At 48.7% G+C, this 360,000-nt stretch carries 244 protein-coding genes, 5 tRNA genes, 1 rRNA gene, 2 other RNA genes, 2 pseudogenes and 1 riboswitch (2 of these 255 only partly in view); of the genes and pseudogenes, 66 read left to right on the plus strand and 188 right to left on the minus strand.

Annotation, left to right across the window (positions count from 1 at the left end):
• Both AB432_RS26020 and AB432_RS26025 read right to left on the minus strand, forming a co-directional pair.
• On the minus strand, positions 1-1,065 hold the 5' portion of the coding sequence (locus tag AB432_RS26020) for a ribonuclease H-like domain-containing protein (RefSeq protein WP_048034765.1). It extends 318 nt beyond the left edge of the window; 1,065 of the gene's 1,383 nt are visible here — the first part of the coding sequence; its start codon is at positions 1,063-1,065; its stop codon lies off the left edge, out of view.
• Positions 1,055-3,337 (minus strand): DEAD/DEAH box helicase, encoded by a 2,283-nt coding sequence (locus tag AB432_RS26025; RefSeq protein WP_048034766.1) that lies wholly within the window; start codon positions 3,335-3,337, stop codon positions 1,055-1,057. The genes AB432_RS26020 and AB432_RS26025 overlap by 11 nt, the downstream gene beginning before the upstream one ends.
• 328 nt (positions 3,338-3,665) lie before the next feature.
• Between AB432_RS26025 and AB432_RS26030 the strand changes: the two genes are divergently transcribed.
• Positions 3,666-4,367: a geobacillin-26 family protein gene (locus AB432_RS26030; RefSeq protein ID WP_162630270.1), complete on the plus strand. Its 702-nt coding sequence runs from the start codon at positions 3,666-3,668 to the stop codon at positions 4,365-4,367.
• Between the two features lie 423 nt (positions 4,368-4,790).
• On the opposite strand, the gene AB432_RS26035 is transcribed toward AB432_RS26030, so the two are convergent.
• The 9 genes from AB432_RS26035 to AB432_RS26075 form a co-directional block, all read right to left on the minus strand.
• Positions 4,791-5,774, minus strand: coding sequence for an NAD(P)-dependent oxidoreductase (locus tag AB432_RS26035; RefSeq protein WP_082196000.1), 984 nt, complete (start codon positions 5,772-5,774; stop codon positions 4,791-4,793).
• A complete protein-coding gene (locus tag AB432_RS26040; RefSeq protein ID WP_048034768.1) occupies positions 5,759-6,691 on the minus strand; it encodes a sugar phosphate isomerase/epimerase family protein in 933 nt (310 codons plus the stop codon). The genes AB432_RS26035 and AB432_RS26040 overlap by 16 nt, the downstream gene beginning before the upstream one ends.
• Positions 6,688-7,422, minus strand: coding sequence for an HAD hydrolase-like protein (locus tag AB432_RS26045; protein WP_048034769.1), 735 nt, complete (start codon positions 7,420-7,422; stop codon positions 6,688-6,690). The genes AB432_RS26040 and AB432_RS26045 overlap by 4 nt, the downstream gene beginning before the upstream one ends.
• A gap of 27 nt (positions 7,423-7,449) precedes the next feature.
• A complete protein-coding gene (locus AB432_RS26050; protein ID WP_048034770.1) occupies positions 7,450-8,775 on the minus strand; it encodes an ABC transporter substrate-binding protein in 1,326 nt (441 codons plus the stop codon).
• Between the two features lie 32 nt (positions 8,776-8,807).
• Positions 8,808-9,635 (minus strand): carbohydrate ABC transporter permease, encoded by an 828-nt coding sequence (locus AB432_RS26055; protein ID WP_048034771.1) that lies wholly within the window; start codon positions 9,633-9,635, stop codon positions 8,808-8,810.
• Between the two features lie 10 nt (positions 9,636-9,645).
• Positions 9,646-10,533, minus strand: a complete 888-nt coding sequence (locus tag AB432_RS26060; protein ID WP_048034772.1) for a carbohydrate ABC transporter permease — start codon at positions 10,531-10,533, stop codon at positions 9,646-9,648.
• Positions 10,534-11,688 carry an alkaline phosphatase family protein gene (locus tag AB432_RS26065; RefSeq protein ID WP_048034773.1) on the minus strand — a complete coding sequence of 385 codons (1,155 nt, stop codon included), beginning with the start codon at positions 11,686-11,688 and terminating at the stop codon, positions 10,534-10,536.
• The gene (locus tag AB432_RS26070) at positions 11,685-12,773 is read right to left on the minus strand and encodes an ABC transporter ATP-binding protein (RefSeq protein ID WP_048034774.1); all 1,089 of its coding nucleotides are present in this window, start codon (positions 12,771-12,773) and stop codon (positions 11,685-11,687) included. The genes AB432_RS26065 and AB432_RS26070 overlap by 4 nt, the downstream gene beginning before the upstream one ends.
• A gap of 293 nt (positions 12,774-13,066) precedes the next feature.
• Entirely contained in the window at positions 13,067-13,654 is a 588-nt protein-coding gene (locus AB432_RS26075; RefSeq protein ID WP_048034775.1) for a TetR/AcrR family transcriptional regulator, read from the minus strand.
• 155 nt (positions 13,655-13,809) lie between these two features.
• Between AB432_RS26075 and AB432_RS26080 the strand changes: the two genes are divergently transcribed.
• Positions 13,810-14,373, plus strand: a complete 564-nt coding sequence (locus tag AB432_RS26080; RefSeq protein WP_048034776.1) for a YEATS domain-containing protein — start codon at positions 13,810-13,812, stop codon at positions 14,371-14,373.
• Positions 14,374-14,382: 9 nt separating this feature from the next.
• On the opposite strand, the gene AB432_RS26085 is transcribed toward AB432_RS26080, so the two are convergent.
• Positions 14,383-15,141 carry a DUF4241 domain-containing protein gene (locus AB432_RS26085; protein ID WP_048034777.1) on the minus strand — a complete coding sequence of 253 codons (759 nt, stop codon included), beginning with the start codon at positions 15,139-15,141 and terminating at the stop codon, positions 14,383-14,385.
• Between the two features lie 180 nt (positions 15,142-15,321).
• Between AB432_RS26085 and AB432_RS26090 the strand changes: the two genes are divergently transcribed.
• Positions 15,322-16,500 (plus strand): oxalate decarboxylase family bicupin, encoded by a 1,179-nt coding sequence (locus tag AB432_RS26090; RefSeq protein ID WP_048034778.1) that lies wholly within the window; start codon positions 15,322-15,324, stop codon positions 16,498-16,500.
• A gap of 39 nt (positions 16,501-16,539) precedes the next feature.
• Here AB432_RS26090 and AB432_RS26095 read toward each other — a convergent pair whose 3' ends face one another.
• From AB432_RS26095 to AB432_RS26120, 6 genes are all read right to left on the minus strand, one after another.
• Positions 16,540-17,613, minus strand: a complete 1,074-nt coding sequence (locus AB432_RS26095; RefSeq protein WP_048034779.1) for a glycerophosphodiester phosphodiesterase — start codon at positions 17,611-17,613, stop codon at positions 16,540-16,542.
• A gap of 178 nt (positions 17,614-17,791) precedes the next feature.
• The gene (locus AB432_RS26100) at positions 17,792-19,021 is read right to left on the minus strand and encodes an MFS transporter (RefSeq protein ID WP_048034780.1); all 1,230 of its coding nucleotides are present in this window, start codon (positions 19,019-19,021) and stop codon (positions 17,792-17,794) included.
• A gap of 65 nt (positions 19,022-19,086) precedes the next feature.
• Entirely contained in the window at positions 19,087-19,686 is a 600-nt protein-coding gene (locus tag AB432_RS26105; RefSeq protein ID WP_048034781.1) for a TetR/AcrR family transcriptional regulator, read from the minus strand.
• Positions 19,687-19,942: 256 nt separating this feature from the next.
• Complete coding sequence (locus tag AB432_RS26110; protein ID WP_048034782.1) at positions 19,943-21,148, minus strand: chromate transporter; 1,206 nt, start codon at positions 21,146-21,148, stop codon at positions 19,943-19,945.
• Positions 21,149-21,268: 120 nt separating this feature from the next.
• A complete protein-coding gene (locus AB432_RS26115; RefSeq protein ID WP_048034783.1) occupies positions 21,269-23,068 on the minus strand; it encodes a vWA domain-containing protein in 1,800 nt (599 codons plus the stop codon).
• A 3-nt stretch (positions 23,069-23,071) separates the two neighbouring features.
• Positions 23,072-24,136, minus strand: coding sequence for an AAA family ATPase (locus AB432_RS26120; protein WP_007725626.1), 1,065 nt, complete (start codon positions 24,134-24,136; stop codon positions 23,072-23,074).
• 247 nt (positions 24,137-24,383) lie between these two features.
• On the opposite strand from AB432_RS26120, the gene AB432_RS26125 reads away from it, so the two are divergent.
• On the plus strand, positions 24,384-25,385 hold the full coding sequence (locus AB432_RS26125) for an alpha-helical endospore appendage domain-containing protein (RefSeq protein ID WP_048034784.1): 1,002 nt from the start codon (positions 24,384-24,386) through the stop codon (positions 25,383-25,385).
• Between the two features lie 158 nt (positions 25,386-25,543).
• Complete coding sequence (locus AB432_RS26130; RefSeq protein ID WP_048034785.1) at positions 25,544-27,085, plus strand: vWA domain-containing protein; 1,542 nt, start codon at positions 25,544-25,546, stop codon at positions 27,083-27,085.
• 10 nt (positions 27,086-27,095) lie between these two features.
• Here the strand turns inward: AB432_RS26130 and AB432_RS26135 are convergent, their stop codons facing one another.
• Complete coding sequence (locus AB432_RS26135) at positions 27,096-27,707, minus strand: DedA family protein (RefSeq protein WP_048034786.1); 612 nt, start codon at positions 27,705-27,707, stop codon at positions 27,096-27,098.
• A 133-nt stretch (positions 27,708-27,840) separates the two neighbouring features.
• On the opposite strand from AB432_RS26135, the gene AB432_RS26140 reads away from it, so the two are divergent.
• The 3 genes from AB432_RS26140 (at position 27,841) to AB432_RS26150 (ending at position 31,769) form a co-directional block, all read left to right on the plus strand.
• Positions 27,841-28,689, plus strand: coding sequence for a helix-turn-helix domain-containing protein (locus tag AB432_RS26140; RefSeq protein WP_235617553.1), 849 nt, complete (start codon positions 27,841-27,843; stop codon positions 28,687-28,689).
• A 79-nt stretch (positions 28,690-28,768) separates the two neighbouring features.
• Positions 28,769-30,253: an amidase gene (locus AB432_RS26145; RefSeq protein ID WP_048034788.1), complete on the plus strand. Its 1,485-nt coding sequence runs from the start codon at positions 28,769-28,771 to the stop codon at positions 30,251-30,253.
• A 94-nt stretch (positions 30,254-30,347) separates the two neighbouring features.
• Positions 30,348-31,769, plus strand: a complete 1,422-nt coding sequence (locus AB432_RS26150; RefSeq protein ID WP_048034789.1) for a DUF1254 domain-containing protein — start codon at positions 30,348-30,350, stop codon at positions 31,767-31,769.
• 54 nt (positions 31,770-31,823) lie between these two features.
• Here AB432_RS26150 and AB432_RS26155 read toward each other — a convergent pair whose 3' ends face one another.
• From AB432_RS26155 to AB432_RS26165, 3 genes are read right to left on the minus strand one after another with little or no spacing between them, the layout of a single operon-like run.
• Positions 31,824-32,750: a glycine betaine ABC transporter substrate-binding protein gene (locus AB432_RS26155; protein WP_048035964.1), complete on the minus strand. Its 927-nt coding sequence runs from the start codon at positions 32,748-32,750 to the stop codon at positions 31,824-31,826.
• A gap of 17 nt (positions 32,751-32,767) precedes the next feature.
• On the minus strand, positions 32,768-33,613 hold the full coding sequence (locus AB432_RS26160) for an ABC transporter permease (RefSeq protein WP_048034790.1): 846 nt from the start codon (positions 33,611-33,613) through the stop codon (positions 32,768-32,770).
• Entirely contained in the window at positions 33,610-34,836 is a 1,227-nt protein-coding gene (locus AB432_RS26165) for a quaternary amine ABC transporter ATP-binding protein (RefSeq protein WP_048034791.1), read from the minus strand. The genes AB432_RS26160 and AB432_RS26165 overlap by 4 nt, the downstream gene beginning before the upstream one ends.
• A gap of 260 nt (positions 34,837-35,096) precedes the next feature.
• Between AB432_RS26165 and AB432_RS26170 the strand changes: the two genes are divergently transcribed.
• The 3 genes from AB432_RS26170 to AB432_RS26180 all read left to right on the plus strand — a co-directional run bounded on the left by AB432_RS26170 (position 35,097) and on the right by AB432_RS26180 (position 36,957).
• Positions 35,097-35,645, plus strand: a complete 549-nt coding sequence (locus AB432_RS26170) for a GbsR/MarR family transcriptional regulator (RefSeq protein WP_048034792.1) — start codon at positions 35,097-35,099, stop codon at positions 35,643-35,645.
• Positions 35,646-35,860: 215 nt separating this feature from the next.
• Complete coding sequence (locus tag AB432_RS26175; protein ID WP_048034793.1) at positions 35,861-36,418, plus strand: cysteine hydrolase family protein; 558 nt, start codon at positions 35,861-35,863, stop codon at positions 36,416-36,418.
• Between the two features lie 113 nt (positions 36,419-36,531).
• On the plus strand, positions 36,532-36,957 hold the full coding sequence (locus tag AB432_RS26180) for an NUDIX domain-containing protein (protein ID WP_048034794.1): 426 nt from the start codon (positions 36,532-36,534) through the stop codon (positions 36,955-36,957).
• Between the two features lie 53 nt (positions 36,958-37,010).
• On the opposite strand, the gene AB432_RS26185 is transcribed toward AB432_RS26180, so the two are convergent.
• Positions 37,011-37,214 carry a YwbE family protein gene (locus tag AB432_RS26185; protein ID WP_048034795.1) on the minus strand — a complete coding sequence of 68 codons (204 nt, stop codon included), beginning with the start codon at positions 37,212-37,214 and terminating at the stop codon, positions 37,011-37,013.
• 79 nt (positions 37,215-37,293) lie between these two features.
• Here AB432_RS26185 and AB432_RS26190 point away from each other — a divergent pair, with 79 nt between their 5' ends.
• The 7 genes from AB432_RS26190 to AB432_RS26220 all read left to right on the plus strand — a co-directional run bounded on the left by AB432_RS26190 (position 37,294) and on the right by AB432_RS26220 (position 44,750).
• Entirely contained in the window at positions 37,294-37,773 is a 480-nt protein-coding gene (locus AB432_RS26190; RefSeq protein WP_048034796.1) for a hypothetical protein, read from the plus strand.
• A 111-nt stretch (positions 37,774-37,884) separates the two neighbouring features.
• A complete protein-coding gene (locus tag AB432_RS26195) occupies positions 37,885-39,507 on the plus strand; it encodes a response regulator (RefSeq protein WP_048034797.1) in 1,623 nt (540 codons plus the stop codon).
• Between the two features lie 12 nt (positions 39,508-39,519).
• Complete coding sequence (locus tag AB432_RS26200) at positions 39,520-39,882, plus strand: response regulator transcription factor (RefSeq protein ID WP_048034798.1); 363 nt, start codon at positions 39,520-39,522, stop codon at positions 39,880-39,882.
• The gene (locus AB432_RS26205; protein ID WP_048034799.1) at positions 39,879-42,767 is read left to right on the plus strand and encodes an ATP-binding protein; all 2,889 of its coding nucleotides are present in this window, start codon (positions 39,879-39,881) and stop codon (positions 42,765-42,767) included. The genes AB432_RS26200 and AB432_RS26205 overlap by 4 nt, the downstream gene beginning before the upstream one ends.
• 153 nt (positions 42,768-42,920) lie before the next feature.
• Complete coding sequence (locus AB432_RS26210) at positions 42,921-43,127, plus strand: cold-shock protein (protein ID WP_082196001.1); 207 nt, start codon at positions 42,921-42,923, stop codon at positions 43,125-43,127.
• An 84-nt stretch (positions 43,128-43,211) separates the two neighbouring features.
• Positions 43,212-43,520 carry a hypothetical protein gene (locus tag AB432_RS26215; protein WP_048034800.1) on the plus strand — a complete coding sequence of 103 codons (309 nt, stop codon included), beginning with the start codon at positions 43,212-43,214 and terminating at the stop codon, positions 43,518-43,520.
• Between the two features lie 189 nt (positions 43,521-43,709).
• The gene (locus AB432_RS26220; protein ID WP_048034801.1) at positions 43,710-44,750 is read left to right on the plus strand and encodes an acyltransferase family protein; all 1,041 of its coding nucleotides are present in this window, start codon (positions 43,710-43,712) and stop codon (positions 44,748-44,750) included.
• An 85-nt stretch (positions 44,751-44,835) separates the two neighbouring features.
• On the opposite strand, the gene AB432_RS26225 is transcribed toward AB432_RS26220, so the two are convergent.
• Positions 44,836-45,978, minus strand: coding sequence for a sensor histidine kinase (locus AB432_RS26225; protein WP_048034802.1), 1,143 nt, complete (start codon positions 45,976-45,978; stop codon positions 44,836-44,838).
• Positions 45,979-46,125: 147 nt separating this feature from the next.
• Positions 46,126-46,475, minus strand: a pseudogene (locus tag AB432_RS26230) (BclA C-terminal domain-containing protein).
• On the opposite strand from AB432_RS26230, the gene AB432_RS26235 reads away from it, so the two are divergent.
• The 3 genes from AB432_RS26235 to AB432_RS26245 all read left to right on the plus strand — a co-directional run bounded on the left by AB432_RS26235 (position 46,438) and on the right by AB432_RS26245 (position 48,645).
• Positions 46,438-47,037, plus strand: coding sequence for a tetratricopeptide repeat protein (locus AB432_RS26235; protein ID WP_235617554.1), 600 nt, complete (start codon positions 46,438-46,440; stop codon positions 47,035-47,037). The pseudogene AB432_RS26230 and the gene AB432_RS26235 overlap by 38 nt on opposite strands.
• Positions 47,034-47,771, plus strand: coding sequence for a hypothetical protein (locus AB432_RS26240; RefSeq protein WP_235617555.1), 738 nt, complete (start codon positions 47,034-47,036; stop codon positions 47,769-47,771). The genes AB432_RS26235 and AB432_RS26240 overlap by 4 nt, the downstream gene beginning before the upstream one ends.
• Positions 47,772-48,141: 370 nt before the next feature.
• A complete protein-coding gene (locus AB432_RS26245) occupies positions 48,142-48,645 on the plus strand; it encodes a S4 domain-containing protein (RefSeq protein WP_048034803.1) in 504 nt (167 codons plus the stop codon).
• Between the two features lie 45 nt (positions 48,646-48,690).
• Here the strand turns inward: AB432_RS26245 and AB432_RS26250 are convergent, their stop codons facing one another.
• The 39 genes from AB432_RS26250 to AB432_RS26430 form a co-directional block, all read right to left on the minus strand.
• Positions 48,691-49,527 carry an N-acetylmuramoyl-L-alanine amidase gene (locus tag AB432_RS26250; protein WP_048034804.1) on the minus strand — a complete coding sequence of 279 codons (837 nt, stop codon included), beginning with the start codon at positions 49,525-49,527 and terminating at the stop codon, positions 48,691-48,693.
• Between the two features lie 6 nt (positions 49,528-49,533).
• Complete coding sequence (locus AB432_RS26255) at positions 49,534-49,989, minus strand: phage holin family protein (RefSeq protein WP_048034805.1); 456 nt, start codon at positions 49,987-49,989, stop codon at positions 49,534-49,536.
• A 134-nt stretch (positions 49,990-50,123) separates the two neighbouring features.
• Positions 50,124-50,270 (minus strand): hypothetical protein, encoded by a 147-nt coding sequence (locus AB432_RS30605; RefSeq protein WP_162630271.1) that lies wholly within the window; start codon positions 50,268-50,270, stop codon positions 50,124-50,126.
• A 29-nt stretch (positions 50,271-50,299) separates the two neighbouring features.
• Positions 50,300-50,599 carry a hypothetical protein gene (locus tag AB432_RS26260; protein WP_048034806.1) on the minus strand — a complete coding sequence of 100 codons (300 nt, stop codon included), beginning with the start codon at positions 50,597-50,599 and terminating at the stop codon, positions 50,300-50,302.
• A complete protein-coding gene (locus AB432_RS26265; RefSeq protein WP_048034807.1) occupies positions 50,596-51,651 on the minus strand; it encodes a hypothetical protein in 1,056 nt (351 codons plus the stop codon). The genes AB432_RS26260 and AB432_RS26265 overlap by 4 nt, the downstream gene beginning before the upstream one ends.
• 15 nt (positions 51,652-51,666) lie before the next feature.
• Positions 51,667-52,908 carry a hypothetical protein gene (locus AB432_RS26270; protein WP_053079630.1) on the minus strand — a complete coding sequence of 414 codons (1,242 nt, stop codon included), beginning with the start codon at positions 52,906-52,908 and terminating at the stop codon, positions 51,667-51,669.
• Positions 52,909-53,214 (minus strand): hypothetical protein, encoded by a 306-nt coding sequence (locus tag AB432_RS26275; RefSeq protein WP_048034808.1) that lies wholly within the window; start codon positions 53,212-53,214, stop codon positions 52,909-52,911. It abuts the gene before it with no gap.
• A 3-nt stretch (positions 53,215-53,217) separates the two neighbouring features.
• A complete protein-coding gene (locus AB432_RS26280; RefSeq protein ID WP_048034809.1) occupies positions 53,218-53,862 on the minus strand; it encodes a putative phage tail protein in 645 nt (214 codons plus the stop codon).
• Positions 53,859-54,674 (minus strand): baseplate J/gp47 family protein, encoded by an 816-nt coding sequence (locus AB432_RS26285; protein WP_048034810.1) that lies wholly within the window; start codon positions 54,672-54,674, stop codon positions 53,859-53,861. Before AB432_RS26285 ends, AB432_RS26280 begins: the two co-directional genes overlap by 4 nt.
• Positions 54,662-55,096, minus strand: coding sequence for a DUF2634 domain-containing protein (locus AB432_RS26290; protein WP_048034811.1), 435 nt, complete (start codon positions 55,094-55,096; stop codon positions 54,662-54,664). Before AB432_RS26290 ends, AB432_RS26285 begins: the two co-directional genes overlap by 13 nt.
• Positions 55,096-55,344 (minus strand): hypothetical protein, encoded by a 249-nt coding sequence (locus AB432_RS26295; RefSeq protein ID WP_048034812.1) that lies wholly within the window; start codon positions 55,342-55,344, stop codon positions 55,096-55,098. Before AB432_RS26295 ends, AB432_RS26290 begins: the two co-directional genes overlap by 1 nt.
• A 3-nt stretch (positions 55,345-55,347) precedes the next feature.
• Positions 55,348-56,301 (minus strand): XkdQ/YqbQ family protein, encoded by a 954-nt coding sequence (locus tag AB432_RS26300; RefSeq protein ID WP_048034813.1) that lies wholly within the window; start codon positions 56,299-56,301, stop codon positions 55,348-55,350.
• Positions 56,302-56,314: 13 nt separating this feature from the next.
• Positions 56,315-56,899: a hypothetical protein gene (locus AB432_RS26305; protein ID WP_048034814.1), complete on the minus strand. Its 585-nt coding sequence runs from the start codon at positions 56,897-56,899 to the stop codon at positions 56,315-56,317.
• On the minus strand, positions 56,896-59,367 hold the full coding sequence (locus tag AB432_RS26310; protein ID WP_053079631.1) for a phage tail tape measure protein: 2,472 nt from the start codon (positions 59,365-59,367) through the stop codon (positions 56,896-56,898). Before AB432_RS26310 ends, AB432_RS26305 begins: the two co-directional genes overlap by 4 nt.
• Positions 59,368-59,595: 228 nt before the next feature.
• Positions 59,596-59,982, minus strand: a complete 387-nt coding sequence (locus tag AB432_RS26315; RefSeq protein WP_048034815.1) for a phage tail assembly chaperone — start codon at positions 59,980-59,982, stop codon at positions 59,596-59,598.
• 14 nt (positions 59,983-59,996) lie between these two features.
• On the minus strand, positions 59,997-60,449 hold the full coding sequence (locus AB432_RS26320; RefSeq protein WP_007723453.1) for a hypothetical protein: 453 nt from the start codon (positions 60,447-60,449) through the stop codon (positions 59,997-59,999).
• Complete coding sequence (locus AB432_RS26325) at positions 60,449-61,786, minus strand: phage tail sheath subtilisin-like domain-containing protein (protein ID WP_048034816.1); 1,338 nt, start codon at positions 61,784-61,786, stop codon at positions 60,449-60,451. The genes AB432_RS26320 and AB432_RS26325 overlap by 1 nt, the downstream gene beginning before the upstream one ends.
• Before the next feature lie 2 nt (positions 61,787-61,788).
• Entirely contained in the window at positions 61,789-61,980 is a 192-nt protein-coding gene (locus AB432_RS26330) for a hypothetical protein (RefSeq protein WP_016741308.1), read from the minus strand.
• Positions 61,980-62,477 (minus strand): hypothetical protein, encoded by a 498-nt coding sequence (locus tag AB432_RS26335; RefSeq protein WP_235617556.1) that lies wholly within the window; start codon positions 62,475-62,477, stop codon positions 61,980-61,982. The genes AB432_RS26330 and AB432_RS26335 overlap by 1 nt, the downstream gene beginning before the upstream one ends.
• 16 nt (positions 62,478-62,493) lie before the next feature.
• On the minus strand, positions 62,494-62,619 hold the full coding sequence (locus AB432_RS31380; RefSeq protein ID WP_256434952.1) for a hypothetical protein: 126 nt from the start codon (positions 62,617-62,619) through the stop codon (positions 62,494-62,496).
• Positions 62,620-62,850: 231 nt separating this feature from the next.
• Positions 62,851-63,504, minus strand: a complete 654-nt coding sequence (locus AB432_RS26340) for a hypothetical protein (protein ID WP_048034817.1) — start codon at positions 63,502-63,504, stop codon at positions 62,851-62,853.
• A 250-nt stretch (positions 63,505-63,754) separates the two neighbouring features.
• Entirely contained in the window at positions 63,755-63,949 is a 195-nt protein-coding gene (locus AB432_RS26345) for a hypothetical protein (protein WP_007723468.1), read from the minus strand.
• Positions 63,946-64,173, minus strand: coding sequence for a hypothetical protein (locus tag AB432_RS26350; protein WP_048034818.1), 228 nt, complete (start codon positions 64,171-64,173; stop codon positions 63,946-63,948). Before AB432_RS26350 ends, AB432_RS26345 begins: the two co-directional genes overlap by 4 nt.
• On the minus strand, positions 64,119-64,457 hold the full coding sequence (locus AB432_RS26355; RefSeq protein WP_048034819.1) for an RNA polymerase sigma factor: 339 nt from the start codon (positions 64,455-64,457) through the stop codon (positions 64,119-64,121). Before AB432_RS26355 ends, AB432_RS26350 begins: the two co-directional genes overlap by 55 nt.
• A 401-nt stretch (positions 64,458-64,858) precedes the next feature.
• Complete coding sequence (locus AB432_RS26360) at positions 64,859-65,335, minus strand: DinB family protein (RefSeq protein ID WP_048034820.1); 477 nt, start codon at positions 65,333-65,335, stop codon at positions 64,859-64,861.
• Positions 65,336-65,363: 28 nt separating this feature from the next.
• On the minus strand, positions 65,364-65,921 hold the full coding sequence (locus tag AB432_RS26365) for a DNA-3-methyladenine glycosylase I (RefSeq protein WP_048034821.1): 558 nt from the start codon (positions 65,919-65,921) through the stop codon (positions 65,364-65,366).
• Positions 65,922-66,044: 123 nt separating this feature from the next.
• A complete protein-coding gene (gene map, locus AB432_RS26370) occupies positions 66,045-66,788 on the minus strand; it encodes a type I methionyl aminopeptidase (RefSeq protein ID WP_048034822.1) in 744 nt (247 codons plus the stop codon).
• A 133-nt stretch (positions 66,789-66,921) separates the two neighbouring features.
• Entirely contained in the window at positions 66,922-67,737 is an 816-nt protein-coding gene (locus AB432_RS26375) for an alpha/beta fold hydrolase (RefSeq protein ID WP_113732288.1), read from the minus strand.
• A 94-nt stretch (positions 67,738-67,831) separates the two neighbouring features.
• A complete protein-coding gene (locus AB432_RS26380; protein ID WP_048034824.1) occupies positions 67,832-68,161 on the minus strand; it encodes a DUF2085 domain-containing protein in 330 nt (109 codons plus the stop codon).
• Between the two features lie 8 nt (positions 68,162-68,169).
• Positions 68,170-68,400: a hypothetical protein gene (locus AB432_RS26385; protein WP_235617557.1), complete on the minus strand. Its 231-nt coding sequence runs from the start codon at positions 68,398-68,400 to the stop codon at positions 68,170-68,172.
• A 104-nt stretch (positions 68,401-68,504) separates the two neighbouring features.
• The gene (locus tag AB432_RS26390; protein ID WP_048034825.1) at positions 68,505-70,028 is read right to left on the minus strand and encodes a YcdB/YcdC domain-containing protein; all 1,524 of its coding nucleotides are present in this window, start codon (positions 70,026-70,028) and stop codon (positions 68,505-68,507) included.
• 70 nt (positions 70,029-70,098) lie between these two features.
• On the minus strand, positions 70,099-70,974 hold the full coding sequence (locus AB432_RS26395) for a PepSY domain-containing protein (protein ID WP_048034826.1): 876 nt from the start codon (positions 70,972-70,974) through the stop codon (positions 70,099-70,101).
• A gap of 12 nt (positions 70,975-70,986) precedes the next feature.
• Positions 70,987-72,351: a HAMP domain-containing sensor histidine kinase gene (locus AB432_RS26400; protein ID WP_048034827.1), complete on the minus strand. Its 1,365-nt coding sequence runs from the start codon at positions 72,349-72,351 to the stop codon at positions 70,987-70,989.
• A 3-nt stretch (positions 72,352-72,354) separates the two neighbouring features.
• The gene (locus AB432_RS26405; protein ID WP_048034828.1) at positions 72,355-73,041 is read right to left on the minus strand and encodes a response regulator transcription factor; all 687 of its coding nucleotides are present in this window, start codon (positions 73,039-73,041) and stop codon (positions 72,355-72,357) included.
• Positions 73,042-73,138: 97 nt separating this feature from the next.
• On the minus strand, positions 73,139-74,479 hold the full coding sequence (locus AB432_RS26410; protein WP_327378100.1) for an SLC13 family permease: 1,341 nt from the start codon (positions 74,477-74,479) through the stop codon (positions 73,139-73,141).
• Positions 74,480-74,535: 56 nt separating this feature from the next.
• Positions 74,536-75,720: a glycerate kinase family protein gene (locus tag AB432_RS26415; RefSeq protein ID WP_048034830.1), complete on the minus strand. Its 1,185-nt coding sequence runs from the start codon at positions 75,718-75,720 to the stop codon at positions 74,536-74,538.
• 144 nt (positions 75,721-75,864) lie between these two features.
• On the minus strand, positions 75,865-76,863 hold the full coding sequence (locus tag AB432_RS26420; RefSeq protein WP_048034831.1) for an ABC transporter permease: 999 nt from the start codon (positions 76,861-76,863) through the stop codon (positions 75,865-75,867).
• A 1-nt stretch (position 76,864) separates the two neighbouring features.
• The gene (locus AB432_RS26425; RefSeq protein ID WP_048034832.1) at positions 76,865-78,355 is read right to left on the minus strand and encodes a sugar ABC transporter ATP-binding protein; all 1,491 of its coding nucleotides are present in this window, start codon (positions 78,353-78,355) and stop codon (positions 76,865-76,867) included.
• A 93-nt stretch (positions 78,356-78,448) separates the two neighbouring features.
• On the minus strand, positions 78,449-79,468 hold the full coding sequence (locus tag AB432_RS26430; protein WP_048035970.1) for a sugar ABC transporter substrate-binding protein: 1,020 nt from the start codon (positions 79,466-79,468) through the stop codon (positions 78,449-78,451).
• A gap of 96 nt (positions 79,469-79,564) precedes the next feature.
• Positions 79,565-79,684: riboswitch (SAM riboswitch) on the minus strand.
• Between the two features lie 202 nt (positions 79,685-79,886).
• Between AB432_RS26430 and AB432_RS26435 the strand changes: the two genes are divergently transcribed.
• A complete protein-coding gene (locus tag AB432_RS26435; RefSeq protein WP_048034833.1) occupies positions 79,887-81,140 on the plus strand; it encodes an ATP-binding protein in 1,254 nt (417 codons plus the stop codon).
• A 47-nt stretch (positions 81,141-81,187) separates the two neighbouring features.
• Here the strand turns inward: AB432_RS26435 and AB432_RS26440 are convergent, their stop codons facing one another.
• From AB432_RS26440 to AB432_RS26460, 5 genes are all read right to left on the minus strand, one after another.
• A complete protein-coding gene (locus AB432_RS26440) occupies positions 81,188-81,907 on the minus strand; it encodes a DUF421 domain-containing protein (RefSeq protein WP_048034834.1) in 720 nt (239 codons plus the stop codon).
• Between the two features lie 91 nt (positions 81,908-81,998).
• The gene (locus tag AB432_RS26445; RefSeq protein WP_048034835.1) at positions 81,999-83,705 is read right to left on the minus strand and encodes a hypothetical protein; all 1,707 of its coding nucleotides are present in this window, start codon (positions 83,703-83,705) and stop codon (positions 81,999-82,001) included.
• Positions 83,689-84,234 (minus strand): RNA polymerase sigma factor, encoded by a 546-nt coding sequence (locus AB432_RS26450; RefSeq protein ID WP_048034836.1) that lies wholly within the window; start codon positions 84,232-84,234, stop codon positions 83,689-83,691. Before AB432_RS26450 ends, AB432_RS26445 begins: the two co-directional genes overlap by 17 nt.
• Positions 84,235-84,255: 21 nt before the next feature.
• Positions 84,256-85,767, minus strand: coding sequence for a hypothetical protein (locus tag AB432_RS26455; RefSeq protein WP_048034837.1), 1,512 nt, complete (start codon positions 85,765-85,767; stop codon positions 84,256-84,258).
• 100 nt (positions 85,768-85,867) lie between these two features.
• The gene (locus AB432_RS26460; RefSeq protein WP_048034838.1) at positions 85,868-86,611 is read right to left on the minus strand and encodes an IclR family transcriptional regulator; all 744 of its coding nucleotides are present in this window, start codon (positions 86,609-86,611) and stop codon (positions 85,868-85,870) included.
• A gap of 190 nt (positions 86,612-86,801) precedes the next feature.
• On the opposite strand from AB432_RS26460, the gene AB432_RS26465 reads away from it, so the two are divergent.
• From AB432_RS26465 to AB432_RS26480, 4 genes are all read left to right on the plus strand, one after another.
• Positions 86,802-87,677 (plus strand): dimethylarginine dimethylaminohydrolase family protein, encoded by an 876-nt coding sequence (locus AB432_RS26465; RefSeq protein ID WP_048034839.1) that lies wholly within the window; start codon positions 86,802-86,804, stop codon positions 87,675-87,677.
• Between the two features lie 243 nt (positions 87,678-87,920).
• The gene (locus AB432_RS26470) at positions 87,921-88,175 is read left to right on the plus strand and encodes a FeoA family protein (protein WP_048034840.1); all 255 of its coding nucleotides are present in this window, start codon (positions 87,921-87,923) and stop codon (positions 88,173-88,175) included.
• A complete protein-coding gene (locus tag AB432_RS26475; protein ID WP_048034841.1) occupies positions 88,172-88,903 on the plus strand; it encodes a FeoB small GTPase domain-containing protein in 732 nt (243 codons plus the stop codon). The genes AB432_RS26470 and AB432_RS26475 overlap by 4 nt, the downstream gene beginning before the upstream one ends.
• On the plus strand, positions 88,881-90,287 hold the full coding sequence (locus tag AB432_RS26480) for a nucleoside recognition domain-containing protein (protein WP_048034842.1): 1,407 nt from the start codon (positions 88,881-88,883) through the stop codon (positions 90,285-90,287). The genes AB432_RS26475 and AB432_RS26480 overlap by 23 nt, the downstream gene beginning before the upstream one ends.
• Before the next feature lie 83 nt (positions 90,288-90,370).
• Here the strand turns inward: AB432_RS26480 and AB432_RS26485 are convergent, their stop codons facing one another.
• The 3 genes from AB432_RS26485 to AB432_RS26495 are packed head-to-tail and all read right to left on the minus strand — an operon-like array spanning position 90,371 to position 93,255.
• Complete coding sequence (locus tag AB432_RS26485) at positions 90,371-91,750, minus strand: hypothetical protein (protein ID WP_048034843.1); 1,380 nt, start codon at positions 91,748-91,750, stop codon at positions 90,371-90,373.
• Entirely contained in the window at positions 91,747-92,490 is a 744-nt protein-coding gene (locus tag AB432_RS26490; protein WP_235617559.1) for a sigma-70 family RNA polymerase sigma factor, read from the minus strand. The genes AB432_RS26485 and AB432_RS26490 overlap by 4 nt, the downstream gene beginning before the upstream one ends.
• Before the next feature lie 24 nt (positions 92,491-92,514).
• Positions 92,515-93,255 (minus strand): GNAT family N-acetyltransferase, encoded by a 741-nt coding sequence (locus AB432_RS26495; protein ID WP_048034844.1) that lies wholly within the window; start codon positions 93,253-93,255, stop codon positions 92,515-92,517.
• A gap of 142 nt (positions 93,256-93,397) precedes the next feature.
• Here AB432_RS26495 and AB432_RS26500 point away from each other — a divergent pair, with 142 nt between their 5' ends.
• The gene (locus tag AB432_RS26500) at positions 93,398-94,570 is read left to right on the plus strand and encodes an NAD(P)/FAD-dependent oxidoreductase (protein WP_048034845.1); all 1,173 of its coding nucleotides are present in this window, start codon (positions 93,398-93,400) and stop codon (positions 94,568-94,570) included.
• A gap of 45 nt (positions 94,571-94,615) precedes the next feature.
• Complete coding sequence (locus AB432_RS26505; protein ID WP_048034846.1) at positions 94,616-95,482, plus strand: RNA polymerase sigma-70 factor; 867 nt, start codon at positions 94,616-94,618, stop codon at positions 95,480-95,482.
• An 87-nt stretch (positions 95,483-95,569) separates the two neighbouring features.
• Here the strand turns inward: AB432_RS26505 and AB432_RS26510 are convergent, their stop codons facing one another.
• The 3 genes from AB432_RS26510 to AB432_RS26520 form a co-directional block, all read right to left on the minus strand.
• Entirely contained in the window at positions 95,570-96,136 is a 567-nt protein-coding gene (locus AB432_RS26510; RefSeq protein WP_048034847.1) for an SMI1/KNR4 family protein, read from the minus strand.
• Between the two features lie 19 nt (positions 96,137-96,155).
• Positions 96,156-96,737, minus strand: coding sequence for a histidine phosphatase family protein (locus AB432_RS26515; RefSeq protein ID WP_048034848.1), 582 nt, complete (start codon positions 96,735-96,737; stop codon positions 96,156-96,158).
• An 88-nt stretch (positions 96,738-96,825) separates the two neighbouring features.
• Positions 96,826-98,892, minus strand: coding sequence for a methyl-accepting chemotaxis protein (locus AB432_RS26520; protein ID WP_048034849.1), 2,067 nt, complete (start codon positions 98,890-98,892; stop codon positions 96,826-96,828).
• A gap of 248 nt (positions 98,893-99,140) precedes the next feature.
• Here AB432_RS26520 and AB432_RS26525 point away from each other — a divergent pair, with 248 nt between their 5' ends.
• Both AB432_RS26525 and AB432_RS26530 read left to right on the plus strand, forming a co-directional pair.
• On the plus strand, positions 99,141-99,710 hold the full coding sequence (locus AB432_RS26525; protein WP_048034850.1) for a DoxX family protein: 570 nt from the start codon (positions 99,141-99,143) through the stop codon (positions 99,708-99,710).
• Positions 99,711-99,946: 236 nt separating this feature from the next.
• The gene (locus AB432_RS26530; RefSeq protein WP_048034851.1) at positions 99,947-101,578 is read left to right on the plus strand and encodes a peptide ABC transporter substrate-binding protein; all 1,632 of its coding nucleotides are present in this window, start codon (positions 99,947-99,949) and stop codon (positions 101,576-101,578) included.
• A gap of 58 nt (positions 101,579-101,636) precedes the next feature.
• On the opposite strand, the gene AB432_RS26535 is transcribed toward AB432_RS26530, so the two are convergent.
• From AB432_RS26535 to AB432_RS26640, 21 genes are all read right to left on the minus strand, one after another.
• Positions 101,637-102,656: a vWA domain-containing protein gene (locus AB432_RS26535; protein WP_048034852.1), complete on the minus strand. Its 1,020-nt coding sequence runs from the start codon at positions 102,654-102,656 to the stop codon at positions 101,637-101,639.
• Positions 102,657-102,730: 74 nt separating this feature from the next.
• Positions 102,731-103,852 carry an AAA family ATPase gene (locus AB432_RS26540; protein WP_048034853.1) on the minus strand — a complete coding sequence of 374 codons (1,122 nt, stop codon included), beginning with the start codon at positions 103,850-103,852 and terminating at the stop codon, positions 102,731-102,733.
• A gap of 16 nt (positions 103,853-103,868) precedes the next feature.
• On the minus strand, positions 103,869-105,077 hold the full coding sequence (locus AB432_RS26545) for an MFS transporter (RefSeq protein ID WP_048034854.1): 1,209 nt from the start codon (positions 105,075-105,077) through the stop codon (positions 103,869-103,871).
• 1 nt (position 105,078) lies between these two features.
• Positions 105,079-105,558 carry a DUF6530 family protein gene (locus AB432_RS26550; RefSeq protein WP_048034855.1) on the minus strand — a complete coding sequence of 160 codons (480 nt, stop codon included), beginning with the start codon at positions 105,556-105,558 and terminating at the stop codon, positions 105,079-105,081.
• Between the two features lie 22 nt (positions 105,559-105,580).
• Entirely contained in the window at positions 105,581-105,940 is a 360-nt protein-coding gene (locus AB432_RS26555) for a GIY-YIG nuclease family protein (RefSeq protein ID WP_048034856.1), read from the minus strand.
• A gap of 229 nt (positions 105,941-106,169) precedes the next feature.
• A complete protein-coding gene (locus AB432_RS26560) occupies positions 106,170-106,634 on the minus strand; it encodes a GNAT family N-acetyltransferase (protein WP_048034857.1) in 465 nt (154 codons plus the stop codon).
• Between the two features lie 13 nt (positions 106,635-106,647).
• A complete protein-coding gene (locus tag AB432_RS26565) occupies positions 106,648-107,778 on the minus strand; it encodes a mandelate racemase/muconate lactonizing enzyme family protein (protein ID WP_048034858.1) in 1,131 nt (376 codons plus the stop codon).
• Entirely contained in the window at positions 107,775-109,241 is a 1,467-nt protein-coding gene (locus AB432_RS26570; protein ID WP_048034859.1) for a serine hydrolase domain-containing protein, read from the minus strand. The genes AB432_RS26565 and AB432_RS26570 overlap by 4 nt, the downstream gene beginning before the upstream one ends.
• Positions 109,242-109,277: 36 nt before the next feature.
• Positions 109,278-110,912: an ABC transporter substrate-binding protein gene (locus AB432_RS26575; RefSeq protein WP_048034860.1), complete on the minus strand. Its 1,635-nt coding sequence runs from the start codon at positions 110,910-110,912 to the stop codon at positions 109,278-109,280.
• Positions 110,913-111,072: 160 nt separating this feature from the next.
• On the minus strand, positions 111,073-112,386 hold the full coding sequence (locus AB432_RS26580; RefSeq protein WP_048034861.1) for a helix-turn-helix domain-containing protein: 1,314 nt from the start codon (positions 112,384-112,386) through the stop codon (positions 111,073-111,075).
• Positions 112,387-112,406: 20 nt separating this feature from the next.
• Entirely contained in the window at positions 112,407-113,411 is a 1,005-nt protein-coding gene (locus AB432_RS26585; RefSeq protein ID WP_048034862.1) for a dipeptidase, read from the minus strand.
• A gap of 17 nt (positions 113,412-113,428) precedes the next feature.
• Complete coding sequence (locus tag AB432_RS26590) at positions 113,429-114,535, minus strand: aminopeptidase (RefSeq protein ID WP_048034863.1); 1,107 nt, start codon at positions 114,533-114,535, stop codon at positions 113,429-113,431.
• 21 nt (positions 114,536-114,556) lie between these two features.
• Positions 114,557-115,519: an ABC transporter ATP-binding protein gene (locus tag AB432_RS26595; protein ID WP_048034864.1), complete on the minus strand. Its 963-nt coding sequence runs from the start codon at positions 115,517-115,519 to the stop codon at positions 114,557-114,559.
• Positions 115,516-116,505 (minus strand): ABC transporter ATP-binding protein, encoded by a 990-nt coding sequence (locus AB432_RS26600; protein WP_048034865.1) that lies wholly within the window; start codon positions 116,503-116,505, stop codon positions 115,516-115,518. The genes AB432_RS26595 and AB432_RS26600 overlap by 4 nt, the downstream gene beginning before the upstream one ends.
• A 37-nt stretch (positions 116,506-116,542) precedes the next feature.
• A complete protein-coding gene (locus AB432_RS26605; protein WP_048034866.1) occupies positions 116,543-117,397 on the minus strand; it encodes an ABC transporter permease in 855 nt (284 codons plus the stop codon).
• Between the two features lies 1 nt (position 117,398).
• Complete coding sequence (nikB, locus tag AB432_RS26610) at positions 117,399-118,334, minus strand: nickel ABC transporter permease (RefSeq protein ID WP_048035972.1); 936 nt, start codon at positions 118,332-118,334, stop codon at positions 117,399-117,401.
• 231 nt (positions 118,335-118,565) lie between these two features.
• On the minus strand, positions 118,566-120,452 hold the full coding sequence (locus tag AB432_RS26615; protein ID WP_048034867.1) for an alpha/beta fold hydrolase: 1,887 nt from the start codon (positions 120,450-120,452) through the stop codon (positions 118,566-118,568).
• 59 nt (positions 120,453-120,511) lie between these two features.
• Positions 120,512-121,084, minus strand: coding sequence for a TetR/AcrR family transcriptional regulator (locus AB432_RS26620; RefSeq protein WP_048034868.1), 573 nt, complete (start codon positions 121,082-121,084; stop codon positions 120,512-120,514).
• A 348-nt stretch (positions 121,085-121,432) separates the two neighbouring features.
• Positions 121,433-122,278, minus strand: a complete 846-nt coding sequence (locus AB432_RS26630; RefSeq protein WP_048034869.1) for a DUF2785 domain-containing protein — start codon at positions 122,276-122,278, stop codon at positions 121,433-121,435.
• The gene (locus AB432_RS26635) at positions 122,275-123,003 is read right to left on the minus strand and encodes an alpha/beta fold hydrolase (protein WP_082196004.1); all 729 of its coding nucleotides are present in this window, start codon (positions 123,001-123,003) and stop codon (positions 122,275-122,277) included. Before AB432_RS26635 ends, AB432_RS26630 begins: the two co-directional genes overlap by 4 nt.
• On the minus strand, positions 122,984-124,162 hold the full coding sequence (locus AB432_RS26640) for a DUF4272 domain-containing protein (protein WP_048034870.1): 1,179 nt from the start codon (positions 124,160-124,162) through the stop codon (positions 122,984-122,986). Before AB432_RS26640 ends, AB432_RS26635 begins: the two co-directional genes overlap by 20 nt.
• Positions 124,163-124,307: 145 nt before the next feature.
• Between AB432_RS26640 and AB432_RS26645 the strand changes: the two genes are divergently transcribed.
• Together AB432_RS26645 and AB432_RS26650 are read left to right on the plus strand one after the other, a co-directional pair.
• Positions 124,308-125,396 carry a suppressor of fused domain protein gene (locus AB432_RS26645; RefSeq protein WP_048034871.1) on the plus strand — a complete coding sequence of 363 codons (1,089 nt, stop codon included), beginning with the start codon at positions 124,308-124,310 and terminating at the stop codon, positions 125,394-125,396.
• 33 nt (positions 125,397-125,429) lie between these two features.
• Positions 125,430-125,966 (plus strand): hypothetical protein, encoded by a 537-nt coding sequence (locus tag AB432_RS26650; protein ID WP_048034872.1) that lies wholly within the window; start codon positions 125,430-125,432, stop codon positions 125,964-125,966.
• Between the two features lie 122 nt (positions 125,967-126,088).
• Here AB432_RS26650 and AB432_RS26655 read toward each other — a convergent pair whose 3' ends face one another.
• The 4 genes from AB432_RS26655 to AB432_RS26670 all read right to left on the minus strand — a co-directional run bounded on the left by AB432_RS26655 (position 126,089) and on the right by AB432_RS26670 (position 127,923).
• Positions 126,089-126,379 carry a hypothetical protein gene (locus AB432_RS26655; protein ID WP_048034873.1) on the minus strand — a complete coding sequence of 97 codons (291 nt, stop codon included), beginning with the start codon at positions 126,377-126,379 and terminating at the stop codon, positions 126,089-126,091.
• Positions 126,376-126,678: a DUF2089 family protein gene (locus tag AB432_RS26660; RefSeq protein WP_048034874.1), complete on the minus strand. Its 303-nt coding sequence runs from the start codon at positions 126,676-126,678 to the stop codon at positions 126,376-126,378. Before AB432_RS26660 ends, AB432_RS26655 begins: the two co-directional genes overlap by 4 nt.
• Positions 126,679-126,809: 131 nt before the next feature.
• Entirely contained in the window at positions 126,810-127,283 is a 474-nt protein-coding gene (locus tag AB432_RS26665; protein WP_048034875.1) for a DUF1579 family protein, read from the minus strand.
• Between the two features lie 259 nt (positions 127,284-127,542).
• Positions 127,543-127,923, minus strand: coding sequence for a winged helix-turn-helix transcriptional regulator (locus tag AB432_RS26670; protein WP_048034876.1), 381 nt, complete (start codon positions 127,921-127,923; stop codon positions 127,543-127,545).
• A 148-nt stretch (positions 127,924-128,071) separates the two neighbouring features.
• On the opposite strand from AB432_RS26670, the gene AB432_RS26675 reads away from it, so the two are divergent.
• On the plus strand, positions 128,072-128,734 hold the full coding sequence (locus tag AB432_RS26675) for an NAD(P)H-dependent oxidoreductase (RefSeq protein WP_048034877.1): 663 nt from the start codon (positions 128,072-128,074) through the stop codon (positions 128,732-128,734).
• 193 nt (positions 128,735-128,927) lie between these two features.
• Positions 128,928-129,356, plus strand: coding sequence for a hypothetical protein (locus AB432_RS26680; protein WP_048034878.1), 429 nt, complete (start codon positions 128,928-128,930; stop codon positions 129,354-129,356).
• 107 nt (positions 129,357-129,463) lie between these two features.
• Here AB432_RS26680 and AB432_RS26685 read toward each other — a convergent pair whose 3' ends face one another.
• Entirely contained in the window at positions 129,464-130,660 is a 1,197-nt protein-coding gene (locus AB432_RS26685; protein ID WP_053079633.1) for a hypothetical protein, read from the minus strand.
• A 176-nt stretch (positions 130,661-130,836) separates the two neighbouring features.
• On the opposite strand from AB432_RS26685, the gene AB432_RS26690 reads away from it, so the two are divergent.
• The gene (locus tag AB432_RS26690; RefSeq protein WP_048034879.1) at positions 130,837-132,150 is read left to right on the plus strand and encodes an MBL fold metallo-hydrolase; all 1,314 of its coding nucleotides are present in this window, start codon (positions 130,837-130,839) and stop codon (positions 132,148-132,150) included.
• A gap of 201 nt (positions 132,151-132,351) precedes the next feature.
• Positions 132,352-132,999: a hypothetical protein gene (locus tag AB432_RS26695; RefSeq protein WP_048034880.1), complete on the plus strand. Its 648-nt coding sequence runs from the start codon at positions 132,352-132,354 to the stop codon at positions 132,997-132,999.
• 55 nt (positions 133,000-133,054) lie between these two features.
• On the opposite strand, the gene AB432_RS26700 is transcribed toward AB432_RS26695, so the two are convergent.
• On the minus strand, positions 133,055-133,822 hold the full coding sequence (locus AB432_RS26700) for a hypothetical protein (protein ID WP_235617561.1): 768 nt from the start codon (positions 133,820-133,822) through the stop codon (positions 133,055-133,057).
• Positions 133,823-133,998: 176 nt separating this feature from the next.
• Between AB432_RS26700 and AB432_RS26705 the strand changes: the two genes are divergently transcribed.
• Positions 133,999-134,856, plus strand: coding sequence for an SDR family NAD(P)-dependent oxidoreductase (locus AB432_RS26705; RefSeq protein ID WP_048034882.1), 858 nt, complete (start codon positions 133,999-134,001; stop codon positions 134,854-134,856).
• Positions 134,857-134,895: 39 nt separating this feature from the next.
• On the opposite strand, the gene AB432_RS26710 is transcribed toward AB432_RS26705, so the two are convergent.
• Positions 134,896-135,405 (minus strand): DUF2165 family protein, encoded by a 510-nt coding sequence (locus tag AB432_RS26710; protein ID WP_048034883.1) that lies wholly within the window; start codon positions 135,403-135,405, stop codon positions 134,896-134,898.
• 269 nt (positions 135,406-135,674) lie between these two features.
• Between AB432_RS26710 and AB432_RS26715 the strand changes: the two genes are divergently transcribed.
• A complete protein-coding gene (locus AB432_RS26715) occupies positions 135,675-137,138 on the plus strand; it encodes a MocR-like pyridoxine biosynthesis transcription factor PdxR (RefSeq protein ID WP_048034884.1) in 1,464 nt (487 codons plus the stop codon).
• Between the two features lie 506 nt (positions 137,139-137,644).
• Here the strand turns inward: AB432_RS26715 and AB432_RS26730 are convergent.
• The 8 genes and pseudogenes from AB432_RS26730 to cyoA form a co-directional block, all read right to left on the minus strand.
• Positions 137,645-138,601: a carbon-nitrogen hydrolase family protein gene (locus tag AB432_RS26730; RefSeq protein WP_048034886.1), complete on the minus strand. Its 957-nt coding sequence runs from the start codon at positions 138,599-138,601 to the stop codon at positions 137,645-137,647.
• 70 nt (positions 138,602-138,671) lie between these two features.
• Positions 138,672-139,244 (minus strand): SCO family protein, encoded by a 573-nt coding sequence (locus AB432_RS26735; RefSeq protein WP_048034887.1) that lies wholly within the window; start codon positions 139,242-139,244, stop codon positions 138,672-138,674.
• 15 nt (positions 139,245-139,259) lie between these two features.
• A complete protein-coding gene (locus tag AB432_RS26740; RefSeq protein WP_048034888.1) occupies positions 139,260-139,586 on the minus strand; it encodes a c-type cytochrome in 327 nt (108 codons plus the stop codon).
• A gap of 64 nt (positions 139,587-139,650) precedes the next feature.
• A pseudogene (locus AB432_RS31575) lies at positions 139,651-139,755 on the minus strand (protoheme IX farnesyltransferase); the annotation flags it as partial.
• Between the two features lie 110 nt (positions 139,756-139,865).
• Positions 139,866-140,198, minus strand: a complete 333-nt coding sequence (gene cyoD, locus AB432_RS26750) for a cytochrome o ubiquinol oxidase subunit IV (RefSeq protein ID WP_007723955.1) — start codon at positions 140,196-140,198, stop codon at positions 139,866-139,868.
• Positions 140,199-140,795, minus strand: coding sequence for a cytochrome o ubiquinol oxidase subunit III (gene cyoC, locus AB432_RS26755; RefSeq protein ID WP_048034889.1), 597 nt, complete (start codon positions 140,793-140,795; stop codon positions 140,199-140,201).
• Complete coding sequence (locus AB432_RS26760) at positions 140,795-142,768, minus strand: cbb3-type cytochrome c oxidase subunit I (protein WP_048034890.1); 1,974 nt, start codon at positions 142,766-142,768, stop codon at positions 140,795-140,797. The genes cyoC and AB432_RS26760 overlap by 1 nt, the downstream gene beginning before the upstream one ends.
• 36 nt (positions 142,769-142,804) lie before the next feature.
• Positions 142,805-143,710, minus strand: a complete 906-nt coding sequence (cyoA, locus tag AB432_RS26765) for a ubiquinol oxidase subunit II (RefSeq protein WP_048034891.1) — start codon at positions 143,708-143,710, stop codon at positions 142,805-142,807.
• 260 nt (positions 143,711-143,970) lie between these two features.
• Between cyoA and AB432_RS26770 the strand changes: the two genes are divergently transcribed.
• Genes AB432_RS26770 through AB432_RS26780 form a run of 3 tightly spaced genes read left to right on the plus strand, consistent with a single transcriptional unit; the run spans position 143,971 to position 147,719 of the window.
• Entirely contained in the window at positions 143,971-145,491 is a 1,521-nt protein-coding gene (locus AB432_RS26770) for a spore germination protein (protein WP_053079634.1), read from the plus strand.
• Between the two features lie 2 nt (positions 145,492-145,493).
• Entirely contained in the window at positions 145,494-146,621 is a 1,128-nt protein-coding gene (locus AB432_RS26775) for a Ger(x)C family spore germination protein (protein WP_048034892.1), read from the plus strand.
• 3 nt (positions 146,622-146,624) lie between these two features.
• A complete protein-coding gene (locus tag AB432_RS26780) occupies positions 146,625-147,719 on the plus strand; it encodes a GerAB/ArcD/ProY family transporter (RefSeq protein WP_268811844.1) in 1,095 nt (364 codons plus the stop codon).
• A 49-nt stretch (positions 147,720-147,768) separates the two neighbouring features.
• Here the strand turns inward: AB432_RS26780 and AB432_RS26785 are convergent, their stop codons facing one another.
• On the minus strand, positions 147,769-149,226 hold the full coding sequence (locus AB432_RS26785) for an aminotransferase class I/II-fold pyridoxal phosphate-dependent enzyme (protein WP_048035976.1): 1,458 nt from the start codon (positions 149,224-149,226) through the stop codon (positions 147,769-147,771).
• A gap of 229 nt (positions 149,227-149,455) precedes the next feature.
• On the opposite strand from AB432_RS26785, the gene hisC reads away from it, so the two are divergent.
• Positions 149,456-150,571: a histidinol-phosphate transaminase gene (hisC, locus tag AB432_RS26790; protein ID WP_048034894.1), complete on the plus strand. Its 1,116-nt coding sequence runs from the start codon at positions 149,456-149,458 to the stop codon at positions 150,569-150,571.
• Positions 150,572-150,760: 189 nt separating this feature from the next.
• A complete protein-coding gene (locus AB432_RS26795) occupies positions 150,761-152,056 on the plus strand; it encodes an MFS transporter (protein ID WP_048034895.1) in 1,296 nt (431 codons plus the stop codon).
• A 75-nt stretch (positions 152,057-152,131) separates the two neighbouring features.
• Here the strand turns inward: AB432_RS26795 and AB432_RS26800 are convergent, their stop codons facing one another.
• Positions 152,132-152,314, minus strand: a complete 183-nt coding sequence (locus tag AB432_RS26800) for a hypothetical protein (protein WP_007723975.1) — start codon at positions 152,312-152,314, stop codon at positions 152,132-152,134.
• 12 nt (positions 152,315-152,326) lie between these two features.
• A complete protein-coding gene (locus AB432_RS26805) occupies positions 152,327-153,157 on the minus strand; it encodes a hypothetical protein (protein WP_015893411.1) in 831 nt (276 codons plus the stop codon).
• A gap of 505 nt (positions 153,158-153,662) precedes the next feature.
• On the opposite strand from AB432_RS26805, the gene AB432_RS26815 reads away from it, so the two are divergent.
• The gene (locus AB432_RS26815) at positions 153,663-154,586 is read left to right on the plus strand and encodes a hypothetical protein (protein WP_048034897.1); all 924 of its coding nucleotides are present in this window, start codon (positions 153,663-153,665) and stop codon (positions 154,584-154,586) included.
• Between the two features lie 42 nt (positions 154,587-154,628).
• Here AB432_RS26815 and AB432_RS26820 read toward each other — a convergent pair whose 3' ends face one another.
• Complete coding sequence (locus AB432_RS26820) at positions 154,629-155,711, minus strand: DUF5050 domain-containing protein (protein WP_048034898.1); 1,083 nt, start codon at positions 155,709-155,711, stop codon at positions 154,629-154,631.
• A 204-nt stretch (positions 155,712-155,915) separates the two neighbouring features.
• Between AB432_RS26820 and AB432_RS26825 the strand changes: the two genes are divergently transcribed.
• Positions 155,916-156,176 (plus strand): alpha-helical endospore appendage domain-containing protein, encoded by a 261-nt coding sequence (locus AB432_RS26825; protein ID WP_048034899.1) that lies wholly within the window; start codon positions 155,916-155,918, stop codon positions 156,174-156,176.
• Between the two features lie 42 nt (positions 156,177-156,218).
• On the opposite strand, the gene AB432_RS26830 is transcribed toward AB432_RS26825, so the two are convergent.
• The 18 genes from AB432_RS26830 to AB432_RS26915 all read right to left on the minus strand — a co-directional run bounded on the left by AB432_RS26830 (position 156,219) and on the right by AB432_RS26915 (position 203,891).
• Complete coding sequence (locus AB432_RS26830; RefSeq protein ID WP_048034900.1) at positions 156,219-157,193, minus strand: ABC transporter ATP-binding protein; 975 nt, start codon at positions 157,191-157,193, stop codon at positions 156,219-156,221.
• The gene (locus AB432_RS26835; RefSeq protein WP_048034901.1) at positions 157,190-158,236 is read right to left on the minus strand and encodes an ABC transporter ATP-binding protein; all 1,047 of its coding nucleotides are present in this window, start codon (positions 158,234-158,236) and stop codon (positions 157,190-157,192) included. The genes AB432_RS26830 and AB432_RS26835 overlap by 4 nt, the downstream gene beginning before the upstream one ends.
• Complete coding sequence (locus tag AB432_RS26840; RefSeq protein WP_048034902.1) at positions 158,212-159,192, minus strand: ABC transporter permease; 981 nt, start codon at positions 159,190-159,192, stop codon at positions 158,212-158,214. The genes AB432_RS26835 and AB432_RS26840 overlap by 25 nt, the downstream gene beginning before the upstream one ends.
• Positions 159,189-160,160, minus strand: a complete 972-nt coding sequence (locus AB432_RS26845) for an ABC transporter permease (protein ID WP_016741862.1) — start codon at positions 160,158-160,160, stop codon at positions 159,189-159,191. The genes AB432_RS26840 and AB432_RS26845 overlap by 4 nt, the downstream gene beginning before the upstream one ends.
• An 86-nt stretch (positions 160,161-160,246) precedes the next feature.
• Complete coding sequence (locus tag AB432_RS26850) at positions 160,247-161,986, minus strand: peptide-binding protein (protein ID WP_048034903.1); 1,740 nt, start codon at positions 161,984-161,986, stop codon at positions 160,247-160,249.
• A 205-nt stretch (positions 161,987-162,191) separates the two neighbouring features.
• A complete protein-coding gene (gene ltaE / locus AB432_RS26855; protein ID WP_048034904.1) occupies positions 162,192-163,247 on the minus strand; it encodes a low-specificity L-threonine aldolase in 1,056 nt (351 codons plus the stop codon).
• Positions 163,244-164,500: an ATP-grasp domain-containing protein gene (locus AB432_RS26860; protein ID WP_048034905.1), complete on the minus strand. Its 1,257-nt coding sequence runs from the start codon at positions 164,498-164,500 to the stop codon at positions 163,244-163,246. Before AB432_RS26860 ends, ltaE begins: the two co-directional genes overlap by 4 nt.
• On the minus strand, positions 164,475-165,527 hold the full coding sequence (locus AB432_RS26865; protein ID WP_048034906.1) for a PLP-dependent cysteine synthase family protein: 1,053 nt from the start codon (positions 165,525-165,527) through the stop codon (positions 164,475-164,477). Before AB432_RS26865 ends, AB432_RS26860 begins: the two co-directional genes overlap by 26 nt.
• Positions 165,517-167,043: an argininosuccinate lyase gene (locus tag AB432_RS26870; RefSeq protein ID WP_048034907.1), complete on the minus strand. Its 1,527-nt coding sequence runs from the start codon at positions 167,041-167,043 to the stop codon at positions 165,517-165,519. Before AB432_RS26870 ends, AB432_RS26865 begins: the two co-directional genes overlap by 11 nt.
• Positions 167,044-167,094: 51 nt before the next feature.
• Positions 167,095-168,366 (minus strand): MFS transporter, encoded by a 1,272-nt coding sequence (locus AB432_RS26875; protein WP_048034908.1) that lies wholly within the window; start codon positions 168,364-168,366, stop codon positions 167,095-167,097.
• Positions 168,367-168,457: 91 nt separating this feature from the next.
• Positions 168,458-169,351, minus strand: coding sequence for a GHMP family kinase ATP-binding protein (locus AB432_RS26880; protein ID WP_235617563.1), 894 nt, complete (start codon positions 169,349-169,351; stop codon positions 168,458-168,460).
• 19 nt (positions 169,352-169,370) lie between these two features.
• The gene (locus AB432_RS26885; RefSeq protein ID WP_048034910.1) at positions 169,371-178,139 is read right to left on the minus strand and encodes a non-ribosomal peptide synthetase; all 8,769 of its coding nucleotides are present in this window, start codon (positions 178,137-178,139) and stop codon (positions 169,371-169,373) included.
• 18 nt (positions 178,140-178,157) lie between these two features.
• A complete protein-coding gene (locus AB432_RS26890; RefSeq protein WP_048034911.1) occupies positions 178,158-180,200 on the minus strand; it encodes a condensation domain-containing protein in 2,043 nt (680 codons plus the stop codon).
• A gap of 80 nt (positions 180,201-180,280) precedes the next feature.
• Complete coding sequence (locus AB432_RS26895; protein ID WP_048034912.1) at positions 180,281-186,652, minus strand: non-ribosomal peptide synthetase; 6,372 nt, start codon at positions 186,650-186,652, stop codon at positions 180,281-180,283.
• A 10-nt stretch (positions 186,653-186,662) separates the two neighbouring features.
• The gene (locus AB432_RS26900; protein WP_048034913.1) at positions 186,663-193,784 is read right to left on the minus strand and encodes an amino acid adenylation domain-containing protein; all 7,122 of its coding nucleotides are present in this window, start codon (positions 193,782-193,784) and stop codon (positions 186,663-186,665) included.
• Positions 193,785-194,801: 1,017 nt separating this feature from the next.
• A complete protein-coding gene (locus AB432_RS26905) occupies positions 194,802-199,769 on the minus strand; it encodes an Ig-like domain-containing protein (RefSeq protein WP_048034914.1) in 4,968 nt (1,655 codons plus the stop codon).
• Between the two features lie 191 nt (positions 199,770-199,960).
• Positions 199,961-202,531, minus strand: a complete 2,571-nt coding sequence (locus AB432_RS31445) for a winged helix-turn-helix domain-containing protein (RefSeq protein ID WP_048034915.1) — start codon at positions 202,529-202,531, stop codon at positions 199,961-199,963.
• Between the two features lie 241 nt (positions 202,532-202,772).
• A complete protein-coding gene (locus AB432_RS26915; RefSeq protein WP_048034916.1) occupies positions 202,773-203,891 on the minus strand; it encodes a hypothetical protein in 1,119 nt (372 codons plus the stop codon).
• A 136-nt stretch (positions 203,892-204,027) separates the two neighbouring features.
• On the opposite strand from AB432_RS26915, the gene AB432_RS26920 reads away from it, so the two are divergent.
• From AB432_RS26920 to AB432_RS26930, 3 genes are all read left to right on the plus strand, one after another.
• On the plus strand, positions 204,028-205,101 hold the full coding sequence (locus tag AB432_RS26920) for an RDD family protein (RefSeq protein WP_048034917.1): 1,074 nt from the start codon (positions 204,028-204,030) through the stop codon (positions 205,099-205,101).
• 272 nt (positions 205,102-205,373) lie between these two features.
• Entirely contained in the window at positions 205,374-205,790 is a 417-nt protein-coding gene (locus tag AB432_RS26925; RefSeq protein ID WP_233220522.1) for a hypothetical protein, read from the plus strand.
• Between the two features lie 8 nt (positions 205,791-205,798).
• Positions 205,799-206,125 (plus strand): hypothetical protein, encoded by a 327-nt coding sequence (locus AB432_RS26930; protein ID WP_048034918.1) that lies wholly within the window; start codon positions 205,799-205,801, stop codon positions 206,123-206,125.
• A 119-nt stretch (positions 206,126-206,244) separates the two neighbouring features.
• On the opposite strand, the gene AB432_RS26935 is transcribed toward AB432_RS26930, so the two are convergent.
• The 4 genes from AB432_RS26935 to brnQ form a co-directional block, all read right to left on the minus strand.
• Positions 206,245-208,566: a S9 family peptidase gene (locus tag AB432_RS26935; protein WP_048034919.1), complete on the minus strand. Its 2,322-nt coding sequence runs from the start codon at positions 208,564-208,566 to the stop codon at positions 206,245-206,247.
• Between the two features lie 204 nt (positions 208,567-208,770).
• A complete protein-coding gene (locus tag AB432_RS26940) occupies positions 208,771-210,363 on the minus strand; it encodes a sensor domain-containing diguanylate cyclase (protein WP_048034920.1) in 1,593 nt (530 codons plus the stop codon).
• Positions 210,364-210,649: 286 nt separating this feature from the next.
• Complete coding sequence (locus AB432_RS26945) at positions 210,650-212,500, minus strand: DUF4365 domain-containing protein (RefSeq protein WP_048034921.1); 1,851 nt, start codon at positions 212,498-212,500, stop codon at positions 210,650-210,652.
• A gap of 808 nt (positions 212,501-213,308) precedes the next feature.
• Positions 213,309-214,655 carry a branched-chain amino acid transport system II carrier protein gene (gene brnQ / locus AB432_RS26955; RefSeq protein ID WP_048034922.1) on the minus strand — a complete coding sequence of 449 codons (1,347 nt, stop codon included), beginning with the start codon at positions 214,653-214,655 and terminating at the stop codon, positions 213,309-213,311.
• 813 nt (positions 214,656-215,468) lie between these two features.
• Here brnQ and AB432_RS26960 point away from each other — a divergent pair.
• From AB432_RS26960 to AB432_RS26970, 3 genes are all read left to right on the plus strand, one after another.
• The gene (locus tag AB432_RS26960; protein ID WP_235617564.1) at positions 215,469-216,947 is read left to right on the plus strand and encodes a hypothetical protein; all 1,479 of its coding nucleotides are present in this window, start codon (positions 215,469-215,471) and stop codon (positions 216,945-216,947) included.
• 252 nt (positions 216,948-217,199) lie between these two features.
• Entirely contained in the window at positions 217,200-217,823 is a 624-nt protein-coding gene (locus AB432_RS26965; protein ID WP_048034924.1) for a DUF2306 domain-containing protein, read from the plus strand.
• 77 nt (positions 217,824-217,900) lie between these two features.
• Positions 217,901-218,647: a hypothetical protein gene (locus AB432_RS26970; RefSeq protein ID WP_048034925.1), complete on the plus strand. Its 747-nt coding sequence runs from the start codon at positions 217,901-217,903 to the stop codon at positions 218,645-218,647.
• A gap of 120 nt (positions 218,648-218,767) precedes the next feature.
• Here AB432_RS26970 and AB432_RS26975 read toward each other — a convergent pair whose 3' ends face one another.
• The 17 genes from AB432_RS26975 to AB432_RS27055 all read right to left on the minus strand — a co-directional run bounded on the left by AB432_RS26975 (position 218,768) and on the right by AB432_RS27055 (position 315,525).
• The gene (locus AB432_RS26975; protein ID WP_048034926.1) at positions 218,768-233,083 is read right to left on the minus strand and encodes an SDR family NAD(P)-dependent oxidoreductase; all 14,316 of its coding nucleotides are present in this window, start codon (positions 233,081-233,083) and stop codon (positions 218,768-218,770) included.
• A 43-nt stretch (positions 233,084-233,126) separates the two neighbouring features.
• Positions 233,127-243,488: an SDR family NAD(P)-dependent oxidoreductase gene (locus tag AB432_RS26980; protein ID WP_162630272.1), complete on the minus strand. Its 10,362-nt coding sequence runs from the start codon at positions 243,486-243,488 to the stop codon at positions 233,127-233,129.
• Positions 243,489-243,526: 38 nt separating this feature from the next.
• A complete protein-coding gene (locus AB432_RS26985) occupies positions 243,527-249,337 on the minus strand; it encodes an SDR family NAD(P)-dependent oxidoreductase (RefSeq protein WP_053079636.1) in 5,811 nt (1,936 codons plus the stop codon).
• Positions 249,338-249,359: 22 nt separating this feature from the next.
• Positions 249,360-250,106: a polyketide synthase gene (locus tag AB432_RS26990; protein ID WP_048034927.1), complete on the minus strand. Its 747-nt coding sequence runs from the start codon at positions 250,104-250,106 to the stop codon at positions 249,360-249,362.
• 6 nt (positions 250,107-250,112) lie between these two features.
• Positions 250,113-250,877: an enoyl-CoA hydratase/isomerase gene (locus AB432_RS26995; RefSeq protein ID WP_048034928.1), complete on the minus strand. Its 765-nt coding sequence runs from the start codon at positions 250,875-250,877 to the stop codon at positions 250,113-250,115.
• Positions 250,877-252,127, minus strand: coding sequence for a hydroxymethylglutaryl-CoA synthase family protein (locus AB432_RS27000; RefSeq protein WP_048035979.1), 1,251 nt, complete (start codon positions 252,125-252,127; stop codon positions 250,877-250,879). The genes AB432_RS26995 and AB432_RS27000 overlap by 1 nt, the downstream gene beginning before the upstream one ends.
• A gap of 24 nt (positions 252,128-252,151) precedes the next feature.
• Positions 252,152-253,390, minus strand: a complete 1,239-nt coding sequence (locus AB432_RS27005; protein ID WP_048034929.1) for a beta-ketoacyl synthase N-terminal-like domain-containing protein — start codon at positions 253,388-253,390, stop codon at positions 252,152-252,154.
• Positions 253,368-253,610, minus strand: coding sequence for an acyl carrier protein (locus AB432_RS27010; RefSeq protein WP_048034930.1), 243 nt, complete (start codon positions 253,608-253,610; stop codon positions 253,368-253,370). The genes AB432_RS27005 and AB432_RS27010 overlap by 23 nt, the downstream gene beginning before the upstream one ends.
• Positions 253,607-267,010 carry an SDR family NAD(P)-dependent oxidoreductase gene (locus tag AB432_RS27015; RefSeq protein ID WP_053079637.1) on the minus strand — a complete coding sequence of 4,468 codons (13,404 nt, stop codon included), beginning with the start codon at positions 267,008-267,010 and terminating at the stop codon, positions 253,607-253,609. Before AB432_RS27015 ends, AB432_RS27010 begins: the two co-directional genes overlap by 4 nt.
• 18 nt (positions 267,011-267,028) lie before the next feature.
• Positions 267,029-272,563 (minus strand): SDR family NAD(P)-dependent oxidoreductase, encoded by a 5,535-nt coding sequence (locus tag AB432_RS27020; protein ID WP_053079638.1) that lies wholly within the window; start codon positions 272,561-272,563, stop codon positions 267,029-267,031.
• Between the two features lie 24 nt (positions 272,564-272,587).
• On the minus strand, positions 272,588-288,316 hold the full coding sequence (locus AB432_RS27025) for a beta-ketoacyl synthase N-terminal-like domain-containing protein (RefSeq protein WP_162630273.1): 15,729 nt from the start codon (positions 288,314-288,316) through the stop codon (positions 272,588-272,590).
• An 8-nt stretch (positions 288,317-288,324) separates the two neighbouring features.
• On the minus strand, positions 288,325-296,235 hold the full coding sequence (locus tag AB432_RS27030) for an SDR family NAD(P)-dependent oxidoreductase (RefSeq protein WP_053079639.1): 7,911 nt from the start codon (positions 296,233-296,235) through the stop codon (positions 288,325-288,327).
• A 40-nt stretch (positions 296,236-296,275) separates the two neighbouring features.
• A complete protein-coding gene (locus AB432_RS27035) occupies positions 296,276-306,013 on the minus strand; it encodes an SDR family NAD(P)-dependent oxidoreductase (protein WP_053079640.1) in 9,738 nt (3,245 codons plus the stop codon).
• A 49-nt stretch (positions 306,014-306,062) separates the two neighbouring features.
• Positions 306,063-310,622, minus strand: coding sequence for a type I polyketide synthase (locus AB432_RS27040; RefSeq protein ID WP_053079641.1), 4,560 nt, complete (start codon positions 310,620-310,622; stop codon positions 306,063-306,065).
• 17 nt (positions 310,623-310,639) lie between these two features.
• Complete coding sequence (gene fabD / locus AB432_RS27045) at positions 310,640-313,939, minus strand: ACP S-malonyltransferase (RefSeq protein ID WP_048034932.1); 3,300 nt, start codon at positions 313,937-313,939, stop codon at positions 310,640-310,642.
• Between the two features lie 16 nt (positions 313,940-313,955).
• Entirely contained in the window at positions 313,956-314,645 is a 690-nt protein-coding gene (locus AB432_RS27050) for an MBL fold metallo-hydrolase (protein ID WP_048035985.1), read from the minus strand.
• A 118-nt stretch (positions 314,646-314,763) separates the two neighbouring features.
• Positions 314,764-315,525, minus strand: a complete 762-nt coding sequence (locus AB432_RS27055; RefSeq protein WP_053079642.1) for a 4'-phosphopantetheinyl transferase family protein — start codon at positions 315,523-315,525, stop codon at positions 314,764-314,766.
• Positions 315,526-315,816: 291 nt separating this feature from the next.
• Here AB432_RS27055 and loaP point away from each other — a divergent pair, with 291 nt between their 5' ends.
• Positions 315,817-316,347, plus strand: coding sequence for an antiterminator LoaP (loaP, locus tag AB432_RS27060; protein ID WP_048034934.1), 531 nt, complete (start codon positions 315,817-315,819; stop codon positions 316,345-316,347).
• A 370-nt stretch (positions 316,348-316,717) separates the two neighbouring features.
• Here the strand turns inward: loaP and ssrA (AB432_RS27065) are convergent.
• The 6 genes from ssrA (AB432_RS27065) to secG form a co-directional block, all read right to left on the minus strand.
• Positions 316,718-317,021, minus strand: a transfer-messenger RNA (tmRNA) gene (gene ssrA / locus AB432_RS27065).
• Between the two features lie 275 nt (positions 317,022-317,296).
• The gene (locus AB432_RS27070) at positions 317,297-317,752 is read right to left on the minus strand and encodes a hypothetical protein (RefSeq protein WP_048034935.1); all 456 of its coding nucleotides are present in this window, start codon (positions 317,750-317,752) and stop codon (positions 317,297-317,299) included.
• A 400-nt stretch (positions 317,753-318,152) separates the two neighbouring features.
• Positions 318,153-318,508, minus strand: a transfer-messenger RNA (tmRNA) gene (ssrA, locus tag AB432_RS27075).
• Positions 318,509-318,666: 158 nt separating this feature from the next.
• The gene (smpB, locus tag AB432_RS27080) at positions 318,667-319,140 is read right to left on the minus strand and encodes an SsrA-binding protein SmpB (RefSeq protein ID WP_048034936.1); all 474 of its coding nucleotides are present in this window, start codon (positions 319,138-319,140) and stop codon (positions 318,667-318,669) included.
• 148 nt (positions 319,141-319,288) lie between these two features.
• Positions 319,289-321,799, minus strand: coding sequence for a ribonuclease R (rnr, locus tag AB432_RS27085; protein ID WP_048034937.1), 2,511 nt, complete (start codon positions 321,797-321,799; stop codon positions 319,289-319,291).
• 142 nt (positions 321,800-321,941) lie between these two features.
• Positions 321,942-322,184: a preprotein translocase subunit SecG gene (gene secG, locus AB432_RS27090; protein WP_007728789.1), complete on the minus strand. Its 243-nt coding sequence runs from the start codon at positions 322,182-322,184 to the stop codon at positions 321,942-321,944.
• 282 nt (positions 322,185-322,466) lie between these two features.
• Between secG and AB432_RS27095 the strand changes: the two genes are divergently transcribed.
• The 5 genes from AB432_RS27095 (at position 322,467) to AB432_RS27115 (ending at position 326,317) form a co-directional block, all read left to right on the plus strand.
• Positions 322,467-322,862, plus strand: a complete 396-nt coding sequence (locus AB432_RS27095; RefSeq protein ID WP_007728788.1) for a YqzM family protein — start codon at positions 322,467-322,469, stop codon at positions 322,860-322,862.
• 82 nt (positions 322,863-322,944) lie between these two features.
• The gene (locus AB432_RS27100) at positions 322,945-323,694 is read left to right on the plus strand and encodes an ABC transporter ATP-binding protein (protein WP_048034938.1); all 750 of its coding nucleotides are present in this window, start codon (positions 322,945-322,947) and stop codon (positions 323,692-323,694) included.
• On the plus strand, positions 323,694-324,458 hold the full coding sequence (locus AB432_RS27105; protein WP_048034939.1) for an ABC transporter permease: 765 nt from the start codon (positions 323,694-323,696) through the stop codon (positions 324,456-324,458). Before AB432_RS27100 ends, AB432_RS27105 begins: the two co-directional genes overlap by 1 nt.
• Positions 324,459-324,564: 106 nt before the next feature.
• Positions 324,565-325,089: an RNA polymerase sigma factor gene (locus AB432_RS27110; RefSeq protein WP_048034940.1), complete on the plus strand. Its 525-nt coding sequence runs from the start codon at positions 324,565-324,567 to the stop codon at positions 325,087-325,089.
• On the plus strand, positions 325,079-326,317 hold the full coding sequence (locus AB432_RS27115; protein WP_048034941.1) for a YjgB family protein: 1,239 nt from the start codon (positions 325,079-325,081) through the stop codon (positions 326,315-326,317). The genes AB432_RS27110 and AB432_RS27115 overlap by 11 nt, the downstream gene beginning before the upstream one ends.
• Positions 326,318-326,358: 41 nt before the next feature.
• On the opposite strand, the gene AB432_RS27120 is transcribed toward AB432_RS27115, so the two are convergent.
• On the minus strand, positions 326,359-327,369 hold the full coding sequence (locus AB432_RS27120; RefSeq protein ID WP_048034942.1) for an ABC transporter substrate-binding protein: 1,011 nt from the start codon (positions 327,367-327,369) through the stop codon (positions 326,359-326,361).
• A 183-nt stretch (positions 327,370-327,552) separates the two neighbouring features.
• On the opposite strand from AB432_RS27120, the gene AB432_RS27125 reads away from it, so the two are divergent.
• From AB432_RS27125 to AB432_RS27140, 3 genes are all read left to right on the plus strand, one after another.
• Entirely contained in the window at positions 327,553-328,560 is a 1,008-nt protein-coding gene (locus AB432_RS27125) for a FecCD family ABC transporter permease (RefSeq protein WP_048034943.1), read from the plus strand.
• The gene (locus tag AB432_RS27130; protein WP_048034944.1) at positions 328,560-329,597 is read left to right on the plus strand and encodes a FecCD family ABC transporter permease; all 1,038 of its coding nucleotides are present in this window, start codon (positions 328,560-328,562) and stop codon (positions 329,595-329,597) included. Before AB432_RS27125 ends, AB432_RS27130 begins: the two co-directional genes overlap by 1 nt.
• Before the next feature lie 567 nt (positions 329,598-330,164).
• Positions 330,165-330,992: an ABC transporter ATP-binding protein gene (locus AB432_RS27140; RefSeq protein WP_048034945.1), complete on the plus strand. Its 828-nt coding sequence runs from the start codon at positions 330,165-330,167 to the stop codon at positions 330,990-330,992.
• Positions 330,993-331,149: 157 nt separating this feature from the next.
• On the opposite strand, the gene eno is transcribed toward AB432_RS27140, so the two are convergent.
• The 9 genes from eno to rpoN form a co-directional block, all read right to left on the minus strand.
• Positions 331,150-332,436 (minus strand): phosphopyruvate hydratase, encoded by a 1,287-nt coding sequence (eno, locus tag AB432_RS27145; protein ID WP_048034946.1) that lies wholly within the window; start codon positions 332,434-332,436, stop codon positions 331,150-331,152.
• Positions 332,437-332,523: 87 nt separating this feature from the next.
• Positions 332,524-334,065, minus strand: coding sequence for a 2,3-bisphosphoglycerate-independent phosphoglycerate mutase (gene gpmI, locus AB432_RS27150; RefSeq protein ID WP_048034947.1), 1,542 nt, complete (start codon positions 334,063-334,065; stop codon positions 332,524-332,526).
• Between the two features lie 12 nt (positions 334,066-334,077).
• The gene (tpiA, locus tag AB432_RS27155; protein WP_048034948.1) at positions 334,078-334,836 is read right to left on the minus strand and encodes a triose-phosphate isomerase; all 759 of its coding nucleotides are present in this window, start codon (positions 334,834-334,836) and stop codon (positions 334,078-334,080) included.
• Between the two features lie 21 nt (positions 334,837-334,857).
• A complete protein-coding gene (locus AB432_RS27160; protein WP_048034949.1) occupies positions 334,858-336,042 on the minus strand; it encodes a phosphoglycerate kinase in 1,185 nt (394 codons plus the stop codon).
• Positions 336,043-336,141: 99 nt separating this feature from the next.
• A complete protein-coding gene (gap, locus tag AB432_RS27165) occupies positions 336,142-337,146 on the minus strand; it encodes a type I glyceraldehyde-3-phosphate dehydrogenase (RefSeq protein ID WP_048034950.1) in 1,005 nt (334 codons plus the stop codon).
• 19 nt (positions 337,147-337,165) lie between these two features.
• The gene (locus tag AB432_RS27170) at positions 337,166-338,530 is read right to left on the minus strand and encodes a Na+/H+ antiporter NhaC family protein (protein WP_048034951.1); all 1,365 of its coding nucleotides are present in this window, start codon (positions 338,528-338,530) and stop codon (positions 337,166-337,168) included.
• A gap of 18 nt (positions 338,531-338,548) precedes the next feature.
• A complete protein-coding gene (locus AB432_RS27175) occupies positions 338,549-339,574 on the minus strand; it encodes a sugar-binding transcriptional regulator (RefSeq protein ID WP_048034952.1) in 1,026 nt (341 codons plus the stop codon).
• Positions 339,575-339,742: 168 nt separating this feature from the next.
• A complete protein-coding gene (locus AB432_RS27180) occupies positions 339,743-340,015 on the minus strand; it encodes a glutaredoxin family protein (RefSeq protein ID WP_048034953.1) in 273 nt (90 codons plus the stop codon).
• A gap of 4 nt (positions 340,016-340,019) precedes the next feature.
• On the minus strand, positions 340,020-341,393 hold the full coding sequence (gene rpoN, locus AB432_RS27185; protein ID WP_048034954.1) for an RNA polymerase factor sigma-54: 1,374 nt from the start codon (positions 341,391-341,393) through the stop codon (positions 340,020-340,022).
• A 241-nt stretch (positions 341,394-341,634) separates the two neighbouring features.
• On the opposite strand from rpoN, the gene AB432_RS27190 reads away from it, so the two are divergent.
• Positions 341,635-341,709: transfer RNA gene (locus AB432_RS27190), tRNA-Arg, on the plus strand.
• Between the two features lie 230 nt (positions 341,710-341,939).
• Here the strand turns inward: AB432_RS27190 and AB432_RS27195 are convergent.
• A complete protein-coding gene (locus AB432_RS27195) occupies positions 341,940-342,980 on the minus strand; it encodes a FecCD family ABC transporter permease (protein WP_048034955.1) in 1,041 nt (346 codons plus the stop codon).
• Complete coding sequence (locus AB432_RS27200; RefSeq protein ID WP_048034956.1) at positions 342,973-343,989, minus strand: FecCD family ABC transporter permease; 1,017 nt, start codon at positions 343,987-343,989, stop codon at positions 342,973-342,975. The genes AB432_RS27195 and AB432_RS27200 overlap by 8 nt, the downstream gene beginning before the upstream one ends.
• A 264-nt stretch (positions 343,990-344,253) precedes the next feature.
• Between AB432_RS27200 and AB432_RS27205 the strand changes: the two genes are divergently transcribed.
• Positions 344,254-345,264: an ABC transporter substrate-binding protein gene (locus tag AB432_RS27205; RefSeq protein ID WP_048034957.1), complete on the plus strand. Its 1,011-nt coding sequence runs from the start codon at positions 344,254-344,256 to the stop codon at positions 345,262-345,264.
• A gap of 75 nt (positions 345,265-345,339) precedes the next feature.
• Here the strand turns inward: AB432_RS27205 and AB432_RS30915 are convergent, their stop codons facing one another.
• Positions 345,340-345,498: a hypothetical protein gene (locus tag AB432_RS30915; RefSeq protein ID WP_173630884.1), complete on the minus strand. Its 159-nt coding sequence runs from the start codon at positions 345,496-345,498 to the stop codon at positions 345,340-345,342.
• Between the two features lie 194 nt (positions 345,499-345,692).
• Here AB432_RS30915 and AB432_RS27210 point away from each other — a divergent pair, with 194 nt between their 5' ends.
• Both AB432_RS27210 and AB432_RS27215 read left to right on the plus strand, forming a co-directional pair.
• A complete protein-coding gene (locus AB432_RS27210) occupies positions 345,693-347,561 on the plus strand; it encodes a PAS domain-containing sensor histidine kinase (protein WP_048034958.1) in 1,869 nt (622 codons plus the stop codon).
• Between the two features lie 35 nt (positions 347,562-347,596).
• On the plus strand, positions 347,597-347,731 hold the full coding sequence (locus AB432_RS27215) for a DUF4023 domain-containing protein (RefSeq protein ID WP_015893478.1): 135 nt from the start codon (positions 347,597-347,599) through the stop codon (positions 347,729-347,731).
• Positions 347,732-347,984: 253 nt separating this feature from the next.
• On the opposite strand, the gene AB432_RS27225 is transcribed toward AB432_RS27215, so the two are convergent.
• Positions 347,985-349,220, minus strand: a complete 1,236-nt coding sequence (locus AB432_RS27225) for a branched-chain amino acid ABC transporter substrate-binding protein (RefSeq protein ID WP_048034960.1) — start codon at positions 349,218-349,220, stop codon at positions 347,985-347,987.
• A gap of 215 nt (positions 349,221-349,435) precedes the next feature.
• The gene (locus AB432_RS27230) at positions 349,436-349,909 is read right to left on the minus strand and encodes a copper amine oxidase N-terminal domain-containing protein (protein ID WP_048034961.1); all 474 of its coding nucleotides are present in this window, start codon (positions 349,907-349,909) and stop codon (positions 349,436-349,438) included.
• Positions 349,910-350,124: 215 nt separating this feature from the next.
• On the opposite strand from AB432_RS27230, the gene AB432_RS27235 reads away from it, so the two are divergent.
• Complete coding sequence (locus tag AB432_RS27235; protein ID WP_048034962.1) at positions 350,125-350,346, plus strand: hypothetical protein; 222 nt, start codon at positions 350,125-350,127, stop codon at positions 350,344-350,346.
• A 131-nt stretch (positions 350,347-350,477) separates the two neighbouring features.
• Complete coding sequence (clpP, locus tag AB432_RS27240) at positions 350,478-351,080, plus strand: ATP-dependent Clp endopeptidase proteolytic subunit ClpP (RefSeq protein ID WP_007720441.1); 603 nt, start codon at positions 350,478-350,480, stop codon at positions 351,078-351,080.
• A gap of 113 nt (positions 351,081-351,193) precedes the next feature.
• Here clpP and AB432_RS27245 read toward each other — a convergent pair whose 3' ends face one another.
• The 13 genes from AB432_RS27245 to AB432_RS27305 all read right to left on the minus strand — a co-directional run.
• Complete coding sequence (locus AB432_RS27245) at positions 351,194-351,379, minus strand: H-type small acid-soluble spore protein (RefSeq protein ID WP_007720438.1); 186 nt, start codon at positions 351,377-351,379, stop codon at positions 351,194-351,196.
• A gap of 10 nt (positions 351,380-351,389) precedes the next feature.
• Positions 351,390-351,572 (minus strand): hypothetical protein, encoded by a 183-nt coding sequence (locus tag AB432_RS27250; protein WP_048034963.1) that lies wholly within the window; start codon positions 351,570-351,572, stop codon positions 351,390-351,392.
• Positions 351,573-351,699: 127 nt separating this feature from the next.
• Positions 351,700-351,957: an HPr family phosphocarrier protein gene (locus AB432_RS27255; protein ID WP_048034964.1), complete on the minus strand. Its 258-nt coding sequence runs from the start codon at positions 351,955-351,957 to the stop codon at positions 351,700-351,702.
• 49 nt (positions 351,958-352,006) lie between these two features.
• Positions 352,007-352,954 (minus strand): DNA-binding protein WhiA, encoded by a 948-nt coding sequence (gene whiA / locus AB432_RS27260; RefSeq protein WP_048034965.1) that lies wholly within the window; start codon positions 352,952-352,954, stop codon positions 352,007-352,009.
• A gap of 8 nt (positions 352,955-352,962) precedes the next feature.
• Positions 352,963-353,973, minus strand: coding sequence for a gluconeogenesis factor YvcK family protein (locus tag AB432_RS27265; RefSeq protein ID WP_048034966.1), 1,011 nt, complete (start codon positions 353,971-353,973; stop codon positions 352,963-352,965).
• Positions 353,974-354,051: 78 nt separating this feature from the next.
• Entirely contained in the window at positions 354,052-354,933 is an 882-nt protein-coding gene (rapZ, locus tag AB432_RS27270) for an RNase adapter RapZ (RefSeq protein ID WP_048034967.1), read from the minus strand.
• Between the two features lie 235 nt (positions 354,934-355,168).
• Positions 355,169-356,128, minus strand: coding sequence for a thioredoxin-disulfide reductase (trxB, locus tag AB432_RS27275; protein WP_048034968.1), 960 nt, complete (start codon positions 356,126-356,128; stop codon positions 355,169-355,171).
• 64 nt (positions 356,129-356,192) lie between these two features.
• The gene (locus AB432_RS27280; RefSeq protein WP_048034969.1) at positions 356,193-357,836 is read right to left on the minus strand and encodes a tetratricopeptide repeat protein; all 1,644 of its coding nucleotides are present in this window, start codon (positions 357,834-357,836) and stop codon (positions 356,193-356,195) included.
• A gap of 146 nt (positions 357,837-357,982) precedes the next feature.
• Positions 357,983-358,058: transfer RNA gene (locus AB432_RS27285), tRNA-Gly, on the minus strand.
• 40 nt (positions 358,059-358,098) lie between these two features.
• A tRNA-Lys gene (locus AB432_RS27290) sits at positions 358,099-358,174 on the minus strand.
• A gap of 5 nt (positions 358,175-358,179) precedes the next feature.
• Positions 358,180-358,255, minus strand: a tRNA-Phe gene (locus tag AB432_RS27295).
• A gap of 31 nt (positions 358,256-358,286) precedes the next feature.
• Positions 358,287-358,363: transfer RNA gene (locus AB432_RS27300), tRNA-Asp, on the minus strand.
• A gap of 52 nt (positions 358,364-358,415) precedes the next feature.
• Positions 358,416-360,000 (minus strand): 23S ribosomal RNA (locus AB432_RS27305) (it continues 1,344 nt past the right edge of the window).

Below are 360,000 nucleotides of genomic sequence, written 5' to 3' on the forward strand. Positions count from 1 at the left end.
CTTTTTGTACAGATGACCGATGGCGAGCTTGGCCCGGTTACTCCACGCATGCTCACTGTCTGCGACGAGACGATAGCCTGCCATAGCGGCTTCCTGATCCCCAAGCGCGTCGTACCATCTGGCAATTTCGTAGCTTTCCTCAGGAGATACCGTTATACTCCCTTGCCCTACCAATAGCCGTGTTATGTGAATGTACATCGTGATCAGAGACAGGACGTCCGTCTCGTTATGCCGCAGCACGCCTTCGATGACATCAGGGTCTTGGTCATGCAAAAAGTCGAAATACCGCACCGGTGCCAAATAGCCGGGCAAATCATCCTCGCGAAAAACATCCAGCTTTTCCTGCTCGATGATACCCAATCGGCATGATTCCAGCTCCGCCTTCCACAGTCTCCTCGCCCCGTGCAAAAGGTCAAAATGACCAAAGGTAGGAAGAGCAGGCACTTGATCGCGCACCAGCGTATGCCTCGTCCGCACCTGCGGCCAGTCAAAGGACTTTCCATTAAAGGTCACCAGATGCGAGGACTTCTGTGTTTGCTCCAAAAACGATTGGTACAAGGTCACCTCTGCATGCGGGCCCGGGAGAAAATGCTGGCGCACCACGACATGCTCCCCCTCGAAACGACTGTACCCCAAAAGAAAAATCGCATTGCCTGCCCCGCCTGACAGCCCTGTCGTCTCCGTATCGAAAAACAGCAAGTCTTCTGGCTTCCTGCCCGCAGCGGACAGCGGATGCTCTCGACCAGCCGCTTCCCACATACGAATCGCCTCATACAACTCCGAAAAGGCGTAAGCGCCATGCTGCTGATCGATCGGATAGCGAACCTCGCGAATCATGACGTACTCGTCATCCCAGATGTAGGGCGATGCCTGCATTTGCTTCCACTTGTCGGCAAAAGGTATCTGTAGCTCGGCGCTGCTATCCGCTGGTACAGCCGCCCTCGGCTCTTCCTCCGGCTCTTTCTGGCGAATGGGCGTTTCAGGTTCGCCTGCTGGCGCTACCGCTTTGTCCGTTTCCAGCGAGAGATGTCCCTTCATCCGTTGCAGCTTGGATTTAAGAGACATATGTACTTCCCCCTTGAGCGATTCGCAGCAAGGTCATGGCTAGCCCTTTGCTGCCGTCATCTGTCGCTCCCACACAAGACGGACAGCCTGACTCACATGGGCAAGAGACAATCATCCGCTCTGCCTGCGTCAAAATCGTCTCCATTTCCTTATACACCTGCTCGCTCAAGCCGATGCCTCCCGGATAACGGTCGTACAGAAAAATCGTCGGCTCTTGCGAATGAACAGCCTTTCGTTGCGGTATCACGTGCAGGTCCATCGGGTCGCACATGACAAACAGCGGAGCTACGTGCTGCAACACATGCGCCAAACCAACCAAGCCACGTTCCACATCCTCTGTCCCGATCTCGCCGAGCAGCGCTTCAGAAAAACCAATCCACGCCGCATTTGTATGCAGCTCTTCTTCTGGCAAATGAATCGGTCCCGAGCCGATGTTTTCATGCGTTTCGAACTTGATTTTCTTAAAGATCGTCGCCATCGCATTCACAGCCACTTCACCATAAGCCAACGTGCTCTGTGCATGACGACGGGACTGATCCTGCTCCAATACTTTGAGCGAGACGGCCAAGTTGGCGTCCGTGTAATAATCGACCTGCACTTCCCGGACATACGCCTTCTTTTCCTCGTAGTCCAGCTTTTCCACCTGGAATTGCGTCCCTTGATGCAGGTAGATCGCCTCGTCATGCAAGAGCGTCATGGAGCTGAAACGGTCCATTTCCCCGATGACACGCTCATTTCCCCGCTCACTAATGTCGATGATCACGACATTTTCCTGCGAAGCTGACCGCAGACTGATGTTGTGGGCCGGGAATGAATCGTTCATCCAGAACCACTTGCCCCGCGAGTAATGAAGCACCTGCTCCTCGGTCAAGAACTCCAGAATTTCCACGATTTCCGCACGTCCGAAGGTATCTCCCTCACGAAACGGCAGCTCGTATGCCGCACATTTGAGATGATCCACCAAAATGATCAGGTTATCGGGATTGATCCGCGCTGTCTCAGGACTGCGGTCGAAAAAGTACTCCGGATTGGCGATCACATACTGATCCAACGGCGTGGAGCTGCCGACCATGACGACGACGGATTCCCCCTGCCGCCTTCCCGCCCGACCTGCCTGCTGCCATGTGCTTGCGACCGAGCCCGGATAGCCAGTAATGACACACGCCTGAAGCTGCCCGATATCTACTCCGAGCTCCAGCGCATTGGTGCTGACCACCCCCATAATGTCGCCATTGCGCAAGCCGCGTTCGATTTCTCTGCGCTGGCTCGGCAAATAGCCTCCGCGATACCCTTGGATCGTTTTCGGTCCAAGCTTGCGGCGAATCAGCTCCTGTAAGTAGGTCAGCAAAATCTCTACACGTACACGACTTCTCGCAAACAGAATTGTCTGTATGCCATTGATCAAAAACTGCTCAGTAATGTCCCGCGCCTCCAATGTGGCACTGCGTCTAATATTGAGCTGCTTGTTGACCACAGGCGGATTGTAGAAAAGGAAATGCTTGATGCCAGACGGAGCACCATTGTTGTTGACCAGCTCTACCTCTTCTTCTGTCAGGGCTTCCGCCAATTGCTTTGGATTGGCGATGGTAGCCGATGTGCAAATAAATTGCGGGTGGCTCCCATAAAAGGCGCAAATGCGCTTCAACCGCCGAATGACATTGGCGACATGACTGCCAAAAACGCCACGATATGTATGTAGCTCGTCAATCACGATGTATTTGAGATGCTCGAAAAAGGACACCCACTTAGTGTGATGGGGCAAAATGGCGGAGTGCAGCATGTCTGGGTTGGTGATGACGATATTTCCTGCTTTGCGTACCATCTGCCGGATATTTGCAGGCGTATCACCATCGTATGTTTCGGATTTGATCGAAAGGCCCATTTCCGTAATCAGCTCGTGCAGCTCCGCCTTTTGATCCTGCGCCAAGGCCTTGGTTGGAAACAAGTAAAGAGCCCGAGCCTGCGTGTCTTCCGATAACGTCTGGAGGATCGGCAAATGATAGCACATGCTTTTGCCTGACGCCGTTGGCGTAACCGCGACGATGTGTTTGCCTTCGCGCACATGGCGAAAAGACGTTTCTTGATGCGTGTATAAGGAAGGAATGCCTCTATTCGTCAGGGCGTCTCGAATTCGTTCGTCCAGTTCATCTGGGAATGGAACGGACTTTGCTTCACGAGCAGGAATGACCTTCCAATGCGCAATGTTATCGCGAAATCGTTCCTCTGTTTTTATGTGATCCAATATGGCTGCGATATTTTTTTTCACATTCATTTTCGTCACCTTCTTGCTACCATTTTACGAATGGACGTTCGGTATGTAAACATGGAATAAAGCTCCACTTTGAACAGATATTATTCAAGATGCGAAAGTCGCGGCATAATTTATATTTATTTATTTTATTCCAGCAGGAAAACGCAATTTTTTACATAATTTGTAAAACAATACAAAAAACGATATGAAAGGGTGTTTTATTTTGAAACTTTTTAAAAACAGACTTTATAAGCTAGGTTCCATGCTATTATTAGGGACCTTAACGTTTACCTCAGTTGTTTCTCCAACTTCGGCTACCGAATCTAGTAACATTAAGTACATAGAGTCCATGAATGATACCTTACAAGAAATAGATGAATTTGCAGAGGAAAATGTGCATATTGATTATATTAAAGAAGATGATCAGTTTAGAGAAACTAAGATTATTAGTGACAGTGAACAAGTAATTACCCGGTTAAATAAAGAAACTAATCAATTAGAAATAATTACTGACAATGATGAAGGTTTCACCATAAACTTGGATGAACAACGTAAAAACAAACAGAAAAAAAGCTTAAAGGCTGCAAGACCTAATGAAAGAGGCTCCTCCTTACTTTATGACGGTGAGTATAGAGGATGGTATAATTACTCTAATGGAAAAGATTTTTGGGCTCTGGAATGGGAAGGTAATACTAAAAGCACCTTCGAAAATAATAAGAACTCTAGCAATATCAAAGATTTTATCCAGGCAATTGACACATTAGAAAGTAAAGAAGATAATCTTGCTACTGCTCTCGCTATCGGTGTACCTAGTATAGGAGTTTCAGTAGTTGTCACAGCTATTACTGCAACACCAGCAGCGAAGTTGACGTTATCTGTTTTGGCTGGAATTGCCGCTACTCTTGCATTAACTGCTACTTGCTTAACGATTATGAATGATATGCTACCTACAGTAAGAATAGCGAATCGGACCTTCTATAAGATTTCTATTGAAACACCAAAAATTGCTCCGCTCTCTAACGAATCTTATGAAGAAATTATAACTCAGTAAATTATAAATCCGCCTTTCTCTTAGGGCGGATTAGCTTTTTCAACATCTATAATATTAATTGGAGGTGATTACCCTTGATGTTAGAATTAGTAATTCTCCCTTTGATATTTGCTTTACTATTACCCATCGCATTCAGTGTAAAAAGAATTACAGTGCAAAATGATAAAATAATTGAACTTCTAGAAGAACTGAAAAAGCGTTAAAAGCTATTTCTAAAATCGCTATGTATTGCACCTACTTTATCGGCAAAATCCCAAGGCATGGCGCAAGTGAACAAAAAATGCTGAGCTCCCCTTACGTCCCGATACGATTTCACGCGTAGATGTGAAGCTGGAGCTATTCGGGGGAAATTTGTCCAGGATACGGGAGCATGAAAACGAACCGGGACCAGTCTCTGATGGCTGACTGATCCCGGCTTTTTGTTTAGGAAAGCTGATTTAAATGACTATGCGGCGTTTGATTTCGTTGGATTCGCTGTATGTTTTCCACAAAAAATTGGTATCTTTTCTCGTGGAATTTGGTTCCGTCAGGCATGCCTGCTGTATGCGGCGTCAGCACGACATTTTTCAAAGCACGCAGTTCACTGTCCACGCTGAGAGGCTCCACTGTGAACACATCAAGGCACGCTCCGCCAATCACATTGTTTTTCAGTGCTTCGATCAAGTCCTCTTCACAAATGATCGGCCCTCTCGCTGTATTGACAAGAAGTGCATCGTTTTTCATTTTAGCTAAAAACTGCTTGTCCACTAAATGTCTTGTGGATTCGTTCAGAAAAATGTTCAGGGTGATCACGTCAGACTCGGCAATTAGCGTGTCCAGATCAACCATTGCGGCATCATCGCTCTGTCTGTTTGGGTTAGTGTCGTACGCTAGCACCTTCATCCGGAAGGCTTTTGCCAGCTCCGCTACGCGAGAGCCAATGGCACCAAAGCCGATGGTACCGATGGTTTTTCCTGCGAGCTCGCCACCGACGTAGATGAGCTTGGTCTCATCCTCCCGATTTTTCATCGATTGATCGAGAAAGGAGATGTTTTTGTAATACCCCAGAATCAGCGCCATAATATGTTCGGCTACTGCGTTTGCATTCACGCCAGCCGCGTTGCTCACCCAAATGTTTTTCCTCGTGCATGCCTCAATATCCACGTTGTCAAAGCCCGCACCCGTCTGGACAAACTTCAAGTTGTGCGCTTTGTTCAGCAAATCTTCGTTTACTTGGATATGCTCGGGAATCAATACATTTGCTTCACTGATAAATAACTCGATCTGCTCGGGCTCCACGATCTGTATGCGCCAATCCTGCGGAAACGCTTGTGTCACGCGTTGCTTGGAGTAATCGGTAAAATATCCTGTAATCAATACATTCACTTCTGCCACAGCCCCAGTCTTTTCGTTTATGCATTGGCCCATGCTTCGTAAAAAGCGCGTTTTACATTGGCGATTACCAGCATTGGCGATTCATTTTCAAAGCGCCCCACCTCAAAGGTCATGACTGGCTTTCTGGTCGGTTTTGGGCTCTTGAAAAAATGAATGTCATTGAGCGTCGTGATGAACGTCGTCAGTTCGTTCATGCCAACCTCCGAATCCTTGACGTGAAACGGAAGGTGCTTATCCCCGAAATAGCTGGCTTGTCTGTCTTTCAAGTAACAGTTTCCGAGATGAATGTGTGTCAAATAATCTTTGGCCAGCCACAAGGATTTGTGCGGGTCTTCACCCATAATCGGCAGATGGCTTTGATCCAGCAAGAGGCCAAAATTGTCGTACTCGCTGCGGATCACGCTTGCTACATGCACCGCCTCATGAGTAGGTCCGAGCAAATAGTTGCGGTCGACAAGCCGATCCCCGATCTCCAAGGAAATGCACAGCTCGTACGTATCGGCTTTTTCTTTTGCGTACTTGCACAGCTCCATGCCCGAAGCAATAAACGCCTGGATGTTTTTCGGCTTGTTTTCCTCGCCTTCGAATTTGCCCGTCACGATATGCATGATTTTCGCGTTCATTTCATAGCAGTGGTCGATCAGCATTTTGCCTGATTGGATAGACTTGTTGCGAACGGCCGGGTCCAAGGAGCTGAGATCAATCTGCAATTCTCTGGCTGCATCCCCGCCGTTGAAAATAACCTCGACTCCGCTGTACGCCATATACTTTGCCGCTTGTTCCCTTGTCTCTTTGTCCGCGATATAGGAGACTTCTACCGCTGTAAAGAATGGGTCTTCCAGGATCGCAAGGAGACTCGGAAGCATTTGTTCTGGTCTGCTTTGTGAAAAAGGAAACAGCTTAGGCAAGACTATACCGATACTCGCCATCTTCTCCACTGGGTAGATCATACGATTTTCCCGGACAGAATCAGCTCTGGCAACTCTTTTACGGTGTCGAGCACATGCGTATGATAGTACTTGCCCCATACCTCGATTGGCGTCGAGCCTTGCATCACGCCAATGACCGCTTTGCAGCCTGCGTTGTAGCCTTCCAGCATATCTGCTGGTGTATCGCCGAGCTTGATGACTTGTCTGACGTTTTGGACGTTCAAATATTCCATCGCCTTGAAAATCATGAACGGTGCCGGGCGTCCTTTGCCTTCTGGTACCATATCCAGGTCTACTGCGTAATCGATCAAGCCATCCTTCACCCAACCGAGCGACTCCATGATGACGCTGTTGATCTCTTTGTGGAACCCTGTCCCAGTCGCTACCTTGATGCCATTCTCCTGGCACCATTTCAGCGTTTCGGTTGCGCCTGCGATTTCTCGGCAATTTTCCTGATAGAACGCAATCATGTATTCGGTGTACCGCTCATACAGCTTAACCGCTTCCTCATGCGTCGAGCTGTCGATATCGATTTCAAAGTTTTTGAAGTCGATGATGTTTCCTTTTGTTCTCGCAATCAAATATTGATAGAGATGAATCTTGTTCGTTCCCATGTGCGTGCTGATTTCATCTGGTGTCACGTTTAATCCGTATTCCACAGCCGCTTTATGCAGACAATCTCTCACTGCGTTATCGTCCTCTACCAACGTTCCTGCCAGATCAAATACAGCCAATGCGATACCGTTTTTCATTTTTCCATCTCTCCTGTTCGCTATGTTTTATTGATTCAGTGCTTTTTCGAGTTCTTTTTGTGCCTTTTCCTTCGCCACTTTGAGCGCTTCTGCGGCAGGAATGTTTTCGATCAGCACCTTGTCTTTCGCCAACTCAATTTCTGCATAAATTTTGCCGCCTGTCGGGTCTACAAAAGGAGCAATTCCATTCGTTTTCGCCTGTTCCAAAGGTACCGAGAAGTACGGATTTTCTTTCAATTTGTTCTGGTATATTTCTGTGTTCACGGCGCTGTCCCGAATGGGAATGTAGCCTGTTTGTACGGCCCAGTACGCTGTTTTTTCTGCTTCCGAGAAGTACTTCACGAATTCCCACGCGCCCTCTTGCTGTTCTTTGGAGGATGCTTTGAACAGGTTGAACATGACCGAAATGGCTACAGGTCTAGGTGGTTGTCCATTGAAGCCTTTTTGCATACCGGTTGCTACCTTGGTGAAATCCAGATCGCCCCCGTCACCGGAAGAGCCTGTGTAACCTGCGGATTTTCCGTTCATCACGTTGTCGATGGTTTTGTACCACCATTCCCAGCCATTGCCGCCATAGACGGTATCCATGATTTTGTCCTCATGAATGTACTTGCGAATGCTGTCCCACGCATACACCCATTCCTTCGAGTCGATCGTGACAGTCTTGCCGTCTTCGCTCACGATATCGCCGCCAGCAGAACGGGCGTAGTCGATCAAATGCTCCGTGTACCACATGATGGACCAGCCGTTGATTCCTTCTTTTTCTTTGATGAGCTTGGCTGCATCCGCCAATTGCTCGAAGCTCGTGAGTGCATTGTAGTCAATCTTGTATTTGTCAAAAATATCTTTGCGGTAGTACATCATTTGTGTGCTGACATAGGCAGGAACACCCAGCATCGTATCGTTGTACTTTCCTTGCTCTAGCAGCAGAACATCGTCCTTTTTATACTCCGGCTGATTAATCTGCTCATCCAACGGCAGCAATGCCTCGCTTTTCGCCAGCTTCATAAATTCCGGATAAGCATTGATTGCCAGGGCTGGGGGCTTGCCTGCTGCCAGCGATGCCTGGAGTGCCTGCAACGTCTCGCTGTAGTCACCTTGGACAATCGGAACGACCTCGTATTTTTCGTTGCTGCTGTTAAAGTCCTGCACGATTTTTTGCATCGTCTCCCCGAGCTTGCCGCCGAGACCGTAGTAGAACTCCAGCTTGATTTTCTCGTTCGGGCTGGATGCTGCATTTGTGTTGCTGTCAGATGCGGCGTTGTTCGAACAACCAACGGCTCCCGTAAAAATAAGCGCAGAACTCAGGATGGAAAAAATGACGCCCTTGGTGTTTCGCTTCCGATTTTTCACAATGACTCCTCCCAGTACATAGCGGTCTTGGTCTATTTGTTGACATACAGATTAGCCATGGAATGAATAATTCTTTTGCTGGCAATTGCGAGCAGGATCAGCATAGGCGCCAGTGAAATCGCACACGCTGCCATCGCCAGTGGGAAGTCCATCCCGTAGCCCGCCTGACTCATAAACAACCGCCGCAAACCAATCGTGACGAACATGTTTTCCTCCGACTTGATCAAGAGCGAGGGCCACATATAGTTGTTGTAGCTGTAAATAAACGTGATCAACACCAGCGAAGCAATCGCGTTTTTGCAATAAGGGATATACACGGTGAAAATGAGTCGTAGATGCCCCGCCCCATCCAGCTTGGCAGCATGCACCACATCCTTTGGCACCTGCGCAAACGATTGCCGCAGGAAAAAGATCGCAAAGATGCTGATGAGCTCGCTGAGAATATAACCGAAGTGCGTATCCAGCAAATTCGCTTTGGACAGCAAAATAAAGGATGGAATATACGTTACTGCTGATGGAAGCATGTACGTCGCCAAAATAAGCACGAAACAGTACCGAACCCATCTTTTCTGCGCCGTCGCGAAGACATACGCCGCAAAAATCGCGGTGAAAATTTGAAAAACAATGATGATTAGGCTGACAGAAATGCTGTTCCACAAATAAAGCAGCATCTTCGTTTCCGTGAATACGCGGATGTAATTCTCAAAATGAAAGGTAGAAGGCAGCAGGCTCCCGCTGTACACCTCGCTTTTGGACTTGATCGAAATCAAGAACATCCAGAGAAACGGAAACACCATCAGTACGCTTAACAAAATGAACATTGCATAATTTATGCCTGTTTTTAATTTTGCCAAGGACACAGCTCCCACCTCATTTGGTAAACAGTAGTTTGGACAAGAAGAAATTCAATGCGCTGATCAAGAGACACATACCTAAGAAAATCATCGCCAACGCTGAAGCTGGTCCCGTCTCAAAATATTCAAAAGCGAGCACGTAGAAGTAGTACAAGATGGTCGAAGTCGCACCTGAAGGCCCGCCTTGCGTCAAAATGTAAATCTGATCATAGGCTTTGAGAGAATTCAGCGTAAAAAAGACGAACAGAAAAACAAGAATCGGTGAGATCGCAGGCAAGGTGATTCTGAACAATTTTCGTAATCCTCTCCCTCCATCCAAAACATTCGCTTTCTCTACTTCCGGGTCCAATTTCGCGAGAGCAGAGGAAAGCAGCAAGATTCCCAGCCCCATGTACTGCCAGATGGTGACGATCATGACGACAATCATCGCTGTCGTTTGTCCACCCAGCCACTTCACTGGCTCCATACCGAAACCTTTCAGGACATAATTGACAATCCCCGAATCGGCATCGAATATGCTGACCCATACCATGGACACGACCACAGTCGGCGTGATCCACGATGAAAAGGCACTCGCCACAAAGAAATGGCGAAACTTCTGTATTTTGTTTAACCGGATCGCCACGAACAGCCCGAACAGGATCGGCGGAACGACTGTAAAAAAGGTAAACACCAAGGTGTTCAGCAGCACCTTCCCGAAGAAAGCATCGCTCATCAAGTTTTGGTAGTTTTCCAGCCCAACGTAGTCATAATCAGGTGAAATATAGTTCCAGTCGGTAAAACTGATCTGGAACGTTTTGATCATGGGGTAGATCCAAAAAATAACTAACGGAATCAGTGTCGGCAAAAGTAACCCAAGCGACCACGCGTTATCCTTGATCGTTTTGCTGATTGGTCTGCCCATTTACTCGTACTCCTTGAAGATGTCTTTGATCGGTTGCCCATCACATGGATGAGCAATTTGGAACAACTGCGCCAGTGTGGGTGCAATGTTTTCGATGTTTGTTTCTTCAATCACTTTGCTTTTCGTAAAGGCATCCCCTAAGCACAAGAGAAATCCATTCATCTCATCGACATTGGCGGGATGATACCCGTGCAGGCTTTTCATCTCCTTGTATTTCGGTTGTTCGGGAAACGCAATATCTTCACCGCATACCGTATGCTTCAAATCGAGGATGCCGAAGGGCCTGCACGTTGAAGGAGTGTCCTCTGCCAGCTCATAAAATTGGTTCACTTCTGGCATCTGTTCAAAAAACGCCATGATTTCTTTGTTTTGCTGATGGTCTAACGAGCTATAAAACAACAACGCCCCGCTGCCGTCCCCGACGAATTTAATTTGTTTGTTTCGAAAATGCTGCTTCCACTGGCTTTTGGCCAAAATCTCATTCGGGTAAAAAAACGAGCGAATATCGCTTTGCCCATGATCTGAGAAAATGATCAGGTTGAATGGTTTTTGTGTCTTTTTCAACGTTTGCTCAATTTGATCGAGATACGTAAGCAGTTCCTTTAGGCACCGCATTGCCTCCGTCGAGTCTTTCCCATATTGGTGAGACAACGCATCATAACCGACGAACCTTGCCGCTATAAAATCATAGGTTTCCGTTTTGATCGCCCGCATCGTTTCACGCCGTGCGACATCGTCGATTTCCTCAACTGAAACCTTTGACTTTAGCTTTTTTTTGCTGCCCGATTCCGTAATCAAATGGTGTATATACGGATTTCCGGACGTCATGGGCCAATGAATGCAGCAGCTCGTTCCTGCCTGTCTCGCCAACGAATGAAAAATCGTCTGCTTATGAAGTGCTTCGTTGCAAAGAATCTCGTGGTCGCCATACAACGCTACTCTTTCCAGCGTTTCCGGGCGAGCTACGATATTATCAAAGACACCATGCTTACCCGGCTGGCTCCCGGTCATCGCTGCCGCATGTGCGGTAAATGTAACCGAAGGAAACGTCGTGATCAGTTTTTTACAAAAGGAGTAATCATTTTCTATCCAGTGCCGCGCGTAAGGTTCAAAGCTTTGATAACTGATGCCGTCTAACGAGATGAGTACATTCATGGGCGGCACCTCAGGTTCTTTTGCGTGTGCTTGTCAAATACATGGACATGAGCGGAATTAATCCCTACGTTCACCTTTTGACCCTTTGCATACGTCTGGGTAAAGCTTTTTTTCACGATGAAATTGCTCCCGTTATACTTCAAATGGATCAGCACATCCGTTCCGATAATTTCCGTGAACAGTACCTCCATGGCGAGTGCCTCGTCGCTGTTTTCGGTGAGAAAGCAATGCTCTGGTCTGACTCCCGCGACAATCTCAGGAGCTTGTTCCATCACGTCGAGCGGGAGATTGGTTTCCAGCAGCACCCCGTCTACCTCCACATAGACCCCGCTATCTCGCTGAATCAGACTCGCTTCCATATAATTAATGGGCGGTGAGCTGATGAAATTGGCAACGAACATATCCACTGGGCAATCGATGATTTCCATCGGCGTTCCGATTTGTCGGAACTTCCCTTCTGCCATAATCGCGATTCGATCCCCTAAGGTAACCGCCTCCACCTGATCATGCGTCACGTAAATGAACGTCGAATCCAGGCGCTCATGCAGCTTTTTGATCTCCATTCTCATTTCATTTCGCAGCTTGGCATCCAGATTGGACAAAGGCTCGTCCATCAAAAAGACCTTTGGCTCCTTTACGATCGCTCGCCCGATGGCTACCCTCTGTTTTTGCCCACCAGACAATTGACTGGGGAACCGTTTCAACAAATGATCAATTTGCAAAATATCCGCTGCTGCCTTGATGCGCTTTTCTCGCTCTGCTTTTTTGATCTTTTTTATTTTCAGGCCGTATGCCATGTTTTCGTATACGGTCATATGTGGATAAAGGGCATAGTTTTGAAAAACCATCGCAACTCCTCGATCCTTTGGCTCCACTTCATTGACGCAAACATCACCAATGTACACATCGCCTTGGGTGATCTCTTCAATCCCGGCAATCATTCTGAGCAGTGTAGATTTTCCACATCCGGACGGTCCCAATAACACCAGGAACTCTTTGTCTTTGATTTCCAGACTGATATCGTCCAGGGTGTATTTATCGTTGGTATATTGCTTGGACAATGACTTCAGCATAATACTCGACATGTTGAAAACCCCTTCATCATTCAATCTTTATTGGACAATTGTTATTTTTTCTTATACACACCAACAAACTCATTTTTGTTCAAAAATGTTTGTACACTCATCGTAATCCAGCATTGTTAACTGCGTATCAAAGCGCATTGTGGTCTTTGTAAACCAGCGCACACGACGAAAAAAAGCAATCAGATCAACCTTTCCTTGATCCGATTGCTTTTCTTTATGAGAGTATTTGTATGTGTTTCTTATCTTGTATAAAGAATGGACCCTCTTTTTCGTAAAAGAAGTGTAAAAGTCCGTTAATGAAACAAGGATGCAAGATGATGCTCCAACACTTTCGTAATCCGTTCCCCATCGACACGCTGCGGTTCGAGATAGGCATGCAGCGCCAGTCCATCGATGACGGCATAGAGCTTCTCTGCTTCCATCTCATTGTCGATCTCTTTGCGTAATAGATTCAGTTGATCAGCAGAGTCCAACAGCTTGCGGACACCGGCATAGATCCCGTCGTGCTGTGCATCAAAGCCTTCTTTCTTGTGCCGGAAGTACACCGTAAAAGCAAACCACACTTCCATTTCGACCATCTTTTCTTGATTCGTAGGGAGAAGCTCCAGAAAGATTTTGGTGATTTTCTCTTTTGGCGCCCATTCTTCATTCGCGTGAATTTCAGCAATTCGAGCGATCGCCCTCTCTTTTACGAGCTGCATGGCATACATCAGCAGTTCATCCTGTGTTGCGAAGTAATGTCGCAAAGCACCTAATGAAAGTCCTGCTTCTTTTGCTATGCCCCTTACCGTTGCTCCCTCCATTCCTTGCTCGACAATGACACGCCACGTTGCTTCTGCTATTTGTTCTCTTCTTTTCTCATGATCGATTATTTTTGGCATAGTTGTATTTTAACAAGATTTTCAAGGGACAAGCAACTTTAACAATACAGTTGTATTACTTTAAGTTTGATGATAAGATTCCTTTTGTTAGTACGGTTGTATTACAAAAACTTCTCATACAGGAGAAGAAACTTCCGAAAAGGGGACCTATACTAGTGAATTTTGTTGCATGGATGATTGTCGCATGCGAAATCGCATTTTGGGTGGTCATTGTACTTGGCCTTTTCACAAGGTATGTGCTCAAACAAAAAAAGGCCGGGCTTTTTCTTCTCGCCCTGACGCCTGTTGTTGATGTAGTTTTGCTCGTCGTTACGAGCGTGGACTTGTATCGTGGAGCTACCGCTACGATTCCTCATGCGCTGGCTGCCGTTTATATCGGGGTATCGCTTGCGTTTGGGAAAAGCATGATTCAATGGGCGGATGAAAAATTTCAGCAATATGTCACCAAGCAAGGTACGCCTAAGCCCAAGTTATATGGCATGGAGTATGCCAAGCATTACGCCAAAAGCTGGTTTAGACATCTCTACTCCTATGTAATCGGGGCGGCTCTCTTAGCGGGGACCATCTACTTTATCGATGATGCGGAGCGAACTGCTTCATTATGGCATATTCTCCGGCTATGGACCGTTGTTCTGGGGATTGATCTGTTGTTTACAGCCAGCTATTTTCTCTTTCCAAAGAAAGATAAGCGAGGCACCTCTTCCAAAAATAATTGGTGAGAGGCTTTCCTACCAGCTTTCATCTTCGCCGTCATCCTCACCAAAAGCAAGTTCAATGTGAATAAACTGAATGACCAACTGGCATATTTGGTCGTTTTCATCCAACCCAAAATAGACAGGATAGGCTCCGTCTCCAAATCCCGTCTGAATCATCGGAATCGATAAATCGGTGCCTGGTATCGTCCAGTTTATATAGTCTCCAGCGCTTCTTTGGTATTGGGGATGGTCTTTGTAGCTTTGTGCAAAAACACCAGCAAAATAATCATCATAAATATTGCCCTCTGGATTGTCTTTTTTCCAGCTATCATAAAAATCCAGATAAGCATCCCTCGTTTTGACATCTACCACAGTAGCAAGGCCCGCATCCACATTAAAGCCAAAATATTCACCTTCCCCAAGATTTTCGAGATCCTCGTTTCCAATGAGGGCTTCCGTAAATTTTTGGGGAGTTTTATCTGTAAACTCTACCTTAGCAGCTGCATACCGGTAATGGTCTTCTTCAACGGTTACCACACAAACGGTTAATGGGAAGGTTCCTGTAGGGACTTTTCGAAAATACGGGGCACTACTTCTCTCCAGATACACAAGCGGATCACGAACGATGATATCTCCAGTGGGAATCGTGATTTCTCCCAAAGAAAGCAAGTTGATTGGTTTCCCACTGATCTCCGTTGATGTGAAATAGGTGTGTAAATCAACAAGAGACTCTAACATCGGTTTTTTTTGTTCATAGCGTGCTAGCCATTGCTCGTTTGGAATCTTCGTCATCTTTATACCCATCCTACTATTGTCAATTTGTCAATCACTCCTGAAATTATACAAAATCACCCATAGAAACGATAGTACGGCTTGAATGTTTGCATAACGGGCAAGCCGATGCATAGGCATGATTAGTGGATGAAGTACGACAATACCTATGCCTGTCCAAGGATAAAGGAGGTTGCCCAGATGAATCCGCCAGACAAGGGGAATCAAATTCCCCAACCGATGAGGAGAGACGGGACCGGATGGGTCGATCTCGGCCCACGGAACGTCATGCGTGATCGGCAAAATCCGAATATGCTAGCTCCTCCCGTCACAGATGCGGGCTTGCTGCCCAATCTGAAGTTTTCCTTTTCAGATGCCTTCATGACGTTAAATCATGGCGGTTGGTCCCGGGAAGTCACCATTCGCGAGCTGCCAATCGCCACTACACTTGCGGGTGTAAACATGAGCCTGACGCCAGGCGGGGTTCGCGAGCTACACTGGCATCAGCAGGCGGAATGGGCTTACATGCTGCTCGGACGTGCACGAATTACGTCCGTTGACCAACGCGGACGGAATTTTATCGCGGATATCGGAAAAGGCGATCTGTGGTATTTCCCTCCCGGCATCCCCCACTCGATTCAGGGACTTGAGGATGGCTGTGAGTTTTTACTCGTTTTCGACGATGGGCATTTTTCTGATCTGAATACGCTATCGATCTCCGATTGGTTTGCTCATACGCCAACAGATGTGCTTTCTGCGAATTTTGGTGTGCCTGAACCAGCCTTTGCCGACATTCCTGGCAAGCAGGTGTACATTTATCAGGACGAGGTTCCGGGTTCTATCGAAGCAGATGAAGTGGAATCTCCGTACGGAACCGTCCCCCTCCCTTTTTCCCATCGTTTACTCGCCCAACGTCCCCTCATTACACCTGGAGGAAGTGTGCGCATCGTCGATTCCCGCAACTTTCCGATCTCCAAAACAATAGCGGCAGCACTCGTAGAGCTACATCCCGGTGCCATGAGAGAGCTGCATTGGCATCCCAATAACGATGAGTGGCAATATTACATTTCAGGCCAAGCGCGGATGACCGTTTTTACCGGAAACGGAAACGCCCGAACCTTTGACTACCAGGCAGGTGATGTCGGTTACGTTCCTTTTGCAACAGGGCATTATATCCAGAATACCGGGACAGAAACGGTGTGGTTTTTTGAAATGTTCAAGAGCGACCGCTTTGTCGATGTGTCGCTGAATCAATGGATGGCCCTCACCCCGCATGAACTCGTCGCTTCCAATCTGTGTGTAGGTCCTGAATTACTAGATGCCTTGCGCAAGGATAAATGGCCTGTTGTCAAATATCCTGGATATGGCTATGTCCCCTGAATGCCAGAAAAGACCAGCCCTCATGGACTGGTCTTCTTATTACTTCTCTTTTTTGGGAGTCTTGTAGCTCTTCGGTTGGTTCAACCCACGCTGCTCCATGACCTCACGCAGACGGTCCGGGTAATCCGTAATGATCCCGTCTACGCCATCGTCGATCAGCTTGTTCATCGTAGGTGCGTCATTGATCGTCCACGGAATCACCTTCATCCCGACCTTGTGTGCGTCCTCTACCATTTTCTTCGTGACATAGGGCACGTAATTCTCGTCAGTGACTTTGCCGTTTTGTGGAGAGCCATGTACAGGGGAAATGGCGTCTGCACCGAACGAGTGGGCGGCCGCCACGAGGTCTCCTCCAAAGTCGTCAATGTCGATTCCACCCAACCACGGTGAAGCTCCCGGTTGACCTGGCTGCAAGAATTGCGCACCGTTCGTCAGTGCCACAATCGGCAAGCGCGGTTCAACCTCTTTCATGCGCATGAGCGCCCCCCAGTCAAAGCTTTGGATCGATACCCGATCAAGCATACCGGCATCGCGGACTTCGCGAGCGACAATCTGTACGAAATCTTCGCGTGGAGCAGTTTGCTCCGGTGCTCCCGCCTCTACCTTCGTCTCGATATTCATCCATACATGATTGGCCTTGTAGTCCTTGACGAGGTCAAATACATCGCTTAACAGCGGCATCCTGGCACCTGGGCTTGGACGCTGCCCGGGGTATTGCGGCAATGTCTGCGTGCCACAGTCCAGCGTGCGAACTTGGTCGAGAGTCAGGTCCTTTATATACTTGCCAACGTACGGATACTCAGGATCGCCAGCGAAAAGTGGGCTTGTATCTCGGCACTTGGCACCCGAAATTTTGCGGTCATGCGTAATAACTGCCTGCTTGTCCTCCGTGATTTGCACGTCGAGCTCAAGCGTGCTCACACCTAATTCAAGGGCGTGGGAGAACGACGCCAATGTGGATTCTACTGTGAGTCCGAGTCCGCCGCGATGAGCTTGCAGATCAAACTCTTTTGGAGAGGTTTTTGACCAGTGCGGATTCCCGGCGGCAGAGGCGACTGATGCTACACACATCATAAGGGCGGCAGTTGCTACCATCACTTTTTTCTTCATCATTTGCTTCACTCCTTACAGTATGTATTACCGTTCCCACTATAAATGAATGATGTAAATTTCCCTTTCGATCTCCATTAAGGAATCATGAAAGATTTATTTACCCGAAAAATGGAACAGCGGCGAACTAAGACCTGAACACAGAATCTTAGACTCGCCGCTGCTTTATTTAGCTATCGTATCACCCCTGAATGGACGCTTGACTGGAAGCCGCATTGGCATCCTTCAGGTTGCGGTTTTTCACTCCTAATGATAAGACGAAACAGATAAGCAAAATCAGACACGCTAGCGCATACGGATAGTTGATATCGATATCGAATAAAAATCCAGCTACGATAGGACCTGCAATATTGCCAAGGCTGGTAAAGGCGGAGTTGAGACCAGCAACATAACCCTGTTGATCCTTCGCAAGCATCGACATTTGGGTACTGATGGCCGGACGCAAAATATCGATCGCCAGAAATACGATAAAGGTAACAGCAAAAATCATCCAAAATCCGTGAACAAAAAGCGTCAGGACAATAAACAAACCAGCAAAGAGCAGACAGACAGAAATGACCCTTTTCTCGCCAAAGCGATTCATGATCCAGCTAAAAGCAGTAAGCTGAACCACTGCGCCTGCTATTGACCCGAATGTAATGATAAACGCGATATCTTTCGGCTCAAATCCAAACTTATGGTCAACAAACAATGAAAAGACCGTTTCAAAATTAGCCAGTCCGAAAGACATGACGAACACAATGATCAAACTGAAAAAATAAGGCTCTCGATAGGAGTACAGTAACTGGGAAAGAAGACTACTTCGTTGTTTTTCACTAGAATGAGAGTCCGATAATGCTTCTTCCGTAGGTTTCGATTCCTTGAGGATGAACAACGTGATGCATGCAGCAATCAGTCCCGCAATTCCTGCGGTATAAAAAGGTGCGCGAATACCAAATTCAGCAATGTATCCTCCAATGCCTGGACCGATAATAAAACCAGTCGTAATAGCTGCCGTAATATACCCCATCCCCGCTGCTCGTTCTTCATTCGTTGTAATATCTGCTGAGTAAGCCATTACCGCCGGCATAATCAGTGCGGCGCTGATGCCGCCTAGCAACCTAGAAACAAACAGCAGGACGGGAGAATTCGCTATACCGAACAGCCCTTCTGAGATAGCAAATACGACCAAGCCGATCACAATGATCTTTTTTCTTCCGAACGAATCAGCCCATCGTCCGGCAATGGGGGAAAAAAGAAGCTGTGTCAGCGAAAAGGCCGCCACTAACAAGCCGATAGTCCCCCCGGTAATTCCCAAACTCTCCATGTACTTTGGCATAATCGGTATAACAAGCCCGATCCCCGTAAAGACAAGGAAAATATTGAACATCAGAATCAATAGGGCTCCCTGATTTTTTAATAATAAAGCCATTTCCTGTTCCTCCAATCCATTACCAAAACACTGAATATCCATTCTAGATAATCACGTAAAAAAAGCTAGCGGGACGGTTTGACAATGCCAAATAAAAATACATCCATCGCTAACCGAAAAGTTGCCAAGGCTTCCTCTCGTTCCATTCGTCGCGAGTGTTGATTTAAACCAAACATCAGGCTGTCCAAGATAATGGCGACTCCGGTTACATTCGTCATTTCAAATTCGCCGTTATCGATCCCCTTCTGGAGCAACTGTTGATTAAAGTCAATATAACCTTGGATCATTTCGTTGATACGCTCCTCCACATCTGAAGGCTTCACCGACATGTCGAAAAATTCATCAGCAGCCTTGGTCAGCGGATGGTTCATAAAATCGGTCGCAAAATGTTCAGCCATTCCATACAATTTATCGATCGAGGTCGTGTAGAGCTGTTCCTTGGCCAGCCACTGCTCTTCCCATTCCCTGTTCCAAGCTTCAATCAGATGTAAGAATAGCCCTTCCTTGCTCTTGAAATGATAATAAATGTTACCGCCGCTGTATCCAGTAGCTTTCACGATATCTTCTATGGATGTGGCCTTGTAACCTTTTTGCATAAATAAAATTCTGGACGCATCCGCTATCTTCTTCTTGGTCTGCTCCGTTTGCTGCTTTTTTTTATTCAACGATTCTTCACCAACTTCTCATCTTATAATACTGAACTTTCATTCAGTATTATAAGCGTTACCTACATAGTTGGCAAACCTTCTTTGGTTTGAGTCAACATTGTGGAGGAGAAGAAAAAGCACAGTTCTCTTCGACTCTGACACGCCAGCAGGGGGATTCACTGGCCGGGACCCCTTTTTGAAGTTCCGACTGGGCAGGCGTTGTCAAGGTCTACGAGCCCTGTGCTAGCTTTATTGGTTCGTGAGACCTGTCAGTCTAAGAAAGCAATAGACCGTACAAAGCCCCTGCAATCACAACCAGCCATGGCGGCAGCTTCCAGTGCTCCAGCATGATAAACAAAATAGCCGCTACCGCAAAATCCAGCGGAGCAAGAATGGTACTCGTCCAAATCGGATCGTACAGGGCTGCCAGTAAAATACCGACGACTGCTGCATTCACACCTACCAGCATTCCTTGGATTTTGGAATTTCTCCTCAAGGAATTCCAAAACGGCAATGCGCCGATGACAAGTAAAAAGGCCGGTAGAAAAATCGCAATCGTAGCTACTACTGCACCGACTCCTCCTGCAATCATCGCTCCTAGATAAGCGGCAAATGTAAACAATGGCCCCGGTACTGCTTGTGTAGCCCCGTATCCCGTCAGAAAAGCCTCTTGCGTTACCCAGCCTGTCGGGATTACCTCCCTCTCCAGCAAAGGCAATACAACATGTCCGCCGCCAAAAACAAGTGAGCCCGCACGGTAAAAGCTCTCAAACAGCGCTAGCAAGGAAAATCCCGTACTCTCTCGGAGGATCGGCAGCACAAGCAAAAGTCCAAAGAAAACGCTCCAGCACGCAATGGCTAGTCCACGACTGATCGGCACACGAAATTCAGGGAGCTCCGAAACTTTTTGCTGCCGGAAGATAAGCAATCCTGCGATTCCTGCCAGAATCATGACTGTGACCTGACTCCATGCAGAATGCCACAACAGCGTGATGGTAGCCGCGATGATCGCAATCGTCACCCGCGTTCGATCCGGTGCGAGCTTTTGTCCCATCCCCCATACGGCATGAGCAACAATCGCGACAGCTACTAATTTTAGACCGTGAATCCAAGAAGCACTGCCACTATCCACTCCTTGTAAAGTGAACGCAAATATCAGGAGCGCCAATACCGAAGGCAGAGTGAAGCCGATCCATGCAGCAACGCCTCCCCACAATCCGGCTCGCATGATTCCGATTCCGATCCCTACCTGGCTGCTTGCGGGACCAGGGAGGAACTGACAAAGCGCGACTAAGTCTGCGTAGCTTTGCTCATCCATCCATTTTCTTCGTCGAATGTATTCGTTGTGAAAATAACCGAGATGTGCGATGGGACCGCCGAATGAGGTCAATCCCAGCTTGGTCGAAACGAGAAAAACTTCACGCACAGCTTCCCAGCTACTTATTTGGTGCCCGGTTTCTTCTTGAAGATTATTCTTCACTTAGCTGTACACCTCTCCGCTTTCCGCTTCATCATACAAGCTATTTTATCGCTTTTCCTACCCTTTCATTGTAAAAAGATCGTGAAGAAGGCCCCGTATCGATACGGAGCCTAAACCCTGCTATTCCATCCGAAATACCGGTCCTCGCGCCACGAACGGCAGATTACTCCCCTTCGGAAGCATAATGGCATGACTACGAGTTACTTTGATCCGATCACATTCCCCATCGGTAATGATCAAAATTGGACCGTCCTTTGGAAAATCGGCTGCTTTCTCCAACATGTCAATGCCCGGCTGCAGGATCGTTCCCCCTCGTCCTTTTACTTTGACGCGACCTGCAATGTCCTCGGGAGAAAGGTAGCCCGCATCATACGCCTGCGCATCACAAAAGACCACGCGCGCATACGGAACATCTCGCGCTTCACTGTAGCTCGCGATCGCCCCTAATGCTTTGCCGAGCAGCTTGGTATCCATCGAGCCGGACGTATCGATCACGACGCCAAACGTGCGTGCCAACTGGTCCGTTTCCCGAAAGCTCCAGGCAGGACGGGCAATGTCAGGTGTAGAGGACTGTCTACGGCTTGCCCTTGCATACGTGCGACTCTTTTCCAACGGCGGAAAATGCTCGTCAAACCAACGGGCAAGCTGAACATCCCACGGAATAGGCGGTTGTCCCAAGGCGCGAATCTCTTCTACTAACCCCGCAGGCAAAAGCCCTCGTCCCCTCTCCTGGTGGTACATCAATCCTTGCGACATCGCATTGCGGTAAAAGTCATCCAGCGTCGTTCCCGGACCCTTTTCCCAAAAACGCGGATCGTCGCCATCCAGAATATCGCCCATACCGATTCCACGTAAGGTGTAGAGCTTGCGATACGTACGCATGTCTGTCACGATTCGGTCATAAATCGCTTCTGCCGAGAGTCCCTTCAAGTCTGGGTCGTACAGTCCGCCAATTTGCGGAAAACGTCCCACACCGAGCTCCATCAGCCATTGATTAATCACGTAATCGCAGCTGACATTCCAGTAATACGGGTCGCGGCCTTGGCAGCGCTCATGGTGGCGAAGCCCTGCGTGCAATAGCTCGTGTGCCATCACGAATTTGCATTCCTCTTCATCCAAGCCCGCCGCAGGATTGATGAAGATTTCGTTGGATGTTACATCGATGGCTGCCACCGAGATTTGCAGCCGTTGGCAGATCTGTGAATCCTCGATGATCGTGAAATGACTCGCCAAGGAAGCCAGCAATGGATAATGATTGATGAACCAGCGCTTGGCCTTCTGTGCCTCGGATAGCTGGTTCTCTTCATTCCCGAGCGCATCCGAATAGCCGCCCGCTACGCTGACAGCACTTTGCACCGCTTGCGCCAGCCCAATCCCCAGGAGCCTCTCCCACTTCACATCTCGCTTGTAGGTGTACCGGGCGTATTTATCCGAGAATAGCATATCTGCCTGTTTTTCCCCGCCCGTTCCAAACAGCTTCAAATGCTCCGGCACCCCATGCTCCACGAACCAGTCATACAGCTCTTCTTCGCTCTTTCCCGATTTATCCAGCTCAAAGGCCATTTCAGCAGGAGGCTCCCCCAGCTTCATGTCTCTCAAAAAGCGCGTAATATAACAATCGCATGCGATGTTCCACAAAATCGGCTGCTCTTTTTCCACAAAATGTCCGAAGCCCAAATGCAAGAGCGCATGTGCGAGAACATAAATCCATTCCCCGACTTCTCCTCTGCGCTTCGGATGCGCGTACAAGCTGCCTTCCCGGGTCACGACTACCCAACCGTTATCCGGACAAACACTTCGCTCGGAACGAATAAAGTGCGCTCGCGAGGACAGTGGTCCAAACATCGGGTGATGACTCAAAAAATGTACGGCCTGCTCGTAGTTTTGTGTCGCCGGGTCGTTTTGAACTCCTCTGGCCATTGGCTATTTTCCCTTCCTGTCCATAGCCAGACGCGGTAAATCACGAATGACCTCTACAACGAACCAGTCTGGCAATCCGTCGCCATCCTCGTGCCGCGCCACTACCATCTGCGCCATTTCGAGAGAGATAGAGGCGAGCTCCTTCAAGAGAGCTTTCGCTCGGTGTGCGAACCGTTTATGCTGCTCCCCCACGGAGGCTTTATCCGCTGGCAATTCTTTTTTGATCTGCGAACGGAATGAATCGGCCAGAAAATACAGTACGTCCCGATCCTCTGGAGCCGTCGGGAAAGAAGCCTCTCCCTCCAAAATACGGTTGAGCTGGTATTTGCCTTGAATGTTCTTGTGAAAAGCTCGAAATTGAGCAGCATGCTGGGGCGTCAAGCATCCGAAGGCCAGTACCCCCACCATCTCTGTCGTCAAGTTCTCACCGAATTCGTTCAGGGCATCAGAGAGCATGTGCCAGGAACGCGGAGTAGAAAATGGTTCCTCGCTCTTCGGTGGCTGCGACCACAAATAGTCCGGGCGCACCTCCAAAAATTGCAGCACGTAGGAATGGATGCCGTTGCTGTACGCCCAATTCATCCATTGTTCATACGAGACTAACAATTGCACGTGGAACATCCGGTTGATCAGAGCAGATGACATCGGTTTGACAATGGCGCTATCCTGCGCGCGGTTTCCTGCTCCAATCACAATGGACCCTTCTGGCAGATGGTAATCCCCGATTCTCCGCTCATGAATCAGACTGTAAAACGCCTTTTGCACTTCTTGGGAGCATGCATTCAATTCGTCAAGAAACAAGCAGTACGGTTCTTCTCGCGCAATTTGCGCAGGTGGGCAAAATCTGCTTTTCCCGTCAACGATCTGCGGGACACCGATAATATCCTCAGGTGCCAACTGACTGCCCAATAACGATACGCAAGGTAGGCCCACCTGCTCGGCAAACGCCTCGACGAGAGACGACTTGCCGATTCCCGGTGCGCCCCAAATAAATACGGGACGAGCTACTGCAACGTTTAGTAGAACATCCATCAGTTGATTTTGCGTTACTTGAATTCCTAGATTCATTTCATAACCTCTCTTGTTTGATTGATTTTTGCAGCAATCTACCTCTTTCCATGATTGATTTCCATTGACTAGAGCGACCGTCACACCACAAATATTTCCTAATATTACAAGAAGATTGAATAACGGGCAAGAAAGAAAGGCATCACATGGGAAACCGCGCCTGAATAAAAACAATAAAACCGACGAATTCCCTTATGCATGATAGCGGAATAGGATGAAAAGACATAAATAAAGGAGGACGTTTTATTTGTCACAAGCAAATATCCCCAACATTACGCAGCTGTTTACCATTACACAAAGCCAAGTCGTAAACTTGCTACTCGCATCCTTCGCTTTGGAGGAACTTGGTTTAAGCCATATCATTAACGCAGAGGCGGAGAAGCTTCAATATGTCCTTGGCACGCTTCCAGGATTAACAGGTCCCCCTGCAACCATTAGTGACTTGCTAAACGTAAATTCTAGCGTAGTAAATACACTCAGAGAGATCACAAAGAAAGACATTCTGCTGAACAACAAGCTGAATTCCGTATTAACAGCATCGTTTATGGCTAGTCTCACAGGAGCAACCGGAGCAACTGGAGCAACTGGTCTACCAGGAGCCACCGGACCAGGTGGAGGGGGAACAGGGGCAACGGGTGCTACAGGGGCGACTGGGGCGACCGGAGCTGGAGGTACTGGAAGTACTGGTGTCACGGGGGCTACTGGCGATACTGGCAGTACAGGCGCTACTGGTACTACAGGCGCTACTGGTACTACAGGCGTTACAGGCGTTACAGGTACTACAGGAGCCACGGGTGTAACAGGCGCGACGGGTACTGTTTCCAGTGTTTTCGGTAACTTCTGGCTATCCTCCGCTATCGATATTTCGCCAAATACGATCGTCCCGCTTACTGTCGCGAATGCAGACAATTCACCTGGCTTTTTACTCGCTGGCGGGCAAGTAACCGTACCTGCAAGCGGCATCTATCTCATCAGCTATCGTGTTACTACTGCACAAGCGAGTGAAGTGTCTTTCATTATCAGAAGGAATGGCGCCAATATTACGGGCTCTGCCGGAACTTCTAGCAGTGCGGATAGTGCAGCGGATGGAAATGCATTCGGTATGGTTACCTCTTTCACCCGATTAGCACCTGGTGACATCGTAGACATATTCCGTACGGGAGGTATCACAGACCAGTTTTTGCAAAGCTTTGCAGACGGAACGACGACGGTGACCGGATTCCTCACTTTAGTGAAGATTGCCGACTAATCTAAACATAAATCATTTCTCCACTCGGAGCCGCAGCTACGACTCGATCCTGGCTGTCGTTGCGAGTGAAGCTCTTGCTGCGGACAAGCCTACTTCTCCTTCTTATGTAACATTCCTTTTTTTACCACGTCACATAGGCAAAGGGGGAATAACCAAAGATGAGAAAAATCGTGAAAGGCAGTGGCATCACCCTATTGGTCGCATCCTTGATCGGATGCAGCTCGAGCGAGCAGTTCGTATCAAGAAGTGAAAGTGGAAACAAACCAGCAGCATCTGTTGAGCAAGGTCAAAACAATCAGGTAGCCTCCAGTCCAAGTCCTCCCAGCCAACTAGCTGATTACGCCCTGAAAAAATCGGCCGATCCCATCCCCAATGACATGTACTTCAAAGATTACGGCACCAACCAATTTGTCTCTACGGCGAAGGACCGTCTGTCTACTTTTGCTGCTGATGTGGACACAGCCTCTTACACCATGATGCGCAATTTTATAAAAGAAGGGAATCTCCCGCCAGCAGAAGCCATTCGGGTGGAGGAATTCATCAACTACTTCCCTACCTCGTATCCCGCGCCAACCAATCAAACATTTGCGATCCAGGCCGATAGTGGCCCCTCTCCGTTTCAAAAAAATCTTCAAGTAGTGCGAATCGGGATCAAAGGAAAGGAGTTACGCGCAGAAGAGCGGAAGCCCGCTAATCTCGTCTTTGTCATTGACGTATCTGGCTCGATGAATCGGGAAAACCGATTAGAGCTGGTGAAAAAAAGCTTACATGTTCTTGTCGATCAACTCCAACCTACAGATTCAGTAGGGATCGTCGTCTATGGATCAGAGGGACGCGTTCTTTTACCCTCAACCTCTGCCGAAGACAAACAGGCAATTTTATCAGCCATCAATGAACTGCAACCCGAAGGCTCCACCAATGCAGAAGAAGGACTGGTCCTCGGTTATGAAATGGCAGCTCGTTCCTTCAAGCCTACTGCCATTAACAGGGTGATTTTATGCTCCGACGGGGTGGCCAATGTAGGAGAAACAGGGGCCGAGGGCATTTTACGTTCGATCGAGGACTATGCGCGAAAAGACATTTACTTGAGCTCCTTTGGCTTCGGCATGGGAAATTATAATGATGTTCTGATGGAGCAACTGGCGAATAAAGGAGAAGGCAACTACGCCTACATTGATACGTTTTCTGAGGCGCGCCGCATTTTTACGGAATCATTGACGGGCACCCTCCAAACGATCGCTCGTGACGTAAAAATTCAGGTAGAATTCGACCCTAAGAAGGTAGTCTCGTATCGTTTGATCGGTTATGAGAACCGCGATGTCCGCGACAAAGATTTTCGCAACGACAAGACAGATGCGGGCGAGATTGGCGCTGGCCATAGCGTGACCGCTCTTTATGAAGTGAAGCTCGCTTCCCCTGCCCATGCAGAGCTCGGGACGGTTCGCGTGCGCTATCATCATGCCACTTCCCAAAAAGTAGAAGAAATCTCCGAGACCGTGGGTGTGCAAAATACCTTGTCTCCTGATGTGACGTTCCTTGCTGCTGTAGCAGAGTACGGGGAAATATTGCGAGAGAGTCCCTATGCCGAAAGAAGCTCCCTTGCTGATGTACTTAAACTGGCGGAAGCCACAGCCACCGGAGAGGAACAGCTCGAATTTGTCCGCTTGGTAAAGGATAGCATGGCGATCAGCAGGAACTAATGCTTGTTCCCTATGTCCTGGTATCGCGCCTGTACCTCATCCAAATATAAACCATCATTCCAATCGCCAAACCGATTAGCAAAAATGTGATGCCGTAATGTCGTATATAAATGACGACCTTGAGCCACTCTTTCTCAAGCGCCTTTCCCAGCAGTAAAAAAGTGACACTCCAAAGAAATGCACCGGCGTAAGCAAAAAAAGCGAATCGTCGAAACTCCATCGCGGAGACTCCTGCCAGATAGGCGGTAATATGACGGACGCCAGGCAAAAAATAGCCGATCAGCAGTAGGTAGGGACCGTACTTGGCAAACAGCTTCTGGGTTGACTCAATTTTTTTCGGCGTAATATGCAAGTACGGTCCAACCTTCATAAGCAACGGCAGCCCCCACTTCCACGCGATGGCATAGCTAATCGTAATTCCTACTGCCGCTCCCAAAAAAGCGCTCAGCACTGTAAACGGCATGTGCAAGACACCGCGGGAAACTGCATAGCCAGCGTACGTCATCAGTACCTCATCGGGTATGGGGAGCCCTACAACACCAAGTGTGAGCGAAAAAAAGATGCCGACATATCCATATTTCATCAAAAACAGATCCAAATGCTGCTCCACGGCTACCTCCAATAATGTTGTCCTACTTCATTGTATTCTCTCCCTATTCTTTGGCATTCTGGCTTTTTTTCAAAAAAATCAGTTCAAGGCATATGGTATCCTAAAAAAGATCTTATTTCCTATTTCAGGTGACGCCATGAACTATATGGAGCAAATAACATATGCCCTCTCTTTTATCGAAAAGCAGTTAACGGAAAAAGTCACACTCGATGAAGTGGCATCAGCCGCCGGTTATTCCAAGTACCATTTTCAACGCTTGTTTTTTCACGTGACAGGAGAAACTGTCGGCCAATACATTTCGAAGAGACGCTTGACCGAGGCTGCCAAAGCGCTGTCGCTGGAACAAAAGAGCGTGACGGAGGTCGCCTTTACATACGGCTTTGATTCTCACGAAGCCTTTACTCGTGCCTTTACCAAACGCTTTGGCCTGCCTCCCTCTGCTCTTCGTCGATCTGGAAAAATGCCGCGGTACACAATGCTGGAGCGTATCGAGCTACCCTATTTAGAGAATATTCAGTCACAATTGATTGAGCCCGTCTATGTCCCTGCCCATGAAGAACTGAACCTGGTAGGCTACTCCTCCACTACCCGTTCGACAACTGATATTGTCCATTGCTGGAACCGATTGGGACAGAAAATCGACGTACAGAAGAACCAGAAGCGTTATGGGGTCATTCGATACCCGGATGCTTTCGGGCTTTCGTTGAGCTTTGCCTATTTTGCTGGCATACACACTACAGCGCATATTGGCACAGACGGATTGGAATCACTCACGCTGCCTGCATCAGGTTATCTTGTCTTCCCTCACAAAGGATCGGTGCAAAATCTCAAGCTGACGTATCAATACATATACGGGAGCTGGATGACACATGCATCCGCATCCGACCAGCTTTATGCCCGATACGATTTTGAATACTACGATCACCGCTTTCTCGGAAATGACCATCCTGATTCGCTTTGCTTCATTTATATACCTGTTCTAGCCCGAGAATAGTCGATGGTGGTTCGCATTTTTGATCAAGTTTTCCTCGTTCTCCTGTCGTACGCTGGACGTGTGAAAAGGAGTGAATCGAATGAAGGAACTGACCTATTTGACAGCAACGGAGATGGGCACTTGGATTCGCGAGAGGAAAATAAGCGCCGAGGAAGCTACCCGGCATACCTTTAAAAGAATAGCCTCGCTTAATGACAAAATGAATGCTATCGTCGCTTATGACGAGCAGGCTGCTCTCGAATCCGCCAAGCAAGCGGACAAAGAAATGGCAGAAGGCAACATTCGGGGGCCCCTTCACGGGGTGCCAATCACAATCAAGGATTCCTTTGCCACAGCCGGACTCCCCACTACTTCTGGCTTCCCCCCTCTAAAAGGCTACATTCCGCAACATGACGCAGCCATCGTCCGCAGACTGAAGCAGGCAGGAGCCGTTTTGATTGGCAAAACGAATGTCTCTACTCTGCTCATGGATCTCCAAACAGACAACGATATTTACGGTCGGACGAATAATCCGTGGAATCAGGCGAGGACTTCGGGAGGTAGCAGCGGAGGCTCGGCAGCTGCGGTTGCCGCGGGACTTTCTTATTTGGATATCGGGAGTGACATCGGAGGATCGTTGCGTGTCCCCGCTCATTATTGTGGTGTGTTCAGCTTGAAGCCGACAGAAGGAGCCGTTCCGGCAACAGGACACATGCCCGGCTTTGAAGGAATGTCTGATTATAGGTCGTCTCGTCACATGGCCTGCTATGGCCCTGTAGCCCGTTCAATCGAAGACCTGGAAGTGGCGTTTTCCATCATTAGTGGTGGAAACGGCAACGCTGGCTTGCCTCATGGACCACAAGTCTTGCCCCCTACCATCAAGGAACAGCCCCTGCACATCCGCTGGATGGAGGAGCTACCCGGTTACCCGACGAGTCGAGCCATTCGTGATCAATTGCGTCGCTTTGTCGAAATGCTGGAGCAACAAGGCATGCGCGTAGAGCAAGTGACGACACCGCCCTTAGATGTACGCAAAGCTTGGGAAACATGGGGAAAAATCATCGACGCGGAGTTAAACTCTACGACACCTCCACTCATTCGTGGTATTGCTCATCTCATAACGATGCCGATTTATCGCCAGCTTCCCTCGGCTACCATGCTCATCCCACTAACGTTCAAAAACTACATGCGTGTCTTAACCATTCGTGAGCAGCTCATTCGCAGCTTTGAGCAATTCATGGCAGACTGCGACTTGTTCTTGTGTCCGGTCAGTTGCACGACAGCTTTCCCACATATGGCAAAATCGAAAATGTGGGGCTACAAACCGCTTTACACCAAACCGCTGTACGTAGACGAGAACCCGCAAAACTACTGGGCCGCTACAACTTTTTATACGAGTCTGTTTAATGTAACAGGAAGTCCGGTCGTGACGATCCCGATAGGTTTTGATGAGCAAGGTCTTCCTATTGGCATACAGTGTGTGGGCAAGCGATGGCGTGATAGGGAATTGCTACAGGGAGCGTCGAAATTGTATGCGACCTGCCCAGCGTGGCGGGCGCCTGCAATTTCTGTGGAGCCGCATTAAGAATAAAATATTCCAGCTCAACTTGCATAAAGCCCCTTTCCTATGAAGAACACTACCAGTGCGAACCCCATTTCTGGTAATGAGGAGGGGCTTTATGCTTCCTTTATTGAAAAAGCGCCTGACACTAATCGTTTCCCTGCTTTGCATGACGCTTCACCTGTCGGGCCTCTCATTTGCAAAAGAGACAACAAACACTACAACTGTCCAACAGTCACCTCTATACCAATCGAAGCCGTTTCTTCAATCGCAGGAGAGGCTTGCCTACTCGCTCGGCATTCAAGCATACATCTACGGGTATCCATTAGTGATGTCCGCCAAAACGATGGAAGCCATGGTCAAAAATCGGGCGCCAATCAACCAGTTTTATTATGCGGACACACTCGCTTCCCCAGCTTATCGGGATATTGTGACGCCGAACTCCGATACATTGTATATGAGCGCATGGCTGGATTTGTCAGAGACGCCCGTCCGCTTGACTGTCCCCGCCAATCCGCAAAACCGCTACTATACCGTGCAAATGCTGGATGCGTATACGAATACGTTTCGCAATGTCTCCAATCGTTCCACCAAACAGCAGGCCGGGCAATACATCATTGCAAGCCCGCAATGGAAAGGGCCTACCCCTGCTCATATACCTGTAATCTACGCCCCTACGAATACCGTCTGGCTCATTGGCCGTGTCGAGGTAAAGGGTGAGGCTGATTTGCCGCAGGCTGTTTCGTTTGAAAAACAAATCGCGATTGCCCCTGTCCACCCAAAATTGCAAACGGCACATGTTCCCGAAGCGCTTCCCCCTGACGTGCTGTCATCCCTTTCCTTTTTTCAGGTCATGACGAAATGGATTCAGAGCAATCCTCCGCCCGAATGTGATCGCGTCTTGCTCGATCAGTTCGCTCAAGCCGGGATCGATGTCCAAAAAGGCTTTGATCCTTCCGCGCTCGGTCCAGCCAAGCTTGCAGGCCTACAGCGTGCCTTACAGGATGCCCCGTCCATCGTGCAAAATGGCTTGCCCGGCTATTCCGCCTTCCGTAATGGATGGGGCTCCTTTTCCCCCATCGGCACATATGGAAGTCAGTTTCTCGCCCGTTCCTTTATCGCCTATTCCGGCATTGGAGCCAATGTGCCGAGCGAGGAAGCCTATTATCGTGCATTGACAGATGGATCAGGAAAACCGCTTACGGGAGCCAACAGCTATTTGCTGCATTTTACAAAGGAACAGCTTCCCAAGACGTCTGCATTCTGGTCGATCAACGTCTATGACAACCAGTTGTTTTTAGCCAAAACAGCGGCCGAACGCGCATCGGTTCGCAGCAATACAGGAACGCTTACGTACAATCCCGATGGCTCCCTCGATCTGTATTTGCAGCAGCAACCTCCCAAAGGCAAGGAAGGCAACTGGCTTCCGCTCCCTGAAGGCGAGTTCAATCTCGTTTTGCGGGTCTTTGCACCGGAGCCTGCCACGCTGGACAAACAGCAAGCTTGGCCCGCTGTCATGGAAAGCAAACCTATACCGTAACACAGCAAAAAAGGCACCGCCCCATCGTGAGCGGTGCCTTCTGTATTGAGTCTGTTACTTCTTCAAATCTTCAATGGAGTTGATCTCCATGTAGGCTGGAACAGCCAAGCCCAGCTTGGTTCCTTGCAGGTTCGGACCGAGGTCCTCAACGTCTTTCCCCAGCTTTTCCATGTAGTCTGCGTGCGTCGTAGGCAGCCATGCTGCTACCATTCCGTCCACATCACCGTTTGATACCCCTACCCACATTGGACCGGCTTCTACTTGGCTAAGCTCCACCTTGTATTTCAGCTTTTGCTCCAGGACCGTCTTCACCACATTCGTGCTGGCGATCTCAGAATCCCACGCGACGTAGGCGAGCGTCAATTTTTTGCCTTCCGCGGGCTGAATGCCTTCTACCCACTTGTTGACGGTAGCCTCATTGTTTTTCACCCACTCGGCTGCTGCCTCTTCCGGCTTTTTGCCGCTCTCGATATCGAGCATCACTTTTTCCATGTCCGCGGGTGTCCACGAAAACTTGTCGAGGAACGCATACGCACTTGGGTGCTCCTCCTTCAGTCCTTTGCGCACGATGGTATGAATCTGTTCATCCTTCCCGAAGACGCCTTTCGGGTCTTCGAGGTATTTCATCTCAAATTTGGAGAACATCCAGTGCGGTGTCCAACCTGTCACGATAATCGGCTTTTTGTCTTTGTAGGCTTGTGTCAGAGCTGCCGTCATCGCTGCACTCGAGCCCTCTACGAGTTCCCAATCTTTCAGATCGTAGTCTTTCATGGCTTTTTCCGTCGCTTTCATCAGACCAGCGCCAGGATCTATTCCGATAATTTTATGATCCACTTGTGCTCCAACGCTATTCGGTGCAGACGTACCCGTATTGCCCTCGGCAGGCTGATTTCCCTGCGGTGTACCCGCGTTTGAACATCCTGCCATCACCATACTGAGTCCGAGTGCGACTGCCAGCCCTTTCAAGGTGCCTTTTTTCATTTTCATGAAAACCCCTCCTACGCGTTTTTTCTCTTTCCAACACTTTGCGTGAGACGATCCAGCAGAATCGCCAAAATAACGATGGCCAGACCCGCCTCAAAACCTTCACCGATCTTGATCTGTGTCACGGCACGATACACGTCTGCCCCCAAGCCTTTCGCCCCAATCATCGAGGCAATCACGACCATGGACAACGCGAGCATAATGCTCTGGTTAATTCCGGCCATCATTGTCGTCTTGGCAATCGGCAACTGTACCTTCGTCAGCTTTTGCCAGTAGGTTGAACCGAATGCCTCAGAAGCTTCGATCAGATCGGCAGGAACTTGACGAATTCCCAGGTTGGTCAGACGGATCGTCGGTGGCATCGCAAAAATGACAGAAGCGATAACCCCCGGTACTTTACCGAGCCCAAAGAAAAAGATGGCAGGAATCAAGTACACAAACGCCGGCATCGTCTGCATGAAATCAAGCAGCGGTGTGACGACCTTTTGCACGGAATCATTCTTCGCGCACCAGATACCGACGGGAATCCCGATAATCACCGAGATCAAACCTGCCGTCAATACCAGCGCAAGTGTTTCCATTGAGTGCTCCCAATAACCCAGATTCTGAATCAGAAGAAGTCCAATGAAGGTAAAAAGAGCAATTGCCACTTTGCCAGCGCGATAGGCCAGCAGCGTAAACAAAATGATCAGGGCCCAAAACGGGATTCCTGTTAGAATCCACGAAAACAAGTCAACGGTTCCACCGATTACAGCTGATATGAAGTCGAACAAGAAGCCCAAATTCTCTTCCAGTCCATCTACAATCGTTTCTACCCAACTGTCGAGCGGCAGCTTCGGAAAAAGTTGATTTTGACTCATGATGGATTCACCTGCCCCTCTTCAATCGTTGGCTCTGGAACTTGTTGATTTACTTTTCCTGCCAACCCGCCCAAGACGGCTCCTTTTACAATCACGCCCAAGAGACGATTTTGTTCTCCTGTAACCGCCACGGGAATATCTGAAAACGCGACAAGGTCAAACATCTCATTGAGAAGCGTCTGCGGTCCGACTGTCGGCACCTCGGTTCGCAGCACGGATTCCAGCGACTGCCCTGCTTCCTTGGCTCCATTTACTGCGTCTGCCGTCAGCACACCCAGCAATGTTTTTCGTTTATCCACCACGTACAAACTGGAGACACCGCGCTCACGCATCATTTGCAGTGCGACGCGAGGCCCTCTGTCCAGTGTGATCGTCTCTGCCCGCTTCATGACTTTTTCGGCGGACAATACCTTGGAACGATCCACATCCTCTACAAAGCGTTCTACGTATTCATTTGCCGGATTGGTCATGATTTCTTCCGGCGAGCCGATCTGTACGATCGCACCGTCTTTCATCAGAGCGATTCGATCCCCGATCTTCAATGCTTCGTCCAGATCATGCGTAATGAAAATAATGGTCTTCTGCATGGTGCTCTGTAATTCCAACAGCTCATCCTGCATGTCCTTGCGAATCAACGGGTCCAAGGCACTGAATGCCTCATCCATCAACAGCACATCGGGTTCATTCGCGAGTGCACGGGCCAGACCCACACGCTGCTGCATCCCGCCACTCAGCTGATCCGGGTAGCTTGCTTCCCAACCGCCGAGTCCGACGAGTGCGAGTGACTTTTTCGCTTTTGCCTCACGCTCGGCCTTTGGCATCCCTTGAATCTCCAGACCGTACTCCGCATTTTCAAGTACCGTCCTGTGAGGGAACAAGGCGAACTTTTGAAATACCATGCCCAGCTTCTTTCTTCTTACATCCTGTAACTGCTCGGTGTTCATACTGACGATATCCGTACCGTCAATCAGGATTTTGCCTTCTGTTGGTTCAATCAACCGGTTCAATAATCGAACCAAGGTCGACTTCCCGCTTCCCGAAAGCCCCATGATGACGAAAATTTCGCCTGCATGCACCTCAAAACTCGCTTGATTCACCCCAAGGGTAAGACCCGTTTCCTTCAAGATTTCTTGCTTGGTCTTCCCCTGCTTCACCTGGGACAATGCGCGTTGGGGTTGGCGTCCAAAGATTTTGGTCAAATTCTCTACTTTGATCTTGGGCATATGGTCACCTCCAACTTTTACGCCCGGCATCCGGACTGTTCTTTACCCTTACAATTGTAACCAGCCGTTTTTTTTACCTCAAACTGGATGAGGCATGATAATCCGTCATTTTCAGCGTTCAGAAAAAACTTTACGTACTTTACTTCCTGTATTCTCAGTTTATCACGTATATACTGTACAACATCTCCATTTACTTTTTTCTTTTGGAGACGTACAATTCTAGTCAGGTTACTATGACTAGAGGAGCTGCTTTTTTCAAAATGGATACCAATCAGGAAAAAATCCTCGAAAAAGCTCAGGAACGCGTGATTGAAACGCTAGCTCGCAACATGGATCTGTATGGAATTACCATGTCAACGGGACTGCTGTATGGCACATTGCTCTTTCAGGACAAGTCAATGACACTCGATGAGATGGGCGAAGCACTGGGCATGAGCAAAACCAGCATGAGCACTGGCGTCCGCACATTGATGGACTTAAATATGGTAGAAAAGATATGGAAAAAAGGGACACGGAAGGATCATTACGAGGTCAATCTGGATTGGTACCAGAACTTCATCGACCTCTTTTCCGTGAAGTGGCGACACGCCTGTGAACATAATGTACACGCCTTGAAAAAGTCTCTCCTTGAGCTTCGCGCACTCCAGCAATCCGAAGAGCTTACGGAAGAAGTCAGGGAACGTGTTGACCTTAGTATCAAGCGTATTGAAAATGGGTTGGAATATTATCTGTGGCTGTCCCGTTTGATCGACTCCTTCGAATCACATGATATCTTTCAGTTTGTACCGAAAAAGGAAAATGAATCATAAGAAGTTCGCAATCGAAAAAGACTCGTTCCTTCCAATAGGAATGAGTCTTTTTTGTGGTACAATTATCCAGAGCGGATTCACGCTCGTCTATGATGAAAGGAGTGGTCAGTTATGAAAAAGGACATGAATCAACGTTCTTATAAAGCTGTGCGTGTACCAAACAACCAAAAAGGGGAGCACCAGCACTAGCCCCCTTTCACCTAGGAGGAAATGAATTGATTCGGAAAACAGCACTACTGATTATTGATGCGCAAGTAGGTATTATCGAAGGGCAATTTGGTCCTGTTTTTCAGCCGGCTACACTTGTCCAAACATTGAAAAAAGTCAGAGAAGATGCCTATAGCAAGGACATTCCTGTGCTGTACGTTCAGGATGCGGATGTCGGAGGAGTCGGTTCAGACGACTTTGCCATCCACCCTGAGATCGCCCCTCTGCCATCAGAAACGGTGGTTCAAAAACTAGCGACAGACTCGTTTCACGGAACAGACCTGCACGAAAAGCTACAAGCGCTCGGAATTAACCACCTTGTCATCATGGGGTGCAAAACCGAGTATTGTATCGACAGCGCCTGCCGCAAAGCGACGACACTCGGCTATGATGTGACGCTTGTCAAAGACGGGCACTCTACCTCGGACAATAAGGTCCTGTCAGCGGAGCAAATCATCGCCCATCACAATACATGCTTGCATGGATTAGGAAATATTGGGCCATTTATTTTGGTGCGGGAATCAACGGAGGATGTCTTCGCCCCTACCCATGATTCTTACCGGTAACGTTTTGCTAAACCTCTCGAAACCGTCTCTTCAGGCGGTTTCTTGTTTTGTCCGGCTAACGATTGGACCTTGCTATAATGGAAGAAACGAATCTGCCTATCGAAGGAGAAACCATGACGACTACGATAACTGTACCAAGATTGGGCGTAGGAGCTGTCATCCTAAACGACAAGAATGAGATTTTGCTGGTATTACGAAACAGAGATCCAGAGAAAAATACGTGGAGCATTCCCGGGGGAAAAGTTGATCCCTATGAACAACTGGAGACGAGTGTTATCCGCGAAATCAAAGAAGAAGTCAATCTCGACGTCGAGATAAAGGCCCTGCTGTGCACCGCAGAAACCATCCGCCCGGAAAATGCCGAGCATTGGGTTTCGGTTATTTACGAAGTAACGATCCTGAGTGGAGAAGCACGCAATTTAGAGGAAGGCGGGGCGATTGGCGACATGCGCTGGTTTTCGCTCGATGCACTTCCGTCGAATCTGGCTTGCTTTGCCGTACCAGCTATCGAGCATTTGCAAAACCGGAACCGTTCATGAAATGCAAAACGGACAGTTGCCCATGTGGCCTGTCCGTTTTTTCGTAAAGAAATTTAGTTCCCTTTTTGGATAATCTCTTGCACTCTCCCCACTTGTCCATCCGTCAAACGAACCTTGATTCCATGAGGATGTGTACTGGAGTTCGTCAGGATATCCTTGACAATCCCACGGGTGCGCTTGCCAGTGCGTTGGTCCTGTTTCAATACAATCTCGACTTCAAGACCTGCTGCGATGTCTTTTCGATTTTTTCCGTTCATTTTTCCCTTCTCCTTCTTTTCGTTCTATGTCCCACCTATGATATAATCGACAAACAAATCCATCTCACCGGAGGAATCCATGCTTACTTTTGAAGAAAAACTAGCGATTATTGAATCTTTTCCACAACTGACTCGGAATGACGTCTCCCTGAAACGGGTTAATTTTCATTATGAGGAAAGCCTTCATGACAAAAAGACAGTGGTCTATCATCTGCATCCGAACGGCAACGGCTTTGTGTTTGCCGCGTTTTTGAAGGGCTACCAAAAAGACGACAAGGGCTATGTCAATATCCGTGATTTCTCGGCGGACGAGCTGCGCAAGGTAGTCGAGGCTTCAATCCAATCCCTCTCCATCAAGCGTGAACCAGCGCCAAAGGCTACTTCTGAAGCTGAACAATTGGAGCAAACTTGGGTCGACAAGCAAAACCGCACGCTCTTGCTGCAACAGGAAGACGCGCTGTGGAACGTATACCACGGGATGAACCTGGAAGCTTCCTTTGAATCGTACGTGGAAGCAGAGCAATATCTGATTGAAGAAGGATTTTCCCTGCAACAATAAGCCCTTCCTTCTCCCTGCTACATGTACCATACCAAATTGTAGATGTTTTGATCAAACTGGCGCAAGCGACCCGACTGCTTGCGCCATCCCAACACAGGGGGACGGTACGACATGATGAAGTACAGAGAAACGCTTCTTGCAAATATCCATAAACAGATTGAGACGTGGTACGACCAGGAGGTTCCCGTCTCTCATGATGATCTATATCGTTTTCTCCATTCGTTGAAGGGAACTGCGGGGACGATTGGATTGACCGATTTGTCTGATCTGTCTCAGCTCCTTCTGGATCGAATGGATGACATGCCTGCCAAGGATTGGTCCCTAAGTGAATGGCGATTGTTTTTGCAAGAGTTGATCGGCTTGTGTTACGAACAGCGCCCGGAACAGGAAGTTTTTATCGAGAACCCCACTCTCCAACGGGAATCCCCTTGTGAGCAACAGCCTTTGGTCCTCATCCTGGATGATGACGTCACCCTGCTTATGTATCTAAAGGAATACTTAGAAAATCGCAATTGGTCTGTCATCGCAACGGTCTATCCTCATAAGGCTCTCGACTATTTTCACGACATAAATCCTGACTGCTTCATTCTGGATTTGAACATCCCGGAAACAGGCGGCTTTCAAGTGATGCAGACGATTAGCGAAAAAATAAAGAAGCAATACGTGCCTACGACCATCATCAGCATCGATTACGAACGGGAGACCCGTCTGAATGCCTATCGTTTGGGCGCAGATGACGTCATGTGCAAACCGCTTGATATGGAAGAGCTTGTCGTACGCCTCGAACGCCAGCTTCGCCGGAAGCGCTGGATGAACAGTATCTTGTTTTTGGATGAGCTCACGGGCGTCAACAATCGCAATTCTTTTGTTGATACATACTATCGGCTTCTTTCTGATGCCCAGCGAACCAACACCCCTTTCTCACTGGCATTTTTGGATATCGACTTTTTCAAAGGGGTCAATGATACATACGGTCATCTAATCGGTGACGAGGTGCTGACTCGTTTTGCTGCTTTCATCGGGCAGAGCGCGGAAAAACATGATGTTTTATTCCGGTACGGCGGAGAGGAATTTATCCTGCTGATGCCGCGTACGACTGTACAAACAGGAAAGATGCGCCTGGAGCAGATGCTCTCTGCTTTTTGTTCGCTCACGTTCGATGCTCCTGAAGGAACGTTTTCATTGAGTTTTTCCGGTGGAATCGTACAAATTGATGATCCTCATAAACCGCATACGTATTGGGTAGAAGCTGCGGACACTGCTTTGTACGCTGCCAAAAATGCAGGGCGGCGCCGGATTGAAACCGCTCATATCACAGAGACGCATGACTCCCCTAAGGTAAAACTGAAAGTCGCTATTATTGATGACGATCCGATGATTCGCGTGATGCTTGCCGATTCCATCCAGACCAGTTTTGACGGATGGATGCACGTCGACATCCAGACTTACGAAGAAGGAGCAGCATTCTTTGACTCTACCTGGCATCAGGGACAAGAACCTTATCTCATCATTTTAGACGGGATGATGCCTCAGATGGATGGCCTCGAAGTTCTCCAGAAAATCCGGAATTTGCCGAATGCCAAGAAATATACGGTGATTATGCTAACGGGTCGTACTGAAGAGCAAGACATTGTCCGTGCCCTTCAGCTCGGTGCTGACGATTATATGACCAAGCCATTCCGTACACGCGAACTGGAAGCCCGCATCAAGCGACTGGTTAAGCGAATGCTGTAAGGAGGTAGCAAGATGGCAATGATTATGCTGGCCGAAGACGAAGCCGTGTTGCGCATGCTGATTGGCGACACGCTCGAAGACGAGGGACACGAGCTCGATATCGCTTGCGATGGAGAGGAAGCCCTGCAAAAAATCGGTCAAAATGAGTACGACCTGATTATTTTAGATTATATGATGCCAAAGCTGACAGGCTTTGAAGTATTGCAGCAGCTCAAACAGATGGACGATAAAAAAGCAGTCAAGGTCCTGATCCTCTCTGCAAAAAGTCAACATGCCGAACAGGAGAAAATGCGTGCTGCTGGTGCTGATGACTTCATGCCGAAGCCCTTTAGCCCGATGGATCTTGTCCGGAAAGTGGAGGAAATGCTCGCATGACGGGGTTCTGGGCGTTTATCAGAAAAAGCATCACACGTCGCTTCATGGCGATGATGCTTCTTTTTCTTTCACTTCTGATTGTGGGCGCTTCCATCGTTCAATATTTGAATAGCAACGCATTAACCCATTATCAGACAGAGATATACAATACCAAGGAAAAACAAAATTTGGTCGCAGACATCGCTGAGCACACGAACCAGATCTTTTTTCGCGCAAGGGGTTATTACGCTTTCTTGAGCCCATCTGAGTACAATGAGCTATTTCTTGAGAAAAAGAAGCTGGAACAAGCGCTGGATAATTTTAAGAAGCTTCCGCTCAATGATGAGGAGCAAGCGCTTGTCGCTTCGATCGAATCTTTCTTCACGAACTTTTTCACCAATGTGTTTCCTACTTTTTCGAGTTATGCAAAGAACGGAGACTTTGAATCCCTGCGAAAAGCTTCGGCCAGTGGCGTGAATCAGGAAGTGAACAACCTGCTTACATACGCCGGGCGGTATCAGGAACAACACGATCAGCTTTTATATACGAAAAACCAACTACTGTTCGAAGAGTTGTCACAGCTAAGCACCTGGTTTCTCGTGTACTCGCTGATGGTGCTGGTGATCATGGTAGTAGTCACCATTCAAACTACGCGGGATATCGGCAGGCCGTTGGTTCGTCTATCCAAAAATGCCGAGCAGTTTGCCAATGGCGTTACACCTCTTTTGCAGGATTTGAACAGGGTTGACGAAATCGGCAGGCTCTCCCGCTCCCTCGACTATTTGATCAGGCAGATTCAGGCCAAAGAAGAAGTGCTCATGGCGCAAAACGAAGAACTGCAAGCCCAGCAGGATGAACTGATGATGCAGCAAGAAGAGCTACAAGAAGCATTGGGCAAGATGGAAGAAAACGAACGGTATTTGGAAAAGAAAAACCGTTTCATCCTCTCTTTGGCGAATACGTTGGATAAAGATGAGCTGCTTTCCAGTATCATTCGCAATATAACTGGAGTCATGGATGCCGATAAAGGTGTTATCGTCATGTTGAACACTGACAGGGATGCCGCTAGCTTTGGTGTTTCCCAGAACGTGCTGGAGCAACTGCGAAAAGGATTGGACGACGGTCCGCTCGTGCGAATCAAGGAAACGAACCTGCCGTATGTCCTGATCCGTGAAAGTACAGACGCTGAGCGCGGCTACAGGGAGGAAATTTCCCGAACTTCCGAGCTCTACCTTCCTGTATTGGATGCACATCAAACTATTGTGGCATGTATCATCCTCTCCCGTATCGATCGCAAATTCACGGAGCAGGAGCTACAAGTCATCATCGGGCTCGCCAAGCAGATTTCCTTGGCGCTCGACAAGCTCGCGATGTTTGAAGAGACAGAGCGACAGCGCAAAATGACACAGGATATGCTCGATTCTGTTCAAGAAGGCATTCAGCTCATTGATCCGAATGGAGAAACACTGCAAGTGAACCGAAATTTTTGTGAGCTCTTGTGCTACGACCATCAGCTCGCTTCGCAAGGATTTGACTTGGAACAGTTCCTTTCCCATCTACAGAGTCGAACCTCAGAGCCTGATCGCCTCATTCAGTATGTCAGAGCTGTCGTTTTAGACGAAGATGCCATTCCTTCTGGCAGCATTGTGTTTCAGATGACTGGACCGCAAGTACGCTATATTCAGCTCTATGCAGAGCCACTGTACCGGAATCAAGAGAAATGGAGTACCTTGCTCGTCTACCGTGACTTCACCAAGGAATACGAGATCGACCAAATGAAATCGGAATTCGTCAGTACGGTCAGCCATGAGCTCCGTACTCCTCTCGCCAGTGTGCTTGGCTTTGCGGAGCTGCTGTTAACGAAAGAGCTCAAACCCGAACGTCAACAGCGGTACATAGCGACCATTTATCAAGAAGCTACTCGCCTGACTGCGCTCATCAACGATTTCTTGGATTTGCAGCGCATGGAATCCGGCAGACAGACGTATGAGCTAGAGAATGTTGCGCTTGATCAAGTCATTCGGGATATTTTCGGACTTTATCGAATCCAGTCCCCTCTCCATCGATTTGAACTCGATTTGCAAACAGAGCGAACTGTTGTTTATGGAGACCAGGCCAAGCTGCGTCAAGTATTTGTGAATCTGATCAGTAATGCCATCAAATACTCCCCGCATGGTGGTCATGTACGGGTGGATTGTCGACAAGATGGGAATCACTTGCTCGTGGAGGTCCAGGATGAAGGGCTAGGCATTCCTTCCGAAGCCATCCCTCACCTGTTTACCAAATTTTATCGCGTAGATAACTCGGATCGCCGGGAGATCGGCGGTACAGGATTGGGTCTCGCCATTGTTCAGGAGATCGTCCATATGCACCATGGAGAAGTTGCCGTTACGTCCGAATTGGGCAAGGGTAGTACATTTACGGTTACTCTTCCACTGGCTGAGAACGCTTTGGCTCCTGGCTATCCAGCGGGAAGTGAAGAGGCAGTTTCTCCAACTGGTCAATGCAACGGAAACGTTGTGATCGTCGAGGACGATTTAAACTTAACCGAGCTGTTGCGTCATGAGTTAACGAGCTCTGGATTCCGCGTCAATTCCTTCTCTACGGCTTCTGAGGCAGTAGCAGCAATCGAGGAGCTGCGGCCGGATGCTGTCGTCCTTGACCTCATCTTGAAGGACGGCGAGAGTGGTTGGAAGGTCATTGAGGAGATACGCAACAACCCGGATTTACGGACCATTCCGATCGTGATCTCCAGTGCTTTTGAGGAAAAGAAAAAGGCATTTGATCTGGGAGCAACCGGCTATCTGATCAAGCCTTATCATCCAGATACCTTGTCGAAAGCGATTTTGCTGGCCATCACGAATCATGAAGCAATGGGACAGATCTTCATTCCCGACGAACAGTAAAGATGACAATGGACCAAAGAGGCTGCGGCGATGAAAGCGCGGCCTCTTTTTTTTACCTTCTACCAAAGAAAATCTTGGTATATTCATGAGCTTTCCATCACACATTAATAGAGGTTACTTTGTGCACTTTTGCCCTGCAAAGGAGGAGTTCATGTGTATTTCTCAAAAAAAGCAGTCGTTCCAATCGAAGAAGAGGAAACAGATGTATGGACGTGCAGTAACGAGGGCTGTACGTGCTGGATGAGAGATAACTTTTCCTTTGATAAGAGCCCGAGCTGCCCCTTTTGCCATGCCCGTATGGTAAAAGACACGCGCATGCTGCCGGTCCTAACCAATCACAGCAGCAGGCGGAACTCTTGAGCCCTTCTTTTCTTTTTTCTTGCGGGTATTCTTTCTCTTCTCTACAATAAGCTCATGACGTACGAATGTTAGAGGAGTATGCCCATGAACCGAAAAGAAATGGAAGATCAAGTGATTCAAGCCTACCAGCGCGACGAGGGCATGATGATTCTCGTTTTTGCCCAATGGTGTGTGAATCACGGTCTAGATGCACGCGAATTATACCACCGCGCTTATCCCGCTCAAGGGGAAAATACGTTACTCGCTCAAATGCTGGACAATACCGTTCCCAAAGAAGAAGCAGAGGACATTCCTGATGCGACTCTCCTTGGTGTATTGTCGCTGTTTGGCAATGACGATTTGGCGTTTGTGGTCAGTGAGACCATCGATGAAATGAAAAAGAATCCGAAATAATGTATGAAAGCCATACTCGTGCGAAAGCTACGCGCGCGGGTGTGGCTTTCTTTCTTTTTTGCCTTTCCAAAAACTCCCCTCCCCTGTCCAAATACAATTCAAAGAAAACTTTATTATCATAAAACCATTCACAGTTTATTGTTTGAGCGACAACGTCAGCCGACAAACGATGAAATGGAGAATATCGAAATGTATACAGATTCAAAAATCTTGAAATCTCTGTTTTACATCCAGCTCTTCTCAAGTTTTCTCGTTGTAGTCGGTCATTTCACGGCTTCTGCACTTTCTTTTACAGATCCCTTTTGGATCGTGGCCCTCAATCAGATCAGTCGCTACGGCACTGTCCTGTTGACGATCGCCACAGGTTATTTGACTGCTTATTCTTTTGAAGCCAAGAGCCCTACTGCTCGCGAGTTTTTTTCAGGGAAGCTTCTGTATATTTTTGTCCCTTATTTAGTCTCTGGTGTCCTGTACCATTACTTGTTGAAAAAAGGGATGCCTCAAACTGCCCAGGACTTTACGAACATTGTTTTAGGCAAAACGGGTGACCATCTGTACTTTGTATTTATGATTTGCCAGTATTACGTTTTTGCCTATCTGTTTCGTCGTGTGATCACCAAACGCAACATTTTGTCTGTCATTTGGATTCTGCTCGGTATTCAGTACGTGTACATCAACTACATCCATCAGGGCTGGTTCGGGCTCACCACGCGTCATATGCTCCCGAGCTGGATTTTTACCCTGTACATGGGGCATGTGTTGTATTGGTACCGTGAATCGATTCTATCCTTTTTGCGAAACAACCGTTCCATCCTGACACTGATGACGGGTGTTTCCACTGCGGCTGCGCTGTTTTTTGTTGTCTCAAACAAGCTGTATGTGGCTGTGCATTTGACTTTTGTCTTCGCCACGCTTCTGTCGTTTCTTGTGCTCATGGTCTTCTTTCTGGAACGCGTCGATCGTTTGCACATCAAGTTTCGAAAAGGGCTGACGTATTTTATTTTCTTGTTCCACTCTGCTTTTTTGATCATGTTCAAAGATTATCTGTTTGCGAAATACGGCGAGGTCGCTTGGCTGTTTGAAAACACGTGGTACTCGCTCTTGTACTTGCTCCTGATTATTGGGTGCAGTTGTCTGTTGGCGCTCATGCTGGTTTGGCTGGTAAACAAACTGGAGCGTATCTCCAAAACCATACGCCAAACTCGCAGGCAGCTTCAGGCTAGCAAATAAACAGCTTTTTCACAAAAAATGACCTATTCATGGTGCACGTCTGTTAACGATCGTGCCTTCATGGATAGGTCGCTTTTTTGTCCCGTTAGATAGGATGGCTCATCGACATCGAGCCACTTTTACATGTGTCACAGGGCTTGAATTGCATGGAAAATTTCGTCAACTGATCAGTAGACTCGCACGTAATCGTTCCCCCATGCCGCTCAATAATTTCTTTGCAGACGTATAAGCCAATTCCAGTACCGAGCTCCTTCGTCGTGAAAAACGGTTCAAAAATAACCGAGAGCAGATCAGGTGGAATTGGCGATCCATTGTTGGAAACCGTAATCAAGGACCTGTCAGGCGTTTGGGACACCTCAATGACAATCTCCTTATCGCCTGTTTTTTTATGTAACGCATCCAGTGCATTGGAAATGATGTTGATAAACACCTGCTTCATCTCATCCTTGTAGCCTTTTAGTTGAAAGGTAGGATCGATACTGCATTTGATATCCACATTCACGTCAACGATATTCGGATAGAGGAAGGAAAGAATCTCATCGAATAACTCCCAAACGCTAAAAACCTCCATTTGTTTATAAACCGCTCCCTTTTTCGAGACCAGCAAAAACTGGGAAACCCGGTAATTCAATTGCCGCAGCTCATTTTCAATGATCTCTACGTAAGGGAGATTCGGATAATCTTCTTTTAACAAACGAGAGAATCCCATAATGGAAGTAAGTGGATTTCGGAATTCGTGGACGAAGCTCGATGCCATTTGCCCCAGGATCGTGAGCCTGTCTTTGTGAGAACGCTCGATAAATAACTTCTTCTCTTCCAAATCGTCGTCCTTGAGATCGGTGTATTTAAAAACAGCGTGTACCAAAAAGACATCAAAGCATTCGTTTATTTTTAATAAGGCAGGCATCAAAACGGCAGGCGTAAACGGACCTTTTTGGAGAAGATCGATAACCATTTCCCGGCCCATGCACACGTTGGAAACAAAATCGCCAATGTTGGTCTCTGCCCGGTTTCGTTCATATGCGACCTTGTAAGCCAATTCTTTAATATCCTCAAGAGTGATTTCCGAACGAAAATATTCAATAACCATACGATACAGTGCTTGGCCATTCAGATGGATCAATCCCTTGTATTGATCACCGTCCGAAACCGCAATTCGTCGCTTAAATTCTTTTACGATCATTGCCTCGTGCTCGTCCAAATATACTGCCAAGTCATCCATCGGCATCTATCCCCACTCCGAATAATAGGCAAATCCCCTTCCAACCTATTATACTATCATCACTGTTAATTAACTAAATATTTTTACTACTTTAATAAAAAAGAATAGGAAAGGGGAAAGGAGCTACTTGTTATCGTAGCTCCTTTTTGCCTACTACGTGCTTATTTTTATAATTGTCAAGGTCGCTCCAGCCCCTGTCAGAAGGGTGGTTGTTCCCAATAATCCGAACAGTTGCAGCGTGATTGTGGCTCCAGCGGTGAGAGGAGCGTTGGCGTGTATGGCGTCCCATTTAGCAAGATCCTCGAGCTAACCAGTAAAGCAGCCGTCGTATTGATGGAATACAAAATCAAGTAGTTCCCTGCCGAAGGAACCGTAAATACCGTATTTGGGGCATTCACCGTAATGCCACCTGCTAACACCTGGTTGTTCGGTAGAGGGATATTCGTTCCTCCTAGGACTACGGATATGAGTGATCCTGAAGTATTGGCCCCGAAGGCGTTGATGTTGGTGAAGACTGTACCTGTCGATTCGGTGGGACCGGTTTCTCCTGTGGCTCCGGGAGTGCTTCGTCAGGCTGTAAGTGCGAGCAAAGGCGACATCGCAAACGAATTTTTTCGCGCTAAACAATTAGAGCATGCATTTACACTGGTGAATCAAGCAATGAAAGGCTTCTTGACCACCAAACAACCTCCTCCGTCTATTTGCTACAAGCTGAAATTCGATATTCTTTTCCAACATGGCAGTATGCGCGGAGCATGGCCGGGAATTGCACGAGCTATTCAAATCTACCCCAATTACGTAGACCTTCATTTTTACAAAGGCGTTTTCCTGATGGAGCATGGTCTGTATGCCGAGGCGGTAAAAGCTTTCGAGTACTGCTTCGAGATCGGGGACACTCAGTGGGAGCATTTTAGTGAACAAGGAATGGGAAGCTTTTACGCTTTTCACTATTTGGGACGATGCATGGAGCGCATGGGGAAGGCACATGAATCCCTTGTCTACGATTACACAGCGAGCTCCATACATGCTTCGTACTTCGCACAAAAGCGAGAGGTGGTGCTATGAGCGTGAAAACGCGCGTGCTAATCGGAAGTCCAGTTTGTCAGAAACCAGATGTTCTCCGGATGTTTTTGTTTTCGTTAGAAAGGCTATCGAGTTCAAGCTTGACGTTGCACTATTTGTTCGTAGATGACAATAACGATCCGCTTTCGAGCAAAATGCTTCAAAACTTTGCAGATAAACACACGGGACAGGTCGACATTATCCCCGCTGCTGGCAGCCTCCATCCTTATACATGCGATGAGGCGACCCATTTCTGGAGCGACGCACTCGTTTGGAAGGTCGCTGGATTCAAGGACGAAATGATCGCCCGCGCCAAACACCAAGATTACGATGCCCTTTTCCTCATCGATTCGGACTTGCTTATCCAGCCAACCACTTTGGAAGTTTTGCTTGCCTTTGAAAAAGAGATCATATCTGAAATCTTCTGGACGAGCTGGACACCAGATACCGTCCCTGTCCCTCAGGTGTGGCTCAAAGATGAATACACCCAATTCGAATGCGCTCGCAATGAACAAATTTCCTTAGAAGAGCAATACCTGCGGAAGTACGCCTTCTACGGACAACTCCGTGTCCCCGGCGTATATGAGGTAGGTGGTTTAGGGGGGTGCACCCTCATCCGCAGAAAAGCACTGCATGCTGGCGTCAGCTTTAAGCAAATACCAAATCTGAGCTTCTGGGGAGAGGACCGTCATTTCTGCATTCGGGCTCAGGCTTTGGGCTTGTCACTTTTTGGATGAAGCAAATCTACGGCTCCGCCCTCCTGTGATCAACAATACGATCCCCCTTGGAAACTAACCCATTATATGGTATGCTGGTGCCACGTCTATTTGGATGGAAAGGTACGGTAACTACGTATGCCAACAACTACTTTGTAATGGCCTAAAAAACTGGATAGCTTGCCCTTCGGAAAACAAACGGTTTTTCGCACAGGAGCAGTCTGCCCTTTTTTCCCATTACAAAGGAACGTAACGAAATCTGTAGGTGTAGATCCTATCGGAGGTTCGCTATGGGGAATCTCCGTTTTTTTGTGTTCCAAAAAAGGCCTACCCTACAGGACATCCAAATAGCAAGTGCGTTCCTTTCACTTTTTACACGAGGTGAAGGACCATGCATACCATCGAGCATACGTGGGTACTACGTGAAAATCATGAAAATCAGCCAGTACGGCGATATTGCAGCAATTGCGGGCGAACCGTTCTCTTTTTCGATACAAACGTCCGGCGCCACAACGCAAATGGCAAAAACATCTATCGCTTCGCTATCTATAAATGTGAAAAAAATCATACGTGGAACGAAAAGCTGGCCATCTACAAAGCCTTTACAGATCATCGGGAGGTACCAGATACGGAGTTCAGCGAAGAAATCTCGCCGCTCCCTCCTCTCCCCTTGCATGAATACCAGGAAAAAGGCGTTCAGGAAGTGACGATTCGGATTGAGCGCGCAGAGGCTCGGTTCAGACTCGACAAGCTGCTGTCTGAACAGATAGAAGGCTGGAGCCGCAGCGAGATTGTCCGCAAAATCAAGGACGGTCACATTCGCCTGAATGAGCAGCAAACGAAGCCAAGCGCTGTCTTGAGTGCAGCGGATATCATTCAGATTTTGATTGAGTAAAAGTATGTATGGGAAAAGTCGCAGACGAAATCTGCGGCTTTTCTTTTATTTCTTCAATACGACCGCTTTTCTCGGCTCGTCCCACTCCACTTGCAATCCAAGCAAGTCAGCCAGCTCTCTTGTTTTCGCAAAAGTAGTTCCCTGGTCGTTTACATAGGAGACTTCCTTTCCGTTTACGGTCACTTTTTGCGTGGAAGGCTCCCATTCCACTGATCCGCCAACTGCCTCCACAATCATCCGGATGGGTACATAGGATACATCATCGATTAGTTTCCCTGTGGAAGTAAGTGTCAGTTCAACCGCGCACTTATCCACATCAGGCTGTGGTTTTTGTGGATAAGCTGTGAGAAACCTGTGGACATCCTGTTGAAACTTTGCCCATGCGTCCTTCGCTGACATTCCCGTATAATTTTGCGCGGTCGTATTGACGACAAAAAAGGCCGGGCAGTTTTTCCCCGTAATGTCGTAATGACGCCACAGGTGCTCGACTCCCCAGCCATGTCGTTTCAAGATATCCGCGGTCAGTGCCACCGTTTGCTCGTACATTTTCGCAAAGCTTCCATCTGCATTGACGCACATTTCAATCCCAATCGTGCAGTTGTTCGGATAGTTGCTCAATTTGGTCAAGGCGGCCTGTGAATAAGTTTTCGCCCCGACGTGGTAGCCCATCTCGTCCTCAGGCAGACAGCGAATGATTTGTTTGTCATCCACGATGTAGTGGGCGCTCGCTACTGTCGTTGGTCTGTTGAAGTAGTTTCGGTTTGCGACGGCATTTGCACCGCTGCGTTCGTTGGCCGTCCAGTGGATGACGACTCCTTTTGGGACGATCTTCTTTTTGGGGCGGGAATTTACGTTGGTCAAAAGCATCTCGGTGATTTTCATTGTTTATTAGGACTCCTTTCGTTTGGCTCGCTCAGCCTTTGCCTTGATTTCGGCACTGACTAATCTCTCGATAGATTTGGGCATCGGCCAGCCTGCGCGGTGGGCATTTGCGGTCAGGCTTGTCCACGTGTGGTAGATGAGGCCGAAGGTGACGCCGTAGAATAAAAAGCCTGGGGTGCCCATGACGTGGTCCAGGAGATTGGCTACGGCTGGTAGGGCCATGAGGAACAGGGTGCGGAGAATTCGGGAGAGGCCGTAGTCGGAGGAGTAGGATTGGTCTTTTTTGGCGGCGGAGATGCCTGTGATCCAGTCGAGGGCGATTAGGAAGAAGAGGACGATAAGGATGTCTTGGCGGTTGGTACCGTATAGATAGTGAAAGGCGGGCGACACGATTGCACCTGCTGTTGTCGCCCAGGCGTTTGCTGGGGTTGCGATGTTTTCTAGGCTGTGTAGGGGTTTCATGGTGTGTCTCCTCCTTTTAATCCGTTATGAAGGAAAAATAGCCCCGCTAGGAACGGGGCGAGATGTTGGTCTTCGTGATAGATAGCTGAGTTTTTTCCATGAAAAAGCGCCTCTCCTGAGTAGGATAAGGCGCCTTACATGCTTTTTTGTGGTTGAGTCATGATCTCTGTTTTTTCTGTATCTGTGATGTGCTTCTTGGTGACTGCGATTGTCAATTCAGCCTCTGTCCAAACTCCGTCTTCCCAGCGCATTTTGCAGTAGTTGTACAGTTTGCTTGTCATGAATTATCCCCTCCTGTTTTATCTTATTCTTATGCAAGCAAGATAGCGTCTAGCGCGTCCTGCGTTGCTTTTAGTTTGGCTTCTAGTTGCTCGATCTTCTCGTCTTGCGTCAATGGGCGGTCTACGTACTCGTATACGAGTTTTTTTGCTGCTGTGTCGACCTTCAAAATGGCGTTCTTTTGTGGGATGTTCTCTGGTGTCGGGATAGAGCTAACTTTGAGGAAATCACCCTCGTAAGCCATTTCCGCGAAAACCTCATCGTTATAAGCAATCCTGTCATGGTTTACAACCGTTTTACCTGTTTCCGGCGTGTACAGTACATAAATCATAGTATTTTCACTCCTGCTCTGAATAAAGTGATTTGATTCGAATCTTGGAAAACGGCGGCAAAATTACCTTTGTTAAATACAACGGAGTGCAAGTTGCTCGATTGGGTAATGTTAGCGAGCCGCGCTACGTCTATTGACGCTGACAACTCACTATCTTTATATACCGACATCATTGAGGGGGAGTAAGAGTTTCCGGAACTGTATTTCATCAACCTTATCCCATTACTTTCCACACTCCCTCCAGCCCTAAACGAATTTAACCCATTGACAGATATATCTTTGATAGTGGTTAGGTATGTGACGGCACCCGTTGATGGATCGACAGTTGCGATCTGTCCTGAGCCCGTAACAACGTACAACTGACCAACGGTTTTGTCGAAGTAAATATATGGGGCGTTGGCAATCGGTGCCGACCACAATTTATTACCCAGCTTGCTATACTTGTGTAACTGACTATTTCCAATTCCATAAAAATTTTCTTCGTTATCAACTTCGAGCGTCGAATAACCAGATATCAAGATCGTTGTAGGGTTATAGTTATCGAATGCATAGGCCAATGTTTCTGAGTCAAACTTTTGCATTCTGCACCCCGGCCCTTGGTTGTTACTCATAACGTGATACAAATACTTTCCGCGAATGGCATAAATAATCCAGCCCATCCTGTTCGGTTGATCGGGGAATGGTTGATTGTAAAGTATATTCAATGAGGAATCCAATACCATAAGCCTAAATCGATCAAAGCAAAAAATTCTATCTAGCGACGGGATGTACTCCATTCGTATTTCTGTGGGCACATTCATTTCAGGCGGTAGTGTAATGGAGAGGAGCATAGCACCAATTTTTCTATGTTTCCTTAGTGTTCTAGTCTGATCAACGGTGTAAATATTACCTGCATTATCCATTACCAAACCACCATTGAGAGGGGTTGATCCGCTCGAAAAGGTCGTGACCCTCTCTGACATTATTCCGGCATTTCCTAAAGGGACGAAGCTGTTTTTGTGAAACCCTCCACTTCCGACTCCGTGAGATGTTAGTAAATTAGCAACGTTCATTATTTTCCCTCCTTTTCATCCGAATGATGTGTAATCTCCGTCGCCATCGTAAGCGAGTGGTAAATTGTTGGAGTATGCCTCTGTCACTCCATCATCCTTATATCGCTTGACCGTCATCGACGGGTAGTTTCCGTTTTCATCCGGCGTACCGTTCAAGATCGTCCGCATAAAAAGCGTCGTCCCGTCCGTCCTGTAGTAATCAACTTGCCGGAATTTTCCGTTTGCATCCTTGAGACTTCGGACAGTCTTGTTCAAACCCAGCATATCGAATCTCATAAAACGAGCCGACGCCGAATTTTCGTCCAAATCCATTAAGAATCTCCGTCCGTCCTCGCTAACCACATCGAAGCGATTTCCATTTGCGGCGAACAATGATCTTATGTTGGACTCTTCGGCTATTTTCGTTCCGTTTTTGAACTGAATTTCTTTGGTATTTACAACAAATTGATCTCCAATATCGACAATCCCGTTGAAATTTAACGTCAATAGACTTTTGTCCCATTGTCCGTCGTCTTTCAACAAGTGAAAAGCAACCATACCTGAATCGCTTACGATATTTACTAATCGTTTGTCTGCCGTACCATCTGTGTCGAACAATTGGAATGCCGGAGCTGTGTTTGCAACTCTGATCGCAATGTCCCCGGTCTTTTTCGCGTACTGTGTGTGCGGATCGGCAGCTCCCGTATGAGCATCCAGTTTCGCCTGAGTACCTGCAGCCTCACCAGTAATACTAAAAGCTCCTTTGCCTTGGGCATCCAATCGAGGTATTTTGTTTGCTCCACTCGTACCTACTTCTGTTTGCTTAACAAACATATCCTTCGACACGATGTTTCTCCCGTCAACCGAAGTAATGATAGAACTCGCATCGGTGGCAAAGTACCACAATTTGCATTTAGCATCGGCTGTTGCCTGAGATGTCGTGTTTTTCACCACACCATCAGAATCCAAGTAAATATACTGACCTTGCGTGGCACTTAACTTAATACTCCCCGAATTCACTCCAAAACGCACACCATTTACATAGGCCACCCCTGCTGTCCATTGAGCTGTTAATCCGCTTGCTGAAAACTCCAATCCTGAAACCACGGGACTACCAATCACTGTTTGCGCCAAAGCCTCAGTAAGTACTTGCGCGTCAGTAATCCCCTGCTCCATTTTATTCATCCGTGCTGCCGTTACCTTTGTTCCCTGCTGTACAACATCCCCTGTTACGGGGTCAACAATATGGTCAACCCAGGTCGTCTTTTGATAAGCCACTTATACCACCTTCACTTCCAGAGAAAATTCAAAAGCAACCAAAAGCCCGCTGTCACCCTTTACCACCTGCATGTTTTTCATTGCTAGAGCATTGCCCTCACTGTCCACTAATACCGCCGACTGAATGCGCCCTTGTGCCTGTACATCGTCTAAGTAGATATATTTGGTTACTTTGAAGCCATTTTTAATTGTTTTGTAGATCGGATAAGATCGTAGCGTACCGTCTACGTTAATCAATGCCCCTTTAATCTGATTACTTAAATCATCTCGCAACAATTCTAGTAACCGATTTTGGATGATAGCCAAGCCTTACACCTCCCCTTCTGGATACATCATGTTTGTTAGCGGATAGTTCACCGCATGAAAGCGGGTAGCCTCAGCAACCTGCACCGTTTCTCGGAAAATGCGTCCTTCCATGTCGTCTTCAGGATAGAACATCCCACAGATTGGATATTCAACCTCAATAAAACGAGTTGGTGCCGAAATAAGGATATCTTCACCTCTGCTGTTAACTGCCACCCTGCTACTGTTGACATGCAAAGGCCTAACCCACTCAAAGTCCTTGGACAATTCAACAGCATTAATTGGTTGTTCCGCTGAGAATTCGAAAACGATCTCCTTATTCGGGAAATCCTCTGTTACTTTCTCTAGCTCTCCAGCAGCTTGTCCCATTGCTTCTAGTACAGGTAAAGTAAATGGCGACCGAGCCCAATGCTTTCTTTGAATGTTTTTACGTCGCTCTTCAATGGACTGCAATTGCTTACTGCCAAAGTAGATCCAATCCCAAACATCCAGTCCCCAGGTTGCTGACCATGGGCTAAACTGTTGCAGGATATCCTCACGCTGAGAATGGAAAGCATCTACCGCTGTTCCCGCACCTTCCAAGTGGTATTCCGCCACTTCATTCTCATACCATTGCGGCGGTAGCATCCGCCGATAGCGTTCTGGAATCATGTCGTCACCACCACGGTTAACGTCGCCACAGAATCAGCAGGCACCGTCAAGTTCACTTCCCCATCATTTAAGGTGTAGCCTGTAAAATCCGTCACGCCATCCACGAAAAAGAGCGCACCGATCTGCTGGTATACGATCTGCGAACGCCCTTTTAAATAGGTTTGGATTTGCTTGCTGATCTGTTCTTGAATCTTTGCCAAATCGGCATCTGGACGTATAATCACTTTCACGTTGACGGCTACCGGAAACACTTTTGCGGGATGGATTTGGAGATCGTGCAGTGCTCGTCGCTTGTCTTCCAGCTTCGTCCGTACTTGCTGTGCCAGCTCAGGTGTAGCTGGCTGACCAGTCAAGTCCGTAATGTACACATCAATAGACAGATCGTGCCGCGCTTTCTCGACGGCGATTGCTCCACCTACGCCCTCAACATTTCGGGTCCAACGCTCATAGTCTTGCTTGCGTCCATCCCCTTCTTCTGTTCGGGCCCTATCGATCAACCTTTGTCTGTAGACATCGTCCTCTTCTGCCACATTCCTTTGCAGTCCAAAGAATACGCCAATTGCGTCCAAAAACTTCCCGTCCGCCCAAGGGAGGAATCTTTGGAGAAAGCCATATTCCAAAAGCTGCTGCTGATCGCTGATTTCCTCCGCAATCGGGTAGCTCAAGTCATAGTAGATTTCCCCTTCCTCCGTAGCAGGTGGCGTATCTCCTCGCTGCTCAGCCAATTTCGCCATTCTGTTCGTCATCCGTTGATAAATCTGGTCCGGCGTCTCCCGAAGTATCGGCATCTCAGGCTTCTCTAACGTTGCCATGCATCCACCTCCATTCTCGTCGATCCACGCATCCCGGCAATCTCCACATGCAAAATAACCCGATTCCCCTCGTAATGGATATCGAGCACCTCCGCATGCTCAATCTCACTGTGCGCCTCCAACGCTTCTTGCACCTGTGCCTTAATCACGGACAAGGACAGCGCAGACCGCATTCGCCCTTTGTCTGACAAAAAATCCACACCATACCGTTCCGAGTAGATCGCATAGCGGAACCGCCGTGTATGGAGGATCTTTTTTACAGTTTCCTCCAAGTACTCCACGTACGTTTTGGTACGTAAATATCTGCCGTCTGGTCCCTGCTTCAGCTGCTTCGTTTCCCAATCGAACCGATATGTCCACGGAATCGGTAATTCGGTTCCTAGCGCCAATATCTCTTCTGTCCCTTGCAACTGCGGAAACATCATTCCACCACCCCAAGCAGGAGGTATTGTTCGTTGTTGCAACGCAACAGGGCTACTTTTTTACCCACATCCTCTGGCTTTAATTGGGCAGATCGTAAAGCCGACAGCTCATACGGCTCCAAGGGGGTCGGGTCCTCGTCCAGCTTTACAGACAAGGGTGACAGCGACAAAAGCTTGCCGAACTCCCCTCGCGTGTTCTCGATGCCGTCCTGTGAGTACCCTCTCAGTTTTGCAATAACGGAATGCATCCCTCACGTCCTCCTTTCCAATTGGAGATCCATTGTGTATTGACCGCCATGCCAACGCGCTTGGCAGCTAGTGACGATCCAATCTGTGATGGTTTTATTGTCTTTTTCCATGATTTTGATGAGCCACCCAGCACGCAGCCGCGCTGCATTTTCATCCTCGTGCCTAACCGATATCGAGCGTGTCTTGGGGATTTTGGACAACTCTGCAAGCTGCTTGGCTGCCATTCCAGCTACGTTTTTATCCTCACCTGCGTCGATGACTTTTTGCATGCGCCCGATTTGTTTGACTAGGCTATCATTTGATTTCGTTGCACTGCTCACAACCCGATCATCTCGGTAGCGCTCTACGGTCACGACGGTGTAAACTTCTTCAATACTTTCGCCCGTCGAACTGCTTGCGAGTAAACTGGCCTTGAACATCGGGATGATACTGTTTTTCCCCTCGGGCAGTACCATCAGCTTTTCGCGCTGGTATTGTACGAAATAGCGGATGCCTGTCTTTTCATAAGCTTGCTCGGTCAGCGAAGTAAAGAGAGACGTGTATGATTGGGATGGGATTCTCTCCTTAATCGTGAAACCAAAGGGAGGGCAGCTAAAATTGATACCTGCCGACTTGATGATTCGTGCAAGCTCTGTCCCTGCGTCCCCGTCCAGCTTGAGTCTGGAGATTTCGTTTTTTTGCAAATACCAGCCCAACTCGTATGCTGTGGCGGATAGATCGCCTGTCCGATCGTCTCGGTCAAAACGAACGAGCGGGCCATGGAAAAGCTGTTGGGATTCTTTTAGCTCCGCACCCGCAAAGAGCATCAAAAAACCCGCCGATTGCAGCGGCGGGCCTTCCTTGATTCTCACATCACTATTTTGAGCGATTTGTCCCCTGGCCGAGGACCAGGAAAGCTCGGTAACGGCCGGGGTCAGGTCATAGCGGGTCTGTTCTTTTCCGTAAATGACTTTCATTCCATCCACTCCGTTACTTAACTACTTTTAGCTTTTCATTTATCTCTAATTTCTTGTACTCCGATTTTTCACTGTCTATTCGAGGAGCAGCTTGTTGCTTCAGTGTCTTCTTAGCTACCTTCCCGCTGGTGTTCGGGCGAGCTGGCTGCTGTTTCGTGATGACTGTACCTGGGGATAGAAGCTGCGTTTGATTACTCCACGTAATAAATTCATCTTTCACAAACAATGGAAGATCAATGGAGCCGTGAAAATCGACGTTTTTCCCTTGGAATTTTCCGTCACATGGCCCGATGAGCACATTCCACGCCAAATCAAGCTCGTCTATAGTCAAAAGTGCTTCGGAGCCCGTTAAGCGATCCAATCCAGCAAGCCACTGTCTAGGACCTTGATAGCCCTGCACCTCGACATAAGGAGCCGTACTGTCTCCGGGTAAGATGAAGTCAAAAGAGATAGACTTTGGGCGTCTGGAAGAGATCCGATTGCCGGACAATAACGTGATTGAAGTCGTACTTTCGATGTCGTTGCCGTAGCCGCGAAACTGGATCTCTGCAGGTGTGACTGGAAATGTCAGCCTATATTTTCCTTGCAAGCGGATCATGTCGTTACTCCTCCCCTCGTCTCTAGTGCATCCAGCAGCGAGCGTTCGATGATGTCTTTGATGCGTTGAGCGACAGACGGGTCAGTAAGCATTTTCAGCATGGTCGGGATATCCTGTAGCATGCCTTGTACATGTAAAGGTATCGAGATTTGTGGAATAGTGATAGAGACAGGCTGCGATTTTACTGGATCGTTGCTTACAGGTGAGAGATTGGGAATAGGAGGACCTGCTGGTATTGGTGGTTGCATCGTCGCAGATTGTGCAGGAGTATTGCCCTGCCACCACGACTTGATCCCGTCGTATAATGCTCCACCCACAAACGATCCCCCCATACCTCCAATCACCCCACCTACAACACCACCAATAGCTGTACCAATCCCAGGTAACACCGAACCAATAGCTGCTCCAGTAGCCGCTCCCGCTGCTGCCCCTCCCCAGCCACCAAGTGCTTCTGCTCCCACTTGTGCTGCAGTATCCAGCTTGTTTTCTGAACCTGCAATAGCAGTTACACCTAGTAAAGTTCCTAAAAGAGGCACCCTTCTAAGTCCCCCTTTGAGCATGCTTTTCCAGCCGCCTCTACTTGCAGCTTTGCCGGTCTCCGCTAGATTGCCGGCACTATCTGGACCAGGTTGGTTACCTGCTGAAGACGTAGCTGGGGCGCTGTTCTTGCTTTTTCCGTCTGTTTTGGCGATTTCTCGTTGGGAACCACCAATAAGAGTATCAGGTGTGTGTCCTGCTGTAGAAGCAGTTGGAGAAGCGTTTCGGCGCTTGCGGTCAGCTTTGGCCCCTTCTTCTGGCGCACCTCCAGTATCCGAACTAGGCTTATTGCCTCTTTGAGAGCTATCTGAAGCACCTTTTTTCTTAGATTTATATTTAAAAGAAGGTCTCAGTGTTGTCTTGCCATCACAACAGCAGCAGCCTTTGTTCCCACCTGCCCCCAAATTGCCTTTTTTAGGGGCAAGCGATGCGTTCTCGTTGGAAGAAGATTTCTCTTTTTTTCTGCTGAAAAAATCTCGTGTTGTAGTCAATAGACCTTTCATGGCCGTAACTGTACTGGCAAGCATGACACCAAGCGTAGAAAGTGCTGCAAAAGCGCCACCAACATAAACTGCAGCTAGCCTTGCCTCTGGGGACCAAGTGTTAAACCAGTTAAAGAATCCCGCGGTCACATTCGAAATCGTTACAGCTACTCCAGATAAATCACTAGCAATCTGTGTGACCGCGTCCATTGCTGCATTTTTCGCTGTGTTTTGCGCTTGCATCATCTTCATGAACTCATTCTCATTGACAGCGGCATCATAAGCCAACTGCGCCTCCGATGCATTCACTTTCGAACCAGTCGCACCTGTAGCAATTTTCTTTATTTCTTCCAAGCTGGACGATAACTCTCCTTCACTCCCTCCCAAAGCCGTCATTATATCTTGTTGTTTAGTTGGATTTTTCGGATCATCCTTCATCAAAGATGTGGTTGTCAGTACTTTTGCTAAGGCAATGTTCTGAGCGTCTTTATCTCCAGTCGATAGAGCTGTTGTTAACCTTTTCGCTTCTTCTTCGGCTCTGATCTTTGCTTCTTCCGCGCTCATACCTTGGTTTTCATATTCGGTCTGGAAGTGGCTTGTCAATGCTCCTTTAGCGGTTAATTGCTTCAGCGCGCCTTCGCGTAGAATACTAAATGACTTTGTATCATTCAAAACCTTCCCCATGGCCTCGAAACTCGTCGCCATTTGTTCAGGTGTTTTGAGAAAATTGCCTTTTTGAGCATTCAGTTCCGCCATCGCCTCTACGAACTTGAGGTTGACACTCGCCCCACCATTATTGCTCATATGCTGAAGCGCATTCGCCAGATTTTCTGCATTTTGTGTTTGAGTAGATGCCCCCATCGCGGCCATCATTTTCACGGTGTCCTCTGGAGCAAATTTGGTCGTAACATTGAGCAGTGCTGCTTGCTTGGCGTATTGTGCACCATTGTCAGCATTGGCCAGCTCACCTTTGGAAATAAGATCCATTGCCTTAGAAAGGCTCATGTACGGATTGAGCGTGGTCATTTGTTTTGCAGTCTCTTCAAATTTCCTGATTTTATCTTCGGATTTCCCGCTAGCAGCATACAACGCACGCTCTCTAGCGACTAACTTTGCTTCGTCTGTTACTGACGCCATACTAGTTCCCAAGGCTACCCCAGTAACCAAGCCTCCGAGCCCGACAAGTTCCTTTTTCACTTCGCCCAGCTTGCTCATCATGTCCTTGAATTCAATCTTTGGCTTCGCCGTCACCTTGTCCAACTTGTTGGTTTCCTCACGCAGCTTCCGCATATCCTGCTGCATCTGCGACATACCATCCGAAAACTCTCTCGCCATCTTTTGCATCACTTTACTGGTTTCGCCCATGGCCTTCGTGAGCTTTTCGGTTTCCTTGACCATATTGGTCATTTCCTGACGAGCTGCTTTTAATTTCGCTTTTTCAGTTGCCATTCTTTCACCCCCTGTCCTCCCCTGATGTGTCTACATCCGCAAAACCGAGAAAAAGCCGGGAGACCTACCCCCCAGCCCTTTCCTCGTCCTCCGCCTCAATCATCTGACAAGCAAAAATAAACAGCTTCTGCTTGTACAAATCGACTTCGTACTCGAGTAGATCCGACGGGCGGCCTCTGCCTTTTAGAAAAGCGCGGCAAATATGCCAGGCCTCGCCGTCAGATCGGATTAGTTTTTTGCTTCTTCAATGGCTTCTTCTTCTGTCTGGGTTGCATTGACTTCACGGACAGCATTGAGCAGCTTGGTGTAGCCCTCTGGATTGTCGCGGAAAATTTTCTCGACGAGCTCGTACTTGGTGCCCACCTTGTACGCTTTCTTCAGCTCTTCCTGATTCCAAGGGAAATCGTGCTCAGTGGCCTTCACTAAACGAGCATCGTTGTACAGGAACCAATCCGTTTTCTCGCCTTTGTCAGCCATACGTTCGCAATCGCGCAGCTCGGACAAATTCAATTGGCGAACCTTCCACTCGTCACCGTCGATGGTTACAGTGATTTCTTTTCGCGAAGCTTGTTCATTGGCTTTGGCCAAAAATTTCTCGAGTTTGTTTTTGTTCATAGTCAAGCACTCTCCTATTCCGTGTAGGTTGGTAATTCATCGAGGTAGTCCGGCTTTTCGATGGACATCCCTTTCAGGTCGTATGTCGCGTGATCGTTGCCATCTGCTTTTGCTTCCCACAGCGTAATTTCGTCTGGGTTCAGCACGATGTTGGAAATGCGGACGCGTTCGGAGTTGCCCGCTTCCTTGTCCAGCGTCTCGCCGATCAGGAATGGGAGGACTGGGGTCTTGCCTTGCGTCAATTGATCGACGCAGTAGTATTTCAACGCAGCGTTGGTTGCGGTAATTTTCAATGTCACTTCTACATGCCAGTCGTTGACGGTCTGGATTTTTCCTTTTTGCAGACGATTCGTATCGCCGTACTCCACCTTGAGGACCATTTTGCCTTCCAGGGTACCGAAGATTGGGTCTCCGTTTTCATCGTAAATTTGGCAGTTCTTCAGTTTAATATCGCGTGCAATAGCCATTACAGCACCTCCCAGTCAATGTCAAAGTATTCGATGGCATCAAGCGGCTTCGCAGACAAGAGGAAACCACGGCGATCCCCAATGCCGTTCTTTTGATCCGTAAACGTCCATCCCGTATCAATCGCGCCTTGCTGCTCGCGGACGGTCATGTACGCGTTGACGGCAGAGACAAACACCGCGCCGCCCAAATCGTTGTTAGCGAGCTTACCTTTGTATTTCTTGCCGACTTGGCTGATGTCGTTGACAATCTGATCCAGCGTCATGCTGACACGAATTTTTCCGTAGTCCTCGCGCTCATGCGTGCCTAGCACCGCCAGCGTATTGACGGCGCTCTCGATGATGTACACATCTCCGTCTCGGGTTGCGATCAGCGTACCAGAGCTCAGTGCACTCAAAATATCGGTGTGGCCCCAATCCTTGAGCGCTTTTTTCAATGGAACGACGACGGCCGTCAGCGATTCATGCGCAGGTGTCGCGGCGATCATACCCGCTACCCATGCGGCCCACTCGAGGCTACCGTATACTTTTCCGTTGTTGTGCTGACCAGCGATAGCACTATTGACGACAAAACGGGCATTTTGCGCCACAGAGCGTTCGATGTGCTTCGCCATGTTCTCGTCTTCCGCCGCTTTGCCACCGATCACCAGCGTGCTGAGCTTCTTGTTTTGCGTGCGACGATCGCTCATGAATTGTTTCGCTGCCGCTTGTACAGCCGCATCGTCAAAAGGCAGATACATTGTGTCAAAATCAGCACCAGACACAGCCATGAACAGCTTGGTCGAGTCAGCTTGGGTAAGCGCTACTGTGCCACTTTTCGCTCCTGTCAGCGCTGTTTCTGGCACGATTGTAACGGCAGTCTCGCCCAGCTTTTTCACTCGTACATAATTGGATTGGCTCGTCTTTGCTGCCAGCTCATTCGCATCCGCAAACGAAAACTTCTCGGTTTGCAGCGGGCCTGTTACCTGGAGTTCTTTTTTACCTAGCTCAGATGTCGAGGCTGTGATGACAACCTTCAATTCGTTACCTACCAAACCCGGATACAGAGCCTCGACCCTGATTGCATCAGCCTGCTCATACGCTGCTTTTGTGGCTGTGCCATTCGTCATGCGGTACGCAAGAATCGATGCGCCGCCTTCTGCTGCCAGCTCCACGGTATCGACCTTGCCAAACGTTTGCGCTAGTCGCTCCTCAAAGCTCCCCAGCTTGACGAGCTCATCTGGCGCACCCCACTCTGCTTGATACGGCACCAGTACGACACCGCTCTTCGGTACTACACGTTCTTTTGCTTTTGCGATCAGTTCGACCGTTACACCCGGACGTTCACGTTGAATGGTCATGCTTACACCCCGCCTTTGTATTTGGTCAGTCGGCTCTTTACTTGTCCTTCTGCCAGTAGTTGATCATCTGCTTCAGAAAAAAGAGCACCTGCTACCTCGAACCGTTCGGCTCCAAGGTAAGCGGCGCTCTTGATCCACTCTTGTTTGGTTTGCACAAGCTCTGGAGCCTGTGCTTGTTGTTCTTTTCGTGCCACTATGATCGGACCCCCTCTACATCAAATTCGTTGATTTTGTCTGTGGCCGCTCTCTGCACCGCCACGTTGTAGGTGAACTGGAACGCGATTTCCGTCCGGTCCTTTTTGTCCCGCCAAATACGCAAGGTGGAACTGTCGATCTCGATGGACAATCCAGACGTCTTGCCTTGATAGCTAAATTGCCTTTGGCGAAGATGCTCACGCAGCGGCTCAACTGAAAGCGGCTGATAGATACCCTCTACCTTTGGATAGTGGAGGACGATGGCTGCTTCTGAGACCACCTGATAGGAAGTGAGGCTTCTTCCTTCTTCACGGACCCCTTGCGTTAAAAGAAACGCGATAGGCGGCTGGAATCGCTGCGCCATCCAGTCGTCCACGTTCACAACAGTAGCCAGCTCTGGATACGCTTCATTCACCAGTTCTATGAGAACGGCTAGCTCACGATCCATCCAGCTTCCACCTCCCATACTTGCGGTATTCTCTTCTGTCTTCGTCACATGTCTCTTCCCCCCACTACTTCACTTCATTTGGCAAGGCATCCACGGCAAACACCCGCCGAGCAGGGAGCGAGTAGCCTTTTGGCTTCGAACTCGCAACATCGTGTGGCACCAATCGCCGTTTTCCCCGCTCGCCGGACATTTGAGTCGACGGCGTACATAAAAAGCCACCCGACAGCTACATCGGATGGCTCGTATCTCTCTTACTTGTTTCGCTTGACTCAAGTATAACCGATCTGGAGGAAAAACCGGGAAAATGACCCGATGTGTCAGGAAGTGTCAACCTTTGTCAGTTTCAACATACTTGTGAAAATGAAAAGAAGCTGTCATCATCAGACAGCTTCTCGTCTATCGAGCTGGGCTCTGTTTTTTATTATCCAGTCTGCTGAACCTGATCGCCATACATCGCCCACGCCATCTTCATGACGGCACTGCGCTTGATTTCATAATACCGCTGACGGGACACACCGATTTCTTTGGCAATCAGATTGTTCTTATCGCCATCCAGCAAAGCTTCGACTACCAAGCGTTCCTGCTCCCCCGGAATCGTCTCGACCGCTTTGTTGATCCGCTCGATTTTATCCTGCAAACTTTGCAGCCTCTTCCACTTTCGTTCCCGGCGTGCAACCTCCGCATGCGTCCTATCTCCTGTGGTGCCCTTTCCTTTTGGCAAGCCTGCATCCAATCCGTACTGAGAGACCATCCCTTCCCCCGCCTCGCGCAAAAAACGCTGGATACGAACGATCTCGATCTGCATGTAATTGTAGTCGCGGATTTCTTCCTCGGCCTTTTGCAGGAAATCTACGATGGGTGCTTTCTCATTCAGCCGGACGAAGCCTTCTTTTCTAGCACATACTGTCTTTTGCTGCCCTTTTGCCTCTTGATCCCGCATGTACTTGTCCCACTCCGGGCAAGAATCGATTTTTCCTACGTGCTTATCATGAACCTGGCAATGTGATTTCTTTCCCCAGCACGTTGCCGGACACACCTCGCATACTGCTTCCATGAAAACATCTTTGCTGATCAAGGCACTATTCCCCCTCGGTCATATATATGAAGTCCGGATGATTGCTTAACGGTTTTCGTTGACTCTTGCGCCTTTTCTTAATCTTTGAGACAAACCGATCTGTCCGATAATGACTCCGATCAATAAGACAACTGCTCCGATTAATGCTGCTTCTATCATTTCGTACGTATCTCCTTTGCATCGTCATTTTCTTGTATAATGAAAGGGGGCAAAGAGGATACTCACCAGTTGTATTCTTTGCCCCAAGCAATTAATGGGGATTCCGATCGTCAGTCGGAGTCTCCTTTTTTTCCAGTTGCTCTTTCTTTTTCTCTTTGTTTGCCTTTAATTGCAGATTGAACAGATTATTGATCCGAATCTGCAAATCTACCTGCTTAAACGTGACGATTAAAGCAAGGAAGCACACGACAACCGCGAGAACCTGAACGTAATCAATCGTCATCATAGCATCACTTCTCCACTGCGGATCGCTTCGAGCATCGCGGTTTTCATTTCTTGCATACTCTCTTCGCGAGGTTGTTTGATAAAGGAAGCAAGGTACTCCATGTCAGGAAGCAGATAGTCGAGGATGGTCAATACGGCCCGATTATCCCCTGACTGTGCTTTTTGGAGGGTCAGGCTGAACGAGTCAGCTTCTCGGCCAATTGGCGCAAATATTTGTTTTTGCATTTACTCACTCCTTGTCTGGTCATATTCAGTTTTTTGGCTACCTGTTCTTCTGTCATTCCTTGAATGACGACTTGCTTGATAATGATCCGGGCTTTTTCCGGGAGTTGCATCAACACCTCCTGAACATACAGGTCCGACAGGTTGTCCTCGATTTCTTCCGTTCCCCGCATCCCCTCTGTGATCACCGTCTCCCTGTACAAGCGCTTCTTGGCGGCGTACTGCAATCGCCAAGCAATCCTCTTGAGCACTTTTCTGCAATGCTCTTTCAACTGCTCATCTGTCATATGCTTCACCTTCTGTCGTTTCCGAACATCCAATCGTAAAATAAGAACACTCGTTCTCTTTGTAGTACAAGTATCTCATACTATGGTAATAAGTTCAAGTTCTTTCCACCAGATTTTCGGAAATGATTTTTCCTGTTGATCCACTGCATAAATCTCAAAGAACACATCAAAAAACACGATCCCAAATGGAGATCGTGCCTGTGTAGAAGTATTACATTATCCTTACACAACTGATGTCCCTATTCTACAAAAGTACATCATTCTCATACTTTTTGAGTTTTATCTGCCCATCACACAAGAAACACGTTAAATGAAGAAGGAGCTATTAAAAATAAAAAAGCAAGCCCCTCTCGCATTCACAACAGGAAGAGCTAGCTTGCTTTTCTATCTTTCGCACTCTTTTAATCCCAAATATTCGGACGTTCTACACCCATCGTTCGCATATAATCTAGCAATTGTCCGGTATGTACTGACTCATGATAGGCGATTCGCAGCAGCATGTCTCCAAGCGTGCGAACATAGCCTACATCGGATCGATCGATGCGGACACTCTCCAGATCACTCTTGGACAGCCCTCTGACGAAGCGGAGAAATTCTTCTCGATACGGCTTCGTAAAGGCCAAATCTTCTTCTACGGTCGAAAACTCTTTGGTTTCATACGGATTGGGGATGTCAGACAGGGCGGCGCTTCCCCGTTGGATCAAAATTTGGTGATACAAAAACTCACCCTCGATGACATGGCGAATCATTTCCCCGCACGTGAACGCTTTATCGTCAGGCTTCCAGTTCAGCATTTCTTTGGGAATTGCCTTCCAAACTTTGATGCTTCTACGTCTTACTTCCTCAAAGTTTAAGATTAAGAGATCATTCTCGTTCATGCCATTCATCCCTCTCCGTAAGCTCGTCCTAGTTTTTTTGATAGAGATCACATGTCGCTACGTGATCATTGACCATACCGACTGCTTGCATATAGGCGTAGCAAATGGTTGAACCGACAAATGTAAAACCGCGCTTTTTCAGGTCTTTGCTCATCTTGTCGCTGATTTCGGTAGAAGCAGGCACATCCTTCATTTCCTGAAAATGATTATGAATCGGCTTCCCACCAACAAACGACCAAATATAGCTGCTAAAGGACCCAAACTCCTCCACAACCCGCAAATACGCGTGGGCGTTCTTCACGACGCCGCGAATCTTCAGCCTGTTTCGAACGATGCCTTCGTCTGTCAGCAATTGCTCGATCTTGGCTTCATCGTATTGAACGATTTTATCTGCTTCAAAGTTATCAAACGCTCTTCGATAATTTTCCCGCTTTTTCAAGATCGTGTACCAGCTCAGTCCGGCCTGTGCGCCTTCCAAATTCAAATATTCAAAGAGCAACCGATCTTCATACACAGGAACTCCCCACTCGTGATCGTGATAATCCATATAGATAGGGTCCTGATTCACCCAGCCGCACCGATTCATGGAAAGAAGCCTCCTCTATGTAATGCGAACATATATTCTTATATAAAGAATATACAATCATTGGGTATTCTGCAAGTTTTTCTTCACAAAAAAAGACCTCATCCATCTGAGGTCTCTCTGCAATCAAGCTGTTAAAATAATTGGCTTCCCCTTCGTTACAACGATGGTGTGCTCGTATTGAGCTACGTAACTCTTATCAGGCGTAATGAGCGCCCAACCGTCCCTGCCATCATCCACATATTCCGTCCCCGTTGAAATGAATGTTTCAACTGCCAACACGAGACCTTCTGTGAGCAAGCGTCTATCCTTTTTGTCATAGTAATTTAAAATGTAAGCAGGCTCTTCATGCAAGCTTTTGCCGATGCCATGACCCGTAAGGTTTTTGACGACTGTAAAGCCCTTTTTCCTGGCTTCCTGGTGAACAATCCGACCAATCTGGCTTAGCTTCGATCCCGCCTTTGCCGCATCCAATGCCTTGTACAGCGACTCCTCGGCGCATTGACATAAGGATTGCTTCTCAGGCTCGCCTTCCCCTACCACAATAGAAGCACCTGTATCGGCAAAATATCCATCCAGCTCTGCCGAGACATCAATATTGATGATATCGCCATTTTTCAGGACAGTTTCATCAGGGATACCATGCGCAACAATGTGATTGACACTGATGCACGTATGCCCAGGAAAATCATAGGTGATATTCGGTGCAGACCGCGCTCCGTACTTTGCCAAGATCTCTCCGCCAATCTGGTCGAGCTCTTTTGTTGTCACGCCTGCTCGCACGGCCCTGATCATGGTCTCTCTTGCCTCCGCCACAATACTACCAATCCGCTTCAAGCACAGCAAATCATGTTCATTTTGAATCGACATGTGTTTCCCTCCTTTTTGCATATATCAGTGTTTACCCGCCATTTTTTCATTTGAACATTTTTCTTCACCAATCGCAACCACAGAAAAAACAAAGAACCCCAGAAGCATCCTCTGCGGTTCTTATCTTACGAAGCTATGCTGGATTCAATGCATACATTCCTTGCGCTATGGTCGACTGTTTTTGAATAAACCCGATGGAAATTCGGTTAAATTCTTCTGGCTGATCGACATTGACGACATGACCACAGTCAGCGACTAGACTCAACTGTGCAAATTGTCTTTTTTTCACACGCATCTGGACGAACGGCAAAAACATATGGTCTTCGTCACCCATAATGAACAAGGTAGGGATGGGAGGCTCTTTATCAAAGAGGGTTCCTAGGAAGCCATTAATGCCTTTTGTCAGCTTAAACCACCTCTTGAATTCTTTTTGACAAAGCTTTTTGGCTTCGCGGATAAACAAGGAGCGCGATTCTTTATGACGCTTGCTCGGCATGATCACCCATGCAAACAGTCGATACAGCCACATGTACGGGATGAAATGCTTGACCATATTCCCCAATGTGATCAGTACCTGCGACCGCACGTTCATGTGCGTCACTGCTCCTGCCAAAACCATAGAGCGCATTCTCTCCGGGGCCTGCTCCGAAATAATCTGCACGATGATCGTTCCCAAGGAAATCCCCACAAAATGGGTGGAAGTGATTTTTAAATGATCCAAAACCTCAATGATATCTCTGCTGACATCATCAAAGGTATATGTTTTGAACAGCTTGCCTGGGATGTTCTTAGATTTTCCGTGACCACGCATATCTACTAGAAGAACATTGAAATTCTCTTTGTATGCCTTCAGTTGTTTATACCAAATCGATGAGCTGCCCCCTGCCCCATGGACAAAAGTCACCCATTCGCAATCTTCACCACGTATGTATGTCTTATAATGGATCACTAATATCCCCCCACCAGTATTATATAGGAGGGATGTCCCAGGTGAAAGGATTACCATAAAATTGAAATTTTTGTGTACATAGAGTCAGCTCGGTTCACTTCAATTTCTCTACCAAAAACCAAACGACATTGGAAATGAGTAAAGACTGACCAATTCCAAAACTGAGCCCTGTGAAAAAGCGCAGCTTGTTATTGCTTGTCCGCCACTTCCATTGTTGGGTATAGCCATCAATGAGCATTGGCATTAACAGGAATCCAATCAAATAGTAAGAGGTCACGATATGCATCCCTACAAAAACAGGTGCCAGCAGGTATCCAGCTAGGATCGAAACACATCTGGCACAGAGCGGCATTTTTTTACCCACTATATAAAAGGAACGATCTGGGCGCCGATGACATGGTATCCACTGCAAATTGATCTTCATCCACTCCCTCAATGTGAGCAATCTGGCTTGCAATCGCAATCGGGTGTATTGCAATCTGGAACCGGACAATCAATGGGAAGATAGTTGCAATCCGGCGAACAATTTTTACGCTTTTTCCGGTTTGTTGAATAATAGAGGATCATGCTAATCAATACAAGCAGACCAAGTATAATCAAGACTGCTCCTGTTACATAATCCCCTTGATACAGAAATACGCCTCCCGCTATCCATGCGATCATGCAAAGCGTTAATCCAACAAAAAACAGATACATCCTCTCCCTTCATTTCTTTCTACGTCAAAGAGTATCTGCAGTTTCACTGGGCTGTATGATCGCAAGCAAAATCATCTGCCTGGCAGGCTTGTCATTGCGTCGAAATATTTATAACGCTTTGTACATGTATATTTGAGCCGATAAACCGGGAACGGAACAGGAGCTTTTTCTCTTCTATTTGAATCTCTGTTCTCCACTTGTACATATTCCAGTTCCATGTCAAACAGGCGTAAGAAGCTCTCCGCTACCCTCCGAGTAGAAACAACAGAGGCGGGATCGGGAATCTCCTTGTTTTTGCGGGCATCGTGCTTGTAAAAACCCGTTACCTGGCCTGTCCAAGGATTGACTTTTACTGTGTAGACTCTATTTGTGAGTACGATTCCTTGTCGGCGCTCATAGAAGTAATAGGTATTTCCGGTACCACGTAAAAAACACAGTTCGTAATAGTGAAGCTCGGTAATTCCCCGCTCGATGTATTTCTCCAAAAACCTCTTTGCAATTTGCAACGCATCGTGCTCCGAAAGCCGTGGCGCTATATATTCTATTTTTTGGTTAACCGTAAAGGCAAGCAGCTCGTTAGTCGTTCGATTGAGTGTAACCCATACAACATCAGGATCGTAAACAGTTTCAGCCTCCTCATCTTCTGGTAATGGCCAGAAATAATGGATAGTAGAAGGCCAACCAGGTTCCCGCGCTTCGGCAACGAATCTGAAATATCCGCTCATTGGATTGAAAGTTTCCCCATCCTCATTCGGAGTCACAAGTGTTTCTCTTTTCATCCCTGGATGAGTCAAATCTATTTGAAAATGTTCCTTTACCCACACCTCAATCTCCTGCAAGTTTGCGAAAACAAGAGGTTCCCCTTGGGCTATGATTGGGATGACCTCTGAGTGTTTTTCTACAAGCCGTCTTCCCCCTATGACCGTCTTTGCTATTTGTCCTGTCTTTGCATGAATGACAACATAGTCCAGCGCTGCCTCATCAGGGATATACTTGAGCTTCCCTTCTTCCTGTTCATCGTATATGAGCATCATGTTTTTCTCCAATAAAGCAACGTACGCTTGTTTCGCCTCCTTCTTTGTTATCACTTCTGGCTTGGGAGGCTTATGTTTGCGATCAAAATCGTGAAATCCGCAGTACTGTATGTCTACCAAATTTCCTGACTCGTCTAAAGCTATTCTCAAAAACACATCTGAATGCGGAATTCCATGAAAAAAATAACGATAATATAGTTCCCATTGCTTTCTCTCGCTACACTCTCTCAATTTTGCTACATGGTCTCTTACCATTTCGTTCAGATGATCTCCGTATAATTTTTCCGCTACTCCTATGGCCCGCTCCGTCGCTGACTCGGCATCGATTGGTTCGCCAGAAGGTAACCATTCTCGATCTTTTTTATCCAAGTCGAAATCCGTCACATAACCAGTTTCTTTGTCTATCTCCAGTTCTGTATGGTTATGACCTACTCTGATCTCCCAAGTTCTCCAGTTATCGCGCGTTTTGATTCGCTGCTGAGACAATTCAAGCATACCGGGAAACATCGCAAAACGTCTCTCCATCGTCTCCCGAACTGCTTCTGTCGGATATGTAATCATCGCTTTCCCTCCCGAACGAAAAAACCGTCAATGCAGACACTGACGGCTTTCTCTATTTAAACACTAGATCTTAATCATCATCACCATCATCCAGGTCATCATCGTCGGTGTCGATGTTGCTCGAGTCATCACTTGAAGATGAATCCGCCGGAGCACTGCCATTTTTATCAGCCGGTATCAGATCATCATCGTCATCATCATCGGTAGAGCTGTTGTCGATGGTGGTCGTCGAAAGTACTTTTCCAGTAATGGCATGTATGCGTACATCTACCGTTTTGGAGTCTTTTATTGTGATCACCCGATAGACTGCTCCACTCTTTGTCTCGATTAAATCAACATCATCGATCTTGCCGCCGCTTGTTCTTTCCGTCGCAATCTGTTTCGCTTGCTGTTCGGTAATTTTGGTCTGTGGCTGCGCTGGCGGATTCGAGCTTTGATTCGGCTTAGGCTGCTGCTGTGTTGGGGTTTGGGTTGTAGCTGGCTGTTGTTTTCCTGGCGCAACAGTCCCCACCATCCCCGTACCTGCTGGCTTGGTCGCGTTGCCCGAAGCATCCTTCCCGCCGTTATTCGGTTGCGGCGTTGTACTGGCTGTCGGATTCGAACCCGGCTGCGTTGGATTCGTCGCCGTTTCATTTGCCTTCGGCTGCGCAGTGGCTGCGACCAAGGAGAGCTCCTTCAAATCAATAATTTCGCCCGTATGTGCATTCACCATCACACTATACGTTCCGCGCTCATTGAGGAGTTGGAGATTGTAAATGCTGTTTTTTCCTACATCCGTCATGGAAATCGATTCAATCTTCCCCGGGTAGCGGGCCGTCACGATCTGTTTGACTTCCTCCGCAGACAATGACTGCAAATCCATGCTCGCGAAGATCCGTTGCATGCCAAATGCCGTAGTGACCAGCAGAAAACTCGCCAGCAGCCCTATTTTCCATTTTTTATTCATGCGTACCTCCTGCTATTTCTTAGCCTGCCCCGGCAGAAAAACGGTCACGAGCGTCCATTTCCCTTCTTCGCTATCCAGTGCAATATCGCCTTGATGGGCATCAACGATCTGTTTGGCAATGGAAAGACCGAGTCCTACGCCCCCTGTTTCGCGGCTGCGGGCTTTGTCTACACGGAAGAAGCGATCAAAAACATGCTGCAAATCTTCCTTGGGAATCCCCATTCCGTAATCCTTTACCGAGAAATAAGGACGGTCCCCTTGAAGCCCCACCCCAACCTCGATTTCATTGGAGCTGTATTTCATCGCATTGTCGAGTAAAACGACGAGCACTTGTTTTAGTTTTTGTTCATCGGCTATGACGAGAACCGATTCGTGGTTTGCGCCCAGTTGAAAGGATCTGCCATACGCATTGGTCAATTGAGCAATGGTCGTTTGGCACATCGGAATCAAGTCGATTTCTTTGACATCCAGATTCCATTCGGCGCTGTTGTTTGCGAGAAGGAGCATTTGATTGGTCATATCCTTCATACGCACGGCTTCTGAATAGATTGCTTCCACCGACTCTGTCAGAACCTCCGGCTTTTTCGTCCCCCAGCGCTTCAATAGCTTCGCATAGCTTTCTACTACGGTCAGCGGCGTTTTCAATTCATGGGAAGCATCTGAGACGAACTGCTGCTGCTTCTCGAAGTTTTGCTGCAATAAATCCATCATCTTGTTAAAGGTACTTCCTAACGCATGCAATTCATCTTTGGATGTGTGCTCAAGCGGTATTTTCTTAAAAATACTGCGCGCTTGAATGTCTTCCATCGTTTGAATCATCGAGTTGACTGGTCGCAAAATCAGATTGCTCAACATGCGCCCTGCAAAAAAAGCAGGAATTAGCACGAACAGCGAAGCAAACAACAGAACGTTTTGCAGCAGGCTCAAATTTTCTTGCAAGCCCGCAATGCTTTCCATGACTTCTAACGTGACAATTTTTCCATTCGTCCAAATGATCGGGACCTTGACGTAGGCGTATTTCGCTCCGTTAACATCGAAGACACCGTCACTCGCTTTTCGATCAAAGATGGGCTTCGGTGCCGGGATTGGCTGCGTGCTGTCTACTTCCTGCGTGACGATGGCCCGCGATTGCTGATCGATAATCCGGATCATCCCGTTCGACGGCAAATACGGCTGCAAGAGCGTGGCCGGGTCGAAACTTTCTACACCGATCTGATTGAGTCCACTCTGGATGTGCAGGACTTCTCGTTGCAGACGATCCAGCTCTCCGTCTGTTGTCACTTTGTAGAACATGAAGTAAATGAAGCTGTTGACCATGAGCAACAAAAGCAAGAGTGCGACCGTGGAGAACAAATGAATTTTATTTTTGATTTTCATAATCTACCCCTTCAGCATATAACCAACGCCTCGAACTGTATGCAAAAGCGGGGTTTCATACCCTTGGTCCACCTTTTTACGCAAGTAACGGATATACACGTCAACGACATTTGTGTCTCCGAAATAATCAAATCCCCATACATGTGTAAGAATCTGTTCACGATTCAGAACTTGGTTTTTATTCTGCATCAGATAAAGCAATAAATCGAATTCACGCGGTGTCAGCTCGATCTGACTGGAGCCTCTCGTCACTTCCCGCGATTTTTCATCCAGACTTAAATCCGATACCTCTACTTTGGAGCTGGCTTCCACTTTCTTTGTCATTTGGGACAAGCGGAGGCAGGAACGGATGCGCGCCAGCAGCTCTTCGATTTCAAAAGGTTTCGTGATGTAGTCGTTCGCGCCTTGATCGAGTCCATTTACTTTGTCTACGACAGCATTTCTGGCCGTCAACAAAATGACTGGCGTCGCGGAGTCCTTTACCCGAATCCGACGAAGCACTTCTATACCTGACAAGCCTGGCAGCAGTACATCGAGCAAAATCAAGTTCCATCCGCCTTGATTGTATTGTTCCAGCGCCTCGAGCCCTGTTTTGGCGATCTCGCTTTCGTATCCTTCGTATTCCAGCTCTAATTGAATCACACGAGCAATCTTCTCTTCATCTTCCACAATTAATATTCGCTCCGACATGTAATCCTCCTAAACCTTGCATCCATTATCCAGATGAGTTTAGCAAATATTGGCTGTGGATCAAAGAGTAATCCGTACGAAAGATATAATTTTTTACTTATATTGATAAACCCACCCACTGCCAGTACGCGTAATAAAAGACAACCATCAGGATCGCGTGGGCCACACCAGCATACAAGCTCAACCGCAGCAAATCCTTAGGCAAAAAGGTCTCCATGCCGCTTTCCTGGAACATGAGCAATGCTTTGGAGCTGACAGGGAAGGTCAGGCAGTAGTTCATGCCGACGATTCCTACGAACAACACGGTCACTTCATTTAAATCGAGGCTACTCGCAAAGTAGAGAAGCGGCGGAACCAGAATGACGGCTCTCGTTGTATGCGATGTAATGTACAGATGGGAGGTCAGTGTCAGCAAAGTAATGACCACAATGATCAACAGCGACGATTCCCCTTCCAACTGCTCGGTAATCGTGAACAGCTTCTTCATGATCCACTCTGCCGCGCCGCTCTCCAACAACGACTTTCCGAGTGCAATGGCTGCCCCTACAAACAAAATCAGGTTCCATGAGACAGACTGAACGCCATCCTTCCACTTCATGACGCCCACATTGGGGAGTGTCAAAAGAAAGGCACCGACGACTGTCGTGGTAGCAATCTCGATTCCGTGAAAACGCTCTGTCAGCCAGAAAATGACCATCGCCCCGATCACAGCAAACGTATATTTTTCGTTGCGGGACAAGGTGAGAGAAAGCTTTTTGCTCGCGAGTGGGCGCTGCATCTCTTCTTTGGTGAGAAACAGAGCCAGCACAATCCGGCATGTAACGATACTGGCTACTACTCCGAACGGCAGTCCCCACAACAGCCACTCTGCGAAGCTAATCCCTTCCCCATTGAACTCCTTCAGCATATCGAGGGCGATAAAATGGGAACCCGCTCCGATCATAGTAGAGCTCGTCGTTACTAAAATAATCGTCGGAATCAGGATCGCCATGGCTTTCGTAATTTGCTTGTTCCCGATTTCTGAGGTCAGCGAGTGGAAAACAGGCAGAAGCACCGCTGCACGCCCAGAAGTAGACGGGATAAAGAATCCGAGAAATTGAACGACGACCGTCAAGAGCCAAAACAAGCTTTTGACATTCTTTGCCTTGCTTACGACCAGATCTGTGAGTTTGCCTGCCAAGCCTGTCACTTGAAGAGCGCCACCGAGAATGAATGAGCCAATCATTAACCAAATAACATCGGAGGCAAGCGAGTCGAACAAAATTTCCTGGTCAGCCGTACCTGTCACGACGAGGAGTAATACGGAGCCAATCGCTACATAGGCGGAGTTCAGCGAGGTGGTCGTCCACAGAATCACGGCGACACAGAAGCAGAACAAGCTCCATTTGGCTTCAAATGTCAGGGATGACGGCAGCATAAGCAGTAATTCCACGAACATAATCAGGACAATCGGAAGGACCCAGGCAGGTCTTTCCTTTGCAACAGTCTGTGCAATCACGATACTTGCTCCTTCTCCATTAAACGATTTGCGAGTTGTAGGCCGACCATGATGGTTCTCATGGAGCTTTCCGAGCAATCGGTCAGCCATTTCTGCGCATGCATGAACGCTTCTTCCAACGTAGACGGCATCGGCAAAATACTCGTGTACGCATCAATTCCGTGCTCATAATTGAGTCGGGCACCTTTCCCAACAGTCCCCACCAACGCCACTACTGGCAGAGCATGCTTCTTCGCTCTCTTTGCCACTTCCACTGGAATTTTTCCTCGCGGTGTTTGAAAATCAATACTGCCTTCCGCCGTAAATACAAGGTCTGTCTCTTGAAGCATCCGATCCAAATCAATGTACTTCATGATGATGTCGTAGCGTGGATACAGATTCGCACCCGTCAGCGCATGCAAACCAGCACCCAAGCCACCTGATGCACCACTGCCCGGCATTTCTCTGACATCGATACCGAAATCCCGCTCGATGATAGCCGCGAATTGTTCGAGTGCTTCCTCCAGCTCAACGACCTGCTCAGGCGTTGCTCCTTTTTGCGGGCCAAACACGCGAGCGACTCCGTTTTCCCCACACAGCTTGTTAAACCAGTTGCAAGCCACATCGATTTGCACCTGCTTAAGTCTTTTGTCCATGCCGGAAACATCGATTTTCGTTACGTTTGCCAACGAGATTCCGCCTTCAATACGGATTTCTCGACCGCTTGCATCCAAAAATTTAGCGCCAAGTGCTTGCGCCATGCCTGCCCCACCATCGGAAGTACCGGAATCGCCGCAGCCTAGCAAAATACGATCTGCCCCCATGTCCAGCGCCGCTTTGATCAATTCACCGACGCCATGTGTCGTCGTTTTGCGCGGGTCACGCAAGCTTCTTGGAACCAGTCGTAGTCCCGCTGCTGCCGCCATCTCGATCACAGCCGTTTGACCTGTCGTCTTTGATCCGAATATCCCAAAATGGGAAGGAACCTTTTCTCCTACGGGGCCCGTTACTTCCATCTCGATAATCGAACCATTCGAAATTTTCACAATCGCTTTTGTAAAGCCTTCTCCCCCGTCTACCATTGGCAGTGTCTGCACTTGGGAGAGCGGGAGTACGCGCAGGATTCCTTCTTTCATGCACTCTGCTGCTTGCTCGGCATCTAAACTTTCCTTAAAGCCCGAAGGCACAACGAGTATACGCATAAAAACAACATCCCTTCTCTTTATTTGAATTTGCTTTCGCATTAGTCTCACTTGAGTAAGACCAATACTAAGCTTCAAAAAAGAGAAGGGAATAATAGGAAGATGAGAAATTGATGAGAGAAAAGCGAGAAGAACGTTACGATTCTAAGCGTTTCGTTTTCTGCGCAGTTGATAATAGGTCACAGCCAATGCGAGCGCCAGTACCGTCCCCTTGATAATATCGTAAGCGTAGTACGGCAGATTGAGCATCGTCATCCCGTTGAGCAGCACCCCGATTAGGATCGCTCCCACAAATGTACCGAATACATTTGGCTTTCCTGCGCCGAAAACGGAGAAGCCTACGAAAGCAGCCGCTACTGCATCCATCAGCATGGAGCCGCCACTACTCACCTGTCCGGTGCCAATCCGCGCTGCCAAGAGCATCCCGCCCAAGCCTGCAAAAAGAGCGGAGAGCACATAAGCCAGGGTACGATAACGATTTACAGGAATCCCCGACAGACGGGCTGCTTCCAAATTACCGCCTGTCATGTACAGCATCCGTCCCTGTCTCGTATAGGTCAGGTACACATGCGTGATCGCGACAAGTAAAAAGGTCAGGATAACCGGAACCGGTACGGAGAGAATTTCTCCTTGGCCCAGCCACAGGAACCATTCCTGAAATTTTCCCGGAGCCTGTGAGCCGTCCTGCATCGGCATGTTTGCGTAGATCGAGTAGCCTTGGGAATACGTCATATGAATGCCATTGACGATGTAGAGCATCGCCAGAGTAGCCAGCAAATCAGGAATGCGAATTTTCACGACCAGGAAAGCGTTGACCAGCCCGACGAGCAAGCTGAGTACAATCGGAACAACCAGTGTCATGAAGACTCCTTGTTCGTACCAAACCATCATCGAAGCAGAAACGACCGTGGTCAATGAAACCGTCGATCCTACAGACAAGTCAAAGCCTCCAACAATCAGCGAGAACGTAACGCCAATCGCGACAAATGTCACAATCGAGATGGAGCGAAGAATGTCCGTCAAGTTGTCGTACGTGAAGAAATACGGGTTGGTCAAACTGAATAACAACATGACAATGACAATAACTGCAACCGTTCCGTATTTATAAACAAAATCAAATAAGCTAAACTTTTTATCTGCCACGTTACTCACCTCCGCTTGCGTAGTACATAATCAGCTCTTGTGTTGCTTCCTCGCGACTCAATTCCTTCACGATCCTGCCCTCGAACATGACGAGAATCCGGTCAGCGATCCCGATAACTTCCTGAAACTCACAGGAGAAATACAGGACACCCTTTTTCTGCTCGGCGAGCTTTCCGATCAGGCGGTAAATATCGCTTTTCGCGCCGATATCCACCCCTTTTGTCGGCTCGTCAAACATAAAGAGGTAAGCGTTTGTGTCCAGCCATTTGCCGATAGCGACTTTTTGCTGGTTTCCGCCGCTGAGAAAACCGACCAACTGCTTGATATCGGCTGTTTTTACACCAAGACGCTGCACGAGCTCTCTTGCGTTAGCCGCTTCTGTCCCTCTTTTGATAAAACCAAGCCAGGACTTCTTTTTCAATGAGGCGACAGACAGGTTGTTCTGCACGGACTCCTCTACGAAAATGCCTTCTTTGCGCCTTTCCTCCGGGACGAGCACGATTCCTGCATCGACGGCGTCCTTTGGCGAGCGCAGTTGGACACGTGTTCCATGCAGTCGAACGGCTCCAGCCTTTGCCTCATCTGCACCGAAGAGCAATCGGGCGAGCTCAGTCTTTCCTGCCCCAACCAGACCGACGACACCCACGATCTCTCCCTCGCGAACCTGCAAGTCGACTCCGTGTACTTTGCCGCCAGCCACTCCTGATACCTCAAAAATCGTTTCGCCAATCGGCACTGCAAGCTTTGGGAACTCCTCGTCAAAGCTTTTACCCAGCATGTTCGCGATCACTTCGTCCATATTGGTCTTCGCCGTGTCTGTGGTCACGACATGCTGTCCATCGCGCATGATGGTGATCCGATCACAGATTTCAAAGATTTCCGGCAGGCGGTGGGAGATATAAATGATTCCGACCCCAGCTTTTTTCAACTGCGCAATGATTTGAAACAGCCGCTCGCTCTCCTTCGTGCTCAACGGCGCTGTCGGTTCATCGAAAATGACGTACTTCGCCTTTTGAACGGTCGCCCGTGCAATCAAAATCAATTGCTTTTCTGATAGCGTACATTCTTCAACGAGCATCCTCACTGGAATAGAGAAGCCGAAGTTTTTTAAAATCTGCTCTGATTCGTTGTACAAGCTCTGCCAGTTGATCAGTCCCTTGGTTTTCGCCTGGACGAGTTGATCGAGTAAAATATTCTCAGCGACGCTTAAATACGGGATCAAGGCGGTGTCCACTTCCTGATATACACATTGAATGCCCTGTGCTTTGGCGTCCTGCGGCGAATTGATCGTCACGACCTGTCCATCGATGGTGATCGTACCGCCATCTGCCTGATACGCTCCCGTGAGGATTTTCATCAGGGTACTCTTTCCCGCGCCATTGGCACCGAGGAGAGCGTGAACCTCTCCTGCGCGCACCTCGAAATCGACGGATCGCAGAGCAGGAACCCCGGAAAACTGCTTCGCCATCCCTTTCATCTGCAATGTGGACATTTTTCACACCTCCTGTTTACCTGCGTATTCCAACCTCTATAAGGAAAAATCCCGTTGACGGATACAGCTCAACGGGAAAAGCCAATTTGGTTCTTACTTGCCCCACTCTTTTACGTATTGGGACAGGTCGCCCATCGTTACTTTTTTATCCTTCGGCAGGTCTGCCTGTTTCACCAGCACTGGATTCAGCTTCACGTTATCTGGTACTTGCTCGCCTTTGATTTTTTGGAACACGGTTTGTGCATGAATGCGTCCGATATTGGATGGGTCTACCGCTGCCGTCGCTGTCCACGGAGAGTTTTCCGCCTGGATCATTTGCAGATCTTCATCGCTCAAATCGATGGAGTATACTTTGATTTCCGTACGGCCTGCTTGCTGAATGGCACGTGTCGCCCCTTTGGCAAATTCATCCCACGCCGCCCATACTGCTGTGATGTCGCCTTTGTTCGGATACTTTTTCAAGATCGCTTCCATCTGCGTTTGTGTATCGAGTGCCGTATTGTTGGTAGCAGAACCGAATGCCGCAATCTCTTTTATGTCCGGGTATTTCTTCTGGAAAGCTTCATACGTGACTTGGCGTTTTTCCATCGGCGCAAAGCCAGCTACCCAAATTTTTACGATGTTGCCTTTGCCGTTTGTATCTGCCGCCAGCTTCTCCAGGCTCAGCTCTGCCAATTTGTTGTCATCCTGCGCCACTACTGGCACGCCTGGAATGTTGATGTCTGTATCAAACAGAACGACCGGGATTTTTCTATCCACGGCTTTTTGCGTGCCCTGCTGCAACGCTTCTGCCGTACCATGGTCGATCAGAATGCCATCAAACTTTTGATTCACAGCCGCATCGAGGTTGGACGCCATTTTTGCCAGATCGGTATCTGCGTTGAATACAGTCAACTCGCCGCCATTTTTCTCCACCTCTGTCTTCACGCCATTAATGTATTGAGCGGAGAACGTCCCTACGTTTTGGCGCATGATCAATGCGATTCTCTTTGCGTTCTCTCCGCCCTGCTGGTTCGTGCTGCCGGTTCCGGTGCTTGTTCCTCCGCCGCATGCCGTCACGAGAACAGACGCAGCCACAACAAGTGAAGTCAGTAATCCCAGTTTCTTTTTCATCACAAATGTTCCCCCTTTTTCTTTTTGATAACAGATGACAAAAGCAAAAAATCCTCTTTCACAGAGAAAGAGGACAAAAATCGACAAGATTCTCGCCTCTTATCTGTCAGGTATTCTACCTGTTGGAGTTAGCACCTTGGCTCGAAAGAACGCATTCTCTCGTGCTAGGTTGCCGGGCTTCATAGGGCCATTCCCTCAGCCTTCTCTTGATAAGAGTAGTTTCTATTTTCAAAACGTTTGTATAAGTATATACAGAATATAATCTGGCAATTACCTATCTGTCAACTAGGTTTACCGAAAGAATTTTCTTGATAAATATTCCAGTTTCTTATGTAACATCAAGAGGGATTTTGTTGTGTCTTGTCGAATTATCGTAGATTGATACAAGCCTAGCAAATATTTGCGATGGGGATGCTACATGAGTCTATTAAAAGAAGTCATTCTTCAATGGTTTTTCGCCATTATCCCGTTTGTGTTTTTCAACATCTATTACCGTGACAAAATGAGGAACTACAGCCGTTCCTTTATTGTCATCACCAGCTCAGCCTGCATGTTTCTCGCGATGACCTTCGCCCCGAGCGTCACGAATGGCATGTTTTTTGATATCCGACACATCATCATTCTTTTCGGACTGGTTTATGGCGGAATCGAGATTGCCTTGCTCCTTCTGATTGAAGCCTTGGTTTATCGGTACTACCTAGGTGGCGAAGGAACATGGGTTGCCATGCTGATCCTTACAGTCAATTTTGTCTTGTCACTCTTTTTGTATCGACACTATAAAGCCAGTTATCGGAAAACACTGTATCTTTTTATGACGAGTGCGATTTTTTCAACGGTTGCTTTAGGGACTACTTATTACTTTTTTCCCACGTATGTAACTCAACACCTCGTTTACTACACCATAGTGATTCCTATTCAAAACTTTTTCGGCCTCTGGTTATTAATGTCGCTTTTCAGCAAATGCGTTTCGGATAAGGAGCTGTTTATTCGCCACGCGCAAAATGAAAAAATCCAGACGATGAGCCATGTTGCTGCATCGCTTGCACACGAGGTTCGCAATCCGCTGACAGCTGTCAAAGGCTTCTTGAAATTAATACAGGAACGTCCGGAAAATTTGGTAAAAGTCGATCAATACATTCGCATCAGTCTCGACGAAATCCAACGGACAGAAGCCATTTTGACCGAGTACCTTGCGATTTCCAAGCCACTCAAGGAACGGCATGAGATCATTAATGTGAGCGAGCATCTCCATGCCATCCGCGAAGTGATGCTCCCCTTTGCCAATATGCATAACGTGGAGCTTACGCTGCAAGACTTTGAGAGACCTGTAACGATCAAGGCCAATCCAGACGAGTTCAAGCAAGTGTTGGTGAATTTCATCAAAAATGCCATCGAGGCGTGCTCGGATATTTCGGACGGAAAAGTCTCCTTGGACTTGCTCATCGAGCGAAACAAAGCCGTTTTGGTCATCAAGGATAACGGTATCGGTATGGATGCAGGACAGATCAGCCGCCTCGGAACGATTTACTTTTCTACGAAGACAACTGGGACCGGTCTTGGATTGACGTATTCCTATCATGTCATTCATGCGATTGGCGGAACGGTCAATGTATCAAGCAAACCACGAGTAGGAACCAAGTTCACCATTATGCTCCCGTATAAGGCACAGTAACTTCATGCAGGTTTTGCAGAGGAACTGTGCCTTTTTCCATTCGATAGCTAATGATGCAACGGAGGTACTTGTGGTTCTTTTTCGTTTTTTAAGGTGTACAGCAGTTTATTTTTGCGATTGATCGTTGCGAGAAAGACTTGTTCGGACGCGATCCCCTTTTTCTTCAATTCGTGCACAAGCCATTGCTCATCGCGGTTCCGGTATGACAGCACATCCGGATAAATTTTGCCTTCCACAATGACAGGCAGCGACATTCCCGCAGAAGATGTCTGTATGTTTATATCCTGTTTCGTTACGACCTGCTGCTCTACTTTTTTAAGCACTGTCAATCGACCGTTCGCCTCGATAATAGCCAAATCAATCTCTGCCAGATCGAAAATGTCTTTCTCGCGAAGCATATGGAGAACATTATCGAGCGAGTAGCGGATTTTTTTCATGCTTTTGACGTGAAAATTCCCGTTGGAGAAAATGACGGTCGGTTCAAATGTCACCATTCTGCCAAACCAGCGAAAGACAATGGACAACTGCGATACGACCCGTTGCAGGACACCCAACGTCAAAACTGCTACTGCAATCGAAATATGCCGGACATCTGGCTCTGCAATGTCAGCCCCTGCCACTGATCCCAAAGTAATAATGATGATAAAGTCAAAAACAGGCAGCTCCCCAATCGAACGCTTGCCCATGAACAAGGTGACCAGCAGTAATAAAGGAATAATTGTACATACGCGCCCGATGACCATCATGCTTTCTCCGAATCCTTCCACATTTTCCCCTCCCCTCACGCTTTACTATGCAATTTCTGGGAAGGCATTATGCAAAACAAAACACCAGGAGTCTCCCCCTGGTGTGTCTTTTTTAGTATGGCAGCCATTCTCCCGTACTGGCATCTACATCCCCGTTGCTTTTCAATATCTCTGCCGAATAGACCAAGACCGGTTGCTCTTGAATCCTATTGTTTTCAAGCGGGAATACATAGCGAGGACTGAGCGGATTTTGTTGGAGATAAACCCGTGCCGCCGCTTCCGCTGAAATCACCTTGGACGCATCTGGAAAGGTCTCCTGCTTAAGCGGGAATGTCAAATTGACCCCGATAATTTCTCCTGTTTGCCCGTCAAGCGTGATTTTGTAATACTGATCCGGCACCATTACGCCGTTTACTTCTCGGACAAAGTTCAATTCAACCTGTCTGCCCATCACATACATTTGCTCCTGCATCCGAACAGTATTCACCTGTGAATCCAAATACGGCTCCAAAAACAAGATCGCTCGCTCCTGTAATTCTGCGACGGTACGTGTCGGATCACCTTCTCGCAGCTCAGGATAAGATATCTTGAACGCTGTTGCACGATTGTTCACGGTGGTCAGCTGCATGAATCGCTCTTCTTTTTTGGCCTGGTATTCCCGTTCGTTGTCTCCCATCATGTACTCGGGCACGTTACTCCCGGTAAATGTGAAGCCCTCCACTTTCTGACCGAAGAACTCCATAGCAGCCGCAGCCTCTTTTGCCGATGCAACCATTGTCTTCTTGCCTCCTGGCTTGACGGCAATACTGTCGCTAAACGACTCCCCGCGCCACAAAGTCGTTTTCACTTCCTTGCCAGTACGAGCGTCGAGATACCCGGAGAAGTTTTCCCTGTAGCGAAGAACGTAGTCCACGTCCTTCTTCCCAACTCTCTGGTACGTCAGTTGCATGACTTCTGCAAGTCCGCCCTCCGTTTTCTTCGGTAAAGACCGCTCAGCTATGGAAGGAAACTGCCCAATGTCCAGGTTCATTCCCGTTGAATCCCCTGAATTGATATAGCGAATATGCCCGACATCGCTCAAGCCGATCACATAGTTATCTCCTTCTACCTGCACGTCATTCACGTAACGTTGCAATCGGACGGCTTCATGCGAAACGGTATCTGCTCCCTCTTGCCCATCTAATGGTTCAATCCGATACTGTTCTAACTTTTTGCCCAGGAACGGTTCCATAAATGCCTTCGCCTGTTGCTCTGTTCTCTCCTTAGAAGGCGCTCCTTCGACTTTCTCTTGCTCTGGAATCTTTTCCAGGTCGAGTCCGAGTAAGACCCCACTTTTGGTGTCCAACTTCACTCTGGCATATAGAGACACTTCTGTTCGTTCTTTGTTGCTGAACGTGCGAAAATCTATGTCGTACACCTCTCGAGGAGCTTTCGTTACGTAGACCTTCTTTTCCGCTTCCCGAAAAGGAGGATATTTCTCGTACAGCTTTTCCAGCGTTCTAATCGCCGCTTGGCTTAGCTCGCTTTCTGGTATTTCTGTCGATGAGAAGGAGCGCGGTACCAAATGGGCTTGCGATTCAAAATGAGATTGCGTGAATAACTCCGGGGTTACACCCATCATCCATACTGCTGCTGCCATCGTTGCAGCGGAAACCGTCCATGTCACCAGCTTGAGGACGATTCGTTTTTGGCGATTCGTTTTTGCCCGCGCCCGTTGCACCAGCTTTGCTTCCAACGCTTCGACGAATTCACTACTCGGCTCCGCATCCTTTGACCGGGGGAGAGCCGCGAAGAATTGCTCGTCATTTGGAGTATTCATTAGCCATCCCTCCTATCCAGTCGACATGCAAAACTTTTTTGAGTTCTTTTGTGGCCCGGTGAAAATCTACGCGGACCTTGGTTTCGCTTGTTCCGAGGATTTCTGCCGTTTCCCGAATACTGTAGGCCTTGATGCCACGCAAAATCAGTACATTCCGATGATGTGGCTTCATTTTCTGCATCGCCTGCTCAATTTCCATCTGTTCTTCCTTGGAAGCCAGCTCCGCTTCCGGCCTTCCCAGAAGAGAAGGCAGCCCTTTTAACAATTCCACGCCAAAAAGCGTTTGCACCCGCCTCTTCCGGTAATCATCGATGGCGACATGCTTGGCAATATGCAAAATCCATGTCTTCACACTGGAACGCTCTTCATATCTGGCCAAAGCGTCCAAGACCCGGATAAACACTTCCTGCGTCAAATCCTCCGCATGCTCGCGCTTCCCCGTAAAGTAGTAGAGATATTGATAGACATCGCGGTAGTGCTCGCGATAAATCGCTTTGATCCGCGCTTCGTAATCAATGGTGTCCTGCACTGGAATTCCTCTCCCTGCTCCCTACTTGATGGATTGACCCGTTACCGCATCAATCCTTCCGTTTCTTTCTTTTTGTTCATAGACAAGGACAGGTGTTGCCTGGTATCGTCCGTTAGCAGAAGGAAATACGTAGCTCAGTGTAAGCGGATTAGCTTTCAACAATGCTTGTACGGCTTGCTCGGGGCCTACGACATTGGAGGCATCATCATAGGGTAAATTACCAGTAGCTACAGGAAAGCTGGCGGATACAACATCTCCCGTATGCATGTCCACTTTCACCAAATAGGTCTGGCCCCCTACCATAATCCCTTGGTGTACAGGGAAAAAGAGAAACGTTTGCTGGCCTACTTCTCTGTTAATCATTTGTGGTACCAGCTCCGTTACTTCTGCGTCTACAAACGGTTGCAGAAACGCCACTGCTTTTTCCTCGGCAGCTGCCTCTGTAAGCACCTTCTGCTTTGTTGAGTTTTCATATACATGGAAGTACACAATCCGATCATTCATTGTCCTCACCGAGAACTTTTTGTTGCCAACCATGGCATCATACTCCTTTTCCCCTTCGACAACTGGCGCACCTTTGGTCATTTTAAACACAATTCCTTCAGGCAACGGAATAAAAGTAGAGAGTGCGGTGGCTATCTCCTCATTTGTCTTGGCGAAGACCCGCTGGTTTCCAGGCGTTACCATGATTGGTTTCCCGTACTTATTTTTCGTGGTCCATCCGGACTCTACCTCGGCTCCTGATCGTGCATCCAGATATCCAGAGAAATTCGGGCTATAAACAGGGCGAAAGCCAGCGTTTATGTCTCTTGCTTTTTGCTCATAGCTGAGTTGGAGCATGTCTTCTAATTGTTTGCTGATTTCGTCTGGCTTCTTAACCCCTGACGGAGCGCCGAATTTACTTGCGTCCATCTGCAATCCTGTCGTGTCTCCTGCGTTTATATAGTCTAGCTCGCCTGCTCCATTGATCGCTACTACGTAAAAATCATCTTTTACCGGAATCTGATTCTCGACACGGACAAAGCGCACGTTTGCTACGGCCTCTGCACCCTCACCATCGACTGTGAACTCATCCATTTGGTATTGCTGGATGGCGTCACCGATGAATTCCTTTAGAATAATCGGCGCTTTTTCTTTTCCCATTGTTTCCATAGGACGTGCAGTCGGTTTCTTTCTAGGAATATCCCGTGCAGAGAAAGATAGCAGCGTACCGTTGTTTGCATCGATTTTGGCGTCCGCATACAGCGATACCTTCGTCCGTTCCTTGTTGCTGAAGATCCGGAATTGGATGTGGAAGACATCTCGCATCTGATTGTTACGTGAAATAGTTTTTTCCGCATTTTTTAATTCCGGGTAGTGTTTGCTCAGCCTGTCTACGGTTTTTTGAACGACTTTGCTCAATTGGGATTGCGTCGATTTGGCTGCCGCGGCTTGTACAGTTACTTGTGGTTGCGAAACCCACAATGGGCTCGAGAAGAGCAAAGCAGCAGCTCCTACTGTGATCATCAGCTTTTTGGTTGCGTATGGTTTCATTTTGAATTTCCTCCTGGCTTCCTCTTTTTTTACGTTCTTAGCCCAATAGTCGGAAGTAAAAGGGAAATGTTACAAGCAAATCAAAATAAAAAAAGGCCAGTCAAGCCTTTGACAGGCCGCCTAGCCGTTGCGAGGTTTTGTGAGCGACATCCTTTACCCGTTCAATCAAATACTGGAGCCGTTCTTCCTTCAAATCATACGTGACAATTCCAATGCTTAATGCCCCGATTACTTTTTGGGTGTAATCAATCACAGGTGCAGCGACGGACGCCGTATTTTCCGTCCGCTCCGCAAAACTGACCGCATGACCGGCTGCTCTGATCTCCTGGAGCTTCTCCATAAAAGCAGGCACCTGCTCTTCACCCACGAGCTGCACTACGGTTTGTCTGGCTTCTTCCACAGGCATGTGGGCCAGCACGACTTTATTAGCCGCACCGATATGCATCGGAATCCGCAAGCCCAACTGGTCGTAGATGCGGATATTGTGCTGACTGTCTACGCGATCGACGACAATAGATTCGAGACCGCTAGGCTGACTGAAATAAACACTTTCGTTCACTTCTCTGGCAAGCTCCTCGATCATCGGCTTGATCACTTTGCGATAATCGATCCGATCGAGCACCCGCAAGCCGAACTCCATCCATTTAATCCCCAACGTATATTGCTTGGTCGCAGCATCCTGCTCTACCAGTCCATGCTTCATCAACGTGTACAACAGTCGATAGATGGTGCTGACCGGGAGCTGGCATTCCTTCGCTAAATCATTGATCGTCCACCATTTTCTATGTTCATCCGACGAAAGTACCGTTGCAATCGCCATCGCTCGATCAAACGATTGAATCACGGTCATCCCCCCTTTTCTATCTATCTTCTCATATGAAACTATGTTAAACCATTTGCTCCAATTTTGTGAATCGCAAAAAAACTCCAGGAAGGAATCACAGATTGACAGTCAGAAATCAGAATGTGTAAACTAATGGTGAACATTTCGAAATATGAATAATATTCTGCAATGTGGAAAAAGGGAGGCAACTATGTTCCAAGGCAGCCAATCCATGGTCAAAAAGATGAAAACCGTCATCATCAAGCATCCCCATCAAGCATTTATCAGCCAAGAACATCTCGATCAATCGTGGAAAACCTTCAATTATACAGACCGACCTGACTGGGACCGCGCTCTGCATGAATACGCCAAATTCGAGTCGATTTTGCGCGAGCATGTAGAAAACGTCTTGCACTTGCCACAATCCGATAAAACCGGACTGGATTCCATTTACGCCCACGACCCGGTGAAATTTACTTCCAAAGGGGCAATCATCCTCAAATCTGGCAAGGAGCTTCGTCAGGGAGAAGCAGAAATATACAAGAGCTTTTTAGAAGAAAACAATATCCCGATTCTGGGACAGCTCACAGGCGATGCCTTGTCAGATGGCGGCGATCTCGTCTGGCTGGATGAAAAAACGCTCGCGATCGGACTTGGCTTCCGCACGAACGAAGCGGCAATCGCTCAAATTACGGAAATGGTCAAGGATTTCACGGATGAAATCATCGTTGTACAGCTCCCGTATGATCGCGGTCCTGCGGAATGTCTGCATCTGATGTCGATTATCAGCATGGTCGATCATGATTTGGCAGTCGTCTACTCCAAGCTGATGCCTGTATTTTTCCGCCAACTGCTCATCGACAGAGGCATACAGTTAATCGAGGTACCGGATCATGAGTACGATAATCTCGGTAGCAATGTTCTCGCCCTCGCGCCGCGTATGTGCATGGTCGTGGCAGGCAACCCGATTACCAAGCAACGCCTTCTCGACGCAGGTGCGACTATATACGAGTATGAGGGCGAGGAGATTTCTTACAAGGGAACTGGTGGGCCTACTTGCCTGACAAGCCCGGTGGAAAGAATCTAGCCGTTAGATAAACGCGATACACCATCAAGAATGAACTGTACCTCCATTGTTAGATACCATGAACAATTGGCGGTGCAGTTTTTCTATGACCAAAAAGTTTCCTTAAGCAAAAACTTTGTTGCCCAGGAAAGAATCTTACCTTAAACTAAAATCATGAAGATATTGACTACGTGTACTTTTTTTTACCTTCATTTTTGCCCTAAGCCAACAGTTTGTCCTTAACGAAAAAGGAGAGTGAACATCATGCCATCTATCAGCATTCCTTTGTCTGATGCCTTGATTGGTAGCCACATCTGTCTGGATCGTATTGACGTTCAGGGTATACTGCGCAGGCGATTGCTGGACCTCGGCTTCGTCCCCGGCAACATCGTGGAAGTCATGCAAAAAAGTCCGCTAGGCGATCCCATTGCCTTTCGGGTTAATAACACGATCATCGCCCTGCGCAAAGAAGAAAGCTCCCTCATATTCGGAGAGTACGTGGGGAGTGAAGAAAAGTGACTTCTTACACGATTGCCTTGGCAGGAAATCCGAATACCGGTAAGAGTACATTATTCAACACATTAACGGGACTTCGCCAACATACGGGAAACTGGGCAGGAAAGACAGTCGTAATGGCTGAGGGAGAATTCACTCGGGGAAATACGACTTTTCGAATCATCGATTTGCCAGGTACGTATTCCTTGTATTCCAACTCGGCGGATGAAGAAGTGGCGAGAGATTACATTATCTTCGAGCAGCCTGACGTCACCATTGTGGTACTGGATGCGACTTCATTGGAACGGAATCTCAATTTGGCCTTGCAGGTGTTGGAAATGACCCCCCGCGTCGTCGTATGCGTCAATTTGATCGATGAGGCGAAAAGGCTGGGCATTCGTATTGATCTGGAAAAAATCTCGCAAAGCTTAGGCGTTCCCTGTATCGCCATCTCCGCCAGAAATCATATCGGGATCGAGAATTTGCTCGATCAGGTGGAGAAAGTAGCAAACGGAACCATCGTGCCCAATCCTGTACAGATAACCTACAGTGAACAGATTGAATCCAAGCTGGCGCAGTTGGAGCCGCAAATCGAGAAAACCTTGGGCAGCCGTTTTCCGACAAGATGGATCGCTCTGCGGTTGTTGGATGGAGATGAAAGTTTGTTGCGCACATTGAGAGAACGCATGCAAGATCCGGCTACAACGGCAAGAAAGGAGCCTTTGACCCATGGCCGAACCGTTTGCCACTAATCCGTCTGATTCCCTTGATGCACTTCTTTCCGCGGCCCAAAACTCAGTGGAAGGAAGTGCCATTCGAGACACGATTGTGAGTGACATTTACCGCACCAGTCGCAGTATTTGTAAGGAAGCTGTGACATACGAAGACAAGCAAAAGCTTTCTCGTGCATATAGGCTGGATAAAATTGTGACGTCAAAAATATGGGGCTACCCCATCATGCTGGCGATTTTAGGCGCAGTATTCTGGATCACGATCGCAGGTGCCAATGTTCCATCCGGAATGCTCGCCGATATGTTCGGTGTAGTCGAGGGTTATCTAACTGCTGGCTTTCAAGCTGTACACGCACCTGATTGGCTGCACGGGATTCTGGTTCTCGGATTCTTTCGCGGTACCTCATGGGTTGTCAGCGTCATGCTGCCTCCGATGGCTATCTTTTTCCCAGTCTTTGCCCTGCTCGAGAACTTCGGATATCTGCCGCGTGTGGCATTCAACATGGATCGTCTGTTTAAAAACGCCGGCGGACATGGAAAACAGGCATTGACCATGTCGATGGGGTTTGGCTGTAACGCAGCAGCCATCCTTTCCACCCGGATCATCGAATCACCCCGGGAGCGAATGCTGGCGATTCTGACCAATAATTTCGTCCCGTGCAATGGTCGCTGGCCCACATTGATTTTATTGTCTTCGCTATTTATGGCGACCAGCGCGACAAGTGGATGGCAATCTCTGACTACTGCTCTCATCGTAATGGGTATGGTAATTTTCGGAATCATTATCACTCTTACGGTTTCCTGGACACTATCCAAAACAGCCTTGCGCGGGGTACCGACACACTATACGCTGGAGCTGCCTCCTTACCGTCGTCCGCAGATTTGGAAAACGATCCTGATCGCAAGTAAAGATAAATCGTGGAGCGTGCTGAAAAGGGCCGTCATTGTGGCCGCCCCCGCTGGTATTATCACTTGGATATTAGGCAATATCTATGTCGGTGGGGACAGCATCCTCGCCCATATGGCTGCCTTTTTTGATCCGTTTGCGCAAATCATTGGTCTCGATGGCTATATTCTCATGGCTTTTATTCTCGGTTTGCCTGCTAATGAAATCGTGCTGCCGATCCTTCTGATGGGGTACATGTCCTCCGGTGCCATGGTTGATGTGGAAGGCCTCGACAACATCAAGGATGTCTTCTTGCAGCACGGATGGACTTGGTTGACAGCACTCAATATGATGTTGTTCTCTCTGCTTCATTATCCTTGCGGCACAACCTTGTTCAATATTTACAAGGAAACGAAAAGTGTAAAGTGGACGGTGCTTTCTGCACTCATTCCGCTAGCCATTGCGATCGGAGTAACGTTCTTGACTGCCCAGGTGGCAAGAGCACTCGGTTGGGTGTAAAAAACAGCAAAAAGCCTTTGCACAATACCAGACCTCCTGGTTCGTGCAAAGGCTTTTTCGTTAATCTTCCAGTGGAATCCTATTTATTTTGTAATGGGTATCACGCCATCCAAGGCGAATCTCTCAAACTCCAGTCCACTCATCTCTACTTTGTACGTATCCTGTTTGGGTACCTCGAAGACAATCGAAACGGTCTCCAGGTTATTTGCCACAATAAAATCCTTGTAGGCCTGGCCTTCTACGCGCAAGTTAATTTCTTCCGGTCCCTTGTTTGGAATGACAATAAAAAGCTTGCCTTTGTCGTAATAGACCTTTTCTATGTTCAACTGTTTCTTCTTGCCAAACGGAATGCTTTGCGGATATTTGGCATTCAGATCCAGCACAAAGTGATCCTCTATGCTCTTGAAAGCAGACACCTCATCGAATCGAAGCTCCAGCTTTTCCGGTATGTCTCCAAAGAAAAGAGACGGCATAAACTGCATCGTATACTTGTCACTGCCTCGAACCCGTTCCAGATTCTCATTGATTCGGTCATCCATTGCCGGATATTCCTTTCCATTCCCATCTACCAGCTTCACATTCTCCAAGCGATGCAATTCGAACCCATCCTGCAAAGCAGCTTCCAGTTCCGCTTCCATCACAGTCGGAGAAGCTACAATCTGGTTTACTTTCAGACTCGTCAACAAGCTGTCTGTTTCTAGCACAGCATCTGCTTCTGCGTCCGATTGGATGACTTTCTCTGCTACAGTGACGGACTTTGGCAGGGGCAGCAACAGTTCAGCTACCACTTCATCTGGTCCATTCTTGCGCATATCTACAATTTGCACAGGCAGGACGGGCTTCGTCTGATTCATGATCTCCCGCATTTTTTTCTCGTCAATTCGGTAATTCGGTTTGAAGATAAGATAATGCACACCATCGATTAATTGAAAATCCTTTTGAGCACCGCCTATTTCTTTCAGCTCCCCCAAATCTACACGAAGACTCCCATAGAGCATATCGCTTCTTTTCGATTCGTCCGGAATCCGTGCAATCTCCTCCATCTTTTCACCGGAAATTAACAGCGTAAACGTAATCCGTCTGTGATCCACCATGGCATCCCTGATCTGATAAACAAAACCGTCCTTCTCCAATTTCACCTCGGGCAAAATCGGATAGCCGTTCTTTAAAGCATGCATGAAACCTTCATCTGGTGTGATCCATTCAAATACTTCCTGGCCTCGCTCTGCACCAGTCAGTCCCCACAAACTTTCATCAAAGGGCTGAACAATCTGGAAGCAAAAAGTAGCAGCAGCAGCCAAACCGGCTGCCCAAGAGGTTACCTGCCAGCGACGGCGACGCTTCTCACGCTGAATTTTTGTGAGTACTTCCTGCTCGAATTTTTCCAAATGAAACGGATATTTTTCACGAACGGTTTGCTTTGCTGATTGACTCCATTCCCTCCACATGCGATCGTCGCTCATCCTTTTACCTCCTTCGACATGATCTCCTTCAATTGCTTCCTGGCGCGATGCAAACGTGTACGGACGACCTCCTGCGAAACCCCGAGAATGTCCGCCACATCCGCAATCGACAGGTCTTCATAATAGTGCAGGAGAATAACCTGCCTGTACTTCGGTGCGAGGGATTGAATGTACGTGACGACCTCTTCCCGCTTCACCCGGTTTAAAATCTCTTCCTCAACCTGATTGTTTGCCTGCCGATCCATCAAGTCGCCCAGATGATCATCCATCGTCGGAAAAATGTTGCGGAACGACCACGACCGAAAATGCTTTTTGCTTTCATTCATCGCGATCTTGTAGAGCCAATGCTTGATCTGTCCGTCCCCGCGAAACTGATCGAGATGCCGATACGCTTTGATAAACACGTTTTGGGTTATATCGTCCGCCAAGGCATGATTCTTTACCGTGAGACTCACCAGATGAAAAATCTTCTCCCCGTATTGCTGCATCAGCCATTTCAGTCTGGCTTCCCGTGTTACCTCCAGACTCGCTGGCATTGTTTCTGCTTCGTTCAACCCGTTCACCTCATCCGTTGATTGCTTGCTATTAGGTATGATCCATCCCACGGCAAAAAGGTGACAGAAAATGCAAAAAGAAACCGCTGTGGTTACCACAACGGCTACTTCGCTGTTTGTTCTTCGCGCAATGCTTCGGCTCCACTGATGAAAACGTTGTCGCTCGGATGCCGTAATGGAGGCCATCAGGAGAACGAATTCCTGTTCGCTCTACAAAACATGCTGCATCCAAATATTCGGCTCGATATATACCACTTCGTCCTTTTCCACGTCAACCTGCACGGGAACTAATGCGTCTGGAATGATGTACGATCCGGACTCGGGGAATTTCATTCCTGTCCAGCTTTCCCAATCTTTCAGATTTCCTCTGATCAGCATGGATTCCGGCGCCACCTGCATGATCGTCGCTCCCAGTTTCCAATGCGTGCGCACCCACGGATCAAACGGAGCGTCATCGGCCGTTTTCCACTGAACATACTTGTCCATTGGCGTGAGCGGGTACTTGTGCTTGAGCGATGGACGTACAGGTGCAACCAAGTGCACCAAGCCACTTTCCTTGGCGATATCCTTCATCGCTGTAACCATCTGCTTGCTCAGACCGAGTCCGCGATAGTGGGGATCGATGGAGATGGAGAGTGCTGATAACGCGTTTGGCTGCTTTTCTTGGCGGTAGTCTTCAATCCCTTGCAGAAATACATCATCCCAGCCTTTTGGCAGCCCTTCCGCAGTGCCATCCCAATAAAATGGAATCGCATTTCCTACAGCCATCAGCTTGTCAGCCTCGTCCGTCAGCATGAATTGATATGAAGAAAACCAGTCATACAGATGACCGTAATATTCATTAGCCACTTCGTCATTCAGCATGAAGGCAGACCAGCTTGCTTCGATTAGTTCATCAGCTTGATCGTTTAAATCCGATCTTTGTGCGAAAGTGTAGATGTTGTATGACATGCTTGGAATCCTCCTACGAACTCAGATGTCTAGCTTCTCATCCATCCTATTCGATTTTCTTCGACATTTTCCTCTTGCGGCGTGTCACACAATCTCCCCCTACCTCGTTATATGGTCAATTCCAAACGAGGAGCTGATTGGCATGAAAGAACGAACATGTGTGATTGTCGGAGGCGGTTACGCAGGTATCCACGCACTAAAAACCGTTCGCGATACGTGCAAAGGACTTCCGATCCGCTTCATCTTAATCGATAGAGAGCCTCATCACCTTCGCAAAGTCCTGTTGTTCAAACCGGCTGCTACCAAAACAGATATCTCGATTCCGCTAAAAAGCCTGTTTCCAGACGGCGTCGAATTCGTCCAAGGTACAGTCACATCGATCAATGGGAAGGCGAAGACCCTCTTATTCCAAAACAAAAACGGCCAAGAACAAGCGTTGCCCTACGACATGCTCATCCTGGCAGTAGGAAGCGTCATTCGCCAACCGGAGCCAGAACAAGGTGGCATCGCTTTGACGGGCATTGAGTCGGCCGAGGCGATTCGGGATAAGTGGCTTGCCAACATGCGCCAAGCTGTTCATGAGAAGCAGCCATCCGAACGAGAGCGATTGTTGACGATCGCCATTGCGGGAGCGGGTATCAGCGGGATGGAGACCGCTGCGGAGCTGGCTTTTGCTATGCGCGAGGAAGCGAAGAACCTCGGCATTCATCCTGATGAAGTCAAAGTCTATCTCATCAACGCCCAAAACCGATTGTTTACGGAAGGTTCTGCCAAAATGGGGCGCAAGCTGGAGCGTGCACTCACGGATGGCGGCGTAATCATTCTCCATGGTCAAAAGGCCCTTCATGAGCGGGACGGAATGCTGACGCTAGCCAGTGGTCGCACGCTTGCTGTCGGGCTGTGCGTCTGGTCGCTCGGACTCTTGCCGAATCCCGCATTGCGCAGCATGGGCTTGCCACTGACCACATACGGACAGGTGGTCGTCGATGAATCCTATCGTGTAGCGGGAATGCCGGGAGTGTACAGTATTGGCGATTGTGCACACATCGTTGATCCAGCCAGCGGGCAAGCGGACACGATGACATGCAGGGAAGCCTCCGGCCAAGCGATACGTTTGGGCAAAATTGTACTGGCTGACTTGGATGGAACCCCTGCCCCCACACACAAAAGCTTCATGGACATTTACTGCGTCGGACTCGGCCCTGAACGCGCAATGGTTTGGACGAGAAAATGGGGACTCGATATCATTTTGACAGGGAAATTGGGGTGGAAGCTTCGCCAGCTCACATGGAATATTGCCAGCATGATAAAATAGGAAAAAATAGGGACGTACGAAGACAAAAGAGGAAGTGACACAGCCATGGAGGCTCTGTACAAACAATACAAGGGGCTCATGTTCCGCCTCGCCTATCAGATGCTCGGTTCGGCCACGGATGCGGAGGATATCGTGCAGGACGTATTCGTGAAGGCCTATGATGTCTCGCTGGAACAGATGACCGAACCGAAGGCCTACCTGTGCAAAATGACCACAAACCGTTGCCTCGATTTGTTAAAATCGGCCCGCAAAAAACGAGAACGGTATACTGGGCCATGGCTACCAGAGCCCATCTCTACCCCTGATGCAGACAGCTATGATTCTGTCATTACCAAAGATTTACTATCTTACGCGATGCTCGTCCTGTTGGAGCGGCTATCTCCTCCAGAACGAGCGGTATTCGTCCTGCGGGAAGCCTTTGACTTCCAATATGACGAGATTGCCGAGCTGGTTGGAAAAACCGAAGCGAATTGCCGCAAGATCGTTAGTCGGGCTAAAAAGAAAATGGGGATTGACCCAGAGGAACCCAACTTCAACCAAGAAAAAGAGCTCGGCGAAGAATGGATCAGCCGTTTTCTGTCTGCGCTGGAGCACGGAAATGTCGAAACATTGCTTACTCTGCTTGCCACAGACGCAGTCATGCTCTCCGACGGCGGCGGCAAGGTCACCGCAGCCCTGCATCCGATCTTGTCTGGCGAACGAGTGGCTTCCTTCTTACTCGGCTTGATGCGCAGCTTCTCGAAGCGTTCAGATTTCTCTGTAGAGCTCGCACCTTTAAACAACCAGACCGGGTTTGTGATCAGACTGGACGGCAGAATCGACACCGTGGTGTTTTTGCATATCGAACAAGGAGTTATTCGTAACCTCTACTTTGTCAGAAACCCTGATAAGTTAAGATTCATCGTGTCGTAATCGGCTCCTTCCCAGCAAACGAATCACACAAGAATCTCACAAACAAACCCTCTTTCATTTCATAGTGAAGGAGGGTTTTGTTTCGCTTCATTCGCGTTCTAAAAAAGTGTGGTCAAAATAAGTTTTGAAATTCGGATACAAAAAGATCAGTGATTCTTTCAATTCGTTGCGTTCTGTATTTTCTTCATCCATTTCAAACAAAATTTCATGGTCAATTTCATAGATTCCACACTTCTCTTCATCCGGACTTTCTTGTAAATCGATACATCGTAGTTTGCCGTACTCTGCATCCCATGAAAAAGGAAGGTAACCTAGCTTGCAAAGCAATGGATTGTACATATCCTTTATACGGTCGAATGGCTCATCCATCCCTTGTTCAGGAATGACGTCGAAATAATGATGGTAAGTAGAAATAAAGGCTTTATACCACTCTGGAAATTTTAGCCCAAATTCTTCTTCGAGCGCTGCGACATCATCGTGACTTACGCTAGAAGGAACCAGCTTCCATCTGGACCATTCTTCATCGACATCAGCTACCTTCATGACATCAGGGACGTCTGGTCGCATCCATCTGCAAAAGCCCTCCTCTGTCACTTGGTTATATCGGGCATAGTAAGCTTCAAAACCATTCTTGATATACTCTCCTATATCCATTAATAAAGCCTCCTTTTTCCTATAGCAAGTCTGTTCCCCATAATCGTTTTGTTTCTATGAGCACTTCATCCTGAAATTCCATTTTGTATATATCGGGCTTTGACGTCTCCAATAAAAACTCCAAGTCGTACTGAGGGTCAAAGTAACCCATCATCAATGTCATAACTGCGCCATGCGTTCCTATTACAACTTTCTGTCCGCGATATTGTTCCAAAATCTTTTGCATCGTTCTTACCACACGATTCTGGCAAATTCGAATAGATTCCCCCCCAGGCAGCGAAAAGTCTGGCTCAGAAAACATCTTCTTTACTAATGGGTACAATTCGTTATCGGACATAATCTGATCATTTTCAATAAAAACGAGCTCTCTCAACTCTTCAAAAACGACGATCTCTTTCCCTACGGACTGTGCGAATTCTTCTATTGTTGCCATTGCCCTTTTATACGGACTCGAAATGAACGCATCTATCCCCTCGTCTTTCAATATGTGAGTGATGATATGGGCATCTGACCTACCTTTTTCCGTCAGCCCGCGCGTTCTCTCGTCTCCTTCGGTTTTCAGTGATTCTCCGTGCCGAACCATATAAATAAAGGTTTTCATATTTATCCTCCCTTGGACTTCTATTAGTGATGTTCTATATATACGACGAAACCCCCTTTCCATTTTTCACTAGAAAGGGGGGCCACTCTTAGATTTTGAACCTGTGGACGATCTCTTCCATCATCTGCGTCAAGCCGACATTTCTCTCTGAAATAGCAGCGACCTGTTGGTTGTTATCCGCAATAATGCGAGATTGCTCTGTAATCGCCTCTACACTGTGGGCACTTTTCTCCATGGAGTTTGTCACTTGCTCTACGACAGAAACCACACTGCTGATTGTGGAATTCAACTCTTCAAAAGAGGCATTGAATTCAGCCAGCAACGTATAGAAACGGTGTGCATCCAAATTGTACTTCTCCGATGTTTCCATCATGCTATCATAGTCAGGACTAACCTGTGTATCGATGAAATCCAATACACTCGACGAATGAGTCGCCAGATTGTCTACGGATTCACGCGCGACCTGGATAATGCGTTGAATATCAATCACGACCTCAGACGATTGCGTCGCCAGTCTGCGTATCTCATCCGCTACGACAGAAAACCCTCTACCGCTGTCTCCCGCACGTGCAGCTTCAATCGCCGCATTCAATGCCAACAGATTCGTCTGCTCAGAGATTGTGAGTATCGCCTCGGCCAACAGGTTGATTTTTTCCATCGATTCCTTCGAGTCGGTGATCGCAACTTCTGTTTGTGCCTTTACATTCATATAGAGCTCTGTCGTCATTTTATCCGCAGCCAATGCATGTTCCCGCAAAGCAGTTGCTCGCGAGCTGACATCCTGTGCGGTCGCAGCCGCTACTTCTGTTCTTTTCGTAATCGAGTGAATGATGGTCTCCATATCATTCAAGGTCGCATTCATCTCTTCTGTGGCCGCCATCGTCTCCTGCATATGGGCGAGCAAGATGCCCGTAGCCTCCGCGGTTCCGCTGGACTGCTCGCTTACTTTGTTGGTAGATTGCTTCGCGCTCTGCGCATTTTCAGAGACCGAGTGAGACACGGCTGCCAGCTTGCTCACGACCTCTCTTAATTGCTCACGCATGACAATGATCGACTGTGCTGTCAATCCTATCTCATCCTGCGTGCCCTGCTCGTTTACCGCCATTTTTTCCCGCAAATCAAATTGGGCCGTCTGCGTAATGATCTCCCTCATTTGATCAATCGGGCGGGTAATCCAACGACTCAGCAGGAAGGAAAGAAGCAACGCTCCTGCCACGGAACATACCAGCTTCCAGACAACGGACTCCAGATTGTCCGCCAGCTTCTGGTTCAGCTCTGTATTGTCATACACAATCTTGATAACACGTGATCGGCTGAGATCATTGGGATCTTTGCCTAGCTTGTACGGTACGAGGCGATAAGTGAGATCTTTCTCTTCTGTTTTTTCATGAAACTCTCTGATCTCTTGAGATTGGTATGCTTCCGTAAAAATCGGCAAGTGACTTTCGATCACCCGCAAGGCTTTCCCGTCGCTCCCTGTTCTCCCCAAAGCATAACCATCATGAGAAAAGACCAGAATGTCTTTTACCATGTCGTATTTCTCCGTGATCCCCTGCGACACAGCCAAGAAATTAAAGGTCTGGAAAAGAGCGCTATCCTGCAAATTCACACTGACTTCAAACAGGTACTTCTGGTCAAACGTAGGGAGATAAGCGAACTTTTTAATTTGACCTGTATTGACGGAAACCTCCATGCCATCAGAAGAAAACTCAGTTCCATCGATCCGCTTTTTCAACAGCTCCGTAAATGCCCCGGCATTGCTGAAATCAAGTCCAATATCGGTTTTGACGCTGGAATGAACGACCTTGATATTTCGGTCAATGATGAAAATATCCATCCCATACTGCTCACGCAGGGCTGCATAGTCCCACGACCCCACCGCTGGATTTTGCCGATAGTTGTTCGTTAACACTTGCAGTGTTTGCTGCATCCGGGTTTCCATGTCTTTCTCAAAAACACCGTATGCCATATCCACATTTTTCACTGCATTCGTGACATGATCCTCTACCAGCTGGTACTGTATCGCTTGGTCAGAAATAATATTCGCCTTGAACTGAACATAGTCAATAATAGACAACACAATGGCTACCAGCATCGTAAATAAAGAAATCATCAAGGTAAGCTTAGTACGAAAAGACATCCACATTCGTTTCATAAGTCTGCTCCAAGAGGTTTTATTTTTTAACATAACTTAACATAATTTACCACATCTTAACTTGTCAATCCTTTCATGAATTTACTGTATTTTGGCAATATACACACTAGGATTTACCATTAACACCGTGCTTATAGTGTCAATGAACACCGTATGAACTTATGCCCAAAACCGCACTGCACCGCCATTTGTTATGTTAAAATCGGCTCGAACAAAGATGTGCAAAACGTATGTAGGAGGACACCCACATGCAAAATCGTCAAAATGAAATTATTATTCCTGAAAATCCTGTTTCACACTTCCTGTTCACCAGCACAAAATCGGCTGCGATCTGGTTACTCATCAGATTGTATGTCGGCTATGCATGGATTACTGCCGGATGGAAAAAAGTCCAGTCCGATAGCTGGACTGGAGATGCAGCTGGCGGCGCAATTCAAGGGTTCGTAAAAGGCTCCCTGGCAAAAGCAGCCGAAGGAAAGGACGTAACAGGGTGGTACGCCTGGTTCCTGGAAAATATGGTATTGCCAAATGCCAAGGTGTTCGGCTTCCTCGTTGCTTGGGGTGAGGTACTGGTCGGACTCGGCTTGATCCTCGGCTGCCTGACAGGGATCGCAGCGTTTTTCGGCGGCTTGATGAACGTCAGCTTTCTGTTCGCAGGAACGGTCAGCACCAACCCACTCCTTTTTGTTTTTGCCACTTGGCTCGTTCTGGCTTGGAAGGTTGCGGGCTGGTATGGTCTTGATCGCTGGGCGCTTTCTTATCTCGGAACACCTTGGACGAGAAAATCGCGCGATGGTGTTCTGCCGATGAACAAGTAATCCTTACTTTAACTCTCTAATGACAAAAGCCACCTTTTGCGGGTGGCTTTTGTCGTCCCTTCAGCTAGATAGTTAATGAAGTAACGGACAAATTGTATGAATTTATTCCGAAAGGTAACCGAGATTTCTAGTGAATATTTATACATTGTGTTGAATGACTGTCTGATTGCTGTGCATTATTCTTTTGAGGAACTGTAAATTTTCTTATTTTTCAAATAATTAAACAGGAGGACTGTATGAACAAGTGGCTACTAGGCATTTCCACTGCTGTTTTGTTGTTTAGTCTCTCAGTCGGCTGTAGTTCGAAGCCCGCCGATAATATCCAATCCCCTCCAGCGGAAACAACTGCAAAGCCTACTACTTCAGAGCCAATGGTCTTGCAATGGAGCATTACCGGGGAGCCATCTACGATGGATGCCGGCATCGCAACAGATTCGACCTCCATGGACATGATCAATCTCACCTTCGAAGGACTGACCAGCGTCGACCGTCAAGGCCAGATGATCAACGCCATCGCGGAGAGCTACACGCACACTCCTGACTTCACTCATTTTACTTTTACCATTCGAAAGGACGCGAAATGGAGCAATGGCGATCCCGTTACTGCTCACGATTTTGAGTACGCCATCAAGCGCAATCTCGACCCCAAAACCGCTTCCGGCTATGCGTATCAGCTCTTCTATATCAAAGGGGGCGAGGATTTTTATTCTGGAAAAGGCAAGCCAGAAGACGTCGGGGTAAAGGCAAAGGACGACTACACACTCGATTTCACCTTGCGCTCACCAACACCGTTTTTCCGTGAACTGACCTCATTTACTACCTACTACCCGCTTCATAAAAAGACCATCGAGAGCAACCCCCAGTGGGCAACAGAAGCCAAAACAATTGTCGGCAATGGCCCGTTTATCATGGATACGTGGGAGCATAAATCCAAGCTCTCCTTCAGCAAAAGCCCTACTTATTGGGACAGCGCCAACGTCAAGCTAGACCAGATCCATATTGTCATCATCGAGGATAACAACACCGCCCTGTCCATGTTTGAAAATGGCGACCTGGATTGGGGAGGCTACCCTTCCTTTGGCTTGTCGCCGGATGCGGTCGGTCAGATCAAGGCAGAGGGTAAGCTGCTCGTCGCAGATAACCCCGGCACCAAAGCCGTCATCTTCAATACAGAGAAGCCCCCGTTCACGAACAAAAAAATTCGCCAGGCGTTTTCGTATTCGATCAACCGACAGCAATTGGTGGATAACATCCTACAGACTGGTGTTCCGCCCGCTTATGGCTGGGTTCCCGTTTCCATGGGATTGAATCCGGACGGCTACTTTAAAGAGGATGTGGAGAAGGCGAAGCAGCTTTTGGCGGAGGGCATGAAAGAGCTCGGGCTGACTCAATTCCCTAAAGTCACGTACTACTACGACACCGGAGAAACGGACAAGAAGCTGGCTCAAGCACTCCAGGACGAATGGAAGAAAACATTGGGGGTCGACATTGACATTCGCACCTCAGAATGGAAAGTGTTCAACGAGGATGTCCAAAATGGCAAATACGACTTCGGCATCTGGCTATGGGGAGCCGATTTCAACGACCCAATCAATTTCCTCGAAATGTACAAGGACTTGGGGGGCAACAACGTCGTTCGCTTCGAGCACAAGGAATACCGCGATTTGCTCAATAAGAGCTACTATGAGACCGACGAGCAAAAGCGCAAGCAACTGTTGTTTTACGCTGAAAGAATTCTCATGGAAGAAATGCCGCTGGCACCGCTGCACTTCCGCGGTAATGCTTATGTGAAAAACGACAAGGTGAAGGACTTTGTGATCCTCCCTCTCGGCGGTTCCTACTTTAAATACGCGTATATTGAAAAATAATAAAGCGCGGGCATCGTCTCTATGCGAAACAGATAGAGAGAGATGCCCGCTTCTTCAATCACAGATACCTAGCGATAATTTGAACTAACTTTGCAGGGAACTCATGTAAATTGGTGATATCCAAAAATCTTTCATTCCCATAGATTTCACTTATCACATCCTTGTCTTGACCAATTGCGGCTGCAAGAAAGGTAACTCCTTTTCGTTCATACTCCTGTAAGGTCTGTTTCATATCTGTAATCGCATAACTTCCAGTATAGTCATCCATTGCCTTCGGTTGTCCGTCACTTATGCTAATCAACAGTTTTGTCTTTTGGGGAGAAGCGGCTAATCTTTCCGCCATAATTCTAAGAGCCATGCCATCGCGATTATTCCTTCTCGCATGAATCCTCATTAACCTGAAGCGATCATTGGCATCCGCTTTATCGTAATCGGCATAGGCAAAGATCGACATTTGCTCCAATCTGGAAACATCCGCAGTATCGCCGTAGATCAAAATGGGGATATGACAAAGCTGACAATATTCATATACGGCGATCACTGCTCGTTTTGCTGCTTCTAATCTCCCGTAAGCTGACATCGATGCGGATTCATCGACCCTAAGACCAACCACAAGAGAAGGGGATTCCGTTGGAGGACGTTTCTTGGCAAAATACTTGTAATCCCTGTAAGCAACGCTGTCTGCTTGAAATTTGCTGCCATAGTAACGATTCCTCGCAAAGTCGGAAGAGATCTCATGTTCCAGGTACGGAAGTGTCTTTCTGGCAATCTCTTGCACGATCGGCATGAGTCCCTGACAAAGACGAACATATTCCTGTTGGTTTTCCTCATCGTAGTCTGGACGGTAAACAAGGAGCTTTACTTTTTTATGAATCGAATCAGAAATGACCTCTCTTGCCTCTCGATTCAGCTTTTTACGGAAATCGCGTTCCTTTTGTTTCGCTTCCTCTGACATGGATTCAGGATTTGCCTGATGATATTTGGGAGAGCCATCTTCTCCCAAGCCTGAGCGTTCCATATGGGTAGCATCATCAGAGACACGGGAAGAGCTCTCGTCACTATTGGCATACTTCTTCAATGCGATTCCTTTTTCCTCTCCATGGTTGTCTTTGCCAAAATCAGTGTCGTCTATATCTCCCCATGTCCTGATCTCTACGGCGTCGTCAGATTTTCGTTTTTTTTTAACTCAATCTCGGCTTCTTCCAAGCTGGCAAACAAACCATGATTTTTTAGTGCTTCTTCCAAAAGCTTTATTTCTTCCGAGTCGGTTGTTATCTTGTAGATGACCTTATGATAAAGGGATTCTTTTGCGGAAGCTCCTCCGGCAATCGCATCTGCCCAGTAGAAAAAGGAACGCATTCCAGCCACGCCCTTGATCGCATTGGCCCGCGCTGTTCTGTCTAAAACCATAATCATGTCCGCTAAAATACCCAGCACCTTTCCATCTTGAAAACCAGTTTTGGCCATGACACGTTCGATCATGATTTCTTTGGTCGGCAGGTCCATCTTTTCCGTATGCTGAACCCTGTCGCGTAGCGCTTCGTTTAACGGCCTGGTTCCCGCATAACTACGGTTTGCTGTGATAACCGCGATGAAGTCTGGGTGCCTGCGTATGATCTCGGTGGGTAGATTGATGCTGCCATCCAGCTCCAGGGCAGAGTTTAATGCCATTAACACCGCAGCATCACGAATAACGTTTGGCTCTTGGATTTCAAGCAGGTAACCCTTTTGATAGGCTCTGACGATTTCGGAAGGGTAAAATCGGTACTCAATCGCTTCGCCATCGGTGTTTTCCGTTGCTGCAAGCTTCAGTAATTGCTTCATCTTTAAAGCTGCCTGTTCCTGTGTAATTCCCAGTGCGTCCATTACAATTTCAGCTATGCTTTGAAGCCCATCGCTTTCATATAAAGCTTTCCATACCGCTTGCTCGGCAGGCTCCATTTCCTCTAGACGTTCAGAAGAAATGACCGGCAAAATAGCGCCAATAATATCCGATTTATCCATATCGGCAAAACAAGTCACTTTCGTATACGGCAGCCCGAAATTAGCCGATAATGCTTTGGCTAGTTGTGTTTTCCCAGAGCCGGCGTCACCTTCTAACAGTATATTGGCGATTTTCATTTCCCCGCGATGCCAGTTGCGTTTGATTTCTTTACTAATGCGCTGTTCTTCTTCACTGACCTTATGAGTGGATGGCTTTTTCCAAACAAGCTTTTTTTCTGCATCCGTCAACTGTCTTTCGGGTGACAAATCATATTTTTCATTTTCCGTCATCACATTTCTACTCCCCTCATAGCGCTGGGCCACTCAGATCTTTGCTCTTTTTCTCAACAAGAAGAGGAAGCAGCAAAGACGCACCGATTATAATCAAAACACCGCTCACCACATATACCGCAACCAGCGAGAACGTCTCCTTCAGATAGCCGGATATAAACATGCCAATCACCATCATTCCCATAAAAACAGGCATGATCGTACCAGATACCCGACCAATAAATGCCCCTTCTGTGTTCCGTACAAGCAGCGTCTGGATTCCGCTTTGAATACAAGGAAAAAAGAAACCGCTGATCACTAATAGAGCGATGGTTAGCCAAATCATAGTAGACGCACCTATTCCCATCGTACAAACGGCCGAGACAAGTAAGCCTATCATGAGCAACATCTGTGGCCTCACCTTTTTCGCTATCCCGATTATGATAGCTCCTCCTGCCAGCATGGCTGCACCATTGGCCATAACCAGCCACTGCAAAAATTGTTTGTCCTGTCCCAAATTCTCGATGACAAGGAAGATTTGAAGCGGCTGTGTCAGACCTGACGCCAATCCGACAGCGGAGAAAGTCAAACAGAGTGTTCGTAAGGAGTGATTGGACCCGATATAGCGCATCCCAGCCTTCAACTCCATTAGGAAGCCGCCGGCATCGTCAGACTTCGGTTCCTCCGCGTCACGGGGAAGCGTCGCTAAGATAAGAGAAGACCCCAGGAACAGAACGGCAGTCAAAATCAGAGAGACTGTAATTCCAAACTGGATGAAAATAAACGTGCCGATGACCGGACCTAATACCGTAAAGACAGCGACAAGCGTTTGGGACATTGCCATCGCGCCTTGCAGTAGTTCAGTTGGCACATGACGCTTGTACAGTTTCATGGCCGAGGGTTGGGAAAATTGAGACAGGCTGGCGGAAATAAATGTTCCGATGAGAAGTGCGATCCATCCACCATTCATGAGCGCAAGCAGCACAGCCCCGACGGACAGGGCAGACAGCAGATCGCTCCAAACCATTGTCCGCTTCGGCCGCCATCGGTCGGCAAAGGTTCCGCCAATCAGGCCGAATAGAAAAATAGGTGCGAATTCCGCAACCGAAATCAGTGATACATAAACCGAATTGTTATTCGTCAATTCGCTAACGAAAAGAAGAACGGCATAATTCCGGGTCCAAATCCCCAAATGCAGCAGCACGCGGGAGAGGACAATCGTTCGAACATAAACATTGGAAAACATTTCAATACCCCATATCCTTTAATAGTTTTGATAATGTGCGCAGACGTTCGCTGATCATCTCATCGTCATAGCTCAGCGCTTGGCTGAACAGCTTGATATCTTCATGAAGAGTCTCGTTATCCGTACATATCGCCACGTTCATTGCATCCCCTTGCAGAGCAACCCGGTCGATGACGGGCTCTTGCGGGTCATAATAATGCTCATATCTGTATGCGTCGCGAAAATGGGCCAAAGACCGACAAATCAGTATGGACATGTCAAGAACGCGATGGAGCGGCATTTCCTCCGACTGTTTTGACCATTCTTCTCCCGTGTATCTCCATACCTTGGCGGATAGATCAACCTTTCTTCTGGAGCTGCCCTCTGCCACTCCCAGAGAAAGTGCTTTTGCATCTGTGTTCCTGGCTAATCGGCCATCAACACGCTCATAGTTATCCGACACGACAACAGGCTTATGGTTCAAGTTCGTCGATATTTTCATTTTCTTTCCCTCTTTTCGTTGATTATTGTTCTTTCTTTTTTTCCTGGTGGTATCCGCGCTCTCCGTACGGCTGGAGCTGGTCGAGCCATTTTTGTTCCAATTTTTTCAGCGCATCTTTTTCATCAAAGAATCCGTCTTCCTTCTTTTTCAAAACCTCCAACACTTCAAAGACGAATGCCTCTTCTCCGTACTCATTCCATTCCCGTTGAAGCTGCTTGTTTATATGCGAACCCATTTTGAGAGTGAACAGCTTTCCGTTCATCGTCTTGAGGTTGCGGGTGCCACTGATCCAGATTTTTTGATTTTCGGTGTTTTTGATCTGATACACCCCTGCCTGCGTTTCCGATTCTTTATACAGTTGTTTCAGTTCTTCTCGATTCATCGTTTCTCCCCCACTTTTCAGCAACCGAATCAAATAGACAAAATAAGTTTTTGTTTATTATTTAATAAACATAATGATCTATCGTCTTTTATTTGTCAAGCACACAAAAAAACACCGGAACATGTCCGGTGCCTAATTTGGGTTGGGTTACAACGAGTACAAGGCCAATGAATCTCCAACAAACAATAGATAGAAATGTCTATACTTATGCTTGTTAGCGAATTCCCTTCTATAACGTTTTCACCATATAGTAGCGATCGTTTCCACTTCCATATTCCGCAATCCGTGTCTCGATAACCGCAAAGCCTGCTTTTTGATAAAGTCCGACTGCTCCAGTATTATCAGGGCTTACGGTTAGGCAAATCTGACGAAACCCATCCTCACGCAGTTGCTCCAGCAAATGGTTCAAGAAAGAGAACCCATACCCCATCCCTTTACGATCTGCTCGGATGTAATACCCATACATGTAGCACTTGTCCGGCTGACGGAAATCCCTCAAGAGCTGGCATACCCCGACAGGACACTCCTCCTCCGCTTCCATGAAAAGTGCAACGCAGCCATGTCTCGCGAGTGGCACGAGCACCCATTCATCAATCGCTCCATGTACGCCAAAAGCCTCCTGCTCCATAGCCTTGATCATCTGAAGCTGGCTTTCTGTCAATGCCTCGACGATTTCTACGCGCGTATTTTGCATTCCAGTCATCTCCCTATACGGGTTGCCGCCTCGCTCCGATGACTTGTTCTGACTTAACCGTTATGTCGGCAAGCACCGCTTCATCTAGCTCTACACCTAAGCCTGGCTGATCTGACACGACAATCTGACTTCCGTGAATCGCAAGCTGAGCCACATCCCGCGAAATGATCGTAGGTCCTGCCAGCTCGTTGGAAATGATGTTTTTCTTCGCCAGAGACAAATGTGCACCAGCTGCACTGCCAATCGAGGACTCCAGCATCGAACCGATCTGGCACTCCATCCCAGCCATTTCCGCCTGATTCACCAATTTGAGAGCAGGATAAATCCCTCCACTTTTCATCAGTTTGATGTTTACTTTATCTGCCGCTTTCTTCGCGATGACTTCCCGCATTTCCTTCGTGCCATGCAGTCCCTCGTCTACCATAATGGGAATCGTTGTTTGCCTGCGGATTTCCGCCAGCGCATCAAGATCATCTGCCAAGACAGGCTGCTCCATCCAATCAATGTGACAATCCTCGAGCTGTTTCAATACAAGCAAGGAGTTCGCACGGTTCTCCCACCCTTGGTTGGCGTCCACCCGTAGCCCTACGTTAGGGCCAACTGCCTCTCGAACTGCCCGGATTCGCTGGATATCTGTCTGAAGATCGGCTCCCACTTTTATTTTGATCGTGTCATACCCGGCTTCCACTGCTTGCCTAGCTTCAGCAGCCATGACCCCTGGCTCCAAAATGCTTAACACATAGGGGAAGGAAAGAGTCGTGTGATATTTTCCTCCCAAGAAATGATAAACAGGTTGACCAGCCGCCTTGCCCATCAGATCATAGCAGGCGATATCAATGGCGGCTTTTGCTGCTGGGGCTCCCCAAACAGCCTGGTTCATCTTCTCATGGATTCTCTCGATATCAAACGGATTCTCACCGATCATGACAGACGCCAGGTTATGAACGAGCATCGTATAGGTAGACTCCCACGTCTCTCCGGTCACATTTTGGTCCGGTACCGCTTCCCCTAGTCCAACCAAGCCATTGTCGGTCTCCACTTTTACAATAATGGACGGCATATCCTCATAAGAGGCGTACGCGATAATAAATGGGCGTTTTAGCGGCAACCTTATGGCATGAACCTTTACAGACGTTATTTTCATACTCGACTACCCTCCGTAGCTACTACTCGTGGAATGATTCGATAATAAAGGGACATGGCATTCACAGAGCCATCTTCGCCTTTTACAAAGCCAACTGTCAGCTCGCTTCCCTCTCTATCGGTGATAAATTGATGCTCCCCAATTGGTCGCAATAGATAGTTTAGTTGTTTTCCACCAAACGCATCCGACGTTTTATCTATCATCATCAGGACATCCTCTACCATATATACGATGATATCCACTCCTTCCCCACTAACGTATCGACCGACATACTCTTCTAATTGGCCAAGAGGGACACTGTATGTCTCGAATTGGTACTGTGGCGTATTCAATGGACGCCCTTCTACGGCATGAAGTGCTGTCAGAGTGGCTTTTTCGACGGGGCTTCCGATCAAATTGGCCAAGGCCATAGATGTAATACCCCGCTCGGGAACAATCGCTAAATGGGCAGCGACACCTTTGATCGCTCCACCGTGCTTGATCAAGGTACCCCCATAGTAGTCGGGTTGAATGGATAAGCCATATCCGTAGTACCTGCTGTAGCTGTTCTGGACATGCGGATAGATCATTTGTTTGACGCTCTCCTCGGATAAAATCCGTTCCTTGCCCACACATCCGCCCGTACGGAAAATTTCAGCGTAGTTCAACATGTCATTCACTGTTGAATTCAAATGCCCCGATGCCGCTACGAGTAACCCATCCTCCCAATTTGGATCAGGGTAAATCTCAGATACGCCATTGCTCTCTTTAAAATGATAGATGGTCGTTACATCCGGTAGGTGTGGCAGATCGCTCAGAAGGAAGGTGCTGCTCTTCATGTCTGCTGGTTCCAAAATATGCTCTTTGACATAAACGTCATACGATTTCCCACTCACTCTGGCAATGACCGCTCCCAGGAGAGAATAGCAATCATTCGAATAGCTGAACAATTGTCCTGGAGAGCCCACCAGCTCATATTCCGCCAGGGCAAGAGCTTCCATCAACTCTTCGAACGTGTAGATTGGTTTCTGGTACTCCTTTTTCAAGTAACGGTGTATCGGGTTATCCTCGTCAGCCATGTCTTCGAGCATGGAGTTGCGAATCGCCAAGTTATCAATGGGCAGCGGCGGTATGCCCGTCGTGTGCGTCATAAAATGATGAATCGTCATCTGCTCCGTCTTTTGACGATCCGGAGTACGAAACTCAGGGAGGTACTTGATCACCGGATCATGAACAGAGAGCTTTTTCGCTTCCTGTAGCTGCATGATCGCCATGCATGTAAAGGACTTCGTAACGGAGGCCAAACCCATCACGGTATCGGGAGTGATTTCGAGTTCCTTTTCCCGATCCCGGTAGCCAAAGCTTTTGCGAAACAGGCTCTGCCCATTCAGATTCACACCCATGACGAAGCCCGGAACTCTGCCTTCCTTCATTTCTCTTTCAACCAGTTGTTCCCACTCTACTGACCAGCCTTGCTGTCTCATTTCTTCCACCTCTTTCGAATGTTGTCATACCACGCCCTACTCGTTCACCCACATGTCCTGAATAATCAAGGATGCTAATGGATTTGGCTTGACGCCTTGAATCCGGTTACTGACGACCATGAATGTCTTTGCGGAATAGAGCGGAATCCAATAGGCCTGTTCCACGACTCTTTTTTGAATGTCTGCAAAAACCTGCTGCCGTAGCGCTTGATCTGTTGTCGTTCGTCCTTTATCTAGCAGGCTATCGAGCTGTTGATCACTGAGACGAAAGAAATTCAAGCCCCCGATCTGACTCGAATGCAATAACAAGTGCAAAATATCTGGATCGACGCTGCCATGACTCATTGAAAACATATCGAACTCGCCCTTCAGTGCCTGTTCAAGAGCTGTCGCTGATTCATACTTTTGGATATGCAATTCCACACCAATCTCTTTGAACATGCTTTGCACCAACTGATGTCCGGGATTTGTATCTTCGATGAGCATCGTCAGGCTGAACGTTTTCCCATCCTTTTCCCTTATCCCTTGCGCGTTTGGCTTCCATCCTGCCTCTTCCAGCAGTTGTCTGGCTTGATCAGCATTGTACCTGTAGCCGTACTGCTCTACTGCCGCATCGTATCCGATCATCGTTGGCGGGATCGGTCCGTAGACAGGCACCCCCTCTCCTTGCAGATCTGCCATGATCAATGCATCTTTGTTGATCGCCAGGTTCAGTGCTTTTCTCACGCGGACATCCTGCAAGATTTCATTTTCCAGATTCATCCCAATGAAGTACTCTGCAGGCTGCATTCCTTCCAACACCGTAAAATCTTTGTGATCCTTGTATTTCTTCGCGTCTTTCGGGGGTACAGTGGCAATATCAATCGTCCCGCTGTCGAGAGCAGCCATCATGGTCTGGTTGTCTTGAATAAATTTCAGAACGAACTTGTCTGGTCTCACTGGTCCTTGATTCTCAGCAAAAGGAGATGCCCACTTATACTCGTCGTTTCGTACCAGTGTGATCGATTCGCCTGTTTTCCAGCTCTCGAATTTCCACGGACCTACCCCGACAGGATTGCGCCCCAGCTCATTTCCGTATTTGTTTCGTGCCTCTATGGAAATGGGTTGCTGGTAGCCGCCATATGATAAGTTAGAAAGTAATGAAGCGGAGGGCTCATCCAAATGAAAGATCAATGTGGAATCATCAGGAGCTGAAATGGATTTGATCGAAGATACGTCCGGTCCCGTAACCGGTGAGGCTGTTTTTGGATCGAGTGCACGTTCATAGCTTTGCTTAAAAACTTCCGCAGTGAGCGGTGTTCCATCATGGAACTTCACGCCAGGGCGTATCTTGAACGTCATGGTCTTGCCGTCTTCCGAGATCGTGTACGATTCAGCCAGATGCGGCTTCAACTCAAACGTAAAGGGATCGAGGATCAGCAGAGCTCCCCCCAATAGGCCCCCGACAAAATTTCCCGCTGGCAACGACGTCTTTTGCGGGTCCAGCGTATCTGGCTCCATCTGGTAGCCCATGGTGATCGTCCCTCCCTTTTTGGGCTGGGAGTTTTTTGCTGGTTGATTTGCTTGCTTCTCGTCTGGAGCTGGAGCAGAACTGCAACCAACAATGGAAAAGACGAGTACACACATAAGTAAAACGCTGCGTATTTGGCCCTTTAACCGTTCTGGTAGCATGTCGGGACCTCCTTTTTCGAGTCATTTCCATTCGACGTCCATTCGCGTCGTTATATAGTCGTTAATTAGGTCGGATTGCTTCTAGGATGAGGGATGTGGGGGTCCCGGACTTCCTTCACAAACGGAAAAGCCGGGACAGGTTGATGTTACATGAGGAGAATCATGGATGATTAAGGCGATACACAGCCCGCGGGCGTCCTTGCTGATACGGCTGTTCTTCTCCGACGACCTCTACGACCTGATGCTCGATCAGCTTTTTCAAGGTTCTTTCTGAGCTGCGGCGACTGATTTGGAGGTACTCGGCTAAATCGGAAGCGGTGAAGCGGTTATCGCGGCGAAGCTTGACAAACTGCATGATTTTCGTGATGGTAGCGACACTTGCGCCAGTCTTCTCCGCGATTTCCAGCACTTCCTTGTTCTCACTTTTTAATCGGAACGTCTTCGATTCGGTATTTAACGGACCAATCACTTCTTTTTCATCCGTTACCAGATAGGCACTGCTTTCCTTTGCTTTCTGGGCATGATAAATCGCAATGCGTGCGTTGGCTTCGGCCTCTTTCGCGGTTAGGCCAAAACCAAACCCGATGACAATCGTCACTTTGGCAAGCAGATCGACATTACCCAATACTTGCATGATCTTCCCAGATTCAATCATTTGCTCGATGCTGCCTCTCGTGCCATAGATGATGAATTGATCCAGTCCCCATTTTTGAATGGAAGCATCAGTCTCTTTGACGAGCTCCAGCAGCTCTTGCAGCAAAATAATCGTCGCATCCTGCCATTGTGTCTCTACTGGCGGACCATCATTTTGCTGGATCGCTACAATTCCCACAGCGATCTGCGAATTTTTGCTAATTTTCAATTGACCATAAGCAACGGCTTGATTGACAGCATCGCGAATATTCTTATCGGGACTGACGAGCGATGCGGAAGGGATGTTCATCTCACGCAATCGACTGTATACGTAGTCAACGCCAGTCAGAGCAAAATGGCTCTTTTTCTGTTCCCAGCGCTCCTTGTGGAACTGGATAATCGCCTCTACGTCAAATCTCGTCCCGCCTTCTTCAATAATCTCACTGTAGTCTTTTACATACCAAGGCGTAGAAGTAATGCCCAATTCTTCACCCACCTTCTCAATATACGCCGCTTTTGGCAAATCTATCGAGATGCGGTCCAGTCCTCCCGGTACGTTTAGTAAGGTATGAAACAAAGAGAGGGAAATGGTATATTCATCGATCGGGATGTACACAGCAGGCAGCTTCTTTTGCTCTACCTTTTCCTTGGCAAAAAAATAAGGAAGTGGGCCAGCAAAAAGCAGCACGTCGCAGTCATGGATTTGATCAAGCAACGCAGCGCTCTCTTTGGGGTTTTGGTATGTATACGAAGTCAGTTGAATGTAATCGATGGATTGGGTATGCTTCAAGATCCTTGGCAAAAATTCTTCCGAAGAGATTACTGCTATCGTAATGGTCAATGTTCCACTCCCTCATCTCTCTATGATTTCCACACGTCCTTGAACACGCGGATGAAGTTTTTGCCCAAAATACGCTCAATCGCTTCATCCTTGTACCCTCTTTTGGCAAGGGCACGCACAAGCTCTGGAACCTTGGTATGTCCTTTTACGACATCAAAATCTTTGCGTCCTGCTTGGATAAACACATTGGGAGAATCATATTTCATGAATGGCTCGATGTTGTCCAGACCCAGTCCGACGTGTTCAACTCCAACCAGCTTCACGATGTGATCGACGTGGTTGATCAAGTGCTCGATATCAGCCTGGTCGTCTGTGTCCGCTACGAACAGATTGACGCCATTGATGCCGATTACGCCGTTGGTGAATGCGATCGCCCTGATTTGTTCATCCGTCAGATTGCGCATGGAGCTGGCTAATGTCCGACAGTTGGAATGAGAAGCGATGATGGGCTTACGCGCTACCTCGATCAGATCCCAGAAGCCTTCGTCATTCAGATGGCTGACATCAATGATGATGCCCATTGCTTCTGCCTCTTCGACGACGCGGATGCCGAACTCGGTGAGCCCTCCCTTGCGCCCTTCCCGTACCGGACTAAAATGACTGCCATCTCCAACGAAGTTCCGTCTGCTCCACACAAGACCCATAAGGCGCACGCCCAGCTCGTAAAAAACACGGAGCATACTCAGATCATTATATAACGGTTCCGCGCCTTCCAGAGAGAGCACAAAACCAATTTTCCCCATTCGCTTCGCGGTCTCGATGTCACTCACACTTTTGCAAACCATGATTTTCTCAGGCGATTCATCTGCCTCTGCGTGCAACGCGCTGATTTGTTGCAGTGCTTTTCTCAAGCCCATCTCCGGCAGAAATTTGTTGTCGATATAAATCGCTGCGACAACTGTATGCACCCCACCCGCGACGAAATCAGGTAAATAATCCGTTTCAATCACTTTTCGTCTGCCATGCTCCCGCTGAATGGCAACATCCAGCAAAAGGTCAAAATGCCCGTCGATTCCATGTGTCATGCCTCATGCTCCCCCTGTTATTTCAGGTTTTCCGGGTTAAGTGGTGCAAGCTCCGGTAAAAGAAAGCGTCCGTCTCTGCGAATCAAGTGGTCATCGAACCAAATCTCACCGCCACCGTACTCCGGGCGTTGAATCATGACCATGTCCCAATGGATGTTTGACTTGTTGCCATTGGATGCCTCGTCATAGCATCGTCCCGGGGTAAAGTGGAAGCTGCCGTCGATTTTTTCATCGAATAAAATATCCTGCATAGGCTCCCGAATGACCGGGTGAACCCCCAAAGCAAATTCCCCAATGTACCGGGCACCTTCATCCGTATCCAAAATGTTGTTCAAACGCTCTGTGTCATTGGCTGTGGCGTTAACAATCTTCCCGTCCACAAACTCCAAGCGCACCTTTTCAAAGGTAAAGCCTTGGTAAGGCGAGGGCGTGTTAAACGATAGGACACCGTTCACCGAATCGCGAACAGGGGCCGTAAACACTTCACCGTCTGGTATGTTATAGTGCCCCGGACACGGAATCGCTGGAATGCCTTTGATGGAGAAGGTCAGCTCTGTGCCAGGTCCCGTGATTTTTACGCGGTCAGTTCGCTCCATCAGCTCCTTGAGCGGCTGCATGGCTTTTGCCATTTTGGCGTAATCCATTGTGCAGACATCAAAGTAAAACTGTTCGAACGCTTCTGTACTCTTATTCGCCAACTGCGCCATGGAAGGCGTCGGATAACGGAGATAGACCCATTTCTTTTTGAGACGCACAATACTTACCTCTTTGAAAAAGGACGTAGCCAGCTTCATCTGCTCATCCGGGACATCAGACATTTCGTTGATGTTCAGCCCACCCTCGATGATGATGCACGCTTGCATTTTTTCCATTCGTTCTTTGTCCATCTCTGCCCCTAAACGGAATTGCTCCTCTGTTCCCGCCAGCAATAACTGACGGCTTATCGAGGATTCACGCAGGTTCACAAAAGAATGTCCACCTGCTCGCGAAACTGCTTTGATTAGCTCCTTTATCAGAGCGGTGTCCACCTCCATCGCATCAATCAGCACGTTATCTCCCGGCTGAACATTCGTAGAGTAATTCACCAAAACATTCGCCAGCTTCGTAAGACGTTTGTCCAACATCTATCTATCACTCCTGCTCCTTTATTTTTCATAAAGATGACAGGCAACCAGTCTGCCATCTGTTTCTATAAATGGAGGGGCTTCTGTCTTGCACACGTCCATGCACGCCCAACAGCGCGGGTGAAACTTGCAGCCCTGCGGCGGATTGGACGGAGACGGCAGATCCCCTGTTAACATGATTCGTTCTTTTTTCTCGTCAGGATCGGTGATAGGAATGGCGGAGAGAAGTGACTGTGTGTAGGGATGCATCGGACGTTGAAACAGCTCTTCTTTTTTCGCCAGCTCAATTACTTCTCCCAAATACATCACCGCTACACGATCGGCTATATGCTCGACAACACTCAAATCATGCGAGATAAAAAGATACGTGAGCGAAAACTGCTCCTGCAAATCCTGAAGCAAATTGAGAATTTGCGATTGGATCGATACATCCAGAGCGGACACAGGCTCGTCAGCTATGATGAGCTTTGGCCTGAGCATCAAGGCGCGAGCGATCCCGATTCTTTGCCTTTGTCCTCCGGAAAACTCATGGGCGTATCGCGACAAATGATTTTTGTTCAAACCGACGATTTCCATCGTTTCTTCGATCATGGCTGTACGCTCGCGCTTTGGGATACCATGGGCAATCAATGGCTCTGACAAAATGTGCTGGATCGTCAGCTTTGGATTGAGGGTATCAAATGGATTTTGAAACACCATTTGCATATCACGCCGCAGCTTCTGCATGTCTGCCTTCTGTAAGCTGCGGATATTTTGACCCTCGAACACGATCTCGCCGTCTGTCGGCTCGATCAAACGCAAAATGCATCTGCCCAGTGTTGACTTGCCACAGCCTGACTCTCCCACGATTCCCAACGTTTCACCTGCGTTGACAGTCACGTTCACTCCATGGACGGCATGCACGTAACTCGGCTGCTGGAACCACCCTTTGCGGACAAGGAACTTCTTATTCAGGTTCTTCACTTGCAAAAGAGGCGTCTTCATCCATTCACCGCCGTGCTTTCCCTATTCTCTCGATACAGCCAACAACGGCACTCCGACTGTTGATCCACATCCAGCAACGGGGGATTTAGTTCCAAACAGACAGGCATCGCCTTCTCACATCGCGGAGCAAAACGACATCCCTGCGGATAATTATCGGGAGTCGGCACACTTCCCGCGATACTGTGCAATCTCTTCTGGCCTTTGGCATTATGTGGCGTTGATTTGATCAAGCCCATGGTGTACGGATGCTTGGGGCTGCGCAGCAGTGTGCGAACATCAGCCGCTTCAATGACCTGCCCGGCATACATCACCAGTACCCGGTCACATGTCTCGGCGACGACGCCCAAATCATGCGTGATCATGATGAGCGACATGCCCAGCTCTCTTTGGATTTTTTTCATCACATCCAATATTTGCGCCTGGATCGTTACGTCTAGTGCAGTTGTCGGTTCGTCTGCTATCAACAGCTTTGGATGACAAGCAATCGCCATCGCGATCATCACGCGCTGTCGCATCCCCCCTGACAGACGATGCGGGTACTCGTGATAGATTTCATTGGCACGTGAAATGCCTACCTGCGTCAACAGCTCGAGCACTCTTTGTCTCGATTGGACTCTGTTCATGCCCTCGTGCTTTTCCAGTCCTTCGCTCAATTGCTTGCCGATGGTCAGTACGGGATTCAGCGAAGTCATTGGCTCCTGAAAGATCATGGCGATCTCTTTTCCTCTGATCTTCTGCATCTCTGTTTCGCTATAGCGCAAAAGATCGGCTCCGTTCAGTTGAATACGGCCTGCAATGCTTCCGTTTTTACCGAGCAAGCGCATCATGGATAGAGAGGCAACGCTTTTTCCACACCCTGATTCTCCAACGATCCCGACCGATTCACCTTTTTTGACCTGCAAGCAAAGATTGTCCACCACCCTGAAAGCCCTTTCATTTTTCAAAAAAGTGGTAGTCAATCCCGTCACTTCCAACACGTTTGTCACGTTACTCACTCCTTTTTTGGGAACGGAAGCTCGAAAACTATGATTTGGGATCAAAGATATCGCGCAATGCATCCCCGAGCAGATACACCGTAAAGACGACTGCCGTAATCGCAAGACCGGGAAAAGTAGCAAGCCACCAAGCTTCTCGCAAGTAATTTTTCCCTTCATTCAGCATCGTTCCCCACTCAGGTGTAGGAGGCTGGGCACCCAAGCCGATAAAACCCAGTGCCGAGGTTCCCAAAATGGCACTCCCTATGAACATAGTCGTATAGACGATCAGCACGTTGGAGATGTTCGGAATGAACTGGCGCGTAATGATCCACCAATTCGAGCTGCCGATGGAGCGGCTTGCTTCCACATAGCCGGATTGCTTAATCGAGAGTGCTGCACCACGAATCAGAATCGAAAAGGCCGGAATCGATGATATTCCAATTGCAATCATCGCATTTTCCTGACTCGGTCCGAGCACAGCTACAATGGCTAGAGCAAGCACAATGCCGGGCAACGCCAGCATGATGTCCATGATTCTCATAATCAAATTATCAACAATTCCTCCGAGGTAAGCACAAGTCACACCAATCAGCGTTCCTGCTACAAACGTCATGACAGACGCCAGCACAGCTACGGTCATTGTCACTCTTGTTCCGTACAGCATCCGGGATAAAATATCGCGGCCAATCGCATCTGTCCCTAGCCAGAAGTCTTTCGACGGTCCTTGCATAAATGCTTCGTAGTACGTTTTCGTTGGATCATGCGGAGCGATCCACGGCCCGATAATTCCCAGTAAAACAATGCAGAGCATCATCAGGAAGCTGTATTTCGCTTTCTTTTGCTGCATGATCTTCTCCCATAATTCGAAACGAGGCATAGACCATTGCTTGCTCCAGAACACGTTACGCCCCCTCCTTCGCGGCGTAGTCAATGCGCGGATCGAGAACCGCGTACAGGACATCAATCAAAATGATAACGAGGACATACACAGCCCCTATAAACAGTGTCGTTCCTTGAATCATTGGAAAATCCCGCGAGCTAATCGCTTGAATCGCCAAAGTCCCCACTCCTGGCCAGCCAAAAACCTGCTCGACAATCACAGCCCCGCCCAGCAAGCCAGCCAGTTCCAGGCCAATGACAGCCACAATCGGAATCATCACATTGCGAAAAGCGTGCCGCAGCAGCACAATTCGTTCATTCATCCCTTTCGCGCGTGCTGTTCGGATATAGTCATTGGACAAAACCTCCACCATGCCCGCACGAGTGAGTCGGCTGAGTGCGGTCGCCGTCAATATCCCCAAGGTAAACGCTGGAAGAACCATGTCTTTTAGTCCCGTCCCTCCCGCAATCGGAAACCAGCCCAGATGGACGGAGAACACAAGGATGACGAGTAAGCCCAGCCAAAAGCCGGGTATGGACATCCCAAAGGTGGAAAAGGTCATGATCGCTCCGTCGATGGGTGTATCCTTGTATTTCGCCGCTAGGACACCCAGCCCGATACCGATCACAACTGCCACCACGAGGCTGGCTACTGCCATTTTTGCTGTCGCGGGAAAACGATCGGCAATTTCTGTGCTGACAGGTCGACCCGTTTTCAGGGAAGTGCCGAGATCTCCTTTCAAAACGCCAGAAGCATAGTCGAGATACTGGACAACCAAAGGTTTGTTCAAGCCCAGCTCTCCTCGAAGCGACTCGATTTGTTCTACAGTCGCCCGCTGCCCCAGCATGATCCGCACAGGGTCTCCGGGGATGAGATGAATGAGCAAAAACGTAAAAACGGAGAGTCCAAACAGGACAAGGATGCCCGACAATAGGCGCTTCACAATATACTGCTTCATGAGGTCTTCACCCAGATGAGTGAAACCGTATAAACTAGCTTCTTCTTGTTGCGTTCCTGCACTTTGCTCTCCTCCCTCTTTCTTCACTAACGACACTTGTCGTTATAGTGTCGTTATTAATTAAAGATAGTCTATTCCAAATTCACAGAAAGTTCAACTCGTTTTTTCTCGCCCCATTCAAAAAGAGCATGGTCCCTTTTACCATGCCCCTTCTGAAGTATCGTTCCGTCGTCATTCCTTGCCGTGCCTCATCTGTAGCAATACGTTTGCCGTTAGCTGTGGATGACTGAGGGGAAAATGATGAGCAACGGAGAGCCTTTCAATCTCTACATTCGCTTTCCTGAATGCATCCTCTGCTCCTTTTGTCAGTTGATACGTTTTATCCTGAGTTCCCCATACGATCTGGGCTGGAAAAGGGAAAGGCTGTGTTGCTGCCGCCATTTGCCGGAATTCGTTCATAAAGTAGCGCAGCACGTCTGTATGCGTCTTGCTGATGCGCGGGGATTGCAGGAGCTTCCCTGCCTTTTCTACATAGCCTTTTGGCATTTCCTCCGTAGACTGAAATACCCCTTGCTCAAGCATTGCTTTTTCCAATTTGGCTGACGTTAACTGCTTTTGCAAAAAAAGCTGAAGGAGGGCTGGACTCTTCCCCAATCCCGCCAGCAGCCGAGAATACTTCGGGGCATGCAGGGGTGGCTGCAAAAGGTATAGCTTCTCGATTTTTTCTGGTACTCGCTTTGCTGCCTCCCATGCCAAAAACCCGCCAAATGAATGTCCTGCAAGATGAACCGGAGACGGCAGCTGTCGCAATGCCTCGGCCACTGCCTCGATAAAGCCCTCGAGCGGTTTTTCGTGATGGTGATAGGGCGATCTGCCAAACCCGGGCAAATCCAATAACCATACTTCCTGTTCACCCAACTGTTCAGCGAGCGGGAGTAAATCGCTCATCTCACTGAAAAGCCCGTGCACGAGCAGCCACGGAGTACCCGAGCCTTCTTTCTTGTACGCGGCCATGCCTGCGATTTGCTCTCGGTGAAAGCTAGGAGGTATTTTCTGATCCTTGACCGACAAACGGTAGTCCAGATCGGCAATCACACTGGGAAGATACGCCGCTACGTCGTATGCATCGATGCCTTTTTTCGCTTTCATTTGCTGAAAGGGAGTGAGCGGGAAGTCTTTCTTTACGAGAAAATCCATCGAATTGGCAGGTACCCCGAGCAAGCCGCTGCCGCCGTTATGCAAGATTTTTTTCAAGACCGATACCGGGAAAGGAATGGTTGGTGGCTTCATCCGTAATTCTTTAGCCATCAACGAAATCAGCTCTGAAAAAGCTGGCGTGGCACTCCGCTCATTTAAGGCGTAATACGTTTGATGCTCGATGTGATTTGTCTCTACAATCCCCACAATGACCTGGGCAAAATCATCGACGGAAAGCAAGGGCAGCCACCACTCCTTACCACCGGGAAGAACAGGGATCTTACCACGCCGCATGGAGCTGATCACGAGCCCGAATCCATCTGTTTGTTCTGTGTTCCCGGTGCTTCGCGGGCCTATGATCGTACACGGATTTACCACGACCAGCGGCATTCCTTTTTGATACGCCTCTTGTCTGAGGTATAGATCTGCCAGAAACTTGTATTTCTCGTAGCCCCCTGCCTCTTGATAAAAATCGGTTGGCGCAAAAACATCTGTCGCCAGCTTTCCACTCTCATCGTCAAACGGACTCATGTAGCCAACGATATGAATCAGCTTTTGTAGACGCTGTTGTTTATGCAATTCGTTCGCTAGTGCTGCAAGGTGACTTGCTCCTTGTAAAATCAATTCCCTCGCCACCGTTTCATCCAGCGAAATATCCATCGGGGCACCTGCATGGATGATAATAGTTGCGCGCAATACCTGCTCGTAATCGCTCGCTGATAATCCCAAGCCCTCCTTTCGCAAATCACCCCGCACGGCCTTGCAATTGGACCTCTCTGTTGGTGTCATCTGCATCAGCAATTCATCCCACTTCTCGGGCGAACGAACCAGCGCCAGCACGGTATGACCAGCTCGTGCCAGTTGTTTTGTTACTTCCTTACCGATAAATCCAGTCGCACCGGTTATAAAAACGACAGCCATTGTTTCTGCCTCCTTTATATTTATAGTACTAGTCAGTACTAATTCACTTCAAAAAAATCCTACACTTGAATCAAGTGTAGAAGTGTCTGACCTGCGCCTACGAGTACCTGTGCATGACCCTGCGATTCAGCCATGAGCATCGCTCCCTCCATAATGGTCACGAGCAAGACTGCCGTTTGCTGAATCGAGATATTTTCCTTGAATTCTCCACGGGCGATTCCCTCCACGAGCAGCTTTTCCGCTAGGTTCTGCCATTCGATCAGGAACTCGTTGATTCGCGCTTTGACCTCTGGTATTTGTGCCGACAGCAAGGAAAGGATCGGACAGCCTCCTACACAGGAGCGGCCCTCCAGTTCTTCTGCGATGGTGGTAAAAATCAGACCTACCCGTGCGGAAACAGACAGGTCTGTCCGTTGCAAGATGGCTTCCAGTGCTCCTCTCAGGACGTTGATTCTGTAGCCGAGTACAGCTACGACGAGCTCCTCCTTGCTTTTGAAGTGGTAGTAAATGTTGGACTTGGAGACTTTGCTCTGTGCTACGACGTCATCCATGCTGGTATTCATGAGTCCTTTTTGCAAAAACAAATCGGATGCAGTGACGATGACATGGTCACGGTTTGAGGTTCGTTTCATGATTAGTACTATATAGTACTAACAGGTGATTGTCAATCAGTGGAGGAGAAGAAAAAGCGCAGTCCTCTTCGACTCTGACACGCCCGCAAGGGAGATTGACTGTTCGTCTCCACTTCAAAAAGGGGACCGTCGAGCCAAAGCCACCCTACGGGCGGAAGGTTCTCGAAGAAGAAGTGTTCGACAAGCGTGGTCCCCTTTTTGAAGTTCCGACTGGGTAGGCGTTGTCAAGGTCTGCGAGCCCTGCGCTTTTTCTTCTTGCCAGCTTTGTTGGTTCAATCGCTACCTTTTAAAACCTCGTATAAAAAAGAAAAGGTTGATGCCGTCTAATACGGTATCAACCTTCACCCATTAACTGATCGCAAGCCTGTTACATTTCGTTAAGGCAGCAAGCATGGCAATCACCAGCTCATTTTCCCGGCTATCTCGTGCCCTTCTGAGATATAGGCAACGCAAAAAGTTTTTGCTGTTCACTCTAGCGATAACCTGAGTACGACTTTTCGGCAGTTCTGCACAGCTTGCGAGACCATTGATCCAGTCAGCGAGTTCCTGTTCTGAAAGCAAACCTTTGTCTATCATGGTATCTACGATGCTCGCAAGTCGTTCGTCCTCTTCGTCATTGAAAATGTGCTTTCCGTTATGGAGCACGCCCTGGATGGCTTGAAGAACGTCTCGCTGTACAGCTTCGTCGCTCTCTGGGCACTGCACCAGCTCTACGAATACGTCTGCACCGTGAGCTGTACTGTGAGCCCAGCCTCCCTCGGACAAATAGCCACGCAAGTCCTTCTCCTCTTGAAAATAGCGGAGCATGGCATTTTTGACGTGCTGGAAATCGGCAAGCTCCAAAAAGGGCTTCTGTCTGTGACGGCGCAAAATCAATGCAATCGGCAACGAAGAGAATGTCCTCGTAAATACAGATGGATCACCCTCGCTGCCGATCTGATAGAACAAATGCTTTTCGTCGGTCAGTTCTCGCAGGAGGCTGCGCAATTGCGCCTCCGTCAGCTTGTCCTCGTCGAGAATCCAATAATAAAATGCCGGGTAGATGAGATTATCCCGCAATTCCGGGTCAGGGTCCCCAATGTATTGTAGCAATAGTCCGACGAAATCCTCCAGTTGTTCCCCTTCACGAATCAGGTATTGTTCCTGCTCCAATCTTTGCAGGTCCAGTATAAGCTGGGTTCTTGTATCGCTCATGTGTTCATCCCCCTTAACATAATCAAAATTTCCTCAATCACCATTTCCGGTTCATCGTGGTGAATATAATGCCCGCTGCGAGTAGCCATTCTTTGCTTGTTTGACATCGAAAGCCTAGTGAAATCGGCCTGCAGACGTTGATCGATTGCTAAGATTTCCTCGTTCGGCCACTCCTCGTCCCACGCGTCCGGCAAGCCTCTCGTAATAATCGTGACAGGTATGTCGCTTTGCCGAAAAGAGTCATCGATTTCTTGATAGCTCCGTATCTTATCGATTTTCTCGCTGTTTTGCATCGGATTCTCGTAATAGTCTCGATTGGCTGCGATCAGGTTATCAGGCAAAACCTTTTCATAGGCGAGCTCCTTATATTCAGGAGCAGCGTCCACCAACACCAGCCCCGAAACAAGCTGCGGATACAGGCTCGCAAACAATCTGGCAACCAAACCGCCAAAAGAATGTCCGACCAAAATACAAGGCGTCTCCACCTTTATCTCTTGCAGCAAGTCATACAGCTCCTCGACCAGATCACGGCATGTCCGGGGTACGACTTCTGGTGCTGCACTCCTACCGATCCCCGCCCGATCATAGGATAAGGTAGACGCTTCCTGCGAAATGCGGTCTTGAACGATCTTCCATGTCTCACTGCTATCGCCCATTCCTGCTAGGAAGATCACACAAGGTGCCCCACTTTTTCGTGAATACAGCCTATGTATCCGTCGAGACATGATCCCAATCAGCCTCCATGTAACGAACCAGCCAATTCAATGCTCTGTGTCTTTCAACGACTACTTCATCATTCAAACCGCCCGCAACCGTGCGATTGTTAATCCGCGCATCCACGCATGCCCAGTCATAGCGGTAGATTAGATCTGCTTGGTCGAGAATCTCTTGTTTGCTTCTCACAACCGCATTGCTGTAGAAGGTGTCATAGTCACCTGCGCTTCTGAGAGCGTCAATCGCGGTGTTAACATCACAAATGCCATCCGGGAAATGGAGCTCTTCCACATAGCCGAGTGCCCACAGCAGTACCCAGTAGCATTCGTACATCCAAACCATCTGAATCATATCGGTTCGGTCTGGCTGTGGATCATTCAAGAAGTCTCTCTCTTTTTCCGTAAAGAATTCAGCAGCGCCAAACTGCTCAATAATTCCCTCGATGAACTCCCGCTCTTCCTTGATTTGTCCGTTTTCAGCGATCCCTCCGGCATATACCGCAATCAAGCATAGGGCAATCGCTCGCTGAACCATCTCGTCCTTGCTCCTGATGACAGCATCCTCGTCCCCTACGATGACAGGAAGATGCGGGATGTACGGAATGCCCTGCTCCTGCAATAGCTTGATGCTCCGCTCCTTGCGCGCTTCTCCTGACTGGGAGGGCTGAATATGTCCATCGATCAGATCCACGCTGACGGTCACCAGAAAATCGTCCACTTCGGACTCTCCTGCCGTGTTGAGAATCAGCCTTCCTTGATTATCCAGCATGTCACCGGTAGGAAGAAAGACGATCCCGTGTACTTCTTCGGCAATCGCCATAATGGCCGCAAACGTCTTCTGGTCGAATTCCTTGCTCGCCACGATTCCTACCGCCACATTGAGCGCTGTAATTTGGTACAACAGCTTTTGCTGAATTTTCTCGTGTACCGTTTCAACCTGTGCGAAGTAGCCGTACATCCCTTTTTTCATCTGGAGAAACGCTTCTTGGTCATCGTCCTCGCGCATAAGATTGAAGGTGATCTTGCTCTTGCTAAACCATTTTTTATCTGTCACGGTCACGGCCCGCTCGTCTGCGGATACCTCTACCAATTGATCACGAAAAGCCTCGACAATCGCAGCGACGACTTTCTCGCATTGTTGGATGGAGACATAGATGGTACATTGATTCATCTGACAAACTCCTTTGCTGGGCAAACATTTTCAAAGTGCCGAATTTTGTGATCAATAGTCAATTATGGTATTCTTATCCTGTTTAATCAAGCACAAATCTTTATAGTTATCGGCGAATCTATCACGACGATTGAAGGTGAAACCTATGAAAAACATCCTAGTAGAGGAGTTCTCTCCCATTTGTCCGATTCAAGCTTTTGTCGAAGAGGATGAGAATGGCGTCTTTTTTTATTTGTGGGATTATCCCGGTGAGGAGCATGCCAGCATTCGCTCTTGTTGGGTAAGAAATTACGGACCTGCACCGGACTCGATCGATTTCGCTGCCATGCAGGATGGTCAAGCTCCCATGCTTCCACGCGATTGCTGCGCTCATCCAGATGGAGCGGACAGGCTGGACCCGGAGCAGCTCTCGATTGTCTGGCTGGAGGAAGGCGATGCAGCGGCGCTTTTGTACGAGGATGAGGTGCTGTGTGTGATTCCTGGCTGGGCTGGCCCTTCCCCGGACGGCTCGCACTATCCTTCGTATGCGCGAGATTGCACCGGAGAATCTGATTTATGCTTTCCGCTGGGAACACCAGAGTCGAACGCCATGTTTGCCCGTATCGAGGCTGCCCAGCATTTTTGGGCGAGCTGGGATGGCAACCCTTGGCCTGACATCCAGCAGCAGTTCATGGACGCGATTACCTCGACTCTCGGCCCAGTTAAACAGTATTACGGCATCGACGGCGGTCACTGGCCCCCGAAAGCATTGGTGACCATCGAAAAAGGAGACATTACCTATGCGATGACCCTCGGCGTATCCATTTTGCGTCAGCCAAAAGTCGAGCAGTATACAGAAGAGCCAGAGCAATTACGCCGATTCGAGCTGGCCTTTGCCTGCGAAACCAAATGGCTCGCCCAAAACGAGCAGCAATTGCTGGCCTACATCAGCGGCCAAACCTCTCTGCCGTGGTCATATATGACCTTCCTCGCACAAGGTCATACCATTCCGTGCCAGGAAATCAGTCAGATCAACAGCCGCTTCTCCTCCATGCTGCTTGCAAAACCTGAGGATGCACCGAGCATTCCACTTCCGCTCATGGCAGGAGATCCTGTGAATTTGTTATGGATGATTCCGATTACTTCGGAGGAACAGCAGTATGCGGAAATGCATGGTTCTGAGCAATTGATTCAACACTCTGCGGGCGATGGTACGGATTGGATTTTTAACGGGGAATCAAAATTTATGAAATAAATATGACTGGAGCAAAAAGCCGGGAGGGCGCCGATGAAAATTAGCTTCTTTCCAATCATGTTTATCCTTATTACTTTCACAATGACAGCCTGTTCTAACGAGAAAACCTTTCAAACGAATCAAACCGAGATAGATAGGCTACAAGCTGAAATCACTCAATTGAAAGACAAAAACAAAGAACTCGAAGCCTCTTTAGTTGAAGAAAAACAAAAGAATGATATGAATACTAAAACCTACGAAATACGAGATATCGTTGATCTACAGGCAAGAGAGATTTTTCGAGCTATGATGAAGGATGATACTGAAAAGGTTAAACAGTATATTTCCAAGCAAGCTGGTGTGGAAGGAAAGAATTTTGTTTATAAAGTGGAGAATGAAATCATAACCATGCCATTTGTTATGGAGGGAAGCACTTTTCGTCAGAGGTCTTTCGGTATATATAAAGATGGGCGATTTATTACAAATTATGAAGTATGGTTAAACGATGAGACTTACTCAGGAACACTAGAATTAGGCTTCATAGAGGAAAATAACGTATGGAAACTAAGTAGTATGCAAGGCGATAGATAAAACATAAAAGCCCTCAAAAACGAGGGCGTCAGCTTGAATATTCTTTCATAAAGTGATTCCTAAACCTTCCTTGCCTGCAGTCGACGGTCCTCCTCTTCTGCAGGCTTTATACCTTAGACCCACTACAGGTCAAGCAGCTCCATTCGCTCCATCTCTTTCTTCCTCTTTGCCTTCATCGCTCTTCTGCCTTCCGACCAAGCCAATGATAGAATCGCGATCCCACCAATTGCTACCAAGATCAATGTCAATTCACTGCCTTCTTTAAATAAACCAGTAACATAACCGTAGATCAGGTACGCAAAAAAGAAGCCCGGGAAAATAGCCCCCCAATAAGCGTGATTCAGTCTTCCGAGTAAATTTTGCATCCCCACAATACCGAGCCCAACCAAAAATGGAATCATCCCTGTACTCATCTGTTTTCATCTCTTTCTTGTTTGTATTTTTCAATAATGAGCTTGGCTACCTCCAGACTCATCCGTTCGTCAATGACCAGGTTTTTGATCATTTGCACGAACTCTACTTCCGCTTCCTTGCTATGTAATTCAATCTTTTTAATGATTCGGTCGAGCTTGGCCCTCACTGTTGGGTACGATACACCGTACTCATCAGCCATCCCCTTGAGAGAACCCGAACTGATAATAAACTTCCTGATAAATTCGAGCGTCTCCTTGTCCAGAGCTAACACCCAAGATGGAATTTCGTCGCGTTCCATGAATCGCCCCGCCTCCTAACTTTAATTATTTTAAGATAAACTTTAATTTTATTCAAGTATTCTTTAATAAAACGAAAATCAACCATAAAAAAGGAGCATCCTCACCTGATGCTCCTGATCGTGTCCCCATTTTACTCAGCCTTCGTTAATCGAATATCCATCCAATGTGCCCAACGCTCATCATTGCCCAGCAATTCCCAAGTACCAATGAGCGCATTGCCATCAACACTAAACGTACCGCTAAAACGCTCGGTTGTCCCTGTGATCGTCCAATCTCTGCCTAATAAATTCGCATGGTAGGAAGCCACGCTTCCGTAATTGTCATAAGCGTGCGTGAAGTACATTCGACTAGTCGCATCATAGCCGATGATCTCAATGGTCTTGACTTCTTTATCCCCCATCATGCCATCTACATGGTGAATCAGAAAATATCCCCCAGGCAGCCATTCGTAGGTATCGGTTGCTTTCAACTTCGCGGCTGGCCCAGCAGGACTTTCCATAATCAGTCCCTCTGTCACCCATTTCCCCACAAAAATGTTCAGACGTGTAAGAGCTGGATCAGGCTCGGGTGCCTCTTGAGAAATAGGATTGACATGTTCATTCATCACTCGGAATACCTCCTTATCGATCAGTTAATTACTGTTAATTCTAGGACTTTCATGGATGATATGCTTCTTATGGATTGCTATTTCACTTCCCCCGAGCCAATAAAAACCCCGCTCCTCATGATGAGAAACGGGATCACCTATTTTTATTTGAACTCCTTTCCTGTTACTGCATCTAGCCTAAAGCCAGAAATCGTGTCCATCGTTTTGTATTTGTTTTTTGTCCTATGAAAAAAACCACCCTTTCAGGTGGCGGTTTTCATGACCCGTGAGCAGTAGATAGCGACTCTTCTGGTACCTCTGTTTGAAAATGTGCTCCCCATTCTCGCAAATACTCAATGACAGGTCCCAAGCCTTGCCCTAGCTCGGTCAATTCGTACTCTACTTTTGGCGGAACGACCGGATACACTTCACGCTTTACGATTCCTGCTTCCTCCAACTCTCGCAATTGTTCTGCCAGCATTTTATGATTCACACCGATTATATTTTTCTTTAATTCTCCGTACCTTTTTTTCCCTTTGAACAGCTGACAAATAATTGATACCTTCCATCGTCCCGCAAAAACTGAGACGGCAAGCTCGATCGGGCAAGGATATTCCTTGCCATTTAACAGGTACCTCATCGCTGGTTTCTTCTTCATCCCACTCACTTCCCTTTTCGTAAGTATTAACCGAAAAAGTGCGTACTTACTTTTCTTTAGTGTATTCGGTATGCTCAGTTTTGTAAAACATAAAACACCCATTTTCTATCAACGGTTTCATAATCTTATTCGAAAGTAGGATGACATTATGCGTAAAGATCAAATCATTGAAGCTTATCAATTCAGACATGCTTGCAAAGAGTTTGATGCGGATAAAAAAATTACGAAGGAAGACTTTGACTTTATTATGGAGACTGCTCGCCTGTCGCCCAGCTCCTTTGGTTTTGAGCCATGGAACTTCCTCTTGCTGCAAGATCCGACTCTTAGAGAAAAGCTGTTACCAGTCACATGGGGTGCGCAAAAACAACTGCCGACATCAAGTCATTTCGTCATCGTACTGGCGCGGACCAAACAAGAAATGGCCGCTGATTCCGAATATATCCAGCATATGATGAAAGACACGCAGGAGTTGCCAGAAAACGTCGTACAACAAAAAGGCGCTGCCTACGATCACTTCCTGAAAAACGATTTCGCCCTGTTTGATGACGAGCGTGTGATGTTCGAATGGGCATCCAGACAGACCTACATCGCACTTGGCAATATGATGACGTCTGCTGCGATGATCGGCATTGATTCCTGCCCCATTGAAGGCTTTGCAAAAGAAAAGGTCGAGGATATCCTAGCAGCGGAGGGCCTCCTCGACAGAGAGCGCTTCGGCGTCGCTTGCATGGTCGCATTTGGCTACCGGAAAAATGAGCCCCGTGCGAAAACGAGACAAGCGAAGGAAGAGGTTATTCGTTATATCGGGTAAAACCAATGATTGGCTTCACGTAAAAAGCATTCGTATTCCGAATGCTTTTTGTCGTTTTATATAAATTTCAGTGAGTCTTCCTTAATCAATAAATGTGAAAAATCAGTGAACAAAACTAGCATATATTTACAATTCTCCAAAAAATTGATATGTTGTATTTGTCCCAAATTTTACATTTTCAGGAGGAATTTACATGAAGAAGTTTGCTACTACTGGTCTACTTGCCCTAACACTCGTACTAAGTACATCTGCATCTGCATTTGCTGCCGTATACCATGATAATGAGCCAAACAATAACAGAGACTCTGCAAATATTTTTCATGTAGCTGATGGAAACCAAATTAACGGTAAACTGGATAGAAATAATGGAGACCAACAAGATTACTACAAGTTTACTCCTACCGTAGATCAAAAAGTCCGTTTTCAACTCGCCTACTCCAAAGCTCCTAAGCAAGAATTCAAACTAATATTGGGTTCAAACGAGACTACTTTAACGAAAGATTATTTCGATGTAAATTTGGTTGCTGGAAGAGAATACATTTTTAAAGTTGAAGGACACTCTTACAATTACGATTACAATAACTTCAATTATTCTGTATATACTTATGTGTTACCAAACTAATAAACATGACAAAGTCGCCAGCACTGGCGACTTTTTCTCTATTCTTTCCTGAAAATAACAGCTATCGCCAAAACTGCAAGCGATAGCTGCTAGGTTAATACTACGCCTTATTCCGCATACTGAAAGCCTACGATACGACCGGCTTCATCCACGGATATCGTGATCCCCTTGCCATCGGCTGGTCGGAATGTCACATCTGCTGTCACAAAGCCATAATCATAGTCTTCAAAAGTGGCACCGCCACCGCCCTGCTCGACTTTTGCCTCTACTTTATACTGGCTTGCTTGATCTCCCACCAGCTGTTTCAGGAAAGCGGCTGCCTTCTCTTTTGCCACCTTCTCGGCAGGGAGCTTTTTCGACACCCAATCTGGATTTTGGATCATTACTTTGCTCAATTCGTTTGTACGGGTATCCATGATAACGAAAGCTTCTGCACGAGGGGTCGGACTGTAGACCCGTTTTTGTGCTTCAAACATTTTCAGGAGCTGCCAGTTCCCTTCGACGCCGAAATCATCATAATCGGAAAACTGTGCAGTGTCAGGGAAGAGCTTCGTCACCTCGGCTACTACCTTTTCCACTTCAGGGGAAAACTTGCTCTGCTCCACACCCGCTGGAATGCTCACTTCGAACGTTTTCTCATCAAAAACGGGTTGGAAATCCACCTTGTCTACAGTGTATGAAAATGCTTGTGCTTGATTGTGGGTGAAGGTGCGCTTGAGCAACAGCCCTGTCTCTTTGTCGATCCACAGGTCATCTTGGTAATGGTGGAGCTTGCCATCGATTTTCGCCTCTTCTTTTTTGACGACGTGATACACGGCTCGATTCAACAGTTGTGCTTCCTTCACGATGATCGCCACCTTCGAATCTGGCAACGCCACTTTCAAGCGCTGTAGCTCTCGCTTCGTCTTATTGATTTCATTATCGTATGTGCCAATCATTGCGGAGTGGACAAATCCTCTGCCGCCTTCTTGATACGCCGCCACCTGTCCTGCCTTCCCTACGGCATGCTGAACCCTTTTCCCGTCTGAGATTTCCTCTCTCCAGTCTCCTTTGATCGTGTTATCCCATGTTTTTGCCTTTTGGGTCTGGGTGCCCTGCTTCGCTTTCGCTGTGTGCGTCGATTCGATGTACATGGAAACGGGGTGTTTTTTGTCCATTTCTTTAACGAGCTGATCAAAAGTGATCGCTTGCGCTTTATTTGCAGCGACTGCCATGTTGGCTTGTGCTTGTGCGATCCCGAATGGGGATACCGCTGAGAGAAGGAGTGCTGCCATGCTCACGGTAACAAGTGCTTGCTTTTTCATGTCGGTTCATCCTTTCGACTCGTTGATTGCTGTTCACTTGTTACGATCCTCGTCATGCACAGCTTGTGACACAAATCCCTGAAAAAATATATTTTTCAAATTCCTGTCACGTTTTTCTCCCCGGCAGGATCATCCCTTTTAGCAAATCGCTAGTAAACATAGGGAGAACAACTCACATGAAATTTCAAATGGTCAACCATGCTTCGTTTCTATGGGAACACGATTCCATCAAATTAATGACCGATCCTTGGCTTACGGGAACTGCCTTTGATAACGGCTGGGGCTTGTTAGCCAAGACCCGCTTCACTTCTGAGGATTTTGCCGAGATTACGCATATTTGGTTTTCTCATGAGCATCCCGATCATTTTCATCCACAGAGTCTGCGAACCATACCCGAGGAGTATCGCAAGCGAATCACGATCCTCTACCAGCAATCAGCCGATCAAAAAGTGGTCGAATGGTGCCGCGCCTTTGGCTTTCAGCAAGTCATTGAGCTTTCCCCGGACAAATGGTACTCCTTGTCCGCCGATGTCTCTGTCTTGTGTCGGCCGTTTCCAGTCGGTGATTCGTGGCTGTGTATCAAGACAGCCGACATGACGATCCTGAACCTGAACGATTGCGAGGTCAGCACCACACAGGAAGCCAAGGATATCCTAAATCGCGTCGGTGACATCGATCTATTATGGACGCAATTCTCGTATGCAGGCTGGGCGGGGAACAAGGAAGACTTCCAACTCCGCAAAAAGCGAGCCATGGAAAAGCTAGCCCGAGTGAGAAAACAGGTGGAAGCCCTTCAACCGCTCTACGTGATTCCCTTCGCCAGCTTCGCCTGGTTTTGTCACGACGAAAACTATTACATGAATGATGCAATCAATAAAGTAGACAATGTATACCGTCTCCTGCAAGAATCGGATGCCGAACCAATTATTTTGTATCCCGGCGATACGTGGACGCCACATGAAGCTCATGATCCCGAGAAGGCGCTCGCCCTCTACGCACGAGACTATGAGAAGATGGCTTCCTCTCCTACGCTTCTTCCTTCGGTCAAAATCGAACCGGACAAGCTCTTTGAGGCTGGCTTGGACTTCAAGGAACAGATTCGCAAAAATAATCATTCGCTGTTTCTCTCTATCGTTAGGCCCGTCACCTTTTATTTGTCAGACTATCAAAAGGCATTCCGCTTTTCTCTGTCAGATGGGTTGATCGAATCTACATGCGATCCACTCGATTGTGATGTAGAGCTGTCATCTGAGGCCCTGCATTATTGCTTCACCCATTTGTGGGGATGGAGTACGCTGCGCATCAATGGCAGACTGCAAGCTCCGAAAGGTCGAAATGCTCGTTTCAAGCGCTTTGTCATGCTCGGGCATGTTGCACAACTGAACAATTTCGGTATTTTTATGGGATGGAACCGAGCATTTGTCCGTTTTGCGATAAATTATTTGGGAGAGAAGATTCGCAACCGCTATATTACGACAAATAATATCTGAAAATAGGTAAATACACCCATTTTTTCATAGTTTTATTGGGTGTATTTTGTCCTAGTTCCCTTGAGTATGTAAGAGAGAGTCATTTTTGTTAGAATATTCACAATTAACCTCTTATATTTCCAGTATTATACACCCCATGATAGAATCGGAAAGGAAATTCCGCAGTTTTCCAATTATGTATAAAAAGGTGGATCTATTCAGATGAAAAAACTAGTATCCGTAGCTTTGCTCCTCTCCATGTTGGCTGTCAGTGCTTGTTCGAACAAACCAGCTGATACAAAGCCAGCTGAGCAAAATGCAGCACAAACCACAGAAGCTGCTAAACCAACTGAAGCTCCAAAAACAGATGCTGCTACACCAGCGCCAACCGCAACAACAAGCGACAAGCTGGAAGCGAAAAAGGTTTTGAACGACAAAGTGGAAATCTTGATTCCAAAAGGCTTTACTGTCATGTCCGAAGAGATGGCAAAAGCAAAATACCCGATGGAAAATCGTCCTTCCTTGATTTATACCGATGAAAAAGGTTCCATTAACATTGCGTTTAGTCATACAGAAACACCTATTCAGGACAGCCTTCTCAAAGACATGAAGGACCCGATGAAACAAGCGTTCTCCAACATGTACCAAGATGCAACCTGGTATCGCGATGAAGTAATCCAAATCAACGGGAAAAACGTTGGTGTGTTCGAATTGCTGACTCCTGCTGCTGATACGAAAATTTACAACCTCATTTTCTTTACAGAGCTGGACGGCAAAATGCTGATGACTACTTTCAATTGCACCGAGGCACAAATGGAAGAGTGGAAGCCGCTCGCGCAAGAAATTTTGATGTCTTATAAAGTGCAATAAGGAAACAACGATTTCCCCTCATAAAGAGTAAAAGCACCCTCCCATGGGTGCTTTTTTAGCTTTTTCTTTTTGCTGCATCCAGCTCTTTCTTCCAACGAAGCAAAGCCTCCCGAGAAGGGTACGGATTGGGGAACTGCAATGCTTGCTCGATGGATTGAAAAGCTTGGACATGCATCCCTGCTTTTCTTTGCGCGTCCCCCAGGTAGTACCAATACCTCGCCGAATCGCTCTCTTCAAGGACAGACTCATAGTAGGCAACCATCTTCTGAAAATAATAGGGATAGACATCGTCTGCGATTACCAGACTTCCTGCGTCCCACCTATACACTTCCACTTGAAACGCTTTTCCACTATCGTGTAGCCACAGCGCAAGCTCAGCGTTGCCATCCATTCCATTAACCCCCGGCATGTCTTCCACTTCAACCCTGCTTGCTCGTGTCTCCTGATGGAGCATGTGCATAAATCCATTCGCCGACCACTGCAAAATATCTATGTTCGACCATGCCCCGCCTATTTGCCACCCAATCAATAAGCTATTCATTTGGGGATCGACAATGTGAGCAGCCAATAATTCGGAAACCGTATAGCCTTGTCCTTTGAAATTGCCGATTGGATGCCAGCGATTCTCGTCCTGTTTGGCGATCATGACGTACATTTGGCCTTGGTTACGATAAACACAGGCTATTTCCTGATGATTATCCCCATCGAAATCAGCGACGATAACGGCTGGTTGATCGTGCGGCTTTGGCATGACCACTAGTTCTGCCGTAGGAGGTATCAAGCTCTTTATGACGCTACAATGTTGCGTTCCGATCTGTTTCATATTGGTCTCACCCATCTTTCCAGTCTCACCAAAATATATGCTTCTTTTTTCACCACATGCTCGCAGTATCCCAGATTACACTTGACCACAAATATAAATAGACTTTTTAATCAATTGTCTATTATAATCAAAACAATAATAGTATATGTTTGGTATTCATTTGAAGGAGGTATGTCATGAAGCAGTTTGAAAACAAAGTAGCGGTCATTACCGGAGCGGCCAGCGGTATCGGTCGCGCATTGGCAACCCGCTGTGTTGAGGAGCAGATGAAAGTTGTTCTTGCCGATGTAGAAGTAGCGGCGCTCCAACGAGTAGAGCAGGAGTTACAGGCGGCAGGGGCAACTGTCCTCGCCGTTGTGACGGACGTAAGCAAGGAAAAAGATATCCAGATGCTTGCACAGAAAACGCTAGACTCGTTCGGTGCTGTCCATCTATTGTTCAACAATGCAGGGGTTGGCGGAGGCTCGACAATCTGGCAAAGCACCCTTGCTGATTGGCAATGGGTCATGAATGTGAACTTGTGGGGGGCCATTCACGCTACACAAATTTTCGTACCCATGATGTTAAAACAAGGGACTGAATGCCACATCGTGAACACCGCCTCTCTCGCTGGCCTTGAGTCTGGACCAGGGAATAGCATTTATCGGGTAAGCAAGCATGCGTTAGTCAGTCTGTCGGAAACCCTCTACCACGAATTGAAAATGATCCAATCCAAAATCGGTGTTTCCGTTTTATGCCCCGGCTTTGTTCAGACGCAAATATGTGACGCCCATCGCAATCGTCCAGCGGAGTACAGCAAACCAGGAGATATCGTGGAGCCCTCACCGATGACCACTGCCATCGACCAGTTCATTCGTTTAGGTGTGGAGCAAGGAATTTCTCCGAAAGAGGTAGCTGATCACACCTTCCTGGCGATCAAGGGCAATCGCTTTTACATTCTGCCAGATCCATCATATAAAGAGACTGTGCGTCAGCGAATGGAAGATATTTTGAACCAGCATAACCCGACGTTCGTGATTCCCTCGCATATTTAACAAAAAAGCCACGCTCTCAAAGGAACGTGGCTCTAGTTTTTACACATCTGTTAACTCTCGATCTCGTAAAGAAACCAAAATCACGAATCCAATCATCACCTCTGTAATGTTAAACGCGACCTGCTGACCATTCCATACTTGTGATTGCCACATAACGAACCACTCTGCGCCCACAATGGCAAATCCGAAAAACCAGATGCAAAAAGCAACCATATAAGCGATGTATGCGAATGTTTTCGAGTTATTGAACGTTTTTGCATCCTTCTTTACATTACGCAGCATATTTCCTGCCGCGATCCAACCCAAAAGTGAGAACAGCCCTTCCGCAATGATGATTCCGATATAAGCTATGGTGTGAGCAGTAGGCTCAGTAATCGCTCGCCACATCAGTGCGTTACCCTCAAACGTGGTATCCATGGACAGAACATGTTGGACAAATTGATAATTGGAATGGTAGTCCATAAGATTCCCTAAGAAAATGGACGTCCCAAATGCTGCGGATAGTGCTACAACCAAAACCTTCAAATACCGTAACGTCAAATTACTCAATGCTGATCACGCCTCTTTTCCTTCGCTTTGTGTCTTTACTCATTCTCGATTGGATTGACACACCCTTTCTCTTTGTTAGAAAAATCTATCTATTTTCATCACGAGTATTCATCACCACCAGATGGAAACCTAATCATACTTATTCGGAAGTGGGACCATCCAATTCATGATTTTTTTACCCATCCATGTTCAACAGTTTGGAACGGTTTTGTCACATGAATTTTTCTTAACAATGTTATGATGAAATGGACTCCCCCATATAACAAACAATGAATATGTGCAAGGTTGTGATTATCATTTGGAAGCCTGATCGGTCGAGCAGTCAAACTCTATACCACCAAATAGCCGATGAGATTGAACGCAGAATTTCATATGGAGAGTTCCCCCCTGGGAGCCTGCTCCCTTCTGAGAGAAAACTGGCAGAGCAATTAGGAGTAAACCGAAGCACTGTTATTTTAGCGTACGAGGAACTTCGGGCATTAGGCATCATCGAGAGCAGAACAGGAAGCGGTACTCGTGTGAGTAAAAATAAATGGGAGGCAACGCCAAAGCATACACCCAACTGGCATCGATATGTAGAAGGTGGTCAATTCCTCCCGAATTTGTCTTATCTGCGTCGGATTAGAGAGGCCTTGCAAAAAGACAGCAGCCTCATCGATTTTGCGAGTGGAGAATTGTCTTCCCAGCTCTCACCAGGTACGGAAATCAGTACCCTGATGAAGGAAAACCCCTTTACCGAATATTTGGGATACGACAATCCACAAGGCTTCACACCATTGCGTGAAGAGCTGGTCTCGTATTTGTCACGATACCGAAATGTGCAGACAACGGACTCTTCCATTCTGATCACGTCGGGCTCTCAACAATCTTTGTATTTGATCACCCAATGTCTGCTTGCACCCGGCGATGCGGTTGCCATCGAAGATCCCTCTTATTGTTACTCATTGCCTATGTTTCAATCTGCTGGACTTCGCCTGTTCCGCCTTCCCGTCAGCCATAATGGAATTGATCCAGAAGATATTCGCGCCTTGTATAAAAAACATCGGATCAAGATGATCTTTATCAATCCTACTTTTCAAAACCCTACAGGAATTTGTCTTGATCCCACTCGGCGCACACAACTGTTGGATGTAGCAAGCGAACTCGGTCTGCCGATTGTAGAGGACGATCCTTTCAGTCTGACTTCCTACGATGGCAAGCCTCCACTGCCACTCAAATCATTGGATCAACTTGGCTCCGTCGTCTACATTGGTTCCTTTTCCAAAATTGCTGCATCCGGTTTACGAGTCGGTTGGATGGTGGCGCCTCATTCCGTTGTCGAACGTTTGGCAGATGCCCGCCAGCAGATGGATTTTGGCCTGAGCGTGGTGCCACAAAAAATCGCGGCCCAGTTTTTGCATTCCGATAACTTCCTGCCGCATTTAGAGCGATTGCGTATGCATTTACAGTACAGAAGAGATTTGCTTGTGGAGGCACTGCAAAAAGAGTTGCCCAATGAGCTTTCGTTCACCATTCCACAAGGCGGATTACACTTGTGGTGTAAAATTAACCCGGATGTGAACGACAACCAATTATTTGAAGAAGCCCTTCGCAGAGGCGTCGTTTTTGTGCCTGGCAGTGTATATGGTTCAGACTCCGGCTACATTCGCTTTACCTTTGCGCGACCGAAAGAAGAGGAAATTACGCTTGGTGTCGCTAAGTTTGCGGCTGCTTTGAAGGCAGTTTTGACTTAAAGATGGTGGTCCGCCGACGATTGTGGTCGGGGAAGCCCTGCCACATGTTTTCCAGTCGCCTGTATCCTCTCTACGTACGGGCCGTCTCCTTCCAAACATGTGACAGGACTTTCGTACAGCTTTTGTTTCTTTCAGGCTTTAAAACAGATTTGCAGGTTAGAGCTTGGAAGCTTCGGTTCACGATTTTACTACTTGCATTGACCTGCAAATATTGCCAAAGCTGCGTAGGAAGAAGCGCATTTCCAGTCCAAGCGCCTCTGGAGCCCATCTTAGCTTCGGAATAAATGGCGGGGAATTTCAGCTTCACTTATGAAATACTTCTTCGAAACTTCTACGTTTGAAGCGCTCCCGCCATTTATTCCGAAGCGGACAGTCTTGACCCCTTGCGGGGCGTAGGCCGAAGCGTAGACTGGAAATGCGCTTCTTCCCCCACCACAGCAACTTTTAAAAAAGACCTCCACCGCTTTTATCAAGCAATGGAGGTCTTCTGCATTTTTCAAACGGACTTACTTCATCCACTTCACATTCTCTTTTTTCTCTTCATTCACCAACAACGTAAAAACATCGGGTCGCGAATAATGTCCAACGACATCAAAATCAAATTGGCTATAAGCGATTTCGCGAATGTCCAGATCAGCGTAGAGAATCTCCTCCCGACCAAAAACAGGCTCGACGATATAGTCACCCAATGGCCCCACAATCGCACTTCCACCTCTGCTCATCTCGTCTGGCGAAGAAGCCAGATCGTCGTAGCACGCCAAATCAGTTGGATACATATCTTTTGTTACGTACTGATTGCACGATAAGACGAAGCATCTGCCTTCCAATGCGATATGGCGGATCGTAGCTTGCCATGCATCCCTCGCGTCTGCTGTTGGTGCGATATAGATTTGAACGCCTTTTGCATACATTGCTCCTCGTGCTAACGGCATATAATTCTCCCAACAAATCAGAGCCCCGATCTTACCGTAAGGAGTATCGAATACCGGCAAAGTACTTCCGTCCCCTTCGCCCCAAATCAACCGTTCGGATGCAGTCGGCTTCAGCTTGCGATGCACGCCGAGCAACTCACCATCTGGTCCGAAAAATAGGACGGAACAATATAGGGTGCCACCGCTATTTTCACTGTCTCTCTCAATCACACCAATGACGAGATACACGCCCGCCTTGCGCGCTGCCTCCCCGAGCTTGTCTGTCTCTTCACTCGGGACGACAATCGAATTGTCCCAATAACGAAACCAGTCTTTACGCCCCTCAGGGGAACGACTGCCTACTTTTGTCCCGAAAGTAAGGCCTCTCGGATACGCAGGGATAAAAGCTTCAGGAAAAACAACGATTTTCGCTCCCTTTTCTCCTGCTTCCAGTGTCAGTGAAACCGCCTTTTCCGTACTTGCCTCAAGGTCCATGATGACAGAAGCAGCTTGAACAACAGCAACTCGAACGTTTTGTTGCGGATTAGACATATTGACCTCCCCTGCTCTCCTAGAGAAATTCGCTTGTTCTCCTACTATTCGGTGTATCTAGGGGTCTCCCCTACTGCTGCAACAATTTAATATCCTCGATAATTTGATTGTAAGGCACGTCCGTCATTCCTTCGTAACGGTTAACCACTGTTCCCTTTTGATCGACCAAGTATAAAAACGTGTCGTGGATGATTTGATCGGAATTAGGGTCCTTTTCTATTGGAGTCTTGAATGACTTGAGAATAAACGTTTTGATCTCATCAAATCCATAGCCAGTCAATGCATGCCAATTGGAGAAGTCAGCATTGAATTTGCCCAGATATGACTTCAATGCCTCTGGCGTATCTCTTTCTGGATCAACCGAGAAGGAAACAAACTCCACATCAACGCCAGTTTCTTTTGCTTTTTTCTGCAATTCAGCCATGTTTGCTGTCATCGTCGGACAAACGGTTCCACAATACGTAAAGACAAAGTTAGCAACCCACACCTTATTGTCCAAGTCTTTCGATGAAAAAGGCTTCCCTTCCTGATCCGTATAAGCAAATTCATTAACCGGATAGTTGTAATCATATCTTGCTGGACCACACGCAGTTACCAAAACCATCAGGATACTGAGCATGATCAACCAAGCTGTTTTTTTCATTGTACCGCCCCTCTCCTATTTCTTTTTCTCAGAGAGCCACTTCGCTAACTGGCCGATTTCTTCGGCGCTGAGCACTTTTTCATAACCAGGCATGCCATTTGCGCCGACCGTAATTATTTCAACGAGGTTTTCCTCCGTCATTTTCGAGCCAACTTGCTGCAAGCCTGGACCCACCCTACCGGATAAATCGTTACCGTGGCAGCTCATGCAATTATTTTTGTATAGCTTCATCGCACTTTTCTCTGCATCTGCAACTTCTGTTTGCTCTTCTGTTGCGTCATTGCTGCATGCAGTTGCAACCAAGAACAGGGAACCAATCATGAGATACTTAATGGCTTTCACAGAACCCCCCTACCTTTCAGACGGGAATAACGGTACCTTACAAAAAGGGACGGCCTGCTGTATCCATTACCATAATCGTTACGGTTGTTAGCAGCAGCACCACGTACGGAATCATTTGCAGCTTGGTTCGCTTGATTCCCTTCACTACCGGAAAGAGAGGAAAGCCACTCCCGCAAGACCGGGAACCAGGGCGTACAAGCAGTACGCACCCAGGTTTCAGTCGGTCCGCAAGCAAGTGGTCAGTCTTTCGTACCGGTCATTTTTTGATCAAGCTGCTCATTATAGTGCGACCATGTTGTACATCATGATCCAGATGGAGCCGATCACGATAAGGAATACGATAAACAACCCGAGTAAAAGCGACATCAAGTTGTAACGTGGTTTATCCTCTTCTTTCAGATGCATGAAGAAGAATAACTGGACAATAAACTGGAACAGAGCCGCTACCAAATAGATGATGAGTCGTTTATCACTATCCAACCAGCCGTTCTCTAGGGCCAAGATGGGAATGATCGTTAATACAAGCGACAAGACGAAACCGATCACATACGATTTCAGGGAACCATGACCGCCGTGTTGTTCTGTCGTGCCATGCACAGATTGCTTGCTCAATTAATTCACCCCCATCACATACACGATGGTGAAGACGAAAATCCAAACAACATCAAGGAAATGCCAGAACAAGCTGATGATGTTTACTTTTCGTTTCGTTACGGGTGTAATGCCGTGCTTCGCGATTTGCATGATGACGATGATCATCCACCCAATACCGAGCGTCACGTGTAATCCATGTGTTCCTACCAATGTGTAAAAGGCAGTCAGGAATGCACTCGTTCCAATCGTTGCGCCTTCACTAACCATATGAATGAACTCATTGATTTCCAGAAACAGGAAGGACGCTCCTAAAAATATGGTAACTCCCAGCCAGTTCATCAGAGCAAGACGATTCCCCTTGTTCATAGCGAGAATCGCAAGACCGCTCGTGAAGCTACTGGTCAGCAAAATAAACGTACTCGCGTAAATACCATTCATCTGAAAAAGCTCTTTTGGACCTGGACCACCATCCGTGCTACCTTGCAGTACGATATAAGTCGCAAACAAGGTAGCAAACAAGATGACATCCGTCATGAGGTAGATCCAAAAGGCAAATGTGCGCAATTCCTCTTGGTCTGGATGATGATCATGGTGTCCAGCATTCACATTAGCCATTACGTAATCACCCTCCCTGCTTCTGCCTCTGTACGTTTAATCTCTTCCACCGTGACATAATAGTCCGTGTCGTAGTTAAACGAGTGAACAACCATACACGCAATTACACCGATAAATCCTGGTACAGCCATCCATAGCCAGTCGAAAATCAAACCGAATCCGACGAAGAACCAGAACATAGACATCACGATCGGAATACCGGAGTTTTTCGGCATATGAATCGGTTCCAGCGCTACTTTCGCTGGCTTTTCCAAGCCTTGCTCGATGCGCAGCTTTCTTTCATGCCAATCATCTTGAGACGTTACCTGCGGCATTACGGCAAAGTTATAGAACGGAGCTGGAGAAGGAATCGACCACTCCAGTGTACGAGCATTCCATGGGTCTCCTGTTGTATCTCTCTTCATGTGCTTGATACTGTGTGCAATGTCCCAAATTTGGACAAGGAATGCAGCTCCCATGATTACGGCACCAATCGTCGATACCAGGTTCATTTCGAACCAGCCCTTGTCCCAGCCGTACGTGTAAATACGACGTGTCATACCCATCAAGCCCAATGCGTATTGCGGCATGAAGCACAGGTAGAACCCGATGTTCCACAGCCAGAAAGCCCAACGGCCAATACGCTCATTCAGCTTGAAGCCAAAAATCTTCGGCCACCAGTAGTACAAGCCCGCGAAGAAGCCAAACACGACACCCGCAATGATCACTTGGTGGAAGTGTGCAATGAGGAAGTAGCTGTTGTGATACTGGAAGTCAGCAGGTGCCACGGACAGAAGGACACCCGTCATCCCACCGATGACGAAGTTCGGGATAATCCCAACCGTCCACAGCATCGGTGTTTCGAACGTAATTTTTCCTCGGAACATCGTAAACAGCCAGTTAAACACTTTCACACCCGTCGGAATCGCAATCAACATCGTCGTAACCGCGAAGAAGGCATTGACGTCCGCACCGGAGCCCATTGTGAAGAAATGGTGCGCCCATACGAGGAACGAAAGAACGCTAATGATGATCATGGCGAATACCATGGATTTGTAACCAAACAGCTTTTTCCGTGAGAACGTCGCAACGATCTCGGAGAAAATCCCGAACGCTGGCAAAACGATAATGTAAACTTCCGGGTGACCCCACATCCAAATCAAGTTAATGTACATCATCGGATTACCGCCGCCATCCAAGGTGAAGAAGTGCCCACCCAAATAGCGGTCGATAAACAGCAGTGCCAATGTAACCGTCAAGATTGGGAATGCGAAAACAATCGCGATACAACTCGACAAAACCGACCAGGAAAACATCGGCATTTTCATCAAAGTCATACCAGGAGCACGCACTTTCAAGATCGTCACAATAAAGTTAATCCCGGTCATCAAACTACCAATACCTGAGATCTGAATCCCCCAAATGTAGAAATCCTGACCTGGTCCCGGGTTAAAGGCTAGCTCCGAATACGGCGGGTAAGCCAGCCATCCTGCATCCGGCGAACCCCCAATGACGAAGGACAAGTTAAACAGCATCGCCCCTGAGAAAAACAGCCAGAAGCTGAGCGCATTCAGAAACGGAAAAGCTACGTCACGTGCACCGAGTTGCAGCGGCACGATGACATTGAACAAACCAAACATAAGCGGCATCGCCATAAACAGAATCATAATGACGCCATGCGTTGTAAAAATCTGATTGTAGTGATCCCCACTCAAAAACTGCATCTCAGGCATAACGAGCTGCGCCCGCATCAGGAGAGCATCTACCCCTCCTCGAAACAGCATGAGAACGGAAGCGAGAATGTACATGATACCGATCTTCTTGTGATCGACAGTTGTCAGCCATTCGCGCCAGAGCCATCCCCATTTTTTAAAGTAAGTCAGCACCGATACGATTGCGATGATACTGAGCACAATGCTGACGTCCGCACCGTAAATAAGTGGATCGCCTGTTACGAAAAATTCAGAGGCGAATTCTTTCACACTCTCCCACATCGTTGTCTCTCTCCTCCCTCTTTCAAATTCAACCGACTATTCTTTCACCCGCGCTGGCGGCTGCACTCTCGTAGATAAGCCGTGATTGTGTGAAGCAGCATACTTGGTCACCGTCATCTCGTACAATCCTTCAGGGAAAGCGGAGAAATAGCGCACATCCGATGTTCCTTGTTTGGTCAGCTCTTTGTAACCATCCAGCGTTAGCGCAGGGGATGTATTTTTCACCTGATTCACCCATTGATCAAAGTCTTCTTGGGAAGTCGCATTCGCTGTAAAGAACATCTTCGCAAATTCTTTTCCGGTAAAGTTCGCACCAGATCCCATGTACTCACCCTGTTCATCTGCTTGCAGGTAGAGCGTCATAGACATACCGGACATGGCATAAATCTGACCGCCAAGCTGTGGAATCCAGAATGAATTCATCGGGGCGTCAGATGTCACTTCGAAGCGTACTGGCGTATCCTCTGGGAACTGTACGTAGTTCACAGTGGCAATGCCTTGCTCAGGATATTGGAACAGCCACTTCCAATCCAAATTCGTCACTTGAATCGTGATCGGTTTCTTCTCGGATTCCAACGGCTTGGATGGCTCCAACGAATACGTGTACCGAACTGTCACGATCCCAATTAACGTAATAATGATGATGGGAATGCCCCACCAAATGATTTCCAGTTTCGTACTGTGTTCCCAATTAGGGGTGTACTTCGCCTTTCTTCCTTCTCTGTCACGGTATCGCCATACAATGACAAAAGTAAGAATTAGTACAGGAACAATCACAATTAACGTTAAAAGCGTGGATAAAATCATTAAGTCCTTTTGCTGTTCACCAATGGGTCCTTTCGGATCGAGCACGATATAGTTATCAGCGCAACCGGTCGTCAAGAACAGCAGGATGAACATGAACAAAAATGACATACAGCGTACTGTCTTGGACGTCTTCATGTCCTTGTCCTCATCTCCTATCACCATGCACGGGGTACTATTGAAACAAGTCTTACTCTAAAGCCGGACCATTGGAGTGTCACCAGCCAATGACAAAGTGGATCAACCAGCCATGTTCAATTTTCCGCAGCATTTTAGACACTTTTTGGACATAAAAAAGCCCTTCTCATGCAAGAAGGTCCTTATCTAGTCGAATGGAATTGGAAATCGATGGGTACGCTAAGATCACTTCCATCTCATTGCTGATTAGGTGAAGCTACGTGATCAAAAAGTTTCGGAGAAAGCTATCCATCCACCAAATCAAACAGAACCAGGAACCACAAGAAACTCCCCTACAGGAGGATCTTCAAGCAAATGTGACCACCATTCGGAGTCATTTTGGGTTCACGAGTGATCTAGCCGTCCGAACCATTTGGCTTGGGACAAATCCATCACAACAAGCATCTTTGCTGTTCCTAAAAGGTATGACGAATCAAGACGTAATGGATCGGGATATTATTAGACCCTTAATGAACACCGTTGGCGATCTCAACGAGGGCATGATTGATCATATGATGAATGCTGTTTTGCATGTCTCGATGGCGTGGAAGGAAAACACACTCGAAAAAGTACTCGAGCAGCTTGCACGCGGATATATCGTTCTTTTTATTCATAACCAAGCACAATGCATTATTATCGGAGCCAAATCAATCGGACAAAGAAGCGTAGAAGAGCCTTCTAAAGAAGCAGTCATTCGTGGGCCACGCGAAGGCTTTATTGAAACGATTGACACAAATCTCTCACTCATTCGCAAAAGATATCACAATCCCAATCTCCAAATTGAAACCTACTGGATTGGTACACAATCGAACACAAGAGTATGTCTCGCCTACGTCCGAGGAATTGTGAAGGAAGAATTGGTCGATGAGGTGAGAAAACGCCTATCTGTCATAAAAATGGATGCCATCTTGGACTCCGGCTATATCGAGCAATGGATCGAAGACGAACCGTTTTCTATTTTCCCAACCATTTTCAACAGTGAGAAACCGGACATCCTGGTAGCCAAGATTTTGGAGGGGCGTGTCGCTATTTTGGTGGACGGCAGTCCAGTGGCCCTCATGGTACCAGTCACGTTTCAAGAGTTTTTTCAAAACCCGGAGGATTATTATTCCCGCCCTTTCTACGCCAGCTTTTTGCGCTTGCTTCGCTATGCAGCATTTTTTGTCTCAGCATTTCTCCCGTCTCTTTATATATCTTTCGAAAATTTTCACAAGGATTTGGTTCCCCCGACATTGTTGTTCAGTTTTATCAATGCCAGAGAAGGGGTTCCGTTCCCTTTACCCATCGAGCTGCTTCTTATGGCGATCGTGTATGAATGGCTGCGTGAGGCTGGGGTCCGCATGCCTCGCCCCATCGGACAAGCTGTCAGCATCGTAGGAGCTTTAGTCATTGGTGAGGCCGCCGTTAGTGCGGGATTAGTTGGGGCGCCGACGGTTATTGTCATTGCCGCGTCAGCCATCACTTCGTTTATTTTCCCTGCCATTTCTGATGTGGTAGTCATTCTGCGATTTGTCTCAATATTTGCCGCCTCGGCGCTTGGATTGTACGGCAATTTTCTCGTCTTTTATCTGGTCACTATCTATTTGTGCGATCTCCGCTCGTTTGGGATACCTTATCTTGCTCCTTTAGCTCCTTTGAAACTGCAAGATTGGAAGGACTTCTTTATTCGCCTTCCACTTTGGTTTATCAAACAAAGCTCTGGTGCTACCCCTTTCCCACTGAAGAAGCAAAAGGGAGAATGATCATGAAGACGCTAACCGCTGTGATAGGCTTGCTGACTGTCATTTTAGGGGGATGCTGGAATAACATCGAGCTCACGGAGACAAGATTTGTCACGGCAGTAGGAATCGACTTGAACGAGGAAGGCCGCTATGTCCTTACTGTGAACGTCATGAAGCCAAGCAGTGGAAAAACGGATGCAGGAGGCGCTGCGGAAAAAAGCGCGATTATCCAATCGACAGGCTATACCATGTTAGATGCAGCCCGAAATATGATCGAGTACTCGGGGTACAAGCTTAGCTATCATCAAATGCAATACGTAGCGATTGGCACTGACGCAGCCAAAAAGGATATCATCGGTCCCCTTGATTTATTTTTTCGCGATCAGGAATTATCTGGGCGTCACTGGGTCATTTATGTCGAAGGAAAAGCGGAATCTCTCCTGCACTCAAAAGGAAATACGAACGACATCCAGCCGCTACAAATCAACGAAAAAATGATATCCAATCGATCCATTGGCAAATATCCACCCGTACGTTCACTCGACCTTATGCGCATGATGGCGAGTAAAGAGAAAGTAGGCTATCTGCCGATCAGTCATCCAATCCAATCGAAGAAAGAAAGCCGTGAAGCTGGAGCTGTCATTATCAAAGGCGGAAAAGCGATCGCTTCAATCAATGAGACACAGGTACGCGGATTACTGTGGACAACGGGGAAAATAAAAAGCACGATTGTCATCGTTCCACTCAAGAAGCAGGGACAATACGCATCGATCGAGATAGTGGATTCCAAAACAAAAATCCGCCCCGTTCTCGAAAATAATCAGTTATACATCCAGGTGACTGTCCATCCACACGGATATATCGGAAGTCTCAATCATGCCATTCCAATAGACACCGAGACGTATAAATGGTTGCAGACAAAAATCAATCATGTCATTAGGGATGAAATCCATGAGGCTGTAGCAGTAGCCCAAAAAAACAAGGCCGATATTTTTGGCTTTCATGAATATGTGCATCGGGCGTATCCACAAGTGTGGAAAACCTGGGAAGAACAATGGCCCGCTCGCTTTTCAGAACTAGACGTAAAAGTGAACGTCCAGAGCAAGCTCCTCTTAAATGGACTTCTGGCAGAGCAACTTGGCGAAAAATAAGGAGTGGGATGGTTGGACGTCCGCACGATTTCAAGATTTCAGTGGGTCTCAATCCAAGCATTAAGTCTCCCCATAATGGGACACGTCTTCTTAATCGAACCACTGATTCATACCGCTGGCAGAGACGGCTGGATATCTGCTTTGATCAGCATTCCCTCAGGTATTGTATTCGTTCTGCTGTTGAGCATTCTGCGAAGGAAGCTTCAAAGCAACTCGTTGCTGACAGGAACTGAAGAAAAAGCCGGTAGAGCAACATCTGTCATTTTGTGTGTAATCTTACTCGCTTATTTTCTGTTTGCTTCCGCTACGACGATGCGCGGTCTGGAGGAGTTCGTCAAAATAACCTTTTTGCCGGAGACGCCTCTCTGGGCTATCGGAACGAGCTTCATGCTTCTCATTTGGTTCAGTCTCCAAAGAAACATCGAATCCATCGCTAGAATAGCCGTTATCTTTTTTTTGTTGACGATGATCACAGGACCGCTAGTTGGATTGACACTCATGCAAGAAAAGGATTACGCCCGTATTTTGCCGATCCTCGACCATGGGTGGGGACCTGCTCTGGAGGGCTCGCTTTACTATGTTGCGTTGTGGGGGGAATTGATCTTAGTCCTCCTGCTTCAGACAAAATGGGTCGGAGTGCGTCATGACTTCAATGGCTTCTCCTTTCTTATTTTATTCAACGTCTTTTTGGGCGCATCGATGCTGATGAGTGCCATTGCTGTATTTGGGCTGCCCCTCTCGGAAAAATTGGACTGGCCCGTGCAAAATACAGTCAGACAAATAAAAATGGGCTTTATAAGCCGCGGAGACATTTATGGCTTATATACGATGACAGCAGGATGTTTCATCCGGGTAGCGGTATTTTTATATGCCATCTGTGAATGTCTTGCCTTTCTTCTTTCCACCACTTATAAAAAACTGAGCGTACCTGTCTGTTTGGTTACACTTTTCCTGTCTTTACTCTTGTTTTCCAATCATCAACAACTCTTGCAGGCCAATCACTCCTATTACAGGTATGGATACGTGCTTCTGTTGCTGCCGATTTTTTTGCTGATTCTCTTCCGGATCAAAGGGGGAAAAACGCTAGAGAACCCTTGAGTAAGCAAAAGAAAAAGGCCAACCCAAGGCGGCCTTTCCTCTTGTTTGGTTATTCCTTGATGACACGTATGGTTTGAAGCGTGGGGTCTTCAAAGCCTTGTACAGGTAAACCTGCCTCGATGTTTTTCTTCGTATAGATGAGGTTCTCTTCCGAAATGATCTCACCCGGGATAAAGATCGGAATACCTGGTGGATATACCATGACAAACTCCGCGATAATTCTTCCCACCGATTGTTCGACAGGAATCATCTCTGTCGGTGCGTAAAATGCATCACGCGGGGTGACAGCGAGCACCGGTATTTTTGGAAGCTGCATCTTCGGGCGGCTTTTTCTGTTTCCTTGATCCTCGGACCCGGCAGCCAGCTCCTCCAAGGCATAGACAAGGATTTGCAAATCTTCTTTCGTATCACTTGGTGTGATAATACAAACGATGTTATACAGGTCAGATAGCTCTACCTCAATGTTATAGCGGTCACGGAGCCATTTTTCAGCTTCATATCCTGTAATGCCGAGGTCTTTTACCGAGATGACCAGCTTGGTCGGATCATGAGCAAACGCTCCATTTGTCCCGATAATTTCTCTCCCAATGCAGTACAAATGATTAATTTTATTGATTTGTGCTCGTGCTTCGTTTGCTAGCTGAATCGTTTGATCCAATAGCGTTTTCCCGGATGTAACCAACCGCTTTCTCGCCACATCGAGCGAAGCAAGCAGTAAATAGGAGGTGGATGTCGTCGTGAGCATGCTATAGATAGCTTGTACACGCTGAATCGAGACGAGATTTCCCTGAATGTTCAACAACGAACTCTGCGTCAGAGAGCCTCCTAATTTATGCATACTGCTTGCTGCCATATCTGCACCAGCTTGCATCGCCGACAGGGGAAGCTTGGGATGGAAGTGAACATGTGAGCCATGCGCTTCATCTACGAGTACAGGCACTCCTCTGGCATGCGCAATTTGAACGATACTCTTTAAGTCACCGGCAATTCCGAAATAGGTTGGATTGATGACGAGAACTGCCTTTGCATCGGGATGCTGCTCCAATGCTTTTTCCACAGCTTGCGGTGTAATTCCATGTGAGATCCCGAAAACAGGGTCTATTTCTGGATGTAAAAAGACAGGAGTCGCGCCCGATAAAACAATTCCGCTCATGATAGATTTGTGTACATTCCGTGGCACGATGATCTTGTCGCCGGGATTACATACCGCCATAATCATGGTCATAATGACTCCGCTCGTACCTTGAACAGAAAATATGGTGTGATCAGCGCCAAAAGCTTCAGCAGCCAATTCCTGCGCTTGTTTGATAATTCCTTTTGGTTGATGCAAGTCGTCTAATGGTTCAATGTTAATCAAATCGATGGAAAGTGCATTTTTTCCCATGAACCATCGAAATTCAGGATCCATCCCTTTCCCCTTCTTATGACCTGGTATATGGAATTGGATTGGATTCTTCTGGGCATGCTTTCTCAGCCCGTTAAAGAGCGGCGTTTGCCCTTGAATCAACATTTTTCCCACCTCACTATCCTTCCGTGTTGTTTGAATGAGTGATGTTTCTGGGCTGATTATAAAGGAAGCGGCTCCTTCCTTCATGATCCAATCTTGACTTTTATGAACCATCCAATTTGTGTCCTTCCTCATAATTGGTCTGTTTCATCTTTCGTGAATTGGCTGGTTACACTGCTGGAGATTTCCCTTACAGTGTTGCTACCATGAAGTTTGGGAGGCCATATAGATGAAACAACTGCCCACGACACAATCGCGAAAAACATTAGAAAAGATACAATCCTATCAACCTGGAATGCCGATTTGGGAGATAAAAAAAATGTACGGACTCTCTCAGATCATTAAATTAGCCTCAAATGAAAATCCTCTCGGCCCATCCCCCAAAATCATTCGCGCCATTCTCAGTGCGCTCCCGGAGCTGCATCGTTACCCGGATGCCAATACAACGACGCTGAAGGAGCACTTGGCTGATCATCTTGAGTTAAGTCCGGAGCATTTAATCGTCACGAATGGCGGTGATGAACTGATCAAGCTCATTTCCGAAACCTATTTGGAGCCTGAGGACGAAATCGTCGTGCCTTCTCCGACCTTTGGTGAATATGAATTTGGCGCACATCTCATGGGAGCTGTCATCAAAACGGTTCCGCTTGAAGCCGATTATGCATTCAATATTTCTGCTATTTTGGCAGCCATCACGAATCGAACAAAGCTTGTCTACCTTTGTTCCCCAAACAACCCGACAGGTACCTATTTGACTCGTCAGGACTTGACTGCATTGCTAGACCACTTGCCAGATGGGGTGCTTGTGGTGCTCGACGCAGCATACAGTCACTATGCAACGGCTGACGATTACACTACAGGAATTGAATTTGTCCGCCAGGGATACCCTGTTCTCGTCTTGCAAACCTTCTCGAAAATTTACGCGCTTGCCGGTATTCGCGTCGGATTTGGTGTCGCTCATCCATCGGTGATCCAAAAAATCCTGAAAGTAAAAGAGCCGTTTAACGTCAATTCATTGGCACAAACAGCCGCCATTACCGCCCTTTCTGACGTGGAGCATTTTGAAAAATCCCTCACGGAAAACACCAAAGGCCGCAAGCAGTTATATGATGCATTCGATGAAATGAATATCCCTTATACGGTGAGTATGTCTAATTTTATCTTGGCAAAATTGGGGCCAAACGCAGGCAGGATTTATCAAGAGCTGCTGGAAAGAGGAATCATTTTGCGGTACGGAGACACTTGGGGGTTACCGGAGCATATTCGAATCAGTGTAGGTACGCTGGAAGAAAATCAAATCCTCATACAAAACCTCCGTGAGCTATTGCTTATCGTAGGAAAATGAACGAAAAGCACCGGATGAAATTGTCCGGTGTTTTTGCTTTTGCAAAGTGTTTCTGAAGCTGAAATCTCCTTGTGTTTACCCGTCGCCAATACTATACTGAATGCAAATTCCCCAGTCCATTCCACACGAAGGGATGACTGAAATTTCATAACTTCACGAAAGCTCCCTCTCCATAGAAAGGTGGATCAGATGTCACTCAAACCTGAAGCTTTACAAAGCTACATCGACTCCCCAGATAAACAGCAAAGACTATACAAGCGAACGCTCTGGATTGTAGTCATCTCACAAATTTTTGGCGGCGCAGGACTTGCGGCAGGTGTCACCGTAGGGGCTCTCCTTGCTCAGGATATGCTCGGTTCGGAAAGTCTCGCGGGCATCCCTTCCGCATTGCTCACGCTTGGCTCTGCTGTCGCTGCATTGCTGGTGGGTCGACTCTCTCAACGCTTTGGACGCCGTTTGGGGCTCGCTAGCGGCTTCTTAGCCGGAGGTATTGGCGCAATTGGGGTGGTTATCGCAGCCGTCGCAAACAGTATTGTCCTTCTGTTTGCTTCCTTAATTCTGTATGGAGCTGGCACCGCTACTAACTTGCAGGCCCGCTATGCAGGCACAGACTTGGCAAAGCCTAAACAGCGCGCGACTGCCGTAAGTATTGCCATGGTCTCCACTACATTCGGGGCCGTTGCAGGACCAAACCTGGTGGAAGTCATGGGACGATTCGCTACATCCATCGGTGTCCCCGCACTGGCTGGTCCTTTCATCCTGGGGGCCGCAGCCTTTATCCTCGCTGGTCTCGTATTTTGGGTATTGCTTCGCCCGGACCCGTTCATCGTTTCGAAAGCAATCGCCGAAGCACAACAGGTGGATCAGAGCTTGCCATCCCGTCTGAATGAGAATCAGCTCGCAAGCAACAACCGGGGAATCATCGTGGGAGCCACCGTCATGATTTTGACGCAGATCGTCATGGTCGCTATTATGACGATGACACCTGTACATATGAAGCACCACGGACATGGTCTCTCCGAAGTAGGAATCGTCATCGGTTTTCATATCGGTGCGATGTACCTCCCCTCGCTTTTGACGGGTGTACTCGTTGACAAGATCGGTCGCTCTACAATGGCATATGCTTCAGGTGTCATACTACTTGCAGCCAGCATGACTGCTGCTTTCGCGCCAGCCGATTCGATGCCGCTACTCATCACCGCTCTTGTGCTGCTCGGACTGGGCTGGAATTTTGGATTAATTAGCGGCACAGCGCTCATCGTAGACGCAACGCAGCCCGCCACTCGTGCGAAAACACAGGGAACGGTTGATGTCTTGATTGCCTTGGCTGGTGCATCCGGTGGAGCCCTGTCTGGTATGGTCGTCGCCAATGCCAGCTACGCAACACTTTCCCTTGCCGGAGGCGTTTTATCGCTGTTGCTGGTCCCTGTCCTGATATGGTCCCATAGAAAAAGCAAACACAGTGTAGAGATCTCCCAAAACTAAAGCCACCCTCATCAGGTGGCTTTTCTTCTATCCCAAGTACCCCGAAACAAAAAATAACACTGCTCACAGGCAGTGTCATTTTCCTCCAACCACTTTATTATCATGTCGCTCATTCGGACTATGCTCATCTACAATCTGTTTTAAGCTAGCGAAGCCAGGAGTAAATTTGCTGTTGGGAATCTTCTTCTTGGAAGAGAGATTTTTCGAGTAAACAGCAGTTTCGTTGCCTCTTTTCGCGAAGAACTCAGCTAATTTCATCGTATCCCACTCCTAACTAGCTCTCTTTAAGGTTTTGACCTTATTCACAAACTTGGTAACAAATCCTAATAATAACATATACGTAGTCAACCGCTCGAACTCCTGCATATTTTCGGGAGTAAATGTGTCATTCTTGTAAACGGCGACCGCAAATCCAAGCCTGAACTTACCAAAGTTCTTCACAATTGCAAATTGTTCAATATCCGTGTTTTGAATACGTCCCTTTACTTGTTTATCGGCAATTCTGCAATCCTCTTGAAGCATGGAAGACAGTAATAGCGTACGTACTGTGTCAAAATCTTTCAACTCGGTTAAGTAAAACACTTCAAACTGCTTGTCATTATTCGTAGGTACGATCCAATAACAGCATAGCTCGTCCGGTTTCAATCCATAAATCGTCTTTACTTCCATTTCAAATGCCTTCATAAACGTGATCGCGTTCGCATTAATGATAGCTGTTGATTGACCGCTGCCATCCAAACTGTAAATGGCGTTGGCCAATTCTTTCTCGCAATATTTCACTTCCATCTGGAACTCGATTTCGTTCCCTCTAATCTTGTTGCAGATGAACAAAACGATGAATACCATTCCTGCCAAAATGGCGGAATACAAGATAGACAAGCCTAGAACAGAGCCTAATGAAGCTAGTTTGTTTTCCTCATGTGGTGGTGCCAGGATAAACAGCCATTCGATCGGTTGAAACATCCACTTATGTATGACTGCTATCAAATCTGGCAGCAAACCTTTTAATAATTCAAATACGAGCCATGAGACCAGAACGAACAAGATGCCAAGAACAGAAAAAACAATCTTTACATGGCTCTGCACGAGATTCTTTAGCACCTGTAAACCTCTCCTTCTGGTAAAGTTTTACATTATTTTAACATTATATTTGGATTCTACAAATAGGAAAAAACTACCTACATTTAGGTAGTTTTTTAGGCGTCTCTATCGTAATCGTACTGACTTTTTGATTACCTATGTACTGTATCGTCTGCTGTATGATCTTGCTGTTCTCTTCGATTATCTTTAGTGGTTTAAATGAACTCAACAATTGCTTATTCCCCCTATCGGTATACTGGGTGTACTTCGTGACGAAACGCTCCCTTATTGGTCTGCCCATTTTTCACCTCTATCAAACACGAAATGCTCATCATGACCTTCATCCGTCTTGGTAATACCCCATACCTTATGCCGTTCTGATTTTGTTTAGACCCCTCTTCTAGGTGCTGCTTTTCCACTGTTAGTGACGGTTTTGTTACAAACAAGGTTGCTTCCATTGGCACAATTGACTTCCTCAATTCTTGCCATAATAAAGGATAATCCGAACGAAAAGGAGTTAGTCAGAATGAATTCAGTGATAGCGAAGAATGAAACCATTCTTTCCTATATCATTGCCATAACGCTTATCTTGCTCATGGTAGCCGCTTCCGTCATACTCGATGATCCCGAAGTGATTCTACCAGAAATAGCAGCGATGGCGATTGGCATATGGGTATACCGAGAACCGGGATGGATCAGACAACCTTCTAAAATTTTTGTGGCTCCGTCAATTACGGCTGCAATCGGATTTGCGATAAACCAAGTAGATTTTCCATATCTTGGAAAAGTCAGTATCACACTCGTACTCATGATGCTCTTTTTACGAATCATCCAATCGAATTTTGGACCATCCCTTGCCACAGGCTTATTACCTCTGGTCACGAATGCCGTTGAATGGTCTTTTATGATCTCCGTCGTCATTTTTTCCTTTCTTATCATGTTTGGCGTTCTCGCCTTCAAATGGAATGGCGGCCTGGAGAAGAAAGTGAAGATACCGTATCAGTATATGCTCGTGTTCTTGATTTTGATATTCGTGTGGATTGGTTTATGTTGGATGGCTGGTTACCCACAGTTAGCAGTTATTCCGCCCATACTCGTCGTTGTCTATGAATCTCTTCACAAGCCGATGTTCAACGGCAAGATGGCCTTTAAGCTGGGCCTCGTGTTAACCATATCAGCGACAGTCGGTACATTGCTCTACTTTGCGATTGATTCGTGGGTGATCGTCACGCTGCTAGACATGCTTTTGATGCTTGTTTTGTTACGCATCGTTGGCATGCGTGTCCCAGCCGCATACGCGTTTCCCCTGCTCCCCTTTGTCTTTCCGGTTGAAATGGTAGTCATGTTGCCCGTGGGTGCGCTCATCGCTTCTATTTTCATGTTTGGCTCCGTGCTTATGTACAAGACGTGGGAGAGAAAAAGAAATCAGCTTCATGCCCCGAGGAATTAGCCCATAATAATAGAGCCACCCATCTTTGGGTGGCTCTTATCCTTACTTCACCTTTGAGGTTACCTTTTCCACTTTGTTTTCGCCCAGTTTCACTTTGAATAGATCTTTTTTATCACGATCGGAAGCTTGATAGTCGTAAAAAAAGATGAAATCTCCTCCGATGTTTATTGCTTGACTGGAAATGCTGCCCAATGGATACAGTGGGGTTGTCTTGCCGTCCGTCATATTCATTCTGCCTACCGTATGTGCGTCCTTTATTTCTGAGATGTAGTATAGATGCTTCCCGGCGACAATGATCGGATTTTCTGCTGGAGGCAACCCTTTCTTGACGAGAGCGGTTTTCCCATCCTTTAGTCCGATTTTATAAACATCGACGACGCCTTTATCGTTTACCCATTTTGTGTAGTAAATGAAATCACCAGACAGACCGATAAGGGTCAGTTCTTTGTCTTTGCTTACGACCTTTTTTTGCGTTCCATTCCGCTTCATTTTGTATAGAAGACCACTCTTATTGGTGTAAAAAATCCAATCCTGATAGAAATAAACTTCCTCAAACTGATCAAGCAGCTTCTTTTGATTTTTGCCGTTCGTGTCCATCCTGTACAAAGGACCGTAACCGTCTGCGTAGTAGATGATATCGCCTACTACATACAATTGGTGTACGTTATTGCGATCCCCTTCCGCAAGGCTTCCACTTTTGATGACTGTTTTCGAACTGCCGTCTGTCTTGATTTTCATGAGCTCCGTCACATCTTCATACGTATCATTGATATCGAAATGGGGCATCTCAAGCTGATAGATTTCTTTCCTAGGCTTATTGCGCGTATAGTAAATCCAGTCCCCTACCACATTCAGATTATCGGCCCAATCACTGCTCAACTTTTGAAGAGAGCTTCCATCCTTTTTGATTTTGTATAAGCCATCGTTGTTATAAAAAATCCACTCTCCTTGAACGGTGACAAAGCTTCGATTTGAATTGATATTGACAGGATCGCTGCCCATAACATTTATCACTGGCTTTTTCGTTGGCGCAGTCGCCATTGTTTGTTGATGAAAACCAAAGACCACAATCAGACATACTGCCATCGCAATGCTGATCATCCATTTCCCTTTATGGTGCACCATGCATCCCTCCCGTTCATAGCCTAATATAGCCACAGCGGAGATATCCCCATTCCTATACAATCCGGCAACACTGATTTATATGTATCAAAACGATTTCACTCTGTCTACCTTTATATGGATATTCAGGAAATTTATACTCAAAACTATACAAACACATTTGAACAATGGGACGAGTTCTATTTATGATTTTCAGGAGGGATAACCGTGTCACAAGCAAATTTGCCGAATATTACTCCGACCATAACACTCACGCGTGACGACGCGATTCATTTATTATTGTCCTCTATTGCTATTGAAGAGCTAGGGTTAGGACATATCATTAACGCGGAGGGGGAAAAGCTTCAATTTATTCTGGAGACGCTTCCAGGGGTTACCGCTCCGCCAGCAACGATCAGCGATCTTTTAAATATCAACCAGAGTGTACAAACAGCCAATGTCAGTATTACCGTCATCGAGTTATTTTGAGAATAGGAGAAGCCACCCATGATGGGCGGCTTCTTCTATTCTCTATGCTAAAGGGAAATGACACGCGACTTGGCGATCCTGCCCAACCTCTATGAGCTCGGGAATCTCCTTGCTGCATCTCTCCTGCGCCATTGGACAACGAGGATGAAAACGACAACCTGACGGCGGATTGGCCGGAGAAGGTACATCCCCTTGCAGGACGATCCGCTCTTGTCGCCGATGCGGAGTAGGCTTCGGAATCGCCGACAACAATGCCGCCGTATACGGATGCAGTGGCTGTGCAAACAAGTCATCCGTTCGTGCAATCTCCACCATTTTCCCCAGGTACATCACGCCTACCCGATCAGAAATATGGCGTACCACATTCAGACCATGCGCGATAAACAGATAGGTCAGCCCCATCTCTTTTTGTAATTTCATCATCAGGTTCAAAACCTGTGACTGTACGGACACATCCAGTGCAGAAACAGCTTCATCCGCCACAATAAACCGTGGCGAGAGTGCAATCGACCGCGCAATACCGATCCGTTGCCGCTGTCCGCCAGAAAACTCATGCGGATACCGATTTCGCCTCGATGGATCGAGTCCCACCAGACTCATCAGCTCGACTACCCGCTCATCTATTTCCTTTGCAGATGCACGCAGATGAACTCGTAACGGTTCTCCAATAATATCGCTTACCAAAAATCGTGGATTCAACGAACCAAACGGGTCTTGAAAGATAATCTGCATATCCCGTCTCAGCTTCAAATTCTCTTGTCTATTCACCTGATGGATATTGGTTCCGTCAAACAGCACTTCTCCACTCGTCGCCCTTTGCAAATTCAGCACGACACGCCCCAGCGTCGACTTCCCGCAGCCGGATTCTCCTACGAGCCCAAATGTCTCCCCTGGCCGAATTCCGAAAGATACATCATCTACGGCTTTTACATGACCGATGACACGGCTCAGCAAGCCAGCCTTAATCGGAAAATACTTTCTGATATGATTTGCTTCGATCAAATATTCCCGGTTCATTGGCGGTTCACCTCTGCTTTGCTTCCAGCGACTGAATTGGCACGCTGATTTATTCTGAATAGATTGCTGACATCTTCATTCAACCAGCAAGCCACTTGTTGTCCTGTAACAACCTCGCGCAAGATGGGTTCCTCTTTTCGGCATTTGTCGATCGCATGCGGACAACGCGGGTGAAAACGGCAGCCCGTCGGCAATTGGGTAATACTCGGGATGGTGCCTTGGATCGTGTACAATTCTCCGCCGCGCTCCCCTTCAAATCCGGGGATGGACTGTAGCAGGCCAATCGTGTACGGGTGCCGGGGCTCGTCAAATATGCGTTCGACCGTTCCTTCCTCCACAATCGTCCCTGCATACATTACCGCGATACGATCCGCCATCTCTGCTGCTACCCCCATGTCATGGGTGATCAGCAAAATCGACATGCCCAATTCCTTTTGCAGCCGTCTGAGCAAATCCAAAATTTGCGCCTGAACCGTAACATCTAGAGCAGTAGTTGGCTCGTCTGCTATCAGCATTTCCGGGTTGCAGGCCAAGGCCATCGCAATGACAACACGCTGGCACATCCCTCCAGACATTTCGTGCGGGTACTGCTTCACTCGTACTTCTGGCGCCGGAATCCCAACTAACCGAAGCATCTCGATCGCTTTTTTGAACGCATCCTGCTGGCTCATATTTTGATGCAGCATCAAGCTCTCCGCAATTTGATCGCCTACCGTAAACACCGGATTGAGAGCCGACATCGGGTCTTGGAAGATCATCGCGATTTTGTTCCCGCGAATGTGCATCATTTCATCCAAGTCCTTTGCGGCCAGATCCTGACCGTGAAACATGACATTCCCACTCTGAATAAATCCGCCCGCATAATCAATCAATCGCATGACCGCAAGTGACGTCACACTTTTTCCACTACCGGATTCCCCTACCAAGCACACCGTCTGTCCTTTGCCAACGTTGATGCTCACTCGATCCGTGGCCTTGACCGTGCCGTCATCCGTAAAGAAGCAAGTGGTCAAATTTTTTATTTCGAGGATGTTACGTTCCACTTGTTCAGCCTCCTTTTCGGGTTCTTCTTTTTCTTCCGTGGGTCGAATGCATCGCGAATGCCGTCTCCGACGAAGTTAACCGCGAGCACCACGAGTAAAATACAAAGACCAGGATAAAGTGCTTGCAAAGGATCGACCAGCATGAATTCCTGTGCCTTGCTCAGCATTAATCCCCAGCTTGTTTGAGGCGGTTGAATCCCCAAGCCTAAATAAGAAAGACCTGACTCTGACAGAATGGCCGAACCAACCATGAGAGTCGCGTACACAATGATCGGAGCCATTGCATTACGTATCAGGTGACGCGTAATAATGCCCCAGTGTGAAACGCCGATCGCTCTCGCTGCTTCCACATACTGCATTTCCCGTAGCTGCAAGAACTGTCCGCGCACTAGACGTGCCACACTTGTCCAGCTCGTCAGCGACAAAATCAGGATCATGTAGATAAATTCCGCACCGAAGAGAGCCAGAACCAGAATGTTAAAGAACAGACTCGGAATGGAGTTCATCACGTCAACGAGACGCATGAAGCAGGTATCGATCCAGCCGCCGAAATAACCAGAAATCGCTCCAATCAGCGTCCCGATGACAACCGCAGCAAAAGCAACGCTGAAGCCGACCAGCATAGACACCCGGCTGCTATGAATGAGGCGGGACAAAATATCACGACCGAGCTCGTCTGTTCCGAGCACATGCCCTTCTGTTCCAGGAGGCAGGTTGGTAATCATAAAATCAATCTTTGCCGGATCATGCGGTGCGACCCAATCGGCAAACACAGCAATTCCAATAAAAAACAGGAGTACGATTAAGCCACTAACGGCATACGGGTTCCGCATAAATTTTTTGCCGGCGGTTGTCCAGAGTCCAGGAGGTTTTTGTCCAACGGGATTCGTCGGAAGCTGCCCTCCTGTCCGATTCGTTTCAACGACAGTGTCATCCTGAAGCTGTACTTGACTCATGCTGCCCTGCCTCCTTTACGTCCAAGCTGCACGCGTGGATCAACCAGTGCGTAAATTAAATCGGCAAGCAGGTTTCCGATAATCACCATCAGTGAAATCAGCAACGTGATCGACATCAACACAGAATACTCACGCGCTACAGCCATTTCCACAAACAGACGCCCCATGCCTGGCCAGTTAAATACACTCTCAGTCAATGCTGCACCTGCTACCAAAGTCGGCAAATCCAATCCGATGATCGTCACAACAGGAATTAGTGCGTTCCGCAGAGCATGGCGGAAAATAACGCGTCTTTCCTTCATCCCTTTGGCACGTGCCGTCCGAATATAGTCCTGCTCCAAAACCTCCAGCATACTAGCACGTGTATATTTGACATAGGCTGCAATGTTCACCAGTGTTAACACCGTAACAGGTAGAATCAAGTGCAATATGAGGTCGCTTACTTGTCCCTCTTTCCCCATCGTGTACATGTCAGATAATGGGAGCAGATTCAGCTGCATCGCAAAATACTGCTGTAGCATAATCCCAAACCAGAAGGTCGGCATCGCAAATCCGAGATAGGCAACAATGGAGGCGATCTGGTCAGACAGACCGTATTGCTTTGTGCTGTTGTAGATTCCCCACGGGATGGCGATCAGCATGGAAAGCCCCCACGCTACAGACATGAGCACAAACGTATTCCAGACCGTCGGCCATAAAATATCACCAACCGGAACGTTATTTTTAAAGGTATGGCCCAAATCTCCCTGCAACAAATTTCCAACCCATTTCATGTATTGAATGTAGACTGGCTGATCCAACCCCATATTTTTCATCTGGATGAGTTGTGCTTCTGGGGACATTCCCGGTGAGAGCATGACTTTTAAGGGTCCCCCCGGTGCTGCATGCATCAGTCCGAACGAAACCACGGTGATCAAAAATAAGACAAGCACAGCTTGTAGTACGCGGCGTACCAAATATTCAGTCAATCCAGCATCCTCCTTTCGTTTGAAAGGGGAAGGGACATAAGGCTGCCCTTCCCCCTTTTCCTATTGCTAACCACTACCAGCCGAGCTTATTTTTTGGTATCGTCGATCCACCAGTTCAGGAAGCCAAAGGTCTCCCCATATGGAATCATGGATACTGGTTTAAACTCATCCTTATATTTGACGCGAGAAGTCATGCCTCGTGGCGTTCCGTACTGATACATGAATACGTATGGCAGGTTCGTCGAGATTTCTTTTCCGACTTCTTTATAGATCGCTGCACGCTCCTCTTGTTTCACCGTGGATACAGCTTTTTCCCACAGCGCATCCAGCTTCGGATTGTCGTACCAGCCAGCGTTGTTGCCAGGCGGGAATGCCTTTTTCCCGAAAGTAGAAATGCCATCCGGATCTGGGTCAGACAATTGCCAGCCGAGTAACAGAACCTGGAATTTACCAGGGTTGGCATACTGATCGACAAGAGCCGAGAAGTCTAATGCTTTTGGCTTCGCTTCAATTCCGATCTCTTTCAGGTTTTGCTGAATAACGACGGCTGCCTGCTCACGACGACTGTTCCCCGAGTTGAAAATGAATTCAAAGGAGAAACGATTGCCGTCTTTGGCAAGAATTCCATCTGCCCCGGCTACCCATCCGTCTTCTTTCAGCAGTTGTTTTGCTTTCTCTACACTATATTCGTAATGGACTGCTGCATCGCCCGGATCTGCCCATGTACCTGGCAGGAACGGTGCATCCATAATTTTTCCGGTTCCTTTCAAGATATTGTCGATAATACCTTGACGATTGATTGCGTGGGCAATGGCCTGACGCGTTTTTTGACCTTCAAACAACCCGTAGTTGTTGGGGAAGTTCTTCTTGTCAAAGTTGAAGGCAAAGTATTCATAGCTAGGACCTGGCTCCGTCGAAATGTTGATCGTCCCTTTCGCCTTCACCGCTTCGAGCTGCGTGACAGGAATGGAATCTACCAAGTCAACGTCGCCTTTCATCAGAGCCTGTACTTGTGTGTTTTGATCCGCATAGATTTTGTAAACAACCTTTTGAATATGCGGCTTCTTTTCACCCCAGTAATTTGGGTTAGCATCTAGCACATGGAATTCCTTTTGTTTCCACTCTGACCATTTGTACGGTCCGGAAGTAGGTGTCTTGGCTGGATCTTTTCCGTAAGAATGTGCTTGCAAGTCTTTAAACGGTACATCTTTCAACACGTGGGCTGGTGCCAACTTTTGCATTAATCCAAAAGCAAACGGAGCGTACAATTGAGTCAATTTGATTTCTACGGTGTAATCATCCAGTTTTTTCATCTCTTTCACTTTGTCGTATTTCGTAATTTCTGGTGATCCAGTCTCAGGAGTTTTAATGGCATTAATGGTAAAAATCAGGTCGTCAGCCGTAATTGGCGTTCCATCGGACCATTTCGCATTATTCTTCATCTTGATTGTATAGGTGAGGCCATCCTCGCTTATTTTCGGCAACTCGGCTGCGAGGGACCAAGGGTAAACTGCTAAATCAAAAGACGGGTTCCGATTGTACAAATACGCCTGGGTGTACTCCATAACGTCGCCAGATGCTGTGTCGTTTCCAAAAATCGGATTGATCGTGACGATGTCAGACGTGGTAGAATGCGTGAACGTTCCACCGTCTATTGGCTTCTCATCGTCCGTACTGGTCGCCTGAGGAGCCACCTGCTCCACCGGTTTTTGTGTTGGTGCTGGTGTTCCTGGCGAAGCATTGTTCCCGCTTGAGCAACCGACCAACAGCGCGCCGGTTAACGAGAGCAACGCCAACGGCTTCAACCAACCTTTCCCTTTTTTCAAATCATTTCCCCCTCTTTCATGTGTTTTCAAGCCTTTTCCATAACGGGAAATACATCCCAAGACTTGTCTTTTTAATATTAAATAATTTTCTGTTATTTGAAAATATTTTCCCTTTAAAAGATTTAAAAAAATCTGATGATTTTATATTCCTTTATAAACCTTAATAACTCCCCCTTCTAAAAAAGGGGGAGCGAACATGTCTGCCCTACACAGTTTGGAACTGCAACAGTTCACGTACAATGCTTAGCGCCTTATCGATATCCGCTGTCTTAATACCGGAATGAGTCACCGCTCGAATTCTGCCGTGACCGAGCTCGGCTACGCGCAGCCCATGGGCTTGCGCTGCTTCTACGAAGGTCTGCCACGTATGGACTGGGTGTTCAATCCGGAAGAACACAATATTGGTTTCTACATCCTCCACATGAGTCACGATTCCTGGAATCTCCGCCAGACCATGTGCCAGGCGAAGGGCGTTTGCGTGATCGACTGCCAATCGATCTGTCATCTGCTGCAAGGCAACCAGGCCTGGTGCTGCAATAATCCCTGCCTGGCGCATACCGCCACCCAGCATTTTGCGAAGACGATACACTTTCTGAATCAAGTCTTCTGTTCCCACAACAAGGGAACCAATCGGTGCTGACAACCCTTTCGACAGACATATTTGCAAGGAATCCGCATAACGCGCAATCTCAGCCGCATCCACGTCAAGAGCAACTGCCGCATTGAACAAGCGTGCACCGTCCATATGAACGGGCACAGCCTTTTCGTTTGCAAATGCGCGAACCTCTTCCAAGTAAGACAGCGGTAGGACACGTCCCCCCATCCGGTTATGCGGGTTTTCCAGGCAGATCAAGGAAGGCAATGCGAATTGTGGATCTTCAGGCTCCAATGGAAATACCCGCTCCATATCAGCGATGTCCAACCTTCCGTCTGGCTGCGTCGGAATCGGTTCGTACATAATGCCGCCACACACAGCCGCGCCACCCGCTTCATAGATGTAAATGTCGGTCTCATTGCCTACAATGACTTTGGAACCGCGCGGACAATGTGCCATTAAGGATGCCAGATTAGCCATCGTTCCACTCGGCATGAGAATGGCTGCCTCTTTGCCAAGCTTTCGGGCTGCTTCTTGCTCCAATTGGCGAACCGTAGGATCTTCCCCATACACATCGTCACCGAGTACCGCCTCTTGAATGGCATCCATCATCTGACTTGTCGGCAAAGTGAATGTATCGCTTCTCAATTCGATCACTGGTTTCATACCCCACTCTCCAAATGCTGACCTACTTGTACTTTCAGGCTGTCTTTCACCTGCTGGATCAGCTCAGCGGTCTCGCTGTAATGCTTGCCTTCCACGATGACATAGCCGAGACGATGCGAGAAGTTTTGCGGAGGCCAGACGCTTTGACCGATTTTTGCATGAACGGCCACTTCAGCTATCCCTGGCAGGTTACGAACGGTATCCATTCCATGCATCCCGCTAAAGGTCCCCTGACTCTCCGACACGAGAAAATGAATGCCTGCATAGCGTTGCTCTTTGATGGTTTGAGACAATTCTGGCGCAAGTCCTGCCGCACACCGAATCTGTTGCAAAAGCAGATCAATCCCTGTTGAACGGCGAACCAGCTCTGGAATCATTCCACCGGCAAGCCTTGCGTTGACTTCGATGACAACACAACCTGCTGATGTCCACTTCACTTCAGTATGGGCAGCACCGAATTGGTAGTTCACCGCCGCTAATGCCCTTTCCACTGTTCGCTCGATCTCCTGTTTCTCTTCTGTCGACAGCGGTGCAGGGAAAATATGCCCTGCTTCCACGAAAAATGGATATCCCGTTAACCGTTTCTGGGTAATGCCGATGACAAAGCATTGTCCCTGCCAAGAGAACGTCTCCACGCTAAATTCAGGGCCCTCGACATACTGCTCCAGAAGAACTGTTCGAGCTGTCTCCTGGCCGCGCGCATTGTACTTGATCGCAAGGATTTCCGCTGCCATATGCTCCACTTCCTCCCAGCTAAAGCACAGCCTTACGTTATTCGACCCGCTATCGTCAGCGGGCTTCACCACGCAGGGCAGAGAAATGGAAGACCGTGCTTCCATCAATGCCTTCATAGAGCCTATTGCCACAAATTCAGGCTGAGTCACTTGATGACCCTGAAGCTTCTCTCGGAAAACCGCTTTATTGCGGCAGGCCTCAATCGCCGCCAGTGAATTGCCTGTCCAACCGAATTTTCGGGCCAGCTTGGCTACCGATTCGAGGTAATAGTCGCTTGTTGACATGATTCCGGCAATCTCTCTGCCTTCCTTAATCACTTGTGCTACACTGTCAGTCAGCTCTGCTTGGGAATTCGTATCTGTCACGACTACGTGACACTCCAACTCATTCAAACCGTGGTAGCGTTCAGGCTTTTCTGTGAAAAATATGGGCGTAAACCCCAATTCGCGCGCTTTTTTAATCGCGAGCATACCTGTCCCCGTCGTATTTGCTTCAACGAACAGAAAGTGTTTGTTCATTCGGATACATCCCCATCAATTTGGAATAGGACCAACTAGTCACGACTGTCTTTGGTTCCACACATTGAGGCGTGTCTCGCAGGTTCGTTTGCATCAGACCCTTGCTCTCCCGGTAGGAGTGGCTATAGATCGTATCGACATAACGATCCCCTCTATCTGGCAATATAGCAACGATATTGCATTCACTCTCGACTTGGCTCGCTAACCAGTTGGCTACGGCGTACACGGAACCTGAACTGTTGCCAGCAAAAATATGCTCATTACGGGCCAAGCGTAGCGTAGCCGCAAATGCCTCAGCATCGTTCAGCCAATGCACTTCATCGATCATGGAAAAATCTACATTCTTAGCGACCAAGCTGTTTCCCAAGCCACCTTGTAGACGTGTCGGCTGATCGGGCTGTCCGAATATCACACTCCCCGCTGCATCAACCGCCACGACTCGCAGCTCCTTATAATGACGCTTCAGTTCTCTGGCTGTCCCGGACAGGGAGCCTCCGCTGCCAACTGCACCAACAAGCACATCAATTCGTTCAAGGTCTTGCATCAACTCGGATGCCAGCGCAGCATATGCACGCGGATTTTCCGGATTATCGTATTGTCGAGGCCAAAACGCTCCTGGATACTCCCTCATTAATTCTTGGAGTCGTTCCAGTCTGGCGCTTTGCCACCCTTGTTTCCCCATCTGCGAAACCACATGAACATGGCAGCCAAGCGAGGTCAACTTGGCATAGGTAATCGGGTCAATTCTCGGATCAGTCACGATGTGTACATCATGCCCCAACTGACGCCCAACCAAGGCCAAGCCGCAAGCCAACGTTCCTGACGAGCTCTCGATAATCGGCATGCCCTCCTGAAGTTCTCCCGACTGTATCGCGGCCAAGACCGATTGCCTGGCTACACGATCCTTCATACCGAACGGATTCATTAACTCGAGCTTTGCAAATACGGAGCCCACTGCCTTTTCATCAAGTCTCAGCTTGACCAATGGGGTATCCCCAATCGTATCTGCCAACTGTTCATACCGCATCTACGCTCACATCCTTCCCTTGCTTGCCAGAAAGCAACCTCTTCATTACCCTCCCCCGCCTTTCTTCGATCGCCTGTAATTCCCCTTGTCGATCCTGCCACTCCCGTTGCAGCTTCTCTGCATGCTCCCTCTGTGCTGTCAGCATCTGCTGCACTTCCTCCGGGTTCGTGGAGCCCGTTGATTTCTTTGCGTACAAGCCGCCCTGCACATCGAAGGAAGCAGCGAGGAGTGCAGCCGTGTCCGGTACTTGAAAGCCTGCTTCCGCGCAAGCTTCATAGAGTAACCGTGGATCTCCCGGCTCCGGCGATACACCATGTTCCAGTGCACGAACGATGTATCTGCCTGCGATTACCTGTGCTGTGCGATACGGAATCTCATGCTCCAACGTCAGCAAATTCGCAAGAGTAAATCCTCCAAAGAAGTCCCGTTTACATATATGGAGCAAACGATCCTCATTGAATTGCAAATGATCGATCACCGCTTTTAACAGGCGCAGCAACGTTTTGCTTTGTTGAAACAACGTCAGAAGATGAGTGCCTGCCTCTTTGGACGTCTCTACCAAATTCGTGAAAGCTGTATTGCGCTGACCTAGCACCATATCCATATAAAATCCGGTTAGATGCGCACTCTTTCCCCGGATACGCTCCAGGATCGGGAAGTTTCTTTTCTGTGGCATGGCAGAAGATATTCCGGATAGCTCATCCGGCAATTGGAGGAAGTTCATTTCGCTGCTGCCCCATTGAATCAAATCTGTTGTAAATCGGGAGATCAATACTGAGAAGGTGGACAGCTCTCCTGCCATTCTCAAAACCCATTCCCGAGACGCAACTGCCGACAACGCACTCATTCGAGGCTGTCGGAACCCAAGCAGCTTGGACAACCGTTGACGGTCCCACGGCAGTTCTACCCCAGCCATGGCCCCTGCCCCAAGCGGGCATTGATTCATGTCGTCATAAATTTGTATCCATCGATTCATGGCTTGCAAGAATTCACTGTTAATAGAGGAAAGATAGAATCCAGGGGTAATCAATTGTGCGGATTGGTAGTGTGTGTATCCTGGCATGGGGACAGAACGATATTGATTAGCGAGTGTATGCATTGATTGAATAAGCTGTCCCAATTCTCCCATCGTCTCCAGCCATTGTGCACGACCAAACATCACCTGGGCGCACGCTTGGACATCATTGCGACTGCGATCCATATGCCAACACGGTACCGGTCTCGGGAGCAAGCCTTCAATATAACGCTCGAGGGCAAAAGAGATATCAGACATGTTCTGTCCGGGGTCAGGAGCGATTGTTTCTGGTGTAGCGCCCTGAAGTGCTTTTGCGATAGGCAAAGCGTCTTGTCGTGTAATCAAGCCCATTCTGACATATTCCAACAGCATGGCGAATTCAATCTGAATGTACCCTGGCAGCAAATGATCGACTTCATATTTGAACTGTGGTTCCAATACTTCATCATGCAAGAGGCGGCTTGGTGTCGAAGCAATTCTGCCCGTTAATTTTACACTCATGCAAAAATACACCTCGCTTCCGACAGAGTAACGATCGAACCAGGAGTTGCCCTAAAGAGAGATACCTCCTGATTTCTGTTCCGCATAATCGTAGTGATGTTCTTTTTTCATTCTCAAGTGTGGATTCATCCACATGAGAACCACAATAAGAAGTCCCGCTCCGCCAATGATTCCAAATATCGTAAAGATGGAAACAAGACCAGTAGTCAGACCTACCAGGAAGACGGAGACTGGCATGGCGCACATAACCATTACATTGATCAAGCTCGATGCTCTTCCCAAGACTTCTTTGGGCACCATCAAGGTGATCAACGTACTCATTTTGATATTGACGAATGCCGAGCCTATCCCGTTCACGAATACACATATGACTTGCCAAACAAGTGGAATGCCGAAAGCAAACATTCCGATTCCGATACTGAACAGACTAATGCCGCAGCAAATGTAAATAATCGCATCATATCGATTCAAATAATTAATACATAGCGACCCAAGCATAATCCCGATAAAAAAGCTGATCTCGAGCATGGCCAATTCAATAACATTGGTAACGACCAGTGGCAGCAGGATCGCTTCTGGAGCCGTCAAAAAATTGAGGATGGTAAAATAAATCATGCAGTTTCGCAAAAAATCATGCTTCGTAATCGCATGGATTCCATCCTTCAAATCCGTCATGATCATCCTTGCTGTAAACTCACTGACAGTAGATAGGACAAGCTCCCTCTCGTTTATCCATAAAATAATCAGTGCCCCTAACAAATAGGTGACGACATTCAAAATAAAAGCATATTCCATTCCAAACGCGATCAACCCCGCTGCCAATGCCGGAGCCGCCAAACTGACAATCGTTTGAATCATCTGCGATAAACTTTGGGCTTGCGTCATATGTTGTTCGGGAACCAGCGTCCGTATCGCTACCGTGAGTGCTGGCCTGAAGAAGGCACTAACCGTAGTTAGCAAAACGGCAATGGTGATCAGTACAGCAGGATGCAGCCTGTTAAACAAGAACAACAAGACGATGCATAATAGGAGCGCAGCTCTCAATAAATGGGAAACAACCATGATCCTCTTTTTATTTCCTCGATCAACAAAAACGCCCGCGAACAATCCGAATACGATCAATGGAATGGTCTCCGCTGCCAATAAAACCGACATTAACAAAGGACTTTCCGTCAAAACCTTCATTAGCCAAATAAGCGCTAATCGATACACTCCATCTCCCATATTCGAGACAAATTGCGAAAAGATTAAATAGCGATAACTTTTCAAGCTCAGCAAAGCCCGAAAAGATACCTTTTCATTAACGCTTATTGGCTGTTCCATCTCGATCATCCACTCCCAATACGAACGGAATCATTTTTTGGGGGAAGATGACTTCCGTGCATGCCAGAAGCCATCTCTTGGATCTGCTCCTCTACGTGTGGTATACATGCACTTCTGTATTCAATTCACTTAACCATCTATACCCCAGTTCCAGCTTTTGATAGAAGTCAGGCTCTTCTTTCAACAATAAAATACCGAGGCTGGTCCCACTGTGTGCTACAACCGTACCTAACCCTCCAATTTTGTCGTTGATCTCCATGACTTCCGGCAATAGTTTCTTGGGCAGAATTTTTTGATTCAAGATCGCACTTCTGGACGACACGGCGCCTATCGTGTGGACATCTCTTTCTCTGATCGCTTTCGTGATTTTTTGCAGCAAGAGACTGTATTCCATCTTTTCCTCATTGGTAAACGGTTTTGATTGCTTGTTAAACTCAACCGTATCAATTGTTCCCCCCTCATCAATGCTTACAATACACAAGGGCGGGAGCTCCCCAAGATATTCTCGGAGCTTGACCTCCTTATGGTAGTAAGCAACAGCTCCTTCATACATCACTCCGTCAGTCGGCTCTATCGTCGATAAAAACAACTCCAGTAAAGCAGGCTCCATTTTTATATGAAAACAATTTTCTACTGCTCTGGAGGCAGCCACCAAATCTGCTGATGAACTTGCCATGCCTTTTCCTACTGGGAGTTCCGAATTGATCTCCAAAATTCCGCCAGCCGGAAAGCCATAATGCTTGAGTATTTTTTCTACGAGTTTTTTCGATTTTTGCTTGGAACGAGGTACAATGACGATCTCTTGTAAGGATGGAATAGAATAAAAAGTAGCATAGGAAGCATTTTTTATAGGCAAAGTCACTAGAAAATCCCGATTATTTTCCCCTAGAATCCCCTGCAGAAGCTCCCCAAAAGTCCCGTTAGCTGCTCCAATGCCTAAGTCTGTTGTTTGAGGAAAATTACGAATGGAACTCGTCTTTATCATGCTCATAGAGGCCCCCCAATTAAATGGATATCGTTTCTGCAGGATGATAGTTCTTCATAAAATAATCAAAGAATTCTATTTTGTTAAATTGACTTTTATTCGTACTAATAAACACCCCCAGATTCTTTTCTGGCAGCAACCACATGAAGGAGTTATACCCGATTACCTCGCCTGCTTTCGCCAAAATATTTTCATGGACATAATCAGGATGGAATTTCACAGTGAAGCCATACCCTGTATAAGCCCCTTGTGGGTGAGGCACCGCTTTACTGGCGAACATTTTGCTAATCGAATCTTCATTTAGTACCCTTTCAGTCCCATAAGCGCCTTTGTTTAATAGCGTCAGCATCCATTTTGCCATATCGTCCCCAGTTGAGAGCAGACTGCCATCAGGAGAGTCCGCAGGGCTAAAATCGTACCTTTGAATCGGATTATTTTCCAGATCATAGCCTGTTGCCAGCTTCGCCTCCAGCTCTGGCTGCAAAAGAAAACTGCTCCTTCTCATTTCGAGAGGCTTAAATAATTTCTCACTGACATAGCGATGGAAGGGGATTCCAGTCACTCTTTCTACTAAATACCCTGCCAGCATAAAGGAGAAATTCTCATTGCAGTATTGTTCCCCAGGTTGATAAATAACGGTTGGCATATAGCGTTGAATGTATTCCTGCAAGGTTACGGACTCACGCTCGCCGTAATGGTAGCTTTGGGCATTTCCCGTAAACGGTTCGTCAAATCCTGCTGTGTAGCTGAGTAAATGCTCAACTGTCAGTGGTCCTTCAACCTTTCTCGGTATTTCCATATCATCTAGATACGGCTGAATATCATCGTTCCATCCAATAAGTCCCTGCTCCACGAGTTGGATGATGGCAGCGACTGTGACAATTTTGGATATCGAACCTATCTTCATTACCGTTTCATCCGCACTCATCCGCACTCTTTCGTTTCGATTCGCATATCCATATGCTTTCTTTAGCTGCACTTGACCATGATGGACGACAACTACGACGGCACCAGGAATATCATTCATCCTAGAAGCATCAAAAAATCCGTCTACCACTCCCTCGAAATCTACCGATTCCCCGGGGAGTCCGCGGTCAGTACTGTTGTGTATTTTCGTCAAGCAATGTTGAATGATTTCACATAAGCTCTCCTGAAGGCATGCCGTTAATTCGTCTATGGTTTCATTTTTATACTGATTCTCACTGTAAGCTACTATAAATTGAAAACGACCATGTAACACAACGCACTCAATATCGATCTTGCATTCTCGGGATTGATCCAGACTCATTGATTCGCCACCAGAAAATGTCGACAATTGAATGTCGCCATCCTCTTCTTTTCGATCCAGATCAAACTGCCCCAAATAATTAAAGCTGACCTCAGGCTTTATGTTGTTCTTTCGAGGATTTGCCGCCAAATATTTCAATATCCCGTAGTGAATCCCTTTGTGAGGAATTTGGCGCACATCCTTTTTCATTTTATGGATGATAGCAGACAGATCCTGTTCGTTGCCAACGTCTACAATCACGGGATATTCACTTGTAAACCATCCCACTGTGCGGTTTATCTCCACATCAGGTAGAATCGATTCCCTGCCGTGCCCTTCCATATTGATGGCGAATCGATCGATATTCGCCCATTTTTTAAAAGCCACCCCGATTGCAGACAACAACAACTCATCAATTTCCGTGTGATAAGCGCGATTGGCCTGTTTCAACAATTCCCTGGTCTGTTGCTCATCCATCACGATTGTTTTTGTCCTGGTTTGCTTCCGAAGAGGTTTCCATTCAACGTAATCGGTTGGCAACGATTGAAGTTCCATCTCCTCGATACGATTCCAATAAGCACGCTCGACCTCGATTCTATCGCTATGGGCATATTCGTTCAGCTTTTGTGCCCACAATTGGTAAGAATCGCTCTTGAGAGGCAGCGTCATCTCCTTGTCTTGAAGGAGCTGTAGATACGCTCGGTTGAAATCCTCGATTAGTATTCGCCACGATACCCCATCTACGAGTAAATGGTGAACTGCCATCAGCAGATGATCGCCATTCTCGCATTGGAATAGCCCTAACCGAATAAGTGGACCATCAAAAATATGAAGACGGGATTGTATTGCGGTGCATTGTGCATCCATCACTTGCTGTATATTTGCATCGGTTATATTTCGATAGTCCCACACTTCCAGACTGTACATGACGTCGCTTTCGCTGACCCCTCGGTTATAGGCTTGATAGCCCGTCTCCATTTCGCGGAATACCATTCGTAGAGCATCATGGTGTTGCAGGAGCTTTTCAATTCCTTTGCGAACCAGCCTCTCATCAAACCGGTCTTTTCGATAGAGCATAAAAGATTGGTTATAGTGATGGGGATGCTGATTGTGCTCCTGAAAAAACCAATGCTGAATCGGGGTTAGCTGTACAGCACCTTCGATATCCCGCTGATCAATTTTTTGTTTCATCGGTTTCAGTCTTGTACCCAGTTCTGCAATGGTTGGAGATGTAAACAAATCTCTGATTTCCATCTTGTATCCCAAGCCTGACAATTGAGAAGCAACTTGTATGGACTTAATAGAGTCCCCGCCAAGCTCAAAGAAATTATCCAAAATCCCAACCTGCTTCTCATGCAAAACGTCTTGCCATACTGATACCAATATCTTTTCGATCTCTGTTTTGGGTTCAACGAATTCCCTATCACTACGCAGCGTTATGTTGAGTTCTGTTAACGCTTTTCGATCAATCTTTCCATTTGGGGTCACTGGTATTTCATCTAACTGAACGAAATAAGAAGGTACCATGTACGCCGGCAACGTTTTTCGTAGCGCCTCTCTCACCATGCTCGCTTCCAGCTCTTGCGCAGCCACATAAAAGGTAACCAGCCTCTTTTGACCTGATTCATCCTCTTTTGGGATAACAACAGCTTCTTGAATATCGCTTGTTTTTAACAATTCCGCTTCGATTTCTTCCAATTCGATGCGATTGCCACGTATCTTGACTTGATTATCGAATCGCCCTAAAAATTCGATGTTTCCGCTGGAGAGCCATCGAGCCATATCCCCTGTCTTATACAATTTTTCACCCGCACAAAACGGACTCTGAACAAATTTTTCATTCGTCAAATCTGGTTGCTTAAAATATCCCCTTCCTACTCCTCGTCCACCGATATACAGTTCGCCAGGAATCCCCACAGGCACTACATTGCCGTTCGCATCCAAAATATACATGTTCACTCCTGGCAACGGCTTGCCGATCGGTAAAAACTTGTAATCTTGCTGAGTCTCTTTCTCGTAATAGGAAGCATCGATGGTTGCCTCCGTCACGCCATAGCTGTTAATGATGCGCATGGTGTGACCGTACCTGTCTACAAGGTTGTGGAATACATGCAACGGACATTGATCCGATCCAAGAATGAGTATTTTCATAAAATCCATGTTGAGGCCCTTCTCATAAATATCGTTCATAAGAGGGATCAGAAGGACCGGTGTGGATTCAAACAGGTTGATTTCGTGCTTTTCCATCATCTGATAAATCCGTTCCAAATCAATTCTTGCGTCCGCTGGGCAAATGACCAGCTTTCCGCCGTATAACAGGCTCCTTATATAATCTCCAGTAAAAACATCAAAAGCAAAACTCGCCCATTGCAAGCATCGGACCGGGAATTCGTCCAGCTTGTATTCTTGCTTCCATGCCTGTGCAAGCGCTTGAAGCTGTTGGTGCTCGATCATGACTCCCTTCGGCTTTCCCGTTGTACCTGATGTATAAATGACATAGGCTAGCTGGTCGAACTGTATGGATAATCCCAAATTTGTATGTTCATGATGATAGGATTCATGGTCATCGAGTACGATTATTTTTTTGTCAAAATCGACTTTCTCTCTTAATGCTTGATGCAGTAGGAAAACTTCCGCTTCCGAATGCTCTAGCATATACCGAATCCGTTCTTCCGGATAATCAGGATCAATCGGAATGTAGGCTCCACCTGCTTTTAAAATCGCCAATACACCGACAATCATCTCAATCGATCTCTCAGCCATGATGCCAACCAATTGATTGGCGCAGACACCCTCCGCTACCAATGTTCGCGCCAGTTGATTCGCCCGTTTATTCAGTGCGGAATAGGACAGCTCTTGCTCTTCAAAAACGACAGCAATGTGATCTGGCGTTCTCGCACTTTGCTCTTCGAACAGTTCAATGATCGTTTTGTTTTCATCCCCGTTGGTAAAATGCACGTCTATAAATCTGCTTACCGCAGCCTGTTTTTCATCCACGGACAATAACTCTATCTGTTTGAGAAAAATAGTTGGCTGATTGGCTACTTGTTCGATGATGTTATGCAAATATCCAAGCATCCGTTGAACAGTTTCTGGCCGAAATAAATCTGTCCGATATTCAATGCTAAGACTCGCCCCATCTTCTTGATCCAGGCATACAAGCGACAAATCAAAGTTCGTCATGGAATTATAGGATTCGACTGCCTTCATTTCCAGTCCGCTTATTTTTCCGTCTTCCTCTAACTTTTCAATATATTGGAACATAAAAGAAAAAATAGGGTTGCGGCTCACATCTCGCTCAGGGTTAATTTTCTCCACCATTTTATCGAATGGATATTCATTATGCGCGTATGACTCCAGCGCCAGTTGTCTGCAAGCCTGAAGCGCTTCAACAAAAGTGTGCTTCATATTCACTTCAAGCCTTAAAGGAAGGGTGTTCACAAAAAATCCGATGACTTCTTCGATATCCATGTTGTTTCTTCCCGCTTCCGGAGTACCGATGATAATATCCTGTTGATTGGTCAGCTTGGACATCCAAATGCCGACAACGGATAAAGTCACCATAAACATGGATGCATCATACTGCTGAGCAATCTCCCGCATACGACCGAAGATATTTTCTGGAAGATGATAAGATTCCACTGCCGAGAAAAATGTTTGGACGGGCTGACGCTGATAGTCTGTAGGCAAGTCCAATACAGGAATTTCTTTTTGGAACGTCTTCAACCAGTACGCTTCTGATTCTGCCAGCTCTCCGTGATTGATAGCATGATTTTGCCAGACTGCATAATCTTTATACTGAATGTGCAGAGCAGGTAATACGGGATCGATCCCTTGCTGCAAGGATTCGTAAATCTGACTGAAATCCTTCAGTAAGATCCCCCATGACCACTGATCACTGATCATGTGGTGCATGTTCAGCAACAATGTATATTTTTCTTCGGCCACCTTACATAACTTCACGCGAAACAGTGCATCGCTCTCCAAGTCAAAGTACGTCTCCGACTCTTGTTGCATGATCAGTTGAATGGCTTTTTGCTTCGCAGCTTCTGACTGCTTGGAAACGTCAACAAATGAATAGGTAAAATCATGATTCCGCAGCACCTGTTGCACCGGATGTCCGTCTTTTACCAGGAATTTCGTTCGCAGTACTTCATGCCTTTGAACCAAGAGCGAAAATGCCTTATGAAGAATAGGCTCCTTCAATGGTCCCGTAATATGGTAAATCGTCGGCATATTATATGCCGTACTTTGAGGCTCCAGCTGCTGAATAAAAAATAATCTCCGCTGCGCATGTGAAACCGGGTAGTAATCCTTCTCCTCTGCCTTGTGAATCGTCGTTCTCTCCTGACTGGTATGGAGCTGACCACTTGCTGACTCTTCCCTGTGAGCCAGTAAGGAGGATAACTCTCGAATCGTTCGATGCTCGAACAAATCCTTGATCGTAACTTCAATGCCCAACTCTTTTTTCATTCGCAAACGAACCTGAATGGTTTTCATGGAATGTCCGCCAAGTTGAAAAAAATCATCATCGATCCCCATATCATCTATGCTGAGCACTGTACTCCAGATCACTGCTAGCCTTCGCTCCAAATCGTTACGAGGTGCGACGTATGCTTCATTCTTGGTTGAAACCGTATCCACTGTTGGCAATGCTTTTTTATCTACTTTTCCGTTTCGATTAAGAGGCATCGCATCGAGGATCATGATACGCTCTGGAATCATATATTCCGGCAGAATCGTTTTGAGATATTGCTGGAACTCCTGTTCATCCTGTTTTTCATGCAGGACAACATAAGAGACGATTCGATTATCTCCATTCCTATCTTCGCTTACGACCGCGACACATTGTCTAACGCTCTCATGACGTAAAAGGGCACTTTCTATCTCGCCAAGCTCAATCCGATGTCCACGTACTTTCACCTGGAAATCGGCACGCGTCACGAATACAAGTCTCCCACTTGGCAAATAACGTCCCAAATCGCCTGTTTTATAAAGTCTTTCTTTTTTCTCTTTCAAAAAGGGATTCTCTGAAAATGCGTGCTCGGTACGTTCGGGATCATTTACGTATCCCCGCCCTACTCCGATCCCGGAAATGTAGATTTCTCCCACACAACCAGTGGGAACCGGACGCATCCATTTGTCCAGCAAATAGTGCTTCATATGGCCGATGGAATTGCCCAACGCAACATACGGATAATCGTCATGCTGATAAGAGCGATCAATGATTTCATGCATCGTATCATCCGAGCATTCTGTCGCTCCATATGTGTTCACTACAATGCCTTCAGGATACAAGGTCTGCCACTTTTTACACAGTGTTACCGGCAGTCCTTCACCAGTAGAGATCATATATTGCAAGTGTGGCAAGGCTTGTTGTTCCGGAGAGCGAGCCAGTGCAGTGTTGTGCACGGCTTCAATCATTGCAGGAACCATTTGAATCACCGTTACCTTGTCACGGCTTATGGAATGAAACAATAACTCCGGGTCTGTTGCTGTCTCGTTGTCATAAATCACCACTTTTCCCCCTACCATCAAGGGAGCCAGGAATTGCCACACCGATATATCGAAGCAGTGGGAAGCATTCTGTACAACAATGCTGTCTTGGTTCAGGACAAGCACATCGATTTTTGCAAAAAGGTGATTCAACATTCCTCTGTGCTCAATCATTGCTCCTTTTGGTATACCGGTAGAGCCCGAAGTAAAAAAGACATTTGCCAAATCATCATAGGCATTGATGGTCTCAGGATCATTCGTATCCGCTGTCTGCAAAGAAGTCTTATCCGGACTTACGCCGTTGCCCTCGTTCAAGCAAAACACGATAGGTTTATGCGCTACTTCCGATGCCAATGTCATGCTGCGTGACTGATAATTCGCCTCGGTTAGTACAACTTTCGCCTTGCTATTTTCCATAATCGTAACCAATCGTTGATCAGGGTGGGAGGTATCTAGCGGAACATAACATCCCCCTGCTTTTAGAACGGCCAGAATGCCAACCAACATATCGATGCTTCTCTCTAAAAAAACGGCAGCCAGATCATTTCTACCAAATCCTTCTCTGCGGAGCCAATGAGCCAAACGATTGGAAGTTTCATTCAATTCTCTGTAGGTAATAGAGTGGTTCATATAGACAGCAGCGACAGCATCAGGATTGCGCTTAACCTGTTCTTCTATGATTTGCTGAGCCAGTTGATCCATGTTTCGATGTGACTTCGTAAAATTGCCCATCACGCTCGTCATCATGTTTTGCTCTTCATCTGTCATGGCATTCAGATCGCTGATTTTCATTTCGAAATCCGAGCAAAGCTGCTCAAGTATACGGATGTAATGGGACTGTAGCCTTTCCAGATCGCGCTTGGCAGAAGTATGGGGATGAATGAATTGAATTTGTATGGACTGGCCAACCTTCACCATTATTTCGAGCGAAGGAAGGCCACCTCGATAAAGGACGACCGATTCATAATCATCTCCTGCACCACTCACTACCGTCACTGTTGTTCCGATTAAAGGATGATCTTCCGGGACTCCAGCATAGTTACGAATCATCTCTTGTGTAATGAACTGATTTTGCTGCAATTCTTCCCAGCTTATCTGAACAATTTTTACAAAATCACACACGTTTTGATTCGCATGTAATGTCATGAAGACTGGCAAACTGTGAGCCAATGGCCCAATAATGGTATCTGCCCCTTCCAGTGACTCAGGTCTCCCGGAGACGGTAACACCAATCGCTACCTTTTCATCCCCGCTATACATATTTAATAACAGCAGCCAAGCAGCCTGAAAGACAGCTTCAATCGAGACGCCTTGTTTGAGTGCCATGCTCTTGATTGTTTGGGATAATGGTTCGGAAAGTACAGCATGGCAGCTCGTCTGCTGTTTCGCTTCCTTTTGTGCACCCTGACCCTGTACTGGATAAAAGACTGACTCGTTATCATTGTGATTGATTTTATCTATCCAATAGCTTTTCGTTCTGGAGCCATCTTGACTTGACTCCCAGATAAAATAGTCTTTGAATGATGTTCGATGATTATTAGATGAATAATTGCCCTTTGCTCTCTTTAGCCATTCCTCCAGAAGAAGCCCGCGACTGACATCGTCCATACACAATGTATGATTGGTCCAAATGATAACCGTTTGATTTTCCTCCATCTGCATCACAGACAGTCGGATCAATGGACCTTCCTCAAAGGCAATAGGCTCCTGATGGAACGCAATCTCAAGAAAATACCTTTGCTCCTGTTGTTCAGCAGATAATCCTCGCAGGTCGTGCCAATCAATAGAAATCGGGAATTGCTTTAAAACCACTTGTACATATTTATTTTTTAGTTTACGAAAAACCGTTCTCATTAGCGGCGTCTCACTGACTAATTCATTCCACGCTTCTTGAGCTCTTTCCCTTTCGATAGGCTGTTTGATCAGATAGCGCACCGTTGTTATCATGTCTTGGCGTAAGAATTGCTTCTGCACCTTCGAAAGCTCAATTACTTCCCCTACATTTTCTTTTGTTAAATGCTGCAAGCCCGTGCACCTCTTTCGCTAAAGGAATAGTTGCTCATAATCATCATTTGAAAGAAATTGGCTGTTTAGATGACTGACAAGTTCACGGATTCGTTGATGCGGCTGGGCTATCACACTTTGCAATACGTATTCATATTGGGATAACATTCTTTGTGCGGTCTCCCTCTTGAATACATTTGCATGATAGGTAATGGTTCCATACAGTTGACCTTGTGACTCGTGGATGCGGAATTGAAAATCAATCGTGGAGTGTGGTTCTTCCTCGTTCATTTCAAACAAAATTTGCGGCTCGGGTTGTCCATGTAGCAGCGATTCCAAGCCGTCTTTATATTGATAGGCTTCTTTTACCTTGCGCTGTACTTGCAGAACTAGCTCGGAAAAAAGTGGATTTCCTGATAGATCCGTTCGTAGCAATAGGAAAGAAATTTTTTGTAGCTGATCACAATCCGCCCGAAATGCCAGGGCCATATCCTCCTTCTCGCTTTCAGCATGCAAGAGGACCAAAAATGTACTCATGAAAATCTCAAACGCTGAGCTGTCCCAAGATTGGGCCAGACGGGATATTTGAGTCGACAGCAACCCTGTTATTTCAAACTTCTCCCGTTCGAACACAGTGGAATCGCTAGAAAGACTACTTCCATCCTCAGGCAATATTTTAAAGGATGGCAAATGGACAAAGTTCTTCGTCCAGTAGTCTTTTTTCGCTTGGCTTTTTAGCATTAGGATATTTTCACTATCATTTTTCAAAAGAAATAGACTGGCGGCTTCAAAATCGGCAATCCATTTGACAACCGTTTCTTCATTCAAAATATCCGCATTGTATTCAAATCCTGCCAATATGTCCTGTTGGTTGTCCTTTTCAACCACAAAACATAAATCATACTGGGATATATTTTTATGAATAGGATAAGAACTGATTGTTAAGTCATTGCTTTGAAACGTATTTTGGGCATTGCCCACAAAATAGGCGCCATCTTGCTTAATGGCTTTTTGATGGACAAAAGCGGTTGAAAAAAAAGACGAATATTTTTTATCGCGATCATAATCCAGCTCTCCTGCTATCAGAGAAAATGGGTAGTTTTGATACCGGGAGCATAATGACAACTCTTCTTGAACAAGTCGGGCTAACTCTTTAAATGAACAATTCTTCGGGATTTTGATTCGGAGTGGCAGCATGACAAGACATGGTCCCATGATGGAATAAAACTCCTTTTGGGGCCTGCCAAATCTAGGTACACCGATAATAATGTCATCTTGGCCTGAAATACGAGAAAGAAAAGCAAGGAAGAGAGACAAATAAATAACATCTGTTTGATAGTGATGATTTTTACGGTAAGCTATCATCTCATCGCGAAGCTCATGTTTGCACGTAAAGAAAGAAATCCCGCCTTTAAACGACGGAGTACTGGGACGAGTTTTATCCATCGGCAACTCTAGCCTCTTAAGAGGTCCGCCCAGCTTCTTTTTCCAAAAAGCTCTCGCTTCCTCTCCTTCTTGGCTGGCTAAATAATTCAGTTCCCACTCAACAAAATCCGCATAATGATGTGTGGTCCGTTGTATCACAAGCTCTTGATCTGCTATCAACTGTTGATAGATCATCGTAAATTCATCGAGCATGAGCGAAACACTCCACCCATCTGAGCAGATGTGGTGGTACTTAAAGCTTAGAATGCTGCCCATCTCTTTATAATCCAGCAATCTGCAACTGAATAACGGCCCCTTGTCCAACTGAAACGACTTGCCCAGTTCCTGATTCAGATATGCTCGAATCGTCTTATCGTCCCAGTCAGCAGAAGCCACATGCTCAAAATCCAATATAGGCTCGCTGTAGACTTTTTGTATGGGCTCGTCTTCTAACACAAAAATGGACCGATTGATTTCATGACGCTTCACAATCTCGGTAAGCGTACGTATCGTCACCGTTACATCTAGTCGCTGCTCGAATCTGAAAAGAAACTGCTCATGATAAAAAGCACTTGTCGGGTGTACCAAATAGTGAATAAAGTAATCTTTTTGCGTTTCAGACAGAGCGATTGTTTTGATAAAGGTTCTCTGATCCATTCATGCTCACCCCGATTCTTTACTGCGTAATGGTTGGGCATGCGGCTTTCACCAGCATGCCCGAACAAGCAATCAAGCCGTTAGCTGAACAGTTCATTGAAATCGTATTCTTCCGCCAATTTCAATTGAGATAAACGCTGCATTGGATTTTCAGTCATTTGGCATAGGATGTACTCGATTTGACTCATAAACGTATCCATGGCATTCCTGCTAAATACATCCGCATTATACTGTGCAGTAAATGTGAGCTGGTCATGATTCGTGGACAAAAATAACATCATATCCAATTGATCATCTTTTATAAAATGGCTTCCTTCATATGATTTGACCATCGTTTCATCCAGGAACCGATTTAACGGACAATACCTGTAGATAATGCCGTTTGATTCAATTAGACTGTTCGAGGCTTGTTGTCCAATAAAAACAACGGAATACAAATTCTTCTTCAGGCCCTTCGCGGCTAGTTGATCCTCTACGACCAAATTGTACGGATACTCCTGATTCTCATACGCCGCATACGCCGTTTCTCTCGTTCTCTTCAACATTTCCAAAACGGTTGGGTTGCCGGACAAATCTGTGCGCATGGCGACGGGATTGATAAGAGGACCAATAATTCCTTCGAGGTCCGTCTGGGTACGGCCAGATAAAGTAGATCCGACAGTAATGATCATTTGGTCCGTGATGAGCGAAAGCCAAATGTTTAACGCCGTAAGCATGGTCGTATAAACGGTACCGCCGGCCATTCGAGTCAATTCTGATAGCGACTGCGCTGTCGTTGGTTCAATGGGAAGCGACGTTACATTTGAAATCTGGTTGTCGCGAGTGAATGGATGTACATCTCGAGGTATGAGCGGTGCAGCGACATTTTGTTGCAGTTGCTTTAACCAATAGTCCCGCTGCCGATTCAATTCTCCCTTTTGTAACCGCGCCTGCTGCCACAAGGTGTAATCAATATAATCCAGCGGTTTGGAAAACAGACGATGCCCCCCGCTCTTTTCTTGTTGATACACGTCCGCCAAATCTTTCATAAACACATCTAACGACCAGCCATCAAATCCAATATGATGAGTGCCCAAGAGGAAGAAGTGCTTCGTTGGTGCGACTCGATATAACCTCATCCGAAAGAAAGACTCTCGGGAAAAATCAAATGGCTTGTACAAGTCAGATTCCAAATCCATTTTGATACGTTGCTCGCCTTCCGTAACAGATAAGGAAGACAAGTCCACATACTCGTTATCCGCCTTCAGGTCATCATGCACTTTTTGATACAATTGCCCTTCCTTTTCTATGATGGTCGTACGCATAATTCTGTGCCGTTCAAACATGAGACCCATAGATTTGTACAGAACCTGACTATCAACAGGGCCCTCAACTTCAAAGAGGTACACCCCACCCACCGCTTCCTGGTCACTGAATTTTGCATGGAACCATTGTCTTCTTTGGCCGTGGGATACTTCAAATAACGACTGACCCGGCTGATCCTCTACTCGTGAAACTTCATGAATACGGGTGTTCGACTCGCTGCCTTGCTTGATCTCAGCTATCCGGGCTGCTAGAGCTTCGATCGTCGTAAACTCAAATATAGTACGCAAGGAGATGTCCATTCCCAGAACCGCTCTCATACGGGATATCACTTGGGTTGCCAATAAGGAATGCCCACCTATATCAAAGAAGGAGTCCTTGATACTAATCTGATTCATCTGCAAGATATCGCACCAGATGGAATGGATAAGCTCCTCAGGAATCGTACGTGGTGTAGCGATGGAGGAGTCGGATGGTTTCATCACGGGCAATTCCAGTGCATTGCGATTAATTTTTCCGCTTGTTGTTTTCGGGATGCTGTCCAGCTTTGTGAAATAGGTCGGAATCATATAAGCAGGCAATTGCCCCTTCAGGAATGTGCGCCATTCGTTTATATCCCCTTCGCCCACGATATACGCAGCCAGTTCTGTAGAACCCCTGTCGTTTTGAACGGAAATGACGGCTGCTTCACGAATGGACGGAAGTCTGCTTAATGTCGACTCAATCTCCCCTAGTTCAACCCTGATGCCTCTTATCTTGATTTGATTATCTTGTCTGCCAACAAATTTGATATTTCCGGAAGGCAAGTAATATCCTTTGTCTCCGGTTCGATACATTCTTTCCCCTGCTACAAATGGATTTTCTATGAAAGCTTCCTTGGTTTTTTCGGGATTGTATAAATAACCTCTTGCCAGTCCCAGACCACCGATATAAAGGTCGCCTATGACACCAATCGGAACCGGGTTTAAATTTTTGTCCAGAATGTATATTCTGTTGTTGTCAATCGGCTTTCCTACACTGACACAGTCCTTCCCAAACGCGTCCTCGGGTGAGCAGGTATAAATGGTAGAGTCAATTGAGACCTCTGTTGCCCCCCAAGTATTATGGAGCTTGGCGTTCAATTTCTGATAGAACTTGCCTACTGTTTCCGGTAATAGCGCTTCGCCACTGGAGATAACATTTTTTAATGTCCCCAATTTTGCTGCATCATCAGGTGTAAGGGCATCGACAAACATGTTGAGCATGCTCGGCACAAATTGAATGCATGCCACTTGATACTGAATAGCTGCCTGAATAATTGCCTCTGGATCTCGATGCAACCACGGCTCCATCAGTGAGATCCGACCGCCTACAGACAATGGCCAGAAAAACTCAACGGCTGCGTCATCGAATGTCAGTGTTGTTTTTTGCAGGACGGACTCCCCTTGCTCCAAGCCATGCTGGCGCTGCATCCATAGCATTCGATTAACCCATCCGACATGGAGGTTTTCCACCCCTTTCGGAATGCCCGTCGATCCTGATGTGTAATAAATCGACACCAAATCCGTCGGTTTTACGGTTTGCTCCGGCAATCCCTCAGGCATGCTTGCTATCTTTTCCTTGTCTGCCTCTAGTTCTATGCATTGAACATGCGTCGCTTGCTCGAACAGATGCCTGAATTCCTGTTCTGTTATGCAAATATTCGTTTTTGAGCTTTCCAGTAAATGAGCCATCCTTGCTTCCGGCAGCTCGGTATCTAAGGGAATAAATGCCCCGCCTGCCTTTACGATGCCGAGAATCGATATGACAAGTTCAAGGGAGCGATTCATGCATAGCCCGACAGGTGTATTGGGTCGAACCCCGAGCGTAATCAAATAATGCGCCAGCTGGTTAGAACGCCTGTCCAGTTCCTGATAGGTTATCGTTTCACTGCCCATTTCGGCAGCAATTAGGTCCGGGGTCTTTTTTACCTGTTCGATGAACAAATCATGCAAGCATGTATTCTCTGGAACGGTTGCTTCTGTCCGATTCCAATCCCCTACGATTTTGTTACGCTCATCCTTGGGTAACAATTCGAGCGATGCAATCGGAGCGTCCGGTGCATTCACCAGTTCTTGCAGCCAATTTTCGAAATGAACAGCCATTCTTCCTATGGTTGCTTGGTCAAATAAATCCGTGTTATAGATCATGTTCATGATCAGACCAGCTTCAGACTCACCCATGGATAACTCGATATCAAATTTTGAAACGTTATGACGAACGGGCATGATTTCCAACGCTCCGGCAGACGATTGGTAAACATTCGATGACAACTCAGCCCACGTGAACATGGTCTGAAAAACCGGGGAGTAGCTTGTATTGCGTTCAAGCTGAAGCGTCTCTACGATTTTTTCAAATGGGACATCTTGGTTTTCCTGTGCCAGAAGCGCTTTTTCTTTTACGCGAGCAAGCAGTTGTTTGAAGGTAGGACCGTCTTGAAAACTTGCCCGATATACGAGCGTGTTCACGAAGAATCCAATTAATCCCTCGATTTCTTTTACATTTCGATTCGCTACAGGGCTCCCCACCAAAATATCCGACTGTCCGGTATATCTGGATAAAAAGCTTTGATAAGCTGCCAACAGGGTCATAAATAAAGTCGCATTCTCTTGCCGGCTTACGGTTTTCAATTTCTCAAGCAACGTCGATGGCAGCACGGTTTTATGCATACTTCCTGCATAACCTTGAATCGCAGGTCTAGGCCGATCAATCGGCAATTGCAAGACAGGAAGCTCTCCAGACAGTTCCGCTTTCCAATAGTCTAGCTGTAGACCTATCGCATCGTCCGTCAGCCATTCACGCTGCCATACAGAGAAATCGGCATATTGAATCGGTAGGGCAGCAAGCTCCGCATGACTGCCACTCTGTGCCTCCTCATAAAAGGCCAGCCATTCTTTCAATAAAATTTCCTCAGACCATCCGTCCGTAATGATATGGTGCATGGTACACAGCAGAACGGACTCTTCTTCCCCTAATGCTATCAATTTGGCCTGAATCAAGGGGCCTCGATGCAAGTCAAACCTGATGCTTGCTTCCTGCTCAATAAAGTCGTTGAGTTGCTCTTCTTGCGAGGCCTTGGTTCGTTCTCTCAGATCGATGACAGGCAAAGGTGTAAACTGATATGGTTGGACAGCTTGGAAAGGTTGACCATTTTCATTTGGAAAAACCGTACGCAATATTTCATGGCGCAAAAGCAGCGCATTCCATCCTTTTTCCAGCGCACTTGCATCCCACAGTCCAGTCAAACGCCAAATATGAGGAACGTTGTAAGCTGTACTATCCGGTTCCAATTGATGCAAAAACCATAAACGCTGCTGTGCATGAGATAATGGGAACCTTTCTGTATGCGGCGCTTTCGTAATCGTTGGTATCCGCTCTCTTTTTCCATTCTGACTGAGCTCCATTATTCTTGTATGTAAACTCGCGATCGTCGGACATTCAAACAAGATTCGCAACGGTATAGACAATTGGAAAGCGTCCTCCAGGCGGGATATGAGCTGTGTCGCAAGCAGAGAGTGACCGCCTAAATCAAAAAAGGAGGAGTGGATACTAATTCGTTCCACTTTTAAAGTCTCACGCCAAATGGACGCTATCCGACTTTCTGTCGCAGTACGTGGTGCGACAAATTCCTCCTCTATCATGACGGTTTCTGGCAATGGCAACGCCTTTCGGTCCACTTTTCCTTGCGTGGTAAGCGGAAATGCTTCCATTTTCACAAAATAGGACGGAACCATGAAAGGAGGCAATTGCGTACTTGCATGCTTTTTCCACTGTTCGACTTCTCCATCTCCAGCCATATAGGCGATGAGCCTTTTATCGTCAGCTCCATACTCCTGTGCAATAACGATGGCTTCCCTGACGTCTTCCGGCTGATTCAAGACGGTCTCAATCTCGCCCAGTTCGATACGATACCCTCTTATTTTTACTTGGTTGTCTTTTCTTCCGATAAATTCAAGGCCTCGATCAGGCACATATTTCACCATGTCACCCGTCCTGTATAAGATGGCTTCCGGGTCTGGATTAAAGGGATGTTTAATAAATTTCTCTTGATTAATCTCGGGTCGATTCCAATATCCCAGAGCCAGTCCCTTGCCCCCCACGTACATTTCCCCTACAAGACCAACAGGCACAAGCTTTTGTTTGTCGTTTAAGATATACACTTCTGTGTCATTGATAGGGCGACCGATCGAAACGGAGTGTTGGATGGCGCTTCTATCTGTTACTGGATAAAAGGTGGCAAATGTCGTGGTTTCCGTAGGACCATAGCAATTGATCAATAACGTATCAGACAAGTTGTCTACTACCTTTTGAGCGTGCTTGGGGGACATAATATCCCCACCCACAAGCAATTGACGTAACCCTTTTACATCCTCCAGATGGAAATCAATCAGTTGATGAAAGACTCCTGCTGTTAACAATAATGTACTGACTCGATAATCACGCAATACCTGCCCCATCTCGCCAAGATCAAGCTCTTTGTATGGAAAAACAACGAGCTTTGCTCCATTTAGCAAGCTGCCCCATACCTCGAAGGTCGATGCATCAAATGAAATCGACGCCATATGCAGCATGGTTTCTTCCGCCGTAAGCGATACATAGGATACATGTTTAACGAGCCGGATCACGCCGCGATGAGGAATGAGTACCCCTTTCGGATTTCCTGTCGAGCCGGAAGTATACATCAAATACGCAAGGCTTTCTGGAGTTGCATGCGGCTCCAAATTCGCATCTGATTCCATGCTGATCGCCAGTTGGTCACGCTCAGGGCATACGACCTTCAAGCCTTCTGGCAGCCGCGATACCAAGCTTTCTTGTGCGAGTACGATCGTAATGCCTGCGTCTTGCAGCATATAATGGATTCGCTGCTCAGGATAGGCAGGATCAAGCGGGACATAAGCCCCGCCAGCCTTTAAAATCGCTACCATACTGATGATCATTTCGAACGAACGATCCATACACAAGCCGACCTTGCTTTCCGACCCTACCCCACACTTTTTCAAATAATTTGCCAGCCTGTTGGCCCTGCTATTCAGCTCTTGATAAGTGAGTGAGGCATCCTTCCATAGCAAAGCGATGTTGTCAGGATGAAGTTCAACCTGCTCCTCAAAGAATGCAGTGATGGAATTGTTCATACAGCCCCTCCTAATTGCTCTTCCATAGTTCCAGCAATTGTTTTTCTTCATCCTCGGTAATGAGCCGCAAGTTTTCTATGCTCTCGTCAGGATATGCCGTCACTTGTTCAAGCCAATTCACAAAATGCCCGATCATTCGTTGTATGGTGGCATACTCAAACAAATCCGCATTGTATCCAAACGAAATCAATACAGAGTGCTCATTTATCACTTCGATTGAAATAGACAAGTCAAATTTGGCAACTTTGATGGCAAGCGTCACAGGCTCAACTTTTCGATTCGGCCATTCCTTTACATTTCGCAGATGAGTATTCATTGTAAAAATCGTTTGGAAAACAGGAGAGTAGCTTGTATTTCGTTCTGGTTGAAGGGCTTCTACTATTTTTTCGAACGGTACGTCCTGATTCTCTTGTCCACGCAATGCTTTTTCCTTGACTTGGGCGACCAATTGCCTGAAGCTTGGCCCTTCTTCTACATTCACCCGGTAAACAAGCGTGTTTACAAAGAACCCGATCAATCCTTCCATTTCTTTGCGACTCCGATTGGCAACCGGACTGCCGACCAAAATGTCTGTTTGTCCGGTATATCTGGAAAGGAAGCCTTGGTAAGCTGCCAGTAAGGTCATGAACAGCGTTGTCCCTTCCTGTCTGCTGAATGCTTTTACTTTCGCTAATAAGGCAGGCTCCACTTGTATATGCTGCATATCCCCTCTATAGCTTTGAATGAATGGCCGTGGATGATCGAATGGCAACTGCAACACGGGAAGGTCACCCGCCAGCTCATTTTTCCAATACACCAGCTGCTCGTTTACAGTCTCATCCGTTAACCAATCCCTCAGCCACACTGCATAATCCCCGTATTGAATAGCCATTGGCGGTAGATCGGCTGGCGTGCCACTGACTGCTTCTTCATAGAAAGCCATCCACTCGTCTACCAAAATATCCTCTGACCAACCATCGAAAACAATGTGATGAACGGTACACAAAAGAACATACTCCGACTCATTCTTTTTAATCAGCTCCGCTTCAATCAGCGGTCCTTGACTCAAGTCAAATACGCGCTCAGCATTCCGTTGAATATGATGAGTGACGTGCCTGTCCCCTTCTTCCATAGAGAGATGGCTGAGATCAATGACAGGCAACGATATCGGTTGATAAGGCTTGACGAGCTGTACAGCGGTATCATTTTGTTTTGCGAATACCGTACGAAGCATTTCATGACGTTCAATCAATCGGTTAAAGCCTTTTTCCAATCCGCTAACGTCCCAAGCGCCGCTTAAACGCCAGACATACGGAATGTTGTAGACGTTGCTCCCAGGCTCCAGTTGGTCAAAAAACCATAGCCGCTGCTGCCCAAAGGATAGCGGAAGCGGTTTCGTCCTATCCACTTGGTGCAATGCGGGCAATTGAGCCGCTTTTCCGCCTAGACGCCATTCGGATATCCGCTTGGCCAGGCTCTCGATGGTCGGGCATTCGAAAATATCTCGCAGAGGGAGATGCTGACCGAACACTTCTCGTATGCGCGAGGCGACCTGCGTCGCTAATAGAGAATGGCCTCCCAAATCAAAGAACGAATCTGATACGCCAATTTGGTCGATGCGCAAAATGTCGCTCCATATGAGTGCTAGTAATTCCTCTGTTGCGTTGCGAGGAGCTGAATAGTGATGGCTTACCGTATGGCTGTCAGGTAGCGGCAAGGCTTTGCGATCCAATTTGCCACTTGATGTGAGCGGCATTTTCTCCACCTGCACAAAATACGAAGGAATCATGTAAGGTGGCAGCTGTTTCTGCAGAAGGAGCTTATACTCTTCGACCGATGTGGTACCACTGTAATAGGCGATTAACCGTTTATCTCCCGGCTCAAATTCTTGGGCAATCACAGCGACTTCCCCTGCGCCTGGCTGCTTCCTCATGAGCGCTTCGATCTCTCCCAATTCAATTCGATACCCGCGAATCTTCACTTGGTTGTCCATTCGGCCAATATACTCAATATTGCCGTCTGGCATCCACCGCGCATAATCTCCTGTCCTGTACATTTTTTCTGCCGATAAACGACCATATGGATTCGGGATAAAACGCTCTGCTGTCAGCGCCGGCTTTCCTACATACCCTCGAGCAAGCCCTACGCCCCCAATCACCAACTCTCCCATGACGCCAACGGGCTGCAAGTGACATTCTTTATTGATGATATAAGCCTGCGTATTATCAATCGGTCTCCCAATGGGAATGACCGTACTGTCCGCGTGACAATCATAGTAGGTCACTTCAATGGTCGTTTCCGTCGGACCATACAGATTGTGGAGAGTCGTTTGATTCCGCTGCTGAATCAATCGATGAAAACGTTGAACCTGTTCCGTTGTCAAAGCCTCCCCAGTCGTATACACGCGCTGTAAGCTTTTGATTTCTTCCACACAATCGTTGCTTTCCAGATGGTCTAAAAAGATGCTGAGCATTGATGGAACAAAGTGAATATAGGTGATCTGGTGTTTGGCGACCGTTTTTATAATCAGCTCCGGGTCTTTTTCAGCATAAGGAGCGAGAAAACATAGCTTGCTGCCGGTGAAAAACCATAAGACCAATTCGGTTACCGAAACATCAAAGCAATAGGGAGTTTTTTGCATGATCGTGTCGTGTTCGCCCATAGGATAGCGATGAACCATCCAGTTCATACGATTGACGACAGAGCGATGTTCAATCATGACGCCTTTTGGTGCTCCCGTCGAGCCTGAGGTGTAGATGACGTAAGCCAAATTTGTCGAGTGAGCAACTGGTTCGAGATTGTCACATTCTACTTCTTGCTCAGGCATATTCTCACCAACGTACAGAACCGGACCATTGAAATCGATCGCTTTCCTGAATTTCTCTTGCATGACGACTACTTTCGTATCACTATCCTGAAGAATATAGGACAGTCTCTCTTTCGGTGCCATCGTGTCCATCGGCATATAAGCCCCACCAGCTTTTAAAATGCCAAGGATACCAATCATCATGTCAGGTGAACGTTCCATCATTAACCCGACTAATGTATCCGGTTTCACTCCCAAGTTTCGCAATTTTCTTGCCAGGAAGTTGGCACGATGGTTGATTTGCCGATAAGTCCACTGTTCGTTTTCAAATATGACCGCGATTTGCTCTGGTGTCCGTTCAGCTTGCTCCTCGAAAATTTGATGAATGGTTTTCTGATCCGCAAACGCAACAGAAGTGTCATTCCACTTCTGAAGTATTTGATTCTGCTCAGAGGCGGTCAACATTGGCATGGAATGGAGCGTTTGGTCACTGTGGGTAAGAACACTTTTCAGCAATTGGATATAGTGCTCAATCATGCGACGCATGGTAGATTCGTCATACAAATCCGTATTGTATTCCCAATCCAAGCTGATACTCCCGTATTCCTCCTTCGTTAATAGAGAATCGGAGAGCTCAGAGTGGTTCGTCACTACCACGTTAATATCAAATTTTGCCGATCCGTTGCTAATGCCTTCGGTGAGTTGAATATCCAAATCGGATACAGGTAAATGGGTAACTTTCGTGTCTTGGAAGCTAAACATGACCTGGAATACAGGGTTCCGGCTTTGATCGCGCTTCAGTTTTAACGCATCGACTACCTGATCGAATGGAATTTCTTGATTCTCATAGGCTTCCAATGCTGACGTTTTGACTGCTTGCAAAACATCCTGAAACGTCATCTGATCGGTAAACTGCGTCCGAATCACAATATTGTTCACAAACATCCCGATCAAGTCTTCGGTGTCTTTCCAGCGCCGATTCGCGATACCCGAACCTACGATAATATCTTCCTGATTCGAATACCGATGCAGCAATGTCTGAAAGGCAGCCATCATGACCATGAATAAGGTCGTGTTTGTTTTCATGCAGTAATCACGCAATTGAAGATACAATTCTTCCGGTATTAAATGGGTGAACATGTTCCCGTTAAATGTTTGATTGACCGGGCGTGGCCTGTCGGTTGGCAGTTCCAGAATCCCGTTGGCTCCGTTCAACAGATTCTTCCAGTATGTTAACTGCTTATTTTCCTTGCCTCGTTTAAACATCTCGTTCTGCCACACGCAATAATCTGCGAATTGAATCTGCAATTCCGCGAGTGGAGATGGTTTATTCTCCAGATACGCACTGTACAGCGTAAAAAGTTCTTTCAGGAATTTTCGGAACGACCATCCATCATGAATCAGATGATGCTCTACAAACAGAATGACCGATTCCCTATCTGAGATCTTGTAAACCAGCCATCTCGCCAATGGCAGTTGCGAAATATCGATCGGCTTCTTGATCTCTGCTCGAATCAATCTCTGCACTTCACGTGCACGATCACTCTCAGGTACATGAGAAATATCAATAACGGGCAATTTCACATCGAATGGTTCATAAATGACCTGATACGGCCGCCCATTTTTCTCAAGAAAAACGGTTCGAAATATTTCATGTCTGCGTACAATCTCGGTAAAACATTGATTCAAGATGGGGATATCTAGCATCCCTTGCACTTTCATGGTTGCCTGAAAGATATAAGCCAAATTATTGGAGCTTAACTGTTCTAAAAACCACACTCTCTCCTGCGAATAAGAAAGCGGCAAATCTCTGTCTCGTGATGCCCTGCTAATGGCAGGAAACGCATCCATCGAGTATGTATCCTCTGCGGCATTGATGACTGGCACGATGCTTCGGATTGTCGGATATTGAAACAGGGTAGACAACGGGAGTTCTTTTTTGAAGACTGCGCGGATTCTTGCTACAACCTGCGTCCCTAACAGCGAATGTCCGCCTAATTCAAAGAAATTATCCTCTACACCAATCTCCTCATATCCAAACAAATCCTTCCAAATGCCCAAGAGCTGCATTTCCAGTTCTGTTTCCGGTTTTTTATATTCTGCTGAAATATGCGGTCGGCTATTTCCTACCTCTGGCAGTGACTTTATATCAATTTTTCCGCTGGGCATAAGCGGGAAAACATCCATTTTCACAAAATACGCTGGAACCATATACTCCGGAAGCTGAGCCTTCAAATAATCACGCCATTCCGTTATGCTTCCATATCCTATCACATAGGCGATAAGCTTGTTATTTTCATAGGAATCCTTTTGGGCCACTATAATGGTTTGCTCAATAGATGGATGAGTGCTTAAAATCGTTTGAATTTCCTCAAGCTCAATCCGGTAGCCTCTCACCTTGACTTGATTGTCATTGCGACCAAGATACTCCAGATTACCGTCGGCTGCATAACGAGCCAAATCTCCCGTTCGATACAATCGCGAATCTGCTTCTGGACGATAAGGATTGGCAATGAAACGCTCTTCGGTTAATGCAGGACGGTTTAAATACCCTCTTGCTACACCTGTTCCACCGATATAGAGCTCGCCAGCCACTCCGACGGGTTGGATTTGTAAATGCTCATTGAATACGTACAATTGTGTCTGACAGTTTGGCTTTCCAATGGGGATCAAAGAGCGATGATCCTCAGGCATACATTTGTAGCTGGCAACTTCGACGGTCGTTTCCGTTGGACCATAGGTGTTATATAAGATTGTCCCATGAGGAATAGTCAGCAGATGCGTAAATTTCTGGGCAACTTGAGGTGGAAGCACTTCCCCACCGGCAGTGACATATTTCAGAGAGGATAGGGCAGAAGACGTACGATCATTCTCGATATAATCCAAGACTACTTTTAACATGGATGGCACAAACTCAAGATGGGTAATGTTATATCTCTCCACTGCTTTTACCAGCAGGGCAGGGTCTTTCTCTTCGCCGTTAGGGAGGATGTACAAGCTCGCACCTTTCACCATCCACCAATAGAGCTCCCAGACAGACGCATCAAAAGAAATAGACGTTTTCTGCAAGATTCTGTCTGTATTCGTCAGTTCACTACGCTTCTCCAGTGTTTGAAGAAAATTCATGATGGAGCGATGTTCAATCATGACCCCTTTCGGATTGCCAGTCGAGCCCGAGGTATAGATTACATAGGCCAGATCGTTACCATTCACTTGGTTTTCAGGCTTTTCCATGCTTTCATTCGAGATTATTTCAGAATCATCAGATAAATTAATGGTTTTTATTCCGTCATGTATTCTTGCGACAGATGCTTCATCCGCGATGACGATTGGCAATTCTGCATCTTTTATCATATAGCGCAGTCTTTGAACAGGATAAGCAGGGTCCATCGGGACATAAGCGCCTCCTGCTTTCAACACGCCCAAGATGCTCACGATCATTTCAATGGAGCGCTCCAGGCATATGCCAACGAGCGTCTCACTTGTAACACCTATCTTTCTAAGATGATGGGCCAATTGATTCGAGCGTATATCCAATTCCCTGTAGGTGACTTCCTCTTGCCGGAAAACGAGTGCGATGGCCTCTGGATGACGATTAGCTTGGCAATCAAAGGCAGCTAAAATGGTATCGGGAAGCTCAAAAGCCTCGTCATTCCTGCACCACTCGTCTAGCAATTCTCTTTCCTGACTTTTGGTGATCAATCGCAATTGATCGACAGGTGTTTCCCTATTCGTTACAACCTGTTCCATCCAGTTACAAAAGTTCTTCAGCATTCTTCGGATGGTTTCTTGTGTAAACAACCTGGCATTGTAGGTGAAAGATATGCGCAAGACGTCTGCCTCTTCAACATCCACACGCAAGTCTACAGTTGACTCGTCGTACTCGATAGAAAGCTTGTCTATCGTGACTACATTTCCGGCTTTTCTGACTCTCAATAAGGTATGAAATAATGGCGTGGCTGCTGAAAGACTTGCGAACATCTGTCCCTTGTCTGCTTTATCCTTGCCCTCGGTTAGTAGCTGCTTAAAATTCATAGCTCCATCAACAAAGACTCGATTTATCCAAAACGCAGAGTCTGTCACCGCACCAACCCGAATATCCTTTTGACCCGTATACCTGTAAAGATAACTGTGATAGGCAGCTAAGAGTACTGTAAACAGATCGGCCTTTTCTTGTATCCCCACCTGTATGGCTTGCTTGCTCACCGTATCTGAAAGATCAATCGTTTGAGCCTCGCCCGCATATCCAGTATGGTGATGCCTGGAGATATCTAGCGGAAGCTGTAGCAATGGATCTTCTCCAGCTAATACTGACAGCCAATGGTTCTTTTGATCTTCCATGGACATGGTCATCCTCCCTTTTCGCGTTTGGTAATGATGGGAATCTCCAAAACGAGCGAAGATCCTCACCTGTTCTGATTAATCAACACGACACCTCCCCTCCTCTCAGCAATTGTCTGCAAAGGAATCAATGAGTGGCTTCATCGCACAGCATATGAAATAATCAGGCCAGCGTCTGATAATCGGTCTTTGTCAGTGCTGACACGCTAGTGGAGTATGCAATTGGAAGAATACCAAGAATGACAGTTTGATGAATCGACAATTCTAGCCCACGACTGTAATCTCGCCGCGGGGTGACTCTTCTTTTTAGGTGAATTGGAATATAGATTTCATGTGGGAGTTGAATGTTTAGCGCTTTATACACTAGTTGATTGGATTGCTATGATGGGAGATGGAGTGTAGAGTGAGGATGTTGTTATGTGTAATCAAACCAATGCAGGACACTGCACTTGATCATTGAGAAATGGTTCTTTCGAATCAGAGTTGCTAAACTAGCTACTGACTCTATGAAAGGAGGGAAACTTGTTGAAATGCAAAGGAGTTGGTTAGGAAAGAATCGCAGAAAATTACCCATATCAAGTATGAATTGTAATCTTTTGTCATTTAAGGATATTATATCATGTCTGAATTTTATGTCAAATACGATGATATTGAGTCGTCTTTGCTCAACCGGAAACTATAATTAGGAAATTTTTGCACATAAAAAATATAAGACATTTCTTCTCCCTGTGTTAGGTTCGTTTCACAGCTCACCTAACGCCAAGAAAGGAAAAATGTCTCAGACATTTCTAGGAAAAGTTATACACACCTACGCCCAACGACACTGCCAACAAAATACCAAAGTACCACTTCGTAAACCGAAGACTGAACCACGAGCCTTCCCACCATAAGATCCCAAAAAAAATGGCCCCAATCAAGATGCTACTTGCAAAAGCAATGAGTGCATTTTCCATATTTCTTCACCTTTTAAACAGAATGGAAAAGGGGCTGCGCTCTACAGTTGATCGAACAGCCCCTTTTCGTTTACCAGACCGTAATGTTAATCGTTATGGTCTCGCCGCCGTATTCTACTGTAATCGTTGTTTTACCAGATTCCAGAGCGGTTACGACACCATTTTCTACAGTCGCAATCTCAGGATCTTCCACTGTCCATTCGGCATCCTTGGTGACGATCTCCTCGTATCTTTTTTCATAGACCGCATACAGGACGATCTCTCCAGTCTTGTCTGCCTTCAAGCGCAGCGAAGAGCGCGATGCTCGCAAATCTTTCACTTTCTTTTCCTCTACGACGAGCACACGATTGGTTACCTTTTTACCGCCAAATTTCGCAGTAATGACAGCCTTCCCTTCAGCCAGCGCTGTCACTTTTCCCTCTTTTGTTACTTCGATGACCTCTTCGTCGCTTGAGAACCAAGCTGCTTTTTCTGTCACCTCTTCGGTGTTCTTATCACTGAAGACGGCTGTCAGCGTTAGCTGCTTCTCCTCATCGATCTCCAAAACCAAATCCTTGAAGGAAGTCGTCAACGAACGAATGGTTTTCTTAGAAACCGTCACCGGAATCTCCAGTTCCTCGCCCATATAGCGTACGGTAACGATGTCTTCTCCCTCTTCTTTGCCTGCCGTAATACGGCCCTGCTTGACGGTAACCAACCCGTTTTCCGTGTCGTACTCAACATTTTTGTCTCGCGTGATGTCTTTGCGTTTTTTGCCTTCTACTTTATAAAGGCGCAGGGTCGTGGTTCCCCTTGGCTTCATCCAGAAGGACGGTTCGTTTGTTTCCAACTGGAAGGTGGCTATTTCCTTAACGGTTACTTCCACCGAATCGGTTTTGTTCCCGTCTACGGTCGTTACTGTAATCGTCGCAGTCCCAGAAGCTACTGCCGTGATCTTGCCTTCCTCATCTACCTCGACGATCTCAGAGTCGCTGCTTTCCCACTTGACTCGTTTATTTGTTGCATTCGCTGGTTTTACAGTGGCACGAAGGCTTTCTGTATCGCCAACACGCAGCGTTAACTCCTCTTCCTCCAACTCAACTCCGGTGACCGGCTCTCCTATTGGTGGATTCGGCACATTTGGCACATATAGCTCAATGGAATCATCCAGTTCGACGGAGTTTCCTGCCTGGTCGCGAAGCTGAATCAGAACTTTTTTCATCCCATTGCCATACGTCAAGTTCCACGGTACCGTCCCCGTCACTTTTTCCCAGCTGCTCCACTTGCCTTGGTCATTGGAGATGCGCATCTCTACATCTCCCAAATTGTCCGTGGTAGTAACATGCAGTCTCACGCTGGTGGAGTAGGTTAGACGATCATCATTGTTAATGACGAATGTTCCCTTTGGTGCTGTCTTATCCAAGGTAAACGTGATCTTGATTTCGTTTCCGGAAGCATCGACGACCCGCAGTTCATGCTTGCCTTCACTGGTTACCTGGTCGCCACTTGCAAACGGAGCACTATTCAGCGTCGCAGTTCCTTCGTTGAATGTGATTGTCACGTCATCTTTGTAAATCCCTTTGTCCTCGACTCCTGTAACAACGGGCACATCTGCATCCAGCTCGATCGTATCGGAAACGGTTGTAATGTGCCCTGCCCTGTCTGTGATCTGCATTTCGACAGTCTTGGTTCCATCACCGGACTTCAACTGCCATGCTTTGGTCGCAGTTACTGCCTCCCAATCGCTCCAGTCGTTGTCACCATTTGCGAAGCGGATTTGTACATCGCTGGTACTGTCGTTCGCTGTGATGGCGAGCGTAACATCACGGGACTTGGTGTAGCTGTCTCCGTTATTGATCGTGATAGAACCAGTCGGCGCCACCACATCGAGTTCAATCGTATCGCTTAGCTTTGTGACGTTCCCCGCCTTGTCCCGCAGCTTGACATAGACCGTTTTGATGCCGTTTGTACTGCCATCAGCCAGCTTCCATGCTTTGGACGCTGTGAATCGCTCCCACGTACCCGAATTGTCATCTACGTTAGAGATAGCCATCTCGATGTCGTCTGGATTTCCGGACGCAGTGAGTTGCAGCGTAACCTCTTCTGTTTTCGCAAATTCAGCTCCGTTATCGATGCTGAGCGTTCCAGCCGGTGGTGTTTTATCCAGTGTGAAACGAATCGTCGTGCGATTTTGTGCATCATCTGTGACGACCAACTCATACGATCCTTCCGCGCTGACGACAGAACCGCTCGTAAACGGATTGCCGTTCAGCAATGCTGTTCCCTCGCTGAAGGTAATCGTTACGTCGCTGGCATAGACACCATCCTGGGTGACTCCTGTGACAACAGGTCCAGAGGAATCCAGCGTGATTTGCTTTTGAAGAGCCAATTGGTTTCCGGCTGGGTCTTTCAACTCGAGATAGACCGTTTTGGTTCCATCAGCACTGCTCAACTCCCATGGAACGTCGCCTTTTGATGGTGCCGCTTTCCAATCGCTCCACGTCAGGTTGTCATTGGACAAGCGCATTTCCACACCATGGGCATCAGCCGACTCCACACTCAACGTAACTTTGCTCGTGTTGGTATACAACTGACCTTGATTGATCTCAAAAGCACCCGTAGGGATGGTCATATCGAGTGTGATCTCATCGGTAAAGCTGGCAATATTCCCTGCTTTGTCCTTTACTTCCATGTAAACCGACTTAGTTCCGTCCCCAGTCGGCAAGTTCCACGCCTTTGTCGTGGTCAGCGTTTCCCAGGAAGTCCAATTAGCTGGATCACTCGTATCATGGGAAAAGCGCATCTGTAGTTCATTGCTGAAATCGGTAACGGCAATTTGTAATGTGGTTGCAAGTGAATTGGTATAATTGGCGTCACCATTGATCTTGAGACTGCCTGACGGCTTCGTTTGATCAATCGAAAATGCAAGCGTCGCTGTATTGCCCGCTTCATCAGTGACAATCAGCGTATAAGCACCATCATCATTGACGATTTCTCCGTCAGCTATCGGCTTTCCGTTCAAGATCGCCTTTCCTTCGTTGAAGCTGATCGTAATACTCTGATTGTACAGCTTGTTGTTCTCTACCCCTGTGACTACAGGTGCAACCGTGTCGAGTGTAATCGATGCCTGTAAATCATGGGGGTTGCCAGCTTCGTCGATCAACTGTAGATAGACCGTTTTCTGTCCATCCCCATTTGTTAGCTTCCAAGTCTTGGTGGTCGCCACATCCTCTAGCGCACTCCAACTGATGTTATCGTTAGACAGCTTCATTTTCACCTTGCTGGAAACGTCAGTGGCATCGATTTGCAAAGTGACATCCTGGTTGTTCGTATGGGTGGCTCCGTTATTGATCGCAAGAGTTCCAGTAGGCGCGGTTTTATCCAGGGTAAAGGTTACCGTAGCCGTATTCCCCGCCGCATCCGTCACTACCAGCGTATACTTGCCCTCCACACTCACCTTTGTGCCGCTGGCAAAAGGTGCACCATTCAATGTTGCTGTGCCATCGTCGAAGACAGGTGTGACATCTGCCGTGTAGAAGCTGCCATTCGCAACCCCCGTCACAACAGGTGGCGTTTTATCTAACATGATGGTATCCGATGTCGTAAACAGATTCCCTGCACCATCACGGAACCTCGCGTAGACTGTTTTTTGTCCGTCTCCACTAGCCAAGTTCCATTCCAGCTTGTTGTTGGCTGGGACTGGTATCCAACTGCCTGTAAAGCTGTTATCATTCGACACCATCACTTCTACCGGGCCGTTCGCATCACTCCCCTGAATGGTAAGCTCTACCTTCTCTGATGAAGTGGCTACGTTCCCGTTATTGATCTCGATGGTCCCTGCTGGAGGTGTCGTATCCAGCAAAATGCTATCCTGCGCTTGCAGGACAGTTCCTGTTCCATCCCGCAGCTCCATGAAGACCGTTTTGGTCCCTTCGTCTGTCGTAAAGGTCCACGGTACAGGTGTCGCAAACGGCTTCCATTCGCTCCAAGAACCGCCTTCCACGTTCGTCAAACGATAATCGGGCTTGGCTGCGTCAGGATCATCATGGTTGATGGTGAGCATCACATTTTCTGAACTCGTAATGGCTGCACCGCCATTGATGGTAACCGTCGCTGTCGTAGGTGGTTCATTTTCATCCGTCACCTGAATGGTCATCACCTTGGCGAATGTATTGCCAGCCGAGTCTGTTGCGGTTATCGGCACAGAGTAAGCCGACTTCGTTTCAAAATCAAACGTTTCCGTCGCCTTCAGTTGATTTCCCTCAACAGCAAATGGCACCGTAGTGTCTTGAATACTAAACGTAACGGTGTCTCCTTGATCAGGATCTACTGCCGAAAGCGTACCAACTACCGCTCCTATTTGATTGTTTTCAGGAATCGAATTGGACGATAAGAGGATATCCGTTGGCGACGAGTTAGGAGCATAAGTGATTTCTAGCTGAGAAGCGTAGCTAAAATTTCTTTTGTCGTAGAAAATGATTTGAGGCTGATACAAAACGGGGACAGGTGGTGCGGTTTGTCTTCCTCTTAAAACAAAGGTAGCTTTTTTGTCTGAAATATTGGTCTTGACAAAGCTGGTTACATCAAACGATTTCCATCCTGTGAAATTACTGGGGATAAACTCATTTGTTATGATTTTTTCATGATGCGTAGGTAGCGTCGTCGTGAAATCATCGTTCCAATTGTCATCAAACGAGCCCCATAGATCAATAAAGGGCATATCTCCGCCTGTTGCTTCTACCTTATGCACATAAATTTTCAGGGCAGCAGACTGAATTTTCCTCTCACTTTGCACGCCACTCAGGTCAAAACGCAGGGCAGTATTCGCAGCTCCATAGTCCCCACCAGAGTCTCGGGCATAGCCGACGATCAACGCGTTGGGAATTCCTTGGTAATTCAGGCCATCAGGATAGGCACCAAACGCATCCACGAACTTGTCTGCCTCTACCCTAATCACAACGGGAAGATCGGCTGCTTTCACTTTTTGTTGAAGAAACACAGGTTGGACAATTGCGAACAGCAAAGTGAATACCAACAAACGAGCAATTATTCTTTTCATGAATAATGTTGTCCTCCTTTCTTCTTCATTTCAACTCCCCCTTCTGTCGACACACTCCCCTAGCAAAACATCTAGGTGAAACAAAATTATGTTAACAACAGTCTTTTACAAAAAATACTAACTAAAGTTATGTCTTTTCTTGATTATTTTCTTCCCAACAAAAAACCCCACCGTATAGGCGGGGGTTGATTCTAATGGTCGATCTCGCTCTCTCTTAATCTAACAATCGCTTGTGCACGATTTTTCACCTGGAGCTTGCTAAAAATTTGATGCACATGCCCTTTTACCGTCCCCAGTGTGAGATGCAGCTTGTCCGCAATCTCCGAATTGGATAACCCTTCACCGATCAGTGCCAGCACTTCCGACTCTCTTTCCGTCAATTTTTCCAATGCAGGTGATACCCGGATTTGAATATCAAGCGTAGGAAATTCCTTCTCCACGCTTTTGAGCAGCATCGAAAGATAAGCCATCTCTTGCTTGGATACGTTTTTGCTTTTATAGAGCGAATAGAGCATTTTGGCGACGCCAGGGCCTTCATCCAAAAAAGTGCGTACATAGCCTTCTGGTGCGGCTAATATCACCGCCATGCGCATACACTCCATCGCTTCATGATGCTGTTTTTGGATCATGAAAGCTTGGCTGAGCAGTAGAAAAGCTTCAATCTGACTCCCGAGCCGATCCTTTATTTCCGCCTCGTGCTTTAGACTGGTGAGCAGCATGATGGCCGCACTGTCGTTTTTTAAATAGATGTATACCCGAGCCAACGTCATTCGCTCAAATTCATGTCGGGAAGCGACAATATCGACATTCATTTTCGTGTAGGGCTCAGCCCATTTTTCTATTTCTTCCCGTCGATTTTCTTCGATCCATAATCGGACGCGGAATGTTTCTACAAAAGACATCCAATGGGGAGGCGCATCGTGCTGGCGGCATAGCAATGTAATTTCCTCCATGGCCAGCCACATCTCGTCGTTACGATGCTCTGCTTTTCTCCATCGGGCCAAAGTCAGATACACAGGGACCAATACGCCGAAATTCAAGGAGATGGTGCCTAACTGGATTGCTCGCGGTACGAAATATTTTAACTGCTCACAATCATTTTTCTCATAATAAAGCTCAGCCATCACGATGGAACCGTAGGCTAATATGCCAAGACCACTGTGCTTCCAGATTGCCCTCAGTTTTGGATAGAATTCATTCACGTTGGACAAATACCCGCTCAAGGCCACACGACTACGCAGCACGTACGGCTCATCCGAATTCAGCTCGATACCGACGATGAAGTAGCGGCTGAATTTTGGCTTCATTTGAACCGATTCTTCCATATATTTGAGGGAAAGGTCTACATTTCCCCGCATCACTTCGATATATCCCCGGAGCACACACATTTCTACTCGACAGTCGTCAAAGCTCCCATGATTGGCCCGTGTAGCTTCGTCAGCCAATTGAAGGAGGATTTCCGCCTGATCAATTTCGTTGGATACAGCATGCAGCCAAGCAAAAGCAATGCACAGCTCGGGGTTGCATTCCAACCAGGACTTCTCAAAGTATTTCATCCATCTGCGCAGTGTTATATTTTCGTACTGTTTCAACATCCACGGCGCATGTGCGACGATTAAACGGCTCGCCCGGGTCCAATCTTTTCCGAGAAACGCATGCTCAGTCGCCTCCATTACCCATCCGTGACTTTCGAACCAACAGCTTGCAGAGATATGTAGGGCAGGAAGCAGTTCGTTATAGGTTTTCCTTACATGGGAGAGCAAAAGTTCTGCGAACAAATGGTGATAACGATACCACTCATTTACCCCGTCCAGCGCGATGACAAATGAATTCGTTCTCTCGAGCATGCGAAGGATGTCGTGAGCGTCCGGCTCTCCGGTAACGGCTGCGCATAGATCTCCTGTCAGCCGCGGCAGTATAGACGTTTTCAATAAAAACATCTGCACCTTTTCTGGCAGTCGTTTCAATACTTCTTCCGTCAAATATTCCCCGACATACTTGTCGTTACCGGAAAATTGATGAATGATCTTTGACGCTTCGGGCTTTCCTTGCATGGACAAGGCTGCTAACTGCAAACCGGCCACCCATCCCTCCGTTCGTTTGCTTAGCGAGCCAATGTCTTGATCTGACAGACTTAGACCCAGTTGCTCCTGGAATAAGCGTCTGCACTCCTCCTCATTGAACCGAAGAGTGTCTGAGCCCAGTTGCTTCAACTGTTTCCGAACGCGTAGACGGTGTAGGGCAAAAGGAGGTTCCTCCCGCGTAATCAGGACGACATGCATATATAAGGAAGCATGCTGGATCAGAGTCTGCAGTCCTTCATGAATGGAAGGCTCCTTTATGAGATGGTAATCGTCCAATACCAGATAAAAATCACGTTCAAACCCCGCAATTTCTTCGAGTAACACGGACATCAACTGCTCAGCAGAAGCCGTGTACTGCGGGTGGAGCACCGAGGAGGATTCTTTGCCCAAGCCTTCCTGCGCCGAATCAATTGCCCTGGCAAAATATCGCCAAAAGCGCACGGGATCATTATCGGATTCATCCAGGGAGATCCAACCGGTCGGTTTGCCAGAATTTTGCGTCCATTGACTGACTGCTGTCGTTTTTCCGAAACCGGCTGGCGCGCACACGAGAATCAATCTTGCTGCGCCCGCGTCATCGATTTCTTTCAATATCTGATGCCGAAGCAACAAGTCCGAACCATACTTCGGAACATGAAGCTTGGTTGCGATAAGTGGACTGTACGTTAATAAATCCATACGCATCTCCTGCCTAGAAGTAAAATGACATTCATGAAGGAAACATGGAAAGTAGCCTTGCTATCGATGTCCTGAAGCGCAATGAGGTTGGCTAACGGGGAAAAAGAGTTCATAGAAAGATAGGAAATATTGCTCAGATTAAAGATACAGCAAAGTAGTCTCTGAGTGGGTAATTTTTTTATGAACGTTGCATCCAGACAGAGAAAAACCCGACTATCACAGTTGTCGGGTTTACTTTCAGTCATCTAAACATTCTGTTGATTCGTCTGGCTTCTATCGCGACTTTTTTACTGTACAGCCTTTTATCCTGCTTGAGTTGCAGCACCTTGGCACACTGGTGCGCCTTCCTCAAAACATTACTGTTGGAGTTGTTTGTCGATTTCAACATCTGGTCAGCCCAGCGGTACGCTTCTCTAGCCAAAACCTCGTCGCTGTCCCTTGCCTTCAAGCTGATATCCAACAAGGTTTCGCTCAAACTTCTACCCAAACCAGCACTTCTCCAGGAAGTAAAGAGCTTGAGCTCTGGCTCGCACTGCTTGACGCTGGCAAAAGCCTGGACCCAGTCCTGCTTGAGTAAATGGATTTCGGCTATTTTTAACCAGTGCGATACTTTGTCAAACGAATCTTCCTGTTCCGGGAAATTCTGTGTGAGATAGTGAAGTGCCTTGTCGTACTCTTCCAATCGTTTTGCCTGATGATACAGCAGAGAATAATTCTTTTTGTCAGAGCCCAACTGCTCTTCTAGCTTCTCCAGTAATTTCTTGGCTTCTGCCATGTTACCGAAATCGCTTGCTCTGTCCATTAACGTTATCAAGGACTCATCCTCGCGCTTGGCTGGGTAAATCCTAGCCTTGGATTGAAACCATCGCTCCATATGTTCAGCCGTATACATCGTTTCCAGCTCCTCTTTCTTATCCTGAAAGAAAGAGCTGATTCGATACAGAGCGTTCTCTTCGATATACGTGATCGCCTCTTCAATCCCCGCCGAAATGATATATTCGGTGTCAAAGCCATAGTAGGTATCAAAATTGCTTAATTTTGCCTGCTCAAACAGTGGGATATGGTTAACATCCTTACACTTCGCCAACAAAAAAGCCACGATGTCCATGGATTCATGTAATCCCTGATACGGATGAGACTTATGCATCTCAATCTCTTGTCTCATCAAATAGTGCAGGAATTCTTTGTCTGCTTCTGTCACAGTCTGATCGTATTGAAGCTGAACGATCAACGCGTATCTTTTCAGCCCGTTCTTGTCATAACCGTATGCATCCTTACACTTGCTATAGGCAAAAGAGCCCCAGAGGTCTTTGGAATGTTTGATCAATGGCAATTGCTCGGGTATTTGGTGGATTTCCATATTTGATTCTCCTCTCCGCGGAATGGGACGGCAGCGCCTTACTCATCTTTTCCCATTCTAATCGTCTACAATTGACAATACAATTTTCAAAGTGGTTAAATGTAATATGTTTACATTTTTCAGGAGGTGCACAAAATTGGAGCAACAACCGCCATCACCATTGGTACCGACAGAGTTTTCTCCTCATGCCCAGCAAGAGCCACCAAAAAACATGGGAGATTTATCGAAATCGTACGACAGGGCTACGATTTTTTTCACGAGATGGGGAGCCCATGTTCTTGATCATATTCTCCTCGCTTGTTTTCTAATCGGATTGCTCTCACTTGGGGTTTCCATTGATAAAGACGCAAACGGTCTCTACTTCTTCATCCTAGCCGCCATTATCCTATGTTCTTATTATGTACTGTTAGAAGGACTTACCGGATATACGATCGGAAAATTTACTTTCCGCATCATTGCTGTCAATGCGGAAGGACGGCCACCGGGGTTATGGAAATCATTTCTCCGTTCCCTCATCCGTCTATTCGAAGCAAATGTATTTCTTCTAGGCGGGTTGCCAGCCGGTATCAGTGTGTTGGCTTCCGACAAAAGACAACGCTTAGGCGATCTAGCAGCGAATACATACGTCGTTAAAGTAAAGGATCTGAACAACGTCAGCAAAAAGCAAACAACCGTACTCGCTGTTGTCTTCTCTATCGTAGCTGTTTTATCCATCATTGGGATGATTTTTGGGATAGTCGATCTCGCATCAAGAACGCCTACCGAAGAAATATTCTATAGCAAGGATAAAAAGTTTCAAATAACAGCCCCTTCGGATTGGAGTAAGGATTCAGCCCTTCACGATGAAGCGGATATAGAAATCTCCAATCGTTTTAGCGAAAAGTATGTACTGGTACTGTCAGAATCGAAACAGGATCTAGACAGTTCATTCACACTTCAGGATTATGCCCAAGTCATTGAAGCAAACCTTCAAGAGGCTGTAGAAAATGTATCCGTTGATAAACAGATTCGTACTGTAGTTGACAACCAGGTGGCCATCCAATTCAATGCCAAAGGCGAAATAGACGGCATTAAGGTCGCTTATATTGTGACATTGGTCGAAACGCCTACACATTTTCATCAAATCATGGCTTGGACAGAAGAAAAAAGATTTGAGTCCCTCAAGCAAGAGCTGCAAAAGGTCAGTGCAAGCTTCCGCGAGGTAAAATAGCGAGAGAATACAAAAGCCACCTTCAATAGGTGGCTTTTCCCTTGGAAAAAGTAGGGACTCTATGCCTATTTGTATACAGGACAATATAACGATTGAAAAAAGTGGTTTATATGTATAATTGAAGGGTAGTCCTTCCTTACATATAATGTTAAAGTAATACAGGAACCATTTTTTTCTAGAATGTTTATTCCGATAAGTGTTAATTTTCAGTTCAGGGTAGCGCTCTTAATCCTTAAGAGTTACTATAAATATTTCTTGAGAGGTGCATGTACATGTTTATGGGGAAAGGAACAGTCCGAGAGCTCGGAAATCAAATCGACAAGGTTCTTGGAGATATTAAAGATATCCAGGCAGAAATTGACCGCGACTCCGATAAAATTGACAACGAATTGAATTCTTGCTCTCGTGAGCTGATCAATGCACAAACAACGTTGGGTGAAATTCAACCACTGATCGAAAGTCTCGTGGCTCAGGTTGGTCAAAATGCTCCTGATCACATCAAGGTGCTTGTTGGTACCATTGCAGATGGTATTACGGGTAAAGTAAAAAATACGTTGAACAACCTGGCTGAGGTTCAAAAGAACGTGAAGGACGTTGACAAGCTGACAGACGCCATTGATGGACATACGGATAAAATTGCACAAAAAGTAAAAGAAATCGATAGCATCACTGACAAAGTCCAAAAGTAGGTGATCGAATGTCGTACATAAACAATTCGAACGGTTGGGGTAATCAGCATACGAATCACGTGGCAAATAAGGTTGACCATCTCGCTGACAAAATTTCCTTTGCAGTGGATATGGTAGCCAATGCAGCGATTAACCTAGACGGCGCTCAACAAGAGCTGCTTACCCTGGCAAATGCACCCTACCCACCACAATCTAGCCAATTAATATCGTTAGCGAATCGCATTGCAGCGAATAAGCGCCAGATTGATGATGGACTGGCCAAAATCAAAGAAATGGCCCGCACCATCGATCAAGAAACGAATCATATCCAGACCCCTCCTCAAAGAGGCTGGTAATGGACGGAGGTTCTACTTTTGTAGAACCTCTTTTATTTTTGCGACGCTGCATGGGTTAAAAAGAGGAGCTCTTCTTAGGGCTCCTCTTCGCAGTTCACTGTTTTCTTTCCTCACACACACTACTTCTCTATCTGCTCTTTATCACTGGCCTTTTTGCTGGCTATTTGATTCCCCCACGGAGGTTCTGCTCTCATCAAGTGCCTTACAAAGTAATCCCATTTCCTGCGAATAAAGTACGGTTCCAATGAAAAGCCGTGATGTCGGTTGGGCAAAATCAACATGTCTACATCTTTATCCGCTTTAATCAATGCATCTGCCATTCGAATCGTTTGGGAAGGATGCACATTTTCATCCATATCTCCGCTCACCAGTAAGAGCTTTCCTGTCAGATTGGCTGCCAGACGTGCATTGTCTTGATCCCTGTACAAGTCCGGATCATACAGACCTTGATAGCGTTCTCCCCATGCTGATATATACAGCCGTTGATCATGATTACCGCACGCGGAAACCGCAGCCTTGTAAAACTCAGGAAATGAGAGCATGGCCCTTGTCGAAGCGTAGCCTCCCCCTGACGATCCCCAAATGCCTACCCGATCAACATCCACATACGGGTAGCGCTCTGCCAATTGCCTTATCGCTGTCACATGGTCAAGCAAACCTCCTGCTTCCTCCAATTTTCCGTTTGAAATGTCATGGAACGCTTTAGAACGATAAGGTGTTCCCATTCCATCTAGGATCAAAACGATAAACCCCAACTGCGCTAATGATTGTCCACCACCCAGCGGGTCATGGCTTCGGCCGGGATCAAGCGCGAAAGCTTTCGGGGTATTGATGATTTGTGGGCCCCCGTAAATGTAATCGACGACCGGATACTTGCGTGAAGGATCAAACGGGAATGGACGCAGCATCAACCCATAAAGATCGGTTACACCGTCTCGTGCTTTGACAGTAATCCTTTCTGGAAATTGGTACCCCATCTCGAGCAGCATCTCCACATCAGCGTACTCCAATTCGCGAATCAGGCTGCCATCTACCGAGCGAAGAACAGAAACAGGCGGCAAATCAACTCGCGAAAACGTATCGACGAAATACTTCATAGTGGGAGAAAACACAATATCATGCTCTGCATCTTCTGGCGTCAGCAACGACAGACCGGTTCCATCCAGGCGAACGCGATACAGGTGTTGATAATAAGGATCGCGCCCCTCTTCTAGCCCCCCTCCAGTGATGTACACCCATCCCTGCTGCTCGTCCACTGCCATCAATTTTCGTACCGTCCATGACCCCGATGTGATCGGATTGCGAATCTCTCCCGTTTTGCCATCGCAATGGTAGAGGTGGCTCCACCCATCACGCTCCGAGTGCCAGATAAACGAACCATCGCCCAATAACCGAATATTCGGATTAGCAGCTCCGAGATTATGCAGGTCTTGGTTCAAAAACGTATCGCTTTCTTCCCGCAGTAGCGTGCAAACCTCACCGGAGCAAGGATCAGCTACGGAAAAATCGACAGAGCGGGCATCACGGGACATCCGGGCGAAATATATCTGTTTACTGTCGGCTGACCATCCTGCCATTTGCATCCCCGGAGTGAGGGGTGAGACTGGACATGCCAGTAAAGGCTCGCTTTCAATCTGGACTGTGGTTCGCCTTTCCAAATCACAGACGACCAGCTCTGCCAGCGGTACGTGTGGATCGCCAACCAGTGGATAACGGTACGAGTGCAGAACCGGTCTGACTTGTTCTCCTTTCGGAACCGATTGAATCAGATGCAAATTGCGCACCTTTCTTTGATCAAGCCGATGGGTCAACAGCATCTTGGAATCGGGTGACCAAATCGCTACGGGAGGAAGCTTCATGTTTGCCAATCTCTCCGCCACGGTCGAGAGCCGACATTCAGGCTGGGTTCCGTAATCATAGTATGCCTTGCCGTCGCGAGTCAGCCTGAAACGCTTTCCGGTTTCGAGTGACCGAACATACAAATTGTGATCATATACGAACGCCACCCACTTTCCATCTGGAGACGGCAATTCATCCATCGACGGCTTATCAACTTTATCTATACGCTTACATCTGTATTCCTGTAAATCACAGTTCCAAACAGTACCGCCAACCTCAAACTGGAATGACGATCCATTCTCGGTAAACAAAAGTTCCCCAAGTGGCAATGTTTCTGCACTATATGTTTCTCCTGCCCTTCCTGACAAACAGACGGCTAATCGGGCGTGATCGAATGCTGGTTGACTCGTATTCTGTTCAGCATCCACGATCACATACTGCCTGCCAGTACCCTTTTCCAACCGGATTTCTCGGATGTACCAAAACCGATTCCCGCTGATCCAGTTTGGCCTGAGAAAAGCATTGAATACTGCGTCGTAATAATTGGCAGGATGCAGGCGTTGTGCCCTCTCATACTGTTCCCATGTGACAACATTCTCCATTTGAATCCCCCTCTTTCAAAGTGAGATACAAGAATCATGTGCTTCACATTTCCAAACAACAAATTCCCTTAATTATCCATTTGTTACATGCATATGTAAAAAGCGAGATAATATATCACCGAATTTACTTTTTTAGCACCGAACAAGTGAATTTTTTTCAAAAAAGAAAGAAGCGATCTCTCGCCTCTTCGCTCCAAACATAGATTACTCCACTTTTGCTATCATCGTTTGGTTCCTACCCGATCTCTTCGCCCTGTACATGGCCTCGTCAGCTATATGTATCAGATCTTCAGCCGAAACAGCATGAGAAGGATAGTGCGCAATGCCCTGTGACACGGTTAGCCGCTGCCCGATTGGATTTGTCCTTGTTTCTAAGGCATGGCGTATTCGTTCGGCCACCTGATAGGCCTCCTCCAAGCCAGCATGGGAAACAAGGACAACAAATTCCTCACCGCCAAAGCGACTACTCACATCTTCGGGCCGAAGTGATGAAGAAATCATTTTCGCAAAATGTTTCAACACCTCATCTCCAGACTGATGACCATATGTGTCATTAATACATTTAAATCGATCAAGGTCCATCATAATAAGAGAAAAGGAGATTTGCTCCATCATCCATTTTTGCATGGTTTCCTCGAGCGTTCTTCGGTTTGCTAGCCCTGTCAACGGATCTGTTCGCGCATCATGAGCCAACTGATCTGTCTGTTTTTTGATATCGTTTAATGTAAAGCGAATGGCTCGCGTTAACAGGTCCGCCTCTCGATTCCAATGCTGTTTACCTTCCGAGAACTCAACCTCTTCTCTACCGGCCTTGCTCACAAGATCGGCCAGGGATACGAAAGGCCTTGCTACTTTGCGTGCTAGCCCAATCACAACTAACATTAATAATAGAAAAGGAGGCAGCGTATACAAAAGAACGCATTGAATATCACGATTTACTTGTTCATAAACAACACTAATAGGTGACCCGACAACGACACCCCAGTCATTCTCAGCAACCTTCACGTAAGCGGCTAATACCGTCTGCCCCCTCAAATTGACGATCTGTTCATAGCCACTTTGACCTTGAAGGAGCTTGCGTACGGCTGGACTCGCACTGATATCCTCTCCGATCCGACTTGCATCACGGTGGAACAACAAATGACCGTTTGAACCTACGATGTAGAAAGATGAACCTAGCTCGTCTGTTGGGTTGCTCCCAAGGATCGTATTTAAAATGTTCTCTTCTTGAAGATAAATGGTTCCTCCGATAAACCCACGATAAATTCCGTCCTTATCGAAAATAGGCTCGCTAATAAGTACAACGAGACGTTTCGAATTTGCAGTCATGTATGGTACTGAAATATAAGGCTTTTTTTTTGCCAAGATCGTTTTCGCCGCTGTCGTCCTCAAATATGTCCCTTCTGTACCAATTGATTCGGGAGATACACTTCGAACTAACCCGGTTTCATCCACCACGGTAATCGAATTAAAATAGTTGTTTGTACGTCGTATCAATTCAAGCTTCGCATGTATTTCATTTGCATTCATCGCGTGCATATCGGAAAAGATACTCGCCGAATACTGTAAGCTACTTCGCATGGATTTTATCAAAGCGTCTATGGTGTGACTCATTTTGAGTGCACTTGTGTGATTTAAGGTCAACGTCGTGTGAATCAGTGCCTGTTTTTTGGATTGATAGAATGAGATAAGGAGGATGGTAACAGTCAGAACAACAGATAAAGAGACTAGTCCTGTTAATAGTGCCACCAGGCTAATCTTTTTTGAGTGGTTTGCTTTTTTTTGTAAGACAGGCATCGGATGCCCCCTTGTATTTAGCATATAGCGATAATCAATAAATAAAAAATAGTCTAACACTTGATAATATTCATTTCAAGTATACAAGAAAGTTCAAGCAGCCGACTCTTAGGTTGTGGACATAAAAAAGCCACCTTTGTCAGGTGGTAGTTTCGCATCGCAAATGTATTTGGTAGAGGCCGGTCGGGGGATTGAAATCCATAATTCATAGCTTCCGTAAGCTACAGAAAGGATTTAATGCTAGTTTACGGACTATTCATTTCAAAGGAAACATAGCCTTATGATGTTAATCACTCACTAAAAGTAAATCGTAATATTCTATTTTCACATTATTATTCACTGTGAAAAACACTTCTTTTTTTGTTTTGAGATCGCATAAACTCACTTGAAAAACATTGAATCTATTATATGCTTTTACAAACTCATGAAACCCTTTCTTCTCGTAGTTTCCATTTGTATATCCCGTTACTTTGTAACCATTAAAATCAATTTCAAAATAAACACGATCTTTTTCTTCTCTTATAAACAATTTTGTCTCATTATGAAAATCGATACTTTGTTTCTTATGAGTAAAGTCTTGGATAAAAGTCAGTCTCTCATTAAGATTTCTAATCACTTCCTTAAAATTTGCAGTATCGCCAAATACCTTCCCAACTATTGGTAGTTTCCATGATTGTTCAACATTTTCTAATACGCCTATAATTACTTTATCTTTATCATTAGGTAAATTAACTGGAATTCTTATATCATCACCTAGACAAACTTCAATACTATTCTTATTTGTTCGTGAAATACGAATAAATATAGACTTTTCCCATCCTATATAAATAATACCCAATCCTTCACCCGTTGCTATTTTTCCCCTATGGTGTACACTAATCCACTTACTAATGAACAAAATGCCTTCTTCTATATCCCCATTAAATAATTTAGACAGGGATAAACCTAGCAATCCATAGAAATGATTTTTGTCATAATCTAAGCATTTATGATAGAAATCGATTGCATCTGTATATTTGCCTGATTCTTGATAATTAGTTCCTAGAAGTGCTAATGCGTCAGCATTTTTAGAGTTCACTTCTATAACCCTTTTTAGATAACTTGTTGCTTTAGTAAAACTAAACATACTTGTATATATATGACCAAGCACAAGATTGGCGCCTTCATAAGTTTTATCTAAAATTAATGCTGTTTCTACATCTTTTATCGATTTTTCAATGTTACCAACCACAAATTCTAAAATTCCCAACTCTGTATAAGCCTCAGGAGTTTCTTTAATTGATAGCGATTTTGCTATCGAGTTTCTAGCTTTACTATAATTCTTTAATTTCAAATATGCTGATCCCAGATACAAATGAACTAAGTAATTTTGAGGATTAATATTTAGTGATTTACTACTGTATCTACACGCCCTTTTATAGTCCCCTGCTAATAAAGCTAGTAACGCGGTATCATTAAAATACTCTTCGCTTTCTACAATATCAGCTATTTTAGAACAAAGTTTATAAGCTTCCTTATAATTCTTCGTTTTAATATACTGCTGTATTTTTTGATCTTTATCTTTAAAGGAATGTATAACCTTTTCATATTTTAGAAAGTCAACTTCATGAGAATTTATAATTTCTTTTCTATGTTGTCTTATCTTTTCACCTATTTGAAAGACTCGATCGTATATTTCTCTAATACTACTATCGGTTAACTCGTTGGTAAATCTATATGTGAGCTCACATTGGTTAGTTTTTCCTAAATCAATGTTCTTTCTTTCTGCAAACTTCTCAATTTCAAAAATCCATTCCCATACAAATTTATCTTGATCCTCGAGATAGATCATAAATATCGATGCAGGTTGACTTAATAAGTAATAAATATTGGATATTACTAGAGAATAACTGTACGTGCCATCATTATTTTTTATATTTTCACTATTAATCTTGTCTTTAATTTGTATCTGACATAAATAGTTAGTCGCATATTTTTGATTCTTATTTGTTATCTTCGGTTCAATGTTTAAATCTACTCCATAATCCCTCTGACGAACATCCCTTATAATAAAATCTGACTTTTTCATAGCTAGAGTAAAGGCAGCAATGCTAATACTTTCTTGATCATGTTGATCAGGTGCTTTAGGTAAATTCACTCAAATCTCCCTTTTCTATTTTTTGAAATATTTATCTTTATGTAAATACAGTAAAATGTGAACAGATAAACAATGCGAATCATTAATTACCGAATATACTAACTATAGTTTTTATGGCTTATCATTTTTCATGAAAATCTAAATCACTTCCGAAGGTGCAAGTCAATTCTTATACAACATAATTTTCTTTTCTTCTATGAAAAACCTACATGAACCACTCCGAGCGCAGCTACTCATTACAGGATTCGCGGAGAAACTCGTTGCCCCGTTACCTAGCCTTATTGAATAAATGTATGGATATAGCATAAGTGTTTTTTATCACACTTCCCTTTCAAAAGTCTCATATACAGGGTTCTTAGCCGCTCCACAGTTACGATCCGTTCAAATGCTTCGAGTTGAGCTTGCTCTGTAAAACCTGAAATATTTATTAATACTTCGGTATTAAGGTAGCGATACTTAGACTAAGCCTATTCATACATTCTTTACCATTCGCTTGGCGCCGAGCTAAAAATTCACTGCATTCGCTATCACTAAGCACATTTCCTAATACGACAATCAGGAGTTCGTCATCCGTTCTTTCTCTGTTGTGTGCCCTATCATCGTTATGCACCCCATATATGACATCCGTCGCCAAAAATAGAATACCATAAAATGGATGATCCCAATCAGTAAACCTTAGAAAAATGCGAATATTTTTAACTGTTAATTGATGTTTATTGGCTTATGAAAAAAACCCGCCTCCTATATGGTAAGAGACGGGTTTGTAATGCATCTTCTAAGTGCCATGTGTCTAAGCGAAAAGTTATTTTCATGCCTCCTTTTGTTTTTGAACGTGGTACACATTCTTCCGGAATACACTGATCAAGTATCCGCATACCCCCCCTATAAGAGAAGGCAGCAGCCAGCCTAAACCTACGTCATACAGTGGAAGGTACTGAGTAAAATAATGATGGACAAAACTGTTTTCGAGTCCAGCAGCCTTTAAGCCATCAAACAGACTAATCAGAAAAGTGAAAAGCAAACTTCCTTGATACACTTCTGGTCTGCCATTGAATGCATTGTGCAGAAACGTCAAGAAAAGTAACGAGATCGCAATCGGGTACATGGTCATTAAGATCGGAACGGAGACCTTAATGAGTTGCGTCAATCCAATGTTAGCAACGAGTGTACTGAAAACAGACAAAATAACCGCAAATTTTTTGTAAGAGATCTTCGGAAACAATGAATGAAAAAAAGAAGAGCAGGCGGTAATAAGCCCTACACTTGTAGTCAAGCATGCCACTGTAATCATTAGTCCCAATAAAATGGCACCATATGAACCAAAGTAGTAATTCGAAACTTTCGCCAAAACTTCCGCGCCATTTTCTAAGTGGCCCAACTTTTCTACACTAGAGGCACCCATAAAGGAAAGGGCAGTATAGAAAAGAGCGAGCAGTAAACCGGCTATCATTGTTGCTTTTGCGCACGCAGCCAAAACTTGTTTTTTGGCAGTAACTCCTTTTTCTTTAATCGCATTCACGATGATCATTCCAAAAACAAAAGCGACAAGCGCATCCAAAGTTAAATACCCTTCTTGAAAACCCTTGAAAAATACATGGGATGTGTAATCTGCTTGCGGGGCTTGGAGGGTTCCAATTGGATAAAGAATAGCTGTTACTACAATAATTCCGATAAATGTTAATTTAATTGGAGTTAAGATTTTTCCGACTACATGGATAATTTTCATAGGGTTGAGCGATAAAAAGCAGGCAAGTGCGAAAAACAGGATGGTAAATAGAATCAGCGGTGCCGAACCTGCCTGTTCTGATAGGAAAGGCTTTACCCCAATATCAAACGATACATTGCCGGATCTAGGTATCGCAAAAAACGGACCGATTGCTAGATATAAAATAATCGTGAATATCATTCCGAATACGGGATGCACGCGACTGGCTAAGGAGCGCAAGTCGTCCTTTCCCGAATAAACAAAGGCTGTGATGGCTAGCAAAGGCAACCCAACCCCTGTAACCAAAAAACCTGCATTGGCTATCCATACATTTGTTCCTGCTAATTGGCCAAGCATTGGCGGAAAAATTAAATTACCCGCTCCAAAAAACAGAGCAAATAACATGAATCCTATCGTAACTACAAAAGAAACTGGCGCTTTCTGTGACACAACAGTCCTCCTAATTGTTCTCTATCTCTCATTCATAAATGTTCATTCAGATGGTTACTTACACAACCTTCATTTATTCATTCTGATACTATACTCCAAATAAACACTCTTTTCAAACATACGACTCATCTTTCTCTTCCTCATATAGAGGAGTACGACACTTCAATCGCTATGAGCTCAGTTACTCCAAGTTGCCGAAAATCAAGCTTACATCCCTGATACAGTTTACTACAAGCACCCCAATATCGCAGCAGGAAGTACCTTCCCTGGAAAAACCGCACATCATTTAGGTATGTATTGGAAGAGGGAGATTCGACCCGCCATCAACGAAACTTCTATATTTCAGAAAATATTTATTTTTCTTAACTTGAAATGAATTGTCAATTTTCCTTATAATTACAACTAAGCCTTTTGTTGAGAGTAAACTCATATAATTCCATCTCTATAGAAGGGAGGTGTAAACTCATGAAAAAAGTCGTAAAAGTAGCAGTGAACAAGAACAAACAAGTGCAAGAAATGAAAGCACTGAAATGGCGTGTAGTTGTTGATGTGTGCTTGTAAGAGAACCAAAAAAGCATGCGTTATCTCCGTATATAAAATTTGAAAGGACGGGATTTCTCATGAAAAAGGTAGTGAAAGTACAGCTTTCCAGCAATCAAAACGTTCAAGAAATGAAATTGCTTTTCCATCCAATTATGACACTTGCATGTAAAAAGTAATCAATGTTCAAGAGCACCTCGTGTGCTCTTGAATTTTTTGCATAAAGTTCTCGCTTTCCAGGCAGTAAGCAAACATGACGGGATGGTGCAATTTATGAATCAAGCGCATTTGTTGGATAGATATCATCAGTTGAGAGAGCTTGCCGAGGACACAGACGCATGGCTGGAATCAGAGATCGGTTCCGATCTTTGGGTGGATGGAATTAACGTATTTTTAACGGTATCAGCAGAGGATTTTGTCGAGGGACTTGAGAGATTCGAGGGGAACTACGGTTTTAAGAACCATGGAATTGTAAGCGATATACTTCAATTTCAACGTTATTGTAGAGAAGCATCAGCGGATGGTGAATTTCCTTTATATCAGGCTCTAGCAGTTGGGATGACCTGGTTAAGCCTACAGCCTCAAATAAACGGCGGCTATTTCAACTTGCCTGTTCAAATTACCAATCACTCCATCGCTTTGTTGTTAAGCCCAACCTATTTAGCTGTTTGGGCACATAGTTACAATGAAGGGATTGGATTATACTTAGATTTACACTCGACACTCCCCACATTATTTCGACCAGAGCATGGACGGATCTATCAAAATGCAGGATCATATTTGGAAGGAAATCACATCAAGTTTCCTTTTCAAAATTACTTCCACGAAATTGCTCATATCCTCTTCTTCCATGACGTCTATCAACGTGTACTGGGGAGCGAAGACGAATGTAGAAGCTACTGGACACATATCGAAGCATGCATTTATGGACTTGAGGAGCAGGTGCTCGCAGAAATGATGGAAGTCCAACCAGATTTGCATGCCATTGATGATGGATTTGGAAGTAGTAAAGGATTCGAGGATTTTATCTCTTATCGTTTTGGAATTCTTGGTGCTCAAGAAGATAGATCGATACCAAAAGACACGGTTCGAACGTACATCAAAAGAAGCATGCAATTAGGCGAAGCGAATGAAAACATCCCAGATAATGAGGTAAAAGCGAGGATTCTTGCTAGTCATAAGCTAGATGAGGAACGATTAGAAGAGCTCGATACTTACTGCAAGTCATTTGCTACGGCATTGCAGGTACATAGCTTGTGGGGAATCAAAAGCTATCAACGAAACTCGATTCCAGCGTTTCGTGAAGTGGTAGAGTTACTCTCTCCTGATGCATACTGTCTGCAAAAACTCGAAGAATCTATGCGACCAGATTCATGGCGTACATTAGAGGATTTGTTATCAAAAAATCCGTTTACGGAGATATGCTCTCAGACAAGAGAAAAAAATATTCAAGTATGGAACTGGCGTGATACCCTGTCTCGTTTGGCAGAAATGCGCGGATATTTAGCAAATGCGAATGAACCTAGTCACGATGAGACCAATCAAGAGCTACTTGAGATTGCAAAGCGTTTAGCTAAAGTAATTCACGAGGAGAAACAAAAAGTGGACCCGGAAGACCAGCATGAAAGCCAGTACGCGGACATGAAACGAGAAATTAGCGATTCATTAAACCGATTGCCTAACGTGGAAGTACGCGATCATTTGCACAATCTTCTCTCCAAACCCTATTACTTTGTGTTAGAGCCCAATTAATAGCTGATTATGAGTCAAAGACCGGCGATATTTACTATGTTGGTCTTTGTTTTTTTATGCAACGTATACATAAGCTGCGATGACGTTCAGATTTTATCCTTTTTTTAGAAATCGTTTAGGGTTTGTTTTGAACTTGCGTTTAGGATGGGGGTAAGACAAATTATTCAGATGGGAGCGGTTTTGCGTGCTTGAGACGAATGAGAAGATTCCCCTTCCCCCTCCTCGTGTGAAACTATTTGGGGGGAAGAAGTCATGAAACTCCCTAAAATTTGGTGGGGATTATTTCTTGTATCGCTAGTGGTTATCCTTCCATTTATGTTTCCCTATTTAACATTAGACCCTGCAAACAGTCGCATAACGATTATTCCCGGCACTGTTCAGTATCCTTTATTAGTTGCTCATATCGTGTCTGCTTTTATTGCTCTTCTCACTGGTTTTTTCCAGTTTGTCGACCGAATTCGCCTGAAGAAACCAAAAATACACCGTTTTCTTGGGAGAGTTTATGTGTATAGTGTGTTTATCAGCGGACTCCTCTCTTTAGCGAGTATCTTTTATGCAGAAGATTTCATGAAGGCAACAAGCTTCCTGATCTTATCTTTGGCTTGGCTGTTCACTTGCTGGAAAGGGTATCGTACCGCCATCAACAGGCAATATGAGGAACACCGAAAATGGATGATCCGCAGTTTTGGAATGACATTAGTTGCCGTAAGCGCGCGTCTGTTGGTGCCAGTATTACTCCTTCTGTACTTTATTCTACACGGTTTTTCTCTTCCTCATGGTATGGAAACCGTCATTGAAGAGGTATTGAATGTAAACATTTGGGCTGGGCTCATTCTCAATTTTGTGATTGTCGAGTGGGCTATATTGAAAAAATAGGCTTGCTTAGTCCCTCCACATTGTCATATTTAAAAGAGGAAAAAACAATAAATAGTACAGCCTAAAAGGAGAAAAATATGCAAAAAATAGTTGGTTTGATTATTGCTCTGTCCATGACTGTGCTTACAATTGGTTGTAGTGATTCGTCACGCAATATTTCTTCTAACTCCAATGGTACCCAGGTACAAAACGTGCAGAAAGAAGCAGAACGATTAACGTTTTCATTAAATTCAAAAGAATACTCAATCCCGATTCAAAAGGTTGACTCCATTTATAAATACCTTGAACAATTCGAGCAAAGTGATCGAGCAACCGAGATAAAACGAATACAAGCTACAGCCTTCACTTCGAATTCCGGGATTATATATGGTGATTTTCAATACAGTTGTGGAACAAAACTTTGCAACCATACATTCGTTCAAATTAAAAATGATGAGATTAAATCCGTCCCTTTACACTCTGGAAGCATCTTCTCTGATCATGCTTTTTCTCCAAACGAAAAGAATATCGCTATCTTACTTGGAAAAAATGAAGGTACTGATGTTGTCCGAAATAGTGTAATGATTATAAACACAGAATCCTTAACGCTAGCCGAGCTTGATGACGCTAGCGATATGGTCAATAAGGTAACGTCTACAGATTTTAGTATCCCAATACTTTCGTTACATTGGGAGAATGACACAACAGTAAAGATAACCATACCAGATCTGACCGACTATTCGTTTGAAACACTTAAGCAATGGCAGCAAAAAGAGAGTAAAACGAAAGAAGTTACATTACGTATTACCACTATTAATGATACGGTTCGCCCCGAATCCTCATAAACTATCCTTCCATTTCTCTCCGTAAGTTCGCCATCTTGTTACAGTCACCGTGGGAAATTTGGGCTTGCCGAAACAAAAAAAGCGAGATACGCATCTGCGTACCTCGCTTTTCTCAGTGTATTATACGAACATCGCGTGCTGCTTATAAAAGGATTGAAAAAAACGTGCCGAAAGTGGCCGCTTTCCATAAAGTTTCTCGCAGAACGCGTAAATCGTTTGCCTTGCGGCTTCATCTTCGAGCATTGTCATATGTGTCGAAGCTTCAACGTCCATCACGTACGCCTGCGGGATCTGTCGAACCCATTCCTCCCAGTAAGGCAGATGGTCGAACGGAACGGCCCCTTCTTTAGCCGTTAAATAAGGTTCCCATGATCCCATGAACACCCCACTCTGGTTTCGGAAGTAATAGCAGGTCACCTCATCTGGCCGAGGCAAAGGCAGAAGCTTATAGTCTATCAATCTGTAGCGCTGCTGCATGGAAAACTGACGCTCAAATTGCTTCTCCAGCAGCCGCTTAGGAATATCCAGACCTCTATGCTCGGCTAGCTCGGTTAGACGTTCAAAAAATACATCGAATCCGTTGTCGCAGTCAATCTCATCCCTATGGATGAGAAGACCTTTCTCATCGGTCGAGGCAATGCCATGGACGGCTGCCAACGCCATGTTAACGGTTTGCAGGGCTATAGAATTCTGATCGAGGGTCGTCCTCTGGACCTCAGGGCTAAACATCGTATCCAGCATAACCAAAGACGATACAGTCTCACCCGCTTCCTGCAGCTGACGCGTCATTTCGTAAGCCAACATACCGCCGAGCGAATATCCGCCAAGATCATAAGGGCCCTCCGGCTGAATCGCTTTGATGAGTCGGACATAGTGTGAAGCAATAGCCACTATGCCCTCAGGTGCTTCATCGCCGGTACCGCTGAACGATTGGATACCGTAGAACGGTCTTTTCGCATACGCCGCCAAAAAACGATATACTTCCACGCTTCCAGAAGCCCCATGAATCCAAAATACCGGCCTTCCATCCGTAATTGAATTGAGCCGAATGATCTGCTGATTGAAGTTCTCCTCCAAAAAAGAGCCGTCAACATGAAGATCATCGATTTCCGGCGGGAAGTTCGCTTGCACCTTGTCGATCAAGTCTTGAATCGTTTCACAAGTCAACAGATCGGGGAGCTCCATCGACGGAGCAGCCACTTTCTGCAGGCCTGCAAGCAATTGCGCGAGATGAAGCGAACTCAATCCGTAATACATCAATCGCTTGTCCGTTTGAATCTCTGTCGGCATCATGCCAAGAAGTAGAGCGACGCTGTTTAAGACGATTGTCTTTACATCATTCCCGTTCATGGCAAGCTGAGCCTTTTGTGCGCTCATCTCATCGTTCTTGCCCATCTCAGCTTCCGTCCGCTCTAAGCCCGCTTCCGGTTGGATTTCAAGCCAGCAGCGCTGCTTGACGAACGGGTAAGTGAGCAATGGTACGATTCTCCCCTTTCTTCGGCTGCGATACAATTCCCTCCAGTCCATATCGCCGCCCTTTGACCAGTAGATGGCAAGCTTCTCGACATCCAGTTCATCCATCAAGTGCTTCAAATACAGCTGGCCATTCTTACCAGAAAGGAGCCTGAGCATATCATCCGGAGGTCCTCCCGCATTTCCTTCGTATAACCCGAAGCTCCCGGATAGCGGAATATCCGAACTGCCGGTATCATCCAGATAGTACGAGAGCGCGGCCATCAATTCTTCCCTGCTGCTCGCAGTTACAGCAAGGCGGAAGTCCATGGATTCACGACCGACCTGCAGCGTATAGGCCAGATCGTCCAGCGAAAGCTCCTCGTTCCGCTTCACATACTGACGTACATGGTATACGGCTTCCTTCAGACGTTCCCGGCTTTTGGCCGAGAGGATCAATAATTGATTTCCAGTTTCCTGTACAGATGGTTCTTCAGCAGGCGGCACATATTCCTCGACAATCAGATGAGCATTCGTACCGCCAGCACCAAAGGAGCTGATCGCCGCGCGAAGTGGGAATTTCCCGCCATGTGGCGCTTCATTTTCCGTCTGCTGCCAGTCCTCTAAATGCCGCTGAATACGGAAATTCGTTTCCTCAAGGCGTAAATTCGGATTCAAGGCTGTGTCCGAGCCGAGTGTCGGAACAAGCTGCCGATGCTTTAACTGAAGAACGACTTTTGTTAATTGGGCGATGCCCGAGGCAGCTTCCCCATGCCCGATGTTGGATTTGACGGACCCAATCGGCAGAGCACGCTTCATACCGGAATGACTGCGGTACACCTTGTTCATCGCCGCCATTTCAACTGCATCGCCGATGGATGACCCGTTAGCCGCACACTCAATATAGCTGATCGACTCTGGTTTTATGTCGGCCTGGCGCATGCTTTCTTCCATCAGTTGAGCTTGTGCATTTGGATTTGGCGCTCCGTAGCCGTTTGTCTGTCCGCCATGATTGACCGCGGTTGATTTAATCACCGCTAAAATGGAATCACCATCCTCGATGGCTTTGACCAGCGGTTTTAATAGGACCGAACCAACTCCTTCCGATGGCAAATAACCGTCCCCGTCCGCGAAGCTTCTGCTTCCAGGATGACTGCCAGCCAAACGCGACATGCTTAAGCCGACATACTTTTGCGGATGAAGCGAAAGATTGACGCCTCCGGCGATTGCCAGCTCGCATTCACCTTTCCGCAAGCTTTCGCATGCCATATGGATCGCGACCGCCGAAGAAGAGCACATCGTATCGACAGCGATGCTCGGACCTTTGAAATTAAAGAAATGGGACACCCGGTTGGCGATGGAGCTATACGAGGACAGAGCAAAAAGCGGCTCCTTCGCCGGGTCGTTATTTAGCAAATGATAATGATTGTACATGCAGCCGGCATACACGCCGACCTTGCTGCCGTACTCGTGCTCAAGCGTCTGGCTTGTATAACCCGCTTGCTCCAGCGTGTTCCATACGGACTCGAGAAACAGCCGCTCTTGCGGGCTTATATAAGACGCTTCTAGGGGTGAGAGCTGGAAAAAGATCGGATCGAATTGATCGATATCTTTTAGAAACCCGCCCCATTGACAGTAGCTCTTGCCTGGCTTGCCTTTCTCAGGATCATAATACTTGCCGCTTTGCCAACGAACAGCGGGTATTTCTTCAATACAATCCTTCCCGCTCTTCAGATTGTCCCAGAACTGGTCTAAATCCTCCGCTCCCGGATAGCGGCCCGACAATCCGATGATCGCGATATCGGACGCAGGTTGACGCTCGGATATCTCCTCGCGGATCAGCGTTGCTTGCTTTAACGCTGGTTTTGTCGCCACTGGAGCCGGCGTAACGGATAAATGAGCAGCCGCTATGACTGGTGAAGCTGCCTTTGGTATCACTTGCGTAAGCTCGGGCGCAAGCACCCGACGGAGCTTAGGCTCATAATGACCGATAAGATATTCACACAGCGCTTGTATATTTTCATACTCGAAGAACAAAGTTTTCGGCAGCGAGCCTAATTCGTTCTCAAGCTGTGCCGTAAGCTGCATCGCCATAATCGAGTCAATGCCAAACTTGCTGAAAGAAGTCTTGGCATCCATGCGATGTAGAGGAATGCGTATATAGGATGACAGGGTCTCCCTTAAGTAGTGCATTGTTCTCTCATACAGCTCGTCTGGTCCGAGCGGGTTATCTCTATCTGATTGCCACTCGGCCGCAGGAGCTTGCTGCGCTGTCGCCAACTCTTCCATGAGCGGCGTTGTGCTCAAAGCCATGTTCATCACCGCAACTTGGTGCTTCCCACTTGCCAGCGCAGCGTAAAGCGCTTGAATGCCCTGGTGGCTCTGTATCGCTTTCATTCCCGAACGCTGCTCCATCATCGCTTCCGTTGCGGGATCGACGGTCATGCCGCCTTCCTGCCACAACGGCCAATTCACTGAAAGTGTATGTCCTTGCCGATGGCCGGCCGCTACCAGCTCATTCCGATAAGCGGCGAAGGCATCCATAAACCCGTTTGCTGCTGCATAATCCGCCTGCCCATAGTTTCCGAAGCATCCGGAAAGCGAGGAAAACAGAACAAAGAAGTCGAGCTCAAGCCCGCTTGTTGCTTTGTCCAATGCTATGAGTCCATCCACTTTAGGTCCCAAGACAGCAATCAAATCGTCTGTTGTTTTATGGATCAGGAAGCTATCCTTCTTCATGCCTGCAGCATGAAGGATGCCGTTCAATCGGCCATGTCGAGCTACAATTCCACTCATCAGTGCCGCCATGTCCGATTCCTTACGGACATCTGCGGTATGATACTCCACGTGTGCGCCTAACTCCTGAATCATTTCCAATTGGGACCGACGATTACGGTCAAGCTCTGACCTTCCGGTTAGAATGATTGCCGCTTCACGGGATTTCCTAGCGATATCCTGTGCGAAGATCAATCCAAGTCCTCCGGCACCGCCGGTTATGAGGTAGACGCCTCTGTCCTTCCACGGCGCGTCCACCGCAACGTCCGATGCATTCAGGCCTTCGATTACCGCTTCATACCGCCGGTTTCCTTCATAGCGAATATGGCTGACCGATGGATGACGGCCGTCAATCTCTAAAAAGGAAAGAAGCTGCTCGGATGAGACGCACGCATCGAATTCGATTAACTGGCACCATACATTCGGATTCTCCAGATGCGCCGTCTTCAACATACCGGCTAAACCGGCGTACAGCTGCTGCTCGCCGGAAGCAGGAATCAGCAACTGGATCAACGACTGACCACCAAGCTTGTCTTTTAAGATCTTCTGAATGTCAACCATGAGCTGCTCCGCATAGCCGACATACCGTTCCTCGATTACCTGCCCTTCTGCTTTCAGCACTTTGCACACCGCCTCAGGGAATGCTCGGGCCAACTGCGCGTTCATGCTTTGGTTTTCTTCCAGCAGATACATATACCGACGGGTGATTATGCGCGCTTCACTTCGGTCTTCATCATTGCGTTCGGCCCATGCCGGATTCCATAGAAGCGGAGCGTCTTCTTCCATAGCCATAGCCACTTCCACTTCCGCTTCCAATTGACGCGAAGAGAGGCCTTGCAGTATCGCGCAGCGTTTTCCATGCTCATCATAGATGTCGATATCAAGCTTTTGAATCGCCCCTGTTGCAGTGCTTCCGGAGCTTCTTCGAATCCATGCCCACATGACCGCTGTACTTGGACCCAAAATCACCAAACGGTCCAGTGCATAAGGAAGTCCCGGCCTTAATGCTGCTTCCGAGCCAGTTCCTACTCCCGAATCTAAAGGTAATGCGGCCATTCCGATTGATGCTTGCAGCGCCGAATCAATCATGCCCGGATGAAGCACATAATGCTCCAGTGTGGACAAGGCGGAAGCCGCAATTTCCAAACGACCCAGCAGCTCGCCTTTACCGACTTGGATTCGGTCAATAGCACGATGGCCGGGTCCGTAATCCATGTCCAGCCGGCCAAGCATGTCATAGCATTGGGCGCCGGTGATGAGTCCGACGTCACATCTAGCCTGAAGTTCTTCGAGCAATTCGATATGTGGCACTTGAACGGATTCGTCTAATGCCGCTGTTCCTTGACAATGAACCGTTCTTCCCTCCGGATGCCCCGATGCTTCCGTATAAATTTCGAAGAAGAAGTCCGCTTCGGAATTACGCTGCAGATGAATGTTCACCGTGACGGAACGATCTTCCACGACGATTGGCTGCACCCATCCGATATGCCGCAGCAAGACGGGTGATGTTGGCGTACCTGATCCTTTTTCGCATGCTGCCGTCACAGCCGCCCGCGCCATCTCCAGATAGGCGACGGCGGGTAGCACCTTTCGCCCTCGGACTGAATGATCTGTCAAGAAAAACTCCGTCCCCGTCAGAACCGTTTGAAACAATAGACCTGAGCTGTCCTTCAACGAAGTGCGCTGAAGGTTCAGAGGCAAAGATTCGCTAGACGCTTTCATCGGTTCGCGTCTTTGTGGGTCCTGCGGCGGATAGTCATTATCCGAAACCCAGTAACGCTCTTTGGCAAACGGATACGTCGGAAGCGGAACACGCGAATAGGAGTCGCCAGCAAACAGTTGGCTGTAATTCAGCGCATAGCCTTGAACATACAATTCGGCTGCCGTGGACAGATGCTCCAGATACAAGCCTGGATTCATGCACGTTTGGCAGCTCTCGATCGCGGCATTGCCAAATCGCTTTAACGATTGCTGCTCGCGAACGTCGTTTTCCGCTAACTCGGATACGTACACCTGCGCCATTTTACCGCGGGATAGCCAGTTGGAGAGCAGTTGTTTTAGCTCTTCTGCGTCTTTGACGATACAAGCCAACCGGTGATTCATGTGACGACGTCCAACCAGCAGTGTATAGCTGATGTTTCCCGCATCAATGTCAGGTACCCGCTGGCAATGCTCCAACAGCCTCTCAGCTTGCTGCTTTAGCTGTTCCCGGCTGCGGGCTGACAGCGTAATGAGATAAAACGGCCTCGATGCATGCATACGCAAAGTATCCGGAGCCTCCTCAATGACCATATGCGCATTAGTGCCGCTGAAGCCGAAGGAGCTGGTGGCTGCAATCCGCCTTGAACCCGGTGGAACCGCCCAATCTTTAATCTCCGTATTGACATAGAACGGGCTGCTGGAAAACTTGATGTGCGCATTGCCCGTCTCATAATGCAGGGAAGGCGGGATTTGCTGGTTTCGCAGCGATAGTAAAATTTTGAAAACGCTCGCGACACCTGCAGCTGCGGTTGTATGACCAATATTTGTTTTTATGGTTCCAATCGCGCAGAACTGCTTTTTATCCGTGTAATGGCTGAAGGCACTGTTCAATGCTTCGAACTCAATCGGATCGCCGAGACGGGTTCCGGTGCCATGCGCCTCCACCATTTGAATCTGCTCCGGATGAATGGCGAAACGATCATAGACGGACTTTTCCAGCCGTTCCTGCGAATTGGCGCTTGGAGCGGTAATGCCGTTTGTCGTCCCGTCCTGGTTAATGCCCGAACCCTTAATAACCCCGTGGATATGGTCGCCGTCGGCAATGGCATCCTTCAGCCGCTTCAGAACGACGACACCGACCCCTTCGCCAGGTACAAAGCCGTCTGCCCGATTATCGAACGTGTGACATTTGCCCGAAGGAGACAGCATGCCGGCCCGGTTGGAATTGATATAAAACGTTGGCGTCGTTTGGACAAACACGCCCCCTGCCAGTGCCATTTCGGTCTCTCCGGTCCATAAGCCTTGGCAGGCAAGATGGATGGATACAAGCGAGCTGGAGCAGGCGGTATCAACCGTAACGGCAGGCCCCTGAAGATTTAAATAATAGGCGATTCTTGCGGGAATAATGGATGGAGCATTCCCCCACATCGCTTGCGGAGGCGAGTTGTCTCCGATATGGTGCACATAGTCGCCAATATTGTAGCCGACATACACGCCGCAGGCACGACCCTCTACGCTCTGGCCCGCATAACCCGAATCCTCCAGCGCCTTCCATGATTCCTCCAGGAACATGCGCTGCTGCGGATCCATATAGGTAGCCTCGAGTCCGGAAATATTAAAGAAGGACGGATCGAACTTATCGATCTCATCCAAGAAGCTGCCGTGATTGCAGTAAGGCTTGCCTTTGGGTGCATACTTCGACAGATCCCACCGGGTAACTTCTTCAACAAGATCATGACCTTGCGCCAAATGCTCCCACAATTCATCCAGCGTGTTCGATTTGGCAAAGCGGCCACTCATTCCGATTATGGCGATGGGCTCTTTAACTGCTGCTTCCGTAGCCCGAACGGATGCAGCGGCCTCGGCCGGCTGCGCGGACGCCTTCGTTTGCAAGGATTCGAAATGGACAGCCTGCTCCTCCCTTTCAAGAGGAATTGAACCTTGCTCGTAAACGGCAGCGAGTCGGTCGCTAAATGCGGACACAACAGCCTCTTTATGCGCAGACAGCAAATACCCGGCCAGTTGATTGATCGAGCTGTAGTCAAAAAGAATGGTTGTCTTCATCTCAATCTGCAAACGTTCGTTAAGCGTATTGACGATATGCACGCCGGAAATGGAATCAAGCCCGTAGTCTGCGAAAGAGTCATCCATATCGAGCGATGACGCATCCAGCTTCAGCGTTTCCGCCAACTGGGAGGCAATCAACGATTTGATTTCATCCTGGAGCATCTGCTCATTCAAGGCAAATAAGCTGTCTTCGATTTCCCTTCTGGAATCCGTATGTGCTGCATCATTCCGCTCTTTCGTCAATGTGGAAACGGATTGACTTGCAGACTGCTGAGCGCTTATTCCTTTCCGTTGTTCCCATCTAGGCTGTCTGATGATTCCATCGCTTTGTGCCGCAACGATTTGCTGTCCCAGGTCGTGATGATCCTGGGCCAGGAAGCCGATCGCACTGAAGCCTTCTCTCTCAAGCAGTTGCTGCCAGCTTTCGGGCGAGAGCGCCGGACTGCCCGGGATCCGAATGCCGGGATCGTCGTACAGCCACCAGCCTTCCAACAGTCCGAACGTAAGATGGGTAAATAGGGCGCTGTTGCTAATTTCATTTAATAGCAGCCATCCTCCGGGCTTCAATGCTGCTTTCGCGTTGCGAACCGTCGTCCGCATGTTACGCGTAGCATGAAGGACGTTCGCGGCTATGACAAGATCATACTGACCAGCATCAACGCCTTGCTGCGCAAGAGCTTGCTCTACGTTGAACGTGCGGTACGTCAGGAACGGATAGCTAGGGCCGTATTCCTTCTGCGCATGGAGCAGAAACATTTTGGATAGATCGGTATAGCAGTATTCCGCAATATGGGTCTTATAGAGAGCTAGCTTGGCAAGCACGCCCGCAGACGTACCGCCTGTACCCGCGCCGATTTCCAGAATACGAATTTGCGCCTTCGGATTTTCCTGTACACGCTGTCTGACAACATGCAGGGCTGCCTCGGCCACTACATCGTTGAAATAATCAGCTACCGGATTGCTCTTGTAAATCCCCTCGACAAGTTCCATTGACGAGTTCGGAAAGAGCACGTCTGTCGCTGCAGATTTCCCTGTAAGGACAGCAGGCAAGGACTTCAGCGTTGTTTCCACCAATACGATTTGCGCTCTTGTTTTCTCGTCCTCCCGCCATTTAGCGGTATGCTGCCCCCACTGCTCCCATACCGCCCCGTGATCGGTGTTTGCCGTGACCGTAACCGACAGAAGCTGGCCTCTACGGGACAGTAGCCCTTGCTCTACGAGAATAGCAACGCTCTGACTTAGCCATTCGGTATACATTTCTTCGGCGATTCCTGCAGCAGCCATTGCCTGTTTCAGATCGAACGTTCCGGAAGCGAATACCCCCGTTTGCCGAAGCTGCACGAACAACAGCCTGCCAAGAAGTCCGTTCATCTCATCCGTCTTCTCCGCGTTCTCACGCTTCATCTGTCCGATATCGGGTCGCTTAGAGGCGGCAGGCAGACTTCGGCCTGCTTCAGCTGACCGCTGTCCTGCAGCTAGAGCCTTCATTTCTTCTTTGGGATTCATGCTTTCGACGGGGATCTGCTTCGTCGTTTTCATGACAGCCAGCTGCAATTGCGGCTGGGCAAGCACTCTCTCAATCGCCTGCATCGCTTCCTTCGGCTCGATTAGCCCAATTCCAAGCTCCTGCAGCAGCCGGTATTTTTCCGTATCCTCGACCTTGTCGCTTGACCAGAATCCCCAGTTCAGCACTTTCACGCTGCAAGACCACTGCTGTGCCAACAAGTGCGCGAGAGCATCCTTAAAGACACAACCGGCGGCATAGTGAGCCTGCTGCGGATTCTTAATAAGGCTGATGAGCGATGAGAAGAACAGTACGAAATCTAGCCGTTCCTCGCGAAATACCTGCGCCATCCTGACGCTCACGTCAACTTTAGCGGAGAGCGCAGCTTGAAAAGCAACCTCATCCATTTCAGCCAAGCTGTACTCGTTTAATACCATTGCCGAATGGACGACGCCGTTTACAGAGCCAAAGCGCTGCTTAATCTCGGCATAAGCCTGCGAGAGCGAATGGATGTCCGATGCGTCTGCACTCCAATAACGAATCTCGGGACCACGATCTGAAAGACTGTGAATTTTGGTTCGAATAGCGTCATTCATCGGGCTGCGACCAATCCACACGATTTGCGCTTGATAGGTACGAATCATATACTCCGACCATACCATGCCGATCCCGCCAGCTCCGCCGATGACGACATATACGCCTCCATTCCGGTACACTGGCGCTTTCGGAGCGGGAAGAATAGTTGGAATCAACTGCATACGGTGCCACTCACGCCCTCTGTATACGGCAGCCCCGCCCCTCCGGTCTGCAGGGATCCGGAACATCTCGGACACCGGCCATTTCGAATCCGACTCCAAGTCGATGAGACGAATCATCCAGTTTGGATATTCTTTAGCAAGCGAACCGATCAGTCCGTGAACGCCTGCCTGTGCCGGTTTTATGCTGTCTTTCTTGGATACCGCTTGGGCCTGGGTCGTGATGACCGTGAGGCCGACCGACCTTGAACCGTAGCCAGATTGCAGCAACGATTGAATAAACCGGAAGCAGCTAAGCGTAGTCTGATTGTGAGCAGTAATCAGCGCATCGTCTACACCGCCGTCTATAGCAGCAGGATCACGAACTACCCATATAAAATGTCCGATATCCTCAAAGCCGGAAATCTTCCGCTTGATATCAGCCACGGACACGTCTTCGTCATTACCAAAATGTACGGAACCCGGATATAGGGCTTGAATTTGCGCGAAACGTTCGTTGCAGAGACCAAATACAGCGATCCGTTCCGTTACGGCAGGGAAATAGTCGCCTTCCGTCTCAACGGCGAACGTATCCCACACCGGAGTAAACTGCCTCAGCATATCCTGCGAACCGGTACCTGTGTCAGCTTCCACGATACGTTGGTTAGCGTCATTCTCCGCGTTCCGGTTCGAAGCCTGAATTACGGCTGAGCTTTCTCCCTGAGGCGAGGTCGGGCTTGCCGCTTTGGCTGTGCTTCCTACTTGCTGTACCGCTGATGGCAGGCTGTCCTGCGGTTTCGGCGCAACCGGCAGCCAGTATCTGTTTTTCGCAAAGGGATAGGCCGGAAGATGCATTTTTCTCGGTTTATCGGTACGGTAAAGCCGTCCCCATTCGATATCGCTGCCCTGAGCCCAAGACTGTGCGATTTCAGCCATCTTTCCTTCTGTAAACCAACGGTCGTCAGCCTTCGCCACATCCGCCGACACGCTGGACTTTTTCTTCAGCTGACCTTTCCAGCAGTTCGGAACGGAAGGTTTACCATCCGCATATGCTTTCAATTTCTCGACCAGTTCCCGGATGCTGCTGACTAGAAAGACAACCCGCTCTTCCATTGCTTCGCGTCCGGTCTGAAGCGTATACGCAATGGACGACAAGCTCATCTCCTGAGACGCCCCGCCTTCCGCATGACGATTCCGATTGAGAATCAGATGCAGCGATTCGGCGGCATCAGAGATCGATCGAATCTCATACCAATCGATGCTGTCGGTCTCGATTTCATATTCCCGCAGCAGCTCATCCCGGACAGCAGACAGGTGTGCCGTTTCCATGCCGTATTCCGACCAGTCTTGATCGAAATCGATGTCTTGTTCATCCACCTTCAGAACAGTTGAAACCATTCGCAGAATATTGGCTTCCAGCCCGCTCTGTGATTCCATTTCCTTAACGCTAGCCACGCATCCAGCCTCATCCGCAAGGAACCGCGCTAACCGATCCGCATACGCTTTCAAGCGATCTTCATTTTTGGCCGATAACGGCACAATGACGGCAGACGGCTCGCCGCTCGCGGAAGAAGGCTGCGGCACCCATTCCTCCAAAATGATATGCGCATTTGAGCCATAGGCGCCAAAGGAGCTGATCCCTGCCCTCCTCGGGTATACCGTTTCCTTTCCTGCTTCGGTCACCCGAGGCTGCTCCCATTGCTCTAACTGCCTCTGGATGTAGAATGGCGATTGCTCAAAATCGATATAAGGATTCGTTTCGGCGGAATGCAACGACGGCACTAACGTTTTATGATGCATCTGCAGCGCAACCTTAATCAACCCGCAAACCCCGGCAGCGGACTCGCCGTGACCGACGTTGGATTTGACTGAACCGATAGCGCAATATTGACGGTCATCCGTGTAGCGGGAATATGCTTTCACCAGTCCTTGGATTTCGATGGGATCGCCGAGCGACGTGCCTGTGCCGTGTGCTTCCAAATAGCTGATCGTTCTCGGATGAATATTAACCTTATTCAGGCAGTCTTCAATCAATTCAGCTTGTGCAACCGGACTGGGCACCGTAATGCCGCTAACCGCACCCACATGGTTGATTGAACTGCCTTTGATAACGGCATATATCTGATCGCCATCCTTGACGGCGGCACTTAGCGGTTTTAGTACGACCGCGCCAATCCCTTCTCCGGATGTAAACCCGTCGCCGTCTTTACCGAACGTACGGCAATAACCGTCGCTCGAATGCATGTTGGCCATGCCGAACGTTTTATATTTGCCAGGATGAAGCGTCAAGTTGACACCGCCCGCAATTGCAGCTTCACATTCTCCACGCCGGATGCTCTCTACCGCCATGTGGACAGCTGTCAGAGATGCGGAGCACAGCGTATCGACTGCCAGACTGGGGCCATGGAAATTAAGCGAGTAGGAAACCCGGTTCGCCACGTACGAGTGACTCAAAGAAAGCGGGAATAGCAAGCCTTGCGCCATAAGCTCCGCCCCGAGTAGTGCATAATCCTTATGCATAACACCAGCGAACACGCCGACAAGGTTCCGTTTGTTCGGTCCTCTTGGCGTTACGAGGGTGGACGGACGGTATCCAGCATCTTCAATGGCCTCCCAGCATGTTTCAAGAAAAATCCGCTCCTGCGGGTCTATGATTTCCGCTTCGCGAGGCGATATGCGAAAGAACGGCGCATCAAAGCAATCGGGGTCGTCAATGAAGCCGCCCCATCTGGAAACCCCTTTGCCCGAAGGAGACTTTAAGTTTTCAAACTGTTTCCAATCCCATCGTGAAGGGGGAATTTCGCTGATGCAGTCTTTACCGTCCTTCAAATTTTGCCAAAACTCGCGTAGATCGCTTGCCCCTGGAAAACGGCCTGACATTCCGATAATGGCAATATCCTCTTCTTGCGATGTTGATGCTTCTGAGCGGTTGCTGGAATCCGCAGGTTTCTTCCTGTTGTCCGGATGTTCATCAAGGTGCGATCGGGGGGCATTGATTCCATCGCCCGGTACTGGTGCGAAGCTTTCATCCGCAAATGCCGAAGCGTACTGTTCGGCCAAGTAAACGGATAAATCTGCAATCGTCGTATATTCAAAAAGCAGCGTAGGCGGAAGCGCTGCGCCTACCTTCGCTTCAATTCTCTTAACCATCTCCAGCAAGCCTGAGGAATCCATTCCCATCTCATAATAGCCCGCGTTCGGATCGAGATCCGCTTCAGCCATATCCAAGCGCTCAGCCAAGATGCCAGCCAGAAAAGCGGCCGCCTGAACGGTTGGAGTGCGCTCCCCGCTGAGAGCATGCCCCTGTTTGACTGGAGCCGGCGCCGGTTCTGTGACGGACGGGTCATCCCCATCTCCCGAGACGGCAGATGAACTGATCCCGGATGCCGCCCTCACCAGCTTCATCGTGTAGTTTTTCATTTCTGCTACTTTGCAGCCCTTACTGTCGAATAGCTCTAGCGTCATGCTGAGCAATTCGTTCTTTCGTTGAACACTGGGAGTGAGAACCTGTGTATAGCAGCGCTCTTGAATGAGCTGCTCCGCACGAAAGGACTCAAAATATAAGGGCAGAAACAATTGTTGCTCTTCCCCGACAAGCGCTCGAAGCAATAGCGAGGCACCTACACAACTAGCATCTAACAAGGTGGGATGAAACAGCACGTCTTCGGCGCTGTCGCGCGAATTGCGATCCAATGCAAGCTCAATGAGCACGCCTGTTGAGGTTTGGAAGGTATGCCCTTCCGCTTTCATCATGCCGGTATGGATGAGGCCCAGCGCACGAAACTGCGCATAGGCCTCCTCCAGATCGACGGAAGCTTCCGCCTGATTTATGGCTTGCCCGAGATTGATCGTCTTATCAAATGGAACGGGTTGAATCTTCCGCATTTGGGCATCGGCATATCGTTTCGCCTCCGGGCTGACGGCTCCATCCCGCGATTCGCGGCCTTCTACAACAATGCTCCAGCATCCCGCTTCCTTCTCTTCCACAACAATATCGATCAGCACCTCGTAATCGTGACCCACCGCCAAGGGATGATAGATCGATACATGGCAAAGCTCCAGCTCTCTCCAATCGTACCCGTTATCCCGAAATGCTTGGTAGATCAAGTCGACATAAGCCGGACCAGGCAGCAGTTCCTGACCAAAGACTTTATGGTTGCTCAGGATCGGATGATCGCCGCTTAATAAAAATTGTTCTTTCATGAAATAGTCCCCCTTGAATGCACTACCCCTAAGCCCTATGGGGTTATTTGGGTTTAGTTCCGCCCCAGAATGATTTCGGGCTGCTGACCTTCCGCTCTTCCGCTTTCATTTTCCATATATTCGTTCGGCTCTTGACCGTCTGTGAATCAGACGATGATTCGCTAACCGATTTTCCGCTTTCCTGCCATTCTTCCGGCCAAGGCAGCGGCTTCCGTATGGCGTCTCCTGAGCGCACTTCCTGCCAAGATTCTACAACCGCATGAACATTGGTGCCTCCGTCGCCAAAACAGTTTATCGCCGCTGTTCGAACCGATTCACTCCAGCTCTTCGTTTCACGGTGAAAGAAAAACGGGGACGCTTCCAAATCAAAATGCCGCATCGGCAGCTCTCCCGATAAAAACGGTACAAACTGGCCATGATCGAGCATCAGCACAACCTTAATGAAGCTCGCAATCCCTTCGGCGCTTAGCGGGTGACCGATATTGGGCTTGATGGAGCCCAAAGCGATAGCGGCATTTCCACCGTTGCCATAAACCTGCTGGATCGTCTTGAGCTCCAACAGATCGGTTACTTCCGAGCCTGAGCCGTTCGTTTCGATATAAGAGACGTCAGACGGCTTTCTGCCGCTCTTCTTTAAGGCTGCGAGCATAACGTCCTTCTGCGCCTGCATATTTGGAGCCGCCGGCCCTGCGGTTTTCCCATCGTTATTTACGGCGATTCCCTTGATAACCGCATAGATGCGGTCTCCGTCAGCCAGCGCCTGTTTCACTGTTTTTAACAGGACAACGCCGGCGCCTTCACTGAGTACAACGCCATCAGCCCGGCCGTCAAAGACGTGAAATGTCGAGCTTTTGCTCAGAATGCCGCGCTGACCGAATAGCTTGTGCGAGAAGTCGCTGTTCAGCAGACTGACCCCTCCCACCAACGCGGACACCGTATCCCCGCTCCGCAGGCTTTGAATGGCCATGCTCATCCCGGTCAAGGCAGAGGAACAGGCCGTATCGATCACCATGCTGGGACCCCTTAGGTCAAGAAAACGGGATATATTCGCAGCCAAGTAATTTTGGCCGACCGCGACAATCGGATTTCTCGTTTGGAGGAGCAGTTCCTCGCCCGGCCAATACTGGGTTCTGGCACCGATATAAACGCCAACGGCCTTTCCTTTTACGTCCGCACGGTTATATCCTGCGTGATGAAGCGCTTTTACACTTTCCTCCAAGATGAGCAGTGCCTGCGGGTCCATCGCTCTGGCATCCTCGTCCGGAATATGAAAAAACGACGGATCGGCATGGCGAAGCTCATCCAGCAGCCCTGCATAATAAGGATGGGCGCTCCCCCATCGTTCCTTCGGGACCGGCCGTATCGCACTTCGGCCTTCCGTGAGCAGTGACCAATAATGGGTCAAATCCTTCGCTCCCGGAAATCGGCAGGACATCCCGACGACCGCAATATCCTCCTCGCCGATTCGTTCCTGATGAATGGGCTGACGGGAGAGCTCCGCTACAGGCATGGAAGGAGCATCTCTAAAATCATGAATGGGCATTGACTGTTCATGCTCCTGGCACTCCTGGCTCCCCGACAGCAACGCCCGGGTCAGCGGCTCGCCGTAGGAGGCCGTCAGCCAATCTGCGAGCGACTGAATGGTCGTATGCTCGTAAAGCACCGATGGATCGATATCCTTACCTACGGTGCGGCTTATTGTCCGAATTAATTGCGCCAATATGATCGAGTCTGCACCATAATCCTGAATCGGTATGGTAAGCTCCAGCTTGGATCGTTCAAGTTTCAATTCTGCTGCAAATAAATCCAACAGCCATGAACGTACGGCTCCCGGCAGCGATGCTTGTGACTCCAAGCGCACTTCCGATGGGCCGGAAGCGAGAGCTCGCGTGGTGAAGCTGCTTTCAAGTCGCCGCATAAGCAGACGCTCCGGCTGCCACTTGTCAGGTTGAATGACAGCAGGCAGAACGACCGCTCCCGGCGGATTTGCAATCATATGATCGAGTAATCTCAGCCCTTCCTGGTCGGTCAGGCTGTGCATACCGGTGGCAAGGAAGGCGCCGCTTTGTACCTCGCCCATGCCCGATTCTTTCCAGCTTGGCCACTGAATGCTGATAATGGGCTTTTGATTCGCATGAGCCTGCGCGAAATAATCCATAAATGAATTGGCCATCGCATAATCGCTTTGTCCTGCAGCTAGCGATGGAACAGCCGCCGATACAGACGAGAATAGAGCAAAAAAGGCAAGCGGCTCATCCTTGAAACATTCCCATACGGACATTAAGCCTTCCACTTTCGGCTCCAATACCTGCCGTATAACAGAGGTTGGCTTGTGAACAAAAGCCGGATACTCCCGATCACCGACGCCGGCGCAGTGGATCACGCCTCCTGCCGGTCCCCATTCCTCTCGAATATCAAGAAGCGCCTGTTTTAGTGCACCGGTATCCGTTAGCGGGATGTCGAGCGTCCGCACGTCAGCCCCTATCTTCTCCAATTCCTTGACCAAACGGATCTTATTCGCCATTGGTGAAGTCCGGACCGCCTCGTTTTCCCATGTTTCCCGGGGAGGCAGCGCTTCTCTCCCGAGCAAGACAAGCCTTTTCACGCCCATGGTTTCAACGTAATGGCGTGCACACAATGCGCCTAGTCCTCGCGTTCCGCCGGTAATCCACAGCACATGCCCCTCCGGCCACGAAAGCGGCTTGGCATTCTGTGTCGTCTCTTGCTCCCGCAGGCATGCGCGGTAACGCACGGATTTGCGGTAACAAATTTCCGGCCACTCGCTGTTACAATGCAGTTCTGCAATTAATTGTTCCGCCCAGGCTTTACAATGATCCGAAGCATCTATATCGACATGCCTGGAATGAATATTGGCGTATTCGCTTTGCAGCATACGGTATAGTCCGGCTCTGCAAGCTCCGGATAATCGCACGGCATCGCTGCGGAATCGCTCAAGACCTTTCGTTACGCCGATCAATTTGATTCCTTTGCTTCGTCTTACGTCTATTAGCCGCTGGAGCCAAGGCAATCCTTCCAGGCTCCGATCCGCTTCGCTGCTGCAGCCTAAAAGGTCAATGCAAGCATCGAAATCCATCTCCTCGACCTCTCCCGCTGTCATCTCATCGAGTTGGCGAGGATGAAGGACGACAGCGCCGGACAGCCGGGATTTAAGTTCCATCGCAAGCTCGCGGGTTCCATCCTCAGTAACGATAGCGACTTTACCTGGCGCTTCACCATCGGTCGATGCCTGCGCCTCTATCCATTCTTTGCAGAGCAAACGTGTCGTATCGGGCTTAAGGGAGTCTGCGGTAGCACTGCTTGAGGTCTCAAGTGGTGCTGCTGGCACCCAATAGTGGTCCCGAGAGAACGGATATACCGGCAAATGGATACGACTTTGCCTCTCATCCCCAAACAATAAATCCCCGTCCAGGCTATAGCCTTGGCAGTATAACTCAGCCAGCTCGATCAATGCTCCCCGGTATTCACTCGAAGCCTTGTCCATAGACTGGATTTTATGAAGCCATTCGGACCTTTCCTGCTCCTTCGCCTTGTCGGCTTTAAACATCCGTTCTACTTGTCCGAACAAAATATGCGGGCCAGACCGCTTCTCAGCCGCAGCCAACCAGGCTTCTACCGCTTCCTCCTTGCTGGAGGCAACGATTACGCAGCGATAAGCAAACGGCTGTCTGCCTTCGAGAAGCGTAAGGCCAATTTGTGATAATCCTACCGATTCAGGCTGACTCGCCATGTAATGGCGCATATCGTCTATTCTCTGCAAAAGCGCATCCTCGCTCTTTGCTGAAAGGGGAAGCATATAATACGCTGTTTGACCGGAATTGCTGCTGTGCTGCTTCTCGTTGTAGCTCTGAAGGACGAAATGGGCATTCGTACCGCTCATGCCGAACGCACTTACGGCACCGGTTAACGGCGCGCCTGAGCTGGAACGCCATGGCCTCGGCTCGCGGTTGACATAGAACGGGCTCCCTTCAAATCGAATAAAGTCGTTTTCCTTATCCATATGAAGACTTGCAGGTATCGTCTCATGACGGAACGCCTGGACGAGATTAACAAGGCTGACCAGGCCTGAAGCTGCGAAGCTATGACCAAAATTAGTTTTGGGAGAGGTTAACGCGCATGTACTTTCGTGTAACTCCGCCCCTTTAAACGCTTCCTGAAGCGCGTGGATTTCGACAGGATCCCCCAGCTTTGTACCCGTTCCATGCGTAACGATATACTCAACCTGCTTCGGATTCACGCCGGCCTGCTCGTACACGGAACGGATGAGGCGGGACTGTGCTGCCGCATTCGGCGCCGTAATTCCGTTTGTTTTGCCATCATAATTGATGCCGCTGCCACGGATGACAGCATAAATCGGATCGCCATCTTTCTTTGCCAAAGACAATCTTTTCATCACGACGGCAACGACCGCCTCGCCCGGTACCATACCGTTTGCCCGGTTGTCAAAGGCATAGCATTTGCCGTCCGGCGAGAGCATGCCTGCTTCCCTCATCCCGTTCAAATACAACGGCGTCAGCATAAGGTTAACACCGGCGGCGATAGCCGTATCGCATTCACGGTTGCGAAGGCTGACACATGCTTGATGGGCGGCGACCAGCCCGGAGGAACAAGCGGTATTGATTGACATAACAGGTCCGCTCAGGTTAAGGAAGTACGAAAGGCGAGATGCCAGTATCGCATTGTTCGTGGATGTCACGCTGCCTGCCCCTTTAGCGATAAACTGGTAGTCGCCATCCTCGGCTCCGACAAATACGCCGATATTTCCTTCCCGCAACTGCTTGCTCCCGTATCCTGCATCCTCCAGCGCTCGCATCGACTCCTGCAATAACAGCCGCTGCCTTGGGTCCATCAGCTCCGCCTCACGCGGAGAGATTTCGAAGAAGGCAGGATCGAATTCGCTGACGCCCGGCACCCATCCGCACGTCCAGTTCTCACCGTTCATGAGAATGCTTCGTTCTTCTGGCATCGGCTGAACCACATCGCGGCCTTCCCGCAGAATACGCCACATGTCTTCAACCGAACGGGCGTCAGGAAACCGTCCGCTCATGCCGATAATCGCGATGGGCTCCGGAAATGGATGGCTTTGTGTTTCAACCGCAGCGGCGGGTTCTTCAATCGGTTTAGATGGCTCCGTATGAACGGATTCCGGAGCAGCCGCTTCCTGATGAAATTCCAGCACATCATCAGGACGAAGCTCATATCTGTCCTTGTAAAACCCGGTCAGGTCGTCACGATGCTCCCGCAAGTAAAAATGGATAAGCTTCTCTACCGTCGGATAGGAGAAGAAGACGGCTGGCGTAAGATCAATGCAGTAATGCTTGGTCAGCGATGAAGCCAGCTCGGCAAAGCTGATGGAATTGAAGCCGAAATCGGAAAAATACTGTTCCTTGTCGATCCGGTCAATCGGGATCGCTACGATTCGACTGATGTGCTCCTTCAGGTCCTCCTCCAGTAGCTGCTCTACATTCAGCTCGGCACGTTCTGCCCGCTTCGCGATTGATGTCAACGGCGCCGCCTTCACCGGCTTTACCGCTTCCTGTTCAACTGTCGGCTCCAGACCTAGAGAGCGGCGGACGCTCTCTCGATTCCCAACCATCACAAGATGATTGGGCTCATCCTGTGCTAACAGAAGCTCAAGCAGCGCGATCCCCTGCTCGGCTTCCAAGGCACGCTGACCGCTTGCTTGAAGATACATTTTCGTCATAGCCGGATCCCCGACACTCATGCCGCCATCCTTCCACAGCGGCCACTGAATGGAAACAATCGACCCGCCATGTCGTCGATCTCCCATGCGAACGCGGGAAGCCCGATTTGCGTAGGTGGTCATGAACCGGTTACCGACAGCGTAATCGCACGATCCGAAATCGCCCAGTACAGCGGATATCGAAGAGAAGTAAGCAACAAAATCAAGCTCGCGTTCTTCTTGAAGCAGCTCATCGAGCAGGAGCGTGCCGGTAATCTTCGGTTGTATGACTTCGTGGAATTGCTCCGTTTTCTTATCCAGAATGCTACGGCCGCTTTCCGTACCGGCTGCATGGATAACGCCGTTTATGCTTCCCGATAAAGCAGCCCGAGCTTCAGCAAGTCCTTGCTTCATGGCGGCATAGTCACACACGTCCGCTTGGATCGCGAATACGGTGGCACCTGCGGCTTCAAGCTTTTTCATCATCGATCTTTTGCGAGCATCAATGGATGACCGACCCGTCAGGATAAGCTTGGCCTGATACGCTTTGGCCAAATGCTCCGCAACGACCATGCCGATTCCGCCGAAGCCGCCTGTAATGAGATAAATGCCGCCCCGGCGGAATTTGGTCGCTTTCGGCTGAAGCCGGGTTTCGCGCACGGAACAAACATGCCGCTCTCCCCCTGCATATAAAGAGCTTCGCACCTTGTCCTGTCCAAGCTCCATCCACAACGACTCCCAAAGATTGCGACCCGAACTGCGTTCCGCCTGAAAACCGTCCGTAAAGAGATGAACAGACATCCGTACATCCTTCATAAGCGGGCCGATCGAACGCTCAAAGCCGATCCAAGACTCCGCATGGCAGTGTTCGATTTCCGTGGAGCACGTCGCCGCGACCAGCAGCCTGATCGACGTAAGGCCTGAGGTATGCATCCCTTGGATGAGCGCGGTTAGTTCGTCCGTCATTTGTGCTGAAGGCGCTGTCTCCAAAGGCCATAAAAACAGAATGGCTTCTACCGCCTCTGTCCGGTTGACGTCCGCCAGCACCCGTTCGAAGCCGGATGAATCCCACTTATCTATGGAATGCGGCCATGTATTCAACGCTCCGTCCTCATAACGTGACACAAAAACCAGCTTCGTCTTCGGACTTAATCGGTTAACGGCTTCCGTCAGCTCTAGTTGACGGTGTGAATCCGAAAGGAAGCAAACGACCGTCCGCGGCTGTTCGTGCAGCACTTCCTTCCATTCAGCCGGCTGCCACGTTTCCTGAAACGTCATCACTTCAAAAGGGACCTTAACCGCAGCCGGTTCAGAAGCAGCGAGCCAATAGCGTTCCTTGGCAAACGGATAAGTCGGCAGGCTCACTCTGCGCGGAGGTTTGCCGCCGTAGAGCTTCTGCCAATCGATTTCGAGCCCTTTCGTCCAAAGATCAAGCAGCTTGCCGTACTTTCCCTTGGCAAACCAGGCATCAATCGCCGTCTGCATATCATCGTCCGCAGCCAGTGCCTGAAACGAATTTCTTCCCCGCTTAACCTGTCCGCGATAAATGCTGGGGCCGACACCATACATCCTGTACTGTTCCAGCTTTTCCTTTAGCTCCGCAATTGACGCTGCGGTGAAGGCTAAGCGTTCCTCCATCGCCGGCCGGCCAATCTGAAGCGTAAACGCAATATTTGCAAGCTCCTCATCCCGCCATGTTCTTGCCTCGATGGCTTCGGCAAACTGGCGGACGTTCGCTTCCAGACGCTCCTCGTTCATCGCGGATAAAACGATGATTGAAGCGTGCTGTGCCAAGTCCGGACGGTCTTCGGCCTTCCCTGTGAACTCTTGGACGACAAGATGGGCATTCGCTCCTCCGGCACCGAAGGAGGATATGCCAGCGATACGTGGATACGTGATCGTTTCCCCGTTCAAGACGACGACGGGCCGTTTCCATTCCGCAAGCCGCTGCTGCACCGCAAAAGGCGTCCGCTCGAAGGCGATATTCGGATTCACTTCGTCCGCGTGCAAAGTCGGCGCAAGCTGTCCATGCTTCATTTGCATCAGCACCTTGGTCAGTCCCGCTATGCCGGCCGCGCTCTCACAGTGGCCAATATTCGATTTAACAGATCCGATCGCACAATAGCCATGTTCTCCGGCCAGCGGCGAGAATGCTCGCGTCAGCCCCTCGACTTCAATCGGGTCACCGAGCGCCGTTCCAGTACCATGAGCTTCGATATAGCTGACGGCACTCGGATGTACGCCAGACCGCTTTAAGGCGTCTTGGATCAGCTGCGCTTGAGCGGAAGCGCTGGGTACTGTATAGCCGTTCGTCCGGCCGCCGGCATTCAGCATGCTTCCTTTTATGATGCCGTAAATATGATCGCCGTCCGCAATCGCCGCATGCAACGGCTTGAGGACAACCGCGCCTACACCCTCTCCATCGACGAATCCGTCAGCTTGTGCACCGAAGGATTTGCATTGATCGCCGGAGGAGAGCATGTTCATCGAAGTTAACCTCTCGTAGTGGACTGGATCTACGATCAAATTAACGCCGCCCGCAATCGCGCATTCGCTGGTACCGGAATAGATACTCTCAAGCGCAAGGTGGATCGCAGTGAGCGAGGAGGAGCATGCCGTATCGACAGCCAAGCTCGGCCCCTGGAAATTCATAAGATAAGATAGCCGATTGGCAATGGACCAAAAATTCGCCCCAGTCGAATAATTGCCGTTCATCACCCCGACAAAAACACCAACCTTCCCGGAACGGCTTAGACGTTCCGGGGTATAACCGGCATCCTCTATACTCGCATAAGCGGTTTCCAAAAAAATCCGCTCTTGCGGATCCATTCGTTCGGCTTCCTTGGGCGCAATCTGAAAGAATAGCGGGTCGAATTTGTCGATATCGTCCAGGAATCCGCCCCATTTGCTATAGACAGCGCCCTCCTTGCCCCTCTCTTCGTCGTAGTAGAGTCTCCAATCCCACCGGTCAGATGGAATTTCGGTAATGCAATTGGTTCCGTGTTTAAGGTTTTCCCAGAACTGTTCTACATTCCGTGCCCCCGGATAACGTCCGGACAAGCCGATGATCGCCACATCCTGTTTGCCTGCCGCTTCGCTCTCCGACATTTCGATGACCGCTTGCTGTTCGTTAATCGACTCAAGGACTGCCGGTTTCGTATGACGATCTGGCGCCAGATTGCTAGCGGGTACTTCTTGCGTATTGAAAATGGAGCTGCCTACTGCTTGTCTCTCCATTCCCGTGAAGCGAAGCATCTCTTCCGGATGGGCTTGCAGCAAATAGTCGGCTAGCGCATTAATCGTTGAGTGCTCGAAAAATAGCGTACTGTTTATTTGGGCGAAATGAGGCCGGAGTGCTTCCGTAAGCTGCACGACCAGAATCGAATCGATTCCGTATGTCTCTAGCGGCACGTATGTTTCCATGCGCTGGTATGGAATTTTCAGCGTTTCGCAGATGAGTGCCTTCAGTCGTTCTCTGCCCTTCTCGCAGAGCACCTCCTGGCTTTGTTCATCCTTTTTGGCGGGCAGTGTTGTACGAGCAACCGGCTCCCGCTGGGGTTGTTCTTTTGCAGCGTTATCCGATGCATCCTCTTGACTTCGTATCCGGATTACACCGTCGCTTTCGGCTGCTATAATCTGCTGTCCAAGACCGTGTGAATGCTCAGCAGGGAAAAATACATCGAGGAAGCCCTCCTCCTCCAACAGCGAACGCCACGAATTGGGTGCCAAACCCGGTGATCCCGGCATCCGAAGCTCTTGATCCTCATACAGCCACCAGCCTTCAAGCAGACCGAACGTCAGGTGGATGAACAGATTGCTACTGCTCATTTCATTGAGGAGCAGCAGACCGCTATGCTTCAGGACCGTCTTGACGCTTCGGATCGTTGTCTTCATATTTCGGGTTGCATGCAGTACATTGGTTGCAATCACAAGATCGAATGCGCCTTCCTCGAAGCCCTGCACCGACGCCGGCTTCTGGGCATCATATAGACGATAGGTCAAAAACGGGTAATGCGGTCCGTACTCGTGCTGGGCATGAAGCAAAAACGCTTGAGAAATATCCGTATAGCAGTATTCTGCAATATGCTCCTGCACCGGTTTAAGTCCGGCCAGCACCCGTGCGCTTGTTCCGCCCGTTCCTGCGCCGATTTCCAAAATGCGCAAGCGGACGGCAGGATCTTCTTGAACCCGTTCCCTAATAAACGCAAGCGTAAGATCCGATACGATCTTGTTGAAGTAATCCGCGATATGATTGTTTTTGTAGATACCCTCGACAAGCGTCATCGATCCGTTCGGGAATATAATATCCGTAGCGGCCGTATTTCCGCACAGCACCTGCGGAAGTGCTCGGAGTGCTGCGTCGACAAGGATCATTTGCGCTCCGGAATCCGGGTGATGCCTCCATTGCTCCAAATGCAGATCCCATTGGGCCCAGACGGCTGCATGGTCTTCTTTCCGATTCGGATCGACGATGTATTCGCCGACAACCTCCGATATAAAGCCATAGCGAAGTAAATAATCGATGCTAGTCTCCAACCATCTGTCGTAAAGCCGAGATTGGCCCAGCAATCCGGCCAGCTCCTCCTTGGCTTGCCGCTCTCGGTTAAAGAAGCCGGCAGCTTGCAGTTGCACCCAAAGAAGCTTGACCAGAAGTTCTTCTTCCAAGCGCTTCACATCTCGTATGCTCTCCTCTATACCGTTCACCTGACCGCTCCTTTCGTCCATTGCGATACATCCGGCTTTCATCTTATATCTGCGATCCTATCCGCCAGCTCCCTGAAGCTCCGGTGCCGGATGACCAGCTCCGGCGTTACATCTATTCCGAGCCGTTGATTGAGCATTTCCGTGAGTAAACTCATCTTAACCGGATCAAGGCCGTATTCCGCTAATTCCGCGTCGGGTTCTATGTCCTGTTCGTCGACCTTCAAGAACATTGCTGCCGCTTCCCTCACGAGAGACAGCACCTCTGCCCGCTGCTTCGCATCTGGGATACTTCCCGTCTTTTCCTCTAAAGGTCGATCTGCAGACGAGAGGGCTTGAAAGGGAGCCGGAACAAAGTCGCTTCTGATCCTGCTGATGACTGATCCGAAGCGTTCAGGTAGAACCGTTATATGCTGATCTTCGACGGTCTCCTCTATATGCAGCGGCTTGGTCGTTTTGACGAAGCACATTTGATTCACCTTCCCGGCAAGCAGTCTTTCCACGACGTCCATGGCTTCGTCCGGCTCGATGGACCCCATTCCGATCCGGGCCATTTTCTCGCGGAGAGTCTCGGTTGAAACCGTCCCCACACTTCCCCAATACCCCCAATTGATCGTCTTGACGGCACAAGACCATTCGGAGGCGAGCTTCACTGCGAAAGCGTCGCTAAATGTACACCCGGCTGTGTAATTGCTCTGACCAGGCGATTTCAGAAACGAATTAAAGGATGAAAAGAACAAAACAAAATCCAACTGTTCACGATCAAATACTTGAGCTGTTCTTACAACTGTGCCGTTTTTGGCTACATACCCCGCTTCAAACCGCTGCTCGTCCATTTTTGCCAAGCTTTGATCGAGCAGGACGATCGCGGAGTGAACAATGCCATGAATACGCGTATACCGCGACTTTATCTTCTCGTAGGCCTGCTGGAGCGATGTCAAATTTGCCGCATCGGCCTGGATATAGGATGGCGCAGGTCCAAGATCCCCTAACCGTGCGATCTTAGCCCGAATGGCTTCATCCATCTCTCTGCGACCAATCCACACGATTTGTGCTTGATAGGTACGGATCATATACTCGGTCCATACCTCGCCAATGCCTCCAGCTCCCCCGATGACGACATAAACGCCGCCGTGCCGGTAAGCGGTATGCTTAATCGGCAAGCTTTTGACAGGAACCAGCATCTGCTTGTACCACCCGCCGTTTCGGTAGCCCCATGCGTTTCCCTTGGCATCCCTTGGCAGCGAGGGCAGAACGTCCAACGGCAGTTCGTCCTTCAGGCCTATGTCTAACAGTCGCACGCTCCAGCTCGGATATTCCTTCGCCATGGACCCGACCAAACCATGGACACCGGCATGTGCAAAACCAGATGGTTCGCCTGCACGAATCGGCTGAGCCTCCACGGTGATGATGGACCAGTGCAAGGACCTCGATCCGAAGCCGATTTCGAGCAGTGACTTTATTAGCCTAAAAAGCTGGAATACCCCATCCTTTTGTTCGCTGATAATCCCTTCGTCCCGCACAGTTTGAATCGGATGAACCGGCGAAATCCATATAATATGCTTCAGATCGTTATAGTTGCTCAGCTTCTGAGCCATATCCTCAATCGAAGCTCCGGCTTCAAACGACAGCGGCTGAGCCGCAGGATACCTGTGGTTGATTTGATTTATTTGCTCTGGCGTTCCGCCGATCACGATGTCGGCATCCGGAACATGCTGGGCTGGCGCTTCGTTGAATGCGGCAAGTTCCCAGGTAGGAAGCAGCAGCAATCCATCAGGTAATCGGTGAGAACCATCAGTCTCGGCTTGATGAGGGTTAAAGCTCCAGTCCCTTGATTTCCCTGCACGCTTGGTTGCCATTCCCCGCATGGCCACACAAACATGGCCTTCCTCGTCACACAAATCGATATCGAAGACGCGCAGCGAATCTCCTGAAGCTTCTGCTTTCTTTATGCGGGTGACCGCCCACATCACTGAAGTACAAGGACGGTAGACCGTAAGCTCCTGAATCGCAAATGGCACATAGGGCCCGTTTTTCTCAGCGTCGATTTGGCGTCCATGACTGTGCCAGGCGAAGCCAATCGTGGACTGAGCGGCAGCGTCGAGCAATACCGGATTGCATCCAATCCGCTGCGTCTCGTCACTCATGGTCCCCGGCAAATGAATCTTAGCGATCGCACAATCTTGGCCGATTTCAATCGTCTCTACTGCTCTATAACCTGGACCATATGCAATTCCAATATTTTCGAAAGCGCCGTAGCACGTTTCCTGATCCAGCTTTGCGACCGAGCATTGGGCGCGAATGGCCTGCACGTCCAGCTGAGGAGGGCCAGAAGACGCATGAATAACAGCTTTCCCTTTGCTATAAATCGGGCCTTCATCCGCATCTGCATCCGCCTTCGAAGATCCTGCCAGAATACAAAATGAAACCTGGTTGTCACCCTCCTGCGTTAAGGAAACATGAATGTGTCCGGCCGTCGCTTTCGCAATAAAAGGCCGCAACCATACCACATTTTCCAGCGTAATGGCCCGTCCCTTTTGCACGTAATCGGTCGCAAGCTCGACTGCAGCGCGAGCCATCTCAAGGTAGGCCATTCCTGGCATGATAGGCTGTCCGGAGACAACATGGTCTCGCAGCAGCGTCTCCTCATTTGTAAAAGAGGCGCTGAACCGGGTCTTCCCTAACACCGACGTATTTCTGTGCACAAGCGGATGAAGACGCTCAGTCAAAATCTTCGTATGGAGCGTGTCCCGGTCCGAAGCCTTTTCTTCAAGCCAGTACCGCTCCTTCGCAAACGGATAGGTTGGCATGTGGATGCGCTTCCCCCCGTTTACCAAAGGCAGCGCTTGTAAGCCCTGCACCCACTTCTTTGCGGCATCGGCAAGCTTTACCGCTTGAGAGGAACCGGTCTCATGCTCGGATGGCAATTCTTCGCTTGATGCGATCGCATTCCTTATCTGCCGTCTGTTTACTTTCCCAGAGAATACACAAGAAGAAGGCCTCCGCAGCAAATGGTCCTCCATTGCCTGGAGCAGCTCCTCCCTCGTGTTTGCCGTGAACGCCGCACGAACATCCATCTCTTCCCTCCCCGCTTGCAGTGTCAACGCCACATCTGACAAACAGATGTCTGTTTCCCGCAGAAGGAAGGCTTTCAGGGATGCGACAGCGTCGTCCAGTCGATCTTCGGTCTTGGCCGATACCGGGAATATTAGCGGTTGATCCATAGGTGGGGCCGAATGTCCGGGCGATTCCGAATTGTATTCCTCAATGACCATATAGGCGTTCGTTCCGCTAAACCCGAAGGAGCTGACGGAGGCCCGTCGAATGCCGGATTCGATCTCCCACTTCTTCAAGGATGTGTTTACAAAGAAGGGACTTCCATCAAGTCGGATATGCTCATTCAAAGAATCGAAATGAATGGTTGGCGGCAGCATACGATGCTTCAGCGACTGTACGACCTTGATGACGCCCGATACGCCGGATGCCGCGAGCAAATGACCGATATTGCTCTTAATGGAACCGAGTGCGCAGTAGCCCCTTTTGTCCGTATATGCGCCGAACGATGCCGTTAGGGCTTCGACCTCGATCGGATCGCCGAGCTTTGTTCCTGTACCATGTGCTTCGACAAGCGAAATAGTCTCCGGGTTAATGTCGAATTTATCAAAGACGGATTTCTCCAGCTCTTCCTGTGAAGCGGCGCTGGGCGCTGTGATTCCGTTTGTCTTCCCGTCCTGATTAATACCCCAGCCGCGTATGACGGCATGAATCGGGTCTTTGTCGCGGACCGCGTCGGACAGCCGCTTAAGCAGCAGCACGCCCGTTCCTTCCCCCGGAACGAATCCATTCGCCCTGTTATCGAACGTATAGCAACGCCCATCCTTGGACAGCATCCCGGATTTGCTCGTCATAATATGCATGGCCGGTCCGCTCATAACATTAACGCCGCCGGCTAACGCCATGTCGCAATTGTCCAGGAGCAAACTGTTGCAGGCTTCTGAAATCGCGACAAGCGAGGAGGAGCAAGCGGTGTCGATCGCCATGCAGGGACCCTTCAAATTCAGCAGGTAGGAGATGCGTGCGCTTAAAATGGAAACCGAGGTCCCCATCAGATTTTGCGCATGGAGCTCTTCTCCTCTCTCCATACGTCCGTAATCGCCGGTGCCGCATCCGGCAAAGACCCCGCAGCGGCTGCCGGACAAGTCCGACGGACGCAGTCCGGCATTTTCGATGCATGTCCAGCTGTTCGCCAGAAATAGCCGCTGCTGTGGATCCATGTATTCCGCTTCCACGGGCGATATTTGGAAAAATAACGGATCAAATTTGTCCGCATCCTCCAAGACACCCATCCATTTCGAATACGTTTTGCCCGGCTTCTTCGGATCGGGATCGTAGTATCGCTCGAGAGACCAGCGTTCTGCAGGAATCTCGGATACGCAGTCTTCACCTTTGCAAATGTTGTCCCATAATTCGTCAATATTAGCGGCCTTGGGGAATTGGCCTGACATCCCGATGATGGCAATGCCATCCAAATCGGGCGATTTCCGGCTTTTCTCCTTGGGCATATCTTCCCGGCTACGGACAGCCGCATGCGCACTGTGCAATCCAAAGGATTCCTGCCTCTGACTTTTCTGCCTTCGCATCCGCTCGATCAGCTCGTCAGTCCGGTCCGTCATGTCCTCCGCCGTACGGCTTATGACGACTTTGCCGATATGCTGTCCGCTGCTGACATATTCAAGCGCCTCTTGAACCCGCTGAAAGGGGTAGATCCTGGATACAATGGGTACGATTTTCTCCGTTTGAAGCAGGTCAACCATCACATGGAGCAATTCCTTGTTAAATCCCTTTTGGGCACTTAACCGCCGTAAATCAATGCTATGAATCGTTTGGTTATGTACAAGCCCGGAAAGATCTAGATTTCCACTCGTCTTCAGCGCATGCACGGCCAGCTCCAGGTAGCGGCCTGAAGGGGCCAAACAATTCAAGCCCTTCTGAATCGCGTCCCCGGCCAGCATATTAAGCACAACATCAACCCCGCGGCCATTGGTTAAGGAGGCGATTTCCCGATCAAAGGGCGAGGCGGTGTAATTGATCGCCGCAGCAACGCCAAGCCTATCAAGCAAGTCGAGCTTTTCGGCTTTGCTGCTCGTGCCGTAAATCTTGCAGCCTTTCAAATTCGCCAGTTGCAGGGCGATAAGGCCGCAGCCGCCTGTCGCCGTCTGAATGAGCACCTGCTCGCCGTGTGCAAGCTTCCCTGTCTCGAAAGCGTGATAAACTGTGGAGAAAACGACAGGCAGGCTGCACCCTTCTTCAAACGTTATGTTGGCAGGCTTCCGGACGGCATTAGCAGCGGCAACGTTCACTTCGCTGGCATGGCCGCCCAGTTGCTTGCCTGTAAGAGCGATGACCTCATCGCCGATCTGGAACTCTTCTACGCCTTTGCCGATGCGTGTGACGATTCCGGCTACTTCAAACCCCGGCACGAATGGATAGTCGGGCATAGTCGGATATAGCCCGTTTACGCACATGAGATCCGGAAAATTAACCGCCGACGCCATGACTTGTATCGTCATTTCACCAAAGTCGGGCTCCGATACAGACCATGGCCGCAAAGAAACCTCGCCGATGTGATGAACGTTCGACACGACCAGGCCGGCAGAACCCGATTTCGCTGACTGCCGGCTGTCGACTTTTAATCCCGCCTTCTCCGGTTCCGGACTGCGGGAATCAGCATGGTCTGCTGGAGACGGGATTTTCCTCCCAGCGCCATCCTTCAGCGCCATAATTCGACGCTTGGCATCTTCAGAACTAACCTCCCCCGCTTGCAAAGCGCGAAGTATCTCTTGAATATTCACCCTCACACCCCCTGCCTGTTCGCTATTTGCCAAATAAGGACAGAATCTTGTCCCGAACTTCTGTCTGATGGAAGGTTAGCTCATGCATCGCGACTTCTTTCGCAATATAATTCGGGAGCTCGGCTCGCATTGTCTCAACCAGATGGTCCTTCAATGCAACCAACGAAAGGCGCGGCTTTTCCGCGAGCTGCCGCGCCAGCTCCAGAGCATGGCTCATCACTTGGTCCCGGGGAAGGACCGCGAAAGGCACGCCTCTCTTCTCCAGATCCGCCCCTCGATAATTGCTACCGCTTAGCAGCATTTCATTGCCCAGACTCAATCCCAGCTTTCGCGGCAATATGTACGTTGCGCCCATTCCCGGTGTGAAGCCGTATTTCATGAAATTGGCCGTATACACACTCTCACGGCTCATGACGACAAAATCGGCAAACAATCCGATTACAAACCCGCCTCCGATCGCATGACCTTGCATAGCGGATATGACGGGAACCGGGCATTCCAGCGCAAGGCTGTAAATGTTGCTGTCCGTAAATTTCAATTGCCCTTCGAAAATAGCAAGCAAAGCTTCTTGCGTCCCGCCAGAAGCAAAATAAGTATCATACCCGGTCAAAATAACGGCTTTATACCGCTCTGTTTCCTTTACAGTTAGGAAAGCATGCGCCAAACCCTTTACCAGGTCGTCGGAGAACGTGTTTTTGTATACGCGGTCCTGCATGGTAATCGTTGCGATACCCGGCTCGATTTCACGCAGCTCTACAACCGGTTGCATTACACATCAACCTTCCCATGGAAATTGGCCTTTATTGACAAAATTATAGATAACTGCGAGCGTATCCGGGTCGGCAAACATGGTTTGATTCGCAGTTATTGCCAGCTCCCTGCCTTCCCGGATTAAGGGCTGCAGCTCAATCATATAGCGTTTGTACTTCGCAATCCCTGCCTTCGGCAGACGCTTCAATCGAAGCAGATGTCGGCGCAGCAGCGACTCGCTTTCTGGCTCCCAGGCATCGATCAACCCCCAGCGGAGTGCAGTTTCCGCATCGAAGGCCTGCGTCATCAGCGTCATATAATGCGCGCGCTGCATGCCCGTTTTTTGAATAAGAAACGGCATCACACAAGCGGGATACAGGCCGAACAGCAGCTCGGACAGGCTGAATTGGGCCGTCCCGTCCGCCAGAACGATATCGCTTGCGGCGATAAAGCCAAGCCCCCCGGCATTTGCCTTACCCTTGACGTGAGAAAGAACGATGTACGGTCCTGTCCGCATTCTCATCCATAACGCATACAGAGGTTCAGGATTGCTTCGTATGGATCGGCCTTCTGCCATATGGGCGTGGATCTCCTGGAAATCTGCGCCCGTGCAGAATACATGAGGCAGACCTTCCAGCACGACAACCGTCACTTCTTCCTCGCATTGGTCCAACACGCAGCCCAGTTCCTCTACAAGCTGGTCATTGATCGTATTGTCCGCTTCGGGCCGGTGCAGTCTGATAAAGCATACGGTTCCCTGATATCGAACATGCAGCGTCTTAAACTCCATTACAGCCACCTGTAAATCCGATGGAAGTCCCGGATCTCTTCCAGGTAGAGCCGCTGCTCGCCCCGCACAGATGCGGGAATCCCTTGCAAGTCGAGCTTCGCGTTACGAGTTCCAAACCGGATACCGTGACCGCTTTTCAGCATCGCTTCATATTCGTCAAAGCCGAGCAGACGGCGCTCCTGCAGACGTTCGCTTAGCTTGAATTTACGCAGTGCCGCCTGGCTTTGACTTGTGGCGACACCGCTGTAAAATTCCGAGCAGCAGCCGGAGCCATACGAATAACAACCGATCCGCTTGGGCGTATCAAATGTCCCATGCTCGATTAGGCCTGCCAGTGACAGGAAAACGGTGCCTCCCATGATATTGCCGACACGCTGGCAATATCGAATGCCCGGAAGCACACGCTGATTAAAGTCCGCTTCGATCTCCGGCGCTTTGGCCTTCGCGATTCTTCGCATCATCGTGCGATGTGCGCCCTTCACCATACCGCCGAAGGGAGTATGAAAAGCTAAATATTGAAACGTATCCTTATAGTCCGCTTCTGGCACCCGCGCTTTGTAGGCCATAAAGGTTTGTTCGCAGCAATCCAGATACGTGGACAGCGACAAATCGGAATTGCCTGCTTCGCTGTCTGGCATAGGGCGGCACGTATCCATCACTTCATAACCGTAATAACCGCTCGCGCCCGTATCGATTTGGAAGACATACGGCGTATCGCTGACCAGAAGGGCAACAGCTCCGGCTCCCGCACTAAGCTCTGCATAGGACCAGTCTTCGGTCAACGAGCTCCCGCCCTCAGCCACGAAAAAACGGGATATGTCCGTGGCGATCACCAGCGCCTTGGCCCCCGGGGATGTGCCGGAGAGAATAAATTGGACCGCGGCATGCAGGCCTGCTGTTCCCGAATAGCAGGCCTGCTTGATTTCGTACATCCGGCAGCGGCGGTTTAAACCGAGATAATGGTGGATATACGTGCTCATCGATTTGCCGAAATCGATACCGGATTCCGTGCAGGTAATCACCAGTTCGATCCGGTTCCGCTCTTCTTCAGACAGCGAATCCACGATCGGCTTCGCGGCATTGACACCGAACGTAATAGGGTCCTCGTAAGGCAAGGCAACGGTTTTCTCGAGCATCATCAGATTCTCGAACCTGGCAGTATCCAATTGACGCCTTGCTGCAAGTTCCGGGACATCCAGAAAAGCAGTGCCGCCAAAAACATTCATCGCTTCTATTCCAACTTGAATCAAGCCCATTCTCCTTTTCTGTTTGTTTTAAATCTTTTGCAGAGTGACTGCTGTATTCATGCCGCCAAAGCCCATGCTGAGGCATAAAGCATGAGAAATGGAGTACGGGACGAATTGTTCCTTCACCCAATTGAACGTCTCGTCAACCGGAAGCTCCAAATTACGCGTCGGATGAAGACGCGAGTTGCGCATCTGAAGCAATACCGCAATAATTTCCACAGCTCCTGCTGCACTGAGACCATGGCCTGTTATGGATTTGGTCGCATTGATGTAGGCATGCGACAATCCGCTGTCTTTAAGCGCGCGCAGCTCCGTATCATCACCGACCGGGGAGCCCGTTCCATGCGGATTGACGTAGTCGATGTCTGCGGCTGTAATGCCGGCCCGGCGAAGAGCTTCACGGATCACACGCATTTCTCCCTCGTAGGACGGATTCGGATTTCGGTTGCCGTCCATCGCGATCGCTGTAGCGGTAATGGCCGCATAAGGAAGAACCCCTCTCTTACCGGCACAAGATGCACGCTCAATTACGACGGCAGCGCAGTTTTCCCCGTAGATGAAGCCGTCCCGGCCGCCGTCGAATGGTCGGCAGGCCAGATCCGGTCTGTCGGCATATTGATCGGAGCCCATTGCGCCCAGGCTGCGAAAGGCCGCAAGCTCCATATAGGAAAGGTCGGCCAATGCCCCGACTGCGATGCAAGCATCGACTTCCCCGGAGCTAACAGCTTGAACGGCTTGAGCGATAACAGCCTGACCGCTTGCGGATGCGCCTCCCAATGTAAACGCAAATCCGCGAATCCCAAACTGCTCCGTGCAAAGTCCGCATAAATCACTGTCCATGTACGTCATCGCATAAGTGGGCCTCAGAAACGAAGGACGTTCCGAATACGAGGCATAGACTTGGAGAGCCTCCCGCTGCTGTAAGTTGGAACCGCCGATAATGAGGCCGATACGCTCTGGCTCAACCTGATCCAGAACTGCATCCTCCCAAGCCTCATGCATCGTTGCCATCGCAGCCTGCCCGGAGAAGGAAGCCGTTCGCAGCAGCCGTTTAGAAAGACGTTCCGGCATAACCAGCGATTCGATCTCCGCCCCCAGGAAAGAAGAGCTTCCTTTTTGGCGACCCGGACGATTCAACACAGAAAAGGCGTGCCGGCCGTCAAGGAGGGCTGCCGCGAAGGCCGCCTGTCCTTGACCAATGGCCGATGTGATGCCAATGCCTGAGATGACGATATCGTCCGGCCTACAGCTTGCCCAAGAACCCATCGGCCAGTTCCCCTATGCTTGACATTCCAACAAACTGCGATCTTTGATTCTGCAAAAGCGACAAATCCTCCATCACCATCGAAATTAGATCCGCGCGGTCGATAGAGTTCAATCCGAGATCCGAAAGCCGGTCCTCCGGCCTCAGTTCCCGTCCCTCTAATTCGGGGACGATCTCATACAAATTTTTTATGATAACGGCTGTTATTTCTTGTCTGTTCAATTCCGTTCCTCCTCAAGGATAAGACGACTGACGTAATCGTTAGCCTCATGAATGTCCAGCCTACCGCTTTCCACTTGCTGTAAAATGTCATCCAGCAGAAGCGGAGAACGTACGGCCTCCTGTTCCGGAGTAGCTCCTTGACCCCGGCTCAGTTCGGAACTCAGATACGCCGCGAACTGTCTGATCGTCGAATAGTCATATATTTTCGTCGCCGTGATGCTCGTGCCGTACTGCTTATTAACCGCCTTGATCCATTCGACGCCGACAATCGAATCAACCCCGATGTCCACGAATTTGATTTCAGGATCAATCTCGTCAGGCTGCATAAACATGGCCTCCGCCATGCTCTGGACCAATTGCTCTTCCAGTGCCTCCAAGGAAACGCCGCTGTTTGGAGGGGGCGTTCTTTCTTCGGCAGGGTCCACATGTTCGGCTGCCGTAAGTGCCGCCGTTTGTTTCGGCAACTGGCTTACGTGATCGTAATCGTGTTCTGCTTCTGCTTCCGCTTCGTTCCCAACCAAAGCGGGCTTCTCAGCGATTACGCCGTGCAAATAGGCGGCAAATTCGCTTAAAGTCGAGTAATCGTATATTTTGGTCGCCGTAATGGATACGTCATACTTCTTATTTACTGCTTTGATCCATTCCACGCCGATAATCGAGTCTACGCCGATTTCGACAAACTTTCTCTCCGGGTCCAATTCGGCACGTTCCATAAACATCGTATCGGCCAAGCTCTCGGCCAACTGCTCTGTCAACACGTCGAGCGATATGCGCTGCTTCGATACACCGTCGATCTTCTTCAATTTAATCGGCGGGAGCCGTAGCGAGTGTCCGCTTCCGTGATCGATTTGATCGGGAATGTTCGATAGCGGCCTTAACGTAATTGTTTCCACCGCTTCCCGGTCCATCGTTCCAGCCTCGTGAATATGAACTTTTGGAGCTGGAGCAGGTTCGCTTCCATTTGTTCCTGCGGATTGATGTCCATTGCCGCTAATGTTATACCAGCATTTTTCTTCAGCGAACGGATAGGAGGGCAGGCTAATGCGTCTCGGTGTCGTTTTACCGTAGACAAGCCGCCAATCAAAATCAATGCCACTTACCCATACAGACAGAAGCGGCTCAAACTTCCCAGAAGCAAACCATCCCAGCCAGGTCGACTCATCCGGCGCTCCGGCCTGCAGCTCGGACAGTGCCGCGCCTGACTTCGCCCTGCCGAGGTGCAGTTTCTCCATTCGGCCGTTCTCGACAATCGCCTGCAACCCGCGTTTCAGCTCCAGAACCGAAGAAACGGCCATAGCCGCTCGTTCTTCCATCGCCTCACGGCCCACCTGAAGGGTATAAGCCGCATCAGACAAGTTATCATCCGTAATCTGCCGCATCGCTATTGCATCCAGATAGCGAGAAGCCAATCGTTTCAATCCCTCTTTGTTCGGCGCGGACAAAACAATCGGAACGGTCCTCCCGGCCTGATCGATAGAATGTGCCGCTGCGGGCGGTTTATATTCTTCCACGATTAAGTGAGCATTGGATCCTCCCGCGCCGAACGAAGAAATACCTGCTATGCGCGGCATTGCCTGCTTTTCTCCGCCTGCTTCGACGACGGGCCGCTTCCATTCTTCCAGCTTCTGCTGCACCCTAAACGGTGTATCCGGAAAGACGATATTCGGGTTCAGCTTCTCGGAATGAAGCGATGGCGCCAGTTCCCCGTATTTCAACTGCATCAGAACCTTCGTTAAGCCCGCAATTCCCGCTGCGCTCTCGCAGTGACCGATGTTGGATTTTACGGAACCGATCGCACAAACGGATGTCGGAAGGGCACTCGTTTTCCATGCATCACTTAAACCTTTTATTTCGATGGGATCGCCAAGCGACGTACCGGTCCCATGCGCTTCGATATAGCTGATCGCGCCCGGATCAATGCCCGACTTCCGGATCGCCCGCTCGATCACACTTGCCTGCGCTTTCGGATTCGGAACCGAGTATCCGTTCGTCTTACCGCCATGGTTGACGGCTGATCCTTTAATGACGCCGTAAATGCGGTCTTTGTCGGCAATGGCCCGTGACAACGGTTTTAACAGAACGGCGCCGACGCCTTCGCCCGGCACGTAACCGTCGCCTCCCTCGCCGAAGCTCTCGCACCGGCCTTTGCTCGACGCGAATTTTCCTTGCGCAAGCGCCAAGTACTTATTCGGATGAATGGAAAGGTTTACACCCCCTGCTATAGCTGCATCGCATTCTCCCTCCCGCAGACTTTGGCAGGCCAAATGTATCGCGGTGAGTGAAGATGAGCACATCGTATCAATAGCCAGGCTCGGTCCATGTAAATTGTAAAAATACGATACGCGGTTCGCAATTGAAGAAGCGCTGCCAGACAGCGCCACCGGCCGGCCCCGAACCGTTTCTTCCGCGCCATAAAGCTGATATTCCTCGTACATGACACCGACGTAAACGCCTACATTACCGCCAAGACCGGACGAATCGAGCTGCTGCAAGCCATGTCTCGTGTATCCGGCATCCTGCAGCAGCTCGTACGTGCACTGTAGAAACAATCGCTCCTGAGGATCCATAAACGCCGCTTCTTTGCGCGAAATGTGAAAGAACAACGGATCGAAACGATCTACACCTTCCAGGAAGCCTCCCCATTTGGAATAGGTTTTCCCCTGTTTATCAGGCTCTGCATCAAAGATCGCCTCATGATTCCAACGGTCTGCCGGGATTTCGGTGATGCTGTCGACACCGTTCCGGATATTGTGCCAAAACGCCTCCACGTCTCTTGCTCCCGGATAGCGTCCGGCCACCCCGATAATCGCGATATCCTCCGGCCGCCATTCGGTTGTAGCTCCTGCCGTTTCAACATCGTTAGTGCCGGTTGACGGTTCTGCTTTCTCTACAGCATGGCTGTCATGACGCGAAAGTCCGGCGCGTTCAGGGATAGACGCTACCGATCCGAACGAAGAACCGTCCTCCAAGCCCAAGACAGCAGGCAGACGGCCTAAGTGAGCACGCATCAAATAGCCGGCCAGCTCCCTGATCGTCATATATTCAAAGAACAGCGATTTGGACAACGTTCCGAATGATTGTTCCAGACTTGCTGTCAGCTGCATGATAGTCACTGAATCGACACCATATTTCTCGAACGGCGTATCCTCATGCATCCGCTCGACGGGCAGCTTAATTACCGCCGATACAAGCGATTTTAAGTACGCTATGGTCTTCTTCTCCAGCTCATCCTGCGGAAAGGCTGGAATGCCGTCAACCTTTACAGGCTGCTGCACGACAGCAGCCGTCCGAGCTTGAGCCTGCGGCGGAGACTGGTTCCCGGCCGTCAAGGCAGCCCGCATCCGGGAAGGATCTCCCGCTATCGTCAGGACATGATCCGATGCAGATGCTGTGGCGGCATATAAAGCGTGCAACCCGCCGGCGGTTTCGAGCACAGACATCCCGGTCAGCCTGTTCATCATGGAGAGCGTTTCCTCATCGATCTGCATGCCGCCCTCCTCCCAGAGCGGCCAGGCGATCGAGCAGGCTTTGCCCTTGCGAAGTCCTGAAGCCGTAAGATCGTTCCGATGCGCTGCGAACGCGTCCATAAACCCATTGGCGGCTGCATAGTCGGCTTGACCGAAATTGCCCAGCGTTCCGGCAAGAGAAGAATAAAGCAGCATAAAGTCGAGCTCCATATGCCTCGTTGAACGGTCCAGATGAATAAGACCGGCCACTTTAGCGGCGAATACCCGATCGATGTCCATTTCCGTTTTTTTCAAGATGAGGCTGTCCGCTCGAGTGCCTGCGCAATGAATGATGCCGGACAAACCACCATAACGGGCTTCTATCCGTTCGATTAGTTCTTGGATGGCGGAAGCGTCGCTAATGTCCAAGCTGTAGTACTCTGCATGGGCTCCCACCGCTTTTAACTCGTCAAGATGCTTTTGTATCCGTTCATCATAAGCGGAGCGCCCCGTTAGGATCAGGTTCGCACCCCTGGTTCGTGCAGCGGCATCTCGCGCAGCGATCATCCCAAGCTTGCCGCAGCCGCCTGTGATCAGATACGTTCCGTTATCTTTCCAAGGTACTGGAACCCCGTTTTTGAGCCCCATCTCCACAACCTTTTGAACATAACGATTGCCAGCTTCATAACGAATGACGGCGTCCTCCGGTTCAGACCCATTCTCGTCGATAATCCCGGCAATGGCAGAGCCTTCTGAGTCCGTACCCAGTAAAATCGTCTGCCCGACGACACCTGGATGTTCAAGAGCAGCGGTCTTCAGCATTCCGCTTAATCCAACCATGACACGCTGATTGTCGTTATACGGGAGCACCAATTGAATCAGCGTCCTGCCTTCCGTACCATGAAGTGCGGATTGAAGTTGTTTCAACATCCGTTTGGCATAAAACGTATAACGTGACGCCAACGTCATACTTTCCAGGCCGTCGCCCAATAGATGAACCTCTGCCCCGCCTCCTTGTTGCATAAGTTGATCTGCAAGCGAGTTGTCCGATCCGCCCAACAAGACGATACGTCTGGTATAAGTCACCGTGTTCTTCCCCGTATGGCAAGGCTTCAATTCCCATATCGGCTGGAACAAAAGCGTTTCCTTAAGGGGCTCAACAGGTTGATCACGAACCTCTTCACGGTCAATTCGTCTGGACGTCAATCCTCTCATCCGTACACAAACGATTCCGCTGCTGTCGATAAGCTCGATATCCAGCTTGCGGACCGGGCTCTCCGGTAGAAGACCGCTGCTGAACCGGATCCATGCCCACATCTCTCCTGAACATGGGCCAAGGATGTCCAATTCCTCCAGCGCAAAAGGAACGATTGGGCTCTCGGACTGCGGCTGCCCCTCCATTGCTTCCAGAACCTGACGGGGAAACAAGCCGATCGTTGCCTGGAAGACGGAATCAATCAAACTCGGATGAAGCACATAATCATGCGACGTGCTGGCTGCTTCCGCCGGAACAAACACGTTCGCCAATGCCTGAGCGTTGCCGGTATAGATACTTCTGATCCCTCTGTTGCCGGGTCCATACAAAAGTCCGGCTGATTCGAAAGCCCGATAGCATTGCTCGCCTGACAGCTTCGGCCCGCTGCATTGTGCTCTTATCACATCGATATCCATAATCGGGCTCTCTTCGGGCTCCTGAAGCGATACCGTTGCCGTACAATACAAGGTCTCAATCTCGTCTTCGCCCTGATCGGAAAAGACCTCGCATGCCAATTCTTCGTCTTCCTTACGGAGCCGAATATGCACCTCGGAGGATGCGTTGTTCATGACAAGCGGCTTTCTCCATACGATCTGATGAAGACGAGTGCCTTTCGAACTTAACAGCTTGCCGGCTGCAGCCTCAGCGGCTGCGCGAATCATTTCAAGGTAAGCGGCGCCCGGCATGACCTTATTCCCATCAACAACATGATCGCTCAGGAAATGCTCCTTACCGGTAAACAGCGAACTGAAACGCAGCTCCGACACATCCGATGTATTCCGGTGCAGTAGCGGATGAAGAGGCTTACCGCCATGTCCTTCCCGAGCAAATATGCTGTCGGTCTCCGGTATCCAGTACCTCTCCTCTGCAAACGGATACGTTGGCAGGCTCATCCGGTGGGGAACCGTATCTTCGTAAAGCAGACGCCAATCGATGTTCAGCCCTTTCACCCACAGACCGAGGATCTTCCCGAATTTCCCTTTTCTCATCCATGCCTTGAACGTCTCCGATAAATCCTCATCTGTCCGCCACATTTGCATCAGTTCATTGGTCTGGATGTGACCGCGGAAAACGTTGTTACTTTCTTCGCGATCCGCTAAATAAGCAAGCAGCTTATTCTCCAGCTCTTCGATCGAACCGACGAGCATCGCCAGCCGTTCCTCCATCGCTTCCCGGCCCACTTGGAGCGTGTAGGCCAGATTCTCCAGGTTTATGTGATCACAGCCTTGATCGCGTATGAAGGACAAGAGACGCTGCGCAACATGGTGTAGACGATCTTCGTCGCGCGCTGAAAGTACAATGATAGCCGGATCGTGCCTATGGTAAGTCTGCTTTTCACCTGTCACATGTTCTTCTGAAATATATTCTTCGATGACCAGATGCCCGTTGGAACCTCCCGCGCCAAAGGAAGAAAGTCCGGCGATTCTCGGAAGTTTCCTTGTGGTCCCGTCTATGGTCAGAACAGGTCGGTTCCAGTCCTCCAGCGTACGCTGTACCACAAAAGGTGATTGCTCGAAATCGATGTTCGGATTGAGCTCCTCCGCATGCAGAGACGGCGCCAGTTGACCATATTTCATCTGAAGCAATACCTTCGTCAAACCGGCAATGCCTGCTGCACTTTCGCAATGGCCGATGTTCGATTTGGCCGAGCCGATCGCACAAAAGCGAACATCGGCCGTATAGGCGCGGAAGGATTGGCTCAAGCCCGCGATTTCAATCGGATCGCCAAGCGAGGTGCCCGTGCCGTGCGCTTCGATATAGCTAATGGTTCGCGGATCAATACCAGCATCCTTGATTGCCTCGCCAATGACGTCGGCCTGCGCAACCGGACTGGGTACCGAATAGCCGTTTGTTTTGCCGCCGTGGTTGATGGCCGTTCCCTTGATAATGCCATAAATGTGATCGCCGTCCGCAATTGCATCTTCGAGCGGTTTCAGCAAAGCTGCACCTACCCCTTCGCCGGGTACGTAACCGTCACCATCTTTCCCGAAGCTTTCGCAGCGGCCTTTGCTGGAAGCGAATTTGCCTTGGGAAAGGAAAATGTATTTATTCGGGTGGACGGATACGTTGACTCCTCCGGCCACGGCAACACGGCTTTCCCCTTGCCGCAAGCTTTGGCAAGCCAGATGAATGGCTGTCAGCGACGAGGAACACATCGTGTCCACCGCCATGCTTGGTCCCTTGAAATCGCAGAAGTAAGAGACCCGGTTTGCGACAGACGAGGGATTACCTGATAGTGCGATTGGCTTCCCTCGGGCAGTCAACTCCGCGCCATATAGCTGATATTCCTCGTTCATGACGCCAACGAATACGCCAACCCGCTTCGTCTTCCCTTGCCCCTCGGCAACGAGCGTTTCCCGTGTATATCCCGCGTCTTCGATCGCTTCATAGACGCATTGCAGAAACAATCTTTCCTGCGGGTCCATGATCTCGGCTTCACGCGGCGATATATGAAAGAACAACGGATCGAAGCGGTCGACGCCCTCCACAAATCCGCCCCACTTCGTATACACTTTGCCCGGCTTATTCTTATCCGGGTCATAGTAGACACTGTGATCCCAGCGGTCGGGCGGAATTTCGCTGATGCAGTCCTGACCGTCACGAAGCTTCTCCCAAAATTGTTCAATATTTTTAGCCCCCGGATAACGGCCGGCTATGCCGATGATCGCAATATCGTGTACACGACTTCCGTCCCGTGCTTCTGTCAGCCGCTTGGGCTTGGACATCGGGCGTGCAGCTTTGCGGCCTGCTTCCTTTGGCTTCGGTAATACGGTGATAGGACTCATGGAATCTTCCGCCGACATTTTAGCGCCAACTAACTCGGCCAAACGGAACCGATGATGTTCGATGAAAAAAGCCGCCAGCCGACCGATGTTCGGGTATTCGAAAAACAATGTTTTCGACAGGGAGCCGAAGGCCGCTTCCAGCCGGCTGGTGATTTGCATCACCATGACGGAATCGAGGCCGTACGTTTCCATCGGAGTGTCCGGGTCCATCCGGCTGGCGGGCGTGCCGGCTACAGAGGATATCAAATTCGTCAAGTACGCGACCGCTTTCTCCTGAAGCGCATCGCTTTGATCCCAAGCAGACGGCTCTTTCTTGCCGCTTTCGAAAGCCTGCGCCTTCCCTTCATTCTGTGCCATCCGCATAAAGGCGCGTAACGTTTCTTTCTCACCGTCGATAACGGTGATTTGCGATTTTCCGGCAGCCAAAGCCATGTAAAACGCTTGAATGCCCGTGCTGCTTGCCATTGCCCGCATGCCGCTCTTCTGCTTCAACAGCTTCGCCGTCTCGGCATGAACCTGCATGCCGCCTTCTTGCCACAGCGGCCAACAAATCGACACTGTACGGCCATGCCGTTGTCCGGCTCCCGCTAACTCGTTACGGTAGGCAGCAAAACGATTCAGAAAAGCGTTGGCGGCCGCATAATCAGCCTGAGCGGGATTACCTATTACACCTGCTAAAGCCGAGAAAAGCAGGAAGAAATCTAACGGAATATGGCGAGTCGCTTCATCCAGATGGACCGTTCCGGATACTTTTGGCCGAAGGACTTGCTGAAGTTCATCCGCGGACTTCTTTTTCAAATACGCATCTTGAATAACACCGGCGCCGTGCACGATCCCGTTCAATGTACCGTATTTGCGGCAAATCTCTTGGACCAGCGTTTCTATCGCCTCCAGGCTACCGACATCCGTTTGCCTGTATTCCACCGTCAGCCCTCGATTGGTTAATTGCTCTATCCGTTCACGCTTGTTTTGGTCCAGCGCTGATCGTCCCGCAAGGATCAAGACAGCGCCGCGGGTCCTTCGCGCAATTTCTTCCGCAAACAGCACACCAAGCCCGCCTGTTCCCCCGGTTATGAGGTAAACGCCGCCATCCTTCCAAGGAACAACTGCAGACGGCTCGGGAACCGTACACATCTCGCGCCAGCGCAGAATGCTATGCTGCTCCCTATTCAATCGGATGTGCTGCAATTCTGGTTGCTTTGCGTACGCCGCCAGTAATTGGGCCAGGTCGTGCTCACTCGACTGAGCTTCAAGCTCGATTAGCTGGCCGGCTATTCTCGGCTCTTCCATGGCCGCTGTTTTGAGCATTCCTGACAACCCCGCAGCCAATTGCTGTTGATCGGCATGGCCAATAAGCAGCTGTATAATAGTGGAGCGCTTATCCTGCAACACTTCCTGTACGATACCCAGCAGCTGTTCTGCATAAGCATGGTAACGCAGGTCGATCTTATCCTGATGTTCGGTCTGCAGGGCGATGCATCGGACGTCACCCTCCTGTCCTTCGATTTCCTTCAGAGCGAAGGTACAGTCTTCAGCAGCGACGACAATTCGGCGCTCATATCGGTGCACAGCTTCATTTGAATCTATAGATTTCTCCGCCGTTTCCCATATCGGCTCGAACAATAACACCCCCTCGTCGGAGTGTGCGCTTGCTTGTACCGGGCGGGCAGCATACCCTTTGATCCGTACGCATAAACGGCCCTGAGCGTCAACCAAATCGATATCAATTTTCTTAATGCCGCCATGCCTACCCGAGTCGTGGCTGAATCGCAAATACGCCCACATCTCGGCATCCATGGCATGTACGATATCGACCGTTTCAATAGCGAAAGGCAAAAGCGGACTTAAACGAAGACTGCCATCCAATGGGCTTACGTTATTTTCTCCGACTACAAGACCGGCCATCGATTGGAGTGCGGCATCCAGCAGACCGGGATGCATCGTAAAAGGCTCCACGCTTCCTCGATCAGCAAGCATCGACAGCTTCGCCAGCGCAGCCTGTTCTCCAATATGAAGCTGCTCGATGCCCTTGTGGGTGATGCCGTATTGAAAGCCGATTTGTGCAAACGCCTCGTAGCATGCTTCCGACGAAACCGTATGGCGGCATGCCGCTTGCGCCTCCCGCACATTCAGCCGCTCCTCCGTCGCAGCGGCCGTCCACCTTCCCGAACCTTGAAAATGAACAACCGCTTCTTCTCTGTCTTTATCCCCCGACAAGCTGTATACCTCGAACGTAATTTCCTCATTCTCTCCGGAAGCGAGCGCGATGTGAAGAACAACCGGTTCATCCCGCGCAATGAGGGGTTGTACCCATCCAACATGCTTCAACTGCAAGATTCGTCCGTCGTCAGCAGCCGATTCAGTAGCAAGCCGTACGGCTGCATGAGCCATTTCCAAGTAAGCGGAGCCGGGAAAAATCTGCTGGCCGTTTAGCACATGGTCCGCGAAGAAGGGCTCATCGCCCGTGAATACGGAGCTGTACCGCTGCTCCGTAAGCGTCGACGTATTGCGGTGCACCAGCGGATGAAGAACTTCCGATTGCTGCCGTCCATCCTCCTTCACCGACTCACTTACTCCGCTAAGCGGCACCCAAAATCTCTCCCGTGCAAAGGGATACACCGGCAATGAAATCCGTCTGTATTGACTGGCTGTAAACAGCTTGTCATATGCCAGCTCATAGCCTTGCTGATACAAGCGGGCAATCCTTTCTAACATCTCCGGCTTATCAAACTCCGAATTACGCCATTCCATGATGCACGCCAGACCCTCGTTCTTCTTGATCGCATCCTCCTGCCGTTCCCATTCATGCACGACCGACGCGAAGAGGCCCGGCGCGCTCCCCTCAAGAAGCCAGCGGTTCAGCACAGCGACAAGGGCAGTCACATCCTCAATGATACAGACCAGCCGATGCGGCAAATGCTTACGTCCGATCAGTAACGTATAGCTCATATCCCCGATATCCGCTTCGGGATGCTTGCCGCAGTAGGCGATAAGCTGCTCCGCCTGCTGACGTAACTGCGCGTCGGACTGTGCCGACAGCACCAGCAGATGACTGCGCGTTGGCCTTGGCTGACGATCGATCGTCGGCGCTTCCTGAAGGACCATGTGCACATTCGTCCCGCTGAAGCCAAATGAACTGATCGCCGCGAACCGGCTTTCACCCGGCTCAGCAGGCCATTCCTTGAGGCGAGTGTTGACGTAGAAGGGGCTTCCTTCCATTCGGATATTCGCATTACCCTTCTGATAATGAAGGGATGGCGGAAGCTTTTTATATTTCAATGACAACATCAGCTTGATCAACCCCGCGATGCCCGCTGCAGCGATCGTATGGCCGATCGTTGTCTTGATAGAGCCGATCGCACAGTATTCTGTTTTGGCTGTGTAATGTCTAAATGCGCGTGTCAACGCCTCATGCTCAATGGGGTCGCCAAGCTTAGTACCGGTTCCGTGTGCTTCTACCAGTTGAATGCGCCCGGGATCGATGCCGAATTGTTCATACACTTCGCGTTCGAGCTCTTCCTGTGCAGTACCGCTCGGTGCCGTAATCCCGTTGGTCGTGCCGTCCTGGTTCATGCCCGATCCGGCAATGACACCGTAGATATGGTCGCCAGCGGTAATCGCATCGCTTAACCGTTTGAGAACAACCGCACCGACGCCCTCGCCCGGCACAAAACCGTCCGCCCGTTCATCAAACGTATAACAGCGCCCGGAAGCAGACAGCATGCCTGCCCGTTGTGCACTGTCGTGGAAAGCCGGGGTAGACTGAATGAACACACCACCGGCCAAGCTCATATCGGTCTCCCGCGCCCACAGTCCCTGACATGCAAGATGAACAGATACGAGTGAGCTGGAGCAGGCGGTATCGACTGCTATCGCCGGGCCTTTCAGGTTCAAATAATACGAAATTCGAGCAGCTACGATTGAACCGGCATTTCCCCACATCGCCTGCGCCGGGGGATTGTCGCCGATCAGATGCATATAATCGCCGATATTGTACCCGACATAAACGCCGCACCGACGGCCTTCTATTGCCGATCCGGCATAGCCGGCGTCCTCCAGCGCTTTCCAGGACTCCTCCAGAAACAACCGCTGCTGAGGGTCCATGTAAACCGCTTCCGTTCCCGAAATATGAAAAAAGTACGGGTCGAACTGGTCATAATCGTCAAGTAAGCTACCATAGCGAACGATAGTGGAGTCCGACTGTTTCCATCGCGTGATTTCCCCGACCAAATCCGTTCCACTGGCCAAATGCTCCCATAATTCTTCAATGTTACGGGATTTGGCAAACCTTCCGCTCATGCCGATGATGGCAATCGGCTCCTTATGAGCCGGGCCTCGTGCTCGTCCATCCGCTTTCTGGAACGCAAGGGGCGATTTGACTTCGTTCGTTCCACAGTCTGCCTCCCGTAAGCTTTCGCCTGCAGAGTTCGGCCTAGCATTCGCCTGCGGCGCTATGCGGTCTGCAGCTCCGAAGACCCTGGAAACGGCTTCGCCATGCTCAGCCAGCAAATAACCTGTAAACTGATTAATCGAGCTGTATGTAAACAGATCGGTCGTCGGCAGTTCCAGTCCAAGCTCCTCATTAACTAATTGGATTAAGTGAACGCCCGTAATGGAATCCAGCCCGTAATCGGCAAAAGCATGATTCGGAGCGATCTGATCACGGTCAACCTTAAGCGCTGTCGAGATGTGCTTTCTAAGCATGAGCTTGACAGCTTGCACATATCTGTCATTGTCTTGAGGAGTCCAATCCGCTTTCGGTTCCACTTTTCCGATATCATCTGCCGTTGTGGAGATAATCATCGCCGCAGCGGTATCCATATTCGAACTGGTTCGTTTTGCTGACGTTGTGTCGGATTGTCGGACAACACCATCGCTCTGGCAAGCGATAATCTGCTGTCCCAAGCTCCGGGCTTCCTGCGCCGGGAAATAAACCGACTGGAACCCCTCCTGCTCCAAAACTTTCGTCCAGGTCTCCGAAGTTAAGGCGGGCGAACCCGGAATGCGCAGCCAGTCATCCTCATAGAGCCACCAGCCATCCAGAAGACCGAATGTCAGGTGAGCGAAGAGTGTGTTGTGGCTCATCTCATTTAGCAGCAATAAACCATTTTTTTTCAGTGCAGATTTAACGGTGCGTAGCGTAAGCCGAATATTTTTTGTCGCATGCAGCACGTTTGACGCGATGACCATATCGAATGTACCGGGCGAAATCCCCTGTTCCGCCAAGGGCTCTTCAACGTTCACGATCCGGCAGCTTAAATAGGGAACTGCCGGTCCGTATTGTTCCTGTGCATGGATAAGAAATGCTTTCGATAAGTCGCTGTAAACGTACTCCGCGATCTGTTCCCGATAAGGCTCCAGCTTGCGGAAGACCATCTCGCTCGTACCGCCCGTTCCCGCTCCCAGCTCAAGAATGCGAATCCGTTGCCCTTGACCCAGACTTTTTACATATGCGGCCGCTGTATTGGCCAACACCTCGTTAAAATAATCCGATACCGGATTATGTTTATAGATGCCTTCGACAAGCTCCATCGAACCGTTTGGAAACAGAACGTCAGTGGCGGCGATCCGACCGGTCAATATCGCCGGAAGCGCCCGAAGCGCTGTTTCCAACAGGTTGACTTGGGCATGTAAATTAGGATTGCGCAGCCATTCCTTCTTGGCAGCCGCCCACTCTTCCCACACCTCGTTCAGATGAACAGGAGGAGCTGCTTTCGCAAGGCCCTGTCCTTGTGGCAGCCTGATATACCCCTGTTCGCTCAGCTGTGTCAGGCTCTCTTTAAGCCAGCTTCCGTAGCGCGAATGCACCTTGGCCTTCAGAGCGTCCAGGTCAAACGGATGCTGTGTAAACTGTCCGAGTTCCCACAGCTGCCCCCACAGCAATTTATAGGTTAACGTGTTTAATTGATCCAAGACGAACAGGCCCCTTTCTTATGGCGTGATTTCCGATCGTCCGACAAAACGGGACACAGCTTGTGCTATCTGGTTCAACGTCGTCCAATCTGTGAAAGCCTGCATTTCCGCTTCCACCTTGAAGCGTCTGTTAAGCTTGCTTAAAAGCTCGGCCAGCTGGACCGTATCCAATCCGTATTCCGCAAACTCAGCGTTCGGGTCGATTTCCTCGGGATGGACATTCAGCAAACGGGACGCTTCCCCGATCAAATCATGCAAAATCGGTTCGGCTTGACCGGTCGGCCGAACCTGTTGGCCTCGTTCTATGTTCATACCGGTAATGAGATCAGGAAGTGCTGGCAGTTCCACCATTGACCTGTAATCGCCGTTGAAGCCCGGCGTGTCGAATATGACGTCTATTAGCCTCTCCGAAGCAAAGCCTGCTTCCAGGACACTCTTCGAGGCTTTAATAAATGCCATCTGCTCAACCGGACTTGCAAGCAGCGTCTCCAACGCCTCCATGGCATCGGAAGGCGTTATCGAACCGATGCCGTCAAGCTCCATCCTTGCCCGGTATTCGCCCGAAGCGACAATGCCCGCACTTCCCCAATAGCCCCAATTCATTATCTTCACCGCACACGGCCAGTCACGGGCCAAACGGATCGCGAAGGCATCCTTAAACGTGCAGCCTGCTGCATAATTGCTTTGACCCGCCCTTCTGGCGAAGGACATCATGCCTGAGAAAAACAAAACAAAATCAAGCGGCTCTTTGCGGAATATTTGCGCGAGCCGTACACTAACGTCAATCTTGGCTCCAAGCCCTGCCCGGAAGTCGTCCTCCTGCATATTGGCGAGGCTTTGGTCGCGCAGGACGATTGCAGCATGAACGACACCATGAATGGCGCCGAAACGTGCTTTGATGACCTGATAAGCATGATCCAACGCTTGGGTATCCGCTGCGTCCGCCTCTATATAGAATGGCTTTGGTCCCGTAGTGGACACGGACACCCGTTCGATTGACGCGCTGATCGACTCATCCTGCCTACGGCGTCCAAGCCAGACTATCTGGGCCTGATAGCGGCGGATCATGTACGCCGTCCAGACTTCACCTATACCTCCGGCCCCGCCAATAACGACATAGACGCCGCCTTTCCGGTAACCGTTATGCTGCATGCCGGGGGCGAGCTTCACAGGAGCCAGCCTTTGACACAGCCATTCCTGTCCCCTTAAGCACCACGTGTTTCCTTCCGTATCGGGAGGAAGCGTCAACAGCGTTTCAATTGAAGTCTCCCAGCCGGGCTCCAAATCCAGTAAACGAATCTGCCAATTGGGATATTCTTTTGCAAGCGCACCTATCAGTCCATGCACACTCGCATGAACGGGATTTATCCTGTCTCCCGTGTATGCCCGCTGGGTTTGGAAGGTGAGGACATCGACACTCAACTTTTTCCCGCCATATCCGGCGTGTAGTAGCGCCTTGATCAAGCGGAATAGCAAAAGGACTCCAGCCTTTTGCTTGGCAAGGAGTGAATCGTCATGAAGCAAAAATTCGGAAGGCGGCGCAAGCCAAAATAGATGATCGATGATTCCGAATCGTGCCAGCACCATAGCGATCTGCTCGATATCATCCTCTTCGCCTACGTTGACTGTAATGGCGTTCGGATAATGAACCAAGAGAGCATCCCGGCTTTCAGCCGTTCCTCCGATGATCACAACGCTTCGGCTGTTCGCTCCGGGGTACGCAGGCCCGGACCCGATAGGCACAGCCTCCCAAACAGGTGTAAGCAAAACATGTTCAAACGCTTCCGGATGATTCTTTGGTTCGCGGATAAAGCGCTGCTTCTCAGTTGCCAAGTCTGGACTAGCTTCAGCTTCCTTCCGCTTGCCGCTGCCCGGCAGCCAGTACGTTTTGCGTTCAAAAGGATAACCCGGCAAACTCACTCGCCTAGCTGACTTGTTCTCATACATCCGGCTCCAGTCTACCTTCAGACCCTTCACCCATAATGCCCCAAGCCTGTCAACATTCCGGAGCTCGATCCACCGGTTTACAAGGCTTGCAAGATCGTCATTCGCTCCGATCGAGGCCAACTGATCCTTATCCGATTTCGCATGGCCGCGGTATATCGATCCGTCATCCGACGTCTTATTCAAAAAACTTCGTAAGCGAAGGGATAACTCTTCCATCGAAGCCGCCGTAAAAGCAAGCCTTTCATCCAACGCCTCGCGACCGATCTGAAGCGTATAAGCGATTTCCGTCAATTCTGCATCCGCCAATGATCCGCTGTCCAAAGCCGAAAGCAGTCTCTCCGCCTGAATATGCAGCCGCTCCTTGTTGGCGGCCGACAGCAGAATAAGCACCTCTTCACTAGCGGATGTTTCTTTTCGGGCTTCACTCACAGGCGGAATATACTCCTCGAGCACAATATGGGCATTGGCGCCGCCTGCACCAAAGGAAGAAATGCCCGCAATTCTCGGATACTCTTCCTCTTTGCCGTTCAGGCGAACGACGGGTTTATCCCAATCCGCCAGCTCCTGCTGGACCATAAAAGGTGTGTTTTTCATCGGAATATTCGGGTTTAGCGTACGCGCATGTAAGCTCGGTACGAGCTTCCGATGCTTCATTTGCAGCACGATTTTCGTTACGCCGGCCACACCAGCCGCCGCCTCTAGATGACCGATATTCGATTTGACCGAACCGATCGCGCAATATTGATTATCCTGCGTATCTTGGCGGAACGCTTGCGTCAGCCCGGTAATTTCGATCGGATCGCCCAGTTTGGTTCCCGTACCGTGCGCTTCGATATAGCTTACGGTTCTGCTGTGAATGCCGGCTTTGTCGAGCGCTTGCCGGATCAGCTGTCCCTGGGCATTCGGATTGGGAACGGTGTAGCCATTTGTCTTGCCGCCATGATTCACGCTGGTGGCTCTGATCACGGCATGAATCCGGTCACCGTCGGCAATGGCTTGCGACAACCGTTTCAGCAGCAAAACACCTACCCCTTCTCCTGGAACGAAGCCGCTACCGTCGCTGCCGAAGCTTCTGCATTTGCCGTCAGTGGACAGCATCCCATGAGCGCTAAGCTCGATATAATTAGACGGATGAAGATATAAGTTGACGCCTCCGGCGATAGCCAATTCGCATTCCCCGCGCAAAATATGCTCGCAAGCTTCATGAATAGCGGTTAACGAAGAGGAACACATCGTATCGATCGGCATGCTCGGACCATTGAAGTTAAACAAATACGAAACTCGATTGGCAACGGAGCTAAAAGACGTAAAGGGAAGCATGCGCTCTCCCTGTTTTTTGAACTCAGGCCCGTATAGATTAAACCCTGTTTTCGTTATTCCGGCGAAAACGCCGACTCTGCCGCCGTACTGCGAAGCCAGATGCTCTCTCGTGCAGCCCGCATCCTCAAGCGCATGCCAGCAGCTTTCGAGAAAGAGCCGTTCCTGAGGGTCCATGCAGGACGCCTCCAGCGGCGATATTTTAAAGAAGAGCGGATCAAAGCTTGTCGCATGCTCTAGAAATCCGCCCCACTTGCTATAGCTTTTCCCCTCGGCGACCGCAATCTCCGGATTGGGCTCATAGAAGCCTTCGACCGGCCAACGCCCCCCGGGAATTTCGGTTATGCAGTCCATGCCTGCGGCAAGATTCCGCCAGAACGCGTCCAAATCTTCGGCCTGCGGATATCTGCCGCTCATCCCGATAATCGCGATCGGTTCCTTCTCTGCCGGCTGACCGCTCCTGCCTGCAAAGCCGGCCGATCTGCTGACCGTTTGATCACTACTTTCACCGCTCGGGAACAAACGGGGCGTCACACCGGAGGACGAAGCTGTCGCCGCGTTAATTTTCTCCTGTGTATCTTTCTCGGCCAGTCCAATCCAATTGAGACATTGATGCGGATACGTTGCGCTCAAATAATCGGCTACGCCTCTTAGTGTTCTGAATTCGTAAAACAACGTTTTGGAAAGCTCACCGAAGTCATTCGCGAGATTGCGGTTCAACTCGGTAATCATAATCGAATCGATGCCATACGTCTCCAACGGTTCATCCGGATCAATGCTGTCCGGATTGAGCCTCGTATAGCCCGTGAACAATTGAATCAACCGTTTCAGCGTCCGCTTGTCCAAGTTTGGATCCAGCCTGACGCCTTCGACAAGATCGGCCGAAGAGCGGCTTCGGTCATTTTCTACAAAACGGGTTAGCTTAGCACCATCACCGTAGAGTACCATGGCCCGGCTCCCACCGCTTGCAAGCGCAGCGTAGAATGCACGGATGCCGATCGTTCCCGCCATCGCCGCCATCCCGGTCTCACGTTCCAATGCTTCCTCGGCTCCGGGTTCGAGCTGCATCCCGTTCGATCTCCAGAGCGGCCAGTTAATTGCGATCATTCCTGACCTGTTGCGGTCCGACTGTTGTCTCCATACGGTATAAGCATCCATAAAACCATTCGCCGCCGCATAGTCTGCTTGGCCGGCATTGCCATATACACCCGCTACGGATGAGAAGACGGCAAACACGTCCAGCTTGATATCCTTGCTAGACCGGTCCAAATGGACGAGTCCCTTCACCTTCGGACCGAGCACCTCGATAACCTGATCACGCGTTTTGCGGTACAAATATTCATCGCGGATGATGCCTGCCGCATGTAGAATCCCATTCAAGTCGCCATATTGATGCCGAATTGCATCGATCAATGCAGCAACTTGATGTTCTTCGCTTAGATCAACCTGCCTATATTCGACCTTGGCGCCAAGAGCCGCCATCCGTTCGATTCGGCCGGATGCTTCGTCATTCAGCGTTTCCGATCTTCCGATTAGTATAAGAACAGGCCGGCTCACTTGCCTTGCGATTTCCTCAGCAAATAACAGGCCGAGTGCGCCCGCTCCGCCTGTTATTAAATAGATGCCGCGGTCTTTCCACGGCATTCGCACCTGCTCCTGCAGGACTGTCTCCTTCTTCCACGCGGCACGATAGCTGCGACCGTGCCGGGATCGGACAGCACTTGTGCTGCCGCCCCCCCAAGCACCTGCTTCGAGCGCACCGGCAATATCTCCCTTACCATTTTCCGACCATTCGAGACATTCTACCGTGAGCTTCGGATTTTCTGCACGTGCGGTTAACAGTAAGCTGTATAATCCGACAAGCCATGGCGACTCCTCTTTATTTGCGATGAAGAGCTGCACAAGCGTTTCCTGGCCGGTTTGATTATGCAGAAGGCGCTGGAGGTGGTCGACGATTTGGAGTGTGTATGCCTCATACCGCTGCTCGATCGGCTGTTCTGAGAATTCAAGAACAAGCCATTCGGCATTGCCTGTCATGCATTTTAATTTATCAGCGCGGACCTCGATCGACTCGCCAAATATGATCAATCGGTCCTGATTGAGCCCAGGAGGGGCCGATGGAGACTTTGCAGTTTCCTCTTCGAACGGCCGAAAAAGCAGTACACCGTATTCATCATTTGCTGCGGATGGGGCGCTCTGCTTATACTTGTTCAACATTCGAAGGGCCTCCGGCTTGGACAGACGGCCCTCTTGGACTCCTCTCAACACATCTTGCAAAAAATCTCTCATATTGACCTCCCGGTTAGAAGCCTGCTAGGACAAAGATGATAGGATTCGTTCCGCTTTCTGGACGGCGGTCTCCAACGTTATGGTTTCGTCGAGAAACTGATCTAGAAGATCACTGAGGCCGTTTTCATCCGCCTTCGCCTCTTCCCGTTGCTCCGCTTTCTTTACCCAATGGCTTTCTTTGGCAAAGGGGTATGTCGGCAATGGAATCCGCTGCTGCTCCCCTTCCAGGAACAGCTTGCGTAAGTCCAGCGGATAACCGTGAACAAACAGCTCGGCACAAGCCAGCAGATGCTCTCGTGCCAGGCCGTCGACATTGTCTCGGTATGCCTGGATGCTTTGATTTACTTCCTCGATTCGCCGTTCATCATCCCGCATCCCGGCAGGCTGCAGCTCTGCTTGAACAACGTCCTGCGCATGGCCGTTATCCAACCATTCGCCAAGCCGTTCGAGTAGCTCATGCCGGGAGCCGGCGACGCATGCAAACCGGTGCTTCAAGTGCTTACGTCCTGCCAGCAGCGTAAAGCTGACCGAGGCGCAGTCCAACTGCGGGGAGTGTCGGCAGTGCGCAGCTAGCCTTTCAACCTGTTGGCGCAACTGTACGGCAGTCCGTCCCGACAGCACGAACAAGTATGCGGATCTCGCCTCCCGTCTGCGAACCGGCTGAGGAGCTTCCTCAAGAACAAGATGCGCATTCGTTCCACTGAATCCGAATGAGCTAATGGCCGCCATTCGTTTCGTTCCCTCGCCAAGTGTCCAATCCCTAAGCTCCGTATTGACGTAAAAGGGACTATTTTCGAAAGCAATGCTTGTGTTGCCCTTTTCAAAATGGAGTGAAGGCGGCAGCTTTTTGTGACGCAATGACAGAATAACTTTCAAAAAGCCCGCAATGCCTGCGGCAGCAGCCGGATGGCCGAGATTCGATTTAATCGAACCGACCGCGCAATAGCGGTTATCGTCCGTGTAATGGCGGAACGCCCGGGTCAGTGCCTGAAACTCGATCGGATCTCCCAGCTTCGTTCCCGTTCCATGCGCCTCCACCAGCTGAATATGGCGCGGATTGATGCCGAAGCTATCATACACATGCCGCAGCAGACGTTTCTGTGAATTCGCACTTGGTGCCGTAATGCCGTTTGTCGTGCCGTCTTGATTGATGCCGCTGCCGCGGATCACGCCATAAATATGATCGCCGTCGGCAAGCGCATCCTTCAAACGTTTGAGAACAACCACACCGGCGCCTTCTCCAGGCACGAAGCCATCGGCTCTTTCGTCAAAAGCATGGCATCGGCCGCTGGGAGAAAGCATACCAGCACGATTGGAGACGGTATAAAATTCAGGCGTTGATTGGATGAATACGCCGCCCGCAAGCGCCATGTCCGTTTCCCTTGTCCACAGGCTTTGACACGCAAGATGAATCGCAACCAGCGAACTGGAGCAGGCTGTATCCACCGTTACCGCAGGCCCCTGTAGGTTCAGGTAATAAGCAATCCGTGCAGGTATGACTGATCCTGCATTGCCCCAGAATGCCTGAGCCGGCGCTTCGTCTCCAAACAATCTCGCGTAATCGCTGCCGCAGCTTCCGACATAGACGCCGCATCGCCGCGTATGCTCTCCCGGTCCCGCATATCCAGCATCCTCCAGCGCTTTCCACGATTCCTCGAGAAAGATACGCTGCTGAGGATCCATGTAATCGGCTTCCACGCCGGTGATGTTAAAGAAAAGCGGATCGAAGCAATCAATTGAGCTTAAAAAGCTTCCATGTCGGCAGCTTTTGACCCCTTTCGGATCCCGACCGCTCCCACGAAGTTCCCAGCGCGTCACTTCTTCTACCAGATCGGTTCCTGCCTCAAGATGTGACCATAGCTCCTCCACTGAATCCGAACGAGCAAAACGGCCGCTTATCCCGACAATGGCCACAGGTTCTAAAGACGTCGGAACCTGCGATATGCTTGCATTCTCCATAGCAGAAGAACTGGCTTCTGGTTCGGACATGTAATCGCCACCGGGTATACGAACTACAATCTTGCCGATATTTTTCCGGTTCTCCAACTGACGATAGGCTTCCTTAAAATCAGAGAGCGCGTAAACGCGGCCGATTGTTGGCCGAATGACCCCTTGTGCAATCAGAGCTGTCAACTCGTCCCAATAAGCCTGGATCGTAGCCGGTTGTTCGGCTGACAACGCTCTTAAGTCAACGGAATAGAACGCCCTGTTCTCGTTCAACAGAGACAAGTCGATGCTCCGTGCGGACTTCAGCGCGGTTAAGGCGAGCTCAATATACCGGCCTCCCGGCGCCAAACACCGGAATCCTTTCGACATCGCGTCCCCGGACAGTGTGTTCACAACGATCTGTAACCCTTGTCCATCCGTAAGCCTCTTGATCTCCTGCTCGAAATCGTCTTCCCTGTAATTGATAAGCTTCGAAACACCGATACCTGCAAGATAGTCCAATTTTTCCTTGGAGCCTGCGGTAGCGTATATTTCCGCGCCGTAATGGCGGGCTAGCTGTACGGCCATCAAGCCGATTCCTCCCGCCGCCGTTTGAACAAGCACCTTGTCGCCCGGTTTGACTGCCGCTTTGCGAAAGGCGTCCATCATCGTAAGGCCGACTGCTGGCAGCGAACAAGCTTCTTCGAAAGACAGAAAGTCAGGCTTTGGAAGAAGCGACTGCTCCGAGCATACGATGTAGGTCGATTGCGCGCCTATATTTTCCCCTCCGGTCACAACCACTTGATCACCACGCCGGACGGAGGTCACTGCTTTACCGGTATCGATGACAACACCACTTGCCTCAAAGCCGGGCGTAAAAGGAAAAGGTGGCATCACTGGATACAGACCTTTGGCGCAAAGCAAATCGCCAAAGTTCAATGAAAAGGCGCGTACCTCAACCAGCACATCATGCTCCGTCAGCGGCGGCACTACCGATTGTTTCAATTGAAGCTCGTCGATACTGCCGGGGCGTTCAACGACTATATGATGGCGTACCCGCGGCGTCTGACTCTTTTCCGCCAGCTCGAAGGTAGCTGTATCTTCTGCGGCTCGATACCCGTCCTCCGATGCCCCCGGCGCCGAGGCCCGTTCTTCAGCCATGACCTGCGGCGGGGATTGGGCTGCGTTTTTATCCGACTGCCGGTACTTGCTCAGCAGTTCCTGCCGATGCTCGCGAAGCAGCCAATCGGATAGCCGCTCGACGCTGTTATAGTCAAATATGATCGTCGTCTGGAGCTGCGTCTCGCAGCGCTCATTAATGATATTAATGAGGTTGACCGCAATGATGGAATCGACGCCGTAATCCGAGAAGCTCCGATCGTCCTGGATTCGGCCTGCATCGATTTGCAATGCATCCGCCACCGCTGTTCGAATAACGGTTTGGATAAACGAACCAAGCGCCCGGTCCGAAACGTCACCGGCACCGCTTGTGCCGCTTGTGGACGGGCTGATCGGGAGCGGCTCCTGCCCCTGGAAATCCGACGGGACGCTCGCGCAACGGTTTAGGTACTGCCGGTACACGCCGTCGCTCTCCGCAGCAATAACAGCGGCACCGAGAAAATGACCTTTCCGTGCCGGATAAAAGATGCTCCGGAAACCTTGCTCCGCCAAAAGCCGCTGCCACATTTCCGTAGTTAGAACCGGACTGCCGGGAATGCGTACTTCGGCATCCTCATGCAGCCACCAGCCTTCCAATAACCCGAAAGTCACGTGCATGAACAGGCGGTTTGCATGGATCTCGTTGATCAGCAATAACCCGCCCGGGCGCAGGGCTGCCTTTGCATGACGCAACGTACGGCTTATCCGTGCAGTGGCATGGAGCACATTCGTTGCTATGACAAGATCGAAGCTTCCTTCTTCAATCCCTTGCTCGGCAAGTGGACGTTCAATATCAACCATTTTGCAGGACAAGTAAGGAGCCTGCGTCCCATACGCCTGCTTTCCGTGAATCAGAAACGCCTTTGATAAATCCGTGTAAAGATAGTCGGCCATGTTGGATTGATACGGTTCCAGCCGCTTGAGTACAACCGCACTCGTCCCTCCTGTACCCGCTCCGATCTCCAGGATCCGAATCTTGGCCGATTTGTCCAGCGCCAAGCGTTCCTGTACATAAGCCGCCGCTGTATCCGCAAGCGCTTCATTGAAAAAATCAGCCATCAGATTGTTTTTGTAAACAGACTCCACCAATCCAAAGGAACCGTTCGGGAAAATAACATCCGTTGCCGGTAATTCCCCGACCAAAATGCGCTGGAGGGCGTGCAGCGTTTTTTCTGCCAACTCGGCTTGTGTATTCATATTGCCGTTGCTCTTCCATTCGCTTCTCATCCGGTACCATTGCCGCCACTCTCCATCCAAATCCAGAGGGCGTGTATCCAATATGCGCACCGTGCCGTCCTCGCGCCGAACATAACCGGCCCGTTCGAAGGCGGCTATGGTTTCTTGATGCCACCTGTAGTAGGCCGGCAGCATCCCGGACGCACCGTCTTCCACACTGCTAAGCCAGCCGCCTTCTCTGTAGATCGCCCACATCAATCTGCAAATGGCAGCGTCCAGCAACGCCATGGGGTGCCCCATATCGGATTGTATACGGCCAAGCCGCGAATCATCTGCTTCCTGTATGCGGTTTCGAATCCCTGGAAGCAGTGAGCTGCGATCAGCCTGCATGACTAGACGTTCATCATGCAGCATTCCTGCAAGCGGCACCGGCTTTGTCATCTTCAGCATCACCAGTTGGTCCAATGGTCCTACAAGCAGCAATTCCAACGCGGCCATTGCTTCGTCCGGTTCAATGGAAGCTACGCCAAGCGAGGCCATTTTCTTCCGGTACTCTTCCGAGGCAACTACGCCTACGCTTCCCCAATAACCCCAATTCATCACCTTGACCGGGAAGGGCAGCTCCTTGCCTAGCCTGTGCGCATAAGCATCCTTGAAGGTGCAACCGGAAGCATAATTACTTTGACCGGCCGGTTTGGTATACGAATTAATAGAAGAAAAGAACAGCATAAAATCAAGCTGCTCAGCCGCGAATACTTGCGCCATCCGCGCACTGATATCCACTTTCGCCGATAGCGCCGCACGGAAGCGTGCTTCATCCATATTTGCCAAGCTTTGATCCAGCAGGACGATCGCGGAATGGATGACGCCATGGATTGTGCCATAGCGTGACTTCACTTCGTCGATAGACCGCTGTAAAGACTGTTTGTCTTTGGCATTGGCCGAAATATACCACGGCTCTATCCCATAAGCCGCACCCAGTCGGTCAATCTTAAGCTGAATGGTTTCATCCAGCGATTTCCGGCCAATCCAAACAATTCGTCCTCTATATTGGCGGATCATATATTCGGTCCACGCCTCGCCGATCCCGCCTGCACCGCCGATGACGACATAAACGCCGTCTTGACGATAAAGGCTTTGTTTCGGTACGGCTGCGGCCACCGGAAGTATTTGTTGACGATACCACCGGTTATCCCGACAAGCCCATACGTGGCCTTCCGAGTCGGCAGGAAGACGGAACAATTGATCAAACGAAAGGCTGCCGCCTGCTTCCAAATCGGCAACCCGTATCGCCCATAGCGGATATTCCTTGGCGATCGCGCCGGCCAATCCGTGTACGCTGGCAGCGGAAGAACGCACGGCGTCATCGCGTTGGACCGAAACGGCTTGCTGGGTGATGAAGCTCAAGGCGATACGCTTGCTCCCATAACCCAGCGCCAATAAGGCCTTTACGAGCCGGAACAGATGAAGGACGCCCTTTTCCTGTTCTTCGATGGGAGCATCCGAAGCGGCAGCTCCGACCGGTTCCCGTGCCGCAATCCACAACAGGTGCTCGAATTCGCCGCACACCCTTAACTTGTGGGCCATCTCCTCGATCGTATCCGAAGCATTCAGAATGATTCTCGGTGCTGCCGGCCACTCATGCTGATTTTCACGAATGGCCACGCTTTCGTCTTCCGCAATGATTACGGTTCGGTTCGGCGGCTGGACACCGCTTGTTTCTACTTCCGCCTCGCTCCAGACGTAAGTCAGCAAATCCGTCAAGGTCTGGTCAGATTTCTCGGAGGCATGATCCGTGTTCGACGACTTCGCATTATCCGTCGCGCTCCGATCCGTCAAACGGGACGAAAATCCCTTTATTGCCACGCATACGTTCCCTTGTTCATCACAAAGATCGATATCAAGCTTATGAATGTGGCCGTCTGCAGCCTCGCCGCGTGTTGGCCGCAGCCAAGCCCACATAACCGTTGCGCAGCGGTCAAACAGCTCAAGCTCATCGATTGCAAACGGAAGCTTCATCTTGTTCTCTTCCGTCCCGTCCATAAAGAAAACCGCCGCTTGCAGGGCGGAATCCATCATGCTTGGGTGCATCGTGTAGTGATCCTTCGTGCTCTGGACGCTCGTGGGCAGCAAGAGCTTGGCGAGGACGCCCTCAGGCCCTGTGTAAACCTCGTCCAATCCTCTTTGCCCGGAACCGTATTGAACACCCATTCGTTCAAATGCCTCGTAGCAGCTCTGAACGGACCGCTTCTGCGTCAGCGTAGTTTTCAACGCTTCAAGCAACATCACAGGTCGTTCCCGCATCTCGAAAAATGCTCCTACCCCTTGACTATGGAGAACGCTCTCTTTCTCGATTTGACTCGTAACCCGGTAGCTAATGTCTCCGTTTTGTTCCTGCTTCACCCCGATCCGAACGTCCAAAGGCTTGGCAGCCACAGTCATGGGCTGTGCCCAAACGACTCGTTTCAGACGGAGCCCGAGTCTGCTCTCCCGCTCGCCGCCCGCCATCATCCGAATCGCGGCTTGTGCCATCTCCAAATAAGCGACACCGGGCAGAACCGGTTCGCCGTTCACGACGTGATCTCTGATGAAGAATTCCTCGCCTGTAAATGTCGAGCTGTATTTCATGCCCTGGAGATCCGATGTATTTCTTTGTACCAATGGGTGGAGTACGGCTTGCATTGTCGTATCACTTTCTGTCTGCGCATCCGCATGCGGTTTGACTTCCGGCACCCAATACCGTTCATCGGCAAAAGGATAGGTAGGCAGCGGAATTTTGAAATTGCTTCCCTTCGCGAACAGCTCGTGATAATCAAGCTCATAACCTTGTACGTAAAGCTCGGCTATCGATGACAAGCGCTCCATATAGTCAGCGGTGTCGTTCGCATGCTGCAGCTCGCGAATACACTGGTTTCCATACCGTTTCAAAGCAAGCTGCTGCCGCACGCCATTGGCGTTAAGCTCGGACTGGAATATCCGCGGCGTGGCCTCACTGCCGATCCACGAAGACAGCAAGGACGCTAATTCACGGGTATCACGGACGACTAGCGCCAGCCTGTGATGGAAGTGTTTCCGCCCTGTAAGCAGCGTAAAGCTTATACTGCCGCAATCGGCGTCAGCGTTTGCTAAACCGTAATCCAGGAGCTGTTCCGCTTGCCGGCGCAGTTGCTCCTGCGTACAAGCCGACAAGACGATCAGGAAGCCCTGCCGTTTGATGATGGACTTACGATCGATTGCAGGGGCTTCTTCGACAACAAGATGCGCGTTCGTCCCGCTGAACCCAAACGAGCTGACTGCTGCGCGGCGCCTGCTTCCTGCTTCGGCCTCCCAGTTCCTCAGCTCGGTATTGACATAAAACGGACTTTCTTTAAAATCAATGCCGGGGTTGCCGTTAATAAAATGCAAGGACGGCGGCAGTTGCTTATATTTGAGCGCCAGCAGTACCTTGAGCAAACCGGCGATACCCGCAGCGGCTGCAGCATGGCCCATATTGGTCTTGACGGAGCCGATGGCGCAGTACTCCCGCCGCTCCGTATAATGGCGAAACGCATTCGTCAGAGCTTGATATTCGATCGGATCGCCCAATCGCGTGCCGGTCCCGTGTGCTTCGACTAGCTGTATACTTTCTGGATCAATGCCGAATGAATCGTAAACATCCCGTTCGAGACGCTCCTGGGATAACGCGCTTGGAGCCGTTAAACCGTTCGTTGTACCGTCCTGGTTTATACCTGAGCCTATGATGACGCCATAGATGTAATCACCGTCGGCCTGGGCGTCACGGAGCCGCTTCAGAACAACAGTCCCCACACCTTCACCGGGTACAAAGCCATCTGCCCGTTCATCAAAAGTGTGGCACCGTCCCGACGCGGACAGCATGCCCGCTTGATTGGCGCTTTCATAAAAGCTTGGTGTCGACTGAATGAAAACACCGCCAGCCAGCGCCAATTCTGTTTCCCCGGCCCTTAAGCTCTGGCAGGCCATGTGGATAGCGACAAGCGAGCTGGAGCACGCGGTGTCGATGGTTACCGCCGGTCCGTGCAGGTTAAGATAATAGGCGATTCGTGCGGGAATGACCGAACCGGCATTGCCCCAAAACGCAGGTGCCGGCGCCTGCTTGCCCATCAGTCGGGCATAGTCGCTTCCGCTGCTGCCGACAAACACGCCGCATTTTCGCCCATCCATTCCCGCTCCGGCATAACCGGCATCTTCAAGCGCTTTCCACGCTTCCTCTAGAAATAAACGCTGTTGAGGATCCATATAATTCGCTTCGTAACCCGATATGTTAAAGAAAACCGGGTCGAAACGGTCGATCGCATCGACAAAGCTGCCTTTCGAACAGAAACTGTTTTTCCCTGCCTTGTGTGAGCTAAGATCCCAGCGGCTGGCCTCCTCGATCAAATCGGTCCCGTTTGCCAGATTGGACCAAAATTCCTCCAGCGTTTCCGACTTGGCAAACCTGCCGCTCATCCCGATCACGGCAATGGGCTCCTGCTCCCGGCCTAGTTCCCCGCTGTGCGGTGCTCTCGGCAGTTCCGCATTGTCCAACTGCTTGACTAAAGCCGCCGTTTCTTGATATCGATAAGGCTCTGTAACCGTAACGACGATCTTGCCGATGGCCGTCCGATCCTCAATAGACCGGTAAGCATCCGCCACTCGCTCAAACGGGATAACCCTATCAATGACAGGGCTTATCGTTCCTGCTTCGACAAGCGCAAGCATTTCTTCGACATAACCTCGCAGCTCGGCTGGATTCTCGTTAGCAAGCTTTCTTGAATTGATGCTATAAAAGGTCTGATTCCCATCCAGCGCTGATAAATCGATCGTCTTCGCTGTTTTGAGTGCCGTCATCGCCAGCTCGATATAACGGCCTCCCGTCGCCAGACAGTTGATTCCTTTCTGAATGGCGTCCCCGGGAAGCGTATTGATAATGACATCGATTCCTTTACCGCCGGTCAGCCTGTCAATCTCTTCCTCGAAATCGGTCTCCCTGTAATTGATCCTATAGTTCACACCGAGTGATTCCAAAAATTCAAGCTTACGGTTGGACCCGGCTGTAACATATAGTTCCGCACCATAATGACGCGCAAGCTGTACCGCGATAAGTCCTGTTCCGCTTGCCGCGGTATGGATGAGAACTTTCTCGCCTTTCTTGAGATCCGCTTTGCGGAAAGCGTTGATCATCGTCACGGCGGCTGCCGGAATGGTGCAAGCCTGCTCAAACGTGAGGTAATCCGGCTTCTTGAACAACTGGTCTTCCCGGCATGTGATCATGGTGGATTGTCCGCCGAAGGAAGCCCCGAGCGCCACAATCACTTCATCGCCTGTGCGAACAGTCGAAACGTCGGCACCGGAGGCTACAACAACCCCGCTTGCCTCAAAGCCCGGTGTGAACGGGTATGCCGGCATGGTCGGGTATAGACCCTTCAAGCAGAGAAGATCGCCGAAATTCAACGCAAAGGCACGGACGGCGATGCGAACCTCATCGGATCTCAGCTCTGAAACGCCAGATTGAGCAATCCGCAGCGAATCAACACCCCCGGGCCGCTCGATCACGACATGGTGATACGTCGACTTTTCCGCAGGAAGGGGAGCGCTCTGACGCTCACTGACTGCAGGCGATGGGGATTCTGCTGGTTGCGATCGAAAGCGATTGTTAAACGCAGGTATGCTAAGGCCGCTTTGGACGGGCTGCTTTGCCGATACCCGCAGGGCTCGTGCGCCCTCTTCCTCTCTGCTGGCAGCCAGTTCGCTCTGCTTGAGAAGAACGGTTATTTGATCCGTATGCTCCTTGATTAAAAACGCACATAACCGCTTCACGTTATTGTAGTCAAACAGCACCGTTGTCTTGAGAATAAGGCCGAAGTGATGATTCAGGCTGTTCACGAGACTGACTGCCACGATGGAATCTACGCCGTATTCGGAGAAGCTTTTCTCTTCCTGAATACGCTTCTCGTCCATTTTCAAGGCTTGCGCGACATATTCCCGTATCGTCTTATTGACATAATCTTCCATCCACTGTTCTTCCACATGTTCACCGCTTCTGTCCGTATTGGTTAGGTCATGAAGCCGCTCGTGCCGCTCTCCGGCCGCAAGCCGCTTAGGTTGATCTAAAATGCCGTCGCTCAACGCGGCAATAATATGCTGGTCCCATGAAAGGCGTCCATCGGAAGGAATCATGATCCCGTGAAAGCCTGTCTGGGCAAGCAGGGACTGCCAGACTGGCACATGCAGACCCGGACATCCTGGAATTCGTAGCTCCGGATCTTCATAACGCCACCAGCCCTCCAGCAGACCGAATGTCACATGATTGAACATCGTGTTGCCGGTAAGCTCGTTTAACAGAAGCAGTCCGTTTGCGCGCAGTGCGGATTTGGCATGATACAGCGTCTTTTTCATATCACGGGTCGCATGAAGCACATTGGCCGCAATCACGATATCGAAGCTGCCCTTCGCAATTCCCTGCCCTTCCAACGCTTGTTCGACATCGAATAAATGGAAGGAAAGGTACGGATATTCTTTGCCATACTTCTGTTCCGCATGGAGCAAGAACGATTTGGATACATCTGTGTAGCTAAAATCGATGATATGCGCTTCATAAGGCTTCAGCCTCCGAAGCACCGCCTCGCTTGTTCCGCCGCTTCCGGCACCAATTTCTAAAATCTGTATTTTCGCATTCGGATCAAGTGCAATCCGTTCACGCACGTAATCCGCCGCCGTATCCGCGAGCAGGTCGTTATAAAAGTCGGCTACGCAGTTATTTTTGTAAATGCCCTCCACCAACGCCGTGGACGAACCCGGGAACATGACATCCGTCGGCCTAACGCCATCGGAGAGAATCTCGGAAAGCGCGCGCATCGTCGCCTCCACAAGGGAAGCTTGTGCAGAGACATCGTCATGGTCCAGCCATTTGTTCTTGTTCGCTTCCCATTCCACCCAGGCTTGCTCGAGAGTTACCGGCTCTTGAGCCGGGGCGTAAATGCCGGCTGCCTCCGGTATTAAATAGCCGCTGCGGACCAGCATTGCGACGCTTTCTTGAAACCATCTCCGATAGGAGCTCAGCAATTCCTTCTCCGAGGGTATGTAACCTCCGAAAGCTGATAAAGAGGCCACCCATCCTGTTTCGCAAAAATAAGCCCAAAGCATCCGGCACAGTGTGCGGTTCATATCGTTCATTCGATCGATTGCTTCCGACACTTTGGCTTTGTCCTGCGCCGTCTCTTCATCGCTATCCAAAATTCGCGATACTCCTCCGGGTCCGCTAAGATACTCCGCCATTGTATTGATCGTCATCGTCTTAAACGCAGGCAATTCGGATGGCCGCACTTCAAGCTGACAAGCTTCGAACAGTTGATGAGCCCATTCATTCAGCTTGATCGGGTCCATACCGTATTCCTCCATCTCGGCGTCCGGATCAATCTCGTCTTCCTTCACACCTAAAATGGAAGCCGCAGCTTTTATCAAAACCGGCCGCAGTTGGACGGTCGTGCGGCTTTCAGCGGAACATGCCTGAAGCGCAAGTTCTCGTTTTGTGGTCAACGCCCGAGTTACAAGACCTGTCATCCGGATACAGACACGGCCTTGGTCATCACATAAGTCGATATCGAATGTGAGATCCTGGTCCTTACCATTGCCTTCCTCCGAGACGCTCCGGATATAAGCCCACATCGATGGCGTGCATCCGCGAAACACCTCAAGTGACGTCAACGCAAACGGCATCGCAAGCGGTGCTTGCCCGTTTTCTACTGCAGCCAAACCGATGCAGGCCTGCAAGGCTCCATCCATCATGCTGGGGTGCAGCACAAAGTCATCCCTTGTTTCCGCAATCAATGAAGGCATCGACAGTTGCGCAAGCAGGTGTCCGTCGCCGATATAAATCACGGATACCGAACGATGCGAGGGACCGTAATGAATACCCATCCTCTCGAACGCTTCGTAGCATTGCCCGGCCGATAACTGTCGTCGCGAACATTGCTTCCGAATCTCATGGTAATCTAAAATGGGCAGCTCAGCCGCTTCTGTGATAAGCACGGTTCCTTGACTGTGTACGTTCTCCCCAGCTTGTTCCTCCGGTGCCCCGGTATAAATCCGATATTCAATTGTCCCGTTGTCGCTTGGCTTCAAGGTAATATGGGCATGTACAGGTTCATCGCCTGCAAGGATCGGCTGCGCCCATACCACCTGTTGCAATCGGACGGATACCTCCGGCAGCGACTTGCCGATGGATAGGACAGCCGCTGCTCGGGCCATTTCCAAATAAGCGACTCCCGGAAGGATGCGCCTGCCTTCGACCTGGTGGTCCTCCAAGTAAAATTCAGTTCCTTCAAACCGCGAGCTGAAGCGCTGTACGGTGAAATCCGACGTATTGTGGTGCAGCAGCGGATGAAGCAGATCAGCACCCGCTACCGTTTGGGTGCTTCTCATATCCGGGATCCAGTATCTCTGCTTGTCGAACGGATACGTCGGGAGCGAGATCGGACGTGGCTTTAGCGCTTCGTATCGGCGATTCCAATCATAGACGCCGCCCTGAACCCACCGTTCGAGAACCTTCGATATATCCTCGTGCTCGAGTATTTCGGGCTTGCTTCCCCTGCTGCCGGATCCAACACTTCCCTGGTACAGCAGCGGAATTCCTTGGCGGCCATCCAAATAAGCGGAGAGCTTATATTGAAGCTCCTCAACCGATTCAACGGCAACGGCCAACCGTTCTTCATGCTCATCCCTGCCGGTCTGCAGCGTATAAGCAATCTGCGCCAATTCCGCTTCGCTATTTTTCGAATTGCTCATCCACTCGACGAACTGGCGAACCTGCTCACGCAGCCGTTCTTCATTTTTGGCCGACCATATCAGCGCATAAGGAGTTCCTATTACCAGAGCGGCCGATGCTTCTTCCACATATTCTTCGATGACGACATGGGCATAGGAGCCGGAAAAGCCGAAGGAGCTGACACCCGCCCGTCTCGGAAGTCCGTCCCTTGTGTCCCAGTATTGATTCTCCCGGTTTATGTAAAGCGCCGAGCCTTCCAGTTGGATGTAAGGGTTTATTTGATTAAGCTTTGGCATTGCTGGTATTTGCCGATGCCTCATCTGTTGGATGACTTTGATGACGCCGGCGATTCCGGCAGCCCCTTCCGTGTGGCCGATATTCGACTTCACGGAACCGACCACGCAGAACTGCTTCTTGTCGGTGAAACGCTCAAACGCTTTCTTCAAGCTGCTTATTTCGATCGGGTCGCCGAGTGCCGTACCGGTGCCATGCGCTTCGATATAACCAATCGATTCCGGCTCAATCCCTGCGTCCTCCCAAGCTTTCGCAATGACATGTTCCTCTCCCTCGACACTTGGTGCCGTAAGGGATGGCGTATGTCCTCCATGCAGCGCCGCTGAACCTTTTATGACGGCGTAGATGCGGTCGCCGTCTTTCTTCGCTTGCGACAGCGGTTTAAGCAGCATGCTGGCGATCGCCTCTCCCGGTACATACCCGTCGGCGGCTGCATCAAACGTATGGCAGCGGCCGGTGGGAGATAAGGCGCCGATACTGCTGAAATACCGGTAGTGCCAGGACGACAGCAGCAGATTGACGCCGCCGACAAAGGCCATATTACACTCCCCATTTTGCAAGGAACGGCAAGCCGTATGTAAAGCGAACAAAGACGAGGAACACGCTGTATCTATCGCCATGCTCGGGCCTTTCAAATCAAAGATGAACGATACCCGATTGGCGACAACAGTCTGCGCATTGCCTGTCCCCATATGAGGATCGACGGGGAGATTCATTTCCGCGATTCGGTCGGCGTAATCATGAACGCACGCCCCGACAAATACTCCCGTGCTGCTTCCCCTTAACTGCTTCACAACGCCTGCATCCTCCGCGGTTGCGTAGACGCTTTGCAGCAGCAGACGGATTTGCGGATCCATCCATTCAGCTTCTCTTGGCGATATGTTAAAAAATTCCGCATCGAACTTATCGACGTCATCGATAAAGCTGCCCCATTTGCAATACGTCTTATCCTTGGCCTGGCGGTCTTCGTCGAACCAAGGCCGGAAATCCCAATGGTCGGGCGGAATCTCTTTGATCAGATCCTTCCGGGATACGATATTTTCCCAAAACGTTTCGATATCGGACGATTCTGCAAATAATGCATGCATCCCGATGACCGCGATATCCTCATGGTGGACTTCGTTTCCTGCGATCCGGCCGGCGGTCGACGAATGAGTCTTCGGCTTTGCTTTCGCAATCGGTGCAGATGCCGTTCCCAGCAGCTTCTGGAAGGCCTCCCTATGCTCCTTGCCAAAATAGGACGCAAGCTCCTCAATGCTTGGGTACTCGAAGAACAAGGTCGGATAGAGCTCGGAGCCGATTTCCCCTCCGATAACGCCGGTAAGTGCAATAAGCTGGGCGGAGTTTAGACCAAGCTCCATTAAATTCGCCGTAATGCTGCAAGACTTTAACCGGCCATCGGTGACCGTCTCCACCTGACGCACCAAATAGCCGATGATGCGGTCTTCCAGAGCCTCGATTCCGCCATCAGCGGAATCATTCGTTGCAGTCTCTTCATGTGAGATTGCAGACAGACGGAGTCGCTTGATCGAACATTCCGTCAGCTCCGCCACCACTATGCCGGTGTTATCAATCAGCTCTGCATCGAAAACGATCATTTCGTCCGATTCTTTCAAATGGTGGATATGGATCCAGCATTCGTGCAATCGTTCGGTTTTACGGAAGAGCACATCCTTGACCGCAAACGGCAAATAACCGTCCCAACCAGTCGCCTTATTCAAAAGGGGGACGACCGAGAGAAACGCACTGTTTAAAAGCAGAGGATGAATACTCGATTCGGATTCCTCGGAAGCCGATTCGCCGGTCAGTTCAGCCCGGACAAGAATATAGTCCTGTCCTTTGTATACACGCTGAATGGTTCTGAAGCTTGGCCCTAATTCAACGGTTCGATTGATCTCATAGATCCGATCCAACTGCTCGTACAGTTCGGCTGATGCCTGTAGCTCGACCAGATCCAAAACCCTGTTGCTTGCCGGCCATACAAGAAGCTCGCCTTTAGCGGTGAGCCGTCTGTCCTCGGAGGCGAGGTTCCCATACACAGTCTCGAAGCCCGTGGCTTCATAGCTGTCCTTCTCGAGCTTCATCTCGACGATCACCGGCTGCGCAGAATCGACTTTTATAGGGCTGATGAAGGAAAGATTCCGAATTCGGCCGCAGCGCTCCCTCTCATAAAGGGCAAAATAAGCATCCATGGCCATTGAAGCATGAGCGACGCCTATGATAACCGGTTGGCCGCCGACTTTGTGGTCTCGCAGAAGCGTCTCATCGTAATGATAGCTTCTCGTCCACCGGCGGTTGGCCGCTTCGAAAGCAGGCCGTGGCTGAACCTGGCTCGCAAGCCGCCGGGCTTCCAGGACTTCCTGAAGCGCCTGCTCGACCTCCAGATTGCCGTTTTGTACCCGTTCAAGAAGACTTTCCAATTCTTCCTTTTTCATGTCCATCCTTACACCTCGATATCGAAAAAGTACTGCATAGCCTCGTTTTTGGACATTTCGCCGCGCGATACTCTCTCCAAGATCACGCGCAACTGGGTTTCCCCGCTTCCATGGACGGAGGCTTCGCCATCATCCGTTCCATAATCGAATGCGTAATGGGGAAGATTCACTGTTCCCGCTGCAGGGTGATGCCTTAGACTTAGCAAATCTACGGATCTTCCTTGAACCCATTGTAGAGCAAGCCGGAACAGCTCCCCAGCATGGTCCTGCCGTTGCGTGTTTACCGCATGTACAGATTTGCCCAGCCTGCAATTTGGCGAGATGAACATATCCGGGTCACCCACTGCTTCCCCTGCTCTCAACGCTTCCAGCTTCAGTCGCAGATCGTCAACTGAACGATAAATGATAGCCAAACGGTATTCCAAATCGTGGTTAATCTGAATGAGCGAGTCCGAAACCGCTTCTGGCGGGAGATTGCGTTCCTTTCTTAGCAGTCGTAGCATACGATTCGTATAGCTTCGTAAGCTATATTCGGTTTTGGCCGACCAAACGGCCAGATACTCTGACGGCGGGTCAATAGCCGCATCCGCCCCAGTCTCTGTCCGGATGCGCGAACCGATATACTCTTCAACGATAAGCACGGCATACGAACCGCCAGCACCAAACGAATTGATCATACTCCTGCGTGGGAGCGGGTGCCCATTTGACGGGTCAACCTTCTGCTCCCAGGGCTCGAACTTCTCCTGCAAGTAAAAAGGCGTGCCTTCCAGTTTAAGATTCGGATTGCGCACGTCAGCATGAATCGAAGGAACGAGCATGCGGTATTTCAATTGCAGCAGCACTTTACTGAGCTGCGAGATGCCGGAAGCCGCTTCAAGATGCCCGATGTTCGATTTGACCGAGCCGATGGCACAATATTGCTGCTTGCCGGTAAATCGCGAGAAAGCGCTGCGTAAAGCCGCGACCTCGATAGAATCGCCCAGCGGCGAACCGTTAGCCGCGCACTCGACGTAGGTGATCGATTCGGGATCGACTCCCGAACGCTTGATTGCCGATTCCATAAGCTGTGCCTGCTGCTTCGGATCGGGGACGCTATATTTTTGTCGGCCGCCGCCATGATTAACGCCGCTGTACGTGATGATCCCGAGGATCCGGTCTCCGTCACGTTCGGCCAGCGAAAGCGGTTTGAGCAGGACTGCTCCGACGCCTTCTCCGGGAATATAACCGTCACCGTCGCCGAACGATTTGCTCCTGCCGCCGGTCGCGAGAAAATTGACCTGCTCCAGCGCCTCGTATTTGGACACGTCAAGCGTCAAGTTGACTCCGCCGGCAACAGCCATGGAACACCCGTTCTGCCTTAGACTTTCGCAAGCGAGATGTATCGCGGTAAGCGAACTGCTGCAGGCGGTATTGACCGTTAAGCTAGGACCTGTCAGGTTGAAGAAATGCGATGTCCGGTTTGCGATCTGCCAATCGGTCCGATTCGAATGAAGCGCCGCCTGCTCCAACGACGGCATCTGCCAGCCATATTGGCTGTACATCGTTCCGGCAAACACCCCGATACCGACCTGCTCCCGGTTCTGCCAATGCTGTATCGCCGATTTGGAATAACCTGCACTCTCGAACGTTTCCCAGACCGTCTCGAGGAAGAGCCGTGCTTCCGGGGGAAGATCCCGGGCCTCTTCGGCATCCATTTCGAACAACCGATGGTCGAAACGATCGACTGCATCTAAAAACCCGCCGTAATAAGGAGCCCTCTGTTCGGTTTCTTTGGCCGACGCCCCCCGAAGCAACATTCGGCACCATCTGTCAGCAGGCGCTTCTGTGATGCAGTTCTCTCCCGACCTGAGCCGCTCCCACAGCTCCTCCAATTGATTGGCTTTCGGGTATCTACCCGCTACACCGATTATGGCGATACCTTCCTGCTTCAAGGCACTCGAATTCACATCCTGCCGTTGCGTATCGACAAACGCTTCACGGACAGAGACCGGTCCGGAGGGCGGCGTTACGGAAATATGCGGGGCTGGAGGCTGCTCTATAACATCCGCCGTCCATGATTTTCGAATCCGTTCCGCATAATGATCGGCCAAATAAGCAGCTGCCTCATGGACAGTGTTATGTTCAAAAAGGAGCGTTTTGGGCAACTCTCCGGTCAGCTTCTCCAGCTCGCGGATCAGATCCAGTTGCATGATGGAATCCATGCCGTATTTATCAAATGCCGTATCGGGGTGAATATCGTCCGCAGGTATCCCGATAATACCGGCCAGCTTCTGTTTTACCCATACCGTTAATTCGTCCCGAAGCACCGCGCCATGATGATGAGCTTTAGGCTTTCTTGGACGGGCAGGACGGTTCACCAAACGGATGTGGGCCCTTAACCGTTCTGGATCACCATGCATGAAAAGCAGTTGATCCCGGTCGGTGCCGAATGCCCGGTACAAAGCCTGCATACCGTTCATTGCGTTCATGGGAGCCATACCGATCCTGTCTCTTAGGCTCTGCTCCGTTTCGCGAGTAACTCGCATACCGCCATCCTGCCATAATGGCCAGTTAATGGAGAGCATTCTGCCTTTTCGGCCGCCAGCGGATGATTGACCGTTTCGATATGCAACGTAGGCATCCATAAAGCCGTTCGCCGCAGCGTAATCGGCTTGTCCGTAATTGCCGAGCACAGCCGCTGCAGCGGAGAATACAAGCACCCAGTCGACTTCCAGCTCCCGGGTTGCTTCATCTAAATGGACAACTCCCTTTACCTTCGCACCCATAACATCAGAAACCTGAGTCTTGGTTTTATGAACAAGAAGACTGTCTCTCAGCAAGCCTGCGGCATGAATGATTCCGTTCAGCCGCCCATACTTGGACCTGACGGCTTGGATGACGGCAACGGTCTGCTCCTTATCGGATACGTCCATCTGCATGTACACCGCTTGTGCGCCTAACCTTCCTAACGCGGCAAGCTTATCGTGGATCGCTGTACCGGCCGGCGTTCTTCCAGCAAGCACAAGCGTCGGAGAGACGACCTTCCCGGCGATCTCCTTGGCAAGTGCGTAGCCCAGCCCGCCGGCACCGCCTGTAATGAAATAAACGCCCTCATGCTTCCACGGAATGTCCGCCGCCAAAGGGCTCTCCTCTCGTTCAACCCAATGCTGAACCTGTCGAACGCCATTGCGATAACGAATCATAAAGTCTTCCGGGCAGCTCTTGTTCTCTAGAAGCTTCCGAATCAAGTCCTCCGCTCGAACATTTTGTTCCAGCTCGATGTACTGCCCGATGAAACCGGAATACTCCAGACATGCCGTCCGAAGCAATCCGGTCAGACCCCGGTACAGCCAATCGCTTTCCGAACTGAACGAAGCAATCTGGATCAGCGACTCCTGGTGAACGCCTTCCGAATGAATGGATTTGAGTTCTTTCATCATTTGAACGGCGTAGGTCTCGTAACGCTCCGTTATTTCCGCTGCACGGCCTGCGCTAAGCGTCACATATCGGGTCATGCCGCCGGCTTCAGATTGTACGAAGTTGACGATCGATTCATTCGGTTCGCACAGGAAGACGATATGCCGCGATGCCGTTTCGGAGTCGTCTTCACCGACGGCCTCCTTTTCTACCCATACCGGTTCCCACAAGAGTGTTTCATTTCCTTGTTCGGCTGCTACGCCTTCCATTTTGGGCTCCCGGAATGCTAGTCCAATAAGCCGTGCACAAACGTTCCCTTGTTCATCGCACAAATCAATGTCGACCTGCCGGGTCCGTTCATCGAACGGCGCATTCGCGCTCCGCCTTATATGGGCCCACATGTCCGATATACAGCTCCTATAAACACGAAGCTCCTTAAGTGCAAAAGGAATGACCGATTTAATCCGGTCCAGAACGCGGCTTCTGTCCGCGAGGTCCGCCGTGGCTACGACGCCCGCCGCTTGAAGCGCTGCATCCAGCATGCCGGGATGAAGCCCGTAATGACGGGCCGTTTCCTGGGCGGCTACCGGCAGCCGAAGCTTGGCCAGCGCTTGTTCCTCGCCGATATATAGGCGTTCGATGCACTGGAAGGTCGGACCGTAATGCATGCCGATCTGCCTGAAAGCCGTATAACACTGCTGTGCATCCAGCATCGCCAAGCCGCACTTCTGCCGGATTGCATCCAGGGTAACATTCTCCGTGCGAGAAAACGGTACGACCGCAGCTTTGCCGTGGTGGCAGCGTACCGCTTCGTCCTTGTCGACAGTTGCTACGGCGTATATTTCATAGTCAATGGTACCGCTATCCCCGGTTTCCATATGAAATTCAAGCTCCGTATGCGGACCGTCCACGCTATAAGGCCGGGTCCAGAACAGATCCTTCAGTCTGATTTCATAGTCTCCATCGCTTAATTCCAATGCCATCCCGACAGCAGCTCGGGCCATTTCCAGAAAGGCTACACCTGGTAATAACGATCGTCCCATAATGACGTGATCCGCCAGAAAAAACTCGCGGCCGGTGAACGTGGAGCGAAAGCCTGTTCCTTCAAGCGCTGGTATTTTACGGTGAAGCAGCGGATGCAGATCAGCGCCCTCCGGTGGGCTTGTCCGTACAACTGGCCTTGCCGCGGATTCAGGCACCCAATAACGTTCCCGCGCAAACGGATAAACAGGAAGCGCCAGCCTGATATAACGGCCATCCGCGAATAAACGGTCGAATGACATCTCATAGCCTTGCGTATACAGCTCCAAAATCGACGCAAGCCGTTCCAAATAGTTTATTCGCTCAGTTTCCCGCGCACACGCATCCATACAGGCATAGCCATAATGATCGCTCGGGAGCGTCTCTAGAGGCAGCTCTGCTCCGGGATCGGATTGAAACATGTCTACGGCTTGCCCGTTCTCCAGCCATGCGTTCAACCGCTCCGCCAATTGTCCGGCGTTCTGCACGAGGCAGGCGAGCCTGTGCGGAAAGTGCTTTCGGCCCAAAAGAAGCGTAAAGCTTACATGTCCAAGATCGACATCTGGTTCGCCTTTGATGTACGCCATCATTTGTTCCGCTTGCCTGCGCAGTTGTCCGGCTGTCCGCGCCGACAGTGCGATGAGGTAGGCGGGCTTGTGCGTACGCGGCTGCACCGTATCCGGAGCTTCCTCGATTACCATATGGGCGTTTGTTCCGCTAAATCCGAATGCGCTGATGGCGGCTCGTCGTTTCCCCCCTGCCTCAACCTCCCAATTCTTCAGCGATGTATTGATGTAAAATGGACTATCAGATGCCTCTATGTTTCCATTGATCGATTGAAAATGTAGCGAAGGAGGCAGCTTCCGATGCTTCATGGCCAGCAAAATTTTCAGCAAGCCCGCAATTCCTGCTGCCGCTGTCGTATGTCCAATATTCGTTTTGATCGAACCCAATGCACAATATCCGGTTTTGCTCGTATGCTGACGGAATGCCCGGCTGAGCGCTTGGTACTCGATCGGATCGCCCAAACGGGTTCCGGTCCCATGCGCCTCGACCAATTGGATATCGGCCGGGTTAAGACCGTATGAATCATACACCTGACGCAGCAGCATTTCCTGAGACCTCGCGCTTGGTGCCGTTATCCCGTTTGTTGTCCCGTCTTGATTCGTGGCGCTACCGCGGATGACGCCATAGATGGAATCGCCGTCTTTCAGCGCATCCCGCAGCCGTTTCAACACGACGACACCTACACCCTCGCCCGGAACGAATCCGTTGGCACGGTCGTCGAATGTATAGCATCGCCCATCTGCGGAGAGCATTCCCGCCCGGGTTGCGCTAATATAGAAGCCTGGCGTAGGCTGAAGAAACACCCCTCCGGCAATGGCGGCCTCGGTCTCCCGGCTCCACAAGCTCTGACAAGCCAAATGGATGGCCACAAGCGAGCTGGAGCACGCAGTATCTACCGTTACTGCAGGCCCCTGCAGATTGAGATAGTACGATAGACGTGCGGGAATAACGGACCCTGCGTTACCCCACATTGCTTGAGCCGGAGGCCGGCCCTCGATCAGCTCGGCGTAATAATTCATATTAAATCCGGCATAAATCCCGCAAGCTCGTCCATCCATTCCCTTTCCGGCATAACCAGCATGCTCCAGCGCCTTCCAGGCCTCTTCCAGAAAAAGCCTTTGCTGCGGGTCCATATAGGCAGCTTCCGTTGGGGAGATGTTAAAAAATAACGGGTCAAAAAGATCGAAGCCTTCGATAAAGCTGCCGAAATTGCAGAAAGAATCGTTTTCCATATAAGAAGACAAGTCCCAACGTGTTACCTTCTCCACGAGGTCGTCGCCATTTTCCAAGTGCTTCCACAATTCCTCGAGTGTATCCGATTTGGCAAATTTACCACTCATGCCGATGATGGCGATCGGCTCTTTATAAAAGGCCTCCCCCAACTGGTCCGTACTATCGGAGGAAACGGTTTTCTTCTCTTGCTGCACGGGCGGCTTTCGTTGGCCTGCCTCCTTAACAGAGGACATGGAAGGTACGTTGCCATCTGTTTCTGCCCATCGAGCCGCAATAACCGGACCGAACGCACTCCACAAATAGTCGGTCAATTTCCGGATCGAGCTGTAATCGAACAAAATCGTCGTGGATAAGGCGGTCCCCAAGACGTTGTTGATCTGCTTAACGAATTGAACCCCGGTAATGGAATCCAAACCGTAATCGGAGAACGATTCATCCGTATCGATGCGCTGTTTGTCGAGCTTTAGCGATACGGACAAGTTTTCCATTAATATACTCCGGATACGGCGTTTAAATTGTCCTTCGTCCATAGCTTCATGTACAGAGACAGAGTCTTTCTCCGTCTTCTTCACCGTGATGGAAGCAGAACCGGTCGCTGCCTCCATCCATGCAGCATCAGCTTCGCTCATTCGCGCTTGGCGAACGATACCGTCGCTTTGGGCAATAATGATCTGCTGCCCCAACGCATGAGCTTCCTTAACGGGGAACAGCACGTGCTGAAAGCCTTCTTGACTCAAAACCCTTCTCCAGGTTTCCGGGTAGAGGCCCGGACAGCCCGGGATCCGAAGCATATGATCCTCATATAGCCACCACCCTTGCAGCAGCCCGAATGTCAGATGGGCAAACAACGAATTGCCGCTGATCTCATTGATGAGCAGCAGACCGTTTTTTTTCAGCAGCGTCTTGGCGTTTCTGAGGGTTGACCGAATATTGGCCGTCGCGTGAAGCACATTGGACGCAAGCACAAGATCGTAGACGCCTGTTTGAATTTGCTGCTCGGCGCAAGGCTTCTCGACATGATAGAGCTGGCAGGTCAAGTATGGCGCCTTCGTTCTATAGACGGCTTCGGCATGCCGAAGAAATCCTTGCGAAATGTCCGTATACTTATATTCCGCTATCCGTTCCTGATAGGGCGTAAGCTTACGGATCACCATGGCGCTCGTCCCGCCTGTGCCCGCACCGATTTCCAGCAATCGAAACCGCCCATGCGGATTTTGTTTCAAACTTGCTTCGATATAGGCAACAACCGCATTAGCCATTCCTTCATTAAAGTAATCCGCAATCTCATTGTCTTTATAAATACCTTCGACCAATTCCATAGAAGAGTTAGGAAAAAGGACATCTGTAGCCGGCAGCTTGCCTGTTAAGATGTCCGGGAGCTGATGAAGCACCGCATCAAGCAAGGTGACCCGCGCACGCAAGCTTGAATCTTCCAGCCAGGCCTGTTTGCGGTTATTCCACTCGCTCCATGCGGTTTCCAGCCCGGTGCTTTGATCGTTAGCAAAATAAGCCGTATCCTTCATCCTCAGCCAGCCGTGTTCTGTTAGAACGGCCAGGGTGTGCTCAAACCAGCGCTCATATTTACCGTCTATGCCTGCTGCTGCCATTGATGCGGACGTAATAGCACCGGCTTCCGCAAATTCCCCCATGGTTCGAAGCTGCTGCCATAGCAGCCGGCTTAGCAGTTCTTCCATTTCCTTCATACAGAAGCCTCCATCTCCGATTTTTTCCGAATCCGGTTGTTTATCCGATCTGCTCCGCAAGGAAGGCCTCCAACTGTCCAAGCGTTGCCTGTTGAAGGAGCGTATCGCTTGTCATAGCAAGCTGATAGTGATCCGAGATCCACCGGGAAAATTCGGCCAGCTTAACAGGGTCGAATCCATACTCATAGAATGGGATGTCCGCTTCGATTTCTTCCGCTTGCACATTCAATATGCTCGCTGCCGCCCGTAGCAGAGAATTTCCAAGCCGGTCCGCCGACTCTCCCTCTCTAAGCAAGTCCGAAGCTTCAGCCTTCGGAACCGCGGGCAAACGAAGATGATTGACGATATGCTCGAAAGACAGGCTGTCCTCTTCCGGATAAGCTTCCAGCTCATCGGCGATCGGCAGGCCAAACTTTTCGTTACCTGCCGCCGTTTTCATCAGGGCAAGCTGATCGAAAGGTCCGGCAAGCAGCGATTCCAGCGCGTCCATCGCCTCGCCCGGTTCAATGGAGACAATGCCTGCTTGCGCCATTCTCCGGCGGTAACGCTCTGACGACACAGCGCCCGTGCTGCCCCAATAGCCCCAGTTCATGATCTTCACGGCGCATGGCCACTCCGTCGCCAGACGCTGCGCGAACGCATCCTTGAACGTGCAGCCTGCCGCATAGTTGCTCTGCCCCTCCTGCTTTAGAAACGCGTTCATTGATGAGAAGAACAGGACAAAGTCCAGCTTTTCATGGCCGAATATTTGTGCCATTCGTACGCTCACATCTGTCTTCGGGCGCAATCCCGCAACGAACCGCTCCTCTTCCATGTTCGCCAGGCTTTGATCCAGCAGTACGATGGCCGAGTGGACCAGTCCGTGGATGCGTCCGTATCGGTTTATTATTTCCTCATACGCCCGCTCCATCGCCTTACCGTCAGTCGCATCGGCTTGGATATAGCGTGGAGCCGGTCCAAGCTCCGCCAGCCGATCGATCTTGGCCTGTATGCCGGTATCCTTCTCCCGTCGCCCGATCCAAACGATGTTCGCCTGATAACGCCGAATCATATATTCGCTCCACACTTCTCCGATGCCGCCCGTACCGCCGATGACTACATAGACGCCACCCTTCTTGTATACGGTAGCTGCAGGCTTGTTCATGCGCACGGGCATCAGTCTCTGCCGGTACCATTCCCCGGATCGGTACGCCCATCCATCGCCCCGCGCATCCGGCGGGAGTGCGAACAGTTCCTCGAGCGGCCAGCCGTTATCCATCTCCATGTCCGCAAGACAAACGGACCAGTTCGGATATTCCTTTGCCATTGAGCCGATTAGCCCGTGGAGGCTTGCATGGGCAGGCTTAATCGCTTCGCCACGGTAAACCTGGACGGTTCGAACCGTGATGATGCTCCACCGTAACGGCTTCATGCCATATCCAAGGGCCAACAGGGCTTTTAGGGTTCGAAACAGGAACAGTACCCCTTCACGCTGCGCCTCCAACATGGCCTCCGATTGCGCTATTTCTATCGAATCATCCGGAGCAATCCAGATCAAATGCCCGATCGGACCGGACAGTTCCAGCTTCCGTGCCAATTCCGTCGTGGTCTCTCCCGCATGAAGCTGCACATCCGATGCATCCTCTACATGCCGCCTGATCTCCGCGACCCTTGCGGCCGTACCGCCAATAATAACTGTGCGGCCATACGGCTTCCGATCAGCCGCGTTTCTTACTGTCGATGGGGCAGGGTCCCACACTGGCACGAGTAATCCGTTATGGGCAAGCGGAGATCTAGATTCCTCAGCGGAAATAACCTTCGCCTTCTCATCAGGCTCAAGAGCAGGCGCGGAAGTATGTCGTTCTAAAGAGTAGAACGCTCCTTGTTCATCCGTAGAAGATACCGACGGCAGCCAATAACGCTCCTGTGCGAACGGATAGGTGGGCAGACTGACCCTCTCCGGCTTATCGCCTTCTTCATAGAGACTGCTCCAGTCGATATCCAGCCCTTTTACCCATAGATCCAGGAGCTTCGCGTATTTACCTTTGGCCATCCAGGCCCCGACCGCTTTCATCATATCTTCGTCCACCGCAATGAGCGCAACGGTTTCCCGGTTCTGTTTTACCGATCCTCTGTACAAATCCGGAATTCCTAGCTGCCCATCCACATATTGGATAAGCTTTGCCCGCAGCTCCTCGACCGTTCTTACGACGATGGCCATACGCTCTTCCATCGCCTCCCGGCCTACCTGGAGTGTGTAAGACATGTTAATCAGGAAAGAATCGTCATTTTCAAGGTCTTTATTAACCGCCTGCAGCAGATGCCGAGCCCGTTCTTTTAATTGGTCTTCACTTCTGGCGGAGAGCACGATCATACATTCTCGCTGAGCTTTTGGCACATGCACGGCACGCTTACGATCCGGAATATACTCGGCAACGATGAGATGAGCGTTCGCACCGCCGGCTCCGAATGAGGAAAGGCCGGCCATTCTCGGCTTCTCCTCGATTTTCCCGTCAAGTACCATCACCGGACGCTCCCACTCCCCTAGCTCCCGCTGAACCTGAAACGGCGTAGTAGCAAAATCGATAAAAGGGTTGGGCGTGTCGGCATGCAGCGACGGTACCAGCTTCCGGTGCTTGAGCTGCAGCAGCACCTTGGTCAGGCCCGCTATGCCTGCGGCACTTTCACAGTGACCGATATTCGATTTCACGGAACCGATCGCACAATATTGCTTGTCCTCGGTATAAGCTCCAAACGCTTTAGAAAGCCCGGCAATTTCAATCGGATCTCCAAGAGATGTACCCGTACCATGGGCCTCTACATAGCTGATTGACCTTGCGTCTATACCCGACTCCTTCAACGCGCGCGCAATTGCGGAAGCCTGCGCATTCGGATTCGGAACATAATAACCGTTCGTTCTCCCGCCGTGATTAATAGATGTCCCCTTAATGACGCCATAAATCTGGTCACCATCAGCGATGGCCTTCGCAAGCGGCTTCAACAGGACGGCTCCAACGCCTTCCCCGGGGACATAGCCGTCTCCGCCGGCTCCGAAGCTTTCGCAACGGCCTTTGGTGGACAGGAAATTGCCTTGGCCAAGCAACAGATATTTGTTCGGATGCAGCGAGACGTTTACGCCGCCGGCAATGGCTGCATCGCACTCTCCCCTTTGCAGGCTGTGGCATGCAAAATGGATGGCCGTGAGCGAGGACGAGCACATCGTATCAACAGCAACGCTCGGACCTTGAAAATTACAAACATACGATACCCGATTGGCAATCGACGCCGGACTTCCGCTCAGCGCGACCGGATTACCGTTCATCGTCTCCCGAACTCCGTAAAGCTGGTACTCCTCGTACATGACGCCTGCGAATACCCCTACACTGGAGCTCTCACCGTCCCCTTTTCTTCCGGCAAGACTGTCCCGGGTGTAGCCAGCATCCTCGATTGTTTCATAGACACACTGCAAAAAGAGCCGCTCCTGAGGATCCATAAGCTCTGCTTCACGCGGCGAAATATTAAAAAACAACGGGTCAAACTGATCGACGCCCTCCAGAAACCCGCCCCACTTGCCATTTGTTTTGCCGGTCGTTCCTTTGTCAGGGTGGAAATAAGGGGTATGATCCCACCGTTCCTTTGGAATTTCTGTCACGCAATCGACGCCCTTTTGCAGCAGTTCCCAAAACTCATCCATATTTCTCGCACCCGGATATCTGCCGGCAACACCGATTATCGCGATATCAAGGGGAGCGCTGCCGGGAAGGCTGCGCTGCTTAGGGACGGCAATCTCGCTTTCCTTCTCTGGTAAAAGTACCGTTTGTCGCGCGGCAGAATGTTCCGGCATACGCGTATCTTCCTCTAGCACCTTCGGCTGAGGACGATCTCCGAATAATTGCGCACAACGTGATTCGTGCCGCTGTATGAAAAACTTCGCCAAGTCACGCAGATTTTGATATTCAAAAAACAGCGTTTTCGGCAAGGAGCCGAATAGACGCTCGAGCTGTCCCGTCAATTGCATGACGATAATGGAGTCCAGCCCGAACGTCATCATGTGCGCATCCGCTTCCACCCGATGCAGAGGCAGCCGGATGACGGAGGAAACGATCTCCCTCACTTTTAGGAGGACACGTTCTTCCACTTCGGTCGAAAGGGTATCCATTGCCGATTCGTACTGCTGCACATCATCCGACGATACTTGGATATCCCCTGTCAAGGCTTGCTCCAATCGATCAGCGCTTCCAGCCGCGACGATCACGTTCGACGAACCGATTGACATCGCCTGATCGAAGGCCCGGCTTCCGGCTTTGGTGGACATCGGAATCAATCCGATCGCCTTGGCGAGCTCACGCTCGGCATGCTCGCCTGCCCGCATGCCGCCTTCTTGCCATAACGGCCAGTTAATGGAACAAGTATGGCCTTTTCTTTGGCCCTCCGAGGCAAGTCTGCTGCGGAAGACGGCATACGCGTCCATAAACGCGTTTGCCGTGCTATAGTCCGCCTGCCCGGGATTGCCAAGCCAAGCAACCACAGATGAAAACATGACGAATACATCCAAAGGGATATGCTTCGTTGCTTCATCCAGGTGGACGAGCCCCGAAACCTTAGGAGCCAATACCGCATTCCATTCGTCCTTGCTTTTGCGAAGTAAATAATTATCCGCATGCACGCCGGCGCTGTGAAGGACCCCGTTCAATCCTCCGTACTCCGTCTCGATAGCGTGAACCAGCCGCTCTACCTCCTCCTTCCGTGTCATATCCGCTTGCTTGTATACAATGTCGGCGTTTCCCGAAACTGAATTTTTGATCTCGTACAGCTTATATGGATCGCACTGTGCTCGGCCGGTCAGAATGATCGTCGCTCCGCGTACGGCTCGGGCGATTTCCTTCGCAAAAATGATACCCAAGCCGCCTGCTCCGCCCGTAATGAGATAAACGCCATCGTCCTTCCATAACCGGGAGTTCGTTCCCTCTCCAGGAGCCCGCCTCTTGAGTGTCATCACCATACGACGGGAACCTTGATAGCCGATATGCGTATCCTCGGGATGATCGAGATTATCGCGAAGCTTTTGCACGATTGCGTACTCTGCATCGTATTGCGATATTTCGATCAATTGCCCTGACATATGCGGGTTTTCCAGACGCATCGTTTTTAGCAGCCCGCGCAGTCCCGCCAGCAGCTCGCGTCCGCTAACGGGGGTATAAACGATCTGTATGACGCCTCTCCCTGTTACTTGGCGCAGCAAGTGCTGGGTCTCTTCGAAGATCCGCTGCGCGAAGCGGCTAAATCTCTGCTCCATGGCGTCCTCTTCGGCCGTCAGCACTAAGCAACGGACACCGGGAAACGCGCTTTCCACCGATGCTTGCAGCATGGGAGCGGGCTCGCACAGGATCACGGTATGCTCGGTTACTGGCGAATTCGCCATTCCAGGCTGCGGAGCTTTGTCCCTCCATTCCGGAACCATAAAAAGGACATCCTCTTGCCTGGCACCCGCCTCCACCGCTCTGGCGCAATACCCCTTCATTCGTACGCAAATATTCCCCTGCTCGTCCAGCAGATCGATGTCAAGGCTTGGAAGCTGATTGTGTCGACCGCTGCCGCTGCTGAAGCGGGCGAAAGCCCACATAACAGGCAGGCATTCATTCAGCAGCTCCAACTCCTCTAGCGCAAAAGGAAGCGGCGGAGAGGTATCTGGTTGGTAGCCGACTTCCGTATCGAGTCCGAGCAGCAGGCATGAAGCTGCCTGCAGCGCGCCGTCCAGCAAGCTCGGGTGCAGCGCAAAACTCTGCACAGACGCAGCTAAGGATTCGGGAAGCACCAGCTTCGCAAGCGCCTTGCCCTGTCCGGTGAGCAGAATGTCCATGACCTGATGAGAAGGACCATAATTGACACCGATCCTATTAAATGTCTCGTAGCATTCCGTCCGGCTGATCGAACGTGTAGCACATTCCTTCAGTAGCCGGTCGATCGGAATGCGTGGCTGCTCACCCGGCTCCTCCAGGCATACGGAGCCTTCACTGCATAAAACGGTTTCGGCTTCAGCCGGACCGTATACCCGAAAAGCAATATCGCCGTCGGTTGACGGTGTCAGCGTAATTTCGGCTGAAACGGCTGCAGCCCCTGCCGTAATGGGCTTAGCCCATATCACATTTTTGAGCCGAATCTTCTTCCCGCTGTATTTCCCATCGCTTACGGCCGATTGAACGGCCGCCCGTGCCATCTCTAAATATGCAGCTCCCGGCAGCACCCGCTGCCCATGCACCACATGGTCTTCCAAGAAAAACTCTTTGCCGGTAAAGATCGACTTAAACCGTTGTTCGGCAAACGTAGAGACATTCCGATGCAGCAACGGATGAAAAGCCTCCGAGAATTGCAAAGCTTCCTGTGCTCCTGCATGCGGACTGCTCTCGCCCTCGTTTACCCAATACCGCTCATCGGCAAAGGGGTAGGTCGGAAGAGACACTCTGTTATAACTGCACCCCTCGAACAATTGTTCATAGTTCAAGGAATAGCCTTGGCTGTATAAGTCTGCCACGGCAGTCAGACTCTCGATAAACTTGGCATCTTGGTCGGCCGCTGCGCAAATGGCTATACATTCATTGCCATACTGTTTCAGATCCGGCTTCTCCCGTTGCTCTTTCGTTAGGGCATCAGATCCATAGATACCCGGACCTTCTCCATTCATCAGCCAAGTTTCAAGCCTGAGAAGAAGCTCCTCCGTATCTCTGGCCAAGAAGGCGAGCCGGTCGGCAAAATGTCTCCGTCCGAGAAGAAGCGTTAAGCTCATATCCCCGATGAATATACTGCCGTTCTCCCTCCTGCAAAACGCAGCGAGCCGTTCCGCTTGCCTGCGCAGCTGCTCACCTGTCCGAGCCGACAGTACAATCAAGTAGAGAGAGCGCTGCCGCTTACCGCGTCTGATATGCGGCGGCGCCTCCTCAATGACCGCATGGGCGTTCGTGCCGCTAAAGCCAAATGAGCTGACAGCAGCGCGGCGCGGCGTGCCGGGCTCCGTCTCCCAAGCCCGAATGGACTTGTTGATGAAAAACGGACTGCCTTCCAGGCGGATATTCGAATTGATGCGCTCTGCGTGCAGCGACGGCGGTAGCTGCTTATGCTTCAAAGCAAGCAATATTTTCATAACGCCGGCTACTCCGGCAGCGCCGACTGAATGGCCGATATTCGTTTTGATCGAACCAAGAGCGCAATAATGCTCCTTATCCGTATAATGCCGGAACGCACGCGTTAAGGCCTGAAACTCGATCGGATCGCCCAGTCTTGTTCCCGTTCCATGCGCCTCCATCATTTGGATCCCCTGCGGATCGAGCTGGAAGCGGTCATACACTTGGCGCTCCAATCGTTCCTGGGATTTGGCGCTTGGCGCTGTAATGCCGTTGGTCGTTCCATCCTGATTAATTCCGGAGCCCCGGATGACACCATAAATATGGTCGCCGTCTGCCAATGCGTCCTTCAATCGCTTCAGCATCACGACACCAACCCCTTCGCCGGGTACAAAGCCGTCCGCCCGTTCATCGAACGTATAGCAGCGGCCGCTCGGCGAGAGCATGCCAGCTCGAATGGCGTTTTCATAAAATCGAGTCGTCGCTTGCACGAAAACACCGCCCGCCAATGCCATTTCGACCTCATTGGACCAAAGCGCTTGGCAAGCCAAATGAATAGCCGTCAGCGAGCTGGAGCAAGCCGTGTCAATCGTAACCGCAGGCCCCTGCAGATTAAGAAAGTACGCGATACGAGATGGGATTACGGATATGGCGTTCCCCCAAAACGATTGAGCTGGCGGATGATTACCAAATAATTCATTGTAATCGTTTCCACAGCATCCGACATAGACCCCGCATTGCCGGCTTGAAACTGCCGATCCCGCGTAGCCCGCATCCTCAAGCGTTTTCCACGCTTCTTCGAGAAACAGCCTTTGCTGAGGGTCCATATACGATGCTTCCAGTCCCGAAATATTGAAGAACATTGGATCAAACCGGTCGATATTGTCCAAAAAGCTGCCGTCGCGGCAAGCATCCGAGCCGCTCCAGGCCAGGTGGGAAGAAATATCCCAGCGGGTGATTGGGCCCACCAAATCATGGCCGCTTGCGATATGCTGCCACAGCTCGTCCGTCGTTTCCGAGCCAGCAAACCGTCCGCTCATCCCGATAATCGCAATGCCCTCCACCGTCATCGGGTCACAAGCAATCTCCTGCTCTTGCTCCGCAGTATCGATTACGACGCTGTCGGCTACAGCATTAGCTGCTTCTGCTTCTACTTTTGGTTCAAGCACATTTTTATGTATAAAAACGTCCATATAAGCCGACTGGATATGTGCAGTCAATTCGTTCACGGAGGAGTAGTCGAACAGACTCGTCGTTTCCAGCTCCACCTTTAGCGCCTCGTTCAATATACGCACCAGATGAATGCCAAGGATGGAGTCGACGCCGTAATCGGCAAACGATTCATCGTCTTGGATAATATCGGCACTCACCTTCAACGATTCGGCCAGTTTCTCTCGAATAACCGCTCGAATCGTTTCCGATATCGCGTGCTGGTCGATGTCCTGAACGTTCGCCGCTTCTACCTTGACAAGCGGCGCTGGGTAACCATGCTGTGTTTCGATCCGATCCAAGCGTTCCGAAGACGAAGCCCGAGCTCCCCCAGGCTCTGCAACTCCGGCAGAGGCCGGACGTTTTTCAAGCTGTCGAACGATGCCGTCGCTCTCTGCAATGACAATTTGCTGCCCCCATTCATGTCTGCCTTCAGCAGGGAAAAATACGTGCCGAAAACCCTCCGCCTCCAGCACCCGCTTCCATGTCTCGGGGTACAAGCCGGGACAGCCGGGTATTCGGAGCTCTGCATCCTCATACTTCCACCAGCCTTCCAGAAATCCGAAGGTAAGATGGGAGAACAGGGAGTTGTCATTTAATTCATTGAGAAGAAGCAGCCCATTCTTTTTAAGCGCGGCTTTGGCATTGCGCAGTGTTTGCCTGATCTGCTTTGTAGCATGAAGAACATTCGTCGCAATCACCAGCTCATAGGCTCCCGGCTCTATGTGCTGCTCCGCTAGGGGTTTCTCCAGATCGAATATTTGACAGGTCAAATACGGATTGTCAGGCCGGTATTCTTTCTCGGCGTGCATAAAAAAAGCGCGGGACAGATCCGTGTAGCAGTACTCCTCAATATTCGCCTGGTACGGTTTCAGCTTGCGAAAGACCATCGCGCTCGTTCCGCCCGTGCCGGCGCCGATCTCTAAAATCCGGATGCGTACCGATGCGTCCTGACGCTTTCGTTCTTTTACATAATCGACCACGAAGTCTGCGATCACTTCATTGAAGTAATCCGCGGCCAGATTGTTCTTGTAAATCCCCTCCGTCAGCGCCATGGAGGCCTGAGGGAATATAACGTCGGTTGCAGGCATTTTGCCCGTAATGATCTCCGGCAGCGCCTTAAGCGTGGCTTCGGCCAAGACGGCCTGCGCTTTAAGATTCGGGTCGGCAAGCCACTCCGTTTTTTGTCGGTCCCATTCTGCCCAGATGGTCTCGATATGGACAAGCGATGTATCGTAAACATCGATATTGCCGCCGCTAACCTCGAGATAACCGTGCCGCGCAAGTGCGGCGACACTTTCTTCCAGCCATCTTTCGTATATCCCGCGCAAGCCGGCAGCTGCTTTTAGCGCATCCATTGTCGTATTCCGTTCCCTAAACATGCCAATCGATTGCAGTTGACCCCAGAGTAGCCGGCAAAGAAGCGGATCGTTCCACTTCATTTGCAGACTTCCAACCTTAAATCCCGACATTAGCAGGCCATCCTTTCTTTTATTATGCATCGCCTTCGGATATTGGGTATCAGCTCTTGTCAGCGCCGATTCTTATTGCCTCGCGCACATATGAACCGATCTGACGCAACGATGCTTGAGCAGACAGCTCGGCCGGCTGCAAATCGATATCATACTGCTGATTTACGGATGTGAGCATTTCGTTAAGAACGACCGCATCGACCCCGTATTCCTCCAGACGAGTATCCACACCAATTTCACCGAAATCCACTTGAAGCCATTCAGCGGCTAAACCGGATAAGTACGTCAGCACAGGATCGGCTGTCTCATCGACAGATACCGAAGAAGCTGCTACAGGATACTCCTGCTCCGATGCACTGCGCCTCTTTCGCTCCGATATCAGCCGTTGGATATTGGACGAGAGCTGTTCCGGATAGTTTGCAATCCATTCATCATGCTTCATATCAATTAGCGGATAAGGCTTTGTTGTTTTGATTAGCATCATTTGGTCAAACGGCCCAGCAAGGAGCGTCTCCAGTGCGTCCATCGCCTCTTCCGGCTCGATGGAGCCAACCCCTGCTTGTGCCATGCGCTTTTGGTAATGTTCCGAGGAAACGATGCCTGTTCCTCCCCAGTAGCCCCAGTTTATGACCTTCACTTTGCATGGCCATTCCATCGCCAGACGCTGTGCGAATGCATCTTTGAAGGTGCACCCTGCCGCGTAATTGCTCTGACCTCCTGGTTTTGCAAAAGAGTTCATGGAAGAGAAGAACAAGACGAAATCCAGTGGTTCCTTTCCGAATGCCTGTACGATCCGTACGCTCACATCCACCTTTGCCGTCAATCCCGCTGCGAACCGTTCCTCCGACATATTCGCCAAACTTTGATCCAAAAGCACAATTGCCGAGTGTATGACGCCATGGATCTGTCCGTAGCTGGATTTTATGCTCTCGTACGCCAGTTTCAGTGCCTTCCCGTCCTTTGCGTCTGCTTGGATGTAGCACGGAGACGGCCCCAGTTTTGACAGCCGATCGATCTTCTCCTGAATACCGGCGTCAATCTCCCGCCGGCCAATCCAGACGATGTTCGCCTGGTACTGGCGAATCATATATTCGCTCCATGCTTCTCCGATTCCGCCGGTTCCGCCGATTACCGCATAGACTCCTCCCTTCCGATAGGATGTACCTTCGGGTTTGGGGATCTGCGCCGGGATCATTTTCTGCCGGTACCACTCCCTGGACCGGTATGCCCATACGTCGCCCCGGTCATCAGGCGGCAATGCGATCAACTCTTCAATCGGCCAGGCATCCTCCCGCTCCAAATCGGCAAAGCTAACTGACCAGTTCGGATATTCCTTGGCCATCGAGCCGATAAGCCCATGCAGGCTTGCATGAGCCGGCTGAATCGTTTCCTTCTGGAATACCTGCACCGTTTGGAATGTGATGACGCTCCACTTTAACGGCTTTGCGCCATATCCAAGCATCAGCAGCACTTTGATGATCCGAAACAGGAACAGCACGCCTTCATGCTGCGCCGCAAGCATCGCATCCGATTCCGCTGACTCTATCGAATCGTCAGGCGCAATCCAAACAAAATGGCCGATCTCGCCGCACTGCCCCAGCTTTCGTGCCAATACTTCTAGGTCATCCTCCACCTGTAGCTCTACATCCTGCGCATTCGGAATAACCCGCCATATCTTGTCACGGCTCGCTGCCGAACCTCCAGCTATTACGGTTCGCAGTTTCGGAGCATCCGTTTTACGTGCAGCCGGTGTGATCGGGTCCCATAGCGGCACCATTAATCCCGCATATGCCTTTGACGCCTCCGGTTTTGCAGGAACTGAGACGCCGCCTGCGAACCCGCCCTCAAGCGGCCTTAGGACGAAGCCCTTGATGCTCACACAGACGCTGCCATCCTCATCGCATACATCAATACGGAGACGTTTAGCCTTTTTGCTGTCCTCCGCATCTTCCTGGCTTACAATCGCCCAAGCAGCAGAAGCGCACGGACGTATAATTTCGAGCTCTCTCAGCGTAAAAGGTAGCAAGGGCTTGTTACTTTCACCAACGGTCGTTTGTCCCGCATTTGAATAACTGTAAACCGCCGTCTGCAAAGCGGCGTCCATCATGCTCGGATGAAGAACAAAGTGATTTCGCGTATCGGAAATGGGTTCCGGCAGCAACAGCTTAGCGGCAATAAAGCCGTCCATTTGATATAGTTGCTCAATTCCTTGATGAGCCGGACCATAATGAAGACCCATCCCCCTCATACGTTCATAACAGACGAGCGATGGGACGGGGGTTCGCCCGGATTTTAAGAAATCTTGAATTTGCTGTTTCCTGGTAGCCGGATCAGCCGAACGAAACGAGACATAACCTTCGCAATGAAGAACACGATCTTGCTCTAATTCACCGGATACGCTGTACACTTGAAAGCTGCAGCTATCGTCATTTTGCACCGAAAGCGACACATGAACCTCAACGGAGCTATCCGTCACAATAACAGGCTGCGACCACACCACCCGATTCAGGACGATACGCTTACGCTCACCTAACCATTTTCTGCCGGCCTGTTCAGCCGCCTCGCGAACCATTTCCAAGTAAACGACACCTGGTAATACACGCTTCCCGGCGACGACATGATGAGCGAGAAAAAATTCCTCTCCTGTGAAAACCGAAGTGTAACGAACCCCAGCAAAGTCCGATGTGTTCCGATGCAGTACAGGATGAAGCTCACCTATACCTCCGCTGCCTGACGTCGGCACAATGGCAGATTCCGGAGTACTGCCCGTAATCCAGTATCGGTCTTTGGTAAAAGCATAGGCAGGCAGTCGAAGTCTGTTCAGGTCCATTCCTTCAAAGAGCGCCCATGCATCGAAGTCATAGCCCTTTACATACAGCTCTGCCAAAGCCGATATTTTCTCCCGATACTTTTGCGTATCATTCACACATTCACTGAGCTCCCGGATCAGTAGTCCTGCCAGCTCTTGAAAAAGCGCACTTTTGGTCTTTTCTATTTTGGATGCTTCTTGCTTCAAAAATTGCTGTGCTTCTTCCCTGTCGGACAGCAGCTCCTTTAAACGACCTTTAAGCTCCTCCACACTTTGAGCCGCGATAGCGGTACGAATGCCAAAATGCTGCTTGCGCAACAGCAAGGCGGCACTTAGGTCCGCGGCTTCGCACTCGCTTCCTTCGCTGTCCAACCATGCGACTAACGTCTCTAGCGATAGAAGAAGCGATTTTTCAGACTTTGCGGAAAAACAAAATAGATGGCATGGCAATCCATGCTGCGCCATCTTGCGAGACGGCCGCTGCGGCGCTTCCTCGATCAGCACATGCGCATTCGTCCCTCCGAAGCCGAACGAGCTTACGCCGGCTCTTCTCGGAAGCGGCTGTTGATTATGATCCAGAAGCGGCTCCCATTCCCGCGGCCGGTCCACCATATAGAAAGGAGTCCCGGTTAATTCAACCCGATGGTTCAACGTTTTGAAATTTTGTAATCCAGGGAGTGTTTTGTGCTTCATGGAAAGCAGCACTTTAATCACGCCCGCGATGCCTGCTGCGGATTCGGCATGCCCGATACTTGTTTTGGCTGAACCAATGCCGCAATAACGATGACTAAGCGGCTTATCCATCTCTGCTTCGAGTTTTTGAAACGCAAGCGTAAGGCCCTGAAACTCAATCGGATCGCCTTTAGGCGTCCCGGTGCCGTGTGCCTCCATATAATTCACCTGATCCGGCGTTAGACCCGCTTTGCGGAACGCCTCCTCGATGACTTCAGCCTGCGCCTGTGCATTCGGATAAGTTAAGGTGTGTGTCTTGCCGACATGATTCACTGCGCTTCCTTTAATGACGCCATAGATTAAATCGCCATCCTTTTCCGCCAGTGCCAAGGGCTTAAGCAAAATAAGACCGGCGCCTTCACTGCGGACATAGCCATCCGCGTTATCATCAAACGTTTTACAGGAGCCCGTAGGTGACAGCATGCCGGTTCTGGAAAATGAAATATGGCGGGTCGGAGTCAGGATCAAACTGACGCCACCCGCCAAAGCCATGCTGCATTCACCGGTCTGCAGCGATTGGACCGCCAAATGAATCGCTTGCAGCGAACTTGAGCATGAGCTGTCCACTGAAAGGCTGGGCCCTCTCAGATTCATAAAATGGGATATTCGATTCGCGATAACAGTAGCTGCGGTTCCCGTCGAATAATGAGCTTCAATAAGGCTGGAGGGCCTCTCCTGCAGTTCCTTGTAATCCAAGTTGAACACGCCGATATAGACCCCTGTCTTGCTGCCCGATAACGTTGACGGGACGATCCCGGCATCTTCAAGACACGACCAGGAAAGCTCAAGCATCATCCGCTGCTGCGGGTCCATCACCTCCGCCTCTCTGGCCGATATGCCGAAGAACGCGGCATCAAAAGCGTCTACATCGTCAATAAAGCCGCCCCATTTGCTGTTGGTCTTCGCATATTCAACTTTCGGATCTCCCCAATAGTCTCTCCAGTCCCACCGCTCCTTGGGAATTTCCCGGATGGATGAACGGCCCTCGATCAAATTGGACCAGTATTCATGATAATTCCGCGCTCCAGGTAGTCTGCAGGACATCCCGATGATTGCTATATCACCCATAACGTTCTCCTTCTCAGTCAATTGCCAACCAATTCGGAAATTCGGCGGTTCAACAGGGCTGCCGTTTCATTCAGCAGCATCTCGCCAATCTGATCGATATGACGGTTTCTCCAATGCTCCAGCTCCGTACCCAGCACCCACTGGTTAAATGCTCCGAGCGCAGGACCGCAATGAATTTGGTAATCTACCTTATGTTCCTTGCTGCCCGTCATCGCCAACCGCGTCGAATAGGAGAAATACCACTTGAATATAAGGGCCATTTTATGCTTCGGATTACGCTCCGCCTTCTCGATTTCGGCAGGAGCTTTGTGTGCTATCACTTCCTGATAGATTTCTTCAAAGGAGCGATGGAAAAACTTATCCTGAAGACGCTCCCTTGTCGCCTCGTCTATTTCTTCCAAGGCGTTGAAATGCCGGTACAGATCATACAATTTATTCGCTCTTGCGGGGAAAAACAGGCCCTTCTTTAAAACCTGTATCTTGGCGCCAATTTCAAACATATCGCCCGCCGGAGCATAATCGGTATCCTGCACATTCGCCTGCTGCAGAAGGTCTTTAGCGGCATCACTAGTCGCAGCCTCCACCGTACATTGGTTAATAGAACCAGTCACAAGGAAATCCGCACCTAGCAATATCGCGGCAGCCGCCGCCTCAGGAGTTCCGATCCCTCCGGCAGCACCTACGGAAATCTCGCTCGTATAACCATGTTCGCGTACCATGTCGTCACGCAGCCTGATCAACGTCGGCATGAGCACATACGCGCTGCCTTGATCGGTATGTCCGCCCGAATCCGCTTCGACGCACAGATCGTCGGCAACCGGCACCATTTGCAGCAAGCGACCTTCTTCCTGTGTGATTTTACCTTCTTGAACAAGCCTCTCAATGATCCGCTCCGGTGCCGGCCTTAGGAAATTAGATGCGACCTCCGGCCTGGAAACCTTGGCGATAATTTTATTTCGAATCTCCACCGTTCCGTCCGCTCTTCTTGTCAGTCCCTTCGCCCGATATTTAATTAGCGCAGGAGTCATCGTAATGAAGGAAGAAGCCTCTATTACGGTTATGCCGTACTTCAAGTAAAGATCTGCAACCGCTTCTTCGAGAGCCTGGTTATCCGGATGGTGAAGAAAATTCATTCCATAGGGCTCGCCGCTGCGTAATTGGCGCTGAATGTCCCGAATCGCTTCCTCGATTTGCGTAATCCTTAGTCCTCCGGAGCCAAAGAAACAGAGCATGCCGGCCTTTCCGGCTTTCACAACCATTTCAGCCGAGGCAATCCCCTTGTACATGGCTCCCAAAACATAGGCATATTTCAGACCATACCGTTCCTTGAATGCCGGGCTGCCAAGCGAAGCTGCAGTGATTGTCTTCCGGGCGCTGGGCATAAAGACCGATTCCCTGTCAACGATCGGCAGGTTGTTCTCGTTCTTTTGTTCGTTTGTGCTCGGCTCTTCCGGCGTTTCATCCTCTACGAATAACGGAGAGCTCGACTGCCTGATCTTCTCCGTCAACTTTGTAAGCACGTCCTTAGGCCCGACCTCCTCGAACAGCTCTACCTCTTTTCCCATTAAATAGCGAATGGTGTCCGTCCAATTGACGGAGCTTGTGATTTGCTCAGTCAAGTTGCGTTTGATTTCGTTGAACGGACAGGGACGGGCAGACACGTTTGCGATGACAGGGATAACAGGCTTGTTGAAGGTAAAGTTATTCAAAAATTGCTCGAATTCTTTCTTCGCTTCATTCATATACCGGGAATGGAATGCGCCGCTGACATTAAGCGGAATATACATCCCTGCCCCGGCCTGTTCAAAAATGCGCTGCGCCTCCATTATATGGTCTTTTCGCCCCGACAAGACGGTTTGCACGGGCGAATTATAATTGGCAACGTCGATTTCCAAGTGTCCATTCCGGCAAATAATGTCTTCAACCTCTTGCGCTTGCATGCCGATTACTGCCGCCATTCCTCCACCAGCAGCCAGGGCCATCAGCTCGCCCCGCTTCTTAACGAGACGCAGTCCGGTTTCGAAATCGAAAACCTCTGCCGCAAACAGGGCGTTATACTCGCCCAAGCTATGACCGGCTACAAAGTCGGGACGTCTGCCTGTTTCCTTTCTTTTCTTCATATACATCAGAGCATTGACCGTGTATAAAAGCGGTTGGGTAAAAGCTGTGTTGCCCAGCTGATGCTTCGGATCGTTCAGGCATAGCTCCTTTACCGAATAACCAAGAATGGCATCCGCCTTTGCAGTCAAATCCGGAAATTCATCAAAAAGCCCCTCCCCCATGCCAACGTGCTGCGAGCCTTGTCCTGGAAAAAGATATGCGATCATGCTTTTATCGTTCCCTCCCGTAATCGAGTCATTTGGTCGTGCAATCGTTCGCTTGAGCTCATTCATTTTCTCGAAGTCAAAACCGTATACCGTCAGAAGCACAGCGCTTTCAGAGCTTGAATCGTCCTTAAGAAGCCGTTTCGTGAAATTTGCTAGCACCCCCGAAGGGCTCAAATCCAAATAAACGGCCGGCTGTTCCCGCTCCATAGCAGTTACTGCTTCCCGAAACCTCATCGGCTGCCTGACCACATCCCAGAAGTATTCGTGTCTCACAGCTTCAACCAATTCTCCATACATGCCGGAACAAAAAGGAATGGCCGGTTTCTGAAGCGATAAAGTACGAAGATGACTGATAAACGCGTTTTCGGCAGGATCAATTTCCCTAGAATGGAACGCGTAGGAGACAGGAAGCCGAATGGAAGCAATACCTTTATCCCTCAAATGCGTATGAATGCCGTCCAAGCCCACATTACCGCCCGCGATCACAAAATGCCCATCGTAGTTAACTCCTGCCAGCTCGCTGTTGTGATGTAAGAGCGGGTTCTCCCGAAAGGTGCGCGGATCATCCAATACAGCCAGCATCCCCCCGCCTTCACAACTCATCTCAAAGATTTGAGCCTGTTTGATGACAGCAATGAGGGCCTGCTCCGGGTCCACAATATTGGAGACAGCGGCCGCGACAAATTCCCCGAGACTGCTACCCAGCACATAATCAGGAAAGATCCCGTGATGAAGCATTTCTTGTGCCAAGGCGTACTGCACCATAAAAAGAGCCGGATGAGTAAAAAGTGTGCGATCGAAGGATTCTGCTTTCGAATGTCGAGGGTCATAGAGCAACTGCATAATGGACCGCTCAACTAACGGTTCGGCAATTTGATCCAGCCGGGTCATCCATTTTTTGAATACATCTCCCTCGGCCAGGAGCGTCTCACCCATGTGATAATATTGGGAGCCTTGACCCGAGAACATAAACACGACTTTTTTCTCCATTGTCCCCTCCGTTTTACTATCGTCTCTCTTTCGAATCCGAGCCATAGCCTTGAGCATGACGCATTCGGAACGAAATGAATTGCGCGCGTTTCACAAGGTGAAAATAGATGTTGTTCTCCAATAAATACCAAAGTGGATATCCAGGCTCTTTCCCGTATGAATGTCCAGGATAGATTCTGGCGTAGATCGGCACGGTGTCTCGTATTTTTTGCAAGCTGTCGAACATATCATCCGGATTTCCGCCGGTTGTATCGCATCTGCCGCAGCCTTCGATAAATAGCGTATCTCCTGTTATCAAACAACCGGACAATAGATAACAGGCGCTTCCGGCTGTATGGCCCGGCGTAAGCATACAGGTAATCGTGGTGTTGCCCAGCGAAATGGTATCCAAATCGTTAACTGTATGTAAATTGGGCGCAGAAAACGCGTAATACCGCGCTTCCTTCTCTGATATGTACACATTGGGCCCATACCGCACACTTAGCAATTCCACAAGATTGACGTGATCAAAATGGGAATGAGTTAACAAAATGGCCTGCAGCTTCACGTCCAGCTCCTCGATCACCGTCAAAATTCGATCGATCTCCCAAGAAGGATCTACAAGAGCGGCCAGCTTTGTCGCTTTATCGACGATTAAATAATTGTAATTGGACAATTTATTGAGATAGCTGGTACAAATGGTATGGATCTGATAGGATTCGCTCATCGCAGCTACCTCTCCCTTCAAGAGCAAAACCCAAAACAAAATAGCCCCACTAAGTGGAGCTCTTCCTTCGAAGCCTAATTCTTTTCTATAAACACAACTTTTAATTTATAGTTGCTCTTCATTTACTGCAGCCGCAATCGAATGCCAGAAAATGATTTTGCATTTGCAAGGGATCTAAATGCCACTCGCTTTTGCGAGGGGCTACGATTGACCAGACGTAGCCGCCAGTCAGGTACGTTTTGGCGCTGTACTGCGGAAAATTCGTGAACGTACTCACATAAAACCCGCTGTAAGACTGAATCGTTTCGATCTCCAGCAATTCGAACGGGATGGTAAGTCCCGTACGAAGCACCTTTGATAGCGCCTCTTTGCTGGACCACAACAACGTTAACAAGAATGCTTTGTTGCTAATAACAGTTGCGCCGCTCTCCATCTCCGCCGCTGTCATTAGACTGGCCATTGTTTCGTTTCTTGACGGATTGATAGCTTCCACATCGATTCCCATTGGGCTTCCTTCGGGGAAAACAATAGCAGCTCCCATGCATTGGCAATGAGAAATGCTGACCGCTAATTTATCCGGGCTACCGGTATGAAGAACTGGCTGTCCGAAGACTCCCCGGCTAATGGTTATCTTTGTTAAATCAGACCGGCTCATCATTGTCGAAGCCGCTCGTTTGGCAGCTATTCTGCCTAGCACATAATTTCTCTTTCCGACATCATATTTCATTTTTCGATAATCTTCTATTTCGTCGAGGCCGAATATAAGCGGATCTATCCCAGGTTTCTTATCCTCGCTGATATGAACGAAGCTTAGTCCGGCGTTCATGATTAGATCAGGCCTATTCAACACGATGTATTTCTCGAACGAACGCCACTGCAAAGATGACCACCACCCAAAAATGGACATGACGAGACATTTCGCGGCTATATAGCAGCAAAAAAAATGGCATCGAATATTCAGAATCCAAAGCGAACTAACGTGCCGAAACAACGATTAGCTCGTGCCGTTTGGGACTATGTACAAAGATAGTTTAGTGAATTATAATATTTATATCCGTATTTTACCACAATTGTATTTTACCACAATTTCAAAAGTCGAATTTCAAATATTATGTCGATATTTCAAGAATTATGTGACATTTTCAACTTACATTCTATGAGGTGGGAATTGATGAATTGGTATGCCCTTTATGTAGAGACCGGATACGAAGAACGAGTGGCCAAATTTCTTTCGGATAAATTCTCTTCTCACCAATTAAGGGCCGTTGTACCGAAAAGAAGGCTTCCTGAACGAAAACAGGGTCTTATTACCCACCCTTTAAAAATTATGTTTCCGGGTTATCTACTCATTCAAACGAATTTGGACACGAAGACATACTACGACATTAAAGAAACACCCAGAATCTTCAGACTACTAAATAGCAATAAGCAGACAAGACAACGATCGGATGGTTTACTGGAAGTGTCCCAAATCCAGGAAGCAGAAATCCGTCCGATTTTAAAATTGCTGGACACAGACGGGGTGCTCGGATATTCAACCTTAATGATGACCGGCTCCAAAATTACCGTCAAGAAAGGTCCCCTTGCCGGAAAAGAAGGAATAATAAAGAAAGTGAACCGTCGAAAGAAAAGAGCCAAAATTGCAATTGACTTTCTGGGAGACGAGAGAATGATTGACGTTGGAATTGAAATATTGGAATAAATACTCATATAGCGATAAAAAGGGCTTATTGCGTACGATATTTCACCTGGCGAAAGAACTGCTGAATTGAAAAGTAATTTCGTCCCATCAATTATAAACTCCAAAATGTAAAAGAAACAATCTCTTCATGCTTCGAAATATAAAAATAACCCGACCTTCAGGTTGGGTTATTTCTTAAATCGCAGTAGTTGAATTTGCTTTACACTCATTATGAACACCTTGCTTCTAAAAGGCCGCCCTTATGCCCGAATATAAATAAAAAACTTTAAAGCATATGTTTGCCTAAAGTTTTTTAAAGCACAATCTTCCCGTTGCGGCAAATATATGATTTAAGTCATAACCCTCATCAGGTGGCTTCACTTTATGTATTTGGTGGAGGCGGGGGGATTCGAACCCCCGTCCGAAAACAGCGATACATGAGCATCTCCGAGCGCAGTCACTCATTTAAATTTCGGTATCGGATTCGCGGAGTGACGCGCTGACCCGTTACCTAGCCTGATTGATCTTCTTCCTTCGGCTCCAGGCGGAAGCCTCCGGCGTATCCCACTAAAGTTGAGCGCTAGTCACGCCACATGGGCGATGGAATGGTGGCGCCTTACTGGTTATTTTCTTATGAGTAAACATTATCTGGCCCAAATATATTCTTCTGATAGTTCTCCAAAAACTTGGTCTCCAAATAAAACAACCTCTCTTTTTCTATCTTTCGAAATTGTTACCACCCAGGCTGACCTATTGCTAGAAAGTAACTCATAATCGTAACCCACTCTAAAAAACCCTAATTCAAATGTGTGGAAAGAATTAACTGATACGAGGACACTTAATTCTTTGCTCCAATCGATATAACCTACTTTATTAGGGAGGAAAACTCTTACCATATCGTCACTTTCATTGTTAGTAGAATAACTTAGGAAAAATTCTGTCCTTATCTTTGTCTCCCCTGATAAGATCTCTAAAAGTTCTTTATCAGAGGTGTCAAAGAATTCATCTTTAAGTTCAAAAAATTTCTTCCCTGTTTTTTTTCCAATCGTTCTCTTATTATCTCGTTTTCTAGAATTTCTTCAAACCAATTTTCACTGATAGCTCTAGCAAATTGCAATATCACTTTGGAATCTAAACGATGATGATTATCTAATATTTCCATCCCTACACTCAGAACGAGATTTTTAAAGCTAACCTTTCTATAATAGTAAAAGAATGAATAATAAATTCGCATACTCGAGTTTGAATTAGCTAGTCTATTGATAATATGACTGGGTAACAAATTTGAGTTCAGTCCAGTTTTTATTATTACCCTTCTCCATAGCATTCCAGCATAACGATCAAATAGTTTATCTGTTGCCGTTCTATAAAACAGTCGCATTATAAAGTTAGGGACTAAATCTTTTACATTTAGAGTAATGTTCATTCACTACCTCCGCACATAATTTTGCATTCAAAGAAGTCTATATTTTTCATGCCAAATAGGTTTTTAGTCTGTTCCTCTGCTTGCTTCCGTCTGAATCTACATACATTAAACACGATACTCTAACATGAAGATTTACGAAAGGCAATCAACAATACTGATATTTGTTTACTAGCGTTAGAATTTAAATAAGCGACACCCTATTAACATTGGATGTCGCTTCGTGCTGTGGTAAGTTCATTTACTATTCTTTATTATATCAGAAATCCTATCATTATAAGTTGCTCTATGTTAGAAATTGGGTCTAATAATGTCGATCTTACCTTTCGAACATCTTCTCTCCACAAAAGTCCAGCACAACAAAAAAACCACCCTCATCAGGTGGCTTGGCTTATTATGTATTTGGTGGAGGCGGGGGGATTCGAACCCCCGTCCGAAAACAGCGATACATGAGCATCTCCGAGCGCAGTCACTCATTTAAATTTCGGTACCGGATTCGCGGAGTGACGCGCTGACCCGTTACCTAGCCTGATTCATCTTCTTCCTTCGGCTCCAGGCGGAAGCCTCCGGCGTATCCCACTAAAGTTGAGCGCTAGTCATGCCACATGGGCGATGGAATGGTAGCGCCTCACTGGTTATTAAGCAGCGAGAGAAAGTTGTTTGTTGCCAGTTAATGGCGTTCCGCGTTGTTGACGAGGTCCGCAGCCCCCCGGCTCGCTTCTCATGCTCTACCATCCCCGTCGAATCCAGAACGCCCCCAGGTAGGAGAGAAAAAGTCTAGGTGAAGAGCCATTAAATCCGCACCTAGACTATATTGTAACTAACAGTGTATTGGCTTGTTGTTGCTTATTAAATATAGCACAGGCGACAACCAAAACTCAACGTTGATTGCTACCAAGCCTGCCAGTGCAATCCAATCAGCCTTTTTGGCGTTCGCGCAGAGCACGCTCGATATCACGTGCAGACTCTTTTTTCTTGAGGTCTTCGCGCTTGTCGTAGTTCTTTTTCCCTTTGACAAGTGCGAGCTCGACCTTGGCCCAGCCGCCCTTCAAATAAATGCTGAGCGGGACCAGCGAGTACCCTCTTTCGCGAATCAGACCATTGAGCTTGAGGATTTCCAAGCGGCGCATCAGGAGCTTGCGAGTCCGCTCTGGCTCATGGTTAAAACGATTTCCCTGCTCGTACGGACTGATGTGCACATTGTACAGAAGCAATTCGCCATTGTGCACACGGGCGAAGCTGTCCTTGAGCTGGACACGCGCCGCACGCACGGACTTGATCTCCGTACCGGTCAGCTCAATGCCTGCCTCGTATACTTGCTCGATGTGGTAATCGTGGCGCGCTTTTCGGTTTTGGGCGATTGTCTTGGTTCCGGCCTTATCTTTTGACATGGAGATCACCTCACTTGTACGTACTGCGTTTCGTACCAGTTAGTCTAGCAAATTTTGCCCATTGTGGCAAGTCATTTACCCGGTAAATAGACATCCCCGAAAAGGGAAACGGATCGTTCCAAGTACTTTTCGGGGATTAAACAACTGTTTAACGGCGTTTCCGTTTCGCCTGACTGGCTACATTTTTGCGATTCTTTTTCTTGGACTTGACGAGATCTTCCCAGAATCCCTTCTGGCGTTTCGCTGGGGTATCCCCTTCTCCTGCACCAATTGGCAGCACTTCTTCACCGCTCGATGCTCTGCCCGATCCAGCACGACGAGGAGGTTTGTTCCCTTCCGCTTTGCGGCGATCCTTGTATTTCTGGCGGATTTCCGCCGGATGCTTTTTATCCTTTTGACGATCTGGTCTGTCAGGACGATCTGCACGGCCTGCGCGTGAACGATCTTGTTTGCCACGTGTCGGCTTACGATCTCCACCACGGCCATCTATTACACGAGGCGTACGCTCACGGCTGCCGCGGAAGCCAGCCTTTGGCATCCCGACGATTTCGAAGTCGATGGTGCGTTCATCCACGTTGACATTCGCTACACGTACCTCGACGACATCCCCGATCCGGTACTGCTTGCCTGTACGCTCACCGACCAACGCAAACATTTTCTCATGGTAATGATAGTAGTCGTCGGTCAAAAAGCTGACGTGCACCAAGCCTTCAATGGTATTAGGTAGCTCAACGAAAATCCCAAACGACGTAACGCTGGAGATGACGCCTTCGAATTCTTCTCCCACTCGCTCAAGCATGAACTCTGCTTTTTTCAGATCATCTGTTTCACGCTCGGCATCGACAGCCAACCGTTCACGCTGTGATGCATGCTCCGCGATTACTGGCATTTGCTCTGCCCAGTACCCCAGACGTTTTTCTGAAATTTGATTTCCCAGCTCGATCCATTCGCGAATGCGGCGATGGACGATCAGGTCAGGATAACGGCGAATCGGCGAAGTAAAATGGGTATAAAACTCCGTAGACAAGCCGTAATGCCCCAGACTTTCCGCGTCGTAGCGCGCTTGCTTCATCGAACGCAGCATGACGGTGCTGATAATAATTTCTTCCGGCGTTCCTTTTACCTCTTCCAGCAACTGCTGCAACGCGCGTGGATGGACAGAATTGCCCTTCCCGCGGATCGAGTAGCCAAAATTCGTGATGAACTCCATGAAGGCCATGAGCTTCTCAGCGTTCGGGTCTTCGTGAATCCGGTACATGAACGGCTGCTTCATCCAGTGAAAATGCTCGGCCACTGTTTCGTTGGCAGCGAGCATGAACTCCTCAATGATCTGCTCCGCAATCGATCTCGTACGAAAGCCGATTTCGGTAGGGGTTCCCTCTTCATCGACGTAAATTTTTGCTTCGCGGAAATCGAAGTCAATCGCACCGCGCTGCATCCGTTTTTTACGCAGCTTCAAGGCCAGCTCTTTCATATCCTCGAACATCGGGACGAGTCTGCTGTACTTTTCGGTCAAGGCTTCGTCCTTGTCTTCCAAAATACTGCGTACATCTGCATACGTCATGCGCTCATCTGTACGAATCACACTCAAAAAGATGTCGTACTTCACGGTGTTTCCGCTCGAGTCCATCTCCATATCGCAGGAAATCGTCAGTCGATCTACCTGCGGATTGAGACTGCATATGCCGTTGGACAAACGATGTGGCAGCATCGGGATAACGCGGTCAACTAAGTAGACGCTGGTTCCACGGCGATACGCTTCATTGTCCAGCTGAGACTTTTCACGAACATAGTAGCTGACATCAGCGATATGCACGCCGAGTCTTACGTTTCCATTTGGCAGCCTCTCCAAGGAAACGGCATCGTCTAAGTCTTTGGCATCCGCACCGTCGATCGTAACCATCATCCGCTCGCGCAAATCTCGACGACCGCTGATCTCCTCCTCGGAAATCTCATCTGGTGCTGCCTCAGCCTCTTCTAACACGTCATCTGGAAAAGCTTCCGGCAGGTTGAACTTGCGGATGATCGACAGGATATCGACACCCGGATCGTTCTTATGGCCGAGAATCTCGACGACCTCACCCTCAGGATTCACTCGTCCCTCTGGGTAACGAACAATGTTCACAACTACCTTATGACCATCTACGGCACCGTTATAGGCTTCTTTTGGGATAAAAATATCCTTGCCGAGCCGCTTTTCGTCGGGAATGACAAACGCGTAATACGTCTCGTCCTTGAACGTCCCTACTACCTGCTTCATTCCTCGTTCGACGATGCGAATAATTTGCCCTTCCAGACGATTGCCGCCCGCTTCCTTTTCCACACGAACCAGCACGGTATCCCCATGCAGCGCACCGTTCATATCATTCGCATGAACGTATACGTCCTCCATGCCCTGTGTTTCCGGGATCACAAATCCAAAGCCCTTTGGATGACTTTGCAGACGTCCACGTACCAGATTCATTTTTTCAGGCACGCCATACCGATTCGCTCTGGTGCGGATCACCTCTCCGCTCGCTTCCAGTGCATTCAGCGTTTTCACAAGCTCCTTGAACGTGGCAGAATCTTTGATTCCAAACGCTTCTTCCAGTTCCCTCACCGTCATCGGGTGATATGCTTGCTCTCGCATAAACGCGAGTATTTTTTCTTGGTCTTCCATTCACAAACCTCCTTTTTCGCGTGGCATTCCCGCGTTTCTCCATGACCATCCTATTATGTAGTATTCACCGTTCCCGCTTATCGCAATCGGAATAGAGAAAAAGACAGCAAGTTGCACTCGCTGTCTTTCGGCCGTTCGTCTATTACGCTCCTGATTTCAAGAAATACCCGAGCAAAATCGCAAAAATCATGAAGCCAACCGCAAATACAACGGTCAGTTTCCCTAAAAGTGCGTCAATCCCGCGGGCTTTTTGTTTGCCCATCAGTTGCTCTGCGCCGCCACCAATCGCTCCGGAAAGGCCGGCACTTTTTCCCGATTGCAGCAACACGACGATAATTAAGCCAATACTTGCGATCACAAGTAAAATTTTCGCAGCCAATGCCATTTTCATTCACCTCAAAACGTATTTCCAAGGCGGAAAAAACCAATACAACAACTTTATCACACTTGTCTGGTAACAGCAACCCGCTATCCCTTCCATTATAAGAGAAATTCTTTCAAATAATATTGACTGTTATAAGGTAGAATAAGAGCAACGTGTTTTTACGAAAAAATGGCAAATTGTGTACTTTCTTTGTCTTGTTTGATAGTCGCCTTGATATTGTCAAACTTTTGCCGTAAAATTACCATGAAACTTTATTATTTTGCTTTGGGAGGTCTTTGTCAGATGGCTGGGTCCAACAAAAAAGACATGAATCAAAACGATGTAATTGATTCCGCGAAGGCCTTTTTCACTTCGTTTGGTATCTTGTTTCTAGTTTTTCTCATTGCACTTGTAGGATCAATTATTTTTCCACCAAAACATGGGGAAGAGGCCAATGGTGGCGGCGCACCAACTGCACAAATTGACGCTGCTGCTGTATTCAAACAAAATTGCGCTTCCTGTCACGGTCAAAATCTCGAAGGCATTGCAGGTCCAAACCTGACGAAAATTGGAGCAACGCTCAGCGCTGACGACATTGCTAAAATCATCAAAGACGGTAAGGGCGGCATGCCTCCTGGAATGCTGAAGAAACAACCAGAAATTCAAGCGGTTTCACAGTGGCTGTCGGAGAAAAAATAAGTACATAGATAGCCTGTAAGAAAGAAACACCGAAGACTCGTCCTCTTCGGTGTTTTCCGCGTTAATGGGGAGGCTTTTACATATGACCATCAAGATTGAAGCTTTAGGGAAACAAATCCACTCTCCCACGAGTACATGGTTGTTCCGTGACATAAACGCGAGTATTGATGAACCTACGATAATTGGAATTCTGGGGAAATCGGGACAGGGAAAAAGCACCTTGCTTCGTATTTTGGGTCGCCTTCTACAACCTGACGCCGGTACGGTTTCCTTGGAGAATAAAGAAATGTCACTGTGGGACGCGAGAGCTTGGCGAATGAAAATCAGTTATGTGGCACAGCAAGCCGTCATGCTGCCCGGCAACGTGGAAGACAACCTGCGGACAGTGAGCAGCCTGCATCAGCGTCCTTTTGATAAGAAGCTCGCCTTAGGCTTGATGGAGCAGTTATATATGGAAGAGATCGATTGGTCAAAACCAGCCGCTCAACTATCTGGCGGAGAAAAGCAACGGCTCGCGCTCGTTCGCAGTCTGTTGCTCCAGCCACCTGTCCTGCTGCTGGATGAGGTCACCGCTTCACTCGATCCGAAAAGCAAGCAGGCTGCTGAGCGGCTCCTCGTCGATTTGCACCACCAAACGGGAACGACCTTAGTTTGGGTCACGCATGATTTAGAAGAAGCGCGAGTCGCTTGCAAGCGCATTTGGTTTATGGCCAACCACCTGCTCGCAGAAGACGCTGAATGTGAAGCATTTTTCCACTCGCCCCAATCCGTGGAAGCTCGTGAATTTTTGCAAGATGGTAATGTCCATGCTGCCCTAAGTGGGGTGCAGTGATGACGCATATGTTTACGGTTTCATACATGTGGCTACTCTTTGCCTATGCCTTTGTTTTCATCGCCCTCCTGCTCTCTGTTTGGCAGAAGCTCGGTTTGGAAAAAGACATTTTGATTGGCACCATTCGCTCTACCGTTCAATTGCTCGCGATCGGCTACGTCCTCCATTTTGTCTTTGCTGCCGATAGTGTCTGGTTTATTTTATTGATCATTCTCATGATGATCTGCGTCGCTTCGTGGAACGCTGCCAGCAGAGCGAAGCATTTATCGGGGATTTTTTGGCGGATCTCCCTTTCCCTTGCGATCACAGAGATCATCACCATGGGACTGTTGGTTATACTCGGGCTTGTCTCTCCTACGCCGCAGTACCTCATCCCGATGAGCGGCATGATTATTGGCAGCTCCATGATCGTCACGAGCCTTTTTCTCACGCATATGAACAGAGAAGTGGAAGCCTCTCGTGGGGAAATCGAGACACTGCTTTGTCTGGGAGCCACTACACGCCAAGCCGTACATGTGGTGTTGAAGCGCGCGGTCAAAGCGAGCATGATTCCTACCTTTGATACGATGAAAACAATCGGACTCGTCCAGTTGCCAGGAATGATGACCGGAATGATCGTCGCGGGTGCCAGTCCCATCGAGGCCGTACGCTATCAAATCCTCATTATGCTCAGCTTTAGCTCCTCCGCTGCTATTTCGGCGGTTCTGATTAGTATGCTCAGTTATCAGCTCTGGTTTACGCGGGACTCCATGCTCCACTCTTAAATACACACACTGTCGGACACAGCTTCCGGCAGTTTTTTTGTTTTTGTAATGAAATGCACCCTGAGTCGTCAAATTACAAGTAGAACGTACAAAAGGTGGTTCAGCTATGGACAAAAACGGTTTAATGGAGCAATGGTTCCTACGCTATGGCGATGATATTTTCAAATTTCTTATTTACTACACAGGAACCCGCGATGTAGAAGACCTCGTTCAGGATGTCTTTCTAAAAGCGCTTCGGTCTCTGGACGCATTCGAAGGCAGATCGCAACCGAAAACATGGCTATTGACGATCGCGAGGAATACCGCCATCGATCATAAACGAAAGCAACGTCTTCGTAATTGGCTGCCAGATAAATGGCTGGCGAGTGTAGAGACAGAAGAAAAAACACCGGAAGAAATTCTGCACGTACATGAGGAACAGCAAGCACTTTACCAGGCAATCCGTGAAGTAAAACCCGCTTTTCGCGAGGTGCTCATTTTGCGTGGAGTCAAGGGACTGTCCTCCAAGGAGACGGCTGAAATACTTGGGTGGTCCGAAAACAAAGTAAACGTGACACTGCACCGTGCGATGAAAGCTGTCAGGGAAATACTTGAGCGTGAGAAAAAGGAGATGATTGGCGATGCGATCTAATTCAGACCATGACTTACTAGCTAAATTGAAAGGGATGCCGGATATGAAAATGAGCGGAGAAAAAAATCACGAGATCGTTTCTGCTATTCGCCAAACAAATGTGAGTAAATCTCGGGGGAGTGCTTCTTTTCGTGGTTTCTCTGCACTTGGCAAGGGATTGGCCCTCTGCTCCGTACTTGCTGTGACCGTCTGGCTGGGAGCCTCACTCCTTACGAATCAACAACAGAGTACATTGCCAGACACCGTTGCGCCTATTGCTCCTGGCTCTCCTACTGCTTCTCCGGGACCGGCTCCAAACAACAGCGTAACCACACAGCCTACTCCGCAGTCAGAGGAGCTATTGTCACAGATTCTCTCAAATGCGAAAGAAGGCAGAGTCATCTGGCTTCCTTTCGCTCTGGAAAGAACGGGAGATGAAGTGGAGAAGGGCTGGGGAAAACCTGAGAAAACCTACACAGCAAATGGACTGATCTACTCCACTTACCCGAAAAAAGAAGTCGTGTTTGGCTACAACAAAGGCATGCAGATCGTAGACATGCACAGGACAGATTCACGTTTGCAGCAAATCAGCCTGTCTACCGTCGAAAAGAGCTGTGGAAAACCCGGGCGTATTAGCGAGTTTGGTAATCAAACGATTTACACCTACGATGTCACAAACAACTATCAGGTGAAATTCCACTTCCAAGGTACGAAAAGCACGAGCAAGGAAGACTTGATTCTTGCTGAATACCATCTGTATCACCCGCAAGGAAACAAAAATCTCATGCTGTATGGAGACAATGCCGAATTGTTGCAAAGCGTGCGTGATCTCGCCGGGAAAGGCCAAATCTTTGGCAGTCAGTATCGTTTAGAAAAGGATGTATTCGATGACGCAGAAAAACAACTGGGCAAACCGGATGTCGTCTCCTTCATCAATGGTATCACGTACAATACGTACCGGGATCTCAATCTAGTCTTCGCCTTTAACAAAGGAATGCAGATCGTGGATATTCGTTCCTATGACCCGCGCCTGCAAGCAATCACACTTGCCGAAGTGCGTGAAACACTTGGGGAGCCAACGAGCAAAACCACAACGGGCGGCCAAACCATCTACACCTACAAGGTAACCCCTGATTACGAATTGAAATTCATTTTCTCAGGCATCATGACCGATGATCCAAACACCCTTTACATTGATCACGTAAACATTTACTACCCACGAGGAACATTTAACAACATGGCGGGATAACCACACAAAAAAGACGGGAGCATTAGTCCCGTCTTTTCTCATTATTTACCGATGATGTAGCCTTCCAGCTCATCCAGTACTTTATTGGCAGCGATTACGCCACCGGAAGTATTCCAGATGGTGTCATCCACTTTGAATGCCTTGTTGTTTTTCACGACGTTCAGGTTTTTCCAGAGAGGATCGTTTGTCCACTCCTGCTCCAGCTTGGAAGCCTCGCCTTTGCCTGTTTCGTACGTGAAGTAGAACATGATGTCGCCGTCCATTTCTGGAATGCGCTCTTTGGTTACTTCTGCTGCGAATTCTTCTTTATCTTGGGAAGCTGGACGTGCCAGGCCAAGATCCTTGAAGATCGCGCCAGTGAAGGTGTCTTTGTAGTAGATGCGAACTTTACCAGGCATGAAGCGAACTACGGATACTTTCGTGTTCAGCTTGTCGCCGGCTTTAGCTTTGAAGTCTTCTACGCGCTTGTTCCAGTCAGCAAGGACCTTTTCGCCCTCAGCCTTTTTGTTTACTGCTTCTGCGAACAAGGAGAAGTTTGCTTTCCAGTCACCACGCGGCTCATCCACAAATACGGTTGGAGCGATTGCAGTCAATTGTTGATAAATTTTTTCGTGACGGAATTTCATCCCCAGAATCAGGTCAGGCTTCAGTGCCGCGATTGCTTCTAGGTTAGGTTGTCCTTCTGTACCGACGGATTTTGTCCCCTCAAGGAAGGACTTGGTGAAATCGTAGAATTGAGTAGGATCAATGGTCGAACCTACAGCCCCTACTGGCTTTACACCGAGAGCCATCAAGGTTTCTGTACCTTGGTTAGTCAACATAACGATACGTTCTGGTGTTCCTTTAATGGTTGTTTCACCCATTGCGTGTTTCACTGTGTAGCTTTGGCCGGAACCCTCGGAATTGCCAGTTGCTTGGTCAGCAGGCTTTTGTTCTGCTGGCTTTTGTTCGCTTGCTTGCGGTGCGCCACAACCTGTAACGATCAGCAAGAGCGCCATTAAGACAGCAAAGAAAGCTTTACCGCCTGCGGTCCGATATGTACGAGAAAACATGATGAAAGGACCCCTTTCCCTTTTCTATAATGAGAATTCATATCAATGACAGAGTCTATCCTACTCCCCTGCTTGTCAAAAGTCAATCATAAAATGATAATGACTATCAACGTCATTGACACTTCCTTTATGTAGCTCTACACTTAACTATGAAACCATCTAAGAAATAAGGATGTAGCCATCATGAATTCTTTTTTAGCTAGCAACTTTCGTAAAATTCTGGGAGTGGCATTCGCCCTTCTCCTCCTGACTTACCTCAGTTATGCCAGCCTTATCTTTGGCGTCATTGACACGAGTTGGCAAACTGCGATTGATGCCTACACGAATTTCAACGGCTCCAATGAACACATCGTCATTAAAGAAGTACGAGTACCGCGTGTGCTCAATGCGCTTACGGTCGGTTTCTGCCTCGGCTTGGCCGGAACACTGCTCCAATCCTTGACGAGAAACCCTGTTGCAGACGTTGAACTGTTCGGTCTTAATGCAGGTGCTTCTCTTTTTGTTGTGTTCGCCGTTACATTTGTCGGGATCAGCTCCTTGACCCAGTTTACGTGGATTTCCTTTTTAGGAGCCGCTGTAGCAGGTTTGATTGTCTACCTGCTCGGTTCATTCGGCAGAGATGGTCTTTCGCCTGTGAAGCTGGTTCTAGCGGGTGCAGCTATCACCGCTTTGGCTTCCTCGATCCGACACGGCATGATGGTCCTGAATGAAAAAGCTACTGACGAAGTGCTTTTCTGGCTGGCCGGTTCCGTTGGAGGCAGAAAGCTGGAGTATTTAGCCACTGTCTTTCCTTATATGATCATCGCCTGGATTGCTGCTTTTGTCCTCGCACGTCCGATTCAAACGTTGTTGATGGGCGATGACGTTGCAAAAGGTCTCGGTCAGCGCACATTATTGGTCAAATTCAGTGTTGGAATCGTCATTGTTCTCTTATCCGGTTGCGCGGTTGCTGTTGCTGGACCTATTGGTTTTGTCGGATTGGTTACCCCGCATCTGGCCCGCTATCTTGTCGGAATCGACACACGCTGGGTGCTTTTGTACAGCGGTCTGCTTGGTTCCATCCTGCTGCTGTTAGCAGACATCGGCGCTCGCTTTATCGCAATGCCTGCTGAAGTTCCTATTGGAGTAATGACAGCCCTGATCGGGATTCCGTTCTTCATCTATGTCGCACGCAAGGGGCTGGATAAATAATGAAAGACTACCTGTCTCTTCGCATCGGCAAGCGCTTTTCATCGTTTCAGCTACATAAAAAGACGATCTGGTTTTCGCTACTCGCCTTGCTGATCGTCATCGCAGTGGCGGTTGTCAGTCTCGGAATGGGTGAAATGAAAATCGCTCCACTCGATGTGGTAAAAGTTTTGTTGGGAATCGGTTCAGAAGAGAATGCTTTGATTGTGGAGCAATTTCGCCTGCCACGCATCGTCATTGCTATTCTGGTAGGTGCCGCACTCGCCGTTGCGGGTGCCATCATGCAGGGCCTCGTCCGCAATCCGCTGGCTTCACCGGATATTCTTGGGGTATCGGGGGGAGCATCTGTTTTTGCAGTCGGTTTCCTAATCCTATTTGAAACAGCGAGCATCAAGTGGCTTCCTCCCATCGCTTTTTTGGGAGCAACATTGACGACATTCCTGCTGTACGCCCTCTCTTGGAAAAAAGGAGTTACGCCGCTTCGTCTCGTCATGATCGGTGTTGGAATTAAAATCGCAGCGGGTGCCATTGTCACCATGCTGATCATGTTCAGTCCGTTTTTGCTGCAAAATAAGGCATTGCTCTGGCTGACCGGAAGCATCTACGGCGTTGCCTGGAACGACGTATTCATGATTTTGCCGTGGGTAGTCGGACTGATTCTCGCAGCGTGCTTGCTTGCAAGACGCGTGAACATTCAACAGCTCGGCGATGATCTGGCTACGAGTCTCGGCAGTTCCTTACAATTGGATCGCTTCCTCCTGCTCATGATTTGCGCGGCTTTGACGGGAACAGCCGTCTCTGTTGGAGGAGATATCAGCTTTGTGGCTTTGCTGGCCCCACACATTGCCAAGCAACTGATTGGTCCGTCCTTTGGCGGTGCCATGACACTTTCAGCTTTCTTGGGTGCCATTATCGTATTGCTTGCCGATTTGATTGCACGCATGGCTTTTTCACCAATCGAAGTGCCTGTAGGGGTATTCACCTCTGCCATCGGCGCTCCGTTTTTCATCTACTTGCTGTATAAAAACCGAAATCGCTAGGGAAGAACCTTGTCCTGCTGTGGTGGTGGGGAGGAAACAGGAGAAAACGCTCAGATTCTTGTCCCACCCGCTGAGGGATTCACTGCCCGACTCCATGCAAAAAGCGAAACCGCGTCCAAAGTAGTTCTTTCAGGATGTTTTTCCAGAGGTGGACGCTTAAGAGCGTGTTTCGCTTTTTGCATGGAGTCTCGGTCGGTGTACCAAAGATCTTCGCTTATTTCTCCTGTTTCCTCTACGAGCTTTCCATGTTAGTCCGATTTTAAAAGCCTTAAAAGAATGTGGAACATATTCCGTTACACCAGAGAAGAATATTTCCAGACGTAGCGACTTGTGGAGTCCTACCGAGCGGAGAAGGGATTCGCGGGCAAAAGAAACGCAAACCGTGCCCATACGACAAAGCGGCTACCACTTTTGCGTTTCCCCGCGAATCGCTTCGGAGCGGACAGTCCCAACCCTCAGCGGGACGGAGCACTGAGCCTAGACTGGAAATATTCTTCTCCCCACCGCAGCACATGCGACCCTGAATATATTTTTTAATTCCTATACGTTGAAAGGAGTCCACCCCATATGCAAGCTTTGGAAACCCAACGGCTTACGCTATCGTACGGAGAACGCAACATCATTGAAGCATTAGATTTAAACATCCCGCGTGGAAAAATCACAGTTTTCATTGGCAGTAATGGCAGTGGCAAATCGACATTGCTGCGCTCTCTGGCACGTTTACTCAAACCAAAGGAAGGCGCCATCCTGCTTGAAGGAGAATCGATCGCGAAACGCTCTACCAAAGAGGTAGCCAAACGTCTTGCTATCCTTCCTCAAGGGCCATCTGCACCAGAAGGATTGACGATTCTGCAATTGGTCAAACAAGGACGCTATCCTTATCAAAACTGGCTACAGCAATGGTCAGAAGAAGACGAGCAGATGGTCAACAAAGCATTGGCAGCTACTCAACTCACGGATATGGCCAATCGTGCCGTCGACAGTCTTTCTGGCGGACAACGTCAACGCGCCTGGATTGCGATGACGCTCGCCCAAGGAACCGAGACGATTTTGCTGGATGAGCCTACGACTTATTTGGATATGTCGCATCAGATTGAGATTTTGGACCTGTTGTTTGAACTGAATCAAACGGAACAGCGCACCATCGTCATGGTTCTCCACGATCTGAATCTCGCTTGCCGCTATGCCCATCATATCGTCGCTGTTCACAATCAAACCGTAGTGGCAGAAGGAACTCCAAACGAAGTACTGACGACCGACCTTGTCCGTACGGTATTCGATATGGATTGCCAAATTACGCAAGACCCGCTGTACGGAACTCCTATGTGCATCCCGTACAGTAAAAGTCGTCTGGGCACTGTGCAGACCGAACGAAAAGCATTCGCCATGTCATAAGCGCCAAACAACAAAAAGACTGTCCATCGAGTCGTATGGGCAGTCTTTTTTCTTATGCAAAAACTTGAGTGCGTTGGCAAGTTTCTTTCATCCTACAAAAAGACCAGCGGCAGTCCTGGACTGCCGCGCGCTCTTTTTATCTATCAATCAGGCAAGCTTACTTCTTCAGGTTGTAGAAGGCAGAACGACCGCCAAAACGAGCTGTATCAGCGAGTTCGTCTTCAATACGTAGCAGTTGGTTGTACTTCGCTACGCGGTCAGTGCGGGAAGGCGCACCAGTCTTGATTTGACCAGCATTTGTAGCGACTGCGATATCAGAGATTGTAGAGTCTTCGGTTTCACCGGAACGGTGGGAGATGACCGCTGTATAGCCTGCCAGCTTCGCCATTTCGATCGCTTCGAAGGTTTCTGTCAGCGTACCGATTTGGTTTACTTTTACCAGAATGGAGTTACCTGTGGAGGTCTCGATTCCGCGAGCCAGACGCTCTGTGTTCGTTACGAACAAGTCGTCACCAACCAACTGAACTTTGCTGCCCAACTTGTCAGTCAGCGCTTTCCAGCCATCCCAGTCGTCTTCAGACAGACCGTCTTCGATGGAGATGATTGGGTATTTGTTTACCAGATCTTCGTAGAATGCGATCATTTCTTCTGTTGTTTTCACAACGCCTTCGCCTTCGAAGTGGTATTTGCCGTCTTTGAACATTTCTGTAGCCGCTACGTCCAGCGCGAGGAACACGTCTTTGCCTGGCTCATAGCCCGCTGCCTTGATCGCATCCAAAATGGTTGTGATCGCTTCTTCGTTGGATTTCAGGTTTGGAGCAAAACCACCCTCATCCCCTACTGCTGTGCTCAGGCCTTTTTCACCCAATACTTTTTTCAGGGAGTGGAAAATTTCCGCACCTGTGCGCAGCGCTTCCTTGAAGGATGTAGCACCTACTGGCATAACCATGAATTCCTGAATGTCTACGGTGTTGTCTGCGTGCTTACCACCGTTCAGGATGTTCATCATAGGAACTGGCAGCATTCTCGCGTTGAAGCCGCCGAGGTAGTTGTAGAGAGGAACGCCGAGAGAATCTGCGGCCGCACGTGCTACTGCCATAGACACGCCGAGAATCGCGTTTGCGCCCAACTTGCCTTTGTTTGGCGTGCCGTCGAGCTGAATCATCGCCATATCGATACCAACTTGATCGAGGGCATCCATGCCGATCAGTTCAGGAGCAATGATTTCATTCACGTTTTCTACAGCTTTCAGAACGCCTTTGCCCAAGTAACGGGATTTGTCACCGTCGCGAAGCTCAACTGCTTCATACGCACCTGTAGACGCTCCAGATGGAACATCTGCGCGCCCCATCGAGCCATCTTCGAGATACACTTCTACTTCCACAGTTGGATTACCGCGGGAGTCCATAATTTCGCGTGCATAAATGTCAGTAATCATTGCCATTTCTCGTCCATCTCCTTTTTTCATGTGCACTTACAATCTATTTTTCGATAAAAGCCAAGCTACCCTTACAGTGTGTCCCAGTAAAGCCTATTTTGCAAGTAACGATTTGCCTGTCATTTCAACCGGTTGCGCTACCCCCAAAAGCTCCAAAAGCGTTGGCGACAAGTCGGCCAAAATACCGTCTTCGCGCAGAACAGCCCCGTCTTTGGTCACGATTACAGGCACCGGATACGTACTGTGTGAAGTAATCGGGCGTCCCGCTTCATCCAGCATCAGATCCGCGTTGCCGTGGTCAGCCGTGATGATGGCTACGCCGCCTTTTGCTACGATGGCATCGACCACTCGGCCCAAGCATGCATCAACCGTCTCGACTGCTTTGATCGTTGGCTCCATCATACCGGAATGACCAACCATGTCGCAGTTGGCAAAGTTCAGGATGATCGCGTCAAAATTGTCTGCCTCAATCTCAGCGACAACAGCGTCTGTCAGCTCTGGTGCACTCATCTCTGGCTGTAGATCGTACGTCGCTACTTTTGGCGAAGGAATCAGGATACGCGTCTCACCTGGAAATTCCTTTTCACGCCCGCCACTGAAGAAGAACGTCACATGCGGATATTTCTCTGTCTCGGCAATGCGCAGTTGCTTCAAGCCGTGCTGGGAAAGCACCTCTCCCAATGTATTATCCAGATTGGAAGGCTTGTAAGCGACATACCCGTCAACCGTCTCGGAAAAATGCGTCAGGCACACAAAATGCAGATCGCGTGGTCGCTTATCTCCGCGGTCAAAGCCACGGAAGTCTTCATTCGTAAAGGCTTGCGACATTTGAATCGCACGATCCGGTCGGAAATTATAAAAAATAATCGAATCGCCGCTTTGAACGGTCGTCACAGGTTTGCCTGCTTCATCGAGAATCACGGTTGGCATGACGAATTCATCCATAATGGACTTTTCGTAGGATTCCTTTACCGCTTGAACCGGATCACGATAAGCCGGAGCATCTGCGTACACCATGGCACGATACGCCTTCTCTACGCGATCCCAGCGTTTGTCCCGATCCATCGCATAGTAGCGACCTTGTACCGTAGCAATACGGCCAACGCCGAGCTCTGCAATTTTGGCTTGCAGCTGTTCGATATAGCCCACTGCACTGTCAGGCGATACATCGCGACCATCGAGGAAACCGTGGATGAACACATCCGCAAAGTCCTGCTTTTTCGCCAACTCGAGCATCGCAAACAGGTGGTCAATGTGACTGTGTACACCACCATCGGACAAAAGTCCGAACAGATGGAGCTGCTTGCCGTTTTGCTTCGCGTGCTGGAAAGCTGCGATCAGTGTTTCGTTTTCAAAAAAAGCGCCTTCTTGAATCGACTTGGTAATGCGCGTCAAATCCTGATAAACAACACGCCCTGCTCCGATATTGAGATGGCCTACCTCGGAGTTCCCCATCTGTCCTTCTGGCAGTCCAACAGCCAGCCCACTTGCCTCCAGAGTCGCGTGAGGGTATTGGTTCCAGTAACGGTCAAAATTCGGCTTGCTGGCTTGTGCTACTGCGTTTCCATACGTTTCGTTCCGCAGAGCAAAACCATCCACAATCAAAAGGGCAACCGGTTTTGGTCTTTGTGCCATTGCTTTCTCCTCCTATCGCGACGTAGCTCCTGCCACAAGCTGCAAGTAGCTGTCCGCTACGAGACTCGCGCCACCAACCAATGCTCCATCGATGTCTGGCTGTGCCATGTAGCTTGCGATGTTTTCCGGCTTTACGCTGCCGCCGTATTGAATGCGCACTTTCTCGGCTGTCGTTTGTCCGAAGCGTTCACCGATTACGCTGCGAATGATAGCAATCGTTTCATTGGCATCCTCTGCTGTGGAAGACTTGCCTGTACCAATCGCCCAAATCGGCTCGTATGCAATAACGGTATCCGCCACTTGTGCAGCGTCCACTCCAGCAAAGGCACCTTCTGTCTGCGTACGGACTACGTCAGCTGTCTCGCCCGCTTCCCGTTGCTCCAGACTCTCGCCTACGCACACAATCGGTACGAGACCTGCTGCTAATGCGGCTACAACCTTTTTGTTCACGGTCTCATCTGTCTCATTGAAATATTGACGGCGCTCGGAGTGACCAAGAATCACGTACTCTACACCGATTTCTTTCAGCATGGACGCGCTGATTTCACCTGTATAAGCACCTTGCTCTTCAAAATGCATGTTTTGCGCGCCGATGGCAATATCCGTGCCCGCCAGCTCTTCCTTAAGTGCAGCCAACGCTGTAAAAGGTGCGCAAATGACTTTTTGTACCCCGGAAGTATGGTTGCCCGCCTTGGCTTCCTGTGCAAACGCTCTTGCCTCGGCCATCGTTTTGAACATCTTCCAGTTCCCCGCGATAATTGGTGTTCGCATGCAAACTCCCCCTCTTCGCTCTTATTGGTTATCTGCCAACACAGCTACGCCTGGCAGTTCCTTGCCTTCCATGAATTCCAGGGACGCTCCGCCGCCTGTAGAAATGTGTGTCATCTGCTCGGCTACGCCTGCTTTTTCCACAGCCGCTACGGAATCGCCGCCACCGATGATGGTCGTACCGCTGCATGCTGCCATCGCCTTGGCTACACCAATCGTGCCGGCTGCAAAAGCATCCATTTCAAATACGCCCATCGGACCGTTCCATACAACCGTTTTCGAATCTACAATGACGCTGTGGTACTGCTCCACTGTTTTTGGACCGATATCGAGTGCCATCCAGCCCTCTGGAATCGCATCGATTGCAACGACCTGCTTTTCTGCATCTGCCGCAAAACGGTCAGCTACCACAACATCAACTGGCATCAGCAATTGAACGCCGCGCTCTTTTGCCTGATCCATCAACGTACGTGCGAGATCGAGCTTGTCGTCTTCACACAGAGAAGCACCAATGCCATAGCCCTGTGCTTTGAGGAATGTATTCGCCATACCGCCACCGATAATCAGGTGATCGACTTTGGTCAACAAATTTTCAATGACAGCAATTTTATCTTTTACTTTTGCACCGCCGACAATCGCTGTAAACGGACGCTCCGGATTGGACAAGGCTCCGCCCATGAAGCGAATCTCCTTTTCCATCAACAAGCCCGCAACTGCTGGTATGTACTCAGCGATTCCCGCTGTAGAAGCATGTGCCCGGTGAGCTGTCCCGAAAGCATCATTGACAAACAGATCAGCCAAGGCCGCAAAGCTTTTTGCCAGTTCTGGATCGTTCTTTTCTTCTCCCGCATGGAAGCGTACGTTTTCTAACAGGATGACGTCGCCAGACTCCATTCGTTCTACTGCCGCTTCTACGTCAGCACCATGGCAATCCTCCAGCTTACGCACGTCCTTGCCCAAGAGCGAGGACAAATGGGCTGCGACAGGAGTAAGACGCATCTCTTCCACTACTTGGCCTTTAGGACGCCCAAAATGGCTCGCCAGGATTACTTTGGCTCCTGCCTCCATCATGAAACGGATGGTTGGTACAGCAGCACGAATGCGTGTATCGTCGGTGATTACCCCGTCCTGCATCGGCACATTAAAGTCGACACGGCAGAATACGCGCTTGCCTGCCAGCTCAACATCGCGGATAGATTTCTTGTTCATGAACGATCCTCCCAAATCATTGGCTTTTTATTCGGAAAAAAGATATGGGAAAAGGGAGATTGCTCTCCCTTTTTTTCCACAACAGTTCTATTTTACGTGTTAGAAGCCGCGCTGTGCAACATAATGACACAAGTCTACGACACGATTGGAGTAACCCCACTCGTTATCATACCAGGAAACGACTTTCACCATGTTTCCTTCCAGTACCATTGTAGACAAAGCATCGATTGTGGAGGATGCAGGGTTTCCATTGTAATCAGAGGATACGAGCGGCTCTTCGGAGTAGCCGAGAATGCCTTTGAGTGGGCCTTCTGCCGCTTCTTTCAGAGCGTTGTTAATTTCTTCAACAGTTGCGTCTGTTTTCAGTTCAACTACCAAGTCCACTACGGATACGTTTGGAGTTGGTACGCGCATTGCGAAACCATTCAGCTTGCCTTTCAGCTCAGGCAGTACGAGTGCTACCGCTTTTGCCGCTCCTGTAGAGGTTGGGATAATGTTCTCCGCAGCTGCACGGGCACGGCGCAAATCTTTGTGCGGCAGGTCGAGAATTTGTTGGTCATTGGTGTAAGAGTGAACGGTTGTCATCAAGCCGCGTACGATACCGAATTTTTCATTGAGAACCTTCGCATAAGGCGCCAAGCAGTTCGTTGTGCAGGATGCGTTGGAGATCACAGTGTGTTGTGCTGGATCGTACTTGTCTTCGTTTACACCGATTACGACTGTAATGTCTTCGTTTGTTGCTGGAGCGGAGATGATGACTTTTTTCGCGCCACCTTCCAAGTGCTTCGCTGCATCTTCGCGCTTCGTGAAGCGTCCAGTCGATTCCACTACGATTTCAACACCGTAATCTGCCCACTTGAGTTGTGCTGGATCGCGCTCTGCCAACACCTTGATTTCTTTGCCATCAACGATGAGCGTGTTCTCGGAAGCTTCAACGCTCACGTTCAGAACACCATGAACAGAGTCATATTTCAAAAGGTGCGCCAGTGTGTGTGCATCTGTCAGGTCATTGACCGCTACGATTTCTACATTCGGATTGTTCAGTGCTGCACGAAATACGTTACGACCGATACGACCAAATCCGTTAATACCTACTTTTACCATAATGTATACCTCCTGCTCATTAGCTAGCTTTATTCTTCATCGCGAGAAACTTGCCCTCTGGCGAAAACCAGCGAGTCGATAATATCGTAACAATCGGTAATAAGATTGGAAAAAACACAAAGGGCAATGTCTGGATCGTTGAAACACCTAACGTCAGTGCCATCATCATCGATAGTCCGTTCCAAGGGATCAGTACAGGCATGACCACTGTGGAGTCCAACATCGTCTTGCCCAACAGCTCACGCCCTCCAGCCCATTGGGAGAACCTCCCGAGAAGAGTCGAGCCGAGAACCAGTATTGGAATGGTTTGATTACAGCTGATGATAACCACTAACAACGACAATGCCGCTGCCTTCGCTACCAATACCGTTTTATTTTTTGTATGGCCCATCATTTTGTCTACGATGGGGGTTAATAAATTGGCTCTGTTCAAAATGCCGTTTAAAAAGCCTGCGAGAATGATTAACGCCAGAACATTGAAGATGGCGAACATCCCGCCCCCATGGACCAGTTGATCCAGCGGCGTTCCTGAATGAAGCTCAAATCCAACTAGCATCGATGTAAAAAACGTCTTCACATCCAAATTCCCATTGATCCCGACTAGAATCGTACTGGCTCCGATACCGAAAAACAATGCCTTTACTGCTTTTACTCTCAGTGCAAAAGAGGCAATTAACACGACGAGAGGCAGCATGAGCAGCCAATGTACAGAAAAATGACTGACTAACAGCTCTTGGTACATCTGAATGGTATCCGTCGAGTTCGCCTGAGGTCGAAACAGATCAAGGATCAGGAAAAGTAACGCGCAAATCGCTACCGTAAGCAAAGCAGGACGCCGTGTTCTTCTTTCCTGCTCTTCTGTCATACCGACATTGGAAAGCACCAGTAAACGACTGCTGGATATCGGCGAGAAACGTTCCCCCACCATCGCTCCAGAGATGAGCGCACCACCTACGATCGCAGGTGATATCCCTGCTGCGTGTGCAATGCCCATCAGGGACAGCCCAATCGTACTCAGCGTACCGATTGATGTACCCAATAAATAACTGACGCCTGCGGTCAACAGAAAAGAGAGGACGAATAAATACTCGACATTCACAATCGATAATCCGTAGTAAATGATGGCGGGAATGGTTCCTCCCATCATTAATAGCGGAATCAAGAGTCCTACTAAAAACAGAATCGTAAGGACGGGCTTTGCCTTTTGGACACCTTCCCAGCCAAACACGAACTGCTGCTTCCACGGATAACCCAATCTTTTTACACTAACCAGTGTGACCAAGATCGCAAAAACAATCCCCCATGCAATCGGAAAACCGAGCGATAGGCTCAAAATGATGCCAGCGATCATTGCCAAGATGGGTGTTACCGATGTGATAGACATGCGACCGACTTCCTTCCGTTACAATCGTGTGGACAACAGCGTGTAAGCTGCCCCTTCGTCCGTAATGAGTACATTCTGACACGATTGCTTAGCAAAGGAAAGAATCGCTTTTGCCTTGCTTTCGCCCCCCGCAATGGAGAGCACAGTTTCTGCCTTGTGCACTTCCTCTAGCTGTAAACCAATTGTCGGCATTCTGTGGACCGTTTCTCCCGCTTCATTAAAGTAGTAGCCGAATGCTTCTGATACAGCGCCCGTCTCCACTAATTCTGCGAGCTCTTCGTCCGAATAATTCCGCCTTCTCGCCATCGTGACGGCATCCCCGATTCCATGCAAAACGATTCGGGTTTCGCCCAAGAGCGACAGCACATCTTGTACTTGCGGCTCTTTAACCAATGTCTGCAAGGCTTCTGGATGAAGGCGATCCGGTACGTGAAGAAGCCGATAAGAAGCACCTGTTTTCGCTGCCATGGCGGAAGCAAGCGTATTTGCTTGCAGCTCTACGCGTTCTCCCAGTCCACCGCGAGCAGGGACAAACTGAACGTTTTTGAACGAAGCAGAAGGCGTCAGATGACTTGCTACGCTGGCGATGGATGAACCACCTGTTACCGCTACAATGTCTCCTTCTTGCACGACCTGTTTGAGGACCCTTGCCCCTACCCGTCCAAGCTCTTCCTTTACCCAAGGCGATTGATCTGCATTGCCCTGCACCACAATGACTTCTGCTATGCCCAGCTTTTTTTGCAGGCGCTCTGCCAAGTCAGTAAGGCCGAATAACTCTCCGACGAGAGGCTCCATGTCGTCCAAGACTTGTTGTCCTTCTTCACTCAGGCTCATTCCCGCAGCCGTTACATGAAGGAGCCCCGTCTCTTTTAGCAGCTCCACTTCTGCCCGCAAAATACGCTCAGTGGTATCCATGGCTTGAGCTAGACCTCTTCTGCCAATCGGCTGCAAATGATAGATGGATCGGAGTAACATGTACCGCTGACGCAAAACCTGAATCAAGTCAGGCAACAATTTTTGTTGCAGTTCCAGTAAACGTCGCATTATACCTTCTTCCTTGGTTACAAATTGTTGATCGGGACGTTTTGTGTCCCTGTATATACATTTTATGTCCCACTTGGTGCAAAAAAAAGATCACTTGCTACAACTTGAATGTATCATATTTAACAATATCTTGCAAGTTTTCCCCGAACCCCTATAAAAAAGTGCCACTCATGACCGAGCGGCACGTCTATGTAATTCGTTTCGCAGCTCCTCGAGCGTCACCACATGTGTAATAGAGCGAAACACGATTTCTCCATCAATCTCGACGACTGGAATGACAAACATCATTTCTTCATGCAAGACGGGATCACTTTCAATATCGACTACGCGCATACGAAGGGGGAACTCCTCCGCCAGACTGCGGATGTAGAGTTCCACCTCGTCGCACAAATGACATTTCTTTCGTCCGTACAAGACAATTTCAAACGATTTTTCATTCATGCCCTTAAAACCTCTTTCGTTTGGCCGACGATGGAATCAGCATTTCTTCCCGGTATTTGGCAACCGTGCGGCGGGAGATTTCAATCCCCTCTGTAAGCAGCATCTCACCCAGCTTTTGATCAGATAACGGAGACTTTCGATCTTCTTGCTCGATCAGTGCTTTAATTCTGCGCTTAACACTCTCAGAAGAAGTAGCTTCCCCACTGGAAGTAGAGAGCGCTGACGTAAAGAAATACTTCAGCTCAAAGATTCCGCGCGGTGTCTGGACGTACTTGTTGCTGGTTGCCCGGCTGATCGTCGATTCGTGCAGGCCGACCCGCTCTGCTATTTCCTTTTGTGTCATGGGCTTTAAATAATGAATCCCTCGATCAAAAAAATCCCGTTGCATATCGAGGATAGCCTGTGTTACACGCATGAGCGTCAGGCGGCGCTGCTCCAGACTTTTTGCCAGCCACATGGCGGCATTCAGCTTATCGTGAATGAATTGTTTGGCTTCATCCTGACTTTTTTGCTGGCTCAGCATTTTTTCATAGAAGCTGTTGATTTTCAACCGCGGTGCAGCAACATCATTGACCAATACTACATAATCATTCCCGACCTTCTCTACCGTCACATCTGGAATGACATATCTTGTCTCCACTGTGGAAAAGGCAGCACCTGGACGCGGATTCAGCGTACGGATCAGGTCTGCCATCGCCTGTACCTCTTGCGGTGTACATCCGATTTTGTCTGCGATCCGCTGATAGCGATTGTCCGCCAAATCTTGCAGGTGGTTGCGAACGACCTGAACGATCTTTTCGTCATCGAGTGCCAAATGCCCGAGCTGCAGCAAAAGACATTCTTCTAAGCTGCGTGAAGCTACGCCTACCGGATCAAAATGCTGCAAAACGGACAACACGTCCTCAATCTCCAGCATTTCTGCGCCCAGACGCGCACTCGCTTCCTCCAGGGTAATTTCCAAATACCCCTTCTCATCCAGATTCCCGATCAAAAAGAGAGCGATCTGTTTTTGCAGCGACGAGAATCCTTTTACATAGCCGAGTTGACGCTCCAAATGTTCGTACAGCGTCTCCGCACCTTGCTGGACGTAATCCAGCGGATTGTAAGTGCTTTCATTTTTCGACGAACCGTACTCACCTGTCGCGCGATTGCCCACAATTTCTTTCCAGTCAATCTCAGGAGCTGGTTTCTCTGCTTTTGCAGAAGCGACTTCTCCAGCCACTTCAAGGTCAAAAACAGGATTCTCATTGGCCTGATCCTGCAAATAGGAGATGAGATCAATGGCTGAATACTGCAATATGGTAATCGCTTGGCGTAATTCCGGCGTCATCACTAATTTCAGTGTTTGTTCTTGAAATAACCCCAATCCCATGTTCATGAAGCTCGCCTCCTTCGCACTTGCTCATGCTGCTCGATGACTCTTTATTTTCATTATATTCGTTCTCTCATGCAATTTTCCTGCCAAATTGATGAAGCAGAACACAAAAAATGTCGAAAGATCTTCACCAATGGACTTTTTCAATCTCGCTTACCTTATTGCTAGTTTTTTCTGTTGAACTATTTTTTTCGTTTGCATTGAGATTCTCGATGTTTTATAATAAAAGTTGTCGTCACAATATACGCCTGTAGCTCAGTGGATAGAGCAATGGTCTCCGGAACCATGTGCGGGGGTTCGATTCCCTTCAGGCGTACCATACTTACAAGCATAAAGCGATCTCTTGGACTTCCAGAGGTCGCTTTTTTATGTTGAACCCCCATGGTAACACAAAACAGGCCCGATTAAGGGCTGTTTTTCATGCGCTACCTTTACTGGTTGTCCTTTGATAGTTCTATTGAATTGGCAGATAGTGAATACGAAAAACCCCTGAAGCATTACTCTCCTTCAGGGTCCTCACTCACCTATAGTTAAACACACATCGATTCCCTACTGATGATTCCTCGTTTTATACAAAAGATACACAAAAAACGGCGCTCCAATCGCTGCGGTAAAAATCCCTGCTGGCAAATCATGCGGTAAAAACACCGTTCTCCCAATCAAATCAGCCAAGACGACGAGCATCCCGCCCAAAATGGCGGAAGCCGGAAGCAAGTAGCCATACGCAGAACCAACTAGCCTGCGAGCAATGTGTGGAGCCATCAACCCAATAAAACTGATTCCTCCTGCCACACCGACCGCAGCACCTGCCAGTGCCACACTGATCGCAATCAAGAGCAATCTCTTTTTATCAATCGCTACGCCAATGCCTTTGGCGATATCATCACCGAGCTCCTGGGCATTCAAATAACGGATTTGGAAAATCGTAGCGCCGAGAAACAACACGGTCCACGGAAGCAGCGTCATCACATTTACCCAAGACATTCCGTACACCGTTCCAGTCATCCACCCGAGAGCGTTTGAGGCTTTATGGGTTTGGGTGATCACCAGGAAAAAGATCGTTAATGCCCCCATCCCCGCTGAGATACATACACCGACCAGCGCGAGACGAAAAGGTGAGACTCCCTCCTTCCACGCAGTCAGATACGTAAGCGTAGCGGTTAACAATCCACCGATCAAGGCGACCAATGGCATCCATTGCACACTTACATCTTTTGCGAAAGTGATAAATGCTACCGCCGCTGCCGTCGCTCCCGCTGTAGTCCCGATCAAATCAGGCGAAGCTAATGGATTTCGCACCAAGGACTGCAAGATGGCCCCTGATACCGCCAGGGAGGCCCCTACCATGACTGAAACGACAACGCGAGGCAATCGCCAATCCAGCACGATCAATTCATTCTGATCACTGCCCGCTCCCACAAAAGCTTTGATGACTTCCCACACAGGAATATGCAAGCTTCCTAAGCCAATACTCAGTACAATCACAACAGATAACAGCAAAAATAAGATGAAATTAATTCCTAACGCCCGCTTATTTACATGAAACGAGAGCGCTGGCTTTTTGGTCCGAATAACTACATGTCTATGCATACGCCCTCCCCCTGACCAGCGGGATAATAAAAGCCACTCCGATCATGGCAGTTGCTACGCCTACTGGTACTTCCAAACGCATAGGCATCAAAACAAGGCGAGAAAGTAAATCAGCGCAAACCAGAAAAGCTCCGCCGAAGACAATCGAATAGGGAATCAACCAGCGATGATCAAGGCCGACTAAAAAACGGCAAAGATGCGGTATGATGATCCCCACAAATGCAATCGGTCCGGCGAGCGCGACACTCCCACCTGCCAAGAGCACCACGATCAATATCGCTGTTGCTTTTACCAGGATAATCTTTTGACCCAGGCCAGTCGCTACATCATCACCGAGTACCATCAAGTTTAACGAGCCGGTCAGTAGCATAGCGCCTAACCAGCCTACTAGCAAATAAGGAACGATCATAAAAAAATGATCGAGCTGTCTTCCCTCCACAGAACCAACTAACCAGTAAAAGGCCTCTGTCATCGTCTTTTCTTGCAGCAGCATAAATAGTGAAGTCACAGACGAAGCAAAAGCAGCAACCGCTGCCCCCGAAAGTGTCAGCTTAATCGGAGTCATGCCTCCCCGCCCAGCGGAAGCCAACCCGTATACAAGCAGAGCAGTCACCCCGGCTCCGATAAAGCCTGCCCACATCATTTGCGACATAGGGAATTGCGAGCCAAAAACAGCAATCGTCGTCACAATAGCAGCTGCAGCTCCAGCGTTCACACCGATAAGAGATGGTGAGGCCAAAGGGTTACGAGTCAACGCCTGCAACAAAACACCTGCTACAGCGAGGCTGCTCCCCACTGCTACCGCCGTCAGTGTACGTGGCATTCGGGAACTCGTAATTATCAAATGTTCCTCTGAACCGGAAAATTGGGTGTATGCCTCTACCGCAGTAGCGAGCGAATACCGATTGATTCCGATAAGGATACTAGCTACCATCACGACTGCCAGGACGACGAGTCCTATTATGAGTACAGTAGTCTTTTGCAGTCGGCTGGACAAAATCACGTTCACGCCTGTTCCCTTCTTTCCGTTGCATTCTACCTATTCTGCCTATTCACTACAATGTATGTAAGTTTCTCCCACTAATCAGTCTAAGCTTGTGCATAGGGCTAGTCAATGATATTGATTTTTATTATCGCTATTGGAAAATTTAGCACAAAAATATCTATAGTTTTCCTCTGATTCCAAAAAATATATTGACACATTGTCATATATGCATATAAAGTAGTGAAGAAAAATGATAATCATTATCAGTTAAAAGGGGGATTCTCCATCATGCGCAAAACTTCCCTGCGTTTGATGCTCGGGGCTATGCTTTCCGTTGTCATGCTCGTAACAGGCTGCGGGGGACAGGCAACGCCTTCATCCAGCTCATCTTCTTCTACTCCAGCTACGTCAACAACTACACCAGCACCGGCAGCGTCTGAAGAGAGAGAAGTAAAACACTTTATGGGGGCAACAAAAATAAAAGGGACTCCTCAACGCGTCGTCACTCTTACCAGTGAAAGTACAGAGGCAGTTCTCGCATTAGGGATTACGCCAGTTGGGGCTGTCATGAGTGGCCTCGGTAAACCTGGTGACCCATGGCATCCACATATTAAAGAGAAAATGAAGGATGCAGTTGAATTGGGCGACGAGAACCAACCAAACGTTGAGCTGATCGCCAGCCTGAAGCCAGACCTGATTCTGGGAACAAAAGGACGCCAAGGGCAAGAAAAAGTATACGATCAGCTTTCCGCGATTGCCCCAACCGTCTTCTCCGAGGATCTCGTAGGCAGATGGAAAATCAACTTTGCCCTTTACTCAGAAGCACTGAATAAAAAAGCTGAAGGCGACAAGCTAATGGCTGATTTCGATAAGAAGATTGAGGATGCAAAAGGAAAACTGGGTGACAAGACGAAGATGAAAGTCTCTGTTGCTCGTTTCGTAGCAGGCACAACCCGTCTTTACTTGAAAGACACTTTCTCTGGCGTTGTTCTGAGCCAGCTCGGCTTTGCTCGACCAGCCTCCCAAGACATCGATGAGTTCAAAAAAGACATTCCAAAAGAGCTCATGTCTGAAATGGATGGCGACATTATGTTTTACTGGATCGGCGATTACTCCGGTGATGGATCTGCCAATAAATACACCGAGGAATGGATGAAAGATCCGCTCTATCAAAAACTGAATGTCGCGAAAAACAATAAGGCATTCCAAGTTGACGAAGTGATCTGGAACGTAGGCGGCGGTATCCTTTCTGCTGAACTGCTCGTTGATGACATCGTAGAACGCTTCTCCAAACTGTAGGCTATATACTTTCCGATACCGTCAATGAAGCAGGAGTGGTTGAGATAACCACTCCTGTTCTTTTGCCTACTGGCATTATTGATCGAGTTCCTTCTTTCCAACAGTATCCTTACTGGGCAGAATCGGATCTATTTGTTCAGGTTTACGCGAATAAGCTTTGTTTGTAACCAAAATCGTCGCACCGATGATGACGATAAAGATGAGCACCAACGCAACGATAAAACCAGTTGTCATGCATACACCCCCGACTTTTTTCTAACTTTCATTATAGCTGATTTCCATGCGAGTCAGAACCTTCATGCATCACCAATTCATTATGGAATAGCAAACTATTCCAATTTTTGATAGGAAAATGGCTTCTATATCTCGAATAGTTACGACAACGCTATCTCACTCAAATCCTTGATAGACTATGCGGGGGAAATCTGATGAACAAGCTTAATACCCCTTTCTTATGGAAAAAGAAACGCTCAAAAAAGGAAATCACACAAGTGTTATTTCCAGATCAAATATTAAAAGCATTTTTTCACTTCACGACAGATGCCATCTCGATTAGTGATCTCGATAACAATATCGTCCTGGTGAATCATGCTTTTGAGCAATACTACGGTTGGTCCATGGAGGAGATTTACGCTTCACCGCTTTGCTTTATTCCATACGAGTATAGGAACGAGACCAAACAGTTATTTGATGCGGTCAGGAGCATGGGTGTATTACTAACCAATTACGAAACCATCAGGCAGCGAAAAGATGGAACGAAGATGGATGTCATTCTGTCGGCTGCTCCAATCAAAGATGAAACCGGAAAAATTATTGGTGCTTCCTGCATTACCCGTGACATTTCCGAACGCAAAAAAATGGAAGAGGCCTTGCGTCAAACTGAAGCCAAATATCGTCTCCTCATTGATCATACCCAGGATATCGTGACGATTTATGATTTATCCATGCGACGCATCTATGCATCCCCATCAATCGAGCAATTGGGATTTGTTCCAGCCGAGGTTACTTCCCCTAACAATCTGCAACTCACACATCCAGAGGATGTCCCTATGTTCCGGGACAAATTTCAAGAGATCATGGCAACGAAACAACCCGTTCATTTCGAGACGCGCTCTATGGATAGGAACGGAAACGAGGTCTCCTTCGAAACACGCGGTATCCCCATTTTAAGCGCGGGAGGAGACGTCCAAAACATCATGTTAGTCTCGCGAAATGTCACCGAACGCAAATACTCTGAGGCCGCCTTGTTTAAAAGCGAGAATACGAACAAAATCATCTCGGAATACACAGATGATCTTATTCTGATTACGGACAAGAACGGGGATATCCTCTATCTCTCCCCTTCGCATTCACGCGTAATCGAAACGAGTGAACATTGCCGTCAGCTCACCTTTGCCGAGATTCATCCAGAAGATCGACAAACTGTCATTGACCACTTTCATCATTTACTGGCGACCCAAGAACCAAAAATATGCGAGTTTCGTTTCCAAACGAAATATAACAAATGGATCGTCCTCGAATCAAAGGGTGCCCCCATCCTGACGAAAACGGGAGATTGTGATGGCTTTATCATCGTATCGCGCGATATTACAGAACGCCGAAATAACGAGGAATTATTACGGAAGGCTGAGAAGCTGTCCGTGATTGGAGAGCTGGCTGCTGGAATCGCTCATGAGATTCGCAATCCGCTCACATCTTTGAAGGGCTTTATCCAATTTCTTTATCCGAGCATGAATGATAACCAGCAGTACGCCGACATCATGCTCTCTGAATTGGACCGGATTAATTTTATTGTGAGTGAATTGCTAGTCTTGGCAAAGCCACATAGCATCCAAATCAAACCTCTTCCGCTCATCCCTTTGCTGGAAAACGTCTTGGCACTATTGAGGTCGGAAGCAAATTTGAAAAACATCCATTTCCGTACCGCATTTGCTTACCATCCGATCATTGCGGGAGAAGAAAACCAGCTCAAGCAGGTCTTTATCAACATCATTAAAAATGCCATCGAAGCAATCGACGGACATGGTGAGGTTCTTATTGCCACCGCCTTAAAAGACAATCATCAAGTACTCATTACGCTCACGGATACTGGCTGTGGAATCTCTGAAGAAATGATTCACAAGCTGGGTGCCCCCTTTTTCACGACAAAAGAAAACGGGACTGGCCTCGGCCTCATGATCAGCAGCAAAATCATGAAAGACCACAACGGCAGTCTGGAAATTAAAAGCAGGGAGCACGAAGGTACAGTGGTAGAGATAACACTGCCGATTGTACCAGACCAAATTGGGTCATCCTAGAGAGGTGTACATCTCATCATCAGCGGAGGTACCCTATGGATTTCACCAAAATGAGCACGAGTGAGTTCGTGGCCAAAATTCGCGAATCCCAAGCGAAAAACCTGCGAAGCAGACAGCATCAGGGCTACGGTCATCCCGAAAAACGTTTGCCTAGCAAGCAAGGTATTTAACAAGCAAAAGCCCACCCGTTGAGCTCCTTTGGCTAAAACGGGTGGGCTTTTGTCATTGTTATTGTGGATCCTGCTTATTCAGGTTACGATCTTTTTCGGACTTTTGCTTCTGGGTGCCTTGCGTCTTGCTGCTGTGTCCTTGGTTGCCGCCATTCTTCGTATTACGATTGTTTGACAACAGAATCCCTTCCTTTTCATTCTGGTATTCATGCCAAACGTAGTATGTCCCAAACGGCTTGTTCATAATGAAGAATTACTTCGCTTCACCCATAAATACTTTCTTTCCATCCTCATACTTGTACACGTATACGGAAGCAAAGTCGTTGTCGCCTTTTTCATTGAATGTTACGTTAACGAATTTGCCTTTGTAATCTTTGGTTTTGTGAACAGCTTCCAGCACTTGTTCACGAGTTGGCTTTTTGCCGCCGTTTGCTTTAATCGCTTCTTCCAGTCCGTTCAGCATAACACCCATGGAGTCATAACCAAAGGAAGTGAAGATCCCTACTTTGTTGCCAGTCGCGCTCTCGAAGTCTGTGATCCATTTCTTGCCGTCTTCGGTAGCACCAATATCGCCAACAGTGGAAGTAAAGACTACGTTATTGGCATTTTCCGCACCAGCAATTTTCACCATGTCAGCAGAGTCGTAGCCATCTCCACCCATAAAGACACCTTTGAAGCCTTTTTCACGTGCTTGCTTCACGATAATTCCTGCATCAGAGTAGTATCCACCGAAGTAAATCATCTCTGGATTTTTCGCAAGGATTTGGGTGATGATCGCACTATAATCCTTCTCGCCTGCCGTTACCCCTTCAAAGCCGAGAACTTGTACGCCGTCTTTTTCAAATTGCTTTTTCACTTCTTCCGCAAGACCTTGTCCATAAGCAGCCTTGTCATGCATAACGAACGCCGTTTTGACATTCAACTGATTTTTGGCAAAAATAGCAGCCTTGGAGCCTTGTTGATCATCACGCGCACAAATGCGGTGTACGATCTTCTTGCCTTGCTCAGTCAAATCTGAACCCGTTGCAGAAGGAGATACCATTACGAGCTTCTCTTGCTCGTATTGCGCTGCTGCTGTGATCGAAGCACCTGTTGTAGCATGGCCAACTACTCCGACTACGTCAGGATTTGAAATCAACATTTGTGCGACTGCTACCCCTTGTTTCGGGTCAGCCTGGTCGTCTTGCGCGGACAATTCAACATCAAAGCCAAGTGCTTTGAATGCCTCCTTTTTTTCTTTCAATGCATATTCAGCACCAGCTTTTGCTGTGCTTCCGTAATCGGAGTACTGACCTGACATCGGACCAACTACAGCAATCACGAGCTTCTCAGTAGCTCCGCTTGCACCGCCCGTGCTTCCTCCGCTATTGTTGCTCGGCTGTGGTGTCGCGCTTTGTCCACCAGTCCCTGTACCTCCACCACAGCCCGCGAGCAATGTGCTCAGAGCAAATGTTGCAGCCAGTATCGACAATGATTTCTGTTTTTTCATAGCAAAACATCCCCCTCTTTATTTATAAGCAAACTATGAATCACAATCTTATTGTAGGATATTTTAGAAAATTTGCAATAGAAATGATTGAAAGAAGAATCAATTAAAAAGCCTCTATCGCTGTCTGCTGATAGAGGCGTACACGTGTCGTATTAAAGCAAATAGCCACTTCTACGCATAGAAGTGGCTATCTTGATGAGAAGTTCCATTCATTTCTAGGAATTAATTGGAATGCTCAGCTTGTAAGTGAGCGTTTTTGCATCGTACTCTACTTTTGCACCCAATTCTTGGGCAATGAATACGAGAGGAACGAGCACTGCTCCGGTCACTGGACGTGGCGGATTTGCTACACTGGTTTCTTTGCCGTTTTTATAAGCAAAGTTTTTGTTTTCGTACATACGCAGAGCGTACGTATTGTCTTTGGCAACCAGCAGAGATTTGGTCGTGCTATCCCATGCTGCGGAACCACCCAAAGCAATCGCCAATGTGCTCGCATTCACATACGCAACACCATTTTCAGTAACGATTTCTTGTGGGAATGGGAACTCCTTGCCGTTTAGCTGAACCTTGATTTTTTGTTGCTGTACAGGAGCAGGCGCAGGCGCCGTTTGGGCAAACGCAGCCGTTGCCGCTACACTTCCTGTTAGAAGAGCCGCTGTCAGCATCATTGTAGAAAACTTGCGAAGCATAATAAACACCCCTTAAATATCATGAAATGAATTCCAATTTTGTAAAGTTCGACACGAATCAACTTTTTCCTTCTTTTTTATCCCATACATTTCCTATGTAATTCTCTCACTAAACATGACAAGACTAGGAAAAAAATAAAATATCCCACGAACAAATGTTTTTGTGCACAACCTGTGCATAACATTGTGGATAACTTTCGAAAGTGAGGCTTACCATGGCAGGGGAACGTTTTTTTCTCATTTATCAAGAGGCCAGTGACGAGGAATGCTTATTGACCATTGAACCATACAAAGATCAACAAGAGCTGGCGGAAGCCATCAATCAGCTACAGGCCAAACAAATCGATGAATATACGATCATCAAGGGAAAAAAGATGAAAGCCACGCTGAAACTCGCCGTCGATTTGACCGAAGCCGATGAGAATTCTAAGGAATGAATGTTTTCTTTTTCGAGTAGGTTTAGACAGAGGGAAATTGGCAAACATGGTAGTGAGGGCGCGCACTTATGTGTTTGACCTTCATTGACCTTTTGTGTATGATATTGTTACAAAGAGAGGAGGAAGACTAGATGCATATGAATTTAATTCCAACCGTCATTGAACAGACGAACCGCGGGGAACGTGCTTACGACATTTATTCCCGCCTGCTCAAAGACCGCATCATCTTTCTGGGAACCCCAATCAACGACACCGTAGCCAATATCGTTGTGGCACAGTTGTTGTTCCTTCAGGCGGAAGATCCGGAGAAAGACATTCACTTGTACATAAACAGCCCAGGCGGTTCTATTACTGCTGGTATGGCAATTTACGATACTATGCACTTCATCAAGCCAGATGTATCCACCATTTGTATCGGAATGGCTGCTTCGATGGGAGCATTCCTGCTGGCTGCGGGGGCAAAAGGCAAACGCTTTGCTCTGCCAAACAGTGAAGTCATGATCCACCAACCATTGGGTGGAGCCCAAGGACAAGCGAGCGACATTGAGATTGCCGCAAAACGTATTTTGAAGATGCGTGATCATCTGAACACCATCCTGGCTGAACGCACTGGACAGCCTTTGGAGCGCATCCAAAAGGATACCGATCGCGACAACTTCCTCTCTGCCGCAGAAGCAGTAGAGTACGGATTGATTGACAAAGTCATCACTTCCGAACCGTCTTCCAAAAAATAAGAGATACCTAGTAAAAAAAGAAGCACTCGTGCCTGAACTACGGGCCGAGTGTTTTTTGTATGCCGAGCAAGCCCCAAGAGGCTTCCCTTGGTTTGCTCGGCTTTTTCGATGAATCATGGTGATACTTCCATTAACTGACTGACATAGACCGTCCGGCTATGTCCTGGATTTTTTTCCTCATGTACACGTGCTGTTGACGTTTTTTCGTCTACAGCATCGATCCAAACGGCTTGTCCTTCGTACTCTACCTTGATATGGTCGTCGGAGCTCATAATGGCCTGTGCTCTCGTTACATTCATAAGCGGCTCCCTATTGCTCATCTTCAAGGGCTTGATTGGCTGACGACGCCCCTGTCATCGTGTCTACAGTTGTTTCTTCAATCAGGCCGTTTTGGTCGGAAACAACTCCACCTCCCAGTCCCTCGTTCACCATCCGATCAATGTCCATATCATAACAATCGCGGCCTTCGTAACACTTATCACGGTTACTCATGTGTCATTCCTCCTTCATGCAATATACATGGTTAGAAATGCCCTGCCCGAAGTGAATTGATACATATTCATCAAGATGATCAACAAAAAAAGACACCTCCCATACGGGAAAAGTGTCTCTCGTGACTCTATTCTTCTTTGCTTACCAGATTCGTAAGGCTGGTGACTGCCTGGGAGGCATCCGGCCCTTCTGCTAAAATGGTAATTTCCGTTCCAGAGCTGATTGCGAGGCTCATGATACCCATGATGCTTTTCGCATTGACCTTCTTGTTGCCTTTTTCTACGAATACTTCCGATGCAAAACGGTTAGCCTCCTGAACGAAAAAGGCTGCTGGACGAGCTTGCAAACCGGTCTTTAACTGGACCACGACCTGCTGTTGAACCATGAATGGACCTCCTCACTTGTAGACTATTATCCTTTAGTATAACATGCATCTACATCGAAATATTTTGTTTTTCTCGTATTTTGTCAGCGATTTCGTTAATTTTTCGCAAGCGGTGGTTAATGCCCGATTTGCTCACTACTCCGCTTGGCACCATCTCACCCAATTCTTTCAAATTGATGTCAGGATGAGCCACTCGAAGCTCCGCGACCTCTCGCAGACGTTTTGGCAAATTCTCCAATCCCATCTCTTGATCGATGAGCTGAATATTTTCCATTTGTCTGGTGGCTGCATTCACCGTTTTGTTTATGTTGGCGATTTCACAATTGTGTAAACGGTTTACTGAGTTCCGCATGTCCTTTACGATTCGAACGTCCTCGAAATACAGAAGCGCCTGATGAGCTCCAATCAAGCTCAAAAACTCTGTAATCTTTTCGCCTTCTTTAATATAGAGAACATACCCTTTTTTCCGCTCGATGCACTTGGCATTTAGTTTATACCGATTGGCGATCTTGGTCAATGCTTCGCAAAAATCCTGATAGGAAGTAAAAATCTCCAGATGATAGCTGGATGCCTCTGGATGATTCACAGATCCCCCCGCCAAAAAAGCTCCCCGCAAATAAGCAGCGCGGCAACAGGACTTCTTCACGATCTCAGGGGCGATTCCTGGGATAAACGACAGGCTTTGATCCATGATGCCCAAGTCTTGCAAAACCTCATTGGCCTTATTCGGAATACGCACAATGTAAACGTTGTTCTTTTTCAAACGCATTTTTTTGCGAACCAGCAGTTCAGCGTGTATCTGAAACAGCCTCTTGATTAACGTGTAAATACGTCGGGCAATCGCCGCGTTCTCTGTCGTCACATCCAGCACCAGTCGTCCGGCTCCAAACTGCAGACTTCCATTCATCCGAATCAAGGCTGAGAGCTCTGCCTTGCTGCAGCAATCGGCACCCTCCGTCATGGTAAGTTCTTTTTTGGTATGCGCGGCGAATGACATCGACTTCACTACTCCTTCTCTATCTTCAGCACCTTCCGTCTTCGTCTGACCAGTGACACAATCTGCTTGCTGACAGCATGTGCATCATGACGTAGGTAACCGTCCTCAAATGTGACTAACGGCCTCGCCACAACATGCAGACCGAGTTGGCGCAGTTGCTTTAAATCACATCGGACAGGAGCTGCTCCTTTTTCCGCGTATTTGTCCAATACATGGGTAGGCAGCTCGGCTGAATTGACAATGATCGTATCCAGAAATGGTCTATCTACATGTTCATACATGACATTCACGTGCCGGGATGCAGAAAAACCGTCTGTCTCCCCCGGTTGTGTCATGACGTTACAAATATAGATTTTCGGGGCTTGTGCGCGTGTAATCGCTTCAAATAACCCGCGTACTAATAAATTGGGCAGGATACTCGTGTACAAGCTGCCAGGCCCAATCAAAATGGCATCCGCGTCGGCAATAGCCAACAGGGCTTCGCTCAGAGGAACAGCATCCTCCGGGTCAAGAAACACCCGCTTGATTTCTTTGCCAGTCAACGGTATTTGGGATTCTCCGATTACGAGAGATCCATCTGTCATTTCCGCTTTCAACTGAATCGATTGCGTGGAAGCTGGCAATACATCTCCACGCACTGCCAAAACCCCGCTTAATGTTTTGACTGCGGTGACAAAGTCTCCAGTGATTTCGTTCATCGCTGCAAGTAATAGATTTCCCAAATTATGCCCTGCTAATCCCGTGCCTGTGGAAAAACGATATTGCATGACTTTTTCCATCAATGGCTCTGTATCGGCCAGAGCAGTCAAGACGTTTCGAATGTCGCCAGGTGGAAGCATATCCATTTCTTCTCGCAAACGTCCAGAGCTTCCCCCATCGTCTGCTACCGTAACAATCGCTGTGATATGCACCGGCTCGTGCTTTAAACCGCGTAGAAGGACGGACAGACCCGTTCCTCCGCCAATAACGACTACCCGTAATGGCCTTGACTGTAGCCTCCCGACTCCCTTAGTAGGCATATGTCACCTCATTATTTCTAATACACATACCACAGGTGGCTATTTATGCGCGTTTCAGTCTTTCCTGCCATCTTATGCTCATTTGTTCTTCTCCATGTCTCGATGACTGACACGGACAGAAAAATCTTTGCCAAAGGTTTCTCCCAAATGTTCTGCAATGGCGACCGAGCGATGTTTGCCACCGGTGCATCCAATTCCTATCACAAGTTGACTTTTTCCTTCTCGCTGGTAATGCGGCAGGGTGTACCCCAAAAAGTCTGTAAGTTTTTCTAAGAATTCTTTTGTGTCCTTGTGCTGCATCACATACTCTGCCACCTCTGGATCACATCCTGTTTTCGGACGCAAATCCTCCACATAATGCGGGTTAGGCAAAAAACGGACATCGAACATCAAGTCAGCGTCTATTGGTGAGCCGTATTTGAAACCAAACGACAATACATTAATCGTAAGTGGTGATCCTTGTTGACCATATTGGTTGATGATTTTTTCTCGAAGCTGAACTGGCTTCAATTGACTCGTATCAATAATCTGATGCGCCCAGCCCTTCATTTCCTCCAACAAACGGCGCTCAGCGTGAATTCCTTCCAAAGGCGAACCGTTCGGGGAAAGCGGATGTCTGCGACGTGTTTCCTTATAGCGAGAAACCAATGTCTGATCGTTCGCATCCAGATAAAGGATGTGGTACGATAATCCATTCATTTGATTGAGGCTCTCCATAGTTACGGCTAGATTTTCAAAAAACTCACGCCCTCGCAAGTCAATCACCAATGCGACTCGCTCAATACTCCCACCAGACTGTTTGACCAACTCAGCAAATTTGGGAATCAGTACAGGGGGTAGGTTGTCTACACAAAAAAAGCCCAGGTCCTCCAAGCTTTGTACAGCAACTGTCTTTCCCGCACCTGACATTCCGGTAATAATCAGGAGATTCATGGCCTTGTCGTTTCCCAATTCCGTCACGCAACTCGCCTCCTACGATTCTGACAATAGCATACCATATTGTCGACCTTATTCGCACCTTTTTGAACGGCTTCCCCAGTTTTTCCAATGACGTCTTCTACAAGCGTACATGCTTTTTTAGAAAAAAAGATGCGTGACTGAATGCCAGCCACGCAACAATTGTTTATATAGATAAGGGGGTCAATTCATTGTCTATAGATTACTCTTGAATTATTTCACCCATGTTACAAGCAGGTTAAGAGATTGTGACATTTTGTTCCTTTAGCTTTTCATTCAGCTCTTCCACATAGTGTTGAGCAGATTGAGCAGCGATAGAACCGTCTCCAGTAGCTGTCACGACCTGGCGCAGCATTTTTTCGCGTACATCTCCTGCTGCAAAAACACCTTTTACTTTGGTGTTCATTTTTTCGTCTGTCAGTACGTAGCCTGCGTCGTTGGTGATGCCCAGTGGACGGACGCTTGCAGTCAATGGGTCCATACCTACGTAAATGAATACACCATCTGCTGGGTATTCTCTTTGTTCACCTGTTTTGGTGTTTTCCAAGAGAACCGCTTGTACTTTGCCTTCACCACGGATCTCTTTTAGTTCTGTATCCCAGATCACTTCGATTTTTTCGTTATCGAAAGCGCGTTTTTGCAGGATTTTCTGTGCACGGAACTGATCACGACGGTGAACGATCGTCACTTTGGAAGCGAAGCGAGTAAGGAACACAGCCTCTTCTACCGCGGAGTCTCCTCCACCAACAACCACCAGCTCTTTATTGCGGAAAAATGCACCGTCGCATACCGCGCAGTAAGAAACGCCACGGCCGGACAATTCTTTTTCGCCTTGTACTCCGAGCAAACGATGCTCTGCACCAGTTGCCACAATAACAGATTTGGTCAAGTATTCCTTGTCACCCGTGATAACGCGCTTGTACGGCTCTTCATCGCGGATTTCCTTGATCTCGCCATAAGCATACTCCGCACCGAATTGCTGTGCATGCTCAAACATTTTTGTAGAGAGATCAGGGCCAAGAATGGAAGTGAAGCCTGGGTAGTTCTCGATATCTTCCGTGTTCGCCATTTGACCGCCCGGGATCCCTCTCTCCAGCATCAATGTGCTCATGTTCGCACGGGATGTATATACAGCAGCCGTCATTCCAGCAGGGCCAGCTCCGGCGATAATAACATCATAAATTTTTTGATCGCTCATGCTTGTTGCCTCCTCGTCTCACACAGTTCTGTTTCCTTATTTAAATTAATTATAATGTAATAATCTATTTAAAATCAAGTGTCGACAAAACTTTGACGCACTTTGCCAAGGTAGCGGCAGAAATGCCGTATTTTTGAGCTAGAAGGGCTTGTGACTGTTTTTCGTTCGTTATCGTTCCGTATACATATTCTAATGCTGCGATCCACGCTACTTCTTTTCGCACTTGTACACGACTTTGGGCATATTCATGATGCTTGCGCCATGCATCAAGGCACCATTCTCCAGCCTCTTGCTTGCCCTGCGAGAGCAAATAACGGCTTATGCCTTCTTCTATACTGCTCATTCCCTCTTCCGTCTTCGGTGAACCATTCGCTTCATCAGGAGTTCCTTCCGGCATGTCTGCACCCATATCAGCCAGAGCCAGCAAAGCCAGCTTTTGCAGTTGTTGGTTATCCGTCTGGTAGTAAAATTGACGGACCGCAGTTTCCGCTTCATCGTCTCCGATCAGAGACAAGGTTTGTAGCACGGCGAATTTCACTTCATCGCGTCCATGCTGCAACGCCCAGAGAAGGGAAGCACGGATCATCGGGTCTGTTTTAAAATCTTCCACTCCCGTGAATGAAGCCTTTTCCCAAGAAACATCACGCTGGGTCGTATTGTATTGGTAGGGGATCGGTTTTATAGTCTCCCCTTCTTGTTCGTTTTTTACCATTTGAATGTATTGATCTGCGATTCCTGCTTCTGGATCTAACTGCTTGGCTTTTTGCCACCAGCGCAGTGCCTGATCCTTTTTCCCGCTCAAATAAGCGGAGATCGCAGCGTAGTGGTACGTGCATGCTTCATGTGGCCGTCCATTTCGCAGCATGCGCTGGTAATGGAAATACGCTTCGTCATGCTGGCCAAGCACTCCCATTGTTGTTGCGAGCTTATACGTATTTTCCGGATGGAACGGAACGACCTTTTTCAGCATATCAATCAAGCTCAACAGCTCTACCGTTTGATTGTGATGGGAGAGCAAAACCGCCAAATTGCAAAGTGCATGCAGGTTTCCTTCTTCCTTATCCAGCGTCTGTTCGATTGTCTCCATCGCCTTCTGGAATTCCCCAGCATAATAGTAGGCGAGAGACAAATTGTTCCACGCTGGCAAAAAGTCAGGATCAGCCTCGATGATTTCTTTTAAGGTATCCAATGCCTCCAGGAAACGTCCCTCTTCCAGACTGCGACGAGCTCGTTCATGCTTGCTGTATACGTCCTCTTTTTCACTTGGGAGGAAGTGGCGCGGTGGCATGTCCAGCTCAAAGTAAATATAGTCGAGGAGCTCTTCGGCATCTTCCCGATACGGTCCGGTGCTATCTTCTTGTAAATAGCGAACAGCCATTTCTTCTGCCATATGGTAATCTTCTAAGTTGGCATAGTTGTTCGCCATGTAAAAATACACTTCTGTCATCGATGGGTCCCATTTTTCTATCACTTCATAGAGGACTTCATTCGACGCTTCAAACTGTCCGGTCTCAGCTAAAGCACTAGCCAAATGGCAGTGGCATTCTGCATTCGTCGGCTCCATTTCAACTGCTCGGCGAAATGAACGCAATGCTTTATCATAGTCGTACCGATTCAAACAACGCATGCCTCGGTCAACAAAAAAAGCAGCATCTTGCTTAAAGTCAACGACGGTCGTTTTCTTCAAAATACTTTTGTTATGTTTCATAAAACCTCCAACATCGTAGGAGCTTACACTCCAAGTATCGTACCAGAAGCATCGGCACCCTACAAGCTGACTCGTCTTTTAAAGTGTTCAGCGGATAAAGCAAGAAACACCACTGGCCCATAGCAAGTGGTGTTTACGAACAAAAATGGAGCGGACGAAGGGTCTCGAACCCTCGACCTTCGCCTTGGCAAGGCGACGCTCTACCAATTGAGCTACGTCCGCATATCTTATCAACTATTTATATTTGTCCGATTGAAAAAACTGGTGAGCCATGAAGGACTCGAACCTTCGACCCTCTGATTAAAAGTCAGATGCTCTACCAACTGAGCTAATGGCTCGTACATGGTGGCTCGGGACGGAATCGAACCGCCGACACGAGGATTTTCAGTCCTCTGCTCTACCGACTGAGCTACCGAGCCATATACTTTGTTCGCCACTCTTGAATAAGAATGGCGGAGCTGACGGGACTCGAACCCGCGACCTCCGGTGTGACAGACCGGCGTGAACTCCAACTTCACCACAGCTCCATATAGAAGGTTTGTTCCTTCAAAACTGAATACGCATGATTGCTAAGAATGTGTGGATAAGTCCTCGACCGATTAGTATTCGTCAGCTCCACGCGTTACCGCGCTTCCACACCGAACCTATCAACCTCATCGTCTATGAGGGGTCTTACCAGCTTGCGCTGTGGGAAGTCTCATCTTGGAGGGGGCTTCACGCTTAGATGCTTTCAGCGCTTATCCCGTCCGCACATAGCTACCCAGCTGTGCCACTGGCGTGACAACTGGTGCACCAGCGGTGCGTCCATCCCGGTCCTCTCGTACTAAGGACAGCTCTCCTCAAACTTCCTACGCCCGCGACAGATAGGGACCGAACTGTCTCACGACGTTCTGAACCCAGCTCGCGTACCGCTTTAATGGGCGAACAGCCCAACCCTTGGGACCTACTTCAGCCCCAGGATGCGATGAGCCGACATCGAGGTGCCAAACCTCCCCGTCGATGTGGACTCTTGGGGGAGATAAGCCTGTTATCCCCAGGGTAGCTTTTATCCGTTGAGCGATGGCCCTTCCATGCGGAACCACCGGATCACTAAGCCCGACTTTCGTCCCTGCTCGACTTGTAGGTCTCGCAGTCAAGCTCCCTTCTGCCTTTACACTCTACGAATGATTTCCGACCATTCTGAGGGAACCTTTGGGCGCCTCCGTTACCTTTTAGGAGGCGACCGCCCCAGTCAAACTGCCCACCTGGCATGGTCCTCTCGCCCGATAAGGGCGACGAGTTAGAAACTCCGTACATCAAGGGTGGTATCCCACCGACAGCTCCACAGAGGCTGGCGCCCCTGCTTCTCAGCTTCCCACCTATCCTGTACATGATGCACAAAGTTCCAATACCAGGCTACAGTAAAGCTCCATGGGGTCTTTCCGTCTTGTCGCGGGTAACCTGCATCTTCACAGGTATTATGATTTCACCGGGTCTCTTGCCGAGACAGCGCCCAAGTCGTTACGCCTTTCGTGCGGGTCGGAACTTACCCGACAAGGAATTTCGCTACCTTAGGACCGTTATAGTTACGGCCGCCGTTTACTGGGGCTTCGGTTCAAAGCTTCGCTTGCGCTAACTCATCCCCTTAACCTTCCAGCACCGGGCAGGCGTCAGCCCCTATACTTCGCCTTGCGGCTTCGCAGAGACCTGTGTTTTTGCTAAACAGTCGCTTGGGCCTTTTCACTGCGGCCCCCTCGGGCTATTAACCCTACCGAGGCGCCCCTTCTCCCGAAGTTACGGGGCCATTTTGCCGAGTTCCTTAGCAAGAGTTATCCCGCGCACCTTAGGATTCTCTCCTCGCCTACCTGTGTCGGTTTGCGGTACGGGCACCTTGTTCCTCGCTAGACGCTTTTCTTGGCAGTGTGAAATCAGGGACTTCGGTACTTAAATTTCCCTCGCCATCACAGCTCATGCTTAACGGTGTGCGGATTTGCCTACACACCACACTTACTGCTTGGACGGCCATCCAGTAGGCCGCTCACCCTATCCTCCTGCGTCACGCCATTGCTCAAGCGGAACAGAGGTGGTACAGGAATATCAACCTGTTGTCCATCGCCTACGCCTTTCGGCCTCAGCTTAGGTCCCGACTAACCCTGGGAGGACGAGCCTTCCCCAGGAAACCTTA

It is taken from the genome of Brevibacillus brevis (genome assembly GCF_001039275.2).
GTDB lineage: Bacteria > Bacillota > Bacilli > Brevibacillales > Brevibacillaceae > Brevibacillus > Brevibacillus brevis_C.

Excerpts from the sequence above, each read along its gene's own strand:
- AB432_RS26220 (WP_048034801.1), top strand. The coding sequence starts at position 43,710 with ATGTATACAGATTCAAAAATCTTGAAATCTCTGTTTTACATCCAGCTC.
- AB432_RS26820 (WP_048034898.1), bottom strand. The coding sequence starts at position 155,711 with ATGGTGCACCATAAAGGGAAATGGATGATCAGCATTGCGATGGCAGTA.
- AB432_RS27265 (WP_048034966.1), bottom strand. The coding sequence starts at position 353,973 with ATGCCTACTAAGGGAGTCGGGAGGCTACAGTCAAGGCCATTACGGGTA.
- AB432_RS26660 (WP_048034874.1), bottom strand. The coding sequence starts at position 126,678 with ATGGAACGCGACGAAATTCCATCTTGGGTGTTAGCTCTGGACAAGGAG.
- AB432_RS27025 (WP_162630273.1), bottom strand. The coding sequence starts at position 288,316 with ATGAAAAAGGAAGAATTGGAAAGTCTTCTTGAACGGGTACAAAACGGC.
- AB432_RS27030 (WP_053079639.1), bottom strand. The coding sequence starts at position 296,235 with ATGAAGGAAATGGAAGAACTGCTAAGCCGGCTGCTATGGCAGCAGCTT.
- AB432_RS26165 (WP_048034791.1), bottom strand. The coding sequence starts at position 34,836 with ATGCCCAAGATCAAAGTAGAGAATTTGACCAAAATCTTTGGACGCCAA.
- AB432_RS27125 (WP_048034943.1), top strand. The coding sequence starts at position 327,553 with ATGAATTCTTTTTTAGCTAGCAACTTTCGTAAAATTCTGGGAGTGGCA.
- AB432_RS26320 (WP_007723453.1), bottom strand. The coding sequence starts at position 60,449 with ATGGCTATTGCACGCGATATTAAACTGAAGAACTGCCAAATTTACGAT.
- AB432_RS26640 (WP_048034870.1), bottom strand. The coding sequence starts at position 124,162 with ATGAATCAATGTACCATCTATGTCTCCATCCAACAATGCGAGAAAGTC.
- smpB (WP_048034936.1), bottom strand. The coding sequence starts at position 319,140 with ATGTCAAAAGATAAGGCCGGAACCAAGACAATCGCCCAAAACCGAAAA.
- AB432_RS26870 (WP_048034907.1), bottom strand. The coding sequence starts at position 167,043 with ATGAGTGTAAAATTAACGGGCAGAATTGCTTCGACACCAAGCCGCCTC.
- AB432_RS26880 (WP_235617563.1), bottom strand. The coding sequence starts at position 169,351 with ATGATAAAGACGAGTTCCATTCGTAATTTTCCTCAAACAACAGACTTA.
- AB432_RS26130 (WP_048034785.1), top strand. The coding sequence starts at position 25,544 with ATGAGAAAAATCGTGAAAGGCAGTGGCATCACCCTATTGGTCGCATCC.
- AB432_RS26430 (WP_048035970.1), bottom strand. The coding sequence starts at position 79,468 with ATGAAAAAGAAACTGGGATTACTGACTTCACTTGTTGTGGCTGCGTCT.
- AB432_RS26515 (WP_048034848.1), bottom strand. The coding sequence starts at position 96,737 with ATGAAAACCTTTATTTATATGGTTCGGCACGGAGAATCACTGAAAACC.
- fabD (WP_048034932.1), bottom strand. The coding sequence starts at position 313,939 with ATGGAGAAAAAAGTCGTGTTTATGTTCTCGGGTCAAGGCTCCCAATAT.
- AB432_RS26325 (WP_048034816.1), bottom strand. The coding sequence starts at position 61,786 with ATGACCATTCAACGTGAACGTCCGGGTGTAACGGTCGAACTGATCGCA.
- AB432_RS27040 (WP_053079641.1), bottom strand. The coding sequence starts at position 310,622 with ATGGGTGATATAGCAATCATCGGGATGTCCTGCAGACTACCTGGAGCG.
- AB432_RS26470 (WP_048034840.1), top strand. The coding sequence starts at position 87,921 with ATGCCATCTATCAGCATTCCTTTGTCTGATGCCTTGATTGGTAGCCAC.
- AB432_RS27180 (WP_048034953.1), bottom strand. The coding sequence starts at position 340,015 with ATGAATGAAAAATCGTTTGAAATTGTCTTGTACGGACGAAAGAAATGT.
- AB432_RS26140 (WP_235617553.1), top strand. The coding sequence starts at position 27,841 with ATGGAGCAAATAACATATGCCCTCTCTTTTATCGAAAAGCAGTTAACG.
- AB432_RS26800 (WP_007723975.1), bottom strand. The coding sequence starts at position 152,314 with ATGAAATTAGCTGAGTTCTTCGCGAAAAGAGGCAACGAAACTGCTGTT.
- AB432_RS27255 (WP_048034964.1), bottom strand. The coding sequence starts at position 351,957 with ATGGTTCAACAGCAGGTCGTGGTCCAGTTAAAGACCGGTTTGCAAGCT.
- AB432_RS26090 (WP_048034778.1), top strand. The coding sequence starts at position 15,322 with ATGAATCCGCCAGACAAGGGGAATCAAATTCCCCAACCGATGAGGAGA.
- AB432_RS26350 (WP_048034818.1), bottom strand. The coding sequence starts at position 64,173 with ATGCAAAAACAAATATTTGCGCCAATTGGCCGAGAAGCTGACTCGTTC.
- AB432_RS26390 (WP_048034825.1), bottom strand. The coding sequence starts at position 70,028 with ATGATTACATATCCGACAGAAGCAGTTCGGGAGACGATGGAGAGACGT.
- AB432_RS26490 (WP_235617559.1), bottom strand. The coding sequence starts at position 92,490 with ATGGCCTCCATTACGGCATCCGAGCGACAACGTTTTCATCAGTGGAGC.
- AB432_RS26200 (WP_048034798.1), top strand. The coding sequence starts at position 39,520 with ATGGCAATGATTATGCTGGCCGAAGACGAAGCCGTGTTGCGCATGCTG.
- AB432_RS26480 (WP_048034842.1), top strand. The coding sequence starts at position 88,881 with ATGGCCGAACCGTTTGCCACTAATCCGTCTGATTCCCTTGATGCACTT.
- rpoN (WP_048034954.1), bottom strand. The coding sequence starts at position 341,393 with ATGAACATGGGATTGGGGTTATTTCAAGAACAAACACTGAAATTAGTG.
- AB432_RS26255 (WP_048034805.1), bottom strand. The coding sequence starts at position 49,989 with ATGAAACCCCTACACAGCCTAGAAAACATCGCAACCCCAGCAAACGCC.
- AB432_RS27225 (WP_048034960.1), bottom strand. The coding sequence starts at position 349,220 with ATGAAAAAACAGAAATCATTGTCGATACTGGCTGCAACATTTGCTCTG.
- AB432_RS26565 (WP_048034858.1), bottom strand. The coding sequence starts at position 107,778 with ATGAAAATAACGTCTGTAAAGGTTCATGCCATAAGGTTGCCGCTAAAA.
- AB432_RS27005 (WP_048034929.1), bottom strand. The coding sequence starts at position 253,390 with ATGGGTTCTTGGGCAAGCTGTAGGCCGGACGATATCGTCATCTCAGGC.
- AB432_RS26025 (WP_048034766.1), bottom strand. The coding sequence starts at position 3,337 with ATGAATGTGAAAAAAAATATCGCAGCCATATTGGATCACATAAAAACA.
- AB432_RS26990 (WP_048034927.1), bottom strand. The coding sequence starts at position 250,106 with ATGCAACCGGTTGTAGAGCTGCGTGAAATCGAGCCGGGTATCGCAACG.
- AB432_RS27215 (WP_015893478.1), top strand. The coding sequence starts at position 347,597 with ATGGATTTCACCAAAATGAGCACGAGTGAGTTCGTGGCCAAAATTCGC.
- AB432_RS27245 (WP_007720438.1), bottom strand. The coding sequence starts at position 351,379 with ATGAATGTAACGAGAGCACAGGCCATTATGAGCTCCGACGACCATATC.
- AB432_RS26975 (WP_048034926.1), bottom strand. The coding sequence starts at position 233,083 with ATGAAAGAACAATTTTTATTAAGCGGCGATCATCCGATCCTGAGCAAC.
- AB432_RS26415 (WP_048034830.1), bottom strand. The coding sequence starts at position 75,720 with ATGCGTATACTCGTTGTGCCTTCGGGCTTTAAGGAAAGTTTAGATGCC.
- AB432_RS27070 (WP_048034935.1), bottom strand. The coding sequence starts at position 317,752 with ATGAACATTACTCTAAATGTAAAAGATTTAGTCCCTAACTTTATAATG.
- AB432_RS26365 (WP_048034821.1), bottom strand. The coding sequence starts at position 65,921 with ATGAATCGGTGCGGCTGGGTGAATCAGGACCCTATCTATATGGATTAT.
- cyoA (WP_048034891.1), bottom strand. The coding sequence starts at position 143,710 with ATGAAGACGTCCAAGACAGTACGCTGTATGTCATTTTTGTTCATGTTC.
- AB432_RS26345 (WP_007723468.1), bottom strand. The coding sequence starts at position 63,949 with ATGATGACGATTGATTACGTTCAGGTTCTCGCGGTTGTCGTGTGCTTC.
- AB432_RS26260 (WP_048034806.1), bottom strand. The coding sequence starts at position 50,599 with ATGATTTATGTACTGTACACGCCGGAAACAGGTAAAACGGTTGTAAAC.
- AB432_RS31445 (WP_048034915.1), bottom strand. The coding sequence starts at position 202,531 with ATGGATTTATTAACGTACAGTCCACTTATCGCAACCAAGCTTCATGTT.
- AB432_RS26900 (WP_048034913.1), bottom strand. The coding sequence starts at position 193,784 with ATGTCCATGGAAGATCAAAAGAACCATTGGCTGTCAGTATTAGCTGGA.
- AB432_RS26160 (WP_048034790.1), bottom strand. The coding sequence starts at position 33,613 with ATGAGTCAAAATCAACTTTTTCCGAAGCTGCCGCTCGACAGTTGGGTA.
- AB432_RS26425 (WP_048034832.1), bottom strand. The coding sequence starts at position 78,355 with ATGTCCACATTGCAGATGAAAGGGATGGCGAAGCAGTTTTCCGGGGTT.
- AB432_RS26155 (WP_048035964.1), bottom strand. The coding sequence starts at position 32,750 with ATGAAAAAAGGCACCTTGAAAGGGCTGGCAGTCGCACTCGGACTCAGT.
- AB432_RS26615 (WP_048034867.1), bottom strand. The coding sequence starts at position 120,452 with ATGGCTGTCGTTTTTATAACCGGTGCGACTGGATTTATCGGTAAGGAA.
- AB432_RS26520 (WP_048034849.1), bottom strand. The coding sequence starts at position 98,892 with ATGAAACGAATGTGGATGTCTTTTCGTACTAAGCTTACCTTGATGATT.
- AB432_RS26040 (WP_048034768.1), bottom strand. The coding sequence starts at position 6,691 with ATGATCTACCCAGTGGAGAAGATGGCGAGTATCGGTATAGTCTTGCCT.
- AB432_RS27195 (WP_048034955.1), bottom strand. The coding sequence starts at position 342,980 with ATGCATAGACATGTAGTTATTCGGACCAAAAAGCCAGCGCTCTCGTTT.
- AB432_RS26915 (WP_048034916.1), bottom strand. The coding sequence starts at position 203,891 with ATGGAAATCCACCAAATACCCGAGCAATTGCCATTGATCAAACATTCC.
- AB432_RS26510 (WP_048034847.1), bottom strand. The coding sequence starts at position 96,136 with ATGGATATAGGAGAGTATATCAAGAATGGTTTTGAAGCTTACTATGCC.
- AB432_RS26355 (WP_048034819.1), bottom strand. The coding sequence starts at position 64,457 with ATGACAGATGAGCAGTTGAAAGAGCATTGCAGAAAAGTGCTCAAGAGG.
- rnr (WP_048034937.1), bottom strand. The coding sequence starts at position 321,799 with ATGGAAGACCAAGAAAAAATACTCGCGTTTATGCGAGAGCAAGCATAT.
- AB432_RS26225 (WP_048034802.1), bottom strand. The coding sequence starts at position 45,978 with ATGCCGATGGATGACTTGGCAGTATATTTGGACGAGCACGAGGCAATG.
- AB432_RS26700 (WP_235617561.1), bottom strand. The coding sequence starts at position 133,822 with ATGAAACAGATCGGAACGCAACATTGTAGCGTCATAAAGAGCTTGATA.
- AB432_RS26095 (WP_048034779.1), bottom strand. The coding sequence starts at position 17,613 with ATGATGAAGAAAAAAGTGATGGTAGCAACTGCCGCCCTTATGATGTGT.
- AB432_RS26530 (WP_048034851.1), top strand. The coding sequence starts at position 99,947 with ATGAACAAGTGGCTACTAGGCATTTCCACTGCTGTTTTGTTGTTTAGT.
- AB432_RS26690 (WP_048034879.1), top strand. The coding sequence starts at position 130,837 with ATGAAATTTCAAATGGTCAACCATGCTTCGTTTCTATGGGAACACGAT.
- hisC (WP_048034894.1), top strand. The coding sequence starts at position 149,456 with ATGAAACAACTGCCCACGACACAATCGCGAAAAACATTAGAAAAGATA.
- AB432_RS26500 (WP_048034845.1), top strand. The coding sequence starts at position 93,398 with ATGAAAGAACGAACATGTGTGATTGTCGGAGGCGGTTACGCAGGTATC.
- AB432_RS26145 (WP_048034788.1), top strand. The coding sequence starts at position 28,769 with ATGAAGGAACTGACCTATTTGACAGCAACGGAGATGGGCACTTGGATT.
- AB432_RS26895 (WP_048034912.1), bottom strand. The coding sequence starts at position 186,652 with ATGAACAATTCCATCACTGCATTCTTTGAGGAGCAGGTTGAACTTCAT.
- AB432_RS26195 (WP_048034797.1), top strand. The coding sequence starts at position 37,885 with ATGATGAAGTACAGAGAAACGCTTCTTGCAAATATCCATAAACAGATT.
- secG (WP_007728789.1), bottom strand. The coding sequence starts at position 322,184 with ATGGCATTGGCTGCGAAAATTTTACTTGTGATCGCAAGTATTGGCTTA.
- AB432_RS26545 (WP_048034854.1), bottom strand. The coding sequence starts at position 105,077 with ATGTTTTCCAATGTTTATGTTCGAACGATTGTCCTCTCCCGCGTGCTG.
- AB432_RS26715 (WP_048034884.1), top strand. The coding sequence starts at position 135,675 with ATGAATATGTGCAAGGTTGTGATTATCATTTGGAAGCCTGATCGGTCG.
- AB432_RS26775 (WP_048034892.1), top strand. The coding sequence starts at position 145,494 with ATGAAGACGCTAACCGCTGTGATAGGCTTGCTGACTGTCATTTTAGGG.
- AB432_RS26585 (WP_048034862.1), bottom strand. The coding sequence starts at position 113,411 with ATGACACATGGAATCGACGGGCATTTTGACCTTTTGCTGGATGTTGCC.
- AB432_RS27140 (WP_048034945.1), top strand. The coding sequence starts at position 330,165 with ATGCAAGCTTTGGAAACCCAACGGCTTACGCTATCGTACGGAGAACGC.
- AB432_RS26675 (WP_048034877.1), top strand. The coding sequence starts at position 128,072 with ATGCGTAAAGATCAAATCATTGAAGCTTATCAATTCAGACATGCTTGC.
- AB432_RS26295 (WP_048034812.1), bottom strand. The coding sequence starts at position 55,344 with ATGCATTCCGTTATTGCAAAACTGAGAGGGTACTCACAGGACGGCATC.
- AB432_RS26380 (WP_048034824.1), bottom strand. The coding sequence starts at position 68,161 with ATGAAGATCAATTTGCAGTGGATACCATGTCATCGGCGCCCAGATCGT.
- AB432_RS27160 (WP_048034949.1), bottom strand. The coding sequence starts at position 336,042 with ATGAACAAGAAATCTATCCGCGATGTTGAGCTGGCAGGCAAGCGCGTA.
- AB432_RS27130 (WP_048034944.1), top strand. The coding sequence starts at position 328,560 with ATGAAAGACTACCTGTCTCTTCGCATCGGCAAGCGCTTTTCATCGTTT.
- AB432_RS26060 (WP_048034772.1), bottom strand. The coding sequence starts at position 10,533 with ATGGGCAGACCAATCAGCAAAACGATCAAGGATAACGCGTGGTCGCTT.
- AB432_RS26265 (WP_048034807.1), bottom strand. The coding sequence starts at position 51,651 with ATGAACGTTGCTAATTTACTAACATCTCACGGAGTCGGAAGTGGAGGG.
- AB432_RS26730 (WP_048034886.1), bottom strand. The coding sequence starts at position 138,601 with ATGTCTAATCCGCAACAAAACGTTCGAGTTGCTGTTGTTCAAGCTGCT.
- AB432_RS26310 (WP_053079631.1), bottom strand. The coding sequence starts at position 59,367 with ATGGCAACTGAAAAAGCGAAATTAAAAGCAGCTCGTCAGGAAATGACC.
- AB432_RS26505 (WP_048034846.1), top strand. The coding sequence starts at position 94,616 with ATGGAGGCTCTGTACAAACAATACAAGGGGCTCATGTTCCGCCTCGCC.
- AB432_RS26705 (WP_048034882.1), top strand. The coding sequence starts at position 133,999 with ATGAAGCAGTTTGAAAACAAAGTAGCGGTCATTACCGGAGCGGCCAGC.
- AB432_RS26075 (WP_048034775.1), bottom strand. The coding sequence starts at position 13,654 with ATGCCAAAAATAATCGATCATGAGAAAAGAAGAGAACAAATAGCAGAA.
- AB432_RS26570 (WP_048034859.1), bottom strand. The coding sequence starts at position 109,241 with ATGAGACAGCAAGGCTGGTCAGTAGAGTGGGAACAACTGGTTGAAAGA.
- AB432_RS27100 (WP_048034938.1), top strand. The coding sequence starts at position 322,945 with ATGACCATCAAGATTGAAGCTTTAGGGAAACAAATCCACTCTCCCACG.
- AB432_RS26085 (WP_048034777.1), bottom strand. The coding sequence starts at position 15,141 with ATGACGAAGATTCCAAACGAGCAATGGCTAGCACGCTATGAACAAAAA.
- AB432_RS26960 (WP_235617564.1), top strand. The coding sequence starts at position 215,469 with ATGAATCAAGCGCATTTGTTGGATAGATATCATCAGTTGAGAGAGCTT.
- AB432_RS26185 (WP_048034795.1), bottom strand. The coding sequence starts at position 37,214 with ATGAACGGAAAAAATCGAAAAGACATCGCAGCAGGTCTTGAAGTCGAG.
- AB432_RS26360 (WP_048034820.1), bottom strand. The coding sequence starts at position 65,335 with ATGAACGAGAATGATCTCTTAATCTTAAACTTTGAGGAAGTAAGACGT.
- tpiA (WP_048034948.1), bottom strand. The coding sequence starts at position 334,836 with ATGCGAACACCAATTATCGCGGGGAACTGGAAGATGTTCAAAACGATG.
- gpmI (WP_048034947.1), bottom strand. The coding sequence starts at position 334,065 with ATGGCACAAAGACCAAAACCGGTTGCCCTTTTGATTGTGGATGGTTTT.
- AB432_RS26245 (WP_048034803.1), top strand. The coding sequence starts at position 48,142 with ATGCATACCATCGAGCATACGTGGGTACTACGTGAAAATCATGAAAAT.
- whiA (WP_048034965.1), bottom strand. The coding sequence starts at position 352,954 with ATGTCATTCGCCGCGCATACCAAAAAAGAACTTACCATGACGGAGGGT.
- AB432_RS26495 (WP_048034844.1), bottom strand. The coding sequence starts at position 93,255 with ATGTCATACAACATCTACACTTTCGCACAAAGATCGGATTTAAACGAT.
- AB432_RS26465 (WP_048034839.1), top strand. The coding sequence starts at position 86,802 with ATGTTCCAAGGCAGCCAATCCATGGTCAAAAAGATGAAAACCGTCATC.
- AB432_RS27230 (WP_048034961.1), bottom strand. The coding sequence starts at position 349,909 with ATGCTTCGCAAGTTTTCTACAATGATGCTGACAGCGGCTCTTCTAACA.
- AB432_RS27095 (WP_007728788.1), top strand. The coding sequence starts at position 322,467 with ATGGCTGGGTCCAACAAAAAAGACATGAATCAAAACGATGTAATTGAT.
- AB432_RS26875 (WP_048034908.1), bottom strand. The coding sequence starts at position 168,366 with ATGGAACAGCCAATAAGCGTTAATGAAAAGGTATCTTTTCGGGCTTTG.
- AB432_RS26685 (WP_053079633.1), bottom strand. The coding sequence starts at position 130,660 with ATGAAAAAGCAAGCACTTGTTACCGTGAGCATGGCAGCACTCCTTCTC.
- AB432_RS27250 (WP_048034963.1), bottom strand. The coding sequence starts at position 351,572 with ATGAGTAACCGTGATAAGTGTTACGAAGGCCGCGATTGTTATGATATG.
- AB432_RS26290 (WP_048034811.1), bottom strand. The coding sequence starts at position 55,096 with ATGTTTCCGCAGTTGCAAGGGACAGAAGAGATATTGGCGCTAGGAACC.
- AB432_RS26935 (WP_048034919.1), bottom strand. The coding sequence starts at position 208,566 with ATGGAGAATGTTGTCACATGGGAACAGTATGAGAGGGCACAACGCCTG.
- AB432_RS26315 (WP_048034815.1), bottom strand. The coding sequence starts at position 59,982 with ATGAACAAAAACAAACTCGAGAAATTTTTGGCCAAAGCCAATGAACAA.
- AB432_RS26735 (WP_048034887.1), bottom strand. The coding sequence starts at position 139,244 with ATGAAAAAAACAGCTTGGTTGATCATGCTCAGTATCCTGATGGTTTTG.
- AB432_RS26995 (WP_048034928.1), bottom strand. The coding sequence starts at position 250,877 with ATGGAGTTTAAGACGCTGCATGTTCGATATCAGGGAACCGTATGCTTT.
- AB432_RS26215 (WP_048034800.1), top strand. The coding sequence starts at position 43,212 with ATGAACCGAAAAGAAATGGAAGATCAAGTGATTCAAGCCTACCAGCGC.
- AB432_RS27170 (WP_048034951.1), bottom strand. The coding sequence starts at position 338,530 with ATGTCTATCACATCGGTAACACCCATCTTGGCAATGATCGCTGGCATC.
- AB432_RS26065 (WP_048034773.1), bottom strand. The coding sequence starts at position 11,688 with ATGAATGTACTCATCTCGTTAGACGGCATCAGTTATCAAAGCTTTGAA.
- AB432_RS26455 (WP_048034837.1), bottom strand. The coding sequence starts at position 85,767 with ATGAAACCATACGCAACCAAAAAGCTGATGATCACAGTAGGAGCTGCT.
- AB432_RS26180 (WP_048034794.1), top strand. The coding sequence starts at position 36,532 with ATGACGACTACGATAACTGTACCAAGATTGGGCGTAGGAGCTGTCATC.
- AB432_RS30605 (WP_162630271.1), bottom strand. The coding sequence starts at position 50,270 with ATGACAAGCAAACTGTACAACTACTGCAAAATGCGCTGGGAAGACGGA.
- AB432_RS26860 (WP_048034905.1), bottom strand. The coding sequence starts at position 164,500 with ATGAACAAACACTTTCTGTTCGTTGAAGCAAATACGACGGGGACAGGT.
- AB432_RS26865 (WP_048034906.1), bottom strand. The coding sequence starts at position 165,527 with ATGCGGTATGAACAGTTGGCAGATACGATTGGGGATACCCCATTGGTC.
- AB432_RS26300 (WP_048034813.1), bottom strand. The coding sequence starts at position 56,301 with ATGAAAGTCATTTACGGAAAAGAACAGACCCGCTATGACCTGACCCCG.
- AB432_RS26250 (WP_048034804.1), bottom strand. The coding sequence starts at position 49,527 with ATGAAAATCACCGAGATGCTTTTGACCAACGTAAATTCCCGCCCCAAA.
- AB432_RS26815 (WP_048034897.1), top strand. The coding sequence starts at position 153,663 with ATGAATTCAGTGATAGCGAAGAATGAAACCATTCTTTCCTATATCATT.
- loaP (WP_048034934.1), top strand. The coding sequence starts at position 315,817 with ATGAATTGGTATGCCCTTTATGTAGAGACCGGATACGAAGAACGAGTG.
- AB432_RS26100 (WP_048034780.1), bottom strand. The coding sequence starts at position 19,021 with ATGGCTTTATTATTAAAAAATCAGGGAGCCCTATTGATTCTGATGTTC.
- AB432_RS27120 (WP_048034942.1), bottom strand. The coding sequence starts at position 327,369 with ATGTTTTCTCGTACATATCGGACCGCAGGCGGTAAAGCTTTCTTTGCT.
- AB432_RS27115 (WP_048034941.1), top strand. The coding sequence starts at position 325,079 with ATGCGATCTAATTCAGACCATGACTTACTAGCTAAATTGAAAGGGATG.
- AB432_RS26925 (WP_233220522.1), top strand. The coding sequence starts at position 205,374 with ATGTTTATGGGGAAAGGAACAGTCCGAGAGCTCGGAAATCAAATCGAC.
- AB432_RS26840 (WP_048034902.1), bottom strand. The coding sequence starts at position 159,192 with ATGAGTCAAGTACAGCTTCAGGATGACACTGTCGTTGAAACGAATCGG.
- AB432_RS26305 (WP_048034814.1), bottom strand. The coding sequence starts at position 56,899 with ATGATCCGCTTGCAAGGAAAATATAGGCTGACATTTCCAGTCACACCT.
- AB432_RS26435 (WP_048034833.1), top strand. The coding sequence starts at position 79,887 with ATGAGTCTATTAAAAGAAGTCATTCTTCAATGGTTTTTCGCCATTATC.
- AB432_RS27110 (WP_048034940.1), top strand. The coding sequence starts at position 324,565 with ATGGACAAAAACGGTTTAATGGAGCAATGGTTCCTACGCTATGGCGAT.
- AB432_RS26890 (WP_048034911.1), bottom strand. The coding sequence starts at position 180,200 with ATGGATCAGAGAACCTTTATCAAAACAATCGCTCTGTCTGAAACGCAA.
- ltaE (WP_048034904.1), bottom strand. The coding sequence starts at position 163,247 with ATGAAACCAGTGATCGAATTGAGAAGCGATACATTCACTTTGCCGACA.
- AB432_RS27105 (WP_048034939.1), top strand. The coding sequence starts at position 323,694 with ATGACGCATATGTTTACGGTTTCATACATGTGGCTACTCTTTGCCTAT.
- AB432_RS26940 (WP_048034920.1), bottom strand. The coding sequence starts at position 210,363 with ATGCCTGTCTTACAAAAAAAAGCAAACCACTCAAAAAAGATTAGCCTG.
- AB432_RS26635 (WP_082196004.1), bottom strand. The coding sequence starts at position 123,003 with ATGTCTCGACGGATACATAGGCTGTATTCACGAAAAAGTGGGGCACCT.
- AB432_RS26235 (WP_235617554.1), top strand. The coding sequence starts at position 46,438 with ATGAGTGATCCTGAAGTATTGGCCCCGAAGGCGTTGATGTTGGTGAAG.
- AB432_RS26525 (WP_048034850.1), top strand. The coding sequence starts at position 99,141 with ATGCAAAATCGTCAAAATGAAATTATTATTCCTGAAAATCCTGTTTCA.
- clpP (WP_007720441.1), top strand. The coding sequence starts at position 350,478 with ATGCATATGAATTTAATTCCAACCGTCATTGAACAGACGAACCGCGGG.
- AB432_RS26285 (WP_048034810.1), bottom strand. The coding sequence starts at position 54,674 with ATGGCAACGTTAGAGAAGCCTGAGATGCCGATACTTCGGGAGACGCCG.
- AB432_RS26655 (WP_048034873.1), bottom strand. The coding sequence starts at position 126,379 with ATGAGTACAGGGATGATTCCATTTTTGGTTGGGCTCGGTATTGTGGGG.
- AB432_RS26405 (WP_048034828.1), bottom strand. The coding sequence starts at position 73,041 with ATGTCGGAGCGAATATTAATTGTGGAAGATGAAGAGAAGATTGCTCGT.
- AB432_RS26030 (WP_162630270.1), top strand. The coding sequence starts at position 3,666 with ATGAATGATACCTTACAAGAAATAGATGAATTTGCAGAGGAAAATGTG.
- AB432_RS27020 (WP_053079638.1), bottom strand. The coding sequence starts at position 272,563 with ATGAGAGATTTTTTGCAAGATGTGTTGAGAGGAGTCCAAGAGGGCCGT.
- AB432_RS26445 (WP_048034835.1), bottom strand. The coding sequence starts at position 83,705 with ATGAATACTCCAAATGACGAGCAATTCTTCGCGGCTCTCCCCCGGTCA.
- AB432_RS26620 (WP_048034868.1), bottom strand. The coding sequence starts at position 121,084 with ATGAAACGAACCTCAAACCGTGACCATGTCATCGTCACTGCATCCGAT.
- AB432_RS26760 (WP_048034890.1), bottom strand. The coding sequence starts at position 142,768 with ATGTGGGAGAGTGTGAAAGAATTCGCCTCTGAATTTTTCGTAACAGGC.
- AB432_RS27050 (WP_048035985.1), bottom strand. The coding sequence starts at position 314,645 with ATGAGCGAATCCTATCAGATCCATACCATTTGTACCAGCTATCTCAAT.
- AB432_RS26930 (WP_048034918.1), top strand. The coding sequence starts at position 205,799 with ATGTCGTACATAAACAATTCGAACGGTTGGGGTAATCAGCATACGAAT.
- trxB (WP_048034968.1), bottom strand. The coding sequence starts at position 356,128 with ATGAGCGATCAAAAAATTTATGATGTTATTATCGCCGGAGCTGGCCCT.
- AB432_RS26190 (WP_048034796.1), top strand. The coding sequence starts at position 37,294 with ATGCTTACTTTTGAAGAAAAACTAGCGATTATTGAATCTTTTCCACAA.
- AB432_RS26410 (WP_327378100.1), bottom strand. The coding sequence starts at position 74,479 with ATGTTCGTGGAATTACTGCTTATGCTGCCGTCATCCCTGACATTTGAA.
- AB432_RS26670 (WP_048034876.1), bottom strand. The coding sequence starts at position 127,923 with ATGAAGAAGAAACCAGCGATGAGGTACCTGTTAAATGGCAAGGAATAT.
- AB432_RS27035 (WP_053079640.1), bottom strand. The coding sequence starts at position 306,013 with ATGTCGGGATTTAAGGTTGGAAGTCTGCAAATGAAGTGGAACGATCCG.
- AB432_RS26240 (WP_235617555.1), top strand. The coding sequence starts at position 47,034 with ATGAGCGTGAAAACGCGCGTGCTAATCGGAAGTCCAGTTTGTCAGAAA.
- AB432_RS30915 (WP_173630884.1), bottom strand. The coding sequence starts at position 345,498 with ATGACAACTGGTTTTATCGTTGCGTTGGTGCTCATCTTTATCGTCATC.
- AB432_RS27175 (WP_048034952.1), bottom strand. The coding sequence starts at position 339,574 with ATGCGACGTTTACTGGAACTGCAACAAAAATTGTTGCCTGACTTGATT.
- AB432_RS26550 (WP_048034855.1), bottom strand. The coding sequence starts at position 105,558 with ATGAAAATATCGACGAACTTGAACCATAAGCCTGTTGTCGTGTCGGAT.
- AB432_RS27210 (WP_048034958.1), top strand. The coding sequence starts at position 345,693 with ATGAACAAGCTTAATACCCCTTTCTTATGGAAAAAGAAACGCTCAAAA.
- AB432_RS26205 (WP_048034799.1), top strand. The coding sequence starts at position 39,879 with ATGACGGGGTTCTGGGCGTTTATCAGAAAAAGCATCACACGTCGCTTC.
- AB432_RS26150 (WP_048034789.1), top strand. The coding sequence starts at position 30,348 with ATGCTTCCTTTATTGAAAAAGCGCCTGACACTAATCGTTTCCCTGCTT.
- AB432_RS27280 (WP_048034969.1), bottom strand. The coding sequence starts at position 357,836 with ATGAAACATAACAAAAGTATTTTGAAGAAAACGACCGTCGTTGACTTT.
- AB432_RS26555 (WP_048034856.1), bottom strand. The coding sequence starts at position 105,940 with ATGAATCGAGAAGAACTGAAACAACTGTATAAAGAATCGGAAACGCAG.
- AB432_RS26970 (WP_048034925.1), top strand. The coding sequence starts at position 217,901 with ATGCAAAAAATAGTTGGTTTGATTATTGCTCTGTCCATGACTGTGCTT.
- nikB (WP_048035972.1), bottom strand. The coding sequence starts at position 118,334 with ATGAAGCAGTATATTGTGAAGCGCCTATTGTCGGGCATCCTTGTCCTG.
- AB432_RS26795 (WP_048034895.1), top strand. The coding sequence starts at position 150,761 with ATGTCACTCAAACCTGAAGCTTTACAAAGCTACATCGACTCCCCAGAT.
- AB432_RS26830 (WP_048034900.1), bottom strand. The coding sequence starts at position 157,193 with ATGAACCGGGAATATTTGATCGAAGCAAATCATATCAGAAAGTATTTT.
- AB432_RS26630 (WP_048034869.1), bottom strand. The coding sequence starts at position 122,278 with ATGAGCGATACAAGAACCCAGCTTATACTGGACCTGCAAAGATTGGAG.
- AB432_RS26035 (WP_082196000.1), bottom strand. The coding sequence starts at position 5,774 with ATGGGCCAATGCATAAACGAAAAGACTGGGGCTGTGGCAGAAGTGAAT.
- AB432_RS26965 (WP_048034924.1), top strand. The coding sequence starts at position 217,200 with ATGAAACTCCCTAAAATTTGGTGGGGATTATTTCTTGTATCGCTAGTG.
- AB432_RS26695 (WP_048034880.1), top strand. The coding sequence starts at position 132,352 with ATGAAAAAACTAGTATCCGTAGCTTTGCTCCTCTCCATGTTGGCTGTC.
- AB432_RS26400 (WP_048034827.1), bottom strand. The coding sequence starts at position 72,351 with ATGAAAATCAAAAATAAAATTCATTTGTTCTCCACGGTCGCACTCTTG.
- AB432_RS27205 (WP_048034957.1), top strand. The coding sequence starts at position 344,254 with ATGCGCAAAACTTCCCTGCGTTTGATGCTCGGGGCTATGCTTTCCGTT.
- AB432_RS26120 (WP_007725626.1), bottom strand. The coding sequence starts at position 24,136 with ATGAATCTAGGAATTCAAGTAACGCAAAATCAACTGATGGATGTTCTA.
- AB432_RS26280 (WP_048034809.1), bottom strand. The coding sequence starts at position 53,862 with ATGATTCCAGAACGCTATCGGCGGATGCTACCGCCGCAATGGTATGAG.
- AB432_RS26560 (WP_048034857.1), bottom strand. The coding sequence starts at position 106,634 with ATGCAAAATACGCGCGTAGAAATCGTCGAGGCATTGACAGAAAGCCAG.
- AB432_RS26665 (WP_048034875.1), bottom strand. The coding sequence starts at position 127,283 with ATGAATGAACATGTCAATCCTATTTCTCAAGAGGCACCCGAGCCTGAT.
- AB432_RS26645 (WP_048034871.1), top strand. The coding sequence starts at position 124,308 with ATGAAAAACATCCTAGTAGAGGAGTTCTCTCCCATTTGTCCGATTCAA.
- AB432_RS26485 (WP_048034843.1), bottom strand. The coding sequence starts at position 91,750 with ATGAGCGACGATCGCATGTGGAGGGAATGGAGTCAATCAGCAAAGCAA.
- AB432_RS27235 (WP_048034962.1), top strand. The coding sequence starts at position 350,125 with ATGGCAGGGGAACGTTTTTTTCTCATTTATCAAGAGGCCAGTGACGAG.
- AB432_RS26680 (WP_048034878.1), top strand. The coding sequence starts at position 128,928 with ATGAAGAAGTTTGCTACTACTGGTCTACTTGCCCTAACACTCGTACTA.
- AB432_RS26045 (WP_048034769.1), bottom strand. The coding sequence starts at position 7,422 with ATGAAAAACGGTATCGCATTGGCTGTATTTGATCTGGCAGGAACGTTG.
- AB432_RS26905 (WP_048034914.1), bottom strand. The coding sequence starts at position 199,769 with ATGAAAAGAATAATTGCTCGTTTGTTGGTATTCACTTTGCTGTTCGCA.
- AB432_RS31380 (WP_256434952.1), bottom strand. The coding sequence starts at position 62,619 with ATGTCCGGCGAGCGGGGAAAACGGCGATTGGTGCCACACGATGTTGCG.
- AB432_RS26590 (WP_048034863.1), bottom strand. The coding sequence starts at position 114,535 with ATGTTGGACAAACGTCTTACGAAGCTGGCGAATGTTTTGGTGAATTAC.
- AB432_RS26595 (WP_048034864.1), bottom strand. The coding sequence starts at position 115,519 with ATGAAGACGCCTCTTTTGCAAGTGAAGAACCTGAATAAGAAGTTCCTT.
- AB432_RS26575 (WP_048034860.1), bottom strand. The coding sequence starts at position 110,912 with ATGCTACCAGAACGGTTAAAGGGCCAAATACGCAGCGTTTTACTTATG.
- AB432_RS26070 (WP_048034774.1), bottom strand. The coding sequence starts at position 12,773 with ATGTCGAGTATTATGCTGAAGTCATTGTCCAAGCAATATACCAACGAT.
- AB432_RS26650 (WP_048034872.1), top strand. The coding sequence starts at position 125,430 with ATGAAAATTAGCTTCTTTCCAATCATGTTTATCCTTATTACTTTCACA.
- AB432_RS26115 (WP_048034783.1), bottom strand. The coding sequence starts at position 23,068 with ATGGCCAGAGGAGTTCAAAACGACCCGGCGACACAAAACTACGAGCAG.
- cyoC (WP_048034889.1), bottom strand. The coding sequence starts at position 140,795 with ATGGCTAATGTGAATGCTGGACACCATGATCATCATCCAGACCAAGAG.
- AB432_RS26170 (WP_048034792.1), top strand. The coding sequence starts at position 35,097 with ATGGATACCAATCAGGAAAAAATCCTCGAAAAAGCTCAGGAACGCGTG.
- AB432_RS26395 (WP_048034826.1), bottom strand. The coding sequence starts at position 70,974 with ATGAATAAAAAATGGAAAATAGGGCTGCTGGCGAGTTTTCTGCTGGTC.
- map (WP_048034822.1), bottom strand. The coding sequence starts at position 66,788 with ATGTCGATTCAAAATGAACATGATTTGCTGTGCTTGAAGCGGATTGGT.
- gap (WP_048034950.1), bottom strand. The coding sequence starts at position 337,146 with ATGGTAAAAGTAGGTATTAACGGATTTGGTCGTATCGGTCGTAACGTA.
- AB432_RS26385 (WP_235617557.1), bottom strand. The coding sequence starts at position 68,400 with ATGATCGCATGGATAGCGGGAGGCGTATTTCTGTATCAAGGGGATTAT.
- AB432_RS26540 (WP_048034853.1), bottom strand. The coding sequence starts at position 103,852 with ATGACGGAAAATGAAAAATATGATTTGTCACCCGAAAGACAGTTGACG.
- eno (WP_048034946.1), bottom strand. The coding sequence starts at position 332,436 with ATGGCAATGATTACTGACATTTATGCACGCGAAATTATGGACTCCCGC.